This window comes from Bosea sp. ANAM02, from assembly GCF_011764485.1.
GTDB lineage: Bacteria > Pseudomonadota > Alphaproteobacteria > Rhizobiales > Beijerinckiaceae > Allobosea.
The window spans coordinates 1,960,201-2,406,509 of record NZ_AP022848.1 but is presented as its reverse complement, the minus strand read 5'-3'; the positions used below and the strand labels follow the sequence as shown (position 1 = coordinate 2,406,509).

Here is a 446,309-nt window from a genome sequence, read left to right as displayed (position 1 = left end):
GCGGCGCCGGATTCGGCGCGGCAGCGGCGACCTCGGGCAGCTCGACGGCCATCTCCTCGCCATCGTCCTCCTGGGAAGCCTCCTCGCCGGCCTCGGCATCGCTGCCGTAGCCGTCGTCGCTCTCGTCCGCACTGTCGTCGTAGCTCTCGTCCGCATCGCCGCCGGCGTCGTATTCGCTCTCCGTCTCGTCGCCGTCGGGCGCAGGCAGCCGCTCGAGCGGCAGCCGGAACCGGCGCTGGTCGCCGATCTCGAAGACCGCCTTGTCGACCTGGTCGGGGAACATGATCTGGATGACCTCGATCAACGATTTTCCGATCAGCTGCTGCGCCTGCCCGATCAGCAGGACGGCCGGGCTCGAAGGCTCGGTTCTGCGAAAGTAGCCGAGGCAGGCAGCCAACGTATCCTTCACATGGAGGATGCTGGAAAGGCTGCCGGGATTGAAGGTTGCGGAGTTTGCTGTCGCTCCCTGCGGGGCCGCCGCCGCGGGCTCCGGCCCCGTCGCCTGATGGCCCGGGACGCGCCGGGCGACCGCGGCATCGAGGAAGGCGGCGATCTGGTCCAGCAGCGTCGCCAGGCGCGGAAAGCTCAGGGGATGATCGACGCCGACCTTGTCCAGCCAGATCGATCGCATCCGCGCGAGCGCGTCGCGCGCCGCATTGACCTGTCCGAGAACCGCGACCAGGTCGTCGGCCTCGACCTCGCCCAGAGCGGCCTGGATCGCGCCCGTGTCGGGATGCTGCTCGCCCTCGACCAGCCTGGTCTCGCCGCTCGCGACGAGCTGGCTGCGGAAGATGAACGGCCCGATCCGGCGGCTGGTGAAAAGCGGCGCATGCTGCAGCGGCAGCACCACCGTCGCCAGTTCGTCGAGCCCCTGCAAGGCGACCTCGCGCATCACGAAATCGCCGTCCAGCGCGCGGGGATGCATCTCGTCCCAGTACGAGCCGAGGAGATCGGCCATGGCTGAGAGACCGGCGGTGAAGCCCCGCACGTCGCGATTGAGGATCGTAAGCTTCGCCGCGAGGACGAGGATCCTGAGGTCGCGCGAGCGCTCCAGCAGCTTGCCGAGCTCGGTGAAGGCAGCGGGAAACTCGATGCTCGTCCGGTCGAAAGCGATCTGCCGCCCGTCGTCATCGCGGCGGAAATACGAAGCCGGCAGCGCCACCTCGAGCCGCGCCATCGCATTCATGAAATCGAGATCGTCTTCGAGATCCGGCCCGCACGGCTCGTCAGCCGAGATCGGCTTCGTCAGTTCGGCGAAATTCAGGCCCGCCATCGCTCTCCCCGCGGGAGCATCTCTGCGCTTCCGCGAAGCGCGGAGAGGCTCCGAATCTTGGTTTCATCGCATTCTCTTCACGCGAACCGGCATCCACTTCGCTCGAAAATGCGCTTGCGGGAGCGGCGGCCCGGCAACGGCCGGGATCGCCGCGACCGTTGCTCGTCGTGCCTTACTCGGTGCGCAGGCGGGTCTCGACCCGGCGGTTGTCGCCGGAGAGCGGATCGTCCGAGATCAGCTTGCTCTGCCCGTAGCCCTTGGCGATCAGCTTGGAGGCATTGACCCCATGCCCCCCGAGATAGCGGACGACGGCCTGGGCCCGGCGCTGCGACAGGTTGAGATTGTAGGAAGCGCTGCCGGCGGCATCGGTATGCCCCTCGACCATGAAGGTCTGCTTGGAGAGCTGCGGGGTCTTCAGCGCCTTGGCGAACTCGTCGAGATTGAGCTTGGCCTCGGGCTCCAGCTCGTCGGAATTGTATTTGAACTTCACGACGAGATCGAAGGCGCTGACCGGCTTGGCCGGCTCGACCACCTGCCCGGCCCGGGCGCATTCGGCTTCCGTGCCGACGCAGAGACCGCGCGTGATGGCGGGCTTCGGCGCCACCGCCGGCCCGAAATGCTTGACGATGTCGTCCGCCTTGTAGGTCTGCGCCCCTGCCCCGTTCGCGATGGTGAGAACCAAGGCGCCGGTCAGGGCGACAAAGGCAGTGAAGCCGGGCTGCTTGCGCATGGGAACACTCCCGCTGAGTTTCGCCGTCTGGCAGTTGATGACTTAGGGATCGAAGGATGACTCCAGAAATCCTCTACGTCAATATAAAAATAGCAGCACGGATCGAAAGGTTCAGTTGATGCCATCCGCTCTTGCGCAAGACAATAGCACTGCATCTTTCTCTACACCAAAGGGGAAAGACGAATTTACAATTATCAAGTTCGAAGCCAACGAAGCTTTGAGCGAGTTGTTTACTTATAATATCGAGGCGATCAGCAAGACTGAAAACGCCGACCTGCAAAGCATCATGAGCGAGAAATGCGCGATCAAGTTCACGCTCAAGAACAAGAGCGAGCGCATTTTGAACGGCACGCTGGTCGACGCGCAGTGGCTCGGCAAGCAGGACGATCTCTATGTCTATCGCTTCACGCTCAAGCCCTGGCTCTGGCTGCTCTCGCAGCGGGCCGATTGCCGGATCTTCAAGAACAAGACCGCCTTGGACATCATCAAGGAGATCTTCAAGAAGGAGGGCTCGGCGAGCTTCGACGATCGCACCAGCGAGACGCTGCAGCCGATCGACTATTGCGTCCAGTACCGCGAGACCGACCTCGACTTCGTCCTGCGGCTGATGGAGCAATACGGCATCTACTACTATTTCAAGCACAGCGACGGCGACCACAAGCTGGTGCTCTGCGATTCCCGCTCCGCCCATGACCAGGTCCAGGCGGCGGCCGAGCCGAGCTTCCAGGGCGACGCGTCCGGCTACGCCTTCGTGCCCCAGGGCAACCGCTTCCCGCGCAGCGCCGTCGAGCACCTGACTCACTGGTCGACGATCCGCCGCCTGCGCACCGGCAAGTTCGAGCTAAAGGACTACGATTTCGAGAAATCGGAATCCGATCTTACGGCCCGCGCCGAGGAAGGCTTCCCGAAGGCCAAGTCCTACGAGGCCTATGACTACCCTGCCGCCTACACCAAGCGCGACCAGGGCGAGCATTTCGCCCGCGTGATGGCGCAGGCCGAGCAGGCGCAGGACGATCGCCGCTATGCCGGCGGCGATGCCGCCAGCCTCTATCCCGGCGCGCTGATGAAGCTGATCGACCACCCGACCGGCGCGGAGAACGGCGAATATATTGTCGTCCGCGCGACCCATGCCTACGGCATCCAGAGCTATCGCTCCTCGGGGCGCCGCGACGAGGCGCTCTATCACGGCTCCTACGAGCTCCAGAAAAGCGACAAGCGCTTCCGGGCCCCGCTCGTGACGCCGCGCCCGACCGTCTACGGACCGCACACCGCCAAGGTCGTCGGCGAGAAGAACAAGGGCGAGGAAGGCGATATCGACGTCGACGAATACGGCCGCATCTGGCTCCGCTTCCACTGGGACCGCGAGGACGGCTCGACCTCCTGCCGCACCCGCGTCGCGCAGATGTGGGCGGGCAAGGGCTGGGGCGGCCAGGTCATCCCCCGCATCGGCCAGGAGGTGATCGTCGAGTATATCGAGGGCAATCCCGACCTGCCGCTCGTCGTCGGCGCCGTCGTCAACGACCAGCACAAGCCGCCCTACGAATTGCCCGCGAACAAGACCCAGTCCGGCCTCAAGTCGGAATCGACCGATGGAGCCGGATTCTCCGACACCTATAACGAGATCAAGTTCGAGGACCGCAAGGATCAGGAGGTCCTTGAGATCCGGACCGAGAAGGACCACAAGATCACGGTCAACAACATCGAAACCCGCGATATCGGCGAACGCTACCAGGACGGCGGCTATTCGCGCGAGACGACGCTGAAGAAGGGCAACGACAAGCTCGACATCCAGAACGGCAAGCTCGACGTCGAGGCGCTGACCGAGATCAACCTCAAGGTCGGCGAGAGCACCATCAGGATGACGCCCGGCAGCATCGAGATCAAGTCGCCGACCATCACCATCCATAGCCAGGCCAAGACGGAGGTGAAGAGCGATGGCATCCTCATCGTCAACGCCCCGATGGTGAACATCAACTGACCGCGCATATCGATAACGAGCGAACGGCCGGAGCCTCCATGTCACGCCTGCGCTTCAGCACCGCCAGTGAAGTGTTCGAAACCTATCCCGCGGCCCGCCAGGCCGTGACGATGGCGCCGACCAACGAGCCGCCGCTCGCCTTCCTCGGCCGGCTGGTCAGGGGCCCTGCGCCGACGGAGGCAGCGAGCTTCTGCGCCTTCCTTCTGCCCCGGCGCGAGACGGTCTGGTGGGCCTTGCAGGCGGTCCGCTCGATGGAGCCGCCCGGCACGCAGGATCCCGGCCTCGCGGCCGCCGAAGCCTGGGTGCGCGAGCCCGGCGACAAGACCCGTTTCGCGGCGCTGCGGCAGGCCCAGGCCGGCGACAGCGCCCGCCCTGGCACCTTCGTCGCCTGGGCGGCCGGCTATTCCGGCGGCAGCATGTCGGAGAGCCATCCCATCCCGACGCCGTCGGACCTCACAGCCAAGATGGCCCGCATCGCCGTGCTCAACGCCATCAACCGGCTACCGGCCCGTGAGCGCGACGGCGCATTGCGCGCCTGCGTCGAAGCATGCATTCGTTTGGCAGAAGACGATGCCGGCAAGCGATGATCCTTCCACTCGGGCCGGAACGGGGCATCCGCGATGGCGCTGACACTGACGATCGAGAACGAGACCTCGCTGCCCGATGGCGGCCCGCTCAGCGTGACCGCGAGCGGCGGGCGCGGTCTCGATATCGGCCGCGACCAGCATCTCGACTGGGCGCTTCCCGACCCTTCGCGCGCCGTTTCCGGCCGCCATTGCGAGATCCGCTTCCGCGACGGCGGCTGGTGGCTGCGCGACATCTCGACCAACGGCACCTTCGTCAATGGCGGCGAGCATCGCGTCCAGTCGCCCTACCGGCTCCAGGACGGCGACCGGCTTGAGATCGGCCACTACATCATCGCCGTCGCCATCGACGACGAGGCCGGGCAGGCCCCGGGCGCGATCGCCGACCCGCCGCCCTACGCCGCCCAGCCCGAATCGCTCTGGGCGCCGAGCGAGGAAGCCGCCCCGCCGATCCCGCGCCGCGACCTGATGCCGCCGAACCATGCCAGGCCGGTCCATGCCGGCTTCATCGACTGGGCGGCCGATATCCCCGCCCCGAGCACCGAGCCGGCCCCGCCGCCTGCGCAGGATTGGTCGCCGCCGCCCGCGCGGAACGACGAATTCGCCTGGGCGCCGCTCCAGCCGCAGCCGCTGCCGCCGGAAGAGCCGGCGATTCCCATCCCGACACCGCGCCGTCCGCCTGCAAGCAGCCCGTCGGGCGCAAGCCCCTGGGACGAGCCGGCCGAGGCCGCGCTTCCGCCCGCGGCGCCGGTCGAACCGCCACCCGAGCCGTCCTTCACGCCGCCTCCGTCCCCGCCCCCCTTCCCGGCCGAGCCCTCGCCGCTACCAGGCGGCACAGCGCCGATCTCGATGGGCGAGTTCATGCAGCGTTTCGCCAAGGGCGCTGGCGTCTCGCCGCAGGCACTGACGACACAGGACCCCGGCGCCTTTGCCGAGCAGCTCGGCGGGCTGATGAGGCTCATCGCCGAGGAGCTGAAAGGGCTGCTCGCCGCCCGCGCCGAGACCAAGCGCATCGCCCGCAGCACCAGCCAGACGATGATCCAGGCGCAGGACAACAATCCGCTCAAGTTCTCGCCTACGGTCGACGACGCCCTGCAACTGATCTTCGGCCAGCCGCGCAGCGGCTATCTCGACGCCAGGCGCGCCTTCGACGAGAGCTTCCGCGATCTCAAGGCGCACCAGATCAAGACCTATTCGGCCATGCAGCACGCGCTCAAGATGCTGGTCGAGGACCTCGATCCGCAGGCGATCAACGAGGCGACGGCGCAGGATGGCGGCATCGGCGGGCTGATCGGCTCGCGCAAGGCCAGGATGTGGGAGGCCTATGTCGCGCGCTGGGACGCAAAGACCGCTCCTTACGAGAACGGCCTCGTCGACGCCTTCATGATCTACTTCGCCGAGTGCTACGATCGCGGCGGGAAGTGACACGCCTCCGCCGTCATGCTCGGGCTTGACCCGGTGTCTCGGGAACACCGTCATTCCGGGGCAGGCCGAAGGCCTGAGCCCGGAACCCAGAACCGATGCCGCTGATCGCAGGGGCGGCACCCGGTAATATCGACGACAAAGCTCATCGGTTCTGGATTCCGGGCCCATTGCTTTGCAATGTCCCGGAATGACGAGGGATATCGCTCACCCCTTCGCCGCCACCGCGGTGATCTCGATGGCGTAGCCGGGCGAGGCCAGCTTCGCCTCGACGGTCGCGCGGGCCGGAGAATGGCCCTTCGCCACCCATTTGTCCCAGACCGCGTTCATCTCGCCGATCTTGCCGATATCGGTGAGGAATATCTGGACGCTGAGGATGCGCTCCTTGCTGCTGCCGGCCTGCGCCAGCGTGTCTTCCAGCAGCGCCAGCACCTCCCCGGTCTGCTCCGCCAGCGAAGCGCCCTCGGTCTTCTCGGCGACATGGCCGGCAAGGAAGATGATGCCGTTGAAGATGGCGGCGTCGCAGTAGCGGGCGGCGAGTCCGATGCGTTCGATGGTCATGGGTGCGGGTCCTGTCGCGGGAGAAAGAGCTCCCGCTTGGCCCGCCCGCCCTGCCCGGTCAAGCCGCCGGCAGCGCCAGGATCTCGCGGATCGCGCGCGGCTGGAGCTGGCGCGGCGGGTCATCCATCGCGACCTTGTAATAGCCGAGGATGCTGAGCTGTTCGTAGGTCGCCCAGATCGAATCGTCCTCGAAGGCGGCCATCCGCTCCTCGAAATTCAGGATCATGCCGTATTCCGGGCCGACGCCGCGCTCGATCGGCGGCGGGGTCGGCTTGCTGCGCTTCTGCGCCTCGGCCGCTGCGAAAGCCGCGAGCGCGCCCGGTAGCCAGACCTGCTCATAGGCCGCCACGATATCGGCGACAGCCTCGCCCCTGGTCGTCAGTACCCGGCGACAGGCATCGGCGAAGGCATCGGTCAGACCGTTCGCCTCGGCGGCAGAATCGGCTTTGTTGTAATCGGCCCGCAGCGGCTCGACATAGGCGAAGAGGTTCTCGAGCTGCCGCGCCGCCGGCCCAGCCAGGAACAGCCAGGGAAAGGCGCCGTCGATCGAGATCTGGCCGGGCAGCAGATGCGCCGCCTGTTCGCCGTCGTCGGCCCGGAAGAACTGGCGCACCGCCGCCGTGCAGCTCACGTTCGGCACAGGCAGGATCGGCCTCTTGCGTCGGGCCGGATCGCGGATCAGCGCCATGAAGCAGAGCGTCTCCGCCACCCGCCCGTTGCGGGCAAGCCCGTGATTGAGCGCGCGCTTCTGGTCGGAGGACAGGCGCTGCACCGTCTTGTGACGAAAGCGCTCGTGCTTGGCCTCCGCCCGATCCGGAACAGTGCGCCTGCCCTTGCCCATCACACCTCGCAGCGAAAAAACGATTCTGCTTCAACGGCTTCCGCCGCCGCGTTGAATCGATCCGTCATCAGCCGCCGATGATGACGGTCGGCAGACCCATCATGATCTTGTTGGGCGGACCGAGCGCCTCCAGGATCGTGTCGCCCACCCGGCAGGCCGGCAGGTTGTTGATCAGCACGGTCTGCGAACCGTCGATGACCACGCCCGGCCCATGCGGCTGCGGCGGCATCAGCGTCAGGCAGTTATGGATGTCGGCCCCGCCCGATGCGCCGGTGATCGTCGAGCTCATGGCGGAAAGCGCCGCGGTCTTGGCCGCCTCCTCCGCCGCCTTGGCCGCGGGGGCGCCGGGCGTGCCGGCCGCGGCCAGCGTCGCGGCCTGTGCCGCCTGAAGCGTCGCATCGGAGGTCGCCTTGGCGGCCTGGAGCGCGGCGGCGGCGGCGGCCGGCACGCCGCGCCAGGCCAGCATGCCGCCGATGATCACGTTCATGCTGCCCGGCCCGGGCTGGAGCATGCCCGGCAGCGGGTGCAGCACCGGGTCCATGATGCGGGCCGCCGGTCCCTTGGGCATGCAGGCCTCCTGCTGGAACGGATTCGTCGCTGGATCGATCTGTTGTCGCACCGGGCCGGAAAATGGTTCCCGCCTTTCGGTCCGATGCGAGAGGACTGCCGTGAAATTCGCCCCGCCGCATCCTTCAAGTCAATGATGGCGGCGCATCCGCGACGCGCTAGCATTCGTTTGGTGACGCTTGGGCATGACCCGTATAACCTCACCTGCCTGCCGTCGAGTGAGCGAGACCGGAATGTCGTGGTACAGCAAGGTCGTCTGGTCGGAAGGGCTGTTTCTCAGGCCGCACCACTTCCAGCAGAGCGACCGCTATCTCGAGAACCTGCTGGAAAGCCGCGTCCGAAACGTCACGCCCTATCCATGGGGCTTCTCGGTGCTGGAGATCGACCGCGACCTCGCCCAGCAGAGCCGCATCGGCCTGCGCCGCGCCGTCGGCGTGATGCCGGACGGCACGCCCTTCGCGCTGCCCGATAACAGCCCGCTGCCGGCAGCGATCGAGGTGCCGGAGAACGCCGCCGGCCAGATCGTCTGGCTCTCGCTGCCGCTCGCCGCCGCCAATACGCGCGAAGTCGAGGATACGCTCGACGGCTCGGCCAGCCGCTATATCCCGGCGACCGAGATGCTGATCGATTCGACCGCCTCGCTGCGGACGGAGGAAGAGATCGACGTCGCCCATCCGCGCCTGACGCTGGAGCTGCGAAAGACCTCGAAGGCCGGCTATGTCGGTCTGGCGCTCGGGCGCATCCTCGAAGTGCGCGATCGCGCCATCCTGTTCGACGAGAAATTCGCTCCGCCCGTGCTGGTCTGCTCGGCCTATCCGGTGATCGAGGGCTGGCTCGACCGCGTCATCGGCTGGATCGACAACAAGCTGGAGGAGCTCGCCCGTTACGCTGCCGATCCCACGGCCGGCGGCGGCCTGCAGAGCGCCGATTACTTCGTGCTCCAGCTCCTGAACCGCAACATCCCCGTGCTCAAGCACCTGCGCCGCTCGCGCTTCGTCCATCCCGAGCGGCTGTTCACCGTCTTCGTGGCGCTCGCCGGTGAGCTCGCGACCTTCACCACGGCCGAGCGCCGCGCCCGCGACTACCCGGCATACGACCATGACGACCTGGAGAACTGCTTCGCCCCCGTGGTGCGCGATATCCAGGATTTCCTCTCGGCCAATCTCGGCCGCCGGGCCATCCGGCTGGAGATCGTCGAGCGGGCGCAGAACGCCTTCATGTCGACGATCCGCGACCGCAGCCTCGTGCGCAACGCCACGCTGGTGCTGGAAGTGGCGGCGCGCCGCCCGCTGACCGAGATCCAGGCGCAGTTCCCCCAGCTCTTCAAGATCGGCCCCAACACCAAGATGAACGAGATCGTCCATGCCCATCTGCCGGGCATCAATCTCGTCCACCTGCCGACGCCGCCGCCGCAGATCCGTGCGCTCACGGATCATGTATACTTCTATCTCGACCGCACCTCGCCGCTCTGGCCGGAATTCTCGACGGCGAGTTCGATCGGCATGCATTTTTCCGGTGATTGGCCCGATCTCGAGCTTGAGCTCTGGGCCGTTCTGGAGGGCAGGCGATGAGCGATCCGGGTTCGCCTTCAGATCCGTTCGGCCGCTCGGAACGGACGATCATCAGGCCGAACCCCGGCGGGCGCCGCGCGCCCCTGCCGCCCGCGCCCGCTGCCCCCGCACCGGCCGCGCCGCAGGCACCCCAGCCCTATCAGCCGCCGCAGGTGCCCTCGCCCGGCGTGCCCGGCACCGGCGACGAATGGATGTCGCAACCGGCGCCGATCCCGCAGCGCCAGCAGGCTCCGCCACCTCCGGCCGGTGGCGGCCAGTCCCTGCCGCGCCGCGACCAGCTCCTGACGCCGAACGCCAACCCGCTGCTGCGCGCTGCCGGCCCGCTCCTGCTCCTGCTCGGACGGATGCGCGCCAATCTCTCCAATGCACCCTTCGCCCAGCTCCTCGGCCAGGTCGGCGAGACGATCGAGGCTTTCGAACATGAGGTCCGCGCCGCCGGCGTCTCGGCCGAGACCGCGCAGACTGCGAAATACGTGATCGCCGCCAGCGCCGACGACATCGTCCAGAACATCCCCGGCGACGACCGCCATGTCTGGACCCAGTACAGCATGCTCTCGCGCTTCTTCGGCGAGCGCATCGGCGGCGTGCGCTTCTTCGAGATGCTCGACAAGGCCAAGGCCGATCCCTCGGTCAATTACGACCTGCTGGAGCTGATGCATGCCTGCCTGGCGCTGGGCTTCCAGGGCATTCACCGGACGTCCGCCGGCGGCGCCAACAATCTCCAGATGATCCAGCGCAACCTGTTCGAGACGCTGCGCCGGGTGAAGCAGCCGGACCCCGAACTCTCGCCGCGCTGGCGCGGGCAGGCCATCGCGCAGGCTGCCGCGGGCTTCAAGCTGCCGGTCTGGTCGGTGGCTGCGATCGCCGCGGTCGCCCTGCTCGGCGTCTATTTCGTCTTCCGCGCCCTGCTCGCCGGCAATGCCGAGGCGGCCTCCACCGCGCTGCTCTCGGTCCATCCCAAAGGCGAGATCGGCATCATGCGCAAGGTCTTCTCGGCCCCGCCGCCACCTCCTCCGCCACCGCCGCAGCCGCCCAAGGTCTGCGCGGCCGTGCAGCCGCCGATCACCTGCCAGGTCACGCCGAACGTCATCATCGTGCGACTGGCCGGCATCGCGCTGTTCGAGGGAGGGCAAGCCGCCGTGCGAAGCGAGTTCCAGCCGCTGATCGAACGCATCGCCGCCGTGCTCGAACAGGAGGGCGGCGCGGTCAAGGTCGTCGGTCATACCGACAGCGTTCCGATCCGCACCGCGCGCTTCCCCTCCAATGTCGTGCTATCGCAGGCGCGCGCCAAGGCGGTCGGCGACCTGCTCGCCGCCAAGCTCAGCAAGCCCGGCCGTATCGGCACCGAAGGCAAAGGCGCCGACCTGCCGATCGCCCCCAACAACACGGCTGCCGGCCGTGCCCAGAACCGGCGCGTCGAAATCCTGATCCAGCGGCAGAGCTAGGAGGGCGATCTTATGAACCTCGCCACCTGGCTCCGCATCGTGGCCATCCTGATCGGCGCGCTCGCGCTCGCCGCACTGATCTGGTTCGGCGGCCCCTTCGTCGCCTTCGGCGAGGTCCGCCCGTTCGAATCCGTCTGGGTCCGCCTGCCCGTCGCCGTGTTGCTCGTAGTGGGCGCATTCGTCTGGATCGCCGTCATCGTCATCCGCCGCCGCAAGGCGGCCGCAGCGCTGACCGAGGCTCTGGAAAAGGAGGAAACGACCGGCGACGGAGCCGCCCTCTCCAGCGCGATGAAGGATGCGCTGGCGACGCTGAAGAGCGCCCGCGGCAAGGGCGGCGACTATCTCTACGACCTGCCCTGGTATGTCATCATCGGCCCGCCCGGCGCCGGCAAGACCACGGCGCTGGTCAATTCCGGCCTGAAATTCCCGCTGGCGCGTGGCGCCACGCCGGCCGCCGTCGCCGGCACCGGCGGCACCCGCTATTGCGACTGGTGGTTCGCCGAGGACGCGGTGCTGATCGACACCGCCGGCCGCTACACCACGCAGGACACCGACACCAAGGCGGAGAAGTCGAGCTGGCTCGCCTTCCTCAACCTGCTCAAGACCAACCGCCCGCGCCAACCCATCAACGGCGTGCTCGTCGCGATCAGCGTCGAGGACCTGCTGACCTCCTCACCCGAGGAGATCGCCGCCCATGCCGATGCGATCCGCGCCCGCCTCCTCGAACTGCACGAGCGCCTGAAGGTCGATTTCCCGGTCTATGCCGTCTTCACCAAGGCCGACCTGATCGCCGGCTTCAACGAGTTCTTCGGCCAGTTGACCGAGCCGCAGCGGCGCATGGTCTGGGGCCATACCTTCCAGACCGCCGACAAGACCCGCAACATGATCGGCGACGTGCCGCCGGAATACGACGCGCTGATCGAGCGCCTGAACGAACGCCTGCCCGACCGGCTCCAGGACGAGCACAACCCGACCGCGCGTGCCCAGATCTTTGGTTTCCCGAGCCAGATGGCGACGCTGAAGCGCGGGATCGTCGATTTCCTGACCCGCGTCTTCGAGCCGACGCGCTATCACGCCAATGCGACGCTGCGCGGCTTCTACTTCACCTCCGGCACGCAGGAAGGCACCCCGATCGACCAGTTGATCGGCGCGCTCTCGCGCAATTTCGGCTCGGACCATGCCGGCGCGGCCTCTTTCTCCGGCAAGGGCAAGAGCTATTTCCTGACCGAGCTGGTGCAGAAGGTCGTGATCGGCGAATCCGGCTGGGTCTCGACCGATCTCGGCGCCGCCCGCCGCACGACGGCGCTTCGCATCGCCGGCTTCGCCACGGTCGCGCTTCTGTCGCTCGGCGCGCTCGGCCTGTGGTGGACGAGTTTCTCGCGCAACAGCGACCTGATCACGGCGACCAATTACGGCCTCTCGGATTATCGCAGCGCCGCCGCGCCGGTCCTGCAGGAGACCACGATCTCCGACCGCAATTTCAGCCGCATCCTGCCGCTGCTGCACAAGCTCCGGAACATGCCGGCGGGCTATGCGACCAAGGCCGAGCCGACGCCGACGCTTGCCACCTTCGGCCTCAGCCAGCGCGACCGCCTCCAGAACGCAACGGAGATCACCTATCAGCAGGCGCTGGAGCGGATGCTGCGCTCGCGCATCATCTTCCGGCTGGAAGAGCAGCTCGAGGCCAACGCCAACAATCCCGGCTTCGTCTACGAGGCGCTGAAAGTCTACATGATGGTCGGCGGCCAGGCCAAAATGGACCGCGAGCTCGTCACCTCCTGGATGCGGCTGGACTGGGCCGAGAACCTTTTCCCCGGCCCGGCCAATGCCAAGGGCCGCGAGGCGCTTGAGGAGCATCTCGCCGCCCTCCTCGATCTCGACGAGGGCACGGACGAGCCGATCGTCAAGCTCAACCAGTCGCTGATCGAGCAGAGCCAGCGCACATTGCGCCGCCTCAGCATCGCCGAGCGCGCCTATGAACTCCTGCGCACGCAGTCCCGCAGCGAGAGTCAGAAGGACTGGGTCGTGTCGCAGCGCGGCGGCTCCGATGTCCGCCTCGTCTTCGAAGGCGTCACCGGCGAGGATCTCGACCAGATCCGCGTGCCCTATTTCTATACCTACGACGGCTTCCAGAACGCCTTCATCGCAAAGCTCGGCGATATCGGCGACCAGATCGAGCGTGAGCGCTGGGTGCTCGGCGAGAATCTCGACCAGCAGGCGATCACGGCCCAATACGCCACGCTCTTCCCGGACCTGATGAAGCTCTACAGCCGCGACTATGTCGCGAACTGGCAGCGCATGCTGAAGCGTCTCAAGCTGCGGCCGCTCAATGCCGACAAGCCGCGCTATGTCGCGCTCAGCGCCATCAGCGCCGCGACCTCGCCGTTCAAGCAGGTGCTCGAAGCGCTCCGCGACGAGACGCAGCTCACCAAGGAGCGGCCCAACGCCAGGAAGGCCGTCGCCCAGGCTGCGGCGCAGGCGGCCGCCGATACGCTGGCTCAGCGCGCGAGTAACGCCTTGAGCCGTCTCGGCGCAAACCTGCCGCTGGCGGCTCCCGGCGTCGACCGCGTGCTGGCGGGCGGTGGGGCCGATACCGCGCTCGGCGCCGACATCGATAGCCAGTTCAAGCCCTTCCACGTCCTGGTCGACGGCGATCTCGGCCGCCGGCCGGTGGACCAGCTCCTCCAGACCTTCTCGGAGATCAACCAGAACCTCGCCACCGCCGCGACCAATCCGGCTCAATCGGCGGCCGCCAATGCCGCGCTCGTGCCGCTGATCGCGACCTTGCGCGCCAATTCCTCGCGCTATCCCCCGCCCTTCGACGGCATGGTGATCCAGGCGGTCAACGATTTCGAGGGCGATGCCACCGGCGCGACCGTCGCCTTGCTCAGGCAGGCTCTGGCCGAGCAGGTCACCCGCGTCTGCACCGAGGTGATGAACAATCGCTACCCGTTCACCAAGGCGAGCACGCGCGATGTGCCGCTCGCTGATTTCGCCCGGCTCTTCGCGCCCGGCCAGATCATGGACAAGTTCTACAAGGAGCGGCTGGAGCCCTTCGTCGACACCTCGAAGCCGCAATGGAGCTGGCGCGTCGACAGCCGCGTGGCGCGCGCCCTCTCGCCGACGACCTTGCGGGAGTTCCAGCGCGCCAGCGAGATCAAGGACGCCTTCTTCCCGACCGGCGGCAATCTGCCCTCCTTCCAGATGGTGGTGACACCGACCGCGCTCTCGGCCGATGCCGCCAATGCCAAGCTGGAGATCAACGGCTTCACCGTGACGAGCCAGCAGGGCGTGAACACCCCGACCCCGGTGATGTGGCCGGGCGGCGGCATCGGCAAGACGGCGGTGACGCTGACGCTGGGCGGTGGCAGCAACAATTCCGGCGGCATGTTCAGCGGCGGCTTCTTCTCCTCCGGCCAGCAGGCGCCGCAAGGCGAGGCCAAGCTGTTCGAGAAGGACGGCACATGGTCCTTCTTCCGCCTGCTCGATGCCGGCTCGGTGCTGAAGCAGGGCGACAATGTCGGCTTCAACCTGAATGTCGGCGGTCGGCAGGTCGGCTACTCCTTCGGCGTCGGCTCGCTCAAGAATCCCCTGATCCTGCCGGCGCTGCGGGAAATCCGCTGCCCCACCGGGATTTGAGCCTTGAGCTGCGGCCTCTTCGGCAAGCTCCCGGCCAAGCGCGACTTCATCGCGCTGAATGCTCCCTCCGGCTTCCTGACCGTCTACGAGAAATGGCTGCAGGGCGGCCTGACCGCGAGCCGGCTCGAACTCGGCAACCGCTGGCAGGAGGCCTATCTCAACGCCCCGATCTGGCGCTTCTGGCTGGGCGATGCCCATGGCGGCCAGACGGTGGCAGGGGCCTTCATGCCCTCCGTCGACGGCGTCGGCCGCTATTTTCCGCTGACGGTCTTCGCTGCAGGCAGCCCGGGCGCCGCGATCCCGCCGCCCGAACTCGATCCGCAGGGCAAGTGGTTCGAGGCGATCGAGGATTTCCTGCTGCAGGCGCTGGAGCCCCAGGCGAGCTACGAGGCCGTGGCGCAGCGCCTCGCCATCCTGCCCATCCCCAACGACCATCACCTCGCAGCCCCACCGGAGGACATGGTCCGCCTCGCAGACGGCACCATCGTCAGCGCCGCGATCAGTTCCGGCTTCCCCGAGCGGCTGGCCGCCCTGCGCGTCGAGGACCACGCCCGCGCCTATGCCCACGCGTGCTATTTTTGGACGGTCGGCGGCCCGAATTTCGAGCCGCTGGCCCTGACCGGCCACGCCCTGCCCGATCCCTATCTCTTCGCCGGCCTGCTCACCGGCCGCTTCGACGGCCATCTCGCGCCCGAGCGCGCCGGATCATGAGGGCGATGCCATGAACGACGCCCCGCGCCAGAGCCCGGATTTCGAAACCGGCTGCATCAGCCATACCGGCAAGGTCCGCAAGGCCAACGAGGATAATTTCATCCTGCGGCCGGAGATCGGGCTCTGGGCGGTCGCCGACGGCATGGGTGGGCACGAGAACGGCGCGCTCGCCAGCGCGACCGTGGTCGCGGCGCTGGAGACGGTCGGCGCCGCAGGCTCGGCGCCGGACCTGCTCGCCATGCTCGAAGCCGGCGTGCTCAAGGCCAATGACGACCTGCGCGCCGAGATCGGCCGGCGCGGCGCGACCATGGGCGCGACACTGGTCTGCCTGCTGATCCACCAGCGCCATTTCGCCTGCCTCTGGTCCGGCGACAGCCGCATCTACCTGATCCGCGGCGGCATCATCGCGCAGGTCTCGCGCGACCATACCGAGGTCCAGGACATGGTCGATCGCGGGCTTCTTACCGCCGAGGAGGCCAGGCGCTCGCCGCGCCGGCACATCATCACCCACGCGATCGGCGTGCACGAGACCCCAGAGCTCGATCTGGAGAACGGCGAGATCGCCGATGGCGACGCCTTCCTGCTCTGCTCGGACGGGCTGACCGAGCATGTCACTGATACCGAAATCCTCTCCGCCGTCGAAGCGGGGAGCGCGCAGGATGCCTGCGACGCCCTGCTGGCGCTGACGCTGGAGCGCGGCGCGCGCGACAACGTCACCGTCGTCATCGTACGCTATCGACAGGGGGCCAACGAAAGGACACGCTGGATGCCGAACCGGTCCATGCGCGGAGTTGCGACGCCGGGGAGCCCCACGCCAGGGAGCACAACGTCATGAGCGACGACTCCGAACGCACCGTCTTCGCGCCCCGCGCCAATGCCCGCATCGGCACGAAGCTCAACGGCATCTACGAGATCGAGAGCCTGATCGCGGTCGGCGGCATGGGCGAGGTCTACAAGGGCCGCGCCATCCAGACTGGCGATACCGTGGCGATCAAGATGATCCGCCCCGACCTCGCCCGCGACGAAGCGGTGCTCGCCCTGTTCCGGCGCGAAGCGGCGGCGCTGCACAACCTCTATAACGAGGCCATCGTCCGCTACTACGTCTTCGCCATCGATCCGGTGACCGAATGGCCGTATCTCGCGATGGAGTTCGTCGACGGCCAGCCGCTCTCGGAGCGCATCAAGCAGGGGCCGCTCAGCGTCGAGGAAGCCGATATCCTGCGCCAGCGCGTCGGGCCTGGCCTGCATGCCGCCCACCGGCTCGGCATCATCCATCGCGACATCTCACCGGACAACATCATCCTGCCGGGCGGCGACCCTTCCCGGGCCAAGATCATCGATTTCGGCATCGCCCGCTCCAGCATCCTCGGCGAGGGCACGGTCATCGGCTCCGGCTTCGCGGGAAAGTACAACTACGTCTCGCCCGAGCAGCTCGGCCTCTATGGCGGCGAGGTCTCCGGCCGCTCGGACATGTATTCCTTCGCGCTGGTGCTGGCCCAGGCCCTGACCGGCCGCGCCATCGACATGGGCGGCTCCCAGGTCGACATCATCGACAAGCGCCGCCGCCTGCCCGATCTCTCGGGCGTCGATGCGCGCATCCGCCCTCTGCTCGCGCGCATGCTCGCGCCGGACCCGAACGATCGCCCGGCCGACATGGCCGAGGTTGCGGGCTGGCAGGCGTCGGCGCCGGGCGGGAGAGTTCCCACCGGGGCGCAGGGCGGCAAGGCCATGGCGGAAAAACCGGGGCGCTCGCCGCTGCCGCTCGTCGCCGGCATCGCCTTGCTCGCGCTGCTGGCGGGCGGGGGCTATTACGCCTGGACGACCTTGGACGAAGGGCAGCCGGCGCGGGTGGCGGCCAACGATCCGCCGCCGCTCTCGGAGCAGCCCGCGGCCGGTACGCCCATCGCGACGAACGCGCCGCCGGCTCTGACCGAAGCGCCCGCGGCGCAGCCCCCGGCCACGAGCGCCCCGCCCGCGCTCACGGAAGCTCCGGCACAGCCGGCTGCCGCCGCAACGCCGCCTCCGGTCGCTGAAAAGCCCTCCGCTCCCCAGAATCCGCCTGCGCCGCCTCCGGCAGCACAGCCCCCGGTCGCGCAGCCCCAGACGCCGCGGCCACCAACACCGCAGCCGCAACGGCCCGCATCCGGGTCGCAGGTCGCCGTCAATGTCGAGCCACCACCGCAGGCGCCGGTGCGCCCTCCTGCGCCCGAGCCCGCCAAGCCGCCTCCGGTCATCGAGGTGAAGCCCCCCGAATCGCCGCCTGTCGCCGTCGTCATCCCGACGCCTCCGGTCAGCCCGAGCGTTTCGCCTCCGTCGCAGCAGCAGGCCGCCGCCATCGTCCCGGAACCGGAGCCAAGAACGCCGGCCGAGCGGATCGAACGCTATGTCCGCGACTATGACGGCGGGTCATGCTTCTTCCTCTGGCCGCTCGAGGTCGGCGACCGCAAGGCGACGCTGGAAGGTTTCGGCAGTTCGTCCGCGCCCTTCGTCGCCTTCGACAGCGCCTTCAAGGCGGCGCAGGGCTTCGAGGCCCAGATCCATCTGCGGCCGATGACCGATGCGCAATGTCCGATGGTCGATTTCCTGCGCCGGCCCGGCATCGGCATCAATCGCAGCCCGAAAATCCAGATCGGCGCCTTCAACATGAAGAGCGGCGAGATCCTCAACGGCTCGGTCGAGGCCGGCGGCGGCCAGAATCTCGATGTCGTGCTGATCGGTGACGACGGCCTCGTCTACAACCTCGCGAGCTTCATGAAGCGCGAGGGCGGCAAGGTGACCTTCAACCTCAAGCTCGAATCGACCGGCGGCGCAGCGCGTCCGCAGACCGTGCTCGCGCTGGTGACCAAGGAAGCCCTGCCGGCGCTCTCCGGCCCCAATCCCTCGCCCGCGAGCGAGTTCTTCGCCAATCTCAAGCTCGACCTCGCCCGCCAGAGCGGCAAGCTCGGGCTGGGGATCAAGTATTTCCGGATCGAGTGAGGCGATGACGGAGCGGACACCCGCGGGATCCCCTCTCCTGCAAGGAGAGGGGTAGGGGTGAGGTGTTCGGCAGCGGAAACGTTGGCCTGAACCCGGCCACACCGTGAGCGTGCACGCCACTGGTCCGGGGGGCCGACACCTCACCCTGCCCTCTCCTTACAGGAGAGGGTTCCCCGCGCCCTGCATCACGGTCTCGATCGGGCCACGGTTGACCAGCCGGGCATGATGCCTCCCGCCGCCCCTCAATCCTCACGGTACAGCTCGCCCCATTCGTCCTGCCAGACGCCGGCCTTGTCCTCGACCACGATCGGCGCCCTGATTTCGTTAGCGAGCCGGATCGCGGTGCGAAAGGCTTCCTTCGCCGCGAGCTCGTCGCTGACGAAATCGTTGACGAGATGCCCACCGGCGAGATCGGCCGGGCAGAGCACATGGCCGAAGGCCTCCCCACCGCGCTCCGACAGCTTGAGCGTGATCGCATCGGTCGGCGGCTCGTCGACTTGCTCGAAACGGTTGGCCGGCATGGGTTTTCTCCTCTCGATGCTCCCGGGGAGCGGCTGACCGCGCATAGCGGCATGGCGTCATTTCTTCGGTGGAGGCCGGGCGATTCCCGCCCCCATGCCGGGCCGGACCGCGCTGTAGCGGTCGAGCCGGACCTTGATCATGTCGTTGAACTTCTTGTGGACCTCGGAGACCGTGAGCACCTTGGTCTCGTCGCCGGAACCCGCATAGAAGATCGGCCGGTTGGCCTGGGCCGGCCGGGGCAGCAGTTCGGCGGCCTTGACGCCGGGTTGTTCCTCCATGGTCTCGATGAAGGTCTGCGCCGCGTCGGGACCGAGGAAATGGATCAGGTAGATCTCGCCGCCGGTGAGGTGGCGCCCCAGCGCCCGTTCCAGCCTCAGCGTGTCGCGCTTCAGCATCTCGGCCGCCAGCAGCGCGGAGATATAGGGCTCGCGCCGCATGTCGAGGATGCGCTGGCGCTGGGCTGAATCGCTCACGACGAATTGCCGTCCCGACCGGCCGATCAGTTTCGCATCGGCGGCGAGGCCGTGCTTCGCGCCGAACTCGTAGATCACGCCGAGCCAGGTCTGCTCGATGAATTGGTAGAGCCCGGTGGCCGAGGATGTCTGCGCCTTCACCGCCGTCGAGAACGAGGATTCCTTGTCGGCCACCGCCATCAGCAGGGTCGGGTCGGCGCCGACGACCTTGCTGGCGCGCACGATGAGATCGACGAGATGGCGCCGGATCTTGATCGGCCCGAATGTCAGGATCTGGTCGGGATCGCCGCTGGAGATCTGCGGCGGGGGCTGCGGCGCGCCGGTGGACGAGACCGGCCCCGGCGGCGGCCCGCCCTGCATCTTCGGCGGCACCAGCAGGATATTGGACGGCAGTTGCAATTGATTGACCGGCACCTGCTGGGTCGGCGCATCCTCCTGCGGCTTGATCGCCGCCAGCGTCGGGTCGTTGTCGAGGGCGAACTGGGCCGCCTGCCGCGCGCCCTCCAGGTCCTGCTCGACCGAGGACAGGATCAGCGAAGGCCGGGCGGGCGCATCCTTCAGCGCCGGAGCCTCGACGGCCGCGATTTCGATGCCGCGCTCCGGCTCCGGCCGCTCCTGCTGCTGGAGCCGCGCATAGGCCAGCCCGAGCACCGCGGCCGCCACGCAGGCGACGCCCGCCGCGACGGCCGCGATCGCCTTGCGGCCGGAGGCGGCTTTCTTGGGCCGGGCATCGGATGGTTCGATAGCCTCCGCAGGTTTTGCGGCCGGGGCGAGCGAAGGAGCCGGCGCAGCGGCCGCGGGCGGTGGTGTGGGAGGCGCTGCCGGCGTCGCGGCAGCCGGCCGTGCCGGAGCTGGTCGCGAGGGCTCCGGCACCGGCTTTCGAACCGAGGCCGGAGCGACGGCAACGGGTGTTGAGCGCGGAGGCGGTGGATTGGCGGCCACTGGCTGCGCAACGGCTTCCGGCTGGCCCGTGACGAGGCTGCGCAGCGCCTCCAGCCAGCGGGCATCGCTGCGCCCGGCCAGCGCCGTCAGGTCGTCAACGAGCCGCTTCGCCGTCACTTGCGGCACCCCCGCCTCGCGGGCGATCGCGCCGACAGCGCCTTTGCCCGGCTGCTCCGATACCGTCTTCAGCGCGTAGAACCAGAGCTGCAGCGGCGTGCGCCGGCTTTCCAGCGGCGTCCCCGTCGCCGGATGGATCATGTAATTGCAATGCTGGCAGGCGAAGCCGCGTAATTTAGGGCGCGGCTCGAATTGCGCCGGCCGGCCGCAGGCAGGGCACGCCATGCTCGTCCCGCCATGGCGCAGGCGCATCAGCGCGGCGAGGCAAGCCTCCTCCGGAAACAGCGCCTGGAATTGCCGGAAGCGCTCGCTCATTCCGCCGGTCCGCGCTCCATCGCCCCCTGCCGCAAGGTTACGCCCGGCACGGGCGCTTCACAATCGTCACGCCCGCAGCAGCCCAAGCCGCGCGACATCCTTCAGATGCATCGCCACCTCCTCCGCCGTCGCCCGCTCCGGCAGGCCAGGCACGGCGATGCCGGCGGCACGGGTTTCGTCGAGGAAGGCGTTCATCGCGTCGAGCAGCATGCGCCGGTCGCGCGAGCCGTCGAGCAGGCTGACGAACTTGCGCACGACGAGGCCGTCGAGCTGCACGGTGCGATGGCGCAGGTCGGTGACCTCGGCGGAGGTCGAGGCCTGCCAGCGCGCGATCTCGCTGGCCGCGGGCTTCTCGCTGATAGCCGTCGTCAGGGGCGGCGCCTCCAGACGGAGGTCGAGCAATCCCGCCTTGAAGATCGCGGTCAGGGCTTCGTCCAGCCTGCCGATCTCATGCGCCCGGTCCGGACCCAGTTCGCCCGCCACGTCGTTGCAGGCGCGCGCGACGAGGTCGTCCCAGGCGATGCTCGCAGGCCAGATCGTGCTGAGGATACCGAGCGCTGCCTTGCAGAGCGGCAGATCGACGGCGAGCTGCACGCCGTCGTCGAAGCTGAAGCGCTGGACGCCTGGCTTCTCGTCCTCCTTGGCCGGGGCCAGCCACGCATTGGCCGCGAGATGATAGGGCTTGAGCGAGCCCGGCCGGACACCGCGCCTGAGCGGGATATCCATCCGGCACAGGAGCGTCTCGCGAAAGGCGCGGCCGATCAACAGGTCGAGCGTCTGCTCGCGCAGCGCCATCCGCTCCACCGGTATCCTGTCGAGCATCTGCTGGGCCGGCCCTTTGGCGGCACCGTAGAGGTTCGGGAACGAGGCTTCGGCCAGGAACTGCAGGCCGTGACGCTCCGCCGCCGAGAGCACCTCGTGCAGCGCAAAGGCGCGCGCACCGGGATTGAGGTCGTCATGGTAGAGGACGTTGTCCGGCAGCTCGTCGACCTGCTTGAGCCGCTGCCGCAAGGCCGCGCCGTGGAAGCTTTCGGGATCGCTGCCCTCGGCGATATCCTTCAGCGCGCCACGGGCGACCCGGACCCGCTCGCGCGGGTCCTCGATATCCTTGATCGCGAAGAGCATGACGTCGCGCGCGAGATCGCGCAGGCGGCAGCCGGGCAAGGCGTTGTAGCTGACATAGGCGACGCCCTGCGGCGCCAGCAATTGCCCGAACAGAGCGATGATCCGCTCGCGCACGGCATCCGGCACCCAGGAATAGACGCCGTGGACGATGATATAATCAAATCTTCCGATCTCCTCGCCCACCGCGAGGATGTCACGCTGCTCGAAGGCGAGATTGGAGAGGCCGAGCTCGGCGGCGTTGGCGCTCGCCTGCCGGATCGAATCGCCGCTGAGATCGATGCCCAGAAAGCTGCTGCCGGGATATTGCGCCGCCATCGGGATCAGGTTGCCGCCGCGCCCGCAGCCCAGCTCGAGCACGCGCATCGCGCTCGGCAGCGCCGGGACCATGCCGTGGAAATGGGCGATGGTCGCCAGCCGCGCGGGATGGGTCTGCGAGAAGGAATGGCCGGGATAGGCCACTGCATCATAGGGATTGATGGCAGGATCGCTCGTCATGGCTGCTTCCGCCCCGCTCCGTCCGCATCATTCCAGCCGAAGCGCCACCAGGGCGCCTCATTCATTTGAAGGAGCGGTCATCCCAGATTGCCCTCCGGTGCGCGCTGGAGAAAGCCGCCAGCGCTGGCAATTAAGTCACACCCGCGCGATTATGCTTGAATCATCGCTGCGACTACCTCGCCTAACGCGGTGCAAGGCTTGGAGAATCAAGCGTTCAAACACCCGGTCCCGACGTGGCTTTTCCATGTCGATTTGATGTTGCTCCGACCACCGGGTTTCTGGGAACCTCCATCATATGGCGGATGCCCGTTCGAATCGCGGGCGGCAGACAGGGTCGAGCGAGTCGTTTGTCTCGCGCAGGGGAAGCAGCATGCGTTTACATGCCCGGGCCTATGCGTATCTCATCGCCGCGTGGATGGTGGTTCTGGCCGCCCTGAGCCTCGGCGCCACACCAGCCCTGGCCCAGAAGCGCTTCGCCTTCGTCATCGGCAACGGCGCCTATGCCAATGTCACCAAGCTGCCCAATGCCCTGAACGACGCCAATGCCACCCGCGCCATGCTGCAGGAGGCCGGCTTCGACATCACGCCGGCGCTCGACATGTCGCTCGCCGGCCTGCGCGGCGCCCTCGACGTCTTCATCGACAAGGTCCGCCGCAGCGGGCCGGAGACCACCGCGCTGGTCTATTATGCCGGTCATGCCGTCCAGCTCGACGGCGCCAACTACATCCTGCCGACCGATATCCGCCCGCAGATCGCGACCAGCATCGCCGACCAGTCGCTGTCGCTGGGCGACATCCTGCGCCGCCTCGACGGCGCCGGCGCCAAGTCGAAGATCGCGATCCTCGACGCCTGCCGCGACAATCCCTTCGCCAACCGGCAGGTCGCCCGCGGCCTCGCCCTGCAGATCGTCGACGGCGCCAACGAGGGCATCAGCAGCGAGGCCGGCCTTGCGCGCGTCGATTCCGGCAGCGGCACCTTCGTCGCCTTCGCCACGTCGCCGGGCTCCACCGCCGCGGACGGCACCGGCGCCAACAGCCCCTTCACCACCGCCTTCCTGCGCGAGGCGCGCGAGCCCGGCCTCGCCGTCGAGCAGATCTTCCGCCGCATCCGCCTCGCCGTCTACGATTCCACCAACGGCACCCAGATTCCCTGGGACACCTCCTCCCTGATCACCGAATTCAGCTTCTTCCAGCTCCCGGCCGGCGCTCCCGCGTCGCAGCCCGCTACCGCCGGGAACGTTCCCCTGTCGGCGCGCCCGACGCTCGCCTCCCTGCGCGACATGTCGCCGGCCGACGCCGCCCGCACCGCCATCGCCTGGGACCGCAGCGACGTCTACGGCAACGCACTCGCCATCAATCCCGAGGACCAGAATGCCCTGCGCCTGAACCGCATCCTCGCCCAGCGCACCGACGAGCGGGCCTGGGCCGAGGCGATCCTCGCGGGCGATGCCGAATCCTTCAAGCTCTACGCCCGGCTGTATCCGGTCTCGTCGCATACGGCCGCGGCCCTGCGGCTGGCTGCGACCGCGCCCAGCCGCAACCGCGTCCAGGTCGCGCAGACCTGCCCGGTCTGCCCGGCCGTCCAGCAGCCCCGCAGCCGCCGCGCCGGCGACGGCCCGCGCGCCGTTTCGCCAGCCCGCGCCGGCACGCCGCGCAGGGCTCCCGTCGTACCGCCCTATACCCCGCCGCCCGGCCAGCAGCAGACCCAGGCGCCGGACATCCCGCTGCTCCTGCCCGAACGCCCGCGCTGGACCGGCTTCTATGTCGGCGGCTCCGTCGGCGGCGGGCGCCAGAGCAATCGCACGACCGTGGCGGGCCCCTTCGGCGGGCCGACCTTCACGCCGACGACGACCACCACGACCACCACCACGCTGCCCACCACGCCGTTCCCGACCACCGTCGTGACCACCACCACGACGACCGGGACGCCGGTTCTCGCGGCCAGCGCAATCAACCCGCTCGGCGTGCCCAGGAGCCTTTCGCCCGAGGGCAGCGGCGTGGTCGGCGGCGCGCAGTTCGGCTTCAACTATCAGATCGGGGCGGTCGTGATCGGCGCCGAGACCGATATCGCCGCGACGAGGCTGGGCGGCAGCGACACCGTCTCGATCGATCCCGGCACACGCTTCACCACGCGCGCCGAGAATGAGCTCTCCATGCTGGGAACGGTCCGGGCACGCGCCGGCTTCGTGCTCGGCGACTTCATGATCTACGGCAGTGGGGGCTACGCTTACGGTCTGGTCGATCAGAAGGGTTCGATTTCGCCCGACAACCCGACGACCACCTCCGGTGCCGCGGCCTCGCGCTCCGGCCTCGCCAGCGGCTGGGCGCTGGGTGGCGGCGTCGAATACGCGATTCTCCCCGGCATGACGCTCAGGCTCGATTACACGCATTACGATCTCGGCAGCCAGAAGCTGACGTTGCGGGACTATACCGGGCTCGCCCCCGGCCAATACGCGACCATGCGCGCCCGCACCTCGGGAGACATCGTCAAGGCCGGCTTCAACTTCGGCTTCTGAATCCGGCGGCCTTCTCCGGCGGCAGAGTAGAGCGCCGAACGCCGGATCAGGCGGACAACCCTTCCCGCCCCCTTGACACTGGCGGGTCCGATGGGGAATTTGGCGCCCGATGCGGGTGTAGCTCAATGGTAGAGCAGCAGCCTTCCAAGCTGAATACCCGGGTTCGATTCCCGGTACCCGCTCCATCCCCCTACCTTGACATGCCACCGCTCTTTACGCCGGCGGAACCGCGCGAGAGCCGGATGACGATCCGCGTCCGTAGCCGGCGCGTCAGAGCGTGTCGGACGAGTCGCGCGGACGCCTGCGCCTGCCATGGCTCCGGTTGGAGCGCCTGAACAGGGTGGTATGGACCGCCTGCAGGATCGGTTGCGGTTTGCCGAGCAGGTAGCCCTGGGCTTCCGTGCAGCCGGCCCGGTCGACCGCATCGAGCTGATCCTGCGTCTCGATACCCTCCGCCGTGGTCGCCATGCCGAGCTCGGTCGCCAGCGCGGCAACGGCGGCGACGATGGCGGCACTGTCGGAATGGGCCGTCATGTCGCGCACGAAGGAGCGATCGATCTTGACCTTGTCGAGCGGGAAGAGCCGCAGATGGCTCAGGCTGGAATAGCCTGTCCCGAAATCGTCGAGGACGATACGGACGCCCAGCGCCTTCAGGCCTCTCAGCGTCGCGAGATTGCGATTGTCGTTGGCGAGCAGCGCGGTCTCGGTGATCTCGAGCTCGAGCCGCGCCGGATCGAGGCCTGTTTCGGCGAGGATGCCGCGCACGGTCGCGACCGCGTCGCCGAAGATCAACTGCACCGGCGACAGGTTGACGGCGATGCGAAGATCGCCCGGCAATTGAACAGCGTTCGCGCAGGCCTGCCGGATGACCCATTCGCCGATCTCCACGATCAGCCGCGTCTCTTCCGCCAGCGGGACGAAATCGGCCGGCCCGACCAGCCCGCGTTCCGGATGATGCCAACGCAGCAGCGCCTCGAAACCGCGAAGCGTGCCGGTCCTCAGGTCGAAGATCGGCTGGTAGGACAGTTCGAACTGCTGGTCCTCGATCGCCTTGCGCAGGTCCATCTCCAGCGCGAGGCGCGCGCGCAATTGCTCGTCCATCGCCGCCGTGAACACGCAGCAGACGCCGCGTCCCTGCGCCTTGGCCTCATAGAGCGCGAGATCGGCCTGCTTCAGCAGGAGATCGGCGTCGAAATCCGGCCCTTCGGCGATCGCGATGCCGACGCTCGCCGAGATCGAGATCGTCCGGTCCTGAATGAGATAGGGCTGGCTCAGAACCTTGATGATGCGGGCCCCAAGCGCCTGCGCCTGCCGCGGCTGATCCTGTCCGAGGCTGAGGACCGCAAACTCGTCTCCGCCCAGCCGCGCGACGCATTCGGTATCCCGCACGCAGGTCGCCAGGCGCTCCGCCACCGAGAGGAGCAGCAGGTCGCCGACCGGGTGCCCCAGCGTGTCGTTGACGTCCTTGAAGTGATCGAGATCGAGGAAGAGCAGCGCCACGGTCGCAGGTTCGCCCCCCTTCCGCAGCAGCGACTTGGCGATCTGACCGCGGAAGGCGAAACGGTTCTGCAGGCTCGTCAGGTCGTCGTGATGGGCGAGGAAACGGATCCGGCTTTCCTGCTCGACAAGAGCCACGTTCTGCTGACGCGCCTCCTCGGCGGCTTCGTTCGCGCGCGTATTGGCGGCGGCGAGGTCCGCGAGCGCCTCCTTGAGAGCCGTGATGTCGGTGCGGATTCCGACGATCCCGCCATCCCGCATCCGTCTCTCGGTGATCAGGAGCCAGCGGCCGTCCGGCAGCAGGCGCTCGATCGAGCCGCTGCCCTGCCGGTGCCAGGTGGTGACATCCCTGACGAACTCCCCGACATCGCCGGACGCCTGCGGATATTGGCCGACCTCTGCGCCCTTGCGGATGATATCCTCGAAATGCGCGCCGGCGATCATGAAGGGCGCGCTCAGGGCATAGAGCTCGCGATAGCGCTCGTTGCAGGTCACCAGCCGGTCGTCCGCATCCCACATCACGAAACCGTCGGACATGGCCTCGATCGCGTTGTCGAGGACATTGGCGGCCCGCGCGCGCTCGGCATCAGCGCGCTCGCGCTGATGGATCGCGAGCAGGATCGCGCCTGCAAAAGCCGCCAGAAGCAGGGCGCCGACGATCGCCGCGCTCACCGTCCTGTCGCGATCATGGCGCCAATCCGTGAGGACCTCCGTGCTCCTCACGCTGAGGACGACGCGGATACCGCCATAGAGCGAGCCTCTGACCACGTTGAGCGTGCTGGCCTCGCTCTTCCTGTCCCCGATCATGAAGGCCTTGCCGTCCGCCGCTTGTCCCGGCAGCGCCGCGGGGCGGGACTTGCCGATCAGCAATTCGTCATGCGGCAGCGTCGCCACGACCAAGCCATTGGCGCGCTCCAGCGAAATCCGCGTGCCGGCCCCGATGCCCGCCTCGCCCAGGAGCTTCATCAGCGTATGCAGGGGCACTTCCGCGACGGGGACGATACCGTGCCAGGCCGGGATCCGGCGCGCTACGTAAAGCGCCCAGTCCCCGGTGACGGGATTGCGGAGCGGACCGATCAGGTTCGTCGGCGCCCGCCCGATCAGCGCGACATCCGGGGGCAAGGGGTGACGCGCGCCGCTCCCCCGGGCCGAGGCCACGATGCTGCCATCAGGCCCGACGAGCAGCAGGTCGCGGAAGGCCATCGTCTGGAAGTTGAGGCCGCGCAGCAGGCGGCTGGCAGCGTCGCGCTGCCCCGGTCCGATCTGCGCGACGTCGAACAGGGTCGCGAAGCTCGCCAGCGCACCGTCGACCTGCAGCAATTGCCGGTCGAGGGCATTCTCGACGGCGATGGCCGCGCCTTCGAGCGATTGCTCGGCGCTGCGCCAGGCGGCCTCCTGCCTCTGGCGCACCAGATTGGAGGCGCCGGTGGCCGCCACCGCCAGGATGGTGATCGTCCCCGCTGCCACCAGGAGTTTAAGGCGCTTGATCATTGATCCTCGTCGTGGGGCGGCGAGTCACGGCGTCCGGGGCTCGATGGCGTGGAGCGGCTTGAGATAGGTGTTCCAGGCCGAGACGCAGTCCTGGCCGCAGCGCTCGAACCAGCGCGGCAGGACGACCTCGGCGAGCAGACGCCTGCGGGTTGCATCCGCAGGCAGGGCCGGCACCTCGGTCATCGGCCGCTCGGGCTTGCCGGAGCAGGGTTCCGTCCCGGCATTGCAGGCCAGGCCGCGTTGCGTATCGGCCTCCGCCTGCGACCAGATTCGCGTCTCCAACTGCCCGACACCCTGCCGGATGATGTCGCGGGCGTCTGCCGGAAGCGCATCCCAATAGGTTCCGTTCGCCCCGAAGATCGAGACGCCCCAGTTGAGCGCGAGGGCATGGACGGCGACGGCAACGCGCGGCAGGCCGATCTCGTAGCCGCTCAGCGTGCCCGTGATGGCACAATCGGCGACCCCGCCGCGAAGCGCCGCAACGACCTCGGCGAGAGGCAGGATCACCGGAAACGCCCCCATCGCCGTCATCAGCTCGGATTGCGCGACCGAGGAGGTCCGCACCTTGCGGCCGGCGAGATCGTCGAGCCCCTTGAACGGCTTGGTGCAGAACAGAACCTGGGCCGGATAGGTGTAGATGCCGAGAAGCCTGATATCGTACCGCTCGCGCAACACGTCGCGCAGATGCTCGCGGAATGCGCCGACGGTCCTCCGCAGGGTCGCCACATCGGGGTTCAGCAGCGGCAGGTCGATCGCGCTCAGCTCCGGCTCGTCGCCGGAGGCGGCGCTCAGCAGGGCCGTACCGAAGGACACGACGCCCAGCCGCATCAGCTGGAGCATTTCCTGGGTGCGCAACCCGCCCGCATCCAGAGGCCGGATCGTCGCAGTGACACGCCCTTTCGACAGCGTCGCGATCTCGGACTGCCAGAAGGGTTGCTCGATCCTGGTGTATTGGGTGAGGCTCGCCAGCCCACCGATGATCTGCAGCTTGACCGGCTCTTCAGGGCGCGTCTGGGCCGGCGCAGCGCCGCCTGCGAAGGCGAGCATGGCGGCCAAAGCCGCAATCGCAACCTGCACACGGCCGGGCGGACGACAGGTGGTGGCGACGTCGCAGGCTCTGGCCATCTCCCCCCCAATTGGTTGCCCTGTCCGATCGGGGCGATCATCGGCCGCAGCGGTTAACCACGGTTGAATCGGAAGACCTCACGCGGCTTCCAGGCGCATCTTTTCGCTGCAATCGGCACGCTGGGCGCGAAGCGGGACGAGCGGGATCGCTCATGCGCAACTGCCTTGGAAAGCCCGCCCCTCCCGGCGCGACGGGAGGATTCTCAAGGATAGACCCGAGAACTGTTCCAAACCATGTCGCCGCTATATTGCAGAAGCGAGATGTCATCGCCCCTCTTGCAGCAACGCCCCGGCGTAGGATTCCATGGTTGCCGTGCAAGCCAGGCTTGCTATGCTTGCTGATCTGCTGCTCCCCTTCTCCGATGCACCGCCGGACCTTGCGGCTCCTCCCGTCACGCGCGCCAGGCGACAACGCGCGAAGCAAGGCGGGACCGAGCTGGCGAAGCGGGCTCCGAAGGCCGGGAGCGGTCGAAGGCGGTGGAAGTGAAACGAGGTGGGGAGATGATGCGTCTGGGGGCGCTGGCGGCGCTTTGGCTTCTGGCCTGCCCGGCAGCGGCGACGAGCGAGGTGCTGCGCCAGGGCGAATTCCTGCAGGACTACATCACCTGCGAAGCCTGGATGAAGCGCGGGAGTGCCGATGCGGAGATGCATGGGCTCATCGGCCGCTGGGTGGTCGATTCCCTGCGCCAGGGCTCCCCCTCGCGGCTGTCGAAATATGGCGACGGCGAAGTTCTCGAGGCCGTCGAGCGGCAATGCCGGGCGCAGCCGGAGAAGACCCTGACGGTCGCGACCTTCCTCGCCGGGCTTCGCCTGCCGGACTAGCGCATCGGCCCGAAAAGTGGAACGCGTTTTTTTGGAAAAAATCGATGCAAAATCAAAGCACTAGAGCATCGGACTGATATTCAGTCCGATGCTCTAGTGCGCTTCCGCCGCCCGTCAGAACGAGGGCAGCACGCCGTTGCCGAAACTGTCGGAGCGCCCGGCGAAACTCGTCCCGCTGTCGCGCAGATAGGCCGGCGCGCTCTGCCGGGCGGGCGCCGGACCGGGGTCGAGAAAGCTGCGCTGCTGCGGCTGGATCGTCATGCGCTGGACCACCGGGGCTTCCGAGAACTCTGCCGGCTCGCGCGACGCGCAACCGCCCAGGGCCGCAAGCAGGAGCACGGCCGGGCCGAGATGGATAAGACGCATCGTTCCCTCATCGAGGCAGCGCGGAAGGACGGCGCGGATCGCCGGGGTGAATCGCGCCGCTGAAACAGCATTATCGAGGTGGCCTCCGGAAATGTACATCGACACTTCGTTCGCCAGCCCGTGCTCCCGACATGGCGTCGCGCCGTGGCAGACCGCCGGCACTCCAGGACGAAACGACCGTCCGATCAGCGTAGTCCGCCGCGGGCGGCGGCTGGTACGAAGTCGAGCTGCTCATCCGCAACGGTCCCGTCGGGCAGCATGACGGCCTGCCAGCGGCGATTGCCGCAGCGAACCGAGAGACGCCAGCGCCCCTCGTCCTCGCCTTCGCCGCGCTCGACCCGGCTCGTCACCAGCCCGCGGCGCATCAGTTCGCGCAACTCCTCTGCCGACCAGCCGAAGCGTTTGGCCAGCCGCGCGGCATCGAGCACGAAGGAGCCGTCCCTGTCGCGAACGAAGGGGAGCTCGGGATCGGCTGCGCCGGCGGTCACGGCGTTGGGCTCCCGAGCTCCATCGGCCAGGAAACTCGCCGAACCAATTCTCTCCGTCCGCACCCGAGCCAGGCTTTCATCGTTCCTCGATCGCCAGCACGGCGAAGGTCGCAAGCCAGTGCTCGCCCATATAGTCGCCGGCGATATGCGGCAGCCCGGCTTCGAGATGCAGCGTCGCGGCTTCCGCGATGACCGGGCGCCGCACGTCCCATTCCGGCAGCGCCGCAGCCAGCGCGCTCCAGCACCAGGCGCGGCTGAGGTTGAGCCCGTCCAGATGGGCGATCTTGCCGTCCGTCCGGTCACTCACCGTCGCCGGCCTGAACAGGATCGCCGGCTGCTGCTGCGCGATGCGCGGCAGGAAGCGCTCGAACCAGGGCAGGAAACGCTCCGCCGGCAGCAGGCGGCGCATGCATTCCGCCTCGATCAGCGCCGAGGACTGGAAATCGTCGCCGCTCGGCTCGCCCCAGGCCGGGCAATCCTCGTCGGCCCCGTACCAGCGCAGCGCCGTCTCGCGCAGCAGGGTCAGGAAGGCGCCGTCGCCGGTCGCATCCGCGTAGTCGGCCGCCATCCGCAACCCGAAAGCCGTGTTGAAATGCGTGCCGACGCGCACCGGATAGGTCGCGATCGGCAGGAAATCGCGGAAGCGCTGGGCGAAGGCCTCGGCGAGCGGCGCAATCGCCCGGCCCCAGCGCCCGTCATCGAGCCCGTTGAGCTCGGCAGCGAGCTTCAGCAGCCAGCCCCAGCCATAGGGCCGCTTGAAGCCGCGCGCCGTCGGCTGGGCGAGATAGGCGCATTCGACCGCGATCTTCTCGGGGACGAGCTGCGCATCGAACAGCGCGACGATATCGGCCGCTGCTTCCATCATCGGATGGCGCCTGAGCAGCCGCGCCAGCATCCAGTAGCTGTGCACGCAGGAATGCCAGTCATAGCTGCCGTAGAACACCGGATGCAGCGCGCTCGGTGTCTGCGCATCCTGCGGCCCGGCCAGCGTATGATCGGGCTTGTTCGGGTATTCGCGACGGACATGTCCGAGCGCGATCCGGGCAAAACGCTGGGCGATCTCTTCGGTCAGCATGGGGGTGGTCATGAGGCGGCCGTCTCCAGGGCAGCGCAACCTATCAGGGATTCGGCCCTCGCAAAGCGCCGCGCGCCACCGAGCTGCAACCCCGCCATCTCCTGCCGTCGGGTCCCTTCGCCGATCCGGTATGATCTAACCAGACCAGCGCGCTCCAGCAGGCATCGGCCGGCCGGGAAGCGCCGCCAATCCAATCGCCCGAGGGGAAACGCCGTGGACCTGCCTGCCAACGCCTTCAAGGCCGCGCTGAAGCGCGGCGAGCTTCAGATCGGGTTGTGGAGCAGCCTGTGCAGCCCGATCGTCTCCGAGATCATCAGCCAGAGCGGCTTCGACTGGATCCTGGTCGATACCGAGCACTCCCCCAATGAGCCGCCCGACGTTCTCGCGCAGTTGCAGGCCCTGAAGGGCGGCACCGCGACCCCGATCGTCCGCCCGGCCTGGAACGACGCCGTGCTGCTCAAGCGCCTGCTCGATATCGGCGTGCAGGCCGTGCTGGTGCCCTTCGTCCAGAATGCCGAGGAAGCCCGCAAGGCCGTCGCAGCCTGCCGCTACCCGCCCGCCGGCATCCGCGGCATCACGGTCAGCGGCCGCGGCAGCCATTACGGCCGCGTGCCGGACTATCTCAAGCGCGCCGATGGCGAGATCTGCGTGCTGGTGCAGGTCGAGACCGGAGAGGCCCTCGCCCGCATCGAGGAGATCGCCTCGGTCGACGGCGTCGACGGCGTCTTTATCGGCCCGGCCGACCTCTCGGCCTCGCTCGGCCATATCGGCAATCCCGGCCATCCGGAGGTCCAGGCCGCGATCCAGGATGCGGTGAAGCGCCTGACCGCGATCGGCAAGCCGGCCGGGATCCTGACGCCGTCCGAGCCCGATGCGCGCCGCTATATCGAATGGGGCTATCGCTTCGTCGCGGTCGGCTCCGATCTCGGCCTCATGACCAAGCATGCCGACGCGCTGGCCAAGGCCTTCGCCGGGCAGCGCTGACCCGGCTTCACCGTTGAAACCTCTCCGTCATGGTCGGGCGTGTCCCGACCATCCACGTCTTCTGTCGGGTGATACGGCTTCAAGACATGGATGCTCGCCACGACGGCGAGCATGACGATTTGGCCGCGCACTTGGTCGTTACATTCGTCTTCCACGCGACGGATGCTTGCTCTGAGCAGTACGCTGGGCCAACGGCCTGAAACCTGAAATTTCAGGATTGCCGTCGCCGGCTTTGTGCTGTCTGATGGTCGCGCGCCAAAGCCGGCAGCCGCGCCGACGCGGGCAGGCCCGGCGCTCCGGAAGAACCATGCTGCAGCCTGCCGTCGAACCCGTTGCGCCCGACCTGCTGCGCTCCCTGCGCGAGCATGTCCACGAGCGCCTGCGCCGTGCCATCGTCGCCGGCCGCTTCCGCAATGGCGAGCGCCTGAACGAACGCAACCTCGCCGAGATGCTCGGCGTCAGCACGACCCCGGTGAAGGACGCGATCCGCAAGCTCGAAAGCGAGGGGCTGGTCCGGACGGAAGCGCGCCGCGGCGTCTTCGTCGAATTCTCGCCCCGGCAGGCATTGGAGATGGCGCTGGGCCGCGCCGCGCTCGAAAGCGTCATGGCCCATATCGCAGCCAACCATCTCACCGAGGCCGGCGCGGCCGAGCTCGGCAGGCTGATCGCCGAGATGGAGCAGGCGACCGAGCATGGCGATCTCGACGACCTCGTCGAACTGAACGAGGCCTATCATCGCGCGATCCATCGCATCTCCGGCTGCACCTATCTGAAGCGTCGCCTCGACGGCCAGCGCATGTACGACCATGCCCAGCGCATCGCCCTGCATTCGCAGCCCGATGAGCGCCGTCGCGGCTTCGAGGAACATCGGGAGATTTACCAGGCGCTCCTGGCACGCGATCCCGCGCGCGCCGAACTCAGGATGCGCCGTCACATCGTCCGTTCGGCGAAGGCCCATATATGGCTGGCCTTCGGCGCGGATGCGGAGGGACTGGATTATGACGCATGACAAGGTCCGCCGCGCGGTTCGCGGCATTTCCGGCGTCCATGTCACGGCCTGGAAGGCGGATGGCGAGGCAGACTGGGCGCTGACCGGCCGGATCGTCCGGCGCATCGCCGAGGCCGGCATCCACAACATCGTCTCGGCCGGCAATACCGGCGAATTCTACCCGATGACGACGGCGGAGGTGGAGCGCTCGCACGCCACTGCTGCCGAAGCCGCAGCCGGCAAGGCTTTGGTCACGGCGGGCATCGGACGCTCGCTGCGCGAAGCGATCGCCACCGGCAAGCTCGCAGCCCAGGCCGGCTGCGATGCCGCGATGGTGCATCACCCGCTCGACCCCTTCGCCGCCCCGCAATCGCAGGCCGACTACATCCTCGCCATCGCGGAGGCGCTGCCGATCCCGCTGGTCGCCTATATCCGCTCCGACGCCATCGGCGTGAAGGATCTGATCCGCGTCGCGACCCACCCTAACGTCGCCGGCGTGAAATTCGCCTCGGGCAACATGATGCTGCTCGCCGATTGCGTGCGCGAGACCGCGGGCTCCTCCGCCAACTGGATCTGCGGCCTCGCGGAAGGCTGGGCCGCGCCCTTCTATGCGCTCGGCGCCCGTGGCTTCACCTCGGGGCTGATCAATGTCGCGCCGGAGCGTTCTCTCGCCGTCTGGCGCGCGCTGGAGGCCGGCGACTACGACACCGCGCGGCGCGAGGTCGACGCCATCGCCGGCTTCGAGAAGCTGCGCACCAAATACGGCAACGGCGCCAATGTCACCGTCGTCAAGGAGGCGCTCGGCCTGCTCGGCACCGATGTCGGCCCGGTCCGCCTCCCCGGCCTGCCCGAGCTGAACGAGGCCGAGCGGGCCGAACTGCGCGGCATCGTCTCGGGCTGGGGTAGCCAACGCGCGGCAGCGGAATAACCTCTGTCATTCCGGGGCATCGCGCAGCGATGAACCCGGAACCCACGACCGGGCGAGCCCTTCACCGCGGGCTTCTATCGTCCGACCCAGTCGTGAGTTCCGGGTTCGGCTCTGCGAGCCGCCCCGGAATGACAAGCCATTGAGCCAACGAAAAATATCACCGAGGAAACGACCATGTCCGCCCGCCCCCGCAAGACGCCCGAGACCCTGCGCAGCTGGCGCTGGTTCGGCGCGAGCGACCTGCGCTCCTTCGGGCATCGCTCGCGCACGCTGCAGATGGGCTTCTCGCACGAGGAGTTCATGGGCAAGCCGGTCATCGGCATCATCAACACCTGGTCGGAGGTCAATCCCTGCCACACCCATCTGCGGGACCGCGCCGAGGCGGTGAAGCGGGCGGTCTGGGCGGCGGGCGGGTTTCCGGTCGAGATTCCCGTGATGTCGGTTTCCGAGCAGTATCAGAAGCCGACGACCATGCTCTATCGCAACTTCCTGGCGATGGAGACGGAGGAATCGATCCGCTCCCACCCGCTCGACGGCGCGGTGCTGCTCGGCGGCTGCGACAAATCCACGCCGGCCCTGATCATGGGCGCCTGCAGCGCCGGCCTGCCCTTCATCTTCGTGCCGGCCGGCCCGATGCTGCGCGGCAACTGGGCCGGCAAGGTGCTCGGTTCGGGGGCCGATGTCTGGAAATACTGGGCCGAGAAGGAGGCCGGCAATATCACCGAGGCGCAGTGGCACGATATGGAGAGCGGGATCGCCCGCTCCTACGGAACCTGCATGGTGATGGGCACGGCTGCGACGATGATGAGCCATGCCGAGGTGCTCGGCCTCACCCTGCCCGGCGCATCCGCCATTCCCGCCGCCGATGCCGCCCATCCCCGCATGGCCGCGATGTCGGGCAAGCGCATCGTCGAGATGGTCTGGGAGGACCTGACGCCTGACCAAATACTGACCCGCAAGAGCTTCGAGAATGCATTGACGGTTCATATGGCGGTCGCCGGCTCGACCAATGCGATCATCCATCTCGTCGCCATGGCCGGCCGGGCCGGCGTACCGCTGACGCCGGACGATTTCGATGCCTTCTCCCGCAATGTCCCCGTCATCGCAAACCTGCGCCCCTCCGGCGATTTCCTGATGGAGGATTTCTTCTATGCCGGAGGCCTGCCTGCCCTGCTGAAGCAGCTCGAGAGCAAGCTCCACACCGATGCGATGACGGTGACCGGCAAGCCGATCGCCGAGACCATCGCGCTCGCCCAGGTCTACGACGACAACGTCATCCGCCCGCTCGACAAGCCCGTCTCGACCGCGAACGGCCTCGCCGTGCTCAAGGGCAACCTCGCCCCCGATGGCTGCGTCATCAAGCCATCGGCCGCCGAGCCGCGGCTGCTCAGGCACTCCGGCCCGGCGCTGGTCTTCGAGCATTACGACGCGATGATGCAGGCTGTGAACGACGAGAATCTCGACGTCACCGCCGACCACATCATGGTGCTCAAGAATTGCGGCCCCGTCGGTGGCCCCGGCATGCCGGAATGGGGCATGCTACCGATCCCGAAGAAACTCTTGAAGCAGGGCGTGCGCGACATGCTGCGCATCTCGGATGCCCGCATGTCCGGCACCAGCTACGGCGCCTGCATCCTGCATGTCGCGCCGGAGGCCTATATCAAGGGGCCGCTCGCGGCGGTGCGGACGGGAGACATCATCAGCGTCGATGTCGAGGCCCGCAGCATCTCGGTCGCTCTCACCGATGCCGAGATCGCCGCCCGCCTCGCCGTCTGGACGCCGCCCGACCGCGACTATCCGCGCGGCTGGGGCAAGATGTCGGCGGCCCATATCCGCCAAGCCGACAAGGGCTGCGATTTCGACTATCTGGAAGGGACGGCGAAGGTGCCGGAACCCGAGATCCACTGATGCAGGATATCCGCGACATCGAGCGCATCGCCATCATCGGCGCCGGGCTCATCGGCAGCTCCTGGGCCGCCCTCGCCATGGGTCACGGCCTGAACGTCGTGGCCTACGACCCAGCGCCCGGCGCAGAGGAAAAGTTCCGCCACGCGGTCGACCGCGCCCGTGCCCAGCTCACCGAGCTCGGGCTCGCCAATACGGGCCAGTATCAGTTCACCGGCGATCTCGACGAAGCTCTGCAAGGCGTTGATTTCGTTCAGGAGAGCGGGCCGGAAAATGAGGCCGCCAAACGCGCGCTTCTCGCCCGGCTCGATGCGGCTTTGCCGCCCGAAGTCATCGTCGCCAGCAGCACCTCGGCCCTGCTGCGCAGCGCGATCGTCGCCGATTGCCGGGACAAGCGCCGGGTCATCGTCGCCCATCCGTTCAACCCGCCGCATCTCGTGCCGCTGGTCGAAGTCGTCGGCGAGGACGAGGCCGTCGTGGCGCGCGCCGCCGCCTTCTATCGCAGCCTCGACCGGCGCCCGGTCATCCTCCAGCGTGAGATGCCCGGCCATGTCGCCAACCGGCTGGCCTCGGCGCTCTATCGCGAAGCCGTCCATCTGGTCGAGCAGGGCGTCGCCAGCGTCGCCGAGATCGATGCCGCGCTCTGCAACGGCCCCGGCCTGCGCTGGGCTTTGATGGGTCCGCACATGACCTATCATCTCGGCGGCGGCGAAGGCGGCATCGCCGGTTATCTCGCCCATCTCGGCCCGAGCCAGGTCCGGCGCTGGCAGTCGCTCGGCACGCCCTCGCTCGACGCGGACCTCCAGCACAAGATCATCGAGGGCGTCGCCGAGGAGGCGGCGGGCCGCACGATCGCGCAGCTCGAGGAGCGCCGCGACGAAGGGCTTCTCGCCCTGCTGCGCGCCCGCAAGCTCGTCAGCGAGTGAGCGCTACAGCTCCGCATCGAAGGTGATGGCGTCGAAAGCCGCCCTCACCCGCCCCAGCGCTTGCGCGGTGACATAGGCATAGGCGCGCTCAGAGGATTGCGCGACGACGCCCCTGTCGGTGCCCTGCACATTGATCTCCAGCGAGACCGCGGCCGTGACGCTCGGCGTCGCCCGCATCGGTATCGGGAACGTCAAGCTCTGCCGGCTCGTCGCCGCCGCGGCCTGATAGGCATCGATCAGCACCTGCCCGTCCTGCTTCAGGAAATAGCGCCGGCACAGCATCTGCTCGACGGACAAGGGACGGGCGGACCAGCGGGTGGCAAGCGGCCCATGCTCCAGCTTGATCCGGGCGAAGCTGACGGTGCCCGCGCTCGGCGAGAGCTGCACCTGCAGCACGCCGGTGTCGCCGGCAGCGGGCGTCAGCGTCACCGAGCGGCGCCCCGCCCCCGCCGTGATCGTGCCGGATTGGCTGCCGATCGCGACCGCGAGGCTGCCGCCGGTGAGGTTCTCGACCGAGAGCGTCAATGGCAGCCCGGCGAAGGAGTCGAGCCCCCATAAAGCAGGCTCGACCGGCTGGATGATCGCACCCGAGGTCAATGTGATCGTGAAGCCGCTAAGCGAAAGGTTCGCACCGCCCGTCGCCGCCTTCCAGCGATCAAAGCCGTAGGTACCGGCAGCCAGGGCGCCGCCGGCAAAGACTCGCTGGTTGACCGCCATGTCGCCATTGACCAGCAGATTCGCCGCCGTAGCCCAGGGCGAGCCCGGCAAGGCGACGCTCCCCGACGCACGGTCGATCGCAACGGCATCATGCCAGGCCGAGCCGTCGGCGCTGACCTTGACCCGGAAATCGTCGTCGCCGGCCAGCCCGAACTCGGCCCGGCCCGACCAGTTGCTCTGGAACAGCAGGCTCGCGGTATTGCCCGCCGCGTTCTTGTTGATCTTCAGGCGATGATCGCTCCCGGCATGGTTGAACAGGCTGGCATCCGCGGACACCGCGAATCGGTTGGTCGTATCCGCGGTCGCGTTCACGCCCCAGCGTTCGGCACCGAGGCTGCTGAGCGGGCTGTCGCGGCGCCATTCCGTGCCGGTCCAGATATTGTGCTCGACTTCGTCGATCACCCAGGCTTGCCAGCCGGCGCGCGGCGACAGGAACGTCCAACCGCTATCCTCGAACAGCGCGACCTGATCGGTGCGGCCGGCGAAGGCTCCCGTGCCGCCGGACGGCACGATATAAGCCGAGAGTTCGGTCGGCGACACCGGCGGCGCGGTCTGCGTCCGGCTGTCGACGGTGAGGTGGATCAGCCCGTCGAGACGGATCAGGGCGTCGTTATGGGTGACGTGCTTCTGCGCCTGCCCGGCGGCAAGCAGCGGCAGGGAAAGACGGGGCGTATCGGTCATGGAGCCTCGCGGGCGGGATTTCAGCGAGGCGGATTATCGGGCGGCTGGAATGACCGGGGATAAGTTCAGCCGAAGCGGCGCGGCCTCAAGCCGGCATGGAACCAGTTGATCAGTGAATAGATGTCATGGACCGGCAGCCCGGTCGCCGCCTGCACATCGGCCGCATAGGGCGGCATGTTCGTGCATTCGAGCACGATCGCACCGACATCCGGATGGCGGGCGACGAGATCGAGCGCCGCCTGCACCACGTCCTGCCGGGCGAGCTCGACATCCATGTCGTCCTTCTCGGCCTTGATCAGGACGCGGAAGAATTCGCGCCCGTTCTCCGTGCCGGTGACGGGCGTATCGAGCGGCACGCCCGCCGCCTCCAGATGCTTGGGCGTCAGCGTCGCCGCCGAGACGGTGACGACACCGACGCGCTTGCCGGGCGGCAGCGTCGCCTGCACCCAGGGCACCTGCATCAGCGAGGAGGTCGCCACGGGCACGCCGACGGCCTCCGCGAGTTCGCGCTGGAACAGCGAAAGGAAACCGCAATTGGTGGTGATCGCCTCGGCGCCGAGCCGCACGAGGTCGCGCGCCGCCTCGATGAAGTCCGGCAGCAGGCCCGCCGCGCCCTTGAGCACCACCTTCTCGGGGCTGGCGCCTCCCACGACACGATACAGCACCGGAAAGGGCCAGGTCGTGCCATTGCCCATGTCGCCGGGAATGCGCGGAAAGCGGGCCTCCAGCATCAGGATACCCAGCGGAACGCCGTAGATCGCCTTGCCGCCGCGTGCGATCCGCGCCGACGGGGCTCCTGCAGACATATCGATCATCTGGTCTCCATTTGCGGACGAGGCGGCCTGTCGGGCTGGCGCAAGCTCAACCACCGGAGCATATCGCCGGACCGGATTGAAGAGAAATTTCATGAGCTTCGGTCAATATCCCGGTGCTGCCATTACTTCGTCGTTTTTGCATCGTCATAAGACTGTCGCATACCCTGCTCGCGCGCGATTCCGCCGGTGCTGGTCCCGATCTTGCCTGCCCGCCCCGCCGTTCGTCCGGAGCCCGGTTTTGTTCACCTCGCTTGAAAAGCTTCGTCGCGTGGCTCTGTTCGCCGGCTGGGCCGCCCTGCTCACGATCCTGTTCTCGACGCTCTCGCCGATCGAAGCTCGCCCGCACATCCCGTTCCTGGGAGCGGATGTCGAGCGTTTCCTCGCCTATTTCGCTGCTGGAGCGACCTTCGCCTTCGCCTATCCGCGGCAGCGCTGGCTCGTGCTGGCTGGCATCGTCGCCCTCGCGATGGGCCTGGAGTGGCTTCAGACTCTCGAGGAGACCCGTCATGGCCTGCCCCATGACGCGATGATCAAGATCGCCGGCGCCACGCTTGGCAGCGCCGTCGCCGCCGCCTTCGACATGATGGCCCATCGGCTCCGCAAGCCCGCCTGATACGGCCGCGGACAGCAGCCTTCGGTCCCGGGCGCCGCGCTTTGCCCTTCCAGCCGATCGGATCTCTATCCGCCCCGATCCGACCCGCGTCGCCCGGCACGCCGCTTGCCACCCCTTTGCCGATCATGGTTTCGCGCCGGCATTTTGTGCCGTTGCGGAACATGCTGAAGCCGGCTGGGGTCAGAATGAGCGTCAACGATCTGAGGGGTGTGCCGCAGGCCCTGCCAGACAACCGGTCGAGCGCCTGGCGCCTTTGGCTCGGCCCTCTTACCGCGGCAAGCGATGCCGCCGTGGTTGCCGCGCTCGTCTACGCGGTTTCATTCGCCTATCACCTCGGCGCCACCGGCCTGCCGGGCGTCGACCGCTCCACGCGAGAACTGGCGGCGATGCTCGCGACGCTGTTCGTCTTCGTCAACCTGATGCGCGGCCGCTATCAGATCGGCAACTACCTCGCCGCACAGGGGCAGATGGGCTCCGCCTTCGCCGTCTGGAACATCACGATGGTCGCCTTCCTGGCGCTGCTGTTTCTCGCCAAGATCGCCGATCACTATTCGCGTGCCGTGATGGTCGCGACCTATTTCTCCGGCGTTCCGGTGATCGCACTCTCGCGCTCGATCATCGTCAGGCTGGTGGCGGCCGGGAGCCGGTCCGGCCGGATCACCGCAGAGCGCGCTTTCCTGATCGGCCGCGAAGCGAACATCATGGCCTTCGTGTCGCGGCACAAGCCCTGGCATATGGGCTTTGCCGTCACCGATGTCGCATTCCTGAAATCGCCCGACGGGACCGGCACGGCCGCGCTCGCTGCCGACCTGGCCGCCGCCGTGGCGAACTGCCGGGCGAAGCGGCCGGATGCGGTCTTCATCGCCATTCCCTGGGCCGAGCAGCACACCATCTCCGCTTGCGTCGACGCCTTCATGAACCTGCCGGTCGCGATCCATCTGGCGCCCGAGCCGATCATGGAGCGCTTCAGCGGGACGCATGTCGTGCATACCGGCACACTGTCGAGCCTGCGCCTGACCCGCCAGCCGCTCTCGGCGGCCGAGATCGCGGTCAAGCGCGCCTTCGACATCGTGGCCGCCTCCTGCGGCATCGTCCTGACCCTGCCGCTGCTGCTGCTGATCGCGGCGATGATCCGGCTCGACTCGCCCGGCCCCGTGCTCTTCCGCCAGCGCCGCTACGGCTTCAACCAGCAGGCTTTCCGTATCTTCAAGTTCAGGACGATGACGACGACCGACGACGGCCAGGTCGTCGTCCAGGCCAAGCGCAACGATCCCCGGATCACCCGCCTCGGCCACCTGCTCCGGCGCTACAATCTCGACGAATTGCCACAGTTCCTGAACGTGCTCGCCGGCGACATGTCGCTTGTCGGGCCGCGCCCGCACGCCCTGGCGCATGACGTCGAGTTCGAGCGCAAGATCGCCAACTATGCACGCCGCCACAACGTCAAGCCCGGCATCACCGGCTGGGCCCAGGTCAACGGCCTGCGCGGCGAGACCGATACCGACGACAAGATGGCGCGACGTGTCGCCTACGACCACTGGTACATCGACAACTGGTCGCTCTGGCTGGACATCACGATCCTGTTCAGGACCGTTCTGAGCCGGAAGGCATTTTCGAACGCGCGCTGAGCGCGCCGCGATCAGCTCCGGCGGCGGCGCGGGACCGCGGCAGCGCGAGCGGCGTCCATTTGGCGCAGGCTCTGCCCCAGAATGATGCGGGCGAAGCGCAGGCCCGCCTCTGCCGCAATGCCAAAGCGGCGCAGCCGCGCCGGTACGGAGAAGCGGGACAAGCCCTGCTGCGGGCCGAAGGCGAAGCCGGCGAAGCTTCCCGGCAGGTTGATCCGGCGTCCGTCGATTCCTCCGGCGGCGCATTGCGCGCTGAACAACCGGAATCGCGCCAGCGGAAGGTCGGTCATGATCAGATCGGCATTGGCTGCGCGGATATGATCGAGAACGGCGCGATCGACCGGCCCGACGAAATCGGCATCGCAGACGCCCGCGATCCTGACTGTCGGAAACGCCGACGCAACCCGCTCGCGCAGCGCGTAGATCGTACGGCCGTCGCTGCCGAACAGGAAAACCCCGTGCTCGCGTAAGGCACAGTCGCGCAGGAGAGCGGTCAGCCCGGCAGGCTCGTCCGGCCGCTCCGTGGCAGCACGGTCTTCGATCCTGCCGTGGATGGTTCTCGACTGCACGAATGCCCCGGGATGAGTAAAATTGGCGTCCCGACGCGGCCGGGGCGCAACGCGTCAGGATGGCAGCCCGTCGGTCATCCGATGCGATATATCGATTTTCAACGATACCTGCCGCTGCGTCAATGCGCCCTGCCGGCGCATCCGCGGCGATCAGCCGGTGCAAGCCGGCATCGCCGGCTTTTCCTCAGGCGAAGTGGCGCCAGAGCGCCCGGACGAGCCAAAGGCTCCATCCGGCGACGATCGCCAGGGCCAGCAGGGCGGCGCCGGCGATCAGGGAACGACCGATCAGGATGCTGACCACGCTATCCCTGATCTCGGGCACGTTGTCGTTCGCCGCCTGCAGCCGGCGGCCGAGGCTGGGAGCCTGAACAGGCGCTGGGAACCGTCGCACACGCTCGGGCCGCATGACTTTCTCGTAAGGTTACGCAGGCATCAACACAGGCTTCTAGCAATGATCCAATTCGTGACGAAATTAAAGGATTAATGCATATCTTCCCCAGCGCGACGGCAAGCACCGACGCTCATCGTTAACCGCCATACTGGGTGTCGGAGACCTGCTCCATCCAGTCGACGACCTTGCCGTCCTGGACCTCCTGGATCGCGATATGCGTCATGGCCGTCGCCGGAGAGGCGCCATGCCAGTGCTTCTCCCCCGGCGGGAACCAGACGACGTCGCCGGGGCGGATTTCCATGATCGGCCCGCCCCAGCATTGCGCCCGCCCGAGACCCGCCGTGACGATCACGGTCTGGCCGAGCGGATGCGTATGCCAGGCCGTACGGGCGCCCGGCTCGAAGGTGACGCTGGCGCCCTGAACGCGCTCGGCCGCATGGGCATTGCAGAGCGGGTCGATGCGGACCGTCCCGGTGAACCAGTCCGAGGGGCCCTTGCCGGAGGGCCGCGTTCCGGCGCGCGTGATGTCCAAACTAGCCTCTCCTCGCTTCGATCCGGGATATTGGAACAATGCCGCCGCTGGAGCTGGGAATCCAGTGCGATGCGACCTGTCGCGCGGAATCCGGATGCGGCAGGCCGCCACCGCGCCCGGCCGGAACTTCGACGACGGTGCGATACAAGGTCGCTTTGCCGGTCCGCCGGGGATCGCGCTGGCGGAGAACGCCTGTCTGGGCGCGGCGGCGACGCGCAGCCTTGCGTGCGGCCCACCGCTGGAAGAAGACCCGGCCGATCAGGCCGCGGCGACCTTCGGTGGCCCGTCGAGGGCAGCCTCGGTCTGGCGCGTCTCGCCGGTGATCCGGGCGATGGCCGGCAGGCGCACGATGAAACAGGAGCCCTTGCCGAGCTCGCTGGTCACCGAGATGCTGCCGCCCATCAGTACGCAGAGCTTCTGACTGATCGAGAGCCCGAGCCCCGTGCCGCCGAATTGGCCGGCGATGCCGGCCGTGGCCTGGCCGAAATTCTGGAAGAGCCGGGCGAGCCCCTCCGGCGCGATGCCGATGCCGGTGTCGCGAACCTGGAACTCGATCCAGTCGCCGCCCGGCTTCGCCTCGCGGCGGACAGCCAGGGTGACTGAGCCGTTCGCCGTGAACTTGGCGGCGTTGCCGAGCAGGTTGAGGAGGACTTGCCGGACCTTGGTGGGGTCGGACTGCATGGCGCCGAGCTTGCCGATGCAGGTCAGGGTCAGCTTGCTGCCATTCTCCTCGACGAGATGCTTGGCCGTCGAAACGGCGTCCTCCGCCAGCCAGTCGACATCGAAGCTCGTGATCTTGAACTTGTCGCTCTGCGTCTCGATCCGCGAGAGGTCGAGCACGTCGGCGACCAGCGCCAGCAGATGTTTGCCGGCCGCGTTGATGCGCTGCAGATCGGCGATCTTGCTCTGGCTGCGGCCCTGATCCTCGAAGCTTTCCAGCAACATCTCGCTATAGCCGATCACGGCATTGAGCGGCGTGCGCAGCTCATGGCTCATCTTCGCGACGAAGATCGACTTCAGATGCGTCGCCTCGTCTGCGGCCTCCTTGGCGGCCTGGAGGCGCCGCGCGGTCTCGCGATGACGCTCGGTCTCACGCTCGATCTCGGAGCGCTTCGAGGTGATGCTGGCGTAATAGGCCGCCATCCAGGACATGTAGACCGCCGCGGCCAGAATCGAGATCCAGCCGACCTTTTGCAGCTTGTCCAGCGGCACGATGGTCGGAAAGCCATAGATCATATAGGCGGCCGAGAAGGTCAGAATGTTGGCCGCGAACAGGCCGAGCACCAGCAGCGGCCGGTCGTGCAGATAGAAGAAGCCGAGCAGCAGGCTGATGATCAGCCAGGGCAGGAAGGGCGAGCTGACGCCACCGTAATGGAAGGCCCCGAACAGCGCGGTGAAAGCGAGAAGCTCGACCGAGATCAGCGCGGCGAGCTGCAGCCGCTTCGTCAGCTTCAGCACGAAGGGCAGGAGCCAGAACAGCCAGGTGCAGACGATGATCGTCCAGCAGGCCAGGCCGGGATCGGGATCGGTCAGATAGAGGAAGACGCCGATCGGCTGGCTCAGAAGCGGGCCGAACAGATGGGTGAAGACGAAGTTGCGGGCGAGGCCCTGCTCCGCGCGGTCGAATTTCGCCGCATCCGGGAGGAACCAGTCGATAAACTTCATCATCCTGTTGCGTGCCTTGATGTCGATACGGCCTGCAGGGCGTACGTGTCGACTTCGAGGATACGAGCAGGTCCTTAACAATCAGACTCGGCGTCAATTGCTTGCGACAACCCGGATTCACGCGGCCTTAATGCCTTTGCGCCATTGACATTGCTTTCATGCGAATGGGTTCGCAGGATCGATCCGGCCGGTTGTTTCAAGCATTATCCGCCTCTTCTCTGGCATCCGGGATTTCATGTCGATGGCACAGGGCGAAAAACGCCTCGGGACGATGGTGAGCGATCTCGTCGACTGGTTCATCCCGGCCGCGATCGCGCAGGACCGCCAGAAGCTCAAGCAAGTGCGGATGTTCCTGATCAGCCACATCTTCGGGCCCTTCATCGGCAATACCGTTCCGCTGGCGCTTTATGTCTTCGATCGGGACCCGGGATATCCCGTGCTGGTCCTGGCGCTGTCGATCTCGGCCTTCTGGATATTCCCCTTCGTGCTGCGGGCGTGGGGGCATTACAACGCGTTGGCGCTGGCCTCCATCCAGAACCTGAACTTCTGCATCCTCTGGAGCTGCTATTTCTATGGCGGTGTCACCTCGCCGACATTGCCCTGGGTCCTAACGATCCCGCTCCTCGCGCTGTTCTATATCGGCGAGGAGCCGAGGCTGCGCACGATCGCGCTCGGCATGTTCGCCGCCAATTTTGCCGCCTTCGGGGCGGTCTGGTTCCTCGGCGGCGGCATGCCGAGCCGGCTGGATGTCGCGGCCCGCGAGGGGCTCGGCCTGGTCTCGACCATCGCCGCCTCGCTCTATGTCGCGATGATGGCGCTGTTCTATGCCCGTCTCCTCGCCTCGCAGACGGAGCTGGAGACCGCGATGCAGGGTCATCTCCAGACCGCGACCGAATTGCGCGAGGCGATCGAGGCGACGGAGCGCGCCGGCGCCGCCCGGACCGAGTTCCTGGCCAAGATGAGCCATGAACTGCGCACCCCGCTCAACGCCGTGATCGGCTACAGCGAGATCCTGCTCGAAGATGTCCGGGAGGAAGGCGACGAGGAGGCCGTCGAGGACCTGAGTCGCATCCAGAGTTCCGGCCATCTCCTCCTCAAGCTGGTCAACGAGATCCTCGATCTCGCCAAGATCGAGGCCGGCAAGATGGAACTCCATCTCGAAGCGATCGATCCGGCCGATCTGGTCGAGGCCGTCGCGGCCGATTTCCGGCTGCGGGCGCAGGACAACGGCACCGAGATCATCGTCGATTCCGCACTGGCACCCGTGCAATTCATCGCCGACCGCGCCAAGCTCCGGCAGATCCTGGCCGAACTCGTGGTGAATGCCATCAAGTTCACGCGCAACGGCCGGATCGACCTCGTTGTCGCCACCTCCGCACGAGGGGACCTCACGGTGGCGGTCGAGGATACCGGCGGAGGCATCGATTCTGAGCTGCTGCCGGTGCTGTTCGAGCAGTTCACCGATGCCGGCGATGCGAACGGCAGCAAATATGGCGGCGCCCGCCTGGGCCTCGCCCTGTGCCGGAAGATCGCCAGGCTCTCCGGCGGCGATATCGCCGTCGAAAACCGCCCCGGCAGCGGCTGCACCTTCACGCTCACCCTTCCGAATGCGCCGCCGGCGGCGGCACACTTGCTCGCTTCCGCCGCGCTTCGCGCCGATATCGCGCCGGGAGGGAACGCAAGCCCCAGCTCCACATCACGGTCGACCATTGCCCATGCCTAAGATCCTGCTCGTCGAAGACAACGAGATGAACCGGGACATGTTGAGCCGGCGCCTGCAAAGGCAGGGCTATACCGTGCTCTGCGCGCCCGATGGCCCAAGCGGCGTCGCCATGGCGGGGACCGAGGCGCCCGACCTGATCCTCATGGACGTCGCGCTCGGCGACATGGACGGCTGGGAGGCGACGCAGCAGATCAAGGCCTCGCCCGCCACGGCGCGGATTCCGGTGATCGCCCTGACGGCGCATGCACTGGCCAGCGACCAGGCTCGCAGCGCTGCGGTCGGCTGCGCGGATTTCGACACCAAGCCGGTGGATCTGCCGCGCCTGGTCGGCAAGATCCGGAACTGCCTGGGTCGGGCCTGAAGGCAGCGCCCCGCTCCGATCGGCTGGCCTTGCCGGTAGCCGGCGCGAGCCGAACGCAATCCTTCCGCTATCCGCCGGACATCCCGCAATCCAAAGTATGGGCCGGCCCTCCCCCCTCGTCGATGCGGCAATTCCCTGATGATGCCCGGCCCCAGAAAGCGTTGCGCGCACTAACCTTTCGTTAAGGCTAATGGAATATCAACGAGAGACCTCGATGATCGAGTTATTCGCCGTCACAGGATCGACCAGATGCGCCTCCCTCTCGTTGCCGTGGCCGCGCTCGCTGGCCTCACAGGCACCTTTGGTGCGCAGGCTGCCGACCTGCTGCGAGGCCCGATCACCACGCCAGCTCCGATCTACCAGGAGCCGGCGTTCAAGCGCTTCTTCCTGCACGCCGGCCCGGCCGGACTGTTCTATTCGGAAGGCGCCAAGATGCAGGCCGGCGGCTTCCCGATCGCGGGGGCCGATGTCCGCATCCCCAACGCCTATACCTTCGCGATCGAGGCGGGCTATCATTTCACCCCCAACTTCGCGATCGGCCTCGCAGCCGGCTACCCGCCCCTGAACAAGGTCGAGGCGCGCGGCTCGCTCACCGGCCTGGGCACGCTCGGCAAGGTCGATGGCGGCCCGATGGCCTTGACCGCCCAATATCATTTCACGGGGTTGGGACGCTTCCAGCCCTATATCGGTGCCGGCCCCGCCCTCATGATCATCTTCAAGGACCATGACCACGCGGTGACCAGCCTCAAGACCGACCACGCCCTCGGCTTTACCGGCCAGGTCGGCTTCAACTACATGCTGGACGACAACTGGGGCTTCTTCGTCGACGTGAAGAAGGTCTATCTGCGCGCAAAGACGCAGGGTTACATGGGTCCGGTCCCGATCAAGGCGACCGTTACGCTCGATCCCATGGTCGTGCACACCGGCGTGACCTACAGATTCTGAGACGAGCGCGATCAGGAATCAAAGCCCCGCGCAGGTGCTGACCGGCGCGGGGTTTTTCTTGATCGACTGGCCTGCGCACCCGGGAAACCCCGAGGCTCCCTCAGAAGGTGACCGGGAAACCGACCGGATCGCCGTTGCCGTCCAGCGCTTCGAAGACGCCCTCGATTTCCATGGCCGATATCGGCTTGCCGAAGAAGAAGCCCTGCACGAGGCCGATGCCGTTCGTCCTGACGTGCTGGAGCTGCTCCTCGGTCTCCACGCCTTCGGCGGTGGTCGCGACGCCCAGCTTGTGGGCGAGCTTGGCGATTGAGGCGACGATGGCACGGGTACCCTCGTCGGTCGGCAGCGAGCGGATGAATGACTGGTCGACCTTGATCTTGTCGAACTCGAAATCGCGCAGGTAGCTCAGGCTGGAATAGCCGGTTCCGAAATCGTCCATGACGATGCGCACGCCGAGCTTGCGCAGCTGGCGCAGCGCCTCCAGCGTCTGCGGCGCGCTGAGCAGGATCAGGCTTTCGGTGATCTCGAGCTCGAGACGACCAGGCGCCAGGCCGGACGCGGCGAGCGCGCTCATCACGATCGAGACAACGGGGCTGCGCTCGAACTGGATGGCGGAGAGATTGACCGCGACCTTGGCGTCGTTGGGCCAGGTCATCGCGGTGGCGCAGGCCTGGCGCAGGACCCATTCGCCGATCTGGACGATGACGCCGGTCTCCTCGGCGATCGGGATGAACTCCGCCGGCGAGACGGCGCCGCGCTTGGGGTGATTCCAGCGCAGCAGGGCCTCGAAGCCGCTGATCGTGTGGTCCTTGAGCTCGACCACCGGCTGGTAGACGATATTGAACTGCCCGCTCTTGAGCGCGACGCGCAGGTCGCGTTCGAGTTCGGAGCGGCGGCGCGACGCCTCGGCCAGCTCCGGATCGAAGACGCGGAAGCGGTCACCGCCATCCTTCTTGGCGCGATACATCGCGATATCGGCATGGCCGATCGTGGTCTCGGCCGGCTCGTGCATGCCGGCGGGCGCGGCGATGCCGATGCTGACGCCGACGGCGACCTCATGGCTGTCGACGACCATCGGCTCGGTCAGCTTGCGGACGATCCGCTCGGCCAGCGTCGCGGTCGGCTCGTCGCCGGGGCCGCACGGGTGGAGCACGAGAAATTCGTCGCCGCCGAAGCGCGCCAGCGCGTCCTTGGGCGAGATGATCGCCTCCAGCCGCTCGGCCACCCCCTTGAGGGCGAGGTCCCCGACCGCATGGCCGAAGGTGTCGTTGATGATCTTGAAGCGATCGAGGTCGAGAAAGAGGATGTCGTAGGGCGCCCCGCCCACGGCATGGGCCTCGCTGGCCATCGTCGCGGCTTCGAGGAAGGCGGCGCGGTTCATCAGCTTGGTCAGGCTGTCATGGCGCGAGAGGAACTCGGCGCGCAGCGTCGACTGGCGCTTCTGCTCGACCTCGCGGGTCATCTGCGTGGTTGCTTCCGAAAGGGCGGCGGTGCGCTCCCTGACGCATTGCTCCAGCGTATCGGCCGCGCGCTTGCGGTTGACCTGTACGACGATGCGGGCATGGGCCACTTCGAAGTCGACCGGCTTGGTGATGTAGTCGTCGGCGCCGCATTGCAGGGCCTCGACCACGTCGTCGGTGAGTGACTTGGCAGTGACCATGATCACCGGCAGTTGCTGCGAGGTCATCGTCTTGCGGATCTCGCTGACGACCCCCAGGCCGCTGATGCCGGGCATCATCACGTCGAGCAGCACGAGGTCGAAGCGCTCCCGCGCCAGGATGTCGAGGGCGGCCTCGCCGCAATCGGCCTCGACGATCTCGTAGCCGCGCCGCTGCAGCCTGCGCCCCAGCACGATGCGATTGTCGAGGACATCGTCGACCAGGAGGATACGTCCGGGCGAGGCCGGGCTCGCTCGCCCCTCCTCCTGCGTGTCCGGCAACGGCATGGTAATGGCACTCGCCTTCTGGCTCGGGCTCATGGAGATATAGTCCTCGATCGGAGAGCGTTCGCTCTGAGGAGAGCATGACGCGTAAAAGTTGAACGACTCTTACGGAAGGTCATGCTCTGGATTGCAGTCGGTCCGGTAGATTTATGCCGGCTCTCCTCAGGCCACCGCCCGCATGGCGGGTCGGCCGGCCTCCATCGTCGCGAGCGCGATCTCGGCTTTCGCCTTCGCGGCCACGATGCGCTGCACCGCATCCGTGACGTTCCGGCGCGTATGCTTGGCCATGACCTGCATGCGGAAGCGCGCGGCGCCCTTGCCGACGGCGGGGTATTCGACGAGGTTGGCGAGCAGCCCGAGCTCGGGCAGCTCCCGGCTGACCAGCCGCGCCAGCCCTTCCGAGCCCATCTTCACCGCCACGATCGCCGACGGATCGCCGTAGTAATCGAGCCCGGCCTCACGTACCTGGCGCCGCAGCTCCAGGACATTGGCCATCAATTCATCGCGCAGGACCTGACCTTCTTCGGTCTCGATGATCTCGAAGGCCTTGAGCACGATTGCGGCATTGACCGGCGACATCGCGTTCGAGAACGTCGTGGTCGGGCTGTAGAAGCGCAGGTATTCCTTGACCGGCCGCTCCTTGACCGCGACGAAGCCGCCATTCGAGGCGAAGGTCTTCGAGAACGAGCCCATCACGATATCGACCTTGCCGAGCATGTCCTGCGCGCCGATATGGCCGCGCCCGCCCGGGCCGAGCGCCCCCAGATCATGGGCGACGTCGACCATCAGGGTGGCGTTGAACTCGTTGCAGAGCTCCTGCATCGCGGCGATGTCGGGCGTATCGGAGTCCATCGAGAACAGGCCTTCCGTCACCACCATGATGCCGTTCTCGGTATCGGTGGAGCGGATCTTCTCCAGCCAGCGCCGGCAATGGGCGAGGTCGAGATGGCGGAACAGGTAGATGTTGCGGGTGGCGGCGTTGGCGCCTTCCTGCAGGCAGGTATGGGCCAGCGCATCCATGACGATGTGGTCGGAGGAGCGCACCAGCCCGCGGATCACGCCGTAGCCCGCGCCCCAGCCCGTCGGATAGAGCAGGCAATCGTCCATCTGCAGGAAGTCGGCGATCTTGCGCTCCAGCGCCACCGAATGCGTGGTGTTGCCGACGAGCGCGGCCGAGCCGGCGCTATGGACGCCGTAGCGCTCGATCGCCGCCAGCGCCGTCTCCTTGATCTCCGGGTGCGAGGACATGCTGAGATAGTCCTGCGAGGCGAAGTTCACGCCTTCCATGTTGATGCCGCGATCGTCGGTCGCCAGGACCTCGGTGCGCGGCCCGAAATCGGTCGCACGGGAGAATGGCCACAGGCCGTTCTGACGGCGCAGGTTCTGCCACTTGAAGAAATTGCCGACGCGCCGCTCCAGATCGGCACCGCCCGGCACCCGGAAATCGCGCATGCTTCCTGTCAGAGCCGCGCCTGGCAGCCTCTCGTCCGTCATCATCGTTTGAACCCCGAGCCTGTTGTGTTGCTTGCGGCATTATTTGCCATCTGACTCAGCGAATACACGATCAGGGATTAAATTTCGGTTCATCGCTATGAAAATCATAGTTTTCAGCGACGTTAACTATAGATTCCGCCCGATGGTTACTGAAATATATCAGCGATCCCTGACTCACACCCTTATCGGCAGTCGGACCCCTGCGATGCAGAAACAGGGCGCAACCATCCTTGTCACCCCGGATGCCTTCCGCCGTCGTCCGGCGCGTTTACTTTGCGGCAGCCGCAGCCCGCCCCATGAAGAAAGGCAGCACCCATGGCCGATATGGCGGCCGAATGACGCCTCGGAACGTGCCGATAAGGAAGCCTTAACCATATTTGTGGCAGGAAGGAGCCAGTTAGGGATGCCGGATTCTCCGGCTCGTCCGCATCTGAGGGCCAGTCGATATGCGTGGCTTGCGCCATTTCCTCCTTGCAGCAACGCTCCTGAGCGCGTCGTCCGGCGCGATGGCCGCCGACCTGCTCAGCACCCGCAAGGGTCCGCCGGCGATGATGATGCCGCCGGCTATGACCTGGACGGGCTTCTATGTCGGTGGCCAGGTCGGCTACAGCTCGGGCGTCGACACGACCAAGGAATTTCTCACCGCGACGATGGGCTATGTCGGCCTGAAGAACCGCTTCGATCCGGACGGCTTCGTCGGCGGCGCCCATGTCGGCGCCAACTATCAGTTCGGCGCCTTCGTCGCCGGTATCGAAGGCGATATCGAGTTCGGCAAGATCAAGGGCGGCTTCACCGATCCGCCGGTGGCCCCGTTCAATCCCGGCGGCCGCGGCCAGACCGAGATCGACACGCAGGGCTCGCTGCGCCTGCGCCTCGGTTATGCGATCGGACCGGCGCTGCTCTACGCCACCGGCGGTCTCGCCGTTGCCGACATCAAGAGCACCTACTGGAACTGGCCGGGCACCTCCGAGAGCTTCAGCAAGTCGGCGACCGGCTACACGGTCGGCGGCGGTATCGAATACGCCTTCACGCAGTCGCTGTCGGCCCGCGTCGAATACCGCTTCACCCAGTTCGAGCGCATCCAGAACGACTCGCAGCTCGCCTTCCCGGGCTTCAGCGGCACGCAGGAGCCGCGCTATCACACCGGCCGCGCCGGCGTGAGCTACCGCTTCTGAACAGCGCAGCCTGATCGATCATCCGAAAGGGCGGGGCCGCTTGCGGCTCCGCCCTTTCGGCATCTGCTCGGCGTCATCGTCCGCATGGAGGAAACCGGACGACCGCTCTCCATCGTTTGCGTCCGATACGGTCGCCCGCCCGACTAACGCTTGACCAGCTCCACGCGGCGGTTCTGCGCCCGGCCGGCCTCGTCGGCGTTCGAGGCGATCGGCTGGCCCATGCCCTTGCCAATGGGGTTGAGGCGCGTGCGGTCGATGCCATGGCGCATCGCGAGCTCAGCCACCACCGCGAAGGCGCGCGCATCGGAGAGCCTGAGATTGTAGGCCGCCCCGCCCTGCCCGTCGGTATGGCCGATGACATCGAGCCTGAGTGCTGGATCGCGCTTGAGCAGCGCCGCGATCTGCTGAATCTGGGGCTGCGACTCCGGCTTGATCTCGGCCTTGTCGAAATCGAACAGGATTCCGTAGAGATTGATCCGGCCCTGCGTGTCGAGACTGCGGCTCATCTCGTCGGCTTCGACGACCTTGATCATGCCGGTATCCATCGTCGTGCTCTCGATGACGCGGGCGATCACCGCCCGCCCCCGGCTCTCGTCATCCGAGAAGGCAAGGCTGACATGCACCGTCCCGGTGGGCCGGTTCAGCTTGGCATAGACATAGCGGCCATTGCCCTTGCCGAAGAAATTGCGGACGAAATCGCCGAGCTGGAGCTTGGGAAGATCGACCCGGCCATCGAGCGCGAGGCCGAGGAAAAGCCCGGGAAACGACCCCTCGTTGAAGCAGGTTCCGGCCTCCGTCGAGCAGGAGAAGGCGATCTCGAAGCCTTTCGCCTTCAGCGCGGCCTCGTAGTTGCGCTGGGCCTCCAGGCTCGTCCGCCCCGCCGGCAGGATGTAGTAGAGCGTCGTGATCTTGCCTTCGATCAGCGCCCAGCCCGGGCCGTCCTGCGCCGTCGAGCCGCGCTCGTTGATCTTGCCGGTGATGATCCGGGCCTCGTCATAGGCATCGACCTTGTAGCCGACCTGCCTGGAATCGCCGTAACGGCCGAGCAGCGGATGGTCCTGGGCGATGGCTGCGAGCGGCGCCAGGAACAGTGCGACAAGGAGCGAAAAGAGCTTCGTCGAAGGGGACATCGTCCATATCTCCCTGCAGGTCAAAGATGGTCGGCGGCGGAAACCGGCGCCCGGCTCGCGGCTTCCGCCTCGTAGAAGGGCGGCAGCGTGCCGACGCCGGCCGCCCCGGCGAGCAATCCGCCCGGAAAGATCTGCACGGCGTTGCGGAGGTCGCCGACCGCGCTGTTGTAGAAGCGCCGGGCGGCGGCGATATTGGCCTCGACCTCGGCATAGCTGCGCTGGGCCTCCATCATCGGCCCCGAGGAGGTCAGCGCGGGATAGTTCTCCGCCACGGCGAACAGCCGGGTCATATCGGCGCCGAGCGAGGCCTCGGCCTTGAACTTCTCGGCGATGCGACCGAAATCGCGCTCGCCTATCCGCGGCAGCGCCTGCGTCCTGAGCGCGGTGATCTCGTCGAGCAGCACTTTCTCGTGCTCGAGGAAATGCCGCGCGATGGCGAGCACGTTCGGGATCAGGTCATGGCGCTGCTGCAATTGCGCATCGATGCCGCCGAGCGTCTCCGCCACCTTGTTCCGGCGTGCCACGATCGCCGCATACCAGACGTAGAGGACGATGCCCGCGGCCAGCACGAGCAGGATCAGCAAGAGGGTCATGGCAGAGGGCTCCGGGCTGGATGCGGGGGCGGAGGAGGCAACGCCTCGTGCGGCGCCCGCACGGCGACATGCATGTCGATCATCGCGTCGGCGAGAGCGAAGACGCGGGCGAAATCGGCTTCGAGGCTGGCGAGTTGCTGGGCCGCGACATGGGTTTCGAGGCCCGGCGGCTCGAACAGCGCGCCGGGAACGATAGCCGGGAGCGCGAACACCATCCTGTCGCCGCCGATCAGGAAGAGCGGCGGCAGGAAGGATTGGCCGTCAGCCATCACCAGGAGGCGTTCCATCACCGCCGGCGTCAGAACGGCGCGGCCCTCGACCTGATCGCTCGACCATGTCGCGTAGATCTCCTCGAAGACCGGATCTTCGAGGCGCAGCCGCTGCAGGCCGTTGCCGGGCTGCCGGCCTTCCCGGTCGCGCAGGATCGTGGTGCCGCGAAACGGCGTGGAGACGCCGATCTCGACATAGAGGCCCTGGAACAGGGTCTCGGTGCTCTTGCCCGCCTTGCGGCTCACGGTGATCTCGCTGATCGTGATCGCACGGCCCCGGTAGCGTCCGGCGAAACCGTCATCGGCAGCGAGCTTGTCATAGGCCGGCAGCAAACCGAGCGCGACGGCCCGGCCGAGATCGGGCTTCGTCCCGATGCTGTGGGTCAGTTCGCCATGGGCCGCGAGCAGGCGCGGGATCAGGCTGTCCTTGAAGGCTTTCCGGTAGCGGCTTCCCGGCCCTCCGACAGCCCAGATCCAGGCCCCGCCGCCCCCGATAACCAGGAAGATCACCAAAGCGACGAAGGGCGAACCTTTCGAGGAGCCGCCGCTCCCGATCATCAGCCGGTACAGCAGCAGGGCGGCGGCAAGGCCGAGCGGAACGAACAGGATCGTCCGCCGCCGCGCCTCCGCGGCCAGCTTGCCGCGGAGCGCTTCCAGGAGAGCGACCTCCGACGCGAGCGGCGAAGCGGCTTCGGAGGAAGCCTGCGCCGCCGCCGCTCTCGCGGGCGGCTTCCTGTAGTAGTTGCGGAAGAGAGCCCAGGCGCCGAGCACGAACAGCGCCGGAACGAGCAGCGGCAGCGCCAGCGAGGTCAGCGCGGCGACCGCGAAGAGCGGAAGCCCCACCAGAAATGACCAGCCGGAACCCGCACCGAACTGAAAGATCAGAAGGGCGAGCAGCGCAAGGCAGACCGGCCCCGCGATCACGGCGAGCGCGATGCGTTCGACGATGCGCTTCGCCCGGCGCTGCTGGCGCTGGAGCTCCACGGCCGAGGACGACCAGCCCTCCTCGGTCTGCGTTGCGACAGGGCGATCGGGTCGTTCCATCCGGCGCGCATCCGCTTGGTTCAACTGGCGCCATCACGCCGGAAACCGCGGGACCGCGCGTCCATCGTTTGAGGGACCGGCCCTCAAGCCCCTGCGAAGGCGCCTTTCGACAGGCGGAAGCGTCTCCCCGGGAGACCGTGCCTCCGGACCGATAGGTGGTTTACGGCCCGGCCGAACTTGAGCAAGGGTATGAGCAGGCAGCAGCGAATGGAGAAAGCACTCAGCCATGTCGAGTGAGGCGCCGAAGGTCACGATCGAATTCCTGATCGAGATGCTCAAGCAGGTCATCGAGGAGAACCCGTCGCGCGATCGCGGAGCGATTGCCGACGCGGCCTGGGGGCCGGAGACCTTGCTGGAGGAGACCGGCTTCAACTCCTATGATCTCGTCGAGATCATCTTCAAGCTCGAAGACCATTTCAGCATCGAGATCGACTACAACGCCAACAACGCCATCAATGACGTGAAGACGATCGGCGGACTCCGCGATGAAATCGCCAAGCTCGTGGACAAGAAGCAGGCGGCATGACCCGCGTCGTCGTCTCCGGGCTCGGCACCGTCTCCCCGCTCGGCTGCGATACGCAGAGTTTCTCGCAGGCGGTCCTTGCGGGAGGCGAGAGCTTCGCGGAAGCCTCGACCTTGCCGGGCAGGAGCATCCGTTCGGCGGAGGTGCAGGACCAGAGCTTCATGGAAGGCTCGGGCTTTCGCCCACGGCCTGTGATCGCAGCGCGCTCTTCGCCGTCGCGGCGGTGCACCGGGCGCTCGCGGCCGCCGGTGCCTTCGAGGCAATCGCGACGATCATGGCGATCAAGCACGGCATCGCCCCCCGACCGCCGTGCTCTCCGGCGGCGTGCCGATCCTCGCGCCCTCCTCGCGCCGATACGCCTGTGATGTCGTCGGCCGGCAGAACGAGCTCAATTTCGAGCCGGGCTACGACCTGCTCTACAGCAATAGAAAATTTCCTGCTGCTCTCAGAGATCCTGGAGAAGGTCTCCGGGCTCAGCTTCAACGACCTCCTGAAGAAACGCATCACCGGCCCGCTCGGCATGCACAACACGGCGCTGATGCCGAGCGACGACGTGATCCTGCCGCGGCTCGCCGGGCATCATCGCCGCCAACCGGACGGCACCCGGCTGAAGGCCGCCAATCGCACCAAGCGGCTCGTGCTGGGCGAGGCGGCTCTGTAGACGCCTGAACGCGCCACCTTTCACACCGGAGCTTCGCACGCCGTGGTCGAATGGAAGCCCCCGATCGGCGAGCCGGCGCTCGCATCGGACAGGCTTGCGAAGCGCTCGAGAACGACGATGCACCTGTGCGGGATGCATTGACGGCGGATGCGTGCAAGGAGAGCGCTCCAAGGCAGGAAAGGACCCACGCTCGACAAGTCGATAGAGATCGCGCATTTGGAAAGATGGTGGTGGGGGAAGCAGGACTCGAACCTGCGAAGGCATAGCCAGCGGATTTACAGTCCGCCCCCTTTGCCGCTCGGGACATTCCCCCGCCTGCGCCCTTGATCGGCTCTGTGAGCCCAGGGCCACCGATATGTCACTTTCGCGACGACCGGTAGGCGCGGCCGGACTTATGGTGACCGGGCCGCGCCCTGTCAACGGCAAAAAGACCGATCATGTGAATTCGTTGTGAAGGCCCGGCGAGCTCCGCGGAAAATCGCTCATCCCGAGCCGAGCAGGCGATCGCGCACGAAGCTCACGCGCTCGGCGACGCTCGCGCAGGGCAGTTCGACGAGTTCGTAGCCGTAGCGGGGATAGGTCTCGGTCATGGCCACGTAGGTCCGCTCCGCCTCGGCGAAATCCTGCTTGCGCTCGGCATCCTGCGTGAAGATCTCGCGCCAGGGCGGCGCGATGAAGACGGTGCGGCGATAGCGCAGTCGCCGCGCGGCCCGCGCGACGTGATCGGGAACCGGCAGGCCGCAAAGCGTCAGATATCCGGCAATGTCGGGAATCCCGCGGTCGAAGAAGACCGTGCCCCGCCTCGCAAGCGCCTCGGCATGGCCGCGCAGGTCGGCGGCCAGCATCAGTTCGGCGAACAGGGCCGGATCGACCCAGGGCAATCCCCTGCCCCCAACCGCCTGATGGGCGCGGATGACGGCGCGCCCGGCCTCCGGTCGCACCGCATGGCCGCCGGCGGCCAAGGCCTCGATCAGGCTCGTCTTGCCCGCGCCCGGCCCCCCGGTGATGACGATCAGCCGGTCGGTCTCGTCTGGCATCATGACTCCTGTCCTCGTGGATTTGTCGGCAAAGGGTGGTTCGCGCTGGCCAAGCGCGCCGCGCCGTGGCACGGCAGTCCGGCAATCACTGGAGAGAGCGATGGCTCCGCCGTTCCGCCCGAAACATGCCAAGCCCGCCGGGAGCAGACATGACGCCCGCCGCGCCGACGGGCCACCGCCGCACCGGCCGGGCGATATCGACGAGGCCGTGCTCTTCGGCGTGCATCCGGTCGTCGAGGCGCTGAAGAATCCGCGGCGCCGCCACAGGCGCCTGCTCGCCACCGAGAATGGCCTGCGCCGCCTTCAGGAGCAAATCGATCCTTTGCCGCTCCAGGCCGAGATCGTGCGCCCCTCCGAGATCGACCGGCTGCTCACCCCCGATTCGGTACATCAGGGCCTCTATCTCGTCTGCGATCCCCTGCCCTCGCCCGATCTCGACAGCCTGCCGGACGATTGCGTCGTGCTGGCGCTCGACCAGATCACCGATCCGCACAATGTCGGCGCCATCCTGCGCTCGGCCGCCGCCTTCGCCGCGGCGGCGGTGATCGTCACGATCCGCCACTCCCCGGCGGCGACCGGCGTGCTCGCCAAATCCGCCTCGGGGGCGCTGGAGCATGTGCCGCTGATCGCCGTGCGCAATCTCGGCGATGCCCTGGAGACGCTGGGCAAGCGCGGCTTCCTGCGCGTCGGCTTCGATTCGGATGGCGATGTCGCGCTCGACGAGGTCGCGCTGCGCCGCCCGCTCGTCATGGTGATGGGCGCCGAGGGCAAGGGCCTGCGCCAGCGCTCGCGCGAGCTCTGCGACCATGTCGCAAGGCTCGAGGTGCCCGGCGCGATCACCAGCCTCAACGTCTCCAACGCGACCGCGATCGCGCTCTACGCGGCCAGCCGCCGCTGACCGGCCACGCCGCGATACGCGGCGAAAAGGCGCGAGATCGGCCCTGTTCAGGCAGGCATCAGCGTCTTCACCGATAGTCTCATAGACGAACGGTGCAAGACCAAGTGCCTGATTGCCCCTGCGACAATCCGCGCGCAATCCTCTGAAGCGAGCTGGAATGACGGGACTCACCCGCCATCCGGCCGCGTGGCCACCGTCATTCAGAACGCGAACCGCGCGAAACGAGGTTGCCGGGCTCAAGCCCGGTTTCAGGGCTTCACCAGGGGAGACAAACGCCATGAGCATGGCATCGCAAGCATCGGACTCGCGGTCGGCACCGCGGCCGATGACCAAGGAGGAAAGGAAGGTCATCATCGCCTCGTCGGCCGGCACGGTCTTCGAGTGGTATGACTTCTATCTGGCGGGTTCGCTCGCCGCCAACATCGCCCAGACCTTCGTGCCCGGCGACAACGACACCGCGAAGTTTATCTTCGTGCTGTTCGGCTTCGCCGCGGGCTTCGCAGTCCGCCCCTTCGGCGCCCTGTTCTTCGGCCGCCTCGGCGACATGATCGGCCGCAAATACACCTTCCTCGTCACGATGACCGTGATGGGCATCGCGACCTTCGTCGTCGGCCTGCTGCCGAGCTTCCAGACCATCGGCTATGCCGCGCCCGTGATCTTCATCGCCTGCCGCCTGCTCCAGGGCCTTGCGCTCGGCGGCGAATATGGCGGCGCCGCGACCTATGTCGCCGAGCATGCCCCGATGGGCCGGCGCGGCTTCTACACCTCGTGGATCCAGACCACTGCGACGGTCGGTCTCTTCCTCTCGCTGATCGTGATCCTCGGCCTGCGTCTCAGCATGAGCCCGCAGGATTTCGCCGCCTGGGGCTGGCGCATCCCGTTCCTGCTTTCGATCATCCTGCTCGGCTTCTCGATCTGGATCCGTCTCCAGCTCGCCGAATCGCCGGCCTTCGTGCGGATGAAGGAAGAGGGCACGCATTCGAAGGCGCCGCTCTCCGAGGCTTTCGGCAACTGGCAGAATGCCAAGATCGGCCTTATCGCGCTGCTCGGCGGCACCGCCGGCCAGGCTGTCGTCTGGTACACCGGTCAGTTCTACGCGCTGTTCTTCCTGACCCAGACGATGAAGATCGACGGCACCACGGCCAACCTCCTGATCGCGCTCTCGCTGCTTGTCGGCACGCCGTTCTTCATCTTCTTCGGCTGGCTCTCGGACAAGATCGGCCGCAAGCCGATCCTGCTGGCAGGCTGCCTGATCGCCGCCCTGACCTATTTCCCGCTCTTCACCATGCTGGCGAAGACGGCCAATCCGAAGCTCATCGCCGCGACGGACACGGTCAAGCTGGTGCTCACCTCCGATCCGGCCCAGTGCGGCACGCTCTTCGATCCCGTCGGCGTGCGCACCTTCACCAAGCCCTGCGACGTCGTCCGCCGCACCCTGGCGACCAACTCGATCCACTACGATCTGGTCCCCGGCCCGGCCGGCTCGCCGCTCAAGGCTTCGATCAACGGTGCCGATGCGCCGGCGACCCCGGCCGAGCTCGTCGCCGCCGCCCAGGCCGCCGGCTACCCCAAGCCGGGTGATCCGACGATCCTGAAGACGCCGACGATCGGCCAGGTGCTGACCGATGGCCGTGCGCTGCAGGCAACGGCCATCCTGTTCGTGCTGGTGCTCTTCGTGACCATGGTCTACGGCCCGATCGCCGCCCTGCTGGTCGAGCTCTTCCCGACCCGCATCCGCTACTCCGGCATGTCGCTGCCCTACCACATCGGCAACGGCTGGTTCGGCGGCTTCCTGCCGCCCACGGCCTTCGCCATCGTGGCGGCCAGCGGCAACATCTTCTCCGGCCTCTGGTACCCGATCATCGTCGCCCTCGGCACCTTCGTGATCGGCCTGCTCTTCCTGCCGGAAACCAAGGACCGCGACATCCTGAAGTAATCCATCGCCAGACGGCGATCCCGGCCCCGCCTGCCAAGGCGGGGCTTTTTCTTGACTGGGACAGCGGGCTTGCCCTCCCATCGCGCGGCTGCTAACCGCTACGCGAGGCAGCCCCGGACACGCGGCAGGGCGGCCGCTTCCGGTCTCGAGGCCGGATACGCCGGCGTAGCACAGCGGTAGTGCAGCGGTTTTGTAAACCGAAGGTCGGGAGTTCGATCCTCTCCGCCGGCACCATGTCCATCGGGAGCTTTCGCGGCAGCGAACGGCCCGTTCCGCGAAACCCGACTATCAATGCATGGCTGCGCTTACGGTGCGGGCTTCGCCGAGGGCATCGAGATCACCTTGCCGTCCGGCATGATGATGTCGCCGGGCTTCTGGCCGGGTGCGCATTCACCGAGACGCTTCGCCTCGACCACGAGCTTGCGCTCCACCGGGCCGGATTGCCCGGGCATGCCGCTGATCTTCGTCGTGCCCTCGGTCCGGACCGAGGTCTGGAAATCGCCGGTGATGACGCTGTTGCCGGAAGCCCTGATCTGACCGACGGCGCATTCCGTCTCGACCGCGTATCCCGTGGCCGTCTTGGTCACCTGCATCTTCGAGCAGGCGCCGGCGGCGAGGCCCCCGACCATCGACTGGTCGGTTCCCGGTCCGACGCATTGCCTGGCGGTGGTTTCGCCGTCATTGCCCGTCGATTTCGTTTCCCACAGCCCGGGCTTGCGCTGGGGCAGTTGCTGCTGTGCCGCCGCCGGCAGCGCGACGAGCGTGCCGAGCGCGGCGATCAACGCGAGTTTCATGGGCGATACCTTCCAGGGTGAATCGGCGCGCGCAGAGACAAGACGGACGCCAAGGCCAGAATGAGGCGGCGCCATGCACCGGCACGACACGCCCGCATCGACAAATCGCCTTGACAGACCCATCTCTCCGGGAACGTTTGACGGGCCGGACGGTTATCCCTCCGGCCCAGCTCTGGAGGCTTCCATGAAAGCCATCATCCTCGCGCTCGCCCTCCTGCTTCCTGCGGGAATCGCGGCCGCCCAATCGCGCCCCTCGACCGTTTCGCGCCCCTGCGCGGCGAGCCAGCGCGACGTCCAGGTCCATGGCGCGGTCGTCCTCGGGACGGGCGGCTACACCTATGACCGCTTCGTGCGCGACCGCAGCTTCTGCCTGGTGAACGAGGGGACCGACCCGGCCTTCGTGCGGAGCGCCGACACGCCAGCCTGTTTCGTCGGCTATCGCTGCAAGGACATGATGCGCTGGTTCGACGACTGAGGTCGTGACAACGCGGAACCTCGCGCCTTACGCAAGGTTCTCACGGATGGGGCGAAACCCAGGTTGAGTTCAGGGAGGTTCGCATGCGTCGCCTTCTTCTCGTCAGCACCGCCGTCACGCCGCTGCTCCTCGCCACCGGCATCACGGCATCGTCACAACCGCATTTCGGCGGGGCCGGTTACCGGCACGGTGGCTTCCATGCCCGCGGCATCGGCATGAGGCCTGTTGGGATACGTCCGGCATTTCCTGCCCATCGCCAGCATGTCCGCTCCGGCTGGCAAAGCCGCGGCTGGGGCTGGCGGCGCGCCGGCTACTACCCCTATCGCGGATATCGCGGCAGCTACCCTTATCGGGGCACGGGCCTCGCGGCAGCGGCCACGCTCGGCGCCATCGCAGGCTATCCGGCCTACCCCGTCTATCCCGCTTACCCGGTCTATCCCGCCTACGAGATCGTGCCAGCGGCCGAAGGCGGCATGTGCAGCACGCCGGTCAAGACCTGCACGCTCTACGAACCGGCGCCTCTCGGCATCGGCTGCTCCTGCCGCGCGCCGGGAGGCCGCGCCCGAGGCGTCGTCGTCGGTCCCTGAGGCAGGCCATCGGAGGTGATCCGCATTCCATGGCTGGCCGGCAGGCGCGATCATGGGTTAGAAGTCCCAGCTTGCGATGCCGGCCTCGCCGCGCACAGACCTCTTCGCTTTGCCACGGACCGGAATGGACGACCGGACACAACTTCTTGCGCTCGCGGCTCGCTGCGAGGCTTCCAGCAAGCCGGATCGCGAGCTTGACGCCGATATCTACGAGGCGCTGGGCTTCGTCGTCCGGCGCAAGCCGACGCGGCTCGTCAACCGGCGCACGCCGGCCGGTGGCATCTACCAGCACGGCTCGTTCTGGAAGACGCTGGGGACTGTCAGCGCCGATATCGACATAGCCGTCTCGCTGCTGCGGCAGAAGGCCCCCGGCTGGAGCTGGAGCCTGCAATGCCTCGCGAACGAGGAGAGCCTGGCCTTCCAGGCGCTGGTCTCGGACTGTTCCGGCCAGGGCGTGATGGGCTCGCTCGCGCTCTGCGCGGCGATGCTGCGCGCACTGGCGCGGCGTGATCCGGCTATCCCAGAATCCGGCCTCACGGAAACTTGACCTGCCGGCAAGTCCTTGCGGTTGAAAGCGGGATGGCCGTCGCTAGTCTGCCTGCCACCCGAGGGGAGACAGACCATGCAGGACACAGATTTCTCGCGCCGCGCCGCCCTTGTCGGCGCCGGTGCTCTCGCTGCCGCTGCGACACTCGATCTGCCCGGTATCGGCCCGGTCCAGGCACAAGGAGTTCCCGTGAATCAGGCTCCCGGTTTCTATCGCTACAAGATCGGCGACATCACGCTGACCGCGATCAATGACGGCTTCGGCAAACGCCCGCTCGAAGGCTTCGTCCGCAATGCCGAACTCGCCGACGTCAAGAAGGCGATGGAGCAGGCCTTCCTGCCGCAGGACGCTCTCAACATCACCTTCACCACCCTTGCGATCCAGCATGGTGGCAAGCTCACCCTGATCGATACCGGCAATGGCGATTCGGGCGCGCCGACCTCCGGTACCTGGATGGCGAACTTCAAGGCGGCCGGCCTCGACCCGAAAGATGTCTCCAGCGTCGTGTTCAGCCATTTCCACGGCGACCACATCAACGGCTTCCGTCTGAAGGACGGGACCGCCGTGTTCCCCAATGCCGAGGTCATGGTGCCGGCGGCCGAATGGGCCTTCTGGATGGACGATGCGAAGATGAATGCCGCGCCCGAGGGCATGAAGGGCGCCTTCGCCGGAGTGCGCCGCGTCTTCGCACCCGTAGCCAAGGACGTGAAGCAGTTCGAGCCCGGCAAGGAGCTCCTGCCCGGCCTGACCCCGATCGCCGCCCCCGGCCATACGCCGGGCCACACGGTCTTCGCGCTGAGCTCGGGCAACGGCAAGCTGATGATCATGTCCGACACGACCAACCACCCTGCCCTGTTCGTGCGCAATCCCGACTGGTCGGCCGTATTCGACATGGACGGCCCGCAGGCGGCGGCGACCCGGCGCAAGCTGCTCGACATGGTCTCGGCCGAGCGCATGCAGGTCGCCTTCTATCACGCGCCTTTCCCGGCGACGGGGCATATCGCCAAGAGCGGCAACGGCTTCGAGATGGTGCCGGTGCAGTGGAGCACGGCCATCTGATCGCTGGTTTCCAATCGTTTCGCCTTCGAGGCCGGGCGCAAGCCCGGCCTTTTCGTTACCGGGACTTTGTTGCCGCCATGGCCTCGCGGCCGGGCGCCCTGACGTGTTAAGCCTGCCCGGGATACCGCAGGGCCTGCCGTTTCAGGACACGCTATGACCGAACGATTCGGCGCGATCTCCTTCGTCGCCAGCGACACTCCTGAAGCGCAGGCGGCGCTCGACAAGCTCGTCGAACGCTATGGCAACGCCGATCCGGCTGAAGCCGATGTTGTGGTCGCGCTCGGCGGCGACGGCCTGATGCTGCAGACGCTCCACCGCTTCCTCGGCACCGGCAAGCCGATCTACGGCATGAATCGCGGCTCGGTCGGCTTCCTGATGAACGAGTTCAAGGAGCGCGGCCTGACCAAGAGGCTGGACGCCGCTCAGCGCAGCATTGTGCATCCCCTCTCGATGCAGGCCACCGACCGCAACGGCGCGACCGTGCAGGCCAAGGCGATCAACGAGGTCTCGCTGCTGCGCCGCTCCTATCAGGCGGCGAAGCTGCGCATCTCGGTCGACGGGCAGGTACGCCTGTCCGAGCTGATCGCCGACGGCCTGCTGCTGGCAACGCCCGCCGGCTCGACCGCCTATAACCTCTCGGCCAACGGCCCGATCCTGCCGCTCGATGCGCCGTTGCTGGCACTGACGCCGATCTCGGCCTTCCGGCCGCGGCGCTGGCGCGGCGCGCTCTTGCCGGACCATGCCACGGTCTTCATCGAGGTGCTGGAAGCCGAGAAGCGCCCCGTCAGCGCCGTCGCCGATCACACGCAGATCGACGAGGTCAGCTCCGTCTCGATCGAGATCGACCGCAATGTCGATCTCGTCATGCTGCATGATCCCGGCCACAGCCTGGACGAGCGCATCCTGCGCGAGCAGTTCGGGTATTGAGCGGATCGAAGCAGGTTACAGAACCTCACCGTCTTTCCGGGGCTTCGCGCAGCGAAAAGCCCGGAATGACAGCCTGTTTCCGCACCCGATCAGGACAGCCCGGCTCAGGCAGCGTCGCGCAGGTCGCTCTCGGCGAGCTCGATCAGGAAGGACGGGTCCGCCTCGACCAGCAGCGCGAGCGCGGCGTCATCCGCCAGCGAATCCGCCAGGCTGCGCGCCTCCTCGCGGGCGGCCTCCGCATCCATGCGGCGCAGCAGGCCCAACAGACCGTCGGCCTCGCGTCCGTCCAGCCGCTCGCAGGCGATCAGAACGGCGCGCAACAGGCTGCGGTCGATGCCGTTGCCGCTTCCGCCCCGGTCGAAGCCGCGCGCATTGAGGGCGAGGATGGCAGCCGAGAAGGCGGGCTCCAGCGACGCCGGCAGCCCTGCCTTGCGGCAGAGCGCCTTGAGCCCCGCGCCACGCTTGTCGCGCAGCAAGGCGGCGACGCGTTCCTCGGGCAGGCCGGACAGCGAGACGAAGGCAGCCTCGGCCAGAGCCGGCTCGCCGCTGAGGAGCGAACGCAGCATCAGACCCGAGGTCAATCGCCCGGTGGCCCTGAGCACCTCGACGATCGCAGGCGCATCGCTGACTTCGCCGCCGGCGGCGAGCGCCACCGCGACGCGTTCGGTCGATTCGCGCGCAAGCCGCGCGCTGCGCTCCGGCGTCAGCCAGCCGCAGCCGGCGACGAAATTCGCCAGGGTGTCGGAGACCTTGGCGGCGATGGTCTGGCGCAGGCCGCCCGGCAGGTCGGCGCGCTCGAGCAAGGCCTCCCGCAGCGCACCATTGTCGCCATGGCGCTCGATCATGCGTTCGAGCGAGAAATCGGGGATATCGGCCGTGCGGTTGCCCGCGAGCGTGACGAGCGCCTCCTCGCAGCCGACTTCGGCGAGCGCGGCACAGACGCCGAGCGGGAGGCAGCGGCGCATGGCGATCGCCTTCTGGGCGAGCGTATCGCCGATTGCAGCCGCATCGACCAGATCGGCCTCGGTCAGCACCGGCGAATGCGCCAGCACGAGCGCCGCGACATCGCTCTGCTCGGCGATCAGGCTGAGCGCCAGATTGCGCGGCGTACGCATCGAGGGTGCCATCTCCTCGGCGATCGCCCGGCGCACGAGGGGCGATGGATCGTCGATCAGCGCCATCAGCGCCGTCTCGGCCTCGTGCCGGTCCTCGTCGGACATGCCGGAGCGCAGATAGGCCGCCGCGAGATTGGCGGCGCCGCTCGCGCGCGCCTCCGCCGGCGCGGTCCGGGCCCAGAGCAGGAAGCGCCGAACGATCATGTCCCGCTCCGCTGGATCATGAAGGAAGACAGGTCGAGCGGCCCGCTGCGGCGCTTGCGCGCCGGCTGTGCTGCCGCGACGTCGGGCTGCGACAGATCGCTCGGCCGCGTTGGCGGCAGCGGCGCGCTGACCGCCTTGGCCGTGGCACCCACACCCGCGGCGCCTGCGACCGGATTGGCATCCGACATCGTGGTCTCGCTCTGGCCGGAGCGCGGGAAATAGCGTTCCCCGCCTTCGAGCGAGGCCATGCGCGTGCCGCCCCGCGGCGGCGTGGTCCAGAGATTGGCGACGGCCTTCGAGACAGGATCGCGCGAGCCATTGGTCGAGAACAGCCCGACGAGCCCCTTGGCGCGGCCTTCACGCAAACCGGCGGCGACCTCGGCGACAGGAGGCGCGTCCTGCCCCGCTTGCGGATTCTGCGCGACATTGGCCGCGACCTGCGTGCTGGCGTGACTCGCCGCCAACACGCCATAAACCTCCTGCACGCTGCGCGCGCGGCCGGCCTTGTCGTAGAAGATCGAGCGGTTCGCTGCGGCGGCTTCCGGGAAATCCCGCGCCGCGACGCGGCTGGGATCGCTCGCGGCTGCCCGGATCAGGTCGGAGGCGCCGCGCGCACCGAGCACATGCGCCATGTAGAGTTCGCCGGCCTGCGGCTGGCGGCCGAGGCTGCCTGCAAGCTGGTCGCGATTCTTCTGGGTCAAGGCGCCGGCCATCACGGCCGCGACCTGCGGATCGTTGCGCAATTGCAGGATCTTCTCGCGCGCCGCCGGATCGGAGACGCTGAGCCGCCCGCCGCTCTCGGTGATCGCGTCGGCATATTGCGCGAGGCCCTGCTTCGGCCCCTCCTGCTTGACCATGGCGAGCCAGGTCTGCTCGATGAACTGAAACAGCCCCGTGGCGCTCGACGTGTTCGCCTTGGCCGTCGGCTCCAGCGACGACTCGCGCTGCGCCGTCTTCAGCAGGTAGTCGAAGCCCGCCCCCGTCCGCTCCGCGCCCTGGCGGATGGCGCTGACGACCGGGTTCGCTGGCTGCGTTTCGCGGCTCTGGCTCTGCGGCGTGGTGAAGAGGAACATCGAGACCTTCGGCGGCGGCCCGCGCGCAATGCCCAGGCACCCTCCGAAACTGCTCCATTATGGTAAGCGAACCGTTAAGATCGGCCTCCTGCCGCCGGGGCAGCAGCGCTTTCCGCTTCCCTCCCGACGGAGGGCACACTACGACTTCTCGTTCCGGCTCAGCAGCCGGCCAGCATCGAACCGAAAAGTGGATTCCACTTTTCGGAAAGCTTCGATGCCGTGACAAAGATACCGATCGCCATTGGCGCGCCCGACAGGGCGCGCGGCGATCTTTATGAAGGCGGAGGCGTCTATGGCGGATATGGTGCGTCACAAGCGTGGCGGAATCTATTTCGAGGATTTCCAGGTCGGCGCGGTCATCGAGCACGGCCTGACCCGCACCGTCACGCAGATGGACAACATGCTGTTCTCCAACATGACGCTGAACCCGCAACCCCTTCATATCGATGCGCATTTCTGCGCGACCGAAACCGAATGGGGCAAGCCGCTGATGAACTCGCTGTTCACGCTCGGCCTGATGATCGGTATCTCCGTCAACGACACCACGGTCGGCACCACCATCGGCAATCTCGGCATGACCGACGTGCTCTTCCCCGCCCCGCTCTTCGAGGGCGACACCATCAACTGCACCACCGAGATCGCCGCCAAGCGCGAGTCGCGCTCGCGCCCTGATGCCGGCATCGTCGAGTTCGTGCACAAGGCCTATAAGCAGGACGGCACGCTGGTCGCCCAGTGCCGCCGCCAGGCCTTCATGCGCAGGCGCCCGGCCCCCGCCACGGTCGCGGTCTGACCGGCATGCGCTCGCTCCTGTTCGTGCCGGGCGACAGCCCGAAGAAGCAGCAGAAGGGCCTGGACTGTGGTGCAGACGCGCTGATCCTCGACCTTGAGGATTCCGTCGCGCTCGACGGCAAGCCGCAGGCGCGCGAGATCACCCGCGCCTTCCTCGAAGCCACCCGCCCCCTGCCGAAGCGCCCGCTGCTCATCGTCCGCATCAACGCCCTGACGACCGGCATGAGCGATGCCGATCTCGACGCGATCATGCCCGGCGCGCCGGACGCGATCATGCTGCCCAAATCGGAGGGCGGCACCGATGTCGGCCATCTCGCCGCCAAGATCGCGGTGCGCGAGGCCGAGGCCGACCTGCCGGACGGCACGACGCGCATCCTCCCGATCGGCACCGAGACCGGCAAGGCGATCTTCGGGCTCGGCAGCTACAGCCGCTCCTCGCACCGCCTGATGGCGCTGACCTGGGGCGCGGAGGACCTCTCGGCCGATCTCGGCGCCGAGACCAACAGGCTGGAGGACGGCTCCTATGCCGATCCCTATCGCCTCGCCCGCGCCCTCACCCTCTTCGCCGCGACGGCGGCGCAGGTCGACGCGATCGACACGGTCTTCACCAATTTCCGCGACGATGCCAGCTTCCGCGCCGAATGCCTCGCCTCGCGCCGCGACGGCTTCACCGGCAAGATGGCGATCCACCCAGCACAGGTCCCGGTCATCAACGAGATCTTCGCGCCTTCGCCGGCAGCGCTCGCCAAGGCGGAGCAGATCATCGCCCTGTTCGAGGCCAATCCCAGCGCCGGCGTCATCGGGCTCGATGGCGAAATGCTGGATCGTCCCCATCTGATCAAGGCGCAGCGGCTCGTCGCACGAGCTCGCAAACTGGCTGAATGAACCGCCGGAGGCGATTCGAATGACTCAGGTTTTCGAGGTTTCAGGCATGCATTGCGGCGGTTGCGCCTCGCGCGTCCAGCGCGCCGCGACAGCGCTCGCTCCCGGCGCGACGGTGACGCTCGATCCGCCGCGCCTCACCTTGCCGGAAGGCGCCAAACTCGATGCCGAGGCGATCAACAAGGCGCTGGCGGAATTCGGGGATTACAGCGCCAGGCCGCTGGCGGGTTGAAGCCGACGCCGTCCGGGGCACGCTTCCCGTCATGGTCGGGCTTGTCCCGACCATCCACGTCTTCATCGATGCAGTGCGGTGTTCAAGACGTGGATGCTCGCCACAAGGGCGAGCATGACGGCGCTTGACGATCCTACCCGCCCGCAGGGCGCGTGATCGAGAACAGGCTCGTCACCTCGGCATAATCGGCATAGCCGCAGCGCGCGATCGGGTTGGCGCCGGCGGTGTCGAAGCGCCCGTCCTTGACGAAGGCATCGTCGATGAAGATGCCGACGACCTGCCCCAACACCATCCAGCGCGGCACGGCGTTGCCGTCGATATCCTGCAACTGCTGGACCGAGAGCAGCTTGCATTCGAGCGCGGCCGGCGTGCCGGCGACGCGCGGCGGCTTGACGAAGCGCGACGGCGCCATCTCCAGCCCGGCATGGGGATATTCGCTCTCGCCCCGCGGCAGCGGCGCCGAGGTCAGGTTCATCGGATGCGCCAGCGCCTTGGTCACCAGCGAGCAGGTGAACTCGCCGGTCTCCTCGGCGAAGGCGACGGCGTCCTTCCGGTTCTCCGAGGAGAACATCACGATGTTCGGCCGCGACGAGATCGCGTTGAAGAAGCTGTAGGGCGAGAGATTGACCTCGCCTTTGGCGCTCAGCGCCGTGATCCAGCCGATCGGCCGCGGCGCGACGATCGCCTTGAACGGATCGTGCGCGAAGCCGAGATCCTCTTTCGTGGCCGAATAGATCATCGTGTCAGGACCCGTAATAGCTGACGATATCGGCCATCACCGGCCGGTCGCGATCGGTGATCGGCGCGGTCGGGGTGCCGAGATGCAGGAAGCCGGCCATGCGCTCGTCCTCGGCCAGCCCGAATTCGCTCAGCACCTGCCGGTCGAAGGAGAACCAGTTGGTCAGCCAGGAGCCGGCATAGCCCATGGCATAGGCGGCGACGAGCATGTTCATGCAGACCGCGCCGGCCGAGAGCTCCTGCTCCCAGAGCGGAATCTTGGCGTGCTCGCGCGCCCGCGATATCACGGCGACGATGACCGGCGCATGCAGCAGGCGCTTGCGCTCGAACTCGACCTGGTCCTCGCTCGCCTGCGGGTTCTTCTCCCGGAAGATGCGGGCGACGATATCGGCCGCCTCCTCGCGGGCCGCCCCCTTGAAGACGATGAAGCGCCAGGGCGCGAGCTTGCCATGATCGGGCACGCGCGCGGCAATGGCCAGGAGGTCGTCGAGCTGGGCGCCATCCGGGCCAGGCGCCGTGAGGAACTGCGGCGGCACGGAGCGACGCAGCTTGAGCAGAGAGAGCGTATCGGTCATGAAACATCCTGACTATGGCTTGGTAATTGACCTATTCCTTCGCCATGATGAGGACAAGCGGAGCTGCTCATACATCGCCGCAGAACCGCCGAGGACGAAAAGCATGCTTGAATTGGAGGGCTTCAAAGCTCGCCGCCTTGTCGGAGCGGCCTTCGCCATGGCCGTCCTGCTTGCGCCCGATCTTGCCGGCGCCCAGTCCGCCGATCCCGGCCCCGGAGCCGATGCGCCTCCTCCTGCACCGATGCAGGGCCAGCCGGCCGCGCCGAACGGGCTCGCGCGCCTGACCTTGGCCGCCCAGTTCGCCGCCGACCGCAAGCCGATCCGCTCCGGGCTGAACTGGCGCGTCCTCAGCGAAGGCGTCGATGGCGCCTCCCCCAGGATCGTCGCGCGCTCCTCCGAGCCGGAGCCCGCCTTCTCGCTTCCGCCGGGCAACTACGTCATCCATGCCGGCTATGGCTTCGCCAGCGGCACCAAGCGCCTCAGCCTGGGGCCGGACGGTCTGCGCGACCAGGTACAGATCAGCGCGGGAGCGCTCTCGCTCGCCGGTTCGATCGGCGATGCGCCGCTCCCGGGCTCCCTGCTCTCCTTCTCGGTCTTCGTGCCGCTGCAGGGCAATTCGGAAGGACGCCTGATCACCAGCGGCGCCAAGGCGGGCGAGGTCATCCGCCTGCCCGAGGGCACCTATCACATCGTCTTGACCTACGGCGATTCCAACGCGATCCAGCGCGCCGACGTGAAGGTCGAGACCGGCAAGGTCACCGACGCGACGCTGCATCACCGCGCCGCCAAGGTGACGCTGAAGCTCGTCGCCAATGCCGGCGGCGAAGCCTTCGCCGGCACCGCCTTCAGCGTGCTGACTCCCGGCGGCGACGTGATCCGCGAGGCGATCGGCGCCTTCCCGCAGGTCATCCTGGCCGAGGGCGACTATGTCCTGATCGCCCGGCAGGAGGGACAGGTCTATTCCCGCGACTTCAAGGTCGAGTCGGGCAGCGACCGCGATATCGAGGTTCTGGCAAAGTAGGCCGGCAGCTCCTTCGCACGCCCGTTGTCATTCCGGGGCGCGCCGCAGGCGCGCCCCGGAATGACAGAACTTCAATTCGTCGGCTTTCCCTTGCCCGCCGTCTCGATCCTGACGGGCCCGATCCCGGCGACGATTCCATCCGCCAGCCGCAGCGCCAGGCAGCGATAGCCCGCATCGACCAGATGCAAGCCGTCCATGCCGACGAGTTCCTCCGGGGTGAACTGGCGTGAATTCGACCAGCCCTTCATCATCGCATAGCGCGGAAAGAGCGCGATCGCCTGATCCTGCGCCGTTTTCGTCAGCACCTTGCGGTAATCGTCGTAATGCGGGTAGCGCCCCTCGCGTGGCAGCCAGGGCAGGTCCATCAGGATCATCTCGATCCCGGCAGCCCGTGCCTTGCCGACGCCCTTGCGCAGGATCTTGCCGAGCTTGTCCTCGCCGACATCGCGGATCACGTCATTGATCACGGCCTGCCAGATCACGATCGCCGGCTTCTCGTCGATGACGTCGGCCTGCATGCGCGACAGCATGTCGTAAGCCGACTGGCCGCCGACGCCCTTGTTGACGACCCTGACCTCGGCCCCCGGCAGGCGCCGGCGCAATTCCGCCTGCAGGACGGACGGGTAGCTCCTGTCGTCGGCGCTGGCGCCGGACCCTGCGGTCGCGGAGGAACCGAGCGCAACGATCGTCAGGCGGCCGGTTTCCTGAAGCGCCCTGCGGGCGGCGGGAAGGCTTGGCTGAAAGGCGATCTTCGCCGCTTCCGTGCGGCAGCGGGCATCGAGCGGCGGCGGCAGCGGCGCCGCGCCCGATCCGGAATTCAGCGCGAGGAGAAGGACGGCCGCGGCAACGGCGCGCCACGGGCCTGGATAGCCTCGGCGCTTGCGCCGCGTTTCGTGATCGAACCGTACCACGACAGGAAAATCCCTAACCCTGTCAGGATTGTAGCGCCAGCCGTGCATATCAGCAACTGAACGCCGAGATCGAAGGAGGTTTCCGCGAGCACGATCTGCCCGATGATCGAGAGCACGATGCCGACGCAGAAGACATGCAGCGAATTCTGTCCCGTCTTGGCCAGCGCGCGGCCGGGCATCGCCTTGGCCAAGGCACCACCCGCCGGCAGCCAGCGGATCGCCAGCCAGGCCAGCGCGCCGATATGCAGGATGCGCGTCCAGGCGAGATTGGTCTTGTCCGAGCCGAGCTGAACGGAGTCGAACCAGTCGTTCAGCGTCACGATTCCGGTCGGATTGCCGCTCGACGCCTTCACCACCCAGGCGAAGACGATGAAGGCGACCGCCGCGACGTCGAGCCAGACGAGGCGCGGCGCGCGAACGCCGAGTTGCGCCGCGCGGCCGATGACGACGCCGAGCGTGAACACGACCTGCCAGGCGAAGGGGTTGAAGAACCAGGTGCCGGCATTGCCATTGGGCAGGTTCAGCTCGAAAGCGAGCGCCGCCTGCCAGATCGCCAGCGAGCAGGCGAGCGTCAGCAGCGGGCTCAGCCGCGCCGCATAATACATCATCGGGAACAGCGCGAGCAGCACGATATAGAGCGGCAGGATATCGAGATAGGACGGCTGATAGGTCAGGGTCAGCGCGCCGATCAGCGCCTCGATCGTGTCGCGGAAGAAGGGCTGGATGTTGATCGCCTCGATATAGAGCGGGTTCTGCGTCCGCGTCACCGCCGTGGCGACCACGCCGCAGACGATGATGAACACAGCGATATGGGCGATGTAGAGCGTCCAGAGCCGGGCGCCGAGCTTCAGGCCGGCGACCGCGAAGCCACGCTGCTCGATCAGCCCCCCATAGGCCAGCGTCGCCGAGACGCCGGCGAGCAGCACGAAGATATCGGCCGCGTCCGAGAAGCCGAAATTATGCGGCATATAGGCCGAGACCACGTTCCCCGGCATGTGGTTGATGAAGATGATCAGCAGGGCGAGCCCGCGGATCACGTCGATCCGCGCGTCCCGCCCCTGCGCGGTCAGCACCGCGTCCACGGCCGGTCGGCCGAGAAGCAGGAAGCGCCTGAAGGAAGAGAGGGAGGACACGGGACGCAAGTCCTTGAGCGAGGCAGCCTTCGGCAGGCCGGAAATCACAGTCGAAACGTCGACGGCCGATACATGTTCCCGGGTCAACGCTCCCAGATGAACGTCCGCTGTCGAAGCCGTTCATCTGCTGTTCATATAACTCCCGGGGATTCGCGTCACGCGGCGCGTTGTCACAAGCACGTGTGATGCATCATGAGCGGCTTTGCGGCGGGGTCGAGACGGAGCGGCGCCGACACGGCAATGTGATAACGGACGCCGTCGGACGATGACGCTTAAGGAAATACGCAGGTCATCCCGGGCTTGACCCGGGATCCATGCCGGAGCGCTTCCAGTCAAGGTTCAGGAATGGACCCCGGATCTCCGCTTCGCCGCGTCCGGGATGCCCCACGCTTTTACGAGAAGTCGAGGCGGGCCCGTGAACAGCCAATGCTCTTCAATACGGCGGTTCGGCGTAGACCGGCTTGCCGTCGATCAGCAGACGCTTGATCGCGGCCTCCCCCGACGACGAAACGGCGGCGACGACCTCGATCCGGGCCTTGTCGGTGGTCTCGATCGCCTTGCCTTCGCCCTGCGGCACGAAATAGCTCTCGAGCCCATAGGCGATGCGCAGGCGGTTGCGCCGCCCACTGCAATCGACATCGCCGTTCGCGTTGGTGGCGCAGGCCGAGGTCGCGGTGACGCGTCCGGCGATCACGACGATACCGTCGCCGACCTTCGGCCAGTCACGCGCGACGCCGGTCGCCTTGGCGAAGCCCTGCTCGTCCCGGCCGAGGCTGACATAGACGCGCTCGCCACGCTGGAAGCCCGACTGGCCCGCGGCATCGGCTTCCACCGTGCTGATCGGATAGGCGAGGATGACGTAATCGCCGCGGAAGAGGTCGCGTGGATCGACCGGCACGCTCCGCAGACGGATTTCGGTACCGCCTCGCAGGATGCGCGCCCGCTGCTCGACGAGCGCGAGCAGCACGAGCCCCAGCAGCAGCGCGGTTGCCAGCGCGCGCCAGACCAGCGGCACCCTGGCGACGAGGCTATCGGCCGAAAGCGCGCGCATCAGGCCGCTTCCTTCTCGGGCGGGTTGAGCCGGGCGAAGAGCCGCCGCGCCCCGGAGGCGATCGCCAGCAGCGCGGCGCCCGCGACGAGGAAGAACAGCGACTGGTCCAGCAGCGTGCCGATCGTCTGCCAGAGCAGGATCAGGATCGCGACGCCGAACAGCGCCGAGCCCGCCAGAACCAGCCGCCGGATGCCGCCGACCGACCCGGCCACCACCAGCGCGGTCGCCGCCAGCAGCACGAGGCTCGCGACGATGATCTTGCCGACCATGGCTGTGACGATCCCGGTCCAGAACACGGCGGGCACCAGCAAGGCGAAAGCGAGCCCCGCCGCCAGCGGCCAGGCGAAGCGCCGCTCGCGCGCGAGGCCCGCCAGACAGGCGACGACGGGAATGGCGACGGCATAGGCCAGGAAGACGAAGCGGAAGGCATGGCCTGCCCGTGCCTCGTCCCGGTCGAGGATGCGGATCAGTTCGACGTTCAGCACCAGCACCAGCCCGAGCAGGCCCCAGGGCAGGCAGGCGGTCAGGACAGAAGGCAGGTCCCGGTCGAGCGCCAGGGCACCCAGCGCCACGTAGAACACGGCGAGCGCCAGCCCATAGGCCAGAAGCCCGTAATCGAAGCGGTCGAACAGCCCATAGCCGGGCGCCATCGCGAGCCAGGCGGCTGCCGCGAGCACGACGAGGTGATGCACCAGCCGGTTGTCACGCGACAGCGAGAGCCAGAGCGCCGGCAGATAGAGGATGAAGAAGCTAAGATGGGCGCCGCTGCGCGCCTCCTCCCAGCGCCCACCGCTCCAGGCGCAGATCGCGATCAGCGCGATCGCGAGCGCGCCGTTCGAGCCCATCAGGACGGCGGCGATCAGGCCGCCGAGCGCGACCAGCAGGGCCCCGCCCGGCCAGTCCGCCGGCAGATGATACATCTGGCCGACCAGTGCCAGGCCCGCGCCGAAGATCAGCACGCCGCAGGTCACGGCGGCATCGGCGCCGCGCGGCGAACCCTGCCGCTCCAGCCGGAACGCATAGGCGATGCAGATGGCAATCGCAGCGAGGACCATGCCGAGCTTGACGAGGCGCGGGATGTCCTCCCAGCCAGCCGCGACGAAGGCGGCGACGCTCGCCGCGATCAGCAGGCCGCCGAGCAGGCCGAGCACGGCCGGCAGGCGGATGCCGCCCTGCTCGCGCGCGACCGAGCGCCGGATCGCGCCGGCATTCTCGGCCGTGAGCCAGCCCTCGGTGACCCAGCGGGGAAGATCGGCTTCGAGCCGCTTGCGATAGGAACCGGTCAGCATCGCCGGCAATCTGCCATGGCGAGGGCTGGATTCGCTAGTGGAGTGCAAACACCGTTGTCATTCCGGGTCTTCGCGCAGAGAAGAACCCGGAACTCACGACTGGGTGCAACATCTAACGTCTTTTGCAGACGGCTCACCCGGTCGTGGGTTCCGGGTTCGCGCCTGTGGCGCGCCCCGGAATGACAAGCGTGAGGTGCCGCTGGTTACACAGCCTTCACGGCCTTCCGGCGCGCCAGATCAGGCGCAAGTGCCTCCTGGCCCAGCGCCGCGAGCGCCTCGTCCAGCGTCATCACCGTCTGCGCCTGGCTGCCGAGCCGGCGGACCGTCACGGTCTTCTCCTCGGCCTCGCGCTTGCCGACGGCGAGAATGACCGGGACCTTGGCCAGCGAGTGCTCGCGCACCTTGTACGAGATCTTCTCGTTGCGCAGATCGGCGCGGGCACGCAGGCCGGCGCCCATCAGGGCCATCGTCACATCCTCGGCATAGGCATCCGCCTCCGAGGTGATCGGGCAGACGACGATCTGCTCGGGCGCCAGCCAGAGCGGGAAATGCCCGGCATGGTGCTCGATCAGGATGCCGGTGAAGCGCTCCAGCGAACCGCAGATGGCGCGGTGGACCATGACCGGCTGCTTCTTCTCGCCGTCGGCGCCGATATAGAAGGCGCCGAACCGCTCCGGCAGGTTGAAGTCGACCTGCGTCGTGCCGCATTGCCAGTCCCGGCCGATGGCGTCGCGCAGCACGTACTCGAATTTCGGCCCGTAGAACGCGCCCTCGCCCGGATTGATCTCGATCTTGATCCGGTTGCCGGACTGCTTGGCGATCCGCTCCAGCACGCCGGTCATCACCTCCTCGGCATGGTCCCAGACCGCATCGGAGCCGACGCGCTTCTCGGGGCGCGTCGAGAGCTTGATCACGAGTTCCTCGGTGAAGCCGAAATCCTCGTAGACCGACAGGATCAGGTCGTTGATCTTCAGGCACTCGGCCGCGAGCTGCTCCTCCGTGCAGAAGATATGCGCGTCGTCCTGCGTGAAGCCGCGCACGCGCATCAGTCCATGCAGCGCGCCCGAAGGCTCGTAGCGATGGACATTGCCGAATTCGGCAAGCCGGATGGGCAGATCGCGATAGCTCTTCAGACCATGCTTGAAGATCTGGACATGGCCCGGGCAGTTCATCGGCTTCAGCGCGAAGACGCGGTGATCGCGCTCGGCATCGGCCGGGTTCTCGAAAGCCGAGGCCGATTTCACCGCGAACATGTTGTCCTGGTACCAGCCCCAGTGGCCCGAGGTCTCCCAGAGCGACTTGTCGAGGATCTGCGGCGCGTTCACCTCCTCGTAGTCGGCGGCGAGGCGGCGGCGCATATAGGCGATGATCTCCTGGAACAGCCGCCAGCCCTTGGAGTGCCAGAACACGACGCCCGGACCTTCCTCCTGGAAATGGAACAGGTCCATCTCCCGGCCGAGCTTGCGGTGGTCGCGCTTCTCCGCCTCCTCGAGCTGCTTGAGATAGGCGTCGAGCTCTTCCTGCTTCGCGAAGGCCGTGCCGTAGATGCGGGTCAGCATCGCGTTGTTCGAGTCGCCGCGCCAATAGGCACCGGCCGTCTTCATCAGCTTGAAGGCGTTGCCGACCTTGCCGACCGAGGTCATGTGCGGGCCACGGCAGAGATCAATCCAGTCGCCCTGTGCGTACATCTTCAGCGTCTGGTCGGCGGGGATCGCATCGACCAGCTCGACCTTGTAGGCCTCGCCCTTTGCGGCGAAGAAATCCTTGGCCTTGTCGCGGCTCCAGACCTCCTTGGTGAAGGGTTTGTCGCGCGCGATGATCTCGCGCATCTTCTTCTCGATCGCCGGGAAGTCCTCCGGGGTGAAGGGCTCGTTGCGAGCGAAATCGTAGAAGAACCCGTTCTCGATCACCGGGCCGATCGTCACCTGCGTGCCGGGAAAGAGCTCCTGCACGGCCTCGGCGAGGACGTGCGCGGTGTCGTGCCGGATCAGCTCCAGCGAACGCGGGTCTTCCCGGTTCAGAAGCTCGATCCTGGCATCCGCGGTGATCGGATCGGCGAGATCGACGACGGTGCCGTCGAGCGCCATCGCGACAGTGCGCTTCAAGAGGGAGGGAGAGATGCCCTTGGCGATCTCGACTCCGGTGATGCCGGAGGGAAACTCGCGCTTGGCGCCATCGGGAAATGTCAGGGAGATCGTCATCGATCGTGCTCCTGCTCACTCGGGGATACGGGCCCCGTAAGTCAGACCGGCTGCGAATGTGAGGTCGTTCCGCCGCCCGCAGTCGGTTCGGCTTCGGAATCGAAAGCCGCCGGCACGTTCGTTCCGCGCCAGCGGCCATAGGACCATGGCCTATACCACCTCGCATCGGGCGGCAATGCCTCGCAGACGATGTCGACGCCGCTCGTGCCCCAGGGGTTGCAGCGGCAGACGCGGGCAACGCCGATCCAGCCGCCGCGCCACAAGCCGAAGCGCAGGATCGCCTCGTCGGTATAGGCCGAGCAGCTCGGCCAGTGCCGGCAATGCCGCCCGACCAGCATGGAAAGGCTCAGTTGATAGCCGCGAATGGCGAAATGCGCGGCCTTTCTGGGGAAAAGCGCGATGCTTCGCAGCAGCGAAAATCTTTGCTTAACAAAGAGACGCTGGAATAGATCGTCTGCTTCGTTTCGTTCAGCCACAACCAGAACCGCTTCCCTTGCTCGATACCGGACACATGATGCGCGCCGCTCGCTTTCGCCAAGCCCTCGTTCGCAAGGCCTCCCTTCGGAAAGCTCTGCTCGGCACCGGGCTGGCCCTTGGCCTTGGCATCGCCATGCCGGCTTCCGCCCAGCAGCGGCCTTACCTGCTCTGGCTCGACGGCGCCAAGCTCGACATCGCCAAGATCATCGGCCTGCCGCCGGCGCAGAACAGCCCCGAGGGCAAGGCCGAGTTCGAGCAGGTCCAGCAGATCACCTTGAACCGGACGCCCGAGCGCGAGAAGGCCGCCATCGCCGACCAGCGTCAGGCGCTGGTGAATTTCCTGAACGGCATGGACACCGGCTATGTCGACAACACCCATCGCGAGGTGCGGCTGCTGTTCCGCGAGGCGCAAGTCGAACTCGGCATTCTCCTGAAGAGCGTCAACCGGCTGACCAGCCGCCAGCGCCCCTTCCAGCTCTGGGCCAAGACCCGCGTCAAGCCTTGCCCCGGCGCCCGGCCTGTCGGCACGTCCTTCCCCTCCGCCCACGCCGCGACGGCGGCCCTTTATGCCGAACTGCTCAAGGCGGCGATTCCCGAGCTGTCGGACAAGCTGGAGGAGCGGGTGAAGAGCTATGACGAGAGCCGCCTGATCTGCGGCTTCCACTATCCCAGCGACCTCGTCGCCGGCGACAAGGTCGGCCGGGCCGTCGCCAAGGCCCTGCTGGCGGACCAGGCCTTCAAGGCCCGCTTCGACGAGACCCTGCCGGAAATCCGCGTCGCCTTCGGGGTGAAGTGATCGACCGACATATCGTCAGGCGAATCTGGAAGCGTTTCCGGCTCGAACCACCTTGTCATTCCGGGGCACGTCGAAGACGTGAACCCGGAACCCACGCCCGGATGAGCCGCCTGCCATCAGGCATTGTATGTCCCACCCGGTCGTGGGTTCCGGGTTCTTCGCTACGCGAAGCCCCGGAATGACAAAGCTAGGCAAATATCGCCCGCCGCTAGGCTGCGGCCTCCCGGCGCTTCGCCTCGATCTGGTCGATCGCGTCGACCACCGCGTCGAAGGTCAGCATGGTCGAGGCATGCCGCGCCTTGAAATCGCGCACGGGCACGAGCACCGCCAGATCCGCCCATTTTCCCTCTGGCGGGGCGGCATTCTCCTTCAGGATGGCCCGGGCCTGCTCGCGCACCTCCCGCAATTCCGTCGCTGTCGAGCCGACGACATGGCGCGCCATGATCGAGGACGAGGCCTGTCCCAGCGCGCACGCCTTCACCTCATGTCCGAAGCCGGTGACGACATCGCCCGCCATGGTGACATCGACTGTCACGGTCGAGCCGCACAGCTTCGAATGGGCGCGCGCCGTCGCATCGGGGGACGGCAGGCGCTGCAGCAGGGGGATGTTGGCGGCAAGCGAGAGGATGCGCTTGTTGTAGACGTCGTCCAGCATGGCCAGTTCTCTCGCCGGTCTGGAATGACCGGCATGCAGATCCAATATAGGGTTGATCGTCGTATGATGGGAGAGCCTGAAGACCTCTTCCGCCGTGAGGCATCAGACTTGTCACACCGGCCTCGGGAGCCGCAGCCTTTGAGGGGCAGTTCGCGAGGCTTCATCGTCCCAACGGGAGGCACCACATGATCCCTGTGGTTAAGTCCTTGTCCGTCGAGGGGGCCGTCGGCCCCTCCGCTGACAAGTTTCTGGTCCGCAAGCCGACGCAGGAAGAGGCCGAGGCCGCTGTCCGCACATTGCTGCTCTGGGCGGGCGACGACCCGTCGCGCGAGGGCCTGGCCGACACGCCGCGGCGCGTCGCCAAGGCCTACAAGGAATTCTACAAGGGCTATGCCGAGGATCCGCATCATATCCTCGACCGGGTCTTCGAGGAGGTCGAGGGCTATCGCGACATGGTCCTTGTCCGCGACATCCCGTTCTATTCGCATTGCGAGCACCACATGGTGCCCTTCGTCGGAAAGGCGCATATCGGCTACTACCCGTCGAAGGGCGTGGTCGGCCTCTCGAAGCTCGCCCGCATCGTCGACGTCTATGCCCGCCGCCTGCAGACGCAGGAGACGATGACGGCCCAGATCGCCGACGTGATCGAGGAGGCGCTGGAACCCCGCGGCATCGCCATCCTCGTCGAGGCCGAGCATATGTGCATGTCGATGCGCGGCGTGCAGAAGCAGGGCTCCTCGACGATGACCACGCAATATCGCGGCATCTTCCAGGACGATCCGGCCGAGCAGGTTCGCTTCTTCACGATGGTGAAGTCGGCGGGGCTTTGATCGCTCCGGTTGGCTGCGCCTTGCGAACAGGCCGTCATGCTCGGGCTTGACCCGAGCATCTCAGGGCGAGAAAGCGGCCTTTCCTGCACGAGATTCTCGGGTCTGCGCTTCGCCTCGCCCGAGAATGACGTCAGGATCACGTCTTAGAACGATTTTCCGACGGAGCCGCAATGCCCCTCTTCCCCACTGCGCCCGACAAGCACGCCCTCGAGGAGGGCAACATGCTGAGCCCCCGTTTCGACGCGAACGGCCTCGTCACCGTCGTCGCGACGGAGGCCGACAGCGGCGCCGTTCTGATGGTCGCGCATATGAATGCCGAGGCGCTCAGGCGCTCGATCAATACCGGCGAGGCCTGGTACTGGTCGCGCTCCCGCCAGGAACTCTGGCACAAGGGCGCGACCTCCGGCCAGGTCCAGACCATCGTCGAGATGCGGGTCGACTGCGACCAGGATGCGCTCTGGGTCAAGGTGAAGGTCGCCGGCGACGGCGGCTGCTGCCATACCGGGCGCTGCTCGTGCTTCTATCGCATGCAGCCGCTACGAAGCGAGGCGCAGAAGCCGCTGGTCGTTTGCGACTGAGGAAGCCGACCGCCACGCGCATCCGCGATGCGGCCAAGCCACCTTCACGGAATCGTCAAGGACAGGCGATAATCGCCGTAGGCTTGGCCGTTCATCTTTCGCTCATCGGCTTCTGAGACCCTCTCATTCCAAGGAGGGACGAGCCCATGCAGTGGGATGGTGTCGCGCGGCGGGCCTTTGGTCTCGGCGGAGGTGGTGCCGCAATGAACGATATGCGCCCGGTCGAGGGCAAGCCGGCCCTGATCCGGCCGAAGATCGGCCTCGCGCTCGGCGGCGGCGCGGCCCGCGGCTGGGCCCATATCGGCGCGCTCGAAGTACTGATCGAGGCCGGCTTCGCGCCCGATGTCATCGCCGGAACCTCGATCGGGGCGGTGGTCGGCGGCTGTCTCGCCGCCGGCAAGCTGCCCGAGCTCACCGAATTCGCCACCAGCATGACCAAGCGCCGGATCGTCGGCCTGATGGATTTCCATATCGGCGGTGCCGGGCTGATCGCCGGCAGCCGCCTGAAACGCCTGCTCGAACAGAATTTGAACGGCATCCGGATCGAGGATCTCGATCGCCGCTTCGTTGCAGTCGCGACCGAGCTTGGATTCGGCCATGAGATCTGGCTGACCCGCGGCCCGCTGGTCGAGGCTCTGACCGCCTCCTACGCCCTGCCCGGCATCTTCGACCCCGTGAAGCTCGGCGGGCGCTGGCTGATGGACGGCGCGCTGGTCAATCCCGTCCCGGTCACGGCGGCGCGCGCACTCGGCGCTGATGTCGTGATCTGCGTCAACCTCAACAGCGACCTTACCGGCCGCGGCACGACGATCCAGGACCAGAGCTCCGATCCCGATCCGCTCGTGCCGGAACTGCGGATCGAACCCGAGCCGCGCTGGTATGACGGCATCAGCGGCGCGGCGAAGCGCGTCCGCAATATCGTCGGCCGCCCGGCCGAGAACCGCCCCGGCCTCGCCGGCGTGATGATCGACGCCTTCAACATCACGCAGGACCGGATTTCGCGTTCGCGTCTGGCGGGCGATCCGCCGGACGTGATGATCGGCCCCAAGCTCGGCCGCATCGGCCTGTTCGACTTCCACCGGGCCGGCGAGACGATCGAACTCGGCCGCCAGGCCGCCCGGCGGTCGCTCGACGACATCGCCACCCTCGTCGCCGCCAATCATATCGCACCGGAGAGCTGACGCTCTCCGGCTGCGCCTGAGCCTACCGGATTTTGCATGGAAACACGCGGGTCATCCCGGGCTTGATCCGGGATCCATGCCGGAGCGCTTCCGATCAAGGTTTAGGTATGGATCCCGGCTCTGCGCTTCGCTCCGGGCCGGGATGACCCGTGTTTCAACGGAAACGCGAACAGGCTTCCATCACGCCATCGCGATATAATCGCGCATCGCCTGGCTTTCGGCCTCGATGGCGGCGACCCGATGCTTCACCACGTCGCCGATCGAGACGAGGCCGGTAACGCGGCCGTTCTCGACCACCGGGACGTGGCGGAAGCGGCCGGTGGTCATGATCTCCATCAATTCGTCGACGCTGGTCTGCGGCCGGCAGGTCACGACCTTTGAGGTCATCGAGCGCGACACCGCGCTCTCCAGAGCGCCGGCTCCCAATTCGCCAAGCGCCCTGATGATGTCGCGTTCCGACAGGATACCCACCAGCGCCCCGTCCGCTCCCATGACGACGACGGCGCCGATGCGCTTCTCGCTCAGCGTGCGGATCGCCTCGGCCAGCGTCCGATGCGGCTGCACCGAGATCACATCGTGCCCCTTGCCGCTCAGCAACTGCTCGACATTCATGGACAGTCCCTCCTCGCAGGCGCGCCGTTGCCGGCGCGCGGTTCCGCTGGAACTTCGCGAGGGCCGGCAAGTCTCGCGATGCCGGGCCGGCTCGGAAGCGCTTCGCAATGCGGCGAGTGTGGGCGAAGACCTTGGCGCAAGCAAGGTTTCCGAAACCGTTCTAAAGAGCCTACTGGGCGCCCGCGTCAGCTCGCTTGCCGACCCCGGTCGAGCAGCGGAAACAGCAGCAATCCGACGACGAATCCGCCGATATGGGCCTCCCAGGCGATACTGGTCTCCTCGCCGAAGATCGGCACCAGCCCGGCACCGAACAGGATGTTCGTCACGAACCAGATTGCGATGAACAGCAGCGCCCGCGAATTGCGCCAGAGCTGGCCGAGCGGCTCGGCCGGAATCGCCCGGACGACCGCGTCGTCGCCGAGCTCGCCGAAGCGCAGCCCCGGCGCGAAGACGAAGCGAACCGCCGCCGCCGTCGCCCCCGAGATGCCGGCCGAAGCACCGACCAGCGGCAGCACGTCGAGATCGCGCGACCACCAGTGCAGCAATGCGCCGCCGATCGTCGCCAGCGCCATCAGGTTGAGGAAGCGCCCCGGCCCGAGCCGCCGCGCGACCGGGCTGCCGAAAGCCGCCAGCCAGACCGCGTTCGAGACGAGATGCAGCCAGGAGCCGTGCAGCAGGCCATAGGTCAGGACGGTCCAGAGCCTCACCCCGCCATCCGCGAGCAAGAGCCGGACGAGCTGCAGGCGCTCGGCCACGTCCTGCCCGCCCGTGACCTGCGCCATCGCCCCGACGACATCGTCGATCCGCCCCGGCGAGAGCCAGAGCGTCAATCGCGCCGGCACGAAGGCGAGCCAGGACATCAGCACGTAATCGTCATAGTCCGACAGCAGCGAGCGGCCGGCCTGGATCAGGGCCAGAACCGCCAATAGCCAGACCACGGCGGAAGGCAGGTTGAAGACGGGCTCGCGCCCCTGTGGAGGAGAAGATTGGGAAGCCATGCGGCCGACACACTTGCCGAAGCGCCCGCAGGGTGCAAGCGGCGGGCCCTGCGGGATTCAACGAAAAAGGGGAGCGGCTCGCGCCGTCCCCTTTTCCGCCGGCTGTGAGGCCGCCCGGTCGTGCCGGACGGCTGGCTCACGCCCCCCTCCACCTCGTCTTGCGGAAACCGTCGCATCCGCGAATCTCGGGGGAGATTGATGCGCATTTTAACGATCATCCACAATCGTAAGACTTGATTAACCCTAACGCCCCTGCCGCCTCCCCCGACTCAGCACGGGGTGGCAAGACGGCACGGCGAATGCGTCAGCGATCTTCTGAGAGATTGATTCGTCCTCCTTTCGAACGGATCCGCGCCGTCTTCGGACGCCGGCCGCTCCAGGGAGAGACACCGGGCGATATGGGCACAGGATGAAGAACGCGAGCACACGTCTGGTTTTCGAATATTGGGACGGGTTGCGCGGCGAACGGGCCGCGCCCGAGCGAGGCGAAATCGAGCCCGGCGCCTTGCGGCACGCCCTTGCCGATACCTTCGTGCTGGAGAACGAGCCGATCGGGCCGGTCTTCCGGTTGGCGGGAACGCGGCTCTGCGCCCTGATCGGCCGGGAATTGCGCGGCCGTGCCTTCACCGCGCTCTGGGCCGATGTCGAGGCGCAGGGCGACATGCGCCGCCTCGTCCAGACGGTAATGGACGAGAGCGCCGGCGCGGTCGCCGGCCTCTCCGGCAAATCGGTGACCGGCACGCCGATCTATCTCGAACTGCTGCTGCTGCCCTTGCGCTACCGGGGCCGCACCCATGCCCGCGTGCTGGGCGCGCTCTCGCCCGCCCTGTCGCCGGACTGGCTCGGCCTCGACACGATTGAATCGATGCGGATGATCTCTCTCAGGATGCTCTGGCCTGCGGCGACCGCACGCCCACCCGTCGCGCCGCGCCGAGCCGAACCGCCCCGTCTCGTGGTATTACCGGGCGGGCGGGCCTGATCGGAACGATGCGTTAACCGAAACCCGCCTAGGATCATCGGGGAATCTAGGTCGGTATTGATGTTGAGCGCCCTCAAAACGCCCCGTGCGGCTGCCTACCCTGCTGAGCGCAGGCGGCATTTCCGTATGAAAGTGGTGTTGTTGGGCCGCTATATGCTGCCGAACCGCATGGAATATCCCTGCCAGTCGATCGACATCTCGCCCGGCGGCGTGCATCTCGCCGCGCCGGCCAAGGCCCGGCCCGGCGAGCGCGTCATCGTCTATCTCGAGCATCTCGGCCGCATCGAGGGCAATTGCGTCCGCACCACGGCCGAAGGCTTCGCGATGACCATCACCGCGACCAGCCGCAAGCGCGAGAAGTTCACGGCGCAGTTGACCTGGCTCGCCAATCGCGAGGAACTCGGCCTGCCCGAGGATCGCCGCCACGAACGCATCGTGCCGCGCAATCCGCGCTCGACCCTGGTGATGGACGACGGTGCCGAGCATATCGTCCGCATCATCGACATCTCGCTCTCGGGCGCCGCCTTCTCCAGCGACCTCGACCTGCCGCTCAACACGCCGGTTCGGCTCGGCACCACGCCGGCCCGCGTCGTCCGCCGCTTCGACGGCGGCTACGCGGCGGAATTCCGCTTCCCGCTCTCGGCCGACCTGCTCGACGAGAACCTGGAACTCTGACGCCCGCACTCGCGGGCGCCCTCCTTTTTCGACGTCACTCCGCAGCGCGCCGCTTCGCGTCCGCCGACTTGAACAAGGCAATCTGATCGGCCTCAGCCTTTCGAAAGGCCGGGCGATCAGTGACGCGGGCGACATAGGCCTCGCTCGCCGGCCGATCGCCGAAGGCACGGACCTTCTCGACCCGCAGTACATCCGCCATCAGCAGGTCCGCGACGGTGAAGCGGCCGGCCGCCAGCCATTCGCGTTCGCTGAGCACCTGCTCGAGCTGGCCAAGGCGCATCCCCATCCAGCCTGTCAGATGGTTCTCGGCTGCGCCGGTCACGGTCAGGAACCACCAGGGCACGCTGACCATCTCGATCGAGTTGAGCGCAGCCAGCGTCCATTGCAGCGTTTCCGCCTCCCCGACCGGATCGGTCGGCATCAAGGCCTCGCTCTTGCGGGCCAGATGCAGCAGCCCCGCCCCGCTCTCGAACAGCTTCACCGCGCCGTCGTCCAGGAACGGGATCTGGCCGAAGGGCTGGCGCGCGAGATGATTTGTCTCGCGCCCGTCGAAGGGAATTGTGCGGACATCGTAAGCAAGCCCCGCCTCCTCGCAGGCCCAGCGCAGCCTCAGATCGCGCACGAAGCCCCGCGGGCCCTCGGGCACCCAGTCATAACTCCAGATGGTCAGCTTGCTCATCGTGGCGCGTCCTTCCTACCCAGTTCGATCAGGATAACCGACCGGAGTCCACCGGCGTTCCAGCCAGCACCGGCACTTCGGCATCCCCTCGACCGCAGTCCTTTCGGTCCCGGCGCGGTAACGAATGCGTAGGTTAATCAGCTCTCGCTGTACAACGAACAATTAAGGGTTAACGCTTGGTTTTTCCATCGACGCAAATCGTTACTTCCGCTTTCGAACAAGGTTGAGGCTGATCTTTACTTGGCCATTCCTGCGGCCGAATACATAAATTTGTACGTTTCCATTTCAGCTCGAATCCATCCGCCGGCACGCATCGTCTCCCCGGGACAGAAAGGGGACGACATGCTCTCGCTCAAACGCAATCTGATTGGTACCGCTCTCGCCTCCATGGTCGCCATGGCCGGCGCAGGCATGGCTCAGGCTCAGGGCTCGGCCGGCATTCCCGTCGCGAGCCTACCGGCCGAAGCCTCCGGCGACGCCCGCGCACCCTATGCCTGGACGGATTTCTGCAAGCGCATGCCGTCCGAGTGCCGCGTCGACACCCGCGAGGCCGAGCGGATCAGCCTGAACGCGAAGCTCTGGAAGACGATCGTTTCGGTCAACAACAGCGCCAATCGCGAGATCGAGGCGATCACCGACGAGGATCATTGGGGCGTCGTCGACCGCTGGGATATTCCCACGGATGGCAAGGGCGACTGCGAGGATTATGTGCTGCTGAAGCGCAAGCGCCTGGCAGAGGCCGGCCTGCCGCGCCGCGCCATGCTGGTCACCGTCGTGATCGACGAAGAGAATGCCGGCCACGCCGTGCTGATGATCCGCACCGATCGCGGCGACTTCATCCTCGACAACAAGCGTAACGCGATCCTGCCCTGGAGCCAGACCGGCTACGTCTACGTCAAGCGCGAGTCGCAGTACCGCACGGGTTGGACCTCGCTCGGCGGCGCGCAGACCCCGACGGTGGCTTCGGTGCAGCGCTGATGAAATCGGTCGCAGCCCGATTGCGACTGCGGCGATAAGGACGGCGAGGCTCGGTCACGTCCCCACCCACCCGTCCCCAAGGATCGGGTTTCGCCAAGGGCCGGCTTTCCTCCGCGGGAAGCCGGCCCGCTTCTTTTGGAGCCTCAGTCCAACCGTTCGAGCCCCGCCGCGAACTGGCGCCAGCGCTGGACATAGGCCTTCGCTGAAGCGGTGATTCCTTCCGCAGCCTTGTCGTCGAGCGTCCTGACCGCGCGGGCCGGCGAGCCGACGATCAGCGAATTGTCGGGAAATTCCTTGCCTTCCGTCACCAGAGCATTGGCGCCGACGAGGCAGTTGCGGCCGATCTTCGCACCGTTGAGCACGGTCGCGCCCATGCCGACGAGACTGTTCTCGCCGATCGTGCAGCCATGCAGGATGGCGCGATGGCCGATCGTGCAATTCGCTCCGACAGTCAGCGGATAGCCCATATCGGTATGGAGAACGCAGCCTTCCTGGATGTTGCTGCCCTCCCCGATGGTGATCCACTCGTTGTCGCCGCGCAGCACCGCGCCGAACCAGATCCCCACCCCGGCCGCCAGCCGGACCCGGCCGATGACATGCGCGTCGGGCGCAAGCCACCACTCTCCGGTCTTCGCAGTGTCCGGCCTTGTTCCATCGAGCGCATAAAGGGGCATCGGCTTGTCCTGACGGTTCGAGCCCTCAGGATTGCAGGCGGGCGGCGCCTGTCGTCAAGCGCCGAGGAGATGCAGCAGGTCGAGCACGACCCGGCCCGAAACCAGGCTCCAGATGCCGGCGGCGAGGCCGGCGAGCATCAGCAAGGAAAACGGCCGCCCGCCGCTCTGACGGCCATGCACCGTGTTGCGCAGGATCAGGAAGGGCGCGCTGAAGATGACCACCGGCACGCTGGCGACGGCGACGAGCCCGCCGGCCTGCAGCAGCTTGAAATCGGCGCGCTGCGCCGTGAACAGCTCGAAGGCGCTTGCGAGCAGCCCCGCGAAGGCGAAGCCGAGGAACAGGGACTGGAGCGCCTCGATGGCGGCAGGTTGGACGGTCACGAACACAAACTCTCGACCAGAACGACGCGAGAACCTGCCGCAGGGCCGGCGGTCTGTGAAGGGCGGATTTAACCGATAGTTAACCGTGCCGGCGGGGTTATGGTTTACGCCGCGTTAAGCCGGCGGTGATTCAGTGGTTGCGACTTGATCGCAAGGCACCGGAATGACCGCATCGCTGCCCTATCACCGGCCCGGCCACCAGGCCGCCCATCTGACCTCGATGGTACGCATGCGCCTGCAACAGCGGGCAGCCCCCCTGCCGCGCGCCGACGGCGCCCTGCTGAAGGCGATGCTGCTGATCCTGACGGCCGGCGTGCTGGCGACGGGGTTCGCCGTCTATCTGACCCATCGCCGCGATGAGCCTGCGGCTGCTCCGCAGCCGGCCCGCGTCGGCGACGTCGCCCTGATGATCCCGAAGGACCTCACCGGCTTCGACGATGATCGCGACACGAGCCAGTTGGTCGGGATGGTCCGGCTTCGCCTGGATTGGCCGAGCCTCGGCCCGGCTCAAGCAGACAACCGCAGGCGCCTTCTGATCACGTTGAGCCCGCCCGACAAGGTCAACGAGCCGGCCCGGCAGCTCGCCACCTATGCTCGTTTCCTGACGCCGACCGTCTGGTCGAATCCCGGCGGCCTCGTGGTCCGCGGTTTTCGCAAGGGCTCGCCATTCGAGAATGACGAGTTCTACGTCTCGGTGCCCGACGGGAGAGGCTTTGCCGCACGCTGCCCGATCGAGACCGGCTCCGGCCTCGATGAGCCCTGCCGCATCACCTTCCAGCATCGCGGCATGGACGTGAACATCCGCTTCCCCCGTGCCATCATCGCCGACTGGGCGGTGATGCTCGGCGGCGTCCGGCGGACGCTCGACGGGCTGATCCGGTAGGATCGAACGTCATTCTCGGGCTTGACCCGAGAATCCCCGGCAGAAGAAGGCACTTAGCCGCCACTTTAACGTCATGCTCGGGTCGAGCCCGAGCATGACGCCCTGGCTTCTCAATCCTCAAGATCGACGTCGAGGATCGCCATGGTGAAGTTGAACGAGCGATCGCCGTCCTCGTCGTCGACATGGATGATGCCGATGAACTCTTCGCCCAGATAGACCTCGGCCGAGTCGGTCTTCTTCATCCGGGCGCGCACGCTGATGGCGTGGTTGTTGAAGGTACGGCGAAGATAGCCTTCCAGCTTGGCGAGTTCTGTCTTGTCCACGGTCCTGGATCCTTTCGATTGGCCGGGAGCGATGCCACGGCAGGCCGCGAAGGGCAAGCGAAAGCCGCCGCCACCGCATGGCCGCCCTCATCCATCCGATGGTTGCCGGCGCCCGGCGGAATCGTGCCATGTTCACGCTCTTCCGGAACCGTGACGGACCTGAGATCATGAAGCCGTGGCTTGCCCCTGCCCTCGATTATGTCGCGTCCTGGCTCGATTTCCAGCGCCGCCACCATGACCAGCCGGGCTGCGCGGTCGCGATCGCCGATGGCGACGAGGTCGTTCTGGAGGCCGCCTTCGGCAGCGCCGATCTCGCGACCTGCGAAGCCCTGACGCCGCGGCACGGCTTCCGCATCGCCTCCCATTCCAAGAGCTTCACCTCGGCCGGCATCCTGCGCCTCGTCGACCAAGGTCGCCTGCGGCTCGACGACGAGGTCGGCAGCCTGATCGACGGGCTGCATCCGGAGGTCGCCAGGGTCACGGTCGGCCAGGTGCTCTCCAACAGCGCCGGCCTGACGCGCGACGGCCCCGATGCCGGCCAGTTCCTCGATCGCAAGCCCTTCTGCAGCAAAGAGGAACTGCTCGCCGATCTCGCAAAGCCGCCGGTCCTCCCCGGCTCTCAGCGCTTCAAATATTCGAACCACGGCTTTGCGCTGCTCGGCCTCGTCATCGAGGCCGTGACCGGCCGGAGCTACAACGAATGGATCACCGACGAGGTCGTCGCCAAGGTCGGCCTCACCGAGACCACGCCCGATATCGAATTCTGGGGCCAGCGACCGATGGCGAAGGGCCATACCGGCAGGCAGTTGCTTGGCCGGCGCGCGGTCATCCCTGCCGATAATCACTGCCATGCCATGGCCTCCGCCACTGGCTTCGTCGGCACCGCCGCCGATGTCGCGCGCTATTTCGCGCAGCTCTCGCCCCTTGCCGAGCGCAGCATCCTCTCGGCCAGGAGCCGCCGCGAGATGATCCGCCGGCTCTGGCCGGACGACGAATCCAGCTTGGGTCGCCACTACGGCCTTGGCACGATTTCCGGTGGCGAGGGCGACTGGCGCTGGGTCGGCCATTCCGGCGGCTTCCAGGGCTTCATCACCCGCACCGCGATCATCCCGAAACAGGACCTGACGATCTCGGTCCTGACCAACGCCATCGACGGCCTCGCCCATCCCTGGCTCGACGGCATCGCCCATATCCTGAAGCTCTTCGCCGAGCGCGGCGCCCCCTCCGCCGAAACCCGCGACTGGAGCGGGCGCTGGTGGACGCTCTGGGGCGCGACCGATCTCGTCCCGGTCGCGGATCGCGTGCTCTGCGCCGCCCCGGCCCTGCTGACGCCCTTCCTCGATGCCGCCGAGATCGCCGTCGAAGCACCCGATCAAGGCCGCATCGTCCTCGCCTCCGGCTTCCACAGCCCCGGCGAGACCGTCGCGCTGGAGCGCGACGGAACGAAGGTCCGCTCGGTCAGGATGGCGGGATCGCGCCTGCTCGAAGCCGACGCGATGCGCGCGGAGATGGAGGAGCGCTACGGCGGCCGGGCCAACAGCTAAGGCGGGCCACTTTTTTCAGGAAACACGGGTCATCCCGGACGGAGCGAAGCGGAGATCCGGGATCCATTCCTGAACCCAATCGAATTCGCTCCGGAATGGATTCCGGGTCTCCCTGCGGTCGCCCGGGGCGACGGCGTACAGATCTGCCACGCATTCGCCGCCTTCAGGTCGCAGCCTCGCGTCCGAGGGCTGGCCGATGCGTGTTCTTGCCTCGATCATCGCTGCTGTCCTGATTGCGGGGGCGACGGTCGCGCGCGCCCATCAGGCCCCTCGAGGCTGGGACTATCCGTTCTATTGTTGCCTCGATTCCGACTGCTCCGAGATCGAGGCGGAAGCCGTGCAGGAAGTCCCCGGCGGCTTCGTCGTCACGATCGCGCCCGGCAAGCACCCGATGTGGTCGAGCGAGCGCAAGAAGCCGCTGACGCTCGAAATCCCGCAGGACAAGGCCAAGCAATCGCCGGACGGCCGCTGGCATCTCTGCATCGACGACTCAGGCGAATTGCTCTGCTTCTTCGCGCCGGGGAACGATTCCTAGCGCATGAAATGCAGTGTCCGGAACCGCGCGCGGAACGCCGTGACATCCTTCGCCACCGCCTCGGCAGGGCGCGAACCATTGAGCCCCTCGGCGATATAGCCCGCAAGCTCCGGCATATCCGCTGCCGTCATGCCGAAGCGGACGATCTCCGGCGTTCCGAGACGCAGGCCGTTGACGTCGCCGTCAACCGCCGGCAACGGGAGGCCGATGCCGCAGGACAGGATGTTGACCGCACGCAGCGTCTTCGCCGCTGCCTGCCCGCCGCCATAACCGGCCGCCTCGATCGCGAACTGATGCGAGGTCGTCATGCCCCGGTCGCGGGCGAAGACCGGCACCTGCCGCTCTGAGAGCGCCTCGGCCAGCGCCTTCGCCGTCTGCGCCATTTCCTGCGCATAGGCGCGGCCATAAGCCTTCCAGTCGAGCAGCGATACCGCGAGCGAGGCCGATTTCGCCGCATCGAAATTGGCGGTGAGGCCGGGATAGGCGATGGCGTCGAGCTTTTTGGCGATCTCGGCATCGTTGGTCACGATCAGGCCGGAAGGCGGCCCGCCCAGGCTTTTGTAGGTGCTCATCGTCATCAGATGGGCGCCTTCCTCCAGCGGCTGCTGCCAGCCATGGCCGGCGATCATGCCGGACATATGCGCCGCATCGAACAGCACGAGCGCGCCGACCTCGTCGGCAATGGCCCGGATCTCGCGGATCGGGTGCGGGAAGAGGTTGAGGCTTCCGCCGATCGAGATCAGCTTCGGCTTGAGGCGCAGCGCGTCGGCGCGAAGCTTCTCGACATCGACGGTATAGCGGATCGGGTCGATCGGCGCGGGATGGGTGACGATGCCGTAGAGCCCGGCCGCGCCCGCGCCGTGATGGGTGACATGCCCGCCGATCTCGCCGGGCGGCGCGATGATGCAGTCGCCGGCCTTGGCCGCGATCATGAAGGCGTAGAGATTGGCGATGGCGCCGGAGGGCACGCGGATTTCGGCATATGTCGCGCCGAACACCTCGGCCGCGAGCTCGGCCGCGATGATCTCGATCTGCTCGATCGCCTCGAGTCCCATCTCGTATTTGTCGCCGGGATAGCCGAGCGAAGGCCGCGCCCCGATCCCCGCCGAAAGCAGCGCCTCGGCCTTCGGATTCATGACATTGGTCGCGGGGTTGAGATTGACGCAGTCGCGCTCGTGGATCGTCCGGTTCTCGGTCGCGAGCGCATCGATCCGCGCCGCGATCGCATCGAGCGGCTGTCGCGCCGTCTCGCCCGCGATCTTCAGCACATAATCCTCGCTCGCCTGCGGAACCCAGTCGCGCCTGCCCAGTGCCGTCATCTCGCTTGTCTCCCGAACCGACTAATCCCTCGTTGCCGCCATAACAGCGGTTTGCCGGCCCGCGCGCAAACGAGTATTCATCGCTCGCAGGCTGAGGAATTCTCAGCCTCGACCTGGAGTTTCGCCTTTGCCGGTCAAGCCGCCGCGCCCGCGCCTGCCCCCACTCAAGGCCTTGCGCGCATTCGAAGCCGCGGCGCGGCTGGAAAGCTTTGCCAAGGCCGCCGACGAGATCGGCGTCACGGCCGGCGCCGTCACCCAGCAGATCAGGCAGCTCGAAGCGACATTGGGCTTCGCGGTCTTCCGCCGCCTGCCGCAGGGCGTCGCCCTGACAGAAGCCGCACGCGAGGCCTTGCCCCGCCTGACGCGCGGCTTCGACATGCTGGGACAGGCGGTGCAGGCTCTGCGCGAGGCGCAGCCGAACCGCCCCCTCGCCATCGCCGCCCTGCCCTGCATCGCCCAGCTCTGGCTCTCGCCGCGCCTGCCGGCACTACGGGCTGCGTTCCCGGACTTGCAGATCTCGATCGCGGCTATGGAGGAGCCACCCGATCCGCAGCGCGATCCGTATGATCTCTCGCTGTTCTACCGGGAGGCCGCACCACAAAGCGGTGGGGTTCAACTGGCGGGCGATGCGATCCTGCCGGTCTGCGCGCCCGCTCTCGCCGTGAAGCTCGCGACACCGACCGATCTGGCCGCGCAGACGCTCTTGCATGATGCGGTCTGGCGCGGCGACTGGGCGCGCTGGCTCGCCTTCGTCGCTCCCGGCACCAAGGTCGATCCAGGCCGGGGCCCGGCCTTCTCGCTCTACAGCCTGGCGCTGGATGCCTGCCTGTCGGGCTCGGGCATACTGATGGGGCGGATGAGCCTCATCGGCCCGCATCTCGCGGCGGGCAGGCTCGTCGCACCTTTCGCGAAAGCCATGCCGACACCGGACCGCCTGACTCTCGCAACCGCGACGGCCGCCGGCGCGCATCCGTACCGGGCCGAGATCATGGACTGGCTCGCCGGCGCGGACGAGGAAGGTGCCTTTAGACCCTTCACACCCTCAAAGCCCTCATCCTGAGGAGCCGCAAAGCGGCGTCTCGAAGGATGTCCAGATATCTCCCGAGCCTCCTAGGGCATCCTTCGAGACGCGCCTGCGGCGCTCCTCAGGATGAGGGGTGGAGAAGCACCAAAGCTCAGATATAGGCGCCGCAATCTCCGGCGAGAATCTGGTCCATGGAGCGTGAGGGCTCGGCACAGCCCGCTTCCCCGACCACCTTGGCCGGCACGCCCGCCACGGTCTTGTTGCGCGGCACGGGCTGGAGCACGACCGAGCCGGCCGCGATGCGGCTGCACTGGCCGACCTCGATATTGCCGAGAATCTTGGCGCCGGCGCCGATCAGCACGCCCTTGCGGATCTTGGGATGGCGGTCGCCGCCCTGCTTGCCGGTGCCGCCCAGCGTGACGCTGTGCAGCATCGAGACATCGTCCTCGATGACGGCGGTCTCGCCGACGACCAGGCCCGTCGCATGGTCGAGGAAGATGCCCTTGCCGATCCGTGCCGCCGGGTTGATGTCGGTCTGGAAGACCTCGGACGAGCGCGCCTGCAGGTAGAGCGCGAAATCGCGCCGGTCCTGCTTCCAGAGCCAATGCGCCAGGCGGTGGCATTGCAGGGCGTGGAAACCTTTGAAGAACAGCACCGGCTCCAGCACCCGGTAGCAGGCGGGATCGCGGTCGAGCACGGCCATCACGTCGGCGCGCATGCCGAAGCCGATCGTCTCGTCGCTGGCCATCGCCTCGGCAAAGCCCTGCTCGATCAGGTCGGAGGTCACGGCGGGGTGGCCGAGCCTTGCCGCGACGCGATGCGCGACGGCAGCCTCGAAGCTCGGCTGGTTGAGGACGGAAGCGACGATGAGCGTGCCAAGCGCCGGCTCGGCGGCAACCGCGGCCTCGGCCTCGGTCCGCAAGCGGGACCAGACGGGATCGAGCCGGTCGAGCCCGGTTGCGGGATCGCGTGCTTCCACGACGGAGCGCCCTGACGGCATGGTCATTCTCCGGAAAGACGGGTTCGGCGGAAGGACAGCCTAGCGCAGGGCCGGTGTCCGCATCAAAAGCTCATGCCGAACCGACGTTGAATCGAAAAGCGAGGCAGCGGAATCAGTTTTTCAGGGAAGATCGACAACACATTGGCGTCGCCCGCTTTTTTGGATTGCCTCTATTCATCTCCGAGGTTCTCACAAACGCGCGAGGAAGTCGAGGACAGCCTGCTTGTGGCTCTTGTCGCCGACAGCGAGGTTGTGGTCGCGCCCGACGATGTCGAAGGCTACCGCCCCCGGAATGAGCTTCGCCAGCTCCGGCCCGGAGCCGGAGACGTCGTCCTTGGTGCCGACGCTGATCAGGGTCGGCATCGAAATCTGCCCAACCTGCCCGGCGGTCAATGTCTGGCGCGAGCCGCGGATGCAGGCGGCGAGCGCCTCCAGGTCGCTCTTGGTCTGCTCGGCGAAGGCGCGGAACATCCGCTGCATCGGATCGGTGAGAACATCGAGCGACGGTGCCTCCATCGCATCGGCGATGCCGAGCGGCAGGCCGACGCCCTCGACCAAATGGATGCCGAGCCCGCCGAGCAGCAGAGCCTCGAGCCGGCGCGGATGCGCCAGCGCCAGATGCGCCGAAATGCGCGCGCCCATCGAATAGCCCATCACCGCCGCGCGCGGGATGTCGAGATGGTCCATCAAGCGGCGCACGTCCTCGGCCATGATCTGGGAGGAATAGGCGGCGGGGTCGTAGAGCTTCTCGCTCTGGCCATGACCGCGATCGTCGAGCGCGACGACGCGGTAGCCGGCATGGGTCAGCGTCTTCGTCCACTGGGTGTTGACCCAGTTGATCATGTGCGAGGAGGCAAAGCCGTGCACGAGCACGATGGTGCGGTGCTTCGGCTCGTCGCTGGTCGGCGCCATGTCGATGAAGGCGATCTTCACGCCGTCGGAAGAAAAGCTCTGCATGCGGGTCTCGGGTCGCGACATCGGAACGGTCGCCCTTCCCTGCCATGACCGGGCGGCTTTGGGTACCCGCCATGGCGCCGCTTGCTTATGAGCGCCCGCCATGATGAACGATGGCCCATGACCCAGCCCGCGCCCCGCGAATCGTCACGCCTCGCCATCGTCGATATCGCCCGCGGCGTCGCGCTGCTGGCCATGTTCGTCTACCATTTCGCCTACGACCTCTCGATGTTCAGGCTGATCGAGACGGATATCGTCACCGAGCCGGGCTGGCGCCTGTTCGCGCGCGGCATCGCCGGCAGCTTCCTGACCATCGTCGGCTTCAGCCTCGTTCTCGCAACGCGCAGGGGCCTGAATCTCACGGCCTATCTCAAGCGCCTCGCGATGGTCGCGGGCGCCGCTGCTCTCGTCACGCTCGGTACCTGGCGGTTCATGCCGGGCGATTTCATCTTTTTCGGCATCCTGCACCATGTCGCGGTCGCGAGCGTGCTCGCGCTGCCGTTCCTGCGCCTGCCGGTCATCGCCGTCGCGCTGGCCGCGGCGCTGGCCTTCGCCCTGCCATCCTTCGTCGCCCATCCGCAGCTCGACCAGCCCTGGGCCACCTGGCTCGGCTTCTCGCAGGCGCCGATCCACACGGCCGATTTCGTGCCGGTCTTCCACTGGTTCGGCTGTGTCTTGAGCGGCATCGTGCTGGCCCGCCTCATCCTGCCGCGCCTCGACGGCACCGCGCTCGCCGGCTGGCGACCGGGGAACAAGGCGACCCGAATCGCCGCCTGGGGCGGGCGCCACAGCCTGCTGGTCTATCTCGTCCACCAGCCGCTCTTCATCGGTGCACTGATGCTCGCGACGCAGGTGATCGCCCCGCCCTCGCCGGAGGAGCGCGCCTTCCGCGCAGAATGCCAGCGCAGCTGCGCCGGCCCCAACGTGCCCGAACAGGTCTGCAAGATGGTCTGCGCCTGCACCGTCGACGGCCTCAAGCGCGAGCAGCTCTGGCAGAAGGCGCTCGACAATCTGCTCTCGCCGCAGGAAAGCGCCCGGATGACCGAGCTTGCGCGCGGCTGCCTGCGCGACGGGCGCTGATGCGAAAGAGCGCACTGGAGCATTTTCGAGCGAAGTGGATACCGGTTCGCGTCAAGAAAATGCGACAAAACAAAAGACTAGAGCCTTTTCGCGTTTCGGAGAAATGCGGAAAGGCTCTGGCGTTGGGCCGGTTCACACGATAGGTTGCGGCCGAATTTCAGACCTTCGAAGAGCGACGACCATGGCCGCCACCGGCATCCCGCATTTCCACAATGACCTCGGCGTTCCCGCCATCAAGGTCGGCGCGCACGAGTTCATGTGCATCGGCGCCAAGCCGCCCTTCGACCATCCGCATGTCTTCCTCGACATGGGCGCGGACCACGAGATCATCTGCCCTTATTGCTCGACGCTGTTCACATACGAGCCGTCGCTGAAGGGCGCCGCCTGCATCCCGCCGGAATGCGCCTATACCGATCCGGCCAAGGCAGCCTGAGGCTCGCCCACCGCATCCGGCGCGCGGGTTCTGAGGGGCACCCGCGCCTCGTCTTCCAGCATCATTATCGAAGGCGTCCGATCCCGTGTCCGCTCCTCATTTCGTCATCGCCGGCGCCGGTATCGGCGGCCTGACCATGGCCCTGTCGCTGGCGCGGCGCGGCATCGCCGCGACCGTCGTCGAGAAGCGCACCGGCTTCGGCGAGACCGGGGCGGGCCTGCAGGTCACCTCCAATTCCGGCCGCGTGCTCGATGCGCTCGACCTCGCCTTGCCGCTGAAGCGGATCAGCGTGACCTCGCACGGCCTGATGATCCGGCGCTGGTCCGATGGCTCGCAGGTGCTGGAGATGCCTTCCAGCCCCGAGCGCATGCCGACGCCGTTCCGCATGATGAAGCGCAACGACCTGCATACCGTGCTGCTCGACGCTGCCCGCGCCATGCCGAATATCCGCCTGATGGTCGGCCGCAGCGTCGATGAGGTCAGCCTGAATGCCGAGGGCGTCACGGTCGGACTGACCGCGCGTGACGGAATCGGCGGCACGCTCTCCGCGCTCGGCCTGATCGGCGCCGACGGGCTGTGGTCGCGCGTGCGCGATCTCACCGGCGACGCCTCGCCGCCGGTCTTCACCGGCTACGAGGCCTGGCGCGCCGTGGTGCCGGCCCGCGCCGGCGACAAGCCGCACGTGACGCTGCATATGGGCTCTGGCCGCCATGCCGTGCATTACCCCGTCGCCGGCGGCCGCGAGATCAACATCGTCGTCGTGCGTCAGGCCAGGGAGGCCCGCGAGGGCTGGTCCCGCGACGGTGACCGCAATGTCGTCACCGAGCACCTCGCCGGCGCCTCGCCGGCCCTGCGCGAGCTCACCGGCGCAGCCGAGGGCTGGCAGGTCTGGTCACTGTTCGACCGCAAGCCCGCCGCCATGGCCAAGGGCCGGGTCGCGCTGCTCGGCGATGCCGCCCACCCGATCCTGCCCTTCCTCGCACAGGGCGCCTCGCTCGCCATCGAGGATGCCGCGGTGCTCGCCCGCCTGCTCGCCGAGACGCTCGGCCGCGAGGGCGCTACCGGCGTGCCCATGGCCTTCGCCGCCTATGCTGCCAACCGCGCCCGGCGCGTCGCCCGCGTGCAGGAGGAAAGCCGCGGCAACGGCCGCAACTACCATATGGGCTGGCCGCTCAACATCGCACGCGATTTCGCGCTGAAACGGCTCGGACCGGACGGCCTGCGCAATCGCTATGCCTGGCTCTACGACTGGCAGGACGCGGCCTGAACGCGCCCGATCTCGTCAAAGCCGCAATCGCTCCCTATCTCTAGCCTCAAGGGAAGGGACCGAAACCAGATGATCCGCGTCAATCTCTACGAGCAGCTCAACGGCCGCACCCGCGCCATGCCGCGCTGGCAGGCCTGGCTCGCCATGGCGGCGAGCCTGACCGTCGGCGTCGCGCTTTTCGTGCTGGCCGCGAGCCTTGCGCTCATCCTGATCCCGGTCGTGCTGGTCGTCGGCGCGATCGCGGTCTGGCGCCTCAAGGCGAAGCTGAAGGCGGCGGGCATCGATCCCGCCAATCCCTTCGCCAGCCAGCCGCGCCAGCCCGATCGCGTCGAGGTCATCGACGCCGAATACCGTATCATCGAGCCGGATGAGCCGCGCCGCTGAGGCTCACAACCCGCCCTTGAGCAGGGTCCCGGCGACCGCGCAGGCGGCGAGAACCGGCACCATGCCCAGCTTGAAGCGCAGAAGCGCGATGGCCGCACCGGCCGCCAGAACGGCCGCGCGCCAGTCGAGCGAGGTCAGAACGGGCACCTCCGGATTCATCCCGAGGAAGGACAAGCCGGAAACCTCGCGGAAGAGGACATGCAGCCCGAACCAGAGCGCCAGATTGGCGATGACGCCGACCACGGCGGCGGTGATCGCGCCGAGCGCGGCGGAAAGCCCCTTGTTCTCCCGGAGCGCCTCGACATAGGGCGCCCCGAGGAAAATCCAGAGGAAGCAGGGCGCGAAGGTCACCCAGACGGTCAGCAGCGCCCCGAGCCCGCCGGCCACCAGCGGCGACAGGCTGCCCGGCGCCCGGAAGGCGGCGAGAAAGCCGACGAATTCGAGCACGAGGATGAGCGGCCCCGGCGTCGTCTCGGCAAGCCCCAGCCCATCCAGCATCTCGCCGGCCGTCAGCCAGCCGAAACCGTCGACCACCGCCTGCGCGACATAGGCCAGCACCGCATAGGCGCCGCCGAAGGTCACCATCGCCATCACGCTGAAGAAGTGGCCGATCTGCGTCCAGACGCTGCCCGGGCCTGCGATAAGCCAGAGCAGGGCGACCGGTGCCAGCCAGAGCGGCAACCAGAGCGCGAGCACGCGCGCAGCCTTCCCGATCGAGGGCTTGACATGCGCGAGCGCTCCTTCAGACAGCAAGCGATCGACCACACCAACGACCGACGGCCCGGCCGCACCATGCCGCCCGCCCCTGCCGAACCAGTCCGGCCGGATGCGGCTGCCGAGCCAGCCGACGAGTCCGGCTGCCAGGATGATCGCCGGAAACGGCGCCTTGAACAGGAAGATCGCGATGAAGGCTGCGACCGCGACGCCGACCATCGCCCTGTTCTTCAGCGCCCGCCGGCTGATCCTGAGGCCCGCCTCGATCACGATCGCGAGCACGGCCGCCTTCACGCCGAAGAAGATGCCGTCGACCAGCGGCACATGGCGCCAGCTGACATAGAGGATGCTCAGGCCCAGCATCACCAGCGCGCCGGGCAGGATGAAGAGCAGCCCCGCGATCAACCCGCCGATCGTGCGGTGCATCAGCCAGCCGATATAGACGGTGAGCTGCTGCGCCTCCGGCCCGGGCAGGAGCATGCAGTAGTTCAGCGCGTGCAGGAACCGCTCCTCGCCGATCCAGCGCCGCTCCTCGACCAGCTCCTTGTGCATCAGCGCGATCTGGCCGGCCGGCCCGCCGAAGGACAGGAACCCGATCCGCGCCCAGACGCGCGTCGCCTCGGCCAGCGTCGGGAGCCGCATGGAAGGCTGCGGCTCTCCCGCCCTGTCAGGCATCACTCGATCCGGCTGACCAGGATCTTGTCGATGCGGCGGCCGTCGAGATCGACGACCTCGAAGCGCCAATGGCCCTTGTCGAAGCTCTCGCCGACATTCGGCAGATGGTTCATCTCGGCCAGGATGAAGCCGGCGACCGTCTGGAAATCGGCGTCGCGCGGGATCGGGATGCCGAGTTCATGCGAGAACTCGTCGACCTGCATCCAGCCTGCGACGAGATAGGAGCCGTCGGCGCGGGTCACGATGGCCGGCTCGCCCTCTTCCTCCTCCTGGAAGGCGCCGATGATCGCCTCCAGCACGTCGCCCGGCGTGATGATACCCTCGAAATGGCCGTACTCGTCGAAGACCAGCGCCATATGCACGCGGCTGGAGCGGATCTCGCGCAGGACCTGGAGAGAACCGGCCGTATCCATCACGATCGGCGTCTCCTGCACCAGCGCGCGCAGGTCCTGCGTGTTGCCGGCCTGAAGGAACTCGATCAGGTCCTTGACCACGATCACGCCGATGATCGAGTCGGCTTCGCCATCCTGCACCGGCAAGCGCGAGCGCCGCGTCGCGCGCAATTGCTCGCGGATTTCCTCGGCGCTGTCCTCGAGATCGATCACCTCGACCTCGCGGCGCGGCGTCATCAAGGCGCGGGCCGAGCGGTCGGCCAGGCGCATCACGCCCGCGATCATCTCGCGCTCGTCGCGCTCCAGCACGCCGGCAGTCTCCGCCTCGGCTATGATGGTGCGAACCTCCTCCTCGGTGACCCTCTCCTCCGACTCGCCCTTCTGGCCGAGCAGGCGCAGCACCGCCTTGCCGGAGATGTCGAGCAGAAACACCAGCGGCGCGCCGATCCTGGAGAGCAGCGACATCGCCGGCGCCACTCGCGCCGCCACGCGCTCGGGATCGCGCAGGGCGATCTGCTTCGGCACGAGTTCGCCGAGGATCAGCGAGAGATAGGTGATCGCGACGACGACGATGCCGACGCCCAGCGTGTCCGACATCGACTGCGAGAAACCATGCGTGCCCAGCCATTCGGACAGGCGCGCGCCGAGCGTGGCGCCGGAGAAGGCGCCCGAAAGCACGCCGACGAGCGTGATGCCGATCTGGACGGTGGAGAGAAAGCGACCGGGATCTTCGGCGAGGCGCATCGCCGTCGCGGCGCCCTTGCTGCCCTGATCGCTGAGAACCTTGAGGCGCGCCGTGCGTGACGAAACCACGGCGAGTTCCGACATGGCGAGGAGTCCATTGACGATCGTCAGCGCCACGACGATCAGGATTTCGGTTAACAAAACCAGCCTGCTTGCTGCGAAGCCGCGACATCTGGCGGCCCGCTTCCAGCCCCCTTATAGCGGATCATCGTCCCAACGCGATGGGCCGGAAGAAAGATTCGTGAGCGGATGATGAGCAAGCCCCAATTCTGGCAGCCGAACGCCGATCAGCAGGCCGCCGCCGATCCCCGCCTGCGCGCGCCCTCGGCCCAGCGCAACCGCGATGCAATCCGCGCCGTACTGCGCGATATCCTGCCCTCCTCCGGACTCGTGCTGGAGATCGCCTCCGGCTCCGGCGAGCATGCCGTGCATTTCGCCGAAGCCCTGCCCGGCCTGACCTTTCAGCCGAGCGATCCCTCGCCAGACGCCGCCGCCAGCATCGCGGCCTGGACCGCCGAATCCGGGCTAGGCAACATCCGCTCGCCGCTGATCATCGATGCCACGGCGCCGGACTGGCCGCTCGAAGCGGCCGACGCGATCCTCTGCATCAACATGATCCATATCGCGCCCTGGGCCGCCGCAGAGGGCCTGTTCCGGCAAGCGGCGCGCCTGCTGAAGCCGGGTCGGCCGCTCTATCTCTACGGTCCCTATCGCCGGCCAGGCCGGGCTCTCGAACCGGGCAACATCGCCTTCGACGAGAGCCTGCGCAGCCGCGATTCGGCTTGGGGCCTGCGCGAATCGGATGCCGTCGCCGCCCTCGGAGCGGCCAACGGCTTCAGCGATCCGGACATCGTCGAGATGCCCGCCAACAACCTGAGCGTGATCTTCAGAAAGGCCTGACCGAAAGGAAGCGCGCCGGCTCGCAAACGGGAATCACCGCTGCGGCGGATGGTGCGGACGGCGGGACTCGAACCCGCAAGCCTTTGAAGGCGCAAGATTTTAAGTCTCGTGCGTCTACCAGTTTCGCCACGTCCGCGGGCGCCACAGCGATAGCGGGCGGGCGCAGGCGGCGCAAGTCTCCGGGCAGCCGTTCAATGCGGCCGGGCGGGCTTGTACCACTCGACACCGTCAGGATCGACATAGAGCCCTGGCTTCACGTCCGAGCCGATGGCCTTCTCCTCCATCGGCACGCGCACCGTGTCGTCGCGGTCGCCACGCTTGACATATGGGGCCGCGCCCTGCCCGACATGGCGATGCGCGCCGCGCCCGGCGCTGCTGGCCTGCCCGATGATGCCCCGGCGTCCTGCGACCTTGTCCTGCAGTTCCGTCACCGACCGCCCGGCGAAGGCGACCTTGGCCGTACCCTCGACCACCGGCAGTGCCCGGCGCGCGGCGCCCACGCCGGTGACGCGTACGCCGATGAAGCGCGGCACATAGCTCGCCCCGCCCTTGCCGAAGGATTCCCAGCCGCCGGCCGAGATCATCTGCGCGCCGCAGCGCTTGTGGTTGCGCTCGCAGGCCGCGCGCGACCCGTAGCGCGGCGCCGCCTGCTCGAACTCTGCCCGGGCGTTGCGATAGGCGAACTCGCATTGCTCGGCCGTCAGCTTGCCGGCCTCGATGCATTCGTCGCGGCGGACATAGAACGAGGCCTGAGCCTGCGCGGCGAGATCGGACGGCCCCGCCAGCGACAGGGCTGGAGCCAGGGTGGCGATGCGCAACAGCGCCAGGGCGGAACCCGGAATCATCATGCGGCGTAATAGGACGAGGATTGTGGCTTTACCGAAGCGAGCCGGACTCACAGCAGCGACCTCCGCGAAGCCGCGAGTTCGCGCGTCGAGCCATAGTCGATCTTGCCGTTGCCGAGCACGGGGATGGCCTGCGTCACCAGGATCGCGCGCGGAACCCATAACTCCGGGAAGCCCTGTTCCTTCGCCGCCTCCTGCAACGCGGCGCGGTCGGCCTGCGGCGTCTCGGTCACGAGGATGAGCTGCTCGCCCTTTCGCGGGTCCGGCAAGGCGACGACGACATGGTTCTGGTCCGGCCAGACCTTGGAGACCATCGTCTCGACCGCCGCGAGCGAAACCATCTCGCCGCCGAGCTTGGCGAAACGCTTGGCCCGGCCGCGGATCGCGACGAAACCGTCCTCGATCACGACGATGTCGCCGGTGTCGTGCCAGCCGCCCTCGGGCGGGACGATGCGACCGGTCTGGTCGGGGTCGAGATAGCCGGCCATGACGTTCGGTCCGCGCACCGTGAGCCTCCCGCCCTCATGGATGCCCTCGACCGGCTCCAGCTTCGCCTCGATGCCGGGCAGGAGCTTGCCGACCGTGCCCTCCCGGATCGCGGCGGGCGTGTTGACGGCGAGCACCGGCGAACACTCCGTGCAGCCGTAGCCTTCGAGGATCGTGGTGCCGTAGGGCTCCCACATCCGCTTGGTCTCGGCCTTCACCCGCTCCGCGCCGGCCACGACATAGCGCACGCTGCCGAGATCGTCCTTCTCCGCAGCACGCGCATACCCCTGTAGAAACGTGTCGGTGGCGAGCAGGAAGGTCGCCTTCATGTCGCCGATCAGCTTCGGCACCTGCTTGTAGTGCAGCGGGCTCGGATAGAGCACGACCTTCATGCCGTGCAGCAGCGGCACCATCAGCCCCGCCGTCAGCCCGAAGGAATGGAAGGCGGGCAACGGATTCATGAACACGTCCCGCTCGGAGATCGCGCCGGCCGCATGGGCGAAGACCTGCCGCGCGTTCGAGACGATATTGGCATGGCTCAGCGCCACGCCCTTCGGCTTGCCCTCGGTGCCGGAGGTGAAGAGGACGACCGCGATGTCGTCGGGCTGCGCTTCGAATGCGCGATGCGCCAGCCCCGGCGCGAGGCTCTGCAAGGCGCCGAGCGCCTTGTCGAAGCTGGTGATCTGCTTGCGCACATCTTCGAGATAGATGACGCGCCGCCCCTCGCCCAGGGCCGCGATCTCGTCGTCGAGCTTGCCCTGGTCGACGAAGCGGCGCGAGGTGACGATGGTCTTGAGCTCAGCCAGCTCGGCCGCCGCACGCAGGTTGCGGACGCCGGCGGTGAAGTTCAGCAGCGCCGGCACCCGGCCATAGGCGAAGAGCGAGAACAGCGTCACCGCCATGCCCTGCATGTTGGGCAGCAGCACGCCGACCTGCTCCTTCGGCGCCGTCAACGCCGCGAGCTTGCGCCCCAGCACCAGAGCACCGAGCACGAGCCGGCCATAGCTGATCGGCTGGCGCTCGGGGTCTTCGAGCGCGATGCGGCCCTTGCCGTGGCGGGCTATTGTCTGCAGCAGGGCGCGGAAGATCGTGATCCGCGCGCCCTCGGCGTCGAAGCTGGTAGCGGCCATGCCTGGCACGTCTCCCGTCGGCGTTTCCCTTGCCGGTCAAACTAGTGAGATCGGCGCGGGTTTCAACGTTCGGAACGCACGTCATGCTCGGGCTTGACCCGAGCATCTCGGAAACCAGCGCCTACCGGTCACGAGATTCTCGGATCTCCGCTTCGCTCCGCCCGAGAATGACGCGGCACCAATATTTTACCCGAACGCGCCGATCTCATGCTGGATCGCCCCGGAAATCTCGCGGACCAGCGCGAACAGCCCGAGCATCGGCGCGAAGACGTCGCGATGCAGGGCCTCGTAGGTGCCGCCCTCGCGCGGTCCCGGCGGCTCGCCGAAATCGAGGCCGAGGGTCGGGTCGGGATCGCGGGGGAATATCTCGGTCAGCAGCGCCAGCGAGGCCGGCACGTCGAGGCGCAGCAGGCGCTCGATCAGGGCCTCCCGGGTCAGGCCGGCATGCGGCCGGAAATCCGGGATATGGGCGAAGGACAGCCAGATGCGATGCATCGCCGCCAGTCTCAGCGCATGCAGCGCCACGAGCCGCGCCGGCATCTGCGGCACGTCGTCGGCCGCGACCTTGAGCTTCAGCGCATCCGCCGAGAGCCGCCAGAACAGCCGCCGCAGAGCCGGCGCCAGCTCCAGCCGCGAGAGCGCTTCCGCGACGACCAGCAATTCCTCGCGCCGCCCTTCCTTGACCGTCCGGCGCGCGCGGTCGAACCAGCTCCCGGGATCGAGTGTGTCGAGATAGGCGCGCAGCACGTCGAGATCGCTATGCGCCATCGCATGGGCCGCGAGGCGATAGGCCCGGTCGAAGCGCTGCGAGCGCTCGCGCATGCTGCGGAACAGGTCCGGAGCACGCGAGGCGGCATGGCCGACACCATGCATGCTGTTCGCCATCCAGCCGAGCTGCTGGAGGATGGCGTTGTTGGGGATGGCCCGCAATTCGCGGGGATGGCGGATGCGCGTCGGCCCCGCCCCTTCCGACTGGCGCGCGGCGGGACGCGAGCCGGTCTTGTCCAGCAGCGACGGGCCGAACGTGCCGATCAGGGCGGCATAGCCGGGATCGTCGACCAGTTCGTTCATTTCCTCGCGCACGGTCTGGAAGAATTCGCTGGCGAAATCCGGCTCGTCATAGATCGGGTCCTCGGCCGGCTCGGGCGCTGCGAAGACCGCCTCGGCGATGCGCCCGACCGTGGCCCCGGCAAGCTGGGGCGTGCCGAACAGCAGATAGCCATCGCTGCCCTGGAAGCTGGTCTCACGCACGGTCCGGATGCCGGCACGCGCGAAGGCCTGCCGCGCATAGGCCGGATCGAGATAGGCCAGCCGGTCCGACAGGCTGTCGGGATGGGCGCCGCGCCCGACCGACTCGCCATGGGTGTCGAAGATCACCAACTCGACATCCGCAAGCGCGTAGCGTGCCAGCAGTTCAGCAATGCGGATGCGCAGGCGCTCGACCCAGAAGGTCGAGGCGACCTGCCCGATATAGCGCCCGGAATCGGAGTAGCCGAACTGGATGCAAAGCCGCCCGTGCCGCTTGAGATAATCGCGGAAATGCGGGCTGCGCAGCGCCTCGTCGATGATGCGCGGCCCCTGCTCCAGCGCATCCGAGGTCTCGAACAGCGGCGAGATCTCGATCCGGTCGGCGATGCCGAAACGGCTGGCGAGCCAGAGCGCGCAGAGCAGCGTGTAGCCCGTCTCCGTCTCCGCGATCAGGAAGCGTACGGGCTTCGAACCGTCGACATGCTTCACGATCTGCGCGATCGTCATCATCATCCGCGCCGCCGAGGCCCGCTCGGCCGCCAGCGCCCCGAAATCCACGGCGATCGCCTCGACCTTGTCCAGCGCCGTATTGGCGGCTGCGAGGAAGGCACGCCGCTGCGCCGGCTGGCCCGGCTCCTCCTCCAGCGGAATCGTCGCGCGCAGGGCGTTGTGGAGCTGCGAGGCGTTGAGCCGGAAATGCGGCAGCGCGATCGAGACGCCATGGGCGAGACAGCCGGCCCGGATCAGGGCGAGCGCGACGCGCGTCTCCTCGTCGGAAGAATCGGCCAACGCCTTGTCGAACGCCTCGACCAGGCGGGCAGCATCCGGCAGCGCCGTCTCGCGCTCATGCACCAGCGACAGCGCGAAAGCCTGGAGAGCCTGCAACGAGGGCTGCGTCCCGATCGGCGGCGCCAGCGCAAGCTGTCGCTCCACCGCCGCAAGCGCCTCGCTCACCAACTGGCGAACCTCCGATGTGGCAAGACCCTGAGGCAGCTTCTCGAGGATGCGCGCGAACTGGCCGCTCTTCGATTCCAGCCGATAGCGCAGCGTGTCCCACCAGCCGATATCCGTGCGCCCATCCGTGTCGCAGCCGACCCAGGAGGCGAGCGTGACCGGCTTTGGCGCAAGTTCCGTCCATCGTTCCGGCCAACGTTCGCGCGCAACGGCGAAGAGGGCCGTGTTCAGACGGTCGATGGCATCGCGGGCATGGCGCACAGCATAGCGCGCCTGCTCGAACTCGTCCTGCAAGGTGATCCGTCCGTCGGGACGGAAGCTGAGCGTGTTCTCGTTGACGACCGCCTCGCCCGCCTTGCCCCCGGATGCGAGATCGGCGAGCGCATGGCAGAGCCGCCGCGCCATGCCGAAGGTCGGATGCGCCGTGAACACGGCCGCGAAGCGTGCCCGCTCCATTTCCTGCCGAAACGCATCGAAGCACGTGGCCGTCCTCGCCGCCGCTTCCGCCACGGCCGCGAAAACAGCGGCTTCGTCATTCTGGAGCCCGACATAGCGCGCGACCCGGCCGGCGCGCTGATGCAAGGCCTCGCGCCCGAGCCGGCGCACCAGTTCGGAGGCTGCATCCATGCCCAGCTCGCCGCGATCCATCAACCGCGTCAGCCAGAGCGTAACGCTCAGCACCGGATTGCCGAACGGGTCGTCCCGTGAATCACTACGGGCCGTCGCGACACGGGCCAGCAGTTCGTCTGCGAGACCGGCGACGTCGGGCGGCGAATGACCTTCCACAGCGATCGTCCTGGTCATGGCCCCTCTCCATCTTTTCGATCGGCGGCAAGCGATCATGCGACCGCGATCGACATCGCGTTGCATTGCAGCATCGGAATCTCGCAGCCGCAAGCAGGAAGCCTCACCCTTGGCGTCTAAATTTTACCCGGATCATATTGCCTTTGTTGGATCACCCGGATAACAAGCCTCCGATCAGGGAGCACTCATGTCCGGCACGACCTTCAGACCTTGCACCGCCTTTCACGACGCCGTCCGCATCGCCTCCGGCGCCTTGCCCGATGTCGCATTTCGTGTGAAGGCGGCATTGGCGGCCGATCCCATGGCTACGATCCTTGTCTTTGATGACGAGACTGGAAAGGTCGTCGATCTCGACCTGCGCGGCAGCGACAGCGACCTGGCCAGGCGATACGCGCCTGCGGCAGACGAGACCCAGGCCACGGCCGCCGACGCGCCGCGCGGGCGCGGCCGGCCGAAACTCGGCGTCGTCGCCCGCGAGGTGACCCTGCTGCCGCGGCACTGGGATTGGCTCGCCCAGCAGCCGGGCGGTGCGTCGCAAGCCCTGCGGCGCCTCGTCGACGAAGCCCGCAGGCTGGATGGCGGCCGCAGCCGGACGCGCGCCGCACGGGAGCGCAGCTATGCCTTCGTCGCGACGATGGCCGGCGATCGCGAAGGCTTCGAGGAGGCGTCGCGCGCCCTCTTCGCCGGAGATGGCGAGCGCTTCGCCGAACACAGCCGCTCATGGCCGCAGGATATCCGCGACCACGCGGAAAAGCTGCTTGCCGGCAGCGATCCGGCAAGCGACTGAGGGCGACCGGCGGAACGCTGCCGGCCTGACCCGGAAGCATCCCGGCAGCGCAACCGCCGCGGGTTGCCGCCCTGCCTCGGCGAGGGCATAGCAGCGCTCGCATCCCGCCGCCTGCATCGCCCTGCCGAAAGCCGCCCGTTCATGACCTCCCGCGCTCGCTGGCTAGGCATCCTCTGCGGCTTGCTCACAGCCATGATCTGGGGCGTCCAGTCGGTCGTGTCGCGGCACGCGATGCTGATCGACCTGACACCGGCCGATGTCACGATCCTGCGCTTCGTCTCGGCCGCCGCCGTGCTTCTGCCCTGGGCACTCAGGCATATGCGCCCCTTCCCGGTCGGCTCGCTCGGCTGGCCGCGCGCCTGGGGCATGGCATTGCTGATCGGGCCGCTCTACAGCCTGATCCTCGTCGCCGGCGCGTCCTTCGCGCCGGCGCTGCATTCTTCGATCATCTCGCCCGGCCTGATCCCGGTCTTCACCGCGCTATTGATCTTCCTCGTCACCGGCGAGCGCGCCGGACGGATGCGGCTGATCGGGCTCGGCATCATCGTGCTCGGCATCGGCATCTTCTCGCGCGATGCGCTGGCCATGACGCCGTCGCGGCCCGATGCCTGGATCGGCGACCTGCTCTTCGTGCTGGTCGCCTTCCTCTGGGCGATCTTCGGCCTGCTCGCCCGGCGCTGGAGCGTCAGCTCGCTGGAGGTCACCACGGCCTCATGCATCCTCTCGGTGCCGCTGCTGGTGATCGTGGCGCTGGTGCTGCCGATCCATATGGCGCGCGCGCCTTTCGCAGAATTGCTGCTGCAGGCGCTCTATCAGGGTGTGCTGGTCGGCGTCGTCGCGCTCTATCTCTATGCGCGCTCGGTCGAGATGCTGGGCGCCGCCCGTGCGACGCTGTTCCTGCCGCTGGTCCCGATCGCGACTGCCGCCGCCAGCGCCCTGCTGCTGACGGAGCTGCCCTCCACGACCGAGCTCATCGGCATGGCGATCGTCGTCACCGGGATGCTGATCGCCTTCCGCTCGCCCTCGGTAGGCTGAGCGGTGGTCTCTCAGCCCTTGTGCCCCTTGGCGATCGGCTCGACATAGGAGAGCCCCATGTCCCAGGGGAAATAGATCCAGGTGTCCTGGCTGACCTCGGTGATGAAGGTGTCGACCGTCGGCACGCCGGCCGGCTTGGCATAGACCGTGGCGAAATGGGCGTTCGGCAGCATCTCGCGCACGACGCGCGCCGTCTTGCCGGTATCGGTGAGATCGTCGACCACCAGCACGCCCTTGCCCTTGCCGTCGCCGATCGCCTTGATATTCGGGGCGATGTCCTTGAGCACCTTGAGCTCGGACTGGTTCTTGTAGTCGTGATAGCTCGCGACGCAGACCGTCTCGATCATGCGCAGGCCGAGCTCGCGGCAGATGATCGCCGCCGGCACCAGCCCGCCGCGCGTGATGCAGACCATCGCCTCGAACGGCCCCTTCTCGGCGAGGCGCCACGCCAGCGCGCGGGCATCGCGATGGAACTGATCCCAGGAAACCGGGAAGGCCTTGTTGGAGGACGGTTCGGCCATGGACAGCGCTCCGGACTTATCGCGACGCGACAGGCGCCGTTTCCGACCGAAAAGCCTATCGGCGCGCGCCTGACAAGAGGCACGCACCGAACATCCCCAATTCAGCGTCGACAATCCGCCTCAGAACTCGGCCCAGCCATCCGCCGAACCGCCGCCGGCGACGCGCCGGCCGCGCATCGCCGGTACCGCAGGACGCGGTGACTGGTGGGCGGAATGGACCAGCTGCGGCACAGGCCGGCACTGGTCGCCGCCGAGCTGGAAGGCCGAGACCATCGAGCTCAGCGCGGCGGTCTCCTGCTGGAGATCGCGCGCAACCTTGGCGCTCTGCTCGGCGAGCAGCGAGTTCTGCTGCGTGATCTCGTCCATATGCGCGACAGTGCGGGCCATCTCATCGATGCCGTTGGCCTGCTCGGTTGTCGCCTGCGAGATCTCGCTGACGGTGGAGGCAACCTTCGAAGCCGCGCCGACGATCTCGCCGAGCGTCGATCCGGCATCCTTGACCAGCCCGACGCCGGCTTGAATCTGTTGCGTAGAATTCGCGATCAACGCCTTGACGCCATTGGCGGATTCGCTGCATCGGGCCGCCAGCGCCCGCACCTCCGTCGCCACCACCGCAAAGCCGCGCCCGGCATCGCCTGCCCGCGCCGCCTCGACCGCCGCGTTCAGCGCCAGCAGGTTGGTCTGGAAGGCGATCTCGTCGATCATCGCGATGATCTCGGAAATCCCGGACGACGCCTGTTCGATCCGCTCCATCGCCGCAACCGCCTCGGTCACGATGGCGCCGCCGCGCGCCGCGACCTCGCTCGCCTCGTTGCCGAGCTGCACCGCCATCTTCGAATTGCCGGCGCTGTGCTTCACCGATGCGGCAAGCTCCTCCGTCGTCGCCGCGGTCTGCTGCAGGCTCGATGCGTTCGCCTCGGTCCTCTCCGCCAGTTGCTGGCTGTCCGAGGTGATCTTGAGCGAGGCATTGTCGATGCGCACCGAGATGTCGCGCACCGAACCGACCACTTCGGCAAGCGTATCGAGCAGGTCGTTCACCCCGGCGCAGAGCGTGGCGACCTCCCCGCTCTTGCCGTCGAGCGGCACGCGGCCGGTCAGGTCCTTGCCCTTGGCCTGGCCGATCACCGCGCTCGTCTCCTTAACGGCCGCCTCAAGCTGCTTGCCCTTGAAGGTCGCGGTGATGTCGGAGGCGAACTTGACGACCTTGTAGGGTCGCCCCTGTGCATCGAGGATCGGGTTGTAGCTCGCCTGGATCCAGACCTCCTTGCCGCCCTTGCCGAGGCGCCGGTACTGGCCGGCATCGTATTCGCCATGGCCGAGGCGCTCCCAGAAGGCGCGATAGGCCGGCGTCTCGCGTTCGACCGGATCGACGAACAGGCGGTGGTGCTGCCCGACGATCTCCGGGAGCGCATAGCCGAGGACGCTGAGGAAATTCTGGTTCGCGGTCAGGATCTTGCCGGTCAGGTCGAACTCGATCACGGCCTGCGCCTTGTCGATCGCGGCGCGCTGACCTTCGAGATCGGCGAGGCGGTTCTTCTGCTCGGTCACGTCGAAAGCGTATTTGATCACGCCGACCGGCTTGCCGCCCGCTCCCAGGATCGGATTGTAGCTTGCCTGGATCCAGATTTCCTTGCCGCCCTTGCCGAGCCGCAGATACTGCCCCCGCGCGAACTCGCCCCGGCCGAGATCGGCCCAGAACTGCTTGTAGGCCGGGCTCACCTTCTCCTCGGGTGTCACGAACAGGCTGTGATGCTGGCCCTTCACCTCGGCCAGCGTGTAGCCCATCGCCGCCAGGAAGTTTTCGTTGGCATCGAGGATCGTGCCGTTGAGGTCGAACTCGATCCGCGCCTGTGAGCGATCGATCGCATCCAGCTGAGCATGCCGGTTCGAGAAAAGGCCGGAAAAGAGCGGCATCTGCGATCCCCCTCGGCGCGGCCCGCGCATGAGGCTATCGGGCCGGCGTCGTCCTGAAAGCCGTTTTGGTGCCCACGACGCGGAAGCGCGGCAGGCGAAGCCGAATGCTCTTCGGCCACCCAGGAAATATCGCATCAAACGGTTTATAAATGGTTGCTGTTGAGAATTTTACTCAACTTTTAGTAGAATAAATTTCCTGATCATCGAATTCAACCGAATATAATAATATTCAAATCCAGGGAAAGATTTGACGAATATAACGACGAGCAAAAACCCTCGGTAAAGTTGTATAAAAATCGCGTAAGTTGTATATTTTATTTGCTGAAACCTAACCTCTGCCTCTCTGAATTGATCATAGCCTTCACGGCGGCCATCGCAGCGAGAAGCTTCTCGGGATCGCGCGACCTGACGACAATGTTGGTATCAGGCCCGGTCTGCGACCAGAACGGATAGGAGCCGATCGAAACATCGGGATGGGCCTTCGCGATTTCGGCCAGCGAACCACCGATATCGCCTTCGCGCAGCCCGGCCTGCGCCGTATCGGACAGCATCTTTACTCCCGTCCGCAGCGTCGGGCCGATGACGTCGAGCATCGCCTGCATGATCGACGGCACTCCGGCCATCACGTAGACATTGCCGATATGGAAGCCCGGCGCCTTCGAGATCGCGTTCGCGATCAGGTCGGCCCCGGCCGGAATCCGGGCCATCCGCATGCGGGCCTCGTTGAGCTCCGCCGGCGAGAAGCGCTCGGACAGCATCGCAACCGCGCGCGGATCATGGTCAATCGTCACGCCGAAGGCGGCGGCCACCGCATCCGCCGTGATGTCGTCATGCGTCGGCCCGATCCCGCCGGTGGTGAAGACGTAGGTGTAGCGGTGACGCAGTGCATTGAGCGCGGCGACGATATCTTCCGCGACATCTGAGACGACGCGGACCTCGCGCAGGTCGACGCCGATATTGGTGAGGTACTCGGCGATATAGCCGATATTCTTGTCCTTGGTCCGTCCGGACAGGATCTCGTCGCCGATCACCAGGATCGCGGCCGTGACGATGGTGGCGGAACCGGGTTCGTTGGCGGACATGCGGCGCTCCTGATGCTCGCACCAGAGCTAGTGCATCGACGTGAAAAGGGGAATGCGGCTTTCGGGGCAAAGCCGCAGCAGGATCGAAGAGCCGGCCCATCGCACCGCGTATGGCGCCAGGTTCGGACATGCTCCACAGGCGCGCTCAGCTCTGCTTGCGCTCGAACATCAGGTTGAGCCGCGTCTGGGCGACGAGCGTGTAGCCGTTGCGCTCGAGCAGGCCTGCGAGGTCGATCTGCCAGCGCTGGCGCGAATCCTCGATGATGATGAAGCCGGGCCAGAGCGTCGGCGGCGCATCGCGCAGGAACGGCTCCAGGATCAGGTCCTCGGCGCCCTCGACGTCGAGCTTGATCGCATCGATGCGCTCGTAGCCCTCGCCCTCGACCAGCGAGAGCAGGGTGATGGCCGGCACCTTGACCGAGGTCGCAGCGCTGGAATTGAGGATACGGACGCTCGATTCGCCGCGATTGGTCGGATCGATGAACAGCGTCAGCTCGCCCGGCTTGTCGGCGAGCGCGCAGGCTACCGCCTTGACGGTGCCGAACGGGTTCTGAGCGATGTTGAACGAGAGCCGCGCGAAGATCTCCGGCTGCGGCTCGACCGCGAGGATGCGCGCACCACGCCCGGCGCGCGCCGCGACGAAGAGCGAGTAGGCGCCGATATTCGCGCCGATATCGATGAAGGTGAAGCCTTCGCGCAGCCGCGAGGCGAGCAGCTCCCGTTCGACGGCATCGAAATATTGCGGCGTGAACAGCACACGCTTCTCGCAGACATTGCCGTCCGGATAAAGGCGCATCCTGGCTCCCAGCGACTCGATGTCGACGGGCGCTCCATCGAGCGAACGCAAACCCAGGCGCCGCAGCGCATAGGCGACCTTCCGGCCGATATAACTGTCCGAGGCCGCCCGCGTGCGGGCGATGATGCGGGCGAGATAGGCTTTCGGCGCGAAGGTGCCGAAAGGCCGCTCTTCCGCCGGGTTCTGATCGATGATGGCCATGGCGCCAGCCTGATACACCCCGGCGGGCCGGCGCGCCAGTCGTTGGCTGCGCGTCTACTGTCCGTCGGCGAAGCGGTCGTGTATCTCGCCGAAGCGCGGCGCAATCTCCTGGAAGACGTCGACGAGCTGGGGGTCGAACTGCCTGCCGCGCTCGCTCATCACCACGGCGACCGCCTCGTCATGCGTCATCGCCTCCTTGTAGACCCGCTTCGTGACCAGCGCGTCATAGACGTCGGCGATCGCCATCAGGCGCCCGGACAAGGGAATGGCCGGGCCGGCGAGCCCTTGCGGATAGCCTCTCCCGTCCCAGCGTTCGTGATGCGTATGGGCGATCTCCTTGGCGAGCCGCAGGAAGGAGCTGGAACCGCCGAGATGACGCTCGGCATTGCCGATGGCGATCCGCCCGAGTTCGGCATGGGTCTGCATCGTCGCCCGCTCGCCGTCGTCGAGTCGGCCGGGCTTCAGCAGGATGCTGTCGGGAATGCCGACCTTGCCGATATCGTGCAGCGGCGCCGACTTGAACAGCAGGTCGAGCATGGCATCGTCGAGCTCTCCGGCGAAGAGCCCGCGCTCGCGCGCGCCCTCGGCCAGAACCCGCAGATAGTGCTGGGTGCGCCGGACATGGTTGGCCGTCTCGTTGTCGCGCGTCTCCGCCAGCGACGCCATGGCGAGGATGACCGCGTCCTTGGCCCGCTCCGCCTCCTCCAGCGCCGCCGAAAGGGAGTTCACCAGCGCGATATTGGTCATGGCGACGGCGGCGCTGTTGGCGATCCGCCGAAGCGCCCGGATCACCTCCGGCGCCGGCCGGTGGCGATGCGCCCAATAGGCGCCGATCGCGGCGACGGGATCGTCCTGCCGGACCGGCACCATCACGAGGCTGCGCACGAAGGTCGGGCGATAGGCCTCATGCGGAATCCGTGCGTCCTCGTCGATATCCTCGATGACGACGACCTCGCCATGCTGCATCGCCCAGCCGGAGATGCAGGTCTCCATCGGGAAGCGCTGGCCTTTCCAGAGCGGCGCGACGGCATCCTCATCGGCATAGTAGCAGCGGCCGTTGTCGCGCAGGATGAAGCTGATGCCGTCTGCCCCGATCAGCCCGCGCGCATTCCGGCGCACCACCGCCATGACCTCGTCGATGCCGCGCGCCATGGCGAGGTCGAGCGACAACTGGTCGAGCGCGCTGAGCGTCGGATCGGATGAATCCAAGAGCAACGAAGAAACAGACGCTTTCATGTGTCCACGCGGGAGCAATCGGGCAAACGAAAGGGGCGGGCGAAAAGATGCCTCAAAAAAGTTACAATTCCCCCAACGTCACCACCACGACGCCCGCTGTATCGCCGTCCCCGAGGCAACGTGAGCTGCAGCCCAGGCCCAGCGCGGCAATCGGCTTGCGTGCACCGGCAAACGCAATAGATATGAGGGCAAGGAGTTTTCCGCGCGCAATGACCTTCGAAGACACCATCGGCCGCTCGCGTTCGCGCGAGCCCGCCATCAAGATTCACGGCCCCGAGGCCTTCGCCGCCATGCACAAGGCCGGCCGGCTGACGGCCGCCGGGCTCGACATGCTCGGCTCCTACGTCAAGCCAGGCGTCACCACGCAGCGGCTCGACGATCTCGCCTTCCAGTTCGCCATGGACAACGGCGCCTATCCGGCGACGCTGTTCTATCGCGGCTACACCAAGTCGATCTGCACCTCGATCAACCATGTCGTCTGCCACGGCATTCCCGATGACAAGCCGCTGCGCGAGGGCGACGTCCTCAATATCGACTACACGCTGATCGTCGACGGCTGGCATGGCGATTCGAGCCGCATGTACGGCGTCGGCGAAATCTCGCGGAAGGCCGAGCGCCTGGTCGAGATCACATATGAAAGCCTGCTGCGCGGCATCAAGGCGGTGCGTGCCGGCGCCACCACCGGCGATATCGGATTCGCCATCCAGCGCTATGCGGAAGGCGAGCGCTGCTCGGTGGTCCGCGATTTCTGCGGCCACGGCATCGGCCAGCTCTTCCACGACGCGCCGAACATCCTGCACTACGGCAGCCCCGGCGAAGGCGTGCTGCTCAAGCCCGGCATGGTCTTCACCATCGAGCCCATGATCAATCTCGGCAAGCCGGGCGTGAAGGTGCTCTCCGACGGCTGGACCGCCGTGACGCGGGATCGCTCGCTCTCCGCCCAGTTCGAACATCAGATCGGCGTCACCGAGCAGGGCTGCGAGATCTTCACGCTCTCGCCCGGCGGTCTCGACAACCCCCTCGCCCCGAAATGAGCGTCGGCATCGGCAAGGGGACAGAAAAGGGATCGCGCAAAGCACCCTCGTCTGCTGCCTCTGCCGATGTGCCGCATTATCACGGGCATCGCGAACGCCTGCGTACTCGCTTTGAAGAAGCGGGAGCAGAGACGCTGCCGGATTACGAATTGCTGGAGCTGCTGCTCTTCCGTTCGATTCCACGGCGCGACGTCAAACCACTCGCCAAAGACTTGATCCAGCGCTTCGGCTCCTTCGCCGAGGTGCTCGGCGCACCCGCTGCACGCCTTGCGGAGGTCGATGGCGTCAGCGAAACCGTCGCGCTCGATCTGAAGATCGTCGAGGCAGCGCTGAAGCGCATGGCGAGGGGCGCAGTCGGCAAACGGCCTGTGCTCTCCTCCTGGTCCTCGGTGCTCGACTATTGCCGGATGGCGATGGCCTTCGCCGAGCGCGAGCAGTTCCGCATCCTCTTCCTCGACAAGAAGAACATCCTGATCGCCGACGAGGTCCAGCAGACCGGTACGGTCGATCACACGCCAGTCTATCCGCGCGAGGTGATGCGCCGCGCGCTCGAGCTTTCGGCCTCTGCCATCATCCTCGTGCACAACCACCCGTCGGGCGATCCCACGCCCTCCGGCGCCGACATGCGAATGACACGCGAGCTGGTCGATATCGCCAAGCCGCTGGGCATCGCCATCCACGATCACATCATCGTCGGCCGCGACGGCCATGCCAGCTTCCGCAGCCTCGGACTGATCTGATGACGCAACTGATGGTGAAACGCGTCTACGATCCGCCGGCACCCGGCGACGGCACGCGCACCCTCGTCGACCGGCTCTGGCCGCGCGGCGTCTCCAAGGACCGGATCGATCTCTGGCTCAAGGATCTCGCGCCGAGCGATGCGCTTCGCCACGAGTTCCACGGCCACCCCGACCGCTGGGACCAGTTCTGCGCCGCCTATGCGGCCGAGCTCGGCAGCCCGGCGGCACAGGCCGCCCTCGCTGCTTTGGCAGACAAGCGGAGCAAGGGCCCGATCGCCCTGCTCTATGCGGCCAAGGACGAGAAGCGGAACAACGCGCAGGCGCTCCGCCTCTGGCTGGACGGCCGCACGTTTTCGGTCCAAGAATAGCGCAGGCACAGCCGCAGCGTGCGGCAGGATGGAGGAACCGCCGCGTTCAGCGGGCCGGATCATCTTTGCCGATATTATCGAAAGCAAACTGTACCTGATCAATACTGCCCTCGAAAAAGGCAGAATTGATGAGTTACATGGCTATTCTCCCTCTTCCCGAACGGCCGCGAATGCGCATAGGCTGCCCTCACAGGGGAAGAGGGCTGCATGGTCGCATTCGATGAAATGACGGGGTCGGGGGCCGAACTGCGGCCCGCCTACGAGGCTCTGGATCGCTGGCTGAAGGAAGCGCCGCCCGAGACTCTGGCATTGAGGCGCAGCCAGGCGGAACTGTTCTTCCGCCGCATCGGCATCACCTTCGCGGTCTATGGCGACGAGGAATCGACCGAGCGCCTGATCCCCTTCGACATCATCCCGCGGGTGCTGACCAAGCCGGAATGGACCAGGCTGGAAGCCGGCCTGCGCCAGCGCGTCACCGCCCTCAACATGTTCCTGGCCGATGTCTACGGTCCCAAGGAATGCCTCAAGGCGGGCATCATCCCGCCCGATCTGGTCTATCGCAACGCCTGCTACCAGCTCGAAATGGTCGACTTTAAGGTGCCGCACGGCATCTACTGCCATATCGCCGGCATCGATGTGGTGCGCGTCGACGCGGATACGTTCTATGTGCTGGAGGACAATGCCCGCACGCCGTCCGGCGTCTCCTACATGATGGAGAATCGCGAGGTGATGCTGCGGCTCTTTCCGGAGCTGTTCGCGACGCATCGCGTCGCGCCAGTCGACAATTACCCGGACCAGCTGCTGGCAACCCTGCGCTCGGTCGCGCCGCGCAGCGCCTCGTCGGACCCGACGATCTGCCTGCTGACGCCCGGCCAGTACAACTCGGCCTTCTACGAGCACTCCTTCCTCGCCGACAAGCTCGGTGTCGAATTGGTCGAGGGCTCGGACCTGCTGGTCAAGGACGATGTCGTCTACATGCGCACGACCCAGGGGCCGAAGCGCGTCGACGTGATCTACCGTCGCATCGACGACGATTTCCTCGATCCCCTCGCCTTCCGCAGCGACTCGGTCCTCGGCGTCCCCGGCATCGTCGGCGCCTACAAGGCCGGCAATGTCACGCTGGCCAATGCCATCGGCACCGGCGTCGCCGACGACAAGGCGGTCTACAGCTACATGCCCGAGATCGTGAAGTTCTACACCGGCGAGGAGCCGATCCTGAAGAACGTCCCGACCTTCCGTTGCCGCGAGCCGGAAGCCAATGCCTATGTGCTCGACAATCTCGAGAAGCTCGTCGTCAAGGAGGTCAACGGCTCGGGCGGCTACGGCATGCTCGTCGGCCCTCACGCCAACAAGGCGCAGATCGAGACCTTCCGGCGCAAGCTCAAGGCCCAGCCCGAAGGCTTCATCGCCCAGCCAACGCTCGCGCTCTCGACCTGCCCGACCTTCGTCGCCTCCGGCGTCGCGCCGCGCCATGTCGACCTGCGCCCCTACGTGCTTTCCGGCGCCAACGGCATCTCCTGCGTGCCGGGCGGGCTGACGCGTGTCGCGCTCAAGGAGGGCTCGCTCGTCGTCAATTCCAGCCAGGGCGGCGGCACCAAGGACACCTGGGTGATCGACGCATGAGCATCCCGGCCGCGCCCTCGCCTGCCCTTATCCCGCAACAGCCTGCCATCCCGCGGAAAGGCACACGCTGACCATGCTTTCGCGTACCGCAGACAGCCTCTACTGGGTTTCCCGCTATGTCGAGCGGGCCGAATATCTCGCCCGCATTCTCGACGCGACGACGCGCCTGACCAACCTGCCGACGACCTATGGCGGGGCCGGCACGGAATGGCAGAGCGCGGTCCTGACCGCCGGCTGCGAGGAGGCCTTCGCCAAGGCCTATGGCGAGGCCAATGAACGCAATGTCTGCGACTTCCTGACCTTCAGCCCGGACAACCCCTCCTCGATCCGAAACTGCCTCGCCCAGGCGCGCTCGAATGCGCGGGCGGTGCGCACCGCCCTGACCTCGGAGATGTGGGACGCGCTGAACGGCGCCTGGCTGGAATTGCAGCGCTTCGAGAAGAAGCGCATGGACCGCGAGGAATTCGCCCGCTTCCTCGACTGGGTGAAGAACGTCTCGCTCGTCTTCGACGGCTCGGCCTACCGGACCATGCTGCGCGACGACAGCTACTGGTTCTCGCGGCTCGGCGTCTATCTCGAGCGTGCCGACAACACCGCCCGCATCCTCGACGTGAAATACCATGTGCTGCTGCCGGCCGGGGAGCAGGTCGGCGGCTCGCTCGACTATTTCCAGTGGACCACGGTGCTGCGCGAGGTCTCGGCGCTGACCGCCTATCACTGGGTCTATCGCGAGGCGGTGAAGCCCGTCCTCGTCGCGGACCTTCTGGTGCTGAATCGGCGCATGCCGCGCTCGCTCGCCGCCTGCTACGAGAGCATCTCGCGCTTCCTCGACGCGCTCGGCGACGCCTATGGCCGCCAGGGACCGGCGCAGCGCCAGGCCCGGAAGATCCTGACGAATCTCAGCAACACGCGGATCGACGACGTCTTCGCGCACGGGCTGCACGAGTTCATCGAGGAGTTCATCACTGAGAACAACCGCCTCGGCAACACCATCTTCGAGCAGTATCTGCAATGAACCGCCTACGCATGCTGATCGTGCGATTGCCGTAACCCTGCCGGACTGGACCATGCGGATCAGGATTTCCCACACGATCGGCTACGACTATGCCGAGCCGGCACGCCACATCACCCAGATCCTGCGGCTGACCCCGCGCGACCATGACGGCCAGCACGTCATGTCCTGGCGCATCGAGCCGAATGTCGACGGCCGCCTGCGCGCCTCGCAGGACGCCCATGGCAACATCGTCCATAGTTTCTATGCCGACGGGCCGATCTCCTCGCTCGCCATTCGCATCGACGGCCTGATCGAGACGATCGATCTCGCCGGCGTCGTGCGCGGCGGGCTGGAGCGCGTGCCTTGCGAGGTCTATTGCCGCGACACGCTTCTGACGGAGCAGGACGAAGCCCTGCGCAGCTTCGCCGATGAGGTCACGGCCGACGCCGGTACGCCGCTCTCGCGCATGCATGCGCTGATGAACGCCGTCAGCGACCGGATGGATTGCGTCGAGGCCAGCGGCCGCGCCGGCGTCGGCGCCGCCCGGGCCTTTGCCGCGCGGGAGGCGATCGCGCAGGACATCGCCCATGTCTTCATGGCCTGCGCCCGGCATCTCGGTCAGCCCGCGCGCTATGTCTCCGGCTATGTCGCGCAGTCCGACAGCCTGCCGCATGGCAACGGCGCCCATGCCTGGGCCGAGGTCCATCTCGACGACTACGGCTGGATCGGCTTCGACTGCGCCAACGCCCTGTGCCCCATCGATACCCATGTACGGGTTGCCATCGGTCTCGATTTCGCCGATGCAGCGCCGGTCCGCGGTTCGCGACAGGGCGGCGAAGGCGAGAATCTCAACATCCTCGTCAGCGCCCGCGAGGCCGAAGGCCGCGGCGCCAACCAGTAGCTGTCCGCCCGGCGGGCGCGGCCGTGAAGACAGGGCAAGAGAACAGGAACCCAGCCCGTGACCTATTGCGCCGGAATCCTCGTGCAGGATGGCCTCGTCATGATTGCCGACACCCGCACCAATGCCGGGCTCGACGACATCTCGACCTTCCGCAAGCTCCATGTGTTCAACTGGCCGGGCGATCGCAATTTCGGCCTGATGACCGCCGGCAATCTCTCGATCACCCAGTCCGTCGTGAGCTTCCTGCACGAGGGCTTGCCGAATCCCGATACGGGAGAGCTCGACACCCTCCAGAACGCAAGCTCGATGTTCAGGGCGGCCCAGCTCGTGGGGCGCTGCATCCGCCATGTCCGCGAGATCGACGGTCCCGCGCTTGAGGATGCCGGCGTGAAATTCGAGATCGGCATGCTGTTCGGCGGCCAGATCAAGGGCCAGCCGATGCGGCTCTTCATGGTCTACGGCGCCGGAAACTTCATCGAATGCGGCATCGATTCGCCGTTCCTGCAGATCGGCGAGCACAAATACGGCAAGCCGATCCTCGACCGCGCCGTTACCTACAAGACCCATCTCTACGATGCCTTGAAGGTCGGGCTGATCTCGATGGATTCGACCATGCGCTCGAATCTCGGCGTCGGCCTGCCGATCGATCTCGTGCTCCTGCGCCGCGATGCCGACGATTTCGAGCTCAACCGCCGCATCGAGGCGGGCGAGCCCTATTTCCATGACCTGCGCGAGCGCTGGTCGGCTGCGTTGCGGGCCGCCCATATGGCCATTCCGCGTCCGCCCTATGCGCCTTCCGGGAGCTGAGCGCCCGGAATCCCGTGCTCCGGCAACCGGATGTCAACACTTCGGGCCTTAAGTCGCAGTACGAAGACCATTCCTGGAAGACTGATGCCCGCATTCAATGCCGCGAAGATGACGAATGCGGGTTCCTCCGCTCGCATGTTCGCGAGCACCGTGGTGACGCTGGGCTGCGCCTTCCTGCTGCTGATGGCTGCCGGGATCGGCGTCGTCGTCGCGATCACCCGCGAGGCCAACCGTCTCGAAGCCCAACGCCAGGGCGAGCGGATCGAAGCCGCCATCAACGGACAGATCAAGCTCAGCGAACTGCGGCTGGAGCGGCTCGTCGCCGCCGGCGACCTGCCCGAGGCCCTGCAGCAGCCGGGTCCGACGACCGCCATGCTTCAGGCCGCTCTCAAGCGTCTGGGCGGCCAGCTGATGGATTTCGACGGCGCCTATATCAGCGGAACCGGCGGAGCCGTGCTGGCCTGGGTCGAGAACCAGGCTGCGGCCGATCACGGCAATACCGACGGCCCGCACCATATCGAGGCCCTGCAACGCGGCGCCAAGAGCTCCTTCGTCGCGACGGTGATCGGCGACGAGGTCACGCCTCAATTCGGCGCCGCCCGCTCGACCATCGTCGCGGATGGCGGCGAGACGCTGATCCTGACCGTGATCGACCTGTCGCGCATCGCCTCGTTCAGCTCCGATGGCGGCCCGAAGCCGGTCTCCTTCGTCGCCTATCGCCACCTCTCGAACACCCTGATGTCGGATCTGGCCGAGCGCAACCGCATCGCCGACATCCAGCTCGTCCACACCCCGCCGGCCGGGCCGGCTTCGAAGCTCGGCCTGCGCACCGCCGACGGCAAGATCGGCGCCTGGCTGACATGGTCTCCGGCGCGCCCCGGCGATGTCATGCTGCGCCGCTTCCTCTGGGCGCTCATCGCCGTCGCCCTGCTGTTCTCCGCGATCTTCGTCTTCGTCGTCCAGCGCCTGCGCGCCTCGGCCGAGCAGATCGAACTGCGCGAGCGCCAGATCCAGCGCCTCGCCGGCCAGGACGAACTCTCCCTCCTGCCGAACCGGCGCAGCTTCGACCTGACGCTCGACCAGACGCTCGCCCATATCCACGACGACGGCCCGAGCCTCGCCGTGCTGCTGATCGACCTCGATCGCTTCAAGGCCGTCAACGACACCTATGGCCACACGGCCGGCGACGAGCTGATCCGCCAGGTCGCGGTCCGCCTCTCCGGCGCGGTGCAGGTCGGCGACACCGTGGCGCGCCTCGGGGGCGACGAGTTCGGCATCATCCAGACACATTCCGCGACCCCGGCCGGCTGCGCCGCGCTGGGCGAGCGCATCCTTGCCAGCCTGACCGAGCCCTTCACCATCACCGGGGCGGAGGTCACCATCGGCTCCTCGATCGGCATCGCCATGGCGCCGCGCGACGGCACCAGCCGCGAGGCTCTGCTCAAGCTCGCCGACACCGCGCTCTACGAGGCCAAGAACAGCGGCCGCAACCGCTACGCCTTCTTCGAGTCGCAGATGAACCGCTCGATGCAGCTCAAGCGCATGGTCGAGGACGACCTGCGCCACGCCATCGACAACGACCAGCTCATGTTGCACTACCAGCCGCAGGTCTCCGTCGACGGCTCCACCATCGTCGGCGTCGAGGCACTGGTGCGTTGGCAGCACCCGGTCCACGGCATGATCCCGCCCTCGGATTTCATCGCCATCGCCGAGGAACGCGGCCTGATCGTGCCCTTGAGCGAATGGGTGCTGCAGCGTGCCTGCACCGAGGCCAAGCGTTGGAAAGGCATCCGCCTGGCGGTCAACGTCTCGCCGATCCAGTTCCGTCACAAGGACTTCGTCGCCAACGTCATCCGCACCATCGCGGAGACGGATTTCGACCCGGCCCAGCTCGAGCTCGAACTGACCGAAGGCGTGCTGATCGAGGACGCGGACGCGGCGGAAGCCGCGATGATGGACATCCGGGCCCATGGCGTCGGGCTTGCGCTCGACGACTTCGGCACCGGCTATTCGAGCCTGATCTATCTGCGGCGCTTCGCCTTCGACAAGATCAAGATCGACCGCTCCTTCCTCGAATACATGGAAGCGACCGGCGAATCCGCGATCCTGGTCCATTCGATGGCCCATCTCGGCCGGGCGCTCGGCCTGCGCGTCTGCGCCGAGGGCGTCGAGACCGCCGAGCAGCACCGCTTCCTGCAGGCGATCGGCTGTCACGAATTGCAGGGTTTCCTGTTCTCCAAGGCGGTGCCCGCCAGTGAGATCGACCGCCTGCTCGGCCTCGACAATCCCTTCGCCGAAATCCTCGCAGCCGCCTGACGACCCACGAGCCGGACGGGCGGCGGATCTCTAGAAGAACAGCTCGTGGATGCCGCTGAAGATCGCGTAGGCGAAGCCGGCGCTGAGCAGCAGGCCGACGGCCCCGACGACGGCCCCGATGATGATCAGGACCCCATCCCGCTCGACCAGGCCGAGCCCGACGAGGCAGACCGCGAGCCCCAGCGGGATCTGGCCGATGAAGGGCGCGGCGACGATCAGGCCGAGCGCCAGGATCAGGATCACCAGCCCCAGCACCGGGATGGCCCAGGCTCCGCCAAGCATGGTCAGGCGCGGCCGCGAGAAGCGCTCCAGCCAGGTCAGGGCCGGCAGGGCCCGCGCCACCGCCCGGTTGAGCTCGGGCTTGCCGATGCTGCGCGCGAGCAGCGCCTGCGGCAGCCATGGCATCCGCCGCCCGGTCAGCATCTGCACGGCGACGAAGGCGAGCACCAGGCCGCAGACCAGCGGGATCGGCGGCGGCATCGGCAGGCAGTTGGGCAGGCCGAGCAGCACGACGAGCAGCGCATAGGCCCGGTCCTGCAGCGCGGCGACGATCGTGCCGACGGCGATGCGCTCTCCCGGCAGGCCCGCCAGCGCCGTCAGAAGTCCGGATGTACGCAGAGGAGATGACAAGGGAGCAGGCCGAGCCGACGCGGAGAACGCCCGCCTAGCATGGCCGGGCGTCCACCAACAAGCGAGCCGCACGCAGGCTTTCAATGCCCCTGGCTCAGGGCCCGCGCGCAGGCCAGGAGCTCAGTGCAGAGTGAAGACCCCGTTCACGTTGCGGATTTCAGCCGGCCGGATCAGGCGCGAATGCGCGACCGTGACCGAGTGCAACGGCCCTTCCAGCTCGCGCTTCCAGAACGTCAGGAAGTCCTGGAGCACAGGGAAGCGCGGCGCCACGTCGTACTGTTGCCAGATATAGGTTTGCAGCACGCTGAGATGATCCGGCATCCGATAGAGGATCGTTGCCGTGGTCAGCCCATAGCCTTCGAGCTGCCGGATGAAATCGGTCTTAACCATCGCCACCTCCCCTCCGTTACGGACTGAAAGCTTTGCCGGATAGATCGAGCCTGCTCCCGCCTGGTTAACAAAGACTTGCCAGCGTACTGCCAAACTGCTGCAATCCTGAGGCAGGCCGGGGGGATGGCGGCCTGCGCGACGGCGGGCGTGGGGACTTGCGTGGCGTGCCGTGTGGGCAAGGCCGGACTGGCCGGGCTGGCGATAATTGTCGCCGCCGCCCCAATCTCTGTGGCTCGAGCCGATGAGGAGGAGCTCGAGCGAAGCCCCCTCTCGATGGTGATCTTCGGCTCGATGGAAGCCGGGCCGACCAAGACCTTCCTCTCGCTCGGCATGAAGAGCGCCATCCGCGGCGGCCTCGCGGAAAGCGGCTTCCGGCTCTTCGTAAAGGCCGGCGGCTCCCAGGAGCAGATCCGGCGCCGGGCGCCGCACGGCACAACCTACAAGATCGAATCGCAAACGCTGCTCGGCTACGAGTGGCGCATCGGCAGCAGCTTTCTTGCGCTCTATGCCGGCCCGGACGCCGAAACCGAGCTGCGGTTCCCGGCCTTCGGCCCCGTCTCTACCGCCACCCGCTACGGGGCCAGGGTGCAGGCCGATCTCTGGCTCGTCCCCTCGCCCGGGATGGTCGTCCAGGCCAATGCCTACCTATCCTCGCTGAACGGGCGGGTCTGGGCGCGGATCGCGCCAGGCTGGCAGATGCCGGCCGGCTTTTATGTCGGACCCGAATTCGAAGCCTATGGCGCGCGCGACTACCGCAAGTACCGGCTCGGCCTCCATCTCACCGGCCTGCGCTTCCTCGGGCTGGACTGGCGCCTGTCCGGCGGCCTCCAGTCGACGAGCAACCGGCCCTCGGAATATTACGCCACGCTCGGGCTGCACTGGCTGCGTTGAAAGGCCCGTCAACCCCGCAGTGCCCGCAAGGCCTCCGGCGTATCGACATCGATGGCAATGGCGGGGTCCTCGAAGGGAACGTCGAGGACGCGCTCCCCGGCCTCGTCGAGCAGTCGCCGCGCCCCTCGATCGCCGCTCAAAAGCGACACCGCGGGGAAGATCGCCCGCGCGAGCAGCACCGGATTGCCGCGCTGGCCGAACAGCGTCGGCACGGCCGCCAATGCCTCGGGCTGGCCGCGATACGCTTCCGCCAGGCGCTCGATCACGGCAGGCGTGACATTCGGCATGTCGCCGAGCGAAATCACGGCTGCCGGAACCTCCGGCGGCAACGCGGCAACACCTGCCTTGAGCGAGCCCGCCAGGCCGGAGGCGTAGTCGGCGTTATGCACGAGTTGCACCGGCAACTCCGACAGCACGGCCTCGACCTCCGCGCGCTGGTGGCCGGTCACCACGATAATCGGGCTCAGGCCCGCTTCGATCTGCGCCTCGACCGCGTGGCGCAGGATCGGCTTGCCGCGCAGGGTCTCGAGCAGCTTGTTCTCAGGCCCCATACGTGTCGATTTCCCCGCCGCCAGCACGATTCCCGCCAGCGGTCCCTTCTCGATGGAACCCGGCGCGCGCGGCTGCGGCCGCGAGACGATCTCCATCAGCAACCCGCCGACGCCCATCTTCTGAACGTCGCCGCGCCCGACGGGAACGCCGGCGAGATGGCGCTGCAGCACCCAGTCGAAACTGTTCTCCTTGGGCGAGCGGGCGCAGCCCGGCGCGCCGATCACCGGCTTGCCGGCGATCCGGCCGAGCATCAGCAGGTTGCCGGGATCGACCGGCATGCCGAGATGCTCGACCTCGCCGCCAGCCTCGATCAGCGCCTGCGGGATCACGTCGCGCCTGTCCGTGATGGCGGAGGCGCCGAAGACGACGATGATGTCGGCCCTCCCCGCCGCCTGCTCGGCGATGGCCGTGGCCAACGGCTCGATTTCGTGCTGCACGCGCCTGTCAGCGGCCAGCACCGCTTCCGCCGGCTCCAGGCGGTCGCGCATGATGCGCAGGGTCTTGTCCACGACGCTCGGCTTCAGCCCGGGCAGCAGCGTCGAGATCACCGCCACGTTCGACGGCCGATAGGCTGCGACCGAGACCGGCGGCGTGTTGCCGAGCGCGTCGAGCGCCTGTTCCACCAGGGCCTGCGGCACCGCATAGGGAATGATCTTCACGGTCGCGACGAGTTCGCCCGCCACGACCGCCTTCAGCGCCGGCAGGGTCGCGACGGTGATCGCCTCGTCCACCGCGTTGAAGGCGTCGATCGCCGCGATATCGATGCGCAGCACGCCCGCCTGGGTTGCGAACATGTTGACCCGCCCGGTGAAGGGCGGCTCGGCGACGATCGCCTCGCCGACCATCCGCTCGGCCAGGCGCGCAGCCGCGGCATTCTCGTCGATATCGCCGGGCTCGAGTCGGACCGCGACGATCTCGGCGATTCCGGCCTCGGCAAGCTTCGCGGCCAGATCGGCTGTGACGGTCGCGCCCTTCTTCACGATGGTCCCGTCGGCGCGGATGGTGTGCGCCGCGATGCAGCCGACGGCGTCCGCGATGGCGACCGGTCCGAATTGCATCCCCGTTCCTCAGGCCGGCCTGCGGCGCGGGCCGCGCAGCGTCTGGACGATTTCGGCGAGGATCGCGAGCGCGATCTCGGCCGGCGAGACCGCGCCGATATCGAGCCCGATCGGCGCATGGATGCGCCCCGTCGCCGTGTCGTCAAAGCCGGCTTCCGTCAACCGCTCCAGCCGCCGGCCATGCGTCTTCCGGCTGCCGAGCGCGCCGACATAGAAGCAGTCCGAGCGCAGGGCCGCGACGAGGCCGGGATCGTCGATCTTCGGATCATGCGTCAGCGCGACGAAGGCGGTATAGGCGTCGAGCCCGATCCGCGGAAGCGCCTCCTCCGGCCATTCGGCCAGCAGCGTCACTTCGGGGAAGCGCTCGGGCGTGGCGAAGGCCGTGCGCGGATCGATCACCACGAGATCGAGGTCGAGCGCGCGGGCCATCGGTGCCATCGCCTGCGAGATATGGACCGCGCCGGTCGCGACGACACGCGGATGCGGCGCCTGCACGGTCAGGAAATAAGAAGCTCCATCAGCTTCGACCATGCCGCTCTTGCCGGAGCGCAATTGCCGCTCCAGCAGTTCCGCCAGCGGGTCGCCGGCGATTGCAGACTGCTTCACCAGCCTTTGCGCGCCCGTTGGGAGATCGCTGATCAGCACGGCGGCGCGACGCGCCTGGCGCTCTTCATTGAGCGCGGCGAGGGTCGAAAGCTCCACCGCTCAGCCCCTGTCCGCCGCGAGCTTCAGACCGAGCGCGATCATCAGCGAGCCGCCGATCCAGCGCCCGAAGGCGAAGCTCGCCCGGGTCTTCTTCATCGCGCCGACGAGGAGCGAAGCGCCGAACACGGTAACGAGATCGGCCGAGGAGAAGGCGAAATTCACGATCGTGCCGAGGATCAGGAACTGCGCCCAGACAGGCAGCGCGGCGGAAGGATCGACGAACTGCGGCAGGAGCGCGATGAAGAACAGCGCGACCTTCGGGTTCAGGATCTCGACGATGAAGGAATCGAGCAGCGCCCGCTTCACCGTCTTGGGCGGCGCCACCGGCTGGTCGGGCGCGCCCAGGCGCGAGCGGATCATGCCGATGCCGATCCAGATCAGGTAGAGCGCGCCGGCGATCTTCACCGCCATGTAGAGTTCCGGCACATGCTTGAACACGGCGGAAAGTCCGAAGGCGGCCGCGAAGACATGCAGGTAGCAGCCGAGATGGATGCCGAGCATCGCCATCAGCCCGGCCTTGCGGCCATGGCTGATCGTCTGCGCGGCGGTGTAGAGCAGCGCCGGCCCCGGAAAATAGGCGACGAGGATCGTCACCGTCGCGAAGGCGACGAGGGTTTCCCAGGAGGCCATCTCAGTTCACCTTCTCGACATAGACCTTGATGCGCCCGCCGCAGGACAGGCCCACCTGCCAGGCGGTCTCGTCGGCGACGCCGAATTCCAGCATCCGCGCCTTGCCGTCGGCGATGACATCGGCGGCTTCGGCCACGACGGCGCCCTCGACGCAGCCGCCCGAGACCGAGCCGAGGAAATTCCCCTCCCCGTCGATGACGAGATGCGAGCCGACGGGGCGCGGCGCCGAGCCCCAGGTCTCGACCACCGTCGCGATGGCGACGCCACGGCCGCCGCGCGCCCAGTCCTCGGCCGCGCGCAGGATGTCGGTTTCGGTGCTGATCATGGTCGGCGTCCTATCTCAGCCCTCATCCTGAGGAGCCGCGCAGCGGCGTCTCGAAGGATGTTCTAGCGAACTCTGGAACATCCTTCGAGATGCGATCTACGATCGCTCCTCAGGATGAGGGCTCGCGAGCAAAAACATCATGCCTCAACCGGCTTTCTTCAACCACAGGCGCGGATCGCTCTCCCGCCCTGCATCCAGCGAAAGCGCGGCGCAGAGATCGGCCATCGCCGCGAGAGTATGGATCGGCCGGAACGAGTCGACATGGGGCAGCATCGCCCGGATGCCGCTCGCCCGCGCCGCGAAGGCGTCGTAGCGCAGCAGCGGGTTGAGCCAGACGAGCTGCCGGCAGGAGCGGTGCAGCCGGTCCATCTCGAAACCGAGGCTGTCGTCGAGATGACGCTCCAGCCCGTCGGTGAAGAGCAGCACGATCGCCCCGCCCGCCAGGACGCGCCGCGACCAGACGCGGTTGAAGTCGTGCAGGGCCGTGGCGATGCGCGTGCCGCCTTCCCAGTCCGGCGCGGCCTTGCCGGCCATGGCCAGCGCCTCGTCGGGATCGCGGGCCCTGAGCATCCGCGTGACATTGGTCAGGCGCGTGCCGAAGACGAAGGAATGCACGCGTCGGCGCTTCTCGGTCAGCGCATGCAGGAAATGCAGGAAGATCCGCGAATACTCGGCCATCGAGCCGGAGATATCGACCAGCGCCACGATGGGCGGATGCACCTCGCGCCGCTCGCGGAAGGCAAGGTCGATCGAGCCGCCACCGCCCCGCAGCGACTGCCGGAAGGTCCGGCGCGGATCGATGCGCGTGCCGCGATGCGCTGGCCGGAAGCGGCGCGTCACGATGCTGTCGTCGGGCAGCCGGAGCTCCGCGATGAGCTGCTTGGCGCGGGCGATCTCGGCCGCGCTCATCTGGGCGAAATCGCGCGATTTCAGCATCTCGCGATCGGAGACGGTGAGCCGCGCCGTCAGCTCGGTCAGCTCCTTCGGCGGCTCGTCCTCGCGCGGCGGCGGGGCGAAGGCTTCCGCGACGCGCAGCGCCCCGGCCTCGGCCTTCTCGGGCTGGCTGTCGGCGCGAGGCGAGACCGGCGATATCTGGGCCATGATCTTCTCGATCAGGTTGCGCCGGCGCCAGAACAGCCGGAAGGCCTGATCGTAGACCGGGCTATCCTCATGCTTCTTCACGAAAATCGCATGCAGCGCCCAATAGACGTCGTCGCGTCCGCCGAGCGCACCGCCTTCCAGCGCCGCGATCGCCTCGACCACGGCGCCCGGCCCGACGGGCAGCCCCGCCGCGCGCAGGGCACGGGCGAAATAGGCGACGTTCTCGGCAAGCTTGCCGCTCACGGCTGCCCGATGCGCGTCATGCTCGCCCTTGTGGCGAGCATCCACGTCTTGAGCACGATTTTCGACGGAAGACGTGGATGGTCGGCACAAGGCCGACCATGACGGTGCCGCACAGCCATCACGATCCGGTTTCCGTCATGAACACCTTCTGGACGATCTGCCAGCGGCTCTCGATCTTCAAGAGCGAGAGCAGGTCGGTGAAATAGCGCGGCGGCATCTGGCACTTCACCTTGACCAGCGCCAGCGTCGGCCCGACGAGATCGATCGTCAGGATATGGTCGTCGCGCTGCATGCCCGTAGCCTGCGGCGCCGGCCGGTTGCGCACGGCATCGAGCCAGGCGTCGCGCGCCACGATCTGGATCGCGCCATCGTCGCGCGCCGTGGTCAGCGCGCTGGTCGGGTGGAAGACATGGGCGAGCTTCTCGGCATCGCCCTCGTAGAGCCCGTCGAGATAGGTCCGGACCGTCGCCTCGACGGCCTTGATATCGGCGTTCATGGCATCGTCCTTTCGCTTCACGGCCAAAGCCTAACGTCTACAGGGATTTCACGGAACCACACCGTCATTCCGGGGCTTCGCGTCAGCGAAGAGCCCGGAACCCAGAACCGATGCGGCATATCAACGACGCGCCGGAACTTATCGCCCCCTTGGCCAAAGGCATCGGTTCTGGGTTCCGGGCTCGGACCTGCGGCCCGCCCCGGAATGACGGCGAGGCTCCATGTGACATCGACCGGCCCTAGCGCCCCGCCTCCGCCTTGGCCCGATCCAGCAGCTCCTTGACCTGCGAGCCCTGCATCGCCTGGATATCGTCCTGGTACTTCAAGAGCGCACCCAGCGTATCCGAAACGATGGCCGGATCGAGTGCGACGGCATCGAGCTCGACCAAAGCCGTCGCCCAGTCCAGCGTCTCGGCGACGCCCGGCGCCTTGAACAATTCCTCCTTGCGGATCGCCTGCACGAAGGCGACGAGCTGCTTCGAGAGCTTGGCCGGGGCGTCCGGCACCTTCGCCTTCAGGATCGCCAGCTCGCGCGCGGCATCGGGATAGCCGACCCAGTGATAGAGGCAGCGCCGCTTCAGCGCGTCATGGATCTCGCGGGTGCGGTTCGAGGTCAGGATCACGATCGGCGGCTCGGCCGCCCGGATCGTGCCGAGCTCGGGGATGGTCACCTGCGCATCGGCCAGCACCTCCAGCAGGAAGGCCTCGAAGGCCTCGTCGGTGCGGTCGAGCTCGTCGATCAGCAGGATCGGCGCCCCGCCCTCCTGCGGCTCCAGCGCCTGCAAGAGCGGCCGCTTGACCAGATATTTCTCGGAGAAGATGTCGCCTTCGAGCCGGTCGCGATCGTCAGCAACGCCGCCGGCCTCGGCCAGCCGGATCGCCATCATCTGCCCGGCATAGTTCCACTCGTAGACGGCGGAGGCGAGGTCGAGCCCCTCATAGCACTGCAACCGGATCAGGCGCCGGCCGAGCCCGGCGGCCAGAACCTTGGCGATCTCGGTCTTGCCGGTGCCGGCCTCGCCCTCCAGCAGAAGCGGCCGCTTCATCCTGAGCGCCAGGAACAGCACGGTCGCGAGCGCGCGGTCGGCGACATAGCCCTGCCCCTGCAGGAGCGCGAGCGTGGCGTCGATGGAGGCTGGAGGATGGGACGAGTGCAGCATATCCGATCTCTATCGCTCCTGCCCGGACGAAGGAAGGCATCGGGCACGGGGCCACTCTGCCGGCACTGCAAGGCAGCCGCCCGTCACCGTGTCGACCATGCGAACCAGATCGCAACCAGCGCCATGCCGAGTGCGGCGCTTCGACGGATCATCCGCTCGCGTCGAGGATGAAACAGGAGCCGGCGCGCGGCATTCGCCCCCAGCACCAGCGCGGCATGGATCGTCGTCGCGATGACGACGAAGGCGGCCGTCAGGAGAAGCACCCCGTCGCGCGGTGCCGGCGCCGTCAGAAAGAGCGGAATGACGGCGACATAGAAGACCGCCGCCTTGGGGTTCAGCAGGTTCGTGATCAGACCGCGCCGGAACGACAGGACGGCCTCGCCCGAAGCCTCGGGTATCGGGTCGCGCCAGGCATCCCAGGCGAGCCAGAACAGATAGGCCACGCCGCCCCAGCGCAGGAGCCAGGCAACGGCGGGGAAACGCTCGTTCACGAGAGTGAAGCCGAAAGCCGCGGCGAGCCCGAGCAGGCCCAGACCCAGCGCAACGCCGGCCACCGCCGCCATGCCGCTGCGCCAGCCTTTCGCAAGGCTGAGCGCAACGATATAGCCCATGTTCGGCCCAGGCGTGATTTCGGCCACGATCGCCGTCAGCACGAACTCCCAGAACCGCACCGGGCGAAAGCCGAACGGATTCTACTTGCCCGTCGCCTGCGCCACGGCCTGCCTGGCCATCACGCCGATCAGGTGGGCGCGGTATTCCGCATCGGCATGGATGTCGCCATTGATGCCCTTGGCGGTGTGCTTCAGCCCGTCCAGCGATTTCGGCGCGAAGCGCGCCTTCAGCGCCGCCTCCGCTTCCGGCCAGCGGAAGACGCCGCCCTCGCCCGCGCCGGTCACCGTGACGCGGATATCGCTGCCACGCTTGGCGACGAAGACGCCGACCATTGCATAGCGCGAGGCCGGGTTGCGGAACTTGGCATAGCCCGCCTTCGAAACCAGCGGGAACGAGACCTTCGTGATGATCTCGCCTTCCTCCAGCGCGGTCTCGTAGAGTCCGGTGAAGAACTCCTCCGCGCTCAGCTTGCGCTTGTTGGTGACGACCGTGGCGCCCAGCGCCAGCAGGGCCGCCGGATAATCCGCCGCCGGGTCGTTATTGGCGACCGAGCCGCCGATCGTGCCGCGATGGCGCACATGCGGATCGCCGATGCTGCCGGCGAGGAAGGCAAGCGCGGGAATCGCCTCCTCCACCTCGGCGGAGGCCGCGACCTCGGCATGGGTCGTCATCGCGCCGATGACGAGATTGCGGCCCTTGCGATTGATGCCCTTGAGATCGGGACACGCCCCGAGATCGACGAGCGCGGTCGGCGAGGCCAGGCGCTGCTTCATCGTCGGCAGCAGGGTGTGACCTCCGGCCAGCAGCTTGGCGTCCTCCTTCTTGGCGAGCAGCGTCGCCGCCTGCCGGGCGCTGGTGGGCTTGTGATAGGTGAAAGCGTACATGGACCTGTCCTTTCAGCTCACTCGGCCGCCTGGCGGCTGATCGACTTCTGCGCCGCGCGCCACACCGCCTGCGGCGTCGCCGGCATCGCGATGTCCTCATGGCCCAGCGCGTCGGTGATGGCGTTGATGACGGCCGGCGGCGAGGCGATGGCGCCGGCCTCGCCGCAGCCCTTGATGCCCAGCGGGTTCGACGGGCACGGCGTCACGGTCATGCCGACATCGAAGGACGGCAGGTCGTCGGCGCGCGGCATGGTGTAGTCCATGAAGCTCGCCGTCACGAGTTGCCCGTCGGCGTTGTAGCGCGCGCCTTCCAGCAGCGCCTGGCCGACGCCCTGTGCGATGCCGCCATGGACTTGCCCCTCGACGATCATCGGGTTGATGACATTGCCGAAATCGTCGACGGCGGCCCAGCGCTCGATCCGTGTCACGCCGGTATCGGGATCGATCTCGACCTCGCAGATATGGACGCCGGCCGGGAAGGTGAAGTTGGTCGGGTCGTAGAACGCCCCCTCCTTCAGACCCGGCTCCAGCTCCTGCCCGTTGAACTTGTGCGCGACATAGGCCTGTAGCGCGCAGGAGCCGAAATCGAGCTTGCGGTCGGTGCCCTTCACCGAGAAATGCCCGTCCGCGAAGTCGATATCGGCCTCGTCGGCCTCCAGCACATGGGCGGCGACCTTCTTGCCCTTGGCGATCACCTTGTCGAGCGCCTTGAAGATCGCGGACATGCCGACCGCGCCGGAGCGCGAGCCATAGGTGCCCATGCCCATCTGCACCTTGTCGGTGTCGCCATGGACGATCGAGACATTGTCGATGGGAATGCCGAGCCGGCCCGAGACGAGCTGGGCAAAGGTCGTCTCATGGCCTTGGCCGTGGCTGTGCGAGCCGGTGAGCACCTCGACCGTGCCCACCGGATTGACCCGGACCTCGGCCGATTCCCACAAGCCCACCCCGGCACCGAGCGAGCCGACCGCCGCGGAGGGCGCGATGCCGCAGGCCTCGATATAGGAGGAGAAGCCGATGCCGCGCAGCTTGCCGGCGCGCGCGGAGTCGCGCTTGCGCTTGCCCAGCCCCTTGTAGTCGATCATCTCCAGCGCCTTCTTCAGCGAAGCGCCGTAATTACCGGCATCGTACATCATGATGACCGGCGTCTGGTGCGGGAACTTCTTGATATAGTTCAGCATCCGGAACTTGGCCGGATCCTTGCCGAGCTGGCGCGCGGTGACCTCGATCAGGCGCTCGACCACGAAGGTCGCCTCCGGCCGCCCGGCGCCGCGATAGGCGTCGACCGGCGCAGTGTTGGTATAGACCGCATCGACCTCGCAATAGATCGCCGGGATGTCGTACTGGCCCGAGAGCAGCGGCGCGTAGAGATAAGTCGGCACCGAGGACGAGAAGGTCGAGAGATAGGCACCGAGATTGGCGGTGGTCTTGACCTTCATGGCGAGGATCTTGCCCTCGGCATCGGTCGCAAGCTCGGCATGGGTGACGTGGTCGCGGCCATGCGCATCGGAGAGGAAGGCCTCCGTCCGGTCCGCCGTCCATTTCACCGGCCGCCCGACCTTCTTCGCCGCCCAGACGCAGACCGTCTCCTCGGCATAGATGAAGATCTTGGAGCCGAAGCCGCCGCCGACATCCGGCGCGATCACGCGCAGCTTGTTCTCCGGCGCGATACCGATGAAGGCCGAGAGCACCAGCCGCGCGACATGCGGGTTCTGGCTCGTCGTGTAGAGCGTGAAGATGCCCTCGCCCGCGTCGTAATCGCCGACGGCCGCGCGCGGCTCCATCGCATTGGGCACGAGGCGGTTGTTGACGAGGTCGAGCCTGGTGACGTGCTTGGCCGCCTTGAAGGCCTTCTCGGTCGCGTCCTTGTCGCCGAGATGCCAGTTGAACACGCTGTTGTCGGGCGCCTCGTCATGGACCACCGTCTTGGCGCCGATCGCCTTGGCGGTATCGACCACCGCCGGCAACTCCTGATAGTCGACCGCGATCGCCTCGGCCGCATCGCGTGCCTGCGCCAGCGTCTCGGCCACCACCACGGCGACATGGTCACCGACATAGCGCACCTTGCCCTGCGCCAGCGCCGGATGCGGGCCGGCGCGCATCGGCGAGCCATCCTTGTTGTGGATCATCCAGCCGCAGATCAAACCGCCGATCTTGTCGGTGGCGAGGTCGTCTCCGGTGAAGATGCCGAGCACGCCCGGCATGCCGGCGGCGACCTTCGTGTCGATCGACTTGATCCTGGCATGAGCATGCGGCGAGCGCAGGAAATAGGCATGAGCCTGGCCCGGCCGGTTGACGTCGTCGGTATAGCGGCCCTGGCCGGTGATGAAACGGTGATCTTCCTTGCGGCGGACTGCGGCGCCGATTCCGGTGGCGGACATGGTGTTCCCTCCTCGCACGGCGCCTCTGCCGGGCGCCTCACTGCATGGAACGCATGAAGGATGAAAAGCCCGCGGCGAACGCGGGCGCGTGCCTCATTCGGCGGCCTGGCGCGCCGGCGCGGCGCCCTTGCCCATAGCCTCGGCCCCGGCGGCGATCGCCTTGACGATGTTATGATAGCCGGTGCAGCGGCAGATGTTGCCGTCGAGATCCTCGCGGATCGTCTTCTCGTCGAGATCGTGGCCGCGGCGGTTCACCATGTCGACGGCGGACATGATCATGCCCGGCGTGCAGAAGCCGCATTGCAGCCCGTGATGCTCGCGGAAGGCCTCCTGCATCGGATGCAGCGTGTCGCCGGCAGCGAGTCCCTCGATCGTCGTAACGGAAGCGCCGTCCACGGAGACGGCGAGCGTGGTGCAGGACTTCACCGCCTTGCCGTCGAGATGCACGAGGCAGGCGCCGCACTGGCTGGTGTCGCAGCCGACATGGGTTCCGGTCAGCCGCAGGTTCTCCCGCAGGAACTGCACCAGAAGGGTGCGCGGATCGATAGTGGCGGTGACGGCTTTGCCGTTCACCGTCAGCGAAACAGTGGCCATGAGCATATCTCCTGTGACCCGTCTCTGACGCCGGCCAGTCCTCTCCCCGGGACTGGACCGTGCTGAAACCGAAGGAGCAGCCGGCCTCATCAGGCAGGCTTTCCTTGGAACAGCTCAAAAATGAATGTGGACCCGCGTTTTTCCGGGGTCAAGCGGAACGACGCGTTCCGAAAGCCCTGATTTTCGCCGAATTCCGGGAGATTTCGCCGTCCCGCTCTTCCCGTGGCGCATATTGGCGAAATCTTAATGAGCCTCTGTCAGCCTCCTCCACGTGCCAGGCCATCCCGCATGAGCGACTTCGTGCCTCTGATCACGGAACAGATTCAGCGTCGCCTGAAGGCGATCGGCTATGGCGAGGCGCAACGCGAGCGTCTGCAGCGCTATCGGCCGCTCGTGGACCGCTTGATCGAAGGACTGGTCCAGGCCGATTTCGATCGGGCCTTCATCATCCACCCGCCGCTTCGCGAGGCGGTCCTACCGGTCGCGGCCGCACTCTACCCCGCCGAGGCCGCCCATTTCCGCCTGCTGTTCGCCGGCGCCTTCGACGCGGCCTATCTCGACTCGATGGACCGGCTTTGCCAGCTCGAGCGGCAGGCCAATGTCCGCACCCGTGCCCGCGCCTCGATCGCCTTCTCGCTGGTGCGCGAGATCTGCCTGGCCAACCGCAGGCGCTCGCTGGTCTCGCCCGCGAAATTCGCCGAGGACATCTTCATCATCGAGCGGATCCTGACCTATGACGTCAATACGGCGATGACGATCAGCCAGGAGGTCGAGGCGAGCGATGCCCGCCGCCGCTCCGCCACGCTCGACGAAGCCGCGCTCAAGCTCCGGTCACGCATCGCCAATCTCGACGACACGATCAGCGATGCCGTGGAGCAGTTCGTCTCGACCGCCGACGAAACCGGGCGGACCACCAGCTTCATCAAGGATATCGTCGGCAAGGTCTCCAGCGCCTCGGTCATCGTGCGCGAGAAATCGCTGCAGACCGCCGCTGCGACCGAAGAGATGTCGGCCAATATCGCCGATATCGGCCAGCGCGCCCGGCAGAGCCTGTCGATCACCCATCAGGCGGTGCTCGATGCCGGCGAGATGAACGAGGCCGTGCTTCGCTTGCGCGAAGCGACCGGCAGCATCGGCAAGGTCGTCGGCATGATCGCCGACATCGCCGCGCAGACCAATCTGCTCGCCCTCAACGCCACGATCGAGGCCGCCCGCGCCGGCGAGGCGGGACGTGGCTTCGCCGTGGTCGCCGCGGAGGTGAAATCGCTGGCGACCCAGACCGCGAGCGCGACGCAGGACATCGCCGGCCAGATCGCCGAGCTTGCGGCGAGCGCCGAGGCCTGCGGCACCCATGCCGCCGCCATCGCCGCAACGGTCGACGCCATCCGCCTCGATTCGGAGGCGATCTCGGAAGCCGTCACCCAGCAGAGCAAGGTCACCGCCTCGATCGCGCATGACGCCGCCATGGTCGCGGACAGTTCCGATGCTGCGATCGAGAGCGCCAATGCCGTCAACGGCAGCCTGGACATGACCCAGACGGCGCTGGAACGAGCCAATGCCGCCGCTGCCAATATCGCGCTTCAGGTCGGCGCCGCCGAGGCGGCGGTGACCCAGGCGCTCACCGCGTTGCGCGAAGCGTCCTGAGGCGCTACGCCGTTATCCTCGGGCAAAGCGAAGCGGAGACCCGAAAATCTCAGGCAGGATTCAAGGAGCCCATTTTTTTGCCGGAGACGCTCGGGTCAAGCCCGAGCATGGCGGGCATGGAATGGCTCAGCCCTCACTCACCGCCTTGGCGAAATTGGCGAAGAACTCGTCGGCGAGCTTCTTCGAAACCGAATCGATCAGGCGCGAGCCGAGCTGCATCAGCTTGCCCCCGACCTGCGCCTCGACATCGTAGCGCAGCAGGGTCTGGCCGCCCTCCGCATCGCTCAGCATGACTCGCGCCCCGCCCTTGGCGAAGCCGGCGATCCCGCCCTCACCCTCGCCCGAGATGCGATAGCCGTTCGGCGGATCGAGCTCGCTGAGTTCGACCTTGCCTTTGAAGGTCGCCTTCACCGGGCCGAGCTTCACCTTCACCACGGCCGAGAGATGCGTGTCGTCGTCCTTGGTGAGCTGCTCGCAGCCGGGGATGCAGACTTTCAGCACTTCAGGGTCGTTCAGCTTGGCCCAGACCACATCCTTGGCGGCCGGCAATGTCGCCTCGCCGTTCATCGTCATCGCCATGGCCTGTCTCCCGCATGAGGTCACCGCGACACGGACGATTGCGGCCGGCGCGGTTCGAAGGTTATCCAGTTCCCTATCCATGGTCGCAAAGCCCCCGCCTGCACAAGAGGCGCCCGGCATGGAACCCTTGCCGATCCGGGAGAACCGATGCTGGAACTCACCCAAGACGAGCGCGCAATGGCCGGCGGCGACGCCGGCGAAGGCGCGGCCATGGCGATGCGGATCGTCGCCGAGGCCGGCCGCATGATGGGCGCGCCGCGGCTGATCCCGATCGCATCCGCCCATATCGACGGCGCGCTCTACCACGGCGATTCCGGCACGCTCTTCGCCGAGAGGCTGGTCGCGGGCGGTGCCCGCGTCGGCGTGCGGGCCAGCCTGAACGTCGGATCGCTTGCACCTGCCGGCTGCGCCGCGATCCGTCTGCCGCCGCATGAGCGCGACATGGCCCGGCGCATGATGCGCGCCTATGAGGCGATGGGCTGCGAGCCGAGCTGGACCTGCGCGCCCTATCAGGCCGGGCACAGACCCGCGCAGGGCAGCCACGTCGCCTGGGGCGAATCCAACGCGGTCGTGTTCTGCAATTCGGTGCTCGGCGCCCGCACCAACCGCTATGGCGATTTCCTCGACATCGCCTGCGCCATCGCCGGCCGCGCCCCCGATTACGGCCTGCATCGGCCCGTGAACCGGATCGCGACCCTGCTGATCGATGTGCGTGGTCTCTCGCGCGAACTCCGCTGTAGCGACGTGTTCTATCCCGTGCTCGGCACCATCCTCGGCCGCCGGGCCGGCAGCGACGTCGCGGTGATCGAGGGCTTGCAGGACTGCACCACCGAAGACCGGCTCAAGGCGCTCGGCGCCGCGGCCGCCTCGGCCGGCGGCGTCGGGCTGTTCCATGTCGCGGGCGTGACGCCGGAGGCCCCGGACGCCGCGACCGCGCTGGCCGGCATCGCGCCCCGCGAAACGATCGCGCTGACGCCGAACGACGTTGCCACCGCCCTCGCCCGCCTCTCGACGGCCGGCATGACGGACCGCGTCGATGCCGTCGCCATCGGCTCGCCGCATCTCTCGCTCGCCGAGATCGGGGAGCTCGAACGCCTCATGGCCGGGCGCCGGCTGAAGGTGCCGCTCTACGCCAATACCGGCCGCCATGTCGTCGGCCCGCTGGAGACGCAGGGCCGGCGCGGCGCCTTGGAAGCGGCGGGCGTCGTCTTCGTGGTCGATACCTGCGTCGTGGTCACGCCGATCCTGCCGGAGCTGGAGGGCGCGGTGCTGCTGACCAATTCCGGCAAGTTCGCCCATTACGCCCCGGGCAATACCGGCTATGCCGTGACCTATGGCTCGCTCTCGGAATGCGTCGAAAGCGCGGTCGCCGGCCACCTCGTCAGGGAAACCCGCGCATGGCGCTGAAGGCCGAAATTATCTTGCCCGGCGACGCCGCGACGGGCACCTGCCTGGCCCTCACCGCCCCGATCAGCTTCTGGGGCGGCGTCGATCCCGCGAGCGGCACGATCATCGATGCCCGACATCCCGAGCGCGGCCAGAACATCGCCGGCCGCATCCTCGCCTTGCCGGGCACGATCGGCTCGTCCTCGGCCTCGGCCGTGCTGCTGGAGCTGGTCCATGCCGGCAAGGCGCCGGCCGCCCTGCTGATGGATGCGCCGGACGCGATCCTCCTGCTCGGCCTCGTCGTCGCCCGCGAGATGGGCTGGCCGACGCCGCCGGCTTTCCGCCTGCCGGCAGCAGACCAGCAAGCGCTCGCCGATCGCAGGATCGCGATCTCGGCGGAGGGATTGATCGCGGCGGCTTAGCGGCTGTTCTGTCCGGGTCACAACCACCTTTGTCATTCCGGGGCTTCGCGTCAGCGAAGAACCTGGAACCCACGACTGGGCGAGCGGGCTACAACAGGGCGCCCCATGTTTCACCCGGTCGTGGGTTCCGGGTTCGCGCCTGCGGCGCGCCCCGGGATGACAAGGGTGAAACTCGATACGCCTTTAGACCCCGCTGAAGCGGCGATGGCGATAGATCAGCCCGGCCCCGCGCCCGGCTCCGCCGAGACCGGCGACCTCGCCGATCACGATGCGATGGCTGGCGACATCATGCGTCGCGATCAGCCGGCAGTCGAAGGCCGAGATCGCATCGAGCAGGACCGGCGCCCCTGTGGCGAGCTGCCCCCAGCGGGCCGTCTCGAAACGCGCCTCGCCCTCGATACCCCTGCGACTCGCGAATATCTCCGCGAGATCGACGAGCTGTTCCGGCAAGGTGTTGATGCAGAACGTCCGGCTCGCCTCGATAGCCGCCAGCGTGCGGCTGCCGCGGGCGATGCAGACGAGAACCGTCGGCGGCGCATCGGAGACGGAGGCGACCGCCGTCGCCGTCAGCCCGACGCGCCCGCCTGGCCCGTCGGTGGTCACGACATGCACGGCGCTCGCGACCTGCGCCATGGCATCGCGGAAGACATGGGCGTCCGGATGGTCCAGCGGTGGCAGGGGATGGACGGTCTTCGTCATCAGCTCGATCGGTTCGCTGTCCCGCTCTGTCGGAACAGCAGTCCATGTAGAGACTGGATGGCACCGGCGCCAGTCAGGGCGAGACCGGCGGCTCTCTCCGGCACGCCCGGGATATAGCAGAAAGCCCTCCCCCTTCCGTTAACGGGCGGTCCCATGGGCCGTAACTTGATATCGCGAGGGCGATCCCTCAGGCTCGGCCAATGTCGGCTGCCAGCGGCCGGGCTGGAGCCTGGCGGATAGCCGGCCAGCGGCAGCGAGCCGGCGCTGCGACCAAGGAGTTCCCGATGGCCTTTGCCTGCACGATTCCCGCCACGCCGACCGTCCAGCAGGACGACGAGACGATCCGGATCACCCGCTGGGATTTCGAGCCCGGTGCCGTGACCGGCTGGCACGAGCATGGCTGGCCCTATTTCGTGGTGATGCTCGTCGCGGGAACGCTGCGGATCCATAACGGCACCGATGTCACAGACGTGCCGCTGGCGCAGGGCCAGGCTTATATGCGCCCCGCCGGCATCCGCCACGACGTGATGAACGGTTCCGATCATCCGATCGCCTTCGTCGAGATCGAGGTGAAGCAGCCCGGTGCCCTCAAGGAGCTTTCCCTGCCTTGATCGCGGAAGCGCATGACCAATCGCGCCGGCACCGCTGAACCTGGCCGCGATGCGGTGCCGATCCATGCATTTTTCCAATCCGTCGATCGGCTTTTCGTATTCGTCTTTGGGATGAGCCGCGCCCGGCGCATGGCGGAGGATTATGTCAGGTGCCGCAGGAAATGCGGTTCGACGGAGTTTTCACAGCCCGGAACGCAATCATCATGCGCAGAATGCCTGCCATATCGCAGAGTATTCTGCACATTTTCGCGCCGTTTCGTTCGTAATTGCTTTTGACAGAAAAATGGCACCGGGCGATTGTCCCCGGCACGAGCCGTTGGTAGCTCTGCACGGCAATCGCATCCCGCATGCGCCGGTGTCATGCCGGTGACGAGAACGGGAGCTGGTTCGAGGGGTCGGCGTTTTCATGGAAGTCTTCCTGCAGCAGCTCATCAATGGGCTGACACTGGGATCGATCTACGGTCTCATCGCCATCGGCTACACGATGGTCTTCGGCATCATCGGCATGGTGAACTTCGCCCACGGCGATATTTTCATGCTCTCCGCCTTCATCGCGCTGATCTTCTTCATGCTGATCACGGCAGTGGTCGGTACCGGCGCCGGCATGGTCATGCTGGCGCTCGTGGCGGTGCTGGGACTGGCGATGTTCTTCACCTCGCTGTGGAACTGGACGATCGAGCGGGTCGCCTACCGGCCGCTGCGCGGCTCCTTCCGCCTCGCGCCGCTGATCTCGGCGATCGGCATGTCGATCTTCCTGATGAACTTCGTGCAGGTCGTGCAGGGCCCGCGCAACAAGTCGATCCCGCCACTGCTCAACAAGTCGATCACCCTGATCGAGAGCACGACCTATTCGGTCCAGATCTCCTACAAGCAGATCGTCATCATCCTGACGACGGCAGTGCTGCTCGCAGCCTTCTGGTACATCGTACAGAAGACGCCGCTCGGCCGCGCCCAGCGTGCCTGCGAACAGGACCGCAAGATGGCGGCGCTGCTCGGCATCGACGTCGACCGCACGATCTCGATCACCTTCATCATGGGTGCCGCGCTCGCGGCGGTGGCCGGCGTGATGTACCTCGTGCTCTATGGCGTCGTAAACTTCGCCGACGGCTTCACGCCCGGCGTCAAGGCCTTCACCGCAGCCGTGCTCGGCGGCATCGGCTCGCTCCCCGGCGCGGTGATCGGCGGCCTGCTGATCGGGCTGATCGAGGTCATGTGGTCGGCCTATTTCACCATCGACTACAAGGACGTCGCCGCCTTCTGCATCCTGGCGATCGTGCTGGTCTTCATGCCCTCCGGCCTGCTCGGGCGCCCGGAAGTCGAGAAGGTCTGAGCCCATGGCGAGCAATCCGACCGCAAACCCGGCCGCTCCAGGCCGCGATCTGAAAGCGGCCTTCAAGGAGGCCGGCTTCGCCGCCCTGGTCACCTTCGGCCTCTGCATCCCGATCATCGCCTGGGGCACGCGCCAGAACCTGGACAATGTCCTGGTGCTCGACCCGCGCTGGGACGCCGTCGCCTGGGCCGTCGCCATCGTCTTCGTCGGCCGCTTCCTGGTCGCGCTGCGCAAGCAGGGCCAGCAGCAGGGCAAGGCGGCGATGCGCATCCTGCCCGAGGGTACCACCGCCTTCTTCCAGCGCCATTCGCGCGTCTTCTCGCTGTTCGGGCTGGGCTTCCTCGTCACGTTCCCTGTGATCGCGATCGGGCTCGCCGGCTGGGGCGGCGCGCTGAAATGGATCGATAATTTCGGTGTCCAGATCCTGATCTACGTCATGCTCGGATGGGGCCTGAACATCGTCGTCGGCCTCGCCGGCCTGCTCGATCTCGGCTACGTCGCCTTTTACGCCGTCGGCGCCTATTCCTACGCGCTGCTGGCCAAGAACTTCGGCCTGTCCTTCTGGCTGCTGCTGCCACTCGCCGGCATCCTCGCCGCCTTCTGGGGCATGCTGCTCGGCTTCCCCGTGCTGCGCCTGCGCGGAGACTATCTCGCGATCGTGACGCTGGCCTTCGGCGAGATCATCCGCCTCGTCCTGATCAACTGGACCGAATTCTCGAACGGCTATGCCGGTATTTCCGGCATTCCGCGCCCGACCTTCTTCGGCATTCCCTTCACGGCGGCGGATGACGGTTTCGCCGCCGTTTTCGGCCTGGAGTTCACGCCGCTCTACCGAACGATCTTCCTCTACTATCTCATCCTGTGCCTGGCGCTCCTGACGGCGGTCGTGACGTTGCGCCTGCGCCGCCTGCCCGTCGGGCGCGCCTGGGAAGCCTTGCGCGAGGACGAGATCGCCTGCCGTTCGCTCGGCATCAACACCACCAACACCAAGCTCACCGCCTTCTCGATCGGCGCCATGTTCGGCGGCTTCGCCGGGGCCTTCTTCTCGGCGCGTCAGGGTTTCATCTCGCCTGAATCCTTCGTCTTCATGGAATCGGCCGTCATCCTCGCCATCGTCGTGCTCGGCGGCATGGGTTCGCTCTGGGGCTGCGCCATCGCCGCGATCGCGATGATCGGCGGCACCGAGCTGCTGCGCGAGCTCGAGTGGATGAAGCAGATCTTCGGCAACGACTTCGATCCGACGAAGTACCGCATGCTGATCTTCGGCTTCGCCATGGTGGTGATCATGATCTGGAAGCCGCGCGGCCTGATCTCGACCCGCGAGCCCACCGCCTTCCTCAAGGAGAAGAAGGCGATCTCCTCCGATCTCGTCCAGGAGGGGCACGGCTGATGGCCACGACAGCTCCCCACCTGACGCCGCAGGGCCGCGCCCTGCTCGAAGTCGAGCAGGTCACCATGCGCTTCGGCGGCCTCACCGCCGTCAACGCCCTCTCCTTCCAGGCCCGCAAGGGCGAGATCACCGCGCTGATCGGCCCCAACGGCGCCGGCAAGACCACCGTCTTCAACTGCATCACCGGCTTCTACAAGCCGACGCAGGGCATGGTCTCGCTCAACCATGACGACGGCACGAGCTACCTGCTCGAGCGCATGCCGGACTTCCGCATCTCCTGGAAGGCCAAGGTCGCCCGCACCTTCCAGAACATCCGCCTCTTCGGCGGCATGACCGTGCTGGAGAACCTGCTCGTCGCCCAGCACAACCCCCTGATGGCGGCCTCGGGCTTCACCTTCCTCGGCGTGCTCGGCATCGGCGGCTACAAGGACCGCGAGAAGGAGGCGATCGAGAAGGCCGAGTTCTGGCTCGACAAGATCAACCTGACCCATCGCGCCGACGATCCCGCCGCCGACCTGCCCTATGGCGACCAGCGCCGGCTGGAGATCGCACGCGCCATGTGCACCGACCCGGTCCTGCTCTGCCTCGACGAGCCGGCCGCGGGCCTCAACCCGCGCGAGAGCCTCGACCTCAACACGCTGCTGCTCTCGATCCGCAAGGACCTCGGCACGGCGCTGCTGCTGATCGAGCACGACATGTCTGTCGTCATGGAAATCTCGGACCATGTCGTGGTCCTCGACTACGGGACCAAGATCGCCGACGGCACGCCGGCCGAGATTCAGGCCGACCCGAAGGTCATCGCCGCCTATCTCGGCGTCGATGACGAGGAGGTCGAAGAGGTCGAAGCGGAGGTCGGCATCTCGTGACTCAAGCCCAGCCTCTTCTGGCCGTCCGCGGCGTCAAGACCTATTACGGCAAGATCATCGCGTTGAAGGGCGTCGATATCGACGTCAATCCCGGCGAGATCGTCACCATGATCGGCGCCAACGGCGCCGGCAAATCCACGCTGATGATGACGATCTTCGGCAATCCGCAGGCCCGCGAAGGCTCGATCACCTACGAGGGCCGCGACATCACGCGGATGCCGAGCCACGAGATCGCGAGACTGGGTATTGCTCAATCCCCGGAAGGAAGACGCATCTTCCCGCGCATGACGGTGTTCGAGAACCTGCAGATGGGCGCCGCCGTCCGCAAGTTCGAGCATTTCGACGAGGATCTCGAAAAGATCTGCGTGCTCTTCCCGCGCATCAGGGAGCGCCTGCAGCAGCGCGGCGGCACGCTCTCGGGCGGCGAACAGCAGATGGTCGCCATCGCCCGCGCGCTGATGGCCCGTCCCAAGCTCCTGCTGCTCGACGAGCCTTCGCTCGGCCTCGCGCCGCTGATCGTGAAGCAGATCTTCGAGGCGATCCGCGAGCTCAACCGGACACAAGGGTTGACCGTCTTCCTGGTCGAGCAGAACGCCTTCCATGCCCTGAAGCTCGCCCATCGCGGCTACGTGATGGTCAACGGCGTCATCACCATGAGCGGCACCGGCAAGGACCTGCTCGCCGACCCGCAGGTGCGGGCAGCCTATCTCGAAGGCGGGAGGCACTGACGATGCAGGGCATCCTCTACGAAGAACCGACGATCTGGCTGTTCCTCCTGGTGACGGTCGTGATGGGCGGCTGGCTCGCCTGGATGGCCGGGCGTGCCATCGCGCTGACCTGGCGGTCGCAATGGCAGCTCGTCGTCTACATGCTGGCGCTGGGCCTGTTCGTGCGCTTCATCCATTTCGCGCTGTTCGAGGCGACGCTGCTGACGGTCCATTACTACATCGTCGACACGATCGTTCTGGTCGCTTTCGGCTATGCCGGCTGGCGCTACACCCGCGCCAAGCAGATGACGCGGCAATATCACTGGCTGTTCGAGCCCGCCGGCCCCTTCGGCTGGAAACCGCGGGCCGGCGCCGAAATACGACCCGAGTTGCTCTAAAAGCTAACGAGCTTGTCGCGTGACAGACCATCGGAAAAGCGCAAGACTGCGGCTCACGGTGGCCATCACGCGCCGAGACGGGCGGCCCGTCCAGCCCGTTGATCAATCAATACAGGGGAGTTGCATCACATGAAGAAACTGCTGTTGGGCGGCATTGCGCTCGGCGCGGTCCTTGCCTTCTCCGGCATGGCCAACGCGCAGATCAAGCTCGGTGTCGGCGGCCCGATCACCGGCCCCAACGCCGCGTTCGGCGCGCAGCTCAAGAACGGCGCCGAGCAGGCCGTCGAGGATATCAACGCCGCCGGCGGCGTCCTCGGCCAGAAGATCACGATCTCGCTCGGCGACGACGTCTCCGATCCGAAGCAGGGCGTCTCGGTCGCCAACAAGTTCGTCGGCGACGGCGTGAAATGGGTGCTCGGCCACTTCAACTCCGGCGTCACCATGCCGGCTTCCGAGGTCTATGCCGAGAACGGCATCCTGATGATCTCGCCTTCGGCCACGAACCCGAAGATCACCGAGCGCGGTCTGTGGAACACCTTCCGCACCTGCGGCCGTGACGACCAGCAGGGCAGCGTCGCCTCGGCCTATCTGCTGAAGAACTTCAAGGACAAGAAGATCGCCGTCGTCCACGACAAGACGACCTATGGCCAGGGCCTCGCCGACGAGACCAAGAAGGGCCTCAACGCCGGCGGCGTCAAGGAAGTGCTCTACGAAGGCATCAATGCCGGCGAGAAGGACTTCTCGGCGCTCGTCTCGAAGATCAAGGCCTCCGGTGCCGACTACCTCTACTGGGGCGGCCTGCACACCGAAGGCGGCCTGATCGTGCGCCAGATGCGCGACCAGGGCCTGAAGACGGTCCTCGTCTCGGGTGACGGCATCACCACCGACGAGTTCGCCACGATCGGCGGCCCCGGCGTCGAAGGCACGCTGATGACCTTCCCGCCGGACCCGCAGAAGCGCCCGGAGGCGGCCGCCGTCGTCAAGAAGTTCGCTGCCAAGAACTTCAAGCCGGAAGCCTACACGCTCTACAGCTACGCCGCCGTCCAGATCATGGCCGAAGGCGCCAAGCGCGCGAATTCGGTCGACCCCAAGAAGATCGCGGCGGCGCTGCATGGCGGCCAGCCGGTCAAGACCGTGATCGGCGATATCGGCTTCGACAAGAAGGGCGACATCACCCGTCCGGACTACACCGTCTACACCTGGAAGAAGGGTGCCGACGGCAAGATCACCTATGTCGAGAACTGATCTCGGCGGCTGATCTTACGTCCTGAATCAAAGAGCCCGCTCCGGAGCCATCCGGAGCGGGCTTTTCGTTGGACGGAAGCGGCCGTGGTTTTGTCCGTAACGGCCAATGACCGCAATGGGTCGGGAGCGGACGGCAGCGTTAGAGATTTAGTGCGACGCATGCCGGCGTGTCGCACTTCATGCTTCCCACAAGCGGCGCCCGGTATTCATAGGTAACGGTTCCTCCGCAAATCGGGCAGGGAGCCTGCGAGACGAAGCGTTGGTGCGCACGTTCGCGTTCGAATTGCGTCTGCAGTTCATAGACAGGCACCATCAGTGCATTGAAACGTTGGAGAAAATCCGGGTTCTGCAACGAGCCGGGTGACGCCTTCATCTCAGCTGCGAAGTTGTCCCAACGCGCCTTTAGGTTTTCGCTCATTTGACCTGCTTCGACAGCGGCCGCCTACAGCCGAACAGCGCGCCCGCGACCAGAGTTATTCCTGAGGCCGTAGGCAAGAAGGCGTGAAAGGTCATTGATCCAAAAGAGGCCCCGGGAACAGCCAGAAAGGATCCAGCAGCGCCAATCCAGAATTGAGCCAGGCCGAGCAGAAAACACCAAACTCGGATGATTGCTGATCTCATTTCGCCTCACACAATTCTCCCACGACTACCGGCAGGGCTGAACGTCTGCAACGGGTCGGAGACGGAAACTGGCAGTTGCTTGCCTTTAAGAAGTGCGCCATCAACGATGTTAAATCAAAGAGGGCGGATCGTCGGGATGATACATCACACGCGGCGTAGGTTGGGGGCAGTTTTGGCGGGCACGGTTCTGAGCCTCTCACCTATTGCGATAATCCATGCAGCTGAATCCAAGCCCATTAAGGCGCTCTTCGAAGAAGCAGTGCGGCAGGTTGAAGGCGAGCTCGGAAGAGGAATTTCAATTCGGCCAATAGTCATCAGCGCTCAAAGTCAAAGCATTGGGTTCTTCGGGCTTTCTGTAGTGAGTATGACTGCTGGCCAGGACAATGCGGGGTTGAAGTTCATATCAGCTGATAGGCGCGACGCGAATGATGTGGAATGGAAGGAGGCCGTCGCGATCTTAGTTGCATTTGCTGCGCCTGACGTCTCGGTTAGGGAGAAGCAGGCCGCGCTTGCGGAACTACTAGACGCCAGAACCAGAGGCAGGGGGCTGGCCAAGCAAATTTCAAACTCATGGATCATGGCGGGTGGCAATCCTCAAGAAGGTGAGACTTGGCTCGCCTTTCAAAGCGGTGTGACGCTCAACGGCAGAAAGCTCGTTCAACCGCCTCCGATGCCGTCGCCGCGCCAAGACGGTCGTTGAGGAGAAATGACGGCTACGGGTCGTAAGCAGCCCCGCTCAGGTGTACGCCACCCAGCCACGAAAGGCGAAGCCCGTATAGAACAGGCTCACCCCGCTGAACCCTGCATCGCGCAGCAAATGCTCGTCCTCCTCCGGCGCAAGGATCGGCAGGCGCTCGCCGATCGCCGCCGCGGCCTTCCGCGCCTGCTCCGGGTCGAGGCCCGACGCCGCCGCGAAGGCGGCATAGCGCGACAGCCAGAGATCGCGCTCGCCCGCGCCCTGCGGAAAGCTGAAATGCGCGACGGCGAAGGCCGCACCGGGCTTCAGCCGCCGGCGCACTTCGCGCAACGTGCGCAGGCGCTCCTCGCGCGCGACGAAATGCAGGGTGAGGATGCAGGCAGCGCCGTCGAAAGGCCCTTCGGGCGCGCTGTCGATGAAGCCGTGATGGAGTTCGGCGCGCGCGGCTAGCGGGCCGAGCGTCCGCCGCGCGAGGTCGAGCATCTCCGCCGAGGGATCGACGCCGTCGAAGCGCCAGCCCGGCTGAGCTAAGGCAAACGCCCGGATTTCGAGCCCGCCGCCCGCGCCGAGCACCAGTATCCGCGCATCGTCGGGCGCCCGCTCCGCGAGGAGCAGCCCCGCCATGCGCTGGAGATCGGCGAATCCGGGAACCAGCCGCGGCGGCCCTTCGGCATAGCGCGAGACGGCTTGCGGATCGGAGAATGCGTCCATCCTGGAAGCGTCCGTTTTCGTGGCAGGCTGGCGCGGACCGCTATTGACTCAATCTCTGCGGAACCACGCTCAAGCTCTTGAGAAAGCCCGCGAAACGCAGCAGCCCGTCAGGCCAGGGGCCATGCCCGGATTCGCTGTTGAGATGGCCGCTATCGCCGGCATCGACGAATTCCGAGCCCCAGGCCTCGGCGAGCGCCCTGGCCTCATCCTGCGTGCAATAGGGATCGGTCGCGCTGCTGATCAGCACCGAGGGAAACGGCAATGTCTCGCGGCGATGCGCGATGAAATCCGGCCCCATGCCGGGCACCGCGCCCTTCGCCTTCTCGGAGGCCGGCGCGACCAGGAAGGCGCCGGCGACCTCGCCGGGATGCAGGTGTTCGGCGGCAAACGCGATCGCGCTGCAGCCGGCCGAATGCCCGACGAGCACGACGGGGCGCGTCGCGCTGCGCACGGCCTTGACGATCTCATCGGCCCAGACATGGCGGGAGGGCTTGTACCAATCCGCCTGCTCGATGCGGCGCGCGGTCTTGAGCCGGGTCTCCCAGCGGCTCTGCCAATGGTCGGGCCCGGAGCCCGACCAGCCGGGAACGATGAGGATATCGACGTCGGAGGATTTCATGATGGGTCAGTAGAGCTGTCTTCCCGTGCGCGCTGCAGCGTGAAACGCTGCTGCGCAGACACGGGACCGTCTCACGAAGAAGCGCCTTTCCGTCATGCGGTCCCGCATCTGCGCAGCAGCACTGGCGTGCTGCGGCGCGTGCGGGATGACGAACCGGCCATCAAAATAAGTCGGCCCACCGATCGCTTCAAGCGTCGCCGAAGACCCGGCGGAAGATCGTGTCGACATGCTTGAAGTGATAGCCCTCATCGAACATCGCCTTGAGTTCGGAAGCGGAGAGCTTCTCGGCGACGTCCTTGTCGGCCATCAGGTTGGTCAGGAAGTCCTCGCCATGCTCCCAGGTGCGCATTGCGTTGCGCTGGACCATGGCGTAGCTGTCCTCGCGGCTGGCGCCGGCCTGGGTGAGCGCGAGCAGCACGCGCTGCGAATTGTGCAACCCGCCGAGCCGGTCCAGGTTCTTGCGCATGTTCTGCGGATAGACCAGCAGCTTGTCGACGACGCCGGTGAGCCGCGCCAAGGCGAAATCGAGCGTCACGGTCGCGTCGGGGCCGATCATGCGCTCGACGGACGAATGCGAGATGTCGCGCTCGTGCCAGAGCGCCACGTTCTCCAGCGCCGGCGTGACCATGCCGCGCACGAGGCGGGACAGCCCGGTCAGGTTCTCGGTCAGTACCGGATTGCGCTTGTGCGGCATCGCCGAGGAGCCCTTCTGGCCCGGCGAGAAATACTCTTCCGCCTCGTAGACCTCGGTGCGCTGCAGATGGCGGATCTCGGTCGCGAGCCGCTCGATGCAGGAAGCGACGACGCCGAGCGTCGCGAAATACATCGCGTGGCGGTCGCGCGGGATCACCTGGGTCGAGACCGGCTCGACGGCGAGCCCCATCTTCTCGGCGACATAGGCTTCGACCTGCGGGTCGATATTGGCGAAGGTGCCGACGGCGCCGGAGATCGCGCAGGTCGCGATCTCGGCGCGGGCCGCGACGAGGCGGGCGCGGCAACGGTCGAACTCGGCATAGGCCTGCGCGAGCTTGAGCCCGAAGGTCACCGGCTCGGCATGGATGCCGTGCGAGCGGCCGATCGTCGGGGTCAGCTTGTGCTCGAAGGCGCGGCGCTTGATCGCGGCCAGCAGCGCATCGACATCGGCGATCAGGAGATCGGTGGCGCGCGCGAGCTGGACCGAAAGCGTGGTGTCGAGAATGTCCGACGAGGTCATGCCCTGGTGGACGAAGCGCGCCTCCGGCCCGACGATCTCGGCCAGATGCGTCAGGAAGGCGATGACGTCATGCTTGGTGACGCGCTCGATCTCGTCGATGCGTGCGACGTCGAATACGGCATCCCTGGCCTTAGCCCAGATCGTCGCGGCCGCCTCCTTCGGCACGACGCCGAGCTCGGCGAGCTTGTCGGTCGCATGCGCCTCGATCTCGAACCAGATGCGGAAGCGGGTCTGCGGCTCCCAGATGGCGACCATCTCGGGGCGGGAATAGCGCGGGATCATGCTCGTTTCAGCCTCTGCACCGCCGTCATGCTCGCCCTTGTGGCGAGCATCCACGACTTGAACACCGCCCTCGATCCGCCGAGACGTGGATGGTCGGGACAAGCCCGACCATGACGGCAGGCGCCGAAAACGGCAATCATCTCAAACCCACGACCCGCGCGCGGCTTCGGCCGCCCCACGGATCGCCTCGATATTGCCGGCATAGGCCGAAGGCCCGCCCTTGAACACGGCGGAGCCGGCGACCAGCGTATCGGCGCCGGCCTTGACGACCAGCGGCGCGGTCTCGGGCGTTACCCCGCCGTCGATCTCGAGCGCGATCGGCCGGTCGCCGATCAGCGCCTTCACCTGCGCGACCTTCTCGACGACCGAGCGGATGAAGCTCTGCCCGCCGAAGCCGGGATTGACGGTCATCAGCAGGATGAGATCGACATCCTCGATCAGGGCTTCGGCCGCGCTCGCCGGCGTGCCGGGATTCAGCACGATGCCGGCCTGCTTGCCCTGCGCCTTGATCGACTGCAGCGTGCGGTGCGGATGCGGGCCCGCCTCGACATGGAAGGAGATCAGGTCGGCCCCGGCCTTGGCGAAGGCTTCGACATAGGGGTCGACGGGCGCGATCATCAGATGCACGTCGAAGAACTTGCTGGTGTGCGGGCGGATCGCCTTTAGCACATCGGGGCCGAAGGTGATGTTCGGCACGAAATGCCCGTCCATCACGTCGCAATGGATCCAGTCGGCACCGGCAGCGTCGATCGCGCGCACCTCCTCGCCGAGCTTGGCGAAATCGGCCGAGAGGATCGAGGGGGCGATGCGGATGGGGCTGCTCATGGCCGCGGGTTTAGCGCCCCGAGCCGCCTGCCGCAATCGCGAAACCGGGCCGATACAACCGCGTCATGCTCGGGCTTGACCCGAGCATCTCATGACACGGAGGCTCCGGCGCCTCCTCCTGCAAGAGGTTCTCGGGTCAAGCCCGAGAATGACGCTCTGAATATTCAGGCGCTCCGCCCCTGTCGCATCGCCACCGGAAAGGACAGCCTGCGGTCCGCTTCCGCCATCTCCGCCACCACCTGCACGAAGGCCGGACGCAACTTGAGCCGCGCATACCACTCCGCCAGCCCCGGATAGCCGTCAAGCGATGGCCCGCCGAGGCGGCGGATGAAGAGCATGCTCATGAACAGCGCGATATCGGCCACCGAAAGCCGGCCGCCGAAGAACGGGCGCCCGGCCAGCTTCTGCTCCAGCACGTCGTAATGGCGCAGCAGCCCCTCCTCGGCGATCAGAGCGTCGGCCTCCTGCGCGATGCGGCGGTCGCGATCCGGCGAAGGCGGCTCCGTGCGATGCATCAGGGGCTTCAGCGCCTGGAACAGGATCTCGTCGCCATAAAGCTCGTCGAGCCTGCAACGAGCGCGATCGACCGGCGTATCCGGCAGCAGCTTCGGCTCGGGATAGGCCTCGTCGAGATATTCGTTGATCACGGTCGAATCGTAGAGCACGAGCCCGCAATCGGTCAGCACCGGCACCTGCCGCTTCGGGTTGAGCGCCAGCACCTCCGGATGCCGCGGATCATAGCCGGTCGTCTGGTTGAACGGCACCACGACGCGCTGGAAGGCGAGGCCCTTCTCGGCCAGCGCGATCTCGACCTTGCGCGAGAACAGGCTCAGCGGCCCGGAATAGAGGGTGATCATGGCGCGGCTCTCCTGCGGCGGGAAAAGCCTCGCAAGCCCCTGCGTCAACGACCGTCAGCAGCCTCCCGGCGGCGAATCCGGGCCGCGATTCCGCCGAGCAGCCAGGGCAGCAGGTAGATCGGGAACTGCGCCAGCGCGAAATAGAGGAAGGTGGTCGGCGAGACCCCAGCTCCCAGCGCCGCGACCAGAAGGCCCATGTTCCGCTGCCCGGTGCCGTAGCCGATCATGAACCGCTCGGAGCGCGGCAGCAGCCGCAGCGCCAGCCAGCTCGACACCAATCCGGCTGCCGAGACCGCAAAGACGCATCCCAGTACGAACAGCACGAGACCGGGATTGTCGAGCGCGGCCTTGGTCACGCCGTCCATCGCCGCGATGGCGAAGATGAAATACATCAGCACGCCGAAGCCATCGAGATTGGCCTTCATCGCCTTGATCCGGGCGAGCCCCAGCCAGAGCCGGATCGCGGTCGCCACCGTCATGCCGCCGCCGATGAAGATCAGCAGGCGCAGCGTCAGCGCCCAGCGGTCGAGCGGCACCGCGGCGCCTGCCAGCAATTCGACGAGGATCGGCGCGACGACCGGGCTGACGATCGTGGTCAGGATGACGCTGGCGATGATCAGCGAGGGCTCGAACCCGTAGAGGATCGCGACCGCCGGCGAGGACATGATCGGCGGCGCCGCGCCCATGATCGCAAGCCCGAGCACGATACCGGGATCGAGGTTCTCGCGCCCGACCAGCAGCAGCGCCCCGCCGATCAGCAGCACCGGCCCGGCGATCAGCCAGGCACAGCTCGCGGCGAGCTTGGCCGGGCGCCGGAGCAGCCCGAGCGTCACGCTCATGTCGAGCCGCATGAACACGACCGTGGTGAAGCAGAAGATCGTGATCGGCAGCGCCGGCCGCGCCATCGCCGAGAATTGCGGCAGCGCGAGACCGAGGAAGATCGAGAGCGCGAAGCCTTGCGTGCCATGGCGGCCGAGCCACGCGAGCGCGGCAGCGAGAAAGGCGGCGGGATGCATCGACTGGGCTCTGGAATCGCTGGCGAAACAGACGCAGACTGACTGACCGTGCGCGCAGCGTCACCTGCCGGGAAAGCAGGCCGGTCCTGCGCCGGCATAAAATTGCGCAGATTTTCACCAATCATCGGCCCTGACAGGCCTCATCACGATGTTGGCGCAGAAATTGCGAAAGATCAGCCCGTTCCGCGCAAAATCCGGTCGCGCCGCTGACAAGTCGGCGCAAACCGGTATTTTCACGGAAAAGGGGTTGGCAGGAGCAGGTCATGAAGGTGGATACGATCGTTCTCGGCGCCGGTGTCGTCGGCATCTCGGTCGCGCTTCATCTCCAGAAGGCCGGGCGCGCCACCTTGCTGGTCGACCGGCGCGCGCCGGGCGAGGAAACCAGCTACGGCAATGCCGGCCTGATCCAGCGCGAGGGCGTCTACCCCTACGGCTTCCCGCATGATTTCGGTGCGCTCATCCGCTACGCGATGAACAACACGATCGACGCGCACTACCATTGGAGCGCGATCCCGAAGCTCGCGCCGTTCCTGTTCTCCTACTGGATGCATTCGCGCGCCTCCCATCACGAGGCGATCGCGCATAAATACGCCAAGCTGATCGAGCACTGCGTCACCGAGCATGACGCGCTCGCGCAGGAGGCCGGCGCCACCAGCCTGCTGCGCCGCGACGGCTGGATGAAGGTGTTCCGCACCGAGAAGGAGCGCGACACCCGCCTCGCCGAGGCCGCCCGCTGGAACCGCGATTTCGGCCTGAACTACCGCGCGCTCGACATCGCGACCCTCAAGGCCGAGGAGCCGCATCTCGATCATTCTAGCCTGATCGGCGGCCTGCACTGGACCGACCCGACCACCGTCGTCGATCCGCTCGGCCTGTCCAAGGCCTATGTCGCGCTGTTCGAGAAGCTCGGCGGTCAGCTTGCCATCGGCGATGCCGGCACGCTCCAGCAGAACGGGGCCGGCTGGACCGTCACCCTCGCCGACGGCACCACGGCCGAGGCCAAGGATGTCGTCGTCGCGCTCGGCCCCTGGGCCGATGTGCTCAGCAGGAAGCTCGGCTATCACCTGCCGCTCGCGGTCAAGCGCGGCTACCACATGCATTACAAGCCGCAGGGCAACGCCGTGCTCAACCATCCGGTGCTCGACACCGAGCGCGGCTATTTCCTGGCGCCGATGCTGCAGGGCATCCGCCTGACCACCGGCGCCGAATTCGCCGATCGCGACGCGCCGAAAACACCGGTCCAGCTCGCCCGCGCCGAGCCGATCGCGAAGCAGCTCTTCCCACTCGGCGAGCGCGTCGATGCCGAGCCCTGGCTCGGCCGGCGCCCCTGCACCCCGGACATGATGCCGATCATCGGCCCGGCGCCGAAGCACAAGGGCCTCTGGTTCTCCTTCGGCCACGCCCATCACGGCCTGACGCTCGCCGCCGTCACCGGCCGCATGATCGCGGAAATGGTCACCGGCCAGAAGGTCTTCGTCGATCCGGCGCCCTTCGCTCCGGCGCGCTTTTCATAAAGCGATTGTCATCCCGTGCGCGCCGCAGCATGCAACGCTGCTGCGCAGACACGGGACCGTCATCAGAAATAGGCGCCTTCTCGTCACGCGATCCCGCATCTGCGCAGCAGCACTGCGTGCCGCAGCGCGTGCGGGATGACACCTTGACGCACGGGATGACACCTTTACGTGCGGGATGACCGACCTGCGTCCCGCCCCCTCGCCTCCCGGCGCGCTCCCTGCCACGATCCGGCTCCCGATTCCCGACCGAGACCTCGCCATGGCCCTCGCCAAACCGCCCGTCCAGGACAATGCCTACGCCGCCGCGCTCGCTTTGCTCGATCGCGTCCCGCTGATCGACGGCCATAACGACCTGCCCTATGTCATCCGCAAGGATGCGAAGGCGAAGGGCGATGTCGCCACCTACGGCCTCGACAAGGTCCATGCCGAGGGCGACACCGACATCCCGCGCATGCAGGCCGGCAAGATGGCGGCACAGTTCTTCGCGGCCTATGTCCCGCCGAAACAGGCCAATCCCGCCGGCTTCGCCCTCGCCCAGATCGCGCTGATGCGCGACATCCTCAAGCGCCATGCCGACGTCTTCCGCCCCGGCCTCTCCGCTGCCGATGTCGAGGCCGCCAAGGCCGAAGGGCGCATCGCCCTGTTCATGACGATCGAGAACGGCTCGGCGGTCGATGGCGAGCTCGACGCGCTCGACGCCTATTACGATCTCGGCGTGCGCCTGATGACGCTCTGCCACAACGACACCACCGACTGGTGCGATTCCGCCACCGACGCGCCGCGCCACAATGGCCTCACCGCCTTCGGCAAGGATGTGCTGCGGCGCATGAACAGGCTCGGCATGGTCATCGACCTCGCCCATGTCGCGCCGAAGGTGATGCATGACGCGCTCGACGTCTCCAGCGCCCCGCTGGTCTGGTCGCATTCCAATGCCTTCACGCTCTGCGACCACCCGCGCAACGTCCCCGACGACGTGCTCGACCGCGTCGCCGGCAATGGCGGCGTGGTAATGGCGACCTTCGTGCCGGACTTCATCAGCCAGGCCTCGCGCGACTGGCATCGACCGGCCAAGGACCAGTACGGCAAGAGCCCTGAAGGCGTCGACCATGACAAGGTCGAGGCCGAGATCGCCGCCAAGTCCGGTCCGCGCCCGAAGGCGACGCTCCCTGAGTACTGCGACCATGTCGAGTATCTCGCCAAACGCATCGGCCACGACCATGTCGGCATCGGCTCGGACTTTTTCGGCTGGATCAATCCGGACGGGCTTGAGGACACCACGACCTTCCCCTCGGTGATCGCCGAGCTGATCCGCCGTGGCTGGTCGGAGGAGAACCTCGCCAAGCTCGCCGGCGGCAACATGCTGCGCGTATTGCGGGCGGTGGAGAAGGCGGCGGGCTGACGAACTCAGGGATCGTCATGGTCGGGCTTGTCCCGACCATCCACGTCTTTGCTTGTCGGACGCGGGATCAAGACGTGGATGCTCGCCACGAGGGCGAGCATGACGTATGAGCTAGCCCGACGCCCGGTCATCCGGGCGCGATGTCAGCCTCATCGCAAAGACAAGACCCGATTCCCATGACCGGTTCCGGCACCGACCGCACCCGCCCGGCCGTCCAGGCCGCCGCCCCGATCGTCATCCTGGTCGAGCCGCAGCTCGCCGAGAATATCGGCATGTGCGCCCGCGCCATGGCGAATTTCGGCCTCTCCGAGATGCGCCTCGTCGCTCCGCGCGACGGCTGGCCGAGCGGCGGCGGCCTCAAGAAGGGCGCGACCGCGGCCGCTTCCGGCGCGACGCATATCCTGGAGAACGCCCGGCTCTATGACAGCGCCGCCGAGGCGATCGCCGACCTCAACCATGTCCTGGCGACGACCGCCCGCGAGCGCGGCCAGATGAAGCGCGTGCTCACCCCGGCCGAGGCGATGCCGGAAGTGGCTGGCCGCATCGGCTCCGGCGAGCGTGTCGGCATTCTGTTCGGGCGCGAGCGCATCGGCCTGACCAACGAGGAGATCAGCCTCGCCGATGCGATCCTGACCTTCCCGGTCAATCCCGCCTTTGCCTCGCTGAACCTCGCCCAGGCCGTGCTGCTCAACGGCTACGAATGGTTCAAGACCACGGGAGGCGAGCCGCCCTTCCGCGAGAACAACCCCTCGCCGCCGGCCAGGCGCGAGATGATCCTGTCGATGTTCGATTATCTCGAGGCCGAGCTCGATCTCTGCGGCTTCTTCCCCGCCGGCAAGAAGCCGGTCATGACCGCGAACCTGCGCGACATCCTGCATCGGCTCGACATGACCGAGCAGGAGGCCCGCACGCTGCGCGGCGTCTTCAAGTCGCTGGTCGAGGGCCCCAAGAAGGCGCGGCTGCTGGCACGGCAGGCGGACGAGACGGATCAGGCCAAGGGCTGATCCGACTCACCGGCGGCATTCTGTTGCCCCCCAACTCGCACGCGTCATGCTCGCCCTTGCGGCGAGCATCCACCTCTTGAACGCTGCCTTCGTCCAGCGAAGGCGTAGATGGTCGGGACAAGCCCGACCATGACGGGAGAACCTGGAAAGTTCAGAAAAAAAGCCGGCCCCGAAGGGCCGGCTCGTCTGGTCGGGGGGTCTCGAATCGCCCGGTCAGAACTGGTATTTCAGCGTCGCCTTCACGGTGCGGCCCGGCTCGCTGTAATAGTCGCGGGCCTGTGCCAGCACGCCCGTCGGCACCGTGACGGCATCCCAGTATTTCCTGTCGAAGATGTTGTAGACGCCGACCTGCAATTCAAGGTCCGCGATCTGCGGCATCGGGCGCCACCAGGCCGTGGCATTGAAGATCGCGTAGCCGGGCGCCTGGAAGCCTTGCCCCGTGCCGGTCGTAGCAGCGACGCTCTTGCGGTCGCCGGCCAGCTTCGCCGAGACCTCGCCGCCCCAGTTCTCGTTGCCATAGGCGACGGCGATGATGCCCTGCACCGGCGGGATCGAGTTCAGGCTGGTTCCGGCGACCTTGTTCTTGCCGTCCGTATAGGCAAAGGAGCCGCGCACCAGCCAGTTCGGGGCGAAGGCGTACTGCATGCTCGCCTCGACGCCGGAGATCTCGACGCGTGCCACGTTCTGCGGGCCCTGGATGCCGCCCTGCGGATAAAGCCCGCCCGGGGGCGCGATCTGCACCGTCTCGATGAAGTTGCGGTAGTTCGTGTGGAAGACGGTCACCGAGCCGCCGAACGCCTTGTCGCCGAAGCGGAAGCCGACATCGATCCCGTTGCTGGTTTCCGGACGCAGGTCGGGATTGCCGGCGCGCAGATAGGTGCCGACGGCGCCGAAATTCGCATAGAGCTCGCTGGCGGTCGGAGCGCGGAAGCCCTTCGACCATTGCGCGAACAGGGTGACGTCCTTGATGTAAGGCGCGTTCTTGACGATGTCGTATTCCAGCCGGATGCGCGGCGACCAGGCGTCGTCGCTGGAAGCGGCCGGCACCCCGGCGAAGGACGAGCTCGCGACATAGGCCGCCGTCGCCTTCGGCTTTTCCTCGTACCGGTCGAAGCGGACGCCCGGCGTCAGGCGCAGCGTATCGTTGAGGAAGCCGAACTGATGATGCGCGTAGAAGGCCAGCATGTTGCCTTCGACGCGCGGCGTGTCGGACTGGTTGCTGTGCAGGTTGTTGCAGGCGGTGAACGCGCCCGTGTAGGGGCGGCGGCAACTGTCCAGACCGGCCGAATACTGGTCGAGCTGCGATGCGCGCAGCTCCGTGCCGAGCGTCAGCTTGTGCGAGACGGGGCCGGTGATGAAGCTCTTGATCAGGTGGCCGTTGAAGCCGAAGGACTTCTCCTCGACCTCGTTGTTGCGGGCATAGGGGCCGATCACGCTCGTATAGCGATAGGCGTTGAGGATCGAGTTCCGTGTGACGCCCTGCCAGTAGAGATTGGCATGCGCCTCGTCGATGAAGCCGCCCGGCTGCTTGTAGTCATAGGTCAGCGAAACGCGCTTGCGCTCGACGTCCTCTTTGGTCTGGTGCGCGCCGGGGCGATAGTTTCCGGTGAGAGAGACCGCGCTGGTCCGCGTTTGGATCTTCTCGTCGCGCTTGAAGATCTCGCCGGTCAGCCCGAAGCGATGCGCCTCGTTTACGTATTGATGCACCTTGGCGAGGAAGCTGTACTGATTGAAATCGGCCGGGTTCGGCTCGGTGCGAGCGGCCCCGATCGCCGGGTACGAGCCGCGGTTGTCGGTCTCGTGCCCCTTCCGGAAGCCGCCTTGCAACAGCACCCAGGTATTGTGGAACCGGCCGGCCACCGCGCCGCTGCCGAACACCGCCTTGTCGGTCGTGTCGAAGCCGGTCTTCGCCAGGCCGCCGACGGTCTTGCCCGGACGGATCAGGTCTTCCGGATCGAGGGTGCGCACCGCCAGTGCGCCGCCGAGCGAGCCCGAGCCGAGCGTGCTGCTGCCGCTGCCCCCGCGCAGCAGGTCGAGCGTCGACAGCGCATCGAAATCGAAGGCGGTGCCGATGCTGCGGTCGATGCGGTTGTCCTGGATGAAGGGCTGGCGGATGCCGTCGACGGTTGTCAGCACGCGCGCGCCGTCGAGTCCGCGGATGTTCACCGAGCCGTTCACCCGGTTGAAGGTGATGCCGGCCTCCAGTCGCTGCGACAGGTCCGCAATGCTCTGGATCTGCTGGCGGTCGAGTTCCTCGCGCGAGACGCGCGTCGTCGTCGGGCCGCCCAGCAGCGCGCCGCCCGGCTGCCCCTCGCCCTGAACCGTGATCTGGTCGAGGACGACGGGGGCCTCGGCGCTCTGCGCAACCGGCGCGGTGCGGACCCGGCCCTGCTGCTGCGCGATGGCGGGCGATGCAAGCAGCACCACCACCAAGCTGCCGAGCGCGACGCCTTCGCGCAATCTGCCGGAATACGTCCCCATGGCCTTGACCCGTCCTTCTGAACGCCACGGACGGGAGCCGCCGCGTTTCACAGTTTTAAATTAATACAAACAAGATCTTATCCGCCCGATAAGACAGTATTCGGATATTGACCGACTCAATGACTGTCAATTGGCTGACAAACGAAGGATATCTTCCGATGCAGGAAGATCACAATAGTAGAATTTGTCTAAAGAATAATAATTGATCGCATTACTCTAAGCTGGCGCCGCTTGGCCGTGCCTCGCGGCCCTGCGGGCTCCCGATCTCGTGATCGTGCCTTCCCGCCCGCTCGACAGCTTGCCGTTGCAATGCTCGGGCAAGGCTCCAACATGCGGGGCATCATGGGACTCCAGAGATGCTAGACCGCCGGACGATCTTGACGGGAGCGGGCGCCGTGGCCGCGAGCTTCGCCGTTACCGGTCGCGCGGTCGCGGCCCCGGATGCCGATGTCGTCGTGGTCGGCGCCGGCGCCGCCGGCATCGCCGCAGCCCAGACCTTGTGGGCTGCCGGAAGACGGTCAGTCGTGCTCGAAGCGCGCGGCCGCGTCGGTGGGCGCGCCTTCACCGATGCCTCGCTCGGCCCCGCCTATGATGCCGGGGCGATGTTCATCCACTGGGCCGAGCGCAACCCCTGGGTCCAGATCGCCCGCGATCTCGGCATCGCCACACCCGCAGAATCCTGGGGCAGCGGCTTCAAGGTCTTCGCCGACGGCAAGCCGATGGCGGATTCCGACCGCAATCGCCGCCGCAGCGCCTTCGGCCAGATAGACCGCCGGCTGGAAACGGTCGATCTCACGCAGCGCGACATGTCGATCGCCGAGTTGCTGGGCGATCTCGGCCCGGAGCTGGCGCCGGTCGCCGCATCCGGCCTGCTGCTCTCGATCGGCGAGGAATCGAGCCGCATCTCCGCACGCGATTACCAGCGCCTTTGGTCCGGCGACGATCTCATCGTCCCCTCCGGCTACGGCAATCTCGTCGCGCGCGCGGCGGCGGGGCTCGATATCCGCCTGAACGAACCGGTCGAGATGATCCGCTGGGACGGACCGGGCGTCACGGTCACAACCCGCTCGGGAACGCTAAGCGCCAACGCCTGTATCGTCACGGTGCCGGTCGGCGTACTGAAGGCCGGTACGATCCGCTTCATCCCGGAGTTGCCGGCCGCGACGCGCGATGCCCTTGCCGGCCTGCATATGGGCGCGCTGACCAAGATCGCCCTCAGGGTCGAAGGCGATCGCTTCGGTATCACGCCGGGTGCGAGCTTCCTCGAAGCGGCTGCGCCGGAACGTCTGATGAATCTCGACATGTTCCCCGGCGGCCAGGACATCGTCATCGGCTATTGCGGTGGTGACTATGCCCGCAAGCTCTCGGAAGCCGGGACCGAAGAGGCGCGCGCCCATCTCGTCGACCTGCTGGTCAAGATGGTCGGCGCGGACTTCCGCAAGGCGGTGAAGGCGGTCTCCTTCCCCGCCTGGTGGACCGATCCCTTCGCCCGCGGCTCATACTCGATCTGCGACCCCGGCCATGAGGCGGCGCGCGATGCCCTCGCCCGGCCGATCGGCAACCGGCTCTTCATCGCCGGCGAGGCGACCGCGGGCGGCGGCGCCATGACGGTCGGCGGCGCGACGCTCGCCGGCCGCGCCGCTGCAGCAGCCGTGGCCCGGCTGAAGGCATAAGCTGCCCGCGTCACATCGCTCCAAATCTACACATGTGCGAAGAGGTGAAATCCCGCGAGCACGACATTGATCTTAAAGACACGGACAGCGCGAGGAACCCCTCATCCTCCGGGAGAGGGTTCCCCCGCGAAATTTAAAGCAATGCCGCGCCCAAAGATGAGGCGCAGCCTTGCTAAGAAGAATCTGGATGCTCAGAGCATCAATTCCCAGTTCTGGCCGACGAGATCCTGACCGAAGGAATGGTGTCTCTCCTCGGCCACCAGCCGAAAACCCTCGCCGACATAGATTCCACGCGCCGCATGCAGGATATCGTTGGTCCAGAGCACCATGCGCGCATAACCGGCGTCGCGGGCAAAGCCGATCGCCTCGCGAACGAGCCGCTTGCCCAGCCCCAGCCCATGCGCCCGCTTCTCGACCAGCACGAGCCTGAGCTTCGCGGTCGCCCCATCCTCCTGCACCACGAAGGCCGAGCCCACCGGCTGTCCGTCCAGCTCGGCGATGAAGCAGCGTTCGCGGCCGGGTTTGAACTCGCGCAGGAACTTCGCCGCGATCTCCGCGACGAGCGCCTCGAAACTCAGGTCCCAGCCATAGTCGTCGGCATAGAGCCGGCCATGGGCGCCGATGACCCAGCCCATGTCGCCGGCACGATGCTCGCGAATGACGGGAACCGGACGCTTCTCCGCCTCGCCCGAGAGAAGGCGCTCCGTATCGGCGAGCGCAGCGACGAGGCGGGCCCGATCGACCGGCTCCAGGCGTTGCAGGATTGCCGCGGCTTGCGTGCTGGAGGCCCGGTCGAGCGGCTGGAAGGCGGCCCTGCCCTGCGCCGTCAATCGCAGCCGCCAGGCGCGGCCATCGGCAGCCGAGCGGATCCGATCGAGCCAGCCCTGCCCGGCAAAGCGCTTGAGGATGCGGGAGAGATAGGCCGGATCGAGGTCGAGTGCACGCGCCAGCTCCCCTGCCTGCCAGTCGTCGCGCTGCGCCAGCTCATAGAGCACGCGCGCCTCGGCCAGCGCGAGCCCGGAGCCGTGTAGGCTGCCGCCGAGCGCGCCGACCCAGCGGGTATGGAAGCGGTTGAAACGGCGGATCGCGGCGACGGCTTCGGTCTCGACGGCATCCATGGCGCACCTCCGCAACGAGACGAGGCAATTTAGTGGACGGAGTCAACTAAATTCGGGACAGCGGTTGAACCCATCATTGACCGTCCCTTAACCGGTCTCTGGCGGAGTCGGGCTTTGACGTCCTGCGGCATCATCATGCAAGTCGATCTCCTCGCCGGCACGGGCCACCGCCCCCTCACGATCCCTCGCCCCCAACCAACCATCCTCGTCTTCGATTCCGGCCTCGGAGGCCTGACCGTGCTCGGGCGCACCACCCGGGCCTGCCCCGGCGCCCATATCGTCTATGCCGCCGACGATGCCGGCTTTCCCTATGGCCGGCTGAGCGAGGACGAACTCGTCATCCGCGTGCTCGCGGTGATGGAGCGCCTCGTCGCGCGCTTCCACCCCGATCTCGTGGTCATCGCCTGCAACACCGCCTCGACACTGGTGCTCCCGGCGCTGAGGGCACGCTTCGCGCTTCCCTTCGTCGGCACCGTACCCGCGATCAAGCCGGCCGCAGCCGCGACCCGCAGCGGCATGATCTCGGTCCTGGCGACACCGGGCACCGTGGCGCGTGACTACACCCGCGAACTGATAGAGACCTATGCGGCCAGCCACCATGTCACGCTCGTCGGCGCGACGCGCCTTGCCGGGCTCGCCGAGCAGGCACTTAAAGGCGAGACGGTCGACGACGCGATCCTCGCCGCCGAGATTGCGCCCTGCTTCCTCGAGACGGATGGCCGCCGCACCGACGTCGTCACGCTCTCCTGCACGCATTATCCGCTGCTGCTGGAGCGGATGAAGCGAGTCGCACCCTGGCCGGTGGAATGGATTGACCCCGCGCCTGCGATCGCACGCCGCGTCGCCGATCTGCTGTCCGGCGCGCGCGAGCCGAATCTCGCCTGCCCGGACGCCGTCGCCGTCTTCACCGGCGGCTCGGGCCTGACCGGCCCCTTGCGGATCGCGCTCGCCGGCTACGGCCTGGCGCAGGTGGTCACAGAACCCATGCCCTTGGCCAACTGAGGGAACCCTGCCCTTCCCGAAAGCGTTCCGGGTTCCGGATCGCAGAAGGAGCCAGCCCCATGAGAACGCTACTGTTGCTGTTTGCACTTGCCGCCGGCCTCGTTTTCGCCGGCGCCGGCGCGAGCACCGAAGCCCAGGCGAAACCTCACGGTTGGCACAAAGGCCATGGACATCACGGCTTCTATCGCCATGGTCCGCGGCGGCACTACGGCTGGAATCGCGGCAATCATTACGGCTGGTACAAGCATCGTCCGCGCCGTCACCATTATTATCGGCCCTATGGCTACTGGCGTTGATTGCGGCTTTTCGCCGACCCGGAATTGACTCGAGACCGGCTTTCGGTCATACGCCCTCTCGTCGCGCGGCTCCTCACGGGGCCGCGTGGCTTTTTCCGCACCCGTGATCCGCTCTTCTTCGGAAGCTGGATCTGTCGCCTCGGCCAAAGCCGGGGAGCAGGAGGGCGCGGTCCTCAACTCGCGAACCTGAGAGGACACGCGACATGTCGAAGCGCCATGAGGCGAAGTACAAGATTGACCGCCGCCTCGGTCAGAACATCTGGGGCCGCCCGAAGTCCCCGGTCAACCGTCGTGAATACGGCCCCGGCCAGCATGGCCAGCGCCGCAAGGGCAAGCCGTCCGACTTCGGCACCCAGCTCCGCGCCAAGCAGAAGCTGAAGGGCTATTACGGCTCGATCTCCGAGAAGCAGTTCCGCCGCTACTACGCCGAGGCGATCCGCCTGAAGGGCGATTCGGGCGAGAACCTGATCGGCCTGCTCGAGCGCCGTCTCGACGCGGTGATCTACCGCGCCAAGTTCGTGCCGACCGTCTTCGCGGCCCGCCAGTTCGTCAACCACGGCCACATCACCGTGAACGGCAAGCGCGTCAACATCGCCTCCTATCAGGTCAAGCCGGGCGACGTGATCGCGGTCAAGGAGAGCTCGCGCCAGCTCGCTATCGTCATCGAGTCGGCCGCTCTCGCCGAGCGTGACGTGCCGGACTACATCGACGCCGACCACGGCAAGTCGACCGCCACCTACACCCGCACCCCGACCCTGTCGGACGTGCCCTATGCGGTGCAGATGGAGCCGAACCTGGTCATCGAGTTCTACTCGCGCTGATCGGCGGCAACGCCCCTCGCCTTTCGAGGCCGGGACGATATTCAGGGGATGGCCTTCGGGCCGTCCCCTTTTTCGTTCCGGGCCTGCAACGGAGTTGACGGCAAGCTCTGTCGCCTTCGATCATGATCGGGAGATATCATGAAGGCTCTGAAAACGATGCCCTGCGCGCTGGCGAGCATCGCGTGCCTGCTCGCCATGACTGTCGGGTGGAACGTGGTGCTCTCATCGGCTGCTTCGGCCGAGGTCCGCTTCGGACGCAATGTGCGCGTCGGCGGGCACGACTTCTCGCATCAGAGCTTCAACCGGAAGCGACGCGCTGAGATTTATCTCTATGACCGCACGCCCTCTCGCTCGGGCTGCGTCTGGCGCTCGGATGGCCGCGGCGGCAGGGCGAAGACCTGCCACCTGCGCCGGATCAGGTAGGGTCGGCCTGGGGCCGGAATGGGAAGCGGACCGTACGACGGCTCAGAGATGCGAGCCGACCTCGTTGCGGAAGAAGTAGCAGCCCACCCCCAGGCAACCGATCAGGATCGACAGCGCATAGGGTCCGAACAGGCAGAGGATGAAGACGGAACCGATGAAGGCCCGCATCGCCCAGCATGACCATGTCTGCTTCATGGTTCACCTTTCGCATCGCAATCACTGACAAAGCGTAAACGGCGAGCTGTGAATCCAACCTGAATGGATATGGTAAATAGCTGAATTCCTTTTAAAATCTGCATGTTAGGAATTTTGGCGAAACCGGGGCGACACCATTCTTCCCCGTATCTCCCGGACACGGGTTGGCGTAGCGTCATCGTTCCCGAGAGGAGATTCGCATGACAAGACTTCTGCTGACGGCCATCGCCCTGTGCTGCATGGCCGGCGCCGCCCAGGCGCAAAGCTGCAACCTTCAGGCTTCTGACAAAAAGCTGGCGGGCGCGGCCAAGACGAGCTTCCTGACCAAATGCGAGAAGGACGCCGGCATGGCTTGCGACAAGCAGGCCGCCGACAGGAAGCTGGCCGGCGCCGCCAAGGCCAGCTTCACCAAGAAATGTGTCTCGGACGCCGTTGGCACCTGAAGCCGGCATCGACAGGTGCCGATCGTCGTGAAAAATGCGTGGGTCATCCCGGCCGGAACGAAGCGAAGAGCGGGTATCCATCGAACAGAACCGGTAGCTTAATTCAGACAAGAGGGGCCGCGCCTCCCAGGCGCAGCCCCTTGTACCGATCAGACGATAGCGTGAGTTCGGCGCTCAATCGTAGTTGCGATCGTCGCGACGATCATCGCGATCGCGCCAGTGCCTGCGCCCGCCGCGGTCGCCCCGTTCCCAACGGTCGCCACGATCGTCGTCGTGCCAGCCGCCACGCCAGGCGCGCATCTCGCGGAAGCGCTCGCGCCCCTCCGCCATGGCTTCGCGCACCGAGCGGCGCAGCACCGTCTTCTGCTCGTCGCTGAGCGTCGTCCAGAGCGGGCGCACGGCATCGGCCAGTTCCTTGGAACGGGCCGCGCGCTCGCCCTGCCGGGTGGCGGCCGCATCGAGCCGCTCCATCAGATCGGCATGGCGCAGCGCCTCGCGCCGCTCGCGCATCTGGTTCCAGCGCTCGCCGCGCTCGGCGCTACGCTGCTTCACCAGTTCCTCCACCTTGTCGAAGAGAGCCGTCTGTTCCGGCTTGAGCTTGAGTTCGTCGCGGACCTTGGCGAGGCGCTCGTCAAGCCGCGCCTTGGCGCGCTCGGCCCGGCGCTCGCGCCATTCCTCGCGCCGCTGCTCGCGACTCTCAGAGCGCTCCTGCTTCTGGTCCCCGCCGGCCGGCGGCACGGGCTGCGGCTGCGCCAGGGCGAAGCTGCCGGCGAGCATGGCGATGGAGGATGCGGCGATGATGGCAATGGGTTTCACGGGGCAATCTCCTTGGAGCAGTCCAGTCGAAGCGTCGCGCAGCGGGTCTCGAAGCCGATTGGCGATAGCGTGAACCTGATCCTGCGGGCCTGACCCGGCAATGGCCAGCGCATGAAAAGATCGTAATGTAGCGACAACGCCGCCAGCGCGATTCGGTTCGCCATCGGGTCTCTCCATGCAGAATCTCATCACCGATGTCCGCGGCCTGCGCGTCGGCCAGGCGCATGACGCTGCGGCGGCGACCGGCGTCACCGCCGCGATCTTCGATCGCCCGACCGTCGCCTCCGCCGCCGTGCTCGGCGGCGCGCCCGGCACCCGCGACACCGCCCTGCTCGACCCCGAAATGACCGTCGAGCATGTCGACGCGATCGTGCTCTCCGGCGGCTCCGCCTGGGGATTGGGCGCCGCCGACGGCGTGATGCGCTGGCTGGCGCAGGAGGGGCGCGGCTTTCAGGTCGGCGCCTTCCGCGTCCCGATCGTCCCGCAGGCGATCCTGTTCGACCTGATGAATGGTGGCGAGAAGCCCTGGGCCCGCGGCGACGGGGGGACGCCCTATGCCCGGCTCGGCGCCGAGGCTGCCGCCGCAGCAGCCGCCAGCTTCGCGCTCGGCAGCGCCGGTGCCGGCTACGGCGCGACCACCGCGACGCTGAAAGGCGGCCTCGGCTCGGCGAGCGCTCGCGCCGCCACCGGCCATGTCGTCGGTGCGCTCGTCGCGGTCAATGCCGTCGGCAGCGCTACGATCGGCGACGGCCCGCATTTCTGGGCGGCGCCCTATGAGCGCGACGGCGAGTTCGGCGGCCTCGGCTGGCCTGCGGCGATCACGCTGGCCGATACCGCGCTGCGCTTCAAGGGCGGCACCGGCCAGAACACCACGATCGCCCTCGTCGCCACCGATGCCGTCCTGACCAGGCCGCAGGCCCGCCGCCTCGCGCTCGCTGCTCATGACGGCCTTGCGCGCGCCCTGCGCCCTGTTCATGCGCCGCTCGACGGCGACATCGTCTTCGCCGCGGCGACCGGTTACGGCGGCGCGCCTTCGGACGCTTTCGCGATGACCGAGCTCTGCGCCACCGCCGCCGATGTGCTGGCCCGTGCCGTCGCACGCGGCGTCCATGCGGCGACGGCCCTGCCCTTCGCCGGTGCCCGGCCCGCCTGGCAGGACCGCTTCGGCGCCTGAAGCGATCTCGCCGGCATGCCGCAAGGTTAGCGAGGCGATTTACCAAGCATAAAGCCGGCCTCCGTAATCTGCCCGTCTAGGTTTCCATCTCATGATCGGACAACCGGGGGGACATAATGCGCGAGATCGGCTTCGGCCTGGTCTGCGGCATCGCGATGGCGGTGGCCGCGCTTCTGATTGCGGCCTGGCCGGTACCCGGACGTCCGATCGCCGCTTATTTTCCCGCCGGAACCGCATCGGCCGAAATCGCGCAGGCCGTGACCGGGGCGAGCGGCAGCCTCCTGCAGATCGATGCCGGCTCCTCCGTCGCATTCACGATGGGAGAGCGCGACGGCTTCGTTTCGGCGCTCTATGGAGCCGGCGCCTGGCTTGTCATCGATGCCGCCTTCGCCCGGCTCTGCACCGGGAGCAGTCGATGAACGCGGTCCTGCGCTTTCGCGAGCGCTTCTCCCATTGCCTGATCGCGATCCTCTGGGCGAACGCCGCCATGCTGGCGATCGGAACGCCCGCGGCCTCGCCGCTGCACAGCCCCGCTATCGTGCTGGCCGGCATTGCCCTGGCCACGCTCGCAACCATGGTCTGGCGCATCGAGCGCACCGGCTGGATCATGCGTCAGATCTCGAGCATCGCGACCATGGGCCAGGTGATGCTGCTGGTCTATGCCTATGCCGGCCATCCCTACCAAGCCGACATGCACATGTATTTCTTCGCCATGCTGGCCGTGCTCGCCGGCTGGCTGGACTGGCGCATTTTCCTCCCGACGACCATCGCCATCGTCGTGCATCACCTCGCCTTCAGCCTTGTCATGCCGAGTGTGGTCTTCCTCAACGGCAACCAGATCGACCGGGTGCTGCTTCACGGAGCGATCGTGGCCGTGCAATCGATCGCCCTGAGCTGGGTGGTCTGGTCGCTGCGCCAATCGCTTGAGATATCCGAACGCGAGCGCCATGAGGCCGATACTGCCCGTGCGGCGGCGGACGAGGCCAGGCGGGACCTCGCCGAGACCACGGAACGGGGCGCCCTCGTCCGTCGCCAGGTCCTGCATGCCGTCGCCGATGAATTCGAGCGCGAGATCGCCGGCATCGCCCGCGACGTCATCGCTTCCGTGCAGTCGCTGCGCATCGCCTCGCAGCAGATGAAGACCGGCGCGCTCGAAGTCTCCGAGCGCTCCAGCGCCGCCTCGCAATCCTCGCGCCAGACCTCGTCCAACGTCGTCGCCGTCACGCAGGGCACGGCAGAGCTGGCGCATTCCTTCGCCGAGGTCGACCGCCAGGTCGCGGAAACCACGCGCGTCGTCGGCGAGACGACGCGGCAGGCTCGCGCCGTGCTCGACACCGTCGGCGAATTGTCGCGCAAGGCCGGCCAGATCGGCGACATCACCGACGCGATCTCGACCATCGCCAAGCATACCAACCTGCTGGCGCTCAATGCCTCCATCGAGGCGGCACGCCTCGGCCGCTCGGGCGGCGGCTTCACCATCGTCGCCCAGGAGATCAAGTCGCTGGCCAACCAGACCTGGCGGGCGACCGAGGAGATCCAGAGCCAGATCGGCGCCATTCGCGACTCCAGCTCAGAGGCGATCGGCGCGATCGATGCCATGAACACGACGGTCGGCTCGCTGAACCAGATCTCCGGCAATGTCGCGACCGTGGTCGAGCAGCAGAACGCCGCGGCCGCCAACATGGCCCAGATCATCCGGCGCGCCGCCGACGAAACCGTCTTCGCCGCGGGCCATATCGACATCGTCAGCCGCATCGCCGCGGAGACCGACGAAGCCGCGAGCCATGTCGCCGAATCCGCCGACAAGCTCTCGCGCCAGTCGGTCCATCTCGACTCGGAGGTCGCCCAGTTCCTCGGCCGGATCCGCGCCGCCTGAACGCCGGTTTCCCAGCCGGGCGCGAATGCGCTATGGCGGGCCATGTCCACAGACGATTTCCTCGCCCGCTTCGGCTCGCCCGGCGCCAGCCAGCCCGACCCCGTCGCCGCCGCCCAGCAGGCGATGCGCAATTCCCTGCCTGCCCGCTTCTACAAGGAGGCCGGCGTCGTCGAGCGCGACGGCCTCTTCCATGTCGCCCTCGACGGCAGGACGGCGCGGACCCCGGCCCGCAAGCCGCTCGCAGTGACCTCCCGTCCCGTCGCGGAAGCGCTGGCCGCCGAATGGCAGACGCAGGCCGAGCGGATCGACCCCGCGCAGATGCCGCTGACCCGGCTTGTCAACTCGGCGCTCGACGGTGTCGAGGACCAGCAGGAGGCCGTGCGCGCCGAGATCGTCCGCTATGCCGGCTCGGACGCTCTCTGTTATCGTGCCGGCGAACCCGAGGCGCTGGTCGAGCGGCAAAACCAGGTCTGGCAGCGGATCCTAGGCGATATTGAAGCGCTGATCGGCGCCCGCTTCCTGCTGGCCGAGGGCGTCGTCTTCGCGCAGCAGCCGGAGGGAACGCTCGCGGCGATCGCCCGGCAGGTCGAGACGATCCCCGCCCCGCTCGCGCTCGCCGGCGCCCATAACGTCATGACGCTGACCGGCTCAACCATCCTCACGCTGGCACTGGCGAATGGGCAGATCGACCCGGATGACGCCTGGAACGCCGCCCATCTCGACGAGGACTACCAGATCGGCATCTGGGGCCAGGACGAGGAAGCGGCCGAGCGCCGCGTCATCCGCCGCCGCGAGTTCGACGCGGCCGTGCTCCTGCTGCTGAAGGGCTAGGTAGCGGAAGCAGTTGATTGCATCGGCTTTGCTCAACCGTTGTCATTCCGGGGCTTCGCGCAGCGAAGAACCCGGAACCCACGACCGGGCATGTCCTTGCAACCGCATAATCGCGACCATTCACCAAGTCGTGGGTTCCGGGTTCGCGCCTGCGGCGCACCCCGGAATGACAAAGATGGCGCGAAGTCGCTGATCACCCGCCTTCCGCATGATTGCGGTTCCGGCTTCAGCAAACGTCGCAATGGACTCATGCGCGATGGCCGCTTAAGCCGACTTTCGAGACGTGATTTCCGGCCGGGAGCCTGCCGCCATGAAGGACATCCTCGAACAGCTCGAAACCCGCCGCGAGGGTGCCCGCAAGGGTGGCGGCGAACGCCGCATTGACGCGCAGCACAAGCGCGGCAAGCTGACGGCGCGCGAGCGCATCGAGCTCCTGCTCGACAAGGACTCCTTCGAGGAGTTCGACATGTTCGTGCAGCACCGCGCCGTCGATTTCGGGATGGACAAGGCCGAGAAGATCCCCGGTGACGGCGTGGTCACCGGCTGGGGCACGGTCAATGGCCGCACCGTCTTCGTCTTCTCCAAGGACTTCACCGTCTTCGGCGGCTCGCTCTCCGAGACCCATGCCCAGAAGATCATCAAGATCCAGGACATGGCGCTGAAGATGCGCGCGCCCATCGTCGGCCTGTTCGATGCCGGCGGCGCCCGCATCCAGGAGGGCGTCGCGGCGCTCGGCGGCTATGGCGAGGTCTTCAAGCGGAATGTGCAGGCGTCCGGCGTCATCCCGCAGATCTCGGTGATCATGGGCCCCTGCGCCGGCGGCGACGTCTACTCGCCGGCGATGACCGACTTCATCTTCATGGTCCGCGACACCTCCTACATGTTCGTGACCGGCCCGGAGGTCGTGAAGACCGTCACCAACGAGACCGTGACCTCCGAGGAGCTGGGCGGCGCCAAGGTGCATACCTCCAAGTCATCGGTCGCCGACGGCTCCTTCGAGAACGACGTCGAGGCGCTGCTGCAGGTGCGCCGCCTGCTCGACTTCCTGCCGGCCAATAACACGGCCGGCGTTCCGGAATGGCCGTCATTCGACGTGCCCGACCGCGTCGACATGAGCCTCGACACGCTCGTGCCCGACAATCCGAACAAGCCCTACGACATCAAGGAACTGATCCTGAAGACGGTCGACGAGGGCGACTTCTTCGAGATCCAGGCCGCTTATGCCGGCAATATCGTCACCGGCTTCGGCCGCGTCGAAGGCCGTACCGTCGGCATCGTCGCCAACCAGCCGATGGTGCTGGCCGGCGTGCTCGACTCCGACGCCTCGCGCAAGGCCGCCCGCTTCGTGCGCTATTGCGACGCCTTCGAAATCCCGATCGTCTCGCTCGTTGACGTTCCCGGCTTCCTGCCCGGCACGGCGCAGGAATATGGCGGCCTGATCAAGCACGGCGCCAAGCTGCTCTTCGCCTATAGCGAATGCACCGTGCCGCTGGTCACGATCATCACGCGCAAGGCCTTCGGCGGCGCCTATGACGTGATGGCCTCCAAGCATATCGGCGCCGACGTCAACTATGCCTGGCCGACGGCGCAGATTGCGGTGATGGGCGCCAAGGGTGCGGTCGAGATCATCTTCCGCGGCATGGACGCGGATGGCATCGCCGCCAAGACGAAAGAATACGAGGACCGCTTCATGTCCCCCTTCGTCGCGGCCGAGCGCGGCTATATCGACGAGGTGATCATGCCGCACTCGACCCGCCGGCGGATCGCGCGGGCGCTGGCCATGCTCCGCACCAAGAGCGTCGAGCGGCCGTGGCGCAAGCACGACAACATCCCGCTGTAACGCCACGAAGGGTGAGCAGCCCCGTCATGCTCGCCCTTGTGGCGAGCATCCACGTCTTGAACACCGCTCTGCATCAGCGAAGACGTGGATGATCGGGACAAGCCCGACCATGACGCGATAAACGTCGTACTCATAAGTTCCAGGCTGATGCCTGCGGTGCGCGCCGGAATGCTGGCGCCACATCTGAAGCCCCCTCAGTCCAGCGTGCTCCGGAACCGCATCAGCGCGAGCCCCGCATAGATCGGCACGAACAGGCTGAGATAGAGCACCTCGTCGCCAATATCTCTCAGGCCCGCGCCCTTCAGCATGATCGCGCGGATGATCCGCAGGAAATGCGTCAGCGGGAACAGTTCGCCCAGCGCCTGCGCCCAGCCCGGCATGCCGGCGAAGGGGAACATGAAGCCGGACAGCATCAGCGAGGGCAGGAAGAAGAAGAAGGTGAGCTGCATCGCCTGGAGCTGCGTGCGCGCCACCGTCGAGATCGTGTAGCCGAGCAGGACCAGCGCCAGCACGAAGATCAGCACGCAGGTGAGCAGAAGCCCGAGCCCGCCGAGGAAGGGCACCGCGAAGAGCAGCTTCGCCGCCCCGAGCACGATCATGACCTGCACCGCGCCGATCGCGAGATAGGGCAGCACCTTGCCGAGCATGATCTCACCCGCCGTCGCCGGCATGGCGAGCAGATTCTCCATCGTGCCGCGCTCGATCTCGCGGGTCAGCGCCATTGCCGTCATCATCACCATGGTCATCTGCAGGATGACGCCGAGCAGGCCGGGCACGATGTTGTACTGGGTGATGTTCTCCGGGTTGTAGCGCCGGTGCACAACGAAGGAGAGGCTGTCGCCACTGGCACCGGCCGGATCGGTCACCGGCTCGCGCCCCTGCGCCCGCTGCAGGGCCCGGTTCGCGATGGTGCCGAGCGCCGAGACCGCGCCACTTGCCGCCGCCGGATCGGTCGCGTCGGCCTCGACCAGGATGCGCGGCTCGTCCGCCCGCTCGACGCGCGCGCCGAAATCGCTGGGAATCGTGACGAGGAAGGAGATTTCGCCTTTCGCCATGAGGCTTTCGGCCTCGGCCGCGCTCTGCGGGCGCTCGCCGAAGCGATAATAGTTCGAGACCTCCAGCGCCGAGACCACGGCGCGGGTATAGCGATCCTGCCCGAGCGCCAGGATCGCCGCCGGCAGGCCGCGCGGATCGTTGTTGATCGCATACCCGAAGAGCAGGAGCTGGAGGATCGGCACCGCCAGCATCATCGCGAAGGTGATGCGATCGCGCCGCATCTGCACGAATTCCTTGGCCAGCATCGCGCCGAGCCGGCGAGGAGAGAACAGGCCGATCATGCCGCCCGTTCCTGGGCGCCGGTCATGAACTTGATGAAGACGTCCTCGAGGCTGGTCTCGCCGGGTTCGACCGCGATGCCGGCCTCGTTCTTCAAGGGCTGGAGCGCCGCTTCCAGCTTGGCCCGGTCGGTACCGACGACATGCAGCGTCGCGCCGAAGGGAGCGACCTGCTCGACGCCCTCAGTCGCCTCCAGCGCCCTGATCTGGCCAGGCTTCAGCGCGCCATGCACGACATAGGTCACGAGCCCGGAGCCCTTCACGACCTCCTCGACCGTCCCTGTCGCCAGCATCCGGCCATAGGCGATGTAGCCGATGCGATGGCAGCGCTCGGCCTCGTCCATGTAATGGGTCGAGACCAGCACGGTCAGCCCGTCGCCGGCCAGCCGATGGATCTCGTCCCAGAACTCGCGCCGCGCCTTGGGATCGACGCCGGCGGTCGGCTCGTCCAGCAGCAGTAGTTTCGGCTGATGCATGATGCAGGCAGCGAGTGCCAGGCGCTGCTTCCAGCCGCCCGAAAGCGTGCCGGCGAGCTGGTCCTTGCGCGAAGTGAGACCCAGTCCGTCAAGCGTCTTCGCCACGGCCTCGTCGACCGGATCGAGTTCGTAGAGCCTCGCCACGAAGGTCAGGTTCTCGGCGATGGTCAGGTCTTCATAGAAGGAGAAGCGCTGCGTCATGTAGCCGACCTGGCGCTTGATCGCGGCGCTCTGTGTGCGGACATCGAGCCCGAGCACCGTGCCCTCCCCGGCATCGGGCTTGAGCAACCCGCAGATCATCCGGATCGTCGTCGTCTTGCCCGAGCCGTTGGGGCCGAGGAAGCCGACGATCTCGCCGGTTGCCACGGCGAGGTCGACATCGTCGACCACCGTGCGCTTGCCGAAACGCTTGGTCATGCCGCGGACATCGATGGCGAGCGGCGCGCTCACTGCGGACTCCTCAGCATCACGTCGACGATCTGGCCGGGCTGCAAGGCCGATTGCGGCCCGCCATCCGGCCGCGCCTCGACGAGATAGACCAGCTTCTGGCGCGTCTGCGCCGAATAGATCACCGGCGGCGTGAATTCCGGCTCGGGCGAGACATAGGTCACGGTCGCGGTCAGCCCGGGCGCGCAGCCGTCGCAGCGAACATCGAGCTTCATGCCGGTCGCAACGCCGGAGATTCGCACCTCCGGCACGTAGAGCATCAGCTTGGCGGCGCCGTCCGGCAGCATCAGCAGCACCGGCGCGCTCGGCCCGGCGAGCTCGCCCACCCGGCGCAGCACGTCGCTGACCCGCCCGGCCGAGGGCGCGACGAGCTGGCGCTGCGACAGCCGCCAGCGCGCCTGCGCCAGGGCGGCCTTGGCCTGCTCGACGGCGTTCTCGCTCGCCTTGATCTCATCCGGCCGCGCCGGCAGGCGCGCGACATCGAGATTGGCGGCGTTCTGGCGCACGCTCGCGGCCGCGACGTCGCGCGCCGTCTCCGCCTGGTCGAAATCGGCCTGGGTCGAGACGCCGCGTCGCAGCAGGTCCTGCCGGCGCTCCAGCGCCCGCTCGGCCTCGCGCTGCTGCGCCTTGGCCGAAGCCAGATTGGCCTCGATGACCGCGATCTCCTCCGGCCGCTTGCCGATGCGCAAATTGTCGAGCTGCGCCTGCGCCTGCACCAGTCGCGCCTCGCTCTCCCGGACCGCGTTCTCCGCATCGGTCGTCTCCAGCCCGGCAACGACCTTGCCGGCCTCGACGCGGTCGCCGCGACGGATGTCGATATGCTCGATCCGGGCGGTGTCGATCGGGCCCAGCCGGACATATTCGCCCTCGACATAGCCGGCGATCCGGACCGTATCGCCGCCGCAGGCGGAGAAGCTCCCGGCGATCAGACCGAAGGAGCAGAGAAAGCCGAGAATCATGACCTGTTCTCCCGCATGCCGGCGATGCTGGCGCGGACATTGGCGCGGATGACGCCAGCAATCGCAGCGCTCTGTTCTTGGTCGATCGTGCTCCAGCCCATCCGCCGCATCACGGCGGGCCGGGCGAGCCGGAAATAGAGCACCTGCCCGATCGTCGCGAAGACCGCGAGCCTGGTGGCCTCGGCCTCCGGCTCCATCCCGGTCGCCGCCGCCCAGAGCCGGCAGAGCCGGCCATGGACCGGGCCGACCAGCCCCTCGTAAAGCGTCTCGAAGGCGGAGGTCGGCTCCATCATCTCGCGCAGGACGAAGCGGGCGATCCTCTCGCTCTCCTGTGCCTGAGTGGCGAAGGCGGTGACGCGCCCGACGATGCCGAGCAGCATTTCCACAGCCATCTCTGGCGCGAGCCCATCGAGCGGCGGCATGGCAGCGGCTGCACCGAACACCCGCTGCTTCATCGTCGCCACGACCGCCTCGGCACAGGCCTGGCGCAGGCCGTCCTTCCCACCGAAATGATAGGCGATTCCGGCGCTGTTGGCGCCCGCCGCCCGGGCGACCTCGCGGATCGAGCTCGCCTCGAATCCGTGCCGCCCGAACAGGTCGAGCCCGGCCCGGATCAGCGCCTCGCGCGTTCCGGCATCGCTGTCTGAAATAGCTTTCATGCCGTCCGTATAACATTGCAGGCTTCCTCAATCAATCGATTGATTGAATTCTGGTCGAAAGGCCTGCAATAGCTCCGCCCTCCTTCCAACAAACGCGCCGTCATCCCGGGCGACCGCAGGGAGACCCGGGATCCATGCCTGAGCCTCTCCCGGGAGCCCTCCGGACTGGATCCCGGATCTCCGCTTCGCTGCGTCCGGGATGACCAGCGCCGGAGGCCCGGATTAACTCCCAGGCATCTGCGCGCCTCCGACCGCCAGACCCTTAACGCTCAGAATGAGCGCTGAAGGGCAGATGCTCACCTTCTCCATCACGCCGCACCACCCCCGACATGACTCGCCGCCGATAATGGTCTAAGGCGGCAGCCATCCCTTGATCCGCTTCCCGCCCGATGCTCTTCAATTCCTTCGCCTTCCTGCTCGCCTTCCTGCCGCTCGCGCTCGCCCTCCATTGGGGCGCGGAGCGCTTTGCGCCGAGCCTGCGGCTACCGGTGCTGGTCATGCTGTCCTTTGCCTTCTACGGCTACTGGGACTGGCGCTTCCTGCCGCTGCTGGCGCTCTCGATCGGGCTGAACTGGCTGATCGCCGAGGCCTTCCAGAAAACGAAGTCGGGCGCGCTGATCACGCTCGCGATCGTGCTGAACCTCGCCGTGCTCGCGGTGTTCAAGTACTTCAACTTCTTCGCCGATCTCGCTGGAATGATTCCCGGATTGCCGGCGCCGAAATTCGATATCGCGCTGCCGCTCGGCATCTCCTTCTTCACCTTCCACCACATCATGTACCTGACGGATCTCCGGCGTGGGCAGGCCCCGCGCTACGATCTCGTCCGCTACGCGCTGTACATCGCCTTCTTCCCGCAGGTGCTCGCCGGCCCGCTGGTGCGCTGGCGCGAGATCATGCACCAGTTCGACGAGCGGCCCTATCAGCGCCCGGATGCGGCCGAGCGGATCGCGCGCGGGTTGATGCTGCTGACCTTCGGCCTCGCCAAGAAGGTGCTGATCGGCGATCCGCTCGCCGAATACGCCAACCCGGTCTTCGCGGCGGCGGCAGCCGGCAAGGTCGTCAGCCTGATGGAAGCCTGGCAGGCGACGCTCGCCTTCACCTTCCAGATCTATTTCGACTTCTCCGGCTATACCGATATGGCGCTGGGCCTTGCCCTGCTCTTCGGCGTCGTGCTGCCGCAGAACTTCGAGGCGCCTTATCGCTCGCTCTCGATCCAGGATTTCTGGCGGCGCTGGCACATGACGCTGTCGCGCTTCCTGCGCGACTATCTCTACATCCCGCTCGGCGGCTCGCGCAGTGGCCTGCCGACGCAGATCTGGGCGCTCTTCGCCACGATGGCGCTGGGCGGGCTCTGGCATGGCGCCGGGCTGACCTTCGTCGCCTGGGGCGTGGCGCATGGGCTGGCGCTGATCGTCGCGCTGTTCTGGCGCCGTGCCAACCTGCCGATGCCGGCAGCGCTCGGCTGGTGCCTCACCTTCCTGTTCGTGGCGCTGTGCTGGGTGCTGTTCCGGGCCACGAATTTCCAGGCCGCGCTCGCCATCTACAAGGGCCTGTTCGGCTTCGGCCCGATCGGCACCGGGTTCAAATGGCGCGCGTTGCTGCCGGCCGCCGCCTTCGCCATCATCGGCCCCACCGCCTGGAACCTCGTCCACAAATTGCCACCGGCCCGCTGGCTGGCGATCCTGTGCGGGCTCCTGTTCGTCATCATCCTGCTGAAGATCGGCGAAGACGCCAATTATGAGTTCATCTACTTCCAGTTCTGAGCAGGCCGCTCGGGCGGCGAAGTGGACGGGCTTCACCGGCGCCTTCCTGAGCGCGGCGGTGCTGATCGCGGCCGCCTTCCTCACGGCCGCTTTCCTGATCGACCCCTATGATTCCGGACGTTCGCCCCTGAAGCTCAAGGAGGGCGTACGTCCGCAGGGGCCGCGCACCGCGCTGGCCAGCCGCGGCCGCGACCCGAATTTCACCGGCGCCATCTTCGGCAATTCGCATATCCAGTTGATCTCGCCGGAGGAGCTGCGGGCGAAGACCGGCATCCCCTTCGTCTCGTTGATCGCGCCGGCGACCATGCCGAAGGAGACCTTCGCGACGATCGACTGGTTCTTGCGCCATCACCGCACGGCACCGCCGAAGGCGATCGTCGTCGGCATCGACAATTACTGGTGCACCGCGAACCCGGCCCTGCCCAACGAGAAGCCCTTCCCCTTCTGGCTCATGAGTCGCAGCCTCTCCGAGTATGTCGGCGGGCTGATGCGCTTCGACCTGCTGGAGGAATTGCCCCGCCGTATCGGCTACCTCGCCTCCCGCAAGGCCGAGCGCGCCCGCCCGGACGGCTACTGGGACTACGAATCGGGCTATGGCGTGCAGGGCTACGGCACCAATCCCGAGATCATCGCCCGGCTGCAGAAGCCGATCGAGACCGGCGGCGGCAATGTCGACGGCCCCTTCCCGGCCGCGAGCGGCCTCGAGGAGCTGATGAAGACGGCGCCGGCCGAGACGGCGCTGATCCTCCTGCGCCCGCCGGTCTATGTCACCGCCCTGCCGAAGCCCGGCACGCGCGATGCCGAAGCCGACACGGCCTGCCGCAAGGCATTCGCCGATCTGGCGGCCCGGCGCCCGCGCACGGCGCTGGTCGACTGGCGGGTCGAGAGGCCCGAATTGCGCGATCCCGGCCTCTTCTTCGACCATAGTCATTACCGCCAGCCGATCGCGCGGCTGGTCGAAACCGACATTGCCGAGGCGATACGCAAGCTGAACTGACGCGAAACCGGCCGATTTCATCGAAATTCGGCAGAAAATCGCGTCTTTTCACGAAGCCGTTGAAGCCCTGTCGGAAGCGATTGTTCCGCTTGAGACTGATCGCTATAAGGGCGCCAAATCGGCTCCCCTCCCGCGGCACAGCCGATGGGTGCGTGAGCCGACAAGAGAGAGAGCGCGCCCATGTCGAAGCAGATCATCCTCGAGGCGGATTACAAACCGAGCGATGACGAGCCGTTCATGAACGATCGTCAACGCGAGTATTTCCGCGGCAAGCTTCTCGTCTGGAAGGACGAGATCCTGCGGGAGGCCAAGGAGACACTGGTCACCCTGCAGAAGGAGAGCGAGAATCACCCGGACATCGCCGACCGGGCTTCCTCCGAAACCGATCGCGCCATCGAACTGCGCGCCCGCGACCGGCAGCGCAAGCTGATCGCCAAGATCGACGCCGCGATTGCCCGGATCGACGACGGCTCCTACGGCTATTGCGAGGAGACCGGTGAGCCGATCTCGCTCAAGCGTCTCGAAGCCCGCCCGATCGCGACCCTCTCGCTGGAGGCTCAGGAGCGCCACGAGCGCAACGAGCGCGTCTTCCGCGACGATTGAGTGGGCATGCCCTCTCCGGACTTTCGAAAGGCCCCGCGTCGACAGGTGCGGGGCCTTTCGCGTCGAGACACGGCCTGAAGGCCGCGCTGTCGCCGGCTCGCAGCCTGCTTTAATCTCCGGTTGACGACCGCCGGTTGGAAGGAGACGCGACATGGACCGTTTCTCGGGCGGCTGCCGGTGCGGCGATATCCGGATCGTGGCATCGGGGCGCCCTTACCGGGTCGGCATCTGCCATTGTCTCGACTGCCGCAAATTTCACGGCGCGCTCTTCCACGCCTCCGCGATCTTTCCGGAAGAGGCGGTGACGATCGAGGGCGAGGTGCGCGACTATGACGGACGCTTCTTCTGCCCCCGCTGCGGTTCGACGGTGTTCGGGCGCAGCGGTGACGAAGTCGAGATCAATCTCGGCTCGCTGGATGCACCGGACCAGTTCGTGCCGACCTACGAGCTCTGGACGATCCGCCGCGAATCCTGGCTGCCGCCCTTCCCGCTGAAGAAGCGCTATGAGCGCAACCGTACCTCCGCGGATCGGACAGAGGATTAGAGGCGATGGGGAGCCTGCGGATAAGTGCGTTGATGTGGCGGAAGCTCGCCGTCAGCCTGCTGGTGACGCTGGCGATCTCCGCCTGCGCGCGCGGCGAACCGCGCTGCCGGACGCACAAGATCGCGAATGGCGAGCTCACGGAATGCAGCGGAGGCTGAGCGCGACGCCGGCGACATCGATCGTGCCCGGCCTCCCGTGACCCGCATGGCCCCTGCGCGCCGCGCGTTATTGCACTGCAGCGAGAGTTTGCTATGCACGTCGCATGATCGCGCTCATCCGGTTCCTGCGCACGCGCCCGACTCCGCCCTAGAGGCCGGCTTCCCGTCTTCGCTGCCGCGCATCCGCGGCCGATTCTGATTGCCCGGAGGCTTTTGGCCGAATCGGGCTGGGAAAGCCATGTCATGACCCGATCTCATCTGCGGAGCGAATGGGCTCCGAACATCACGCGCGAGCTTCTCGCCGGCACCGTCGTCGCGCTTGCCCTGATCCCGGAAGCCATCGCCTTCTCGATCATCGCCGGCGTCGATCCGAAGGTGGGGCTCTACGCCTCCTTCTGCATCGCCGTCATCACCGCGATCGCCGGCGGGCGCCCGGCCATGATCTCCGCCGCGACCGGCGCGATGGCGCTGGTCATGACCACGCTGGTGAAGCAGCACGGCCTCGAATATCTGCTGGCGGCGACGCTCCTGACCGGCGTCTTCCAGATCGTCGCCTCGGTCCTGAAGCTCGGCAACCTGATGCGCTTCGTCTCGCGCTCCGTCGTGACCGGCTTCGTCAATGCGCTCGCGATCCTGATCTTCCTTGCCCAGATGCCCGAGCTCCTCGGGCGCGGTCCGATCGTCTATGCGATGACGGCAGCCGGGCTTGCGATCATCTACCTGCTGCCGCGGCTGACCCGGGCGATCCCCTCGCCGCTGGTCACGATCGTCGTGATGACCGCGATCTCGATGTATTTCGGCTTCGGCATCCGCACCGTCGGCGACATGGGAGCGCTCCCGAGCGAGTTGCCGGTCTTCGCGCTGCCGCAGGTGCCGCTCACCCTGGAAACGCTGAAGATCATCACGCCCTATGCCCTCACCCTCGCCATGGTCGGCCTGCTCGAAAGCCTGATGACGGCGGCGATCGTCGACGAGATGACCGACACGACCTCGGACAAGAACCGCGAATGCGCCGGCCAGGGCCTCGCCAACATCGTCGCCGGCTGCTTCGGCGGCATGGCGGGCTGCGCCATGATCGGGCAGTCGGTCATCAACGTCTCGTCCGGCGGCCGCGGGCGTCTCTCGACCCTTTGGGCCGGCGGCTTCCTGCTGTTCCTGATCGTCGTGCTCGGACCCTATGTCGCCCAGATCCCGATGGCCGCGCTGGTCGCGGTGATGATCATGGTCTCGATCAACACCTTCCAGTGGCGCTCGCTGAAGGCGCTGCTGATCCAGCCCAAGAGCTCCAGCTTCGTGATGCTGGGCACCGTCGCGGTCGTCGTCGCTACGCATGACCTCGCCAAGGGCGTGCTCTTCGGCGTGGTCCTGAGCGGGCTGTTCTTCGCCCACAAGGTGACACGGTTCTTCGCCGTCGCTTCCGAGCGCGCCGGCGACGAGCGTGTCTACCGCGTCGGCGGACAGATCTTCTTCGCTACGGCCGAGGCCTTCCATGCCGCCTTCGACTTCCGCGAGGAGGAGGTGAAGAAGGTGGTGATCGACCTGAGCGCCGCGCATTTCTGGGACATCACCGCGATCAACGCGCTCGACCGGGTCGTGCTCAAGTTCCGGCATCATGACATCGCCGTCGAGATCGTCGGCATGAACCAGGCGACAGCCACCATGGTCGAGCGCCTCGCCGTCCATGACAAGGGCAACGGAAAGCTCGCGGCAGAGCACTGAAGACCAGCCCCAAGAATGGGCCGCCTCGCAAAGCGATCCCGCGCCCGGAGGAAGGAGCGGGATTGCCGCTATGTTCGAACAGCACGCGTGGCGATCCGGCCGCCATGATGGAAAAGCCCCGCGTCGGGAGAACGCGGGGCCTGGGGCCGCCTGCCGTGAAAGCTTGGGGAGCGTGGCGGGCGGCCGGGATGGTGGCGGCTCGGGAGAGGCCGCCGGCCGTCCGGCGCGGAGACAGGGGGGAGCGTTCCGCGCCGACCGGGATTTCGGGGAGACCGTTCGCGCGGCTTAGAACGGCAGCAGGATGTCCATCACCTGCTGGCCGTAGCGCGGCTGCTGGACATCGGTGATCTGGCCGCGGCCACCATAGGCGATGCGGGCCTGGGCGATCTTGGTCGATTCGATCGTGTTGTCGGATTCGATGTCCTCGGGCCGGATCACGCCGGCGACGATCAGCTCGCGCACCTCGAAATTGACGCGGATCTCCTGCTTGCCCTCGATCACGAGGTTGCCGTTGGGCAGGTTCTGGGTGACGACCGCCGCGACGTTCGTCGCCAGGGTCTCGGAGCGGTTGACCGAGCCCGCCCCCTCGCTGGAGCCGTCCGATTCGAGCTTGAGCAGCGAGGAAGCCTTGGCGCCGTTCGGCAGGAAGGCATCGAGCTTGTTCTCGAAGCCGAAAGCGTTCTCGGCGCCGAGATCCTCACCGTTCTTGCGGCTGCGCTTGGTCGTGTTGTTGAGCTGCGCCCGGTCGGTGACCTTGACCTTGACGGTGACGAGATCGCCGACATTGCGGGCGCGCTGGTCCTTGAAGAAGGCGCGCGAGCCGGTGCGCCAGAGCGAATTCGGCGCGTAGGAAGCATGCGACACCTCCGGCATCGGCATCTGCACCGGCTTGTAGCCCTTGGCAGCGGTCGGATCCTCGATCGGCGAGAGCGTCGGCGCCTGGCCGACATTGGCGAGGCGGTCGCCGATACCGCAGGCGCCGAGCGAAGCGGTCAGCAGCAGGAGGCCGGAAAGCTTGGCGAGGCGGTTGGCGTACATGGCTCTTTCCACGGAACTTTACTGGGCGCTGGCGATACGGCCGGCGGCGGAAGGCTGGACGGAGACCCGCCCCGGCCCGCTGACCTTGCCCTGCAGCACGCGCTTCGACTGGGGATTGGTGACGGAGACGACATCGCCCATCGCGCCGGCTTCGTTGGCCCGGCCGCGCAGCGTGATCAGCAGGCCCGGCGCCTCGTAGACGATGGTGACGAGGTCCCCCTTCGCGACGATCTCCTCGCGCTGGACGTCGCTGCTGCGCAGCGGCACCCCGGCGAGCAATGCCCGGCGCGCCACCTTGTCGATCGCGGCCCGGACATCGCCGATGATCTCGTTGCCCTGGCCGTCGCGCGGGCGGCGCTCGACGGTGACGTCGTCCTTCCCCAGCGTCTCGCCGCGGGCGATCAGGCGCTTGGGCACCACCACCTCCATGGTCTCGACGAGCTGGCCGGAGATGCGCAGGGGCTTCAGCCGCATCGCCGCGCTGCCGGGCACCGCGAGCCGGGCCTGCAGACGCCGCGAGCGGGCATCGAAGGAGAGGTCGACCACGGCGACGTCGCCGGTCAGTTCCGGCTCGATCGCGACGCTTGGCGCCCCGCCGTCGATCGCCAGGGCGAAGATGCGGGCATCGACGCCGAAGCGCTCCTGCAATCCGGTCTTCACGGCGGCTTCGAGATCGATGGCGGTGATGCGGCGTGCGGCGCGCGTCACCACGACCTGCGCGAAGCCCTGGCCGTGCAGCTCATTGGCATCGTGGATGATGCCGGCGGCGCGGGCGGCCTCGACGACGCGGGCGACCTGTATGGTGCCGGTCTCGCCCAGCGCCGGCGCCCGGAAGGCGGCGGTCGCTGCGGCCTCTCCGGCAAGGCCCGGAATGAGATCGCCGAAGGTGACGAGATCGCGAGACAGGTTGATTTCGGGGCGCAGTCGGAGCTTGGCCGGCAGCGCCGCGGCAGCGGGGGCCGCAACCGCCGCGGCCACCGCGACCGGCTCGCTCTGGCTCTGCTGCGGCGCGGCGAACGCGGCCGAGCCGGAGAGCAGCAGGACGATCAGGGAAAGGCGGATCATGCTGGTGCCCCCTTACCCGCGGAACATCTGGGTCGTCGCCGACATCATCTGGTCGGCGGCGGTGATGACCTTGGAGTTCATCTCGTAGGCGCGCTGCGCGGCGATGAGGGAGGAGAGCTCCGTCACGGCCTGAACGTTGCCTTCTTCGAGATAGTTCTGCTGCAGCGTGCCGAAGCCCTCGCCGCCGCCGAAGCCGTCGATCGGCTGGCCCGAGGCGGCCGTCTCGACATAGAGGTTGTCGCCGATGGACTCGAGGCCGACCTTGTTGACGAAGCGCACGAGCTGGATCTGGCCGAGCTGCTGCGGCGCGGTCTGTCCGGGCACCATCGCCTCGACGATGCCCTGCGCGTTGATGCTGACGCTGGAGGCGTTGTTCGGCACGGTGATGCCGGGCTCGACCTGATAGCCGTCGCGGGTGACGATCTGGCCCTGCGCGTCGAGATCAAACGAGCCGTCGCGGCTGTAGGTGGTGCGCCCGTCCGGCATGCGGATGCGGAAGAAGCCTTCGCCGCGGATCGCGACGTCATAGGGCTTCTCGGTCGGGGTGATGTTGCCCTGGGTCATGACGCGGCCGGTCGAGACCGTCTTGACGCCCGAGCCGATGAAGGTGCCCGCCGGTGCCTGGGTGTTCTGGTCCGATGTGGCCGAGCCGGCGCGCCGGAAATGCTCGTAGAGCAGGTCCTGGAAATGGATCTGCTGGCGCTTGTAGCCGGTGGTCCGGACGTTCGCGATGTTGTTGGAGATGACCTGGACGTTCATCTCCTGGGCCATCATGCCGGTCGCGGCTGTCTGCATGGCGCGCATGGTGCGTGCTCCTCTCCGCTATCAGGCTTGCTGGTCGGCCAGGCGCGAGATCGCCCGGCTGCGCAGTTCGTCGGATTTGCTCATCATGTTGGCGACGCTCTGGTAGTTGCGCTGCACCTCCATCAGGCGGGTCAGTTCGACCACGGCCTTGACGTTGGAGCGCTCGATCGCGCCAGGCTCCAGCCGCGCCTCGATGCCGGCGGCCTGCGGCGGCGTGGTCGAGGAGAACAGGTTGGTGCCTTCGCTGACCAGCGCGGCCGGGTCGGCGAAGCGGACCTGGCGCAGCTTGCCGCGCGTGCCCTGGTCGCTGCTGACGGTACCGTCGGCGGCGATGCGCATGGAATGTTCGCTGGAGCCGAAGGCGATCGGCCCGCCATCGCCCATCACCGGCAAACCGGTCTGGGTCACGAGCCGGCCCTGCCGGTCGATGGTCAGGGAGCCGGCGCGGGTATAGCGCTCGCCGTTCGGCGTCTGCACGACGAGGTAGTTGTCGCCCTTCAGCGCGACGTCGAGCGGATTGCCGGTCATCTCGATCGTGCCCTGCGACAGGTCGAGCGGCGTGCCCTTGTCGATGACATAGGAAAGCGGCCGGTCGGCCGGCTTGAAAGCGTCGGCCTTCGCCACAGGCATGAGGAATTCGTTGAAGCGCGCGCTGCGCGCCTTGAATCCATTGGTGCCGACATTCGCCATGTTGTTGGCGATGACGTCCAGCTCGCGCGCCAGAGCCACCTGACGCGACAGGCCGATGAGAAGCGCGTTCTCCACGGCTTATCTCCCGATCATGTCCCGCGGCGACCTCGACGCTCCCCAGCGCAGTCGCCACGGCCCGATACCGGCAAACGGCATGCCAGGATGGTTAATTCCTGCAAGCCTTTGATATCATTGATTGATAGCTCGAATCCGTCAGCCACCGGCACTCGGCACAGGCTGCTGGAGCGGCAAGAACGGCCCGGCAAATTATGCCGCCTTAACGACGCGTTAACCGTAACTGGCGAAGGTGCTCACATGGGTGGCAGAAGGCGGCCCGACGACCCGGGGCGCGTGACGAGATGGCGAAGAAACCCAAGGTGAAAGAGGAAGGCGCTGCCGGCGAAGAGGCGCCGAAGAGCAAGAAGAAGCTCTTCATCATCATCGGCGGTGTCGTGCTGCTGGCGGCTGCCGGCGGTGGCGGCTGGTTCTTCCTCAAGAAGCCCTCGCCCGAACAGGTCGCCGCCGCGGAAGCAGCGGCCAAGGCCAAGAACCCCATCGCCTTCCTCGACATGAAGGACATGATGATCGGCATGTCCAATAGCGGCCAGCAGGACCGCCAGTCGGTGATGAAGATCAAGGTCGTGCTGGAGATCGCCGATGCCAAGGCGGCGGACCAGGTCAGGCCGCTGCTGCCGCGCGTCGAGGACGCCTTCCAGGTCTTCATGCGCGAACTGCGTCCCTCCGACCTCGAAGGCTCGGCCGGCATGTTCCGGCTCAAGGAAGAACTGCTGCGCCGCGTCAACCTGACTGTCTATCCGGCCAAGGTCGACGCCGTGTTGTTCAAGGAACTGCTGGTGCAGTGAGCGAGCCGATGGCTCTCGCAGACCGGACCGAGATGGCGGCGCAGAGATGAGCACCGAAGACGACAAGAACAAGCCGAGCGACGAGCCGCTGACCCCGGAGGGTATGGCCGCCGGCTGGGCCGCCATGCCCGACATCGTCGAGGACGATGGCGAACAGGAAGGCGGTACCGACCGCCTGATGTCGCAGGAAGAAATCGACACGATGCTCGGTTTCTCCAGCGGCGACGACGGCACGTCCCGCAACGGCATCCAGGCGATCGTCGATTCCGGCTCGGTCGCCTATGAACGCCTGCCGATGCTCGAAATCATCTTCGAGCGCCTGGTGCGCCTGCTCTCGACCAGCCTGCGCAATTTCTTCACGGACAATGTCGAGGTCACGCTGGAGAGCATCCGCTCGGTACGCTTCGGCGACTACATCAACTCGATCTCGCAGCCGGCGCTGCTCTCGGTGTTCAAGGCCGAGGAATGGGACAATTTCGGTCTCATCACCATCGAGTCCTCCCTGATCTACTCCGTCCTCGACGCGATGTTCGGCGGCAAGCGCGGCCAGCCGGCCCCGCGCATCGACGGCCGCCCCTTCACCTCCATCGAGATCCGCATGGTCCGCCGCGTGATCGAGCTGGTGCTGGGCGATGCCGAGGCCGCCTTCAAGCCGCTCTCGCCGGTGATCTTCACGGTCGACCGTGTCGAATCCAACCCGCGCTTCGTCTCGATCTCCCGCCCCGCCAATGCCGCCATCCGCGTCGAGCTGAAATTCGACATGGAGGGCCGTGGCGGCGCGCTGCATATCCTCCTGCCCTACGCCACGATCGAGCCGATCCGTGAACTGCTGCTCGAAAGCTTCATGGGTGAGAAGCTCGGGCGCGATCCGATCTGGGAGAACCATCTCGCGACCGAAGTCTGGCAGGCCGATATCGACGTCACCTGCGTGCTCCACGAGACCCAGTTGCCGCTGAAGCGCGTCATGAAGCTGGAGATCGGCGACACGCTGATGTTCGACGCCAGGCCCGATTCGATCGTCTCGCTGCGCTGCGGCGACTTCGTCGTCACGGAGGGCCGTATCGGCCGGGTCGACGACAAGATCGCGGTGCAGGTGGTGAATCCGCTGCGCCGCTCCAAGACGACGCTTGCCGCCTTCGACAGCCTCGCCAGCCATCTCGGCGCCACCACCTGATAGGGATGTCATGACGCTCAATCTCATCGCCGACGTGCTTGTCGCCTGTCTTCTCGTCGCCACCATCGTCACCTGCTTCATCCTGACCAAGCGCATCGAGCGCCTGAAGGCGGACGAGGCCGGCATGCGCCAGACGGTGGGCGCGCTGATCACCGCGACCGACAATGCCGAGCGCGCCATCGCGGGCCTCAAGTCGACCCTGGGCGATTGCGACCGCACCCTGGAGGAGCGCCTGCGCACCGCCGAGCGCTACGCCGCCGATCTCGCCGCCCAGGTCGAGGCCGGCCAGGCGGTGATGGAGCGCATCGGCCAGATCGTCAGCGCCGCGACCCTCGTCGGCGCCAAGGCGGCTCCGGTCGAGGCGCCGCCCGCTCCGGTCCCGGTCCCGGTCTCGCGGCTCGAGAGCGCGGCCCAGTCCGCCGCCGCCATCCGGGCCCGCGCCGCCCGCCGCCTGGAGGAACAGGCGGCGTGATCGAACGGCCTCGCCTCCTGCCGGCAGTGATTCTCGGCGCCATGGGTCTCCTGGCGCTGAAGCTGCTCGCCTGGACGGCGGAGCCCTCTCCCGGCCATATCCCGCCCAACGCCCCGCTGTTCGCGCAAGCCGAGGCCAAAGGCGCCGGCAAGCCCAGGCCCGCGCTCTTCGACCCCGAGACGACCGGCTCCGTGCCTGCTCCCGATCCGAAGAAGGCGGAGGGGAAGAAGGAGGCGGAGGGGAAGAAGGAGGCCGAGGCCAAGGCCGATGCAGCCCGCGCCGCCAATCCCAACAACAAGGCCGGCATCATGAACGGCTCGGTCCAGCCGGTGTCGCCGGCCGAAAAGGCGATCCTCGAGCGTCTGGGCGAACGGCGCGAGGAGCTGGAGAGCCGGATGCGCGAGCTCGAGATGCGCGAGCGCCTGCTCGATACCGCCGAGAAGAAGCTCGACGGCCGCGTCGGCGACCTCAAGGCACTCGAAGAGAAGGCCGGCGGGCCGGGAGCCGGCAAGCCGGCCATCGAGGAAGCCAAGGCGATCAAGAACCTCGTCATCATGTACGAATCGATGAAGCCGAAGGATGCCGCCCGCGTCTTCGACCGCCTCGGCCTCGACGTGCTGGTGCCGGTGGTCCAGCAGATGAATCCGCGCAAGATGTCGGAAGTTCTGGCGGCGATGTCACCCGACCGGGCCGAAAAGCTCACCGTCGCGCTGGCGACCAGCGGACGCGTCGCGACCGTCGAGCGCGTGACGAACGAAGCGCCTCTGCCCGGCAACGAACTCCCGGCGATCGCACCGGCGCCGCGGCGCTGATTCAAGCCTGTCAGCCCGCCTGGGCCCGGACCAAGGCGAGGTCCGGCTCATGCACCATCTCGGCCGGCGGCCCGTCATCGGGCAGATGGCGTGAAACCTTCGCCATGAGCTGGTCGAAGCCGTTATCGTAAGGCGAAAAGCGGATTCGCGGTCCAGCAAACCCGGAAATCCAGTAATACCCGGTCAGCTCCACTCCGAGACGCGACAGCTCGTTCCAGGACAGGACCCGTTCCTGCAGCAGCATCGTGCGGCGCTCGATCCGCTTGCCGTTCCAGCGTACGCGCTCGACGATGATGGTCAGGGCCAGCACCAGCGTGACCAGCACGAAAAAGGCCGCGAGCGGAACCGGCGCCTTGCCTGCGGCCGCGACGAGAGTTCCGACGGCCGACACGATCACCCCGCAGAGCATTCCCAGCCAGGAGAACGGCCCCGGCGTCAGGTAGCTCCAGCCGCCGCTGCGTTGCGCGCGCCGTCGCTGGAAGCAGGTGCAGAAAGCAACCAGCATCATGAAGCCCGGAACGAACAGCGCGATCTGGCTCAGGGTGGTCATGCAGCCTCGCCGGCAACGGATGCGGGCAGGGAACCTAGCCGATCTCCGGCAGCCGGCCAAAACAGACCGTGGATGATGGCAAACAAACCCTCGCGCACGGAGTGGCCTGCGCTCACGCCACGGCCGCGTTAACATGCCATTATGGTTGACGCGCTAGCGTGCCGGAGGGCCGCTGCGTTCGCATGGATGCGGCGAGGCTCAGTGTCGCGTTGGGTCGAGTATCACGGTTTGCGTCTGTCGCGCTCCCTCGCCTTCGGTATCGGGCTGGCTGCTCTCGCGCTTGCCGCCGGCCTGGAGACGCCTGCCTTCGCGGCCGGAGCGAACCTGCGCGGCGAGGCCATGCCGGCCGGCTTCGGCCGGCTCTCCCTGAGCTTCGACGAGCCGATCCAGACGCGCATCCGGGTCTCGAACGGCGTGCTGATCGTCGCTTTCGGCGGCCAGGTCCAGGTCGATGTCGCGCGCATCGCCCGCGAATTGCCGAACTATGTCTCCGTCGCCCGCGTCGATCCCGACGGGCGCGGCATGCGCTTCGCGCTCACCCAGCCCTACAAGGCCAACCTGATCGAAGCCGGCGACAAGGCCTTCATCGACCTGCTGCCCCAGAACTGGGCGGGTGTGATGCCCGGCCCGCCGGCGGAAGCCATGGCCGAGCTGACCGAGCGCCTGCGCCTCGCCGAGGCCCGGGCGAAGGAAGCGGCGCGCCAGCCTGCCGCCCCACCGGCCTTGCTGACGATGACCACGGCGAGCCTGCCGACGCTGGAACGCCTGATCTTCAAGGCGCCGCCCGAGACCAAGCTCGCCAGCACCCTGTCGGACGGCACGTTGAAGCTGGTCTTCGACCGGCCGATGAATGTCGAGGCCGGCGCGATCCGCAACGCCTTGCCGCGAGATATCGACCTCACCGGCCTCGATGCCGGCAAGGAAGCCCTGAGCCTGGCATTGGCGCTGCCCAAGGACTGGCAGATGCGCAGCTTCAGCGACGAGACCGGGCTGGTCGTCGACCTGCTCCGCCCGGTGAAGCAGGAAGCGCTCTCGCTCACCGATCTGATCAAGCCACCGGCGCCGACGCCGGCGCCCCCGGCCGAACCCGCCGCAAAGCCCGCCACGGCGCCGGCCGCGCAGCAGGCCGCGCCGGCGGTCAAGGCCGCAGCCGCGCCGCCGGAGGCCCCCGAGATACCGCCCGGCCCGGTCGTGATCACGGCCGACGGCAAGCGTCTCGACTTCCGCTTCACCCGCCCCACCGGCGCCGCCGCCTTCCTCGATGCCGGCGTGATGACGCTGGTCTTCGATACGCGCGACACCATCGACCCCGCGAAGCTCGCCGGGCTGATGCCGAAGCTGATCGAGGACAGCTCGGTCTCGCGCGAGGGCAAGGTCACGCTGGTCAGGCTGAAGCTCGCCGGCCAGCCGCTGACGCGCGTCTTCGACAACGGCCCCGTCTGGTCGCTCGATCTCGGCGAGGATGCGGGGCGCCCCGCCGCCCCGGTCGAACCGAAGCGCAGCATGGACGAGCACGGGCAGACCATCGTCGCCGTGCCGCTGCCGGGCCTTACGGGCATTCACTGGCTGGAGGCCGGGCCCGCCGGTTTGCCGGTCGCCGTCGCGACCGCGACCGGCCCCGCCCGGCTCGCGCCGAAGCCCTACCAGTTCGTCGAGTTCGGCCTGCTGCCGACGGCGCAGGGCCTGGCCGTCCAGCCGCGCGCCGACGATGTCGCCGTCCGCGCCGGTACGGAGCAGGTCCGCATCGGCCGTAGCGGCGGTCTCAACGTCTCACTCGATCTCGGTCAGCCCGCCGACAAGGCCGAAAGGAAGGCCGAGAAGCAGGAGGCCGCGCCGCTGCTCGACGGCGATGCCTGGGCCGGGCTGCGCCTCGGCAATCCCCGCGAGCGTGCCCACGCGCTGATGCTCGACATCACCGACGCGTCGCGCGGCCGCAAATCGGAGGCCCGGCTGGCGCTTGCCCGCTTCTATGCCGCCAACGGGCTGATGCCCGAGGCCGCCGGGCCTTTGAACGCCCTGCTCGTCGACGACAAGAGGATGCGCGACAACCGCGAAGCGCTCTTCCTCAAGGGCGTCATCGCCGCCGGCATGCATCGCAACCAGCAGGCTCTGGCCGCCTTCGATGCCGCCCCGATCAAGGACGATGTCGAGACCGGGTTGTGGCGCGCCCTCATCGAGCAGCGCCTGAACCGCAATGCGCAGGCTCTCATCGGCTTCCGCCGTGCCGAAGCAGTGCTCGACCGCTATCCGGCCGATCTCCAGGGCGAGTTCCGCGAAGCGATGGCGCGCGCCGCGCTCGCCCAGCAGGATATCGCCGTCGCCGAGCGCCAGATCCAGTTGCTGGCCGATATGCCGCGCGGCAGCTTCGATCAGGAGCATCTGGCCCTGCTCCAGGCATGGCTCGACGATGTCGGCGGCCGGCCGGAAGCGGCGATGAACGGTTACAAGCCGCTGTTCGAGGCGAAGAGCCGCCCGATCGCGGCCGAGGCGCAGTTGCGCGCGGTCAAGCTCGCCGATGCCGAGAAGCGTACCGATATCAAGCCCGAGGAAGCCATCGCCCGGCTGGAGACGGTCTCCGTCATCTGGCGCGGCGGGCGGCTCGAGATCGAGGCCCTGGCCGGGCTCAGCCGGCTCTATGCCGACCAGCACCGCTGGCGGGATGCCTTCATGGTCGCGCGCCGGGCCAACGAGAACTTCACCGAAGACCCGCTGACGCAGCGCATGCATGACGAGACGGCGCAGCGCTTCGCCGAACTGTTCAGCGGCGACGGGCTCGGCAAACTGCCGCGCATCGAGGCGCTGGCGCTGTTCTACGACTTCAAGGAGTTCCTGCCGATCGGCCGGCGCGGCGACGAGATCACCCGCCTGCTCGCCGACAGGCTGGTCGAGCTCGACCTGCTCGATCAGGCGGCCGAGATCCTGAAATACCAGATGGACCGGCGCCTCAGTGGGGCGGCGCGTTCCACCGTCGCGGCAAGGCTGGCCATGGTCGACCTCATGAACGGCAAGCCCGCCGACGCGGTTCGCGCGCTCCAGACGACACGGCTGGTCGAGTTGCCGGCAGACGTCAAGCGTGCCCGCCTGCTGCTGGAAGCCAAGGCGCTGTCGGATCTCTCGCGCACCGATCAGGCACTTGAAATGCTGGAGGCCGAGCGCGGCCCCGAGATCGACCGGCTGCGTGCCGACATCCACTGGACCGGACGCCGCTGGCGCGAGGCGGGCGAGGCTTACGAGCGCCTGCTCGGCGAGGCCTGGCGCGGCGACGGCGCGCTGAGCGACGGCGAACGGGCCGACGTGATGCGGGCGGGCGTTTCCTATGTGATGGCGAGTGAGAACCTCTCGCTCGACCGGCTGCGCAGCAAGTTCGCGCCCAAGATGGCCGGTGGTGCCGATGCCCGCACCTTCGCCTTCATCACCGGGGCCGACCGGACGCGCGCCGCCGACATCCGCGAGATGGCCCGCGCAACCGCCAATGCCGATACGCTCTCCGAATTCCTGAAGGCCTATCGCGAGCGCTATCCCGCCTATTCGGCCGCGATGCGCAAGCCGCAGGCCCCTGCCGCCGACAAGCTGCCCTCGCCCGCCGACGGTGCCGCGGCCGAGCCGGCGACGCCGCCCTCGCGGAGCTGAGGAACACCACCGTCATTCCGGGGCATGGCGGAGCCATGAGCCCGGAACCCATGAACGCGACGCGATCCAGTTTTCGTCATGCTCGCCCTTGTGGCGAGCATCCACGTCTTGAATACGGCATCCGATCGACGAAGACGTGGATGGTCGGGACGAGCCCGACCATGACGGGAGCGTCGTGTTCATGGGTTCCGGGCTCTTCGCCGACGCGAAGCCCCGGAATGACGGCGCTGCTCCGACAAGCCCGAAGTGCCCAAATGTCGAACCGCGCCTAGCCCGGCCCGGAATTCGTATCCTCACCGCGTGCCTTGGCGCGCAGGACGAATTGCAGGTTGCGGATATAGACGAAGACGCCGAAGCCCTGGCCGAGGATGAAGACCGGGTCGCGTCGGTAGAGCGCATACATCAGCAGCAGCAGGCCGCCGCCGATCGAGAACCACCAGAAGGTCATCGGCACGACCGAGCGCTTGGCCTTCTCGCTCGCCCACCACTGCACCACGAAGCGCATGGTGAAGAGCCCCTGCGCGACGACGCCGAGCAGCACCCACCAGTCGATATTGTTGACGAAAACGTCGTGGAAATAGTTGCCGATGGTCTGCTGGAGGTCGATCAGCATCACGGCGTCTCCGAGACGATCCGGGGCACGCGCTTGCGCCGCCGGATCAGCCACCACACGCCGGCGAGATCGAGGATGCCGACCCAGAGCCGGTCGAAGAAGCCGTAATTCGAGACGCCGGTCAGCCGCGGCCGGTCGCGCACGTCGACATGCAGCACCTTGTGGCCCTCGCGCGCCATCAAGGCCGGCATGAAGCGGTGCAGCGCGTCGAAATACGGCAGGGCGAGATAGGCCTCGCGGCGGAAGCATTTCAGCCCGCAGCCGGTATCGCGCGTATCGTCCTTGAGCACGCGCGCGCGCACGCCGTTGGCGATCTTCGACTGCCAGCGCTTGAAACCGGTATCCTTGCGCCCGACACGCTGTCCCTGGACCATGCCCGCCTGGAGCCCGGCCTGCTGCAGGGCCTCGACCATCTCCGGCAGGAAGGCGGGGTCGTTCTGGCCGTCGCCGTCGAGCGTCGCGACGATGGCCGAGCGGGCATGGCGCACGCCGCTGCGCACGGCGGCGCTCTGGCCGCAGGACTGGGCATGGGTGACGACGCGCAGCCAGGACCGCGTCGCGGCGAGCTCTGCCAGCGCGGTCGCCGTGCCGTCGGTCGAGCCGTCATTGACATAGACGACCTCGAACGGGCCGATCGCCGCGCAGGCCTTCTCGATATCGGCGACGAGCGGCGCGATATTGCCCTGCTCGTTGCGCACCGGCACGACGACGCTGAGCAGCGGGTGGGAGGAGGGTTCGGTCAAAGGGGCATCATCCGGAAAAACGGCCCGCAAACTGCGTCAGCGCGGCGGATAGGGCAAGGGTTTCGCGCAGAAGGGCTTCGAGCACAATGGATCTCAGCTAGGCGAGTTGGCAAAGACCGCGATCTCCAGCCGGCGCCCGCCATTCAGGTTGAAGCCGTTGATCGTGGTCACGAGCCGCGGCTTGACGCTCTGGCTCGCCAGCGCGCCCTTGAAATCATCGGCGAAGCGGCGTTCGACGAAGGCGACGCGGCAGCCGGGCTGGTTGAGGAAAGCCGCTGCATCCGAACCGCTTGCAGCCATCGCCAGCTTCGTGCCGGTCAGGAACACCAGGCTCGGCTCGCGGTAGCCCAGCGTCAGCACGGCCGGGTCGGCGCAACCGACGGACCTCGCCGCCTCGGCCAGCCGCGGCGACAGCTTCAGCGAGCGCAGGCTCTCGATGGCGAAGGGATAGACGGCGATCGTCAGCAGCAGGCTCGCCGCGACGCAGCGCCAGAGCGCGCCCTCGAAATCGAGCCGCCGGAAAGCCGCGATGACGCTGATGCCGATGAGCAGGACCAGCGCGAAGAACGGCAACGCGAGCCACGGCACGGCCCGGTCGAGCGTCCAGTTTCCGAACAGGATCGCGCCCATCAGCGCCAGCGGCACGATGACGACGAGGCAGGCGGTGAGCACCGCGCCGCGCCGGTAGCGGTCGATGCCACCATTGAGCACGGCGAGCAGCAGCAGCGCCGTGATCGCCGGATAGAGCGGCAGCACGTAATGCGGCAGCTTGGTCGGCACCGCCTCGAAGACCAGCCAGGACGGCACGATCCAGGCGATCAGGAACAGGATCTGCGGCTCCTTGCGCCTGACCCAGGCGAAGGGCACCGCCATCGCCGCGAAGGCCGCCGCCGGCCAGTAGGTCGCGAAGAAGACGACGAGATAGAGCCCGGGCGGCCCCCAGTGCTTCTCCTGCCCCTCGGCGACCTTGCCGAGCATGTCCTGCCCGACGCTCTCAGTGAAGAAGCTGCCGCCGGTCTTGATCATGATCGCCGCGAACCAGGGTAGCGCGACCACGAGGCAGAGCAGGATGCCGGCGCCGAAACGCAGCGGCTTCAGCCAGCGGAACGAGCGCTGGTTCGCGCTCAGCACCAGAATGGCGAGGCCCCAGACCATCGGCACGATCGGCCCCTTGATCAGCAGGCCGAGTGCGGTCGCGCCCCAGAACACCAGCCAGTTCAGCCGATGCGGCACGAAGGCGAGCGACCGCGTCCAGTCGAGCCATGTCCGCGCCAGCGCGCCCATCGTGGCGACGGCACAGGCGGCGAGCAGCGCATCGGTCTTGGCGATCCGCGCCTCGACGCCAAGCAGCACGGCGGCCGCCATCAGCGCCCCGCCGAGCAGGGCCAGCGGTGGCGACAGGAAGGCGAGCAGCGCCCAATAGGTCAGGAGCACGGTCGCGGTCGCGCCGACGAGCGAGGGAATGCGGTAGAGCCAGATCTGCGTGCGCGCCTCGGGCACGCCGAGCGCCTCGCCGGCCTTCACCGCCGCGCTCTGCAGCCAGTAGATGCCGACCGGCTTCTTGTGGCGCGCCTCGTCCTGGAAGCGGATATCGACGAAATCGCCGGTCTCCAGCATCTGCTTGCTCGCCTGCGCGAAGCGCGGCTCGTCGCGATCGAGCGGCTGGAGCGTGCTGAAGCCGGGCAGGAAGGCGGCGAGCGACAGGAGCAGCAGGACGATGCAGGCCCGCAAATGGCTGGCCGAGGCCGCGTCCTTGAGGCGGTCGATCGCTGGCGTGAGCGAAAACATCATTCATCCCCGCGGCTGCCGGCCGCAAATGTCCGGAATGCCGGCTGCCGCCCGATGGCGGGCCATTCAGGCACGATCAAGGCGGTGCCGCGCGGGGTTTACGCTGCCGGGCCATGGTCGGCAAGCACCGAAGGCCGATGACGATCCAAGCTTGGGCCACCGACGGCCGGCCACCCTCTCGTCAGTCGACGGAGGCTGCGTCGTCGATCCGGATCGCCTGGAGCATGCGCGGTGACAGGGTCATCGCATGATCCGGCATCGCTGCGACGGGGTCGGCCAGGGCCGGCAGGCGCTCCGGAAACTCGCAGGCCGCTTTAGAGCCAAGCCCGTAGGAAGACCCCACCGCCGGCAGGCTCACGGTCTTGACGAAGCCGGGTTCGGCACTTGCCGGGGACGAAAGGGCCGCCGCGACGGCGGCGATGGCGACGAACCGCACCATGGTTGCTCTCCGCGTTTCCCCCGCTTCCACAACGAGACAAGGCGGCGCCTGTTCCGTCGGGGGAAAGCCGCGCTATGCTCGGCGCGAATGGGGGAAACTCGGATGGCGCGCCTGCTGACCAAGGCACTGCTGGCAGGCCTCGCCGGCCTCGTCATCGGCCCGCTTCTGGGCCTGATCTGGGTCTTCGGGCTGATGATGTTCGACCCGAAATGCGGCCCCGGCGATTCCGGCGGCTGCGCCATGGGCCTGCTGACGGTCCCGGTCGTCCTCGCCCTGCCCAGCTTTGCGCTGTTCGCGCTCGCGAGCCTGATCCGGAACCTGTGGAAGCTGCGCCCGCGCGACCCCGCCGCGACGATCCGCAAATTGCGGAACTGGGGCCGCGAAGACTGACGCTTCAGGGTGTCTGCCTGAAAACTCCTTGAGCCCTCATCCTGAGGAGGCCTGCAGGGCCATCTCGAAGGATGCTTCAGATGGTTCCGGAGCCTCCTGAAGCATCCTTCGAGACGCGCCTTCGGCGCTCCACAGGATGAGGGCTGACCTTCCCAAACGGGCCCTCAGCGGTCGAACGCGATCCCGAGATAGGTTCGGTCGTCGGTCCAGCTATCGGCGCCGGAGCCGTTCACGCTGGCATAGGGGCCGATCTTGTCGGGGTCGATCCGCTCGACCTCGGCGAAGCTGGCCTCCCAGGCTGCCACCCCGAAAGCATCCGGCTCGGCGAAATAGCCGTCGCTGAACAATTCGAGCCGCGCGACCTCGGCCGCGGGATAATCGGCCGTGAAGACATGCCGCTCGGCAACGGCGAAGCCGTCGAGCACGCCATAGCCGAGATCGCTCGTGGGATGATTGGCGAAGGCGCGCTGGCCACTGATGCCGCTATCGGCGACCCGCTCGATCTCGGCGCGCGCGATCGTCGGCATCTCCTCGTCGCAGAGCCGCAGCACATGCGCCCGGATCGTGGCGCAGGCCTCGGCGCTGAGCCCGGCCGGCGGCTGGCGCAAGCCGTTCCAGACGGCCTCGTCCGAGATCGAGCGCTGCGGCAGCGGATCGGCCCGCATCCTGCCGAGATGCGCCCAACACTCGCGCCGGATCAGCGCGGTCACGCGGTCGAGCGGCTTCTCCTCGACATGGCGGACCGTTCCCAGCGCCTTCCCGCTCAGCCGGATGCCGGAATCGCCGATCGAGACCAGTTGCAGTGCCGGGCCGTCACGATAGCCAAGCGCCAGCGTGCAGCCGATCCGGGCGGCGGGATCGGCAGAGGCCTGGTCCAGAAGGCCGTGCGCAGTATAGCCCCCGCGCAAAGCCTCGCCGATGGCCTGGACCAACCTGCCCACGCGCTCCGGCCCGCCGCGAACGCTCAGGTCCTCGGCAAGAAGGAAGCGGGTAACCGCCGTCGCCACGAGACTGGAGGCGAAGCGCCCTGCCCGCATGGCGCCGAAGCGGCGCCCGCTGCGGTCGGTCACCCCGTCGATCACGGCATAGCCGCGGCCGGGCAGGATGACGACGGCGTCCTCGTTCTCCTCGGGGCTGGCGAAGCGCTTGCCGAGGCTGAAGCATTCGATCTGCATGGTCGTCGTCGTATCCGGCCGTCAGCCCGTCAATTGCCGGTCACCTGCCGCCACTTCTCGATCAGCGCCTTGGTGCCGCCGAGTTCCTCGACCGACTTGAGCTTGACCAGGGTCAGCTCGGAAAGCGGCTTCACGTCGCCCGGCGCGGCGACGTCCTTGCGCACCGAGCGGCGCCCGGCTTCCTTGACCAGCGCTTCCTGCGTCTTCTTCGACAGGGCCCAGTCGATGAAGCGCTTCGCGGGCTCCGGGTTGGGCGCGCCCTTCAGCATCGCCACCCCGTCGGGCGAGGTCGTCGTGCCGTCCTCGATATAGGAGATCTTCACCGGCGCGCCGCCGGCGACATATTCGAGCGCGTTGTCCTCGAGCGTCAGGCCGAGCGGCGCCTCGCCATCGGCGACGAAGCGCGGCACCGCGCCGGAGCTGTCGGAGAACACGAAATTCTTGGCGAGCTTGCCGTAATTCTCCCAGCCCTTGTCGCCGCCGGCGGTCAGCACCGTCGTCATCTGCTGGAAGGCGGAGCCGGAATTGTCGACGCGGGCCGAGGCGACCTTGCCCTTCCATTTCGGATCGGAGAGTGCGGCCCAGGTCTTCGGAACCTCCGCATCCTTGACCATGCGAGTATTCACCATCAGCACGTAGATGACGGTCGTATAGGGCGTCCAGGCCGGGCTGCTGACGAAGCGCGGGTCGATCGCGGCCTGGTCCTTCGGCGCATAAGGCGTGAGCAGGTCGGCATTCTCGCCCAGCAGCGAGCCGGTGACGCTCCAGATCACGTCGGCCTTGGGTGCGGCGGCCTCGGCGCGGGCGCGCCGGAAGACATCGCCGGAACCGAGCTGAACGACCTCCGCCTTGATCCCGGTCTCGGCCTCGAAGAGCGGAATCATCTTCTGCACGATCGAGGACTTGTGGGCGGTGTAGAGCACGACCTTGTTGTCGGCGGCGTGGGACACGCCAGCGACACCCAGCAGCCCCGCCGCCACCAGGATACCACCAACCCAGTTGTTGCCCGACATCATGACCCTCTCCCGATCTCTTCCCGAGGCGCCGATCTGCGCCGGCAAACGATCAGCCATCTTGCCGTCCAATCGCGGCCATGCGCAACTAGGCGAAAGCGGAGATTATTTGCCGGCATGGCTTATTTGAACGTCGAAGGCGCGATCAAGCGCTACGGGGCTACGACGGCGCTGAACGGCGTCTCCTTCACCGTCGCCCAGGGGGAGTTCTTCACGCTGCTCGGCCCGTCCGGCTGCGGCAAGACGACCCTGCTGCGCTCGATCGCGGGCTTCTCGCAATTGTCGGAGGGCAAGGTCTCGCTCGCCGGTACCGATCTCTTGGCGGTGCCGCCGCACAGGCGCGATATCGGCATGGTCTTCCAGGATTATGCGATCTTCCCGCATCTCACCGTCGCCGAGAACGTCGCCTTCGGCCTCAAGGCACGGAAGGTCGCGGCGTCCGAGATCCGCGACCGCGTCGCCGAGGCGCTGGCGACGGTCCGGCTCTCTGCCCTGTCCGAGCGGCTGCCCGCCGCGCTCTCGGGCGGCCAGCAGCAGCGCATCGGCATCGCCCGGGCGATGGTGGTGAAGCCGCGCCTGCTGCTGATGGACGAACCGCTCTCCAATCTCGACGCCAAGCTCAGGCTCGATCTGCGCGACGAGATCCGCGACATCCAGCGCACGATCGGCATCGCCGCGATCTACGTCACCCACGACCAGGAAGAGGCGCTCGCCATTTCCGACCGGATCTGCGTGATGGATGGCGGCTCGATCGAGCAGATCGGCACGCCGCAGCAGATCTACGGCCAGCCGGCGACGCGCTTCGTCGCCTCCTTCGTCGGGACGATGAACCTGTTCGCGCCCTCGGCCTTCGGCCTGCCCGACGTGCCGGACGTTGCTCAATGGGCCCTGCGGCCGGAACGCCTGCGCCTCGCCGAGGCGGGAGAGACCGGGCACGGGGCCGCCAGCATCACCGGCGTGGTCGAGCATTTCACCTATCTCGGCCGCGAAGCGCATCTCACGGTCCAGGCCCAGGGCAACCGTCTCGTCGCGCAGATCGCGGCCCCTCCCCCCGATCTCGTGATCGAGGCAGGCCGGGATATCAGCCTCGGCTTCGACCGGGCCGACCTCCACGCCTTCGATGCCGCGGGCCGGCGTGTCGCGACGGAACTCGCGGCATGAGTGCGGTCGTCGCTCCCGCAGGGCGCCGCGGCTGGCGCCTGGATTTCTGGACGCTCGTCGCGGTTGCGGCCTGGGCGATCCTGATCGTGCTGCTGCTGATCCCGCTCGGCCTCGTGCTGGTCTCCAGCTTCCGCGACGAGAGCGGTGCGCTGACCCTGGCCAACTGGCAGAGGCTATTCACGAGCACGCGCTATCTCAACGCGCTGATCAACACGCTGATCGTCGGCTTCGGCGGGCTGGCGGGAGCGCTCCTGCTCGGCTCGGTCATGGCCTTCTGCATGGCCCGCCTCCGGATCAAGGGCGGCCGCATCGTCTCGATGATGGCGATCCTCGCGCTGGTCTCGCCGCCCTTCATCGGCGCCTATTCCTGGATCGTGCTGTTCGGCTCGGGCGGCATCGTCCGGCAGACCCTGATGGGCTGGGGCATCTTCATGCCGCCAATCTACGGCGTCTGGGGCATCCTCATCGTCTTCGCCTTCAAGTTCTACCCCTACGTCTACCTGCTGACCTCCGGCGCGCTGGCCAATATCAACCGCTCGCTGGAGGAGGCGGCGGAGAATCTCGGGCTGACGCCGTTCCAGCGCGTGCTGAAGATCTCGTTCCCGCTGGTCCTGCCGGCGCTCTCGGCCGGCGGCCTGCTCGCGCTGATCCATGCGATCGCCGATTTCGGCACGCCGCGCCTGCTGGGACGCGGCTTCAACGTGCTCGCGACCGAGGCCTACACCGCCTATTCCGCCGAGATCGGTTCCAATCTCGGCATGGCGACGACGCTGAGCCTCGTGCTGATCCTGATGTCGATGATCTTCGTCTTCATCCAGCGCTACATGTCGCGGCGCAATGTCTATCACAGCAACCTGATCAACCGGCCGGAGAAGATCCGGCTCCGCGGCTTCGCCAATGTCGCCGCCCATGCGGCGGTCTATTTCATCGCACTCGGCGGCGCGATGCCGGCGATCATCGCGGCGATCTACTCGATCAGGAAGACCAACGGCCCGGTCTTCCAGCCCGGCTTCGGCCTCGAAAGCTATACCCGCATCATCGCCACGCTCGGCGACGTTGTGCGCAACTCGCTGGTCTTCTCCGGCGTCTCCGTGCTGCTGATCGTCGTCATCGGCACGCTGATCGGCTGCCTGGTGGCAAGGCGCAACACCGCCCAGAGCTCGCTGCTCGATGCGACCCTGATGGTGCCCTATGTCATGCCGGGCATCGTCGTCGGCGTCGCCTTCATCGCCGCCTTCAACACGCCGCCGCTGGCGATGACCGGCACGGCGGCGATCATCATCCTCTCCGTCTTCATCCGCCGCCTGCCCTATGCCGTGCGCTCCTCGGCGGCGGCGCTGCGGCAGGTCGGCCCGAGCATGGAGGAAGCGGCGATCTCGCTCGGCTACAGCCCGGTCCAGGCCTTCCTCAAGGTCACGATCCCGCTGATCCTGCCCGGCATCGTCGCCGGCGCGATGCTGTCCTTCGTGACCGCGGTCAACGAGCTATCTTCGTCGCTCGTGCTCTATGTCGGTGGGACGATCACGATGCCGGTCAAGATCTACATCGCGATCAACGACGGCGACTACGGCACGGCTGCCTCGCTCTCGACGATCCTGCTCGTGCTCAGCGGCACGGCGATCTACCTGGCCTTCCGCATGCTGGGCCGCGACGAGCGCGCCCTGCTGTAGAGCCTATCTTGTTTTGCTGGAACGCAGGTCGTCCCGGACGAAGCGAAGCGGAGATCCGGGAGCCATTCCGGAACACTTCCGGTTGAGGTTCAGGCATGGATCCCGGGCCAAGCCCGGGATGCCCCAATGGTTCCAGCGCCCGGCTGGAAAAGTTGCTGGGCTTCCGGCCGGAAAGCCTGCTCCGCCGGCTGAGCAAACAAGAAATGGCGAGCCCGGCAGGACGCCTCTAGGTCGATCTGGTGGGCGATGCCAAGATGTTCTTTTGATTGCGGGATTCCCGTTTCGAAGTAGCGTTCCCCTCGTTTCGAGGCAGATCGGTCTATCTATGTGGCCGAAGAAGTTGAGCGAGGTCGGGATCGAGGATGGCACGTTTAGGGCTGGTGCCGTTCACGAGGCAGTGGACGCGAGGTGGCGTCTTCGGCTTCCGGTTCCAGCTTCCCGCCGACGTGTTCGAGGCCCTGGTTGCCGCCGGTACGGCAGGCACGCGACGGTCGGTGACCTTCTCGCTCAAGACCCGCGATCCCCTGACGGCTCGAAGCCGGGCTCTGCGGGCTGCGGCTGATGTCGGAGACATGATCTCGGCGGTTCGGGCTGGGACGATCCCGCGCTGGCAGTTCGATCCGGCCGCATATCGGCAGGACAGGATCGTCATCCCGGCGACCGGCCGGAAGCAGTCCATCGCGCAGCAGGTCGGCCCGGCCGCATCGAAGAAGGGGATGACTCTTCGTCGGGTGTACAAGGAGGTCTATCTGCCACGCCGCCAGGAACGGAAGGGAGCCGTGCCGCGTCGGCGGTCCAGGCTCGACATGGAGAAGGCGATCACGCGCTTCGTGGCCTCGGCCGGGGACCTCGCCGTCAACACCATCACCCGGAGGGACGCGGAGAAGTTCGTGCGCTCGCTAAAGGTGGGCTCGGTCGCGACGATGAAGAAGACGGTCACCTGCCTCTCGACGATCTGCAACGCTGCCCTTGCAGCGGGGCTGATCACCAGCAATCCGTTTAGGGGCCTCGGGCCGGACCGTGCCGCGATCGTTGCAGCGCGCCGCAGCTACTCCCGCTTCGACCATGACCAGCTTACCCGGTTCTTCGGCAGGACCGAGCGCGAGGACGGCGCGGTGCTGTGGTTGCCCAGGTTGTTGCTGCTGACGGGTGCCCGCCTGGAGGAGATGGCCCAGCTTCGTGCGGCATGGTTCGTCCGTCGTGACGGCGTCGAGGTGATCGACCTGCACGAGGCCAAGGTGAAGAACCCGCACAACAAGCGGTACATCCCGCTGCACCGGGACCTGCTCGACCTGGGTGTTCTGGACCATGTTCGTCGATCACCCGAGCGGCTCTTTCCCGAGTTGAAGTACCGGGCCTCTGCCGAGAGTTGGAGCAGCGCGATCAGCATGAAGCTGAACCGCGAGATCGACGCGGCGCTCGGGACTGATCGACGGCTGACCGTGCACTCGCTCAGGAAGACCTTCGAGCACGCCGCCTATGTCGTGGGAGTGCCGAAGGCGACGATCAACGCGATCACCGGCCACAAACCGGGCGACATCAGCGAGGAGCATTACCTCCTGCTTCAGGACGATCTCCCGCTGCTGAAGCGGCACATCGACCAGATCGACTTCCCGTTCCTGCGGCGGCTCGCGGCCTGAGAGGGGTCATTTTCGACTGAATGCTCTTCGTGAACACCGACCTGGACATGGTCTCCATGACCATGTTCGGCATGTTCTCGCGCACCAACATCACGTTGCACTAGGCGGCGGTCTCCTGACCGTCCTCCACCGTGTTCAAGGCGATCTCCTGGACCGTCAGGCAAGCGCGCTCCGCCCGCCCTTCACGGCTCGATAGATCGTCGAGGGCGCGACGCCGACATGCTCGGCGATCTCGGACATGGTCAGCGTGCCCTCGGCGATGAGCGTCTTCACCACGGTCAGCTTCACCGGGTCGAGGGCCTTTGGACGACCGCCGACTCTTCCACGCGCACGGGCGGCCCGAAGACCGGCATGGGTACGCTCTCGAAGGAGATCGACTTCAAGCTGGCTCAGCGCCGACATCGTAACATAGAGGAATCTGCCCGCAGGCGTCGTCGTGTCGATGGCCTCGGTGATTGACTTCAGGCCGATCTCGCGCCGCTGGAACTCCTCGCTCAGGTCGATGAGGTGGCGCACGGAGCGGGCCAGTCTGGACAGGCTGTACACGACCACCACGTCGCCAGCACGAGCATGATCGAGGAGCTTCCGCAGTTCGGGGCGATCGGCCTTGGTCCCGGAGATGGTCTCGGTGAAGATGCGCTCGCACCCCGCCGCCTTCAGCGCGTCAAGCTGGAGGCTGTGATCTTGTCCGTCCGTGGAAACTCGCGCCAGCCCCAGCTTCATCGCCTCTCCTCTCTCGAAACCCGTCACATCGACGGTCTCATGAGAAGCCAGTTCTGCAAGCAGTTTTTGCGAGACCGTCGCCAGCATAATCCCGGACGATCACGCCGCCATCACCAGCGTCGCGGAAACGACCGTTATTGCGAGGCTGGTTCGAGGAAATGGAGAGGCTGGAAACGCAGGAACATTATGCTCGCCCGCCGGTTGGTAGCCAGAAGCGAGGGCTTCTTCATCGTACCCCTACCTCATGGCTGCTCTTCCGAGCAGCCTTTTTTTGATGACCACCTCGTCCGCCGTTTGGGGTCAGATCAGCGATCCGGCGATTTACCATTCGTTAATGCCGCGCTACGTTTCGCCATCGTCGGAGTGAGGTGGCATGAGAGACATTCCATTAGTGGCTGGCGATGGTCCGGCAACGCGGACGCGCCCTGAGCACAGCCATCTGTTCATTGGCACGTTCATGTGCGTGTTTGGTCTCGCTCAAACCGTCTGGATCGGCGCGATCGGCTATTTCCTTTGGAACTTCTTCACAAGTTAGTTTGAAACGCGGCTTCCCGTAGCGATCACTTTTGGGCTCACGAGCAGGCGCTACACGGAGGATGCGAGGTGCTGCTGAGTAGTCGAAATTCCGGAGTCTGGATTAGGACGGCTATCGTTCTGGTGCTCGGGCTCATCGTCGCTGCGCCGATCATCATTAGCCTCTAACGCAGTTCCATAGATTGGCTCGCTCGCGCCGCGATGACGCGGCCGAAGACGAAAACGCTGTCTGATGAAGTTCGCTGCACGTTCAATGTGCTGAAACTCCGCCGAACTGCCCAGGTAACCCATCGTATGACCCGGCCCGGAGCGTCCGCATTCGGAAACGTGGCTTCGGCCATCGTTGGCGTCCCCTGGCGCAAAGTCGAGCCAACCCCCTCATCATGAACGGTTATTCATGGAACTCATGATGCCCGTCACGGTTTGCTTCTGCGGCGGGGGCCCTAGGAATGGGAGCAGATCATGATCAAGAGTCTCGTTCTGATTACCGCACTCGCAGTCGTCCCGGCTACCGCTTTCGCGCAGTCCAACTCGGGCGCTGCGGGAGGAGCAGCGGGCGGTGCCGCAGCCGGAGCAGTCGGCGGCGCTGTTGTCGGCGGTCCTGCGGGAGCCGCAGTCGGCGCGGTGGGCGGTGCTGCGGCAGGCGCGATTGTAGGCGGAATCTCGGCTGATCATCGCGCAGAGTTCCGCACCTATGTTCACGAGCAAAAGGTCCCGTCTGTCACGTACAAAGAAAAGGTCGTAGTTGGCGCGACCCTGCCTGACACCGTTACCTATCACGAAGTTCCTGCCAAATATGGCAAGACCGAGTACCGGTATACAGTCGTCAATGACAAAACGGTTCTCGTTGAGCCGAAAACTCACAAAATCGTTCAGATCATCGAATGATCGCAGGAGCCCGCTCTTCAGAGCGGGCTCTTCTCATTTATTTGTACCTCGCTCTGCCTTTCGACCCCTCGAACCGACATAGGTCAGACCGCCCATCACTGCCTGACCCTCGTTGGATCGAGATTCTCCACGGCAATGTCACAACGTCATCGGCTGTGTCGTCATAGCTCTGATCGCCTCAGAGCGAGAATGACGGAGCCATGTGAATGTCCAATCTACCCCGCCTTGTTTGGTCGGATGTCGCGCCTGAGGCAGCGAAGATTTTGTATCGAGTTCATCAGTATGTCACTCACGATACCAGTCTGCCTGAGGAATTGATCCACCTCGTCTTTCTCCGGGTTTCCCAAATAAACGGATGCGCCCACTGCATCGACATGCATACACGCGATCTTCTAAAAACGATGCCAATTGACAAAGTCGCGCTGGTACCAGTTTGGCAGGAAGTTCAGCACCTGTTTCCGGCGCAATATCTTGCCGCGCTGGCTTGGGCCGAAGAGGTCACCAATCTTAGCGAAACCAATGCTTCGGACCATGCCTACGCCGCAGCGGCCGCAGCATTTGAACCGAGGGCTTTGGTCGATCTCACCATCGCCATCGCCGCGATGAACGCGTTCAACCGCTTAGGTGCTCCATTCCGACTGCCTGTGAAAGCGAGGCCCTGATCGGGATACGGATCGCACTAAACGGTTTGATTTTTGACGGCCTTGAAGAGTGGACGCCTCGGTTCACGATGTTCGCTCTCTAACTTGGGTTAGTGATCCGCTAACGGCTAATAGGATTAGCTGCCTTCGCCCGAGACTTCGGTCGCCGCAACGGGCCGCCGCTGATAGGCTTGGCTTCCCCCAGCACCTGTCGGCGGCGTTCCCAGCGGGGCGCAGACACGAAGGATTTCGCTTGTGGCGCAGATATTGGCTTTAGCCATCAAAATACTGCTTTAATTTGATGGAGATTCGGAGACATTACGTTGTCATTTGCAAGCGCAGATAGCGTTGACGATTTAGTTTGCGCGTGTAATCCGGCTGACAACTTGCGTAACGTAAAATACTTGTCGGGAAGCCTGCCTAAAATCTTTTCCGATATCGGTATCGCGCGTACTTTTGCTTCGGATGAAACCCTGTTCAGGGCCGGACAACCGAGTCGGTTCTTCTACCGGATCGAAGCTGGGATGGTGCGGCGGTATGTGGCGGTCTCTGCGCGTTGTCGCCAGATCACCGGCTTTTCACTGCCCGGTGACTGGATCATTGCCTCGCTAACAGGCCAGAGCCGCTATTCCGCAGACGCCATTGATGCGGTCACGGCAACATCATTTGCGCAGTCATTAATCGCCAGGGCGTGGCGCGAATGTCCAGCGATCCTGGAAGAATTTCATCGGCTCGCGCACGATCAGTTAGCTGCCGCAGAAGATCACCTGCGGCTTCTCGGACACCGACGCTCCGAAGACAAGATCGCAGAATTCCTCCTCATGATGCGCGATCGATGGGGGCAGGCTGGCATCAAATCAATCACCGTTCACCTGCCGATGCCCCGTCGCGACATTGCCGATTACCTCGGTGTCACCGTAGAAACGGTTAGCCGAACACTAGCGCGCTTCGCCCGCGAGCGGGTCATTCTCTTGGTTCCCGAGGGTGTGAGATTGATGGAGCCCGACATTTTGCGGCGCGATTTGGCAACAAGATAGATCGTGGTTTTAGGTATCGGCTCATTCCCGCTTCGCGTTTGGGGGGTGTTCGCCGTGACTTATCTCCTCTTCATTGACGCAACGTCACCTTGACACCGCAGCATTGGGGTCGCTCACTAGCTACAAGCCGACTACCCCCGCTTGGGCGGTTAGCATTCTCAGTTCCCGCGTCGCACGCGGACGATCGGCTTAATCATGAACCCGTCTTCCCAGTCTTATACAATCGCTATGCCGTGGTACGAACGTACCGATTTCGAGGAACTTTGGGCTCTGTCTGCTGACAAGGACGAGGTGCCGCGTGATTACGATCGTTGGCACGCAGAGGCATCCCGCGTGATGAGAGATCATCTCGCTCGCGGCGTAGCGATCCAGTTCATCAGGATTCGGCCTGTCGAATATCTGGAATGGCTCGCTGATGCACCCAACACGGCATCAATGCGTCGGACCTATGTAGAGTATCTCGCGGCGGGCGTCGCCCGCCAGAGCGAGATCATCGACGCTGCTTAGATCGCAAGAGCCTCTTCAAGCTTGCGAGGCATTATCGGCTTGCTAAGGAATTGAGCGTCTTCGGGAAGCTCGTCGGCTGCGGGTTTCATCCGGCCACTAATGACGATGATTTTGACCGGTGGCCAACGGTCTCGCGTCAATCGGGCCAGCTTCAGACCATCCATCGATCCCGGCATATCAATATCGGTGACCAAACGTTGAATCGCGGGTTCGCGTTCGAGCACCGTCACTGCTTCGTCGGCGTCTCCGGCTTCGATCACATGGAACCCCGCGTCCTCGACCATCGTGGCGATGTCCATGCGGATGAAGGGGTCGTCCTCAACAACCAGTACGCGGGTTTTCAAAACCAACTCCTGTACGCGCGCAACGGCCCCCCCTAACGCGTCTAGTTAGGGCGTAGTTCCACATGCCTTTCAAATTTCAAAACGGAACGGCGCAGCGTGATTCATCACGGGCTTCCGACCACCAGCCCGAGCGGAGGAATGACGAAAAGCGCTTGGGTCCCAGAGTGCTTGTAGAAGCTTCCTGAGCTTCGCAGCGCCTGTTCGATTCCACGGGGCCATAGCCAGGAGCCGGTGCGCCCACAATGGAGTGAGAACGCCGAGCCGTCCTTGAAAAACGATGAGGGCAAAGGCGTGGGCTTCCATTCCCCCGAGAACAGGGGCCGCTCAGCGCGATGGCCCTCCCTCTCGATGTCCGCAAAATACGCGATCCCCTGCGCCTCGATCGCCGAAACTGTGGTTTGAGCCAAGCCGAACGCGTAAGACCGCTGAAAGCCCGGAAATGCACCGCAACTGCCCTCAGCGTAGAACCACCCGAGTTGGAGCTTTGAAGGCAGTGTCTGACGCTGAATTTCTCGATTGATCAGGAGATAGGCAGCGTAGGCGGTGAAAAGGAGCAGTGCAAACGCTGCTACGATGTACGGGACTGGCTGGGCAGCGGATGCGCGTTCCTGATCGCGGTCAGTGCCAAGCGCTGCCGTGTGCAGGTACGCGGCAACGTCGTTCTCATCGGGGCGTGAACGCATATCCAAGGTTCACGCCCCTAAAGGGTTGGAGACGAAAAAGCTTTGCCCGATCCAAGAATGTGCTCAAGACGAAATGGCCAGGGTGGTTGATGAGTGATTGGCGAGATCATCGAATCCGGCATGCGCCTGCCGGAATCGCAATGGTTGCGGCAAATACGCGGTAGTCATTTGTTCCAGCGGATTACCGACCAAATTACAACGAATTCGGCGGATAGATCACCCTTCCTGCGGCCGTTCTTTTTGCCCCAAGCGTCGCAACAGCGTGGTCGATTTGTCCCGGCCCCATAAGATGATCAACAGCATGGCCGTTCAGGAGCAGGTAGTCGGTAATAATCCGGCGATGGCACCGCCACCAAACGGCCTCGGAGCACATCAGCGACACGCGCCGACCTGCGCCCAGCAGGAGTAGTTCTTGGAAAGCGTCCCAGAATTCCGCACTCAAAGCGTAGTCAGCGTAGTTGTGGAAGCTCTGCACCCGCCAAAGCGCGTTCACGTGCTCGTCCACGCCCTTCTGCTTGCGCCTCCGCCCGCCGAGTTCAGGCATGTGACGATAGCCGATCTGGAAGCGCTCCAGATCGCCCGGAAGCCGGTCGATATTGAATGCGGGATTGGTCCGCGATCGCGGGAAAGCACGGACATCGAGCAGGAGAACGACACCGGCTTCGCGCAGCATCGTCACGAACTCGGAAAGCGGTCGATTGGAGTGGCCAATGGTCGTGAACTGCGCCACCATCAGCCGATCTTACTAAGAGCCGTGCCCTTATGAGCCGCCACGTGGTCCGTCTTGTCGCTTTTAATCTCGTACTGCGGCTCGTCCTCCGAGGCGCGATGTCGATGCCCCTTGTAATCGAAGTCGCCGCGATGGACTTTGACGATCCTGCCGCTCACCATCCCGGCTTCTGAGTTCCACCGAACGTGATCGCCTACCTTGAATTTCATCATGAAAGACCGGCCTCCGTTTGAAAAATTCGTCGTCGGAGAAGTTGTTCCGGGAGGCTCGGCGCGGAGCGTCGCGTGACAAGCCGCACGGAACAGTTCGGCGAAATTAGTCGTTGGAGACCATGCTGGGGAATGACGTGAGCGGGAGAAGAACCATCTTCTGCCTCCAATTTCAAAGTCCTGCATGGAGACAAAAATGACCGATGAGACCGAAAACGTTAGCGGAACAGGAATGGAGCAAATCAAGATCGTCCTGAACTCGATCTATCTTTGTCTTTCGTTTGCGATGAAGCATATAGCTGAGAACGAGGGAGAGGCATCCGCCGCGACGTTCAAAGCCAAGATGCTGGAAGCTTTGAAAAACGGCGATATTGACATGGCGCTGCTGGAAGAGTCGAGGACCTACGAATTTGTCGTGTCCAAGATCGAGGCGCTAGGAAACACCAGCGACAGCTAGAAATCCAGTTTTTACACGTATCGCTCGCGGCCGCTTAGACGCAGACTAATCTGGTGAACCGCGATCAGCGGAATGCCAAATCGTCCGATAGCGATCCGCACGTGGGCCGTCACTTGGAACCAAACCGAAGCGGGACCATCAACGAAGTCAGCACGAAGATCAGGGCTGCATTTCTGACGCAGATCGTGCCGTCGCATCGAAAACCTGCGCCGCCGACAACATACCCACGGCTCTTGACGATCACCACCCAGAAGATCATCGTCCACAGCAGACGATGGCGAATGAACTGAGCACTGCGCCTGCGCCGACCCGGCACCCTTACCCTAGCCGAAACAAACTAGAAGCGCGGTCTGTCATGATCTCCTATTTCGAAGCCGCACGCGAACTCGACGTGCGTTGGACTGGATCATTGCAGTTTTTGCCGCCGACTCCGATGTTGCGGACCGAGCGCGACTGCTTCGTGGCACGCCAAATTGCTACGACAGAAGTCGATCTCTTTATTCGCTACGCGAGGGAGATCGCAGTGTCGAATAGGCTGAATTTCCGGCTTCTGCTCGATTACTATGACATGCTCCTGGCAGCGGGCGTAAATTTACAGAAGGATTCCTCGACGTTCTGCACGTACCTCTCGCCACGCACGCTCAAGCGCTGCGCTTTCGCCGAAGTCCAAGCCCAACGGAGCTAGGCCGAAACTGCGTTGCACTCACTAACGAGATCGAACCGCTTCGGCGCGATCGCCACGTAGCTCCAGGAGCCTGAGCACCTCCCTGGTCGAAAAGCCTTCACGCGGGCTCTTCAACCTTTGGCGGAGGGCGCAGCTATTGCCTGACATTCAACGCCGTCATAGGCCACCTGGATGCCGTTCCGAGCCCTTGTTGCAGATGAAGAGGATTTGACGACGCTGGTCGAGGCGTTCGATGCGGCGTGGATCGAAGTGAATCGTTCCACCCCGATAGCCCCACCGTATCGCGCGGCCGCTCAAAACCGGCTAGGTGAGATCATCGTTGCGATGTGGAGGGCTGATTCTGACGTGCTGTTGATCGAAAGGGCAGTGGCCGAGTTTAATACTCAAAGCTCGGTACCGCCGCCGGGTCCGCAGACGATCTGAACACAACGATGGACGTTGAAAGATCGACTTGCTTAGCGCCCTTCCAGCGCCAAGCATGCTGTGGATCACTTGTTCTTCTCGCTCGACATGGGGGGCGGCCGAAGGCGCTTCGTGGTCCGCTGCCAACTGTCCTTGTCCTCGCGACAATCACCGAGGGCTAGAAATTGGCGAACACACGGATCGTCTCCCGCTAAATCAAAAACAGATGGTTCCGGCCACGCTCGCCGACACGATCCGGCCTCGTCGCCAGCCCCGTGTTGCAGGGGTTTGCGATGACGGCTGTGGGACGGTTCGAGGGAGGGTTTTGGGACAGCCCGGCCGGGTGGTTGTAGGATGCTGGCGAGTTGGAAGAGCGCATCAAAGGTCGATATTGACCTGCGCCGCAGGCATGGCGCAATTACGCAGCGGCAAGCGGTTGTGGGGCTGCATGTTTGACAGAGAAAAGCTGATAGACCGCATTTACGAGGCTGCGGTCGTTCCCGAACTGTGGCCCGGCGTTCTTCAAGATGTTTCTTTGCTGGGGGGCTGCTTCGGCGGCGTCCTCTTCACGACTGCTGCCCGCGAGGTCACCCGTTGGACCAGTTCTGAATCTGCCAAAAGCATATTCGAGGATTTTCTATCTAATCGGGCCGCACAGGAGGATAATATTCGATTGAAATATGGTGTCGCTGCCAAGCATCACGGCTTCTTTGGAAATCATCAATTATACGGGCGCGCCGAGATGGACCGGAGCCCCATGTACTCCAATTTTTTCTTTCCGAAGGGGCTCGGCTATGCGGCAGGTAGCGTTCTGCCTATGCCGAATGGCGACATCGCAGTATTCAATTTGGAACGACGCTATTCTGACGGGCCGGTGTCATCAGAGGAAATTGCGCGGTTGAACGCCGTGCGACCGCATCTAGCCCGAGCGGCAGCACTCTCGACCCGCCTCAATCTGCAAAGAGCCCGTGCCATCGTCGATGCGCTAAACAGTGCGGGGATGCCTGCGGCCATTCTGGGTGGCCAGAACGAACTCCTTGCCGCGAACTCCTTGCTGGAGAAGATGAGTGATCAGATTGTCTTCCTGGCCCACGGGAAGCTCGCGCTGGGGAATGCAGCAAGCAATCGGCTGCTGATGGATGGGTTGGCAAATCGCAGTCGTCCCGCGACAAGTTCGATCCCGATCCCGGCGCGAGCCGATAGCCCGGCCGCTGTAATGCATGCTCTCCCTCTACCAGGAGAAGCATCCGACGTGTTCAACGGAGCCAGGACGCTTCTGGTCGTCACCAGACTTGATCGGCCGACTTCGCCTACCGCCGAACTTCTGACCGGATTGTTCGACCTAACCGCTTCCGAGGCGCGTGTCGCGCGCGGCATTGCGGAGGGCAAATCTACGGACGAGGTCGCAGCGGCTCTCGGGCTTTCACGGGAAACCGTCCGCTTCTATCTGAAGGGCATCTTCGGAAAAACTGGCGTCGCTCGCCAAAGCGATTTGATCGCCCTCCTTTCCGGCGCGGTCTTGCCGCGATCGTAGGTGCTTCGCCGTGACCCCTCATCTGAGAGGTGTCAGTCCGTCGTTTCCCTGTTTGCTGGTCCATGTCGGCTGAAGGGGCGCGGGCATGGACGATGGAATTACATTTACCGAGCCGTTGGCAGCTTTGCCAGTCGTCGAGACGCGACGGTGGACAAGGGACAACCGCTGGCCGGAAGGCATAATCGACCCTGATCGCTATCCCGAGATTGCCATTGCTCGAACGGATGGCGAAATGGAGGAAGTCGGCCGCCTTCGCTACGCTCTTTTCGTCGAGCGCGATGGCAAGCGATATGCTCATGCCGATCACACCAACAAGGTGTTCCTGGAGCCAATCGACAAGATCAGCCTGAATTTTGTGGCACGCGCCCGAGACAAGTGCGCCGTCGCCGTCAGGGCGACCTGGGCCCACGACACGATCGTTGATCCGCATCTTGAACAGGTGGTCGCTCACGCTGATCTCGCTCCTGAAGTGCTCGACACAGTCATCGTCCACTCAAGGCTTGTCGTCCGCCGCTCGATGTCCGCACGCGGGCTTCTTCCCGTTCTATTTCAGTCGATGTTTAGAGGCGCACGCATGGCGAATGCGCGCTTCTGTCTAGCGGCAACCCGGTCGGAACTCATCCCACTCTTCGAACGGTTCGGCTTCTGCCAACTGGACCGTCGTCGCCCGTACTTCGATGAAGTAGCGGGTTGGATGAATGTTCTACTTCTCGATCTGCACGATCGTGAGCGCCTAACCAAATCCGAGTCGCCCTTCGTAGCTGTCTACGACGAATTCGACCCACGCACCTAAGGTGAGACAGACACATGAACCACGCTTTTGTGACCAAAGCTCCGTATTCTGATCACGCAATTGAGACCTTCGAAGAACTGGATCGCCGTGTATCGGCGATCTTCGAGGAGGTGAAAGCGTGGCGCGGATGGAAGGCTATCAGCGATCCGGCGACGCCTCCCGAGCAAATTGTTGCTCTCGTTCGGGAAATATTCCGCTCGGTCGTCTGGTACCAATCCCACACGACCGAAGCCGGGTTCCATATGTTCGGCCGCTTCCCTAAGCACGAGGTCCGGCTCATCCAGGCCGTCTGCTCGCACAAAGCCGAGGAAGCTGAGCATGGTATCTGGGCTCGGGAAGATCATGGAAAGCTCGGCGGCGCTGATGTCACGGAGCGACCTTCGCCCGCTACCTTCGCCGTCGCCGCTGTGTGGTGGCGCATGGCGACCCAGGAAGAGCCGCTCGGCTACATGGGAGCCGAGTACCTGTTCGAGCAACTCACTGCGCTGGTCACGCAAGCCGCCTTGCCGATCATCAAAGCGAAGGACTTGCCGCGAGATGGGCTGCGCTTCGTCATCGAGCATGCCACCGAGGACGTGAAGCACGCGACATTTTTCAGGCATCTGATCCTGGACGTGGTGACGCGGTATCCCTCCAGCGCCGAGGCGATGTTCCGGTGCTTCGACTATTTCCATGCCGTCTATCCGCTGCCGGTATGGGACGAGGCGTATCAGCGGGCGATCGGAGGCGACCATGCATAACGCAATCATTCGAACCATTTTGACCTCGGTCGCGATCGGAGCGACCATTCTGTTCGGTTCACCGGCTCAAAGTCAGTCGCAGAAGGGGCAGCAGCGGCAAGTTTATGCATGTGCGGATATACATAAGCGCTGTGTCAGCCGCTCGACGGGAACAGGGGTTTCGATGTGTGACGGATACTATTCGGACGCTCAGAAAACCGGTGTATGGCCTGCATTCGGCCAATTTCCTGCGGTCCAATGCAGGCGATAAGCAGTCGGATATCGAACCACGCTATCAAGATCGGATGTCCTTCCTCGGGTCGGTTTTACAACAGGATTGGCATCGGGACGATCAGCACGTTGCCGAGGAGTGGCTTTGCGCGCGCCGCGACGATCACTGGCTCGATCGCTATCTTGAAGGGCTGGTATCGTCCCGTTCCTCCCGGACCAGGGCAGGCCGAAACTGATTGCGCCGCCCGGTAGACCTCGGCTCGGACCATCTCGATAGTAATCGACCGCAGGCGAACATCTCCGTACCGCTCCAGCGCGCCAGCAAACTCTGTCGCGGTGATAGAGCCGAGTTCGACGAGGCCGTGCAGACCGCTGCCGTTCCACCATGCCCAAAGGCCGACGCTCCGCCACCATCTGCTTTGGCGTCGGCGATAGGCGATGACGTTGTGAATGCTCCTCCGCAGTTGTTCAAATCCCGCCGGGCTGGAAGCCGCGAGGGTGATCGTCGCCGCATGAAGGCTTCGCGGTTCGCAGGCGAGGATGCGGCGCGCCACGGATAGCGAGTATCGCCACCCGCAGGAGGCGCACTCGATCGAGCAACAGCGGTGGGCTGAGCAGCAGGCTCTACCTGCGGGCATGAACAGACTTCAGCAAACGGTGTAGTGCCCAGGCGCGTTCAAGGCGTTCAGCCAAAAGCTGAGATGGGCAGCGGACGAAGTGCATGATCGGCAGCGTCGGATCGGGGCGCGCACGTTCAACGAGAACGTAGTCCCCGCATTTTTCAAGTACAGCCATCAGGTCGAGGGTCTCGTCCTCCAACACAACGAGCGCGGCTTCTTGCTCGATGGGATCACGCACGAAATTACGGATAGGAGGCAGATCGTGGCGGGTCATCGTTCTTCTTGGGCGGATTTCTGAGGGTATTTATCCGCGCAACACAAATTGGGATTGCCGAAGGGCAGTCGGCAACGGAGCTTCTTCGACATAGAGGAAAGGCCGAAGCCCGATGACTGAACAGCCATCAGCCCAAGAGGCCCGTCAGAATGGCTCTATTCCTGACGGAGCCGAAATCGCCGTCGTCCTACAAGCTGGAGCCACGCAGCAGGATCGGGATTTTGCAGCGCTGTTCCGAGCGCAGCACAAGCAGGCTCGGGCGGTCGGATGGGCCATCCTCGCCGACCTCTTCGACTTTCACTTCACGCCTAGAGATGCCGGGCAGCCGTTTCGCCCTATGCTGATCATGGACGGGAGACGCAGCATGATCCCTGACGACCTATCAGAGCCTCAACTCGATGGGCTGACAGCGTCGCTTCCCGAGGTGAACGACCCTGAGTACCGAGCGCGTGTCGGCGACGTTCTTTGGCTGCGTCGCCGAAATGCTGCTGCCGCCCGCGAAGCTGTGACTTGCTATATTGCGTCCGGGCAGCGCCTCGAAGACCAAGATCATTGGGTTCCCGCGATGGAGCGCTATGAGCGCGCTGTTCGGTTGGCTCGTCAGATCGAGCCCAAAGGTGAGCTTCCAGGCCGCGTCCTCCGTCATCTCGAAGAACGTGTGCTGCACTATCAGGGGCGGGACCCGCTGTACTTCAGCCTGAAGGCGATGAAGCTTCTCGAAGAGTTCCGATACGGCGACTTCGAAGCTCTGGCAGATATCGCCGGGAAGATTGCGGCATCAGCCTCTGCGTCCGGTGGGCTTGATCGAGCCCGAAGCCATTACGCTGTACAGGCGAAGCTTCTGCGGCGTGCCGGTCGAGCGCTAGAAGCCGAAGACGTGATGTGCGCACTCGCCGAGACGTTCGTTACCGAGGCAGAAGCACAGGAGAGCGCGGGATCATTCATGGGCGCGCATCACTTCTGGCAGAAGGCGGTTCTTGCTTTCTCGGATCGACCATCGCTTCGTCCGCGCTTACCCGAGCTTCGCGGACGGCTGGCCGCCGCTGGTCGGAAAACTCTCAGCGAAATGAAAACAGCCTCGACCGGCGAGATCGACATCAGCGCGGAGGTTGAGGCGTCACAGGCACTCCTCCGAGGTCTTCCATGGGATGACGCATTCTTTCAGTTTGCGGTGATGACGCCGCTCATCGACGTAGAAAAATTGCGCGAAGCCACGATCGAGCGGATCAGAGAGTCTCCGCTCGTTCCGCTGATCCAGGGTGATGTCTTCGACTACGCGGGCAGGAAAATCGCGGTCCGACCAGCCATCGGCAGTGGGGATGCCAAACAGGAAGAGCAGGCCATCGAAGGCTTTATGGATGAGCAGGCTCGGGTACACCGGCATTTCGCCGTCCATGCGATCCTCGCGCCCGCTATTCGGGTGATGCGCGATGAGCACGGCATCGACGACGACGCGATCGAACTTGTCATCAAAGATAGTGCGCTAGTGCCCGAGAGCCACCTCTCGCTGTTCGTGAAGGGGGTGCGAGCAGGTTTCCAGTTCGACTTCTCGACGGCTCTGCACCTGCTTGTCCCACAGGTCGAAAACGGGCTCCGCCATGTCCTCGAACAATCGGGCGTCGTGCCCCGAAACATCGATGCCAATGGTGTCGAAGATGTCTGGCTACTAGGCCGCATCCTCGATCATGAGAAACTGCGCGAAATCCTCGATGAGGACATGCTGTATGAACTTCGAACACTCATGGCCGGACGCCTCGGGCCGAATCTAAGAAACTCGATCGCCCACGGGCTGCTCAACGAGTCGGCGCTGAACGGCGAGATGGGCTTCTATCTGTGGTGGGTAATCGTGAGGCTGATGTGCCTGCCGACACCGGGCTTGGCGGCTTTCATTGAACGCCGCCGCAATAGCTAACCGGAAAACGGAGTGATGTGTTGATCAGCCTCGACGGTTCGGTCGTCGGTATTGACGTGGTATGACCTCCGACTCGTCGATCCAGTGCAATTTGTCGGCTCGACTGGTCCACGTCTGGTGTTTCATGGGACATCGCGCGCTTCGCTGAGCGAAGCAGCGGACTAGCTTCGTGCCGCGATCTGGTCGAACACCCCCTCGGCAATCTTGAGCCTTCTCTCAGCTTCCTGCTTCCGGTGCGCCGGATGCTTGTCAGGGTGGAGAGCGACGCGATAGGCGCGCCGTGCCGCCGAGATCAGCCATTCCGGCGCGCCGTCAGCAAGGCCGACCCGGCGATAGAGAGCAGTCTTCGGATCAGGCTCCGCCGCCGCAGAAGCCCAGCGGCACCGCTGGAGTTCTGCCCGCAATGTTTCCATTTCCGCCTCGGCTTCGGCAACCATGCATTCGAGCGCCGTGACGTAGTGCGGGTCGATGGTCCTGGTGCTGGACCAGGGCGGAATGGCGCGACGCTCTATCGCAACCGAGATAAGCCACAGCGCGGCGATCGCGATGACGATCAGGACGAGGTAGCTGAACAAGGTGATCCAAGGCAGCGACATTACCCAGCCCAGGGCGGCGGCGATCAGGAGAGCCCGCATGGATCAGCGAGTGTCAAATCGCGTTGAAGGGCAGCCCCCTTATCGCATTGAAGGCTAGCCCCCCTGCAAGCCTGGTCGGACGTGCCGGGATCGCCCCGGCTGAGCTGGTCAGGGTTGCTGGGCCGGGGCGATTTCGGCGTCCAGCTCGCGAAGGTCTCGGGAGCGTTCAGGCGCGGTTCTTGAAGCGCCAACTCTCGTTGCCGGTCTCAATGATGTCGCAGTGATGCGTGAGCCGATCCAACATCGCAGTCGTCATCTTGGCGTCGGTGAAAATCTGGGGCCAGTCGGCGAAGGCGAGATTGGTGGTGATGATGATCGAGGTGTTCTCGTAGAGCTTGCTGATCAGGTGGAAGAGCAACTGCGCGCCGGCCTGACTGAAGGGCAGATAGCCGAGCTCGTCGATGACGACGAGATCCTGGCGCAGCAGGGCTTCGACGATGCGTCCGCTCTTGCCGGCGGCCTTCTCCTGTTCGAGCTGATTGACCAGGTCGACGAGGTTGAAGAAGCGGCCGCGGGCGCGCGCCCGGATGACGGCGGCGGCGATCGCGATGGCGAGATGGGTCTTTCCCGTTCCGGTGCCGCCGATCAGGATGAGATTGCGCCTGGCGTCGATGAACTCGCCGGTGGCGAGCTCGCGGATGTGTCCCTCGTCCACCGGCGTGTCGTCGAAGATGAAGGCATCGAGATCCTTCAGAACCGGGAATCTGGCGCCGCTGATGCGATAGTTGATTGAACGCGACTGGCGATGGGTCAGCTCCGCGCGGATCAGGCTCGCCAGCAGGGGATAGATCTCCTCGCGGCGGTTCAGGCCTTTGCCGGCGATCTCGTCGAAGCTGGCGCGCATGCCGTAGAGCTTGAGGCTGGTCATCGCCTCGATCAGTTGGTGGCGTTCCATGGCGAGGCTTCCCTTCTCTTGCGCAGGTTGTCGTATCGGGCGCAGTCGGCGACCGGCTCGGTCTTGAGCCTGAGGGCGTTGGGTGTGGTGATGCTGGCTGGAACAGGCGGCTGGCGACGGCGCGCCAGGATCGCGATGACGACGTCGCCGCTGGCGATGCCGGCCGCGAGCGCCTCGGTGCAGGCCTCCGCCACAGCGGCAATGCCGTCCTCGGGGACGCGGCCGAGGATCTTCACAAACTGACGGTCACCATCGACATGACGCCGCAGCTTCTCACGCACCACGGTGAGCGGCGCCGGCAAATCCCAGTCCTTGAACGGCGCGCCATTGCGTAGAGCACCCGGCTTGCGCATCAGCACCGGCAGATAGTGCCAGGGATCATAGACGACCTGATCGCGCTTGAAGCTGCGGGGATGGTCGGCGACCGTCTCGCCATCGAGCAACACAACGATCCGGTCGGCATAGGCGCGCACTAGCACGGCGCGGCCGGCGGCTCGGGCATCGACGCTGTACTTGTTGCGATCATGCGTGATCAGGCAGGTCGTGGTCGCCCGCATCGGCTTCTCGACGAAGCCGGCGAAGGGGCCCAGATACGGCATCAGCCGCGCCTTCTCCTCCTCGAAGACCTCAATGACAGACCGATCGCGGAACTCGGGATGCTTGGCCCGCCGAGCGTAGGCGACACATTGGTCGGCGAGCCAGGCGTTCAACTCGTCGAGCGTCTTCACCTTCGGTCGCGGGCGGAACAGCAAATCGCGGATCGTGCCGACCTGGTTCTCGACCTGGCCCTTCTCCCAGCCGGCCGCCGGCGTGCAGGCCACCGGCTCGACGAGGTGATGCGAGCAGAGCTGAAGGAAGCGCCGGTTGTACTCCCGGGCGCGGCCGACGAAGACGGTCTCCACCGCGGTCTTCATGTTGTCGTAGATGCCGCGCCGACAGACCCCGCCATAGAAGGCGAAGGCCTTGTCATGCGCGTCGAAGACCATCTCCTGCGTCTCGCGGAAATAGGCGCGCACGATCGGCATCCGGCTATAGGCCAGTCGCATCTGGGCGACCTTCACCACCACGGGCAGCCCGTGGAGTTCGATCGCCTCGTGGCTCCAGTCAAACTGATAGGCCTCGCCGGGATCGAAGCGCAGCGGAATGAAGGCCTGCGCCGGCAGCCGGGCGCGATCGGCACGCCAGGCCTTCACGAACCGATGGACGCTGTCATGGGCTCCGTCGTAGCCGCGCCCGCGCAGCTCCTCGAACAGCCGGATCGTTGAGCGTCGCTCGCGCCGCGGCAGCCGGTCTTCGGCCTCGAGGATCGCCGTCAGCGTATCGACCCAGGCTCCAAGCTTCCGCCGCGGCTGGACCTCGCGCTTGTAGATGAACTCGGTCGCGCCGGAGCGGAGCACTTTGCGAACCGTGTCGCGCGCGAGGCCGAGTTCCCGCGCGATCCGCTTGATCCCCTTGCCGTTCTGGAAATGCTCGAACCGGATCCGACCGATCGTCTCCACACCCGTCATCCCCGGACCCTTCCGAAAAGACGGAAGGATCAGCCGCAGCCGATAACAGGGGGGCTAACCTTCAAAGCGATAACCGCCCCTCACGGGGCCAACATTGCAGGCGATCTCACAAGCGAGTCTGGAACAGGAGCGCGGGGAGCAGGTTGGCCCGACCGACTAGCCGACCGTGCATGTCGCGAGTCGTTCGGGAGCGCTCGTCGTAGAGGCCGATAACAGCACCTCGCCAATCTCTCGCGATCTGCCTGCCGACCATCTGCTGGCGCTCGATCACACCGACAAGGACGCCTCGCCGATCTCGGATGATCTCACGCGCCGGAGCCTTCTGATTTTCGACGATGGCAGCATCCATCAGGCCGCCTCCCGGCCATGAACCTCCTGCTCAAGCTCTTCAAGCATTCGATCCATATCGGCATCGACGTGCGCGTCATCAGCCACTTCCCGCCGCCTATCCCAAGCGAATGGCGTGGTGTGATCGATCAGTTTATGCAGCGCCTGCTCCTCGACGGAGGGGTGCGCCAGCGACTGGTAGAGAACCCCATAGTAATCCAGCCTGAACTGGACTGCGGCAGCCAGTTCGGGGCTCACGCGCCTGTTTCGGGGAGCCCGCAAATCTTCACAAACCCACTTGCTGCCCGCGCCAGTGGTGAGCCGCAGAAGTTCGAGGGCAGCCGGTTCGCCGAAGCCAACCACCTCGTAGACTAGCCTCTCGCCGAGAAAGGTATATGACTGCCGTTGCCCAGCACAGTTCCGCAGGCGACGACCCAACGAAGTCAATTCTACCCCAAGGCAAAGCCGAAAATCGGGATCGCTTGCCGGAATCGGAGGATCGAACGGGAGCCGAACTTGCCTCCCAAGCCAGCCCTGCGCCCATTCGCCCATCCCGACCCCTCTCGTTCCGACGTTCAGTCTGTCGAGGCTCGCCCGGATCGAACTTGGCGTTGCGCCGCAGAAGTCGCCGATCATGGTGACGAACTGATTCAGGGCTCGAACTTCCGCAGATTTTGCTTTTTCGACCACCGCACGATGGACGAGAGCGTCATCGAGACCGGCGACCACGGCGATGTGCTCGGCGGTAACGCGGCCCGGCAATTGACCCAAGACCTTCGCGCGCTGCCTATGACGCGGGTCGGAGAACAGATCGAAGGCGGCGCGGTACGTTTCTTTGGAAGGCAGAGGATCGCAGCCGAGCCGAGAAAGCAGGCCGAGATAGCCATCAGGACACGAGCCGAAGAGCGCCTCCACGACGCGCCGGGGCTTCAACAGGATCAGCGCCCTGGCGACTTGCGCCAGCGGGTCGAGATGTTCGAGGCCGTGCAGCACATCGGGAGCATGCTGCGCCACTCGATGCAAGAAATCCTGCTGTTGATCGATGTCCTGGGAGGCAAATACATTGAAACTTTGACGAACTAGATCGCTGCTATACAAAATTTTGATCAGGAAATGCGGGTGTGCGGACTCAAGTCTTGCGGCTACATCGAGAGCATATCCCTGCACAGGACGAGGGAGATGAGGCTGCCGTTCGACTTGTTCCAATGCTTTGCTCCACGTTCCGTCGTACAAGCCTCCCACCACTCCCAGATTTGTCCAACGAATTCGCAGCGCCTCGCGCCAACATCATCTCCTGACCGTTAATCAGCCTCCATCCAATTCCGCAGCTTCGTCCATCGGCGTTTTCCGCCAGCCCTGACCGCCATGGCCAAGGGGCGCTTCTGGCCGACGATGACGACGAGCCGCTTTCCGCGCGTGACGCCCGTATAGAGGAGGTTGCGCGCCAGCATCATGTAGTGCTGGGTCGCCACAGGGATGACGACGGCGGGGTATTCCGAGCCCTGGGATTTATGGATCGTCGTGGCATAGGCGAGCACGAGCGTGTCGAGTTCGCCGAATGGGTAGGACACGACGCGACCGTCGAACTCGGCGGTCAGCGCGCCCTCTTCGTCATCGATGCCGATGACCATGCCGAGATCGCCGTTGAAGACCTCGCGGTCGTAGTCGTTGACCGTCTGCATAACGCGATCGCCAACCGCGAAGGTCCAGCCGAAGCGCTCGACCGAGGTCGTGGGATTCGGGTTGAGCAGCCGCTGGAGTTCGACATTGAGGTTGCGCGCGCCGAGCAGGCCCGGGTTCATCGGACACAGAACCTGCACATCGGCAATCGGATCGAGCCCGAACCGTCGTGGAATGCGGTCGCGCACGATCTCCCGAATCTTGGCGACGCCGATTTCGGGGGTATCGATCGGGACGAAGAAGTAGTCGCTCTCCTGGCCCGGCGCGGCGCTCTCCGGCATCTGGCCCTGGTTGATCCGATGGGCGTTGACGATGATGCGGCTGGTCGCGGCCTGCCGAAACACCTCGGTCAGCCGGGCGGTCGGAAGCGCCTGGGATGCGATGATGTCGCTCAAGACCTGCCCCGGCCCCACCGAAGGCAACTGGTCCACGTCACCGACCAGCAGCAGGCCCGCGCCGGGTGGCACGGCCTTCAGCAGGGCGTTCATAAGCGGCACGTCCACCATGCTGGTCTCGTCCACGACCAGGAGGTCGCAAACGAGCGGGCTCTCCGGCCCCTTCTTGAAGCCGCCATTGGCCGGATCAACCTCCAGCAGGCGATGCAGGGTCTTGGCCTCGATCCCGGTCTGCTCGGTCATCCGCTTGGCAGCCCGACCCGTTGGAGCCGCCAGCAGGACCCGCACACCTTTGGCGACCAGGATACGCAGGATGGCGTCCAACAGGGTGGTCTTGCCAGTACCGGGGCCGCCTGTGATCACCGCCACCTTGCTGGCGAGGACCAGACGGACGGCATCGACCTGCGAGGGAGCCAGAGCCTTCCCCGTTCGCTTCTCGATCCAGGGCACGGCCTTGTCGAGGTCGATCGCGGGCCATGAGGCAGCGCCAGCCGCCAGATCGCGAAGCCGACGCGCAATCGCCTGCTCGGCGGCGTGCAGGCCCTTCAGGAAGATGCAGCGCGCGTCTTCAATCGTGTCCGGGACGATGTCACCACGCTCCAACTCGATCCTGATCGCGGTCTCGATCAACGACGCATCGACCTCCAGGAGCTTTTCCGCCAGCTTGACGAGGTCGGCTTGCGGCAGCCCACAATGGCCTTCGTCCATCGCCTCCTGGAGCGCGAAGGAGACGCCAGCCCGCAGGCGCTGCGGCGCGGTCTTTTTCATTCCGAGCTTCGCCGCTATCGAGTCCGCCGTGCGAAAGCCGATACCGCGAATATCGCGGGCGAGCCGATAGGGATCATCGGTCATCACCGCGATCGCGTCATGCCCGTAGGTCTTGAAGATGCGGACTGCCCGCGCCGTGCCGACGCCGTGCGCGTGCAGGAAGATCATGATTTCCCGGACGGCCTTCTGCTCGGCCCAGCCCGCCACGATGCGCTCGGCCCGCTTCGGACCGATCCCGGCAACCTCCTTCAGCCGATCCGGCTGGGCCTCGATGATGTCGAAGGTCGCGTCTCCGAAGAGGGCGACGATCCGCTTCGCCATCGCCGGGCCGATTCCTCGCATCTGCCCGGAAGAGAGATATTTCTCGATGCCCGCTGCCCCGGTCGGCGGCGTCGCCTTCATGACCTGCGCCTTGAATTGCAGGCCATGCGTGCGATCGGTGATCCAATGGCCCGAGGCCGTCACGAACTCGCCCGCGCCGATCGTCGCGGCGTGGCCGACCACTGTCACCAGATCGCGCTTGCCCCGTGCCTTCACCCGGATCACGGCAAAGCCGGTGTCCGCGTTGTGGAATGTCACCCGCTCGACGGTCCCGGCGAGGGTCTCCAGCGGCGTCGGTGCTGATGCGGGCTGGTTAAGCAGGCTGGAGCCGATCCGCGCTTTCGCTGACATGGCTCTGCTCATCGCCAGCCCCGTTCTCGGCAATGTCCAAGGCGGGCAGGCTACGAACGATCTTCATCGTTTCCAGGCTGACCGTAATGACGCGCCGGAACAAATCGAACGGATACGCTGGATCACCAACCGTCTCGATCGCGTAGCGGTTGGCGTCGTTGACGATGCCGGAGGCCGGATCGGTCTTCACGCACTGGCGCTCCATCACCCATTCCAGCGCGGGTTTTCCGTTGACCACATAGTCGTAGGCTTCGAGCGGGATGCCGGTGATCGTGATGTGGGGATTGTAGATGACGGTGGTCTTGTCGATCTTGGGGCGCTTTCCCGCAAACTTCATCTGCTCCACGCGATAGAAGCGCTCGGGGTTGGCGATACTCGCCAGTCGCAAATCGCCTTGGGCGAGGGTGACCGAGTAAGGCTCGGCTTGCTCATAGTCACAATGCAGATCGCCCAGCTTCCTGCCCGCTGCCACGAAAGCCCAAAAATCCACCGCGCTCTTTACCGCTGGAATGCGCGGCAACTGCTTGGAAAGATTGTCGGCGAAGCGATCGCGATATTCTTCAGAGTGCAGTAGGCCGTAGATGTAGTGAAACAAGTCGTCCTTGGTGATGGCCTCGCCCGGATAGGCTGCTTGGAAATGCGCCAAGCCCTCATTGGTAATGGCATCTCGGCGCTGGGGTCCGCCGGGTGTTGCCGCGCTGGAGAGGAGGTCGGCCTGCTGGCCCTCGCCCTCCCCCGCATCCCCGTCATATAGATAGCGTGGGAAGCTCTGTGCTCCGTCTCGGTCCGCAGCATGGAGGCTGGGAATGCTATCAGTCATCAACACCGAAAAGCCTGCCCTGAATCCAGGCGCAGAAAGACAGATCAGTCGATTACCGCCGCCAAGATCAGGAAAGAGCCGTGGCATGAGGTAGCGATTTTCATTGAAAAGCCCATCATAGTATAAGAGTGCCTTTGTGAACGGGCGATATAGAGAATTTCGGATTTTTGTTGACCGAAATTCTCCGCGCTTCTTCTTTTTGAAATCTTCGCGCAGAACCCACGACCAACTAATTTTACTTTCATCGTTGATGTCGGGGCGATTTGGATTTTCGAGGCAACCATGATAGAACGCTATCATGCGTTCCATGTTGATTGCGAGAGAAGATGCGGAAAAATTATATGCCCAAGCATCGCGATTAGTTTTCACTCCGTTAGAGTAATTTGAAAATATGACTGGTGACTTCTTGTCTTTCTTTTCTCCGATGCGAATAAAGCCATCGAACGCGGCGTCGCGCTTCCCCAGCCAATCGCCATGCTCGTCGGGACTGATACTCTGCCAGCCGTTCCCACTCTCAATGCCGCCGATGCTGCCGAAGCGCGACACAATAGCCACCTTCTCCTCGCGGGAGAGATAGTCGCCGATATCGTGGAAACGGATGCGCCCGCGCTCAAGAGCCATCGGGCTCTTTACGAGGACGCTGATGGCGATTGGCGCGCGGCTACCTTGGCCAAAGACATTGTCCTTTTCCTTCCGCCGTTGCTCGCCCGCTGTGCGCGCATTCCCTCGAAGGTGGAAAACGTGGATGTTGCCGAATTCCTCGGCCAAGCACTTGCGCAGGCCATCTGCGGCCTTTCCTTCAAGCCATCCCGCATTGGAAACGTACGCCACGACCCCCGCGTCGCCAATGCGGTCGCTCGCCCAGCGAATGGCACGAATATAGCTATCGTAAAGACTGCGCGGATTCCCCGTCGAGCGAGCGACATAAGTCGATTGGATTCGCCCATCTAGCTTGGGATAAGAGAGGTTTGCTGCGTCGCTATTGTCACTGTCCTGGCCCACGGAGTAGGGCGGGTTGCCGACAATGACCCGGATGTCGAGTTCCTTCTGCCGCGTCCGGCGATTGCTGTTGTCAGCCATCATGCCGCTGACGAGGTCGCGATCCTGCTCGTAAAGCTGGAACGTGTCGGTCAGGCAGATGCCGGGAAATGGGACGTACTCGCCGCCCATCTGCTCATGGTAGACCGCCTCAATGTTGATCGCAGCGATGTAATAGGCCAGCAGTACCATCTCGTTGGCATGGATTTCATGCCGGTATTTGTGGGCCATCTGCTCCGGCTTGATCAGGCCGGACTGGAGGAGCCGCGTGATGAAGGTGCCGGTGCCGACGAAGGGGTCGATGATGTGCACGCCCTCGCTGCCAAGGGTCTGGCCGAACTCCGATTGCAGCACCTCGTCCACCGACTTGATGATGAAGTCCACGACCTCGACCGGCGTGTAGACGATGCCGAGGCGGGCGGTGAGCTTTGGGAACGCCGCCTTGAAGAACTTGTCGTATAGCTCGACGACGATCTTCTGCTTCGCCGTGGCGTCCTCGATGCCCTTCGCCCGCATCTTCACGCTGTCATAGAACTTGGCGAGGCTCTCGGCCTCCTTCTCCAGGCCCTGCCGGTCCAGCAAGTTCAGAACACCCTGAAGCGCCTTCGAGACCGGGTTATTCTGCGCGAAGCTGTAGCCCTCGAACAAGGCGTCGAAGACCGGGCGGGTGATGAGATGCTGGGCGAGCATCTCGATCGCCTCGTCGTCCGAGATGCTGTCGTTCAGATCGTCACGGATTTCGGCGAGGAAGGTATCGAACGCCTGCTTCTCTTCCGATCCGGCGGCTTCCACGGCGGCGCGAATGCGCGTGACATGGACCTCGGCGATCCGGGCAACGTCCTTTGCCCAATCTTCCCAATAGGTGCGGGTTCCGCAACGCTTGACGATGCGCGCCATGATCGCCTTGGCGAACTCGTCGAACGCGAACGAGAACTGCTCCTGGCCCTCAGTAGGGCGGTGATCTCCTGGTTCCCGATCCGTGACGCCACCACTCGCGCCCAGATCGAGGCCGGTGGAATTCTTCGCCTGACGGGTCGGCAGTTCATTGGTGACCGCGACAATCTCGATGCGATCACCGGGATCGACGCCGAGGTCGATCTTGTTGATCGTGGCATCGAGCCGGTCGTCATGGGCGCGAAGCGCGTTCAGGATTTGCCAGACGACGCGATATTTCTCGTTGTCGTCGAGCGCCTTCTCGGGCTCCATGCCTGCCGGAACAGCAACCGGAAGGATCACATAGCCGAGCTTCTTGCCTTCGGCCCGACGCATGACGCGGCCAACCGATTGGACTACGTCGATCTGCGATTTCCGGGGATGCAGGAAGAGGATGGCATCGAGCGCAGGAACATCGACACCTTCGGACAGGCATCGCGCGTTCGTCAGAATCCGGCAGGTGTGCTCGGCCTCGGGCTCGGCCTTCAGCCATGCCAACCGCTCATTCCGGGCATGGGCGCTGAAGCCGCCATCGACATGCCGGACCTCGCAGTCGAGCGGCGGAATGGTTGCAGCAACCGCATCGACCAGGGTGTCGCGCCATTCCTCGGCGACGCGGGCGAACTCGTGCTCGATCAACTTCGAGCGCTTGATGTCGCGGGTGAAGGCCAGCGCGCGCCGCATCGGGCCGGTATCACTGGCGATATCTGCCCGGAGGTCGGCCTTGGTCAGGGCCTTGTAGCAGCCGATGATCTTGGTGGCGTCGTCGAGCTTCAACTCGTTGTTCTCGTCGGCCAGCAGGCGCTGGACGCCGGAACTCACCGCCGCCTCGTCCACGGCGAGCACGATGACCTTGTAGTCGGTGAGCAGTCCTTTCTGGACCGCCCAGGAGAAGTTCCGCGTAAACAGCGTCTCGCCGAACAGCGCCGGATCGTCCATCGAGCAGAGAACTGCATCGGCGTCATCTGCGGTCTTCCTGACCGCCTCGCCGAAGATGCGCGGCGTCGCCGTCATGTAGAGGCGCTTCGTGCCCCGGATGTAGTCGGCATCGTGCACGCGGACGAAGTTGCTGTCCTCCTCTCCGGCGAGCGTCACGCCGGTCGTGCGATGCGCCTCGTCGCAGACGATCAGGTCGAAATCTGGCAGTCCGTGATCAAGCTGCGCGGCGGAAACGGCCTGGATCGACTGGTAGGTCGAGAACACGACGGTGAGCTTGTCCGGGGCATCCGGCTTGGCCCGCGCCGCGAAATCCGCCGCCCGCGTGGAAGCGGGAATTTCCAAGTCATGGATATCGATGTCGGCAACATCACCATCGGCGGCTTTCCGAACGCCGACTTGGCTGTCCGAGCAGACCGCGAACGAACGCAGCGGGATCGTGCTGTCGATCGACCATTCCCGGATCGTCTGCGACATCAACGAGAGCGACGGCACCAGGAACAGCACCCGGCCACCCTTGCCGATCATGCTCTCGGCGATGTGCAGGGCGGTGTAGGTCTTGCCGGTACCGCAAGCCATGATCAGCTTGCCGCGATCGGCTTCGGCCAGCCCCTCGCGGACCGCAGCCAGGGCCTCGATCTGATGCGGACGCGGCTGCTTCCTGGCGACGAACTGGACCTTCTCGGTTTCCGAAAACGCCTTCCAGTCGATGCCGCTGTCCTCGATATCGGAAAGCCCGATCCGCTTCGTGTCGATGGATTGGCCTTCCAGCGCGCTCTCGGCGTGGGTGCTCCAGGGCACGCCCGTAGTATCGACGATCAACCGGCGAACGAATGGACGCCGCCCCGATGCGGTGAAGAAGCTGTCTATGTCGGCGCGCTGGATGCGGTAACCTTCCGCATAGAATTTGCACTGGATCGCGCACCACTCGCCAGGGGCCTCGGCGAGTTCAGCAACGAGGTCGATGCCGGTATCGCGGGCGTCGTGTCCTTGGGTGCGTGCCCATTCGCTGTAGCCCATGACCTGCCGATAGAGGTCGCGCTGGGTCGGAGCGTGCTGGAGCCAGACCCGGACTAGCTTCTCGAAGTAGCCGCCCTTCTCGCGTTCGGACGCCGATCCCGACCGATACCGCTCCAACAGGTCGCGCAAGCTCATCTTCAGGCCCTGCTCAATCGCTCGAAATGCTGCCGAATCTCTACAGCATCCCGTTGTGCCAGCGGCAGAGCCTGGATGTCATCCTTCCAATGAGCGTGCGAGTGTGATCGTCCCCGGCGATTGCAAATGGGGCGTCTCGGTACGCTGAGCAGCGAAGTCATGCGGAGCGTGCGCCGGGCATATCAATGACGGCGGGAGCCAAGATATTCCGGCAGCCCGGCTGTTCGCCTCGACGCGATCTGCGCCGAATAGGTCTTTCCCACCGATCTGGTGTTGAGGGCCGTAAGCTCCTCGCATCGAAACGGGAGCATTCACGACATGGCTATTGACACCTTGAGAAGGGTGTCGATCATTGGGCTCGACTAGATAGCTCGGACACCTGCGCGATGGATTACAGGCAACGGATTCAGCGCGAAGCTAGACGACGCGGAATCCAGTACCTGATGCATTTCACGCAAACGGCGAATCTTTCCAGCATCGTAGAGTACGGACTTCTCTCTCGGGCTGATTTGGCGCGGCGCGGTCTTTGCGCTTTCGGGAGTGCACCTCACAGGCTTGACGACGAGGACGAGGCAATCTCGGTATCAATTTCTGCCATCAATAACGAGATGTTCAAGGCGAAGCAGAACACGGTTGGACGCGCCGCTTGGGTGTTCCTTTTTCTCGATCCGAGCATTTTGTGGACGCGTCACTGCCGCTTTTGCAGCCGAAGCGCCGCCAAGAAGGAAATCAAGGAGCACCGAGGACGATTGGATGGACCTTGGGGCTTCGCGCAAATGTTTTCTGACAGCGCACTAGGTGTTGGATCGCAAGCTACCTCGTATCGCGTGGCTCAGGGCATAGCAGATTGCGAACCCACCTACCGCGATGCGGAGGTGCAAGTGTTTGAGAGAATAGCCCCGGAATTGATCATCCATGCCTGGACTGATCGGCTCGTTACAGCCGAATGTGTTCAGAGCGAGTTGAACAGGTTGCCCGGTTACGAGCGCGCCGTGTCCGTACAGGAATTTTAGCTCATCCTCTACCGAGTGCCCTGTACCAAAAAACCTTCTTCGAACCGCGCGCCGACCGTCTTCGCCAGCCTGTGGGGGAATGGGGTTCGGCGGGGCGTTGCCCGCCATGCTTCTTCAGCTAACGCCCCACATTTGGTGCCCCGTTGAGTCATGCTCGACGACGGCCTGGGCGAGAAGTGCCGAGCCAAGGTGACTAATAAACCTTGCAGGCATAACCTGGAGCATCGGACTGCGCGGATGCTTCGACGCTCGCGGGGCGTCCTCCACATCTTCGGCATCGCATTCGGTTGACCAGGGTTTCGATCCGATCTCCCAGGCGCAGCGTTGGGAGCCGCTGCCACCTGACTTCACTGATCAAGCGGCAGGTCGGGCAGTACACCGTTAGGCTCTCCTTCTCGGCCTCAAGGGCTTCGAGGACCGTGCCTTCCTTCATTCTGCCGCGCCGCTTCATAAACGAGAACATAATAAGAACAAAAGCTGCGAGTCCAGGCTGGCAAATGTCAACTTTGCCGGAAACTAACTGGATAATCAGAGCGCAGTTCAGCGGTTGAGCGAGGGCCTTTCAGGTCGAAGGCGAACTTCCGACCACGTCCGATAACCTCACAGCTTCAGTCCGCGCTTTACGATCTCAGCGCGCAGAGCCAACTCGACGAACTGCTCGATCGTGCTGTCATCCAGCAGCGCGCCAATCTTTGCGAGCTTCACGACCTCAGGCGTCATCCAAACGGTCAGGGACTGCTTACCCTCGCGGTTCTTGTGTTCCTTCTTCGGCTTCTCGGCCATGGCACCCTCGCGCTCAACGAGCCGCAACATACCATTCGGACCCAAAAAGTCAATAAGTCGCCAAGTTAACCAATTTTATACGAATGGACCCACCGGACCAAAATTTCACGTGCGATGAGGAGAGCGTTTGGTACGATAGGTCCGTCGAGGGATATTGGCGCTGGCGAGGCTGGCGGTCCTTTCGGTGGAGATGGGTCATGCCGATCATGAAGCAAGTCAAGGGTGTGGATGCGAGAACCGGTCTCCCAAGTAGGGAGCCGAACTGGTCAGTCACCCTCTGGGGCAAGCGCGAAGTCTGGAAGGTCGTGAAGATCAGCCCGGACGGTAAGCACGAGCACCGGATGATGGACCCGCGCGACATGAAGCTGATCATGAGCGTCGAGGGCCTACGGATGTTCGGAACACGCCCGAAATACAGCCACGACCTCGTCTTCTTCGGGGAAAATCCGGCCGAGCCTGTGAACGAGGGCGGCTCTCGTGTCGTGAACAACTTCTTCCCGGATAATCCGCTGAAGGAGAAATTCACCTGCCGGGGCAACGTCTACGAAATCCGGGACGACGACTTGTTCTGGACGGTGTCGCTGCCGGACGACGCGGTGAAGTTCCTACGCGCCGACAGCTATTGGCGCGTCCAGTTCCAGAACGGGGTGGTAGTCGCGTACGTGACGGGCCGTGGCAAAGCCGATCTCTCGTTCCAACACGAGGCTGATCGCAAGGCGTTTCGCAACGCGTTGAAGGCTTGGACCTTGTCTCAGCGGGAGGCCGCGTGATGACGAAGGACCTACGCCCCTTATTTCGGCAGGAGCCTTTTCAGCGTGGCTGGACAGTAAACCAGACGGCAATCAACATGATCGCCGCGATCATTGTCGGGACAGTCGAAGGACCGTTCCGCCACGATAAGACCGAGCACTTCTTTCCCGACGTGGATTGGGGGTGGCTCGACGATACGATCGACAACGCCGAGGAAATTTTGGACGAACTCATGCTGCGCGGGTTCGTCTGGGAGGCCGTGTGGCCGGAGTTCGACGACTGCTCGACTTTCGGCCTGACGTTGGACGGAGAGCAGTGGGCGGTCTCCCAACTTGGTTTGCCCGAGGATTTCAGCCCGGATGACGAAGCGTCTCTGGAGTTCATTGTCTCTTACGACCTGATCCGAAAGGGCGATCCACGCTCGGCCGAACTGCCGCATATCACTGCGAGGTCCACATATATCCCGAAGGTCTCGGAGTGGGTCACCAAGGTCGCCTACAAACCGGGTGAGGCGCTTATCGATATTGGCCGGGCGAAGGCTGCCTTCGAGCAGGGTCTGCTCACCAGTCGTGGCTTCGGCCAAATCAAACGCCGGATTAAGGAGAGAACAGTCGAATGAAGATCATCAGCCAAGCTGTGTCCGGCGAACTCGATGTCAAGCTGTCTCGGCTCACCCAGGAGGAGTGCGAACACATGGCGGTCAAGCCGTTCCTGGTGGAAGTCTACGACGACCAGTTCTGCCACCAGACTGAGTCCTATAGTGACATCGACGAGGCTCAAAGGGCCTTTGCTCAAGCCGTCGAGGCGTACAAGAACTACCGCTCGTAAAATCCCTTGGCTCCCACCACGAACAAGCTTCACGAGCGTGATCGTTTCCTACGGCCTTATTCAACTGTTGCTGCTGCCCGTTCGAGACTTCGCGAAGGGGCAGCAGACATTCGCTGCATCGGCTACGATAACGGTGCAGGCGACGCCCCCCGAACGCATCGGCAGCAGTTACTTCCGTTCTCTTTTCCTACTCAGAGCGCGTTCCAGCATCCCAATCACGTCGTCCCACGAGAATTTTTCGGTCAGATTTGTGACCTCAAAAGGCTCAGGAGACTGATGGTGGGTGTGATGAGTAAGCCCATTGATCGGGAAGCGGACGGAGTGCTCCATGTAATCTCCATCGGGAACTGTAATTTCATAGTGCGGAGCTATACCGTCTCCCGTCAGACCAAACCGCACGCGGCGTAGGTTCTTGTCGGCAATCATGCGCATGCTATTGAGCACGTCGCGGAAGTATTCGGGGTCTTCAACCAACTCATGAGGGCGAGAAGCGGTCATCGAAAACACCTTTTCAAACTGAAGAAAAAATAGGTTGGCGGAGCGAGGAAGCTTCCCATCACTGATTGCTGGAACGCTTCGCCCATGCTCTCCGACGCGATGCTGCACCCCGGATCGAAATTCCCATTTCTTGTGCGGCCTGTTCGATTGATCGGCCGTCATCGAACAGCTTGTAGATCGTCTCAATCCCCGCATCCGAAAGGTGGCCGGTCTCTCGGAAGTGATGGGGATTGCGGGTAAAGCTCAGCGAGGCATCGGGAGAGCCATCGAGCAGCTTTTGCACGATCGCAACAGCGGCACTCAGGTGGCGATGGAGTTCCTGGAGTTCACGGGACGACATGACGGCTTCCCCTTTCTGGCGGCGCGAGATCATGAACTTCAATGAAGTTACATGTAGTTCAATGAATCTTGTCGTCAAGAGGGAACGGGTTTTGGGTGCGTGATTTTTTGGGGAGGCTCAGAGCACAGGGATATCGTAGAACCCCGTTGCCCCATTTCTCCGCTGGAAGCTCTCCTCCTACAAACGGTCGTTTCCGCGACGCTGGTGATGGCGGCGTGATCGTCCGGGATTATGCTGGCGACGGTCTCGCAAAAACTGCTTGCAGAACTGGCTTCTCATGAGACCGTCGATGTGACGGGTTTCGAGAGAGGAGAGGCGATGAAGCTGGGGCTGGCGCGAGTTTCCACGGACGGACAAGATCACAGCCTCCAGCTTGACGCGCTGAAGGCGGCGGGGTGCGAGCGCATCTTCACCGAGACCATCTCCGGGACCAAGGCCGATCGCCCCGAACTGCGGAAGCTCCTCGATCATGCTCGTGCTGGCGACGTGGTGGTCGTGTACAGCCTGTCCAGACTGGCCCGCTCCGTGCGCCACCTCATCGACCTGAGCGAGGAGTTCCAGCGGCGCGAGATCGGCCTGAAGTCAATCACCGAGGCCATCGACACGACGACGCCTGCGGGCAGATTCCTCTATGTTACGATGTCGGCGCTGAGCCAGCTTGAAGTCGATCTCCTTCGAGAGCGTACCCATGCCGGTCTTCGGGCCGCCCGTGCGCGTGGAAGAGTCGGCGGTCGTCCAAAGGCCCTCGACCCGGTGAAGCTGACCGTGGTGAAGACGCTCATCGCCGAGGGCACGCTGACCATGTCCGAGATCGCCGAGCATGTCGGCGTCGCGCCCTCGACGATCTATCGAGCCGTGAAGGGCGGGCGGAGCGCGCTTGCCTGACGGTCCAGGAGATCGCCTTGAACACGGTGGAGGACGGTCAGGAGACCGCCGCCTAGTGCAACGTGATGTTGGTGCGCGAGAACATGCCGAACATGGTCATGGAGACCATGTCCAGGTCGGTGTTCACGAAGAGCATTCAGTCGAAAATGACCCCTCTCAGGCCGCGAGCCGCCGCAGGAACGGGAAGTCGATCTGGTCGATGTGCCGCTTCAGCAGCGGGAGATCGTCCTGAAGCAGGAGGTAATGCTCCTCGCTGATGTCGCCCGGTTTGTGGCCGGTGATCGCGTTGATCGTCGCCTTCGGCACTCCCACGACATAGGCGGCGTGCTCGAAGGTCTTCCTGAGCGAGTGCACGGTCAGCCGTCGATCAGTCCCGAGCGCCGCGTCGATCTCGCGGTTCAGCTTCATGCTGATCGCGCTGCTCCAACTCTCGGCAGAGGCCCGGTACTTCAACTCGGGAAAGAGCCGCTCGGGTGATCGACGAACATGGTCCAGAACACCCAGGTCGAGCAGGTCCCGGTGCAGCGGGATGTACCGCTTGTTGTGCGGGTTCTTCACCTTGGCCTCGTGCAGGTCGATCACCTCGACGCCGTCACGACGGACGAACCATGCCGCACGAAGCTGGGCCATCTCCTCCAGGCGGGCACCCGTCAGCAGCAACAACCTGGGCAACCACAGCACCGCGCCGTCCTCGCGCTCGGTCCTGCCGAAGAACCGGGTAAGCTGGTCATGGTCGAAGCGGGAGTAGCTGCGGCGCGCTGCAACGATCGCGGCACGGTCCGGCCCGAGGCCCCTAAACGGATTGCTGGTGATCAGCCCCGCTGCAAGGGCAGCGTTGCAGATCGTCGAGAGGCAGGTGACCGTCTTCTTCATCGTCGCGACCGAGCCCACCTTTAGCGAGCGCACGAACTTCTCCGCGTCCCTCCGGGTGATGGTGTTGACGGCGAGGTCCCCGGCCGAGGCCACGAAGCGCGTGATCGCCTTCTCCATGTCGAGCCTGGACCGCCGACGCGGCACGGCTCCCTTCCGTTCCTGGCGGCGTGGCAGATAGACCTCCTTGTACACCCGACGAAGAGTCATCCCCTTCTTCGATGCGGCCGGGCCGACCTGCTGCGCGATGGACTGCTTCCGGCCGGTCGCCGGGATGACGATCCTGTCCTGCCGATATGCGGCCGGATCGAACTGCCAGCGCGGGATCGTCCCAGCCCGAACCGCCGAGATCATGTCTCCGACATCAGCCGCAGCCCGCAGAGCCCGGCTTCGAGCCGTCAGGGGATCGCGGGTCTTGAGCGAGAAGGTCACCGACCGTCGCGTGCCTGCCGTACCGGCGGCAACCAGGGCCTCGAACACGTCGGCGGGAAGCTGGAACCGGAAGCCGAAGACGCCACCTCGCGTCCACTGCCTCGTGAACGGCACCAGCCCTAAACGTGCCATCCTCGATCCCGACCTCGCTCAACTTCTTCGGCCACATAGATAGACCGATCTGCCTCGAAACGAGGGGAACGCTACTTCGAAACGGGAATCCCGCAATCAAAAGAACATCTTGGCATCGCCCACCAGATCGACCTAGAGGCGTCCTGCCGGGCTCGCCACCATTGTTTTTATTGATAAATTTCCGTTTTTAGTACCGTTTCGGGATTGGCTTTAGGACTGGTTCTTAGGACCGTTTCGAATGCTCCGAATCCGGCCGGGAAGCACGGTCTTCGAGGACGTGCTGTTCGAGGTCGGCGCGACGATGTTGTTGATGTTGTCCTGGTCGAGGACATGATCAACGAGCGATGATGCGCGCCAATCGTTGGCGCGACGGTGGGTGAAGGGCGGGCGCAAGACCCGAAGCACAGCAGTCGGGACGCTGAGCCTATCGCGTGGGACGCTGAGTACAGGCGTGCAATACCGGGCCGTGTGATCAACGAGGGGTAGGCGCTCTGCGCCCACCCGCTCGCGTCGGATGACCAGCCGGGCAGCTTCGGCCGCTACGCGACCTCGGCCCGCCCGCTCCCCCGCCGATGGCTCTCGCCAGAGATGCGCGCGGAAAAACCCCTACGTAGATCGTATTCCATAGGGAGTTATATATGGAACACGACTAGTGAAGGGGTTTTCCGACCGGACTCCGCCCCTCAGGCCGCGCGCGATTTGGCGCGCCCGGTGGCCTCGTAGCGCTGATCCGAATCCATATGCAGACGCAGCCCGTAGCGGGCGCGACCGAGAACTCCGGTATGATGGTCGAGGAGAACATCGAGCAGGCGAAGGTTCACCAGCAACGTGTGGCGAGCATCTCCCTGATGGCGGAAGCCGAGGTTCCTCCCCGCAGTCTGGTTGAACTCGTCGATGTGACGCAGGCCAACCAGATCGTTCCGACCGGTCCACGCGTTAAGCGCCTGCAACTGCTCGTACTCGAACGCGGTCATCCAGGTCATGGTCTGGAGAATGTCGAGGCCCTTCAGGGCATTCGATCCCCGAGCACCCAAGTGGGTCATGGTGTCGGTCAGGGGTGCCGAAATCGTGGACTGTTGAGGTGTCCTCCATTATGGCGGCCTCATGAACGACGCCAAATTCCGCGAGAACGACCTATTTCGAGGCGACAGGGACAACTCCCGAACGAACGCCTGTGTCGGCGACAATGGCGGAAGATACGATCTTTACGACTACGCACTTGGGTACTTCGACGCAGCGTTGATTTTGCTAAGGGCTGCCCAACAATCTGGCGCGATTGTCGATACGCTGGTCTACCCTGCTTGTTACAGCTACAGGCATAGCCTGGAGCTATTCATGAAGTGGCTCGTCAACGAAATGGGCCGTTTGCTTGCGGATGAGGAACTCAAGGCCGCAAAGGTTCACGATCTAACCAAGAACTGGAATCGGGCGGCTGAAGGCTTTCAGAAACTGCCGAAACATATCGCGAAACCGGCTGAAATAGAACTTATCGCGTTGGCGATCCGGTGTGTTGATGAGATTGACCCTAATGGTGAGACATTCCGCTTCTCGGATGATCGGAAAGAGAGGCAACATCTAAAAGAGTGGAGCCTTATCAATCTAACTGTCCTACTCGGCTACGCCGAGGGTACGATCGAGATCATGAAAGATTGGCAGTACAGATTGGATAGCTATCGGGAGAATCGTTAGCTCATTTTAATTTCGACTTTCCGACCCTGCCTGCCGTACGATGATAAATATTGAAGCGCGGCCCGGCAGGCCAAGACAGAGCATCCTCGCCAGAACGATCAACCTCCGTTGGAGGGAGAAGAATTCGTCGGAGAGAATGGCCACGATCCAGTGGCGAGAACCCTGCACGACTGCCGGACGTGCAGGGTTTTTCATTACTGGATTTGAGCATGATCTATTCGAACACCGACACCGAGAACTTCAACACGTTGTGGCACGAGTACATCGGGCCGAAGCTGGGCAAGAAGCCGCTGAACCAGTTTCTCTCGGCCACGCAGAAGCAGGAAAAGTGGTTCGCCGAAATCATCCGCCCGAGGCTGTTCGTGCCGGACCAGTTCGGCGGCGTCTACTACCCGGTGGACGTTACGACGTTCTCGGTCGGTCGTAATCACCACGTCGCGGAAACGATCGCGTCCGAAGCCGACCCGCTGACGAAATTCGGCGGCGACCCGTGGTCGGCGCTGACCTACTTCGCCAACCCCCTTCGTGTCTGGCACCGTAGTCCAGTCGGCGAAGACAAGTCGATCAACGAGGCGCTCGCCGCCGATGCCCCGAAGGACCGCGTGGTCCTCGGCGACTACCATATACTTACCTACGAGTTCGATCTGAAGAATGTCGAGTTCCTGAAGGAGCAGCTTTCGTGGTTGCGGTCCCCTGGAAACAAGCTCGATTCCCGGATTGGCAGGCTGTTCAAGCGCTGCTCGGGCTATGCTGACTTCTGCGGGATCACGGTGAACTACTCGGGCAGCAAGAGTCTGCACATCCACGTGGTATTCTCGACCGCGCTCGCCCGCCAGAAGCTCGGGCTGGATGGCTATGGGGCAACCGATCTGCGCGATGGCTTCGCCGCGCATTGGGAACGGCTCCACGAGACGTTGCTTCCGATCCTGGACGTTCAGGGTCTTCGCGCCGACTCGGCCCTTCGGTTCGCCGAGGCATTCCGCCGCGTGCCCAACGGCTGTCGTGTCGTTGACGGGAAGCATCTGCTCGGCATCCCCGAGGGGACATTGGTCCCACAGATCACGTTGTGGGAGGAGTCGAGGAGCAGGGCTGCGGGCGACGATCTGCCGTTGTTCTGGACGCCCGAGGCATTCGGCGGAAACACACGTGCCAGGAAGCGCACGAAGAACACCAAGCCGCAGCGTGCCGGAAAGCCTGTCGGTGACATGAACCAGGAGGAGATGGACTACTGCGCGACAAGGCTCCGCGAATGGTACCCCGACTGGCCTCGGTTCGATCATCTCGACTTCGATGGCCGCAAGTGGAGCGCCAAGTTCAGGAATTCAGAGGCCGACCGCACCCCGTCGTCGATCATGCGCGAGAACTACGCGACGATCCATCTGGTCGGTCGTGACGCGGCTGAACTCAAGTCTCGGCGGCTGCCCTACGACCTCGGCGTGATGTTGCGTCTGTGGCGCGGCCAGTTGGCCAGCGAGCAAGGGCGTGTAGGCGATGTCGTCATGCTCGACGATCTGATCACTGTGCCGACCACGCAGCCTCTCACCGAGATCGAGCGGAGGTTTCGGGACGATGTCATCGACAAAACCAGTGCTGCGGCGGCGATGAACGCCTTCTTCCGCGTCACGGTACCGGTGAATCCCAGCCTGATGGTCGTCGCCCCGGAAGGCGTCGGCAAGACCTCTGTCGTTATGGCGCAGCATCACGAGATCGCCGCCGACCTCGAACGTCGTGGCGAAAGCTCTCTCGGGATGTACGCGTTTGCCGACTACAAGACGGCAGCCGAGAAGTGCGACGACTTCAACACATTGCAACAAGCGAATGGCTTCGTCGGCGTGGTGATCCCGAGCTTCGCCAGGATGTACGAAGAGGAGTGCGAGCGCATTGGCGTCAAGATGATCTCGATCATCGAGGCTGCCCGGACCGGGTTCGCTTCACGCCTCAGTGCGATCCGGGAACTTCAGCCGCAAGTCATGGATCGGTTTCGCCAGCAGCACGCGCAGGTATGGTCGCAGATCGGCGGCCAGTGCCCGGTGTTCTTCGGCGTCCATCAGGTCGCGCACGACTGGTGGAAGAACAGCCCAACCCGGACGATGTGGGCGCGCTCGTACTGGATGGAGGGTCTCGGCGACGATCGCGACGCCATTCTGCGCAAGGAGACCGATCTTGGTCTGCTCGTGCACGACGAGGTGAAATGGGACAGCCTCGTCGATGCCCAGCCCGAAGCAGTCGTCCGCTGGGTCGAGGACATGACGGACCAGGACCGCAAGGTCTGGGGGGCCAATCGCGCCAACCTGCACGATCGTCTCCGCAGTTTCGAGCATTTCTCCGCCCAGCACGACAGGCCGCTGGTGGGTGATACCCCCCTGACGTTCGAGGACGCCCAGCGGATCGCTGATGTCGTCGGCGGACTTGGCTCTTGGGACCACGTCGTCACAGCCGATAGCGGCGAGTACCGCTTCAGGAAGGCGACCGTGAACGACAACGGTGAGGCTGCTGACTTCCAGGACGGATACGAGCAGCGGCATGGCAGGGATTGGCGCGTCGTTTCCAAGAACTGGTGGTCAGGTGTCGCCGACCGCGTGATCCTACTGACGACAGAAGCCGTGCCCACGGCGGTCGCCCGTACTGCCGATCCCGACATGGCGATCTTCGAACTCGAAGCCCCCAAGGCGCGGCGCGATCTCGTTGATGTCTATGCCGATCGTTCAGTGCGCGGCGACAATCTCGCGAGCCTCTGCACGGACTTCCGCGCTGACCGTCCCGCCGAATCCTGGTTCATCGTCTCGAACCGTGTCCAGACCCTGCCCGACACGATGACCCATGCCGGGGCCAGGGGATCGAATGCCCTGAAGGGCCTCGACATTCTCCAGACCATGACCTGGATGACCGCGTTCGAGTACGAGCAGTTGCAGGCGCTTAACGCGTGGACCGGTCGGAACGATCTGGTTGGCCTGCGTCACATCGACGAGTTCAACCAGACTGCGGGGAGGAACCTCGGCTTCCGCCATCAGGGAGATGCTCGCCACACGTTGCTGGTGAACCTTCGCCTGCTCGATGTTCTCCTCGACCATCATACCGGAGTTCTCGGTCGCGCCCGCTACGGGCTGCGTCTGCATATGGATTCGGATCAGCGCTACGAGGCCACCGGGCGCGCCAAATCGCGCGCGGCCTGAGGGGCGGAGTCCGGTCGGAAAACCCCTTCACTAGTCGTGTTCCATATATAACTCCCTATGGAATACGATCTACGTAGGGGTTTTTCCGCGCGCATCTCTGGCGAGAGCCATCGGCGGGGGAGCGGGCGGGCCGAGGTCGCGTAGCGGCCGAAGCTGCCCGGCTGGTCATCCGACGCGAGCGGGTGGGCGCAGAGCGCCTACCCCTCGTTGATCACACGGCCCGGTATTGCACGCCTGTACTCAGCGTCCCACGCGATAGGCTCAGCGTCCCGACTGCTGTGCTTCGGGTCTTGCGCCCGCCCTTCACCCACCGTCGCGCCAACGATTGGCGCGCATCATCGCTCGTTGATCATGTCCTCGACCAGGACAACATCAACAACATCGTCGCGCCGACCTCGAACAGCACGTCCTCGAAGACCGTGCTTCCCGGCCGGATTCGGAGCATTCGAAACGGTCCTAAGAACCAGTCCTAAAGCCAATCCCGAAACGGTACTAAAAACGGAAATTTATCAATAAAAACAATGGTGGCGAGCCCGGCAGGATTCGAACCTGCGACCAGCAGCTTAGAAGGCTGCTGCTCTATCCATCTGAGCTACGGGCCCGAAAGCGAGGGAAGCCCTCGCCTGTCGGCATCAATGCGTCCACTGACCGACGCGGGTGAACTTGAAATTGTCCGAATAGGAGACGGTGCGGCGCTTGGCCTCGTTCGGCTGCTCGACGCGATAGGCGATGCCGTTGCGCGTGGCATAGGCGACGGCCTCGGCCTCGCTGTCGAACCAGAGCTTGAGCTGGCTCTTCATGTCCGAGGAGGAGGTCCAGCCCATCAGGGGCTCGATCTGGCGCGGCGCCTCCGGCTCGTATTCGAGCAGCCAGCGCTCGGTCTTGGCCGTGCCGGACTGCATGGCCGTGCGGGCCGGGCGATAGATGCGTGCGGTCATGAAAGCGCTCTGCCGTCACCAAAATCCCTGCAGCCCGTCCATCGGGCTGCCGCAAGACGTTTCCAGTGGTCGGGGCACCAGGATTCGAACCTGGGACCCTCTGCTCCCAAAGCAGATGCGCTACCGGGCTGCGCTATACCCCGACGGCACTTGAAACGTTGCGGTTCGCTATCATGCCACAGGGCGCGCCCGCAAGCTAAAGCCAATGGCACCGCACCCAACCTGCGCAGTGACGCAGCCCTCAGCGCTTGAACAGCGCGTGCTCGACCTTGTCGCCCGCCTTGATGCCGAGCTGCTTGCTGACGCCGCCATTGATCTCCAGCACGGAGAGCACCGGCTCGCCCGAGGGAATCGTGCGCGTCGAGAGCGGCTCGGTGCGCTCGGCGATGCGCGCGATCGTGCCGTCCGCTCGGATGAACAGCATGTCGAGCGAGATATAGGTGTTCTGCATCCACATCGCCACCGGCTCGCTGGCGGCGAAATCGAACAGCATGCCGCGATCGGCCGGCATGTAGTTGCGGAACATCAGCCCCTTCGCCCGCTGGTCCGGCGTGCGCATCACCTCGACCTGAAAGGCATGGCGCGTGCCGCCGCTGACGATCACCAGCGATTCGAGGCCGGCCCCCGCGCCCGGCTGGCCCTGCGCCCGTAAGCCGACGGGAGCAAGCGCGACAAGCGCCAGCATGACGGCGGCAAGAGCGGTTCTGACGGCATGCATCGCGTTGGACTCCGTGGCGGCCATGGCTTTGCGCTCTAGAAGCGGCCGATGGCAAATCTTCGGCAGATGGCCGCCTTCGCCGCCTTTCGGTCAAGCCTTTCGTCATCATATGAATGCGGGACGCCACGCAGCGCCGGCTGCCGGCTTTCTTTCGTCTTCCGCTTGCGGCAGTTTCGCCGGACCAGAACATCAGGAGATATCCATGATCGCTGCGCGCCCTCGTCGGACGACGCATCTTGCCGGCACGGCCCTGGCGGCCGTCTTCCTGACCTTCGCGTCCTCGGCCTGGGCCGCCGATTTCCAGCTCGACAATGTCAGGATCGACCTCGGCAAGCTGGTGATCAACGCGCCGAAGATCGCGGTCAAGGGCTCGACGCTGGAGAAGGAAGCCTTCCTGGCTCTGTTCACCGGCGCCGGCGAATCGGCGGCCGGGCGGGCGGCCAGGCTGAATGCCGCCGAGATCAGCGCGCCGGAGCTCTCTCTGGTGCAGACGGTCGGCGACCAGAAGCAGACCACGATCTATCGCGACATCCGCTTCACCGATGTCCGCGAGGGCAAGGTCGGCCGCGGCGAATCGGCCAGCGGCAGCATCAGCGCCGAGGGCGCCGCCACCGGCCCGATGAAGGGCGACCTGAAGCGCACCGCCTTCGAGGGGCTGGACCTGCGCCAGATCACGCGCGTGTTGACCGAGAAGTCCGCACCCGGCGGCAGCGAGCCGATGCTGCCGATCATCGGCACTTTCGAGCAGGACGGCTACAGCCTCGACATGGGCAAGGCCGGCAGGATGTCGCTCGGCAAGACGACGGCGCGCGGCTTCGCCGCCAAGGTCGGCCCCGAGCCGCTGCTCGAGGTGATGTCCCGCCTCGCGGCGGCCAGCGAGGAGGTCGAGCGCAAGCAGGGCGGCAAGAAGCCCGCCGATGCCGACAAGTCGCCGGCGAAGACCGAGGCCGAACGCCAGCTCGGCCTGTCCGTGCTCGCGCTCTTCGACATGTTCGAATACGGCAGCGGCGAGACACGCGACCTCGTCATGAATGTCAGCCCGCCGCCGAAGGCCGGCGAGAAGGCGGACCCCGTCGACATGCGGATCGCCCGCATGGCCTTCGGCGAGAACGCCCCGGCGAAGTCGGGCTTCGCCATGGAAGGCCTCCAGTTCCGCTCCGGCGAGGCCAAGGGCGGCGTCGATTCGATCGCCTATTCCGGTTTCTCCTTCGATTCCGTCATCCGCGAATGGCGGGCCGCGCTGGCCGATCCGGACAAGCCTCTCGACGAGATCGATTTCCGGCGCTTCATTCCCAAGATCGGCACGATCCGCCTCGCCGGCATCTCGATCGACGCGCCCGCGATCATCACCGGCAAGGAGCCGGTCAAGATCTCGCTCGGCACCTTCGAGCTCAAGGCGGGCGAGCAGCTCAACGGCATTCCGACGAGCCTGGCGCTGACGATCAACAATCTCGTCACCCCGATCTCCGAGGCGACCGGCCATCCCGCCGCCAGGGACATGATCGCGATGGGCATCCGCTCGCTCGACCTCTCGGCCAAGCTCGACCTCGCCTGGGAGCAGGCGAAGAACGAGATCGCCATCCGCACGCTCTCCTTCGGCAGCGCGGGCCTTGCCCAGATCGAGGCCTCCGGCACGCTCGGCAACGTCACCAAGGACCTTTTCGCCGGCGATCTCGCTCTCGCGCAGGTGGCGGCGCTCGGCGCGACCGCCCGCAACCTGCAGGTCAAGCTGCAGAATTTCGGCCTGGTCGAGAAGCTGATGGAGAACGAGGCGCGCAAGTCGAAGCGCAAGGTCGAGGACGTCCGCCAGCAGTTCACGATGGTCGCGAGCCTCGGTCTCGCCGCGATCCTGGGCCCGTCCGATGGCGCCAAGAGCCTGGCCGCCGCCGCCTCCCGCTTCGTCGCCAGGCCCGGCACCTTGACGGTCTCGGCCAGCGCCAGGTCGGCAACGGGCCTCGGCCTCGCCGACGTCATCACCATGACGGAGCCGACGGAGATCTTCGAGAAGATCGACCTCAAGGCCGATGCGCAGTGAGCTGAGCATTTTCAAGCGAAGTGGACACCGGTTCGCGTGAAGAAAATGCGGCCAACTGAGGATGGCGCGGTGGCGTCCGCGGATCTCGACTGGCGCCCGTCCGCCCTCCAGGCCTGGTGGGCGGGCCTGCCGCCGGTTCCCCGCGGTTGGCTGCGCAAGCGCCTGAATCCGGACAACCAGACCCGGCTGCACCTTGCGAAGCTCGTCGCAAGGCGGCCGGGGCAGTTCACGATCGGCCCCTATACGTATGGCCGCCCGAAGGTGCGCTTCCCCGAGAGCGGTGCCCGGCTGGTGATCGGGCGCTACGGCTCGATCGCGGATGGTGTCGAGATCCTGCTCGGCGGCAATCATCGCCTCGACTGGGCGACGACCTATCCCTTCCCCGCCCTGCCCGGGCTTTGGCCGCAGGCCGCCGGGATGTCCGGTCACGACACGACACGCGGCGACGTCGCCATCGGCCATGACGTCTGGCTCGGCTCGCAGTGCATGATCATGTCGGGCGTCACGATCGGCCACGGCGCCGTGGTCGCGGCGCGCGCGGTCGTGACGCGCGACGTGCCGCCCTATGCGATCGTTGCCGGAAATCCGGCCCGCATCGTCAGGTATCGCTTCGACGAGGCCCGGATCGCCGCGCTCGTCGAGACCGCATGGTGGAACCGGCCTCGCGCCGAGATCGAACCGCTGATCCCGCTGCTGCTCTCCGAGCGGATCGACGCGTTGCTGGAAGCGCTCAGGAAGCGCCCATCAGCCGGCGCTTGAGCCCGAGCGCCGGCTTCTCGATCAGGTACCAGGACAGCGCCGCCACGACGAGGGTGACCGCCAGCGACGGCCAGAGCAGAGCCACGGCGCCGAGCGACGGGAACAGCGCGTGCAGCGCCTGCTGCACCGGCCAGCCATAGAGATAGACGCCATAGGATAGGTCGGCCGGCGGCTCGACCGCGCGCCGCGTCAAGGCGGGCGCCAGCGCCAGCACGAGCACCCCCCAGGCGGTGACGAGATAGAGCGCTGCCTTGTAGAGCGGCGTGAAGGACAGCGGCACCAGCGCTGCCAGCGCGAGCACCAGAAGCGGCAGCGAAAGCGGCACCTTCTCGCGATAGAGATACACCACGCCCCCTGCGAGGAAGATCAGCGGCAGGCGCAGAGCGGTCTCGGTACCCTTGGGACCATGCGGTGTGACCACCTCCCGCAGGACCACTGCGATCGTCAGCGCCCCCAAGGCCGCCAGCGCGACGCGCGGCCGCGCCAGAAGCCCTGCGAGGCCCGCGCCCAGCACACCGAGATAGCACAGCGTCTCGTATTTCAGCGTCCACACCGTCCCCAGCGGAAAGGGCAGCGGATTGGTCTCGAACACGCCCGGCAAGGCCGCCGCGCTCTTGAAGGTGGTGAGCGTGCCCGAGATGAAGCGCCACAGCCGCGGATCGCTGAAATAGGCGGATCGGTCGAGCGTCGTCATCAGCGCGCCCAGCATCAGCGCGACGAGAAGCGTCGCCGCGATCAGACCCGGCGCGATCCGCAGCAGGCGCGCGACGACATAATCGCGCCAGCCGCGCCGCACGAAGCTCATCGTCACCAGGAAGCCGGAGATCGCGAAGAAGCCGTTGACGGCATGCTCGCCCAGCGTGAAGCCGGTGGTCTGGAACCAGGGCTCCTGCTCGACCCGCCCGTCAGTGACGCTGAAGGCATGCGAGACGACCACGGCGAGCGCCATGACCAGCCGGAGCAGGCCGAAATTATTGTGCGGGTTGGCGAGCGCCTCCGCGACCGTGGGCCGGCTCATGACGTCTCTTCCAGTCCTTCATGAGCCAGGGCCGTCTTGCCGCGCCGCCAGGCGTGCGCGCCGGCGGCCGACCCGGCATGCGCGAACATCTTCTCGCGCTTCAGCAGCAAGCCATAACCCGCCGCCTTGCCTGCATTCTCCAGCATCCGGATCGGCCCCGGTCCGGCGAGGCCGTATTTCCGGGCGATATAGTGCTCGGACCAGGCAAGGTGCCAGCGCGCCTTGAAGCGCCGCTGCGGCGACGGCGCCGTCGAGCGTCCCCGCCCGTGACGCGCCTCAGCGGCATGGACATGGACGAGCGCGTGTCCGGCATCGCGCATGCGCCGGCACAGATCGTCATCCTCGTAGAACAGGAAGATCGCCGGGTCGAAGCCGCCGAGCGCGATGAAGACCTCGCGCCGGATCAGCAGGCAGGCTCCCGACAGGAAGGGAAGACAGGCATCGCCCGCCGGGATCGTCATCGCGCCGGAACGGTTGAGATGCGGCGGGGACAACAGCGAGCGCGGCTGCAGGAAGATGCGGCCGGACGGTTCGACGATGCGCGGCGCCAGCATCCCCGCACCGGGATAGCTTTCCGCCGCCTCCAGAAGCGCCGCTGCAGCGCCGCGCCCGAGTTCCAGATCGGGATTGACGATCAGCACATGGGACGTGTCGGCCGCCGCGACGCCGATATTGTTGGCGCGGCCATAGCCCTCGTTGCGGGCATTCGCGATCACCCGCGCGCCCTTCGCCTCCGCGATCGCACGGCTGTCGTCGCTGCTGGCATTGTCGACGACGATGGCCGGCACGCCCTCCCCGGCCAGCGCGTCGAGGCAGGCGGGCAGGACCTCGGCGCTGTCATAGCTGACGACGATGGCGGTGATGGCGGCGGCGGGCATTGCCGCCTTGTGGCCATGTCGGCCGGCCGGACGCAAGCGATTTCAGCGGCGTGCGAGCGCGCCGATCTCGCCCTTGATCCGCTCGCGCTCGCTCGCCTCGCAGCGATGCGGCGCCTTGTAGGACTTCACGGCATAGCCGGCATTGGCGGCGACAAAACGCTGCCGGTCCTGGCGGTCGAGCCGCGCGATGATCCGGCCGCGATCGACGGCCAGGCCGCAATCATAGGCGCGCGAGACCGTCGCAGCGGCATACTCCACCGTGCCCGGACGCGGGCTCGCGACGGTCGTGCAACCGGCCAGCGCAGCCGCGGCCAGCGCGGCAGCAAAAGGTTTCGCGGGTCTCATGACAGCCGAAACCACTCAGAGAGCGTCGAAGTTCCCGGCGCGGATGCGGCCCATCCGCTCCCGCAACGCCGTCCGCTCCCCGGCCGTGCAGGCTTGCGGCCGCACGCCCTGGTTGACCATCTCGGCCTCGGAGACGCCGACATAGGCCGCACGCGCCGCCGCGATCTGCCGATCGTCGGCACCGCGCGCCTTCTCGGCAGCGAGGAAGCGGTCGAGCGTCGAGCGCTGCGGCGAACCCGCCTTGCAGGCGATGGCGCGCGATACGGTCGTCGCCAACGCCGACGCCCGGCCGGAGCTGCTCTCGCCGGCGCCGACGCAGGCACCGAGCGACAGCGCGAGAAGAATGGCGAGCGGCAGCGTCCGCCCGGTCCGCAGCGAAGCCATGGTCGTCAGCCGTTCTTCTCGGGCAGGTTGACGCGCAGATGCGCCTCGCGGAGTTGCTTCGGCGTCGCCTCGGCCGGAGCGCCCATCAGCAGGTCGACGGCCTGCTGGTTCATCGGGAACAGCGCGACCTCGCGCAGGTTGGTGGCGCGCGCCAGCAGCATGATGATGCGGTCGACGCCCGCCGCCATGCCGCCATGCGGCGGGGCGCCGTACTGGAACGCGCGATACATGCCGCCGAAGCGCTCGATCACCGTCTCCTCGCCATAGCCGGCGATCTCGAAGGCCTTCACCATCGCTTCCGGCTTGTGGTTGCGGATGCCGCCGGAGGCCAGCTCGAAGCCGTTGCAGGCGATGTCGTACTGGAACGCCTTGAGCGAGAGCGGGTCTTCCTCGTTGAGCGCCTTCAGGCCGCCCTGCGGCATCGAGAAGGGGTTATGCGAGAAATCGACCTTCTTCTCGTCCTCGTTGTACTCGAACATCGGGAAATCGACGATCCAGGCGAAGGCGAAAGCGTTCTCGTCGATCAGGTTGAGCTCCTGGCCGACCTTGTTCCGGGCGCTGCCGGCGAACTTGTAGAACTTGTCCGGATCGCCTGCGACGAAGAAGCAGGCATCGCCGCCCTTCAGCCCCATCTGCTTGATGATCGCAGCGACGCGCTCGGGGCCGATGTTGTTGGCGATCGGCCCCTGGCCCTCGCCGTCCTCCTTGACCATGAGATAGCCGAGGCCCGGCTGCCCCTCGCCCTGCGCCCAGGAGTTCATCCGGTCGCAGAAGGCCCGGCTGCCGCCCTTGGGACCGGGGATCGCCCAGACGCGATTCTTCTCGCCTTCGAGGATACGCGCGAAGACCTTGAAGCCCGAGCCCCGGAAATGCTCGGAAACGTCCTGCATGACGAGCGGGTTGCGCAGGTCCGGCTTGTCGGAGCCGTATTTGGCGATCGCCTCGGCATAGGGGATGCGCGGCCAGTTCTTCTGGACGCTCCGCCCCTCGGCGAATTCCTCGAACACGCCGGTGATGACCGGCTCCATCGTCGCGAACACGTCCTCCTGCTCGACGAAGCTCATCTCGACGTCGAGCTGGTAGAACTCGCCCGGCAGGCGGTCGGCGCGCGGGTCCTCGTCGCGGAAGCAGGGCGCGATCTGGAAGTAGCGGTCGAAGCCCGCCATCATCAGGAGCTGCTTGTACTGCTGCGGCGCCTGCGGCAGCGCGTAGAACTTGCCGGCATGCAGGCGGCTTGGCACCAGGAAGTCGCGCGCGCCTTCCGGCGAGGACGCCGTCAGGATCGGCGTCTGGAACTCGGAGAAGCCCGAATCCTTCATGCGACGGCGCATCGAGTCGATGACCTTGGTCCGCAGCATGATGTTGTTGTGCAGCTTCTCGCGGCGCAGGTCGAGGAAGCGGTACTTGAGGCGCGTGTCCTCGGGATATTCGAGGTCGCCGAAGACCGGCAGCGGCAGCTCGGCCGAGGGCCCGAGCACCTCGATCGCCGTCGCGAAGACCTCGACCGCTCCGGTCGGCAGATTGGCGTTCTCGGTGCCTTCGAGGCGCGCCTTGACCTTGCCGTCGATGCGCACGACCCATTCCGAGCGTAGCGTCTCGGCATCGGCAAAGGCCGGCGAATCGGGATCCACCACGACCTGCGTCATGCCGTAATGGTCGCGCAGGTCGATGAAGAGCACGCCGCCATGGTCGCGGATGCGGTGGCACCAGCCGGAGAGACGGACATTCTGGCCGATGTCGCTGTCACGGAGCGCGCCGCAGGTGTGGGAACGGTAGCGATGCAGGGTCACGGGTCGGTCTTTCGGAAATGCGTCGGAGGCCGGCGCAACGCGCCAGCCGCAGCTTGCGGCTAAGCACACGCGCGCGCCCGAAATGTCAAGAACGCCCGCGACATCCCGCGCCTGTCTCTGCTAAGACGATCTCACCATGCATCTCATTTCCGATACCGCCGCGCTCTCCGCCGCCTGCGACCGTCTCGCGATCCACCCCTTCGTCACGGTCGACACCGAGTTCCTGCGCGAGACGACCTATTATCCCAAGCTCTGCCTGATCCAGATCGCCTCGCCGGACGAGGCGGTGCTGGTCGATCCGCTCTCTCCCGATCTCGACCTCGCTCCCTTCTTCGGGCTGATGGTCAACGAGAACGTGGTCAAGGTCTTCCACGCTGCTCGCCAGGATCTGGAGATCGTCTGGCTGCTCGGACGCGTCCTGCCGACCCCGCTCTTCGACACACAGGTCGCCGCCATGGTCTGCGGCTATGGCGACTCGGTCGGCTACGAGCAGCTCGCCAACGACCTCGCCAAGGCCCGCATCGACAAGTCCTCGCGCTTCACCGACTGGTCGCGCCGCCCGCTGACCGATGCACAGTTGTCCTATGCCGAGTCCGACGTCACCCATCTGCGCGATATCTACCTTGCCCTGAAGGCCGATCTCGACGCCAGCGGCCGTGAAAGCTGGGTCGCCGAGGAGATGTCGGTGCTGACCTCGCCGGCAACCTACGAGGTCAAGCCGGAGAACGCCTGGCAGCGCCTGAAGGGCCGCATCCGCAAGCCGCGCGAACTGCCGAACCTGATGGAGATCGCCGCCTGGCGCGAGCGCGAGGCGCAGACCCGCGATGTACCACGCCAGCGCGTGCTCAAGGACGACGCCCTAATGGATATCGTCCAGCGCGGCCCGCGCTCGGTCGAGGCGCTGGCCGAATTGCGCTCGGTTCCCAACGGCTTCGAGCGCTCGCGCAACGGCGCCGAGGTCCTCGCCGCCATCGAGCGCGCCGCCGCCCTGGATCCCAAGACCCTGCCCCGGCTGGAGCGCGAGCGCGGCCGGCCGACCAATGCCGCCGTGCTCGACCTGCTCAAGGTCCTGCTCAAGGCGGTCGCGGATGCCGAGCGCGTCGCGCCCAAGATCATCGCCTCCAGCGACGATCTCGATGCCATCGCCTCCGACGATCTCGCCGACGTCCCGGCCCTGCACGGCTGGCGCCGCGGCGTCTTCGGCGAGAAGGCCCTGGCGCTGAAGAACGGCACGCTCAGCCTGCGCATCCAGCGTGGCCGGGTCGTGGTGGGCTGAGCGCCTCTGGCGACGCCGGCGACAACACGCTATATTGACCTTTATTCAGACCTGAAATTGGCACCTTATTTCCGGGTCGAGTAAGGAAAAGCCATGCAGCGTGTCGAAGCCGAAATCGCCGTCAGCGTCTCCGATCTCAAGAAGAATCCCACCGCCGTCGTCGATGGCGCGCGAGGCAACCCTGTCGCGATCCTCAACCACAATCGCGTCATGGCCTATATGGTGCCGGCCGATACCTATGAAGCGCTGGTGGACGCGCTAGACGACCAGCTTCTCGTCGAGATCATCCGGGCGCGAGCCACCGAAAAGGGCAAGCCGGTCAGCCTCGATGAGCTATAGGCTCGAGTTCCTGCCATCGGCGCGGAAGGAATGGGACAAGCTCGGCGCAACGCTGCGCGAGCAGTTCAAGAAGAAGCTCGGCGAGCGGCTGACCCACCCGAGAGTCATCGCCGATGCGCTGCACGGCCTGCCCGATCACTACAAGATCAAGCTCCGCGCAGCGGGCTACCGATTGGTCTATCGCGTCGAGGACGAGCGGATCACGGTGATCGTCGTGGGGGTGGGCAAGCGCAAACGCTCTCAGGTCTATGAAGCCGCGAAGAAGCGGTGAGCCGCGCCGATCTCACCCGCTGCCGTAACTCTTCACCAGCGAGCCCGCGACCAGCCCCCAGCCGTCGACCAGCACGAAGAAGATCAGCTTGAACGGCAGCGCCACCGTCACCGGCGGCAGCATCATCATGCCCACCGACATCAGGATCGAGGCCACCACGAGGTCGATGATCAGGAAGGGCACGAACAGCAGGAAGCCGATCTCGAAGGCGCGGCGCAGTTCCGAGATCATGAAGGCCGGGATCAGCACCTCGACGCCGATATCCTGCGGCGTCTGCGGGCGCGGCCCCTGCGACATGTCGAGGAACAGCGCCAGATCCTTCTCGCGGACATGCTTGAGCATGAAGGTCTTGAACGGCACGACGCCGCGATTATAGGCCTCCTGCGGCTGGATCTGGCCGGCGACCAGCGGCTGCACGGCCGTCGTATAGGCCTCGCGCAAGGTCGGCGCCATGACGAAACCGGTCAGGAACAGCGCGAGCCCGAGGATCACGGCGTTCGGCGGCGCGGTCTGCGTGCCCAATGCCGAGCGCAGCAGCGACAGCACCACCACGATCCGCGTGAACGACGTCACCATGATCAGGATCGACGGCGCCAGCGACAAAACCGTGATGACGGCGATGAGCTGGAGCGCCCGCTCCGCCACGCCGCCGCCCTGCCCGAGATCGAGCGACAGCGTCTGCGGCAGCGCCGGTACCGTCTGGAGCACGAGCAGCAGCGCAGCCGCCGCCAGCGCGCGCCCGCCTCGAACCCGTCTCGCTCGTCCGCCGATGAATGTCACGCGCGCCGCCACAGCCCGACTCAACCGATCGGGTGCCGACGAGGCTAGCCACGCGAAAGCGCCGCGCAACCGATGCGCGGCGTCTTGAGGCTGGAGAGCCGACAATCCTGTTGATGGCCTGCCGCCCTAACGCGGTCAGGCCGTGCGCTGAGGCCTCAGGACTTGGACTTGGGATCGCGGCCGAGCAGGCGGGCGAACTCGGCTTCGATCGCGTCGACCGAGAAGGGATCGATCTCCTTCGTCGCGGGCTCGGCCGGCTTCTCGGCCTCCGCCTGCGGCTTCGGGCTTTCGGCCGGGGCAGGCTCTTCCACGGTCGCGACGGCTTCCTCCACGGCGGGCGGCGCGTCCGCGATTGCGGGCTCGGGCGCCGGGCCCGGTTCCGGCTCATGTGCCTCGGCCGGCTTCGGCTCGACCGGTTTGACCTCCGGTGCCTTCTGGATCGGTCGATCCAGCGACAGCCCGAGCGCGGCCGCGAGTTCCGCCTCGACATCGCTCGGAATCGGTTTCTGGCGTGGCGGGACGACCGGTGCTGGCGTCACGACGGGCTCGGGCTCCGGCTCGGGAGCCGGCGGCTCGACGACGGGGGCAGCCGCCTCCACCGCAGCGGGCTCCTCCTCGACGAGGGGCGCAGGAGCAGGAGCAGGAGCAGGTTTCTCGACGGTTGCAGGCGGCTCGACAACCGGTGCAGCCTCGGCGGCCGGCGCCTCGCTGCCGAGATTGGCCGGGCGCACGGCGGAGAACGGCCGCTTGAGCGCCTCCTCGAGCTGGCGCGTCATGTCGTCGAGTTCTCCGGCGCTGACGGCCGGCTGCGGCGCGTGTTCGCGGGCAAAGCTCGGTGCCGGCCCGGTCGTGACCGGGGGAACCGGCATGGCCGGTGCGGCAGGCTTGGCGGCGGCGCCGGCCGCCTCGGCCGAAGCTGCGACGCCGAGAGCGGCGGCGACACCGGCCGTCGCGGCCGTGGCCGCAGCCGTCTTCACCGGCGGCTCGACCGGCACCGAAACGGGCCGGACCGGCAACGGCGGTAAGAGCTCCGGCCCTTCGGGCGCATAGTCGGCGCGGCGCGCATCCTCCCCTGCCCGCAAGGCGGGTTCGCTCGGCGGAACCAGCGTCTCGAACGGCGGCAACGGCCGATCCGCCGCGGCGGTATCGGTATAGGCCGGGGCCGCGGCCCGCCCGCCGCTGCGCAAGATATTCGTCTCGACCACGACATCGGACGCGCCGCCGATCATGAGGAGATGCTCGATATTGTCGCGGCGGATCAGCACGAGCTGGCGCTGCCGGTCGAGATCGTAGGTATCGACCACGCCGAGCCGGGGCTGGCGCTGACGCCCGCCGGCCTGGCCACGGAGCCGGAGCCGCCCGCCCTGAATCTGCCGCACGAACAATCCGAGCAGCGCAAGGAGCACGAGAATGACGACAGAGGCGATGATCACCTTCTGCGCGGTCGTGAGTTCCAATCCGAACAAGCTCTGCAAGATATGCCTCTTAACGCCACGGCGGCCCGGACGGCCGTTAAGTCCCGCCCATGTTTCAACACCTTGGCTATAGCATAACGCTTTCGCTATCGGGAAACATGGTGAACGCGTGGTTAATCACACCCGCGAAAACCCGCCGCTTTAACCGGATATTAACCATGCACCCGGCAGGATTTGCCGGGTAGACCGATCTCGCCGGCTACGCAAACGGGGAGCTGGAGCCATGGCGAACGACGGATTCAGCGTCGGCGGCGGCCTGATGCAGGCGCTGAAGACGCGCATGCACTACCAGCAGTCGCGCCAGAAGGTCCTCGCCGAGAACGTCGCCAATGCCGACAGCCCCGGCTTCCGTCCGGTCGACCTGAAGCCGCCGAGTCTCGATCCGGCCCGCGCCGGCGTGGCCGTCGCCCGCACCAGCGCCGGCCATATGAGCCTGAACACCGCCAATGGCGGCTTCGACGGCACCGGCGCCCCGCGATTCGAGACCACGCCGAACGGCAACGCCGTCAATCTCGAGGACGAGATGCTCAAGGTCGCGCAGAACCAGTCCGACTATCAGCTCGCCGCCTCGCTCTACAGCAAGGGGCTCGGCCTGATGAAGATCGCGATCGGCAAGGGGCGCTAAAGGATGGGCCGCTGATCATGGACCTGATCAAGAGTATCGCCATCGCCGCCTCCGGCCTGCGCAGCCAGTCCGGGCGCATGCGCATCATCTCCGAGAACATCGCCAATGCCGATTCCGGCCCCGAGCGCGCCGGCGCCGAGCCCTATCGCCGCAAGGTCCCGACCTTCCAGCGCCATGTGGACCGCACGCTCGACGCCCAGCTCGTCGCGCTCGGCAAGGTCCAGCGCGATCCGAGCGCCTTCAAGACCAAGCATGAGCCCGGCAATCCGGCGGCCGACGCCAACGGCAACGTCCAGATGCCGAACGTCAATTCGCTGGTCGAGATGGTCGACATGCGCGAGGCCCAGCGCAGCTACGAAGCCAATCTCAACCTGATCTCTTCGACGCGCCGGATGATCCAGCGCACCATCGACATCCTGCGCGCCTGAGCGCGGCTCCAGAAGGGGACTGAATCGCCATGGCCACTCCGGGTTTCGCCGCGGGCGCCTACGCCTCCATCCAGGGGATGGGTGCCGGCAATCTCATGCGCAAGCCGCTCGGCACGGGCGGCGCGGAAACGGGCGGGCCGGATTTCTCGGCGCTGCTCGGCAAGGCGCTCGACGCGACGGCGGATGCCGGGCGCAAGGCCGATGCCCAGACCGCGAGCGTCGCCGGCGGGCGGGCCGACATCGTCAATGTCGTGACGGCGGTGGCCGAGAGCGAGGCCGCGATCGAGACGCTGGTCGCAGTGCGCGACCGCGTCATCGCGGCCTACGAGGAAATCATGCGGATGCCGGTCTGATCCCCATCCGCAGCCCTCATCCTGAGGAGCCGCGTAAGCGGCGTCTCGAAGGATGTTCCAGAGCGCGCTGGATCATCCTTCGAGACGCGGGCTTCGCCCGCTCCTCAGGATGAGGGCTCGATAAACGATAGTACGAGCAGGACGAACGCAATGACTTCCGGAGCCATTCTCGACATCGCCCGCGACGGCATCGTCGTCTTCCTCAAGGTCGGCGGCCCGCTGATGGTGATCGCGCTCGCGGTCGGCCTCATCGTCTCGCTGATCCAGGCGCTGACCCAGATCCAGGAGCAGACTCTGGTCTTCGTGCCGAAGATCGTCGCCGTCTTCGCCGCGCTGCTGCTGTTTCTCCCGTTCATGGGAGACGCGCTGGCGGGTTATATGGGACGAGTCGCCGCCCGAATCGCCACGGGCGGATGAGCCCGTCGCGCCTGCAGCCGGCCTTCGCCGGCGCGGCTCCGCGGCACCGACCTTGGCGCAAAGGTGCCCGCGGCACGATGCAGATCGCGATCCTGCCCGAGATCAGCGCCATTTTCGTGCTCGTCTTCGCGCGGGTCGGCACGCTCGTCATGCTCATGCCCGGCATCGGCGAGCGCTTCATCTTCTCGCGGGCGCGGCTGTCTCTGGCCTTCTTCATCGCCCTGATGATCGTGCCGGTCGCCCGGCCCACGCTGCGCGTGCCCGGCGACGTCTCGGGCGTGGTCGCGCTGCTGATCGGCGAATTGCTGGTCGGCCTCGTCATCGGGCTCTGCGCCCGGCTGGTGATGGCCTGCCTCCAGACCGCCGGCACGCTGGTCGCCCAGACCATGGGGCTCGGCTTCGCCATGACGGTCGACCCGACCGGCGGCATGCAGAACCCCTCGATCGGCAACTTCCTGACGATGCTCGGCATCACGCTGATCCTGACCACGGACCTGCACCACATCGCCATCGCCGCGATCCATGAAAGCTATCGCCTGCTGCCGCCGGGCGGGGCGGTCGACATGACCGACACGATGGCGCTCGCCATCCGCTCGGCGGCGCGCGGCTTCGCATTGGCCATCCAGATCTCCGCGCCCTTCCTCGTCTTCGGCCTGCTGTTCAATCTCGGCCTCGGCGTGCTCGCGCGGATGATGCCGCAATTGCAGGTCTTCTTCCTCGCCGTTCCCGCTTCGATCATGGGCGGCATGCTCGTCCTGCTCGTCGTGCTCGGCGTTATGATGAGCGTCTTCATCGCCGACCTCGGCGCCTTCCTCCGCCAGTTCACCGGTTGAGGTCGCGATGTCCGAGGAAGCCGAAAACGAAGACAGAACAGAAGACCCGACCCAGCGAAAGCTGGACGAAGCCACGGAGAAAGGCGACGTCCCCAGATCGCAGGAGATCGGGACCTTCTTCGTGCTCTGCGGCTTCACGCTTTCCCTGCTGGTCGCCGCCGGCTGGTCGGCGCGCGAGGCGATGCTGTCGCTGCGCTCCTTCCTGATGAACGCGCATCAGGTCCCGTCCGACGGCGCCTCTTTCATGCAGATCACGCAGCGCGGCGTGCTCACCGGCTTCATGGCGCTGGGCCTTCCCTTCGCCTTCATCCTCTGCGCGGGGCTGGCCGGCGCGATGCTCCAGCACAAGCCGCTCTGGACCTTCGAGCCGCTGACGCCGAAATTCAACCGCATCTCGCCGATGGCGGGGGCCAAGCGCCTCTTCGGCAAGGAGGCCTGGGTCAATTTCGCCAAGGGCCTGGCCAAGACCATGCTGATCGGCATCGTCGTCTGGTACACGCTCTGGGGCCAGCACGACCGGCTCGAAGGCTTCGCCCAGATGGGCGTCGAGGCGCTGATGCCGGCAACGCTCTCGCTCGCGATCCAGCTCATGGGCGCGGTGCTCGCCCTCTTCGCCATCATCGCCATCGGCGATTTCGGCTGGCAGCGCTTCTCCTGGTACCAGCGCCAGAAGATGACCAAGCAGGAGATGAAGGACGAGTTCAAGAACTCGGAAGGTAATCCGGAGGTCAAGGCGAAACTGCGCCAGATCCGCGCCCAGCGCGTCCGCAAGCGCATGATGGCGGCTGTGCCCAAGGCGACCGTGATCATCACCAACCCGACCCACTTCGCCGTCGCGCTGCAATACGAGCCCGGCATGGCGGCGCCGCTCTGCCTCGCCAAGGGCGTCGACGCGATGGCGCTCAAGATCCGCGAAGTCGCCGGCGAGCACCGCGTGCCGATCGTCGAGAACCCGCCTCTGGCGCGCGCGCTCTACGCCACGGTCGACATCGACGAAGAAATTCCTGTCGAACACTATCAGGCTGTCGCCGAAGTCATCGGATACGTCTTGCGCCTGAAGGGCCGCCGCGCCTAACTCGGCAGGGATGCGAAGGAAGTTTGGCCGCCCGGTTTCCGCGCGGCCGCAAGGGAACGGACTCCACCGCAATGAGCGGAAGCACGGCGACCAATACGATCGATCGCTCGGACAAGCCCGGCCATATCGGGATCATCCTGTTCGTCGCGGCCCTGCTCGTCGGCGCGGCGATCGCGCTCGGCTTCCTCGCCAATGAATGGGCGCAGCCGCTCATCCTCGGCCTGCTCGCCCTGCTCTCGGTCGTCGGCGTCTTCGGCCTCTTCGCCTTCGCCATCGGGCTCGTGCAGTTTGCCGGGCGCGCCTCCCGCAACGACCTGACCAAGGCGATCGTCGACCGCGCCGATGACGGCATCGTCGTGACCGAGAGCGAGAACGAGGTCGTCTATGCCAACGAGGCCTATCTGGCGCTCGCCGGGGCGACCGGCGCCAACGACCTGAAGCCGGTCGGCCGCCTGCTGACCGGGCGCGCCGACGTCTCCGAGGCGATCTACCGGCTCGCCACCGCCGCCCGCGAGCATCGCCGCCTCGTCGAGGAGGTGCGTCTCGAGCCCGCGCTGAACGGGCGCGGCGAGGTCGGCTGGTATCGCGTCCGCGTTTCCCCCGTCCGCCGCGAGGCCACGACGGCGACGCTCTGGTCGGTCTCCGACATCACGCCGGAGCGCGAGCGCCAGGAGAACGCCTTCCAGGAACTCCAGCACGCGATCGACTATCTCGACCACGCGCCGGCCGGCTTCATCTCGATCGACGCCGACGGCGAGATTTCCTATCTCAACGCCACTCTCTCCGGCTGGCTCGACTTCGACCTCGCCCGCTTCGGCTCCGGCGGCCTGCATCTCGACGATGTCTGCACCCCTTCCGCCGCCGCCCTGATCCAGGCGATCCGCGGCCAGCCCGGCGATGTCCGCGTCGAGGTGCTCGATGTCGACCTGAAGCGCCGCAACGGCGCGCCCCTCCCCGTGCGCCTGCATCATCAGGTCGCCTTCGGCCAGGACGGCCGCGCCGGCCCCTCGCGCACCCTCGTCCTCAACCGCACCGCGGGCGAGGCCGGCGCCGATGGCGGCAGCGATGCCGAGGTCCGCTTCGCCCGCTTCTTCCATTCGACGCCGATGGCGATCGCGACCGTCGACGAGACCGGCGCGATCCTGCACTCGAACGCCGCCTTCGCCCGCCTGATCCCGGCAGGCCTGCGCCCCCGCACCATCCACGATCTCGTCGCCTCCGGTGCGGGCCTCGACGCTGCGCTGGCCGAGGTGGTCGCCGGGCGTTCGGGCGGCGCCCCGCTCGATCTCGCGCTCGCCGGCGAGGACGGCCGCTCGGCCAAGCTGTACCTTACCCCCGTCGCCGGCACCGAGGGCGGCGACGGCGAGCGCGCCATCGTCTACGCGCTGGAGACGACGGCCGAGCGCAAACTGCGCGACAACATGGATCAGGCCGGCAAGATGCAGGCGGTCGGCCAGCTCGCCGGCGGCATCGCGCACGACTTCAACAACGTGCTGCAGGTCATCATCAACGCCTCCGAGTTCCTGCTGGCGAGTCATCGGCCCACCGACCCGTCCTTCCCGGACATCATGCAGATCAAGCAGAACGCCTACCGCGCCGCGGCGCTGGTGCGGCAGCTTCTTGCCTTCTCGCGCCGCCAGACCCTGCGCCCGCAGGTGCTGGAGCTGGGCGAGGTGCTCTCCGACCTCTCGCTGATGCTGAAGCGCGTCGTCGCCGACAAGGTCACGCTCGACGTCCGCCAGGGCCGCGACCTCTGGCCGGTCAAGGCCGATCTCGGCCAGCTCGAACAGGTCATCGTCAACCTCGCCGTCAACGCCCGCGACGCCATGCCGGACGGCGGCAGGCTTGCGGTGCGCACCCGCAACGTCGCCCGCGAGGACTGCGCCTCTTTCGGCCACGAGGCCCTGCCGACCGACGATTACGTGCTGCTGGAGGTCGAGGATACCGGCACCGGCATCCCGCAGGAGCATCTCGACAAGATCTTCGAGCCCTTCTTCACCACCAAGGAGGTCGGCAAGGGCACCGGTCTCGGCCTCTCCATGGTCTACGGCATCGTCAAGCAGACCGGCGGCTATGTCTTCGTCGACTCGACCATCGGCAAGGGCACGGCCTTCCAGATCTTCCTGCCCCGCCATGTCCCGAGCCAGGAGGAGATCGCCGCGGAAGCCGCCGCCAGGGAAGCGCCGAAGAAGCTCGCTGCCGACCATACCGGCGCCGGCGTCATCCTGCTGGTCGAGGACGAGGATGCGGTCCGCGCCCTCAACGCCCGTATGCTGGTCTCGCGCGGCTACACCGTCCACGAGGCTGCCTCCGGCGTCGAGGCGCTGGATACGTTCCTGCAGAACGACGGCCAGATCGATCTCGTCGTCTCCGACGTGGTGATGCCGGAAATGGACGGCCCGACGCTGCTCGGCGAATTGCGCAAGCGCAACCCGAACACCAAGGTCGTCTTCGTCTCCGGCTATGCCGAAGAGGCCTTCCGCAAGAACCTGCCGGAAGGCGAGGAATTCCACTTCCTGCCCAAGCCCTTCACGATGAAGCAGCTCGTCGAGACCGTGAAGGCGGCGATGGGCTGAGGGCCCGTTCCAGCCTCTCTCAGCCCTCATCCTGAGGAGCCGCGTAGCGGCGTCTCGAAGGATGTTTCAGGAGGCTCCCGGAACATCTGGAACATCCTTCGAGACGCAAGCCTCCGGCTTGTTCCTCAGGATGAGGGCTGAAGCGACCGGCGCCCATGCCTCCCGTGACAGCTCCTGACACATCTCCTGACAGAAACTGACACTGAGAACAAAAAAAGAACTTGATAGCAGGAACAAAGCGTGACCATTCTCATGTCAAGACGCATTGAGATGTCCCCCTCGCCCTGCCATAAGGAGCCCGAAACGTGAATCAGGCGAATCTCAAACTCGTGGAAGGCTCCTCGATGGACAAGGCCAAGGCGCTCGATGCGGCGCTCTCCCAGATCGAACGCGCCTTCGGCAAGGGCTCGATCATGCGGCTGGGCAAGAACCCGCAGGCGATCGAGATCGAGACGATCTCGACCGGTTCGCTCGGCCTCGACATCGCGCTCGGCGTCGGCGGCCTGCCCAAGGGCCGCATCGTCGAGATTTACGGGCCGGAATCCTCGGGCAAGACCACGCTCGCCCTGCACACCATCGCCGAGGCCCAGAAGAAGGGCGGGGTCTGCGCCTTCGTCGATGCCGAGCATGCGCTCGACCCGGTCTATGCCCGCAAGCTCGGCGTCAATCTCGACGACCTCCTGATCTCGCAGCCCGATACCGGCGAGCAGGCGCTGGAGATCACCGATACGCTCGTCCGCTCCGGCGCGATCGACGTGCTCGTGGTCGACTCGGTCGCGGCGCTGACGCCCCGTGCCGAGATCGAGGGCGAGATGGGCGATGTCCAGCCGGGCCTCCAGGCCCGCCTGATGAGCCAGGCCCTGCGCAAGCTCACCGCCTCGATCTCGCGCTCGAACTGCATGGTCATCTTCATCAACCAGATTCGCATGAAGATCGGCGTGATGTACGGTTCGCCGGAGACGACCACCGGCGGCAACGCGCTCAAGTTCTACGCTTCCGTGCGCCTCGACATCCGCCGCGTCTCGACGCTGAAGGAGCGCGACGAGGCGACCGGCAACCAGGTCCGCGTCAAGGTCGTCAAGAACAAGGTCGCGCCGCCCTTCAAGCAGGTCGAGTTCGACATCATGTTCGGCGAGGGCATCTCCAAAGTCGGCGAGCTGATCGATCTCGGCGTCAAGGCCGGCATGGTCGAGAAGGCCGGCGCCTGGTTCTCCTTCGACAGCCAGCGCCTCGGCCAGGGTCGCGAGAACGCCAAAAGCTTCCTCAAGGCCAACCCGGACGTCGCCGCCAAGATCGAGGCCACGATCCGGCAGAATTCCGGCCTCGTCGCCGACCGCATCCTCGACGAGGCAGCGCCGACCGCAGACGATCTCGACGAAGGCGAGGCCTGAGACATCGAACGCCGTCATGCTCGGGCTTGACCCGAGCATCTCGGGCCGAATGAGGCGACCTATCCTGAAAGAGGTTTTCGGGTCTGCGCTTCGCTCCGCCCGAGAATGACGTTCCAATGCAACGGGCGGCCTCCGGGCCGCCCTTTTCGTTTGCCGGTAAGGCCTTGGACCAGTGCAGCGCATCGAGCTTTCTGGACAGGCGCGAGCCGCCTGACTAGAACCGGACCTTCCTGCCGGGTGCGCCCGGCTTCTGCCCGAGTTGAGAAGCGCAAAAGAGCGATGAGCGGCGTCAACGATATCCGGTCGACCTTCCTCGACTACTTCAAGTCCCAGGGCCACGAGATCGTGCCGTCGAGCCCGCTCGTGCCGCGCAACGACCCGACGCTGATGTTCGCCAATTCGGGCATGGTGCAGTTCAAGAACGTCTTCACCGGCCAGGAGAAGCGCCCCTATTCGCGCGCCACCACCGCCCAGAAATGCGTGCGCGCCGGCGGCAAGCACAACGATCTCGACAATGTCGGATACACCGCCCGCCACCACACCTTCTTCGAGATGCTGGGGAACTTCTCCTTCGGCGATTATTTCAAGGAACAGGCGATCCATCACGCCTGGACCCTGGTCACGCGCGAATTCGGCCTACCCAAGGACAAGCTGACGGTCACCGTCTATTCCGAGGACGACGAGGCGCATGCGCTCTGGAAGAAGATCGCCGGCCTGACCGACGACAGGATCATCCGTATCCCGACCTCGGATAATTTCTGGCGCATGGGCGATACCGGCCCCTGCGGCCCCTGCTCCGAGATCTTCTACGACCATGGCGACCATATCTGGGGCGGCCCGCCCGGCTCCGCCGAGCAGGACGGCGACCGCTTCATCGAGATCTGGAACCTTGTGTTCATGCAATACGAGGAGGCGGCCGGCGGCATCCGCACGGACCTGCCCCGCCCCTCGATCGATACCGGCATGGGGCTGGAGCGCATCGCGGCCGTGCTCCAGGGCACGCATGACAACTATAATATCGACCTGTTCCGCGCCCTGATCACGGCCATCGCCGACCTGACCTCGGTCGATCCGGACGGTCCGATGAAGGCGAGCCATCGCGTCATCGCCGATCATCTGCGCTGCTCCGCCTTCCTGATCGCCGATGGCGTGCTGCCCTCGAACGAGGGCCGCGGCTATGTGCTGCGCCGGATCATGCGCCGCGGCATGCGCCATGCGCAGTTGCTCGGCGCCAAGGAGCCGCTGCTCTACAAGCTCGTGCCGGCGCTGACCCGCGAGATGGGCCGTGCCTATCCCGAACTGCTCCGCGCCGAGCCCCTGATTACCGAGACGCTGAAGCTGGAGGAAACCCGTTTCCGCACCACGCTGGCGCGCGGCCTCACCCTGCTCGACGACGCCTCGAAGGATCTGACCGCCGGCCAGAGCCTCAAGGGCGACGTCGCCTTCACGCTCTACGACACCTACGGCTTCCCGCTCGACCTGACGCAGGACGCACTGCGCGCCCGCGAGATCACCGTCGATACCGAGGGTTTCGATGCCGCCATGCAGCAGCAGAAGGCCAAGGCGCGCGCCGCCTGGTCGGGTTCCGGCGAGGCTGCGACCGAAACGCTCTGGTTCCCGCTGCGCGACAAGGTCGGCGCGACCGAGTTCCTCGGCTACGACACCGAGACCGCCGAGGGCGTCGTCACCGCGCTGATCCGCGACAATGCCGAGGTCCCGTCGCTGAAGGCCGGCGAGAGCGGTTTCATGCTGGTCAACCAGACCCCGTTCTACGGCGAGTCCGGCGGCCAGGTCGGCGATGCCGGGCTCGTCAAGGCGCCGGGCACGGTGGTCGAGATCAGCGACGTCCAGAAGAAGCTCGGCGATGTCTTCGCCCATAGCGTGACCGTCAAGGAAGGCGAACTGAAGCTCGGCGCCGCCGTCGAGCTCGTTGTCGATCACGAGCGCCGCACCGCGATCCGCGCCAACCATTCGGCGACGCACCTGCTGCACGAGGCGCTGCGCCTCGTGCTCGGCGACCATGTCGCGCAGAAGGGCTCGCTGGTCTCGGCCGATCGCCTGCGCTTCGACTTCTCGCATCCCAAGCCCATCAGCGCCGAGGAACTGCGCGAGGTCGAGGAAATCGCTAATGCGATCGTCCTCCAGAACGAGCCGGTCACGACCCGCCTGATGAGCGTCGATGAGGCGATCGCCTCCGGGGCGCGCGCCCTCTTCGGCGAGAAATACGGTGACGAAGTCCGCGTCGTCGCGATGGGAACGAACCCGGCCGGCCGCGCCTATTCGGTCGAGCTCTGCGGCGGTACCCATGCCTCACGCACCGGCGATATCGGCCTCGTCAGCATCGTCGGCGAAGGCGCGGTGGCGGCCGGCGTGCGCCGCCTCGAAGCCATGACCGGCAATGGCGCCCGCCTGCGCCTCAATGAGGAATCGCGCCTGCTCGACGGTCTCGCCAGCCTGCTCAAGGTTCCCGCCAACGAGGCCGGCAACCGTCTCGCCGCGCTGATCGAGGAGCGCCGCAAGCTCGATCGCGAACTGACCGAGGCCCGCAAGAAGCTCGCCATGGGCGGCGGCGGCGCGGCCGAGGAGCCGATCCAGGAGATCGCCGGCGCCAAGCTCTTGGCCCGCGCCGTCACCGGCATCGAGATGAAGGACCTGAAGAGCCTCGCCGACGAGGCGAAGGCCCGCGTCGGTTCCGGCGTCGTGGCCATCGTCGGCGTCGCCGAGGACGGCAAGGCCGGCGTCGTCGTCGGCGTCACGCCCGACCTGACCGAGCGCTTCGACGCGGTCGCGCTGGTCCGCGCCGCTTCCGAGCAGCTCGGCGGCAAGGGCGGCGGCGGCCGTCGCGACATGGCCCAGGCCGGCGGGCCGGACGGCAGCAAGGCGCAAGCCGCGCTCGATGCCGTCGCCGCGGCGATGGGCTGAGGCGAGCATGGCCTCCGCCACGCCTGGACAGGGCTGGCGGCGGCAGGTTCACCTGTGGTTCGATCACGGTGCCGGCGACGATCTCGTCGCCACCGTGATCCACCGGGCGCTGGTCGTTCTGATCTGCGCCAACGTACTGGCGATCGTGCTGGAATCCGTTCCGGAGCTGGCCGCCCGCTTCGGCCCCGGCTTCGACCTGCTGGAGCGCATCTCGCTCGCGCTCTTCACCCTCGAATACGTCGTCCGCATCTGGATCGCACCCGAGAACGCCCGCTATCGCGGCATGAGCGCGACGCGCGCCCGGTTCGCCTATCTCGCCTCCTTCCCGGCCATCATCGATCTGCTCGCGATCCTGCCGCTGGCCGCAGGTTTGTTCGGCTTCAGCGAGATCAGGATCCTGCTGCTGCTGCGCCTGCTGCGCTTCTTCAAGCTGGGGCGCTACTCGCCCGGCATGGCGTCGCTGGCGGCGGCGCTGGCGTCCGAGCGCAAGGCGCTCGTCGCCTGCTTCGTCATCCTGATGGGCGTGATGCTGGTCGCGGCGAGCGCCATGCATCTCGTCGAGCATGAGGCCCAGCCCGACAAGTTCGGCACGATCCCCGATGCGATGTGGTGGGCGATCATCACCCTGACCACGGTCGGCTATGGCGATGCCTATCCGGTCACCGCGGCCGGCAAGGCCGTTGCTGCCGTCACCGCCGTGCTCGGCCTGATCATGCTCGCCCTGCCGGTCGGCATCGTCGCCACCGCCTTCGCGCAGGAAATCCACCGGCGTGAATTCGTGGTGACCTGGAGCATGATCGCGCGCGTGCCGCTGTTCGGCGGGCTCGATGCCAGCGAGATTGCGGCGGTGATGCAGTTCCTGCGCGCCCAGACGGTGCGCAGCGGCGCCGTCATCATGCATCAGGGCGAGCCCGGCCGGGCGCTCTATTTCATCGCCAGCGGCGAGGTCGAGGTCGCGCATGCCGACAGCCGCGACCGGCTCGACGAAGGTCATTTTTTCGGCGAACTCCAGCTCGATGATATCGCCATCGCGAGCCACTCGCCCTGCCCGCAGGCGGCGGTGGCGACGGCTCCTTCCAAGCTGCTGGTGCTCGACCCCGTCGATTTTCGGGCTCTCACCACGCGCCACCCCCAGCTCGCGGAGCGCATCCGGGCGCTGGCGAGAGGATGAACGTGAAACGCCGTTCCCTGATCGGATTCGCCGCCCTGCTTCCCGTGACGGCCGCCGCGCAGACGAAACCGTCGCAACGGCGCAGCAACGCCCCCGCCCTCTCCGCGGCCCGGACCATCGTCGCCGGCGCGCCGCTCGGCGTCTTCCTGAGCAACGCGCCGCAGGGCGCCCGGCTCGCCATCGCCCGCCCGGACGATCCGGCGAGCAGGGCGATCGTCGTCGTCGAGCCGAAGCACACGGTGCCCGCCCTGCCGACGCCGGGCGTGGTCGGCACCTACGAACTGCGCCTGACGGTCGAGAAGGACGGCGCGCCGGTGATCCTCTTGCGCCAGCCCCTCGTCACGACGGAGCCGAGTGCGACGCTCGCCGCGCCGGAGCGCGTCGGCCGTGGCCAGGGCCTGCCGGTGCGCGGCATCGGCCCCAATGGCGAGCAGGACCGCGTCATGCTGGTGAAGCCCGACGCACCGGCCGATACGGAGGGCCCGCGCTTCTTCCCGGCCGAGAATGTCGAGGCGGTGCTGGAGGCACCGGACCAGCCGGGCGTCTATGAATTGCGCTACGTGCTGCACGCGCCGCTGGCGGAGCCCCGGATTCTGGCGCGACGCGCGGTGAAGGTGGAATGAGCCGCCTCCGGCGGGCCGTTTCGCGTAAAACGCCCGCAATCTTCGCCCCCTATATAGGCCTTGCTTGAGGGAGAGCCGAGAGATGAGCAGCGCAGGCGATGCCCGCTTCTGGGACAGGACGTCCAGCCGATATGCGCGCAGCACCATTTCGGATGCCGCTGGTTATGAGCGTACGCTGGAGCGGACGCGGGAGCTCCTGAAACCGCAAGACAAGGTGCTGGAGCTCGGCTGCGGCACCGGGTCGACGGCGCTCAGGCTGGCCGAGGGCGTCCAAGGCTATCTGGCGACGGACATCTCGACCGGCATGATCGCAATTGCCGAGCAGAAGCTGGCGACCGAAGCGATCCCGGGATTGAGCTTCGGCGTCGCCACGGCGGAAACGCTCACGCCCGATGCGCCTTTCGATGTCGTTCTGGGCTTCAGCTACCTGCATCTGGTGCGAGATCTGCCCGGCACGCTGGAACACATCCGCAGCTTGCTGGCGGAGGGCGGGCTGTTCATCTCGAAGACACCCTGTATCGGCGACATGAATCCACTGATCGGATACGCTGCCCTTCCCGTGATGCGCGCGCTTCGGCTGGCGCCCTTTGCAGCCGTCTTCGACGAGGCGGAGTTGAACGAGCGCGTGGCCGCGGCAGGCTTTCGGCTTCTGGCGATCGAGAAGCATGCGACGAAGGGCAAGGACTGGCGCCCCTATATCGTGGCGCAGAAGGCCTGATTGCCACAGGCGGTGCAGCGCATGAAAAAAGCCCGGCCTTGCGGCCGGGCTCCTTGTTTCACGCAAGCGAGCGCCTGAGATCAGGCGGCCATCGCCTTGCGCATGTTCTCGCTGACCTTCTCGAGGAAGCCGGTGGTCGAGAGCCACTTCTGCTCGGCGCCGACCAGCAGGGCGAGGTCCTTGGTCATGTCGCCGGCCTCGACGGTATCGACCGTGACCTTCTCCAGCAGCGCGGCGAACTTGGCGAGCTCGGCATTGCCGTCGAGCTTGGCGCGGTGGGCGAGACCGCGGGTCCAGGCGAAGATCGAGGCGATCGAGTTCGTCGAGGTCTCCTTGCCCTTCTGGTGCTCGCGATAGTGGCGGGTCACCGTGCCGTGCGCGGCCTCGGCCTCGACGGTCTTGCCGTCCGGCGTCATCAGCACCGAGGTCATCAGGCCGAGCGAGCCGAAGCCCTGCGCCACGGTGTCGGACTGCACGTCGCCGTCGTAGTTCTTGCAGGCCCAGACATAGCCGCCCGACCACTTCATCGCCGAAGCGACCATGTCGTCGATCAGGCGGTGCTCGTAGGTGATGCCGAGCTCGTCGAACTTGGCCTTGAACTCCTTCTCGTAGATCTCCTGGAAGATGTCCTTGAAGCGGCCGTCATAGGTCTTGAGGATGGTGTTCTTGGTCGAGAGATAGACCGGGTACTTCCGCATCAGGCCGTAGTTCAGCGAGGCGCGGGCGAAGTCGCGGATCGAGTCGTCGAGATTGTACATCGCCATGGCGACGCCGGCCTCGGGGGCCTTGAAGACCTCCTTCTCGATGACATTGCCGTCCTCGCCGACGAACTTGATCGAGAGCGTGCCCTTGCCGGGGAACTTGAAGTCGGTGGCGCGATACTGGTCGCCGAAGGCATGGCGGCCGATGACGATCGGCTGGGTCCAGCCCGGGACGAGGCGCGGCACGTTCTTGCAGATGATCGGCTCGCGGAAGATCACGCCGCCGAGGATGTTGCGGATCGTGCCGTTCGGCGACTTCCACATTTCCTTGAGGTTGAACTCCTTCACGCGGCCCTCGTCCGGCGTGATGGTCGCGCATTTGACGGCGACGCCATGCTTCTTGGTGGCGTTGGCGGCGTCGATGGTGACCTGGTCGTTGGTCGCGTCGCGGTTCTCGACCGAGAGGTCGTAGTAGTCGAGCTCGAGATCCAGATACGGGAAGATCAGGGTGTCCTTGATCTTCTGCCAGATGATCCGGGTCATCTCGTCGCCGTCCATGTCGACGACCGGGTTGGCGACCTTGATCTTGCTCATGCGATGACCCCTGTTCTCTCCAGATAGAACGATCCGAAACGGCGGCTTTCGGCCACGGTTCACGGCTGGGAGGCTTCCTAGCGGGTTCGGGGCGGCGGGGGAAGCGCGGCTTTCGGGCAATCTGACACGCCGATCATGTTGCACCGCCGCAAAATCGGCACCTTCCCGGCCTAGCCTGGTCTGCCGCTCGTCATAGCGACAGGACGAACGACGTGTTCCGTTTCATTCCCGATTGCCGGCCCGGCCTCGCCACGGCCATGTTCATCCTCGCCGCAACGCCCGGCTTCGCCCTCGCCGCCGCGCCGATCTCGGCCGAGGAGCAGCCTGCGATACCGCTGCCGATCCCGCGCGGCGCTCTGATCGACCCCGATGCGGGCGAAACGGCAGCACTGGCGGCGAGCGAGCCCGATGCGATCGTCTTCGATCCCGGTCTCGCCGCGCTCGGCCGCGCCGCCGCGGCATCGGGCGCGCATCTGCGGGCGCGGGCGCCGATCCCGGTCGACATCATCCGCAAGGGTTTCGCAGCCCGCCAGAGCATGGCGAGCGCGACGCAGGACCGCTCGGTCGGGTTCAAGCTCGGGCGGGACATCTTCTCGCTCTCGACCACGCTTTCCGATCCGGCGAGCATCGGCGCCACCCGGAACGCGGAGCTGCGCTGGCGCCTCGCCCAGCCGGCGGGCGCGGGCAAGGGCTTCATCTGGGGCCTCGCCACCGGCGGCGGCAGCGCGCTCTACGGCAATCCCGAGCAGATCGGCGAGGCGCTGATCGGCTATCGGCAGGAGCTGTTCCCGCACCTCACCCTGACCTCCCAGCTCACGATGGGCGGGACCTACGTCTTCGCGCCGGGCGACGGCATCCACACGGCGATGACGCCGGAGATGAAGCTTTCGGTCGATCTCGCCAAGCTCGCCGACCTGCCCTGGCAGACCTCCTTCGACCTGACGCTGGCGCGCAAGGTACCGCTCGTCGCCAGCGATTTCGAGACACGCGGCCGGGCCATGCTCTCCCTGAAGTACAAGTGGGATTGATTGGATAACTGGCCCCAAGAAGTGCGGGTCATCCCGGGCGACCGCAGGAAGACCCGGGATCCATGCCGGAGCGTTTCCGGCAGAGGTTCAGACATGGATCCCGGATCTACGCTGCGCTCCGTCCGGGATGACGCGCTTTTTTGGGGGAGGTCCAGATTCAACCGCTTGGAGACACGCGCGACCTTTGCGCCCAGGCTCCTCAGGATGAGGGCTCGCCGATCGTGAGGCAGACCGGCGCTTCATGGCGGCGTGCATCATCCTGCCTTCCCCCTGAACGCGGGCCGCTCTAGCCTCGCCGCATGACATACCCGACTTCGACCAAATTCGCTCTCGTCACCGGCGGCACGCGCGGCATCGGCGCCGGCGCCGCCCTCGCCCTGGCGCAGGCCGGCTATGACGTCCTCGCCACCGGCCTGACCGAGGAGGAGGTGTCAGCGGCGCCGGCCCATCCCGCCATCCGCCATGCCCGGCTCGACGTGACCCGCGACGCCGAGGTCGCGGCCATCGTGGCGACCTGCCCGCGCCTCGACGCGCTGGTGAACTGCGCCGGCATGATCCAGCGCGGCGGCAAGGAATTCGAGATCGACGCCTTCCGCCTGACGATCGAGGTCAATCTCAACGGCACGATGCGGATGTGCCTTGCCGCCAAGGACAAGCTCGCCGCCAAGGGCGCCGACAAGACCGGCGGCGCCATCGTCAACATCGCCTCGATGCTGACCTTCCACGGCTCGCCCTTCGCGCCGGGCTATGCGGCCTCGAAGGGTGGCATCGGCCAGCTCACCAAGTCGCTCGGCGCCGCCTGGGCACCGGAGGGCATCCGCGTCAATGCGGTCGCGCCGGGCTGGATCGAGACAGAATTGACCCGGCCGCTGGTCGAGGATGCCGAGCGCTCGGCGCCGATCCTCGCCCGCACGCCGATGGGCCGCTGGGGCAAGCCCGGCGATGTCGGTGGCGCCATCGCCTTCCTGCTCTCGGACGCGGCCCAGTTCGTCACCGGCGCGATCCTGCCGGTCGATGGCGGCTATCTCGCCGTCTAGTAAAGCGATTCCGGCCCAGGGACTTGGGCCGGAAACCTGAATCGAATTGTTCGCGCATTGAATCAGAACATCAGCACGGGAGAGACGCCATGAACACGACCAGCCCGATGCCCGTCACGGCTACGCAGGAGGAGCGCTGGACGCCCTATCGCCACCCCCAGCCGAAGGAATCGCCGCCGGAGCTGATCGTCCCGAACGTGATCCCGACCGACGAGCGCGTCTGGGTGCCGGTCGACGACAATGTCTGGTTCCGGCCGCTGCTCCTGTGCACCTCGCGCGGCTACTGGATGAACCTCCTCAAGGTCCGCCGCGCCGGCGTTCTCTCGCGCCACCGCCATCCGTTGCCGGTCCATGGCTACGTGCTCAAGGGCCAATGGCGCTACCTCGAACATGACTGGGTCGCGACCGAGGGCTCCTATGTCTACGAGGCACCGGGCGAGACGCATACGCTGGTGGTCGATCCCGAGACGGAAGAGATGATCACCATGTTCCAGGTCAACGGTGCGATGATCTATGTCGATCCGGACGGCAAATGCCTCGGCTATGACGACGTGTTCACCCGCATCGACAAGTGCCGCGCGCATTACGCCCGGAACGGGTTGGGCGCGGAGTATGTCGATCAGTTCATTCGCTGACGCTTCCCGTCATGGTCGGGCTTGTCTCGACCATCCACGTCTGCGCGGGTCGAAGATCGTGTCCAAGACGTGGATGCTCGCCACAAGGGCGAGCATGACGGCTCCGGCGCTTCAGCGCTTCAGCTTCGCCAGCTCCACGGCCGCGCGCAGTTCGATATGCGCCAGCACCTCGTCGAGGCGCGGATCGTCGGTCGTCTCGCGCCTGAGCGCCAATGTCGTGCGCAGCCGCTCAAGCTCGGAGGGCAGCACGCGGCCTGCGAGCAATGCAGCCTTCAGCCGATCGAGTCCGTCGAGCAGATCATGCCCGCGCCTCGCCTGCCGGCGCTTGCGCTCCTGCGTATCCTCCTGCGCCTGGACGGCGAGCAGGGTGTCGAGCGGGCCTGCCGCGCTGACGCCGCCGCTGCGGGCAGTCGTCGCGGATTCCTGCGTTGGAAGCGTGAAGGCCGCGCCGCTCGAGCGCCTCGCGGAACTGGCCGGGCCGGCATTCGAGACGGGCGCGCGCTGGTCGATCCTGATCATCGGCGGCCTCGTTGAGGGTTAATGAAACCTTGTCGGAAGACGGTTAACAGCCGGTAAACTGCCCGGCAGAAACTGCCGCCCCGGCAGGAAGCGCAGGCTCGGCCGGAGCCTCCCGACCATGAACCCGAACCGCAAAGGACTGACAAACAAGGCTTTTCAAATTCGAGTGGCTTGGCATGCCCCTCGCAAGGGCTCTGGCGAGATCAACCGCCCCGTGGTGCCAGACGCATGTTCCGCAACCCCGCCCTGAAGACGCTGCTGAAGCCGCTGGCCGCCATGCTGGCCGTGGTCGTCGGCCTGTCGTCGCAGCCGGTGTTCGCGCTCTCGCGCATCAAGGACCTCGCCTCGGTCGAGGGCGTGCGCACCAACCAGCTGCTCGGCTACGGCATCGTCGTCGGCCTCAACGGCACCGGCGACACCCTCAACAACACGCCCTTCACCAAGCAATCGCTGCAGGCGATGCTGGAGCGCCTCGGCGTCAACACGCGCGGCGCCAACATGCGCACCGCCAATGTCGCCGCCGTGATGGTGACGGCCAACCTGCCTCCCTTCGCGACGCAGGGCACCCGTCTCGACGTCACCGTCTCGGCCATGGGCGACGCCAAGTCGCTCCAGGGCGGCACGCTCTTGGTCACGCCGCTGCTCGGCGCCGATGGCGAAGTCTATGCGGTGTCGCAGGGCCCGGTCGCGATCTCCGGCTTCTCGGCCGAAGGCGACGCCAGCAAGATCACCCGCGGCGTGCCGACCGTCGGCCGCATCGCCAATGGCGGCGTCGTCGAGCGCGAGATCGATTTCGCGCTGAACAAGCTTTCGACGCTGCGCCTGTCGCTGCGCAATCCCGACCTCACCACCGCGCGCCGCATGGCCGCCGCGATCAACGAATTCGTCGGCGGCGACTCGGCCGAGCCGACCGATCCCTCGACCGTGGTCCTGCAGATTCCCGCCCGCTTCAAGGGCAACATGATCAAGCTGCTCACCGATATCGAGCAGTTGCGCGTCGAGCCCGACCAGCTCGCCCGCATCGTCATCGACGAGCGTTCCGGCATCATCGTCATGGGCAAGGATGTCCGCGTCTCCACGGTCGCCGTGGCGCAGGGCAACCTCACCGTCACGATCAGCGAGCAGCCGCAGGTCTCCCAGCCCGAGCCCCTCTCCCGCGGCCAGACGGTCGTGACGCCGCGCACCAACGTCAAGGTCGATACCGGCGGCGGCAACAAGCTCGCCCTCGTCCGCGAGAGCGTGACGTTGGCCGAGCTGGTCGACGGGCTCAACGCGCTCGGCATCGGCCCGCGCGACCTGATCTCCATTCTCCAGGCCATCAAGTCGGCAGGCGCGCTGCAGGCCGAAATCGAGGTGATGTGATGACTGTTGCCCTCGCGCTTCCCGCCGTGAACCTCGCCCTCGGCGTCGCCGGCAAGGTCGCCAATGGCATCGCCGATGCGCTCGACCCCGCCAAGGCCAAGGCGAAGAAGCAGGCCGACGAGTTCGAGACCATGTTCCTCGAGCAGATGACCGAGAAGCTCTTCGCCGGCGAAACCGGCGAGGGTCCGCTCGGCGAGAACGGCACTGGCGGCGGCATCTGGCGCTCCCAGTTGACGCAGCAATATGCTCAGCAGATCCAGAAGGCTGGTGGCATCGGCCTTTCCAGCCAGATCATGCGCGACCTGATCAATCTCCAGGAACAGGCAGCGGGCGGAGTCCAGAATGCTGGCCGCTAAGCCTATCCTCGACGAGCGCCCGCGCATCGCCGACGCCCTCAGTGCGCGCGCCCTGATCGAGGCGGTGCTGGAAGCGCTCGGCGCGCTCTCGCATCTCGTCGGCGAGGAAACCGAGCTCGTCCGCGCCGGCCGCCTGCCCGAGGCGATGACCCGCGAGCCGCGCAAGACCGAGCTCGCCGGCATCTACATGCGCGGCGTCGAGCAGGTGAAGCTGAACGCCATTGCGCTCGCCCGCTTCGTACCGGGCGAGGTCAAGCGGCTGAAGGAGGCGCACCTCGCCTTCCAGGGCCTGATCGAGACCAACCAGATCGTGCTGGCGACGGCGCGCGCCGTGTCGGAATCGGTCGTGCGCGACCTCGCCGCCGATGCCAACAAGCCGATGCGCGCCAATGGCTATGGCCCGACCGCGACGGTGGGCGCCGGCGTCTTCGCCAGGCCCAATTCCGGTCCGCTGGTGGTCTCGCGCCGGCTCTGAGAGAGCTGCCGATAGGGCACGCCGATCGCGGATGGGCGGCCGCAACGCCCAGCCCTTTGGTATATAAAGGGTTCATGCCTCGGCTGCGCCGGCAACCCTAAAGATTTACCTAATTTCTTGACGCCGGATTCAATCTTTTCCGGCAGAGTGTCCACCGTCGGGTAGCCGCGTCCTGCTCCCGGCACCGGACGAGAGCGGCGCGACGGCGCCGAGCACGACTCCAGAAGGAGTGGACATGGATTTTGGCAACGCACCCAGGCTCGCGGCCGTGACCGCCGCGTCGCCCGTCTCCCGCTCTGACGTCACGGCCCACGCCGGCAGCGTCGCCGTGGACCTCCCTCCCGAAAAGACCGTGCAATCGGCTTCGGCCGGTTCGGCCGTCAATGTCGAGGTGCGCGCCGAGACACGCGACGCCCAGAGCCGCGCCGATGGCGAGCGTCGCGCCCGGGCCAACGCCCAGAACAATCGCGAGGCGGTCCGCACGACCGACGAAACCGTCGAGCGCAAGCTGATCATCGATCCGCAGACGCGCGCCATCGTGCTGCAGAAGAAGGATCTGCAGACCGGCGAGACGATCTCGCAATTGCCGGACGAGACGCTCCTGAAACTGCGCGCCTATTCGCGCGAGCTCAGCGAGCGGGCCCGCGAGACCGAGGAGCCCCCCCACCAGATCGAGCGAACCGCCTGACGAGGCTCCTGCCCGCCACCGCATCTGCAAACCGCCCGCCCCTGCGCGGGCGGTTTGCGTTTGAGCCTTCGCAAACGGGCTTCGGAAAGCCCGCCGATCAGCCGGCCTGTCCGTGCCGGGCACGTTAGGAGCCGCTTAACCATGCTCCGACAAGCCGGCGGTCCGCTCTAATTCGACGGCTGAAATTTACCGGTTGTTACGGGCTGGCGCAGCAGGGTCGCCCCGTCCTGGCCAGAACGGCCTGGGCGCCAGAAGGCTCCATACCAGAAGGTAATCACAAATGGCCGTCTCTCTCTCCTCCGGCGTGCGTAACAACCTGGCGTCGCTTCAGTCGACCCAGTCCCAGGCTCTGGCGATCCAGAACCGTCTCGCCACCGGCAAGCGGGTCAACTCCGCGATCGACAACCCCGTCAACTTCTTCACCGCCGCCTCGCTGAATGATCGTTCGAGCCAGCTCACCGGCCTGCTCGACGGCATCTCGAACGGCATCCAGACCATCCAGGCTGCCTCCAAGGGCATCGACGGCGTCACCAAGCTGGTGAATTCGCTGCAGTCGACGATCAAGCAGGCCCAGGCCGACGCGGCCCAGAACCGCCCGACCAAGGCCGGCACGGCCCTCTCCACCCAGGCGGAAGTCATCGCCACCAGCAAGAGCCTGAAGGACATCGCGCTCGACAAGCGTATCGGCGGCGCCGACGCGGTCGCTGACGCGGCCACCGCCTCTTCGGCCGGCGACATCGGCATCGACACCTCGACCAACAATGTCGGCGCCCTGTCGATCCAGGTCGGCAGCACGACCTATGAGGCCTCGTTCTCGATCACGGCCGGCACCACCGTCCGCGACCTCGTCAACGAGATCAACAAGTCGGGCCTGGTTACGGCCTTCGTCGACGAGAAGGGCCAGCTCAACGTCAAGGGCACCGGCTCGGAGACCGTCGATTTCGGCTTCGGCGTCGGCGCTGACGCGGCTGCCGCCACCACCGCTGCCCAGGGCGGCTCGGGCAACACCGCCATCGGCTTCGCTGCTGCGGACGCCGTCGTCGGAACCTCGGGCATCACGTCTTCGGGCATCACCTCCGCCGTCCGCTCCAATCTGATCGACCAGTACAACGATCTGCGCACCAAGATCGACGACCTGGCCAAGGATTCGGGCTTCAACGGCATCAATCTGCTCGGTGGCGACCGCCTGTCGATCGTGTTCAACGAGAAGACCGGCAAGAACCAGACCAAGCTCGACGTGCAGGGCACCTCGCTGACCTCGGACAATCTCGGTATCGTCCAGGCTGGCAACACCCAGCTCGCCGGCACCACCAACTTCCAGAACGACTCCGATCTGGAAGCCGCCACCAAGTCGCTGACCGGCGCGCTGACCTCGCTGAAGTCGCTGGCTTCGACCTTCGGCGCCAACCTCTCGGTCGCCCAGACCCGCCAGGACTTCACCAAGGACATGGCGAGCGTCCTGACGACGGGTGCCGACAACCTGACCAACGCCGACGTCAACTCCGAGGCCGCCTCCCTGCTCGCGCTGCAGACCCGTCAGCAGCTCGCCCAGACGGCGCTCTCGCTGGCGAACCAGGCCGATCAGGGCGTCCTGCGCCTGTTCTGATCTTCGGTCCGCAGGAGCGGATCAGCCCGCAGAACGCGGGACGAAGCAAAAGAGCGGCGGAGCCGAAAGGCTCCGCCGCTTTTCGTTTGGGCGCGACTAACCGCGACTTCGTCCGCAATTAACCTTTTGTTATCCCTAACAAGTGATGATCACCCCTGAAATCAGGTTGCATCGCGCCGGAGTCGCGCGTTCAGGGGACCGAAGATGGCCAGCACGATCCTTTCCAACGGTGTCCGCAACAATCTGCTGACCCTTCAGCAGACCACCGCGCAGCAGGGCGTGATCCAGAACCGCCTCGCCACGGGCCGCAAGGTCAACTCGGCGATCGACAACCCGGTCAACTACTTCACCGCCGCCTCGCTGAGTGATCGGTCGAGCCAGCTCACCGGCCTGCTGGACGGCATCTCGAACGGCATCCAGACCATCCAGTCCGCATCCAAGGGCATCGACGGCATCACCAAGCTGGTCCAGTCGCTGCAGTCGACGATCAAGCAGGCCCAGGCCGACGCGGCCCAGAACCGCCCGACCAAGGCCGGCACGACCCTCGCCACGGCGGCTGAGACGGCCGTGACCAGCAAGAGCCTGAAGGACGTCGCCCTCGACAAGCTGATCGGCGCCCCCGGCGCCGCTGCCCCGGTCGCCGCAACCGCCTCGTCGCCCGGCCATCTCGGCATCGATACCACCACGAATACCAACGCCGCCTTCTCGATCACCGTCGGTTCCGACACCTATGAGGCGAGCATCCCGCTGACGGCGACCACGACGGTTCGCGACATCGTCAACGAGATCAACAAGTCGGGACTGGTCACGGCCTTCGTCGACGAAAAGGGCCAGCTCAACGTCAAGGGCAAGGGCTCGGAGACCGTCGATTTCGGCTTCGGCGTCGGCAATGCCGGTCCGGCGGCCATCACCGCCGCCCAGGGCGGCGGCAGCAACACCGTCATCGGCTTTCTGGCGGCCGACGCCGCCGTCGGCACCTCGAGCATCACCTCGTCGAACATCACCTCGGCAGTGCGCTCGAATCTGATCGATCAGTTCAACGATCTGCGCAACCAGATCAACGATCTCGCCAAGGATGCGAGCTATAACGGCATCAATCTTCTCGCCGGCGACCGTCTGTCGATCGTCTTCAACGAGAAGACCGGCCGCAACCAGACCAAGCTCGACATCCAGGGCTCCAACCTCACGGCCGACAATCTCGGCATCTCGCAGGCGGTCAACACGCAGCTCGCCGGCTTCATCAACTTCCAGAACGACGCCGATCTCGAAAAGGCCACGGCCGCCCTCACCGGCGCCCTGACCTCGCTGAAATCGCTGGCCTCGACGCTGGGCTCGAACCTCTCGGTCGCCCAGACCCGCCAGGACTTCACCAAGGAGCTGGCCAACGTCCTGACCACCGGCGCGGGCAATCTCGTGCTGGCCGATCCGAACGAGGAAGGCGCGAGCCTGCTCGCCCTCAACACCCGCCAGCAGCTCTCGCAGACCGCGCTGTCGCTGGCGAACCAGGCCGACCAGGGCGTGCTCCGGCTGTTCGGCTGACGCCGAAGACGCCGCCCGCCCTCCCCTCCAGCCAGAAGGCAGGACCGACATGGCTCTCAAGGTCGAGCTCAAGCCGCGCGAACGCATCATCATCGGTCAGGTGGTGATCCGCAACGACGAGCAGCGCACGCGCTTCTTCATCGAAGGCGACGCGCCCATCCTGCGCGAGAAGGATATCCTGACCGCCGCGACGGCCGACAGCCCGGCCAAGAAGATCTACCTCGCCATCCAGCTCATGTATCTGGCGCAGGATCCGACGCTCGAGCACGAGACCTATTTCCAGCTCGTGCGCGACTTCGTCAATGCGGCACCCAGCGCTCTGCCGCATGTTCACGAGATCAATAACCGCATCTTAAGCGACGATCTCTATAAGGCTCTCAAGGCTGCCAGAAAGCTGATCGCCTACGAAGCGGAACTGATCGAGAATGCAAAACGGGTTTAACGCCTACGCCGCCGCTGCCAAGACAGCCCAGTCCGTCGTTTCGCCCCGCGAGCTCGAAGCCTCCCTCCTGATCAAGGCTGCCACCCGGCTTCAGGCCGTCGTCGACGACTGGGGCCAGCGCGAACGCGACCTCGACGAGGCGCTGACCTATAACCGCCGCCTCTGGACCCTGCTGGTCTCCGCCGTGATCGCCGAGGACAATCCGCTTCCGGTCGGCATCAAGACCAACATCATCAGCCTCGCCAATTTCATCTTCAACCAGACCTTCAGGATCTCGTCCGATCCGCAGCCGCAGTCGCTGGGCGTCCTGGTCAACATCAACCGCGATATCGCAGCCGGCCTGCGCGGGCGCTGAGACTCCTTCTCCTGTCTCCCGAAGCCACCAGAAACGAAAGCGCCGCCCTGTCGGGCGGCATTTTCGTTTTGGGAGGAGCTTGCGGGACCGTGCCTGGAGCACGAAGGCGTCACCCCGTTGTACTTCCAATGTGAATCCACTCCCGGGTCAAGCCCGAGATGACGCCGCGGTTCAGAGAGAAATCAGGACTGATCAGAGATAATTGGTCAGCGACAACTTGGAGAGCATCGAGGTGACCTGGTAGCTCGCCTGCAGTTGCGTCTGCAAGGCGAGGATCTGAGTCGCGACCTCTTCCGTCGTGACGTTCTCGACACCGGCGAGGGTCGTGGTGAGATAGTCCTTGGTGCTCTGGTGGCGCTCCTTGGCATTGGAGAGCGCTGACTGCGCAGAGCCCAGTTCGGTGATGATCTCCGCCGGCTTCTGGGTCGCGCCGCCAAAGCCCAACTTCTCGCCGACACGCGCCGCCATGGCCTCGTAGCGGGCCTGTGAATTGGCGTCGCCGGCCGGAAAGTTCTCCACGGCCATGATCGCGAACTGGGCCAGGCCGACGCGGAAGCTTTCCTCGTTGGCCCGTGCGCCGGTACCGACGGTCTGGCCCTGGTCGACCTGGACCGTTGCGGTATTGCGCGCCGGATCCGCGCCGTCGTCGCCGCGATACCAGATCACCGTGGTCGCGGCGGCGCCGGCATTGGTCGGCGGCAGGGTCGCGGTGTCGAAAGGCGGGCCGGGAACCCGGTTGGGCGGGTTGTTCGGGCTGCCGGCGAAAAAATCCTGAGCCGCGACCTGCGAGGAGGCCGCCGAGAGCGTGGTCTTCGCCTCCTTGCCGAGCGCAGCGCCGATCGCGGTCCGCAGATTGGCAGCCGTGGCATTGGCGTCGATCCCGATCTCGAAGCTATCGGTATCCGCGCCCGTGGTGCCGGCTGCCCGCGCGGTCAGTTCGACCTCCTCCTGCGTCCCGTCGGGCAGGTTGAGCAGGATGCGCACGGTGTCGCCGGCCGCGGGCTGGGTGGCGACGTTGACGGACACATCGGCCGGCGGCCCGGGATTGAAGGCCGTCGCCAGCGCGGCCGAGCTGCCGGTGATGCCGGCGATCTTGAAGCCGTAGGGGTGGAGCGTCGCCTCCTCCGCGATGGTCGCCGTCGTGCCGGCGCCGCCCACGGTGAGCCGGCCCTGGCCGGAGCCGAGATCGGCCTGCCGGCGCTCGTCGATCAATTGCCTCAGCCCGGCCTTGCCGGCGCCGTCGCCATTGATGATCTCGTTGTATCCCAGCGCCGGCTGGGTGTCCGAGGTCTTGCCCGAGAAGAGATAGCGTCCGTTGACCTCGATATTCAGCAGGTCGAGCGTCTGCTTGAACTTCTCCTCCGCCAGGACCTGCGGCGAGGAGCGGCCGCTGGAGCTCGGCACATAGCTGTTGGAGCGCGTATCGTTGCGGGTCTCGTTGGCGAGCTTGGTGAAATTCTCGACCGAGGCGATCTGCAGCTTGAGATTGACGCTGGAGAGATCGATGCCGCTCAGCCAGGAATCGATCTGCGAGATCTTGCCGTTGATGTCGAGGCTGACGCGCCGGTCGATGCCGAGATCGCCATAGCTGGTGCTGCGCTGCTTGGTATCGAGCTGGCGCTGGAGATCGTCGAACTGGGCCCGTGTCGAGACGAACTCGTTGGGCTTGGCCGCGCGATAGGCGCCGGTGCCGTAGCTGGTGATGGTCATCGCGGCCTCACACTCTCATCAGCACGTCCATCATCTCCTTCATCGTGGAGATGATGCGGGCGTTGGCGGCATAGGCGGTCTGGAGTTCGATCAGCATCGACATTTCCTGGTCGACATTGACCTGCGACGTCGCCTGGAAGCGGCTCTGGATCGAAGCGAGCGCGACCTGCTGGCCTTCGTCCAGGCGCTTGGCGGCCTCGACAGCCTGCCCCTGCGAGGAGACCACGCGCTGGACGAAATTCGCCACCGTCGTGCTCGTGCTCGCGGTATTGCCGTCGGGCCCGGACGCATTGGTGAAGGCGCGCTGGCTCTGCGTCAGCCGGTCCAGCATGAATTGCGGCCGCGTGGCGTCGCCCTGCGCCGTCGCCGGCGAGGTGTTGTAGGCGACCAGCAGCGAACGATCGGCGACCAGGGCCGGGTTGACCGTGATCCGGGCAGCAAATCCCATCGTCTGGGAGCCGCCGTCATAGGACCCGGTGAAGGCGCTCCCCGACGGTCCGTCGACGAAAAACGGCAGCTCGACCGCACCGCCCGCCGACGCCAGGACCGAATTGGTCGGCCGGGCCGTGAGGCCGACCACGTCGCGCGTGCCGGCCGCGCCGTCGTCGACGATGCGCAGCGTCGAGCCGGTATTCGAGACCGTGAAGCCCGTGCCCACCGCAGCCTGAATCTGGGCGGCGACGGAAGCCGGGCCGCCCGAGAAATCGATGCCGATGACGCGGTTGTTGGCATCCCCGCTCGCCGAGGCCGGCAGCGGCAGCGATGCCGCGGAATCGACGCGCACGAAGGTGAAGCGCTGGGTCTGGCCGCCGGGCGTGACCTTGTAGTCGAGCGTGACCGAATTGCCGGATTGCAGCCCGGTGAGATCCACATCGAAGCCCGTCGCCGCTCCCGCCGTGGCGGGCGTCCCGGCAATCTCGCGGTCGGAGAGCGCCTTCGACATCTGCGCGGCGATCTCGTCGAGCTGCGCCTGCGCCTGGACCAGGGTCTTGTCGCGCAATTCGAGATTGGCGGCGATCTCGCCCGAGCGGAAGATGCGGTTGGCGACAGCGTCCGAGGCGTTGCCGGACGCGTCGATGATCTTGATCGTGCCGACCCCGCGCTTGGCGGGGTCGATGTCCCACTGATCGTCCGGCCCCAGGCCGGGATGCTCGTCGAACTTGAAGGTGACGGCCGCCGTCCCGTCGAAGAGCTGCGTTCCCGAGCCGGTCACGACGCTGACGGAGCCGCGCGCGTCCTCGGTCGTCTTGATGTCCACATATTGCGACAGCTCCGACAGGATCAGGTCGCGCTGGTCCTTCAGGGCCGCGGTCGCGCTGTCGTTCGGGCTGCCGACGATCCGGGTATTGACCTTGGACAGCGCCCCCAGCAGGTCGTTGACCTTGGTGACGGCGCTGGCGATGCCGGTCTCGGCCTGGCTGCGCAAGGCCTGCACGCCGTTGGAGAGCGTATTGAGCTGGCGGGCAAGCTGCGTCGCGTTGTCGATCACCTGCGAGCGCAGGCTGTAGGACGACGGGTCGTTCTGGAGCGACTGCAGCGCGCTCGTGAACTTGTTGAAGATCGTGTCCAGCGCCGTGGAGCTGCCGGGCGCGCCATAGAGCTTGTCGAGATTGGACAGCGCGCTCGCGCGGGTCGACGTGTAGGCGGCGCCCGAAGCCTCCTGCCAGAGCTGATGCTGGACGATCTTGTCGAGCAGGCGCTGGACCTGCGTGCTCTGCACGCCGATGGTCAGCCCGGTCAGGCTGTCCGCAGTCGAGACCGTACGCCGGACATAGCCCGTCGTTCCCGCATTGGCGACGTTCTGCGAAACGACGCCGATGCCGACCTGCGCGGCGTTGAGGCCGCCGATCGCCGTGCTCAGGGAAGTACTCAGGCCCATCGTCAACTCCTGTTGCGAGAAGCGGCCCTTCTGGGCCGCAGCTTAGGCAGACGCGTCGTTCAGCGGATGATGTTGAACACCGCGCTCAGCATCTCCTGGGCGGTGGTGATGACCTTGGTATTGGCCGAGTAGGCCTGCTGCGTGACGATCATCTTGGAGAACTCGTCGGCGATGTCGGTGTTCGACTGCTCGACGCTGCCGCCGACCATCTGCGAGGTACCCAGACCGATGATCGGCGGGCCGGATTCGATCGTCTCCTCGAAGGCGCCGCCATCGAGCCGCTTCAGCGAATTGTCGGCGTTGAAGCGGGCGACCGAGACCTGCGCCAGCGCCACGACCTGACCGTTGCTGAAGGTGCCGATCACCTGGCCTTCGGCCGAGACCGAGACGCGGTCGAGCGTGCCGGCGGTGTAGCCGTCCTGCCGGATGCTGCGTGCGTCGATCTGGCCGCTGACATCGCCGTTCTGGGTCACGCCGTTGCCGCCGGTCGTGAGGTTGATGCCGGTGATGGTGGTGCCGTTGATCGTCATCGTCGGCAGGGTGATGTCGCCGGTCGCCGGACTGACCATCTGGCCGGTGGTGCCGAAGGTGACATTCTGGCCGGCCTGGACATAGGCGACCTGCCCGGCGCCGGTGGCGCTGGTGTCCTGGGCCACGAACAGGCCCCAGGTGCCGGTCGTCGGCGGAACCGCCAGCGGGTCGCCGTTGTCGATCTTGCCCCAGCGCATCTCGACGCTGGTGGCCTTGCCGAGCGCGTCATAGACGGTGACCGAGCCACCGGGGATCGAGGTCGCCAGGAAGCTGCTGATATTGTTGCCCATCACGGCGGCGTTGCCGGCATAGGGGTTCGGCGCCACGCCCGCGGCCGTGACCGAGGCGGCATTGAGGAACTCGCTGCCGCCCTGCGTCTTCTGCGTCGTCGCGGGGACGGCCGGGATATTGGCGCGGTATTCGATCGAGGTCGTCGCCTTGGCCGGGAACTGTTCCTTGGTGATGCGCAGCACGTCCGGCTGCGTGCCGATGAGCTGGCCCGTCACCTGGTCGATCTTCAGGCCCTTGAGATAGTAGCCCGCGCCGTTGACCAGATAGCCGTTGGCGTCGAAGTCGAAATCGCCGCGCCGTGTATAGAGATTGGTGTTGGCGAACTGGGTGTTGGCGCCGACACCGCTGGCGCGCTGGTCGACCACGAAGAAGCCGTCGCCGTTGATCGCGATGTTGGTGTCGATGCGGGTCGGGTTGAGGTCACCCTGGATCGAGTTCGTCGCCTGGCTGAAGGCCTGGACCGAGCCGGCGACCTGCCGCCGCAGCGCCGCATCCGGCACGAGATCGGCGAAGGCGGTGTCGACGCGCTTGTAGCCCGCCGTCCGGGAGTTGGCGATGTTTCCGGAGATGTTCTCGAGCGCATAGGACTGCGCCGTCATTCCCGAAACCGCCGTGGTCAGCGCACTGAAAACACCCATGGAACCCTCACCTCGACCGGCAGCCCCCCAAGGGCGGCCCACAACTTTCGAGGCTGGTTCTGCATGGCGCGTGCCATGCAGGGCGCCGTGCTATTTCAAGGGGTTGGATCGTTTACGAAAGGTTTCGCGGCAGTCCGGGCCGGGCAGATTCGTCTCGTGCCGGCAGAATCTGCCGGGTTCAGGCCTCGTCTTCCCTGCCGCGCGCGCCACCGAGATCGCCCGCGACATCCGACAATGTCGGCGCCGCCGCCTCGACGAAGGGCAGCGGCCGGCAGACAGCGAGCGCGGCAAGCCCGATCCTGGCCGTCAGCATGCCGTTGATCACGCCCTCGCCGAGCTTGGCCGAGAGGCGCGCCGCCAGCCCCTGACCCACCACCTGCTGGATCAGGGCATCGCCCGCCGCCATGCCGCCGGTCAGGACGAGATGGTTCATCACCTGCCGTGCGAGCCTGAGCAGGCCGAGCGTGCCCGGCCGCCCGGCATAGATGCCGGCGATCGAGCGCAGCAGCCGCGCACAGGCGACCAGCACGAACACGACATCGACCAGCGCGCGAGGGCTCACCGCCGTCACCAGCGAGACCCTTCGCGCCGCCTGCGCGATCTGCGCCGTCGCCAGCGCATCGAGCGGCGCGAGCAGGCTGCGCTCCGCCACGGTCAGCATGTCGCGCGCCGCGAAGAGCTGCGGCAGCGCCTCCTCCAGGGTGGCGCGGCCCCGCGCCGTCTGCGCCCGCCCCTTGTAGAGCGCGACGAGTTCGCCCGCGATCGCCCGGCCCTCGTCGGGCGTGCCGCCGGCCAGCGCCGCGACGGCCCGCTCGCGCAAAGCCTCGACCTTGCGCTCGCGCAGGATGTCGCGCAGCACCCGCGCCAGCATGACCAGCAGCGCCAGCGCCGCGACCGCCGCACAGGCCAGCGCGGCATAGCCGAGCGCCGGGTTCTGGCTCATCAGCGATCGGATGGTGTTCTCGACCCAGACGCCGGCCGCCAGCGCCAGAAAGCCGGACAGGCCGGCCACGAACAGCGAACCCCAGGAAAAGCGCCGTTTGGCTTTTGCCGGAACGGCCGCAACCACGGCATCGATCGGCTCGCTTTCCGGCAGGATCGTGAGATCGCCCTGCCGCAGCGGCGCCTCGCCGACCGGTTCGCCCGGCTGCGGGCCGTCGAGGCGGATGGCGCGCGGTGCCTTGCTCATCGCGTCCCTCCTTTCATGCCAGCTTGTCGCCGATCAGGAACTCCAGTGCACGGTCGAGGCGGATCTGGGGTGGCGGCTTCAGGCGCCCGCCCGCGTCGGCTGCGACCAATGGCGGCCGGAAGCGCGGCGCCCTGACCTGCCAATGCGCCTTGGGATCGAAGATCGCCTCGGGCCGTTCGGGCAACTCGCCGGGGAAGATAGCCGCTTCCGCGATGCCGTCGAAGACCTGCCCGTCGATCGTCTCGCCCGCCTCCGGCACCCCGGCGATCGCCGGCAGTTCCTCGCGGCCTTCCTTGATCCGCACCTCATGCGTCGCCCGCACCGCCGCCAGCGCCATCGCCTCGACCGTCGCGCCCGCACCTTGTGCCCGCGACAGCGCCCGCCCGACCAGATGTGACATCACCGCCGCCAGCCGGTCATGGCTCGCATGGTGGATATGGTCGGCCTTGGTCGCGGCGAAGAGCACGCGCTCGATGCGCGGCGCGAACAGGCTCGTGAGCCAGGAATTGCGCCCGACCGAGAAGGCGGCGAGCGCCTGCCCCAAGGCGGTTTCGAGATCGGCGAGAGCCGGCGCACCAGCATCCAGCGCCGCCAGCACGTCGACCAGCACGATCTGCCGGTCGAGCCTGGCGAAATGGTCACGGAAGAACGGCGTCACCACGACGCGCTTATAGGCCTCGAAACGCTCCGCCATCAGCGCGGCGAGCGTGCCCGGCCGTACGTCCCGGTCATGGCCGAGATCCAGCGGCGCGAAGGTCAGCGCCGGCGAGCCTTCGAGGTCGCCGGGCATCAGGAAGCGCCCCGGCGGCGTCACCGCGACCGCCTCGGGATCGGCTCGCAAGCGAGCGAGATAGCCCTTGAACAGGTCGCTCGCGGCTTCCGCCGCAAGCTCGTCCGGCGCTCCGTCCGGGTCTCGCCCCGGCAGGTCGGCCAGCCACTCCGCCGCGGCCTCGCGCCGATGCGCCTTGCGGGCATCGGCCACCGCCTGCGCCGACCAGGCCTTGTAGTCCTGTCCGATCAGCGCGAGGTCGAGCAGCCATTCGCCGGGATAATCGACGATGTCGAGCGTCAGCGTCGCCGGCCCCTTGAACCAGCCGGCGGCGCGCTCGTAGTCGATCTCGATCCTGAGCTCGGAGATGCGTCGGGTCGATTCCGGCCAGCGCCGGTCAGGCCCGTTCATCGCGGCGCGATGCGCCTCATAGGGAAAGCGCGGCACGTCCGGATCGGGCTGCGGCACCAGTCGCACGCGGGCGATCCGTCCCTCGGACGACGCCTTCAGCACCGGCAGCTTGGCGCCTTCGATCAGGTTCTGGATCAACGCGGTGGTGAAGACCGTCTTGCCCGAGCGCGACAGCCCGGTGACGCCGATCCGCAGGCGCTGCCGGGCAAGCCCGAGCAGGCTGTCGCCGAAGGCGAGCGCTGCGTTGCGTGCGCTGTCGAGATAGGACGAGTCGCTCATAAGGCAGGAGCGCGAAGGAAGTGCCCGAGACCCGGTCGTAACACCGAAGGCTCGCTCATTCGTCCGGGCCTTCGCCGAGCGACCCCGGGGTCACGAAGCGGTCGAGCCGGCCTTCGCGCGCCGCGATTGCGTACCAGTGCTCGGTGGCGAAATCGATCACGGCCAGCCCACAGGTCGGGTATTTCTGGCTCATCCGCGCCGCCGCATAACGGTCGCCATGGCCGGTCAGAAGATGCGCCAGCTCCTCGAAGCCGGGATTATGGCCGATCAGCAGCAGCGTCCGGACATCGCCCTCGACCTCCTGAACGACGTCGAGCAGGCGCTCGACCTTGGCCTCGTAGATGCGCGGCTCGTATTGCGTCGCCGGCTTCTCGGGCAGCATCGGCGCGACCATCTCCCAGGTCTCGACGGTGCGCTTGGCCGGCGAGATCAGCACGAGATCGGGCAGGAGCAGTTCATCGGCGAGATAGCGCCCCATCACCGGGGCGGCCTCGCGCCCGCGCGCCGCAAGCGGGCGGTCGCGGTCGGCCACACCCGTGGGCCAGTGGGACTTGGCGTGGCGCAGAAGCATGAGGCGTCGCATGAACAGAACCTAGCGATGACGAGGCGATTTTGCGAGGGGGGCTCGGACAGCGCGGGGAACCCCTCTCCTGTAAGGAGAGGGGCAGGGGTGAGGTGTAGGCCCCTGGACCAGTTGCGCTGATTCTCACCGCAGCAGCGGTCAGGCCGACGCCTTGATTTCCAACGGCCTTCCCCTCACCCTGCCCTCTCCCTCCGGGAGAGGGTTCCCCGCGCTGAACGAGCGTCATCTACTGACGCCAGAGCCTCACCGGCTCTCGCGCCGGGCCATAAAGGCGAGCTTCTCGAAGAGCGAGACATCCTGCTCGTTCTTGAGCAGCGCCCCATGCAGCGGCGGGATCAGCTTGCGGGGATCGCGCTCGCGCAGCACCTCCGGCCCGATATCCTCGGCGACGAGCAGCTTCAGCCAGTCGAGCAATTCCGAGGTCGAGGGCTTCTTCTTGATGCCCGGCACCTCGCGCACCTCGAAGAACAGGCGCAGCGCCTCTTCCATCAAGCGCTTCTTGATGCCGGGGAAATGCACCTCGACGATCTGCTGCATCGTCTGCGCATCGGGGAAGCGGATATAGTGGAAGAAGCAGCGGCGCAGAAAGGCGTCCGGCAATTCCTTCTCGTTGTTGGAGGTGATGATCATCACCGGCCGCTGCGCCGCCTTGATCGTCTCGCCGGTCTCGTAGACGTGGAACTCCATGCGGTCGAGCTCGAGCAGCAGGTCGTTGGGGAACTCGATATCGGCCTTGTCGATCTCGTCGATCAGCAGCACCGGGCGGACGGGCGCGACGAAAGCCTCCCAGAGCTTGCCGCGCTTGATGTAGTTGCCGATCTCGGAGACGCGGGGGTCGCCGAGCTGGCTGTCGCGCAGGCGGCTCACCGCGTCGTATTCGTAGAGGCCCTGCTGCGCCTTGGTCGTCGACTTGATATGCCAGGTGATCAACGGCGCGCCGAGCGCCGCCGCGACCTCCTCGGCCAGCACCGTCTTGCCCGTGCCGGGCTCGCCCTTCACCAGCAGCGGACGCTCCAGCCGGATCGCGGCATTGACGGCGACGGTGAGATCCTCGGTCGCGACGTAGTTTTCGGTGCCGGCAAAGCGCATGGACGGTCCTTCTGAACGATTGGCCGGACGCTAGCCCATTCGCCTCGGACGCGGAAACCGGATTTTTTGCCCGAGGCATCCGAGCGCCGCCGCCTAAAGGCTCGCGCCGCAAGGCGAATTTCTGTCCGCCCGGACGATTCCAAGGTTGTGCTGCGCCGCCGCAAACCGCAAAGTTCGCAGGCCCATCCCTTCAACCCGCGAATCGCAAGGTCTGCCTTTTGGCCGGTACAGTCGACCCTTCCGCCTATCGAGACGTCGTCGTCGTGCTCGCCACGGCAGGCATCGTCGTGCCGATCGCCAAGACCCTGAAGATCAACTCGATCATCGCCTTCGTCGGCTGCGGCGCCCTGCTCGGTCCCTTCGGCCTCGGCGGCCTCGTCTCCAAGATTCCGCTGCTGAGCACGATCACCGTCTCGAACGCGGAGGCGCTGGCCGGCCCGGCCGAGCTCGGCGTCGCCTTCCTGCTCTTCGTCATCGGGCTGGAGCTTTCCTTCGAGCGCCTGATGACGATGAAGCGCCTCGTCTTCGGCCTCGGCCTCGGGCAGGTCGGGCTCTGCGCTGGGGCGATCGGGCTTTTCGCCTATGCGCTCGGCCAGCCGGCGGCGGCATCGCTCATCATCGGCTTCGGCCTCGCGCTGTCATCAACGGCCATGGTCGTCGAATTGCTGGCGGCGAAGAAGCGGATGACGACATCGGCCGGCCGCTCCAGTTTCGCGATCCTGCTCTGCCAGGACCTCGCGGTCATCCCGCTCCTGTTCCTGATCAGCGTGCTCGACGCGCAGAACGGCTCGGGCTCGCTGCTCGCAGGCCTGACCCAGGCCTTCATCCAGGCTTTTGTCGCGATCGCGATCATCGTCGTCATCGGCCGGCTGGCCTTGCGCCCGCTCTTCCGGCTGGTCGCCTCGACCGGTTCGACCGAGAGCTTCATGGCCGCGACGCTCCTGACCGCGCTCGGCACCGGCCTGATCGCCGCCGCCGCCGGCCTTTCGATGGGGCTCGGCGCCTTCATCGCCGGGCTGCTGCTCGCCGAGACCGAGTTCCGCCGTGCCATCGAGGTCACGATCGACCCGTTCAAGTCCCTGCTGATCGGCGTCTTCTTCCTCACCGTCGGCATGGGCGTGAACCCGGCCGATATCGCGGCCCATCCCTTCGCGATCCTGGGCGGCGCGGCGGGGCTCGTGCTGGTCAAGGGCATCATCATCTTCGGGCTCGCCCGCCGCTTCAGGCTTGCGACGGCGACCGCGCTTGAAACTGCGTTCCTGGTCGCGCCTGGCGGCGAGTTCGCCTTCGTGCTGCTCAATGCCGCGACCGGCGCCAGGCTGATCGATCCCGCCGCCACCGGCATCGTGCTGGCCTCGGTCTCGCTCACCATGGTCGCGCTGCCGCTGCTGGCGCGCATCGCCCGCAACCTCGCCCAGAAGCTCGCGACGCCGGTCACGCTGCCGGACGAGGCGGCCGTGCTGCCGCCGGACGATCATGCGCCCCGCGCCATCGTGGTCGGCGGCGGGCGCGTCGGGCGCCTCGTCGGCTCGATGCTGGACGAGCACGGCAAGTCGCATATCGTCATCGACTCCGACGCTTCGCTGATCACAGCGCAACGGCGCGCCGGGCGCCCGGCCTATTACGGCGACGCGACCAAGCCCGAATTCCTGCGCCTCTGCGGCCTGGATGAGGCGACGGCGCTGATCGTGACGATCGACAATCCGCGCGCCGTCGACGAAACCGTCCTCGCCGCGCGCTCGCTCAGGCCCGACATCGTCATCGTCGCGCGCGCCCGCGACGCCGCCCATGCCCGCCATCTCTACGAGATCGGCGTCAACGACGCGGTGCCGGAGACGATCGAAGCCAGCCTGCAATTGTCGGAAGCCGCCCTGGTCGGGCTCGGCGTGCCGATGGGCCTCGTCATCGCCTCGGTCCACGAGCGGCGCGACGGTTTCCGCGCCCAGCTCAAGCCGGCAGGCGCCGCGGCAGCCCGCGCCCTTCCCCGCCACGCCCGCTCGCGAAGGCTGTGAGCGTGATGGCGGCCGGCGCTTCCGGTTCGCGCGGGAAATAGCCGGCCTCGCGCGCCACCCGCCGGATATGCCCATAGAACTGCGCGGCGCTCGCCGCCCAGCTATGGCGCGCCGCCAGCTCCAGGCAGGCCTCGCGCGGGACTCTCAGCGCCTGCATCGCCGCGCTGCGCAGATCCTCGTCCAGCACCGCAGCCGCGCTGCCGGCGAAGACGTCGCGCGGCCCCTGCACCGGGAAAGCCGCGACGGGCAGGCCGCTCGCCGCCGCCTCCAGCAGCACGATGCCGAAAGTGTCGGTCAGGCTCGGGAAGACGAAGACGTCCGAGGAGGCATAGATCCCGGCCAGTTCCTCGCCTTCCTTCAGGCCGAGGAAGCGCGCTTCGGGAAAGGCACGCTCGAGATCGATCCGTGCCGGTCCGTCGCCGACCACGACCTTGCTGCCCGGCAGCTTGAGCGAGAGGAAGGCCTCGACATTCTTTTCGACCGCGACGCGCCCGACATAGAGGAAGATCGGCCGCGGCAGGTCGAGAAGGCTCTGCGGGCGCGGATGGAACAGCGAGAGATCGACGCCGCGCCCCCAGTGCACCAGATTCTCGAAGCCATGCTGGCGCAACTCCTCCTCCACCGTCGCGGTCGAGACCATGACGGCACGGGCGGGACCGTGGAAGCGGCGCAGCAGCCGGTAGCTCCAGCTTTCGGGGATCGGCCAGCGCGCCGCGATATATTGCGGGAAGCGCGTGTGGTAACTCGTGGTAAACGGTCGCTTCTGCGCGAGGCAGACCGCCCGTGTCAGCCAGCCGATCGGCCCCTCGGTCGCGATATGGATATGGTCCGGCGCGAAATCGGCGATCCGTGCGGCCAATGCCCGGCGCGTCGCCAGCGCGAGGCGGATATCCGGATAGCTCGGCAGGCCGACCTGATGGAAACCCTCCGGCGTCAGCGCCTGCGCCGTGATGCCGAGCGCAGGGGCCGCAGCGATCATCTGCTCCAGCGAGCGCACCACGCCGTTGACCTGCGGCCGCCAGGCATCGGTCGCGACGAGAACGCGCATCACGCCGCCTCGATCAGGTCCCGCACCGGGGCCGGCCGCGCCGACACCGTGACCGGCGCCGCCGGCGCGGTCTTCAGGCGGCCCTGCGGCCAGCGGATCAGTTCGAAGCGCCCGTCCTCGTGCTCGACGAAGGCCGTGCAGCTTTCGACCCAGTCGCCGGTATTGATATAGGTGAGACCGTCGATCTCGCGCTGGGCCGCATGGTGGATATGGCCGCAGATCACCCCGTCGGCTTTGTGGCGACGCGCCTCCGCGGCAAGGCAGCTCTCGAACTCGCCGATATAGTTCACCGCGTTCTTGACCTTGGCCTTGGCCCAGGCCGAGAGCGACCAGTGCGGCAGGCGCAGCACGCGGCGTACCCGGTTGATCGCCATGTTGAGCGCGAGCGCGACCGTGTAGGCCCAGTCGCCCAGCAGCGCGAGCCATTTGGCGTTGCGCACCACGAGGTCGAACAGGTCGCCATGGATGACGAGCATGCGCTTGCCGTCGGCGGTCTCGTGGACGATCTCGTCGACCAGGGTGATGCCGCCGAATTGCAGGCCGGTGAAATCGCGCAGGAAATCGTCGTGATTGCCGGTGACGTAGATCAGCTTCGAGCCCTTGCGCACCTTGCGCAGCAGCTTCTGGATCACGTCGTTATGCGTCTGCGGGAAGTACCAGCCGCTCTTCAGGCGCCAGCCGTCGATGATGTCGCCGACGAGATAGATCTGCGGCGCATCATAGGCGCGCAGGAACTCCAGCACGAGATCGGCCTGGGCCCCACGGGTGCCCAGATGCAGATCCGAGATGAAGATGCTGCGGACCCGCTTGCTGTTATCCTCGTCGCTCATGCCGGCCAGCCCCTGCTGCTGCGATGCGAGGGCCGTGTGTCTGATTTGCGTTGCGCTTTGATGACGGCGCGGCCAATCCGTGCTCAGGCTATGCGCCTCGCAGTTTGCGTCGCTGATCGGAGAACACCATGGATCTGGGAATTGCCGGCCGTACGGCCATCGTCTGCGCCTCCAGCAAGGGGCTGGGCCGCGGCTGCGCCGAAGCGCTGGCGCAGGCCGGCTGCACCGTCGTCATCAACGGCCGCGACGCCAGCACGCTTGAAGCGACCGCCGCCGCGATCCGCGCTTCGACCGGCGCGACCGTCGTCGCCGTCGTCGCCGACGTCTCGACCAGGGCCGGTCAGGATGCGCTGCTGGCGGCGGCGCCCAATCCCGACATCCTCGTCAACAACAATGGCGGCCCGCCGCCCAAGCCCTTCCGCCAGGTGACGCGCGACGGGTTGCTCGAAGGCGTCGTCCAGAACATGGCGACCCCGCTTGAGCTCGTGCAGCGCGTCATCGACGGCATGGTCGAGCGCGGCTTCGGCCGCATCGTCAACATCACCTCGGCGAGCGTCGTGACGCCGCTGACCGGGCTCGACGTCTCCTCGGCCGCGCGTGCCGGCCTCACCGCCTTCCTCTCGGGCGTCGCCCGCGAGGTGGCCCATGCCAACGTCACCATCAACAACATCCTGCCCGGCGTGTTCGACACCGACCGGATCAAGGTCGCGACCACCAAGGCCGCCGAGATGCAGGGCATCAGCATGGACGAAGCGGTAAAGCGCCGGCTCGCCGCGGTCCCCGCCGGGCGCCTCGGCACGCCTGACGAGTTCGGCAAGCTCTGCGCCTTCATCGCCAGCGCCCATGCCGGCTACCTCACCGGCCAGAACTTCCTGATCGACGGCGGCTCCTTCCGCGGTACGTTCTGAGGCCGCGCGCCTCCCCGCATCGTCATTCCGGGGCGGGGAGAAGGCCCGAGCCCGGAATCCAGAACCGATGCCGCACCCGCAGAACGCTGGCGCGATCGGTCTGCTTCACGACCGAGCGCAGCGATTCTGGATTCCGGGCTCATTGCTTCGCAATGCCCCGGAATGACGGCGTTTCGGCTTCCGCCCACCCCGCTCCCGCACCAATGGCCTATCCGGGTTGCAGAGTTCACGCTTCGCTTCCCGGGTTCGACATGCTCTAAGGAGCGACGGTTTCGCTCGAAACCGTCCCCCTGTTCCGGCCGCGCGCTTTGTCCCCTCTTCTCGGCATCACCCTCAAGCTGGTCTCGGCGCTGGCCTTCACGCTGATGTCGGCTGGCATCAAGTCGATCTCGACCCGCTATCCGACCGGCGAGATCGTCTTCGTCCGCTCCTTCTTCGCGATGATCCCGCTGCTCATCTGGTTGGCCTGGCGCTCGGAACTGCCGGCGGCCCTGAAGACCAGCAACCTGCGCGGCCATCTCAAGCGCGGCATCATGGGCTCGACGGGCATGTTCTGCGGCTTCGCGGCCCTGCAGTTCCTGCCGCTCTCGGAGGCCGTCGCGATCGGTTATGCAGCGCCGCTCGCCGTCGTGGTGCTGGCGGCGCTCGTCCTGAAGGAGCGCGTCCGCATCTATCGCTGGAGCGCGGTGACGATCGGCTTCGTCGGCGTGCTCATCATGCTCTCGCCGCATCTGGGCGCCGGCGCCCATCCCGTCGGCGGCAATGCTGCGCTCGGGGCCATGCTGGGGCTGGCCGGCGCGTTCTGCTCGGCCTTCGCCTCGGTCGAGGTGCGGCTCCTGACCGCGACCGAGCGCACCGGCGCGATCGTCTTCTATTTCATGCTGCTGACCAGCCTGCTCGGCCTCTCGACCATCCTGCTCGGCTGGAACACGCCCAACCTCCAGGATGCGGCGATGATGGTCCTGATCGGCATCCTCGGCGGGCTCGGCCAGATCCTGATCGTGCAGGCCTATCGCTATGGCGACGCCTCGCTGATCGCGCCTTTCGAATATTCGACGATGCTCTGGGCCGTCGCGATCGGCTGGTTCTGGTTCGGCGAATGGCCGGCGCTGGCGATCCTGATCGGCGCCACCATCGTCATCGTGTCCGGCATCTATGTCATCCTGCGCGAGCGCCAGCTCGGCCTCGCCCGCCGCGAGCAGCGCGAGGTCGGCCCCAGCCGCATGACCTGAGGATGAGCGAACCGCCGGCTCCGCGCCCGGCACAGTTCGCTTGTTCAAACGATCGTCCGCCGTTACAAACGACGCCACAGTCGAAAAGGGGCCGGACGGATGGGTATCGAGACCAAGGAGCGCGGCGGGCGGGAGCTTGAATCCGGGGCTCAGGTCATCTCCGGCCAGCTCGGCAAGACCATCCAGCGGCTGCGCAAGGCCTATAACTTCTCGCTCTCCGATTTGGCCGAGCAGTCCGGCGTCGCCAAGTCGATCATCAGCCAGATCGAGCGCAACGAAACCAACCCGACGCTGGCGACGATCTGGCGGCTGTCGCAGGCGCTCGACATTTCGATCGAGCGCGTCCTCTCCAGCGGCGAGGAAGAGCCCTTCATCGAGAAGACCACCCGCGCCGACACGCCGATCCTCGTCTCGGAGGACGGCAAGCTGCGCCTGGCCATCGTCGGCTGGATCAAGACGGTCGAGTGGCTGCAATGGTACGAGGTCAGCGCCGAGCCCGGCGGCGAGCTCGATTCCGAGGGCCATCAGCGCGGCTCGATCGAATCGCTCTCGGTCACATCCGGCGAATTCGAGGTCGAGGTCGGCGACATCATCCAGCGCGCCAAGGCGGGAGAGACCCTGCGCTATCGCTGCGACCGCCGCCACGTCGTCCGCTGCGTCGGCAACGAACCCGGCACCGCCCTGATGGTCTGCATCCTCAAGGCCGCGGTGATGGAATAGGCGGCAGCGCCGCCACCGGCGCGAGACGCTCCCGCAGGCCCGCGCGCCCCAGGACGATGTCGTGCCAATGCGGCGCGAAGAATGCCGACTGCAACAGCGCCGTCGACAGGCCGAGGTCTCGTTCCAGGTGCGCCGACCAGCCTTGCGGATCGGGATGCATGATCACGACGCCATCGACATCGACCATGAGGGCTTTGAATCACATCTTTCTGCCCGACGCGTCACGGCGCCTTGGCCTGCGGGCGCGCCGGCCCTTCGATGGCCGGCAGCGATTTCAGGTATTCCGCCATCGCCATGCGGTCGGTCTCGGGGAGTTGCGCGGTATTGCGCACGACCGCGGCCATCGAGCCGCCGACGCTGTCGAAGCTTGGGGTGAAGCCGGTCTTCAGCAATTCGGCGATCTCCTCCTTCGACCATTTCGCCAGCCCTTTCTCGGACTGGGTGATGTTCGGCACCCAGCCCTTGCCCTCCGGATCCGGCCCGCCGGCGAAGCGGGTCGCGGCGACGACGGCGCCGAGCGCATTGCGGTTGGAATGGCATTCCGCGCAATGGCCGGGGCCATTGACGAGATAGGCGCCGCGATTCCAGGCCTCGCTCTTGCTCGGATCCGGGCGGAAGGGCGCGCGTTCGAAGAACAGCAGCTTCCAGCCGCCGACCACCCGGCGGATGTTGAAGGGGAAGCGTAGGTCATGAGGAGCCGCCTTGCCCTCGACCGGCGGCAGGGTGCGGATATAGGCGAAGAGATCGGCCAGCGCCTTCGGCGGCATCAAGCGATAGGAGGTGTAGGGGAAGGACGGGTAGAGATGCTGCCCGGAAGGCGAGACGCCCGCCGCCATCGCATCGACGAAATCCTGCACGCCCCAATTGCCGATGCCGTCGCGCGTATGCGGCGAGATGTTCGGCGCATGGAAGGTGCCGAAGGGCGATTCCAGCGCGAGCCCGCCGCCGAGCCGGAGCTTGTCGTCCTGTCCGGGCGTCGCGTGGCAGGAGGTGCAGCCGCCGGCCGAAAACAGCACCTTGCCGTTCTCGACATCCGCCGCCGGCAGCGCGCCGATCTCCGGCGAGGGCGAAACCACGCGCGGATCGGTCAGTACGTAGAAGCCCGCCAGGCCCAGGACCGCAAGCAGGACGAGGGTCGCAAAAAGGCGGCGCAGCAACAGCATCGAGGTCTCCCGTCGGCAGGTCGACAGATTGGACGGGCCGGCCTCGCATCGGCAACCCTGAAAACGCAGCAATTCCAGACTGCGTCTTGGCATCCGGCGATGCCGTGTCGTCATTCTCGGGCGAAGCTAAGCGCAGACCCGAGAATCTCCGGCAGGAAGTGGCTCCAGAAGCTCCGTGTTACGAGATGCTCGGGTCAAGCCCGAGCATGACGGCAGGGGAACGGCGCAGGAGATGCCGAGGCGCTCACGAAGAAGCGGGCCGCCATCGCTGGCGCCCGCTCTCCGAACCAACCGCCAGGCCGATCACTTCTTGATGCGGTAGACCTCGTGGCAGGTGCCGCAATTCTTGGTCGCCGCGCCGAAGGCGGTGCGGAAACCGTCGAGATTCGCGACGCTCGCGCCGGCCGCCGCATCGGTCTCGAATTTGGCGAAGGCCGCCTTGAACCCGGCCTGGTCCTCCCAGATCTTCGGGGCGGCCGTGGTCTCGCCGCCGGTCTTGGAGGAATCCGGGAACAGGGTCGGCATCTTCTTGGCCGCATCGGCATAGGTCTTGAAGATCGCCTGCGCCTTGGCCGCGTCGAAGGCGGCCTCGCCCTTGGCGATGGCAGCGCCCTCCCGCGTCGCCGCGCCGACCGCCTTCATTGCGTCCTTGCGCTCCGCGATCGGATTCGACTGCGCCATCACGGCGGTGAGGCCAAGCCCGAGGCCGGCAAGAACGAGAGCGGTGCGGATCATTCAGTTCCCCTCAAAGACAAGTTCGCGCCTGACGGCGCTGTTTTAAACTTGTCCAGATCAAACGATGATCACGCGACAGCCAAGTCGCTTTTGCGTGAAGGAGCTTGCGTCACCGCAAGCCCATTCTTGCATCAAAGCCGATACCCGGCCTGCTTCAGCGCCGTGAAGACCTTGAGCGGCGTCGCCGGCATGTCCATCGCCTTGATGCCGGCTGCCCGGTCGAGCGCATCGACCACCGCGTTCATCACCGCCGGGCAGGCGCCGATGGCGCCGGCCTCGCCCGCGCCCTTCACCCCGATAGCGTTGGTCAGGCAGCGGACATTGCGCGTCTCGAAATGGAAGTTCGGGATGTCGACGGCGCGCGGCAGGGCATAGTCCATGAAGGTCGCGGTCAGCATCTGCCCGTCCGGATCGAAGCGGATTTCCTCCATCAGCGCCTGCCCGATGCCCTGGGCCGAGCCGCCATGGACCTGGCCCTGCAGCATCAGCGGGTTCAGCGTCACGCCGAAATCGTCGACCACGACATAGTTGAGGATTTCCGTGCCGCCCGTGCCGGGGTCGATCTCCAGCTCGCAGACATGGGTGCCGTTCGGATAGGTCGCCTCCGGCGGCTGCCAGCTCTGGTGAACCTTCAGCATGGCCGGCGTCGCGCCGGGCAGCGCCGCGATGGCGGCAAGGTCGAGCGCCTTGTCGGTGCCGACGATACGGACCGCGCCGTCAGTGATCTCGAGATCGCCCACCGCCGCCTCGAGCTTCTCGGAGGCGAGCTGCTTGAGATTGTCGGTGAGGATGCCCGTCGCCTTGTCGAGCGCCGCGCCGCCCACCGGAATCGAGCGCGAACCGCCGGTGCCGGAGCCGGTCTCGACCCGGTCGGTATCGCCCTGCACGACGCGGATGCGGTCCATCGGGATATCGAGATGTTGCGAGACGAGCTGCGAATAGGCCGTCTCATGCCCCTGCCCGTTCGACTGCGTGCCGATCAGCACCGTGACGGTGCCGTCTTTTTCAAGAATGACCGTGGAGCTCTCCGGCCCCCCGCCGCCGCAGGCCTCGATATAGCTGGCCATGCCGATACCGCGAATCCTGCCGGCCTTGGCCGAGGCCTTCTGGCGGGCCTTGAAGCCCTTCCAGTCGGCGACCTCCATGGCGCGACGCATATGGCCCTCGAACTCGCCGGAATCGTAGACCGGGCCGGTCTGTGTCTTGTGCGGCATCTCCGTCGGCTTGACGAAATTCTGGGCGCGCACCGCATCGGGCGTCTTGCCGGTCTCGCGCGCGATCGCATCGACCAGCCGCTCGATCAGATAGGCGGCCTCGGGCCGGCCGGCGCCGCGATAGGCGTCGACCGGGGTGGTGTGGGTGAGCACGCCCCTGAACACGACATGCACGGCCGGGATGTTGTAGCAGCCCGGCGTCATCGTGGTGCCGACCCAGGGGATGAAGGGCCCATACTGCGACAGATACGCGCCCATCTCGGCCGAGAGATCGACCTTCAGGCCGATGAACTTGCCCCTGGCGTCGAGCGCCATCGTCGCCGTCGCGAGATTGGCGCGGCCATGGGTATCGGCGAGGAAGTGCTCGTTGCGATCGGCGACCCAGCGCACCGGCCGCTTCAGCTTCTCGGCCGCGATCATCGCCAGCGGGTATTCGCGATAGAGGAAGATCTTGGTGCCGAAGCCGCCGCCGACATCGGGCGTCACCACGCGGATCCGCTTGGGGTCGACCTTGAGCACATAGGTCGCGATCAGGTCGCGCATGCCGTGGCTGCCCTGGCTGCCCAGCGTCAGGGTCCAGCGCTTCTCGGCCTTGTCGTATTCGGCGATGCAGGCCCGCGTCTCCATGTAGTTGGAGGCGAGCCGGTTGTTGATGACGGTGAGCGAAACGGTGCGCGCCGCCTTGGCAAAGGCCTTCTCGGTCCGCTCACGGTCGCCCTGCTCGGCCTCGAAGGCGACATTGCCCTTCCGGTCGGGCCAGACCTGCGGCGCATCCGCTTCCAACGCTTCGGCGATGCCGGTCACAGCCGGCAGCGGGTCCCAGTCGATCGCGATCGCCTCGGCCGCGTCGCGCGCCTGCGCCAGCGTCTCGGCGACGATGAAGGCGACGGCCTCGCCGACATGACGGACCGTATCGGTCGGCAGCACCGGGACCGGCAGCGATTGCGACATCTCGCCGGAGGTCGTCTTCACATGGCCCTTGCACGGCAGGTCGCCGTATTGGGAGACATCTGTGCCGGTCAGGATGAGCTTGACGCCCTTCATCTTGCGGGCTGTCTCGACATCCGCGACGGCGAAGCGGGCATGGGCGTAAGGCGAGCGCAGCACGAAGGCGTGCAGGGCGCCGTCGGCGGCGATGTCGTCCGTATAGCGGCCGGTGCCGGTGGTCAGGCGCTGATCCTCGACCCGCCGCACCGGCTGGCCGAAACCGAATTTCATGGGACGCATGAGGCATATCCTCAGTTTGGTCTGAAAGCCGATCCGGAAACTGCCGAGCCCTCATCCTGAGGAGCAAGCCGAAGGCTTGCGTCTCGAAGGATGCTCCAGATGGTTCCGGAGCCTCCTGGAGCATCCTTCGAGACGCCGCTGGCGCGGCTCCTCAGGATGAGGGCTTCTTTTTCCAAACAGTCCAATGCAAGACTGGAGCATAAAACGCGCCACGTCAGCCCCGGCCCATCACGCGCCGGGAATGCGCGGCACGCATCGATCTCAACGCGACATGCGGATGGCCGTCTCCGAGAGCGAGACCATGGTGTTGTAGTTGTTGACGATCCAGTTGGCGTCGTTGGCCGCGCCGCGCCGGACATCGCCCTTGCTTTTGGCAAGCTTGTCGCTGAAATCGCGCAGCTTGCCGAGCCAGGAGCTGGCCTGGCTCTCGATGAAGGGCACGCCCTTGGGCTCCTTGTCCTTGAACGCATCCATCTCGCGGATCGCGGCGGCGTAGTCGGCGACAGCGGCGTTGAAGGATTTGAGGTCGACGATCGGGCTCTCGTTGCTCGGCATCAGGTCCATGACGGCACGCGCATTGATCATGATGTTGCGCACCTGCCAGCGGGCCGACTTGCCCTCGCGCTGCTCGACGGCGGCAAGCTCACGCTGGTCGAGCCCGCGCTTGTAGACGCGCATCAGAGCGTCGAGCTTGGAGCGTTCCTCCAGGAAGGTCATGGCTGCCGGCACCATCAGCGCATGCAGCCTCTTGCCCTCGGCGAGATTGTCGTCGCGATAGTCCTTGCGGTCGTAATAGCGCTCGGCCCTGGTGATCAGCGGCGCCAGCTCCTGATAGGCCTTGATGTAGCGGCCCATGGTCTCGTCGATCGCCGGCAGCTTCGGCTCGTTCGCTATCGCCTCCTCGGCCTTCCTGATCTCGCCGGCGACGTCGTACAGACTGTAGAGCCCGTAGGTGATGTAGCGCTCCTTGCCGGTCGGCCCCTTCTTCATGTCGACCCAGCTGCGATAGCGCTCCCAGGACTGGATGGCGCGCAGCGTACGGTTCATCAGCCCGGTATAGGCGTTCGACTTGACGATCGCGGCCTGGAGGCCGTCATCGGCGGCCTTGCCGGCGCTGCCGGCAGGCATCGTCGCCGCGCCCTGCGCCCATCCGGCGCCGGGCGCGGCCAGCAGCAATGCGGCGGCACATGCGGCGCTCAGGAAGAAAGCTCGGGTCAGCATGGTCTTGAATCCTTCGTCGACAGGCGGCTGGAGCGTGGATCGGGCTTGAGGCCTCAATCCTGCGTCACCGGCTCGCCATGCATCAGCCAGTCCTTGAAGCCGCCGGCATAGTGGCTGTCGATGTCGAGCCCGGCCGACTGCGCGAATTCGAGCGCACGCCGCGAGCGCACGCCCGCCGCGCAGGAGAGCACGAGACGCTTGCCCGGCTCGTTCGGCAGGTCGGCGGGATCGAATTGCGAGAGCGGGCGCGAGATCGAGCCAGGAATATGGCCCGCGGCGAATTCATGGGGCTCGCGCACGTCGACCAGCAGGATGGAGCCGTCGCCTAGGCCCGCCTTCACGGCGTCGATATCGAGGTCGTTCACGATCATGGGCAGGCCACTCCAGCCCGGTCGGGCGAGCTGTTGAGATAGGTCGGCAATCGCTCAGGCGCCACCGTTCGGAAACGCCTTGCGATGCCAGAAACGAGAAGCAGCCGCGAGCACGAGGCGCGCGGCTGCCCTGTCGCGGAAAGGCCTCAGGCCTTCGGCGGAATGCGCAGGACCCAGCCCGGCTGGATCAGGTCGGGATTCTTGACCGGCGGCGTGTTGGCCTTGACAATCTCGGTGTATTTCGCGCCCTGGCCCTTGCCGTAATGCTCCTCGGCGATCTTCCAGAGCGTGTCGCCCTTCTTCACCGTGTAGAACACCGCTGCCGCAGCCTCCTTGGTCACGGCGAGGTCGGACTCGACCTCGGCCACGCCGGTGGTGTTGCCGAGCGCGAGAATGATCTTCTCGGCCTCTTCCGTCGAAACCGCCTTGCCGGAGACCTTCACCTTGTCGCCGTCGATCTGGATATTGACGTCGGAAGGCAGGCCGTGCCCCGCCAGTTCCTTCTGCAGATCTTCGGCGGTCGCCGCCTTGGCTGAGCCGCCGAAGATCTTGGCACCGGCTTCCTTGATGAAACTGAACAGACCCATGAATAAACCTCCGCGTGTCGCGGCGCTATCAAGCCCTGTCGGGCGGTCCTATGCAAGTCGGCAGGGAAAAGGTGTTTTGCTTGCCGGCTGGCCCCGATTGCGCGAAAGCGCGCTCGAACGGCCTTTTCCGCGCGCCCCGTGGCTGGCAAGAACGTCGCAGACGAAAGCGGAGTTTCCGAAATGCTGACCCTCGCCCAGGCCCAGACCATCCTCCAGACCGCGCTCGGCCATGCCGAATCGAACGGCTTCAAGCCGCTCGCCATCGCCCTGCTCGATGCGCGCGGCGCGCAGAAGGCCTTCGCGGCGCAGGACGGCACCAGCCTGAAGCGCGGCGAGATCGCCCTCGGCAAGGCGCATGGCGCGGTCGCACTCGGGATGGGCACGCGCGCGCTGCACAAGATGGCGCTGGACCGGCCCTATTTCGTCGAGGCCGCGACCCATGCCGTCGGCGGTTCGCTGGTGCCTGTCCCCGGCGGCGTGCTGATCCGCTCGCCCGAAGGAGCGCTGCTCGGCGCGGTCGGCATCTCCGGCGACACCTCCGACAACGACGAGGCCGCTGCCTGCGCCGGCATCGCCGCCGCGGGGCTCAAGGCCGATACCGGGGCCTGATTCCGCTACGGCGGCCGGGGAAAGGAGAACACTCTTCCCCCTCTCCGGTCGCCTCCGCGATTTCTCACTTTGCACTTGCCAACCGGCCTTCGAAGCCTCATGTCCTCCGCGCGAGTTCGTTAAATCGGACAGTTTGGACCGGCTCGAAGGTAGAAACATGAGCGACGCGGCTGCCGCCAACGAAAACGAAGTCATCACCACCGACGTCGTCATCGTCGGCGCCGGCCCTTGCGGCCTCTTCGCCGTCTTCGAGCTCGGCCTGCTCGATATCCGCGCCCATCTCGTCGACATCCTGCCGAAGGTCGGCGGGCAATGCGCCGAGCTCTATCCCGAGAAGCCGATCTACGACATTCCGGGCTTCCCGATGGTCACCGGCCAGGCGCTGGTCGACAATCTGCTGGAGCAGATCAAGCCGTTCGGGCCGACCTTCCATCTCAACCAGATGATCGAGGCGGTGGAGCCGACGGGTACGGCAGAGGCGCCGCGCTTCCGCGTCACCACCGATGCCGGCACCGTCTTCGACACCAAGACCGTGATCATCGCCGCCGGCGGCGGCTCCTTCCAGCCGAAGAAGCCGCCGATCCCCGGCATCGAGGCTTATGAGGCCGGCTCGGTCTATTATGCCGTGCGCAAGATGGAGGCCTTCCGCGGCCGCAACATCCTGATCGTTGGCGGCGGCGATTCCGCCCTCGACTGGACGCTGAACCTCCAGCCCATCGCCAACCGCGTCACGCTGATGCACCGCCGCGACGATTTCCGCGCCGCGCCGCATTCGGTCGAGCAGATGCGCGCCCTCGTCGCCGAAGGCAGGATGGACATGAAGCTCGGCCAGGTCACCGGGCTCAAGGGCACAGACGGCAAGCTCGAGGCGGTCGTCTGCCGTGGCACCGACAACGAGCCTTTCGAGATCGCCTGCGATACGATGCTGCCCTTCTTCGGGCTGACCATGAAGCTCGGCCCGATCGCCGACTGGGGCCTGAATCTCAACGAGAACCTCGTCCCGGTCGATACCGAGAAGTTCGAGACCAGCGTGCCCGGCATCTTCGCGGTCGGCGACATCAACACCTATCCGGGCAAGCTCAAGCTGATCCTCTCGGGCTTCCACGAGGCCGCGCTCTGCGCCCAGAAGGTCCACCGCTACGTCTATCCGGATAAGCGGCTGACCTTTCAGTACACGACCTCCTCGACCAGCCTGCAGAAGAAGCTCGGCGTCGCCTGAGCGAGCCTTTCTCAGGCGATTGCCCAGGGAGTGGCTGTCGTGAAGCGTGTCATCCCGTGCGCGCCGCAGCGTGAAACGCTGCCGCGCAGACACGGGACCGCGAGACGAATAGAGCTCCCTTTCTCATGGCCTCCGCAAGGGCGCCTTTTTCCTGCAAACGGTCCCGTATCTGCGCAGCGGCATTCCATGCCGCAGCGCGCACGGGATGACACCGCTTCCTTGAAAGCCGCGGCACCTCCGCGGCTTTTCAATGCGCGATCGCGTCACCCGGGATATGCGCGGACGCCGTGCCGTTGCGCGCAGACGGAACCTGGCTCGGGCCAAGACCCAGCGAATTGCGCACGCTCTCGGACGGTCCGGCCAGCTTCGGCATCTCGCCCGGCGCGGTCACGATCTGCGGCTCGTCATGGCGCGGTGCCGGCGGCAGCATGTCGTCCGGCTCTTGCGGCTCGATGCGTGCCCTGAGCTCTGCGATCGCCCCCGAGAGCGGTTGGAAGCTGAAGCGCACCTTATGCGTCCCGGCCGGCACCTGCACGGCGCGGAACAGCACATTGGCCCGCAGGATCTCGGTTTCGACACCGTCGACCTCGGCCTTCCACCAGGGATGCCAGATATCGTTGAGCACGACGAAACCGGCGACCGGGGTCGTGACCTCGATCTCGACCCGGGCATTGCGATAACGCGTCAGCTTGACCTCGGCCCGGGTCGCGACCGGGCCTTCCGGCGTCGCGACCGGCGGCTCGGTATCGAGCAGGACGGCCTGGGTCGGGTCGGTCTCCGGCCAGCGGCCCGAGAGCTTCATGCTCTCGAAATCGGCGAACTGCCAGCCGCCGACGAACTGCACGCGCGGCAGCGCCCGCGGATTCTCGTAGACATAGCCCTGCTTCGTCCGCGCGATCAGGATGAGATCGCCAGCGGCCAGATTGCGATCGACCTGCTCGATCGGCACCGGCGAGGCGATGTAGCGCAGCCCCAGCAGGTTCGCGAGCCGGCAGCGATAGGACGGGAAGAGCGGCGTGAACTTGCGGTCGGCCGGCCTGGCGATGCCGTCGCCGGTACCGACCGCCTCCGAGAAATCCTCGAGCCGCAGCGGGTTGTAGCCCAGCGTATGGTCGAAACCATGGACCATGCCGGCATTCGGCCATTCGAAGCCCATGCCAAGCAGTTCGACGCGGTCTCGCCGCGGCGATCCTTCGGGCTGGGCGGTCAGGTGCTTCAGCAGCGCGATGGTGTCGTTCTTCGTGCGGGAATCCAGCACGTCGTACATCTGCGGCGAGAGCGCGGTCGATTCGTTCGGGCCGTTATTGACGCCGAGATCGGCGGCGACCACGCCGGTGACCAGAACCGCCGCAGCCGCCGTGCCGAGCGCGCCGCGCCAGCGCTGCAGGATGAAGAAGGCCCCCCCCGCGACCGCGAACCACCCGAGCGCCATCACGATCGGCTTCCAGGCATCCGCGAGATGGCCCCAGTCGCGCGAGACCACGAGGGCGAGCAGGATCGTGCCGAGGACCAGGGCAGCCCCGATCAGCATGTCCCGCCGGAACGAGGTCCCCGCCTCCGCCGTCAGGATGCGATGCATCACATAGCCCGAGAGGATCGCCGCGATGCCGCCGATCAGGAAGGTCGCGTCGGCAGGGCGGCGGAACTGCTTCACGCCGGGCAGATACTCGTAGGTCAGGTGGAAGAGCGGCGTGTAGCGGCCCATCGCGAACAGCACCATGAAGACCAGCATCAGCGTCAGCGGGCGCACGGACCTGTCCCAGAGCCAGCCGCGCGTCAGGCCGGGGGCCAGCAGCAACAGCAGCGGCAGCGCGCCGAAATAGACCTGCGCCATGTTCTGCGAGAGATAGAGCACCCGCGCATCGCCATAGGGACCCCAGAACTCGACGGCCGGGTCCTTGGCGCCGTACAGGTCGCCGACGAAGGCGGAGAGCAGCGACATCGGATGCAGCGAGCCGCTCGCCGCGATGCCGAAATCGATCTCGGGCCGGGTCGTCGCCTCCGCGAAAAGCCAGGTCCAGAGCAGGGGCATTGCGATGACCATGAGGCCGACGATGCTCGCGGCCGTGATCGGCGGCAGGCTCGCCCTGAAGGCTGGCCAGCCGCCGGAAATCCAGTGCGCCACGACCATTGCGACGAGCACGTAGCCGGCGAGCAGCGCGACCTGGTCCGGCTCCAGCACCATCATGCCGGCCGCAAGCCCGGCGAAGATGCCCGAAAGGATCGAGGAGCGCTGCAGCATCCGCGCCGTCAGCCAGAAGGCGATGGCGAAGAACGCATAGCTCGCGACCTGCCCGACATGCTGGACCCGCCAGGCGGCCGAGGCACCGAAGGCAAAGACCAGCGCCGCCATCAGGCCGCCGGCCGGATGCCAGCCGCGATCGCGGAAGAACATGAGAAGCGCAAGGCCGCCGACGAGCAGATGTGCCAGCACATAGGCATCGACCTCGCGAAAGCTCGGCTCCGGCGAGATCAGCGCGAGCAGGATCGCGGGCGAGAAGATAAGCGATTGCGGGTCGGCGATCTGCGGCGAGCCGGCGAAGACGTTGTGATTCCAGAAGGGCGACTGGCCGGTATGGATCGCATTGGCGAGGAACTGCACCTGCGCCTGGAAATGCGCCTTGGCGTCGAACGGAATCGTCACCGCCCCCGAAAGCCAGGGCCAGCACAGGATGCCCCATGCCACGACGAAACCGATGGCCGCCAGCAGGTAGCCGGCGCCCCTTGCATCAACGCGTCTCAACTGGACCCCCACGGTCCTCGGCACGAACGGTCCCGTTCTGGGATCCTGTCTCCAGCCCTGTCAGTGGCCGGACCATGGCGCTGCGTACCTGAACCGAATCTGAACGTGATCACGCCTCCGTGAACGAAGCGGATGACAGTCTGAAGAAAGCGGAAATGGGATGGGAGAAGGGCGGGGTTGCCGGGCGGATATCGCGGGTATCAATGCTTAACGCACAGCCAGGAAGAATGCGGGTCGTCCCGGACGCAGCGAAGCGGAGATCCGGGATCCATGCCTGAACCTTTTATTGGAAGCGCTCCGGAATGGATCCCGGGTCAAGCCCGGGATGACGGCGTGGTTGCCAGCACATCGAACAGACGGCGGGGCGGCTTCAGCGCGCCGCCGCGAGCCAGCCCGCCAGCGTCTTCCGCTCGGCCGGGGTTATGCCGGAGAGGTTGTTCGGCGGCATCGCATGGGTCATCACCGCCTGCGCCCGGATGGCGCGGGCATGCAGGGCGATCTGCTCCGGCTCGTGCAGCATCACGCCCTTCGGCGCGATCTGGATGCCCGGCCAGGACGGCTCCGGCGCATGGCACATCGCACAGCGCCCGGTCACGATGTTGGAGACCTCCACCGGCGGCAGCGTCATGCCGGCCAGCAGCACGGGCTTGGCCGCATCCCGCGCCTTGAGGCCGAGCTGCTCGCGCCCGCCGGGCGAGGACGACATCGCCACCCAGAAGGCGAGCCAGAGCGCCAGGATCGCCACGGCCCAGCACCACCAGGGCGACTTCGCATGGTCGCCGTGCCGGACATTGAAGAAATGCCGGATCAGCGCGCCGGACACGATCACCAATGCCACCAGCAGCGGGATCACGCTCGAATTGGCGTAGGTCACCGGATAGTGGTTCGACAGCATCAGGAACAGCACCGGCAGGGTGATGTAGTTGTTATGCGTCGAGCGCTGCTTGGCCGCCTTGCCGTATTTCGGATCGGGTTTCTCGCCGGCGGTGAGCGCCGCGATCACCTTCCGCTGGCCCGGCATGATGTTGAAGAAGACGTTGGCGGTCATGATCGTCGCCATCAGCGCGCCGGTATGGATCAGCGCGCCCCGCCCCGAAAAGACGTTGGCGAAGGCCCAGCTCGCCGCGACGACATAGCCGAAGCCGACGAGACCGAGCAGCACGTCATGCTTCCCGAGCGGCGACTTGCAGAGCAGATCGTAGATCAGCCAGCCGATCACCAGCGCCGCGATGCCGATCGCGCCCGCGGCGAAAGGCGAGAGCTGCATCACCGCCGGATCGATCAGGTAGAGCTCCGACTGGGCGTAATAGACCCAGACCAGCAGGAAGAAGCCGGAGATCCAGGTCCAGTAGCTCTGCCATTTGTGCCAGGTCAGCTCGGCCGGCATCACGGCTGGCGCGACCATGTATTTCCGCATCTCGTAGAAGCCGCCGCCATGGACCTGCCAGGCGCGCCCGCCGGTCCCGGGCGGAATGTCCTCGGCCGGCTTCAGCGAGGCGTCGAGATGGATGAAGAAGAACGAGGCTCCAATCCAGGCAATCGCCGTGATGACGTGGAGCCAGCGCAGCATCATGCCGCCCCATTCCATCAGATAGGCTTCGAGCATCGCGCGGCGCTCCGGAAGAGCTGGACAAGGAACCGGAAGCCGGAGACTCCGGCCCACGCAAAATAGCCTGCTTTCGTCCCCGCCGAAATCGCGCTGGCGGCCGCCCGGATTGACATCCGGGAACATGATCTTATCGCAAAAGCCAATACTCATCGCCGCGCGCGGCACCGTACACTTCGCAGAAGCAGGCCGGGGAGGTCAGGGACACCGCATGGGACATCTCTCGACGCATGTGCTCGACACGGTCAACGGCCGCCCCGGCGCCGGCATCGCGGTGACTCTGGATCGGCTCGGCCCCGACGGCTCGCGCGAGCGGCTGGTCGAGGCCGTGACCAACAGGGACGGCCGCACCGATTCGCCCCTGCTCTCCGGCGCGCTCGTCCCCGGCACCTATGAACTGACCTTCGCGATCGGCGCCTATTTTCGCAGCCTCGGCACCGCCCTGCCCCAGCCCGCCTTCCTCGATCTCGTGCCCGTCCGCTTCGGCATCGCCGAGGCGGATGGGCGCTATCACGTCCCGCTCCTGGCCTCGCCCTGGAGCTATTCCACCTATCGCGGCAGCTAGAGCATCATGAGCCAGACCACCTATCCGCGCGACATGAAGGGTTATGGCCGCGCGGCTCCGCATCCGCATTGGCCGGGCCAGGCGCGCATCGCCGTCCAGTTCGTGATCAATTACGAGGAGGGCGGCGAGAACTGCATCCTCCATGGCGACGCTGCCTCCGAGGCCTTCCTCTCAGAGATCGTCGGCGCCGCACCCTGGCCGGGCCAGCGCCATATGAACATGGAGTCGATCTACGAATACGGCTCCCGCGCCGGCTACTGGCGGCTCTGGCGGATGTTCACGCAGCGCAACATGCCGGTGACCGTCTTCGCCGTCGCCAGCGCGCTGGCGCGCTATCCCGAGATCGTCGGCTCGATGCAGGAGGCCGGCTGGGAGATCGCGACTCACGGCCTGAAATGGATCGACTATCGCGATACGCCGAAGGAGCGCGAGCGAGCCGATATCCTTGAGGCCATCCGCATCCAGACCGAGCTCACGGGCGAGCGCCCGCTCGGCTGCTATCAGGGCCGCACCTCCGAGAACACCATTCCGCTGACGATGGAGGAAGGCGGCTTCCTCTACACCGCCGACGTCTATGCCGACGAACTGCCCTATTGGCTCAGCGGCCCGAAGGGGCCGCAGCTCGCCGTGCCCTACACGCTCGATACCAACGACATGCGCTTCGCCACGCCGCAAGGCTTCAACACGGGCGAGCAGTTCTTCACCTATCTCAAGGACTCGTTCGACACGCTCTATGCCGAGGGCGAGACCGCGCCGAAGATGATGTCGATCGGCCTGCATTGCCGCCTCGTCGGCCGGCCGGGCCGCGCCGCGGCCCTCGCCCGCTTCCTCGACTATGTGCAGAGCCATACCCAAGTCTGGGTCGCGACCCGGCTCGACATCGCCCGCCACTGGGTCAGGACGCAGCCGCCCCAGGGCGGCTATGTGCCCTCGAAGCTGCCCAAGGCACTGTTCTCCGAGGTCTTCGGCCGCGTCTGGGAGCATTCGCCCTGGATCGCCGAGGCCGCTCATGACGCCGGCATCGGCGCAGGCCACGACAGGGCGGAGAGCCTGCACGCGGCCATGGTTGCGGCCATGCGCAAGGGTTCGGCCGAACAGCAGAAATCCCTGCTCACCGCCCATCCCGACCTTGCCGGCAAGCTCGCCGCCGCAGGCGAGCTCACGCCGGAATCGACGCAGGAGCAGGCCGGCGCCGGGCTCGACCGCCTCAGCAGCGACGAACGCGTCCGCTTCACGGCACTGAACGAGGCCTACAAGGCCCGCTTCGGCATCCCCTTCATCATGGCGGTGAAGGGGGCGACCAAGGCCCAGATCCTCGCCGCCTTCGACGCGCGCCTGAAGAACACGCCCGAGCAGGAAGCCGCGACGGCGCTGGCCGAGGTCGAGAAGATCGCGCTCTTCCGGCTGAAGGAGCTGCTGCCGGCGGGCTGAGACCCGCCGGATCGCGTGGCGTTACTGCGCCTTGAGCCAATCGATGACCTGGCGCACGGCGACACGCGGCGTGTCCTGGTGGCCGGCCGAGACCTCGATGCGCGTCCTCCGCGAATAGGGCGCGCGGTCGTTCATCGCCGCCCGGTCACCGGTCCCGATCACCCAGAGCACCGGCCCACCCACGCCGCTCCCCTGCGCGGCGCTGGCCGCTGGGCCGGACGGGTCGAAGAAGCTGACATAGGCCGCAGCCGTGGTCGTCACCGGAAAGGTCCGGCCCTGGTTAAAGTCGAGGAACTGCGCCTTCTCCTGTCCCCGACCAGCCGCGACCATTGCCTTGGCCTGGGCAACGCTGTCCTGCGTCTGCGACGCGATGAAATCCGGCCGATGCCCCGGCGCCAGCGCCACCACCGCTGCGACGCCGCCGACACGCGCGGCATAGCCCATCGAGATATTGGCGCCGAGGCTGTGCCCCATCAGCACGACCCGCGCAGCGCCGCCCGCCCGCGCGCGCTGCACGGCTGCCTGCACCTCGCCCAAGGTCTGCTCATAGGTGCGGTAGCCTGACACCCAGGACATGCGCGGCAGCGCGACGGTTGCTCCCTCCGCCTTCAGCGCGGCTGCAAGCGGCTGCAACGGCCCCTGCCCGCCGGCCTTGCCATGGATGAGAATGATGGCCGTGCCCTTTAACTCCATCGCCGATACGGCACCCGCCAGCGAACTGAAACCGAGAAAAACAGCAATAGCGGAAACGATGATCTTCATCTTGATCCCCAGGTCGTTTTCTTCCCCTAGGTCACCATCTCGGAATAAGACACTTTTACAAGAGATAATTGCTTGGCCGCTTCCGTTTTAAACCCCAGAAGGAGGCGGCGGAACCCTGCCGGGGCAGCGACGTTGATGACGACTACAAGGAGAGACCTCGTGTTCCGCCTGCTTTTGATCATCATCGTGCTGGTCGTCGGCTACGATGCCGTCGTCCATCAGGGCGCCTATACAAGCGACGTCTGGAACAGCATCGTCCGCCTCACCGGCTCATCGGTCGAGGGCGCCAGGGAACTCGGCGAGCGCGCCCGCAACTGAGGCGCTACGCCGCCGCCCGCCCCTCGACGATTCCCGCAATCGCCTCCAGCATCCGCGTATCGTCGCCCGCGAGCCCTTCCATCGCCGCCATGCGCTGGATCACCGTGCCGGCGATCGCCTCCTCCACCGTATCCTCGGCATAGGCATAGAAGATCGTCGCGTGCTGGCCGTCGCGATGGCAGCGCCCCTCGATCTGCTGGAGCTGGATCGCGCTGTGGCGCATGTCGTGGATGACCAGCGCCCGCTCACGCTCGCCGCCCGGCATTTCGCCGCGATGCAATGAGATCGACTCGGTCACGGTAAAGATCACCGCATCGAGCTGCCCCGTCTGGAAGGCGATGCGCGTCTCCTCGTTCTGCGCGCCCGAGCGTTCGCCATTGATCTCGGCGGTGCGCCAGCCGCGCCCCCTGAGCGTCTCGGCCAGCATCGCGCTGGTCTCGAGGAAGGCGACGGAGATCGCGACCTGCTCGTCATTGCCCAGCAGGTCCTCGCAGAAATCCGTCGTGCCGGGGATGCGGAGCAAACTGGCTTTCTGCCGGAAGCGCAGATCGGCGGCCCAGCCCTGCGGCTTGCGCGTCGAGCCGCCTGCGAGCCCCAATTCCTTGCGGAACTCGCGCCAGGTCGCGTCATAGAGCTTGCGCGCGGCCGTATCGAGCGCGACCGGCGCCAGCTCGCGCTGCACCTCCGGCCAGCCGGCGATTTCTTCCGGCCGGCGGCGCAGCCCGATGGCGTTCGCACCGCGATAGAGCAGGTCGGCCATCACCCTGCGGTCGGCCTCGTTCGGCTCCCAGCTCCAGTTCTTCCAGCGGCCCTTGGCCCTGCCGATCTTCAATCGCTTCATCAGCACGCGGAAACCGTCGAGATCGGCCGAGGGCATGCCGGCCGCCTTGGCCAGCAGCCCCGCGAGATAGGACAGTTCGTGCGGCGACTGGCCGGCCGTCGCGCTCATATAGATCGTGAAATCGGCAGCTTCCGCCATCTGCCGGCAGACCAGCCCCTGCTGCGAGTTCGGATTGCGGATGCGATGCGCCTCGTCGATCACGACGAGCGGCCAGACGCGCTTCGGCCGGCCATGCTTGGCGATCTCGTTGTTCTTCGCCCGCGTCGTGCGCTTCTTGCTGTCGGCCACGGGCGCGAGCAGCGATTTCGTCTTCTCGAAATTCATCAGCGTCACGCGCTTCGCCGGCAGGCCGGACAGCGCCATGGTCCGCCGCCATTGCGGGATCGCGCCCTTCGGACAGATCACCAGCACCTCCTCCTCCGGCATCGCCGAGAGCGCCAGCCAGGCCGAGAGCGTCTTGCCGAGGCCGGTGAGGTCGCCCAACAGGAAGCCGGCCGCGCCCTTCCCCCGCGCCGCCAGGATGGCGTCGCGGGCGACGAGCTGGTGCGGATGCGGGATCATCGTCATGCGAGAAGGGAGCACATTCGGAAGCAGGACCTACCGACAAAACCTCGCGCCGTCATCCCGGACAAGCCGCGGAGCGGCGCCGATCCGGGATCCATGCCTGAACCTTTATCGTCGGCGTTCCGGCAGGGATACCGGGTCTCGCGACGCTCGCCCGGGATGACCCGCGTGGGTTTCGATCGACAACACCGCCCTGCCCGGCAGGCATGGCGCGCCCGGCTCTCTTGACACTGGCGTTCGCTTCCGTCCACCGGCACTGTGCCCTCACCGATTGGGGAGACCACAAGACCATGACCCGCGCGCAGGCGATCGCGAAAGCCCAGGACTACTTCGATTCAGGCCGGATGAAGGACGATCTCGGCCGGCTCGTCGCGATGCCCACCGAAAGCCAGAACCCTGACCGCGCTCCCGTGCTGGGCGCGTATCTCGACAAGGAGATGCAGCCCCTGCTCGAATCGCTCGGCTTCACCTGCCGCACCCTGACCCATGCCAAGGCGCGAGGCCCCTTCCTCTATGCCGAGCGTATCGAGGACCCCGCCCTGCCGACCATACTCGGCTATGGCCATGGCGACGTCATCCGCGGCCTCGATGCGCAATGGAGCGAGGGCCTCTCGCCCTGGAAGCTCGTCGAGCGGGACGGCCGCTGGTACGGTCGCGGCGTCGTCGACAACAAGGGCCAGCATCTCATCAACATCAACGGCCTGCGCGCCGTGCTGGAGACGCGCGGCAAGCTCGGCTTCAACGCCAAGTACCTGATCGAAATGGGTGAGGAATCGGGCTCGCCGGGCCTGCGCGAGCTCTGCGAGGACGAGGCCGAACTGCTCAAGGCCGATATCCTGATCGCATCGGACGGGCCGCGCCTCAATGCAGAGCGTCCCACGGTCTTCCTGGGCGCGCGCGGCGTGATCACCTTCGACCTGCAGATCACCGCCCGCGAGGGCGGCCACCATTCCGGCAACTGGGGCGGCATCCTCTCCGATCCGGCGATCCAGCTCGCCCATGCCATCGCCTCGATCACCTCGCCCACCGGCCAGATCCGCATCCATGAATGGGTGCCGAAGGAACTGCCGGACGGCGTGCGCCGCGCGCTCGCCGATTGCGAGATCGATGGCGGCCCGAACGGACCGACCATCGATCCGAACTGGGGCGAGCCCGGCCTCTCCCCCGCCGAGCAGGTTTTCGGCTGGTGCTCCTTCGACGTACTGGCGATGAAGTCCGGCGTCCCGGAAACGCCGGTCAACGCCGTGCCGCCGAGCGCCTGGGCCCGCGTCGCCTTGCGCTTCGTCGTCGGCATCGATCCGCGCGATGTCGCCCCGGCGCTCCGCCGTCATCTCGACCGCCACGGCTTCGGCATGGTCGAGATCGTCATGCCCGGAACCGAGCGCTTCGGCGCGACGCGGCTCGACCCCGACGATGCCTGGGTCCGCTTCACGATCGATTCGATCGCCGAGAGCACCGGCAAGAAGCCGGCCCTGCTGCCCAATCTCGGCGGCTCGCTGCCGAACGACATCTTCGCGGAAATCCTGAAGCTGCGCACGATCTGGGTGCCGCATTCCTATCCGGGCTGCTCGCAGCACGCCCCGGACGAGCACCTGCCGGCGGCCATCGCCCGCGAAGGGCTCATCGCCATGGCCGGGCTCTACTGGGATATCGGCTCCGGCAACGCGCCGAAGGTCTGAGCGCGATTACTCCTGCGGCTGGCGCGGATCGCGCCCCGGCGGCAGGTCGATCGGCGTCGCCGGGGGAGCCTCCGGCGGCGCATTCGGCGGCAGTTCCGGCGGCGGCTCGGTCGGGATGCCCTGCGGCTCCTCGTCCGGCGGCGCTTCGACCGGCGGGGCCGGCGGAACCTCGCTCGGCGTCAACGGCGGGGCCTCGGGCGGTGGATTTGGAATAGCCGGCGTGTTGCCGGGAGCGGCCGCAAGGCCTCGGGCGATTTGCATCATGTGAAACCTGTCCTTTCGGACAGCAACGCCCCGAGAGCCCGAAAGCTCCCTCGCACCCGGAGAAATGCGGCTTGCTCCGCAGGCGTGGAGCATTCCCATGGCCCGGTGGCCGCAGCACTGCGCAGGGCTTTCCCACGAAATGGCGGGATCGGCAGGACGAATGCCGGAACGCGAAATCCTGCTCGCTCCGCCATCATCTCAAGCGAACGATAGCCCGATCGCCTATTCGCAAAGCGACAGCATGGGGAACGCATGCCCGCGCACCATGAACATGATCGAGGGGTGGATCGAAAGCCTTCTCCAAATGAACGCGACATTACCGAGATTTAATGCTGTCGTTCATCTTCCGTTTAGCGAGAAAATATCACGATGGATCCATCGACAACAGGAGAAATACGATGAGAAAGATGATCGTTGCGACGATTTCCGGCGCCATTCTACTCGGATCGATCGCGCCAAGCTTGGCCCAATCTTACCGGGCGCCGCATCACGGCCCGGCTCGTCATGGCCCGGTTCATGTCGAAAAGCATGTGACCAAGAAGGTCATCGTCCGGAAGGACCGCTGGGCGCGCGGGCACGCCCTGCCCCGGCAGTATCGACATAGCTATGTGCGGGATTATCACCGCTATCATCTGCGCGCGCCGGGCCGCGGCCAGCGCTGGGTCAGGGTCGACAATCAGTTCATCCTGATCAACAGCATCACGGGCATGATCGCGGCGCTAGCCGCCGCTCGCTGAGCTTCACCCGCTGACGCAGGACGGGCGGCAGAGACCGTTTGGCTGCCGCTCGCTTCGGCGAGGCATCTGTTCAACGATGTCAGGAATTTGAGGTCGTGGTGGGTGATGTAGGGCTCGAACCTACGACCCGCTGATTAAGAGTCAGCTGCTCTACCAACTGAGCTAATCACCCATACGCCACGAAGCGCCGCCGGTCAGCGGCGTTGGCCGCGTCAGGCAGGGGGCGTGTAGCAAAGGCCCCGCCCCCTGTCCACCCATCTGTGACAGTTTTTTCAAGCGCGGCGAAAAAGGCTTCGCCGCGCTGTGGATTGTCAGGCCGTACGGCGATTCAGCAGGTGATAGAGCACGATCGCGCCGAAGGTCGCGGTGCCGATCCCGCCGAGCTCGTAGCCGAAGATCGGCAGCTTCAGGTCGCCCGCGCCGAGAATCAGCGCGGTCGCCACCGTGATCAGGTTCTTCGGCTCGGAGAAATCGACCTTGTTCTCGACCCAGATCCGGCCGGCGGTCGCGGCGATCAGGCCGAAGACCACGACCGCGAGGCCGCCCAGCACCGCAACGGGGATCGTGCCGATCACCGCGCCGAACTTCGGCGAGAAGCCGAGCAGCAAGGCGATAATGCCGGCCGCGACGAAGACCAGCGTCGAATAGACCCTCGTCACCGCCATCACGCCCATGTTCTCGGCATAGGTCGTGACGCCCGTGCCGCCGCCCGAGCCGGCGATCATGGTGCCGAGCCCGTCGGCGAAGAAGCCGCGGCCGATCAGGTGGTCGAAATTGCGCCCGGTCATCACCGAGATGCCCTTGATATGGCCGAGATTCTCCGCGACCAGGATGATCGCCACCGGCACGATGAGCGTGATCGCCTTCATCTCGAAGACCGGCGCCACGAATCGCGGCAGGCCGAACCAGGCGGCGGCGCCGATCTTGCCGAAATCGATCGTCGGCGCGCCGAAACTCGACGCCGTCAGCGCGTAGAGGATGTAGGCCGCGAGCCCGCCAATCAGCACCGGCAGCCGCTGCGGCAGTCCGCGACCATAGACCGCGACCAGCGCCACGGAGATCACCGTGAACAGCGCGATCCACTTGGTATAGGGGCTGGCCGAGATCATGTTGATCGCGACAGAAGTGAGGTTGAGGCCGATCGCAGCCACCACGGCACCTGTCACGACTGGGGGCAGCAGCTTCTCGATCCAGGCCGTGCCGACGCCCTGTACGATCAGGCCGATCATCGCATAGACCGCGCCGCAGGCGATGATGCCGCCGAGCGCCACGCCGATATTCGGATTGGGCCCGGAGCCGGCATAGCCCGTCGCGGCGATGACGACACCGATGAAGGCGAAGGAGGAACCGAGATAGCTCGGCAACTGCCCGCGCGTGATCACGAAGAACAGCAGCGTCGCTATTCCTGAGAAGAAGATCGCGACATTCGGGTCGAAGCCCATCAGCACCGGCGCCAGCACGGTCGAGCCGAACATGGCGACGACATGCTGCAGGCCGGCGATCACCGTCTGGCCGGTCGGCAGCCGCTCGTCCGGCAGCACGGCGCCGGAGGTTTTCAGTGTCCAGTTCGGAAAATAGCCCATCGGCAGCGTGCTCCCCCAAAGATCGCGTCGTTTTGCACGGAATCGGGCAAAGACGATCAAACGCGATCGTCGCCAGGAAGCCTGGAGCGTCGCTCCAGGTCGCCGGGGGAGCGACCGCACCGGAAGCGCAGATGAAAGCAAAAACCGAGCCGGCGCCAGATCGCGCCGGCGTCATCCACCGGAATCAAAGAGCACGGGTCATCCCGTGCGCGCTGCGGCATGGAATGCCGCTGCGCAGACACGGGACCGTCCTCAGGAAGAGGAGCCTTTGCGGAGCGCTTCAGGAAGGGAGCCCCAATCGTCACGCGGTCCCGTGTCTGCGCCGCAGCGTTTCACGCTGCAGCGCGCACGGGATGACACCCTTTCATAAGGGCGCCCCTCGACAGCCCCTCTTACTCCGCCGCCTGCGCGTGCAGGCGCCCGCCCCGCGCGATCAGCTTGTTCAGCGCGGCGAGATAGGCCTTGGTCGAGGCGACCAGCGTGTCGGGATCGGCGCCGCGGCCGGTGACCGACGAGCCATCGCGCGAGAGCCTAACCGTCACCTCGGCCTGCGCATCCGTGCCCTCGGTCACGGCATGGACGTCGTAGAGCTCCAGCGTCACCTCATGGGGCACGATCGCCTTGATCGCGTTGAAGATCGCGTCGATCGGCCCGTTCCCCTCGACCTCCTCTGTGACCTGCCTGCCGTCCACATCGAGCTTCATGGTCGCGCGCTGCGGGCCGCGCGTGCCGGCGATCACGGTCAGCGATTCCAGCTTGATGCGGTCATGGGCGGTCGCGATGTTCTCGTCGACCAGCGCCTCGATATCCTCGTCGTAGACATGCTTCTTGCGGTCGGCCAGCGCCTTGAAGCGGGTGAAGGCATCCTCGAGCTGGTTGTCGCCCAGCTCGTAGCCCATCTCCTTCAGCTTGGAGCGGAAGGCGGCACGGCCGGAATGCTTGCCCATCACCAGCGAGGTCTTGGTCACGCCGACCGATTCCGGCGTCATGATCTCGTAGGTGGTGTTGTTCTTCAGCATGCCGTCCTGGTGGATGCCGCTCTCGTGCGCGAAGGCGTTCCGGCCGACGATCGCCTTGTTGTACTGCACCGGGAAGGAACAGGCGGTCGAAACGGCCTTGGAGACGCGCATCAGCTGGGTCGCGTCGATGCCGGTGTCGTAGGGCATCACGTCGCCGCGCACGCGCAGCGCCATGACGATCTCTTCCAGCGCGGCATTGCCGGCGCGCTCGCCGATGCCGTTGATCGTGCACTCGACCTGCCGGACGCCGCCCTCGATCGCCGCCAGCGAATTGGCGACGGCCAGCCCCAGGTCGTTATGGCAATGCGCCGAGAAGATCGCCTTGTCGGCGTTCGGCACGCGCTCGCGCACGGCCTTGAACATGGTGCGGTACTCGTCCGGCGTGGCGTAACCGACCGTATCGGGCAGGTTGATCGTCGTCGCCCCGGCCCTGATCGCGGCCTCGACCGTGCGGCAGAGATAGTCGATCGGCGTGCGGGTCGCGTCCATCGCCGACCACTCGACATCCTCGACCAGATTGCGCGCCTGCGTCACCGTCGCGGTGATGATCTCCAGCACCTGGTCCTGCGTCTTGCGCATCTGGTGCTCCAGATGGATCGGCGAGGTCGAGACGAAGGTGTGGATGCGCGGCTTCACCGCATGGCGCACGGCCTCGCCGGCCCGGGCGATATCGGCGCTGATGGCGCGGGCCAGGCCCGCGACGGTCGCGCGCTTCAGGCGCCGCGCGATCTCGGATACCGCCTCGAAATCGCCTTCGGACGCGATCGGGAAGCCGGCCTCGATGATGTCGACGCCCATCGCGTCGAGTGCGTCGGCGACTTCCAGCTTCTCCTCGAAGGTCATGGTGGCGCCGGGGCACTGCTCGCCGTCGCGCAAGGTGGTGTCGAAGATCAGGACGCGGTCTTTGTCCGAAGGCTTCTGGGCGGAGCCGGACTGGGTCGGATTGGTCATGATTCTGCTTCCGGGTGTCGGCGCGCCGCGGAATTCTGGAAAAGGCGGGCGCTGGGTTTTCTGTCGGCGGTTCTCGTCAGTCCCCTGAGCGCCCAGGCAGCATGCCCGGCCGGCCCTCAGGGGCAGCTAAGGAGAAGAAGGCCGAGAAGCGAGAACGGAGCGCGGGCGCGCATGCCGACGACCTGCGCAGCGGCGCAGTCCTTCGTCAGGTCATGGCGGGCGGTCGAAACCACAGGCGTTCCTCAAATCGACGGGACAGGGTGTAACCGAAAGCGCGGGCGAGGCGCAAGCATATGTCTCATGCATGCCGGAAATAAGAACGCACAGCATCTGTGAATTAGAATGGCGATGCGTGATTCGGCCGGGATCGCGCAGCGTCGGCAACCGGCCTGGATCGCCGGAGCGCCGCCCCATGATGCGCTATGACCGCCCTGTCATCGGCCTCGCCTTCTGCCTGTCGGGCCTCGCCGGCTTCGTCGATGCGCTCGGCTTCCTCAGCCTCGGCGGCTTCTTCGTCTCCTTCATGAGCGGCAACACCACCCGCTTCGCCATCGAGCTCGCCGGCCGGCATGCCGGCGGCATCCTGCTCGCCGCCACGATCCTCGGGCTCTTCGTGCTCGGCGTCGTCGGCGGCTCGCTTGCCGGGCATTTCGCCGCGCGCCAGCGCAAGGCGGCGGTGCTCGCCTTCGTCACCCTTGCTCTCCTGGTTTCGGCGGGCCTCGATACGATCGGGTTCGGCGTGGCCGGCGCCGGCGTGCTCGCCATGGCGATGGGCGCGGAGAACAGCGTCTTCCAGCGCGACGGCGAGGTCACGATCGGCCTGACCTACATGACCGGCACGCTGGTGAAGATGGGTCAGCGCATCGCCGGCGCCCTGCTCGGCGGGCCGAAGCTCGCCTTCCTGCGCCATTTCGTGCTCTGGCTCGGCCTGCTCAGCGGCGCGGTTGCCGGCGCCGTCGCGCATGGCCGCATCGGGCTCGACGCGATCTGGCTGGCCGCCGGTGCGGCGGCCCTCTTCACCATGGTCGCGCTCTTCATGCCCGAGCGCGACTGACGGCGGCTTTGCCGGGCCGGAGGAATCGGTCATGTTTCGCGGACGATCAGCCGGAGCTTTCCCGATGCGCGTCTCAACCCTTCTCGCCCCGGCTTTCGCCGCGCTCCTGCTCTCGGCCTGCCAGACGCCATCGGGCGGCCCGCCCCCGGCCCCGCCGCCTTCGCAGGCCGCGCCCGGCGTGACGCCGAACACCTTCCGCATGCCGTCGGGGACCGGCTGTTCAGGTGAGGTCGAGCGCTTCCAGGCGGTGATCGACAACGATCTCGCGACCGGCCACACCACCAAGGGTGTGCATGACCGGGTCAGCGGCGAGATTTCGCGCGCCCGCACGACCTGCTCGGGCGGGAACGAAGCCGGCGCGATCGGCCAGATCCGCGCGACCAAGGCGAAGTTCGGTTATCCGGGCTGAGCCCGTTCCGCCGTCATGCTCGCCCTTGTGGCGAGCATCCACGTCTTGAACACTGCCCTCGCCAAAGGAAGACGGGGGTGGTCGGGACCAGCCCGACCATGACGGGCTGCGCGGTTACGCCGCCAGCCCCCGCTTCTCCAGCAGCGCATCCGGCGTCGGCAGGCGGCCACGGAAGAGCGTATAGGCCTCGGCCGCGTCGCGCGTGTCGCCCGCCGAATAGATGTAGCGCTTCAGCTTTTCCGCCACGGCGGGCGAAAACACGTCGCCGGTCTCGGTGAAGGCGTTGAAGGCGTCGGCATCCATCACCTCGGACCAGAGATAGCTGTAGTAGCCCGCCGAATAGCCGTCGCCCGAGAAGACATGGGTGAAATGCGGCGTGCGATGCCGCATCGTGATCTCGGCGGGCATGCCGAGGCGGGCCAATTCCGCCGCCTCGAAAGCGAGCGGATCGACCGCCGCCGGCGCTTCCAGCGAATGGAAGGCCAGATCGACCAGCGCCGAGGAGGTGTATTCCACCGTGGCGAAGCCCTGATTGAACGTCTGGGCCTTCTCGATCTTCTCGATCAGCGCCTCGGGGATCGGCTCGCCGGTCTCGGCATGGCGGCAATATTCGCGCATCACCTCTCGGGTCATGAACCAGTGCTCGTAGAGCTGCGAGGGCAGTTCGACGAAATCGCGCGCCACCGACGTGCCCGCCAGCGAGCCGTAGGTCACGTCCGAGAGCAGCCCGTGCAGCGCATGGCCGAATTCGTGGAACAGCGTGCGGGCATCGTCGAGCGAGAGCAGCGCCGGCTTGCCCTCGGCCGGCTTGGCGAAATTGCAGACATTGACGATGATCGGCCGGGTCTCGCCATCGAGCTTGCGCTGCCCGCGGAAGGCGCTCATCCAGGCGCCGGAACGCTTCGAGGCCCGTGCGAAATAATCGCCGACGAACAGGCCGATATGGCGCCCACTCGCGGTCTCCGTCACCTCGAAGATGCGCACGTCCGGGTGATAGCCCTGAAGCTCCGGCCGCTCCGCGAAGGACAGCCCGAACAGCTTGCCGGCGACGTCGAAGGCCGCCTGCCGGACGCGGTCGAGCTGCAGATACTGTTTCAGCACGGCCTCGTCGAGCGCATAGGTCTTCTGCCGGACCTTCTCGGCATAATGGCGCCAGTCCCAGGGGCGGATCGGGCCGTTCTCGCCCTCGCTCTGCGCCAGCGCCGCGAGATCGGCCGCCTCGCGGGCCGCGCGCGCCTTGGCCGGCTTCCAGACCAGTTCCAAGAGCCCGCGCACATGCTCCGGCGTCTTGGCCATGGCGTCGTCGAGCTTGAAATGCGCGAAGGTCGGATAGCCCAGCAGTTTCGCCTTCTCGGCGCGCAGCTTCACCATCTCGGCGACGATGGCACGGTTGTCGTTCTCAGCCCCATTCTCGCCGCGCCTGCTCCAGGCGATGAACGCTTGCTCGCGCAGGTCGCGCCGGGTCGAGAAGGTCAGGAACGGCTCGATGATCGAGCGCGACAGCGTCACTGCATGCCGGCCGGGCTTGCCGCGGTCGGCAGCCGCACGCGCCATCGCCGCCTTCACGAACTCCGGCAGACCGGCCAGACCCGCCTCGCCTTCGATGAAGAGCGCATAGGAGGCTTCGTCCTTCAGCACGTTCTGGCTGAACTGGGTGCCGAGCCCCGCGAGCCGCTCGTTGATCGCGGCGAGGCGCTTCTTGTCCTCGGCGTTCAGCTTCGCACCCGAGCGGATGAAGCCCTTGTAGCTGCGCTCCAGCAGGCGCGCCTGCTCCGGGCTGAGACCGAGCGTATCGCGCCTGGCATTGACGGCGTCGACGCGGGCGAACAGCCCCTCGTCCATCATGATCGCCGACCAGTGCCGCGAGGTGATCGGCGACATCTCGCGCTCGATCGCCTGCAAGGCCTCGTTCGTATCGGCGCCGGTCAGGTTGTAGAACACGCCGCCGACGCGGCTGAGCGCGCGGCCTGCCCGCTCCAGCGCCTCGATCGTATTAGTGAAATCGGGCGCAGCCTCGTCGGCCACGATCGCCGCGATCTCGGCCTTGTGCTTGGCCAGCGCCGCGTCGAAAGCCGGACGGATATGTTCCGGCTTGATCGCGGCGAAGGGCGGCAACCGGAACGGCGTCTCCCAGCGCGTCGCGAAGGGATTTTCGGCCGGCAAGGGCAAGGCTTCGGGATAGGCGGTCATATTATCGGCCTTTCAACATCGCGGCGTCGGTCAGAACAGGCACGTGTCATCCCGGGCGCAGCGAAGCGAAGACCCGGGATCCATTCCGGAACGGTTCAGGAATGGATCCCGGATCGGCGCCGCTGACGCGGCTTGTCCGGGATGACCGCAAGGGTCAGGATCGGTCCGTCTCGAAGATATGTGCGAGATAGCGGCGCATGAAGGGCGGCATATCGTGCTTTTCGGTATCGGTGAGATTGCGCACGATGACGATGTCGGAGAGCTCTTCTTCTTCGAGATGCTTCATCCGCTCCAGCATCAGCGCTCGCGCCTCCTCGGCCGGCAGGTCGATCCTGACCTCGCGCATGAAGGCGATGCGGCCCTGCTCGATCAGCGCCGTCCAGCCCTCGCCCACCTGAAGCTCCTCGGCGCGCAGGCCCGTCTCCTCGCCGAGCTCGCGGGTGACGCTGCCGGCGAGGTCGAGCGTGCCGTCGGGCCGGGCGTCGTCGCGGTCGGGCGTGCCGGCGGCGAAATAGACCTTGCCGGCATTGGCGGTGTGGTCGCCCATCTTGCCGCAGAGAAAGGCGCCGTCATTGGCCATGAGCGCCGCCATCGCGAAGCCGTTGCGGATGATCGGACCGGGATGACCGAGGTCGCGCCAGGTCATGAAAGCCGCATAGTCGGTCTCGAAATAGCCGGCCTCGAACACCCCGTCGCGGATCGCGGCGCGATGCTGCAGCATGACGCGGCCATTGAACATCGCCGGCTTATCGGCGCTGATCTCCGCCCAATGCGCCACGATCAGGGCGGCGTTCTCGCGCGCGAAAGCCCAATCGTAAGGCTCGACGCGGGCATCGATCCGTGACAGCCGAATGATCGTGCTGTTCTCCACGCCATCGTTCACAGCAGCACGCCCTCGCTCACGACGACGGCCGAGCCGCCGATCCGCGCCGAGATCAGCGCGCCGTCGCGCACGCTCAGCTCCAGCGTGATCTGCGATGGCCGGCCCATCTCGTAGCCCTGCTCGACGACGAGGCGGTGGTCGCCATCTTCCGGCTGGTCATAGGCCATGATCGCCCCGGCAAAGGCCGCGACCGCGCCACCGGTCGCCGGGTCCTCCTCGATGCCGGCGCCCGGCCAAAACATCCGCGCGTGAAAATCATGGCCGGGCTCGGTGGTCTCGCGGGTGTAGAGGAAAGCCCCGCCATCGCCAAACGCCGTGGACCAATGCCCGCGTTCGAGCCGCGCACGGCCAATTGCCTCGCCGCTCGCCACCGGAACGCAGCGAAACGGCACGCCCCCGCTGAAAAGCGTCGGCACATGCGTCCCAAAACCGATATCGCCGGTCTGGAGCCCTAGCGCCGCGGCAATCGCAGCAGGCGTCCCCGTCTCGCCCGCACGCTCCGGCAAACGCGGCAAGGTGAAGGTCGCCTGCCCCGCATGGCTGCCCTTGATCGAGACGGCGCAGGAGACCGGCCCGACCTTTTCCTCCAGAACCAGCATGTCGGCGGGCTTGCCCCCGGCCTCGTCGGTCAGCGCGAGCCAGACCGCCGTGCCGACCGTCGGATGCCCTGCGAAGGGCAGTTCACCACCTGGCGTGAAGATGCGGATGGCAGCCCGATGCTCCGGCTTCTCGGGCGGCGCGACGAAAACCGTCTCGGACAGGTTGAACTCCCGGGCGATCGCCTGCATCGCCTCGGTGTCGAGCCCGTCCGACTGGAGCACGACCGCGAGCGGATTGCCGGCATGGCGGCGCGTGGTGAAGACGTCGAGCGTGACGAAGCGGCGTTTCATCGTGTCAGCCCTCGGGAATGTCGAGATCGATGGTCAGCGGGCAGTGGTCTGAGGCCTTGGGCCGGTCCCAGCCGACGCGCGGATAGCGGTTCGCGCAGGTCGCGAGCGAGGCCATCGAGCGGTCCGGCGCGCGCGGATCGAGCGGTACGCGATACGGCAGGCCGCGCCGGATCATCTGCATGGCAGGCTTCGGATTCGCCGCCGCCAGCGCCGGCGAGAGCAGGATGTGGTCGAGCGGCATATGGCTGTCGATCAGCTTGTCCTGGCTCTCGGACCAGTAGCGCCGGAAATGCGTCCAGCGCTCATGCGCCGGCAGCGTCTCCATCGGATCGACCGCGAAATCGTCGAGCAGCGGCTCGATGCCGCTGGCACCCTCGTCGACGACCTCGGCGCGCGGGCCGAGCCCGTAGCGATAGCCGTTGAGATCGCCGAGCACGATCCAGTTGGTCTCGCGCCAGCCGCCGCCGAAGCGCTGCTGGATCAGCCAGCGCACGGCGCGCGCCTCCGCCCGGCGCACCGGCAGCGTCGCGATGCGTCCATCCTCGCGGCCGTTGTTCATCGACTTGAGATGGCAGCCGAACAGGCTGAGGCGGCGCCCGGCGAAACTCAGCTCCACCTCCAGGCAGTCGCGGGCGAAGACCTTGCCATGCGGCCCGATGCCGAGCGCGGCGAGTTCGCGATCATGCACGCCGGCCTCAGCGAAGGTCAGGTCCTTGTGCGAGCGCACTGTGACCTGCCCCTGCCCGAACAGGTCGCGCCGCGCCGCGAAGCCGATATCGATGCTGCGGCGATCATTGCCGTCGAGCAGCGCGAAATGGCCGTAGCGATGGTCGGCGATGCGGTGGACGTAATTGGCGAAGAAGGCCTGCAGGCTGGCCAGCGAATCGACTTCCTGCAGCATCCAGAGATCGGCCTGCGCCTCGGCGATGGCGAGCGCCGTCATCTGGCGCTTGTCGTCCTCCAGCGCGACCGCGAGCGAGCGCTCCACCGCGTCGCGCTCGTCGGCGCGCGGAAAATGGAACAGCGACATCGCGGCGGCCGTCTCGGTGCGCCCGCCCGGCTCGAAGCGATGCCGCGTCAACAGGTTCTCGACATTGAAGGTGCCGACGCGCAGCTTCATCGCGATACGCTCAGATCGCTTCCGGCTCGAAGACCTGCGAGGGCGTGACGAACTCGTCCTGCGCCGCCACGGTCAGGATCTCGCGCGAGCCCGCCTCCTTCGTCCGCTTCAGCAGGCCGTAAATCGAGGACGCAGCCTTCGACAACGCGGCCGCCGCCGATTCCTCGCGCAGGTAATGGGTGAAGAACAGCGCCGCGATCGCATCGCCAGCGCCGTTCACGCTGACGTCGAGCTTGGGCGTGCGCACCCGCCAGCTCCCCCTGGCATCCGCCGCCATCAGATCGATCGAATCGTCCGGCGTCTCCTCGGTCACGAGCGAGGTCACCATCACGACCCTCGGTCCGGCATCGCGCAGCGTTTCCACGGCGCGATGCGCGTCGGCGATGGTCCTGATCTCGATATCGGTCAGCAATTCCAGCTCGAACTGGTTCGGCGTCACGATGTCCGCAGCCGGCACGGCCTGCTCGCGCATGAATTCCGGGATGCCCGGCCGCACGAATACGCCCCGGCCGACATCGCCGATCACGGGATCGCAGCAGTAGAGTGCTTTCGGGTTGGCGGCGCGCACCTGCTCCACCGCCGAGAGGATGGCGTGGCCGATATCGGCCGAGCCCATATAGCCGGAGATCACGCCGTCGCACTGGGCGAGCACGCCGCGCTCGGCGATGCCCTCCATCACCTCGTCGATCATGCCGCCGTCGAAGACGCGGCCCTTCCAGCTGCCATAGCCCGTATGGTTCGAGAACTGCACCGTATGGATCGGCCAGACATCGACACCGAGTCGCTGCATCGGAAAGGTCGCGGAGGCATTGCCCACATGGCCAAAGGCAACATGGGACTGGATCGAGAGAATATTCATGGTCCGAAGCGATACCCCGTTCGCGGTGGGACCGCGAACCTAACGGCTCCCGCGCGGGGCGCAAATCGAAAGCGGTGAAGCGATCCATCGCTCGCGCCCGGCAGTCATTCCCGCGGCGCGATATTGGCCATCGTCGTGGTCAGGACATAGCGCAGGCCCTCGGGCCGGTAATCCAGCGCGACCTCGCCCTGGAATTTCTGCGCCATGACGCGCTCGACCAATCGCGAGCCGAAGCCTTGCCGTCGCGGCTTGACCACCGGCGGCCCGCCGCTCTCGATCCACTCGAAGCGGAAGACGTCCTCGCTCTGCAGCCGGCCGACGCTCCAGCGGACCGAGACCTCGCCGCTTTCGACCGAGAGCGCGCCGTATTTCACAGCGTTCGTCGCCAGCTCGTTGGCGGCCAGCGCCAGCGTCATCGCCTGGTCGGCGGTCAATTGCAGCGGCGGGCCTTCGATGCGGATCGTGCCGATATCCGAGCGGTGCGGCGCCAGCGCGCCGTCGATCACGGCGCGGATCGGCGCGCTGCTCCAGCTCGACCGGGTCAGGATGCTGTGCGCTTCGCCGAGCGTCGCGATGCGGTCGCTGAGGATCGACTGCGCCTCCTCCAGCGTCTCGGCCGAGCGGAAGGTCTGGCTGGCGATCGCCGCGATCATGGCCAGCGTGTTCTTCATGCGATGGGCGAGCTCGGCATTGAGCAGGCGGCCGTTGCGCTCCGCCTCCATCTTGCCGGTCGTCTCCATCACCGTGTCGATCATGCCGAGAACCCGGCCGTTCTCGTCGCGGATGGGGCTGTAGCAGAAGGTGAACCACGCCTCTTCGGGATGGCCGTAACGGTCGATGGTGAGCGGGAAATCCTCGATGAAGGTCGCCTCGCCGGCGAAAGCCTTGTCGATCAGGGGGCCGATATCGTCCCAGACCTCGCCCCAGACATCGCGGAAGGAACGGCCGAGAGCGCTCGGCTTGTCGCCGAGGATCGGGCGGAAGGCGTCATTATGGATCGTAATCAGGTCCGCGCCCCAGACGATGCATTTGGGAAAGCGCGAATTGACCATCATGCCGACGGCGATTTTCAGCGCAGCCGGCCAATCGGCGATCGGCCCGAGCGACGTCGTATTCCAGTCATGATTGCGGATGGCAACGGCCATGTCGCCGCCGCCATCCAGAAAGGCCGTTTCGCCGCTCACCTGTCTCCCCCAGCGCGAATCGGCGCAGCATGCACGGAACGCGGGACGGACGCGACGTCAAAAGACAGACGCCGCGCCCGTGCCCACAATCAGGATCCGGAGGCCGCCTTCTTGGCGAAGCTGTCGATGAAGGTCTTCGACAGATCGACATCGGAGTTGGTCAGCGCGGGGTCGAGCAGCTTGAGCGAGTCGTACATGCTCTTCATCGCATCCGGCATCGCGATCCCGGTACGCGAATAGGCTTCCTGCGAGCTCTTGACCGCGCGGATATAGAGCGCCTTGTCGCCGAGCAGGTACTCTTCCGGCACCAGCGCCGCAACATCCTCGGGCTTGGCCGTCTCCAGCCATTTCAGGGCCTTCATCAGGGCATTGACCAGCTTCTGGGTCGTGACCGGGTTCTTCTCGGCGAAATCGTTCTTGAGATAGAGCACCGCCGCCGGGTTGGAGCCGCCGAACAGCGCCTTGGTGCCCGCCTCGGTGCGGGTGTCGATCACCGGGACGATGTCGCCATCGGCCTCGAGCTTCGAGGTGACCGGGTCGAGATGCGAGATCACGTCGACCTGCTTCTGCTTGATCGCGGCGATGGCGCTCGCTCCGGCTCCGACACCGATGATCGCGGCGTCAGTCGCCTTCAGGCCCGCCTTGACCATGGCGTATTGCGCGGTCAGCGCGGTCGAGGAGCCCGGCGCGGTCACGCCGATCTTGAGGCCCTTGAAATCGGCGGCCGACTTCACCTTGTCGGCGAGATCCTTGCGCACGGCGATGGTGATGGCCGGGAAGCGCCCGAGCTCGATCACGGCGCGGATGTCCTGCCCCTTCGCCTGCATGCGGATCGTATGCTCGTAGGCACCGGTCACGACATCGACCGAACCGCCGACCAGAGCCTGCAGCGATTTGGCGCCGCCGCCGAAATCGTTGATCTCGACATCGAGCCCCTGCTCCTTGAAGTAGCCCTTCTTCTCCGCGACCGTGAGCGGGAGGTAATAGAGCAGCTGCTTGCCGCCGACGCCGAGCGTGACCTTTGGCTTCTCGGCATTCTGGGCGAGTGCGGCATGCGGCGAGACGCCGAGCGCGGTCGAAAGCGCGAAAGCGGCCAGCGCGCCGCGGCGGGTAAACTTCATGGCGAAACCTCCGGTGTTGATGAAAAGGCGCTTCTGACGGCGCGATCCGGGCAACGATAGGCGAGATCAACCGTCTCGGGCAAGCGAGCTAGAGCGCTTCCGGCGCTGATTGAATCGATTGTGAAGTGACGGGGCGGCCGGCGCCTGATTCAACGTGATCGTTGGATGAGGTTTGGCATGGCACGAGCACTGAGCGACGATCTTCGGGGGCGGGTTTTGCAGGCTTCGACGGATGGAGCGTCGGCGCGTCAGGCGGCGGTCCGGTTCGGGGTGGGGATCTCGACGGCGATCCGGTGGATCGCACGGGCGCGGCTGGGTGAGACCACTGCGCGGATACAGGGCCGGCGTCGGACCTCGCGCCTCGATGCGCATGAGGCCTTCATCGTGGGGCTGATCGAGGAGCGTCGGGACATCACGCTGAACGAGATGATGGCGCGCCTGTCGGGCGAGCGGTCGGTCGTCATCGGTCATAGTGCCCTGAGCGCCTGGCTTTGCGGACGAGGCTGGACGTTCAAAAAAAGACCGCCCATGCACTGGAGCAGGAGCGGCCCGACGTCCTGAAGCGGCGGCGCGACTGGTTCGAGGCCCAGCCCGATCTCGATCCCCGGCGCCTCGTCTTCATCGACGAGACCGGCCTGTCGACCAAGATGGCCCGCTTGCGCGGCCGTGCCCCGCGCGGCGAACGTTGCCGGGCCGGTATTCCGCACGGGCACTGGAAGACGACGACCTTCGCGGGAGCCTTGCGCCTCGATGGCATGACCGCACCTTTCGTCTACGACGGCGCCATGAACGGCGTCGTCTTCCTCGCCTATGTCGAGCAGGTGCTGGTTCCGACGCTCAAGCCGGGCGACATCGTCGTGATGGACAACCTGCCCGCCCACAAGCCGGCCGGCGTTCGCGAGGCGATCGAGCGTGCCGGCGCAACACTCTCGTTCCTGCCGCCCTACAGCCCTGACATGAACCCGATCGAGAATGCCTTCGCAAAGCTCAAAGCCCTGCTCCGAGCCAGGGCTGAGCGCTCAATCGGCGCGCTCTGGGATGCCGTCGGCGCCGTTGTCGATCTCTTCTCGCCAACCGAATGCGTCAACTTCTTCAAGGCAGCCGGATATGACCCGGATTAAACCGGAAATGCTCTAAGTCTCACCCGGCATTGCACAATTGGCGGAAGCGCGAGACGTGGCGCGAAACCTGGCCGAGATCGAAAGAGGCGGTGTATGTCCGCCTGACGGCGAAAGCCATCGTCTGGCCGGCTAGTAATCCCTGAAAAAGCGCGATCGCACGCTTTCCGCCAAGCGTGAGATAGTCGTCGCGACTGTCCATGTGCTGGACGATGTCCTCGCCACTGTCACGCGACACCGTGACGTCCTCGCCGCCGAGCGACCACGCGCGCCCTGCACCGAAATCGAGCGCGACACCATAGGTCGAAGCATCCGAGACCCGGCAGGATATCACCAGCATGACGTCACGGCCGTCGCGGGCCTTGCTGGTCAGCACGAGGCGGTGGCGTTTTGCATTGCTCCGGCCCTCCGAGTTGACCTGCAGCATGGCTTCGGTTTTCGCCTGCACGGGGCGCGGGGCGCCGCACAGGCCTATCGCCAGAGCCGAACATGCAAGCAGGGACGCGGCACGCATGGCTTCCCGCTCAGGTCGTCGTGGTCGAGCTTTGTCCCGGCCGCCAGATCAGCAGGCGCTTCTCGACGACCGTCACCAGCGAATCGATGGCGATGACGAAGATCGCCAGGATCAGCATGCCCGAGAACACCCCCGTGACGTCGAACACGCTCTCGGCCTCGTGGATCTTGTAGCCGAGCCCGGCGGACGAACCGAGATATTCGCCGACCACCGCGCCGACCAGCGCGAAGCCGACGGAGGTATGCAGGCTGGAGAACATCCAGGTCAGGGCCGAGGGCCAATAGACATGCCTGAAGAGCTGGCGCTCGTTCATGCCGAGCATGCGCGCATTGGCCAGGATCGTCGGCGAGACCTCGCGCACGCCCTGGTAGACGTTGAAGAACACGATGAAGAAGACCAGCGTGAAGCCGAGCGCCACCTTCGACCAGATGCCGAGACCGAACCAGAGCGCGAAGATCGGCGCCAGCACGACGCGCGGCAGGGCGTTCGCCGCCTTGATATAGGGATCGAACACCGCGGAGAGCAGTTCGCGCCGCGCGAAGGCGAAGCCGAACAGGATGCCGGCCAGCGAGCCGATGACGAAGGCGAGCACGGTCTCGGTCAGCGTGATGCCGAGATGCCAGTAGATGTCCCCGCTGGTGAGCTGCCTGAAGGTGCGCGTCAGCACCGCGACCGGCGTCGAAAAGAAGAATTGCAGCGTCTTGACGTCGCCGAACAGGCTCGTGGTCGTCACCACATGCCAGACAAGCAGGAAGACCAGCATCACCAGGATCTGGAGCGAGAGCAGCTTCATCCGCTTCATGATGCGTCTCCCCCGACGAGCTCGCGCCCCTCGCCCATCGCATAGGCCTTCTGCACCTCGACGCGCAGCGAGGCCCAGATGTCGCGATGGATTTCGTGGAAGGCCTTCTCCAGCCGGATATCGGCGATGTCGCGCGGGCGCGGCAGGTCGACCTTGTAGTCCGCGACGATCCCCGCCGCCGGCCCGGCCGACATCACCACGACCCGGTCTGAGAGCGCGATCGCCTCCTCCAGGTCGTGGGTCACGAACATCAACGCCTTGCGGTCGCGCGACCAGAGATCGAGCAGAAGATTGCCCATGATCTGCCGGGTCTGCGCGTCGAGCGGCCCGAAGGGCTCGTCCATCAGCAGGATCTCGGGATTGCGGATCAGCATCTGCGCGAGGCTGACGCGCTTGCGCTGCCCGCCGGAGAGCATGTGCGGATAGCGATCGACGAAGGTGCGCAGGCCCACGCGTCCCAACCATTCGCGCGCGCGCTGGTCGGCCTCGCGCTCGGGCACGCCCATCGGCTCCAGCGCGACCTTGACGTTCTCCAGCGCCGTCTTCCACGGCATCAGGGCGTCCTGCTGAAAGAGATAGCCGGCACGCCGGTTCAGGCCCGAAAGCGGCTTGCCGAAGATGCCGACCGTCCCGGCCGAGGGCGCGAGCAGCCCGGCCGCCGCATTCAGCAGCGTGGACTTGCCGCAACCGGTCGGCCCGACGATCGAGACGAACTCGCCGGGATGAACCTTGAGATCGATCGCCTTCACCGCCTGATAGCGGCCGCCATCGGCGAGATGGAAGGTGATGTCGATACCGCCGAGCGCCACCGCCGGGTCGCCCGACGAAACCGCTCCCGTGCCCGCATGCGACTGCGGACGATCCTGCAACTCCATGAAATCCGTTTCCCCGTCGGGCGCGGGACTGATGTCCGGCCGTCAGCTTTTTTCACGTTGCCGGAATTAATAGGCGATCGTCCGGGGAAGGCAACGCCCGCCCTGCGGCGGCCCGTCGCTTGCATCGCGCCGGACACCCGGCCATATGGCGAGACCGACCCGACCCCGCAGGAGCCGAGCCGAACGCCATGGCCGAACTCGAACAAGCCATGAAGGCGCTCGTCGACTTCATGCAGGCTCATCAGCAATGGGCGATCCCGATCGTCTTCGCTGTCGCCTTCGCCGAATGCGTCGCGATTCTCTCCTGGCTGGTGCCCGCGACGGTGTTCTTCACCACCTTCGGCGCCGTCGCCGGCGCCTCGGGACTTAATCTCGTGCCGCTGGCGCTGGCCGCTTCCCTCGGCGCCGGCAGCGGCTTCTGGGTGTCCTATCTTGCCGGTGTCTATCTCGGGCCCCGCGTCCACGATCACTGGCCCTTCCGCAACAATCCTCAACTGCTCGATCGCGGCCACGCCTTCTTCGAGAAATGGGGCATCGCCAGCATTCTCATCGGGCATTTCTTCGGGCCGCTGCGGGCCGTCATCGCCATCGTCGCCGGCATCGTCGCGATGCCGGCCTGGCAGTTCCAGCTCGCCAACTGGCTGGCCTCCTTCGCCTGGGGGTTCAGCCTGCTCTACGCCGTCGGCCGCGTCAGCGAATTCCTCGCGCGCTGAAAGGCACCGGCACTCGATGGCCGCTGGTATCCATAAAAAAACCTCCGGCGCCGGACGCCGGAGATTTCGTGACTTTCGTCATCTGGTCCGACGCTCAGGCCAACCCGAGCACGACGGCCAGCATGATCGCCAGCGATACCGCCATCACGACGCGGATGGCCACAGGCGTTTCGAGAATGCGTAAAAGCTCCATCACTGCCTCCCCGGTTACGGGCAAACGCGAACGACTTTATAGAACTCAATAGGCGAGCATCTCGACCCCGACCCAGGCGACCATCGCAAGGACGAGACCGCCGACGAGCACCATCAGCACCGGCCGGCCAAGAAAACCCTGCCGCGCCTCGACGGGCGTCTCGACCGCCGGATCGGCATCGCTATGGTCATCCGCCCGCATGGGCGGAATCGGATCGCCGCCGCGCAACTGCCCGGGATCCTGCACCGGCACTCTGGGTCGCGTATCGACCGTCATGACCGTCTCCCTTGATCTGTCGCAGGCCTCTTGGGCCATGCACCGCAAGGAAAACGCCCGGGCGTTCGCAGGGTTCCGACAGGCGCGAACCGAAAGCGAGCGGCAGCCTCCCGGCCGCCGCCCGCAAACAGAAAAATCCAACCGGATCAGTCGATTGAAAGGGATTCCGGAATCAAACCCGGAACACCTTGAATCAATCTGGGAAGCCGCTTGCCTTGCCGTCATTCCCGGGCGCTGTGGAGCAGCGACCCGAGAATCTCCACCCGAGAAGAGCCCCCTTCGTCCCGAGATGCTCGGGTCAAGCCCGAGCATGACGGGATGGGGAAGAGCTCAGTTCTTGGTCTTGTCGACCAGGGCCTTGGCCTTGATCCACGGCATCATGTCGCGGAGCTTGGCGCCGACTTCCTCGATCGGGTGGGCGGCATAGCGGGCGCGGGTCGCCTTGAACGAGGTCTGGTTGACCTTGTTCTCGAGCATCCAGTCGCGGGTGAACTTGCCCGACTGGATGTCGTTGAGGACGCGCTTCATCTCGGCCTTGGTCTCGGCGGTGATGATCCGCGGGCCGGTGACGTACTCGCCGTACTCGGCGGTGTTCGAGATAGAGTAGTTCATGTTGGCGATGCCGCCTTCGTAGATCAGGTCCACGATCAGCTTCACCTCGTGAAGGCACTCGAAATAGGCCATCTCGGGGGCGTAGCCGGCCTCGGTCAGCGTCTCGTAACCGGCCTTGATCAGCTCGACCAGGCCGCCGCAGAGCACGACCTGCTCGCCGAAGAGATCGGTCTCGCACTCTTCCTTGAAGGTGGTCTCGATGATACCGGCGCGGCCGCCGCCATTGGCCGAGGCGTAGGACAGGCCGAGGTCATGTGCGTTGCCGGTCGCGTCCTGGTGGATCGCGATCAGGGTCGGCACGCCACCGCCGCGCTGATACTCGGAGCGGACGGTGTGGCCCGGGCCCTTCGGGGCGACCATCAGCACGTCGAGGTCCTTGCGCGGCTCGATCAGGTTGAAATGGACGTTGAGGCCGTGCGCGAACAGGAGGGCGGCGCCTTCCTTCATGTTGGCATGCAGTTCGTCGCGATAGATGTCGCCCTGCAGCTCGTCCGGCGTCAGCATCATCATGATGTCCGAGACCTTGGCGGCCTCCGACGGGGTCATCACCTTGAAGCCGGCCTCTTCGGCCTTCTTGCGCGTGGCCGAGCCGGCCTTGAGCGCGATGATGATCTCCTTGACGCCGGAATCGCGCAGGTTGAGCGCGTGGGCGTGGCCCTGCGAGCCGTAGCCGACGATGCAGACCTTCTTGCCCTTGATCAGGTTAATGTCGGCATCACGATCGTAATAAACGCGCATGGGTGTCTCCTTTGTCACGCGTTGGTCTTGTCCCGGCCCGAGGCATGCCGCCCCGCGCCGTAGAGGGTCAGAAACTGTTCGGTCGCCCGCTCGGCGTCGGTGGCAATCTCGGCCCGGCTGAGCGTCAGCGTATCGCCGAGCAGCAGCCGGATCTGGACGTCGCGGCCGGCGAGGCCGAAGAAGGTGCGGAAGGCTGTCTCGGTATCGTCGAAGGCGAGCAGCCCCGCCTCGCGCCCAGCATCGAGCACCGGCTTTAGCCGCTCGCCGATGGCGAAGCGGCCATTGGCCAGCACGATCGAGCCGAGATTGCCGTCGCGCGAGGCTGCCTGGCTGATGCCGATGCGGTTGAGCGCGATCGAGGTCGGCGAGGTGATGACATCAAGCCAGTTCGCGGCGAAGCCCTTCAAGCTCTCGCGCAGCGCGCCGGCATCGAGGTTCTGCCGGTCGAAATTGCCCGCCCTCACCTTCGAGGCCTGCCACTGCACGGTCGCGGTCAGCAGGCCGTCGCGGTCGCCGAACCACTTGTAGAGCGTTTCCTTGGAGCAGCTCGCGCGGCGCGCCACGGCGGTCATGGTCAGCCCGCTGCCCTTCTCGACCATCAGGCTCAGCACGGCATCGAGCACGGCCTGCTGGCGCGCTGTCAGCGCCTCGCCTTGCGTCTCTGCGGAGCCTTGCGTCATGGGCGGGAGAAATCCAGTACCGTACGTTACGGTTCAGGCATCTATCGCAGCGACGGGCGGCCCGCAAGCGTTATTCGCGGCTGGCGATTGGCTGAAGAAGAATTATCTCTGGGAGGCCACTCGAATCCCTTGAACCCTCATCCTGAGGAGGCCCGACAGGGCCGTCTCGAAGGATGCTCCAGATATCCCGGGAGCCTCCTGGAACATCCTTCGAGACGCAGCCTGCGGCTGCTCCTCAGGATGTGGGCTGGACCTGTCACTCGAAATTTGAACTTGCCACAAGCCAAAGGAGCCACCTATGACCCTGCCCAGCGCCCATGACGTCGTCAGCTTCTGGCGCGAAGCCGGCCCGGAGAAATGGTTCGCCAAGAACGACGCATTCGACGCCGAGATCATCAGGCGCTTCCTCCCGGCCCATGAGGCCGCAGCCGCCGGACAGCTCGCCGATTGGGAGGAAACTGCGGAAGGCGTCTATGCGCTCCTGGTCCTGCTCGACCAGTTCCCGCGCAACATGTTCCGCGGCAGCCCGCGCGCCTTCGCCACCGATTCGCAAGCGGTCGAGGTGGCCGAGCGCTCGATCGCCAGGGGGTTCGACAAAGCCTATCAGCCGCCGGAGAAGCGCTTCTTCTACATGCCCTTCATGCATTCCGAAGGACTGGAGGATCAGGAGCGCTGCATCGAACTCTGCGCCGCTGCCGATGACGCAGACGGCGTGAAATATGCCGAAATCCACCGCGACATCATCCGCGACTTCGGCCGTTTCCCGCATCGAAACCGCGTGCTCGGTCGCGAGACCACGGCACGGGAACAGGCCTTTCTCGACGAGGGCGGCTTCGCGGGCTGAGGCTCAGCCGGCCTGCTGGCTGGCGATGCGCTGCAGGAAGACCGCCGCGATGGTCAGGAGGAAGCCGGCCCACCACCGCGGCGAGCGCAGGCTCTTGCCGCTGCCGAGCGGCTCGGCCTGCCCCTTGCCCGACAGCCGCATCACGATCGGCCAGACGAGGCAGCCGAGGCCGGCTATGCCGAGCAGCAGCGCGATCTGCCCAAGCGTTTCGGGGGTGAACGCCATGTTCACATCGAATCCGGGCCGCGGCTCATCGCGGCGATGCCGGTGCGCGAGACCTCGGTCAGCCCCACCGCCGTCATCGTCTTGATGAAGCGTTCGATCTCCTCGGTCGCGCCGGTCAGTTCGAAGACGAAGGAGGTCAGCGAGGCATCGAGCACGCGTGCGCCGAAGGCGGAGGCGAGGCGCATCGCCTCGACGCGATGGTCGCCCTTGCCGACGACCTTGACCAGCGCCAGCTCGCGCTCGATCGCCTCGCCCTGCTCGGTCAGGTCGACGACGCGGTGCACCGGCACCAGCCGGTCGAGATGCGCCTTGATCTGGTCGATGACATTGGCCGTGCCGGAGGTGACCACCGTGATCCGCGAGAGATGCTTCTCATGCTCGGTCTCGGAGACGGTGAGGCTCTCGATATTGTAGCCGCGGCCCGAGAACAGCCCGGCGATGCGGGCAAGAACGCCCGGTTCGTTGTCGACGATCACCGCCAGGGTATGGCGCGCGGTCGGCTGGGCCTTGGGAGCGTTCGGGTAGTGGGTGGCGGGCTTCGACATGACGGACCTGTGAGGCGGGTTGGAGCGGGTGAAAACGGAAGCTAGGGGCGATCAGGAAGCGCGGAGATCGACGAGGGCGGGCTCGTCGACCTCGTCCTGCGCTACGATCCAGGGTTCGGCCAGAGCGGCGGCGAGCCATTCGCGATAGGCCGGCAGCGCGAGCACGGCCTGCATATAGTCCCGCGAGACCGGATCGACGGCGATGCCATAGGTATCGAGACGGGTGACGACCGGCGCGAACATCGCGTCCGCAGCCGAGAATTCGCCGTAGAGGAAGGGCCCGCCGGCGCCGAAGCGCTCGCGCGCCTGCCGCCACAGCGCGGTGAGCCGCTCGACGTCGCGGGTGACGCCGGGGCCGCGATCGCGCGCGGCGAAGCGCTTGCCGAGATTCATCGGGCAGGCGCCGCGCAAGGCCGTGAAGCCGGCATGCATCTCGCTGGAGATCGCACGCGCATGGGCACGGGCCGCCTTGTCACGCGGCCAGATGCTGGCCTGCGGCTGTGTGTCGTGGAGATATTCGCAGATCGCCAGCGTCTCCCAGACGGCGATCGCGCCGTCGACCAGCGTCGGCACGGTGCCGCCGCTGCCGGGCGCAGCCGCGAAGATCGCGTCCTTGAAGCCGGGCTCGTCGAGCAGCACGAGCTGCTCGGTGAAGGCGATCCCGGTCGCGCGCATGAGGAGCCAGGCCCGGAGCGACCAGGACGAATAGCATTTATTGCCGATCAGAAGCTTCATGCCGCGGCAGCCTCCCATTCCTCGACGAAATCGAGCGCGGCCGCGACATGCAGCGCGGTGGTGTCGAACACCGGCACGTCGACATCGCCCTGCGACAGCAGGAGGCCGATCTCGGTGCAGCCGAGGATGACGCCGTCGGCGCCCTCCTCCCTGGCCGCCCGCGCGACGATGGCGCGGTAGCGCTCGCGCGAGGCCGGGTCGATCCGCCCGCGGCACAGTTCCTCATAGATGATCCGATGGACGTCGTCGCGCTCCTCGGGGGTCGGCACCAGCGCCTCGACGCCGAAGGCCCTGAGCCGGTCGCGATAGAAGCCTTGCTCCATGGTGAAGCGCGTCGCCAGCAGCAGCGGCCGTCGCGAGGGCGAAGCCAGCACCGCCCGCGCCGTCACGTCGGCCAGATGCAGGAAGGGCAGCTTTGTCGCGGCGATGATCTGGTCCGCGACCTTGTGCATCGTGTTGGTGCAGAGCACGAGGCAGGAGGCCCCGCCCTGTTCGAGCCGGCGCGCGCTCGCGGCCAGCGCAGCGCCGGCCGCGGCCCAGTCGCCCTTCGCCTGCATGTCCGCGATGGGAGCGAAATCGACCGAATGCAGCAGCACGTCGGCCGAATGCAGACCGCCCGAGCGGGCGCGCACGCCCTCGTTGAGGAGCCGGTAATAGACCGCGGTCGACTCCCAGCTCATCCCGCCGATCAGACCGATGGTGGCCATGGTATTTTCCTTCCCGCGCCGCTGCCGTCATTCTCGGGCGAAGCAGAGCTTCGACCCGAGAATCTCCCGCCGGAAGGGCACAGCCTCGCGCCTCGCTCCGCCTGAGATGCTCGGGTCAAGCCCGAGCATGACGATGCTCCGTCAGACGAGCTGCTTGCCCTTGGCGTCGATGATCTGGCCGGTATCGCCCTCGAAATCGGGCAGGATCATCTCGTTATGGGCCTTGCCCGACGGGATCATCGGGAAGCAGTTCTCCTCCTTGGCGACGATGCAGTCGAAGATCACCGGCTTCGGCGTGTCGATCATCTCCAGGATCGCGGCGTCGAGCTTGGCCGGATCGTCGCAGCGGATGCCGTGGCCGCCATAGGCCTCGGCAAGCTTCACGAAGTCCGGCAGGGACTGCGAATAGCTCTCCGAATAGCGCCCGCCATGCAGCAGTTCCTGCCACTGGCGCACCATGCCCATGTACTCGTTGTTGAGGATGAAGATCTTCACCGGCAGGCGGTACTGCACCGCCGTCGACATCTCCTGCATGTTCATCAGGATCGAGGCCTCGCCCGCGATGTCGATGACCAGCGCCTTGGGGTGCTTCATCTGCACGCCGATCGCCGCCGGCAGGCCGTAGCCCATGGTGCCGAGCCCGCCCGAGGTCATCCAGCGGTTCGGCTCCTGGAAGTGGAAATGCTGCGCCGCCCACATCTGATGCTGGCCGACCTCGGTCGTGATGAAGGGGTCGCGGTCCTTGGTCAGCTCGTAGAGCCGCTCGATCGCGTATTGCGGCTTGATGATCGTGTCCGAGCGCTTGTAGGCGAGGCTCTTGCGGCCGCGCCAGCCCTCGATCTGCGTCCACCAGGCCGCGAGCGCGGTCTTGTCGACCTGTGCGCCGGTCTCGCGCCAGATACGGACCATGTCCTCGAGAACATGGGCGCAGTCCCCGACGATGCCGATATCGACCTTGACCGTCTTGTTGATCGAGGACGGGTCGATGTCGATATGGATCTTCTTCGAGCGCGGCGAGAAGCCGTCGATGCGGCCGGTGATGCGGTCGTCGAAGCGCGCGCCGATATTGATCATGACGTCGCAGTCATGCATCGCGAGGTTCGCCTCGTAGGTGCCGTGCATGCCGAGCATGCCGAGCCACTGCTTGTCGGCCGCCGGGAAGGCACCGAGCCCCATCAGCGTCGAGGTGACCGGGAAACCGGTCAGCCGGGCGAGTTCGCGCAGCAGGTCCGAGGCATGCGGGCCGGAATTGATCACGCCGCCGCCGGTATAGAAGACCGGCCGCTTGGCGCCGGCGATCAGCTCGACCGCGGCCTTGATCTTGTTCAGGTCGCCCTTGACCACCGGGCGGTAGGTCTTGTGCTGGTTGTCGCGCGGGCGGCTATAGGCGCCGGTCGCGAACTGCACGTCCTTCGGGATGTCGATCACGACCGGGCCGGGGCGGCCGTTGGAGGCGACGTAGAAAGCCTCGTGCAGGATGCGCGGCAGGTCGTGGATGCTCTTCACCAGATAGTTGTGCTTGGTGCAGGAGCGGGTGATGCCGACCGTGTCGCATTCCTGGAACGCGTCGGAGCCGATCAGATGCGTCGGCACCTGGCCGGTGATCACGACGAGCGGGATCGAGTCGAGCAGCGCGTCGGTCAGGCCGGTGACGGCATTGGTCGCGCCGGGGCCGGAGGTAACGAGCACGCAGCCGACCTTGCCTGGTCCGGAGCGGGCATAGCCCTCGGCCGCATGGACCGCGCCCTGCTCGTGGCGGACGAGGACATGCTTGACCTTCTCCTGCTGGAAGATGGCGTCGTAGATCGGAAGTACGGCGCCGCCCGGATACCCGAACAGGTGCTCGACACCCTGGTCCTGAAGCGCGCGGACGACCATTTCGGCTCCGGTCATCATCTCGCTCATAACGCTCTCCTGCGGCTGGTCTTCTGGTCTGTCTGGAATGCGGGCAATAAAAAAGGCCCTCGGAGGGGCCTGGGCGTGCGCTGGCGTCGGGGACGCCCGGTCTTTAAACCGGCCCCTACCAGCGCACCTCTACGATAATAAGCTTGCGCATCGCGCTCATGATCCTTGACGGAAGTTGCCGAACGCTAACGGAGGGCGCGCAGCCGGTCAAGCGATAACATCGCCGGGAAGCCCGGAGAAACGGGCATGTGACGCGATCCTGAAAATGCCATGCCGTTGGGGAACACTTTCTCAATCGGTCCGGCATTAGGTTCGGCGCGCTCGAACCGGGACGGACATGTATTACGAGGTTCACACCGAGAATATCGCGGCCCGTGGCCACGCCCCGGAGATCGCGCGGATTCTGAACCGCTTCGCGCTGCATCGCCAGGATGGCGAGCCCGTCGGCTATGAGAAGCTCGCCACGGCCCTGCTGCCGGAGTTCGGCGACGACCTGATGATCCTGGAACCGACCGGGGACGGCGACTACCGCTGGCTGCATTTCGGCTGCGAGATCATCCGCTATTCCGGCGCCAGCCGTCTCGGCAAGCGCCTTTCGGAGATGCGCGAACGCGTTGCCCGCTTCTCGATCGACAGCTTCGACCAGGCTCTGGCCGAGGACCGGCCGCTCTATACCGTGCATCGCTCGACCCAGACCGTGCGCGTGTCGCTCTGGGAGCGCCTGGTCCTGCCGACCACGACGCGCGACGGGCGCCGCTTCATCGTCGCGTTCAGCCGCCCGCTGCAGTTCCGCGAGGACCTGCTCAACGCCGTGCTCGAAAGCTCGCCCAGCGGGATCGTCGCCTTGCGCGCCATCCGCGACGCGGCCGGCACGATCGAGCAGGCCGTCGTCGTCACCGCCAACCGCCGTGCTTCCGAACTGAGCGGACGCGCGGAAGCGGACCTGCTCGACACCGACGGCCGCGAGAGCCTGTCCTTCCTGTCCGACCCGTCGGTCTGGCGCCGCTGCCTTTACGCCATCGACCTGCAGCGCCCCGATACGCTCGAGGTCTCCTTCATGCGCGAGGACGCCACGACCTGGCTTCGGGTCGCGATCGCCCCGCTCGGCGACGGCCTCCTCCTGACATTGACCGATATCACCGACCTCACGGTCGCCAACCAGACCCTGCAGATGCGCGCCGCGACGCTGGCGCTGGAGATCGGCCGCGAGCGGGCGACCCGTCGTGCGCTTTCAGAAGAAATCGGCCTGCGCGAGGAACGCGAGACGGAATTGCGCCGTCTGGCCGAGACCGATCCGCTGACGGCGCTGCTCAACCGTCGCTCCTTCACCGAGAAGGCCAATGCAGCGATCGCGGCCAGCGAGGCGGAGGGCACCGGTCTGGCGATGATCATCGTCGATCTCGACCATTTCAAGCAGGTCAACGACACCTATGGCCACCCGGCCGGTGACGCCGTGATCCGCGCCTTCGCCGACCTGCTGCTCGGGCAGTTCCGCAACGAGCGCAACCTCGTCGGCCGCTTCGGCGGCGAGGAATTCGGCATTCTGCTGCGGGACTGCGACCTCGCTTCGGCTGCGGCCAGCGCCCGCCGAATTCAGGACGCGCTGCTGGCCCGCGCGATGCCGGTCTCCGAAACCCTGGCGCTCAAGGTGACCGCGAGCCTCGGCGTCGCGTCTCGCCAGGCCGGCGAAGCCCTGGCCTCGCTGACGGCCCGCGCCGACCAGGCGCTCTATCGCGCCAAGAACGAAGGCCGCAACCGCCTCGGCCTCGCCGATCCCCTCTCTGTCGCGGAAGCGGCCTGAGCGTAAGCCGCCGGTTTGCACATATGAGCCCTCATCCTGAGGAGCCGCGTCAGCGGCGTCTCGAAGGATGCTCCAGATGTCTCGGAGCCTCCTGGAACATCCTTCGAGACGCAAGCTCCGCTTGCTCCTCAGGATGAGGGCTTGGGGACCATCCAGAGCAGCCCTCAGCAACCGAGCCGCCGGACGGCCAGTTCCAGCGCGACCTCCGGTGCGGCGGCCTCCCAGCCCGCCATCTGGTGACGGAACCAGGTCACCTGCCGCTTGGCATAGGCGCGCGTATCGGCCTGGCCCCGCCGGATCGCTTCCGCCAGCGTGATCGCGCCGTCGAGATGGGCGATCAGGCCGGGCACGCCATGGGCGCGCATGATCGGCAGCAGCGGATCGAGCCCGCGCAGCCGCAGACGTAAGACCTCGTCGAGTGCGCCTTCGCCCATCATCGTCTCGAAGCGCCGGTCGATACGCTCCCGCACCGCCTCTCGCTCGGGATGCACGAAGAGCCGCAACGTCGGCACATCACCCAGCGGCCCCGGCTCGCGCTCGCCCTGAAAGCTCGCCAGCGAGCGCCCTGTCGCCCGGAAGACCTCCAGCGCCCGCATGATCCGCATCCGGTCGCTCGGGCGCAATCGCTCCGCCATGGCGGGGTCGCAAGCGGCAAGCTCGGCGTGAAGCGCAGCCGTCTCGCGCCCCTCTGCATCGGCGCGGAAGGCAGCCCGGACCTCTTCCGGCACCGGCGGCATCGCCGAAAAGCCTTCGGTGACGGCCTTGAAATAGAGCCCGGTGCCGCCGACCAGGATTGGCAGCGAGCCGCGCTGCCGCAGTTCCGCCAGCAGCGACGCCACGTCTGCGGCATAGCGCATCGCCGAATAGTTCACGGCGCCGTCGACATGGCCATAGAGGCGATGCGGCACCACAGCCTCCTCCGCCTCGCTCGGCCGGGCCGAGAGCACGCGCAGATCGGCATAGACCTGCATGGAATCGGCATTGACGACGGTGCCGCCGGTCTGGCGCGCGATCTCGATCGCCAGGGCGGACTTGCCGCTCGCGGTCGGACCTGCGATGAGCACCGCGCCGAATTGCCCTTCCGCCTTCACCCGGTTCCTCGCATGCTCGTCGCCACACTCGTATCCGCCCACGGCCAGGCGCTCGTCGACGACGCCCTGCTCGCCCGCCTCGCCCGCGCCGTGCCCGGCATCACCGGTACGGCGCCGCTCGACGGCGAAGTCGCCGCCGACCTCTTCGCGGAAGCGGCCGATGCACGCAAGCTCGAAGCCGAGATACGGGCTGAACTGGCAGGCGCCGCGATCGACGTGATCGTCCAGCAGGCGGCGACGCGCCGCAAGGCGCTGTTCCTCGCCGACATGGATTCGACCATGATCGGCCAGGAATGCATCGACGAGCTCGCCGCCTTCGTCGGCTTGAAGGAGCATGTCGCCGCGATCACCGAGCGGGCGATGCGCGGCGAGATCGATTTCGAGCCGGCCCTGCGCGAGCGCGTCGCCCTGCTGAAGGGCGTGCCGCTCGCCGTCGTCGGCGAGATCATCCGCGACCGCATCACGATGACACCGGGTGGGCGCGAACTCGTCCGCACCATGCGCGCCAATGGCGGCTACACAGCCCTCGTCTCGGGCGGCTTCACCGTCTTTACCGGGCCGATCGGCCAGACCATCGGCTTCGACGAGCACCGCTCGAATACACTGCTCGCCGATGACGGCATCCTGAACGGCACGGTCGCCGATCCCATCCTCGGCAAGCAGGCCAAGCTCGACGCGCTCGTCGAATTGCGCGGCCGCTTCAAGCTCGCGCCCGAACAGACGATGGCGGTCGGCGACGGCGCCAACGACCTCGCCATGCTGGGCGAGGCGGGGCTGGGCGTGGCCTTCCGCGCCAAGCCGGCGGTCGCGGCGGCGGCAGATGCCCGGCTCGAGCACGCCGACCTCACCGCCCTGCTCTACGCCCAGGGTTATACGGGCAGCGAGATCGTCCGGGGCTGAGCTCGCATTCAAAACCGCAGGTCATCCCGGGCGACCGAAGGGAGACCCGGGATCCATGCCGGAGCTTTTCCGGCAGAGGTTCAGGCATGGATCCCGGATCTCCGCTTCGCTCCGTCCGGGATGACCCGCGTGTTTGGGAGGCAGCCGTTCAATCCACGATGAAGAGCTTCGCGCCGGTCTTGGTCGCGGAGCGGTGCGCCTCGGCATTGTCGGCGACCTGATAGCTCATGCCGGCCTTGAGCGGCAGCACGCGCCCGTCCGCGAGCGTGGTCTCCATCTCGCCTTCGAGGCACAGGATGATGTGCCCCTTCGAGCACCAGTGATCGGCGACATAGCCGGGCGAATACTCGACCATCCGCACCCGGATGGGGTTATCCTCCGGGCCGAAATACTGGACGCGCCAGGTCGCCTCGCCGCTGTCGCCGGCATGATGCTCCACGGGGATCGTCGACCAGTCGGTGGTGACGAAGGGGATTTCGCTAAGCTTCATCTCGGTCTCTCCGGCGCCGTCAGCAAGCTCTAGCCGCGTTTTGCCAGCGCGCGCCAGCGCACGCGCCTCGCTCCCGATCTGCGGAGAGGGCATGAAAAAGGGCGGCCCTGACGGGCCGCCCTCACATTCTACCGATGCAACCTGTCTCAATTCATCGAGACGGCGACGAAGCGGACCTCGCCCTGGCCGTTCGAGACGAGCAGGAGGGCGGATTTCTTGCCCTCCTTCTTCAGCGCGTCGAGCCGCTTGGTCACGTCCTGCGGCGCGTTGACCGGCTCCTGGCCGACCTCGACGATCAGCTCGCCGACGAGGATGCGCTTGTCGGCCGCGTTCGAATTGGCATCGACCTTGGTGATGACGACGCCCTTGAGGCCGTCCTTGATCGAATAGCGCTTCCGGAGCTCGTCCGTCTGCGGCGAGAATTCGAGGCCGAGCGCGCTCGTCACGGCCGGCTTGGCCGGCTCGGCCGCCGGCTTGTTGGCCGAGGCCGACTGGACCTTCTCGCCGTCCTCGAGGCGGCCGAGCTTGACCGTCTTGGTCTCTTCCTTGCCCTTGCGGACGATCAGGATCGGCACGTCCTTGCCGACCGGCGTGGCCGCGACGATGCGCGGCAGGTCGCGCGAATCCTTCACGTCCTTGCCGTCGAACTTAACGATCACGTCGCCGGTCTCGAGACCGGCCGGCTTGGCAGGGCCCTTCTCGTCGACGCCGGCGACCAGCGCGCCGCGTGCAGAACCCAGGCCCAAAGCCTCGGCGGTGGCGTCGTCGACGGTCTGGATGCGCACGCCGAGCCAGCCGCGCCGGGTCTCGCCGAATTCCTTGAGCTGGTCGACGATATTGGTCGCCAGCGTCGAGGGCACCGCGAAGCCGATGCCGACGGAGCCGCCGGTCGGCGACAGGATCGCCGTGTTGATGCCGATGACCTCGCCGGCCATGTTGAACAGCGGGCCGCCCGAATTGCCCTTGTTGATGGCCGCGTCGGTCTGGATATAGGTGTCGTACGGGCCCTGGCTGATGTCGCGGTTGCGGGCGGAGACGATGCCCGAGGAGACCGAGCCTCCGAGGCCGAACGGGTTGCCGATCGCCATCACCGGATCGCCGATCCGCATCTTGTCGGAATCGCCGAACTTGACGAAGGGCAGCGGCTTGTCGGACTTCACGCGCAGCACGGCGAGATCGACCTTGCTGTCCTTGCCGACGACTTCGGCCTTCAGCCTCAGTCCGCTGTTGAAGATCACGGTGATCTCGTTGGCGTCGCCGATGACGTGGTTGTTGGTGACGACGATGCCGGAGGGATCGACCACGAAGCCCGAGCCGGCCGATTGCGAGCGGCGCTGCTGCGGCGCCTGACGTTCGCCCTGCTGGTTGCGGCGGTTGAAGAATTCCTCGAACAGGTCGCCAAAGGGCGTATCGGGGCCGAGCTGCGGCAATTGCGGCAGGTTGCGGCCGCGCTGGTCGTTGGTGGTGACGGCCGCGATATTGACCACCGCCGGCATGACCTTCTCGACGAGATCGGCCAGCGAGGTCTGCCCCTGCAGGAGCGGGGTATTGGCCTGCGCATGCCCCGGCGCCAGCACCGGCGTGGCCAGCAGCGCGAGCCCGGCGACGCCGGCGGCGAGAGCGATGCGGACAGGCCTGGCTGCGGAAAGGGTGTTCGATGCCATTGGGATCCTCGTGTTCGGAAGAATGCGGGCCGATCGATGCAGGCTGGCGCATCCGGTGCCGCGAGGCGGGCGGACGCGCCCGATGATTGAACTCCGAAATGCGGCGGAAGGGCGACGCACGATCATGTCATCGAACACGATCGCGTGGCGCCCCTCCCCTTCTACCAGACGCCGCGCGCGAGCCAGACCAGGATCACGCCCAGCACCGCCGAGCCGATGCCGATCAGCCGCATCCGGTCCGGCGGTGTTTCCGCCGCGCTGCGCAGGGCATCCTTCGCCAGATGCGGGATCGCGGCGAAGAGAATGCCCTCGATGGCGAAGACCAGGCCGAGCGCCGCGACGAAATCAAGCATCCGCGTCGCCCGCCATCGTCAGGGCCGTGCCGGCGCCGGCTGGGCAGGCGTCGCGGGAGCCGCGGCCTGGCCGTCCTGACGCGGTGCGTTCGGGCCATTGAAGAAACGGAAGAACGGCGAATCCGGCGTCAGCACCATCCGCGTATCCCCCGACTTGATGCTGGCCTCATAGGCCTGCATCGAACGGTAGAAGGCGAAGAACTCCGGGTCCTTGCCGAAGGCTTCGGCGAAGACCTTGTTGCGCTCCGCTTCGCCCGCGCCCCGGATCTCGTCGGAGTGCTGCTGCGCTTCCGCGACGATCACGGTCGATTCCCTGTCGGCACGGGCGCGGATTTCCTGCGCCTGCTGGCCGCCGAGGGCTCGGGCTTCCGCCGCCTCGCGCTGGCGTTCCGTCTGCATGCGCTGGAACACCGCCGCCGAGTTCGCCGCCGGCAGGTCGACGCGCCGCAGGCGGACATCGACGACCGACATGCCGAAGCGGGCGGCCTCCCGGTTCACGTCGTCGCGGATGCGGTTCATCAGGCGCGAGCGCTCGGTCCGGACCATGGCGATGAAGCTGGCTTCCGCGAGCACGGAGCGGACATTGCCGTTCACGATCGAGGCGAGCTGCGAATTCGCCCGCGGGATGTTGTTGACCGCCTGGTAGAAGCGCAGCGGATCGGAGATCCGGTAGCGCGTGAAGGCATCGACGACGAGACGCTTCTGGTCCGAGGCGATGATTTCCTGGGCCGGCAGGTCGAGGTCGAGGATGCGGTTGTCCAGCAGCGTCACCGTCTCGACCGGCGCGAACCACTTGAAGTAGAGGCCCGGCGCGGTCGTGACCGCGCGCACCGCGCCGAACCTGAGCACGATGGCCGACTGCGTCTGCGAGACGACATAGGTGCAGGTATAGAGCACCACGGCGACGATGACGACGGCGAAGAAGAGCACGCCGCGCAACACGGGGGAGTTCATCGCTGGGCCCCTCCCTGCTGCTGGCCCGGAGCCGGGCGCCGTTGCTGGAGCTGGTCGAGCGGCAGATAGGGCACAACGCCCTGCCCGTTGCCCGTCGAGTCGAGGATGATCTTGTCCGTCCCGCCCATCACACGTTCCATCGTCTCCAGGAACAGACGCTCGCGCGTCACGCCCGGAGCGTTCTTGTACTGCTCGTAGACCGCGTTGAAGCGGCTGGCCTGACCGCGCGCCTCGGCGACGGTCTGCTCCTTGTAGGCTTCCGCCGCCTGCGTGATCTGCGCCGCCCGGCCGCGTGCCTCAGGCACGACGCGGTTGGCATAGGTCTGCGCTTCGTTGCGCAGGCGCTCCTGGTCGGCACGGGCCGCCTGGACGTCGCGGAAGGCATCGATGACCTGCTGCGGCGGGTCGACCTTCTGGAGCTGAACGAGACTGATGCGCACGCCGGCATTGTAGCCGTTGAGCGTGTCCTGCATGAGCTGGCGCACCTCGGTCTCGATCGCGCCGCGATCGGTCGTCAGCACCGGCTGGATGTTGCGCCGGCCGATGATCTCGCGCATCGCGCTCTCGGCCACGGCCTTCACCGTGCCCGGCGGGTCCTGGATGTTGAAGACATAGTCCTCGGGCGCGGCCGGATCGATCTGCCACTGCACGATGAAATCGATATCGACGATGTTCTCGTCGCCGGTCAGCATCAGGCTTTCTTCGGTGACGTCGGTCTGGCGCGAGGTCCGGACCGATTCGACCGTCCGGAAGCCGACCTCGGTGGTGATCACGTTCGTCACCTGCGGCTTGATCACGTTGCCGATCGGATAGGGCCAGTTCCAGTTCATGCCCTCGCCGGTCTTGCCGGAGAAGCGGCCGAAGACGACGTTCAGGCCGACCTCGTTGGGCCGCACGAAATAGATGCCGGATCCGAGCCAGAGCAGGATCACGAGCAGCGCGCCGAGCACGAGGCCGCGCCCGCCGATATTGCCGCCGGGGACCAGATTCTTCAGCCTATCCTGGCTGCGCCGCAGGATCTCCTCCAGATCGGGCGGATTGCCATTGCCACCCCCGCCGGAGCCACCGCCCCAGGGACCACCGCCGCCGCTACCTCCGCGCTGACCCCAGGGACCTCCCCCGCCGCTGCCACCGCCGCTCTGATTGCTCCAAGGCATTCGCGAGCCGTTCCCTTTCGTTCTGTCGAGGCCAAGCCATAAGCAAATGACGGCCGCTTGTCAGCGCCTTCGGCCGAAGGCGCTGGGCTGACTTGGTCATGGGCCATGGATTCGTCAACGGCGCAAGCCATTCATCGTGAACGGAAAGCGGCGATCGGAGGCGGCTTGGCATCACCAGCCCTCGTCCCGAGTGTCCGGCTGGAAACACCAGCCCTCATCCTGAGGAGCGCTCGCAGAGCGCGTCTCGAAGGATGCTCCAGATGGTTCGGGAGCCTGCTGGACCATCCTTCGAGACGCCATTCCCAGGGGAATGGCTCCTCAGGATGAGGACTCGACGGATTTCCAGCCGGACACTCCGGATGAGGGCTATGGAGCCCCGAGGGAGCGGCGATCAGCCGCGCCTGGCATAGGTGACGAAGGTATAAGGATGCTCGTTCTCGGCATCGGCGGGGTGGTGCTCTTTGGCGCCGGCCTCGAAAGCGTCCCGCTCCCAATCGGGAAAGAGCGCGTCGCCTGACGGGTTGGCATGCACGATGGTCAGCTCCAGCCGGTCCGCCAGGGGGAGCGCCTGCCGGTAGACCCCTGCGCCCCCCGCGACCACGACGGAATCCGCCCCGCTGGCCGATGCGAGCCGTTGTCCGATCTCCAGACCCTCGTCGAGCGAATGCGCGACACTGACACCTTCCGGCGCAAAGCCGGCATCGCGCGTCAGCACGACGGTCTCTCGCCCCGGCAAGGGCTTTCCGATCGACAGGAAGGTCTTGCGCCCCATCAGCACAGGGCGCCCCAGCGTCAGGCTGCGAAAGCGCTTCAGATCGGTCTTCAGCCGCCAGATCAGCCGATTGTCATCGCCGATCACGCTGTTTTCAGCGACGGCCGCGATCAGAACGATCGGACGCTTCTCCATGGCTCAGCCCTCCGCGCCGAGCTTCGCCAGCGCTTCGCCCTCCAGCCGTTTCACGGTCCACTCGTCCTGCGCCTTGGCGCCGAGCGCCCGGTAGAAAACGCGCGAGGGCTCGTTCCAGTTCAGCACCCACCAGGCGAGGCGCGGCAGCTTCTCCGCGACACAGCGCCGCGCCAGCCCGGCGATCAGCGCCTTGCCGATGCCGCGCCCGCGCTGGTCAGGACGAACGTAGAGGTCCTCCAGCCAGATTCCGTGCCGGCCCGAAAAGGTCGAATAGGTGTAGAACCACACGGCGAAACCGACCGGCACGCCATCCCATTCGGCGATGTCGCAGAAGGTCTTCGGATTCTCGCCGAACAGCGCCGCCTCGATCTCGGCCTCGGTCGCGACGACCTCGTGCAGCAGCTTCTCGTATTCGGCGAGCTCGCGGATGAAGCCGAGCACGAGCCCGGCCTCGCCGGGACGGGCGGAACGGATGGAAAGCGTCATACTGCGATCGGAGCCTTGATGCCGGGATGCGGGTCGTAATCGGTGATCGTCACGTCCGCGAACTGGAAATCCTCCAGCCGCGTCACCGCCGGGTTGAGCGTGAGCTTCGGCAGCGCGCGCGGCTCGCGCGCGAGCTGCAGCCGCGTCTGGTCGAGATGGTTCACATAGAGATGCGTATCGCCGAAGGAATGCACGAAGTCGCCGACGCCAAGCCCCGTCACCTGCGCGACCATATGGGTCAGCAGCGCGTAGCTCGCGACATTGAAGGGCACGCCGAGGAAGACGTCGGCCGAGCGCTGGTAGAGCTGGCAGGAGAGCTTGCCGTTTGCGACGAAGAACTGGAACAGGCAGTGGCACGGAGCCAGCGCCATCTTGGGGATGTCGGCCGGGTTCCAGGCCGAGACGATCAATCGGCGCGAATCCGGATTGCGGCGGATCTCGTTCACCAGCCAGGCGATCTGGTCGATCACCTGCCCGTCGGGCGCGGCCCAGGAGCGCCACTGCCGGCCGTAGACCGGGCCGAGATCGCCGTTCGCATCGGCCCATTCGTCCCAGATCGTGACGCCGTTCTCCTGGAGGTAGCGCACATTGGTGTCGCCGCGCAGGAACCAGATCAGCTCGTGGATGATCGATTTCAGGTGCAGCTTCTTGGTCGTGACCAGCGGGAAGCCTTCCGACAGGTCGAAGCGCATCTGGTGCCCGAACACGGCGAGCGTGCCGGTGCCGGTGCGGTCGTCCTTGCGGACGCCCTCGGTCAGGACGCGTTGGAGCAGGTCGTGATACTGGCGCATGGCGACTCTCTGGAAGGCGCGCGACTATAGCGGCTCGCGTGCGGCTTGGCCCTGCCCGGCAGGCAGGCATCCCCAGCCTTTGCCGCAGACCCTGCCAGCCCGTGGCGGGAGCCTCGCGACCTCACGCAAACGCGAAAGCCCGTGAGACGGATTCTCCGCAAACCCGCCCCAATCGGCGCCGCTCATCGCGCGCTTGATTCGTGGGGATAGTCGATATGCCGACCCTGAACGCACCCGGCCGCCTGCTGGCTGCACTCGCTCTCAACGCCCTGATCGCGCTCGCGGCGCAAGGCGAGGAGACCTATGCCGACGTGACGATCTCCGAGCGGCAGGCCCGCGACATCGCCTGGAGCGCCGGGCTGGTCCATGTCGAGGAGATCGTGCGCCTGGACGATCGCTGGGAGATCGCCGGCCGCACCGCCGAGGACGACGAGATCAGCCTCGACATCGACATCCGAAATGGACGCATTCTGAATTGAGGCGCGGAAACCGCACTCGCTTGTGAAAACGCATGAGAACCCTTTCCCAACGCCACGGGCTTCCCTATATTCGCAGGTGCCGCTCGCAAGAACGGCTATGGCGATAAACGGATCTCGAAATAAGCCTTTCGGACCCGGGGGCGGTACCCGGCGCCTCCACCAAAACCCTGATGACGCAGGGTTTTGGCGGGGGCGAAATAGGATCGACGAGGGTGTAAAGGTTATCCTTTTGCTCGGCATGGTTCCGCCGTTATCGGGCCAAAGCATAGTTGCCAACGACAACAATGCTCGGGTTGCTGTCGCCGCGTAAGCGGTGCTGGTTCCCAAACCAAAGCCCTTGCGCTTAGCCGCGTAAGGCGGGGCTCGGAGGCGCCTGGCAACAGAAGCCTCCACTTCTTTTTCTGACGGCCTGCCGGCTGTTCCCGCCGGAACGCAACAAGCGGAAACCACGACTCGATGTCCAAGGATGTTCTTCGTTACGATCTCATGGTGCAGGACGCGCTGAAGGGCGTGGTCCGCAAGATCCTGACGGAGGCCGCGCGCGACGGGCTGCCGGGCGAGCACCATTTCTACGTCACCTTCCGCACCGGGGCCCCGGGCGTGCGCCTGTCGCAGCGCCTGCGCGAGAAGCACCCCGACGAGATGACCATCGTCCTCCAGCATCAGTTCTGGGACCTGAATGTCGGCGAGCACTCCTTCGAGGTCGGCCTGTCCTTTTCCGGCGTGCCCGAGCGGCTGCTCGTGCCCTTCGACGCGATCTCGACCTTCTTCGACCCCTCCGTCCAGTTCGGCCTGAAGTTCGAGGCGCAGGACCAGCCCGAGGATGCCGTTTCGCCGGAGGTCGAGCCTGCCGAGCCCGCCCCTGCGCCGGCCAAGCTGGTGCCTGCCGCCCTCCCGGCCGCCAAGGGCAAGATCCCCGCCGCCGAGCCGGCGCCCGCTTCCGCGAAGGATGAGCCCGCCGCAGAAGGCGAGGACAGCCGGGGCAGCGCCGAGGTGGTCAGCCTCGATTCCTTCCGCAAGAAGCCCTGACGACGACGGACGCCATGACCGAGACGCGCACCGAAACCGATTCCTTCGGCCCGATCGCGGTGCCGGCGGATCGATACTGGGGCGCGCAGACGCAGCGCTCCCTCGAGAATTTCCGCATCGGCGGCGAGAGCGAGCGCATGCCGCTGCCGCTCGTCCATGCGCTGGTGCTGGTCAAGAAGGCCGCCGCCCATGTCAACGCCAGGCTCGGCCTGCTCGACCAGCGCGTCGCCGGCGCCATCGCCCATGCGGCCGACGAGGCGCTCGCCGGCAAGTTCGACGGGCATTTCCCGCTGGTGATCTGGCAGACCGGCTCGGGCACCCAGTCGAACATGAACGCCAATGAGGTCCTGGCCAACCGCGCCAATGAACTGCTCGGCGCCGGCCTCGGCGCCAAGAGCCCGGTCCATCCCAACGACCACGTCAATCGCGGCCAGTCCTCGAACGATTCCTTCCCGACCGCGATGCATATCGCCGCCGTGCTGGAGATCACGCGCCGGCTGCTGCCGGCTTTGCGCAGCCTCGAAAAGGCGCTGAACGCCAAGGCCGAGGCCTTCAAGCATCTCGTCAAGATCGGCCGCACCCATCTGCAGGACGCGACGCCGGTCACGCTCGGCCAGGAATTCTCCGGCTATGCGATGCAGCTCCATCTCGGCATCGGCCGGATCGAGGCGGCGCTCGGCGGGCTCTATGCACTGGCGCAGGGCGGCACCGCCGTCGGCACCGGCCTCAACGCCCATCCCGATTTCGCGGCGCTTTTCGCTAGGGAAGTCGCGACGCTGACCGGCCTGCCCTTCCGCAGCGCCGACAACAAGTTCGAGGCGCTGGCGAGCCATGGCGCGCTCGCCGCCGCCCACGGCGCGCTCGCCGCGCTCGCCTCCGACCTGTTCAAGATCGCCAACGACATCCGCCTGATGGGCTCCGGCCCGCGCTCGGGCCTCGGCGAGATTAGTCTGCCGGAGAACGAGCCCGGCTCCTCGATCATGCCGGGCAAGGTCAATCCCACGCAAGCCGAGGCGCTGACCATGGTCGCGACCCAGGTCCACGGCAACCAGGCGACGGTCGGCTTCGCCGCGAGCCAGGGCCATTTCGAACTCAACGTCTTCAAGCCGGTGATCGCCGCCGCTTTCCTCCAGTCGGTGCGGCTGCTGGCCGACGCGGCCGAGAGCTTCCGCGTCAACTGCGTCGAGGGCATCGAGGCCAACGAGGCGCAGCTCAAGGAATTGCTCTCGCGCTCGCTGATGCTGGTGACGGCGCTGGCCCCTGCGATCGGCTACGACAAGGCCGCCAGCATCGCCAAGGCCGCCCATCACAACGGTACGACCTTGCGCGAGGAAGCCCTGAAGGCCGGCGTCGATGCCGAGCTCTTCGATGCCACGGTCAAGCCCGAGCTCATGCTCGGCCCGCACTGACGCGAGGTTGAGTCGTTGGCCGAGATCATCAACCTCCGCCAGGCCCGCAAGCAGAAGGCGCGGGCGCAGGCCGAGAAGACGGCCGAGCAGAACCGCATCGCTTTCGGCCGCACCAAGGCCGAGCGCAGGCTGACCGAGGCCGAGCGCGACAAGGCCGCCCGCCATATCGACGGGCACAGGCTCGACCGCGACGACGAGCCGGAGCCGGCATGAAGCCGGAGCGCAAGCGCTCGCTCAGCATCGCCGGCCACCGCACCAGCATCTCGCTGGAAGCGCCTTTCTGGGAGGCGCTGAAGGAGATCGCGGCTGGCGAGAACCGCCCGATCGCCGCGCTTGTCGCAGAGGTCGATTCCGGCCGGGGCGAACTCAACCTCTCCTCGGCCCTGCGGCTGCATGCGCTGGCGCATTATCGGAAGCTGGCGGGCGGCTCGTAGGCTTGTTGGACTCGCTGGGGAACACCCGTCATGCCGGTACATCGCGCAGCGATCGGCCCGGAACCTATGAACACCGTGCCCTTCCAGCTTTCGTCATGCTCGCCCTTGTGGCGAGCATCCACGTCTTGAACACCGCTCCTGACGAAGGGAGGCGTGGATCGTCGGGACAAGCCCGACCATGACGGGGATGCAGTGTTCATGGGTTCCGGGCTCAGGCCTTCGGCCTGCCCCGGAATGACGCAGTGGCTCCCTAGAAGATCGACAGGCCTCGGACGAAAGCCAGAAAAATTACGCCCGATCAATAGCTTGGGATAAAATTCCGAATCAACCTGCGAAACGCTTGAATCAATCTCTCAGCGGACCGGCGCACCGCGCGGCTGTGCCCCGGGCTGAAGCTGCATCGGAGGAGCCGGCGCCTGCACCGCCCCTTCCGGCGAGCTGTTGAGCGGCGCTCCCGGCAGGACGAGCGGGCCGGGTTGCGGCTGAGGCTGAGCCTGCGGCACGGCCGATTGCGCCGCCCGTTCGGCCGCGGCGCGGGCACGCTCCTCGGCTTCCGCCCGCCGGCGCGCTTCCAGCTCCAGCCTCGCCTGCTCGGCGCGCCTGGCCTCCTCGGCGCGCTTCTCCTCGGCCTGACGGCGCTGCTCCTCGATGCGCCGCGCCTCCTCCTGGCGCTTCTCCTCGGCGATGCGGGCCTCTTCCTGCGCCTTGAGGAACTCGGCGAGCTTGCGCTCGTTCTCCCGCGTCTCGCGCTCGGCCCGCAGGCGCCGCGCATGCATCGCCCGCTCGCGCGCATCGGCCTCGAAGGCCTCGACCCGTTCGATCTCGCGCGCCAGCGCGCGGGCCGCCACGGTATTCGACAGCGCGCTGACATCGCTCTCGCGCCTGAGGTTCGACAAGGGTCCGCGCCAGGCGATGCCGATCTGCGGCGCATCGCCCGGCCAGCCCTTCGGCAGGCTGCCCAACGGCTTCAGGCCGAGCCTGAGATCCGCGGTGAGCGCCCGCAGGTCGAGGATGCCGCTCGCCTCGGCGCGCAGGCCGTTTCGCTCGAAAGAAAAGGGCTGAAGCCGGATCAACCCGCCGGCCAGCGTGAAGGGCAGCGTGACATCGCCGAGCGCCCAGGCATCGCGATCGAGCGCCTCGCTCAGCCGATCCTGCAGGCGCGAGGCGTCGCTCTCGGACGCGTCCTCGCCGGTGCCGGCAATGATGCGTGCATAGGCGTTGGGGTCGAAGCGAGCGAGCCGCGTACCGGTGAGCACAAGGCTGCCGGCCCCGCTCAGGCCCGCGATCAGGCGCGCCGGCGTCTCGCCGGAACCGCCGAATTCGACCTGCCCGGAAGCCTTGCCGCCGACCGCCCCCTTGGTGAACGCGCCGAGATCGACGGTCATCAGGCTGAGCCGGCCGTTGAGCTGGGCCAAACCGCCATCGCGCCGCAGGCCGAGCCGCCCGGCGACCTGCCCGCCGCCATAGCTGCCACGGAGATCGTCGATCCTGAGCCCATCCTGGTCCGAACGCAGGGCAAAGCTGGCGTTGCGGACCGTGCCGCCATCGAAAGCGGTGAGTGTTCCCGCCTCCACCGCGATGTCGAAATCGGGGAAGCCCGCCACGCGTCCGAAGCGCCCGGTCGACCAGAGCGCGTTCGGCGCCGGCGCGGCCTGTCCGAGGGCCGCACCCATCAGTGGCCGCAGATCGATACTCGGAACCCCAAGACGGCCGGAAGCGCGCCCCTCGCGAGGCAGCAGGAGCGAGCCATTCATCGCCATGCCGCCGAGATGGGCGGTGATCTCGTCGAGCCGGATCGCCTCCTCGGCGAGGCCAAGCCGCGCGGAAGCGTCGATCACGCCATCCGGCAGCAGGCGTGCCGGCCCTTCGGCGAGGAACTGCCCCGGCCCATCGGCCTGAAGCGTCAGTCGCGGCCCTTGCCCGCCATCCTCGACGACGATCGAGAGTCCCTGCCCGGCGAGCGAGCCGGTCGCCTTGCCCCTGTCCAGTTCAAGATTGAAACGGCCCGCCCCGCCCTGCTGCGGCAACGGCAAGGCGAGGGCCGCGAAGGCCTGTCGCCGGTCGTTGAGTTCGAAGCCCAGCGCCACCCGACTCCAGTTGCCGGACCGGTCGAGTCGCCCGTCGAGCCTGAGCCGGCCCGCAGCCGCCGTGCCTTCCGCCGACAGGCTGGTCTCACCGGACGCGGCACGCGTCAGCCGGAAACCGGTATCGAGCCGCGCCAGCCCCTCACCGACGCGTTGGAGGGCCTGGATCGCGGTCTCCGGCAGCAATGGCCCGGCCAGCGCCGTCAAGGTCTCGAAACGCGGCGCCCGCACCCGGCCGGAAATCTCGCCACCCTCCGCCAGCAAGGCACCGGCGCCCGTGACGGCGACGCCGCCGAAGCCATCGACCGACAGCCGGCTCAACCGCCAGACATCGCCCTCGCGCCGGAGGTCGAGATTGGCGGAGCCCGGCGGCGCGTTGCGGAAACGCAGATTGGTGAGCGTCAGATCCAGCGCCACGTCGCGCTGCCGGAGCAGGCCGGAGAGACTGTTGCCGGGCGGCAGGGTGTCCAGCGAAAGTCCGTTCACGGCTGCCTTGGCGGCGATCCGGTTCGGCGCGATCTCGCCGGAGGCATCGAGGCGCAGGCCCGACGAACCGGCGACCAGCAGGCGCTGGAACCGACCGCCTGTTCTCGTCCAGGCGCCGACGATATCCGCGTCGATCCTGCCGAGCCGCGCGATGAAATCGGCCAGCGCCGGGTCCAGTCCGGCCCGCGACAGCACCAGCCCGACGCGCCGCGCATCCTCCGCCTTGAGATTGAGCCGGCCCGAGGCCCCGTTCCCGTCGAGATTGCCGCTCGCCCCCAGCAGGGCGCCGGCCACCCGCACGGACGCGGAAGCCTCGCTCAGGCCCCCGTCATGCAGATGCCCGCGCAGGGCGAGCGTCGAGAAATCCTCGCCATGCCAGATCAGCTGGTCGAGATCGAGGCTGACGTCGAAAGCGCCCGGCAAGCCCTGCAAGGCGCGCTCGAAGCCCTGCCGCTCCGCCAGCGCCGTCGTCAGCGCATCGGCGTCGAGCCGGCGTGCGCGCAGCGCCAGCGAGCCCTTGCCCGTGCCGGGAAGATATTGCCCCTCGCCTTCCAGCCGCGCCGCACCGCCGGCGAGGTCGAGCGTCAACCCGGAAAGATCGAGTTTCTGGCTGCCGCCCTTGACACGGCCGGTGAGCGCAACGGCCCCGCCAGGCGAGAGATTGAAGGCACCATCGAGTTCCGCGCCGAAGCCCTCGCCTGCTCTGGGAAACAACAGCGCCCCGTCGAAGCCGAGTTGCAGGTCCTCGCCGGTCAGATGGGCCTTCGTCCTGAGCCGCCCGTCGGCCTCCATCTCGCCGGTGGTGATGCGCAGCGACGCGCCCGCGACCTCGCCCTCGAAGCGCCAGGGGCCGGCGAGGCTGACCGCCGACATCTCGGCGGCGATCGGCGAGAGCGTGACGGCCGGCTTGCCTGCCTCGCGCCAGATCAGGGCGGAGCGGCTGATCGTCAGGCGGTCGAGCCTGGCTTCGGCCGGAATCCCAGCGCCGCTGCGCTCGGGCAAACGGATCGCGCCGGCATCGTCGAGCGAGAGCGAGATCGCCGCGCCGTCGAGCCGCGCTTCCGAAAAGCGGAACTGACCGCGGGCCAGCGCGGTCACTGCCAGCTCGACGGTCGCGTGCTCCGCGCTGGCGGAACTCGCCGTTCCGTCACCCGGCCCGATCCTCAGGTCCTCCAGCGCGATGCGTGGCGAGGGCAGCAGGCGCAGTGCGATCCCGCCGCCGACCCGCGCCTCGACGCCGAGCGCCTCGCTCAGTCGCGCCTCGATCTGCGGACGATAGACGCGCCAGTCGACGAAGCCAGGCCCGATCAGGGCCGCCAGCAGCGCCAGCACCAGCAGGCCGGCCAGAACTGTCAGACTCTCACGCAAATTCCGCTATACGCCCCTGTGGCTCGCCGAACGGCATTGTCTTCCGACTCGCCCCGGCCTTGCGACCGGAACGCACCGTCATTCCGGCCTTCCCGGAATGACGGGTCCGTTTCATCGCGAGGGAGGATGGCACCGCTCTGGCCATCCTGACCGCAAGTCGCGGCAAGATCACGACATTTCGGCGAACCCGGCGGGCAGCGCAAGCCGCAACGGCGTCACAGGACGACGATTTTTCCGGGATTGAGGATATTGCGCGGGTCGAGCGCGCGCTTCAGCGTGCGCATCACGACGAGCGCCTCGGCCCCGTGCTCCTGCTCCAGATACTTGATTTTCTTCTGGCCGACGCCGTGTTCGCCGGTGCAGGTTCCGCCCATGGCGAGCGCCCGCTTGACCAGCCGGTCGATGAAGGCCTGCGCCCGCTCGACCTCGGCGGTATCCGCCAGATCGACCAGCGGCTGCGTGTGGAAATTGCCATCGCCGACATGGCCGGCGATCGGCGCGATCAGGCCGGAAGCCTCGATGTCGCGCTTGGTCTCCTCGACGCATTCGGCGAGCTGCGAGATCGGCACGCAGACATCGGTCGCGACCGAGTCGAAGCCGGGGCGCAGCGCCTTCGCCGCCCAATAGGCATCGTGACGCGCCTGCCAGAGCTTGGAGCGATCCTCGGCTTTGGTCGCCCATTCGAACGGCCCGCCGCCGAACTCGGCCGCGATCTCGCCGAAGCGCTCGGACTGCTCCTTCACGCCGGATTCGGTGCCGTGGAACTCGACGAAGAGCATCGTCGTCTCCGGCAGGCCGAGCTTGGCATGCAGGTTGACGCCGCGGATCATCACGTCGTCGAGCAGTTCGATGCGCGCCACCGGCAGGCCGGTCTGGATCGTCAGGATCGTCGCATCGCAAGCGGCCTTCACCGAGGGGAACGGGCAGACGCCGGCGGCGATCGCCTCGGGGATGCCGTGCAGCTTCAGCGTCACCTCCGTGATGATGCCGAGCGTGCCTTCCGAGCCGACGAGCAGGCGGGTGAGATCGTAGCCGGCCGAGGTCTTGCGGGCTCGCGTGGAGGTCCTGACGATCGAGCCGTCGGCCATTACCGCGGTCAGCGCCAGGACATTGTCTTTCATCGTCCCATAGCGGACGGCATTGGTGCCCGAGGCACGCGTCGCCGCCATGCCGCCGATCGAGGCGTCGGCGCCGGGATCGATCGGGAACATCAGACCCTGGTCGCGCAGATGCTCGTTGAGCTCCTTGCGGGTGACGCCCGCCTCGACGACCACGTCGAGATCCTCGGCATGGACCGCGATGATCCGCTTCATCTGCGATAGATCGATTGAGACGCCACCGAAGACCGCGTTCACATGCCCTTCCAGCGAAGTGCCTGTGCCGAAAGCGATAACCGGCACGCCATGGGCGGCGCAGAGCTTGACGATCTGCGAGACCTCTTCGGTGCTCTGCGGGAACACCACCGCATCCGGCGGCTGGTTCGGGATCCAGGTCAGCGTGTGGCCATGCTGCTGGCGCACGGCGAGGCTGGTGACCAGCCGGTTGCCGAAGCTCGCGGCGAGCGCTTGCGTCACCGCTGCGATCGCCTCCGGCGTGGGCGGCAGCACTGCGGCGGAGGCAGGGCTGTCATGAAGGGCGACGCTGGGCAGGCTCATTGTCAAGGTCCGGTTCTGGCGCTTAGAGGCTGGTAGGGGCTATGGGATGGATTTGACGCTGGCGATTTTGAGCGAATGCAAGGAGTTCGAGGACGCAAGCCTTCCGGCTTGCTACGAAGAACGACGTAGCAGTCGCTCAAAAGCGCCGCGCCCTTCAGGTGAGGTGAAAACGGCAGGGCTGCAGCGTCGCATCGCTTGCCGATACCAGTGGTATCGGCGGCGCAACGCTCCTCCCATCCCTGCCGTTTTGACCTCATCAAATCCTTCCCATAGCCCCTACCAGCCTCTAGATTTGGAACAGATCGGTTTCGCAATCGGTTACGCTTCGACATGGTCCTGCCATACTGGCGGGCCCAGAATGCTGACGCCGCTTGCGAGCGATGCATACTAGATCATGAGACGGTCGAATGGGCAGCGGCAATAATGCCGCCGGGCCTTGAACGAGGCGCCTGTCAGGGAGGCGAAGATGAAACACGATATGCGCGCCCCGGCGCTGTTCTTCGCGCCTTTCGTCTCGTCGGCGATGCGGGTCGAGCCGCAATGGATCGACTATAACGGCCATCTCAACATGGCCTATTACCATGTGCTGTTCGACCGGGCGGTCGACGAGGTCTTCTCCCTGGTTGGATTGACCCGCGACTATGTCGAGACGCGCCATGCCTCCACCTTCGCGGCGGAGTGCCACATCCTCTACAAGCGTGAACTGACCGAGGGCGATACCGTGCGCATCACCGCGCAGCTCATCGCCTTCGACGACAAGCGGCTGCATTACTATCTCGAAATGCGGCACGCCAACGAGGGCTGGCTCGCGGCGACCAGCGAGAACCTGTCGCTGCATGTCGACATGGTCCATCGCAAGGTCACGCCCTTCCCGGCCGACATCCTCGCCAACATCGCCCTGATGAAGGCGGCGCACAGCATGATGCCGCTGCCGGCCACGATCGGCCGCATCATCGGCATGCCACGCAAGTCGGCGATCCGGGTCGAAGAGACCGCCGAGGAGCGCGAGACCGAGACGGTGACCCAAACCCGGCACTGAGCAGCTTCTGTCACACTGCCAGCCCATCGATCTGGCTTCGAGTGCCGTCATGCTCGCCCTTGTGGCGAGCATCCACGTCTCGGACACGCATGGCATCGCCGAAGACGTGGATGGTCGGGACGGGCCCGACCATGACGGCGAGGCAGTGGCGACTAGGTTGGAACCACATCTCTCCGCGGTAACTCACGGATCGTCGTCGGGTATCTTCAGCTTGTGCCCGCAGGCCTTGCAGTAGACCGCATCCGGCTCGTGACGCTGCAAGGCGCATTCGGGGCAGGGAAACAGCACCTTGTTCGGGCGGAACAGCGCCTGCGCCAGCCGCACGAAGAGCGTGATCCCCACGATCATCACCACGATCGAGGTCAGCTTGCCGGCCACGCCCGGCAGGGTCACGTCGCCGAAGCCGGTCGTCGTCACTGTCGCGACCGTGAAATAGAGCGCCTGGACATAGCTCTCCAGCCCGCCCTCGTGCCGGAAGAAGAAGGTGTAGACGAAGCCGGTCACCACGAAGAGGAAGGTCGCGATATTGCTGAGCGCCCGGACCACGGTCTCCCATTCGCGGAAGCGGGTTTGACGGAATTGCGCCCAGACGATGCCCTTATGCGAGAGCGACCACAGCCTGAGGATGCGCAGGAAGCCGAAATTCTCCAGCCATTGCGGCGCCAGCAGCGTCAGCAGGATGAAGAGATCGAGCAGCATGGTCGGCTGGCGCAGCAGCCGGAGCATGTTGGTCGAGGCCAGCAGGCGCGCCGCGATTTCGGCGATCATGACCACAGCGACGGAGTAGTCGATCCAGAGGAAGGCCGGATTTTCCCTGAGCAGCGGCGTCAGGATGAAGAAGGCGAGGATCAGGAGGTCGACGACCGTCGTCACCGCCTGGAAGCGCAAAGCCGTCGGCGAGCGGCCGTGATAGAGTTGGCGCAGCCGGTCGCGCAGGGCTTCGAAGCGGCTATGGTCGGGCGGGGCGTCGGCGGCATCCATCGCCAACGAGCATAAGCGCTAAAGCATCGGCCCGAAACGTGTGACGGGGCTTTCCGACAAAGCCGATGCGGGAAAAGGCTGACGCATCCCTATGCCGTGTCCCGGCGCCGCGTCGCCACCGCATGCACGGCGTAGCCGCGATAGGGCGCACTGACCCGGCAATCGGCCCCAGCGACCTCAGACATCGCTCGCACGATCTCGGGCAGGTCCTCGCGCGGCGTGACATGAAACAGCGCGAGCCAGCGCAGCAGCGCCGCCTTGAACGGCGCCGGCAAGCCGGCCTGATCGCCGAAATCGACGATATGCAACGAGCCGCCGGGCCTAAGCCGACGCAGGGCCTCGGCGACGACGCCCTGCCAGGGCGGAATCATCGAAAGCGCATAGGAGATCACGATCCGGTCGAAACCGGCGCGGCCGAACAGAGCTTGGGAGTCGAAACCCGTGGCATCGGCCTGCGCGAGCGCGATCCGCCCCTCAAGCCCGGCCTTCGCCACAGAGCCCTGCGCCGTCGCCAGCATTGCGCTGGAAACGTCGAGGCCATGGCAGGCGCAATCCGGATAATGCTGCGCGATGCGGATCAGGTTGCGCCCGGTGCCGCAGCCGATCTCCAGCACGCTCCCGCCCTTCGGCGGCTGCAAGCCGTCGATGAGCTGGTCGCGACCGAGCAGATAGAACTTCCGGCTGGCATCGTAGATATGGCGCTGGTGCCGGTAGATCCGGTCCATCAGCCCGGCGGCGGAACCGGCCGGCGCCTCGGCCGCACTCACCGCGCCTGCCCCTTCAGGACATAGAGGTGGAAGCCGCCATAGATCGCCGAGCGATCCCGCCGGCAGAGCGCGCGGCTCTTCTCTTCCTCGTAATGCCATTGGTCGAGGATCGCGGCCGGCACCCGGCCCGGCAGCAGGCGCTCGTCGGCGGCGGTGCGGAAGATCACCCGCGCCCCCGGCCGGGCGGTGCGCGTGATCTGCGACCACAGCGCCGTGAGATCGGCGTCGTTCATCCAGTCCTGCGCGTCGAGCAGCACATAGGCGTCGCAGCTCTCGGCCGGCTGGTCTTCGAGGAAGGACGTGACCGCGCTCTGGCGATGGGACACGCTCGGAGCCCGTTCCTTCACCACCGCGAAATGTCGCTTCTGGAGATAGGGCGGGAAGGCCGCATCCGGCCCTTCGCCATAGCGCCGGCCAAACGCCTGCTGGGCGAAATAATTCTCCTTCAGGTCGAATCCGCAGGCCAGCCGCTCCAGCCGGAGCTTCAAGGCACCCAGGATGCCGTCCTCGCCATCGGCGGCCAGCGCCTTGTATTGCGCCGGCGGAATGCCGAGCCCATAGAGCGAGGCCGGCTGGCGCACCAGCCAGCGCACCAGCCTGCGCTCGAAGACCGGCGCGAGGTGCCTGTCGTAGAGCGCCCGCTGCTCGGCCAGATCGCGCGCCGCCAGCATCGCCTTCGGATTGCCGCCGAGCAGTCGCGCCAGCACATGTCCGGTGCCGATGAAGCGGCCGAGCAGGCCGTAGCGGTGGAATCCCCTAGCGAAGAGATTGATCCGGCGCCGGCCGTTCAGGCCCCGCCCCTCCCAGTAGCCGCGCGAGACGGCATCGAGGTGCGGAGCGATCTCACGATCGTAGAGTGCGACATTGGCGCTCTCGTTGGCCCGGCCGAAGAAGCGCAGGAAATCCTCCTGCCGCTCCATCCGTGCCAGAGCCGCGAGCTTCAGCCGACCGAGCGCGATATGGGTGGCGTTGAGATCGACCGCGCTGACCCGGATCGGCGCTGCCGTGAGATAGGAGAGGATGTTGCAGGAGCCCGACGCGATCGCCACGACATGGTCGCCGGCCTTGAGTTCAAGCGCCGCCATGTCGACGACCGGGTCCTCCCAGATCTGCGGATAGACCAGTCCGGAGAAGGCGCGGGCGAACAGCCATTCCAGCATTCCGGCCTTGGACAGTTTTTTGCTGCGTCTGACAGCCTGTCCCAGGCCGGAGCTCGTCATGCGGCGGGCCGCGCGCGCCGTCTGCGTCGCCTGTTGCGTCACCGGTTTTCCTCCCTGTGCGGGTGGCCGGGCTGCTAGAGGAGTCGCGTGACGGTCCGGTGACGGTCACCACGGCCTCGTGAAAGCACCCGCGGCAAGCGGGGCTGAAATTTCGCGCGCGAAGCCCCATATTGGCGGCACGAAAGCCGATGAGGCGCTGCCGCCAGGAAGGAGATCGCGATGGGTCTGATGAGCATGTTCGGAGCCGGGAAGAAGCACGAGGAGAACTTCCCCTTCCAGCTCACCGACGCCGAATGGCGCGCGCGCCTGACGCCGGAGCAGTATCGCATCCTGCGCGGCCACGGCACCGAGCGGGCCGGCTCCTGCGCGCTGAACTACGAGAAGCGCGCCGGCACCTTCTCCTGCGCCGGCTGCGACCAGAAGCTGTTCAAGTCCGGCAAGAAGTTCGAGAGCGGCACCGGCTGGCCGAGCTTCGACCAGCCGCTGGAAGGTGCGGTCGGCACCACCGAGGATCGCAGCTACGGCATGCTCCGCGTCGAGGTCCATTGCGCCAATTGCGGCGGCCATCTCGGCCATGTCTTCCCGGACGGCCCGCCGCCCACCGGCCTGCGCTACTGCATCAACGGCGAGGCGATGAATTTCGAGCCGGAAGCGTAGCAACGCGCACCGCCGTCATGGTCGGGCTTGTCCCGACCATCTCTTGAACCAGAAGGCGCGGGGAACCCCTCTCCTGTAAGGAGAGGGGCAGGGGTGAGGTGTGGGCCCCGGACTAGTGAGGCGCGAAGCCAACGGCGGCAACGGTCAGGTCACGGCCACAGTGTCCAGCGGACTACCCCTCACCCTGCCCTCTCCCTACGGGAGAGGGTTCCCCGCGCTAAACGAGTCTGGCTCACGACCGGCACAGCCCGTCGCGCCAGCACCGCCGCATCCACCGCCGGTGGCAGGTCTCCGAACTGCCCTGACCATGCGCCATCCAGCCGGGTCGCGATGAACGCATGCGCCACGGCAGCCGGCGCATTCCGCAGCAGCAGCGAACCCTGCAGCATCAGCGCCAGCCGCTCCGTCAACCGCCGCGCCTGCCCCTCGTTGCGCATCATCTCCGGCAACTCCGCCTCCAGACGCTTCAACGCCGCATCGTAGCGCCGGTCAGCTCCCGCCGCCGCCATCAGCTCCGCCCGCAGCACATCGACCGCCACTGCCTCGCGCGCCAGCGAGCGCAGCACGTCGAGGCAGATCACGTTGCCCGAGCCCTCCCAGATCGCGTTGAGCGGCGCCTCCCTGTAGAGCCGCGCCGTCGGGTTCTCCTCGATGAAGCCGTTGCCGCCATGGCATTCCAGCGCCTCCGTGACGACGGCCGGCGCCCGCCGCGTGATCCAGTATTTCGCGATCGGCGCCCCGACCCGCGCCAGCGAGCGCTCGCTTTCCGACGCCTCCTGCCGGTCGAGCGCCGCGAACAGCCGGAAGGCGAGCCAGGCCGCCGCCTCGGCCTCGATAGCTAGGTCCGCCAGCACGTTCTGCATGATCGGCTGGTCGATCAGCGCCTTCTGGAAGGCGCGACGATGCTGGGCGTGATGCGCCGCGAGCGACACCGCCATCCGCATCAACCCGGATGACGCCGCCGCGATATCGAGCCGCGAATTATGGTTCATCGACAGGCCCGTGCGGATGCCGCGGCCCGGCTCACCGATCAGATGGCCGATCGCTCCCCTGAATTCGACTTCCGAGGAGGCATTCGAGCGATTGCCGATCTTGTCCTTCAAGCGCTGGATCGCGACGCCGTTGCGCGAACCATCCGGCAGCCAGCCCGGCACGGCGAAGCAGGAAATGCCCTCGCCCGTCCGTGCCAGCGTCAGGAAGACGTCGGAATGCGGCACCGAGAAGAACCATTTCCGCCCGTGCAGCGACCATGTGCCGTCGCGATTATCCTCGGCCGTCGTCTGGGTCTGGCGCAGGTCCGAGCCACCTTGCGTCTCGGTCATCGCGGTGCCGACGGTCGCGCCCGTCTTGAGATGCGCCGGCCCCTGCTGCGGATCGTAACAATCGGACGTGATGAGCTTGCCCCACTGCTCCCACAGCGCGGCGTCCTGCTTCAGCACCGGCACGGCGGCATAGGTCATGCTGATCGGGCAGCAGATGCCGCTTTCAGCGCCGTACCAGAGATATTGCAGGGCAGCGCGCGCCACCTGCGCCCCGGGCTCCGGCCGGTTCCAGGCGAGCGCATGCGTCTCCTGCCCGATCGCGAGCCCCATCAGCTCGTGCCAGGCCGGGTGAAAGGCGATCTCGTCGATGCGGTTGCCGAAGCGGTCGAAGGCCTTCAGCTCGGGCGAGTAGCGGTTGGCGAGCCAGGCCAGCTCCTGCACATCAGCCGAGCCCACCGTCCGCCCCGCCTCATGCAGCCGCTCGCGCGCCCAATCGGCGCCGAAGGCCGCGACGATCCCCGGCAGCACCGGATCGGCGGCGAAGGCGTCGTAGCCGGCCAGCACCGGCACCTGGTTGATGATTTCCCAGTCGGGCCGGGTTGCATGATCCACCATTGCCAATCCTCCGATCCTTCTGCGCCGTCATCCCGGACAAGCCGCGAAGCGGCGCCGATCCGGGATCCATGCCTGAACCTGCATCGGCGGCGCTCAGGCATGGATCCCGGGTCTGCGCTTCGCTCCGCCCGGGATGACACCATCAAGCTTTCCGAGAAGGGGGCGCAATTCGGCTCCTGTCACCCTATATTGCCACCAGAACGAATCACGCACGAGCAGCGCACACCCTTGTCCGACGCAGACCCCTTTTCCGCTCCCCCGCCGCGCCCCGGCGGCCTCGCCGCGCGCGCAGCCGCGCAGCCGGCGGCCGGCTATCTCGCGGGGCTGAACCCGGAGCAGCGCCAGGCGGTCGAGGCGACGGAAGGCCCGGTTCTGGTGCTGGCGGGCGCCGGCACCGGCAAGACCCGCGTGCTCACCACCCGCATCGGTCACTTGATCTCGACCAGCCGTGCCTACCCGTCCCAAATCCTCGCCGTCACCTTCACCAACAAGGCGGCGCGCGAGATGAAGGAGCGCGTCGCCCATCTCGTCGGCCCGGTCGCCGAGGGCATGCCCTGGCTCGGCACCTTCCATTCGATCTCGGCCAAGCTGCTGCGCCGTCATGCCGAACTGCTCGACCTGCGCAGCGACTTCACCATCCTCGACACCGACGACCAGATCCGCCTGATGAAGCAGGTGATCCAGGCCGAGGGCATCGACGAGAAGCGCTGGCCCGGCCGCATGCTGGCCGGCTTCATCGATAGCTGGAAGAACCGCGGCCTGGCGCCCAAGGACGTGCCGCATGGCGAGGCCGCCGTCTTCGCCAATGGCAAGGGCGGCAAGCTCTACGCCGCCTATCAGGAGCGCCTGACGGCGCTGAACGCCGTCGATTTCGGCGATCTCCTGCTGCACTGCCTGACGCTGTTCCGCGACTATCCGGACGTGCTCCAGACCTATCACGACCGCTTCCGCTACATCCTCGTCGACGAGTACCAGGACACCAACACGGCGCAGTATCTCTGGCTGCGCCTGCTGGCCCAGGGCCGCCGCAACATCTGCTGCGTCGGCGACGACGATCAGTCGATCTATGGCTGGCGCGGCGCCGAGGTCGACAACATCCTGCGCTTCGAGCACGATTTCCCCGGCGCGACCGTGATCCGGCTGGAGCGCAACTACCGTTCGACCGGCCATATCCTCGCCACCGCCTCCAAGCTGATCGCCCGCAACGAGGGCCGCCTCGGCAAGACCTTGCGCACCGAGGACGCGCTCGGCGAGAAGGTCACCATCACCGGCGCCTGGGACAGCCAGGAGGAGGCCCGCCTGATCTCCGACGAGATCGAGGCGATGCAGGCGAACAAGCACAACCTCGCCGAGGTCGCGGTGCTCGTGCGCATCTCCGCCCAGATGCGCGAGATCGAGGAGCGCTTCGTCCAGGCCGGCGTGCCTTATCGCGTCATCGGCGGCCCGCGCTTTTACGAGCGCGCCGAAATCCGCGATGCGCTCGCCTATCTGCGCTGCGTGGTCTCGGCCACCGACGATCTCGCCTTCGAGCGCATCGTCAACGTGCCGAAGCGCGGGCTCGGCGACGCGACCGTCCAGCTCCTGCACAACCACGCCCGCGCCACCGGCTTCTCGCTGATGCAATCGGCCCGCGCCGCGGTCGAGAGCGACGAGTTGAAGCCCAAGGCCCGCACCGCGCTGCGCGAACTGGTCGACGCTTTCGGCCGCTGGTCGAAACGCGCCGAGCACATGCCGCAGGGCGAGCTGGCCGAGCTGGTGCTGGAGGAATCCGGCTATACCGAGATGTGGAAGAAGGACCGCTCGGCCGATGCCGCCGGGCGGCTGGAAAACCTCAAGGAACTCGTCCGCTCGCTCGACGAATTCCCGGACCTGCCGGCCTTCCTCGAGCACGTCTCGCTGGTCATGGATGTCGCCGATGGCGAGGCCGAGGCGCGCGTCTCGATCATGACGCTGCACGCCGCCAAGGGGCTGGAATTCGATACGGTCTTCCTGCCCGGCTGGGAGGAAGGCCTGTTTCCGAACCAGCGCGCCCTCGACGAGAGCGGCCGCGCGGGACTGGAGGAGGAGCGCCGCCTCGCCCATGTCGGCCTCACCCGCGCCCGCAAGAAGCTGAAGCTCTATTTCGCCTCGAACCGCCGCATTCACGGCCTCTGGCAGACCAGCCTGCCCTCACGCTTCATCGACGAATTGCCGGAGGAGCATGTCGAGGTCGAGCAGGCTCCGACCAGCTATTCGCAGGGCGGCTACGGCGCCTCGCGCTTCGACCGGATGGAGAGCTTCGGTTCGACCTACAACACGCCGGGCTGGCAGCGCGCGCAGGAAAACCGGGCCAGAAATGGCGGGTCCGGCAGCGGATTCTCGGAAAGCGGCCGCGGCTTCGGCCAAGGCAATTTCGGTGGCGGCTCGCGCCAGCGGGGACCGCTGCTGATCGAGGGCGAGCTGACGGCGAAATCATCCGGCGAATCCGCCTATGGCGAAGGCGCCCGCGTCTTCCACGTCAAGTTCGGCCCGGGATCGGTGGCGAGCGTCGACGGCAACAAGCTGACCGTCGACTTCGACAAGGCAGGGCGGAAGATGGTGCTGGATTCCTTCGTGCAGAAGGCGGGGTGATCGATCCATCTTGTGGATTGGATGGTTTGACACCTTTTCGACGTAGAACAAAAAATGAACATTGCTTACTATGTCAAACCCTTAGGATATATGGATTGGGTCCGATGCGAATCAGTAGGTCCCGATGCTTACCAACAGCGCTGACATCATCCGCCGCCTGAAGCGCGATGGCTTCGCCCTGAAGAGCACGCGCGGCTCGCATCAGAAGTTCGTGCACGAGGCGACGAAACGCATGGTGATCGTGCCCCATCCGAAGCGGGACATTCCAATCGGGACCGTCCATGCGATATATAGGGATGCCGGCTGGGATCGAGATTGAACGGACGTCGCCATGCGACACTACATTGCAGTCGTCCACAAGGACGAGACATCCTGCTACGGCGTGTTTTTTCCGGATGTGAACGGCGTGTTCACGGCTGGCGATACGCTGGAAGAGGCGTTCGCCCAGGCACAGGAAGTCCTCGCATTTGCGGCAGAACACTGGGTCGAGGATACAGCTTCCGATTTTCCCGAGCCGCGCTCGATCGACGAGTTGCGAACCGATCCGGACTTTGTCGAATCGTCCAGGGACGCCATCCTGATGGCCATTCCGTTTAATCAGACACCGACCCGTATCGCCGCCGAGTAAACTGCCTTCAAACGACCATGCCTCCCGAGATCACGCTCACCGACGCCGAAGACGACGCCTTTCGCAAGCTGCTCGGCGAAGGCCTGAAGGACTATAACGACGCCGCGATCGGCCGGCATGATCGCCAGGAACTGCAGATCCGCATCAACGATCCCGAGACGGGCAAGCCGATCGGCGGGCTGGCGGGCCGCACCTCGCTCGGCCTGCTCTTCATCGATACCGTCTATCTCCCGAAGAGCCTGCGCGGCACCGGCATCGGCAGCCGTATCCTCGCCATGGCCGAGGAGGAAGGGCGCCGGCGCGGCTGCAGCAAGGCCGTGCTCTTCACCATCAGCTTCCAGGCACCCGAGTTCTACAGGAAGCTCGGCTGGCAGGTCTTCGGCGAGATCGCCCCGAAGCCGCCGGGCGCGACACGAATCTACCTGACCAAGGACCTCTGAGCCCTCAAGCCCCGCCTTCCCGCTCGCGAAAGGCCTTCCGGGCTGCCTGCACCTCTCCGTAATAGGTCTCGGCCCAGGTCCAGACCCCGCAGAAGGCGGCGCTGAGCTCGCGGCCCAGCTCCGTCAGCGTGTAGTCGACATGCGGCGGGATCACCGGATGAACGGTGCGGACGACCAGCCCGTCGCGCTCCATCTCGCGCAGCGTCTTGGTCAGCATCTTCTGGCTGATGCCGCCGACGATCCGGCCGATTTCGGTGAAGCGCAGCGTGCCGCGTTCCTCCAGCGCCTCCAGCACCAGCATGGTCCACTTGTCGGCGATCTGCGCGATGACCTGCCGCACCAGCGATTCCACCGCCGGGCTGACCGGCGGGATCGCCTCGCTGCGCTGATGCATCGCCGCCATGGCGGTCCGGATCGCCTGCATCGGACACTCTCCTTTTGGTGCGTATGGCACTTTCAAGCGCCTTCTTTCCATTGAAGAGTATGGCCGCCATCTCGTCTCGTGCAACCACGAGAGGGCTTTGCCATGAAGATTTCCGGAAACACCATCCTCATCACCGGCGGCGGCTCGGGCATCGGCCGGGCGCTGGCCGAGGCGCTGCACGCCAAGGGCAACACGATCATCGTCGCCGGGCGCCGCGAAGCCGTGCTCGATGCGGTCACCACTGCCAATCCCGGCATGGAATCGATGCTGCTCGACATCCAGGACGAGGCCGATATCGCGGCCTTCGCCCGGCAGGCCGTCGCGCGCTTCCCGCAGCTCAACGCCGTCATCAACAATGCCGGCATCATGAAGCCGGAGAACGTGCCGGCCGCCGACAATCTCGCCATCGCCGAGGAGACGATCGCGACCAACCTGCTCGGCCCGATCCGCCTGACGACCGCGCTGCTGCCGCATCTCCTGAAGCAGCCGCAGGCAACGGTCCTGACCGTCTCGTCCGGCCTCGCCTTCGTGCCGCTGGCTGCGACCCCGACCTACAGCGCGACCAAGGCCGCGATCCATTCCTGGTCGATCGGCCTGCGCGAGCAGCTCAAGGACACGTCTGTCGAGGTCATCGAGATCGCCCCGCCCTATGTCCAGACCGAACTGCTCGGCCCGCATCAGGCGGTCGACCCGGCCGCGATGCCGCTCGCCGATTTCACCAGCGAGGTGATGACGATCCTCGAAACCCGGCCTGAGGCCGGCGAGGTCATCGTCGAACGCTGCAAGCCGCTGCGCTTCGCCGAAGCGACCGGCAGTTTCGGCCAGGTCTTCGCCGGGCTCAACGCGCAGCACGCGTAACTGAGGATTCAAGGAAAAGGCGCGGGAACCCCTCTCCTGTAAGGAGAGGGGTAGGGGTGAGGTGTAGGCCCCTGGACCAGTGAGGCACGCCCTCGCCACTGCTGCGGTCGGGTTACAGCTAGAGCGTCCAACGGCCGACCCCTCACCCTGCCCTCTCCCTCCGGGAGAGGGTTCCCCGCACTATCTGAGCTCTCTCTTTCAATGAGGCACGCGCGGCACGATCGAAGGCGGGACAGTCCGCATGACAACCTTCCCGCGCGCTGCTAAGGCCAGCGCATGCGCGAAGGCCTCCTGCCAGCGACGGTCGCGACCGTCCTCGAACTCTCCACCTCGGGCGAACAGGCCCGGGCCCTCACCGAATTGCTCGGCGAGATTTTCGATCCCACCGAGACGGCGATCTCCGCCTTCGAGGTCGAGGACGGCATCACCACGCTCTCGATGAATATCCCCTGGAAGGTCGAGATCTATTTCGCCAACCCGCCGGACGAGGAAGCGGTGCGCGACCTGCTGCGCCCGATCGTCGGCGAGCTCGTCGACAACACGCCCTTCACCACCGTCAACACCAAGGACTGGGTCGCCAACAGCCTCGACGGGCTGAAGCCCGTCCGCGCCGGTCGGGTCCTCGTCCATGGCGCGCATGACCGGCACGTCGTCCGCACCAACGATGTCGCGATCGAGATCGAAGCCGCGCTCGCCTTCGGCACCGGCCATCACGGTACGACTGCCGGCTGCCTGCTCGCGCTCGATGCCGAGCTGAAGAAGCGCCGCCCGCGCCACGGCATCGATATCGGCACCGGCACCGGCATTTTGGGGCTGGCGCTCGCCAAGCAGATCAAGCGCAAGGTCGTCGCCGGCGATATCGACGCGGTCGCCATCGAGGTCTCCGCCCATAACGCCCGGCTCAACCATGCGCCGAACGCGCTCGATCTCTATGTCGCGCCCGGCCTGCGCCATGCCAAGGCCTGGCACCCCGGCCATTTCGACTTCGTCTTCGCCAATATCCTGGCCGGCCCGCTGAAGCGGCTGGCCCCGTCGATCGCGCGCGTGCTCTCGTCGAACGGCACGCTGATCCTGTCCGGCCTGCTGGCGATGGACGTTGCCGGCGTGGTCTCGGCCTACCGGCATCAGGGCGTCTATCTCGCCAGCCATTCGCTGCGCGAAGGCTGGGCGACGCTGGTCATGAAAAAAGGCGGCGCAGCCCCGAGGCCACGCCGCCTTGCCTGACCTCCGGCGCTCCCAAGGGAAGCGCGAGGTCGTTACGCGTTACCGCTCAGAAGCCGATATAGCCGTACTTCTTCTCGGCATCGGCCTGCAGGCTGCGGGCATCGTGCCAGACGGCGGCGGTGAACTTCGCAGCGTCGGCGATCTGTTCGTAGATGTGCTTGATGACGGCGATCATGGTGAAGATCCTCAGGGGTAGTCGGCTGCGCGGCTCAGGGCCGCGGCGGCGTGAATTCAGCGGTTGAAAGGCAGGGAGACGTCGCTCGACAGCGTCGCGGACGGGAAGCCGCCCAGGACGATCTCAGCCTCGTTGACGAGGAGGTTGCGGGCGCGCAGTTCGCGGGTTGCGGAACGCATCCGGCTTTCCAGCAGTGCGGCGAAGATCCGCTGCATCAGGCCCGGCCGGTCGGCCTTGGTCTCGGCTACCACGGCAACGGGCAGCACGTCGGCATTGTTCAACACATAGGTCATGGGTCCATCTCCGAAAAACGAAGGACAGTCCCGGTCGCTTCCTCGTTCTCTTATGCGACCAAAGTGGGGTCATTTCGCACTTGCGAGAAGATATGTTCGCATATGCAAGATATGCACAAAACGCATGCGATCTGTCCATATCCTTTAATGTTTGCGTAGATTGCATAACCAATCGGCACAATGCGGAGCCTGAAGGCAGCACCGTCCCACCGAATGGGCAGCACCGCGCCGACGCTTTTGCACTGGCACTTTCAGCGACGCGAGGCGACGATGCCAAGACTTCAGCCGGACCTCGCCATGACCGATTCGACCCTGCCGACCTGCCGTTTCCAGTCTTTCTCCGAGCCGAGCGATCCGAAGCTGGTCGCCGGCCGCGTCGCCGCCCTGCGCAAGGCACTGGCCGCTCAGGGTCTCGACGGCTTCATCGTCCCGCGCGCCGACGAGCACCAGGGCGAGTATGTCCCGGCGCATATGGCCCGCCTGGCCTGGCTGACCGGCTTCACCGGCTCGGCCGGCAACGCCGTCGTGCTGGCCGACAAGACCGCGCTGATCGTCGACGGCCGCTACACCATCCAGTCGGCCGAGCAGACCGACACCAAGGTCGTCACGCCGGTCCGCATGGAGGAGACGCCATTGGAGCGCTGGATCGAGCAGAACCTGCCGGCCGGCGGCAAGCTCGGCTACGATCCCTGGCTGCATACGGTCGATGGGCTCGCCCGCCTCGAAAAGGCTGTGGCCGCCGCCGGCGGCAGCCTCGTCGCCCTCAAGGCTAATCCGATCGACGCACTCTGGAGCGACCGGCCGGCCCCGCCGACCGCGCCGGTCAAGGCGCATCCGGCCGCCTTTGCCGGCGAGGACAGCGCCGCGAAGCTCGTCCGCATCCAGAAGGCGCTGGCCGAGGCCAAGGTCGACGCGCTCGTCGTCTCCGATCCGCATGCGCTCGCCTGGGTCTTCAACATTCGCGGCGGCGATGTCGAGCACACGCCGCTGCCGCTCGGCTATTCCATTGTCCCGCGCGAGGGCCGGCCGACCGTCTTCCTCGCGCCGGAGAAGGTCACCAACGAGGCCGGCGATGCGATCGGCGCGGTCGGCGAGATCGCCCCGCCGGCCGATCTCGACAGGCAGATCGCCAGGCTCGGCGCCGCCAGGGCCAAGGTCCGGCTCGACTCGACCACCGCCGCTTCCGCACTGGCGACCCTGATCCGCGAGGCCGGCGGCACGCCCGATGCCGGCACCGACCCGATCGCGCTGATGAAGGCGCGCAAGAACGCAGCCGAGCTCGAAGGCGCCCGCAATGCCCATCTGCGCGACGGCGCCGTCATGGCGCGCTACCTCGCCTGGCTCGCCCGCGAGGCGCCTAAGGGCGGCCTGACCGAGATCGATGCCGTCGCCGCTCTCGAGGCCGAGCGACTCGGGACCGGCCTGCTCAAGGACGTCTCCTTCACCACCATCGCCGGCGCCGGCCCCAATGCCGCGCTGCCGCACTACCGCGTCAGCGAGGCGAGCAACCGCAGGCTGGAGCCCGGCATCTTCCTGGTCGATTCAGGCGGCCAGTATGAGGACGGCACCACCGACATCACCCGCACCATGGTGATCGGCTTAGCCACGGCCGAGATGCGCGACCGCTATACCCGCGTGCTCAAGGGCCATGTCGCGATCTCGCGGCTGGTCTTCGTCAAGGGCACCTCGGGCGCGCAGCTCGATGCCTTCGCCCGGCTTCCGCTCTGGCAGGGCGGCTTTGATTTCGACCATGGCACCGGCCATGGCGTCGGCAGCTATCTCTCGGTGCATGAGGGGCCGCAGCGCCTCTCCAAGCTCGGCACCACGCCATTGGAGCCGGGCATGATCCTCTCCAACGAGCCCGGCTACTACAAGGAAGGCGAATACGGCATCCGCATCGAGAACCTGATCGTCGTCGAGGAGCGTCAGATACCCGGCGCCGAGCGGACGATCTACGGCTTCGAGACGATCACCTGGTGCCCCTATGAGCGCGCCCTGATCGAGAAGGACATGCTCGATGCCGGCGAGATCGCCTGGATCGACTCCTATCACGCCAAGGTCTGGGAGAAGCTTGCGCCGCAGGTCGAGGGCGAGGCGAAGGCCTGGTTGGAGCAGGCCTGCCGGGCTTTGTGAAGAGCGTGAGGAACCCCTCTCCTGTAAGGAGAGGGGCAGGGGTGAGGTGTAGGCCCCTGGACCAGCGGAACTTTGCCTCACCGCCGCGCAGCGACCATCTCACAGAAATGCGGTGAGGGACCTACCCCTCACCCTGCCCTCTCCCTCCGGGAGAGGGTTCCCCGCGCCCCTCCCATCAAGGCCGGGACAGATGTGGTCACATCACCATCCTGAACCCGACCACCGCAACCACGCCAACCGCAACCACGCCCAGCAAGGGCAGCCGCGTCGCCGCGAGCGCCGTGACCGCCGCGGCGGCCGTCTCGGCCCAGCCGGTCGCGAGCGCGCTCGGCGCGATCACCGCGATCAGCACGGCGGGCGGGATCGCGTCGAAGGCGGCCTGCGCCCGCGGCGAGAGGCTGAGCCGCCCGGCCAGAGCGAGCCCGGCAACGCGCGTGAAATAGGTCACGATCGCCATGCCGAGGAAGGCGAGGAGATTGATCGGATCGACGCTCACGCCTTGGCCTCCTCGGTGACCGGCTGCTCTTCGCTACCCGCCGCGAGCCAGGCCGCCAGCAATCCGCAGAGCGCCCCCGCCGCGACATGCCAGGGCGGCCCCGCCAATCGATAGGTCACGGCCGAGGCGATGCCGGCAGCCACGACCGTCCAGAACGTCACCCGCCCCTTCCAGAAGGCGGCGACGAGCGCGATGAACAGCGCCGTGAAGGCGAAATCGGCACCGAGCCGCTTGGGATCGCCGAGCACCGCGCCGATCATCGCGCCGAGCGTCGAGTTGATCAGCCAGCCCGCAACGAAGGGGATGACCATCGCGAACCAGTAGGCCGGCGTCAGGCGGTGCGTGCGGGCGCGCTTCTCGGCCAGCGCCCAGTTCTCGTCGGCCATGTAGTAGAGGCCGAGGAATTTCTGCCAGCGGCTGAAGCCCTGGAGCTTCGGCGCGAGCGAGGCGCCCATCAGCACATGGCGCGCGTTGATGAGCAGCGTCGAGAACACCAGCGCGGCGACCGGCGCCGGGCTCGCCCAGAGCTCGATCGCGGCGAACTGCGCCCCGCCGGCAAAGACCATGATGCTCATCAGGAAGACTTCCAGGGGCGAGAGCCCCTTGCTGGCCGCGACCGCACCGAAGAGCAGGCCGATCGGCGCCGCCGCCACGGCAGCCGGCCAGATATCGTTCAGGCCGCGCCTGATGTCGTCACGCATCGTCGACATGGAGTTCCGGTTCTCTTGAAAGCTGTTTCAGCCGGCATGCGCCGCGCGGAAGGCGCCGGGCGTCACCCCGAGCCGCGCCTTGAAGGCCCGCGTCAGATGCGGCTGGTCGCAGAAGCCCGTCGCAGCTGCGACCTCGCCCAGGCTCTCGCCGCGCCGCAATCGCTCGCGCGCCCGCCGCACGCGCACGTCGATGAGATAGGCATGCGGCGTCAGCCCGGTCTCGCGCCGGAAGGCCCGGATCAGGTGGTGGCGCGGCAAACCGGCCAGCGCCGCGAGATCGGCCAGCGAGAGGTCTTCCTCGTAGCGTGCCTCGATCGCCCGGCGCGTGCGCGCCACCGGCCCGTCCTCGCGCCCGACCGCTCGCACCGAGAGGTCGGCATGGCGCGCCAGCATATGGGCATAGGCGCGCAGCAGCGCCTCCTCGCCCGCCAGCGCGTCGATGCCTTCTTCCAGCAGGCGATGCGCAACGCTGAACAGCGCGGCACCGGCCGGGTCCTGCACGACGGGATCGCGGAAGAACGGCGTGCCGACTGCCTCGCCGCCCGTCAGCGACGCCGCGATCTCCTGCATCAGTTCGACGGAAGGATAGCTCATCCGGTAGCGATAGCCGCCCTCGCTCGGCGCGCCGTCATGGACGTCGAGCGGGTGGTTCATCACGATGTCGCCGGGGCCGGCATAGAGCTTCTGCCCGCGCGCATGCCAGACTTCGCAACCCATCTCGATCGTGCCGATCGCATAGGTGTCATGGGCATGCGGGGCATAGGCGTGGGTGCGGAAGGTCGCCGCGAGGAATTCGAGCCCGTCGAAGCGGCGCGCGGCGAACAGATGCGCGCTCTCCCCCGCCCTGAGCGGGGTCTCCAGCAAGGCCTGTTCCTGCGAGATCGACTGCATGCCCAAGGATAGCGCAGAAGCCTGCCGAGCTGTCTTGAAGAAAAGTGATCGGGCGCATCACGCGCCCGATCGGTCTTGAGATCAGAAGCCGCTCCGATTTCCGCAGCCCTCGTCCTGAGGAGGCCCGAAGGGCCGTCTCGAAGGGCGCTCCAGCTGTCTCCGGAACCTGGAGCGTCCTTCGAGACGCCGCTGGCGCAGCTCCTCAGGATGAGGGTTCACATAGCGTCAGAGCGCGTGCGCAGTCGCGCCTGCGCAGACTCACTCATGAATCTGCCGAAGGCGATGAGGCGTGAGATGGGCCGCGTCGGGACCTGCGGCATCCTTGCCGACGTGCCGGCAGCGATCCCCGGCTTCGAGTCGGAAGCCACGTTCGGCCGCGAAAGAAATATCCGCCCTCTCCACTCCGTCATCCCGGACAAGCCGCGCAGCGGCGCCGATCCGGGATCCATTCCGGAGCGCTCCCGATGAAGGTTCCGGAATGGATCCCGGGTCTGCGCTTCGCTGCGCCCGGGATGACAGCGGGGGAATGGACGGTTCCCTACCCGCCCACCAGATCGAACCACCCGGCCTCGTCGATCACCTCGACACCGTGCTTGGTGGCATCCTTGAGCTTCGACCCCGCCCCCGGCCCGGCGACGAGCAGATCGGTCTTCGACGAGACCGAGCCCGCGACCTTGGCGCCCAGCCGCTCGGCCATCGCCTTGGCCTCGTCGCGGGTCATCCGCTCCAGCGCGCCGGTGAAGACCACGATCTTGCCGGCGACGGGGCTCGCCGACGCAACCGCCTCCAAAGGCTGTGGCGAGACCTGCGCCAGCAGGCGGTCGAGCAACTCCTCGTTATGCGGCTCGCCGAAGAACTCGACGAGAGCCTCGACCACGGTCGGGCCGACGCTGTCGATGGCGCCGAGCTCCTGCCGCTCCGGCGAGGCTTCGTCGGCAGCCGCGATGCCGGCCGCCCGCAGCGCCTCGAACGAGCCGTAATGCCGCGCCAGCAGGCGCGCCGTGGTCTCGCCGATATGGCGGATACCGAGGCCGAAGATGAAGCGATTGAGCGGCGGGGTGCGCCGGTCCTCGATCGCATCGAACAGCTTCTTGGCGCTGACCGCGCCGAAGCCCTCCTTGTCCTTCAGCTTCTTGAGATTGGCTGCATCGCGCGCAGCCAGCGTGAAGATATCGGCCGGCTCCCTGACGGGAAGATCGGCATCGCCATGAAAGAACTCGATCTGCTTGTCGCCGAGCCCGTCGATATCCAGCGCGTCGCGCGAGACGAAATGCTTGAGCCGCTCGACCGCCTGCGCCGGACAGATCAGGCCGCCGGTGCAGCGGCGAATGGCGTCTTCCTTGCCGGAGCGCGGATTGAGCTCGCGCGTCGCATGGCTGCCGCAGGCCGGGCACAGCGTCGGGAACTCGTAGGGCTTCGAATCCGCCGGGCGCTTCGACAGATCGACCGCCTCGACGCGCGGGATGACATCGCCGGCGCGCTTCACCGTCACCGTGTCGCCGATGCGGATATCGGTGCCGTCGCGGATCGGCAGGCCCCTGGAATCGAAGCCGCGGATGTAATCTTCGTTATGCAGCGTCGCGTTGGTCACGACGACGCCGCCGACGGTCACCGGCTTCAGGCGCGCCACCGGCGAAAGCGCGCCGGTGCGTCCGACCTGGATGTCGATCGCCTCCAGCACGGTCGTCGCCAATTCGGCCGGGAATTTATGCGCGATCGCCCAGCGCGGCGCCCGCGAGACGAAGCCGAGCCGGGCCTGCAGCGCGAGATCGTCGACCTTGTAGACCACGCCGTCGATATCGTAACCGAGCGTCGCGCGCTGGCTCTCGATCAGCCGGTATTGCGCGATCAGTTCCGCCACGCTCTCGCAGCGCTTCATCAGCGGGTTGGTGCGGAAGCCCCAACGCCGGAAGGCCTCGACCACGCCGAACTGCGTCGGCGCCGGCAGCACCGGCATCTCGCCCCAGGCATAGGCAAAGAAGCGCAAGGGCCGCGATGCGGTGACGCTGACATCGAGCTGGCGCAGCGAGCCCGCCGCCGCATTGCGCGGATTGGCGAATTCGGGCAGCCCCTTCTCGCGCTGGCGCTCGTTGATACCAGCGAAATCGGCATGCCCCAGATAGACTTCGCCGCGCACTTCGGCGATGTCAGGCACATCCGGCCCGGCGAGCGTCTTGGGGATTTCGGAGATGGTGCGAGCGTTAGCGGTAACATCCTCGCCCTCCTCGCCGTCGCCGCGCGTCGCCGCCGCGACCAGCTCGCCCTTCTCGTAGCGCAGCGAGAGCGAAAGCCCGTCGATCTTGGGCTCGGCGGTGAAGGCGATGCCGTCCTCCTCCTTGCGGCCGAGGAAGCGGTAGACCCGTCCCACGAACTCGGCGACGGCCTCGTCCGAGAAGGCATTGTCGAGCGAGAGCATCGGCACGCGATGCCGGATCTTGGCGAACTTGCCGGAAGGCTTGGCGCCGACCTTGGCGCTGACGTCGTTCTCCTGCTTCAGCGCTGGAAAAGCCTCCTCCAGTGCGACGAGCCGGCGACGCTTCGCGTCATAGGCGGCGTCGTCCATGATCGGCTGGTCGTCCTGGAAATAGGCGTCGTTGGCGGCCTGTACCGCGGCCGCGAGCAGCTTGTGCTCGGCCTTCGCCTTGCGCGGCGTCAGCTCCGCGATCGGCGTTTCGGAGGGGGCGGAATCTGCGGCGTCGCTCATGGCAAACCATTAGGCGAGATGCGCGTGACGAGAAAGGGCAGGAACCGACACCCCCCACCACTCAACCCACCCTCAGCCCTCATCCTGAGGAGCCGCGCAAGCGGCGTCCAGAAGGAGGCTTCAGGGGGCTCCGGTGATAGCTGAATCATCCTTCGAGACGCAGCCTTCGGCTGCTCCTCAGGATGAGGGCTATGATCCTCGAGCGACTCACATCCGCGCGAATGCCTGCGACAAATCGGGCATTCGCGCGTATGATTGCCGGGCTGGGAATTGGAAGCTCGACGCCGCAGGCGGTTGACGCCAAGGATCACGTCGCCCGCCATTGGCGAACCGGGCCAGAACCGGGAGACACGCCATGGCCAATCTCGACGGCACAGTTCACGACATTGTTTCGCTCCAGCAGCCGCGCGTCAGGACGATCACCACGCGGGACCTGACCGAGGCGCTGCTACACGGCTGGGAGGATTTCAAGGCACAGCCGAGCCATCTCGTCTTCATCGCCCTGATCTACCCCGTCGCCGGCATCCTGCTGGCGCAGCTCACCGTGAGCTACAACATCTTTCCCTTGCTCTTCCCGCTGCTCTCGGGCTTCGCGCTGCTCGGCCCCTTCGCCGCGATCGGGCTCTACGAGATCAGCCGCCGGCGCGAGAAGGGCATGGACTCGTCCTGGGTCCACGCCTTCGAGGTGCTGCGCTCGCCCTCGATCGGGCAGATCGCCCTGCTCGGCGCGATGCTGACCGGCATCTTCCTCGCCTGGCTGTTCAGCGCCTGGTTCCTCTATCGCGGCATCCTCGGCCTGCCGGCCGATGTCTCGACCGCCGATTTTCTGCGCGCGGTTTTCACCACGGGCGACGGCTGGATCATGATGGTGATCGGCAATGCGATCGGGCTCCTGCTGGCGATCCTCGCCTTCTCGATCTCGGTCGTGTCCTTCCCGCTGATCATCGACCGGCATGTCGACGCGCCGACCGCGATCCGCACCTCGATCGCCGCCGTCGAGGCCAACCCGCGCGTGATGATGATCTGGGGCCTGATGGTGACCGGCTTGCTGGTGCTCGGCTGCCTGCCGATGCTGGTCGGCCTGATCGTGGTCATGCCGGTGCTCGGTCATGCAACCTGGCACCTCTACCGCAAGGTCGTGGGCTGAGGTCGGCAAGCGCCAAGCGGGAACCTTTGGCGCCCAAAACGGGTTCACCCCCTGCCAGATCGAGCCGCAAGGCTCCATTCCGTCAGGGGGCTTTTCATGAACAACATCATTTATATCATCGGCCTCATCGTGGTCGTACTCGCGATCCTGTCTTTCCTCGGCCTGCGCTGAGGAGAGGGAACGAGAGCGTCGCCCGACAGGCTGCGGCGCTTGAAGTGCAACATTCGTCCGCGAAAACGCGCCATCATCCCGGGCTGGACCCGGAATCCATCGTAGAGCGGTGAGCCTTCGATGGATCCCGGATCGGCGCTGCTGCGCAGCTTGTCCGGGATGACGGTGCTTTCTCGTTGAAGGCTGAAACTCAGCCGCGGGGGCCGCTGCGCGGCCTGCCCTTGCCGAACGGCTTGGGGCCGCCCGGACGCCCGCCTTCGGGTTTGCCGGCGAAAGGCTTGCCCTTCCCCGCGAACGGCTTCTTGAAGCCGCCGCCGGGCTTGCCGTCGTCACGGCGCGGCGGACGCGCGTCGTCACGCGGAGGCCGGCTGTCAGCGCGATAGGGCTTGCGATCGTCTGCGCGCGGCTCACGATAGTCGCCATCGCGCGGCGGGAAGCGCTTGCGCGGCCCCCGATCCTCGCCCGAGGCCTGATCGTCGCCCCAGCTCTTGCGCGGCGCGGCCGGACGCTCGGCCTTGTCTGCGAAGGACTTCGCCGGGCGGCGCTCGGCCTCGGTCGTCGGCTCGATCACGATCTTGTCGCGATCCGGAATTCGAACAGATTCATAGAAGCGATCGGCGACATCGGCATCGATCTCGACCTTGGTCTCGCGGTCGAAGATGCGGATCGCGCCGACCTCGTCGCGCGTGATCCGCCCGCGGCGGCACAGCATCGGCAGGAGCTGGCGCGGATCGGCGCCCTGCTTGCGGCCGATATCGAGGCGGAACCAGACGGTGTCGCCGCGCGGGCCGGCCGGCTTGCGCGGGCGCTCGCCATCCTCGCCCTCGTCACGTCCAGCGCCGAACGGACGGCGCTTGGCAGCATAATCCTCGTTGGTACGAGCGGGGCGGCGCTCGTCGCGGCCGAAGCCGGGATCGCCGACCTCTTCCGCAGCGGGCAGGCGGGCGCGATAGAGTCGGACCAGCGCGGCGGCGATGTCGCGCGCCTCGCGGCCGGCCATCAGCGCCTCGATCATGCCGGCATCGTCCTCGGAGCCGTCGCCGTTGAGCAGCGGGTCGGAGAGCAGGCGCTCCTGGTCGAGAACGCGGATTTCCTCTTCCGTCGGCGGGCCGATCCACTCGGCCTCGACCTTGGCTTCCATCAGCAGGCGCTCGGCCTTGCGGCGGCGCGACTGCGGCACGAGCAGGACGCTCGTGCCCTTGTTGCCGGCGCGGCCGGTGCGGCCCGAGCGATGCTGCATCACCTCGGAATCGTTCGGCAATTCGGCATGGATGACGAGGTCGAGCCCCGGCAGGTCGATGCCGCGCGCCGCGACGTCGGTCGCGACGCAGACGCGCGCCCGGCCGTCGCGCAGCGCCTGCAACGCGGCGTTGCGCTCGTTCTGGCCGAGCTCGCCCGAGAGCGCGACGGAGGTGAAGCCACGCTCCAGCAGGATCGCCTCGAGATGGCGCACCGCGTTGCGCGTGTTGCAGAAGACCAGCGCCACCGGCGCGTTGTGGAAGCGCAGCAGGTTGACGACCGCGAGCTCGGCTTCCTTCGGGAAGACGCGCACGGCCTTGTAGGCGATATCGGCATGGCCGCGACGGGTCGCTTCCACCTCGATGCGCAGCGCATCGCGCTGGTAGCTCTGGGCGAGCTGCACGATCGCCTTCGGGAAGGTCGCAGAGAACAGCAGGCTGCGGCGGCTCTCGGGCGCGGTCTTCAGGATGAATTCGAGATCGTCGCGGAAGCCGAGATCGAGCATCTCGTCGGCCTCGTCGAGCACGACGGCCTTGAGCGCGGAAACGTCGAGGCGACGGCGCTCGATATGGTCGCGCAGGCGGCCGGGCGTGCCGACCACGATATGCGCGCCCTCGTCGAGCAGCATCGCCTCGCGGCGCGGGTCCATGCCGCCGACGCAGGAAATCACCCGCGCACCGGTCTGGGCATAGAGCCAGGCGAGTTCGCGCTGCACCTGCAAGGCCAACTCGCGCGTCGGCGCGATGATCAGGGCGAGCGGCTCGGCCGCGGGGCCGAGCTTCTCGGCGGTGCCCAGCAGGGTCTCGCCGATGGCGAGGCCATAGGCGATGGTCTTGCCGGAGCCGGTCTGCGAGGAGACCAGCAGGTCGCGCCCGCGGGCAGCGTCTTCGATGACGGCGCTCTGCACCGGCGTCGGGTCGGAATAATTGCGATCGGCGAGCGCGCGCGCGAGCGGCGGGCTCGTGAGGGAAAACGACATGCGATAAGGGCCTAAGGGTTGCGGCGCCGATGAGGGAACGGCGCGAAAGCGTGAGCGATGGATTCAGGCGGCACTAGAGCATCGGACCGAAAGGCAGAATGCACTTTTCGGCAAATCCGATGCCAAAACAAAGAGCTAGATCGCCCCCCGTCGTCCCGAAGGACATATGGCGATCTAACGGGCATGCTGCACCATCGGATGACAGCGGCTCATAAAGCAAAGCGATACAAAAGGAAATGCGGCATTCCCGCGCCCCGCGCAGGGCTGAGCCGGGCCGGACGCGCCTTGCCGGAGAGGTGGCGGCGCCACTAGCTTCCCGGCTTCACTGAACGCGCATGATGCCGAAGCGGAGAACAGCCATGGTCCAGCAGTCCCGCCGCATCGGCGCCTATGAGATCTCGATCCTGCATGACGGCGTCTTCGAGGCACCGCTCGATGTCCTGATCCACGCCGATGGCGATGCCGCCCGCGATGAGGCCGTCGCACGCTGGGGCAAGCCCAAGATCAGCATCGTCGTCAACTGCTTCGCTCTGAAGGGCCCGGACGGCATAACCCTCATCGATGCCGGCACCGGCCCGTCCTGGGGCGCCGCGATGGGCCATGCGCCGGCCTCGATGGCAGCGGCAGGTATCGCAGCCGAGGATGTCGCCCGCGTCCTGATCACCCATCTCCACGGCGACCACGCGCTCGGCCTGTTCGACGGCGACAAACCGTTCTTTCCGAATGCGGAGATCGTCGTGCCCGAAGCCGATTTCGGCTTCTACGGCGACGAGGCCAATCGCGCGCGGGTGCCCGAGAAGAAGCACGGCGCCTTCGCCATCACAGCCACCTTGAAGAAGCTCTATGCCGGCCGTATCCGCGCCGTCCCAGCCGGCGAAGCCCATCCGGGCATTAGCCTGATCCCCCTGCCCGGCCACACCTTCGGCCATAGCGGTTACCTGATCGAGGGCGAAGGCGAGAGCCTGCTGCTCTGGGGCGATGCGCTGCATCTCTCCGATCTCCAGGCCTCCGACCCGGATATCGGCTTCGTCTATGATTTCGACGCCGCGACCGCGCTCGCCTCCCGCCGTAGCATCCTGGGGCGCGCCGCGCACGAGAGCTGGCTCGTCTCCGGCGGCCATGTCGAGGGCTTCGGGCGGGTCGTGAAGAAGGGCGCGGGCTACGAACTGATCGCGGCCTGAAGACCTTCAGCCGCGCAAGCCCGCCGCCTGCAGCAGGCGCCCGGCGGCTGCGCGCGCCTCCTCGGTGATCGAGGCGCCGGCCAGCATCCGCGCGATCTCCTCACGCCGCGCCTGGTCCTCCAGCGCCGTGACCCGCGTCACGGTGCGCGAGGCCTCGCCCTCCTCCGCCGACTTGGCGATCAGGAAATGCTGCCCGGCCTTGGCCGCGACCTGCGGCGCATGCGTCACCGAGATCACCTGAACGCGGCCCGCGAGCCGCGCCAATCGCTCGCCGATCGCATCGGCCACGGCGCCGCCGACGCCGGTATCGATCTCGTCGAAAACCAGGGTCGGGGCCGAGCCGCGCTCCGCCAGTACCACCTTGAGCGCCAGCATGAAGCGCGAGAGCTCGCCGCCGGACGCGACCTTCATCATCGGTCCCGGCCGCGTGCCCGGATTGGTCTCGACCCAGAACTCGACCTTGTCGAAACCCTCCGGCCCGCGCGCGCTCGCGTCGCTGTCGATCCGAGTGATGAAACGGGCGCGTTCCAGCTTCAGCGGCGGCAACTCGGCCTTCACGGCCGCATCGAGCCGCGCCGCTGCCGCCTGCCGCGCCTCGGACAAGGCCTGCGCCAGCCCGACGAAGGCCGTCTCCGCCTCGCTCAACTCCGCTTCGAGCCGCGACAGCGACGATTCGCTCTCGTCCAGCGCGGCGAGATCGTTCGCCATCGTCGCTGCCAGAACGGAGAGCCCGTCGACCGGCACGTCGTACTTGCGCCCCGCCGCCCTCAGCGCGAACAGCCGCTCCTCGATCCGCTCCTGCTCGCGCGGATCATATTCGGCGGCGCGCGTCGCGGCGGCCAGCGCCTCGCCGGCCTCTTCCAGCGCGACGATCGCGGTATTGAGCGCGGCGATCGAGGGATCGACCAGCTCCGGCGCCTGGCCAGCCCGGCGCTCCAGACGGCGCAGCACGGCAGCCAGCGTCGGCACGGCCGAGGATTGGCCGCCGACTGCCTCATAGGCTTCGTTGAGATCACGCGCGACCTTCTCGGCCTGCATCATGCCCTGGCGGGTGGCGGCGAGCGCATCCTCCTCCCCGGCCTGCGGCGCGAGCTTGCCAAGTTCTTCGACGGCATGGCGCAGGAAATCCGCTTCCTTGCGCGCGGCCTCGACGCGCAGGCGCTGCGACTGCAGGGCCTGCCGCGCCCGCTTCAACGTCTCGCTCGCACCGGCGACCGCCTCGGCCTGCGCCTCTAGCCCGCCGAAACCATCGAGGATCGTGCGGTGCTGCGCCGGATCGGTCAGGGCGCGGTCGTCATGCTGGCCGTGAATCTCGACGATCGCGGCGCCGACCATCCTGAGGATCTGCACCGAAACCGGCTGGTCGTTGATGAAGGCACGCGTGCGTCCGTCAGCATATTGCACGCGGCGCAGGATGAGATCGCCGTCGGTGTCGATCTCCTGCGCCTGCGCCAGCTTGCGGGCGGGATGCTGCATCGGCAGGTCGAAGACGGCGCTGACTTGGCCCTGCGCCTCGCCATGGCGCACGAGCGAGCCATCGCCGCGCCCGCCGAGCGCCAGCGCGAAGCCGTCGAGCAGGATCGACTTGCCGGCGCCGGTCTCGCCCGTCAGCACGCTCAGCCCCTCATGGAAGCCGAGATCGAGCCTGTCGATCAGGACGATGTCGCGAATCGAGAGCTGCGCCAGCATCGGCGCTCAACCCCATTCTCGGATCTGGCAGGATCGCCCGTGGCCCATCATGAAAAAGGGCGTCCTATGCCGTCAGAAGCGGTTGATCCCGATGATGCCGCCGACCGTGCGCGAGAAGCCCTGGAAGGCGCGGCTGATATAGGAACCGCGATCCTCGCGCGGCTCCAGGCCGCCGCTCTGCAGCAGGGTATAGGCATCCTTGTACCATGGGCTGTCCGGGAAATTGTGCCCGAGCACGGCCGCCGCCGTCTGCGCCTCGTTGGTGATGCCGAGCGCCATATAGGCCTCGGCCAGGCGCATCAGCGCCTCCTCGACATGGCGCGTGGTCTGGTACTTGATGATGACCTCGCGGAAGCGGTTCACCGCGCCGGTATAATTGCGCTTCTCCAGATAGAACCGCCCGACATTCATCTCCTTGCCGGCGAGCTGGTCGCGCGCCACCAGGAGCTTCTCCTTGGCGTCGAGCACGTATTCCGACTTGGGATAGGTGGCGATGAGCTGTTCCAGCGCCTGGATCGCCTGGGCCGTCCGCTCCTGGTCGCGGGTCGCGTCCGGGATCTGGTTGTAATACGACATCGCCAGGATGTACTGGGCATAGGCCGCGTCCGGGCTCGCCGGGTTCTGCGCGATGAAGCGCTTGGAGGCGGTGATCGCCTCTTCCCATTTGCTGGCCTGGAAATTGGTATAGGCCGTCATCAGCAGGCCCTTGCGGGCATAGGGCGAGAACGGCGCGGTCTTGTCGATATCCTCGAACTTCTTCGCGGCGCCTTCGCTGTCGCCGTTCTGCAGGCGGGCGAGGCCCTCGTTATAGAGCTTGTCCGCAGGGGTCGGCTCGGTCAGGTCCGGCTTGTAGACCTCGGGCTTGTCGAAGGGGTTGATGGAGGACAGGGTATCGCAGCCGCCGAGCAGCAAGGCGGCCCCCAGCGCGAGGGCGATGCCCTTGCGCGGCGCAGGACCGCGATGGATTGCCGGTAGGCTTTGCCGCGTCACGCTCACGTCGTCCGTCCTCTTTCGATCGTCCCTCAGGCATCGGACCGAAAAGTGGAAGTCACTCTTCGGGATAATCCGATGCTGAAACCAAGAACCGGATCGTCCGTTTGCGTCCGATAGGACGCAGGCGATCCAGCCTCCGGGAAGCATGCCTTACCTCAGACGCTTTCCCCGCGCCACTGCCGAAAACCGGTTATGACGTGATTCCGCATCGCTGCGGCATCTGGGACAAAAACCCGGCGATAGGAAGGCGGAGCCGCGTCTCGCTGTGGGTGAGAGTGTTGGACAAGGCCCGCAACCCTCATCCTGACACTATGCCTAGAAATTCGGCCCTCATCCTGAGGAGCCGCGAAGCGGCGTCTCGAAGGATGCTCGAGATGGTTCAAGAGCCTCCTGGAGCATCCTTCGAGACGCCATTCCCGACGGAATGGCTCATCAGGATGAAGGCTGGAGTTTCCAGTCAGGCTCTCGGGGCTGCGGTCTGCAAACGGCCTCGTCAGTGCAGATCCGGCGCGAAGGCGGCCGGAGCGACCGCAGCCATCTGCACGGCGCGCGGCGCCGCGAAGACCGGCTGGGATTCGACGATCGCGAAATTCGCGCGGTCGGCGAACAGCGCCTGGAGAATCTGCACATTCATCCGGTGGCCGCCGCAATAGGAGCGGAACTCGCCGATGATCGGATAGCCGGCGAGCGCGAGGTCGCCGATCGCGTCGAGCACCTTGTGGCGCACGAATTCGTCGCCGTAGCGCAGGCCCTCGGGATTGATGACCTTGTCCTCGCCGACCGCGACGGTGTTGTCGAGCGAGGCGCCCTGCGCGAAGCCCGCCTTCCAGAGCTGCTCGACATCGCGCATGAAGCCGAAGGTGCGGGCCTTCGAGATCTCGCTGGCATAGGCCTGCGCGTCGAGGTCGAAGATCTTGCGCTGGCGGCCGATCACGACGCTGTCGAAATCGATCTCGACATCGAGGCGGAAGCCCTGCTCGGCCGGGGCGAGCTCGGCGAAAGCGCGGCCCTGCTCGATGCGGACCGGCTGGAGGACCTTGAGATAGCGGCGCGGCGCGGCGAGCGTGGTCATGCCGGTCGCCTCGATGGCGGCGACGAACTCGCGGGCGCTGCCGTCCATGATCGGCATTTCCGGCCCGTCGATCTCGACCAGCACGTTGTCGAGGCCCATGCCGGCGCAGGCCGACATCAGGTGCTCGATCGTCGAGACAGAGGCCGGGCCACGGTCGCCGATCACGGTGCAGAGCTCGGTGGCGCTGACCTTGGTGTGCTTGGCGTGGATGAGCTGGGGCGGCATGCCCTCGATGCCCGTCCGCAGGAAGACGACGCCCGAATTGGCGCTGGAGGGCTTGAGGCAGATGCTAGCGGGAGCCCCGGAATGAACGCCGATTCCGGTCAGGGTCACGGCTGCCCGCAAGGTCGTCTGCCGATCGAAGGTCATTCGGTTATCCAATCCTGATCACCGGGTTCAGCCGGCTCTCCGCCAGGCGGAAGTGGCACGGTCCGGCGATGTCATTCCAAGGCCGCCACCGGAACGGACCCGGCGGCGCTGTCGTCTGATGCGCCGCAAGATAAGCTTTTGGAGCCGCCTCTCAAAATCACGCTTTCTTTCGCTGTGTTACAGCGCCGCCCAGACGGTTCGGATCCTTTAAACCGCTGAAAGATAAAAATTTTCTAACAATGGAAAACCCGCCGCGGAAGCACCGCGGCGGGTCTTGTTACAAAGCCGCGAGAGGCCTGCCTTCTCAGTTCGCCTGGCGGCGGAGGAAAGCCGGAATCTCGAGATGGTCGTCCTCGCTGGAGCGAGCAGGCGCGGCGCGGCCATGCGGGTCGAGCTGGCCCTGCGCCGGGCGCGAGGCCGGCTGCTGCTGCACCGGGCGGCGCATGTACTCGGCATGGGCGGCGCTCGGCGCGGCCGCCTGCGGCATCGGAGCCTGCGGCATCTGGCGGGCGGGTGCCGGGGCCGGAGCCATCTCGGCCTCGTCGTCCTTGCGGCCGCCGAAGCCGACCGAGGCGAGGCGCTGCATCAGCGACATGCGCTTCTGCTCGACGGCGCTCGGCGGCTGCGGCGCAGCCTGAGCGCCGCGATGGGCGTTGAGCTGGGCCTGGCCGGGAGCCGGCAGGTCCTCGACGCGCGGCATGCGGGTCGGGCGGACGACCGCACGCTCCGGCATCGGCGGGATGAAGCTCTCGTCGAGATTCAGGGTCGGCTCGGCATGGTGGACCGGCTCCGGCGCGGGAGCGGCCATCACCGGGCGCGGCTGCACCGGCTCGATGCGGATATCCTGCGCGACCTGGGCGATCGGGGCAGGCTCCGGCATCGGCGCGGGGGCGACGCGGGCCGTCTCGATCGCGGGCGGCGCGGCCGGGCGGGCGGTGGCGAGGGCGGCGTTGCTGCGCAGGCGGGCCTCGGCCTTCAGGCGCTCGGCCACCTGGGCGATGCGGGCCTCGGTGTCGTCGGTCTCGACCTGCGACGAGATCGGCTTGTCGATGCCGGTCGCGACCACGGAGACGCGCACGGTGCCTTCCAGCGATTCGTCGAAAGTGGCGCCGACGATGATGTTGGCCTCGGAATCGACCTCCTCGCGGATGCGGGTGGCGGCCTCGTCGACCTCGTAGAGCTTCATGTCGCGCCCGCCGGTGATCGAGATCAGCAGGCCGCGCGCGCCCTTCATCGAGACGTCGTCGAGCAGCGGGTTGTTGATCGCGGCCTGGGCCGCGGTCAGCGCGCGCTTCTCGCCCTGCGCCTCGCCGGTGCCCATCATCGCCTTGCCCATGCCGCGCATCACGGCGCGGACGTCGGCGAAGTCGAGGTTGATCAGGCCGGGACGGACCATCAGGTCGGTGATGCAGGCGACGCCCGAGTAGAGCACCTGGTCGGCCATGCCGAAGGCGTCGGCGAAGCCGGTGGTCTCGTTGGCGACGCGGAACAGGTTCTGGTTCGGGATCACGATCAGGGTGTCGACCGCCTCGTTCAGCTCGCCGATGCCGGCCTCCGCCATGCGCATGCGGCGCTGTCCCTCGAACTGGAACGGCTTGGTGACGACGCCGACGGTCAGGATGCCCATGTCGCGGGCGACGCGGGCGATCGCAGGGGCCGCGCCGGTGCCGGTGCCGCCGCCCATGCCGGCGGTGATGAAGACCATGTGGGCGCCCGCCAGATGGTCACGGATCTCGTCGATGACCTCTTCGGCCGCCGCGCGCCCGACTTCCGGCTGCGAGCCGGCGCCGAGACCCTCGGTGACCTGCAGGCCCATCTGGACGATGCGGGAGGCGCGCGACAGGGCGAGAGCCTGCGCGTCGGTGTTGGCGACGACGAAATCGACGCCGTCGAGGCCGGCCTCGATCATGTTGTTGACCGCATTGCCGCCGGCGCCGCCGACGCCGAACACCGTGATCCGGGGCTTCAGTTCCCGGATGTCCGGGGCTTGCAGATTCATCGCCATGGTTGCCTCTTTTGATCCCTTGTCCGGCGCCTGGCGGGAGCCGTCCCGATTGCTACGTTTGACGCCGTGGCTCGCCCTGGGGCGAGCCGTACTCACTAGAAACTGTCTTTCAGCCAACGCCCGACACGCGAGAAGTAGCCGTCCGTCCCGGTTGCGAAATGGCGCCCGCCCGCCGCGCGCGGCTCGAAATGCTCGACATGGGCCACCTGCGGATAGACCAGCAGGCCGACCGCCGCCGCGAAGGCCGGGCCCTTGCCCGCTTCCGGCAGGCCCTTGATCCCGAGCGGCCGTCCCGTGCGGACCTGGCCGCCGAGGATGCGCCGCGCCACTTCCGGCAGGCCGGTGAGTTGGCAGGCGCCGCCGGTGAGGACGACGCGCCGCCCGGCCTGGGCCGAGAAGCCGGCATTGTTCAGCCGGTCGCGCACCAGTTCGAGGATTTCCTCGACCCGCGGCTTGATGATCCTGACGAGATGCGACTTGGCGAGATGGTTCGGCATGTCGCGCTCGTCGTCGTCGACCTGCGGCACCGCGATCATGTCGCGCTCGTCTGAGGCGCTGGCGATGCAGGAGCCGTGCAGCGTCTTCAGCCGCTCGGCGGCCGAGACGCGGGTCGAGAGGCCGCGCGCCACGTCCATGGTGATATGGTTGCCGCCGACCGCGATCGCGTCGGCATGGACGAGATGCCCGCCCGAGAACACGCCGAGCGAGGTCGAGCCGCCGCCGAGATCGACGAGCACGACGCCCATCTCCGATTCGTCGTCGACGAGGACCGAGAGGCCTGACGCATAGGGGGTCGCGACCACCGCCTCGACCTCGAGATGGCAGCGCTCGACCGCGAGCATGACGTTGCGCGCGGCGGAAGCCTCGCTGGCGACGACATGCATGTCGACCGAGAGCTTGCCGCCGATCAGCCCGCGCGGATCCAGCACACCCGGCACGCCGTCCAGCGCATAGCCGGTCGGCAGGGCATGGAGCACGGCCTTGCCGGGTCGCAGGGCATGGGTCGCGGCGGTGGCGAGCACGCGCTTGACGTCGGCGTCGCCGACCGAGCCGGAGCGCAGGTCGACGCTGGCCGCGTAATGCTGCGAGCCGATGCGCCCGCCGGTCAGGTTGACGATGACCGACTGCACCTCGACCTTGGCCATGCGCTCGGCCGCGTCCACGGCCGCACGGATGGCGCGCTCGGCGCTTTCGAGATCGACGATCGCGCCGCCCTTCAGGCCGAGCGAGCGCTGGTGGCCGATGCCGATGATGCGGGCGACATGGGTGCGCCCGCGCAGCCGCTCGTTGGTCTCGGCCGGGCTGAGCTCGGCGATCAGGCAGACGACCTTGCTGGTGCCGATGTCGAGAATCGACAAGGTCGCGCTCTTGCGCGACGAAAGCGGACGCATGCGCGGGGTCAGACCCTGGGAGGTGACGTGGTTCACGCCTCGCCTCCCTTCTTCTTGGCCTTGCTCTTGAGCTGGTCGGCGCGGGCTGCGGCCGCTTCTTCGGTCAGGCGCATGGTCACCCGGTCGGGCTGGCGCAGGTCGATGGCGAGCACGTCCTTCTCGAGAATGCGGTAATCGCTCTCGAGCGAGACGAGGCGCTGCAGCGCAGCTTCCGGCTTGGTCTCGGGCAAGCGCACATCCATGCCGTTGTCGAGCTTCAGGTTCCAGCGGCGCCCGGAGACGAGCGTCGCCGCGCGGATGTGCTGGGCGAAGGCGCCGGCCTGATTGCGCAGCGCCAGATACTCGCCCGCGCGGTTATTGGCGTCCTTGCCGACGACGAGCGGGAGGTAGGCGAAGCGGCCATCGTCCATCTTGTCGATCACCGTGCCGTCGGCAGCGATCACGAAGAGCTCGCCCTTTACCTGCCAGAGCGCGTAGGGCTCGCGCTCGGTGAGCTGGATCGAGACCTCGCCCGGGTAGAGCTTGCGGACGGCGGCCTCGCGAATCAGCGGCGTCGCCTCGAGCTGCTTGCGGGCCTCGTCGGCGTCGAAGAACACCAGCGAGGTTTTGGCATCGATCCCGGCCGCGACCAGGACCTCCTGCTCGGACAGGCCCGAGAGGCCGGAAATGGTGACGCGATCGATGCCGAAGCCGAGCGCCCGCGCGAACATGTGGCGCGGCTCGCCGTAAGTGTCCTGCATGGCCTGCCAGTGGCCGCCGAGCACGAAGCCGCTGCCGAGGCTGAGCGTGAGAAAGCCGAGGGCCAGCCAGGTGCCGAGGCTCTGCGGCAGGCGCTGGGCCAGCGGCACGGCGATCGCGCTGCGGCGCGAGCGGCGCATCCAGCGGCCCTGGCGCTGCTCACCCACCAGAAGCTGGGGGCCGGCATGCGCGACCGGGAGCCGGGAGAGCGGCCGGGCAGGCGCGAATCGGGGCATGGCAACGGTCTTCGTCGTCATCGCTTTCACCGATCGAGGGAGGCGTCCTCCACCATCCATTTGACGAGCTCACCGAAATCCAGGCCCGCATGGGCAGCCAACTCGGGCACCAGGCTGGTTTCGGTCATACCGGGCTGCGTATTGACCTCCAGCCAGACGAGCGTGTCGCTCTCGTCGTGGTAGCGGAAGTCAGATCGGCTGACGCCCCGGCATCCGATTGCTTGATGCGCCGTTAACGCACACTCTTCGATCTGCTGGTAAATTTTCGGTAAAATTTGAGCCGGGCAGATGTGGATCGAGCCGCCTTTCGCGTACTTCGCGTCGTAGTCGTAAAACTCGCCGGTTGCGGCTTGTATTTCGGTCACACCGAGGCTGCGGTCGCCCATCACGGCACAGGTCAGTTCACGCCCGGCGATGAAGGTTTCGGCCAGCAGCATCTCGCCGCAAGGCCAGTCCGGCCGGGCGATTTCCTGGGGCGGATGCTCCCTGTCCTTCTTCACGATCACGACGCCGACGGAGGAGCCTTCGTCGATCGGCTTGAGCACGTAAGGCGGCGGCAGGGCATGCGTCTTGGCGGCGGCGAATCGCGAGACGTTGACGCCATGCGCGACCGGCACTCCGGCCGCCTTCACCACCGTCTTCGCCCGGTCCTTACGGATCGCCAGCGCCGAGGCCAGCACGCCGGAATGGCTGTAGGGAATGCGCAGGATCTCCAGCACGCCCTGGATCGTGCCGTCCTCGCCGAAGCGGCCATGCAGGGCATTGAATGCGACATCGGGCTTCAGCTTCGCCAGCACCTCGGCAACGTCGCGCTGCACGTCGACGCGGGTGACGCGATAGCCGACGCTCTCCAGCGCCCGCGCGCAGGCCGCGCCGCTGGCGAGGCTGACCTCGCGCTCGACGGACCAGCCGCCCATCAGCACTGCAACATGTCTGGTCATCGACGCTTCGCTCCTGCGATGCGTCCAACCTCGTTAAACATGGTTAACAGCGCGTTAACCAGGACGGGCCCGGCGTTAAGGGAGCTCTGGCAAGGCTTCGATGCGAAGCCCTGCAAACTCCATTGTCGATGGTCCCGAGTGCTTCGTGTTTTCAAGGAAACGCGGGTCATCCCGGCCGGAGCGAAGCGAAGAGCCGGGTTCCATGCCTGAACCTGAATGAGCAACCCTCAGGCATGAATCCCGGGTCAAGCCCGGTATGACGGTATGGATCACAGGAGAATCGGCAGCCGCTAGCCGATCTTCGCGAGCAGCCGCCTGAGCTCCGCCCGCTCCTCCCCCGAAAGCGCGCTCATCAGCCGCTCCTCGGCAGCGACATGGCCGACGACGATCCGGTCGGCCAGCGCGAAGCCGGCCTCGGTCAGCACGATCCGCAGCGCCCGGCGGTCGGCCGGATCGGCCTGCCGCTCGATCAGCCCGCGCTTCTGCAGGCGGTCGAGCCGGTTGGTCATCGCCGCGGTCGAAATCATCATGTCCTGCGCCAGCCCGGAGGGCGAAAGCGCCTGCCCCTTGCCCTGCCGGCGCAGGGTCAGGAGCACGTCGAAACCCGCGAAATCGAGATCGTCGCCGGCAAGATTGGCGGCAACGCCGTCGCGCACCCGGTCCGCCGCGCGCCAGAGATCGCCGCAGACCGCCATGACGCTCGTGTCGAGGTCCGGCCGCTCCCGCCGCCACTGCGCCAGGATCGAATCCATCGGCCCACCCTGAACCCCGACTCGCTCTTGACTCATTCCGGCTCCTTGCCAAGTAACTTCACGTCAGATAATTTGATATCGAATTATCTTTCATCAAACCAATCTAGCAGCCGCGCCGAAGCGAGCCAAGCGCGATGCGCGAGCGGAGACCGACATGCCGGTGAACCGGACCTTGCTGACCACGATCCTCGTGCCCTGCATCTGGGGCACGACCTACGTCATCTTCACCCAGACGCTGCCGGTCGATCATCCGCTCCTCGTCGGCGCGCTGCGGGCCCTGCCCGCCGGATTGCTTTTGATGGCGCTCGGCCCCGGCCTGCCGCCGCGCGACAAGCTCCTGCCATTGGCGGCGCTGGGCCTCGCCAATATCGGCATCTTCTTCGCCCTGCTTTTCGTCAGCGCAGCGCGCCTGCCCGGTGGCCTCGCCGCGACCGTCGGCTCGACCCAGCCTTTGATCGTCGGCCTGCTCGCCTGGCCCCTGCTCGGCCGGCGTCCGGGCCGCGGCCAGATCGTGGCCGCCCTCGCCGGCCTCGTCGGCGTCGCGCTCTTGGTGCTCGATCCGCATGCCAAGCCCGATACGCTCGGCATCATCGCCGGTCTCGCCAGCGCCGCCTCGATGGCGACGGGAACCGTACTGATCGAGCGCTGGGGCAAGATGGGCTCGCCGCTCGCGATCGCGGCCTGGCAGCTCACGCTCGGCGGACTGATCCTGCTGCCAGTCGCGCTCATCGTCGAAGGCGCGCCGCCGATGCCGAGCGCCCTGAACGGGATCGGCCTGACCTATCTCGTGCTGGTCGGCACGGCCCTGACCTACTGGCTCTGGATCAGGGGCATCACGACGCTCGGCGCCGGCGTCGCCTTCCTCGGGCTGCTCAGCCCGACCATGGCGACGATTCTGGGCGCCCTGCTGCTGGGCGAATGGCTGAGCCCGCTGCAGTTCCTGGGCATCGCGATCGTCTTAGGATCGACGATTGTCGGCATGATCCTATCACGCCGCCGCGCCTCGACGGTCGCCGCTACGCCGCAACCCCGAGCCGCTTGATCTCCCATTGGAGCTCGAAGCCGGAATTCTCCTTGACCCGGCGGCGGACCTCCTCGCCCAGCCCCTCGACATCGGCAGCCGTCGCACCGCCGGTGTTGATCAGGAAGTTGCAGTGCATCTCCGAGACCTGCGCTCCGCCGACGCGCAGGCCACGGCAGCCGGCAGCGTCGATCAATTTCCAGGCTTTGCCACCCTCGGGATTCTTGAAGGTCGAGCCGCCGGTGCGCTCCTTGATCGGCTGGGCCGCCTCGCGCGCCTGCGTCACCCGGTCCATCTCGGCGAGGATTTCGGCCTGATCGCCCGGCCGGCCCTGGAACAGCGCCGAGGTGAAGATGATGTCGCGGGTCGAGGCCGCGCTGTTGCGATAGGTGAAGCCCATCTCGGCATGGGAGAGGGTCACGATCTCGCCCTTGCGGGTGACGCCGCGTGCCGAGACCAGCACGTCGGTGGTCTCGCCGCCATGGGCGCCGGCATTCATGCGCAGCGCCCCGCCGATCGAGCCGGGAATGCCGCGATAGAAGGCCAATCCGTCGAGCGAGGCATCCGCGGCCGCCCGCGCCACCTTGACGTCCGGCACCGCCGTACCGGCACGCAGCCGGTCTCCACTCTCGACAGCGATCTCGCCGAAAGCCCTGCCGCCGAGCCGGACCACGACGCCGGGAATTCCGCCATCGCGCACGATCAGGTTGGAGCCGAGGCCGATCACCGTGACCGGAACGTCCTCCGGCAGCTTCGACAGGAGATAGGCGAGGTCCTCGTCATCGGCCGGCGTGAACAGGATCTGCGCCGGGCCGCCGACGCGGAACCAGGTCAGGCCCGAAAGCTCCTGATTGGCGAGAAGCCGGCCCCGCAGATCGGGAGCCGAGGCGCGGATGTCGGAGGAAAGGTCTGCGAAGGGCATGGCGTCGCTTTAGAACATGTTGATCGCGGACGGAAACGCTCGCCGGGTATAGCAGGCCGTCATTCTCGGGCGGAGCGCAGCGCAGACCCGAGAATCTCGGGCAGGATAAGGCACCTCTTTCGAGCAGAGATGCTCGGGTCAAGCCCGAGCATGACGGCGCGTTGTCGGAGAGACAGCTCACCCCTTCAACGCCGCCAGTTCCCCCGGCAGCGCGTAGGCCCATTGCGTGATGTTGCCGGCGCCGAGGCAGACGACGTAGTCGCCCGGCCCCGCCAGCTCCGCCACCATCCCGGCGAGTTTGTCGGAAGCTTCCAGCGGCAGCGCATGGCGATGGCCGCGGGCCTTGATGCCGGCGACCAGCGAATCGCGGTCGGCCCCGGCGATCGGCGCCTCGCCGGCCGCATAGGTATCGGCCACGATCACCGTGTCGGCATCGTTGAAGCAGGCGGCGAAATCGTCGAACAGGCTCGACAGGCGGGTGTAGCGATGCGGCTGCACGATCGCGATCACCTTGTTTCTGGTCGAGGCGCGCGCAGCCTTGAGCACGGCGGCGATCTCGACCGGATGGTGGCCGTAATCGTCGAAGATCAGCGCGCCGTTCCATTCGCCGGTCTTGGTGAAGCGGCGCTTGACACCGCCGAAGCCGGCCAGCGCCTCGCGGATGCGCTCGACCGGGATGCCGAGATCATAGGCGACGGCGATCGCGGCGGTCGCATTGAGCGCGTTGTGATGGCCCGGCATCGGCATCACGAGATCGCGGATCACCTCGTCGCGGCCGGTCTTGCGGTCGCGGATCAGGAGCGTGAACTTGGCCTGCCCGCCCGAGAGGTCGATGTCGATCAGGCGGAAATCGGCCTGGGGGTTCTCGCCATAGGTGACGACGCGGCGGTCGGTGATCTGGCCGACCAGCCCCTGCACCGTCGGATGGTCGATGCACATCACCGCGAAGCCGTAGAACGGCAGGTTCTCGACGAAGGAGCGGAAGGCCGCCTTGATCGCGTCGAACGTGCCGAAATGGTCGAGATGCTCGGGATCGATATTGGTGACGATCGCGACGTCGGCGGGCAGCTTCAGGAAGGTGCCGTCGGACTCGTCGGCCTCGACCACCATCCAGTCGCTCTCGCCCATGCGGGCATTGGTGCCATAGGCATTGATGATGCCGCCATTGATCACGGTCGGGTCGAGCCCGCCCTTCTCCAGCAGGGTCGCGACCAGCGAGGTCGTGGTCGTCTTGCCATGGGTGCCGGCGATCGCGACGCAGCTCTTCAGGCGCATCAATTCGGCCAGCATCTCGGCGCGACGCACCACCGGCAGGCGCTTTTCGCGGGCAGCGAGTAGCTCGGGATTGTCGCGCTTGATCGCGGTAGAGACCACGACGACCTCGGCCTCGCCGAGATTCTCCGCCTTGTGGCCGACGAAGGTGGTGATGCCCTTGTCGGCGAGGCGCTTGACGTTGGCGCCGTCGGACGCGTCCGAGCCCTGCACCTTGTAGCCGAGATTGTGCAGGACCTCGGCGATGCCGGACATGCCGATGCCGCCAATGCCGACGAAATGGATGGAGCCGAGCTTCGGCGGCAGCTTCATGGTGTCACGTCCTTGGTCTTCAACAATTCATATGGAACTACGCCGTCATCCCGGACGTAGCGAAGCGGAGATCCGGGATCCATTCCGGAGCTTGTCCGAGAGAGGTTCCGGAATGGATCCCGGGTCTCCCTGCGGTCGCCCGGGATGACGCCGCTTCTTTGATCCATCCCATACTCATTCACCGCCCGGCGGTTTCGATCACGAGATCGGCCAGGCGGTCGGCGGCGTCGGGGATGCCGGCGCTCTTCGCGTTTGCCGCCATCGTCGTCAAGTGCGCGGGCTGCGCGATCAGCTTGGACAATTCGGCAGCAAGATGGCGCGGCGTGAAGTCGGGCTGGAGGATGCGGGTCGCGCCGCCCACCCCTTCGAGGAAGGCCGCGTTCGCCGCCTGATCCTGGTCGAGCGAGCCCGGCAGCGGCACCAGCAGCGCCGGCCGGCCGATCACGGTGAGTTCCGCGACCGTCGAGGCACCGGAGCGCGCGATGACGAGCTGCGCCGCTGCCATCTGCGCCGGCAGGTCCTTGAAGAAGGGAGCGACCGTCGCCTGGATGCCGAGCGTCTCATAGATGCCGCGCACGCGCGCGTCGTCCTCGGCACGGGCCTGCTGGACGATGCTCAGGCGCGCCCGCTCGGCCCCGGTCAGGAGCTCGATCGCCGGCGGCACGATATCGGCCATGATGCGCGCGCCCTGGCTGCCGCCGAAGACGAGGAGCCTGATCCTGCCCTCGCCCGGCCCTTCATAGTCGTGGCCCGACGCCTCGATCACGGCGGGGCGCACGGGATTGCCGACATGGCGGCACTTGGCCTGCTGCGCCTCGGTGAGCCCGCCGACCTTGGCGAAGCCGGTCGCGATCACGTCGGCGCGGCCGGCGAGAAAGCGGTTGGCCCGGCCGATCACGGCGTTCTGCTCGTGGATCAGGGTCTTCACCCCCGCAAGCGAGGCGCCCAGCACCGGCGGCACCGTCGGATAGCCGCCGAAGCCGACGACGACGGCGGGCTTCACCTGCCCGATGATCCGCCGCGCCGCGAAGGTGCCCTTGGCGATGGCGAAGAGCGCCTTGGCCTTCTGCAGGGGCGAGCGGCCGGACGGCGTCGCCGCCGGCACCGCATGCACCGCCTCGGCCGGGAAACTGCCGGCGAACTCGGCGGCGCGCGTATCGGTCATCAGCACGACGCGCATGCCCTTGGCATGGAGCGCATGGCTCAAGGCCTCGGCCGGGAAGAGATGGCCGCCGGTTCCCCCGGCCGCCAGCATGACCAGCTTGCCCATCGGCTCAGCGCCCGAAATCGGTGGAGCGTGGCCGCCGCCGCGTCAGCGCCAGCAGGAATCCCGTTCCGACCGCGAGCGAGAGCAGCGAGGAGCCGCCATAGGAGATGAACGGCAGCGTCATGCCCTTGGCCGGCATCATGTGCAGGTTGACCATCATGTTGATCGCCGCCTGGATGCCGAAGAGCAGGGCCAGGCCCGTGACGGCCAGGCGGATGAACGGATCCTCCGACTTCTGCGCCACGAACAGCGCCCGGATCACGATGATCGCGAAGAGCGCGACCAGCAGCATGCAGACCACGATGCCGAACTCCTCGGCCGTGACCGCGAAGATGAAGTCGGTATGGGCGTCGGGCAGGATGCGCTTCACCGTGCCCTCGCCCGGGCCTTTGCCGAGCCAGCCGCCCTGCGCGAAGCTCTCCAGCGCCGTATCGACCTGGAACGAGTCGCCCGAGCCCTTGTCCATGAAGCGCTCGATGCGGGCCCGGACGTGCGGCACGAGTTCATAGGCGACGAAGATGCCGACGGCGCCGACGCCGCCGAGCCCGATCACCCAGAACCAGTGCAGGCCGGCAACGAAGAACAGGCCGCACCAGACCAGGCTGACCAGCATGGTCTGGCCGAAATCGGGTTGCAGCACGAGCGGCACGATGGTGATCGGCAGGAGCAGCAACGCCAGGATCGTGCCCGGCAGGTCCGGCCGGCGCGTTCCCTCGGCGAAGGCCCAGGCGGCCATCACCACGAAGGCGGGCTTCAGGAATTCGGAGGGCTGCACCGAGCCGAGCGGCCCGAGCGTCAGCCAACGCTTGGCGCCTTTCACCTCGACGCCGAAATAGAGCGTCGCCACCACCATCACGAGCGAGCCGAAATAGATCAGCAGCGCAGCGCGCCGGACCTGGCGCGGCGTCATCAAGGAAACGCCGAGGAAGATCACCATCGCGCCGGCGAGATAGGCCGCCTGCCGGTTGACGAAATGGAAGGTCGAGAGGCCGAGCCGCTCGGCCACCGGCGGCCCGCCCGCCATCAGCAGCACGACGCCCGAGACCATCAGGGCGACGAGTGCGGTCAGGATGAAGCGATCGATCGACCACCACCAGCGGCCGCTGAGAGAAGGTTCCGCGCGCGAGACCATGACTTGGCTCCATCGATCGGCATTTCGCCAGCTAAGGCGAGCCCTCATCCTGAGGAGCGATCCGCTGGATCGCGTCTCGAAGGATGCTCCGGAACGCTCCGGAGACATCTGGAGCATCCTTCGAGACGCAAGCTTCGCCTGCTCCTCAGGATGAGGGCTCGGTGGCGGAGATCGGTAGACCTCGCCGACGAATCACTCTGTCAATGAATGGTTAACCGATTGATTCCGATGCGCCGGATCGGCAGCGCCGGAGCATCGCGATCCACAGCGGCGTAGGGCTCGTCACGACTTGGATGCCCCTCTCGCCTCAAATCGGACTCGTGCCGCCGATCAGATGAAGGGGCGGCTCCTGACACGCATTGACGTGTCGATGACGGGAGTTGCATCCCGCACCCGTTTCGACAGCGAAAGGACTGACGATGGCCATCGCCAGGAACACGATCTGCCTGTGGTACGACAAGGATGCCGAGGCCGCCGCCCGCTTCTATGCCGAGATATTTCCCGACAGCGCGGTGAGCGAGGTCTTCCACGCGCCGACCGATTTCCCGTCCGGCAAGGCCGGCGAGGTGCTGACCGTGACGTTCACGGTGCTCGGCATCCCCTGCCTCGGCCTCAATGGCGGACCGATGTTCAAGCAGACGGAGGCCTTCTCCTTCCAGATCGCCACCGAGGATCAGGAGGAGACGGATCGCTACTGGAACGCCATCGTCGGCAATGGCGGGCAGGAAAGCGCCTGTGGCTGGTGCAAGGATAGATGGGGCGTCTCCTGGCAGATCACGCCACGCGTGTTGACCGAAGCCCTCGCTGCCGGCGGCGACGAGGGAAGGCGCGCCTTCACCGCCATGCTGGATATGGGCAAGATCGACGTCGCCGCGATCGAGGCGGCGCGGCGCGGCTGAGACGCAGAGCCGTTACGGATTCGCAGCGGTTTTCGCACCACCCTTGTCATTCCGGGGCTTCGCGGAGCGAAGAACCCGGAATGACAAGGTCGCGCAGTAGCTACCCCTGCCGCCTGCCACCAAAAGGCTCGAAGCCCGGCAATTCCGCGACCAGTTTGCGGAACGCGTCGCCGCGCACCTCGAAATTCGGGAACTGGTCGAACGAGGCGCAGGCCGGCGAGAGCAGCACCGCGATCTCGCCCTCGCCCGGCGCCGCCTGCGCGTCGCGCGTGGCATCCGCCACCGCCTTGTCGAGCGTGACGCTGCGCTCGTAGGCGACGCGCCCGTCATCGTCGAAGGTCGCGGCGAAGAGATCGCTGGCCGCGCCGATCAGATAGGCACGGGCGATGTTCGGGAAATAGCGGCGGAGTGACTCGATGCCGCCCTCCTTGGCCTTGCCGCCGAGGATCCAGAAGATGCCGTGGAAAGAGGTCAGCGCCTTCTCGGTCGAGTCGGCATTGGTCGCCTTTGAATCGTTGATGAAGACGACGCGGCCGATCCGCCCGAGTTCCTCCATCCGATGCGCCAGGCCCGGATAGGTCTTGAAACCCGCCGCGATCTCGTCGGCGGTGAGGCCTAGCGCCGAGCAGGCGGCGAGGGCCGCCGCCGCGTTCTGCGCATTATGCGAGCCGCGCAAGCTACCGATCCCGGCAAGGTTGGCGACGACGCGCGGCTTGCCGTCCTTCACTTCGACGATGCGCGTATCGAGCCGGCCCTGATTGGCGGTGACGCCGGCGAAGACGCCCTCGTCGAGCGGCTGCTCGCCGCTGATCCTGACCAGCGGGCGGCCTCCGGCGGCGCGACGACGCGCCATCTGCTTCGAGGCGTCGTCGTCGACGCCGACGACCGCGATATCGGCCGCCGCGACCAGCCGCTCCTTGATCGCCGCATAATTCTCCAGCGAGCCGTGCCGGTCGAGATGATCCGGCGTCAGGTTCATCTGGATGCCGACAGTGGGCGCAAGCGAGGGCGCGAGATCGATCTGGTAGCTCGAGCACTCGATGACATGGATGCGGTTCGCAGAGGGCGGCTCCAGCGCCAGCACGGCGGTGCCGATATTGCCGCCCATCTGCACGTCGCGGCCGGCTTCCTTCAGCACATGCGAGATCAGTGCGGTCGTGGTCGATTTGCCGTTGGTGCCGGTGATGCAGACGACCGGGGAGCCCGGCGCGACCTTGGCCCTTTCGAGGAAGAACAGTTCGACATCGCCGATGATCGCGACGCCGGCAGCCTTGGCCTTGCCGACGGTCCAATGCGGCTCGGGATGGGTCAGCGGCACGCCGGGCGAGAGCACGAAGGCCGCGAAACCGGACCAGTCGGTATTCGCCAGATCGGCGACGGCGATGCCCTCGGCAGCAGCCTTCTCGCGGCTCCTCTCGTTGTCGTCCCAGGCCGCGACCTCCGCGCCGCCCGCCTTGAGCGCGCGCGCCGTCGCAAGCCCCGAGCCGCCGAGGCCGAACAGGGCGACCTTGCGCCCGGCGAAAACGGTGACCGGTGTCATCGAACTCCCCCGTCATTCCGGGGCAAGCGCGCAGCGCTTGAGCCCGGAACCCAGAACCGATGCGGCATGTCCACAAGGCACCTGGCTCCGACCGCCTCTCCGACGAACGGCATCGGTTCTGGGTTCCGGGCTCGGGCCTGCGGCCCGCCCCGGAATGACGTGGTGGTTCGGGTGGCCAAAGGCATCGCTCAGCGCAGCTTCAGCGTGGCGAGGCCGACCAGCGCCAGAACGACCGAGATGATCCAGAAGCGGATCACGACCTGCGGCTCGGTCCAGCCCAGCTTCTCGAAATGGTGGTGGATCGGCGCCATCAGGAAGACGCGCTTGCCCGTGCGCTTGAACACGAAGACCTGGATGATCACCGAGAGCGCCTCGACCACGAACAGCCCGCCGACGATGGCGAGCACGATCTCGTGCTTGGTCGCGACCGCGATGGTGCCGAGCAGGCCGCCGAGGCCGAGCGAGCCGGTATCGCCCATGAAGATCTGGGCCGGCGGCGCGTTGAACCAGAGGAAGCCGAGACCGGCGCCGATGACCGCGCCGCAGATCACCGCGAGCTCGCCCGCGCCGGGGATGTGATGAATCTGCAGGTAGTTGGCGAAGATCGCGTTGCCGACGAGATAGGAGATGAAGCCGAAGGTGCCGGCCGCGATCATCACAGGCACGATGGCGAGGCCGTCCAGACCGTCGGTCAGGTTCACCGAATTGCCGGCGCCGACCACGACGAAGGCGGTGACCAGCGGGAACAGGATGCCGAGCGGGATGATCGCTTCCTTGAGGAAGGGCATCGCGAAGCCGGATCCGATCGCCGGCGGCTGCGTCTGCATGATGAAATAGCAGGCGATCAGCGCGACCACGACCTCGATCGAAATGCGCGCCTTGCCCGAGAAGCCCTTGTGCGACTGCTTGGTGACCTTGAGATAGTCGTCATAGAAGCCGATCGCGCCATAGGCCGCGGTGACGCCCAGCACGATCCAGACATAGGGGTTGCGCAGGTTGCCCCAGAGCAGCACCGCGACGAACAACCCGGTCAGGATCATCAGCCCGCCCATGGTCGGCGTACCGCGCTTGGCGAGATGCGATTCCGGCCCGTCGGTACGGATCGGCTGACCCTTGCCCTGCTTGATCCGCAGCCAGGAAATCGCCGAGGGCCCGAAGAAGAAGACGAAGAGCAGCGCCGTCGCGGTCGCCCCGCCTGCGCGGAAGGTGATGTAGCGGAAGACGTTCAGCACCGGGAAGGTGCCGGCGAAGTCGGCGAGCCAGACGAGCATGCTGCTTGGTTCTCTTAGATCACGATGATCTTGGATCGGATCGATCCAAGATCATAAGACGTGATCGATTCCAAAAGGAGAGAGTGGGATTGGCGCGAAAAACCGGTTTCCACTTTTTCGCATCCCACTCTTGTCTATCGGTCTTCGGCAGGCACGGCAGGAAAGCGCGCGAGGATCGCCTTGACGATCGGACCCATGCGCGTGCCCAGCGATCCCTTGACCGTGACGGTGTCGCCGCCGCGAATCGCATCGAGCACGAGCGGCTCCAGCTCGCTCGCGGTTGCGGCATAAGCCCCCCGCATGGCGGAAGGCAAGCTCTCATGCAGCCCTTTCATCAGCGGGCCGCAGGTGAAGACCTTGTCGATCCCGTTCGAAACCAGCGGCTCGGCGAGGCCTCGATGCAGTTCCGGACCGGTCGGCCCGAGCTCCAGCATGTCGCCGAGCACGGCGATGCGGCGGCCCCGGCCCTCGACCGGCAGGCGGCCGAGATTCTCGATCGCGGCGCGCATCGAGGCGGGATTGCCGTTATAGCTCTCGTCGAGCAGCGTGATCCGGCCGCCCGGCGCCTGCAGCACCTGCCGCGCCCCGCGCCCGGCCGGCGGCGTGAGATCGCCCAGCGCCAGCGCCGAGAGCGCAAGATCGGCGCCGAGCGCGTGCACGGCGGCGAGCACCGCGAGCGAGTTCAGCACGATATGCTTGCCGGGGCTGCCCAGGCGATAGGTCACCGGCTCGCCGCAGACGCGGGCCTCCACCGTCGACATGTCGGGCTTCAGCGCACAGGAGACCAGCTTCACATCGGCATCGGGGCTTTCGCCGAAGGTGATGATCCGCCCGGCCGGGCCGGATTTCGCAATGTCGCGCAGCAGTTCGGATTGCGGGATATCGGCATTGATGATCGCCGTGCCGCCCTTCTCCAGCTCCCAGTAAACACCCGCCTTCTCCTCGGCGATCCCTTCGAGCGAGGCGAAGGCGGCGAGATGCACGGGCTGGATCGTGGTGACGATGGCGACCTGCGGACGCACCATCCGCGCCAGCGGCACGATCTCGCCGGGGCTGTTCATGCCGATCTCGTAGACGCCATAGGCGACGTCAGCGGGGGTGCGGACCAGCGTCAGCGGCACGCCCCAATGGTTGTTGTAGGACGCGACCGGCGCATGGGTCTTGCCCTGGCGCGAAAGCACGAGGCGCAAGGCCTCCTTGGTGCCGGTCTTGCCGACCGAGCCGGTGACCGCGACGACCCCTGCCTTGAGCTCGGCGCGGCGCGCGGTGCCCGCATGCTCCATCGCCTTCAGCACATCCGGCACGATGGCGAGTGCGCCCACGCCTTCGAACTGAGCCGCATGCGCCTCGTCGACCACGGCGAGCGCCGCGCCCTTGTCGAGCGCGCCCTTGACGAAATCATGCCCGTTGCGCGCCTCGCCGGTGATGGCGAAGAAGACGTCGCCCGGCTCCAGCGTGCGAGTGTCGATCGATGCGCCGGTCACGATCGGCGGCACGGCACCTTCGGGCCGCGCTCCCAGCGCCGCGATCAGCTTGTCTCCGGTCCAGAGCGGGGCGCTCATCTCGTGATCTCCGACAGCGCGCTTTCCGCCCGATAGGGCGATAAGAATTCGCGCAGAATCAAAACCTGAAGCATGGGACTAGCTCCCATGCTTCAGCGCCTTGCGGACCACGTCATGGTCCGAGAAGGGCAGCGTCCGGTCGCCGATGATCTGGCCGGATTCATGGCCTTTTCCGGCCACGACCAGCAAATCCCCAGGCTTCAGCATCTTCACGGCCGCGTTGATCGCTTCCTCGCGGTCGCCGATCTCCTGGAGCCTGGGCGAAGCGGCCATGATCTCGGCCCGGATCGCCGCCGGGTCCTCGCTGCGCGGATTGTCGTCGGTGACGATGGCGATATCGGCCTTCTCGGCCGCGATCGCGCCCATCAGCGGCCGCTTGCCCTTGTCGCGGTCGCCGCCGCAGCCGAAGACGCAGATCAGGCGCCCGGTCGCATAGGGCCTCAGCGTCGTCAGCACGGCCGCGAGCGCATCGGGCTTATGGGCGTAATCGACGACGACGAGCCCGCCATTGCCCTCGCCGACGCGTTCCAGCCGTCCGGCGACGCCCTTCAAGCCGGAAATCGCCTTGAGCGAAGCAGCCTTGTCCTCGCCGGTCGCGATGGCGAGCCCGGCTGCGACCAGCGCATTGCCGGCCATGAAATCGCCGACGAGCGGCAAGGCGACGGCAAGCTCCTGCCCGTCGAAACCCACCGTCAGCCGCTGCGAGAAGCCATCGCGCTCGTTGCGCAGCAAGGTCAGCGTCTCGCCCTTGCGGCCGATGCCGATGATCGGATGCCCGGCCTTGGCAGCAGCCTGCGCCGCTTCCTCCGCATAGGGCTCGTCGCGGTTGATCACGACCGGCGCGCCGTCCGGCAGCAGCTCCCAGAGCCTGAGCTTCGCGGCGAGATAGTCCTCCACGCTCGGATGATAATCGAGATGGTCGCGCCCGAGATTGAGGAAGGCCCCGGCGCTCAATCGCACGCCGTCGAGGCGGCGCTGGTCGAGCCCATGCGAGGAGGCTTCCATGGCGAGATGCGTGACGCCGTCGCCCGCAAGCCTGTCGAAGGAAGCGTGCAGCGAGAGCGGGTCCGGCGTCGTCAGCGAGCCGTAATCGGCCCCCTTGCTGGTGACGACGCCGATCGTGCCGACGCTCGCCGATTCATGGCCGAGCGCCTGGAAGATCTGGCGGGTGAAATCCGCCACCGAGGATTTGCCGCTGGTGCCGGTCACCGCGACGATGGTCTTCGGCTGGCGCGGATGGATTTTCGCCGCCGCCAGCGCCAGCGCGCGGCGGGGATCGTCGACCTGCGCGAAGGCGACGCCGGCCGGCAGGTCGGCCGGACGCTGGCCCCCAGAGACGATCGCGACCGCGCCATGCCCGACCGCATCCATGATGAAGCGCGCCCCATCGGCCCTGGCACCGGCGAGCGCGACGAAGACGTCGTCGCCTGTCACCTTGCGGCTGTCGAAGGCGACGCCATGCACCGGCTGGCTGGCGGCCTCGGCATCGAAAAGCTCCGGGAAGAGGTCGTTAAGTTGCCACGTCATCGAGACCGCGCCCTCTTCGTCATTCCGGGGCTTCGCGTCAGCGAAGAGCCCGGAATCCAGAACCGATTCCGTGAGATGTTGAAACGCACCGGCTGATCCTGATCGTCCTGTGGGTCTGGGTTCCGGGCTCAGGCCTGCGGCCTGCCCCGGAATGACGGTGCGGTGGCGGTGTCGTCAAGCCCGGCTCGTGTCCTCTCTACCGCGAACCCCAGGCGCCCAGCCGCGCCATCAGCGGGAAGGGCGACGGCGGCGGGTCGAAGCGCGGGTTGAGACCCAGGATCGGCGCTGCGCGCTCGATCACCTTGCCCGTGGTGACGCCGGCATTCCAGGCCGCGGTCGAGTAGCCGCCGCTCTCGGCATAGCCCTTCGGCTCGTCATAGATCGCGAGGAAGAGATATTTGGGCTTGTCGGAGGGCGCGATCGCCGTGAAGGTCGTGAAATTCTTGTTCTTGGCATAGCGGCCGTTGATGACCTTCTCGGCCGTGCCGGTCTTGCCGCCGACGAAATAGCCTTCGACATTGGCCTTGCGGGCCGAGCCCTTCTCGCCGTTGAGCCGCATGATGAAGCGCATCGCCTCGGAGGTCTCGGGCTTGATGACCCGCGTCGCGACCTGTCGGGCTTCTTCCTCGCTGCGCTTCAGGAAGGTCGGCTTCATCAGGTAGCCGCCATTGACCAGCGCGGCGACGGCCGCAAGCGCCTGCAGCGGCGCAACGGCGAGGCCGTGGCCGAAGGCGATGGTCGCGGTGTTGATCTCGCCCCAGCGCTGCGGAACGATCGGGGCGGCGCTTTCCGGCAGCTCGGTCGTCATCCGGTCGAGCTGCATCATCTTCTTGAGGAAGGCCTTGTGGCCCTCGACGCCGACGGCCAGCGCCATCTTGATCGAGCCCATGTTCGACGAATGCAGGAAGACCTCCGGCACGGTCAGCGTCCGGCCGGTGCCGTGGTATTCCTTGATGACCTGCCGGCCGAACCGCATCATGCCGCCTGCGGTCGAATAGCTCGAATTGATGTTGGCCTTGCCGGAATCCAGCGCCATCGCGATGGTCAGCGCCTTGAAGGTGGAGCCCATCTCGTAGACGCCGACATTCATCCGGTTGATGCGGTCCTTCTCCAGCGCGTCGACCGGGTTGCCGGGATCGAAATCGGGCAGCGAGACGAGGGCGATCACCTCGCCGGTATTCACGTCCATGATCGCGCCGGCGGCGGCGATGGCCTTGAAGCGCTCGAGTCCCTTCGACAATTCGTCGCGCAGGAGATGCTGGACGCGCAGGTCGATCGAGAGTTTCACCGGCTTGAGGTCGGACGCCTCGGTCGCCAGCCCCGCGCCGTTCAGGTCCTGCAACCCTTGCGAGTCGATGTATTTCTCGATGCCGGCGATGCCGACATTGTCGATATTGGCGAAGCCGAGCACATGGGCTGCGGCATTGCCGTTGGGATAGACGCGCTTGTTCTCGGGCACGAAGCCGACGCCGGGGATGCCGAGCCGGTGGACTTCCGCCTGCTGGCGCGGCGTGATCTCGCGCTTGACCCAGACGAAGCCCTTCTTGGTGCCGAGCTTGTCGCGCAGATCCTTGGCGTCGAGATCCGGCAGCACGGCCGTCAGCAATTCGGTCGCCTCGTCCTTGTCGAGGATGCGGCGCGGCTCGGCGAAGACCGAGACCGTGCGGATATCGGTCGCCATCACCTCGCCGTTGCGGTCGACGATGTCGGGCCGTGCCGCGGAGATGGCGTTGGAGGTGGCGCGGCGCAGGCCCACCTGCTCGTTCGGCGCGATGCCGAGATAGATCAGCCGGCCGGTGATCGCGAGGAACAGCGCCGAGAAGCCGAGGATGACGAGGCCGACGCGCGGCTCGCTCTTCTCGCCGCTCATGCGGAAGACGTCGCGCAGCCAGGCCAGGCGCCCGGGCTTGACGGCGATCTTCTCCGGCCCCGCCTGCTCTTCCACCGGGACCTCCTGATCGATCGAGCGGGTCATGGCATGGCTCCCGGCGTCGTCGCGCCTGCCTTGGTGTTGCGCGGCGTCTCGGTCGGCAGGCCCAACCCGAGATCTTCGAGCTTGCGGCCGATGGCGTCGACCTTGGGGCCGCGATTCGGGATGTCGGACGGCTTGACCACCTGCGTCACGACGAAGGGTTGCAGGTCGAGATGCCGCTCCGCCAGCATCTGGATGCGGTCCGGTCGGTTCAGGAACTGCCACTCGGCCTTGAGCACCTGGATCGCGTCCCGCTCTCGCTGGGTCTTGGACTTGAGCTTCTGGAGATGCTCGGTCGCCAGCGTCGTCTCGTACTTGATCGAATAGGCATAGACCGCCGAGGAGACCAGCGCGCCGATGGCGACGATATGCAGGAGCTTGATCACGCTCAGGATCTCCGGCGCGGCTGCGGGTCGGGGACGGTGGAGAGCGCGACGAGCCCGGCATCGGCCCGGCGCGACGGCGCGTCATTGCGCTCAGCGGCACGCAGCTTGGCCGAGCGCGCCCGCGGATTGGCCCGCATCTCGGCCTCGGACGGCGCGACGGCACCCTTCTCGACCAGCCTGAAGGTCGCCTGTGCGGCGGCAACCGCCGGCGCATGGCGCGAGCCGGCCGGCACCCGGCCGGAACGCTCGGCGAAGAACTGCTTGACGATGCGGTCTTCGAGCGAATGGAAGGTCACGACGACCAGCCGCCCGCCAGGCTTCAGCACGGTCTCGGCCGCATGCAGCGCCCGGACCAGCTCGCCCAGCTCGTCATTGACCGCGATGCGCAGGGCCTGGAACACCCGCGTCGCCGGATGCGCCCCGCCGGGCTCGCCGCGCACGATGCCGGCGACGAGATCGGCCAGTTGCTTGGTGGTGGCGATCGGCGCCTTGCGGCGGGCCTCGATCACGGCCCGGGCGACGGCGCGCGAGCGGCGCTCCTCGCCGTAATGGTAGAAGATATTGGCGAGCAGCCCTTCCTCGGCCTCGTTGACGAGGTCGGCGGCGCTCTGCCCGGCGCTGCTCATGCGCATGTCGAGCGGCCCGTCGAAGCGGAACGAAAAGCCCCGCTCCGCCTGATCGATCTGCATGGACGACACGCCGATATCGAGCACGATGCCGTCGAGCGGCGCCATCCTGAAGCGCTCCGCCTCCTCGGCCAGCTCGCCGAAATTGGCCTGCGACAGCGTCAGGCGCCCGGCCATCGCCGCGACGAGATCGGCCCCGCCGGCGATCGCGCTCGGATCGCGGTCGAGCCCGAGCAGGATCGCGTCCGGCGCGGCCTCGAGGATCGCGCGCGAATAGCCCCCTGCCCCGAAGGTGCCGTCGAGATAGCGCCCGCCAGCCTGCGGCGCGAGCGCGGCCCGAACCTCGGCGAGCAGCACGGGCACATGACGAACCGGTCCGCCAATGGCTCCGCCGGAACGGTCGCCATGGTCCGTCATGTGCCCGAGCCTCCCGTTGGAATCGCCAGGCTGCCCAGCGTGCGCTTCACGTCGCGCAGGCGCGTCCGCGCCGCGTCGAGATGCGCGCGGAACCGCTCCGGCTCCCAGATCTGGAACTTGTGGCCATGGCCGACGAAGGTCACGGCGTCGCCGATGCCGGCATGCGCCTTCAGCGCCTCGCTCAGCACCATGCGCCCCTCCGTGTCGATCTTCAGCACCTCCGAGGTGCCGTTCAGCGCCGTCGAGAGCAATTCCCACTCGTCCGAGAACGGCGAGAAGCGCGCGAGGATGTCGTCGATCGTGGAACGCAGCGCGTTGCCGCCGGCATCCAGCGCCGGCAGGTCGAGCCCCTGATGGACATAGAGCCCCTCGTAGCCGTCCTTCGCCAGGACCGACCGGAAACTCGAGGGAATGGAGACACGCCCCTTGGCGTCGAGCCGGTTCGTGAAATTCGAGACGAAGCGGTCCGTCAACGCCGCCTCCCGGCCTGCTCTGCAAGGCGCCACCGCTGAGATGGGCGAGCGGCGAAAAGTCCCCCCGTCGAGGCGGGCAAGGCAGGCCAGCGAGCCAAATTCCGCGCGGCACACGGAGCCTGACCCTTGATTTGCCTGCCGGCTTCGACGGGATGATTTGGGATAGCATGGGCCTATATGGGCGTCAATGGAATCGCGGGCGCAACGACGCACCTGCGGGAACTCTCCGCCATCACAGCTCGTTAAGGTTAAGTATCCGTAAGCACGCGCAATTCGGCGCCGCCCGGCCCCGTGGGCAGGCGGGAAGACGGATCAGCGCTGCGAAAAATTTTTACGAAAGCGCGTCGTTATTTTCGGCGAGCTGGAGGGCGGCGCCGAATAGACACAGCTCAAGGCCACATGCCCCTGTCATTCCGGGGCAGGCCGTAGGCCTGAGCCCGGAATCCAGAACCATGCCCTGACAAATATGAGCCCCCGCCCGACCGTGTTTTTCCCGGAAACCGCATCGGTTCTGGATTCCGGGCTCTTCGCTGCGCGAAGCCCCGGAATGACAACCGTGGCGGCTACGGCAGAACAGCCGCCATCAGCCCTCGTCGCGCGCCGACGCCAGCAGCGCATCGCGGACGAGCCCGAGCTGATCGCGCAACCGCCCCGCCTCCCCGGCCGTGCCGCCGAGCGCTTCACCGACCGCGTCCTGTACGCAGCGCCCCTGCTCGCGCAGCCCCTCGCCCTTCTCGGCGAGATGGATGCGCACCTGCCGCTCGTCGCGGGCATCGCGCTCGCGCCGGATCAGGCCGGAGGTTTCGAGCCGCTTCAGCAGCGGTGTCAGGGTGCCGGAATCGAGCATCAGGCGCTCGCCCAACTCCTTCACCGTCAGCTCGTCCTGTTCCCAGAGCACGAGCATCACGAGATATTGCGGATAGGTCAGCCCGAGCGTGGCCAGGATCGGGCGGTAGGCCCGGTTGAAGGCATGCCCGACCTGATAGATCGCGAAGCAGAGCTGCTGCTCCAGACGCGGCATGCCCTCCCCGGCTCTGTCCTGCTTCGCCATCGCGCCCTCGCCGATCACCCTGCTTCACGGAAAGCCGAAAGCGGCCGCACAATCAACCGCTCTCCGCCTTGCTCAAATTAATTGTTGACAATCTAATTGCACACAATCTATATGACAAGCATCGCTTCACTCAAGGAAGGAAACCCGATCATGAAGACGCTCTACACCGCCCATGGTTCCGCCACCGGCGGCCGCGAAGGCCAGGCCGCGACCGATACCGGCAACGTCAAGCTCGTGCTGAACACCCCAAAGGAACTCGGCGGCGGCGGCGGCGAAGGCACCAATCCCGAGCAGCTTTTCGCCATGGGCTACTCGGCCTGCTTCCTCGGCGCGCTGAAGTTCGTCGCCGGCAAGGAGAAGGTGAAGATCCCGGATGACGCGAAGGTCTCGGCCGATATTGGCATCGGCGCCCGCGACGACGGCCAGGGCTTCGGCATCACCGCCAGGCTGACGGTCTCGGTGCCCGGCCTCGACAAGGCCGCGGTCGAGGACCTCGTCGCGAAGGCCCATGTCGTCTGCCCCTATTCGCACGCGACGAAGGGCAACATCCCGGTCGAGACGGCGGTGGCCTGAGGCCGCCTCGCCTGAAAGACCGATCCAGCCGGCATTTGCGGGCTTGATGCTCGAAAATTCGCTCCAGCGCAGTAGCTGGAGCGGTCGCCGAGAACCGGGGCGGAGCGGACAATGGTCCGTGAGCACCGGAAGCGCAGGTGATCGCTTCAGATGCCCGCTGGAGTAGAATATGCGGGCATCAAGCGCCAGTCGGCCTGTAAGCCGGGTTCTGGATGGCCGGAGGATCGCTCCCCCGACGTGACGGCCATTCCTCTGGGACGCGCATTGCTGCGCGCCTCGAGCAACCAACCCGGACGACAAGGCACAGAAACCTGCCCCTGCCCGCTCGCGCGGGCAGCATCGTCCCTATTCGGTTTTGCTCCCGGTGGGGCTTGCCATGCCGTCCCCGTTGCCGGATCCGCGGTGCGCTCTTACCGCACCTTTTCACCCTTACCCTGCCGGAAAAGCCGAAGCTCTCCAGCGCAGGGCGGTTCGATCTCTGTGGCGCTTTCCCTGGGGTCGCCCCCGCCGGACGTTATCCGGCACCGTGTTTCCGTGGAGCCCGGACTTTCCTCCCTCGCGAGCGAGAGCGGCCGTCCGGCCGACTGGCGAGGGGGAGATGCGCGCTGGCGCGCCCGGCGTCAAGCGGAACCGTGTCCAGAGTCTCCGAGTTCGATCAGTTGCGGGCGGTGATCGTGCGCACCTTGGCGCAATAGGCGCGGTTGGCACCGCTCATCCGGGTCGCCATATGGCCGCTCTGATATTTCATGACGGTGCGGCAGGTGTCGCCGCCGGCGAGCTTGTAAGCCATAGCCAGGTACTTCATGCCGTAGCGCGCATTGGTCTCGGCATCGAGCAGCCCGCCGGCACCGCCGGAATAGCCCATGCCGCGCGCCGTCTGATGGCGAATCTGCATCAGTCCGTAATTGCCGGCATGCGAGGCGCGCGGATTGTAGCGGCTTTCGACGCGCACGACCGCATCGGCGAGCGAGAAAGGCACGCCATTGGCGGCGGCATGTCGCGCGACGATCGCCTTGATACCCTCGGCCCCGGCCGGAGCGGCGAGCGCGCGGCTGGAGCGGGCCTCGTGCTTTTCGGTCTCGACCTTGGCGGCGCGGGGCGCAGGCTTCGCCTTGGGCGCCTCGGCCTGGACGTCCTCGCCCTTGCTCTCCGCAGCCTTGGCGCGGGCGATCTCGGCGTCGCGGCGAACGATAGCTCTGGGGTCCGTTTCCGCGTTGACGAAATCCTCGGCCAGGGCCATCCCGGAGAGGCTAATCAGGCACGCAGCCGCGAGACCACCACAGATATATCGCATGTCGAATTGAACCCCATTGAGCCATGACTGGCCGATGGGGGCGCTCAACTGATGGCCGAATGTGTCGATAATCTGGCATATCTGATAGAAAAACATACAACAATGAGCGTAAACAGGAATTTATTCTATATTTAACTATTCAGTATTCATATGTATTCGCTCGCTCGAAAAACTTCGCCGGCTTCCCGCCCCTGGACGCGAATCAAGCAGGCGAATCAACTGCCGCATTTCGGCCTCATTCCCGGATGGATGTGCATTTTTGGCGCGGCAGGCCGTCGCACCGGGCGCTCTTGCGCGGGCAAGCCCCCTTCTCCCATCATCCGCGCATTCGGATTCACCGGGATCGGTTTTGTGATGGCTTCCTCTTTCTGGGGCGCTCTGGGCGGCGGCGGGCTCGGGCTCGTGATCGGTGGCCCGCTCGGCGCTCTCGTCGGCGCGCTCGCCGGCCATGTCCTGGTCGATCGCGAGGGCGCGCCCTTCGGCCCGGCCCCGCGCGAGCTGGTCTTCACCACCGGCCTCGTCGCGCTCGCCGCCAAGATGGCGCGCTCGGACGGCGTCGTGACCTGCGACGAGGTCACCGCCTTCCGCCGCATCGTCGAGGTCCCGCCCGACCAGCAGCAGCGCATCGAGGCCCTGTTCGATCTCGCCAAGCAGACCAGCGCCGGCTTCGAGGCCTATGCCACCCAGATCGCAGGCGCCTTCAAGGACGAGCCTGCCCTGCTGGAGGACGTGCTCGACGGCCTGTTCCTGATCGCCGCCGCCGATGGCGCGATCCACGAGGCCGAGCACGCCTATCTCCAGGCCGTCGCCGGCATTTTCGGCATCGCCGAGACGGACTTCGCCCGGATCGAGGCCCGCCACGCCCGCCGGCCGGACGATCCCTATCTCGTGCTCGGCGCCAGCCGCGAGATGAACGACGCCGAGCTCAAGCGGCATTACCGGCGCCTCGTCGCCGAGACCCATCCCGATCGCGAGATCGCCCGGGGCCTGCCCGAGGAGGCGATCGCCATCGCGACGCGCCGGATCGCTGCCATCAACGCTGCCTGGGACGCGATCCAGAAGGAACGCGGCATGAGCCGCAGCCTCGCACCCGAGCCGGCTTGAGATCCGCGCTCTGTCATTCCGGGGCTTCGCGCCAGCGAAGAGTCCGGACCCATGAACGCGACGCCGCTCCAGCCCCGTCATGCTCGCCCTTGTGGCGAGCATCCACGTCGTGGACACGGCTTTCGACCAGCGAAGACGTGGATGGTCGGGACAAGCCCGACCATGACGCGATAAGCGTCGTGTTCATGGGTTCCAGGCTCAGGCCTGCGGCCTGCCCCGGAATGACGGCGGGGTTCGATCCTTCTCCAAATCTAGGCTACAGCCGAGCCCATGATCGACACATCGCCCCACGATACAGCCACCCCCGACAGCCGCTTCGCCGCGAAGGTCTTTCCCTCGCCGAACCATGGCGAGCGCAAGCACGCGGACGGGACGCCCGGCCGCCGGCCGGACATGCTGATCCTGCACTACACCGGCATGCCGGTCGCGGGCGAAGCGCTGCAATGGCTCTGCAACCCGGTGGCGCAGGTCTCCTCGCATTATTTCGTCTTCGAGAACGGCCACACGCTCCAGCTCGTGCCGGAAGGCCGCCGCGCCTGGCATGCCGGCGCCTCGCACTGGGCCGGCGAGACCGACATCAACTCCTGTTCGATCGGCATCGAGATCGCCAATCCCGGCCACCCCGGCGGCCTGCCCGACTATCCCGAAGAGCAGATCGCGGCGACGCTCAACCTCTGCCGCGACATCTGCGAGCGCTGGTCCATCCCCCCTGAGCGCGTGCTCGCCCATTCCGACATCGCGCCGGGCCGCAAGATCGATCCCGGCGAGAAATTCCCGTGGCGCCGCTTTGCCGAGGCGGGCGTCGGCCTCTGGACGGAACCGGCCCCGATCCGCGGCGGACGCTTCCTCGCCCGTGGCGAGAGCGGCCAGCCGGTCGAGGCCCTGCAGGCGATGTTCGCCATGCTCGGCTACGGCGTCACCGTCGACGGCGTCTTCGACGAGAAGTTGGAGGCGGTCGTCGCCGCCTTCCAGCGCCACTGGCGCCCGGAGAAGGTCGACGGCGTCGCCGATTCCTCGACGATCACGACGCTGCGCGACCTGCTCGCCGCGACGCAAGCGAGCCGCACGGCCTGAAGTCTGGCTAAGTCAAAGATTGCAGGAAGTTAACTCGCCGGACGGCCCGCTTTCTGGCAAGCTCTCTACCGCTCGCGCTCAGGCGCGGCTGGGACGGGGAAACGACCTTGCGCAGATGGCTGATCGGAACCGGGCTGATCGTGCTTGCGGCGGCCGGCGGCTATTGGGCGCTGCGCCCGGCCGGCGGCAATGCCAATGAGCCGCCCTATCGCACCGCAACGCTCGACCGGGGCCGCATCACCGCTGCCGTGCGCGCCACCGGCACGCTGACGCCGGTCACCACCGTCCTCGTCGGCTCGCAGCTCTCCGGCCAGATCGTCGAGGTTCTCGCCGATTATAATTCGCAGGTGAAGGCCGGCCAGGTCGTAGCCCGCCTGCAGAGCGACCAGATCCGCACGCGCCGCGACGCCGCCCAGGCCGATCTCGAGCAGGCCAGGGCCGATCTCGTCGTCAAGACCGCCCAGTTGGAACGCGCCCGCGCCGCCCGCATCAAGGCGGATTCCACCATCCGCGATATCGAGGCCCAGCGCGCCCGCACCTCCGCCCAGCTCGCCGATGCGAAGCGCACCTTCGAGCGGCAGGAGCAGCTCTTCAACCGCAGCACCGGCTCGCAGCAGAACCTCGACACGGCCCGCACGCAGGTCGAGGTCCAGACGGCTTCGCTCGCCTCGAACGAGGCCCAGCTCGCCTCCGCCCGCGCCGAGCTCAAGGGGCTCGATGCCGATATCCAGCTCGCCGAGGGGCAGGTTCAGTCCGGCCGGGCGGTGATCGCAGCCCGCGACGCCAAGCTTCGCGACATCCTGATTGATCTCGAACGCACGCAGATCCGCTCGCCGGTCGACGGCGTCGTCGTCCAGCGCCAGGTCGATCTCGGACAGACGGTCGCTGCCTCGCTTTCGGCGCCGACCCTGTTCCAGATCGCGCAGGACCTGCGCATCATCGACATCTACGCCAATATCGACGAGGCCGATGTCGGGCGGCTGAAGCCCGGTCAGCCGGTCTCCTTCACCGTCAACGCCTATCCCAATCGCAATTTCCAGGGCCGGGTCGAGATGGTCCGGCTCGGCGCCCAGACCATCCAGAACGTCGTGACCTATACCGGCATCATCCGCGTCGAAAACCGCGACATGGCGCTCCTGCCGGGCATGACCGCCAATCTCCAGGTCGTGACCGAGGACCGGCCGGATGCGCTTCGCATACCCAATGCCGCCCTGCGCTTCCGCCCCGTCGGTGCGGCGGGCGCCCCGACTGCGGCAGGCAGCGGCCCCGTGGCGCTCCCGGATGCCGGCGAGCGCGGCCCGCGCGCCGCCAATGCGCTGCGCGAGCGCATCGAGACCGAGTTGCAGCCGACGCCCGAGCAGAAGCAGGCGATCGCGGGGATCCTGAGGGAGCGTCGCAGCAATCGCGAAGCCATGGCGGGCTTGTCACCAGAGGAGCGGCGCGCCGCCTTCCGCACGGCGCGGGGCGAAATCGTCAAGAAGATCGGCGCCGTGCTCGATCCCGAGCGTCGCGCCAAGTTCGAGGCGATCATGCAGGAGGGCCGCGGGGCGCCGCGCCAGGGTGTGCCCGGCCGCGTCTACATCCTCGACGAAACCGGCCAGCCCAAGCCGGTCCCGGTGATGCTCGGCCCCACCGACGGCGCCTTCACCGAACTGCTCGGCGGCGAGGTCAAGGACGGCGTCCAGGTCGTGACCGGCGGCGGCCCGCGCCTGACGACCGCACCCGAGCCGGCCGCCCCCCGCCCCCGCGGGCCGCGGCTGTTCTGATGAGCGGGCACCAGGACCGAGCCGAGCGCTCGACGTCATGGTCGGGCTTGTCCCGACCATCCACGTCTCCGTGGATGAAGCGCAGTGTTCAAGACGTGGATGCTCGCCACAAGGGCGAGCATGACGGTGAGGCTTCGTCTCGGAAGACGGAACACATGCCATGCCCCTAATCGAAACCCGCGACCTCTCCCGCGTCTACGACCTCGATTCCGGCCGCGTCACGGCGCTGGACCGGGTGTCGCTGGCGATCGAGGCCGGCGATCTCGTCGCGGTGATGGGGCCGTCCGGCTCGGGCAAGTCGACCTTCATGAACCTGATCGGCTGCCTCGACCGGCCGAGCGGCGGCCATTACGTGCTCGACGGCGTCGCGGTCGAGACGCTGTCCGGCGACGGTCTCGCCGAGTTGCGCAACCGCAAGCTCGGCTTCGTCTTCCAGCAGTTCAACCTGCTGCCGCGCATCGATGCCTGCGCCAATGTCGAATTGCCGATGGTCTATGCCGGCGTCGCCCGCGCCGAGCGCAAGCGGCGCGCGCTTGCGGCGCTTGCCCGCGTCGGTCTCGCCGAGCGCGCCCATCACCGCCCGATGCAGCTCTCCGGCGGCCAGCAGCAGCGCGTCGCCATCGCCCGCGCGCTGGTCAACCAGCCGCGCCTCCTGCTCGCCGACGAGCCGACCGGCGCGCTCGACAGCCGCACCGCACTGGAAATCCTCGCGCTCTTCCAGGACCTGAACCGCGAGGGCGTCACCGTCGTCCTCGTCACGCATGACGCCGAGGTCGCCCGCCATGCCAGGCGCCTGATCCGCTTCCGCGACGGCCACCTGCTCAGCGATCTCCGGCAGGAGCCCGCCGACGCCCGCGCCGCGCTTGCCGCTTTCGACGTCGGCATCGGCCTGCCGGAGGCCGCCGCATGAGCCTTCTGGAAGCGATCCGCTCTGCCCTCTCGGCCATCGGCGCCAATGCCTTGCGCTCGGCCCTGACGATGCTCGGCATCATCATCGGCGTCGCCGCCGTCATCGCCATGGTTGCGATCGGCTCCGGCGCCCGGGCGCGCGTCACCGGCCAGATCAAGTCGCTCGGCGCCAATCTCGCCATCATCCAGTCCGGCAACGTCACGCAGGGCGGCGTCAGGCTCGGCGCCGGCGCCTCTTCCACCCTCACCGACGAGGATGCGGCCGCGATCCTGCGCGAGGTCGAGGACGTCACCGCTGCCGCGCCCGTCCTCGTCACCCGCGCGCAGGCGGTCTATGCCGGCACCAACTGGTCGACCCAGATCACCGCCACCGATCTCGATTTCTTCACCGCCCGCGAATGGGAGATCGGATCAGGCCGCCTGTTCGAGCCCGAGGAACTGCGCAAGGGCGAGATCGTCGCCGTGATCGGCCAGACGGTCGCGCGCAACCTCTTCGGCGAGGAAAACCCGCTCGACCAGCAGTTCCGCATCCGCAACGTGCCCTTCAAGGTCATCGGCGTGATGGCGCCCAAGGGGCAGTCGGCGCTGGGGCAGGACCAGGACGACGTCATCTTCGTGCCGCTCGACACCGGCCGGCGTCGCATCGTCGGGCGCAACTATGCCCGCGACCGCTCGGTCCAGAGCATCATGGTCAAGTTCGCCAGCGAGGAAGCGATCGCGCCGGGCATCGCCGAGGTCACCGCCCTGCTGCGCCAGCGCCACCGACTGATGGAGGATCAGGAGGACGATTTCATCGTCCGCAACCTCACCGAGATCGCCAATACCGCGACCGCCGCCGCCAACACCCTCTCCTGGCTGCTGGCCGCGGTCGCAGCCGTCTCGTTGCTCGTCGGTGGCATCGGCATCATGAACATCATGCTGGTCTCGGTGACCGAGCGCACCCGCGAGATCGGCTTGAGACTCGCGGTCGGCGCCCGCCAGAGCGCCGTGCTGACCCAGTTCCTGATCGAGGCGACGACGCTCGCCACGATCGGCGGCGCGGTCGGCGTCGGGCTCGGCATCGCGGCGGCGCTGACCATCGCCCATGTCGCCGGCTGGCCTTCGGTGATCTCGCTCGAGACGATCCTGATCGCGGTCGGCGTCTCCGGGCTGATCGGCGTGTTCTTCGGCTTCTACCCGGCGCGCCGGGCGGCCAGGCTTGATCCGATCGAGGCGCTCCGGCGCGAGTGAGGCGGCGGATTTTCCGGCCGCGCGCAAGGGTCGCTTAACCCGACCGGCCCTAGGCTGCCCTTGAGGCAGTCAGGAGGCGGACCCGTGAACAGCCAGCAGCTTACCGCGGCAACGCAGCCTCACTATGATCGCGCGCTCGCGGCCGCCGCCGTCGGCGCCTGGGAATGCAATCTCGCCACGGAATCGCTGAGCTGGACCGACGGCGTCTACGACCTGTTCGGCCTGCAGCGCGGATCCGCCATCTATCGCAGCGCCACGCTTGACCTCTACGAGGAGCGCTCGCGTCGCGAGATGAACCAGGCGCGCAGCAAGGCGATCGGCACCGGTCAGGGGTTCGCGCTGGATTGCCGGATCAGGGCGGCGAGTGGCGAGAAGCGCTGGATGCGCCTCATCGTCGGCGTGGGTCATGAACACGGCCGGCCGATCCGCATCTTCGGCTCGAAACAGGACGTCACCGCCGAGAAGGGGCTGTGGAGCGAGACCGCCTCGCTCATGCGAGCCAATGCCTCGACGAGCCTGACGGCGCGTCGCAGCTTCAGCGATGCCTTGCGCCAGTTCAGGCACGAGCGCGGTCGCGAGCCCGAGCGCTTCGCTCTCGCGATCTTCGGCATCGACAGGTTCGCGACGCTCGTCGAGAATTACGGCCAGGCTGCGGGCGACGACGTGATCCGCCATTTCGGCGAGCGGCTGCGCCGGCTGTTCCCGGACGCGCTGGCCATCGACCAGACCGGCCCCGGCGCGTTCGCCCTGCTGCTGCGCATGCCCGGCGACAAGGGCTATCTCGCCTCGATGCTGTCGGGCACGCGCAAATTGCTGTGCCGCCCGATGTCGCGCGGCCATCACGTCATCGATTTCACGCTCTCGATCGGCGCGGCCCTGCTGACGCCGGAGGGCTATCGCGAGCAGAACGAGATCTTCGCCGAGGCAGAAGCCGCGCTTCAGGTCGCCGGCATGGCCGGCGGCGATTGCGTTCGCGTCTTCGACGGGCCGGTGACGGCCGTCAGCCGGGTCGCGCTCGCCGGCTGACATACGCCGGCAGCCTCCGGGCCGCTCTCACAGCAGCCGGGTGAAGACGATCTGCCCGTCGAGGCCTCGGCCCATATCGCGCCAGCCATGGCGGACATAGAAGCGCTCCGCTCGCGTGCCCGCCCCGGTTTCGAGCCAGGCCTGGGCATGGCCCGCAACCTTCAATCCAGCCAGAGCCGCATCGATCAGCGCGCGGCCATGGCCCCGCCCCTCCAGCGCGGGATCGATGAACAGGGCCCAGATCAGCCCGGTCTGATGGTTGGCGCAGGCGAATCCCGCGATCTCGCCCGCCTCTTCAGCGACAAGGAAGATCGCCTGCTCGCGATACCAGGCGACATCCTCGTCCGTGACCTTCGTGGGGTCGCTGAGGATGTTCTCGCGCACGCCCATACGGATCGCACGGATGCGCGGTTCATCCGCCGCCACTGCCTTGCGGATCAGCCTTGTCTCGTCGGTCGTCGTCACAGTCGTTCCCCCGAGCCCTCGTCCTGAGGAGCCATTCTGAAAGAATGCGTCTCGAAGGATGTTTCAAGAGGCTCCAGAGCGATCTGGACCATCCTTCGAGACGCGAGCCCCCAGCTCGCTCCTCAGGATGAGGGCGGGAGATGCAATGCCGCCTCTCCCGCCAGCCCAACTATTCCGCCGCCTGCAGGCGATAGCCTGACGTGTCGTAGTTGAGGATCGGCGCGAGCCAGCGCTCGACCTCTTCGATCGTCATGCCCTTGCGTGCGGCATAATCCTCGACCTGATCGCGCTCGACCTTGGCGACGCCGAAATAATACGCCTCCGGATGCGCGAAATAGAGCCCGGAGACCGAGGAGCCCGGCCACATCGCATAGCTTTCGGTCAGCTTCACGCCGACGCGGCGCTCCGCCTCCAGCAGCCGGAACAGCGTCTCCTTCTCAGTATGGTCGGGCTGGGCCGGATAGCCCGGCGCCGGACGGATGCCGCGATATTCCTCGCGGATCAGCTCGTCATTCGTGAAGGTCTCGTCCGGCGCATAGCCCCAGAACTCCTTGCGCACGAGCTGGTGCATCCGCTCGGCAAAGGCTTCGGCGAACCGGTCCGCCAGCGCCTTGACCATGATCGAGCGGTAATCGTCGTTATCGCGCGCGAACTTCTCGGAGATGCGCTCTTCCTCGGCGCCCGCCGTGACGACGAAGGTGCCGATATAGTCCGGCGCAATACCTTCCGGCGCGACGAAATCGGACAGGCACATGTTCGGCTTGCCGTCGCGCTTCGAGAGTTGCTGGCGCAAGCCGTGGAAGGTCGCGAGCTCTTCCTGCCGGCTCTCGCCGGTATAGAGCCGGATATCGTCGCCGACGGCATTGGCCGGCCAGAAGCCGATCACAGCCTTCGGGTTGAACCAGCGCTCCTCGACGACGCGCTTCAGCATCGCCTGCGCGTCGTCCCAGAGCGCGCGCGCCGCCTCGCCCTGCTTCTCGTCCTGCAGAATCGCGGGGAAGCGGCCCTTCAGCTCCCAGGTCTGGAAGAACGGCGTCCAGTCGATCACCGGCACGAGATCGGCGATGTCGTAGGTGCGGAAGGTCCGCGTGCCCAGGAAGCTCGGCTTCGGCGGAGTGTAGTTCGCCCAATCCGTCTTGAAGGCGTTGGCGCGGGCGCGCGCCAGCGGCAGGCGCTGCTTCTCGGCCTCCGAGCGGCGATGCGCCTCGGCGACCTTGGCATATTCCGCCTGCACGCCGGCGACATAACCCGGCTTCTGCTCCGACGAGAGCAGGCTGGAGACGACGCCGACAGCGCGCGAGGCGTCGTTCACATGCACCGCCTGGCCCTTCTCATAGGCCGGATGGATCTTCACCGCCGTATGGACGCGGCTCGTCGTCGCCCCGCCGATCAGCAAGGGGATGTCGAAGCCCTCGCGCTCCATCTCGGAGGCGACGGTCACCATCTCGTCGAGCGAGGGCGTGATCAGCCCGGAGAGCCCGATGATATCGACGTTTTCCTTGCGCGCCGTCTCCAGGATCTTCTGGGTCGGCACCATCACGCCGAGGTCGATCACCTCGTAATTGTTGCACTGGAGCACGACGCCGACGATGTTCTTGCCGATATCGTGGACATCGCCCTTCACCGTCGCCATCAGCACCTTGCCGGCGGCCGAGCGCTCGGAGCCGCCGTTCAGGCGCTTCTCCTCCTCCATATAGGGCATCAGATAGGCGACGGCCTGCTTCATCACGCGAGCGGATTTCACCACCTGCGGCAGGAACATCTTGCCCGAGCCGAACAGGTCGCCGACCACGTTCATGCCGGCCATCAGCGGCCCTTCGATGACATGCAGCGGCTTCTCGGCCTTCAGCCGCGCCTCTTCCGTATCGACATCGATGAACTCGGTGATGCCGGCGACCAGCGCATGCTCCAGCCGCTTCTCGACCGGCAATTCGCGCCAGGCGAGATCCTTGCCGGACGCCGCGACCGAACCATCGCCCTTGAAGCGCGGCGCGGCCTCCAGCAGGCGCTCGGTCGAATCCTTGCGGCGGTTGAGGACGACGTCCTCGCAGAGCTCGCGCAGTTCGGGATCGAGATCGTCATAGCTGCCGAGCTGGCCGGCATTGACGATGCCCATGTCCATCCCCGCCTTGATGGCGTGGTAGAGGAACACGGAATGCATCGCCTCGCGCACCTTCTCGTTGCCGCGGAACGAGAAGGACAGGTTCGAGACGCCGCCCGAGATATGGGCGTGCGGCAGGGTCTCGCGGATCGCACGGGTCGCGTCGATGAAGTCGTTGCCGTAGTTGTCGTGCTCCTCGATGCCCGTCGCCACCGCGAAGATGTTCGGGTCGAAGATGATGTCCTCGGGCGGGAATCCGATCGTCTCGGTCAGCAGCTTGTAGGCCCGCGTGCAGATCTCGATCTTGCGCTGGAATGTGTCGGCCTGCCCGACCTCGTCGAAGGCCATCACCACGACCGCCGCGCCGTACTGCCGGCAGATGCGCGCCTGCTCGAGGAAGGCTTCCTCGCCCTCCTTCATCGAGATCGAGTTGACGATCGGCTTCCCTTGGATCGTCTTGAGGCCCGCCTCGATCACCGGGAATTTCGACGAGTCGACCATGATCGGCACGCGCGAGATATCCGGCTCCGAGGCGATCAGGTTGCAGAACTCGGTCATCGCCTTCTCGGAATCGAGCAGGCCCTCGTCCATGTTAATGTCGATCACCTGCGCGCCGTTGGCGACCTGGTCGCGCGCCACGTCGAGCGCGGCGGCATAGTCGCCGGCCGTGATCAGCTTCCTGAACTTGGCCGAGCCGGTGACGTTGGTGCGCTCGCCGACGTTGACGAAGGGAATGGTCTCGTCGAGCGTGAAGGGCTCAAGGCCGGCGAGACGCAGCCAGGGCTTCGCCTCCGGGATCTGGCGCGGCGCCTTGCCAGCGACCGCCTGTGCGATCGCCTCGATATGGCCGGGCGTGGTGCCGCAGCAGCCGCCGACGACATTCACGAAACCCGCATCGGCGAACTCGGCCAGCATCTTGGCCGTCGCTTCCGGCCGTTCGTCATAGAGGCCGAATTCGTTGGGCAGGCCGGCATTCGGATAGGCGCAGACCAGCGTGTCGGCAATGCGCGACATGTCCTTGATATGCGCCCGCATCTCGCGCGCGCCGAGCGCGCAGTTGAGGCCGATGGTCAGCGGGGCTGCATGGCGTACGGCGTTCCAGAAGGCCTCGACCGTCTGGCCGGAGAGCGTGCGGCCCGAAAGGTCGGTGATCGTGCCGGAGATCATCACCGGCAGGCGTAAGGCTTTCTCGCGATAGACCTGCTCGATCGCGACGATCGCGGCCTTGGCATTGAGCGTGTCGAAGATCGTCTCGATCAGCAGCAATTCGGAACCGCCGTCGATCAGGCCCCGCACCTGCTCGGCATAGGAATCGCGGACCTGATCGAAGCTCACGGCACGGAAGCCGGGATTGTTGACGTCGGGCGAGATCGAGAGCGTGCGGTTGGTCGGACCGATCGCGCCGGCGACGAAGCGGCGGCGCCCGTCCTCCCTCTCGGCGATGGCGGCCGCCTCGCGGGCGATGCGCGAGCAGGCGACATTCAATTCGTAGACATAGGCCTCCATGCCGTAATCGGCCTGGGCGATCGAGGTGCCCGAGAAGGTATTGGTCTCGACGATATCGGCTCCCGCCCGGAAATAGGCGAGATGGATGTCGCGCAGCGCCTCGCCCTGGGTCAGGGCGATGATATCGTTATTGCCCTTGAGGTCGTGGTTGAAGCCCTTGAAGCGCTCGCCGCGGAAATCCGCTTCGGAGAGCTTCAGATCCTGGATCTGCGTGCCCATCGCGCCGTCGAGGACGAGGATGCGCTCGCGTGCCGCGGCGTGCAGGGAGCGCTCGATCTCGGCGCCGTCGACCGGGGCGGGAATAAAAGAAGACATTCAGCAAGCCTCAAGGAAAAATCGGGCAGCGCGCTTATTTCTTTTTGTTCTTGTCGATTTCCGCGATGCGCTGCTCGAGCGCATCCAAGCGGGTCTCGACCTCGGCCGCCGCATAACGGCCGAGGACAGATTCACCAAAGGCCGCTTGTTTCACATTTTCGACCTTCGTTTCCAGCCGGTCGAGACGATCATTGACGAGGAAAAACCCACGTTCGATGGCAGCTTCCATCTTCCGCAGTTTTGCAAGGATCAGGTTCTCCGGATCGGCCATCGTCGTTCTCCTGCGACACCCTCTATATAGGGTGCGGCCTCGTATTATCACTCCGCCGCCACGGCCTGCGCCGCCGGCTTCTCGGGCTTCAGGCCGACGAGATGGCAGATGGCATAGACGAGGTCGGCCTTGTTCATCGTGTAGAAATGCAGGTCGGTGGCGCCGCGGTCGATCAGGTCCAGCACCTGCTCGGCGCAGACGGCAGCCGCGACGAGGCGACGCGTCGCGGCATCGTCCTCAAGCCCTTCGAAACGGTCGGCCAGCCATTGCGGCACGCTGGCGCCGGTCTTGCGGGCGAAGTTGGCGGTCTGCTTGAAGTTCTGGACGGGCACGATGCCCGGCAGGATCGGGATCTCGATGCCGCGCGCGCGCACCTTGTCGAGATAGCGGAAATAGACGTCGTTATCGAAGAAGAACTGGGTGATCGCGCGCGTCGCGCCGGCATCGACCTTCTTCTTGAGCGCGTCGATATCCGCATCGAGCGAAGCGGCTTCCGGGTGCTTCTCCGGATAGGCCGAGACCGTCACCTCGAAATCGCCGATCCGCTTGAGGCCGGCGACGAGGTCCGAAGTCTGGTGATAGCCGTCCGGGTGCGGCTCGTAAGCCGTGCCGAGCCCGCCGGCCGGATCGCCGCGCAGGGCCACGACATGGCGCACGCCGGCATCCCAATAGGAACGGATGACCTCGTCGATCTCGGCCTTGGAAGCCGAGACGCAGGTGAGATGCGCGGCCGGGCTCAGGCGCGTCTCCTCGACCATGCGCTTGACGGTGGCGTGGGTGCGCTCGCGGGTGGAGCCGCCGGCGCCATAGGTCACCGAGACGAAGCTGGGGCCGAGCGGCTCGAGCCGGCGCACGCTCTCCCAGAGCGCGAGCTCCATCTCCTCCGTCTTCGGCGGGAAGAATTCGAAGGAGACGCGCGGGCGGCGCGAGCCGTGGCGGCTGGGGCGGAAAGCATTCATCACGCAACCTCGAGATTGATCGTGCGGGCCGGCGGATCGGCCTGGACGCGCCGGTCGCGGCCACGCCAGAGCATGACCGGGAGCTGGCCCGAGCCGCCATCGGCAAGGGTGACTTCGCGGGAGAGATCGCAGGACAGGCCGGCCTCGGCAAACCAAGCAGCGATCTGCTGGCGGGAGAAGCCGAGCCGGCGATGCGCATGCTCGGTCCGCAGGAATTCCATCTCGTGCGGCGCGAAATCGACGACGACCAGCCGCCCGCCGGGTGCTAGCATCGCCGCCGCCTCGCGCACGGCCCGGCCGGGATCGTCGAGGAAATGCAGCACCTGATGGATCACGACGAGATCGAAGGAGCCGCGCGCGAAGGGCAGCGCATAGATGTCGCCCTGCCGCAGCTCGACGCGCGACAGACCCGCCTGCTCCAGATTGGCCCGCGCCACCGCCAGCATCGCGTGGTTGGCATCGACGCCGACGGCGCGGCCGAATTTCGGCGCGATCCGCTCCAGCATGCGGCCTGTACCGGTGCCGAGATCGAGCATGGCGCCGGGCGAGCCCTCGCCGACGGCGTCCTCGACAGCCGCCTCCACGGCATGATCGGGCACATGCAGGCCGCGCAGCCGGTCCCAATCGCGCGCGACGCTGGCGAAATAGCTCTGCGCGGCTTCCGCCCGCGTCGTCCGGACGGCGGCGAGCCGCTCGCGATCGGCCGCAAGCACCGGGTCGCTCAGGTCGAGCCAGGCGGCGAGCGAGGCGGCAAATGCGCCGCCGGGCCCGGTCTCGTCGAGGCGGAAGAAGGCCCAGGCGCCTTCGCGCGAGCGCCGCACCAGCCCGGCCTCGGCGAGCAGCTTGAGATGCCGCGAGATGCGCGGCTGCGACTGGCCGAGAATGTCGGTGAGATCGGAGACCGAGAGCTCGCCCTCGGAGAGCAGCGCGAGAATGCGCAGCCGCGTCTCCTCGCCGGCGGCCCTGAGACCCGCGAGAAGCACATCGGAAGACAATGTCGTCGGCTGCCACACGCGCTGGCGTCCTCTGTCGACAAGGAAAAAGATATAAAGATATCTTTATATCGAATACACCGTTCGTGCAAGCGGATTGTCGTGCGGAAGATAGGACGGAGGCTCTTTCGCCCTCCGGATCGAAACCTGGCTCGGTGAAAGCGAAGCGATGCCGTTGGCGCCTGAGGCCCCCAGGGCAAAGGTCGGCCGGATTCGTTTTCGACGCTGCCCGGCGCCGCGCCTCGACACGCCTGCCCCTTGCGCTTCCTGCATGGACGCTCGATAAGCTGCCTGCGCATTGTTCGCTAAGGGCTTATTCGATGGCGACGCAAGCCGAGCTCGGACATTCGAGCCCATCCTGGTTCACCGCTCCCGGTGAGACGGACATGTTGGCCTGGGTGGCATTGGCATTAATCTGCCTGGCGCTGTACGGCATCGTGACTCTCTATGCGGCGTTCGACCGTTGGGCCGAGCACAGCTCGCAGGGCACCCCGCTGGCCAAGACGATCCCGACGCTGTTGGCGATAGCCCTGCTTTATGAAGTCTTCCCGCTTGAGCATTTCCACTTCTTCCTTCCGCTGAGCGCGGTCCTTCTTGCGCTCATGGCGGATTGGTCACGCTTCCATGTCCCGCGAATTCGGGAGGACCAGGAGGAATCCGTCGCTCCCCCGGCAGCCGTCGAAACGGAGCCGCCCGGTGTCGCGGCCGTTGCCCGCCCTGCCCAGGCAGAGGGGGCAGGAGCATGATCGAGATCCTCCTGACCTCCTTTCCGGCGGTTTTCCGCTACTATCAGTTGAAGCGTCGCGGCGAAGCCATGACCGTCTGGAACATGCGCACGGCGGTGTTCCTCTGGGCCGTGCTCGCGTTCTTCCTCTTCGTCGCGATCTTCTATTTCCATCCGAAATCATATTCCGGCCTGCTGCCTTACCGCACCGTATCGATCGTCGCGCAGACGAGCGGTCCGGTGACCGAGGTCGCCGTCAAGAACATGCAGAAGGTTTCTGCCGGCGATCTGCTGTTCCGGATCGAGAACAACACCCAGAAGGCGGCGCTGAAGCAGGCAGAGGCCGAATTCGACAAGATCACGGCCGCCGAGGCCAAGGCTTCCGAGGCCTTGAAGGTCGCGCAGGCGAGCGTGGCCGTGTCGAGCGCTTCGCTGGACAAGCTGCGGGGCGATCTCGAAAACGCGCAGACTCTGGTCGCCAGGAACTCCGGCACGCGGGAAGCCGTGCGCCTGGCGGAGTCGTCCGTGGCGATCGGCGAGGCAAATCTGGCGGCGGCACAAGCCCAGCAAAGCCTGGCCCAGGCCGATATTTCCCAGACGCTCCCCGCGCAGCGAAAGGCTGCCGAGGCGACTCTGGAAAGCGCCAGGGTTGCGCTGGGAATGACCGAGGTGCGCTCGTTCACCGACGGCGTCGTGACGCAATTGGCCCTGAGCGCCGGAAGTCCAGCGTCCACGCTGATATTGAGCCCCGCCATGGTGATCATTCCCGACCGCCCGAGCGACCTTCCGCTCAGGATCACGGCCGGCTTTTCCCAGGTATCGCGCACCACCCTCTATGAGGGCATGCCTGCAGAAATCTCCTGCGACACCAATATCGGGCTGAGCTTCAGCAACACGGTGCTGCCCGCGCGGGTTCGTCATATCCAGCCTGCGATATCGACCGGCCAGATCGCGCCGGGAGGACGGCTGATAGAGCTTAGCGAGCGCATCCCGCGCGGGTCGCTGCTGGTCTATCTCGAACTGGAGAACAAGGAGCAGGAGAAGATCATGCTCGACGGCACCGGCTGCATCGTTCAGACCTATACGAACAATCTGCCGGGGTTTACGGGACACCTGATCGCGGCCACCGGCGTGGTCAAGGCCGTCGGCCTGCGCCTGAAGGTGTGGGGCGCGCTGATCGCCGGAATCGGCCTTGCCGGAGGTGGTCATTAGCCAACCGGCGTCTGGCCGGGAAACGGCGCCGTGTTGAAAGCAATGGCGTGCGGGTCGCGGCGTCCGCTTTTTGCGCCCGTTGCAGGCCCGTAGCTGACATCAAGACGCTTTCTGCGGCTGGCTATCACAAATGTTGCAACACCAGCCTCCGCGGCATAGCGTTCGGCATGTTCAGGGTCCTCGCGCATCGTACCTACGGGCGGCTCTTCTCGGCCCAGATCATCGCGTTGATAGGCACAGGCCTCCTGACGGTCGCGCTCGGCTTGCTCGCCTTCGACATCGCCGATGATCGGGCAGGAACTGTGCTTGGCACCGCGTTAGCCATCAAGATGATTGCCTACGTCACGGTGGCGCCCGTCGTTGGCGCATTTTCCGCCCAGCTTCCAAGGCGGGCGTTCCTGATCTCGATGGACTTGGTCAGGGCGGCCATCGCCCTGTCGCTGCCCTTCATCACCGAGGTTTGGCAGATCTACATCGCCGTTTTCTTACTGCAGTCGGCATCGGCTGCCTTCACGCCAACGTTTCAGGCGACCATCCCCGACGTGTTGCCCAAAGAGGAGGACTACACCAGCGCCTTGTCACTCTCGCGGTTGGCCTATGACCTCGAAAGCATCGTCAGCCCCATGCTGGCCGCCGCGCTGCTCACTGCCATCAACTTCCACTGGCTCTTTGCAGGAACAATGGCGGGCTTCCTGATCTCGGCGGCGCTGGTTCTTTCGGTCATCCTTCCCGTGTCCCCGGCGAAGCCCAGCGAAGGCGGCATCTACAATAGGACTACACGCGGCTCGCGCATCTACCTGGCAACGCCACGGCTGCGGGGACTGCTGGCGTTGAACATGGCGGTGGCGATGGGCGGGGCCTTGGTCATCGTGAACACGGTTGTCATCGTGAAGGGGCGCCTCGGCCTCGACGACAAGGCGGTGGCCCTTGCGCTTGCTTGCTTTGGTGGCGGGTCCATGTTGTCCGCCCTGACTCTTCCGCGGGTGTTGGAGCGCGTCGCCGACCGTACTGTCATGCTCGCCGGCGCAACCCTCCTCACCGTCGTTCTCGCAACCTTCTCGGCCGTCTTGTACATCAACGGCTGGATCGTCGCGCCAGCCGGTACGGCATCAGGCTGGTCCGTCCTGCTGCTGACGTGGGGACTGCTTGGCGTTGGGTATTCGGCCACCCAGACCCCTTCGGGCCGGCTGCTCAGGCGCTCGGCTCACGCAGAGGATCGTCCGGCTGTATTCGCGGCCCAGTTCGCTCTCTCGCACGCGTGTTGGCTCGTCACCTACCCACTCGCGGGTTGGCTGGGTGCGTCATTGCCCCTGGCGGCGTTAGCCGGCCTGTTCGGGCTCGCGACGGCCGCTGCCACCGTCGCGGCCGTATGGCTCTGGCCGACAAAAACGGCTGAAGCAATGGAGCACGATCACCCCGACCTTCCGGCCGACCACCCGCATCTCAAGGATGGTGGTGGCCGCCACGCCCATCCGATCGTGATCGACGATCTGCACCCTTATTGGCCAACCGCCGCCGCACTTTAGTAATGCCCGCTTCCGACCCATAGCGGCCTTCTGAGCGAGATGGCGGAACGAACCAGCGCCGCACCGCAAAACTTATCCCCGCCCCACAGCCCCGCCCCTATCCTGCGCGCGTCCCATCCGACCGGGGGGCTTCGCGAGGCATCGTGGGCCGGAGGGGATTGCGGGTTTCGCGCTCCCGGACCGTTGCGGGTCCGCTGGATCGCCGCGCGTCCTACAGGATGCGATAACGGCGATCCTCTCTTTGGCAGCGCGGAGGTGCCGACTTCGCACAGGCCGAACAGGCAGGCCTCCGCCCTCGCCGGGCGTCCAAGCGGAGCGGACCCCCAGAGACCCGTGCGCGGAGCCGGGCAGCGCGAGGTCGTCGCTGTTCGACATCATCGACATCGCAACGACATCGGCACGCAGCCGTCGACTGCGAACGCCGTCCGGCTCCGCGCATCCCCCGGATGCTCACGCCCAAAACCCCGCAGGCCAGGCCTGGACGGGGCTTTCGGCGCGCATCCTGTCGCGTCAAGAATCATCGCGCCGGACATGCGGCGAGAACGCCGATCCGGTCGTCATTCGTCAGGCGCGCGCTCGCCACCGCCCTGCCACGCGCGGCAGGCGAGCCTCACGGCAACAGAATGGTCTCAGAGCACCTTCAGATCGCCCGCGGCCGTCTTGCCGCGCTCGGTCTTCAGCTCGAACGAAACCTTCTGCCCCTCCGTCAGCGTCATCATGCCGGCCTCTTTCACGGCCGTGATGTGCACGAACACATCCTTGCCGCCCTCCGCCGGTTGAATGAAGCCGAACCCCTTCTCAGTGTTGAACCATTTCACGGTTCCGGTCGCCATCGCCACATCCCTCGAAGCCAACGCGTCTCTCACACACCGGCACTGAACGCATGGCTCCTATGCCGGCAATGAAAGGATTGACCGAAAACCGCTCCTTGTCGAGATGAAAGGACGGGCAGCCCCGCCTCAGCCCCTGTCAAGTTTTTGTCAACGCGATCCGTGCCTTGGCGCCGGCACGGGAAGAATCGCCGAGATCGATTCCGATATCCGCGGGACCGGCGACGTAGCGTCGCCACGCGCCATGGGTGCCGATATCCTGCGACTTCAACCTGAAGCCGATGGTCTTCGCCTCGCCGGACCAGGCGCCATCTTGGCGAAACCGCTGCCTTCCGCCGATTGCATCGTCATCGACTGCAAGGCTGCAGCATCGTCAGCCGTACCGGGCTGCAGGGCGACGCAAGCCGGCAGCCCCCTGTTTCGGAACCTCCCTCGGAGCGTGCACGGTTGCGGCCATCGCGCTCCGCCAGCCGGCCTTATCCGGCGCGATCCTTGCTTCGCCTCTGGTGCCGGAAGCCGCCAGCCGATACAGGCCTCGCCATGTCCCAGACAGCCGTTCCCGCCATGCCGCAGCAGCACCGCTTCTACGAAGACCTCCTCGCCCTGCCGCTGGGCACGCTGATGATCAGCTTCGGCATCGTCCTCTTCGCCAAGGCGACGCTGCTGACCGGCGGCGCGGCCGGGCTCGCCCTCCTCCTGCAATTCGGCACGGGGGTGGATTTCAGCCTGCTTTTCTTCATCCTCAACCTGCCGTTCTACTGGCTCGCCTTCCGGCGGATGGGCCTGCCCTTCACGCTGCGGACCTTCGCCGCGGTCGGCCTCGTCTCGGTCTTCGTCTGGGCGACGCCCGGCTGGTTCCGCATCGAGGCGGTGGCGCCGCTCTATGCCGCCATCGCCGGCGGCGTCGCGATGGGGCTCGGCCTGCTGGCGCTGGCGCGCCATCGCACCGCGATCGGCGGCGTCAACATCCTCGCGCTCTACCTGCAGGAGCGCCATGGCCTGCGCGCCGGCTGGGTCCAGCTCGGCATCGACGCGGCGATCTTCGCCGCCGCGCTTTTCGTGCTGCCGCCGGACAAGGTCGCGCTCTCGCTGGTCGGCACGCTCGTGCTCAACGCCATTCTCGGCATGAACCACAAGCCCGGCCGCTACATGGCGGTCTCCTGACCGGAGGCCCGTCTGCGCCGCAGACGGTTGCGCCTGGCCCGCCATCATGCGACTCAGCCGGGACCACCGACGGGTAGCGAACGGCGAGACGAGACATGGCCCAGCCCCTGACCATCGAAGACCTGCGCCTTCTGGCCAAGCGCCGCGTGCCGCGCATGTTCTACGACTACGCCGATTCCGGCGCCTGGACCGAGGGCACCTACCGCGCCAACGAGACCGATTTCGCCAAGGTCAAGCTGCGCCAGCGCGTCGCCGTCGACATGACCAACCGCTCGCTCGCCTCGGAGATGATCGGCCAGCCGGTCACGATGCCGGTCGCGCTCGCGCCCACCGGCCTCACCGGCATGCAGCACGCCGATGGCGAGATCCTCGCCGCCAGGGCCGCCGCCAAGGCCGGCGTGCCCTTCACGCTCTCGACCATGAGCATCTGCTCGATCGAGGATGTCGCGAACCACACCAGCGCGCCGTTCTGGTTCCAGCTCTATGTGATGAAGGACCGCGACTTCATCGCGCGCCTGATCCAGCGCGCCAGGGCCGCCCGCTGCTCGGCCCTGGTGCTGACGCTCGACCTGCAGATCCTCGGCCAGCGCCACAAGGATATCCGCAACGGCCTCTCCGCCCCGCCGAAGCCGACCATCGCCAACCTGATCAACCTCGCCTTCAAGCCCTGGTGGTGCCTGAAGATGCTGGACACGCCGCGCCGGCAGTTCGGCAACATCGTCGGCCATGTCACCGGCGTCGCCGACATGTCCTCGCTCTCCTCCTGGACCGCCAGCCAGTTCGACCCGAAGCTGAACTGGGACGATGTCCAGTGGATCAAGGAGCAGTGGGGCGGCAAGCTGATCCTGAAGGGCATCCTCGATCCCGAGGACGCCGAGATGGCCGCCAAGAGCGGCGCCGACGCCCTGATCGTCTCGAACCATGGCGGCCGCCAGCTCGACGGCGCGCTCTCCTCGATCGAGGCCCTGCCCGGCATCGTCGAACAGGTCGGCAACCGCATCGAGGTCCTGTTCGACGGCGGCATCCGCTCCGGGCAGGACGTGCTCAAGGCGATCGCGCTCGGCGCACATGGCACCTTCATCGGCCGCGCCTTCCTCTACGGGCTCGGCGCCATGGGCGAGCAGGGCGTCACCACCGCGCTCGACATCATCCGCAAGGAGCTCGACACCACCATGGCGCTCTGCGGCCTGCGCGACATCAAGGATGTCGACGAGCGCATCCTCGTCGGCGGCCGCGCCGGGGCGATCAGGCGGCTGGCAGGCTGACGCGGCTCTCCCAGTCAAACAGCCAACGACCAAGGAAAAGGCCCGGCGGAGCAGCTCCGCCGGGCCTTCTTCATTGCATCCCCCTTGCGGAGATCACTCTCCGCAAGGGGCCGATTTCCGGATCAGGCGCGGTACCAGGATGCCAGGTTCCAGGTATCGACGTCCCAGCCCGAATGGTCATGCGAGAGGGTGTTCGACGCGGCGACCACCTTCTTGCGCGACAGGATCGGCAGGATGACGTTGGCCTCGCAGAAGATCTCGTTGACCTTGATCAGGAGCGCGGCGCGCTTGGCCGGGTCGAGTTCCTTCTGCGCGGCCTTGTAGGCCTCGTCGGCAGCCGGGTCCGTGTAACGCGAGACGTTGCGGCCCAGCCACTTGTTCTCCTTGCTGGCGACTTCCCACGAGGTGAACTGGTTGAGGAAGCGCTCCGGATCGGGCTGCGGCTGCGTCGTCGTGTACATCTCCATGTCGACATAGAGCTTGGTGTAGGTGTCGGGGTTGGCGACATCGGACGAGAAGAACACCGAGGCCGTCACCGACTTCAGCTCGAGGTCGATGCCGGCGCGCTGGCAGGCCTGCTTCACGATCGCCTGCACCTTCTGGCGCGGAGCGTTGATCGAGGTCTGGAAGACGTATTTGAGCTTCTTGCCGTCCTTCTCGCGGATGCCGTCCGAGCCCTTCTTCCAGCCGGCCTCGTCGAGGATCTTGTTCGCCTTCTCGATGCTGAACTCGTATTTGAGCTTCTGCGACTTGAACTGCTTGGGCTCGTTGACGAAGCTCGCCGTGGCAGCACCGGCGCGGCCATAGATGAATTTCTGGATCGAGTCGCGGTCGATCAGCAGGTTGATCGCCTGGCGAACGGCCGGGTCCGACAAGGTCGGATGCTTGGTCTTGGCGCTGGAGCGCTCGCCATCGACCTCGGTCCACGGATCGGTCGTGTTCAGAGTGATGAACTCGACATCGCCGGCAGCCGCAGCACTGATCTTGCCGCGCCCGCCGATCTCCATGCGCTTCAGAACCTCGTCCTCGACCAGCGTATCCCAGGCGTAATCGTACTCGCCGGTCTGCAGGACCGCGCGAGCCGCCGAGACCGCGTCGCCGCCGCCCTTGATCTCGAACGTGTCGAAATGCGGACGGTTGGCGACGTGATAAGCCTCGTTGCGGGCGCCGGTCAGGATGTCACCCGGCTTGAACTCGACGAACTTGTAGGGGCCGGTGCCGACGGGCTTGAGGTTTGCGGGAGCCTCGCGCGACTTCGCGCCCTTGTACTCGCCGAAATGGTGCTTCGGGATGATCATGCCGGCGACGCCGACGAAGGGATCGGCCCAGAACGGCGTCGGCTTGGCGAAGACCACCTTGACGGTATGATCGTCGACCTTCTCGACCTTGATGTCCTTGTAGGCGCCGGTGGTGTAGGCGGCCGTCGCCGGATCGGCGGCATATTCCCAGGTGAAGACGACGTCGTCGGCCGTGAACGGCTTGCCGTCATGCCATTTCACGTCCTTCTTCAGCTTCCAGGTGACGGTGGTGCCGTCCTCGGACAGGCCGCCATTGGCCTTGGTCGGGACTTCCGCGGCGAGCTGCGGGATCAGGTTGCCTTCCTTGTCCCAGCCGGCGAGCGGCTCGTAGAACACGCGGGACGCGATCTGGTCCTTGGTGCCCGAGGCAAAATGCGGGTTCAGCAGCGTCGGAGCCTGCCAGAGCAGCATCTTCAGCGGCCCGCCGCCGCCGGCCTTGGTCGGCTTGTACTCGAGCGTGGCATTGGCCATCGCGACATCGTTCCAGGCGAGGATCTGGGTCGCAATCGGCGCGGCGATGCCGAGCGCCGCCATCCTCTGGATGAAGGAGCGCCGCGACAGGCCGCCTTCCTTCACATCCTCAACCATACCCTGGATATACTGGCTAGTCATAGTCAACCTTCACGTCATGGCAGCAAGAACACAATCAATAAATTGACCGGTTCCGGATCGGATTTATCAGCTCCAAGGCGCAGAATTGCTTTGGACGCGACTCTGCTCCTAGGAGCCGCGGCCTTAATCATAACTTAAGTCGTCAGTCGGAAACCGCATACCGGACCCGCCTGCTACTCTTGTCTCCGGCTAAATTACGCTGACCTTCGACGGAAAATCGCTATCAAATCTTCCGTATCGTCAGCTCAAGTCCCTGAGCCCTCCGGGCGTCTCGATCCGGGCCCGATAGCACAGCTCCCGCCCATGGCTGACGATGGGCCCCTGCTCCGTGCCCAGCTCCTGCAACAACGCCGCGATCGCCTGCGCCTCCGGATGTTCCAGCGAGAACCCGCGCAGCCGCGCGCCCAGATCGGCGATCGAAGCCATCGAGCGCGGCTTGCCGCGCCGGTCGATGATCGAGGGAACCGCCCCGCCCCAGGGCAGCGAGCCGTCATCCGGAATGGCGAAATCGAAGACGGGAGCGTCCATCGGCAGCCCGGCCTTGCGGCCGAAGATCGCCTCACGACCTTTCAGGACATCATCGATCCGGTCGGTCCGGGCTACCCATGCGCGCAAACGGCGACCGGCATCCCAATCCCGCCGGACCTGCTTCCGGTCGTCGAGCCCGAACCAGCGGGCGCGTCCGGGATAGGCCCCGTCGGGATCGAGCGCGACGATCTCCAGATAGGCGGAACCGCCAAGCTGCAGCAGGTGATTATGCGTGCCCATATAGCCGTGCCGCTGCCCGAAGGGCACATCGAGATCGAGGCAATCGCGAACATGCGCGACGCCCTCCACAAGCGTCGGCGCGATGACGGTGAGATGGTCGAGAGTCAGCATGCCGCCAGTTGAGGCCGGAACAGATCCGTCGTCCAGCACCTGCGACAGCGGATCGCTGCGCCACCACGGCATTCATCTTGAAGCAGCCCGACGAAAAGCCCGCGGAGCGTAGGGCACCACGGGCTCTCTTGATTCAGGCCTGAAGCGTCAGCGCGAGAACTTCTTGTACTGGATGCGTTTCGGGATCGTGCTGTCGATGCCGAGGCGACGCTTCTTGTCCTCCTCGTAATCGGCGAAGTTGCCCTCGAACCACTCGACATGGCTGTCGCCTTCGAAGGCGAGGATATGGGTCGCGATCCGGTCGAGGAACCAGCGATCGTGACTGATGATCACGGCGCAGCCGGCATAGTCCTCCAGGGCCTCTTCCAGCGCGCGCAGGGTGTCGACGTCGAGGTCGTTGGTCGGCTCGTCGAGCAGCAGCAGGTTGGCGCCGGACTTCAGCATCTTGGCGAGATGGACGCGGTTGCGCTCACCGCCGGAAAGCGAGCCGACCTTCTTCTGCTGGTCGCCGCCCTTGAAGTTGAAGGCCGAGCAATAGGCGCGGGAATTGATCTCGCGCTTGCCGAGATAGAGCACGTCGTTACCGCCGGAGATTTCCTCCCAGACGTTCTTCTTGTCGTCGAGCGAATCGCGGCTCTGGTCGACATAGCCGAGCTGGACGCTCTCGCCGACCTTGATCGTGCCTGCGTCCGGCTTCTCGGCGCCGGTGATCATCTTGAACAGCGTCGTCTTGCCGGCGCCGTTGGGGCCGATCACGCCGACAATGCCGCCCGGCGGCAGCTTGAACGAGAGATCGTCGATCAGCAGCTTGTCCTGGAAGCCCTTCGACAGCCCCTCGAAATCGACGACGTTGTTACCCAGTCGCTCGGCGATCGGGATGATGATCTGGGCTGTGTCCGGCCCCTTGCTGCTGGCCTTCTGGACGAGCTCGTCATAGCGCTGGATGCGGGCCTTGCTCTTGGCCTGGCGGGCCTTCGGCGACTGCGCCATCCACTCGGCTTCACGCTCGAGGGTCTTCTGGCGCGAGGCATCCTCGCGGCCTTCCTGGGCGAGGCGCTTCTGCTTCTGCACCGACCAGGCCGAGTAGTTGCCCTCGTAGGGGATGCCCTGGCCGCGATCGAGCTCGAGGATCCAGCTCGTGACGTTGTCGAGGAAGTAGCGATCGTGGGTGACGATCAGGATCGCGCCCGGATAGGTGCGCAGATGCCCTTCGAGCCAGGCGGTGGTCTCGGCGTCGAGATGGTTGGTCGGCTCGTCGAGCAGCAGGAGTTCCGGCTGCTCCAGCAAGAGCTTGCACATGGCGACGCGGCGACGCTCGCCGCCCGAGAGCTTGTCGACGGCCCAGTCGTCCGGCGGGCAGCGCAGCGCATCCATCGCCTGGTCGACCTTGGAATCGAGATCCCATAGGCCCTTGGCCTCGATCTCGTCCTGGAGATTGGTCATCTCGTCGGCGGTCTCGTCCGAATAGTTCATGGCGAGTTCGTTGTAGCGGTCGAGGATCGCCTTCTGCGGCGCGACGCCGAGCATGACGTTCTCGCGCACGGTCAGGCTCTCGTCGAGCTTCGGCTCCTGCGGCAGGTAGCCGACGCGCGCGCCTTCGGCGACCCAGGCCTCGCCGGTCCATTCCTTGTCCATGCCCGCCATGATCTTGAGCAGGGTCGACTTGCCGGCGCCGTTGACGCCGAGCACGCCGATCTTGGCGTCCGGATAGAACGAGAGATGGATGTTGTTCAGGACCTGCTTGCCGCCCGGATAGGTCTTGGACAGGCCGCGCATATGATAGATGAACTGGCGGGACATGGGGCGAGCGGGCTCCGCTTTAGAACGCTTGGCGACGGATGTCGGGAAATCTGGCCGCTATGTAGCGACCGGGCGCGCCGCCCGCAACCGCCTGCCGGCGAAGCAGGTGCCTTTCACAAATGCGGTAGAGCGCTTCCGGCGCCCTTCCCCCGGCCCGGCTTTTGCCCGAAGCTCTGACAGCCTGAACGCTGCCGGAGCCCGCCGATGAGCCTGCCCGCCGTCCTGTTGCGCATCCTTGCGGCTTTGATCCTGGCTTTGCTGGCGACTCAGCATGCCCGAGCCCAGTCGAACGAGCCCGGCTGCCGACCGGAGATGGCGAGCCTCGGCCTGCCGATCCACCGGGTGCAGCTGGCGAAGGACGAGGCCAGGCTGACCTTCGTCGGCCATGCCACCTTCCTGATCGAGACGCCGGGCGGCGTGAAGATCGCGACCGACTACAACGACTATGTCCGCCCGCCGGTGACGCCCGACATCGCCACGATGAACAAGGCGCATTCGACCCATAATTCGCGCAATCCCGACCCTGCCATCAAGCATGTCCTGCCCGGCTGGGACCTGTCCGGGCGTGGCGCGGCGCAGCACGACCTCACGCTCAGTGATGTCCGCGTCCGCAACGTGCCGACCAATATCCGCAGCTACGAGGGGGGCACGGATTATGACGGCAACTCGATCTTCGTCTTCGAGATCGGCGAACTCTGCATCGCCCATCTCGGCCATCTGCATCACCCGCTGGAGGCAGGCCACCTGCGTGCGCTCGGCCGGGTCGATATCGTGCTCTTCCCGGTCGACGGCAGCTATACGCTCGACCAGACCGGCATGCTTGACGTGCTGAAATCGATCCAGGCGCGGGTGATGATACCCATGCATTTCTTCGGCGGCGGCACGCTTGCCCGCTTCCTCGCCCGCACGCAGGAGATCTGGCCGGTCGAGCGCCGCGATCAGGCCACGATCACGCTGGCCAAGGCGACACTGCCGGCCAGGCCCACCATGGTCGTCCTGCCCGGGCATTGACGATTCGTCCGGGAATGCCGGCTCCTGTCCCGAACAGTCGCTCGCATCGGCATTAACGCCTCGCTGAGACTGATTGCAGGCTTTCCTTGTCCTTGCGGCAGATCGCGGCATCCTGTCGAGAACCGGGAGACTATCCTCATGCGCCGCATCGCCGCCCTCGCCTGCCTGCTCGCAACCGCCGCCTTGCTGCCTGTCCAGGCCGAGGCGGCCAAGTTCCGTTTCGGCGGTCGCAGCTCCGGTTCGTCGGCCAAAACCAGCCGCAGCGTCGTCATCGTCCCGGGCCTCGCCGCCGGCGCGAGCCGTGCAAAAGCCGCAAGCGCAGAGCCCGAGCGCGTTCCGTTTCCGCCCGCGACCGCGCAAGCCAAGGAGCCTGTGCCGCTGCGCCTTTCGGCGAACGACGATGCCAGGAAGCCCTGGTGCCAGACCGATGTCGTGGTCGGCGGCTTCTGCATGATGAACTGAGCGGAACCGCCGCTCAGACGCGGCTGACGCGCCCCTCCAGCGGATAGGCCGGGTCGCTGTAGCCCGGCGTCGAAGGGTGGCCTGCCGGCACCAGCCGGTCGATCAGCGCCTCGTCCTCCGCGTCGAAACCGGCATCGAGCGCGGCAAGATAGGCCTCCCACTGCTCGAAGGTGCGCGGACCGGCGATCGCAGCCGTGACGAAGGCATTGTTCAGCACCCAGCGCACCGCGAACTGGATCGGCGTCAGTCCTTTCCGTGCTGCATGGTCCCTGATCGTCTGGGCGATGACCAGGCTCTCCTCGCGCCATTCCGCCTGCATCATCCGCCGGTCGCCGCGCCCGGCGCGCGTGCCCTCGGCCGGCGCCTGGCCCGGGGCGTATTTCGCGGTCAATACGCCGCGCGCCAGGGGTGAATAGGAGGCGACGCCCAGCCCGAAATAGCCGCAGGCCGGCAGATGCTCGACCTCCGGCATACGGTTCATCGCGTTGTAATAGGGCTGGCTGACCACGGGCCGGTCGATGCCGATCTCGTCGCAGAGCCGGCAGATCTCGGCCAATCGCCAGGCGCGATAGTTCGAGACGCCGAAATGCCGGATCTTGCCCTGCCGGACGAGATCGGCGATCGCATGCACCGTCTCCTCCAGCGGCGTCGTATGGTCCTCCTTGTGGAGGTAGTAGATATCGATCGTCTCGGTGCCGAGCCGGCGCAGGCTGTCCTCGCAGGCGCGCAGGACCCAGCGCCGCGACAGCCCGCCCTGCATCGGCCCCGGCCCCATGGCGTTGGCGACCTTCGTCGCCAGGATCCAGTCGTAGCGATGAGCCGCGATGGCACGGCCGGTGACCTCCTCGGAGCCGCCCTCGCTATAGGCATCGGCCGTGTCGATGAAATTGATTCCGGCCTCGCGCGCATTGTCGATGATCCGGCGCGACGTCGCCTCGTCGGTCGGGCCGCCGAACATCATCGTGCCCAGGCAGAGCGGCGAAACCTTGAGGCCGGAGCGGCCGAGACGGCGATAATCCATGGCGATATCCTCGAACGGGGTCGCCAACCCTGCCGCAGCCGGGCATCCGAGACCAGCGCCAGGCGCGCAGGCGCGCCCTGCACCGCGCGGCCGGACGACAAGGAAATGCTTAATCTTTCATGACAGGATGGCACGTTGTCACAAGGCCGTTCGATGAATCTCGCCCAGCTCGTCAAGAGCCAGACCTTCGCCACCCTGCTGCAGGCGCTCGACGCGGCGGGCGAGCTGGCGGCTGGCCGGACGGTACAGGCGCGGCTCGCTGCGCTGGAGCCGGACGGCACCGCGACCGCGATGATCGGCGAGACCAAGGTCGCGCTCGTCCTCGCCGGCCCCCAAGCCAGGCAAGCGGCCCTGCAGCCGGGCGCCACGCTCGTGCTGCGGCTCGAGCAGCCCGGCGGCGACCTGCGCGCCACGCTGGTCGAAATCCGCCCGCCGGCGGCAGCGGTGACCGGGCAGGCCCAGCCGCAGCCGGCCCCGACATCTCAAGCCGCTCCGCCGAACGCTCCTCCGGCTTCGACGGCCGCTCCGACCCGGCCGATCCCCACGGCCGCAGCCAGCGTTGCGCCGCAGGTGGCCGCTACGCCGGCACCGGCGCTCGCGCAGGCCGCACACCCGCCCTCGCCCGTGGCAGTTCAGCAAGCCCTCCTCCAGCAGGCCCTGCAGACCCGGGGACTGTCGACGCCGCAGCCCGCCATTGCGGGCACGGGAGTGGCGGGAGCCACCCCGACAGGCGCCACCGCCGCCAATCTGGCCGCCCCGACGGCTGCCTCATCTCCCGCCGCTCCCGCGATCACGGCCGCGACCGCGCGCGCCGTCGCCGGGCCGTTGCTGGGTCCCATGCTGCAGCATCAGGCCGGGCTCGCGCCGCTCTTCGCCAATCTGCGCGCCATCGCGCAAGGCTCGATCTCGCTCGCCCTGCCGAAGACGCTGCCGCCCGCGATCCAGCAGGTGCTGGCTCAGGCCATGCCCGCCGAGCGCCAGCCCCCGACAGCGGCGAAGCTGAAGGAAGCCTTCCAGGCTTCGGGTCTCTTCTTCGACGCAAGGCAGGCCGCGGCATTGCCGGCACCGCGGCAGGGCGACCTCAAGGCCGGGCTGCAGGCGTTGCGCGAGACCTTGCTGCCGATCATCGACGCCTTGTCGCCGGATCCGAAGGCGAGCCGCCACGAGCACGCGGGCGCGGAACAACTCGCCGACCCGGCCGCAACCGACCAGCTTGCCCGCCTCGCCCCGCCCCGCCGCGACGGCCCGCTTTCGCCGCAGCCGGCTGTGGAGCCTTCGCTGGCGCCCGGCGAAAAACCCCTCGCCATCGCCGAGACCCTGCTCGACCAGACCGAGGCCGCGCTCGACCGGATCAAGCTGACGCAATACGCCTCGCTGCCGCTGGAGCCCGCCCGGCAGGACGGCGCTCAGCCGGCACAGCGCTGGCTCGCCGAAATCCCGCTCGCCTTCCAGCAGGGCATCACGATGCTGCCCCTTCAGGTCGAGCGCGACGCCCCCCGCCGCGATGCGAAAGGCGTCAGCCCGCCGCTCTGGCGCATCCGCTTCGCGCTCGACGTCGAGCCGATGGGGCCACTCCAGGGCGTCGTGACCTTGCAGGGCCGCGATGTCGGCGTCTCGATCTGGGCCGAGCGCGAGGAGACCAGCCAGCTCCTGCGCGGCGCGGCGCCCGGCCTCGAAGGCGCCCTGCTCGATGCCGATTTCGCCAGCGGCGCCGTCGACATCCATACCGGCCAGCCGCGCGTGATGCAGCCGACCGCCGGCCAGTTCCTGGACCGCCTGTCATGAGCGCGCCGCAGCCGCCCCGCATCGCCGTCGCGCTGGAATATGACGGACATGGCGCACCCCGCGTCACCGCCAAGGGCCGTGGCGAATTGGCCGAACGCATCGTCGAGACCGCAAGGGAGCACGACGTCGCGGTCGAGCAGAACGCCATCCTCGCGCAGGCGCTTTCGGCGGTCGAGCTCGACGACCAGATCCCGGAGGAGCTCTACCGCGCGACCGCGCAGGTGATCGCCTTCGTCCTCTCCCTGCGCGGCGAGTTGCGCCGGCCGAACCGGGACGGCCATCGGTCTTGAGCACGGGAATCGTCGTCAGGCGCCTCGACCCCACCGCCTATGCGGAGCTGGGGCCGGTTTTCGCGGAGCTCGCACGCCACGCGCTCGAGCCCAATCCGCATATGGCGCCGGCCGCCGTCTCGGCCGCGACGGCACTCGTGCCGGAAGAGGAGGTCGTCGTCCTCTGCGCCTGGTACAGTGAAGCGCTCGATTTCGAGCAGCTCGTCGGAATCTGGGCCTTCCGGCGCGTAAAGGGCTGGCGCAGCGGCTTCTCCGACGCCCTCGCCGCGCCGCTGGTGCCGCTCTACGAGGTCTCGTCCCTGCCGGTGCTCGACCGCGACCATGCGGCGGAAGCGGCCCGCGCCCTGATGCGCTATCTCCTCGCCTCGCGCGACCTGCCGCATCGCCTGCTGCTGCCGCTGCTCCCGCTCGACGGCCCCTGTTACGCCGCGCTCGCCGAAGCCTGCCGCCAGACCGGCAGCGCGATCTCGACCTACGAGCGCTGGATCCGCCCGGTGATGATCCCGCGCCCCGATGACAGCTTCGAGGCCTATCTGAGGCGAGCACTGGGCTCGTCATACAAGAAGCGGATGCAGCAGTTCCGGGCCGTGGCGAAGCAGGGGGCCCTGACCTTCCGGCGCAATCGTGGGAGGGGCGCGCTGGAGGCGCTCGACGCCTTCCTCGCCATGGAAGCCTCCGGCTGGAAGGGCGAGGAAGGCACGGCCATCGCCTGCCTGCCGGCCGACACCGCCTATATCCGCCGCTTGGCGGAACTCTGCGCCGCCGACGACATGCTGCTGATCGACACGCTGCTGCTTGACGGGCAGGCCATCGCGATGGGGCTGCTGATCGAGAGCGGCAGCCGCCGGCATTTCCTCAAGATCGCCTATGACGAGACTCAAAGCCGTCATTCCCCCGGCCGGACGCTGGCGATCGCCATGCTGCAGGCCGATTTCAACGGCACGCCGCCGGCCTTCTTCGACAGCGGCGCCGGCGAAGGGGTCGATGCCGGCACCTATGTCTGGGGCGAACGTCGCGAGATGGCCAACGCCGTCATCAGGGTCGGGCCGGGCCGTCCCGGCCTGGCGCAGATCGCAGCCTTCGGCCGGATGTGGCTCAGGCGCCTGCGCGATGCCGCCCGAGCCCGATCCGCCCGAGCAGCCAGCGGCCGACCTCCGGCTTGAAGTGCAGGGTGTCGAGCCAGTAGCGCGAGGATGCCTTGGCGGGATCGAAATCCTCGAACGGATGGCCTGAGACGAGATCGTGGAACGGCAGGCCCCGCCGCGTCGCCAGGGCGGCGATGTCCCGCTGCCAGGCGGCCAGCTCGGAAGCCCGCCCGCCATCGGCAATGAGCTGCCGCTGCGCCGCGCTCATCGGCGACAGGACGATCGTGACATCTCGCCCCCGCAACAGGTCCAGTGCGCGTTCGAGATGAGCGAGATCGTCCGGCCGATAAACCATCGCCGCGATGTTCTGCTCGCGGCTG

Annotated in this window: 428 protein-coding genes, 7 tRNA genes and 2 other RNA genes (2 of these 437 only partly in view); 205 read left to right on the top strand and 232 right to left on the bottom strand. The window is 66.5% G+C overall.

Annotation, left to right across the window (positions count from 1 at the left end; translation table 11 throughout):
• Positions 1-1,273, bottom strand: the 5' portion of a protein-coding gene (locus OCUBac02_RS11605; RefSeq protein ID WP_173045776.1) for a type VI secretion system protein TssA. Its footprint begins 197 nt before the window's first position; only the first 1,273 of its 1,470 coding nucleotides appear in the window; its start codon is at positions 1,271-1,273; its stop codon lies beyond the left edge, outside the window.
• A gap of 172 nt (positions 1,274-1,445) precedes the next feature.
• A complete protein-coding gene (locus OCUBac02_RS11600) occupies positions 1,446-2,003 on the bottom strand; it encodes an OmpA family protein (RefSeq protein WP_047582535.1) in 558 nt (185 codons plus the stop codon).
• A gap of 118 nt (positions 2,004-2,121) precedes the next feature.
• On the opposite strand from OCUBac02_RS11600, the gene OCUBac02_RS11595 reads away from it, so the two are divergent.
• Genes OCUBac02_RS11595 through tagH form a run of 3 tightly spaced genes read left to right on the top strand, consistent with a single transcriptional unit; the run spans position 2,122 to position 5,990 of the window.
• A complete protein-coding gene (locus tag OCUBac02_RS11595; RefSeq protein ID WP_173045774.1) occupies positions 2,122-3,981 on the top strand; it encodes a type VI secretion system Vgr family protein in 1,860 nt (619 codons plus the stop codon).
• A 38-nt stretch (positions 3,982-4,019) separates the two neighbouring features.
• Positions 4,020-4,568 (top strand): DUF6931 family protein, encoded by a 549-nt coding sequence (locus tag OCUBac02_RS11590; protein WP_173045772.1) that lies wholly within the window; start codon positions 4,020-4,022, stop codon positions 4,566-4,568.
• Positions 4,569-4,601: 33 nt separating this feature from the next.
• Complete coding sequence (gene tagH, locus OCUBac02_RS11585) at positions 4,602-5,990, top strand: type VI secretion system-associated FHA domain protein TagH (protein WP_173045770.1); 1,389 nt, start codon at positions 4,602-4,604, stop codon at positions 5,988-5,990.
• A 204-nt stretch (positions 5,991-6,194) separates the two neighbouring features.
• On the opposite strand, the gene OCUBac02_RS11580 is transcribed toward tagH, so the two are convergent.
• The 3 genes from OCUBac02_RS11580 to OCUBac02_RS11570 form a co-directional block, all read right to left on the bottom strand.
• Positions 6,195-6,548, bottom strand: coding sequence for a RidA family protein (locus OCUBac02_RS11580; protein WP_047581906.1), 354 nt, complete (start codon positions 6,546-6,548; stop codon positions 6,195-6,197).
• A 58-nt stretch (positions 6,549-6,606) separates the two neighbouring features.
• Complete coding sequence (locus OCUBac02_RS11575) at positions 6,607-7,389, bottom strand: hypothetical protein (RefSeq protein ID WP_173045768.1); 783 nt, start codon at positions 7,387-7,389, stop codon at positions 6,607-6,609.
• A 67-nt stretch (positions 7,390-7,456) separates the two neighbouring features.
• On the bottom strand, positions 7,457-7,957 hold the full coding sequence (locus OCUBac02_RS11570; RefSeq protein WP_173045766.1) for a PAAR domain-containing protein: 501 nt from the start codon (positions 7,955-7,957) through the stop codon (positions 7,457-7,459).
• 232 nt (positions 7,958-8,189) lie between these two features.
• On the opposite strand from OCUBac02_RS11570, the gene tssK reads away from it, so the two are divergent.
• From tssK to OCUBac02_RS11540, 6 genes are read left to right on the top strand one after another with little or no spacing between them, the layout of a single operon-like run.
• Positions 8,190-9,527 carry a type VI secretion system baseplate subunit TssK gene (gene tssK, locus OCUBac02_RS11565; protein WP_173045764.1) on the top strand — a complete coding sequence of 446 codons (1,338 nt, stop codon included), beginning with the start codon at positions 8,190-8,192 and terminating at the stop codon, positions 9,525-9,527.
• The gene (gene tssL, locus OCUBac02_RS11560; RefSeq protein WP_173045762.1) at positions 9,524-10,972 is read left to right on the top strand and encodes a type VI secretion system protein TssL, long form; all 1,449 of its coding nucleotides are present in this window, start codon (positions 9,524-9,526) and stop codon (positions 10,970-10,972) included. Before tssK ends, tssL begins: the two co-directional genes overlap by 4 nt.
• A gap of 12 nt (positions 10,973-10,984) precedes the next feature.
• Positions 10,985-14,611, top strand: coding sequence for a type VI secretion system membrane subunit TssM (tssM, locus tag OCUBac02_RS11555; protein WP_173045760.1), 3,627 nt, complete (start codon positions 10,985-10,987; stop codon positions 14,609-14,611).
• Between the two features lie 3 nt (positions 14,612-14,614).
• Positions 14,615-15,322 carry a type VI secretion system-associated protein TagF gene (gene tagF, locus OCUBac02_RS11550; protein ID WP_173045758.1) on the top strand — a complete coding sequence of 236 codons (708 nt, stop codon included), beginning with the start codon at positions 14,615-14,617 and terminating at the stop codon, positions 15,320-15,322.
• Between the two features lie 10 nt (positions 15,323-15,332).
• Positions 15,333-16,157 (top strand): PP2C family protein-serine/threonine phosphatase, encoded by an 825-nt coding sequence (locus OCUBac02_RS11545; RefSeq protein WP_173045756.1) that lies wholly within the window; start codon positions 15,333-15,335, stop codon positions 16,155-16,157.
• Complete coding sequence (locus tag OCUBac02_RS11540) at positions 16,154-18,298, top strand: serine/threonine-protein kinase (RefSeq protein WP_173045754.1); 2,145 nt, start codon at positions 16,154-16,156, stop codon at positions 18,296-18,298. Before OCUBac02_RS11545 ends, OCUBac02_RS11540 begins: the two co-directional genes overlap by 4 nt.
• 242 nt (positions 18,299-18,540) lie before the next feature.
• Here OCUBac02_RS11540 and OCUBac02_RS11535 read toward each other — a convergent pair whose 3' ends face one another.
• The 3 genes from OCUBac02_RS11535 to OCUBac02_RS11525 all read right to left on the bottom strand — a co-directional run bounded on the left by OCUBac02_RS11535 (position 18,541) and on the right by OCUBac02_RS11525 (position 22,287).
• A complete protein-coding gene (locus tag OCUBac02_RS11535) occupies positions 18,541-18,819 on the bottom strand; it encodes a hypothetical protein (protein WP_047580450.1) in 279 nt (92 codons plus the stop codon).
• A 57-nt stretch (positions 18,820-18,876) separates the two neighbouring features.
• Positions 18,877-20,667: a transglycosylase SLT domain-containing protein gene (locus tag OCUBac02_RS27330; protein WP_244639168.1), complete on the bottom strand. Its 1,791-nt coding sequence runs from the start codon at positions 20,665-20,667 to the stop codon at positions 18,877-18,879.
• A 66-nt stretch (positions 20,668-20,733) separates the two neighbouring features.
• Positions 20,734-22,287: a class I SAM-dependent methyltransferase gene (locus tag OCUBac02_RS11525; protein WP_173045752.1), complete on the bottom strand. Its 1,554-nt coding sequence runs from the start codon at positions 22,285-22,287 to the stop codon at positions 20,734-20,736.
• A 370-nt stretch (positions 22,288-22,657) separates the two neighbouring features.
• Here OCUBac02_RS11525 and OCUBac02_RS11520 point away from each other — a divergent pair, with 370 nt between their 5' ends.
• A complete protein-coding gene (locus OCUBac02_RS11520; protein WP_173045750.1) occupies positions 22,658-24,802 on the top strand; it encodes a caspase family protein in 2,145 nt (714 codons plus the stop codon).
• A gap of 111 nt (positions 24,803-24,913) precedes the next feature.
• Positions 24,914-24,987: transfer RNA gene (locus OCUBac02_RS11515), tRNA-Gly, on the top strand.
• Between the two features lie 85 nt (positions 24,988-25,072).
• On the opposite strand, the gene OCUBac02_RS11510 is transcribed toward OCUBac02_RS11515, so the two are convergent.
• Both OCUBac02_RS11510 and OCUBac02_RS11505 read right to left on the bottom strand, forming a co-directional pair.
• Positions 25,073-27,790, bottom strand: a complete 2,718-nt coding sequence (locus OCUBac02_RS11510) for a bifunctional diguanylate cyclase/phosphodiesterase (RefSeq protein WP_173045748.1) — start codon at positions 27,788-27,790, stop codon at positions 25,073-25,075.
• A 24-nt stretch (positions 27,791-27,814) separates the two neighbouring features.
• Complete coding sequence (locus tag OCUBac02_RS11505) at positions 27,815-28,915, bottom strand: TRAP transporter substrate-binding protein (RefSeq protein WP_173045746.1); 1,101 nt, start codon at positions 28,913-28,915, stop codon at positions 27,815-27,817.
• A gap of 501 nt (positions 28,916-29,416) precedes the next feature.
• Here OCUBac02_RS11505 and OCUBac02_RS11500 point away from each other — a divergent pair.
• Entirely contained in the window at positions 29,417-29,737 is a 321-nt protein-coding gene (locus OCUBac02_RS11500) for a hypothetical protein (protein WP_173045744.1), read from the top strand.
• A 114-nt stretch (positions 29,738-29,851) separates the two neighbouring features.
• Here OCUBac02_RS11500 and OCUBac02_RS11495 read toward each other — a convergent pair whose 3' ends face one another.
• From OCUBac02_RS11495 to OCUBac02_RS11485, 3 genes are all read right to left on the bottom strand, one after another.
• A complete protein-coding gene (locus OCUBac02_RS11495) occupies positions 29,852-30,103 on the bottom strand; it encodes a hypothetical protein (RefSeq protein ID WP_156134514.1) in 252 nt (83 codons plus the stop codon).
• 185 nt (positions 30,104-30,288) lie between these two features.
• Positions 30,289-30,591, bottom strand: a complete 303-nt coding sequence (locus tag OCUBac02_RS11490) for a DUF6522 family protein (protein WP_244639167.1) — start codon at positions 30,589-30,591, stop codon at positions 30,289-30,291.
• Between the two features lie 76 nt (positions 30,592-30,667).
• Positions 30,668-31,678, bottom strand: coding sequence for a DUF2891 domain-containing protein (locus OCUBac02_RS11485; protein ID WP_173045742.1), 1,011 nt, complete (start codon positions 31,676-31,678; stop codon positions 30,668-30,670).
• Positions 31,679-31,879: 201 nt separating this feature from the next.
• Here OCUBac02_RS11485 and OCUBac02_RS11480 point away from each other — a divergent pair, with 201 nt between their 5' ends.
• The 5 genes from OCUBac02_RS11480 to OCUBac02_RS11460 all read left to right on the top strand — a co-directional run bounded on the left by OCUBac02_RS11480 (position 31,880) and on the right by OCUBac02_RS11460 (position 37,397).
• Positions 31,880-32,650: an HpcH/HpaI aldolase family protein gene (locus OCUBac02_RS11480; RefSeq protein ID WP_047575359.1), complete on the top strand. Its 771-nt coding sequence runs from the start codon at positions 31,880-31,882 to the stop codon at positions 32,648-32,650.
• 307 nt (positions 32,651-32,957) lie between these two features.
• Positions 32,958-33,659: a GntR family transcriptional regulator gene (locus OCUBac02_RS11475; RefSeq protein ID WP_173045740.1), complete on the top strand. Its 702-nt coding sequence runs from the start codon at positions 32,958-32,960 to the stop codon at positions 33,657-33,659.
• Positions 33,649-34,566, top strand: a complete 918-nt coding sequence (locus OCUBac02_RS11470; RefSeq protein ID WP_173045738.1) for a dihydrodipicolinate synthase family protein — start codon at positions 33,649-33,651, stop codon at positions 34,564-34,566. The genes OCUBac02_RS11475 and OCUBac02_RS11470 overlap by 11 nt, the downstream gene beginning before the upstream one ends.
• A 174-nt stretch (positions 34,567-34,740) precedes the next feature.
• Positions 34,741-36,474, top strand: a complete 1,734-nt coding sequence (gene araD / locus OCUBac02_RS11465) for an L-arabinonate dehydratase (protein WP_173045736.1) — start codon at positions 34,741-34,743, stop codon at positions 36,472-36,474.
• A complete protein-coding gene (locus OCUBac02_RS11460; RefSeq protein WP_173045734.1) occupies positions 36,474-37,397 on the top strand; it encodes a 3-hydroxyacyl-CoA dehydrogenase NAD-binding domain-containing protein in 924 nt (307 codons plus the stop codon). Before araD ends, OCUBac02_RS11460 begins: the two co-directional genes overlap by 1 nt.
• A gap of 3 nt (positions 37,398-37,400) precedes the next feature.
• Here OCUBac02_RS11460 and OCUBac02_RS11455 read toward each other — a convergent pair whose 3' ends face one another.
• Together OCUBac02_RS11455 and OCUBac02_RS11450 are read right to left on the bottom strand one after the other, a co-directional pair.
• Positions 37,401-38,795 carry a DUF2793 domain-containing protein gene (locus tag OCUBac02_RS11455; RefSeq protein WP_173045733.1) on the bottom strand — a complete coding sequence of 465 codons (1,395 nt, stop codon included), beginning with the start codon at positions 38,793-38,795 and terminating at the stop codon, positions 37,401-37,403.
• A 65-nt stretch (positions 38,796-38,860) separates the two neighbouring features.
• On the bottom strand, positions 38,861-39,601 hold the full coding sequence (locus tag OCUBac02_RS11450; RefSeq protein WP_047575433.1) for an aspartate/glutamate racemase family protein: 741 nt from the start codon (positions 39,599-39,601) through the stop codon (positions 38,861-38,863).
• Between the two features lie 277 nt (positions 39,602-39,878).
• On the opposite strand from OCUBac02_RS11450, the gene OCUBac02_RS11445 reads away from it, so the two are divergent.
• Both OCUBac02_RS11445 and OCUBac02_RS11440 read left to right on the top strand, forming a co-directional pair.
• Positions 39,879-40,223, top strand: coding sequence for a hypothetical protein (locus tag OCUBac02_RS11445; protein WP_173045731.1), 345 nt, complete (start codon positions 39,879-39,881; stop codon positions 40,221-40,223).
• Between the two features lie 185 nt (positions 40,224-40,408).
• Entirely contained in the window at positions 40,409-41,851 is a 1,443-nt protein-coding gene (locus tag OCUBac02_RS11440) for an undecaprenyl-phosphate glucose phosphotransferase (RefSeq protein WP_173045729.1), read from the top strand.
• Positions 41,852-41,862: 11 nt separating this feature from the next.
• Here OCUBac02_RS11440 and OCUBac02_RS11435 read toward each other — a convergent pair whose 3' ends face one another.
• The 4 genes from OCUBac02_RS11435 to OCUBac02_RS11420 form a co-directional block, all read right to left on the bottom strand.
• Positions 41,863-42,417 carry a WecB/TagA/CpsF family glycosyltransferase gene (locus OCUBac02_RS11435; protein ID WP_173045727.1) on the bottom strand — a complete coding sequence of 185 codons (555 nt, stop codon included), beginning with the start codon at positions 42,415-42,417 and terminating at the stop codon, positions 41,863-41,865.
• 184 nt (positions 42,418-42,601) lie between these two features.
• Positions 42,602-42,823, bottom strand: coding sequence for a hypothetical protein (locus OCUBac02_RS11430; protein ID WP_173045725.1), 222 nt, complete (start codon positions 42,821-42,823; stop codon positions 42,602-42,604).
• A gap of 121 nt (positions 42,824-42,944) precedes the next feature.
• Positions 42,945-43,340: a (R)-mandelonitrile lyase gene (locus OCUBac02_RS11425; protein ID WP_047575376.1), complete on the bottom strand. Its 396-nt coding sequence runs from the start codon at positions 43,338-43,340 to the stop codon at positions 42,945-42,947.
• A gap of 258 nt (positions 43,341-43,598) precedes the next feature.
• Positions 43,599-45,008 carry a sensor histidine kinase gene (locus OCUBac02_RS11420; RefSeq protein ID WP_173045723.1) on the bottom strand — a complete coding sequence of 470 codons (1,410 nt, stop codon included), beginning with the start codon at positions 45,006-45,008 and terminating at the stop codon, positions 43,599-43,601.
• 238 nt (positions 45,009-45,246) lie between these two features.
• Between OCUBac02_RS11420 and OCUBac02_RS11415 the strand changes: the two genes are divergently transcribed.
• From OCUBac02_RS11415 to OCUBac02_RS11405, 3 genes are all read left to right on the top strand, one after another.
• Positions 45,247-46,728, top strand: a complete 1,482-nt coding sequence (locus OCUBac02_RS11415; protein ID WP_173045721.1) for a sensor histidine kinase — start codon at positions 45,247-45,249, stop codon at positions 46,726-46,728.
• Positions 46,721-47,089: a response regulator gene (locus tag OCUBac02_RS11410; protein ID WP_173045719.1), complete on the top strand. Its 369-nt coding sequence runs from the start codon at positions 46,721-46,723 to the stop codon at positions 47,087-47,089. Before OCUBac02_RS11415 ends, OCUBac02_RS11410 begins: the two co-directional genes overlap by 8 nt.
• Before the next feature lie 249 nt (positions 47,090-47,338).
• The gene (locus OCUBac02_RS11405) at positions 47,339-48,034 is read left to right on the top strand and encodes an OmpW/AlkL family protein (RefSeq protein ID WP_173045717.1); all 696 of its coding nucleotides are present in this window, start codon (positions 47,339-47,341) and stop codon (positions 48,032-48,034) included.
• A 100-nt stretch (positions 48,035-48,134) separates the two neighbouring features.
• Here OCUBac02_RS11405 and OCUBac02_RS11400 read toward each other — a convergent pair whose 3' ends face one another.
• Positions 48,135-50,012, bottom strand: a complete 1,878-nt coding sequence (locus OCUBac02_RS11400) for a putative bifunctional diguanylate cyclase/phosphodiesterase (RefSeq protein ID WP_173045715.1) — start codon at positions 50,010-50,012, stop codon at positions 48,135-48,137.
• A 126-nt stretch (positions 50,013-50,138) separates the two neighbouring features.
• The gene (locus OCUBac02_RS11395; RefSeq protein ID WP_173045713.1) at positions 50,139-51,428 is read right to left on the bottom strand and encodes an aminotransferase class I/II-fold pyridoxal phosphate-dependent enzyme; all 1,290 of its coding nucleotides are present in this window, start codon (positions 51,426-51,428) and stop codon (positions 50,139-50,141) included.
• A 497-nt stretch (positions 51,429-51,925) separates the two neighbouring features.
• On the opposite strand from OCUBac02_RS11395, the gene OCUBac02_RS11390 reads away from it, so the two are divergent.
• On the top strand, positions 51,926-52,645 hold the full coding sequence (locus OCUBac02_RS11390) for an outer membrane protein (protein ID WP_244639166.1): 720 nt from the start codon (positions 51,926-51,928) through the stop codon (positions 52,643-52,645).
• Positions 52,646-52,788: 143 nt separating this feature from the next.
• Here OCUBac02_RS11390 and OCUBac02_RS11385 read toward each other — a convergent pair whose 3' ends face one another.
• The 3 genes from OCUBac02_RS11385 to OCUBac02_RS11375 are packed head-to-tail and all read right to left on the bottom strand — an operon-like array spanning position 52,789 to position 55,681.
• Positions 52,789-53,775: an OmpA family protein gene (locus OCUBac02_RS11385; RefSeq protein WP_173045709.1), complete on the bottom strand. Its 987-nt coding sequence runs from the start codon at positions 53,773-53,775 to the stop codon at positions 52,789-52,791.
• 20 nt (positions 53,776-53,795) lie between these two features.
• Entirely contained in the window at positions 53,796-54,368 is a 573-nt protein-coding gene (locus OCUBac02_RS11380) for a LemA family protein (RefSeq protein ID WP_173045707.1), read from the bottom strand.
• Positions 54,365-55,681: a DUF3137 domain-containing protein gene (locus OCUBac02_RS11375; protein WP_173045705.1), complete on the bottom strand. Its 1,317-nt coding sequence runs from the start codon at positions 55,679-55,681 to the stop codon at positions 54,365-54,367. The genes OCUBac02_RS11380 and OCUBac02_RS11375 overlap by 4 nt, the downstream gene beginning before the upstream one ends.
• A gap of 226 nt (positions 55,682-55,907) precedes the next feature.
• Between OCUBac02_RS11375 and OCUBac02_RS11370 the strand changes: the two genes are divergently transcribed.
• Positions 55,908-56,207 carry an acyl carrier protein gene (locus OCUBac02_RS11370; protein ID WP_173045703.1) on the top strand — a complete coding sequence of 100 codons (300 nt, stop codon included), beginning with the start codon at positions 55,908-55,910 and terminating at the stop codon, positions 56,205-56,207.
• 271 nt (positions 56,208-56,478) lie between these two features.
• The gene (locus tag OCUBac02_RS11365; RefSeq protein ID WP_173045701.1) at positions 56,479-56,865 is read left to right on the top strand and encodes a serine hydrolase; all 387 of its coding nucleotides are present in this window, start codon (positions 56,479-56,481) and stop codon (positions 56,863-56,865) included.
• Between the two features lie 228 nt (positions 56,866-57,093).
• Here OCUBac02_RS11365 and OCUBac02_RS11360 read toward each other — a convergent pair.
• Both OCUBac02_RS11360 and OCUBac02_RS11355 read right to left on the bottom strand, forming a co-directional pair.
• Positions 57,094-57,178, bottom strand: a tRNA-Tyr gene (locus OCUBac02_RS11360).
• Positions 57,179-57,347: 169 nt separating this feature from the next.
• A complete protein-coding gene (locus tag OCUBac02_RS11355) occupies positions 57,348-57,902 on the bottom strand; it encodes an AAA family ATPase (protein WP_197933350.1) in 555 nt (184 codons plus the stop codon).
• Positions 57,903-58,002: 100 nt separating this feature from the next.
• Here OCUBac02_RS11355 and rlmB point away from each other — a divergent pair, with 100 nt between their 5' ends.
• From rlmB to OCUBac02_RS11340, 3 genes are all read left to right on the top strand, one after another.
• The gene (gene rlmB / locus OCUBac02_RS11350) at positions 58,003-58,800 is read left to right on the top strand and encodes a 23S rRNA (guanosine(2251)-2'-O)-methyltransferase RlmB (protein WP_173045697.1); all 798 of its coding nucleotides are present in this window, start codon (positions 58,003-58,005) and stop codon (positions 58,798-58,800) included.
• A 325-nt stretch (positions 58,801-59,125) separates the two neighbouring features.
• Positions 59,126-60,736 (top strand): MFS transporter, encoded by a 1,611-nt coding sequence (locus OCUBac02_RS11345; protein ID WP_244639165.1) that lies wholly within the window; start codon positions 59,126-59,128, stop codon positions 60,734-60,736.
• 159 nt (positions 60,737-60,895) lie between these two features.
• Positions 60,896-60,970: transfer RNA gene (locus OCUBac02_RS11340), tRNA-Thr, on the top strand.
• 71 nt (positions 60,971-61,041) lie between these two features.
• On the opposite strand, the gene OCUBac02_RS11335 is transcribed toward OCUBac02_RS11340, so the two are convergent.
• On the bottom strand, positions 61,042-61,530 hold the full coding sequence (locus OCUBac02_RS11335) for a DUF3617 domain-containing protein (RefSeq protein WP_173045693.1): 489 nt from the start codon (positions 61,528-61,530) through the stop codon (positions 61,042-61,044).
• Between the two features lie 184 nt (positions 61,531-61,714).
• Here OCUBac02_RS11335 and OCUBac02_RS11330 point away from each other — a divergent pair, with 184 nt between their 5' ends.
• The 5 genes from OCUBac02_RS11330 to OCUBac02_RS11310 all read left to right on the top strand — a co-directional run bounded on the left by OCUBac02_RS11330 (position 61,715) and on the right by OCUBac02_RS11310 (position 65,125).
• Entirely contained in the window at positions 61,715-62,005 is a 291-nt protein-coding gene (locus OCUBac02_RS11330) for a hypothetical protein (RefSeq protein ID WP_047575411.1), read from the top strand.
• An 83-nt stretch (positions 62,006-62,088) separates the two neighbouring features.
• Positions 62,089-62,592 carry a hypothetical protein gene (locus OCUBac02_RS11325; protein WP_173045692.1) on the top strand — a complete coding sequence of 168 codons (504 nt, stop codon included), beginning with the start codon at positions 62,089-62,091 and terminating at the stop codon, positions 62,590-62,592.
• A gap of 124 nt (positions 62,593-62,716) precedes the next feature.
• Complete coding sequence (locus tag OCUBac02_RS11320) at positions 62,717-63,139, top strand: hypothetical protein (RefSeq protein WP_173045690.1); 423 nt, start codon at positions 62,717-62,719, stop codon at positions 63,137-63,139.
• 75 nt (positions 63,140-63,214) lie between these two features.
• The gene (locus OCUBac02_RS11315) at positions 63,215-64,198 is read left to right on the top strand and encodes an MBL fold metallo-hydrolase (protein ID WP_173045688.1); all 984 of its coding nucleotides are present in this window, start codon (positions 63,215-63,217) and stop codon (positions 64,196-64,198) included.
• Positions 64,199-64,351: 153 nt separating this feature from the next.
• Complete coding sequence (locus OCUBac02_RS11310; protein ID WP_173045686.1) at positions 64,352-65,125, top strand: NAD kinase; 774 nt, start codon at positions 64,352-64,354, stop codon at positions 65,123-65,125.
• Positions 65,126-65,229: 104 nt separating this feature from the next.
• Here OCUBac02_RS11310 and OCUBac02_RS11305 read toward each other — a convergent pair whose 3' ends face one another.
• Together OCUBac02_RS11305 and OCUBac02_RS11300 are read right to left on the bottom strand one after the other, a co-directional pair.
• A complete protein-coding gene (locus OCUBac02_RS11305) occupies positions 65,230-66,444 on the bottom strand; it encodes a DUF2336 domain-containing protein (protein ID WP_173045685.1) in 1,215 nt (404 codons plus the stop codon).
• Positions 66,441-67,517, bottom strand: a complete 1,077-nt coding sequence (locus OCUBac02_RS11300; protein ID WP_173045683.1) for a lysozyme family protein — start codon at positions 67,515-67,517, stop codon at positions 66,441-66,443. Before OCUBac02_RS11300 ends, OCUBac02_RS11305 begins: the two co-directional genes overlap by 4 nt.
• A 292-nt stretch (positions 67,518-67,809) precedes the next feature.
• On the opposite strand from OCUBac02_RS11300, the gene OCUBac02_RS11295 reads away from it, so the two are divergent.
• The 3 genes from OCUBac02_RS11295 to OCUBac02_RS11285 are packed head-to-tail and all read left to right on the top strand — an operon-like array spanning position 67,810 to position 69,420.
• Complete coding sequence (locus OCUBac02_RS11295) at positions 67,810-68,307, top strand: MaoC family dehydratase (protein ID WP_173045681.1); 498 nt, start codon at positions 67,810-67,812, stop codon at positions 68,305-68,307.
• Positions 68,308-68,312: 5 nt separating this feature from the next.
• Complete coding sequence (locus OCUBac02_RS11290; protein WP_173045679.1) at positions 68,313-69,191, top strand: HpcH/HpaI aldolase/citrate lyase family protein; 879 nt, start codon at positions 68,313-68,315, stop codon at positions 69,189-69,191.
• 19 nt (positions 69,192-69,210) lie between these two features.
• Positions 69,211-69,420 carry a heavy-metal-associated domain-containing protein gene (locus OCUBac02_RS11285; RefSeq protein ID WP_173045677.1) on the top strand — a complete coding sequence of 70 codons (210 nt, stop codon included), beginning with the start codon at positions 69,211-69,213 and terminating at the stop codon, positions 69,418-69,420.
• Positions 69,421-69,553: 133 nt separating this feature from the next.
• Here the strand turns inward: OCUBac02_RS11285 and OCUBac02_RS11280 are convergent, their stop codons facing one another.
• A complete protein-coding gene (locus OCUBac02_RS11280) occupies positions 69,554-70,159 on the bottom strand; it encodes a flavin reductase family protein (protein WP_173045675.1) in 606 nt (201 codons plus the stop codon).
• A gap of 4 nt (positions 70,160-70,163) precedes the next feature.
• Positions 70,164-70,733, bottom strand: coding sequence for a nitroreductase family protein (locus OCUBac02_RS11275; protein ID WP_173045673.1), 570 nt, complete (start codon positions 70,731-70,733; stop codon positions 70,164-70,166).
• Positions 70,734-70,836: 103 nt separating this feature from the next.
• Here OCUBac02_RS11275 and OCUBac02_RS11270 point away from each other — a divergent pair, with 103 nt between their 5' ends.
• On the top strand, positions 70,837-71,754 hold the full coding sequence (locus OCUBac02_RS11270; RefSeq protein ID WP_173045671.1) for a collagen binding domain-containing protein: 918 nt from the start codon (positions 70,837-70,839) through the stop codon (positions 71,752-71,754).
• A 71-nt stretch (positions 71,755-71,825) separates the two neighbouring features.
• Here OCUBac02_RS11270 and OCUBac02_RS11265 read toward each other — a convergent pair whose 3' ends face one another.
• The 6 genes from OCUBac02_RS11265 to yidD all read right to left on the bottom strand — a co-directional run bounded on the left by OCUBac02_RS11265 (position 71,826) and on the right by yidD (position 78,740).
• Positions 71,826-72,665, bottom strand: a complete 840-nt coding sequence (locus OCUBac02_RS11265; RefSeq protein WP_173045669.1) for an SGNH/GDSL hydrolase family protein — start codon at positions 72,663-72,665, stop codon at positions 71,826-71,828.
• On the bottom strand, positions 72,572-73,798 hold the full coding sequence (locus tag OCUBac02_RS11260) for an OpgC family protein (RefSeq protein WP_173045667.1): 1,227 nt from the start codon (positions 73,796-73,798) through the stop codon (positions 72,572-72,574). The genes OCUBac02_RS11265 and OCUBac02_RS11260 overlap by 94 nt, the downstream gene beginning before the upstream one ends.
• Before the next feature lie 433 nt (positions 73,799-74,231).
• Positions 74,232-74,849 (bottom strand): GDYXXLXY domain-containing protein, encoded by a 618-nt coding sequence (locus tag OCUBac02_RS11255; RefSeq protein ID WP_173045665.1) that lies wholly within the window; start codon positions 74,847-74,849, stop codon positions 74,232-74,234.
• Positions 74,849-76,138 (bottom strand): DUF2157 domain-containing protein, encoded by a 1,290-nt coding sequence (locus OCUBac02_RS11250; protein WP_173045663.1) that lies wholly within the window; start codon positions 76,136-76,138, stop codon positions 74,849-74,851. Before OCUBac02_RS11250 ends, OCUBac02_RS11255 begins: the two co-directional genes overlap by 1 nt.
• A 203-nt stretch (positions 76,139-76,341) precedes the next feature.
• A complete protein-coding gene (gene thrS, locus OCUBac02_RS11245; protein ID WP_173045661.1) occupies positions 76,342-78,339 on the bottom strand; it encodes a threonine--tRNA ligase in 1,998 nt (665 codons plus the stop codon).
• 41 nt (positions 78,340-78,380) lie between these two features.
• Positions 78,381-78,740 (bottom strand): membrane protein insertion efficiency factor YidD, encoded by a 360-nt coding sequence (gene yidD / locus OCUBac02_RS11240; protein WP_173049506.1) that lies wholly within the window; start codon positions 78,738-78,740, stop codon positions 78,381-78,383.
• Between the two features lie 110 nt (positions 78,741-78,850).
• Between yidD and OCUBac02_RS11235 the strand changes: the two genes are divergently transcribed.
• Positions 78,851-79,612, top strand: coding sequence for a phosphatase PAP2 family protein (locus OCUBac02_RS11235; protein ID WP_173045659.1), 762 nt, complete (start codon positions 78,851-78,853; stop codon positions 79,610-79,612).
• Positions 79,613-79,820: 208 nt separating this feature from the next.
• On the opposite strand, the gene OCUBac02_RS11230 is transcribed toward OCUBac02_RS11235, so the two are convergent.
• Positions 79,821-80,267, bottom strand: a complete 447-nt coding sequence (locus OCUBac02_RS11230) for an iron-sulfur cluster assembly scaffold protein (RefSeq protein ID WP_047578721.1) — start codon at positions 80,265-80,267, stop codon at positions 79,821-79,823.
• A 185-nt stretch (positions 80,268-80,452) separates the two neighbouring features.
• Here OCUBac02_RS11230 and folE point away from each other — a divergent pair, with 185 nt between their 5' ends.
• From folE to OCUBac02_RS11215, 3 genes are all read left to right on the top strand, one after another.
• Positions 80,453-81,097: a GTP cyclohydrolase I FolE gene (gene folE / locus OCUBac02_RS11225; protein ID WP_047578719.1), complete on the top strand. Its 645-nt coding sequence runs from the start codon at positions 80,453-80,455 to the stop codon at positions 81,095-81,097.
• 170 nt (positions 81,098-81,267) lie between these two features.
• Entirely contained in the window at positions 81,268-81,675 is a 408-nt protein-coding gene (gene hisI / locus OCUBac02_RS11220; protein WP_173045657.1) for a phosphoribosyl-AMP cyclohydrolase, read from the top strand.
• 203 nt (positions 81,676-81,878) lie between these two features.
• Positions 81,879-82,856: a patatin-like phospholipase family protein gene (locus OCUBac02_RS11215; protein WP_244639164.1), complete on the top strand. Its 978-nt coding sequence runs from the start codon at positions 81,879-81,881 to the stop codon at positions 82,854-82,856.
• Positions 82,857-83,036: 180 nt separating this feature from the next.
• On the opposite strand, the gene OCUBac02_RS11210 is transcribed toward OCUBac02_RS11215, so the two are convergent.
• Both OCUBac02_RS11210 and OCUBac02_RS11205 read right to left on the bottom strand, forming a co-directional pair.
• Positions 83,037-83,468, bottom strand: coding sequence for a CBS domain-containing protein (locus OCUBac02_RS11210; RefSeq protein ID WP_047578714.1), 432 nt, complete (start codon positions 83,466-83,468; stop codon positions 83,037-83,039).
• A 185-nt stretch (positions 83,469-83,653) separates the two neighbouring features.
• Positions 83,654-84,466, bottom strand: a complete 813-nt coding sequence (locus OCUBac02_RS11205; protein ID WP_173045655.1) for a rhomboid family intramembrane serine protease — start codon at positions 84,464-84,466, stop codon at positions 83,654-83,656.
• A gap of 409 nt (positions 84,467-84,875) precedes the next feature.
• Here OCUBac02_RS11205 and OCUBac02_RS11200 point away from each other — a divergent pair, with 409 nt between their 5' ends.
• Together OCUBac02_RS11200 and OCUBac02_RS11195 are read left to right on the top strand one after the other, a co-directional pair.
• Entirely contained in the window at positions 84,876-85,445 is a 570-nt protein-coding gene (locus OCUBac02_RS11200; protein WP_047578708.1) for a PAS domain-containing protein, read from the top strand.
• 60 nt (positions 85,446-85,505) lie between these two features.
• Positions 85,506-86,120: a PilZ domain-containing protein gene (locus OCUBac02_RS11195; protein WP_047578705.1), complete on the top strand. Its 615-nt coding sequence runs from the start codon at positions 85,506-85,508 to the stop codon at positions 86,118-86,120.
• 34 nt (positions 86,121-86,154) lie between these two features.
• On the opposite strand, the gene OCUBac02_RS11190 is transcribed toward OCUBac02_RS11195, so the two are convergent.
• A complete protein-coding gene (locus tag OCUBac02_RS11190; protein WP_047578704.1) occupies positions 86,155-86,799 on the bottom strand; it encodes a glutathione S-transferase family protein in 645 nt (214 codons plus the stop codon).
• Between the two features lie 342 nt (positions 86,800-87,141).
• On the opposite strand from OCUBac02_RS11190, the gene OCUBac02_RS11185 reads away from it, so the two are divergent.
• Positions 87,142-87,777: a transglutaminase-like cysteine peptidase gene (locus OCUBac02_RS11185; RefSeq protein WP_047578703.1), complete on the top strand. Its 636-nt coding sequence runs from the start codon at positions 87,142-87,144 to the stop codon at positions 87,775-87,777.
• A gap of 143 nt (positions 87,778-87,920) precedes the next feature.
• Here OCUBac02_RS11185 and OCUBac02_RS11180 read toward each other — a convergent pair whose 3' ends face one another.
• Both OCUBac02_RS11180 and OCUBac02_RS11175 read right to left on the bottom strand, forming a co-directional pair.
• The gene (locus OCUBac02_RS11180; RefSeq protein ID WP_173045653.1) at positions 87,921-88,451 is read right to left on the bottom strand and encodes a gamma carbonic anhydrase family protein; all 531 of its coding nucleotides are present in this window, start codon (positions 88,449-88,451) and stop codon (positions 87,921-87,923) included.
• A 54-nt stretch (positions 88,452-88,505) separates the two neighbouring features.
• Positions 88,506-88,832: a DUF6949 family protein gene (locus OCUBac02_RS11175; RefSeq protein ID WP_173045651.1), complete on the bottom strand. Its 327-nt coding sequence runs from the start codon at positions 88,830-88,832 to the stop codon at positions 88,506-88,508.
• Between the two features lie 163 nt (positions 88,833-88,995).
• Between OCUBac02_RS11175 and OCUBac02_RS11170 the strand changes: the two genes are divergently transcribed.
• Positions 88,996-89,715, top strand: coding sequence for a hypothetical protein (locus OCUBac02_RS11170; RefSeq protein WP_173045649.1), 720 nt, complete (start codon positions 88,996-88,998; stop codon positions 89,713-89,715).
• Between the two features lie 110 nt (positions 89,716-89,825).
• On the opposite strand, the gene OCUBac02_RS11165 is transcribed toward OCUBac02_RS11170, so the two are convergent.
• Positions 89,826-90,038, bottom strand: a complete 213-nt coding sequence (locus OCUBac02_RS11165) for a DUF3126 family protein (protein ID WP_047578697.1) — start codon at positions 90,036-90,038, stop codon at positions 89,826-89,828.
• Positions 90,039-90,166: 128 nt separating this feature from the next.
• Between OCUBac02_RS11165 and OCUBac02_RS11160 the strand changes: the two genes are divergently transcribed.
• Positions 90,167-91,582, top strand: a complete 1,416-nt coding sequence (locus OCUBac02_RS11160) for a serine hydrolase domain-containing protein (RefSeq protein WP_348521655.1) — start codon at positions 90,167-90,169, stop codon at positions 91,580-91,582.
• Between the two features lie 196 nt (positions 91,583-91,778).
• A complete protein-coding gene (locus OCUBac02_RS11155) occupies positions 91,779-92,117 on the top strand; it encodes a hypothetical protein (RefSeq protein WP_173045647.1) in 339 nt (112 codons plus the stop codon).
• On the opposite strand, the gene OCUBac02_RS11150 is transcribed toward OCUBac02_RS11155, so the two are convergent.
• On the bottom strand, positions 92,114-93,436 hold the full coding sequence (locus OCUBac02_RS11150; protein ID WP_173045631.1) for a serine hydroxymethyltransferase: 1,323 nt from the start codon (positions 93,434-93,436) through the stop codon (positions 92,114-92,116). The two genes, OCUBac02_RS11155 and OCUBac02_RS11150, sit on opposite strands and share 4 nt — an antisense overlap.
• A gap of 127 nt (positions 93,437-93,563) precedes the next feature.
• Here OCUBac02_RS11150 and OCUBac02_RS11145 point away from each other — a divergent pair, with 127 nt between their 5' ends.
• Complete coding sequence (locus tag OCUBac02_RS11145) at positions 93,564-94,496, top strand: LysR substrate-binding domain-containing protein (RefSeq protein ID WP_173045629.1); 933 nt, start codon at positions 93,564-93,566, stop codon at positions 94,494-94,496.
• Between the two features lie 115 nt (positions 94,497-94,611).
• Here OCUBac02_RS11145 and cysE read toward each other — a convergent pair whose 3' ends face one another.
• Positions 94,612-95,460 (bottom strand): serine O-acetyltransferase, encoded by an 849-nt coding sequence (gene cysE / locus OCUBac02_RS11140; RefSeq protein WP_173045627.1) that lies wholly within the window; start codon positions 95,458-95,460, stop codon positions 94,612-94,614.
• Between the two features lie 189 nt (positions 95,461-95,649).
• On the bottom strand, positions 95,650-96,417 hold the full coding sequence (locus OCUBac02_RS11135) for an alpha/beta fold hydrolase (protein ID WP_173045625.1): 768 nt from the start codon (positions 96,415-96,417) through the stop codon (positions 95,650-95,652).
• A 117-nt stretch (positions 96,418-96,534) separates the two neighbouring features.
• Between OCUBac02_RS11135 and OCUBac02_RS11130 the strand changes: the two genes are divergently transcribed.
• The 4 genes from OCUBac02_RS11130 (at position 96,535) to OCUBac02_RS11115 (ending at position 99,578) form a co-directional block, all read left to right on the top strand.
• A complete protein-coding gene (locus tag OCUBac02_RS11130; protein WP_173045623.1) occupies positions 96,535-97,494 on the top strand; it encodes an acetyltransferase domain-containing protein in 960 nt (319 codons plus the stop codon).
• A gap of 181 nt (positions 97,495-97,675) precedes the next feature.
• Positions 97,676-97,927: a zinc-finger domain-containing protein gene (locus OCUBac02_RS11125; protein WP_047578690.1), complete on the top strand. Its 252-nt coding sequence runs from the start codon at positions 97,676-97,678 to the stop codon at positions 97,925-97,927.
• A gap of 85 nt (positions 97,928-98,012) precedes the next feature.
• Positions 98,013-99,194, top strand: a complete 1,182-nt coding sequence (locus OCUBac02_RS11120) for an FAD-dependent monooxygenase (RefSeq protein WP_173045621.1) — start codon at positions 98,013-98,015, stop codon at positions 99,192-99,194.
• A 69-nt stretch (positions 99,195-99,263) separates the two neighbouring features.
• Positions 99,264-99,578 (top strand): hypothetical protein, encoded by a 315-nt coding sequence (locus tag OCUBac02_RS11115; protein ID WP_047577291.1) that lies wholly within the window; start codon positions 99,264-99,266, stop codon positions 99,576-99,578.
• 3 nt (positions 99,579-99,581) lie between these two features.
• On the opposite strand, the gene chrA is transcribed toward OCUBac02_RS11115, so the two are convergent.
• Together chrA and OCUBac02_RS11105 are read right to left on the bottom strand one after the other, a co-directional pair.
• Entirely contained in the window at positions 99,582-100,934 is a 1,353-nt protein-coding gene (chrA, locus tag OCUBac02_RS11110) for a chromate efflux transporter (protein ID WP_244639163.1), read from the bottom strand.
• 32 nt (positions 100,935-100,966) lie between these two features.
• Complete coding sequence (locus tag OCUBac02_RS11105; RefSeq protein WP_197933349.1) at positions 100,967-102,229, bottom strand: CNNM domain-containing protein; 1,263 nt, start codon at positions 102,227-102,229, stop codon at positions 100,967-100,969.
• Positions 102,230-102,355: 126 nt separating this feature from the next.
• Between OCUBac02_RS11105 and OCUBac02_RS11100 the strand changes: the two genes are divergently transcribed.
• Complete coding sequence (locus tag OCUBac02_RS11100) at positions 102,356-103,003, top strand: DUF938 domain-containing protein (RefSeq protein ID WP_197933331.1); 648 nt, start codon at positions 102,356-102,358, stop codon at positions 103,001-103,003.
• A gap of 49 nt (positions 103,004-103,052) precedes the next feature.
• On the opposite strand, the gene OCUBac02_RS11095 is transcribed toward OCUBac02_RS11100, so the two are convergent.
• From OCUBac02_RS11095 to OCUBac02_RS11080, 4 genes are all read right to left on the bottom strand, one after another.
• A tRNA-Leu gene (locus tag OCUBac02_RS11095) sits at positions 103,053-103,139 on the bottom strand.
• 55 nt (positions 103,140-103,194) lie between these two features.
• Positions 103,195-103,851, bottom strand: coding sequence for a DUF1190 domain-containing protein (locus tag OCUBac02_RS11090; RefSeq protein WP_173045613.1), 657 nt, complete (start codon positions 103,849-103,851; stop codon positions 103,195-103,197).
• A gap of 47 nt (positions 103,852-103,898) precedes the next feature.
• Positions 103,899-105,464, bottom strand: a complete 1,566-nt coding sequence (locus OCUBac02_RS11085) for an AMP-binding protein (RefSeq protein ID WP_173045611.1) — start codon at positions 105,462-105,464, stop codon at positions 103,899-103,901.
• Positions 105,465-105,650: 186 nt separating this feature from the next.
• Entirely contained in the window at positions 105,651-108,470 is a 2,820-nt protein-coding gene (locus OCUBac02_RS11080; protein WP_173045609.1) for a phosphoenolpyruvate carboxylase, read from the bottom strand.
• Between the two features lie 187 nt (positions 108,471-108,657).
• Between OCUBac02_RS11080 and OCUBac02_RS11075 the strand changes: the two genes are divergently transcribed.
• Positions 108,658-109,257 carry a DUF2239 family protein gene (locus OCUBac02_RS11075; RefSeq protein ID WP_173045607.1) on the top strand — a complete coding sequence of 200 codons (600 nt, stop codon included), beginning with the start codon at positions 108,658-108,660 and terminating at the stop codon, positions 109,255-109,257.
• Positions 109,258-109,398: 141 nt separating this feature from the next.
• Positions 109,399-110,292 carry a DMT family transporter gene (locus OCUBac02_RS11070; RefSeq protein ID WP_173045605.1) on the top strand — a complete coding sequence of 298 codons (894 nt, stop codon included), beginning with the start codon at positions 109,399-109,401 and terminating at the stop codon, positions 110,290-110,292.
• An 11-nt stretch (positions 110,293-110,303) separates the two neighbouring features.
• Here the strand turns inward: OCUBac02_RS11070 and gpt are convergent, their stop codons facing one another.
• The 5 genes from gpt to OCUBac02_RS11045 form a co-directional block, all read right to left on the bottom strand.
• A complete protein-coding gene (gene gpt, locus OCUBac02_RS11065) occupies positions 110,304-110,813 on the bottom strand; it encodes a xanthine phosphoribosyltransferase (RefSeq protein WP_047582703.1) in 510 nt (169 codons plus the stop codon).
• A 120-nt stretch (positions 110,814-110,933) separates the two neighbouring features.
• Positions 110,934-112,727, bottom strand: coding sequence for a methyl-accepting chemotaxis protein (locus tag OCUBac02_RS11060; RefSeq protein WP_173045603.1), 1,794 nt, complete (start codon positions 112,725-112,727; stop codon positions 110,934-110,936).
• Positions 112,728-113,041: 314 nt separating this feature from the next.
• The gene (locus OCUBac02_RS11055; protein ID WP_173045601.1) at positions 113,042-113,809 is read right to left on the bottom strand and encodes a competence/damage-inducible protein A; all 768 of its coding nucleotides are present in this window, start codon (positions 113,807-113,809) and stop codon (positions 113,042-113,044) included.
• A gap of 145 nt (positions 113,810-113,954) precedes the next feature.
• Positions 113,955-114,806: an FkbM family methyltransferase gene (locus OCUBac02_RS11050; RefSeq protein WP_173045599.1), complete on the bottom strand. Its 852-nt coding sequence runs from the start codon at positions 114,804-114,806 to the stop codon at positions 113,955-113,957.
• Between the two features lie 54 nt (positions 114,807-114,860).
• Positions 114,861-116,021 (bottom strand): HD-GYP domain-containing protein, encoded by a 1,161-nt coding sequence (locus OCUBac02_RS11045; protein WP_173045597.1) that lies wholly within the window; start codon positions 116,019-116,021, stop codon positions 114,861-114,863.
• A 230-nt stretch (positions 116,022-116,251) separates the two neighbouring features.
• On the opposite strand from OCUBac02_RS11045, the gene map reads away from it, so the two are divergent.
• The 8 genes from map (at position 116,252) to OCUBac02_RS11005 (ending at position 124,825) form a co-directional block, all read left to right on the top strand.
• Complete coding sequence (gene map, locus OCUBac02_RS11040; RefSeq protein WP_047574620.1) at positions 116,252-117,076, top strand: type I methionyl aminopeptidase; 825 nt, start codon at positions 116,252-116,254, stop codon at positions 117,074-117,076.
• Entirely contained in the window at positions 117,073-117,816 is a 744-nt protein-coding gene (gene radC, locus OCUBac02_RS11035; protein WP_173045595.1) for a RadC family protein, read from the top strand. The genes map and radC overlap by 4 nt, the downstream gene beginning before the upstream one ends.
• Positions 117,816-118,184: a DUF488 domain-containing protein gene (locus tag OCUBac02_RS11030; protein WP_173045593.1), complete on the top strand. Its 369-nt coding sequence runs from the start codon at positions 117,816-117,818 to the stop codon at positions 118,182-118,184. Before radC ends, OCUBac02_RS11030 begins: the two co-directional genes overlap by 1 nt.
• Before the next feature lie 207 nt (positions 118,185-118,391).
• Positions 118,392-119,807 carry a circularly permuted type 2 ATP-grasp protein gene (locus OCUBac02_RS11025; protein ID WP_047574627.1) on the top strand — a complete coding sequence of 472 codons (1,416 nt, stop codon included), beginning with the start codon at positions 118,392-118,394 and terminating at the stop codon, positions 119,805-119,807.
• Positions 119,808-119,880: 73 nt separating this feature from the next.
• Positions 119,881-120,822 (top strand): alpha-E domain-containing protein, encoded by a 942-nt coding sequence (locus tag OCUBac02_RS11020; RefSeq protein WP_047574630.1) that lies wholly within the window; start codon positions 119,881-119,883, stop codon positions 120,820-120,822.
• Between the two features lie 52 nt (positions 120,823-120,874).
• Positions 120,875-121,702: a transglutaminase family protein gene (locus tag OCUBac02_RS11015; protein WP_173045591.1), complete on the top strand. Its 828-nt coding sequence runs from the start codon at positions 120,875-120,877 to the stop codon at positions 121,700-121,702.
• A 57-nt stretch (positions 121,703-121,759) separates the two neighbouring features.
• Positions 121,760-122,509: a proteasome-type protease gene (locus OCUBac02_RS11010; RefSeq protein WP_047574636.1), complete on the top strand. Its 750-nt coding sequence runs from the start codon at positions 121,760-121,762 to the stop codon at positions 122,507-122,509.
• A gap of 84 nt (positions 122,510-122,593) precedes the next feature.
• Positions 122,594-124,825 (top strand): putative bifunctional diguanylate cyclase/phosphodiesterase, encoded by a 2,232-nt coding sequence (locus OCUBac02_RS11005; protein ID WP_173045589.1) that lies wholly within the window; start codon positions 122,594-122,596, stop codon positions 124,823-124,825.
• 30 nt (positions 124,826-124,855) lie between these two features.
• On the opposite strand, the gene OCUBac02_RS11000 is transcribed toward OCUBac02_RS11005, so the two are convergent.
• Complete coding sequence (locus tag OCUBac02_RS11000) at positions 124,856-125,455, bottom strand: exopolysaccharide biosynthesis protein (RefSeq protein WP_052231975.1); 600 nt, start codon at positions 125,453-125,455, stop codon at positions 124,856-124,858.
• Positions 125,456-125,575: 120 nt separating this feature from the next.
• Positions 125,576-125,845, bottom strand: coding sequence for an usg protein (locus tag OCUBac02_RS10995; RefSeq protein ID WP_047574638.1), 270 nt, complete (start codon positions 125,843-125,845; stop codon positions 125,576-125,578).
• A 273-nt stretch (positions 125,846-126,118) separates the two neighbouring features.
• Here OCUBac02_RS10995 and bcsS point away from each other — a divergent pair, with 273 nt between their 5' ends.
• A complete protein-coding gene (gene bcsS / locus OCUBac02_RS10990; protein WP_173045587.1) occupies positions 126,119-126,736 on the top strand; it encodes a cellulose biosynthesis protein BcsS in 618 nt (205 codons plus the stop codon).
• An 8-nt stretch (positions 126,737-126,744) separates the two neighbouring features.
• On the opposite strand, the gene OCUBac02_RS10985 is transcribed toward bcsS, so the two are convergent.
• The 11 genes from OCUBac02_RS10985 to OCUBac02_RS10935 form a co-directional block, all read right to left on the bottom strand.
• Positions 126,745-128,346 carry an NTP transferase domain-containing protein gene (locus OCUBac02_RS10985; RefSeq protein WP_173045586.1) on the bottom strand — a complete coding sequence of 534 codons (1,602 nt, stop codon included), beginning with the start codon at positions 128,344-128,346 and terminating at the stop codon, positions 126,745-126,747.
• Positions 128,347-128,355: 9 nt separating this feature from the next.
• Positions 128,356-129,048 carry an XdhC family protein gene (locus OCUBac02_RS10980; RefSeq protein WP_173045584.1) on the bottom strand — a complete coding sequence of 231 codons (693 nt, stop codon included), beginning with the start codon at positions 129,046-129,048 and terminating at the stop codon, positions 128,356-128,358.
• Positions 129,049-129,051: 3 nt separating this feature from the next.
• The gene (locus tag OCUBac02_RS10975) at positions 129,052-129,681 is read right to left on the bottom strand and encodes a LysE family translocator (RefSeq protein WP_173045582.1); all 630 of its coding nucleotides are present in this window, start codon (positions 129,679-129,681) and stop codon (positions 129,052-129,054) included.
• Between the two features lies 1 nt (position 129,682).
• Positions 129,683-130,006, bottom strand: a complete 324-nt coding sequence (locus OCUBac02_RS10970) for an XdhC family protein (protein ID WP_047574650.1) — start codon at positions 130,004-130,006, stop codon at positions 129,683-129,685.
• Positions 130,007-130,150: 144 nt separating this feature from the next.
• The gene (locus OCUBac02_RS10965; RefSeq protein ID WP_244639162.1) at positions 130,151-131,395 is read right to left on the bottom strand and encodes a vWA domain-containing protein; all 1,245 of its coding nucleotides are present in this window, start codon (positions 131,393-131,395) and stop codon (positions 130,151-130,153) included.
• A gap of 73 nt (positions 131,396-131,468) precedes the next feature.
• Positions 131,469-131,846 (bottom strand): nuclear transport factor 2 family protein, encoded by a 378-nt coding sequence (locus tag OCUBac02_RS10960; protein ID WP_173045580.1) that lies wholly within the window; start codon positions 131,844-131,846, stop codon positions 131,469-131,471.
• 238 nt (positions 131,847-132,084) lie between these two features.
• Entirely contained in the window at positions 132,085-133,005 is a 921-nt protein-coding gene (locus OCUBac02_RS10955) for an AAA family ATPase (protein ID WP_047576980.1), read from the bottom strand.
• Positions 133,006-133,088: 83 nt separating this feature from the next.
• The gene (locus OCUBac02_RS10950) at positions 133,089-133,676 is read right to left on the bottom strand and encodes a LysE family translocator (protein WP_244639161.1); all 588 of its coding nucleotides are present in this window, start codon (positions 133,674-133,676) and stop codon (positions 133,089-133,091) included.
• A 21-nt stretch (positions 133,677-133,697) separates the two neighbouring features.
• Positions 133,698-134,501 carry an FAD binding domain-containing protein gene (locus tag OCUBac02_RS10945; RefSeq protein ID WP_173045578.1) on the bottom strand — a complete coding sequence of 268 codons (804 nt, stop codon included), beginning with the start codon at positions 134,499-134,501 and terminating at the stop codon, positions 133,698-133,700.
• Positions 134,502-134,518: 17 nt separating this feature from the next.
• Complete coding sequence (locus tag OCUBac02_RS10940) at positions 134,519-136,882, bottom strand: xanthine dehydrogenase family protein molybdopterin-binding subunit (protein ID WP_173045577.1); 2,364 nt, start codon at positions 136,880-136,882, stop codon at positions 134,519-134,521.
• A 93-nt stretch (positions 136,883-136,975) separates the two neighbouring features.
• On the bottom strand, positions 136,976-137,476 hold the full coding sequence (locus OCUBac02_RS10935; RefSeq protein WP_047576985.1) for a (2Fe-2S)-binding protein: 501 nt from the start codon (positions 137,474-137,476) through the stop codon (positions 136,976-136,978).
• A 288-nt stretch (positions 137,477-137,764) separates the two neighbouring features.
• On the opposite strand from OCUBac02_RS10935, the gene OCUBac02_RS10930 reads away from it, so the two are divergent.
• A complete protein-coding gene (locus tag OCUBac02_RS10930; RefSeq protein WP_173045575.1) occupies positions 137,765-139,120 on the top strand; it encodes a methyl-accepting chemotaxis protein in 1,356 nt (451 codons plus the stop codon).
• A gap of 126 nt (positions 139,121-139,246) precedes the next feature.
• Here OCUBac02_RS10930 and OCUBac02_RS10925 read toward each other — a convergent pair whose 3' ends face one another.
• Positions 139,247-139,699 (bottom strand): CoxG family protein, encoded by a 453-nt coding sequence (locus OCUBac02_RS10925; RefSeq protein WP_173045573.1) that lies wholly within the window; start codon positions 139,697-139,699, stop codon positions 139,247-139,249.
• A gap of 147 nt (positions 139,700-139,846) precedes the next feature.
• Here OCUBac02_RS10925 and OCUBac02_RS10920 point away from each other — a divergent pair, with 147 nt between their 5' ends.
• On the top strand, positions 139,847-141,106 hold the full coding sequence (locus OCUBac02_RS10920) for an aconitase X (protein ID WP_173045571.1): 1,260 nt from the start codon (positions 139,847-139,849) through the stop codon (positions 141,104-141,106).
• Positions 141,097-141,507, top strand: coding sequence for an aconitase X swivel domain-containing protein (locus OCUBac02_RS10915; RefSeq protein ID WP_173045569.1), 411 nt, complete (start codon positions 141,097-141,099; stop codon positions 141,505-141,507). The genes OCUBac02_RS10920 and OCUBac02_RS10915 overlap by 10 nt, the downstream gene beginning before the upstream one ends.
• A gap of 183 nt (positions 141,508-141,690) precedes the next feature.
• Here the strand turns inward: OCUBac02_RS10915 and OCUBac02_RS10910 are convergent, their stop codons facing one another.
• Positions 141,691-142,206: a flavin reductase family protein gene (locus OCUBac02_RS10910; RefSeq protein ID WP_047580306.1), complete on the bottom strand. Its 516-nt coding sequence runs from the start codon at positions 142,204-142,206 to the stop codon at positions 141,691-141,693.
• 284 nt (positions 142,207-142,490) lie between these two features.
• On the opposite strand from OCUBac02_RS10910, the gene OCUBac02_RS10905 reads away from it, so the two are divergent.
• From OCUBac02_RS10905 to OCUBac02_RS10875, 7 genes are all read left to right on the top strand, one after another.
• The gene (locus tag OCUBac02_RS10905; RefSeq protein WP_047580305.1) at positions 142,491-142,817 is read left to right on the top strand and encodes a cupin domain-containing protein; all 327 of its coding nucleotides are present in this window, start codon (positions 142,491-142,493) and stop codon (positions 142,815-142,817) included.
• Between the two features lie 406 nt (positions 142,818-143,223).
• The gene (locus OCUBac02_RS10900) at positions 143,224-144,147 is read left to right on the top strand and encodes an ABC transporter permease subunit (protein WP_047580304.1); all 924 of its coding nucleotides are present in this window, start codon (positions 143,224-143,226) and stop codon (positions 144,145-144,147) included.
• Positions 144,148-144,151: 4 nt separating this feature from the next.
• Positions 144,152-145,537, top strand: coding sequence for a high-affinity branched-chain amino acid ABC transporter permease LivM (livM, locus tag OCUBac02_RS10895; protein WP_047580303.1), 1,386 nt, complete (start codon positions 144,152-144,154; stop codon positions 145,535-145,537).
• Positions 145,537-146,403 carry an ABC transporter ATP-binding protein gene (locus tag OCUBac02_RS10890; RefSeq protein WP_173045567.1) on the top strand — a complete coding sequence of 289 codons (867 nt, stop codon included), beginning with the start codon at positions 145,537-145,539 and terminating at the stop codon, positions 146,401-146,403. The genes livM and OCUBac02_RS10890 overlap by 1 nt, the downstream gene beginning before the upstream one ends.
• Positions 146,400-147,131 (top strand): ABC transporter ATP-binding protein, encoded by a 732-nt coding sequence (locus OCUBac02_RS10885; RefSeq protein WP_173045565.1) that lies wholly within the window; start codon positions 146,400-146,402, stop codon positions 147,129-147,131. Before OCUBac02_RS10890 ends, OCUBac02_RS10885 begins: the two co-directional genes overlap by 4 nt.
• Before the next feature lie 2 nt (positions 147,132-147,133).
• A complete protein-coding gene (locus OCUBac02_RS10880; RefSeq protein WP_047580301.1) occupies positions 147,134-147,508 on the top strand; it encodes a DUF6867 family protein in 375 nt (124 codons plus the stop codon).
• 129 nt (positions 147,509-147,637) lie between these two features.
• Entirely contained in the window at positions 147,638-148,753 is a 1,116-nt protein-coding gene (locus OCUBac02_RS10875; RefSeq protein WP_047580300.1) for a branched-chain amino acid ABC transporter substrate-binding protein, read from the top strand.
• Between the two features lie 139 nt (positions 148,754-148,892).
• On the opposite strand, the gene OCUBac02_RS10870 is transcribed toward OCUBac02_RS10875, so the two are convergent.
• Positions 148,893-149,171 (bottom strand): hypothetical protein, encoded by a 279-nt coding sequence (locus OCUBac02_RS10870; RefSeq protein ID WP_173045563.1) that lies wholly within the window; start codon positions 149,169-149,171, stop codon positions 148,893-148,895.
• A gap of 375 nt (positions 149,172-149,546) precedes the next feature.
• On the opposite strand from OCUBac02_RS10870, the gene OCUBac02_RS10865 reads away from it, so the two are divergent.
• Positions 149,547-150,074 carry a hypothetical protein gene (locus tag OCUBac02_RS10865; RefSeq protein ID WP_173045561.1) on the top strand — a complete coding sequence of 176 codons (528 nt, stop codon included), beginning with the start codon at positions 149,547-149,549 and terminating at the stop codon, positions 150,072-150,074.
• A gap of 36 nt (positions 150,075-150,110) precedes the next feature.
• Here the strand turns inward: OCUBac02_RS10865 and OCUBac02_RS10860 are convergent, their stop codons facing one another.
• From OCUBac02_RS10860 to OCUBac02_RS10835, 6 genes are all read right to left on the bottom strand, one after another.
• The gene (locus tag OCUBac02_RS10860; protein ID WP_173045560.1) at positions 150,111-150,782 is read right to left on the bottom strand and encodes a class I SAM-dependent methyltransferase; all 672 of its coding nucleotides are present in this window, start codon (positions 150,780-150,782) and stop codon (positions 150,111-150,113) included.
• Positions 150,783-150,822: 40 nt separating this feature from the next.
• A complete protein-coding gene (locus OCUBac02_RS10855; RefSeq protein WP_173045558.1) occupies positions 150,823-151,401 on the bottom strand; it encodes an RBBP9/YdeN family alpha/beta hydrolase in 579 nt (192 codons plus the stop codon).
• A gap of 187 nt (positions 151,402-151,588) precedes the next feature.
• Positions 151,589-152,896: an adenylosuccinate lyase gene (purB, locus tag OCUBac02_RS10850; RefSeq protein ID WP_173049498.1), complete on the bottom strand. Its 1,308-nt coding sequence runs from the start codon at positions 152,894-152,896 to the stop codon at positions 151,589-151,591.
• Positions 152,897-153,037: 141 nt separating this feature from the next.
• Complete coding sequence (gene rpe / locus OCUBac02_RS10845; protein WP_173045556.1) at positions 153,038-153,721, bottom strand: ribulose-phosphate 3-epimerase; 684 nt, start codon at positions 153,719-153,721, stop codon at positions 153,038-153,040.
• A 164-nt stretch (positions 153,722-153,885) separates the two neighbouring features.
• Positions 153,886-154,578 carry a glutathione S-transferase family protein gene (locus OCUBac02_RS10840; protein ID WP_244639160.1) on the bottom strand — a complete coding sequence of 231 codons (693 nt, stop codon included), beginning with the start codon at positions 154,576-154,578 and terminating at the stop codon, positions 153,886-153,888.
• Positions 154,579-154,622: 44 nt separating this feature from the next.
• On the bottom strand, positions 154,623-155,594 hold the full coding sequence (locus OCUBac02_RS10835) for a hypothetical protein (RefSeq protein WP_173045554.1): 972 nt from the start codon (positions 155,592-155,594) through the stop codon (positions 154,623-154,625).
• A 263-nt stretch (positions 155,595-155,857) separates the two neighbouring features.
• Between OCUBac02_RS10835 and OCUBac02_RS10830 the strand changes: the two genes are divergently transcribed.
• The 3 genes from OCUBac02_RS10830 (at position 155,858) to OCUBac02_RS10820 (ending at position 159,511) form a co-directional block, all read left to right on the top strand.
• A complete protein-coding gene (locus OCUBac02_RS10830; protein ID WP_173045552.1) occupies positions 155,858-157,108 on the top strand; it encodes an NAD(P)/FAD-dependent oxidoreductase in 1,251 nt (416 codons plus the stop codon).
• 259 nt (positions 157,109-157,367) lie between these two features.
• Positions 157,368-158,507, top strand: a complete 1,140-nt coding sequence (locus OCUBac02_RS10825) for a dipeptidase (RefSeq protein WP_173045550.1) — start codon at positions 157,368-157,370, stop codon at positions 158,505-158,507.
• Between the two features lie 176 nt (positions 158,508-158,683).
• Complete coding sequence (locus OCUBac02_RS10820; RefSeq protein ID WP_173045548.1) at positions 158,684-159,511, top strand: RNA methyltransferase; 828 nt, start codon at positions 158,684-158,686, stop codon at positions 159,509-159,511.
• Between the two features lie 213 nt (positions 159,512-159,724).
• Here OCUBac02_RS10820 and OCUBac02_RS10815 read toward each other — a convergent pair whose 3' ends face one another.
• Entirely contained in the window at positions 159,725-161,992 is a 2,268-nt protein-coding gene (locus OCUBac02_RS10815; RefSeq protein ID WP_173045546.1) for a TonB-dependent hemoglobin/transferrin/lactoferrin family receptor, read from the bottom strand.
• 395 nt (positions 161,993-162,387) lie between these two features.
• On the opposite strand from OCUBac02_RS10815, the gene OCUBac02_RS10810 reads away from it, so the two are divergent.
• Positions 162,388-163,665, top strand: a complete 1,278-nt coding sequence (locus OCUBac02_RS10810; RefSeq protein WP_244639159.1) for a flavin monoamine oxidase family protein — start codon at positions 162,388-162,390, stop codon at positions 163,663-163,665.
• Between the two features lie 191 nt (positions 163,666-163,856).
• Here the strand turns inward: OCUBac02_RS10810 and OCUBac02_RS10805 are convergent, their stop codons facing one another.
• On the bottom strand, positions 163,857-164,783 hold the full coding sequence (locus tag OCUBac02_RS10805; RefSeq protein WP_173045542.1) for a bifunctional helix-turn-helix transcriptional regulator/GNAT family N-acetyltransferase: 927 nt from the start codon (positions 164,781-164,783) through the stop codon (positions 163,857-163,859).
• A 135-nt stretch (positions 164,784-164,918) separates the two neighbouring features.
• On the opposite strand from OCUBac02_RS10805, the gene murI reads away from it, so the two are divergent.
• The 4 genes from murI (at position 164,919) to OCUBac02_RS10785 (ending at position 167,325) form a co-directional block, all read left to right on the top strand.
• Positions 164,919-165,785 (top strand): glutamate racemase, encoded by an 867-nt coding sequence (gene murI, locus OCUBac02_RS10800; RefSeq protein ID WP_173045540.1) that lies wholly within the window; start codon positions 164,919-164,921, stop codon positions 165,783-165,785.
• 59 nt (positions 165,786-165,844) lie between these two features.
• Positions 165,845-166,081, top strand: a complete 237-nt coding sequence (locus OCUBac02_RS10795; protein WP_173045538.1) for a hypothetical protein — start codon at positions 165,845-165,847, stop codon at positions 166,079-166,081.
• 203 nt (positions 166,082-166,284) lie between these two features.
• Positions 166,285-166,902, top strand: a complete 618-nt coding sequence (rpsD, locus tag OCUBac02_RS10790) for a 30S ribosomal protein S4 (RefSeq protein WP_047576477.1) — start codon at positions 166,285-166,287, stop codon at positions 166,900-166,902.
• A gap of 138 nt (positions 166,903-167,040) precedes the next feature.
• A complete protein-coding gene (locus OCUBac02_RS10785; RefSeq protein WP_244639158.1) occupies positions 167,041-167,325 on the top strand; it encodes a hypothetical protein in 285 nt (94 codons plus the stop codon).
• 42 nt (positions 167,326-167,367) lie between these two features.
• Here the strand turns inward: OCUBac02_RS10785 and OCUBac02_RS10780 are convergent, their stop codons facing one another.
• Positions 167,368-167,520, bottom strand: coding sequence for a hypothetical protein (locus OCUBac02_RS10780; RefSeq protein WP_156134606.1), 153 nt, complete (start codon positions 167,518-167,520; stop codon positions 167,368-167,370).
• Positions 167,521-167,720: 200 nt separating this feature from the next.
• Here OCUBac02_RS10780 and OCUBac02_RS10775 point away from each other — a divergent pair, with 200 nt between their 5' ends.
• Positions 167,721-167,963, top strand: coding sequence for a hypothetical protein (locus OCUBac02_RS10775; protein ID WP_173045536.1), 243 nt, complete (start codon positions 167,721-167,723; stop codon positions 167,961-167,963).
• A gap of 174 nt (positions 167,964-168,137) precedes the next feature.
• On the opposite strand, the gene OCUBac02_RS10770 is transcribed toward OCUBac02_RS10775, so the two are convergent.
• Both OCUBac02_RS10770 and OCUBac02_RS10765 read right to left on the bottom strand, forming a co-directional pair.
• On the bottom strand, positions 168,138-168,779 hold the full coding sequence (locus tag OCUBac02_RS10770) for a Spy/CpxP family protein refolding chaperone (protein WP_173045534.1): 642 nt from the start codon (positions 168,777-168,779) through the stop codon (positions 168,138-168,140).
• On the bottom strand, positions 168,776-168,943 hold the full coding sequence (locus OCUBac02_RS10765) for a hypothetical protein (RefSeq protein WP_173045532.1): 168 nt from the start codon (positions 168,941-168,943) through the stop codon (positions 168,776-168,778). Before OCUBac02_RS10765 ends, OCUBac02_RS10770 begins: the two co-directional genes overlap by 4 nt.
• Positions 168,944-168,954: 11 nt before the next feature.
• Between OCUBac02_RS10765 and OCUBac02_RS10760 the strand changes: the two genes are divergently transcribed.
• The 5 genes from OCUBac02_RS10760 (at position 168,955) to OCUBac02_RS10740 (ending at position 174,500) form a co-directional block, all read left to right on the top strand.
• The gene (locus tag OCUBac02_RS10760; protein ID WP_173045530.1) at positions 168,955-169,953 is read left to right on the top strand and encodes a P1 family peptidase; all 999 of its coding nucleotides are present in this window, start codon (positions 168,955-168,957) and stop codon (positions 169,951-169,953) included.
• Positions 169,954-170,069: 116 nt separating this feature from the next.
• Complete coding sequence (locus OCUBac02_RS10755) at positions 170,070-170,372, top strand: hypothetical protein (RefSeq protein ID WP_047579882.1); 303 nt, start codon at positions 170,070-170,072, stop codon at positions 170,370-170,372.
• The gene (locus tag OCUBac02_RS10750) at positions 170,369-171,829 is read left to right on the top strand and encodes a methyl-accepting chemotaxis protein (protein ID WP_173045528.1); all 1,461 of its coding nucleotides are present in this window, start codon (positions 170,369-170,371) and stop codon (positions 171,827-171,829) included. Before OCUBac02_RS10755 ends, OCUBac02_RS10750 begins: the two co-directional genes overlap by 4 nt.
• 42 nt (positions 171,830-171,871) lie before the next feature.
• Complete coding sequence (locus OCUBac02_RS10745; RefSeq protein WP_173045526.1) at positions 171,872-172,660, top strand: ATP12 family chaperone protein; 789 nt, start codon at positions 171,872-171,874, stop codon at positions 172,658-172,660.
• Between the two features lie 310 nt (positions 172,661-172,970).
• Entirely contained in the window at positions 172,971-174,500 is a 1,530-nt protein-coding gene (locus tag OCUBac02_RS10740) for an acyl-CoA carboxylase subunit beta (RefSeq protein ID WP_173045524.1), read from the top strand.
• Between the two features lie 194 nt (positions 174,501-174,694).
• On the opposite strand, the gene OCUBac02_RS10735 is transcribed toward OCUBac02_RS10740, so the two are convergent.
• The 4 genes from OCUBac02_RS10735 to OCUBac02_RS10720 are packed head-to-tail and all read right to left on the bottom strand — an operon-like array spanning position 174,695 to position 178,375.
• Positions 174,695-175,837, bottom strand: coding sequence for an ABC transporter permease (locus OCUBac02_RS10735; protein ID WP_173045522.1), 1,143 nt, complete (start codon positions 175,835-175,837; stop codon positions 174,695-174,697).
• Positions 175,834-176,727 (bottom strand): ABC transporter ATP-binding protein, encoded by an 894-nt coding sequence (locus OCUBac02_RS10730; protein WP_173049493.1) that lies wholly within the window; start codon positions 176,725-176,727, stop codon positions 175,834-175,836. The genes OCUBac02_RS10735 and OCUBac02_RS10730 overlap by 4 nt, the downstream gene beginning before the upstream one ends.
• Positions 176,728-176,756: 29 nt before the next feature.
• Positions 176,757-177,716 carry an HlyD family secretion protein gene (locus OCUBac02_RS10725; RefSeq protein ID WP_173045520.1) on the bottom strand — a complete coding sequence of 320 codons (960 nt, stop codon included), beginning with the start codon at positions 177,714-177,716 and terminating at the stop codon, positions 176,757-176,759.
• Positions 177,713-178,375, bottom strand: coding sequence for a CerR family C-terminal domain-containing protein (locus tag OCUBac02_RS10720; RefSeq protein WP_173045518.1), 663 nt, complete (start codon positions 178,373-178,375; stop codon positions 177,713-177,715). Before OCUBac02_RS10720 ends, OCUBac02_RS10725 begins: the two co-directional genes overlap by 4 nt.
• 389 nt (positions 178,376-178,764) lie before the next feature.
• Between OCUBac02_RS10720 and OCUBac02_RS10715 the strand changes: the two genes are divergently transcribed.
• The 6 genes from OCUBac02_RS10715 to OCUBac02_RS10695 all read left to right on the top strand — a co-directional run bounded on the left by OCUBac02_RS10715 (position 178,765) and on the right by OCUBac02_RS10695 (position 184,159).
• Positions 178,765-180,138 (top strand): MBOAT family O-acyltransferase, encoded by a 1,374-nt coding sequence (locus tag OCUBac02_RS10715; protein WP_173045516.1) that lies wholly within the window; start codon positions 178,765-178,767, stop codon positions 180,136-180,138.
• The gene (locus OCUBac02_RS10710) at positions 180,113-181,135 is read left to right on the top strand and encodes a hypothetical protein (protein ID WP_244639157.1); all 1,023 of its coding nucleotides are present in this window, start codon (positions 180,113-180,115) and stop codon (positions 181,133-181,135) included. The genes OCUBac02_RS10715 and OCUBac02_RS10710 overlap by 26 nt, the downstream gene beginning before the upstream one ends.
• Positions 181,136-181,315: 180 nt before the next feature.
• On the top strand, positions 181,316-181,738 hold the full coding sequence (gene dksA / locus OCUBac02_RS10705) for an RNA polymerase-binding protein DksA (RefSeq protein ID WP_047580720.1): 423 nt from the start codon (positions 181,316-181,318) through the stop codon (positions 181,736-181,738).
• Positions 181,739-181,889: 151 nt separating this feature from the next.
• Positions 181,890-182,282 carry a GFA family protein gene (locus tag OCUBac02_RS10700; protein ID WP_173045514.1) on the top strand — a complete coding sequence of 131 codons (393 nt, stop codon included), beginning with the start codon at positions 181,890-181,892 and terminating at the stop codon, positions 182,280-182,282.
• Positions 182,283-182,314: 32 nt separating this feature from the next.
• Positions 182,315-182,440, top strand: coding sequence for a hypothetical protein (locus OCUBac02_RS27500; RefSeq protein WP_280528855.1), 126 nt, complete (start codon positions 182,315-182,317; stop codon positions 182,438-182,440).
• A gap of 243 nt (positions 182,441-182,683) precedes the next feature.
• Positions 182,684-184,159 (top strand): SulP family inorganic anion transporter, encoded by a 1,476-nt coding sequence (locus tag OCUBac02_RS10695; protein ID WP_173045512.1) that lies wholly within the window; start codon positions 182,684-182,686, stop codon positions 184,157-184,159.
• Between the two features lie 285 nt (positions 184,160-184,444).
• On the opposite strand, the gene flgH is transcribed toward OCUBac02_RS10695, so the two are convergent.
• The 4 genes from flgH to flgF are packed head-to-tail and all read right to left on the bottom strand — an operon-like array spanning position 184,445 to position 187,831.
• Positions 184,445-185,197 (bottom strand): flagellar basal body L-ring protein FlgH, encoded by a 753-nt coding sequence (flgH, locus tag OCUBac02_RS10690; protein ID WP_047580531.1) that lies wholly within the window; start codon positions 185,195-185,197, stop codon positions 184,445-184,447.
• Between the two features lie 18 nt (positions 185,198-185,215).
• Positions 185,216-186,262, bottom strand: a complete 1,047-nt coding sequence (gene flgA / locus OCUBac02_RS10685; RefSeq protein WP_173045510.1) for a flagellar basal body P-ring formation chaperone FlgA — start codon at positions 186,260-186,262, stop codon at positions 185,216-185,218.
• 12 nt (positions 186,263-186,274) lie between these two features.
• Positions 186,275-187,066, bottom strand: coding sequence for a flagellar basal-body rod protein FlgG (gene flgG / locus OCUBac02_RS10680; protein ID WP_047580530.1), 792 nt, complete (start codon positions 187,064-187,066; stop codon positions 186,275-186,277).
• A 21-nt stretch (positions 187,067-187,087) separates the two neighbouring features.
• On the bottom strand, positions 187,088-187,831 hold the full coding sequence (flgF, locus tag OCUBac02_RS10675; protein ID WP_173045509.1) for a flagellar basal-body rod protein FlgF: 744 nt from the start codon (positions 187,829-187,831) through the stop codon (positions 187,088-187,090).
• A gap of 284 nt (positions 187,832-188,115) precedes the next feature.
• Between flgF and fliL the strand changes: the two genes are divergently transcribed.
• The 4 genes from fliL to OCUBac02_RS10655 are packed head-to-tail and all read left to right on the top strand — an operon-like array spanning position 188,116 to position 191,077.
• Complete coding sequence (gene fliL, locus OCUBac02_RS10670) at positions 188,116-188,619, top strand: flagellar basal body-associated protein FliL (RefSeq protein ID WP_047580528.1); 504 nt, start codon at positions 188,116-188,118, stop codon at positions 188,617-188,619.
• Positions 188,620-188,665: 46 nt separating this feature from the next.
• Complete coding sequence (fliM, locus tag OCUBac02_RS10665; RefSeq protein WP_052232468.1) at positions 188,666-189,793, top strand: flagellar motor switch protein FliM; 1,128 nt, start codon at positions 188,666-188,668, stop codon at positions 189,791-189,793.
• A 10-nt stretch (positions 189,794-189,803) separates the two neighbouring features.
• Positions 189,804-190,265 (top strand): DUF6468 domain-containing protein, encoded by a 462-nt coding sequence (locus tag OCUBac02_RS10660; protein ID WP_173045507.1) that lies wholly within the window; start codon positions 189,804-189,806, stop codon positions 190,263-190,265.
• Positions 190,262-191,077: a MotE family protein gene (locus OCUBac02_RS10655; protein ID WP_244639156.1), complete on the top strand. Its 816-nt coding sequence runs from the start codon at positions 190,262-190,264 to the stop codon at positions 191,075-191,077. The genes OCUBac02_RS10660 and OCUBac02_RS10655 overlap by 4 nt, the downstream gene beginning before the upstream one ends.
• Before the next feature lie 10 nt (positions 191,078-191,087).
• Here the strand turns inward: OCUBac02_RS10655 and OCUBac02_RS10650 are convergent, their stop codons facing one another.
• Complete coding sequence (locus OCUBac02_RS10650) at positions 191,088-191,627, bottom strand: hypothetical protein (protein WP_047581835.1); 540 nt, start codon at positions 191,625-191,627, stop codon at positions 191,088-191,090.
• Positions 191,628-191,828: 201 nt separating this feature from the next.
• On the opposite strand from OCUBac02_RS10650, the gene OCUBac02_RS10645 reads away from it, so the two are divergent.
• Positions 191,829-195,257: a tetratricopeptide repeat protein gene (locus OCUBac02_RS10645; RefSeq protein ID WP_173045505.1), complete on the top strand. Its 3,429-nt coding sequence runs from the start codon at positions 191,829-191,831 to the stop codon at positions 195,255-195,257.
• Positions 195,258-195,525: 268 nt separating this feature from the next.
• Here the strand turns inward: OCUBac02_RS10645 and OCUBac02_RS10640 are convergent, their stop codons facing one another.
• The 4 genes from OCUBac02_RS10640 to OCUBac02_RS10625 all read right to left on the bottom strand — a co-directional run bounded on the left by OCUBac02_RS10640 (position 195,526) and on the right by OCUBac02_RS10625 (position 198,840).
• A complete protein-coding gene (locus OCUBac02_RS10640) occupies positions 195,526-195,870 on the bottom strand; it encodes a lipid-A-disaccharide synthase N-terminal domain-containing protein (protein WP_156134589.1) in 345 nt (114 codons plus the stop codon).
• Positions 195,870-196,613, bottom strand: a complete 744-nt coding sequence (locus OCUBac02_RS10635) for a glycosyltransferase family 2 protein (protein WP_173045503.1) — start codon at positions 196,611-196,613, stop codon at positions 195,870-195,872. The genes OCUBac02_RS10640 and OCUBac02_RS10635 overlap by 1 nt, the downstream gene beginning before the upstream one ends.
• 93 nt (positions 196,614-196,706) lie before the next feature.
• Positions 196,707-198,401 (bottom strand): ArnT family glycosyltransferase, encoded by a 1,695-nt coding sequence (locus OCUBac02_RS10630; RefSeq protein WP_244639155.1) that lies wholly within the window; start codon positions 198,399-198,401, stop codon positions 196,707-196,709.
• A 181-nt stretch (positions 198,402-198,582) separates the two neighbouring features.
• Positions 198,583-198,840: a hypothetical protein gene (locus OCUBac02_RS10625; protein WP_173045499.1), complete on the bottom strand. Its 258-nt coding sequence runs from the start codon at positions 198,838-198,840 to the stop codon at positions 198,583-198,585.
• A gap of 102 nt (positions 198,841-198,942) precedes the next feature.
• Here OCUBac02_RS10625 and OCUBac02_RS10620 point away from each other — a divergent pair, with 102 nt between their 5' ends.
• A complete protein-coding gene (locus tag OCUBac02_RS10620; protein WP_047576218.1) occupies positions 198,943-199,230 on the top strand; it encodes a hypothetical protein in 288 nt (95 codons plus the stop codon).
• 164 nt (positions 199,231-199,394) lie between these two features.
• Here OCUBac02_RS10620 and OCUBac02_RS10615 read toward each other — a convergent pair whose 3' ends face one another.
• Positions 199,395-200,405, bottom strand: a complete 1,011-nt coding sequence (locus OCUBac02_RS10615; RefSeq protein ID WP_173045497.1) for a hypothetical protein — start codon at positions 200,403-200,405, stop codon at positions 199,395-199,397.
• 29 nt (positions 200,406-200,434) lie between these two features.
• Positions 200,435-201,421 carry an extracellular solute-binding protein gene (locus OCUBac02_RS10610; protein ID WP_052232042.1) on the bottom strand — a complete coding sequence of 329 codons (987 nt, stop codon included), beginning with the start codon at positions 201,419-201,421 and terminating at the stop codon, positions 200,435-200,437.
• A 114-nt stretch (positions 201,422-201,535) separates the two neighbouring features.
• Between OCUBac02_RS10610 and OCUBac02_RS10605 the strand changes: the two genes are divergently transcribed.
• The 3 genes from OCUBac02_RS10605 (at position 201,536) to OCUBac02_RS10595 (ending at position 205,889) form a co-directional block, all read left to right on the top strand.
• Positions 201,536-202,579: an ABC transporter ATP-binding protein gene (locus tag OCUBac02_RS10605; RefSeq protein WP_173045495.1), complete on the top strand. Its 1,044-nt coding sequence runs from the start codon at positions 201,536-201,538 to the stop codon at positions 202,577-202,579.
• Positions 202,576-204,249, top strand: a complete 1,674-nt coding sequence (locus OCUBac02_RS10600) for an ABC transporter permease (protein ID WP_173045493.1) — start codon at positions 202,576-202,578, stop codon at positions 204,247-204,249. Before OCUBac02_RS10605 ends, OCUBac02_RS10600 begins: the two co-directional genes overlap by 4 nt.
• A 362-nt stretch (positions 204,250-204,611) precedes the next feature.
• Positions 204,612-205,889: a DUF6538 domain-containing protein gene (locus OCUBac02_RS10595; protein WP_173045434.1), complete on the top strand. Its 1,278-nt coding sequence runs from the start codon at positions 204,612-204,614 to the stop codon at positions 205,887-205,889.
• A 156-nt stretch (positions 205,890-206,045) separates the two neighbouring features.
• On the opposite strand, the gene OCUBac02_RS10590 is transcribed toward OCUBac02_RS10595, so the two are convergent.
• Positions 206,046-206,699 (bottom strand): recombinase family protein, encoded by a 654-nt coding sequence (locus tag OCUBac02_RS10590; RefSeq protein WP_244639153.1) that lies wholly within the window; start codon positions 206,697-206,699, stop codon positions 206,046-206,048.
• Between the two features lie 909 nt (positions 206,700-207,608).
• On the opposite strand from OCUBac02_RS10590, the gene OCUBac02_RS10585 reads away from it, so the two are divergent.
• The 4 genes from OCUBac02_RS10585 to OCUBac02_RS10570 all read left to right on the top strand — a co-directional run bounded on the left by OCUBac02_RS10585 (position 207,609) and on the right by OCUBac02_RS10570 (position 210,219).
• Positions 207,609-208,034: a DUF1236 domain-containing protein gene (locus OCUBac02_RS10585; RefSeq protein WP_173045491.1), complete on the top strand. Its 426-nt coding sequence runs from the start codon at positions 207,609-207,611 to the stop codon at positions 208,032-208,034.
• A 206-nt stretch (positions 208,035-208,240) separates the two neighbouring features.
• The gene (locus OCUBac02_RS10580) at positions 208,241-208,696 is read left to right on the top strand and encodes a carboxymuconolactone decarboxylase family protein (protein WP_173045489.1); all 456 of its coding nucleotides are present in this window, start codon (positions 208,241-208,243) and stop codon (positions 208,694-208,696) included.
• 383 nt (positions 208,697-209,079) lie between these two features.
• Complete coding sequence (locus tag OCUBac02_RS10575) at positions 209,080-209,712, top strand: Crp/Fnr family transcriptional regulator (protein WP_173045487.1); 633 nt, start codon at positions 209,080-209,082, stop codon at positions 209,710-209,712.
• 195 nt (positions 209,713-209,907) lie between these two features.
• Positions 209,908-210,219 (top strand): hypothetical protein, encoded by a 312-nt coding sequence (locus OCUBac02_RS10570; protein ID WP_173045485.1) that lies wholly within the window; start codon positions 209,908-209,910, stop codon positions 210,217-210,219.
• Here the strand turns inward: OCUBac02_RS10570 and OCUBac02_RS10565 are convergent.
• The 4 genes from OCUBac02_RS10565 to OCUBac02_RS10550 all read right to left on the bottom strand — a co-directional run bounded on the left by OCUBac02_RS10565 (position 210,216) and on the right by OCUBac02_RS10550 (position 212,188).
• Entirely contained in the window at positions 210,216-210,563 is a 348-nt protein-coding gene (locus OCUBac02_RS10565; protein ID WP_173045483.1) for a response regulator, read from the bottom strand. The genes OCUBac02_RS10570 and OCUBac02_RS10565 overlap by 4 nt on opposite strands.
• A 104-nt stretch (positions 210,564-210,667) precedes the next feature.
• Entirely contained in the window at positions 210,668-211,252 is a 585-nt protein-coding gene (locus tag OCUBac02_RS10560) for a hypothetical protein (RefSeq protein ID WP_173045481.1), read from the bottom strand.
• Between the two features lie 187 nt (positions 211,253-211,439).
• The gene (locus tag OCUBac02_RS10555; protein WP_173045479.1) at positions 211,440-211,979 is read right to left on the bottom strand and encodes a DUF488 domain-containing protein; all 540 of its coding nucleotides are present in this window, start codon (positions 211,977-211,979) and stop codon (positions 211,440-211,442) included.
• Positions 211,979-212,188 carry a hypervirulence associated TUDOR domain-containing protein gene (locus tag OCUBac02_RS10550; RefSeq protein WP_173045477.1) on the bottom strand — a complete coding sequence of 70 codons (210 nt, stop codon included), beginning with the start codon at positions 212,186-212,188 and terminating at the stop codon, positions 211,979-211,981. The genes OCUBac02_RS10555 and OCUBac02_RS10550 overlap by 1 nt, the downstream gene beginning before the upstream one ends.
• A gap of 193 nt (positions 212,189-212,381) precedes the next feature.
• Here OCUBac02_RS10550 and OCUBac02_RS10545 point away from each other — a divergent pair, with 193 nt between their 5' ends.
• The 6 genes from OCUBac02_RS10545 (at position 212,382) to OCUBac02_RS10520 (ending at position 216,796) form a co-directional block, all read left to right on the top strand.
• Positions 212,382-212,642: a hypothetical protein gene (locus OCUBac02_RS10545; protein ID WP_173045475.1), complete on the top strand. Its 261-nt coding sequence runs from the start codon at positions 212,382-212,384 to the stop codon at positions 212,640-212,642.
• Positions 212,643-212,997: 355 nt separating this feature from the next.
• Positions 212,998-213,327 (top strand): hypothetical protein, encoded by a 330-nt coding sequence (locus tag OCUBac02_RS10540; RefSeq protein ID WP_173045473.1) that lies wholly within the window; start codon positions 212,998-213,000, stop codon positions 213,325-213,327.
• A 171-nt stretch (positions 213,328-213,498) separates the two neighbouring features.
• Positions 213,499-213,750 (top strand): hypothetical protein, encoded by a 252-nt coding sequence (locus OCUBac02_RS10535; RefSeq protein WP_173045471.1) that lies wholly within the window; start codon positions 213,499-213,501, stop codon positions 213,748-213,750.
• Between the two features lie 388 nt (positions 213,751-214,138).
• Positions 214,139-215,263, top strand: a complete 1,125-nt coding sequence (locus OCUBac02_RS10530; protein WP_173045469.1) for a helix-turn-helix transcriptional regulator — start codon at positions 214,139-214,141, stop codon at positions 215,261-215,263.
• Positions 215,264-215,348: 85 nt separating this feature from the next.
• On the top strand, positions 215,349-216,056 hold the full coding sequence (locus tag OCUBac02_RS10525) for an N-acyl amino acid synthase FeeM domain-containing protein (protein WP_173045467.1): 708 nt from the start codon (positions 215,349-215,351) through the stop codon (positions 216,054-216,056).
• A gap of 14 nt (positions 216,057-216,070) precedes the next feature.
• The gene (locus tag OCUBac02_RS10520) at positions 216,071-216,796 is read left to right on the top strand and encodes an iron-containing redox enzyme family protein (protein ID WP_173045465.1); all 726 of its coding nucleotides are present in this window, start codon (positions 216,071-216,073) and stop codon (positions 216,794-216,796) included.
• 305 nt (positions 216,797-217,101) lie between these two features.
• Here the strand turns inward: OCUBac02_RS10520 and OCUBac02_RS10515 are convergent, their stop codons facing one another.
• Together OCUBac02_RS10515 and OCUBac02_RS10510 are read right to left on the bottom strand one after the other, a co-directional pair.
• Positions 217,102-217,560 carry a hypothetical protein gene (locus OCUBac02_RS10515; RefSeq protein WP_173045463.1) on the bottom strand — a complete coding sequence of 153 codons (459 nt, stop codon included), beginning with the start codon at positions 217,558-217,560 and terminating at the stop codon, positions 217,102-217,104.
• Positions 217,561-217,630: 70 nt separating this feature from the next.
• Positions 217,631-217,900 (bottom strand): hypothetical protein, encoded by a 270-nt coding sequence (locus OCUBac02_RS10510; RefSeq protein ID WP_173045461.1) that lies wholly within the window; start codon positions 217,898-217,900, stop codon positions 217,631-217,633.
• A 112-nt stretch (positions 217,901-218,012) separates the two neighbouring features.
• Here OCUBac02_RS10510 and OCUBac02_RS10505 point away from each other — a divergent pair, with 112 nt between their 5' ends.
• A complete protein-coding gene (locus OCUBac02_RS10505) occupies positions 218,013-219,812 on the top strand; it encodes a DUF4209 domain-containing protein (RefSeq protein WP_173045459.1) in 1,800 nt (599 codons plus the stop codon).
• Positions 219,813-219,973: 161 nt separating this feature from the next.
• Here OCUBac02_RS10505 and OCUBac02_RS10500 read toward each other — a convergent pair whose 3' ends face one another.
• From OCUBac02_RS10500 to OCUBac02_RS10470, 7 genes are all read right to left on the bottom strand, one after another.
• Positions 219,974-220,447: a hypothetical protein gene (locus OCUBac02_RS10500; RefSeq protein WP_173045457.1), complete on the bottom strand. Its 474-nt coding sequence runs from the start codon at positions 220,445-220,447 to the stop codon at positions 219,974-219,976.
• Between the two features lie 166 nt (positions 220,448-220,613).
• Complete coding sequence (gene istB, locus OCUBac02_RS10495) at positions 220,614-221,342, bottom strand: IS21-like element helper ATPase IstB (protein ID WP_173043572.1); 729 nt, start codon at positions 221,340-221,342, stop codon at positions 220,614-220,616.
• Entirely contained in the window at positions 221,324-222,850 is a 1,527-nt protein-coding gene (istA, locus tag OCUBac02_RS10490) for an IS21 family transposase (RefSeq protein ID WP_173043570.1), read from the bottom strand. Before istA ends, istB begins: the two co-directional genes overlap by 19 nt.
• 106 nt (positions 222,851-222,956) lie before the next feature.
• Positions 222,957-223,199 carry a hypothetical protein gene (locus OCUBac02_RS10485; protein WP_173045456.1) on the bottom strand — a complete coding sequence of 81 codons (243 nt, stop codon included), beginning with the start codon at positions 223,197-223,199 and terminating at the stop codon, positions 222,957-222,959.
• On the bottom strand, positions 223,199-224,410 hold the full coding sequence (locus OCUBac02_RS10480; protein WP_173045454.1) for a hypothetical protein: 1,212 nt from the start codon (positions 224,408-224,410) through the stop codon (positions 223,199-223,201). Before OCUBac02_RS10480 ends, OCUBac02_RS10485 begins: the two co-directional genes overlap by 1 nt.
• Before the next feature lie 68 nt (positions 224,411-224,478).
• A complete protein-coding gene (gene recD2, locus OCUBac02_RS10475; RefSeq protein WP_244639154.1) occupies positions 224,479-226,692 on the bottom strand; it encodes an SF1B family DNA helicase RecD2 in 2,214 nt (737 codons plus the stop codon).
• Positions 226,655-231,574, bottom strand: coding sequence for a DEAD/DEAH box helicase (locus tag OCUBac02_RS10470; RefSeq protein WP_173045450.1), 4,920 nt, complete (start codon positions 231,572-231,574; stop codon positions 226,655-226,657). Before OCUBac02_RS10470 ends, recD2 begins: the two co-directional genes overlap by 38 nt.
• Positions 231,575-231,960: 386 nt before the next feature.
• On the opposite strand from OCUBac02_RS10470, the gene OCUBac02_RS10465 reads away from it, so the two are divergent.
• Entirely contained in the window at positions 231,961-232,587 is a 627-nt protein-coding gene (locus OCUBac02_RS10465) for a DarT ssDNA thymidine ADP-ribosyltransferase family protein (RefSeq protein WP_173045448.1), read from the top strand.
• Between the two features lie 600 nt (positions 232,588-233,187).
• Here the strand turns inward: OCUBac02_RS10465 and OCUBac02_RS10460 are convergent.
• Positions 233,188-233,370: a hypothetical protein gene (locus OCUBac02_RS10460; RefSeq protein WP_173045446.1), complete on the bottom strand. Its 183-nt coding sequence runs from the start codon at positions 233,368-233,370 to the stop codon at positions 233,188-233,190.
• A gap of 197 nt (positions 233,371-233,567) precedes the next feature.
• Between OCUBac02_RS10460 and OCUBac02_RS10455 the strand changes: the two genes are divergently transcribed.
• Genes OCUBac02_RS10455 through OCUBac02_RS10445 form a run of 3 tightly spaced genes read left to right on the top strand, consistent with a single transcriptional unit; the run spans position 233,568 to position 234,948 of the window.
• Positions 233,568-234,140 carry a hypothetical protein gene (locus OCUBac02_RS10455; RefSeq protein WP_173045444.1) on the top strand — a complete coding sequence of 191 codons (573 nt, stop codon included), beginning with the start codon at positions 233,568-233,570 and terminating at the stop codon, positions 234,138-234,140.
• Complete coding sequence (locus OCUBac02_RS10450) at positions 234,140-234,739, top strand: hypothetical protein (protein ID WP_173045442.1); 600 nt, start codon at positions 234,140-234,142, stop codon at positions 234,737-234,739. Before OCUBac02_RS10455 ends, OCUBac02_RS10450 begins: the two co-directional genes overlap by 1 nt.
• A complete protein-coding gene (locus OCUBac02_RS10445; protein ID WP_173045440.1) occupies positions 234,736-234,948 on the top strand; it encodes a hypothetical protein in 213 nt (70 codons plus the stop codon). The genes OCUBac02_RS10450 and OCUBac02_RS10445 overlap by 4 nt, the downstream gene beginning before the upstream one ends.
• 168 nt (positions 234,949-235,116) lie before the next feature.
• Here OCUBac02_RS10445 and OCUBac02_RS10440 read toward each other — a convergent pair whose 3' ends face one another.
• Together OCUBac02_RS10440 and OCUBac02_RS10435 are read right to left on the bottom strand one after the other, a co-directional pair.
• A complete protein-coding gene (locus tag OCUBac02_RS10440; RefSeq protein WP_173045438.1) occupies positions 235,117-235,446 on the bottom strand; it encodes a hypothetical protein in 330 nt (109 codons plus the stop codon).
• A 58-nt stretch (positions 235,447-235,504) separates the two neighbouring features.
• Positions 235,505-235,819 (bottom strand): hypothetical protein, encoded by a 315-nt coding sequence (locus OCUBac02_RS10435; protein WP_173045436.1) that lies wholly within the window; start codon positions 235,817-235,819, stop codon positions 235,505-235,507.
• Positions 235,820-236,017: 198 nt separating this feature from the next.
• On the opposite strand from OCUBac02_RS10435, the gene OCUBac02_RS10430 reads away from it, so the two are divergent.
• Positions 236,018-236,671, top strand: a complete 654-nt coding sequence (locus OCUBac02_RS10430) for a recombinase family protein (protein ID WP_244639153.1) — start codon at positions 236,018-236,020, stop codon at positions 236,669-236,671.
• 156 nt (positions 236,672-236,827) lie between these two features.
• On the opposite strand, the gene OCUBac02_RS10425 is transcribed toward OCUBac02_RS10430, so the two are convergent.
• Both OCUBac02_RS10425 and OCUBac02_RS10420 read right to left on the bottom strand, forming a co-directional pair.
• Positions 236,828-238,105 carry a DUF6538 domain-containing protein gene (locus OCUBac02_RS10425; RefSeq protein WP_173045434.1) on the bottom strand — a complete coding sequence of 426 codons (1,278 nt, stop codon included), beginning with the start codon at positions 238,103-238,105 and terminating at the stop codon, positions 236,828-236,830.
• Positions 238,106-238,788: 683 nt separating this feature from the next.
• Positions 238,789-239,148, bottom strand: a complete 360-nt coding sequence (locus OCUBac02_RS10420; protein ID WP_173045432.1) for a hypothetical protein — start codon at positions 239,146-239,148, stop codon at positions 238,789-238,791.
• Positions 239,149-239,209: 61 nt separating this feature from the next.
• On the opposite strand from OCUBac02_RS10420, the gene OCUBac02_RS10415 reads away from it, so the two are divergent.
• Positions 239,210-239,794, top strand: coding sequence for a hypothetical protein (locus tag OCUBac02_RS10415; RefSeq protein WP_173045430.1), 585 nt, complete (start codon positions 239,210-239,212; stop codon positions 239,792-239,794).
• Positions 239,795-240,003: 209 nt separating this feature from the next.
• Positions 240,004-242,967, top strand: a complete 2,964-nt coding sequence (locus OCUBac02_RS27230) for a hypothetical protein (protein ID WP_197933329.1) — start codon at positions 240,004-240,006, stop codon at positions 242,965-242,967.
• 525 nt (positions 242,968-243,492) lie between these two features.
• Here OCUBac02_RS27230 and OCUBac02_RS10405 read toward each other — a convergent pair.
• The 4 genes from OCUBac02_RS10405 to OCUBac02_RS10390 form a co-directional block, all read right to left on the bottom strand.
• Positions 243,493-243,569, bottom strand: a tRNA-Arg gene (locus tag OCUBac02_RS10405).
• 30 nt (positions 243,570-243,599) lie between these two features.
• The gene (locus OCUBac02_RS10400; RefSeq protein WP_047574221.1) at positions 243,600-243,905 is read right to left on the bottom strand and encodes an ETC complex I subunit; all 306 of its coding nucleotides are present in this window, start codon (positions 243,903-243,905) and stop codon (positions 243,600-243,602) included.
• Between the two features lie 66 nt (positions 243,906-243,971).
• Positions 243,972-244,048 (bottom strand) — tRNA-Pro (locus OCUBac02_RS10395).
• Between the two features lie 98 nt (positions 244,049-244,146).
• Complete coding sequence (locus tag OCUBac02_RS10390) at positions 244,147-244,623, bottom strand: DUF192 domain-containing protein (RefSeq protein WP_173045428.1); 477 nt, start codon at positions 244,621-244,623, stop codon at positions 244,147-244,149.
• A 202-nt stretch (positions 244,624-244,825) separates the two neighbouring features.
• On the opposite strand from OCUBac02_RS10390, the gene OCUBac02_RS10385 reads away from it, so the two are divergent.
• Both OCUBac02_RS10385 and OCUBac02_RS10380 read left to right on the top strand, forming a co-directional pair.
• Positions 244,826-246,658 (top strand): hypothetical protein, encoded by a 1,833-nt coding sequence (locus tag OCUBac02_RS10385; protein WP_173045426.1) that lies wholly within the window; start codon positions 244,826-244,828, stop codon positions 246,656-246,658.
• A 150-nt stretch (positions 246,659-246,808) separates the two neighbouring features.
• Positions 246,809-247,417 (top strand): CatB-related O-acetyltransferase, encoded by a 609-nt coding sequence (locus OCUBac02_RS10380; RefSeq protein ID WP_244639201.1) that lies wholly within the window; start codon positions 246,809-246,811, stop codon positions 247,415-247,417.
• Here OCUBac02_RS10380 and OCUBac02_RS10375 read toward each other — a convergent pair.
• The 5 genes from OCUBac02_RS10375 to aspS are packed head-to-tail and all read right to left on the bottom strand — an operon-like array spanning position 247,389 to position 251,826.
• On the bottom strand, positions 247,389-248,435 hold the full coding sequence (locus OCUBac02_RS10375; RefSeq protein WP_173045422.1) for an acyltransferase family protein: 1,047 nt from the start codon (positions 248,433-248,435) through the stop codon (positions 247,389-247,391). The genes OCUBac02_RS10380 and OCUBac02_RS10375 overlap by 29 nt on opposite strands.
• The gene (locus tag OCUBac02_RS10370) at positions 248,432-249,313 is read right to left on the bottom strand and encodes a glycosyltransferase family 2 protein (RefSeq protein ID WP_173045420.1); all 882 of its coding nucleotides are present in this window, start codon (positions 249,311-249,313) and stop codon (positions 248,432-248,434) included. The genes OCUBac02_RS10375 and OCUBac02_RS10370 overlap by 4 nt, the downstream gene beginning before the upstream one ends.
• A gap of 42 nt (positions 249,314-249,355) precedes the next feature.
• On the bottom strand, positions 249,356-249,658 hold the full coding sequence (locus OCUBac02_RS10365) for a hypothetical protein (RefSeq protein ID WP_173045418.1): 303 nt from the start codon (positions 249,656-249,658) through the stop codon (positions 249,356-249,358).
• Between the two features lie 15 nt (positions 249,659-249,673).
• Complete coding sequence (locus tag OCUBac02_RS10360; RefSeq protein WP_047576184.1) at positions 249,674-250,042, bottom strand: hypothetical protein; 369 nt, start codon at positions 250,040-250,042, stop codon at positions 249,674-249,676.
• 5 nt (positions 250,043-250,047) lie between these two features.
• Positions 250,048-251,826 carry an aspartate--tRNA ligase gene (gene aspS / locus OCUBac02_RS10355; protein WP_173049485.1) on the bottom strand — a complete coding sequence of 593 codons (1,779 nt, stop codon included), beginning with the start codon at positions 251,824-251,826 and terminating at the stop codon, positions 250,048-250,050.
• A gap of 142 nt (positions 251,827-251,968) precedes the next feature.
• Between aspS and rnd the strand changes: the two genes are divergently transcribed.
• The 3 genes from rnd (at position 251,969) to OCUBac02_RS10340 (ending at position 253,718) form a co-directional block, all read left to right on the top strand.
• Positions 251,969-253,108, top strand: coding sequence for a ribonuclease D (gene rnd / locus OCUBac02_RS10350; protein WP_173045416.1), 1,140 nt, complete (start codon positions 251,969-251,971; stop codon positions 253,106-253,108).
• A 93-nt stretch (positions 253,109-253,201) separates the two neighbouring features.
• Positions 253,202-253,447, top strand: a complete 246-nt coding sequence (locus tag OCUBac02_RS10345) for a type II toxin-antitoxin system Phd/YefM family antitoxin (RefSeq protein WP_173045414.1) — start codon at positions 253,202-253,204, stop codon at positions 253,445-253,447.
• Positions 253,437-253,718 carry a type II toxin-antitoxin system RelE family toxin gene (locus tag OCUBac02_RS10340; protein ID WP_173045412.1) on the top strand — a complete coding sequence of 94 codons (282 nt, stop codon included), beginning with the start codon at positions 253,437-253,439 and terminating at the stop codon, positions 253,716-253,718. The genes OCUBac02_RS10345 and OCUBac02_RS10340 overlap by 11 nt, the downstream gene beginning before the upstream one ends.
• A 12-nt stretch (positions 253,719-253,730) precedes the next feature.
• Here OCUBac02_RS10340 and fliP read toward each other — a convergent pair whose 3' ends face one another.
• Both fliP and OCUBac02_RS10330 read right to left on the bottom strand, forming a co-directional pair.
• Complete coding sequence (gene fliP, locus OCUBac02_RS10335; RefSeq protein ID WP_465247769.1) at positions 253,731-254,498, bottom strand: flagellar type III secretion system pore protein FliP; 768 nt, start codon at positions 254,496-254,498, stop codon at positions 253,731-253,733.
• Between the two features lie 155 nt (positions 254,499-254,653).
• Positions 254,654-255,973 carry a flagellar biosynthetic protein FliO gene (locus OCUBac02_RS10330; RefSeq protein ID WP_173045410.1) on the bottom strand — a complete coding sequence of 440 codons (1,320 nt, stop codon included), beginning with the start codon at positions 255,971-255,973 and terminating at the stop codon, positions 254,654-254,656.
• A 223-nt stretch (positions 255,974-256,196) separates the two neighbouring features.
• Here OCUBac02_RS10330 and flgB point away from each other — a divergent pair, with 223 nt between their 5' ends.
• The 12 genes from flgB (at position 256,197) to OCUBac02_RS10270 (ending at position 269,105) form a co-directional block, all read left to right on the top strand.
• Positions 256,197-256,598 (top strand): flagellar basal body rod protein FlgB, encoded by a 402-nt coding sequence (gene flgB / locus OCUBac02_RS10325; protein ID WP_047578244.1) that lies wholly within the window; start codon positions 256,197-256,199, stop codon positions 256,596-256,598.
• Positions 256,599-256,615: 17 nt separating this feature from the next.
• A complete protein-coding gene (flgC, locus tag OCUBac02_RS10320) occupies positions 256,616-257,026 on the top strand; it encodes a flagellar basal body rod protein FlgC (RefSeq protein WP_047578241.1) in 411 nt (136 codons plus the stop codon).
• A 29-nt stretch (positions 257,027-257,055) separates the two neighbouring features.
• Positions 257,056-257,379 (top strand): flagellar hook-basal body complex protein FliE, encoded by a 324-nt coding sequence (gene fliE, locus OCUBac02_RS10315; protein WP_047578239.1) that lies wholly within the window; start codon positions 257,056-257,058, stop codon positions 257,377-257,379.
• A 150-nt stretch (positions 257,380-257,529) separates the two neighbouring features.
• Positions 257,530-257,796 carry a flagellar biosynthesis protein FliQ gene (gene fliQ / locus OCUBac02_RS10310; protein ID WP_047578234.1) on the top strand — a complete coding sequence of 89 codons (267 nt, stop codon included), beginning with the start codon at positions 257,530-257,532 and terminating at the stop codon, positions 257,794-257,796.
• 77 nt (positions 257,797-257,873) lie between these two features.
• A complete protein-coding gene (fliR, locus tag OCUBac02_RS10305; protein ID WP_047578237.1) occupies positions 257,874-258,629 on the top strand; it encodes a flagellar biosynthetic protein FliR in 756 nt (251 codons plus the stop codon).
• Between the two features lie 7 nt (positions 258,630-258,636).
• Entirely contained in the window at positions 258,637-259,704 is a 1,068-nt protein-coding gene (gene flhB / locus OCUBac02_RS10300; protein WP_047578232.1) for a flagellar biosynthesis protein FlhB, read from the top strand.
• Positions 259,705-259,775: 71 nt separating this feature from the next.
• The gene (gene cckA, locus OCUBac02_RS10295) at positions 259,776-262,280 is read left to right on the top strand and encodes a cell cycle histidine kinase CckA (protein ID WP_173045408.1); all 2,505 of its coding nucleotides are present in this window, start codon (positions 259,776-259,778) and stop codon (positions 262,278-262,280) included.
• A 305-nt stretch (positions 262,281-262,585) separates the two neighbouring features.
• Positions 262,586-263,671 (top strand): recombinase RecA, encoded by a 1,086-nt coding sequence (gene recA, locus OCUBac02_RS10290; RefSeq protein ID WP_047578775.1) that lies wholly within the window; start codon positions 262,586-262,588, stop codon positions 263,669-263,671.
• Positions 263,672-263,950: 279 nt separating this feature from the next.
• On the top strand, positions 263,951-266,593 hold the full coding sequence (gene alaS, locus OCUBac02_RS10285) for an alanine--tRNA ligase (RefSeq protein ID WP_173045406.1): 2,643 nt from the start codon (positions 263,951-263,953) through the stop codon (positions 266,591-266,593).
• Between the two features lie 7 nt (positions 266,594-266,600).
• Positions 266,601-267,764 carry a cyclic nucleotide-gated ion channel gene (locus OCUBac02_RS10280; RefSeq protein WP_052232447.1) on the top strand — a complete coding sequence of 388 codons (1,164 nt, stop codon included), beginning with the start codon at positions 266,601-266,603 and terminating at the stop codon, positions 267,762-267,764.
• A 2-nt stretch (positions 267,765-267,766) separates the two neighbouring features.
• A complete protein-coding gene (locus tag OCUBac02_RS10275; protein WP_173045404.1) occupies positions 267,767-268,387 on the top strand; it encodes a hypothetical protein in 621 nt (206 codons plus the stop codon).
• Between the two features lie 82 nt (positions 268,388-268,469).
• On the top strand, positions 268,470-269,105 hold the full coding sequence (locus OCUBac02_RS10270; protein WP_173045402.1) for a class I SAM-dependent methyltransferase: 636 nt from the start codon (positions 268,470-268,472) through the stop codon (positions 269,103-269,105).
• An 80-nt stretch (positions 269,106-269,185) separates the two neighbouring features.
• Here the strand turns inward: OCUBac02_RS10270 and OCUBac02_RS10265 are convergent, their stop codons facing one another.
• Positions 269,186-270,400: an NADP-dependent isocitrate dehydrogenase gene (locus tag OCUBac02_RS10265; RefSeq protein WP_173045400.1), complete on the bottom strand. Its 1,215-nt coding sequence runs from the start codon at positions 270,398-270,400 to the stop codon at positions 269,186-269,188.
• Between the two features lie 212 nt (positions 270,401-270,612).
• Between OCUBac02_RS10265 and OCUBac02_RS10260 the strand changes: the two genes are divergently transcribed.
• From OCUBac02_RS10260 to OCUBac02_RS10250, 3 genes are all read left to right on the top strand, one after another.
• Positions 270,613-271,428 (top strand): hypothetical protein, encoded by an 816-nt coding sequence (locus tag OCUBac02_RS10260; RefSeq protein ID WP_173045398.1) that lies wholly within the window; start codon positions 270,613-270,615, stop codon positions 271,426-271,428.
• A gap of 299 nt (positions 271,429-271,727) precedes the next feature.
• Entirely contained in the window at positions 271,728-272,465 is a 738-nt protein-coding gene (locus tag OCUBac02_RS10255; protein WP_173045396.1) for an SDR family NAD(P)-dependent oxidoreductase, read from the top strand.
• A gap of 89 nt (positions 272,466-272,554) precedes the next feature.
• A complete protein-coding gene (locus OCUBac02_RS10250) occupies positions 272,555-273,100 on the top strand; it encodes a 2,4'-dihydroxyacetophenone dioxygenase family protein (protein ID WP_244639152.1) in 546 nt (181 codons plus the stop codon).
• A 111-nt stretch (positions 273,101-273,211) separates the two neighbouring features.
• On the opposite strand, the gene OCUBac02_RS10245 is transcribed toward OCUBac02_RS10250, so the two are convergent.
• Positions 273,212-273,619 carry a flagellar assembly protein FliX gene (locus tag OCUBac02_RS10245; protein WP_348521654.1) on the bottom strand — a complete coding sequence of 136 codons (408 nt, stop codon included), beginning with the start codon at positions 273,617-273,619 and terminating at the stop codon, positions 273,212-273,214.
• Between the two features lie 276 nt (positions 273,620-273,895).
• Here OCUBac02_RS10245 and OCUBac02_RS10240 point away from each other — a divergent pair, with 276 nt between their 5' ends.
• The 8 genes from OCUBac02_RS10240 to flaF all read left to right on the top strand — a co-directional run bounded on the left by OCUBac02_RS10240 (position 273,896) and on the right by flaF (position 280,442).
• A complete protein-coding gene (locus tag OCUBac02_RS10240) occupies positions 273,896-274,981 on the top strand; it encodes a flagellar basal body P-ring protein FlgI (RefSeq protein WP_052232444.1) in 1,086 nt (361 codons plus the stop codon).
• Positions 274,981-275,337, top strand: a complete 357-nt coding sequence (locus tag OCUBac02_RS10235; RefSeq protein ID WP_173045394.1) for a rod-binding protein — start codon at positions 274,981-274,983, stop codon at positions 275,335-275,337. The genes OCUBac02_RS10240 and OCUBac02_RS10235 overlap by 1 nt, the downstream gene beginning before the upstream one ends.
• A complete protein-coding gene (locus OCUBac02_RS10230) occupies positions 275,324-275,812 on the top strand; it encodes a hypothetical protein (RefSeq protein WP_173045392.1) in 489 nt (162 codons plus the stop codon). The genes OCUBac02_RS10235 and OCUBac02_RS10230 overlap by 14 nt, the downstream gene beginning before the upstream one ends.
• 235 nt (positions 275,813-276,047) lie before the next feature.
• On the top strand, positions 276,048-276,500 hold the full coding sequence (locus OCUBac02_RS10225) for a hypothetical protein (RefSeq protein WP_173045390.1): 453 nt from the start codon (positions 276,048-276,050) through the stop codon (positions 276,498-276,500).
• 280 nt (positions 276,501-276,780) lie between these two features.
• Positions 276,781-278,106 (top strand): flagellin N-terminal helical domain-containing protein, encoded by a 1,326-nt coding sequence (locus tag OCUBac02_RS10220; protein WP_173045388.1) that lies wholly within the window; start codon positions 276,781-276,783, stop codon positions 278,104-278,106.
• Positions 278,107-278,310: 204 nt separating this feature from the next.
• On the top strand, positions 278,311-279,645 hold the full coding sequence (locus OCUBac02_RS10215; RefSeq protein WP_173045386.1) for a flagellin N-terminal helical domain-containing protein: 1,335 nt from the start codon (positions 278,311-278,313) through the stop codon (positions 279,643-279,645).
• A 49-nt stretch (positions 279,646-279,694) separates the two neighbouring features.
• A complete protein-coding gene (gene flbT, locus OCUBac02_RS10210; protein WP_047577967.1) occupies positions 279,695-280,087 on the top strand; it encodes a flagellar biosynthesis repressor FlbT in 393 nt (130 codons plus the stop codon).
• Complete coding sequence (flaF, locus tag OCUBac02_RS10205) at positions 280,071-280,442, top strand: flagellar biosynthesis regulator FlaF (protein ID WP_047577970.1); 372 nt, start codon at positions 280,071-280,073, stop codon at positions 280,440-280,442. Before flbT ends, flaF begins: the two co-directional genes overlap by 17 nt.
• 192 nt (positions 280,443-280,634) lie before the next feature.
• Here flaF and OCUBac02_RS10200 read toward each other — a convergent pair whose 3' ends face one another.
• The 7 genes from OCUBac02_RS10200 to OCUBac02_RS10170 all read right to left on the bottom strand — a co-directional run bounded on the left by OCUBac02_RS10200 (position 280,635) and on the right by OCUBac02_RS10170 (position 289,811).
• The gene (locus OCUBac02_RS10200; RefSeq protein ID WP_173045384.1) at positions 280,635-282,152 is read right to left on the bottom strand and encodes a flagellin; all 1,518 of its coding nucleotides are present in this window, start codon (positions 282,150-282,152) and stop codon (positions 280,635-280,637) included.
• 7 nt (positions 282,153-282,159) lie between these two features.
• Complete coding sequence (flgK, locus tag OCUBac02_RS10195; RefSeq protein ID WP_173045382.1) at positions 282,160-284,031, bottom strand: flagellar hook-associated protein FlgK; 1,872 nt, start codon at positions 284,029-284,031, stop codon at positions 282,160-282,162.
• 59 nt (positions 284,032-284,090) lie between these two features.
• Positions 284,091-285,491 carry a flagellar hook protein FlgE gene (locus OCUBac02_RS10190; protein WP_173045381.1) on the bottom strand — a complete coding sequence of 467 codons (1,401 nt, stop codon included), beginning with the start codon at positions 285,489-285,491 and terminating at the stop codon, positions 284,091-284,093.
• Between the two features lie 178 nt (positions 285,492-285,669).
• Entirely contained in the window at positions 285,670-286,680 is a 1,011-nt protein-coding gene (locus tag OCUBac02_RS10185; protein ID WP_173045379.1) for a YcjF family protein, read from the bottom strand.
• 13 nt (positions 286,681-286,693) lie between these two features.
• A complete protein-coding gene (locus OCUBac02_RS10180; protein ID WP_173045377.1) occupies positions 286,694-288,139 on the bottom strand; it encodes a YcjX family GTP-binding protein in 1,446 nt (481 codons plus the stop codon).
• Between the two features lie 55 nt (positions 288,140-288,194).
• Positions 288,195-288,722 carry a SixA phosphatase family protein gene (locus OCUBac02_RS10175; RefSeq protein ID WP_047582710.1) on the bottom strand — a complete coding sequence of 176 codons (528 nt, stop codon included), beginning with the start codon at positions 288,720-288,722 and terminating at the stop codon, positions 288,195-288,197.
• Between the two features lie 243 nt (positions 288,723-288,965).
• Positions 288,966-289,811: an AAA family ATPase gene (locus OCUBac02_RS10170; RefSeq protein WP_173045375.1), complete on the bottom strand. Its 846-nt coding sequence runs from the start codon at positions 289,809-289,811 to the stop codon at positions 288,966-288,968.
• Positions 289,812-290,029: 218 nt separating this feature from the next.
• Here OCUBac02_RS10170 and OCUBac02_RS10165 point away from each other — a divergent pair, with 218 nt between their 5' ends.
• The gene (locus OCUBac02_RS10165; RefSeq protein WP_173045373.1) at positions 290,030-291,823 is read left to right on the top strand and encodes a cation:proton antiporter domain-containing protein; all 1,794 of its coding nucleotides are present in this window, start codon (positions 290,030-290,032) and stop codon (positions 291,821-291,823) included.
• Here OCUBac02_RS10165 and OCUBac02_RS10160 read toward each other — a convergent pair.
• The gene (locus tag OCUBac02_RS10160; protein WP_173045371.1) at positions 291,759-292,871 is read right to left on the bottom strand and encodes a glycosyltransferase family 4 protein; all 1,113 of its coding nucleotides are present in this window, start codon (positions 292,869-292,871) and stop codon (positions 291,759-291,761) included. The two genes, OCUBac02_RS10165 and OCUBac02_RS10160, sit on opposite strands and share 65 nt — an antisense overlap.
• Positions 292,871-293,701, bottom strand: coding sequence for a UDP-2,3-diacylglucosamine diphosphatase (locus tag OCUBac02_RS10155; RefSeq protein WP_047580179.1), 831 nt, complete (start codon positions 293,699-293,701; stop codon positions 292,871-292,873). The genes OCUBac02_RS10160 and OCUBac02_RS10155 overlap by 1 nt, the downstream gene beginning before the upstream one ends.
• 128 nt (positions 293,702-293,829) lie before the next feature.
• Between OCUBac02_RS10155 and OCUBac02_RS10150 the strand changes: the two genes are divergently transcribed.
• The 3 genes from OCUBac02_RS10150 (at position 293,830) to OCUBac02_RS10140 (ending at position 296,561) form a co-directional block, all read left to right on the top strand.
• Positions 293,830-294,609, top strand: coding sequence for an SDR family oxidoreductase (locus OCUBac02_RS10150; protein WP_173045370.1), 780 nt, complete (start codon positions 293,830-293,832; stop codon positions 294,607-294,609).
• Positions 294,610-294,917: 308 nt separating this feature from the next.
• Positions 294,918-295,841 carry a DMT family transporter gene (locus tag OCUBac02_RS10145; protein ID WP_173045368.1) on the top strand — a complete coding sequence of 308 codons (924 nt, stop codon included), beginning with the start codon at positions 294,918-294,920 and terminating at the stop codon, positions 295,839-295,841.
• 99 nt (positions 295,842-295,940) lie between these two features.
• Positions 295,941-296,561, top strand: coding sequence for a helix-turn-helix domain-containing protein (locus tag OCUBac02_RS10140; RefSeq protein WP_047580928.1), 621 nt, complete (start codon positions 295,941-295,943; stop codon positions 296,559-296,561).
• Here OCUBac02_RS10140 and OCUBac02_RS10135 read toward each other — a convergent pair.
• The 7 genes from OCUBac02_RS10135 to lysM form a co-directional block, all read right to left on the bottom strand.
• Positions 296,539-296,748 (bottom strand): hypothetical protein, encoded by a 210-nt coding sequence (locus OCUBac02_RS10135; RefSeq protein WP_173045366.1) that lies wholly within the window; start codon positions 296,746-296,748, stop codon positions 296,539-296,541. The two genes, OCUBac02_RS10140 and OCUBac02_RS10135, sit on opposite strands and share 23 nt — an antisense overlap.
• A gap of 34 nt (positions 296,749-296,782) precedes the next feature.
• Positions 296,783-297,718, bottom strand: a complete 936-nt coding sequence (locus tag OCUBac02_RS10130; protein ID WP_465247780.1) for a c-type cytochrome — start codon at positions 297,716-297,718, stop codon at positions 296,783-296,785.
• A gap of 309 nt (positions 297,719-298,027) precedes the next feature.
• On the bottom strand, positions 298,028-298,459 hold the full coding sequence (locus OCUBac02_RS10125; protein WP_173045362.1) for a c-type cytochrome: 432 nt from the start codon (positions 298,457-298,459) through the stop codon (positions 298,028-298,030).
• A gap of 131 nt (positions 298,460-298,590) precedes the next feature.
• Positions 298,591-300,900 carry a xanthine dehydrogenase family protein molybdopterin-binding subunit gene (locus tag OCUBac02_RS10120; RefSeq protein WP_173045360.1) on the bottom strand — a complete coding sequence of 770 codons (2,310 nt, stop codon included), beginning with the start codon at positions 300,898-300,900 and terminating at the stop codon, positions 298,591-298,593.
• 261 nt (positions 300,901-301,161) lie between these two features.
• Positions 301,162-302,121: a YiiG family protein gene (locus tag OCUBac02_RS10115; RefSeq protein ID WP_244639151.1), complete on the bottom strand. Its 960-nt coding sequence runs from the start codon at positions 302,119-302,121 to the stop codon at positions 301,162-301,164.
• 53 nt (positions 302,122-302,174) lie between these two features.
• A complete protein-coding gene (locus OCUBac02_RS10110; RefSeq protein ID WP_047577780.1) occupies positions 302,175-302,492 on the bottom strand; it encodes a rhodanese-like domain-containing protein in 318 nt (105 codons plus the stop codon).
• A 146-nt stretch (positions 302,493-302,638) separates the two neighbouring features.
• Positions 302,639-303,079, bottom strand: coding sequence for a peptidoglycan-binding protein LysM (gene lysM, locus OCUBac02_RS10105; RefSeq protein ID WP_047577782.1), 441 nt, complete (start codon positions 303,077-303,079; stop codon positions 302,639-302,641).
• Between the two features lie 180 nt (positions 303,080-303,259).
• Between lysM and OCUBac02_RS10100 the strand changes: the two genes are divergently transcribed.
• Positions 303,260-303,688 carry a GlcG/HbpS family heme-binding protein gene (locus tag OCUBac02_RS10100; protein WP_173045358.1) on the top strand — a complete coding sequence of 143 codons (429 nt, stop codon included), beginning with the start codon at positions 303,260-303,262 and terminating at the stop codon, positions 303,686-303,688.
• A gap of 157 nt (positions 303,689-303,845) precedes the next feature.
• The gene (locus OCUBac02_RS10095) at positions 303,846-304,907 is read left to right on the top strand and encodes an NAD(P)/FAD-dependent oxidoreductase (protein ID WP_173045356.1); all 1,062 of its coding nucleotides are present in this window, start codon (positions 303,846-303,848) and stop codon (positions 304,905-304,907) included.
• Positions 304,908-305,154: 247 nt separating this feature from the next.
• On the opposite strand, the gene OCUBac02_RS10090 is transcribed toward OCUBac02_RS10095, so the two are convergent.
• Together OCUBac02_RS10090 and OCUBac02_RS10085 are read right to left on the bottom strand one after the other, a co-directional pair.
• Complete coding sequence (locus OCUBac02_RS10090; protein ID WP_173045354.1) at positions 305,155-307,650, bottom strand: hypothetical protein; 2,496 nt, start codon at positions 307,648-307,650, stop codon at positions 305,155-305,157.
• A gap of 370 nt (positions 307,651-308,020) precedes the next feature.
• The gene (locus OCUBac02_RS10085; RefSeq protein WP_173045352.1) at positions 308,021-309,256 is read right to left on the bottom strand and encodes a urate hydroxylase PuuD; all 1,236 of its coding nucleotides are present in this window, start codon (positions 309,254-309,256) and stop codon (positions 308,021-308,023) included.
• Between the two features lie 211 nt (positions 309,257-309,467).
• Here OCUBac02_RS10085 and uraH point away from each other — a divergent pair, with 211 nt between their 5' ends.
• Complete coding sequence (uraH, locus tag OCUBac02_RS10080) at positions 309,468-309,821, top strand: hydroxyisourate hydrolase (protein ID WP_173045350.1); 354 nt, start codon at positions 309,468-309,470, stop codon at positions 309,819-309,821.
• A gap of 6 nt (positions 309,822-309,827) precedes the next feature.
• Positions 309,828-311,252 (top strand): allantoinase PuuE, encoded by a 1,425-nt coding sequence (gene puuE, locus OCUBac02_RS10075; protein WP_173045348.1) that lies wholly within the window; start codon positions 309,828-309,830, stop codon positions 311,250-311,252.
• A gap of 21 nt (positions 311,253-311,273) precedes the next feature.
• Here the strand turns inward: puuE and OCUBac02_RS10070 are convergent, their stop codons facing one another.
• Positions 311,274-312,014 carry an alpha/beta fold hydrolase gene (locus OCUBac02_RS10070; protein WP_173045346.1) on the bottom strand — a complete coding sequence of 247 codons (741 nt, stop codon included), beginning with the start codon at positions 312,012-312,014 and terminating at the stop codon, positions 311,274-311,276.
• A gap of 159 nt (positions 312,015-312,173) precedes the next feature.
• Here OCUBac02_RS10070 and OCUBac02_RS10065 point away from each other — a divergent pair, with 159 nt between their 5' ends.
• Positions 312,174-312,332 carry a hypothetical protein gene (locus OCUBac02_RS10065; RefSeq protein WP_173045344.1) on the top strand — a complete coding sequence of 53 codons (159 nt, stop codon included), beginning with the start codon at positions 312,174-312,176 and terminating at the stop codon, positions 312,330-312,332.
• Positions 312,333-312,336: 4 nt separating this feature from the next.
• Here the strand turns inward: OCUBac02_RS10065 and OCUBac02_RS10060 are convergent, their stop codons facing one another.
• Positions 312,337-313,740 (bottom strand): SNF2-related protein, encoded by a 1,404-nt coding sequence (locus OCUBac02_RS10060; protein ID WP_173045342.1) that lies wholly within the window; start codon positions 313,738-313,740, stop codon positions 312,337-312,339.
• A 287-nt stretch (positions 313,741-314,027) separates the two neighbouring features.
• Here OCUBac02_RS10060 and OCUBac02_RS10055 point away from each other — a divergent pair, with 287 nt between their 5' ends.
• Complete coding sequence (locus OCUBac02_RS10055) at positions 314,028-315,416, top strand: M20 family metallopeptidase (protein WP_173045340.1); 1,389 nt, start codon at positions 314,028-314,030, stop codon at positions 315,414-315,416.
• A gap of 6 nt (positions 315,417-315,422) precedes the next feature.
• On the opposite strand, the gene OCUBac02_RS10050 is transcribed toward OCUBac02_RS10055, so the two are convergent.
• Positions 315,423-315,680, bottom strand: a complete 258-nt coding sequence (locus OCUBac02_RS10050; RefSeq protein ID WP_173045338.1) for a hypothetical protein — start codon at positions 315,678-315,680, stop codon at positions 315,423-315,425.
• 329 nt (positions 315,681-316,009) lie between these two features.
• On the opposite strand from OCUBac02_RS10050, the gene OCUBac02_RS10045 reads away from it, so the two are divergent.
• On the top strand, positions 316,010-316,417 hold the full coding sequence (locus OCUBac02_RS10045; protein ID WP_465247768.1) for an RcnB family protein: 408 nt from the start codon (positions 316,010-316,012) through the stop codon (positions 316,415-316,417).
• Positions 316,418-316,513: 96 nt separating this feature from the next.
• Here the strand turns inward: OCUBac02_RS10045 and OCUBac02_RS10040 are convergent.
• The 3 genes from OCUBac02_RS10040 to OCUBac02_RS10030 all read right to left on the bottom strand — a co-directional run bounded on the left by OCUBac02_RS10040 (position 316,514) and on the right by OCUBac02_RS10030 (position 319,970).
• Positions 316,514-316,589: transfer RNA gene (locus OCUBac02_RS10040), tRNA-Lys, on the bottom strand.
• Positions 316,590-316,728: 139 nt separating this feature from the next.
• Positions 316,729-318,000, bottom strand: coding sequence for a solute carrier family 23 protein (locus OCUBac02_RS10035; RefSeq protein WP_173045336.1), 1,272 nt, complete (start codon positions 317,998-318,000; stop codon positions 316,729-316,731).
• A 392-nt stretch (positions 318,001-318,392) separates the two neighbouring features.
• A complete protein-coding gene (locus tag OCUBac02_RS10030) occupies positions 318,393-319,970 on the bottom strand; it encodes a 2-isopropylmalate synthase (protein ID WP_173045335.1) in 1,578 nt (525 codons plus the stop codon).
• A gap of 412 nt (positions 319,971-320,382) precedes the next feature.
• Here OCUBac02_RS10030 and OCUBac02_RS10025 point away from each other — a divergent pair, with 412 nt between their 5' ends.
• Together OCUBac02_RS10025 and OCUBac02_RS10020 are read left to right on the top strand one after the other, a co-directional pair.
• Positions 320,383-321,024 carry a YoaK family protein gene (locus tag OCUBac02_RS10025; protein ID WP_173045333.1) on the top strand — a complete coding sequence of 214 codons (642 nt, stop codon included), beginning with the start codon at positions 320,383-320,385 and terminating at the stop codon, positions 321,022-321,024.
• Positions 321,025-321,088: 64 nt separating this feature from the next.
• Positions 321,089-321,433, top strand: a complete 345-nt coding sequence (locus OCUBac02_RS10020) for a hypothetical protein (RefSeq protein WP_173045331.1) — start codon at positions 321,089-321,091, stop codon at positions 321,431-321,433.
• Positions 321,434-321,547: 114 nt separating this feature from the next.
• Here the strand turns inward: OCUBac02_RS10020 and OCUBac02_RS10015 are convergent, their stop codons facing one another.
• The 7 genes from OCUBac02_RS10015 to OCUBac02_RS09985 all read right to left on the bottom strand — a co-directional run bounded on the left by OCUBac02_RS10015 (position 321,548) and on the right by OCUBac02_RS09985 (position 329,680).
• Positions 321,548-323,623, bottom strand: a complete 2,076-nt coding sequence (locus OCUBac02_RS10015) for a M3 family metallopeptidase (protein WP_173045329.1) — start codon at positions 323,621-323,623, stop codon at positions 321,548-321,550.
• Between the two features lie 154 nt (positions 323,624-323,777).
• A complete protein-coding gene (locus tag OCUBac02_RS10010) occupies positions 323,778-324,506 on the bottom strand; it encodes an NUDIX hydrolase (RefSeq protein ID WP_173045327.1) in 729 nt (242 codons plus the stop codon).
• Positions 324,503-325,396: a PhzF family phenazine biosynthesis protein gene (locus OCUBac02_RS10005; protein ID WP_173045325.1), complete on the bottom strand. Its 894-nt coding sequence runs from the start codon at positions 325,394-325,396 to the stop codon at positions 324,503-324,505. Before OCUBac02_RS10005 ends, OCUBac02_RS10010 begins: the two co-directional genes overlap by 4 nt.
• Positions 325,397-325,400: 4 nt before the next feature.
• Positions 325,401-326,516 (bottom strand): endonuclease/exonuclease/phosphatase family protein, encoded by a 1,116-nt coding sequence (locus tag OCUBac02_RS10000; RefSeq protein WP_173045323.1) that lies wholly within the window; start codon positions 326,514-326,516, stop codon positions 325,401-325,403.
• A 10-nt stretch (positions 326,517-326,526) separates the two neighbouring features.
• Positions 326,527-327,375, bottom strand: coding sequence for a pyridoxal kinase PdxY (pdxY, locus tag OCUBac02_RS09995; RefSeq protein ID WP_173045322.1), 849 nt, complete (start codon positions 327,373-327,375; stop codon positions 326,527-326,529).
• Between the two features lie 104 nt (positions 327,376-327,479).
• Complete coding sequence (locus tag OCUBac02_RS09990; protein ID WP_173045319.1) at positions 327,480-328,559, bottom strand: sensor histidine kinase; 1,080 nt, start codon at positions 328,557-328,559, stop codon at positions 327,480-327,482.
• Positions 328,560-328,648: 89 nt separating this feature from the next.
• Positions 328,649-329,680 carry an ABC transporter substrate-binding protein gene (locus OCUBac02_RS09985; RefSeq protein ID WP_173045317.1) on the bottom strand — a complete coding sequence of 344 codons (1,032 nt, stop codon included), beginning with the start codon at positions 329,678-329,680 and terminating at the stop codon, positions 328,649-328,651.
• A gap of 177 nt (positions 329,681-329,857) precedes the next feature.
• Here OCUBac02_RS09985 and OCUBac02_RS09980 point away from each other — a divergent pair.
• Positions 329,858-330,801 (top strand): IS630 family transposase gene (locus OCUBac02_RS09980; RefSeq protein ID WP_244639150.1). Its coding sequence is split into 2 segments (ribosomal slippage): positions 329,858-330,194 and positions 330,194-330,801, totalling 945 coding nucleotides; the frame shifts between segments, so codons are not numbered across the junction.
• Between the two features lie 19 nt (positions 330,802-330,820).
• Here OCUBac02_RS09980 and OCUBac02_RS09975 read toward each other — a convergent pair.
• The 3 genes from OCUBac02_RS09975 to OCUBac02_RS09965 all read right to left on the bottom strand — a co-directional run bounded on the left by OCUBac02_RS09975 (position 330,821) and on the right by OCUBac02_RS09965 (position 332,989).
• Positions 330,821-331,225, bottom strand: a complete 405-nt coding sequence (locus OCUBac02_RS09975; protein WP_173045315.1) for a hypothetical protein — start codon at positions 331,223-331,225, stop codon at positions 330,821-330,823.
• A gap of 97 nt (positions 331,226-331,322) precedes the next feature.
• On the bottom strand, positions 331,323-332,114 hold the full coding sequence (locus OCUBac02_RS09970) for an ABC transporter permease (protein WP_173045313.1): 792 nt from the start codon (positions 332,112-332,114) through the stop codon (positions 331,323-331,325).
• Complete coding sequence (locus OCUBac02_RS09965; protein WP_173045311.1) at positions 332,111-332,989, bottom strand: ABC transporter ATP-binding protein; 879 nt, start codon at positions 332,987-332,989, stop codon at positions 332,111-332,113. Before OCUBac02_RS09965 ends, OCUBac02_RS09970 begins: the two co-directional genes overlap by 4 nt.
• 188 nt (positions 332,990-333,177) lie before the next feature.
• Here OCUBac02_RS09965 and OCUBac02_RS09960 point away from each other — a divergent pair, with 188 nt between their 5' ends.
• Positions 333,178-333,702: a DedA family protein gene (locus tag OCUBac02_RS09960; RefSeq protein WP_047581640.1), complete on the top strand. Its 525-nt coding sequence runs from the start codon at positions 333,178-333,180 to the stop codon at positions 333,700-333,702.
• Between the two features lie 238 nt (positions 333,703-333,940).
• Here the strand turns inward: OCUBac02_RS09960 and OCUBac02_RS09955 are convergent, their stop codons facing one another.
• The 3 genes from OCUBac02_RS09955 to OCUBac02_RS09945 all read right to left on the bottom strand — a co-directional run bounded on the left by OCUBac02_RS09955 (position 333,941) and on the right by OCUBac02_RS09945 (position 336,201).
• Positions 333,941-334,171 (bottom strand): hypothetical protein, encoded by a 231-nt coding sequence (locus OCUBac02_RS09955; RefSeq protein ID WP_173042962.1) that lies wholly within the window; start codon positions 334,169-334,171, stop codon positions 333,941-333,943.
• Positions 334,172-334,501: 330 nt separating this feature from the next.
• Positions 334,502-335,521: a ketol-acid reductoisomerase gene (gene ilvC / locus OCUBac02_RS09950; protein ID WP_055728916.1), complete on the bottom strand. Its 1,020-nt coding sequence runs from the start codon at positions 335,519-335,521 to the stop codon at positions 334,502-334,504.
• 14 nt (positions 335,522-335,535) lie between these two features.
• Positions 335,536-336,201, bottom strand: a complete 666-nt coding sequence (locus OCUBac02_RS09945; protein ID WP_173045309.1) for a TetR/AcrR family transcriptional regulator C-terminal domain-containing protein — start codon at positions 336,199-336,201, stop codon at positions 335,536-335,538.
• 298 nt (positions 336,202-336,499) lie between these two features.
• Here OCUBac02_RS09945 and OCUBac02_RS09940 point away from each other — a divergent pair, with 298 nt between their 5' ends.
• Positions 336,500-337,045, top strand: coding sequence for a DUF924 family protein (locus tag OCUBac02_RS09940; RefSeq protein ID WP_047582833.1), 546 nt, complete (start codon positions 336,500-336,502; stop codon positions 337,043-337,045).
• A 3-nt stretch (positions 337,046-337,048) separates the two neighbouring features.
• Here the strand turns inward: OCUBac02_RS09940 and OCUBac02_RS09935 are convergent, their stop codons facing one another.
• From OCUBac02_RS09935 to OCUBac02_RS09915, 5 genes are all read right to left on the bottom strand, one after another.
• Entirely contained in the window at positions 337,049-337,270 is a 222-nt protein-coding gene (locus OCUBac02_RS09935; protein ID WP_173045307.1) for a hypothetical protein, read from the bottom strand.
• A 2-nt stretch (positions 337,271-337,272) separates the two neighbouring features.
• Complete coding sequence (gene ilvN / locus OCUBac02_RS09930) at positions 337,273-337,815, bottom strand: acetolactate synthase small subunit (protein ID WP_047580085.1); 543 nt, start codon at positions 337,813-337,815, stop codon at positions 337,273-337,275.
• A 51-nt stretch (positions 337,816-337,866) separates the two neighbouring features.
• Positions 337,867-338,550, bottom strand: a complete 684-nt coding sequence (locus tag OCUBac02_RS09925; protein ID WP_173045306.1) for a glutathione S-transferase family protein — start codon at positions 338,548-338,550, stop codon at positions 337,867-337,869.
• Positions 338,547-339,257, bottom strand: a complete 711-nt coding sequence (locus tag OCUBac02_RS09920; protein WP_173045304.1) for an aspartate/glutamate racemase family protein — start codon at positions 339,255-339,257, stop codon at positions 338,547-338,549. Before OCUBac02_RS09920 ends, OCUBac02_RS09925 begins: the two co-directional genes overlap by 4 nt.
• A gap of 141 nt (positions 339,258-339,398) precedes the next feature.
• Complete coding sequence (locus tag OCUBac02_RS09915) at positions 339,399-341,162, bottom strand: acetolactate synthase 3 large subunit (protein WP_173045302.1); 1,764 nt, start codon at positions 341,160-341,162, stop codon at positions 339,399-339,401.
• A 337-nt stretch (positions 341,163-341,499) separates the two neighbouring features.
• Between OCUBac02_RS09915 and OCUBac02_RS09910 the strand changes: the two genes are divergently transcribed.
• The gene (locus tag OCUBac02_RS09910; RefSeq protein WP_173045300.1) at positions 341,500-342,963 is read left to right on the top strand and encodes a GGDEF domain-containing protein; all 1,464 of its coding nucleotides are present in this window, start codon (positions 341,500-341,502) and stop codon (positions 342,961-342,963) included.
• A gap of 164 nt (positions 342,964-343,127) precedes the next feature.
• Here the strand turns inward: OCUBac02_RS09910 and miaA are convergent, their stop codons facing one another.
• Positions 343,128-344,054, bottom strand: coding sequence for a tRNA (adenosine(37)-N6)-dimethylallyltransferase MiaA (gene miaA / locus OCUBac02_RS09905; protein ID WP_244639149.1), 927 nt, complete (start codon positions 344,052-344,054; stop codon positions 343,128-343,130).
• A 12-nt stretch (positions 344,055-344,066) separates the two neighbouring features.
• Between miaA and serB the strand changes: the two genes are divergently transcribed.
• On the top strand, positions 344,067-344,954 hold the full coding sequence (gene serB / locus OCUBac02_RS09900) for a phosphoserine phosphatase SerB (protein WP_244639148.1): 888 nt from the start codon (positions 344,067-344,069) through the stop codon (positions 344,952-344,954).
• Positions 344,955-345,102: 148 nt separating this feature from the next.
• Here the strand turns inward: serB and OCUBac02_RS09895 are convergent, their stop codons facing one another.
• From OCUBac02_RS09895 to OCUBac02_RS09860, 8 genes are all read right to left on the bottom strand, one after another.
• Positions 345,103-345,444 (bottom strand): DHCW motif cupin fold protein, encoded by a 342-nt coding sequence (locus OCUBac02_RS09895; RefSeq protein WP_173045294.1) that lies wholly within the window; start codon positions 345,442-345,444, stop codon positions 345,103-345,105.
• A gap of 146 nt (positions 345,445-345,590) precedes the next feature.
• Positions 345,591-347,108, bottom strand: coding sequence for a DegQ family serine endoprotease (locus tag OCUBac02_RS09890; protein WP_047580248.1), 1,518 nt, complete (start codon positions 347,106-347,108; stop codon positions 345,591-345,593).
• A 161-nt stretch (positions 347,109-347,269) separates the two neighbouring features.
• Positions 347,270-347,461, bottom strand: a complete 192-nt coding sequence (locus OCUBac02_RS09885) for a DUF2065 domain-containing protein (RefSeq protein ID WP_047580249.1) — start codon at positions 347,459-347,461, stop codon at positions 347,270-347,272.
• Positions 347,462-347,479: 18 nt separating this feature from the next.
• Entirely contained in the window at positions 347,480-348,415 is a 936-nt protein-coding gene (hflC, locus tag OCUBac02_RS09880) for a protease modulator HflC (RefSeq protein WP_047580250.1), read from the bottom strand.
• Positions 348,412-349,572 (bottom strand): FtsH protease activity modulator HflK, encoded by a 1,161-nt coding sequence (gene hflK / locus OCUBac02_RS09875; RefSeq protein ID WP_173045292.1) that lies wholly within the window; start codon positions 349,570-349,572, stop codon positions 348,412-348,414. The genes hflC and hflK overlap by 4 nt, the downstream gene beginning before the upstream one ends.
• 391 nt (positions 349,573-349,963) lie before the next feature.
• On the bottom strand, positions 349,964-350,479 hold the full coding sequence (locus tag OCUBac02_RS09870; protein ID WP_173045290.1) for a dihydrofolate reductase: 516 nt from the start codon (positions 350,477-350,479) through the stop codon (positions 349,964-349,966).
• Positions 350,480-350,482: 3 nt separating this feature from the next.
• On the bottom strand, positions 350,483-350,965 hold the full coding sequence (locus tag OCUBac02_RS09865; RefSeq protein ID WP_173045288.1) for a GNAT family N-acetyltransferase: 483 nt from the start codon (positions 350,963-350,965) through the stop codon (positions 350,483-350,485).
• Positions 350,962-351,756: a thymidylate synthase gene (locus OCUBac02_RS09860; protein WP_173045286.1), complete on the bottom strand. Its 795-nt coding sequence runs from the start codon at positions 351,754-351,756 to the stop codon at positions 350,962-350,964. Before OCUBac02_RS09860 ends, OCUBac02_RS09865 begins: the two co-directional genes overlap by 4 nt.
• Positions 351,757-351,971: 215 nt before the next feature.
• On the opposite strand from OCUBac02_RS09860, the gene OCUBac02_RS09855 reads away from it, so the two are divergent.
• The 6 genes from OCUBac02_RS09855 (at position 351,972) to OCUBac02_RS09830 (ending at position 355,107) form a co-directional block, all read left to right on the top strand.
• On the top strand, positions 351,972-352,235 hold the full coding sequence (locus OCUBac02_RS09855) for a PepSY domain-containing protein (protein ID WP_173045284.1): 264 nt from the start codon (positions 351,972-351,974) through the stop codon (positions 352,233-352,235).
• Between the two features lie 38 nt (positions 352,236-352,273).
• Positions 352,274-352,629, top strand: a transfer-messenger RNA (tmRNA) gene (ssrA, locus tag OCUBac02_RS09850).
• A gap of 62 nt (positions 352,630-352,691) precedes the next feature.
• Positions 352,692-353,264, top strand: a complete 573-nt coding sequence (locus OCUBac02_RS09845) for an SspB family protein (protein WP_173045282.1) — start codon at positions 352,692-352,694, stop codon at positions 353,262-353,264.
• Positions 353,265-353,278: 14 nt separating this feature from the next.
• A complete protein-coding gene (gene fumC, locus OCUBac02_RS09840) occupies positions 353,279-354,673 on the top strand; it encodes a class II fumarate hydratase (protein WP_173045280.1) in 1,395 nt (464 codons plus the stop codon).
• A 15-nt stretch (positions 354,674-354,688) separates the two neighbouring features.
• Positions 354,689-354,886, top strand: coding sequence for a DUF4169 family protein (locus OCUBac02_RS09835; protein WP_047582925.1), 198 nt, complete (start codon positions 354,689-354,691; stop codon positions 354,884-354,886).
• The gene (locus OCUBac02_RS09830; protein ID WP_173045278.1) at positions 354,883-355,107 is read left to right on the top strand and encodes a ribbon-helix-helix domain-containing protein; all 225 of its coding nucleotides are present in this window, start codon (positions 354,883-354,885) and stop codon (positions 355,105-355,107) included. The genes OCUBac02_RS09835 and OCUBac02_RS09830 overlap by 4 nt, the downstream gene beginning before the upstream one ends.
• Positions 355,108-355,460: 353 nt before the next feature.
• Here the strand turns inward: OCUBac02_RS09830 and OCUBac02_RS09825 are convergent, their stop codons facing one another.
• Together OCUBac02_RS09825 and OCUBac02_RS09820 are read right to left on the bottom strand one after the other, a co-directional pair.
• Positions 355,461-359,045 carry an AsmA family protein gene (locus OCUBac02_RS09825; RefSeq protein WP_173045276.1) on the bottom strand — a complete coding sequence of 1,195 codons (3,585 nt, stop codon included), beginning with the start codon at positions 359,043-359,045 and terminating at the stop codon, positions 355,461-355,463.
• Positions 359,046-359,260: 215 nt separating this feature from the next.
• On the bottom strand, positions 359,261-360,700 hold the full coding sequence (locus OCUBac02_RS09820; RefSeq protein ID WP_173045275.1) for an FAD-binding oxidoreductase: 1,440 nt from the start codon (positions 360,698-360,700) through the stop codon (positions 359,261-359,263).
• A gap of 466 nt (positions 360,701-361,166) precedes the next feature.
• Here OCUBac02_RS09820 and OCUBac02_RS09815 point away from each other — a divergent pair, with 466 nt between their 5' ends.
• On the top strand, positions 361,167-361,739 hold the full coding sequence (locus OCUBac02_RS09815; protein ID WP_173045273.1) for a thioesterase family protein: 573 nt from the start codon (positions 361,167-361,169) through the stop codon (positions 361,737-361,739).
• Between the two features lie 10 nt (positions 361,740-361,749).
• Here the strand turns inward: OCUBac02_RS09815 and OCUBac02_RS09810 are convergent, their stop codons facing one another.
• From OCUBac02_RS09810 to OCUBac02_RS09795, 4 genes are all read right to left on the bottom strand, one after another.
• Positions 361,750-361,926, bottom strand: a complete 177-nt coding sequence (locus OCUBac02_RS09810) for a hypothetical protein (RefSeq protein WP_173045271.1) — start codon at positions 361,924-361,926, stop codon at positions 361,750-361,752.
• A complete protein-coding gene (locus OCUBac02_RS09805) occupies positions 361,923-362,720 on the bottom strand; it encodes a potassium channel family protein (RefSeq protein WP_173045269.1) in 798 nt (265 codons plus the stop codon). Before OCUBac02_RS09805 ends, OCUBac02_RS09810 begins: the two co-directional genes overlap by 4 nt.
• Positions 362,721-362,809: 89 nt before the next feature.
• Positions 362,810-363,487 (bottom strand): class I SAM-dependent methyltransferase, encoded by a 678-nt coding sequence (locus tag OCUBac02_RS09800; protein ID WP_244639147.1) that lies wholly within the window; start codon positions 363,485-363,487, stop codon positions 362,810-362,812.
• Positions 363,484-364,749 carry a BtaA family protein gene (locus tag OCUBac02_RS09795; RefSeq protein ID WP_348521653.1) on the bottom strand — a complete coding sequence of 422 codons (1,266 nt, stop codon included), beginning with the start codon at positions 364,747-364,749 and terminating at the stop codon, positions 363,484-363,486. Before OCUBac02_RS09795 ends, OCUBac02_RS09800 begins: the two co-directional genes overlap by 4 nt.
• 186 nt (positions 364,750-364,935) lie before the next feature.
• Between OCUBac02_RS09795 and msrB the strand changes: the two genes are divergently transcribed.
• A complete protein-coding gene (msrB, locus tag OCUBac02_RS09790) occupies positions 364,936-365,364 on the top strand; it encodes a peptide-methionine (R)-S-oxide reductase MsrB (protein WP_244639199.1) in 429 nt (142 codons plus the stop codon).
• Positions 365,365-365,543: 179 nt separating this feature from the next.
• Here msrB and OCUBac02_RS09785 read toward each other — a convergent pair whose 3' ends face one another.
• Positions 365,544-367,241, bottom strand: a complete 1,698-nt coding sequence (locus OCUBac02_RS09785; RefSeq protein WP_173045267.1) for an acyl-CoA dehydrogenase family protein — start codon at positions 367,239-367,241, stop codon at positions 365,544-365,546.
• 228 nt (positions 367,242-367,469) lie between these two features.
• On the opposite strand from OCUBac02_RS09785, the gene OCUBac02_RS09780 reads away from it, so the two are divergent.
• The 4 genes from OCUBac02_RS09780 to OCUBac02_RS09765 all read left to right on the top strand — a co-directional run bounded on the left by OCUBac02_RS09780 (position 367,470) and on the right by OCUBac02_RS09765 (position 370,919).
• Positions 367,470-369,851, top strand: coding sequence for an ATP-dependent helicase (locus tag OCUBac02_RS09780; RefSeq protein ID WP_244639146.1), 2,382 nt, complete (start codon positions 367,470-367,472; stop codon positions 369,849-369,851).
• A 124-nt stretch (positions 369,852-369,975) separates the two neighbouring features.
• Positions 369,976-370,170 carry a type II toxin-antitoxin system HicA family toxin gene (locus OCUBac02_RS09775; protein ID WP_173045263.1) on the top strand — a complete coding sequence of 65 codons (195 nt, stop codon included), beginning with the start codon at positions 369,976-369,978 and terminating at the stop codon, positions 370,168-370,170.
• Between the two features lie 12 nt (positions 370,171-370,182).
• Positions 370,183-370,479 carry a type II toxin-antitoxin system HicB family antitoxin gene (locus OCUBac02_RS09770; protein ID WP_173045261.1) on the top strand — a complete coding sequence of 99 codons (297 nt, stop codon included), beginning with the start codon at positions 370,183-370,185 and terminating at the stop codon, positions 370,477-370,479.
• A gap of 17 nt (positions 370,480-370,496) precedes the next feature.
• Positions 370,497-370,919 (top strand): GNAT family N-acetyltransferase, encoded by a 423-nt coding sequence (locus OCUBac02_RS09765; protein ID WP_173045259.1) that lies wholly within the window; start codon positions 370,497-370,499, stop codon positions 370,917-370,919.
• 4 nt (positions 370,920-370,923) lie between these two features.
• On the opposite strand, the gene OCUBac02_RS09760 is transcribed toward OCUBac02_RS09765, so the two are convergent.
• A complete protein-coding gene (locus tag OCUBac02_RS09760; RefSeq protein ID WP_047576449.1) occupies positions 370,924-371,343 on the bottom strand; it encodes a winged helix-turn-helix transcriptional regulator in 420 nt (139 codons plus the stop codon).
• 102 nt (positions 371,344-371,445) lie between these two features.
• Here OCUBac02_RS09760 and OCUBac02_RS09755 point away from each other — a divergent pair, with 102 nt between their 5' ends.
• Both OCUBac02_RS09755 and OCUBac02_RS09750 read left to right on the top strand, forming a co-directional pair.
• Positions 371,446-372,201 (top strand): SDR family oxidoreductase, encoded by a 756-nt coding sequence (locus tag OCUBac02_RS09755; protein ID WP_173045257.1) that lies wholly within the window; start codon positions 371,446-371,448, stop codon positions 372,199-372,201.
• A 276-nt stretch (positions 372,202-372,477) separates the two neighbouring features.
• On the top strand, positions 372,478-373,425 hold the full coding sequence (locus tag OCUBac02_RS09750; RefSeq protein WP_173045255.1) for a 50S ribosomal protein L11 methyltransferase: 948 nt from the start codon (positions 372,478-372,480) through the stop codon (positions 373,423-373,425).
• A 46-nt stretch (positions 373,426-373,471) separates the two neighbouring features.
• Here the strand turns inward: OCUBac02_RS09750 and OCUBac02_RS27495 are convergent, their stop codons facing one another.
• Both OCUBac02_RS27495 and OCUBac02_RS09745 read right to left on the bottom strand, forming a co-directional pair.
• Positions 373,472-373,600: a hypothetical protein gene (locus OCUBac02_RS27495; RefSeq protein ID WP_280528853.1), complete on the bottom strand. Its 129-nt coding sequence runs from the start codon at positions 373,598-373,600 to the stop codon at positions 373,472-373,474.
• A 56-nt stretch (positions 373,601-373,656) separates the two neighbouring features.
• On the bottom strand, positions 373,657-373,893 hold the full coding sequence (locus OCUBac02_RS09745; RefSeq protein WP_047576443.1) for a hypothetical protein: 237 nt from the start codon (positions 373,891-373,893) through the stop codon (positions 373,657-373,659).
• Between the two features lie 297 nt (positions 373,894-374,190).
• On the opposite strand from OCUBac02_RS09745, the gene OCUBac02_RS09740 reads away from it, so the two are divergent.
• Entirely contained in the window at positions 374,191-376,026 is a 1,836-nt protein-coding gene (locus OCUBac02_RS09740; protein WP_173045253.1) for an aminopeptidase P family protein, read from the top strand.
• Positions 376,027-376,222: 196 nt separating this feature from the next.
• Here OCUBac02_RS09740 and OCUBac02_RS09735 read toward each other — a convergent pair whose 3' ends face one another.
• The 3 genes from OCUBac02_RS09735 to OCUBac02_RS09725 are packed head-to-tail and all read right to left on the bottom strand — an operon-like array spanning position 376,223 to position 378,123.
• Positions 376,223-376,522, bottom strand: a complete 300-nt coding sequence (locus OCUBac02_RS09735; protein WP_173045252.1) for an AzlD family protein — start codon at positions 376,520-376,522, stop codon at positions 376,223-376,225.
• Positions 376,519-377,232, bottom strand: a complete 714-nt coding sequence (locus OCUBac02_RS09730; protein ID WP_173045250.1) for an AzlC family ABC transporter permease — start codon at positions 377,230-377,232, stop codon at positions 376,519-376,521. The genes OCUBac02_RS09735 and OCUBac02_RS09730 overlap by 4 nt, the downstream gene beginning before the upstream one ends.
• A gap of 27 nt (positions 377,233-377,259) precedes the next feature.
• Positions 377,260-378,123 carry an AraC family transcriptional regulator gene (locus tag OCUBac02_RS09725; RefSeq protein ID WP_173045248.1) on the bottom strand — a complete coding sequence of 288 codons (864 nt, stop codon included), beginning with the start codon at positions 378,121-378,123 and terminating at the stop codon, positions 377,260-377,262.
• Positions 378,124-378,417: 294 nt separating this feature from the next.
• Between OCUBac02_RS09725 and OCUBac02_RS09720 the strand changes: the two genes are divergently transcribed.
• The gene (locus OCUBac02_RS09720; RefSeq protein ID WP_173045246.1) at positions 378,418-378,591 is read left to right on the top strand and encodes a hypothetical protein; all 174 of its coding nucleotides are present in this window, start codon (positions 378,418-378,420) and stop codon (positions 378,589-378,591) included.
• A gap of 70 nt (positions 378,592-378,661) precedes the next feature.
• Here OCUBac02_RS09720 and ligA read toward each other — a convergent pair whose 3' ends face one another.
• Entirely contained in the window at positions 378,662-380,827 is a 2,166-nt protein-coding gene (gene ligA, locus OCUBac02_RS09715) for an NAD-dependent DNA ligase LigA (RefSeq protein WP_173045244.1), read from the bottom strand.
• Positions 380,828-381,182: 355 nt separating this feature from the next.
• Between ligA and OCUBac02_RS09710 the strand changes: the two genes are divergently transcribed.
• Entirely contained in the window at positions 381,183-381,974 is a 792-nt protein-coding gene (locus OCUBac02_RS09710; RefSeq protein ID WP_173045242.1) for a DUF2189 domain-containing protein, read from the top strand.
• A 361-nt stretch (positions 381,975-382,335) separates the two neighbouring features.
• Here OCUBac02_RS09710 and OCUBac02_RS09705 read toward each other — a convergent pair whose 3' ends face one another.
• On the bottom strand, positions 382,336-384,363 hold the full coding sequence (locus OCUBac02_RS09705) for a DEAD/DEAH box helicase (RefSeq protein ID WP_173045240.1): 2,028 nt from the start codon (positions 384,361-384,363) through the stop codon (positions 382,336-382,338).
• A 359-nt stretch (positions 384,364-384,722) separates the two neighbouring features.
• Between OCUBac02_RS09705 and aidB the strand changes: the two genes are divergently transcribed.
• Positions 384,723-385,544 carry an AidB family quorum-quenching N-acyl homoserine lactonase gene (gene aidB / locus OCUBac02_RS09700; protein ID WP_173045238.1) on the top strand — a complete coding sequence of 274 codons (822 nt, stop codon included), beginning with the start codon at positions 384,723-384,725 and terminating at the stop codon, positions 385,542-385,544.
• Between the two features lie 6 nt (positions 385,545-385,550).
• On the opposite strand, the gene recN is transcribed toward aidB, so the two are convergent.
• From recN to OCUBac02_RS09660, 8 genes are all read right to left on the bottom strand, one after another.
• The gene (gene recN / locus OCUBac02_RS09695) at positions 385,551-387,233 is read right to left on the bottom strand and encodes a DNA repair protein RecN (protein ID WP_173045236.1); all 1,683 of its coding nucleotides are present in this window, start codon (positions 387,231-387,233) and stop codon (positions 385,551-385,553) included.
• 72 nt (positions 387,234-387,305) lie between these two features.
• Positions 387,306-388,199: an outer membrane protein assembly factor BamD gene (locus OCUBac02_RS09690; protein WP_047578956.1), complete on the bottom strand. Its 894-nt coding sequence runs from the start codon at positions 388,197-388,199 to the stop codon at positions 387,306-387,308.
• A 520-nt stretch (positions 388,200-388,719) separates the two neighbouring features.
• Positions 388,720-389,667 carry a UDP-3-O-acyl-N-acetylglucosamine deacetylase gene (lpxC, locus tag OCUBac02_RS09685; RefSeq protein WP_173045234.1) on the bottom strand — a complete coding sequence of 316 codons (948 nt, stop codon included), beginning with the start codon at positions 389,665-389,667 and terminating at the stop codon, positions 388,720-388,722.
• A 304-nt stretch (positions 389,668-389,971) separates the two neighbouring features.
• Entirely contained in the window at positions 389,972-391,672 is a 1,701-nt protein-coding gene (gene ftsZ, locus OCUBac02_RS09680) for a cell division protein FtsZ (RefSeq protein WP_173045232.1), read from the bottom strand.
• 95 nt (positions 391,673-391,767) lie between these two features.
• A complete protein-coding gene (gene ftsA, locus OCUBac02_RS09675) occupies positions 391,768-393,063 on the bottom strand; it encodes a cell division protein FtsA (RefSeq protein ID WP_173049472.1) in 1,296 nt (431 codons plus the stop codon).
• 32 nt (positions 393,064-393,095) lie between these two features.
• Positions 393,096-394,058, bottom strand: a complete 963-nt coding sequence (locus tag OCUBac02_RS09670) for a cell division protein FtsQ/DivIB (RefSeq protein ID WP_244639145.1) — start codon at positions 394,056-394,058, stop codon at positions 393,096-393,098.
• Positions 394,059-394,063: 5 nt separating this feature from the next.
• On the bottom strand, positions 394,064-394,978 hold the full coding sequence (locus OCUBac02_RS09665; RefSeq protein WP_047582422.1) for a D-alanine--D-alanine ligase: 915 nt from the start codon (positions 394,976-394,978) through the stop codon (positions 394,064-394,066).
• Positions 394,979-395,268: 290 nt separating this feature from the next.
• Positions 395,269-395,766 carry a MarR family winged helix-turn-helix transcriptional regulator gene (locus OCUBac02_RS09660; protein WP_047580704.1) on the bottom strand — a complete coding sequence of 166 codons (498 nt, stop codon included), beginning with the start codon at positions 395,764-395,766 and terminating at the stop codon, positions 395,269-395,271.
• Positions 395,767-395,884: 118 nt separating this feature from the next.
• On the opposite strand from OCUBac02_RS09660, the gene OCUBac02_RS09655 reads away from it, so the two are divergent.
• Positions 395,885-396,772: an EamA family transporter gene (locus OCUBac02_RS09655; protein ID WP_173045231.1), complete on the top strand. Its 888-nt coding sequence runs from the start codon at positions 395,885-395,887 to the stop codon at positions 396,770-396,772.
• Here the strand turns inward: OCUBac02_RS09655 and murB are convergent.
• The 4 genes from murB to OCUBac02_RS09635 all read right to left on the bottom strand — a co-directional run bounded on the left by murB (position 396,747) and on the right by OCUBac02_RS09635 (position 401,656).
• Positions 396,747-397,673: a UDP-N-acetylmuramate dehydrogenase gene (gene murB / locus OCUBac02_RS09650; protein WP_047580706.1), complete on the bottom strand. Its 927-nt coding sequence runs from the start codon at positions 397,671-397,673 to the stop codon at positions 396,747-396,749. The genes OCUBac02_RS09655 and murB overlap by 26 nt on opposite strands.
• A gap of 177 nt (positions 397,674-397,850) precedes the next feature.
• Positions 397,851-399,257, bottom strand: a complete 1,407-nt coding sequence (murC, locus tag OCUBac02_RS09645; protein ID WP_047580708.1) for a UDP-N-acetylmuramate--L-alanine ligase — start codon at positions 399,255-399,257, stop codon at positions 397,851-397,853.
• Between the two features lie 178 nt (positions 399,258-399,435).
• Positions 399,436-400,527 (bottom strand): undecaprenyldiphospho-muramoylpentapeptide beta-N-acetylglucosaminyltransferase, encoded by a 1,092-nt coding sequence (gene murG / locus OCUBac02_RS09640; RefSeq protein WP_173045229.1) that lies wholly within the window; start codon positions 400,525-400,527, stop codon positions 399,436-399,438.
• A 4-nt stretch (positions 400,528-400,531) separates the two neighbouring features.
• Positions 400,532-401,656, bottom strand: coding sequence for an FtsW/RodA/SpoVE family cell cycle protein (locus OCUBac02_RS09635; protein ID WP_173045227.1), 1,125 nt, complete (start codon positions 401,654-401,656; stop codon positions 400,532-400,534).
• Between the two features lie 425 nt (positions 401,657-402,081).
• Between OCUBac02_RS09635 and OCUBac02_RS09630 the strand changes: the two genes are divergently transcribed.
• Positions 402,082-402,555 carry a VOC family protein gene (locus OCUBac02_RS09630; RefSeq protein WP_197933347.1) on the top strand — a complete coding sequence of 158 codons (474 nt, stop codon included), beginning with the start codon at positions 402,082-402,084 and terminating at the stop codon, positions 402,553-402,555.
• 100 nt (positions 402,556-402,655) lie between these two features.
• Here the strand turns inward: OCUBac02_RS09630 and murD are convergent, their stop codons facing one another.
• From murD to OCUBac02_RS09585, 9 genes are all read right to left on the bottom strand, one after another.
• Positions 402,656-404,095, bottom strand: coding sequence for a UDP-N-acetylmuramoyl-L-alanine--D-glutamate ligase (gene murD / locus OCUBac02_RS09625; protein ID WP_173045223.1), 1,440 nt, complete (start codon positions 404,093-404,095; stop codon positions 402,656-402,658).
• Positions 404,096-404,283: 188 nt separating this feature from the next.
• Entirely contained in the window at positions 404,284-405,366 is a 1,083-nt protein-coding gene (gene mraY, locus OCUBac02_RS09620) for a phospho-N-acetylmuramoyl-pentapeptide-transferase (protein WP_173045221.1), read from the bottom strand.
• A 134-nt stretch (positions 405,367-405,500) separates the two neighbouring features.
• Positions 405,501-406,928 (bottom strand): UDP-N-acetylmuramoylalanyl-D-glutamyl-2,6-diaminopimelate--D-alanyl-D-alanine ligase, encoded by a 1,428-nt coding sequence (locus OCUBac02_RS09615; protein ID WP_173045219.1) that lies wholly within the window; start codon positions 406,926-406,928, stop codon positions 405,501-405,503.
• Between the two features lie 78 nt (positions 406,929-407,006).
• Entirely contained in the window at positions 407,007-408,455 is a 1,449-nt protein-coding gene (locus OCUBac02_RS09610) for a UDP-N-acetylmuramoyl-L-alanyl-D-glutamate--2,6-diaminopimelate ligase (protein WP_173045217.1), read from the bottom strand.
• 196 nt (positions 408,456-408,651) lie between these two features.
• On the bottom strand, positions 408,652-410,430 hold the full coding sequence (locus tag OCUBac02_RS09605) for a peptidoglycan D,D-transpeptidase FtsI family protein (protein ID WP_173045215.1): 1,779 nt from the start codon (positions 410,428-410,430) through the stop codon (positions 408,652-408,654).
• The gene (gene ftsL, locus OCUBac02_RS09600) at positions 410,427-410,813 is read right to left on the bottom strand and encodes a cell division protein FtsL (RefSeq protein WP_173045213.1); all 387 of its coding nucleotides are present in this window, start codon (positions 410,811-410,813) and stop codon (positions 410,427-410,429) included. Before ftsL ends, OCUBac02_RS09605 begins: the two co-directional genes overlap by 4 nt.
• 2 nt (positions 410,814-410,815) lie before the next feature.
• The gene (rsmH, locus tag OCUBac02_RS09595; protein WP_173045211.1) at positions 410,816-411,856 is read right to left on the bottom strand and encodes a 16S rRNA (cytosine(1402)-N(4))-methyltransferase RsmH; all 1,041 of its coding nucleotides are present in this window, start codon (positions 411,854-411,856) and stop codon (positions 410,816-410,818) included.
• A complete protein-coding gene (locus tag OCUBac02_RS09590) occupies positions 411,853-412,329 on the bottom strand; it encodes a division/cell wall cluster transcriptional repressor MraZ (protein WP_047581965.1) in 477 nt (158 codons plus the stop codon). Before OCUBac02_RS09590 ends, rsmH begins: the two co-directional genes overlap by 4 nt.
• 583 nt (positions 412,330-412,912) lie before the next feature.
• Positions 412,913-413,380: a MarR family winged helix-turn-helix transcriptional regulator gene (locus tag OCUBac02_RS09585; protein ID WP_197933327.1), complete on the bottom strand. Its 468-nt coding sequence runs from the start codon at positions 413,378-413,380 to the stop codon at positions 412,913-412,915.
• Positions 413,381-413,530: 150 nt separating this feature from the next.
• On the opposite strand from OCUBac02_RS09585, the gene OCUBac02_RS09580 reads away from it, so the two are divergent.
• On the top strand, positions 413,531-413,953 hold the full coding sequence (locus OCUBac02_RS09580) for an organic hydroperoxide resistance protein (protein WP_047582264.1): 423 nt from the start codon (positions 413,531-413,533) through the stop codon (positions 413,951-413,953).
• Between the two features lie 181 nt (positions 413,954-414,134).
• Here the strand turns inward: OCUBac02_RS09580 and rnpB are convergent.
• Together rnpB and OCUBac02_RS09570 are read right to left on the bottom strand one after the other, a co-directional pair.
• Positions 414,135-414,541, bottom strand: an RNA gene (gene rnpB, locus OCUBac02_RS09575) — RNase P RNA component class A.
• 67 nt (positions 414,542-414,608) lie between these two features.
• Positions 414,609-415,193 carry a lytic transglycosylase domain-containing protein gene (locus OCUBac02_RS09570; protein ID WP_173045209.1) on the bottom strand — a complete coding sequence of 195 codons (585 nt, stop codon included), beginning with the start codon at positions 415,191-415,193 and terminating at the stop codon, positions 414,609-414,611.
• A gap of 408 nt (positions 415,194-415,601) precedes the next feature.
• Here OCUBac02_RS09570 and OCUBac02_RS09565 point away from each other — a divergent pair, with 408 nt between their 5' ends.
• From OCUBac02_RS09565 to OCUBac02_RS09540, 6 genes are all read left to right on the top strand, one after another.
• Positions 415,602-416,351 carry a TerB family tellurite resistance protein gene (locus OCUBac02_RS09565; protein ID WP_173045207.1) on the top strand — a complete coding sequence of 250 codons (750 nt, stop codon included), beginning with the start codon at positions 415,602-415,604 and terminating at the stop codon, positions 416,349-416,351.
• A gap of 270 nt (positions 416,352-416,621) precedes the next feature.
• Complete coding sequence (locus OCUBac02_RS09560) at positions 416,622-417,425, top strand: N-acetylmuramoyl-L-alanine amidase (RefSeq protein ID WP_173045205.1); 804 nt, start codon at positions 416,622-416,624, stop codon at positions 417,423-417,425.
• A 107-nt stretch (positions 417,426-417,532) separates the two neighbouring features.
• Positions 417,533-419,191: an efflux RND transporter periplasmic adaptor subunit gene (locus OCUBac02_RS09555; RefSeq protein ID WP_173045203.1), complete on the top strand. Its 1,659-nt coding sequence runs from the start codon at positions 417,533-417,535 to the stop codon at positions 419,189-419,191.
• A 160-nt stretch (positions 419,192-419,351) separates the two neighbouring features.
• Positions 419,352-420,101, top strand: coding sequence for an ABC transporter ATP-binding protein (locus tag OCUBac02_RS09550; protein WP_173045201.1), 750 nt, complete (start codon positions 419,352-419,354; stop codon positions 420,099-420,101).
• Positions 420,098-421,330, top strand: a complete 1,233-nt coding sequence (locus OCUBac02_RS09545) for an ABC transporter permease (RefSeq protein WP_173045199.1) — start codon at positions 420,098-420,100, stop codon at positions 421,328-421,330. Before OCUBac02_RS09550 ends, OCUBac02_RS09545 begins: the two co-directional genes overlap by 4 nt.
• An 84-nt stretch (positions 421,331-421,414) precedes the next feature.
• A complete protein-coding gene (locus OCUBac02_RS09540; protein ID WP_047573905.1) occupies positions 421,415-422,356 on the top strand; it encodes a diguanylate cyclase domain-containing protein in 942 nt (313 codons plus the stop codon).
• A 27-nt stretch (positions 422,357-422,383) separates the two neighbouring features.
• On the opposite strand, the gene OCUBac02_RS09535 is transcribed toward OCUBac02_RS09540, so the two are convergent.
• From OCUBac02_RS09535 to OCUBac02_RS09515, 5 genes are all read right to left on the bottom strand, one after another.
• Entirely contained in the window at positions 422,384-422,821 is a 438-nt protein-coding gene (locus OCUBac02_RS09535) for a GNAT family N-acetyltransferase (RefSeq protein ID WP_197933326.1), read from the bottom strand.
• A 169-nt stretch (positions 422,822-422,990) separates the two neighbouring features.
• A complete protein-coding gene (gene metH, locus OCUBac02_RS09530) occupies positions 422,991-426,743 on the bottom strand; it encodes a methionine synthase (protein ID WP_173045197.1) in 3,753 nt (1,250 codons plus the stop codon).
• 34 nt (positions 426,744-426,777) lie between these two features.
• Complete coding sequence (locus OCUBac02_RS09525) at positions 426,778-427,014, bottom strand: hypothetical protein (RefSeq protein WP_173045195.1); 237 nt, start codon at positions 427,012-427,014, stop codon at positions 426,778-426,780.
• 47 nt (positions 427,015-427,061) lie between these two features.
• A complete protein-coding gene (metF, locus tag OCUBac02_RS09520; protein WP_173045193.1) occupies positions 427,062-427,973 on the bottom strand; it encodes a methylenetetrahydrofolate reductase [NAD(P)H] in 912 nt (303 codons plus the stop codon).
• Positions 427,973-428,986: an ArsR/SmtB family transcription factor gene (locus OCUBac02_RS09515; RefSeq protein ID WP_173045191.1), complete on the bottom strand. Its 1,014-nt coding sequence runs from the start codon at positions 428,984-428,986 to the stop codon at positions 427,973-427,975. The genes metF and OCUBac02_RS09515 overlap by 1 nt, the downstream gene beginning before the upstream one ends.
• Positions 428,987-429,285: 299 nt before the next feature.
• Here OCUBac02_RS09515 and OCUBac02_RS09510 point away from each other — a divergent pair, with 299 nt between their 5' ends.
• The 3 genes from OCUBac02_RS09510 to OCUBac02_RS09500 all read left to right on the top strand — a co-directional run bounded on the left by OCUBac02_RS09510 (position 429,286) and on the right by OCUBac02_RS09500 (position 432,427).
• Positions 429,286-429,711, top strand: a complete 426-nt coding sequence (locus tag OCUBac02_RS09510) for a hypothetical protein (protein ID WP_197933325.1) — start codon at positions 429,286-429,288, stop codon at positions 429,709-429,711.
• Complete coding sequence (locus OCUBac02_RS09505; protein ID WP_173045189.1) at positions 429,708-430,901, top strand: HlyD family secretion protein; 1,194 nt, start codon at positions 429,708-429,710, stop codon at positions 430,899-430,901. Before OCUBac02_RS09510 ends, OCUBac02_RS09505 begins: the two co-directional genes overlap by 4 nt.
• Before the next feature lie 167 nt (positions 430,902-431,068).
• Positions 431,069-432,427, top strand: coding sequence for an MFS transporter (locus OCUBac02_RS09500; RefSeq protein ID WP_173045187.1), 1,359 nt, complete (start codon positions 431,069-431,071; stop codon positions 432,425-432,427).
• 629 nt (positions 432,428-433,056) lie between these two features.
• Here OCUBac02_RS09500 and OCUBac02_RS09495 read toward each other — a convergent pair.
• Positions 433,057-433,260, bottom strand: coding sequence for a cold-shock protein (locus OCUBac02_RS09495; protein WP_047581917.1), 204 nt, complete (start codon positions 433,258-433,260; stop codon positions 433,057-433,059).
• Between the two features lie 537 nt (positions 433,261-433,797).
• Here OCUBac02_RS09495 and OCUBac02_RS09490 point away from each other — a divergent pair.
• Together OCUBac02_RS09490 and OCUBac02_RS09485 are read left to right on the top strand one after the other, a co-directional pair.
• Positions 433,798-434,421, top strand: coding sequence for a YitT family protein (locus OCUBac02_RS09490; protein ID WP_173045185.1), 624 nt, complete (start codon positions 433,798-433,800; stop codon positions 434,419-434,421).
• Between the two features lie 95 nt (positions 434,422-434,516).
• Complete coding sequence (locus OCUBac02_RS09485) at positions 434,517-435,686, top strand: alpha-hydroxy acid oxidase (RefSeq protein ID WP_173045183.1); 1,170 nt, start codon at positions 434,517-434,519, stop codon at positions 435,684-435,686.
• 122 nt (positions 435,687-435,808) lie between these two features.
• Here OCUBac02_RS09485 and OCUBac02_RS09480 read toward each other — a convergent pair whose 3' ends face one another.
• The 3 genes from OCUBac02_RS09480 to ettA all read right to left on the bottom strand — a co-directional run bounded on the left by OCUBac02_RS09480 (position 435,809) and on the right by ettA (position 440,275).
• Positions 435,809-437,596 carry a peptide ABC transporter substrate-binding protein gene (locus tag OCUBac02_RS09480; RefSeq protein WP_173045181.1) on the bottom strand — a complete coding sequence of 596 codons (1,788 nt, stop codon included), beginning with the start codon at positions 437,594-437,596 and terminating at the stop codon, positions 435,809-435,811.
• A 240-nt stretch (positions 437,597-437,836) separates the two neighbouring features.
• Positions 437,837-438,547 (bottom strand): VOC family protein, encoded by a 711-nt coding sequence (locus OCUBac02_RS09475; protein WP_348521652.1) that lies wholly within the window; start codon positions 438,545-438,547, stop codon positions 437,837-437,839.
• A 75-nt stretch (positions 438,548-438,622) separates the two neighbouring features.
• Positions 438,623-440,275 (bottom strand): energy-dependent translational throttle protein EttA, encoded by a 1,653-nt coding sequence (gene ettA / locus OCUBac02_RS09470; protein WP_173045179.1) that lies wholly within the window; start codon positions 440,273-440,275, stop codon positions 438,623-438,625.
• Between the two features lie 204 nt (positions 440,276-440,479).
• On the opposite strand from ettA, the gene OCUBac02_RS09465 reads away from it, so the two are divergent.
• Complete coding sequence (locus OCUBac02_RS09465) at positions 440,480-441,286, top strand: MBL fold metallo-hydrolase (RefSeq protein WP_173045177.1); 807 nt, start codon at positions 440,480-440,482, stop codon at positions 441,284-441,286.
• A 138-nt stretch (positions 441,287-441,424) separates the two neighbouring features.
• Entirely contained in the window at positions 441,425-441,748 is a 324-nt protein-coding gene (locus OCUBac02_RS09460) for a hypothetical protein (RefSeq protein ID WP_047575861.1), read from the top strand.
• Positions 441,749-441,761: 13 nt separating this feature from the next.
• Here OCUBac02_RS09460 and OCUBac02_RS09455 read toward each other — a convergent pair whose 3' ends face one another.
• Positions 441,762-442,769, bottom strand: coding sequence for an aldo/keto reductase (locus OCUBac02_RS09455; RefSeq protein ID WP_173045175.1), 1,008 nt, complete (start codon positions 442,767-442,769; stop codon positions 441,762-441,764).
• Positions 442,770-442,922: 153 nt separating this feature from the next.
• On the opposite strand from OCUBac02_RS09455, the gene fliK reads away from it, so the two are divergent.
• The 3 genes from fliK to OCUBac02_RS09440 are packed head-to-tail and all read left to right on the top strand — an operon-like array spanning position 442,923 to position 446,007.
• The gene (gene fliK, locus OCUBac02_RS09450) at positions 442,923-444,554 is read left to right on the top strand and encodes a flagellar hook-length control protein FliK (RefSeq protein WP_173045173.1); all 1,632 of its coding nucleotides are present in this window, start codon (positions 442,923-442,925) and stop codon (positions 444,552-444,554) included.
• On the top strand, positions 444,551-444,844 hold the full coding sequence (locus OCUBac02_RS09445) for an EscU/YscU/HrcU family type III secretion system export apparatus switch protein (protein WP_047578906.1): 294 nt from the start codon (positions 444,551-444,553) through the stop codon (positions 444,842-444,844). Before fliK ends, OCUBac02_RS09445 begins: the two co-directional genes overlap by 4 nt.
• Entirely contained in the window at positions 444,841-446,007 is a 1,167-nt protein-coding gene (locus OCUBac02_RS09440) for a GNAT family N-acetyltransferase (protein ID WP_173045171.1), read from the top strand. The genes OCUBac02_RS09445 and OCUBac02_RS09440 overlap by 4 nt, the downstream gene beginning before the upstream one ends.
• Here the strand turns inward: OCUBac02_RS09440 and OCUBac02_RS09435 are convergent.
• Positions 445,940-446,309, bottom strand: the 3' end of a protein-coding gene (locus tag OCUBac02_RS09435; RefSeq protein ID WP_173045169.1) for a hypothetical protein. Its footprint extends 629 nt past the window's final position; 370 of the gene's 999 nt are visible here — the last part of the coding sequence; the start codon falls outside the window, past its right edge; the stop codon is at positions 445,940-445,942. The two genes, OCUBac02_RS09440 and OCUBac02_RS09435, sit on opposite strands and share 68 nt — an antisense overlap.

Bases quoted from the DNA above. Each gene is read 5' to 3' on its own strand.
- OCUBac02_RS11600 (WP_047582535.1), bottom strand. From the start codon at position 2,003: ATGCGCAAGCAGCCCGGCTTCACTGCCTTTGTCGCCCTGACCGGCGCC.
- OCUBac02_RS11595 (WP_173045774.1), top strand. From the start codon at position 2,122: ATGCCATCCGCTCTTGCGCAAGACAATAGCACTGCATCTTTCTCTACA.
- OCUBac02_RS11590 (WP_173045772.1), top strand. From the start codon at position 4,020: ATGTCACGCCTGCGCTTCAGCACCGCCAGTGAAGTGTTCGAAACCTAT.
- tagH (WP_173045770.1), top strand. From the start codon at position 4,602: ATGGCGCTGACACTGACGATCGAGAACGAGACCTCGCTGCCCGATGGC.
- OCUBac02_RS11580 (WP_047581906.1), bottom strand. From the start codon at position 6,548: ATGACCATCGAACGCATCGGACTCGCCGCCCGCTACTGCGACGCCGCC.
- OCUBac02_RS11575 (WP_173045768.1), bottom strand. From the start codon at position 7,389: ATGGGCAAGGGCAGGCGCACTGTTCCGGATCGGGCGGAGGCCAAGCAC.
- OCUBac02_RS11570 (WP_173045766.1), bottom strand. From the start codon at position 7,957: ATGCCCAAGGGACCGGCGGCCCGCATCATGGACCCGGTGCTGCACCCG.
- tssK (WP_173045764.1), top strand. From the start codon at position 8,190: ATGTCGTGGTACAGCAAGGTCGTCTGGTCGGAAGGGCTGTTTCTCAGG.
- tssL (WP_173045762.1), top strand. From the start codon at position 9,524: ATGAGCGATCCGGGTTCGCCTTCAGATCCGTTCGGCCGCTCGGAACGG.
- tssM (WP_173045760.1), top strand. From the start codon at position 10,985: ATGAACCTCGCCACCTGGCTCCGCATCGTGGCCATCCTGATCGGCGCG.
- OCUBac02_RS11545 (WP_173045756.1), top strand. From the start codon at position 15,333: ATGAACGACGCCCCGCGCCAGAGCCCGGATTTCGAAACCGGCTGCATC.
- OCUBac02_RS11540 (WP_173045754.1), top strand. From the start codon at position 16,154: ATGAGCGACGACTCCGAACGCACCGTCTTCGCGCCCCGCGCCAATGCC.
- OCUBac02_RS11535 (WP_047580450.1), bottom strand. From the start codon at position 18,819: ATGCCGGCCAACCGTTTCGAGCAAGTCGACGAGCCGCCGACCGATGCG.
- OCUBac02_RS27330 (WP_244639168.1), bottom strand. From the start codon at position 20,667: ATGAGCGAGCGCTTCCGGCAATTCCAGGCGCTGTTTCCGGAGGAGGCT.
- OCUBac02_RS11525 (WP_173045752.1), bottom strand. From the start codon at position 22,287: ATGACGAGCGATCCTGCCATCAATCCCTATGATGCAGTGGCCTATCCC.
- OCUBac02_RS11520 (WP_173045750.1), top strand. From the start codon at position 22,658: ATGCGTTTACATGCCCGGGCCTATGCGTATCTCATCGCCGCGTGGATG.
- OCUBac02_RS11510 (WP_173045748.1), bottom strand. From the start codon at position 27,790: ATGATCAAGCGCCTTAAACTCCTGGTGGCAGCGGGGACGATCACCATC.
- OCUBac02_RS11505 (WP_173045746.1), bottom strand. From the start codon at position 28,915: ATGGCCAGAGCCTGCGACGTCGCCACCACCTGTCGTCCGCCCGGCCGT.
- OCUBac02_RS11500 (WP_173045744.1), top strand. From the start codon at position 29,417: ATGATGCGTCTGGGGGCGCTGGCGGCGCTTTGGCTTCTGGCCTGCCCG.
- OCUBac02_RS11495 (WP_156134514.1), bottom strand. From the start codon at position 30,103: ATGCGTCTTATCCATCTCGGCCCGGCCGTGCTCCTGCTTGCGGCCCTG.
- OCUBac02_RS11485 (WP_173045742.1), bottom strand. From the start codon at position 31,678: ATGACCACCCCCATGCTGACCGAAGAGATCGCCCAGCGTTTTGCCCGG.
- OCUBac02_RS11475 (WP_173045740.1), top strand. From the start codon at position 32,958: ATGCTGCAGCCTGCCGTCGAACCCGTTGCGCCCGACCTGCTGCGCTCC.
- OCUBac02_RS11470 (WP_173045738.1), top strand. From the start codon at position 33,649: ATGACGCATGACAAGGTCCGCCGCGCGGTTCGCGGCATTTCCGGCGTC.
- araD (WP_173045736.1), top strand. From the start codon at position 34,741: ATGTCCGCCCGCCCCCGCAAGACGCCCGAGACCCTGCGCAGCTGGCGC.
- OCUBac02_RS11460 (WP_173045734.1), top strand. From the start codon at position 36,474: ATGCAGGATATCCGCGACATCGAGCGCATCGCCATCATCGGCGCCGGG.
- OCUBac02_RS11455 (WP_173045733.1), bottom strand. From the start codon at position 38,795: ATGACCGATACGCCCCGTCTTTCCCTGCCGCTGCTTGCCGCCGGGCAG.
- OCUBac02_RS11450 (WP_047575433.1), bottom strand. From the start codon at position 39,601: ATGTCTGCAGGAGCCCCGTCGGCGCGGATCGCACGCGGCGGCAAGGCG.
- OCUBac02_RS11440 (WP_173045729.1), top strand. From the start codon at position 40,409: ATGAGCGTCAACGATCTGAGGGGTGTGCCGCAGGCCCTGCCAGACAAC.
- OCUBac02_RS11430 (WP_173045725.1), bottom strand. From the start codon at position 42,823: ATGCGGCCCGAGCGTGTGCGACGGTTCCCAGCGCCTGTTCAGGCTCCC.
- OCUBac02_RS11420 (WP_173045723.1), bottom strand. From the start codon at position 45,008: ATGATGAAGTTTATCGACTGGTTCCTCCCGGATGCGGCGAAATTCGAC.
- OCUBac02_RS11415 (WP_173045721.1), top strand. From the start codon at position 45,247: ATGGCACAGGGCGAAAAACGCCTCGGGACGATGGTGAGCGATCTCGTC.
- OCUBac02_RS11410 (WP_173045719.1), top strand. From the start codon at position 46,721: ATGCCTAAGATCCTGCTCGTCGAAGACAACGAGATGAACCGGGACATG.
- OCUBac02_RS11405 (WP_173045717.1), top strand. From the start codon at position 47,339: ATGCGCCTCCCTCTCGTTGCCGTGGCCGCGCTCGCTGGCCTCACAGGC.
- OCUBac02_RS11400 (WP_173045715.1), bottom strand. From the start codon at position 50,012: ATGAGCCCGAGCCAGAAGGCGAGTGCCATTACCATGCCGTTGCCGGAC.
- OCUBac02_RS11395 (WP_173045713.1), bottom strand. From the start codon at position 51,428: ATGCGCGATTTCCGGGTGCCGGGCGGTGCCGATCTGGAGCGGCGCGTC.
- OCUBac02_RS11385 (WP_173045709.1), bottom strand. From the start codon at position 53,775: ATGTCCCCTTCGACGAAGCTCTTTTCGCTCCTTGTCGCACTGTTCCTG.
- OCUBac02_RS11380 (WP_173045707.1), bottom strand. From the start codon at position 54,368: ATGACCCTCTTGCTGATCCTGCTCGTGCTGGCCGCGGGCATCGTCCTC.
- OCUBac02_RS11375 (WP_173045705.1), bottom strand. From the start codon at position 55,681: ATGGAACGACCCGATCGCCCTGTCGCAACGCAGACCGAGGAGGGCTGG.
- OCUBac02_RS11370 (WP_173045703.1), top strand. From the start codon at position 55,908: ATGTCGAGTGAGGCGCCGAAGGTCACGATCGAATTCCTGATCGAGATG.
- OCUBac02_RS11365 (WP_173045701.1), top strand. From the start codon at position 56,479: ATGGCGATCAAGCACGGCATCGCCCCCCGACCGCCGTGCTCTCCGGCG.
- OCUBac02_RS11355 (WP_197933350.1), bottom strand. From the start codon at position 57,902: ATGCCAGACGAGACCGACCGGCTGATCGTCATCACCGGGGGGCCGGGC.
- rlmB (WP_173045697.1), top strand. From the start codon at position 58,003: ATGGCTCCGCCGTTCCGCCCGAAACATGCCAAGCCCGCCGGGAGCAGA.
- OCUBac02_RS11345 (WP_244639165.1), top strand. From the start codon at position 59,126: ATGACCAAGGAGGAAAGGAAGGTCATCATCGCCTCGTCGGCCGGCACG.
- OCUBac02_RS11335 (WP_173045693.1), bottom strand. From the start codon at position 61,530: ATGAAACTCGCGTTGATCGCCGCGCTCGGCACGCTCGTCGCGCTGCCG.
- OCUBac02_RS11330 (WP_047575411.1), top strand. From the start codon at position 61,715: ATGAAAGCCATCATCCTCGCGCTCGCCCTCCTGCTTCCTGCGGGAATC.
- OCUBac02_RS11325 (WP_173045692.1), top strand. From the start codon at position 62,089: ATGCGTCGCCTTCTTCTCGTCAGCACCGCCGTCACGCCGCTGCTCCTC.
- OCUBac02_RS11320 (WP_173045690.1), top strand. From the start codon at position 62,717: ATGGACGACCGGACACAACTTCTTGCGCTCGCGGCTCGCTGCGAGGCT.
- OCUBac02_RS11315 (WP_173045688.1), top strand. From the start codon at position 63,215: ATGCAGGACACAGATTTCTCGCGCCGCGCCGCCCTTGTCGGCGCCGGT.
- OCUBac02_RS11310 (WP_173045686.1), top strand. From the start codon at position 64,352: ATGACCGAACGATTCGGCGCGATCTCCTTCGTCGCCAGCGACACTCCT.
- OCUBac02_RS11305 (WP_173045685.1), bottom strand. From the start codon at position 66,444: ATGATCGTTCGGCGCTTCCTGCTCTGGGCCCGGACCGCGCCGGCGGAG.
- OCUBac02_RS11300 (WP_173045683.1), bottom strand. From the start codon at position 67,517: ATGTTCCTCTTCACCACGCCGCAGAGCCAGAGCCGCGAAACGCAGCCA.
- OCUBac02_RS11295 (WP_173045681.1), top strand. From the start codon at position 67,810: ATGGCGGATATGGTGCGTCACAAGCGTGGCGGAATCTATTTCGAGGAT.
- OCUBac02_RS11290 (WP_173045679.1), top strand. From the start codon at position 68,313: ATGCGCTCGCTCCTGTTCGTGCCGGGCGACAGCCCGAAGAAGCAGCAG.
- OCUBac02_RS11285 (WP_173045677.1), top strand. From the start codon at position 69,211: ATGACTCAGGTTTTCGAGGTTTCAGGCATGCATTGCGGCGGTTGCGCC.
- OCUBac02_RS11280 (WP_173045675.1), bottom strand. From the start codon at position 70,159: ATGATCTATTCGGCCACGAAAGAGGATCTCGGCTTCGCGCACGATCCG.
- OCUBac02_RS11275 (WP_173045673.1), bottom strand. From the start codon at position 70,733: ATGACCGATACGCTCTCTCTGCTCAAGCTGCGTCGCTCCGTGCCGCCG.
- OCUBac02_RS11270 (WP_173045671.1), top strand. From the start codon at position 70,837: ATGCTTGAATTGGAGGGCTTCAAAGCTCGCCGCCTTGTCGGAGCGGCC.
- OCUBac02_RS11255 (WP_173045665.1), bottom strand. From the start codon at position 74,849: ATGCGCGCGCTTTCGGCCGATAGCCTCGTCGCCAGGGTGCCGCTGGTC.
- OCUBac02_RS11250 (WP_173045663.1), bottom strand. From the start codon at position 76,138: ATGCTGACCGGTTCCTATCGCAAGCGGCTCGAAGCCGATCTTCCCCGC.
- thrS (WP_173045661.1), bottom strand. From the start codon at position 78,339: ATGACGATCTCCCTGACATTTCCCGATGGCGCCAAGCGCGAGTTTCCC.
- OCUBac02_RS11235 (WP_173045659.1), top strand. From the start codon at position 78,851: ATGATGCGCGCCGCTCGCTTTCGCCAAGCCCTCGTTCGCAAGGCCTCC.
- OCUBac02_RS11230 (WP_047578721.1), bottom strand. From the start codon at position 80,267: ATGCTGGACGACGTCTACAACAAGCGCATCCTCTCGCTTGCCGCCAAC.
- folE (WP_047578719.1), top strand. From the start codon at position 80,453: ATGATCCCTGTGGTTAAGTCCTTGTCCGTCGAGGGGGCCGTCGGCCCC.
- hisI (WP_173045657.1), top strand. From the start codon at position 81,268: ATGCCCCTCTTCCCCACTGCGCCCGACAAGCACGCCCTCGAGGAGGGC.
- OCUBac02_RS11215 (WP_244639164.1), top strand. From the start codon at position 81,879: ATGAACGATATGCGCCCGGTCGAGGGCAAGCCGGCCCTGATCCGGCCG.
- OCUBac02_RS11210 (WP_047578714.1), bottom strand. From the start codon at position 83,468: ATGAATGTCGAGCAGTTGCTGAGCGGCAAGGGGCACGATGTGATCTCG.
- OCUBac02_RS11205 (WP_173045655.1), bottom strand. From the start codon at position 84,466: ATGGCTTCCCAATCTTCTCCTCCACAGGGGCGCGAGCCCGTCTTCAAC.
- OCUBac02_RS11200 (WP_047578708.1), top strand. From the start codon at position 84,876: ATGAAGAACGCGAGCACACGTCTGGTTTTCGAATATTGGGACGGGTTG.
- OCUBac02_RS11195 (WP_047578705.1), top strand. From the start codon at position 85,506: ATGTTGAGCGCCCTCAAAACGCCCCGTGCGGCTGCCTACCCTGCTGAG.
- OCUBac02_RS11190 (WP_047578704.1), bottom strand. From the start codon at position 86,799: ATGAGCAAGCTGACCATCTGGAGTTATGACTGGGTGCCCGAGGGCCCG.
- OCUBac02_RS11185 (WP_047578703.1), top strand. From the start codon at position 87,142: ATGCTCTCGCTCAAACGCAATCTGATTGGTACCGCTCTCGCCTCCATG.
- OCUBac02_RS11180 (WP_173045653.1), bottom strand. From the start codon at position 88,451: ATGCCCCTTTATGCGCTCGATGGAACAAGGCCGGACACTGCGAAGACC.
- OCUBac02_RS11170 (WP_173045649.1), top strand. From the start codon at position 88,996: ATGACCGCATCGCTGCCCTATCACCGGCCCGGCCACCAGGCCGCCCAT.
- OCUBac02_RS11160 (WP_348521655.1), top strand. From the start codon at position 90,167: ATGTTCACGCTCTTCCGGAACCGTGACGGACCTGAGATCATGAAGCCG.
- OCUBac02_RS11155 (WP_173045647.1), top strand. From the start codon at position 91,779: ATGCGTGTTCTTGCCTCGATCATCGCTGCTGTCCTGATTGCGGGGGCG.
- OCUBac02_RS11150 (WP_173045631.1), bottom strand. From the start codon at position 93,436: ATGACGGCACTGGGCAGGCGCGACTGGGTTCCGCAGGCGAGCGAGGAT.
- cysE (WP_173045627.1), bottom strand. From the start codon at position 95,460: ATGCCGTCAGGGCGCTCCGTCGTGGAAGCACGCGATCCCGCAACCGGG.
- OCUBac02_RS11135 (WP_173045625.1), bottom strand. From the start codon at position 96,417: ATGCAGAGCTTTTCTTCCGACGGCGTGAAGATCGCCTTCATCGACATG.
- OCUBac02_RS11130 (WP_173045623.1), top strand. From the start codon at position 96,535: ATGACCCAGCCCGCGCCCCGCGAATCGTCACGCCTCGCCATCGTCGAT.
- OCUBac02_RS11125 (WP_047578690.1), top strand. From the start codon at position 97,676: ATGGCCGCCACCGGCATCCCGCATTTCCACAATGACCTCGGCGTTCCC.
- OCUBac02_RS11115 (WP_047577291.1), top strand. From the start codon at position 99,264: ATGATCCGCGTCAATCTCTACGAGCAGCTCAACGGCCGCACCCGCGCC.
- chrA (WP_244639163.1), bottom strand. From the start codon at position 100,934: ATGCGGCTCCCGACGCTGGCCGAGGCGACGCGCGTCTGGGCGCGGATC.
- OCUBac02_RS11100 (WP_197933331.1), top strand. From the start codon at position 102,356: ATGAGCAAGCCCCAATTCTGGCAGCCGAACGCCGATCAGCAGGCCGCC.
- OCUBac02_RS11090 (WP_173045613.1), bottom strand. From the start codon at position 103,851: ATGATGATTCCGGGTTCCGCCCTGGCGCTGTTGCGCATCGCCACCCTG.
- OCUBac02_RS11085 (WP_173045611.1), bottom strand. From the start codon at position 105,464: ATGGCCGCTACCAGCTTCGACGCCGAGGGCGCGCGGATCACGATCTTC.
- OCUBac02_RS11080 (WP_173045609.1), bottom strand. From the start codon at position 108,470: ATGACCAGGACGATCGCTGTGGAAGGTCATTCGCCGCCCGACGTCGCC.
- OCUBac02_RS11075 (WP_173045607.1), top strand. From the start codon at position 108,658: ATGTCCGGCACGACCTTCAGACCTTGCACCGCCTTTCACGACGCCGTC.
- OCUBac02_RS11070 (WP_173045605.1), top strand. From the start codon at position 109,399: ATGACCTCCCGCGCTCGCTGGCTAGGCATCCTCTGCGGCTTGCTCACA.
- gpt (WP_047582703.1), bottom strand. From the start codon at position 110,813: ATGGCCGAACCGTCCTCCAACAAGGCCTTCCCGGTTTCCTGGGATCAG.
- OCUBac02_RS11060 (WP_173045603.1), bottom strand. From the start codon at position 112,727: ATGCCGCTCTTTTCCGGCCTTTTCTCGAACCGGCATGCTCAGCTGGAT.
- OCUBac02_RS11055 (WP_173045601.1), bottom strand. From the start codon at position 113,809: ATGTCCGCCAACGAACCCGGTTCCGCCACCATCGTCACGGCCGCGATC.
- OCUBac02_RS11050 (WP_173045599.1), bottom strand. From the start codon at position 114,806: ATGGCCATCATCGATCAGAACCCGGCGGAAGAGCGGCCTTTCGGCACC.
- map (WP_047574620.1), top strand. From the start codon at position 116,252: ATGACCTTCGAAGACACCATCGGCCGCTCGCGTTCGCGCGAGCCCGCC.
- radC (WP_173045595.1), top strand. From the start codon at position 117,073: ATGAGCGTCGGCATCGGCAAGGGGACAGAAAAGGGATCGCGCAAAGCA.
- OCUBac02_RS11030 (WP_173045593.1), top strand. From the start codon at position 117,816: ATGACGCAACTGATGGTGAAACGCGTCTACGATCCGCCGGCACCCGGC.
- OCUBac02_RS11025 (WP_047574627.1), top strand. From the start codon at position 118,392: ATGGTCGCATTCGATGAAATGACGGGGTCGGGGGCCGAACTGCGGCCC.
- OCUBac02_RS11020 (WP_047574630.1), top strand. From the start codon at position 119,881: ATGCTTTCGCGTACCGCAGACAGCCTCTACTGGGTTTCCCGCTATGTC.
- OCUBac02_RS11015 (WP_173045591.1), top strand. From the start codon at position 120,875: ATGCGGATCAGGATTTCCCACACGATCGGCTACGACTATGCCGAGCCG.
- OCUBac02_RS11005 (WP_173045589.1), top strand. From the start codon at position 122,594: ATGCCCGCATTCAATGCCGCGAAGATGACGAATGCGGGTTCCTCCGCT.
- OCUBac02_RS10995 (WP_047574638.1), bottom strand. From the start codon at position 125,845: ATGGTTAAGACCGATTTCATCCGGCAGCTCGAAGGCTATGGGCTGACC.
- bcsS (WP_173045587.1), top strand. From the start codon at position 126,119: ATGGTGATCTTCGGCTCGATGGAAGCCGGGCCGACCAAGACCTTCCTC.
- OCUBac02_RS10985 (WP_173045586.1), bottom strand. From the start codon at position 128,346: ATGCAATTCGGACCGGTCGCCATCGCGGACGCCGTCGGCTGCATCGCG.
- OCUBac02_RS10975 (WP_173045582.1), bottom strand. From the start codon at position 129,681: ATGGCCTCCTGGGAAACCCTCGTCGCCTTCGCGACGGTGACGATCCTC.
- OCUBac02_RS10970 (WP_047574650.1), bottom strand. From the start codon at position 130,006: ATGATCAGCACCGAAACCGACATCCTGCGCGCGGCCGAGGACTGGGCG.
- OCUBac02_RS10960 (WP_173045580.1), bottom strand. From the start codon at position 131,846: ATGAACGCCGATATCAAGGCCGTCGAGGCGACGGTCCGGACCTATCTC.
- OCUBac02_RS10955 (WP_047576980.1), bottom strand. From the start codon at position 133,005: ATGCTGCACTCGTCCCATCCTCCAGCCTCCATCGACGCCACGCTCGCG.
- OCUBac02_RS10945 (WP_173045578.1), bottom strand. From the start codon at position 134,501: ATGTACGCTTTCACCTATCACAAGCCCACCAGCGCCCGGCAGGCGGCG.
- OCUBac02_RS10940 (WP_173045577.1), bottom strand. From the start codon at position 136,882: ATGTCCGCCACCGGAATCGGCGCCGCAGTCCGCCGCAAGGAAGATCAC.
- OCUBac02_RS10935 (WP_047576985.1), bottom strand. From the start codon at position 137,476: ATGGCCACTGTTTCGCTGACGGTGAACGGCAAAGCCGTCACCGCCACT.
- OCUBac02_RS10930 (WP_173045575.1), top strand. From the start codon at position 137,765: ATGAGCGACTTCGTGCCTCTGATCACGGAACAGATTCAGCGTCGCCTG.
- OCUBac02_RS10925 (WP_173045573.1), bottom strand. From the start codon at position 139,699: ATGGCGATGACGATGAACGGCGAGGCGACATTGCCGGCCGCCAAGGAT.
- OCUBac02_RS10920 (WP_173045571.1), top strand. From the start codon at position 139,847: ATGCTGGAACTCACCCAAGACGAGCGCGCAATGGCCGGCGGCGACGCC.
- OCUBac02_RS10915 (WP_173045569.1), top strand. From the start codon at position 141,097: ATGGCGCTGAAGGCCGAAATTATCTTGCCCGGCGACGCCGCGACGGGC.
- OCUBac02_RS10910 (WP_047580306.1), bottom strand. From the start codon at position 142,206: ATGACGAAGACCGTCCATCCCCTGCCACCGCTGGACCATCCGGACGCC.
- OCUBac02_RS10905 (WP_047580305.1), top strand. From the start codon at position 142,491: ATGGCCTTTGCCTGCACGATTCCCGCCACGCCGACCGTCCAGCAGGAC.
- OCUBac02_RS10900 (WP_047580304.1), top strand. From the start codon at position 143,224: ATGGAAGTCTTCCTGCAGCAGCTCATCAATGGGCTGACACTGGGATCG.
- livM (WP_047580303.1), top strand. From the start codon at position 144,152: ATGGCGAGCAATCCGACCGCAAACCCGGCCGCTCCAGGCCGCGATCTG.
- OCUBac02_RS10890 (WP_173045567.1), top strand. From the start codon at position 145,537: ATGGCCACGACAGCTCCCCACCTGACGCCGCAGGGCCGCGCCCTGCTC.
- OCUBac02_RS10880 (WP_047580301.1), top strand. From the start codon at position 147,134: ATGCAGGGCATCCTCTACGAAGAACCGACGATCTGGCTGTTCCTCCTG.
- OCUBac02_RS10875 (WP_047580300.1), top strand. From the start codon at position 147,638: ATGAAGAAACTGCTGTTGGGCGGCATTGCGCTCGGCGCGGTCCTTGCC.
- OCUBac02_RS10870 (WP_173045563.1), bottom strand. From the start codon at position 149,171: ATGAGCGAAAACCTAAAGGCGCGTTGGGACAACTTCGCAGCTGAGATG.
- OCUBac02_RS10860 (WP_173045560.1), bottom strand. From the start codon at position 150,782: ATGGACGCATTCTCCGATCCGCAAGCCGTCTCGCGCTATGCCGAAGGG.
- OCUBac02_RS10855 (WP_173045558.1), bottom strand. From the start codon at position 151,401: ATGAAATCCTCCGACGTCGATATCCTCATCGTTCCCGGCTGGTCGGGC.
- purB (WP_173049498.1), bottom strand. From the start codon at position 152,896: ATGATCCCGCGCTATTCCCGCCCCGAGATGGTCGCCATCTGGGAGCCG.
- rpe (WP_173045556.1), bottom strand. From the start codon at position 153,721: ATGAGCAGCCCCATCCGCATCGCCCCCTCGATCCTCTCGGCCGATTTC.
- OCUBac02_RS10840 (WP_244639160.1), bottom strand. From the start codon at position 154,578: ATGATCACCCTCTATTCCGGGCCGCTGAGCCTGTTCTCGCGCAAGGTC.
- OCUBac02_RS10835 (WP_173045554.1), bottom strand. From the start codon at position 155,594: ATGCATCCCGCCGCCTTTCTCGCTGCCGCGCTCGCGTGGCTCGGCCGC.
- OCUBac02_RS10830 (WP_173045552.1), top strand. From the start codon at position 155,858: ATGAAGGTGGATACGATCGTTCTCGGCGCCGGTGTCGTCGGCATCTCG.
- OCUBac02_RS10825 (WP_173045550.1), top strand. From the start codon at position 157,368: ATGGCCCTCGCCAAACCGCCCGTCCAGGACAATGCCTACGCCGCCGCG.
- OCUBac02_RS10820 (WP_173045548.1), top strand. From the start codon at position 158,684: ATGACCGGTTCCGGCACCGACCGCACCCGCCCGGCCGTCCAGGCCGCC.
- OCUBac02_RS10815 (WP_173045546.1), bottom strand. From the start codon at position 161,992: ATGGGGACGTATTCCGGCAGATTGCGCGAAGGCGTCGCGCTCGGCAGC.
- OCUBac02_RS10805 (WP_173045542.1), bottom strand. From the start codon at position 164,783: ATGGATGCCGTCGAGACCGAAGCCGTCGCCGCGATCCGCCGTTTCAAC.
- murI (WP_173045540.1), top strand. From the start codon at position 164,919: ATGCAAGTCGATCTCCTCGCCGGCACGGGCCACCGCCCCCTCACGATC.
- OCUBac02_RS10795 (WP_173045538.1), top strand. From the start codon at position 165,845: ATGAGAACGCTACTGTTGCTGTTTGCACTTGCCGCCGGCCTCGTTTTC.
- rpsD (WP_047576477.1), top strand. From the start codon at position 166,285: ATGTCGAAGCGCCATGAGGCGAAGTACAAGATTGACCGCCGCCTCGGT.
- OCUBac02_RS10785 (WP_244639158.1), top strand. From the start codon at position 167,041: ATGAAGGCTCTGAAAACGATGCCCTGCGCGCTGGCGAGCATCGCGTGC.
- OCUBac02_RS10780 (WP_156134606.1), bottom strand. From the start codon at position 167,520: ATGAAGCAGACATGGTCATGCTGGGCGATGCGGGCCTTCATCGGTTCC.
- OCUBac02_RS10775 (WP_173045536.1), top strand. From the start codon at position 167,721: ATGACAAGACTTCTGCTGACGGCCATCGCCCTGTGCTGCATGGCCGGC.
- OCUBac02_RS10765 (WP_173045532.1), bottom strand. From the start codon at position 168,943: ATGGCGAACCGAATCGCGCTGGCGGCGTTGTCGCTACATTACGATCTT.
- OCUBac02_RS10760 (WP_173045530.1), top strand. From the start codon at position 168,955: ATGCAGAATCTCATCACCGATGTCCGCGGCCTGCGCGTCGGCCAGGCG.
- OCUBac02_RS10755 (WP_047579882.1), top strand. From the start codon at position 170,070: ATGCGCGAGATCGGCTTCGGCCTGGTCTGCGGCATCGCGATGGCGGTG.
- OCUBac02_RS10750 (WP_173045528.1), top strand. From the start codon at position 170,369: ATGAACGCGGTCCTGCGCTTTCGCGAGCGCTTCTCCCATTGCCTGATC.
- OCUBac02_RS10745 (WP_173045526.1), top strand. From the start codon at position 171,872: ATGTCCACAGACGATTTCCTCGCCCGCTTCGGCTCGCCCGGCGCCAGC.
- OCUBac02_RS10740 (WP_173045524.1), top strand. From the start codon at position 172,971: ATGAAGGACATCCTCGAACAGCTCGAAACCCGCCGCGAGGGTGCCCGC.
- OCUBac02_RS10735 (WP_173045522.1), bottom strand. From the start codon at position 175,837: ATGATCGGCCTGTTCTCTCCTCGCCGGCTCGGCGCGATGCTGGCCAAG.
- OCUBac02_RS10730 (WP_173049493.1), bottom strand. From the start codon at position 176,727: ATGACCAAGCGTTTCGGCAAGCGCACGGTGGTCGACGATGTCGACCTC.
- OCUBac02_RS10725 (WP_173045520.1), bottom strand. From the start codon at position 177,716: ATGATTCTCGGCTTTCTCTGCTCCTTCGGTCTGATCGCCGGGAGCTTC.
- OCUBac02_RS10720 (WP_173045518.1), bottom strand. From the start codon at position 178,375: ATGAAAGCTATTTCAGACAGCGATGCCGGAACGCGCGAGGCGCTGATC.
- OCUBac02_RS10715 (WP_173045516.1), top strand. From the start codon at position 178,765: ATGCTCTTCAATTCCTTCGCCTTCCTGCTCGCCTTCCTGCCGCTCGCG.
- OCUBac02_RS10710 (WP_244639157.1), top strand. From the start codon at position 180,113: ATGAGTTCATCTACTTCCAGTTCTGAGCAGGCCGCTCGGGCGGCGAAG.
- dksA (WP_047580720.1), top strand. From the start codon at position 181,316: ATGTCGAAGCAGATCATCCTCGAGGCGGATTACAAACCGAGCGATGAC.
- OCUBac02_RS10700 (WP_173045514.1), top strand. From the start codon at position 181,890: ATGGACCGTTTCTCGGGCGGCTGCCGGTGCGGCGATATCCGGATCGTG.
- OCUBac02_RS27500 (WP_280528855.1), top strand. From the start codon at position 182,315: ATGTGGCGGAAGCTCGCCGTCAGCCTGCTGGTGACGCTGGCGATCTCC.
- OCUBac02_RS10695 (WP_173045512.1), top strand. From the start codon at position 182,684: ATGACCCGATCTCATCTGCGGAGCGAATGGGCTCCGAACATCACGCGC.
- flgH (WP_047580531.1), bottom strand. From the start codon at position 185,197: ATGTACGCCAACCGCCTCGCCAAGCTTTCCGGCCTCCTGCTGCTGACC.
- flgA (WP_173045510.1), bottom strand. From the start codon at position 186,262: ATGATCCGCCTTTCCCTGATCGTCCTGCTGCTCTCCGGCTCGGCCGCG.
- flgG (WP_047580530.1), bottom strand. From the start codon at position 187,066: ATGCGCGCCATGCAGACAGCCGCGACCGGCATGATGGCCCAGGAGATG.
- fliL (WP_047580528.1), top strand. From the start codon at position 188,116: ATGGCGAAGAAACCCAAGGTGAAAGAGGAAGGCGCTGCCGGCGAAGAG.
- fliM (WP_052232468.1), top strand. From the start codon at position 188,666: ATGAGCACCGAAGACGACAAGAACAAGCCGAGCGACGAGCCGCTGACC.
- OCUBac02_RS10660 (WP_173045507.1), top strand. From the start codon at position 189,804: ATGACGCTCAATCTCATCGCCGACGTGCTTGTCGCCTGTCTTCTCGTC.
- OCUBac02_RS10650 (WP_047581835.1), bottom strand. From the start codon at position 191,627: ATGACCACCCTGAGCCAGATCGCGCTGTTCGTTCCGGGCTTCATGATG.
- OCUBac02_RS10640 (WP_156134589.1), bottom strand. From the start codon at position 195,870: ATGCTGATCGACCTCCAGCAGACCATCGGCAACTATTTCCACGACGTT.
- OCUBac02_RS10630 (WP_244639155.1), bottom strand. From the start codon at position 198,401: ATGTTTTCGCTCACGCCAGCGATCGACCGCCTCAAGGACGCGGCCTCG.
- OCUBac02_RS10625 (WP_173045499.1), bottom strand. From the start codon at position 198,840: ATGGTGCGGTTCGTCGCCATCGCCGCCGTCGCGGCGGCCCTTTCGTCC.
- OCUBac02_RS10620 (WP_047576218.1), top strand. From the start codon at position 198,943: ATGGCGCGCCTGCTGACCAAGGCACTGCTGGCAGGCCTCGCCGGCCTC.
- OCUBac02_RS10615 (WP_173045497.1), bottom strand. From the start codon at position 200,405: ATGCAGATCGAATGCTTCAGCCTCGGCAAGCGCTTCGCCAGCCCCGAG.
- OCUBac02_RS10610 (WP_052232042.1), bottom strand. From the start codon at position 201,421: ATGATGTCGGGCAACAACTGGGTTGGTGGTATCCTGGTGGCGGCGGGG.
- OCUBac02_RS10605 (WP_173045495.1), top strand. From the start codon at position 201,536: ATGGCTTATTTGAACGTCGAAGGCGCGATCAAGCGCTACGGGGCTACG.
- OCUBac02_RS10600 (WP_173045493.1), top strand. From the start codon at position 202,576: ATGAGTGCGGTCGTCGCTCCCGCAGGGCGCCGCGGCTGGCGCCTGGAT.
- OCUBac02_RS10595 (WP_173045434.1), top strand. From the start codon at position 204,612: ATGGCACGTTTAGGGCTGGTGCCGTTCACGAGGCAGTGGACGCGAGGT.
- OCUBac02_RS10590 (WP_244639153.1), bottom strand. From the start codon at position 206,699: ATGCTGGCGACGGTCTCGCAAAAACTGCTTGCAGAACTGGCTTCTCAT.
- OCUBac02_RS10585 (WP_173045491.1), top strand. From the start codon at position 207,609: ATGATCAAGAGTCTCGTTCTGATTACCGCACTCGCAGTCGTCCCGGCT.
- OCUBac02_RS10580 (WP_173045489.1), top strand. From the start codon at position 208,241: ATGTCCAATCTACCCCGCCTTGTTTGGTCGGATGTCGCGCCTGAGGCA.
- OCUBac02_RS10570 (WP_173045485.1), top strand. From the start codon at position 209,908: ATGAACCCGTCTTCCCAGTCTTATACAATCGCTATGCCGTGGTACGAA.
- OCUBac02_RS10555 (WP_173045479.1), bottom strand. From the start codon at position 211,979: ATGGTGGCGCAGTTCACGACCATTGGCCACTCCAATCGACCGCTTTCC.
- OCUBac02_RS10550 (WP_173045477.1), bottom strand. From the start codon at position 212,188: ATGATGAAATTCAAGGTAGGCGATCACGTTCGGTGGAACTCAGAAGCC.
- OCUBac02_RS10545 (WP_173045475.1), top strand. From the start codon at position 212,382: ATGACCGATGAGACCGAAAACGTTAGCGGAACAGGAATGGAGCAAATC.
- OCUBac02_RS10540 (WP_173045473.1), top strand. From the start codon at position 212,998: ATGATCTCCTATTTCGAAGCCGCACGCGAACTCGACGTGCGTTGGACT.
- OCUBac02_RS10535 (WP_173045471.1), top strand. From the start codon at position 213,499: ATGCCGTTCCGAGCCCTTGTTGCAGATGAAGAGGATTTGACGACGCTG.
- OCUBac02_RS10530 (WP_173045469.1), top strand. From the start codon at position 214,139: ATGGCGCAATTACGCAGCGGCAAGCGGTTGTGGGGCTGCATGTTTGAC.
- OCUBac02_RS10525 (WP_173045467.1), top strand. From the start codon at position 215,349: ATGGACGATGGAATTACATTTACCGAGCCGTTGGCAGCTTTGCCAGTC.
- OCUBac02_RS10520 (WP_173045465.1), top strand. From the start codon at position 216,071: ATGAACCACGCTTTTGTGACCAAAGCTCCGTATTCTGATCACGCAATT.
- OCUBac02_RS10510 (WP_173045461.1), bottom strand. From the start codon at position 217,900: ATGACCCGCCACGATCTGCCTCCTATCCGTAATTTCGTGCGTGATCCC.
- OCUBac02_RS10505 (WP_173045459.1), top strand. From the start codon at position 218,013: ATGACTGAACAGCCATCAGCCCAAGAGGCCCGTCAGAATGGCTCTATT.
- OCUBac02_RS10500 (WP_173045457.1), bottom strand. From the start codon at position 220,447: ATGCGGGCTCTCCTGATCGCCGCCGCCCTGGGCTGGGTAATGTCGCTG.
- istB (WP_173043572.1), bottom strand. From the start codon at position 221,342: ATGGAACGCCACCAACTGATCGAGGCGATGACCAGCCTCAAGCTCTAC.
- istA (WP_173043570.1), bottom strand. From the start codon at position 222,850: ATGACGGGTGTGGAGACGATCGGTCGGATCCGGTTCGAGCATTTCCAG.
- OCUBac02_RS10485 (WP_173045456.1), bottom strand. From the start codon at position 223,199: ATGGATGCTGCCATCGTCGAAAATCAGAAGGCTCCGGCGCGTGAGATC.
- recD2 (WP_244639154.1), bottom strand. From the start codon at position 226,692: ATGTCAGCGAAAGCGCGGATCGGCTCCAGCCTGCTTAACCAGCCCGCA.
- OCUBac02_RS10470 (WP_173045450.1), bottom strand. From the start codon at position 231,574: ATGAGCTTGCGCGACCTGTTGGAGCGGTATCGGTCGGGATCGGCGTCC.
- OCUBac02_RS10465 (WP_173045448.1), top strand. From the start codon at position 231,961: ATGGATTACAGGCAACGGATTCAGCGCGAAGCTAGACGACGCGGAATC.
- OCUBac02_RS10460 (WP_173045446.1), bottom strand. From the start codon at position 233,370: ATGGCCGAGAAGCCGAAGAAGGAACACAAGAACCGCGAGGGTAAGCAG.
- OCUBac02_RS10455 (WP_173045444.1), top strand. From the start codon at position 233,568: ATGCCGATCATGAAGCAAGTCAAGGGTGTGGATGCGAGAACCGGTCTC.
- OCUBac02_RS10450 (WP_173045442.1), top strand. From the start codon at position 234,140: ATGACGAAGGACCTACGCCCCTTATTTCGGCAGGAGCCTTTTCAGCGT.
- OCUBac02_RS10445 (WP_173045440.1), top strand. From the start codon at position 234,736: ATGAAGATCATCAGCCAAGCTGTGTCCGGCGAACTCGATGTCAAGCTG.
- OCUBac02_RS10440 (WP_173045438.1), bottom strand. From the start codon at position 235,446: ATGACCGCTTCTCGCCCTCATGAGTTGGTTGAAGACCCCGAATACTTC.
- OCUBac02_RS10435 (WP_173045436.1), bottom strand. From the start codon at position 235,819: ATGATCTCGCGCCGCCAGAAAGGGGAAGCCGTCATGTCGTCCCGTGAA.
- OCUBac02_RS10430 (WP_244639153.1), top strand. From the start codon at position 236,018: ATGCTGGCGACGGTCTCGCAAAAACTGCTTGCAGAACTGGCTTCTCAT.
- OCUBac02_RS10425 (WP_173045434.1), bottom strand. From the start codon at position 238,105: ATGGCACGTTTAGGGCTGGTGCCGTTCACGAGGCAGTGGACGCGAGGT.
- OCUBac02_RS10420 (WP_173045432.1), bottom strand. From the start codon at position 239,148: ATGACCCACTTGGGTGCTCGGGGATCGAATGCCCTGAAGGGCCTCGAC.
- OCUBac02_RS10415 (WP_173045430.1), top strand. From the start codon at position 239,210: ATGAACGACGCCAAATTCCGCGAGAACGACCTATTTCGAGGCGACAGG.
- OCUBac02_RS27230 (WP_197933329.1), top strand. From the start codon at position 240,004: ATGATCTATTCGAACACCGACACCGAGAACTTCAACACGTTGTGGCAC.
- OCUBac02_RS10400 (WP_047574221.1), bottom strand. From the start codon at position 243,905: ATGACCGCACGCATCTATCGCCCGGCCCGCACGGCCATGCAGTCCGGC.
- OCUBac02_RS10390 (WP_173045428.1), bottom strand. From the start codon at position 244,623: ATGCATGCCGTCAGAACCGCTCTTGCCGCCGTCATGCTGGCGCTTGTC.
- OCUBac02_RS10385 (WP_173045426.1), top strand. From the start codon at position 244,826: ATGATCGCTGCGCGCCCTCGTCGGACGACGCATCTTGCCGGCACGGCC.
- OCUBac02_RS10375 (WP_173045422.1), bottom strand. From the start codon at position 248,435: ATGAGCCGGCCCACGGTCGCGGAGGCGCTCGCCAACCCGCACAATAAT.
- OCUBac02_RS10370 (WP_173045420.1), bottom strand. From the start codon at position 249,313: ATGCCCGCCGCCGCCATCACCGCCATCGTCGTCAGCTATGACAGCGCC.
- OCUBac02_RS10365 (WP_173045418.1), bottom strand. From the start codon at position 249,658: ATGAGACCCGCGAAACCTTTTGCTGCCGCGCTGGCCGCGGCTGCGCTG.
- OCUBac02_RS10360 (WP_047576184.1), bottom strand. From the start codon at position 250,042: ATGGCTTCGCTGCGGACCGGGCGGACGCTGCCGCTCGCCATTCTTCTC.
- rnd (WP_173045416.1), top strand. From the start codon at position 251,969: ATGCATCTCATTTCCGATACCGCCGCGCTCTCCGCCGCCTGCGACCGT.
- OCUBac02_RS10345 (WP_173045414.1), top strand. From the start codon at position 253,202: ATGCAGCGTGTCGAAGCCGAAATCGCCGTCAGCGTCTCCGATCTCAAG.
- OCUBac02_RS10340 (WP_173045412.1), top strand. From the start codon at position 253,437: ATGAGCTATAGGCTCGAGTTCCTGCCATCGGCGCGGAAGGAATGGGAC.
- flgB (WP_047578244.1), top strand. From the start codon at position 256,197: ATGGCGAACGACGGATTCAGCGTCGGCGGCGGCCTGATGCAGGCGCTG.
- flgC (WP_047578241.1), top strand. From the start codon at position 256,616: ATGGACCTGATCAAGAGTATCGCCATCGCCGCCTCCGGCCTGCGCAGC.
- fliE (WP_047578239.1), top strand. From the start codon at position 257,056: ATGGCCACTCCGGGTTTCGCCGCGGGCGCCTACGCCTCCATCCAGGGG.
- fliQ (WP_047578234.1), top strand. From the start codon at position 257,530: ATGACTTCCGGAGCCATTCTCGACATCGCCCGCGACGGCATCGTCGTC.
- fliR (WP_047578237.1), top strand. From the start codon at position 257,874: ATGCAGATCGCGATCCTGCCCGAGATCAGCGCCATTTTCGTGCTCGTC.
- flhB (WP_047578232.1), top strand. From the start codon at position 258,637: ATGTCCGAGGAAGCCGAAAACGAAGACAGAACAGAAGACCCGACCCAG.
- cckA (WP_173045408.1), top strand. From the start codon at position 259,776: ATGAGCGGAAGCACGGCGACCAATACGATCGATCGCTCGGACAAGCCC.
- alaS (WP_173045406.1), top strand. From the start codon at position 263,951: ATGAGCGGCGTCAACGATATCCGGTCGACCTTCCTCGACTACTTCAAG.
- OCUBac02_RS10280 (WP_052232447.1), top strand. From the start codon at position 266,601: ATGGCCTCCGCCACGCCTGGACAGGGCTGGCGGCGGCAGGTTCACCTG.
- OCUBac02_RS10270 (WP_173045402.1), top strand. From the start codon at position 268,470: ATGAGCAGCGCAGGCGATGCCCGCTTCTGGGACAGGACGTCCAGCCGA.
- OCUBac02_RS10265 (WP_173045400.1), bottom strand. From the start codon at position 270,400: ATGAGCAAGATCAAGGTCGCCAACCCGGTCGTCGACATGGACGGCGAC.
- OCUBac02_RS10255 (WP_173045396.1), top strand. From the start codon at position 271,728: ATGACATACCCGACTTCGACCAAATTCGCTCTCGTCACCGGCGGCACG.
- OCUBac02_RS10250 (WP_244639152.1), top strand. From the start codon at position 272,555: ATGAACACGACCAGCCCGATGCCCGTCACGGCTACGCAGGAGGAGCGC.
- OCUBac02_RS10245 (WP_348521654.1), bottom strand. From the start codon at position 273,619: ATGATCAGGATCGACCAGCGCGCGCCCGTCTCGAATGCCGGCCCGGCC.
- OCUBac02_RS10240 (WP_052232444.1), top strand. From the start codon at position 273,896: ATGCTGGCCGTGGTCGTCGGCCTGTCGTCGCAGCCGGTGTTCGCGCTC.
- OCUBac02_RS10235 (WP_173045394.1), top strand. From the start codon at position 274,981: ATGACTGTTGCCCTCGCGCTTCCCGCCGTGAACCTCGCCCTCGGCGTC.
- OCUBac02_RS10230 (WP_173045392.1), top strand. From the start codon at position 275,324: ATGCTGGCCGCTAAGCCTATCCTCGACGAGCGCCCGCGCATCGCCGAC.
- OCUBac02_RS10225 (WP_173045390.1), top strand. From the start codon at position 276,048: ATGGATTTTGGCAACGCACCCAGGCTCGCGGCCGTGACCGCCGCGTCG.
- OCUBac02_RS10220 (WP_173045388.1), top strand. From the start codon at position 276,781: ATGGCCGTCTCTCTCTCCTCCGGCGTGCGTAACAACCTGGCGTCGCTT.
- OCUBac02_RS10215 (WP_173045386.1), top strand. From the start codon at position 278,311: ATGGCCAGCACGATCCTTTCCAACGGTGTCCGCAACAATCTGCTGACC.
- flbT (WP_047577967.1), top strand. From the start codon at position 279,695: ATGGCTCTCAAGGTCGAGCTCAAGCCGCGCGAACGCATCATCATCGGT.
- flaF (WP_047577970.1), top strand. From the start codon at position 280,071: ATGCAAAACGGGTTTAACGCCTACGCCGCCGCTGCCAAGACAGCCCAG.
- OCUBac02_RS10200 (WP_173045384.1), bottom strand. From the start codon at position 282,152: ATGACCATCACCAGCTACGGCACCGGCGCCTATCGCGCGGCCAAGCCC.
- flgK (WP_173045382.1), bottom strand. From the start codon at position 284,031: ATGGGCCTGAGTACTTCCCTGAGCACGGCGATCGGCGGCCTCAACGCC.
- OCUBac02_RS10190 (WP_173045381.1), bottom strand. From the start codon at position 285,491: ATGGGTGTTTTCAGTGCGCTGACCACGGCGGTTTCGGGAATGACGGCG.
- OCUBac02_RS10185 (WP_173045379.1), bottom strand. From the start codon at position 286,680: ATGAGCAAGGCACCGCGCGCCATCCGCCTCGACGGCCCGCAGCCGGGC.
- OCUBac02_RS10180 (WP_173045377.1), bottom strand. From the start codon at position 288,139: ATGAGCGACTCGTCCTATCTCGACAGCGCACGCAACGCAGCGCTCGCC.
- OCUBac02_RS10175 (WP_047582710.1), bottom strand. From the start codon at position 288,722: ATGCGACGCCTCATGCTTCTGCGCCACGCCAAGTCCCACTGGCCCACG.
- OCUBac02_RS10170 (WP_173045375.1), bottom strand. From the start codon at position 289,811: ATGCGCTTTGCCGGCACCGAAAACTACGTCGCGACCGAGGATCTCACC.
- OCUBac02_RS10160 (WP_173045371.1), bottom strand. From the start codon at position 292,871: ATGCGCGTTCTCGTCGCGACCGATGCCTGGCGGCCGCAGGTCAACGGC.
- OCUBac02_RS10155 (WP_047580179.1), bottom strand. From the start codon at position 293,701: ATGAGCGACGAGGATAACAGCAAGCGGGTCCGCAGCATCTTCATCTCG.
- OCUBac02_RS10150 (WP_173045370.1), top strand. From the start codon at position 293,830: ATGGATCTGGGAATTGCCGGCCGTACGGCCATCGTCTGCGCCTCCAGC.
- OCUBac02_RS10140 (WP_047580928.1), top strand. From the start codon at position 295,941: ATGGGTATCGAGACCAAGGAGCGCGGCGGGCGGGAGCTTGAATCCGGG.
- OCUBac02_RS10135 (WP_173045366.1), bottom strand. From the start codon at position 296,748: ATGGTCGATGTCGATGGCGTCGTGATCATGCATCCCGATCCGCAAGGC.
- OCUBac02_RS10125 (WP_173045362.1), bottom strand. From the start codon at position 298,459: ATGATCCGCACCGCTCTCGTTCTTGCCGGCCTCGGGCTTGGCCTCACC.
- OCUBac02_RS10120 (WP_173045360.1), bottom strand. From the start codon at position 300,900: ATGCGTCCCATGAAATTCGGTTTCGGCCAGCCGGTGCGGCGGGTCGAG.
- OCUBac02_RS10115 (WP_244639151.1), bottom strand. From the start codon at position 302,121: ATGCTGACCCGAGCTTTCTTCCTGAGCGCCGCATGTGCCGCCGCATTG.
- OCUBac02_RS10110 (WP_047577780.1), bottom strand. From the start codon at position 302,492: ATGATCGTGAACGACCTCGATATCGACGCCGTGAAGGCGGGCCTAGGC.
- lysM (WP_047577782.1), bottom strand. From the start codon at position 303,079: ATGGGTCTGTTCAGTTTCATCAAGGAAGCCGGTGCCAAGATCTTCGGC.
- OCUBac02_RS10100 (WP_173045358.1), top strand. From the start codon at position 303,260: ATGCTGACCCTCGCCCAGGCCCAGACCATCCTCCAGACCGCGCTCGGC.
- OCUBac02_RS10095 (WP_173045356.1), top strand. From the start codon at position 303,846: ATGAGCGACGCGGCTGCCGCCAACGAAAACGAAGTCATCACCACCGAC.
- OCUBac02_RS10085 (WP_173045352.1), bottom strand. From the start codon at position 309,256: ATGCTCGAAGCCTATCTGATGGAATGGGGCGGCATGATGCTGCGCTGG.
- uraH (WP_173045350.1), top strand. From the start codon at position 309,468: ATGGGACATCTCTCGACGCATGTGCTCGACACGGTCAACGGCCGCCCC.
- puuE (WP_173045348.1), top strand. From the start codon at position 309,828: ATGAGCCAGACCACCTATCCGCGCGACATGAAGGGTTATGGCCGCGCG.
- OCUBac02_RS10070 (WP_173045346.1), bottom strand. From the start codon at position 312,014: ATGAAGATCATCGTTTCCGCTATTGCTGTTTTTCTCGGTTTCAGTTCG.
- OCUBac02_RS10060 (WP_173045342.1), bottom strand. From the start codon at position 313,740: ATGACGATGATCCCGCATCCGCACCAGCTCGTCGCCCGCGACGCCATC.
- OCUBac02_RS10055 (WP_173045340.1), top strand. From the start codon at position 314,028: ATGACCCGCGCGCAGGCGATCGCGAAAGCCCAGGACTACTTCGATTCA.
- OCUBac02_RS10050 (WP_173045338.1), bottom strand. From the start codon at position 315,680: ATGATGCAAATCGCCCGAGGCCTTGCGGCCGCTCCCGGCAACACGCCG.
- OCUBac02_RS10045 (WP_465247768.1), top strand. From the start codon at position 316,010: ATGCTGTCGTTCATCTTCCGTTTAGCGAGAAAATATCACGATGGATCC.
- OCUBac02_RS10035 (WP_173045336.1), bottom strand. From the start codon at position 318,000: ATGGGCTATTTTCCGAACTGGACACTGAAAACCTCCGGCGCCGTGCTG.
- OCUBac02_RS10030 (WP_173045335.1), bottom strand. From the start codon at position 319,970: ATGACCAATCCGACCCAGTCCGGCTCCGCCCAGAAGCCTTCGGACAAA.
- OCUBac02_RS10025 (WP_173045333.1), top strand. From the start codon at position 320,383: ATGATGCGCTATGACCGCCCTGTCATCGGCCTCGCCTTCTGCCTGTCG.
- OCUBac02_RS10020 (WP_173045331.1), top strand. From the start codon at position 321,089: ATGCGCGTCTCAACCCTTCTCGCCCCGGCTTTCGCCGCGCTCCTGCTC.
- OCUBac02_RS10015 (WP_173045329.1), bottom strand. From the start codon at position 323,623: ATGACCGCCTATCCCGAAGCCTTGCCCTTGCCGGCCGAAAATCCCTTC.
- OCUBac02_RS10005 (WP_173045325.1), bottom strand. From the start codon at position 325,396: ATGAAACGCCGCTTCGTCACGCTCGACGTCTTCACCACGCGCCGCCAT.
- OCUBac02_RS10000 (WP_173045323.1), bottom strand. From the start codon at position 326,516: ATGAAGCTGCGCGTCGGCACCTTCAATGTCGAGAACCTGTTGACGCGG.
- pdxY (WP_173045322.1), bottom strand. From the start codon at position 327,375: ATGAATATTCTCTCGATCCAGTCCCATGTTGCCTTTGGCCATGTGGGC.
- OCUBac02_RS09985 (WP_173045317.1), bottom strand. From the start codon at position 329,680: ATGAAGTTTACCCGCCGCGGCGCGCTGGCCGCTTTCGCGCTTTCGACC.
- OCUBac02_RS09975 (WP_173045315.1), bottom strand. From the start codon at position 331,225: ATGCTGCAGGTCAACTCGGAGGGCCGGAGCAATGCAAAACGCCACCGC.
- OCUBac02_RS09970 (WP_173045313.1), bottom strand. From the start codon at position 332,114: ATGAAGCGGATGAAGCTGCTCTCGCTCCAGATCCTGGTGATGCTGGTC.
- OCUBac02_RS09965 (WP_173045311.1), bottom strand. From the start codon at position 332,989: ATGGAGTTGCAGGATCGTCCGCAGTCGCATGCGGGCACGGGAGCGGTT.
- OCUBac02_RS09960 (WP_047581640.1), top strand. From the start codon at position 333,178: ATGGCCGAACTCGAACAAGCCATGAAGGCGCTCGTCGACTTCATGCAG.
- OCUBac02_RS09955 (WP_173042962.1), bottom strand. From the start codon at position 334,171: ATGACGGTCGATACGCGACCCAGAGTGCCGGTGCAGGATCCCGGGCAG.
- ilvC (WP_055728916.1), bottom strand. From the start codon at position 335,521: ATGCGCGTTTATTACGATCGTGATGCCGACATTAACCTGATCAAGGGC.
- OCUBac02_RS09945 (WP_173045309.1), bottom strand. From the start codon at position 336,201: ATGACGCAAGGCTCCGCAGAGACGCAAGGCGAGGCGCTGACAGCGCGC.
- OCUBac02_RS09940 (WP_047582833.1), top strand. From the start codon at position 336,500: ATGACCCTGCCCAGCGCCCATGACGTCGTCAGCTTCTGGCGCGAAGCC.
- OCUBac02_RS09935 (WP_173045307.1), bottom strand. From the start codon at position 337,270: ATGGCGTTCACCCCCGAAACGCTTGGGCAGATCGCGCTGCTGCTCGGC.
- ilvN (WP_047580085.1), bottom strand. From the start codon at position 337,815: ATGTCGAAGCCCGCCACCCACTACCCGAACGCTCCCAAGGCCCAGCCG.
- OCUBac02_RS09925 (WP_173045306.1), bottom strand. From the start codon at position 338,550: ATGAAGCTTCTGATCGGCAATAAATGCTATTCGTCCTGGTCGCTCCGG.
- OCUBac02_RS09920 (WP_173045304.1), bottom strand. From the start codon at position 339,257: ATGGCCACCATCGGTCTGATCGGCGGGATGAGCTGGGAGTCGACCGCG.
- OCUBac02_RS09915 (WP_173045302.1), bottom strand. From the start codon at position 341,162: ATGAGCGAGATGATGACCGGAGCCGAAATGGTCGTCCGCGCGCTTCAG.
- OCUBac02_RS09910 (WP_173045300.1), top strand. From the start codon at position 341,500: ATGTATTACGAGGTTCACACCGAGAATATCGCGGCCCGTGGCCACGCC.
- serB (WP_244639148.1), top strand. From the start codon at position 344,067: ATGCTCGTCGCCACACTCGTATCCGCCCACGGCCAGGCGCTCGTCGAC.
- OCUBac02_RS09895 (WP_173045294.1), bottom strand. From the start codon at position 345,444: ATGAAGCTTAGCGAAATCCCCTTCGTCACCACCGACTGGTCGACGATC.
- OCUBac02_RS09890 (WP_047580248.1), bottom strand. From the start codon at position 347,108: ATGGCATCGAACACCCTTTCCGCAGCCAGGCCTGTCCGCATCGCTCTC.
- OCUBac02_RS09885 (WP_047580249.1), bottom strand. From the start codon at position 347,461: ATGCTTGATTTCGTCGCGGCGCTCGGCCTGGTCTTCGCCATCGAGGGC.
- hflC (WP_047580250.1), bottom strand. From the start codon at position 348,415: ATGAACTCCCCCGTGTTGCGCGGCGTGCTCTTCTTCGCCGTCGTCATC.
- hflK (WP_173045292.1), bottom strand. From the start codon at position 349,572: ATGCCTTGGAGCAATCAGAGCGGCGGTGGCAGCGGCGGGGGAGGTCCC.
- OCUBac02_RS09870 (WP_173045290.1), bottom strand. From the start codon at position 350,479: ATGGAGAAGCGTCCGATCGTTCTGATCGCGGCCGTCGCTGAAAACAGC.
- OCUBac02_RS09865 (WP_173045288.1), bottom strand. From the start codon at position 350,965: ATGACGCTTTCCATCCGTTCCGCCCGTCCCGGCGAGGCCGGGCTCGTG.
- OCUBac02_RS09860 (WP_173045286.1), bottom strand. From the start codon at position 351,756: ATGCGCCAGTATCACGACCTGCTCCAACGCGTCCTGACCGAGGGCGTC.
- OCUBac02_RS09855 (WP_173045284.1), top strand. From the start codon at position 351,972: ATGCCGACCCTGAACGCACCCGGCCGCCTGCTGGCTGCACTCGCTCTC.
- OCUBac02_RS09845 (WP_173045282.1), top strand. From the start codon at position 352,692: ATGTCCAAGGATGTTCTTCGTTACGATCTCATGGTGCAGGACGCGCTG.
- fumC (WP_173045280.1), top strand. From the start codon at position 353,279: ATGACCGAGACGCGCACCGAAACCGATTCCTTCGGCCCGATCGCGGTG.
- OCUBac02_RS09830 (WP_173045278.1), top strand. From the start codon at position 354,883: ATGAAGCCGGAGCGCAAGCGCTCGCTCAGCATCGCCGGCCACCGCACC.
- OCUBac02_RS09820 (WP_173045275.1), bottom strand. From the start codon at position 360,700: ATGAGCCTGCCCAGCGTCGCCCTTCATGACAGCCCTGCCTCCGCCGCA.
- OCUBac02_RS09815 (WP_173045273.1), top strand. From the start codon at position 361,167: ATGAAACACGATATGCGCGCCCCGGCGCTGTTCTTCGCGCCTTTCGTC.
- OCUBac02_RS09805 (WP_173045269.1), bottom strand. From the start codon at position 362,720: ATGGATGCCGCCGACGCCCCGCCCGACCATAGCCGCTTCGAAGCCCTG.
- msrB (WP_244639199.1), top strand. From the start codon at position 364,936: ATGAGCATGTTCGGAGCCGGGAAGAAGCACGAGGAGAACTTCCCCTTC.
- OCUBac02_RS09785 (WP_173045267.1), bottom strand. From the start codon at position 367,241: ATGGTGGATCATGCAACCCGGCCCGACTGGGAAATCATCAACCAGGTG.
- OCUBac02_RS09775 (WP_173045263.1), top strand. From the start codon at position 369,976: ATGCTTACCAACAGCGCTGACATCATCCGCCGCCTGAAGCGCGATGGC.
- OCUBac02_RS09770 (WP_173045261.1), top strand. From the start codon at position 370,183: ATGCGACACTACATTGCAGTCGTCCACAAGGACGAGACATCCTGCTAC.
- OCUBac02_RS09765 (WP_173045259.1), top strand. From the start codon at position 370,497: ATGCCTCCCGAGATCACGCTCACCGACGCCGAAGACGACGCCTTTCGC.
- OCUBac02_RS09760 (WP_047576449.1), bottom strand. From the start codon at position 371,343: ATGCAGGCGATCCGGACCGCCATGGCGGCGATGCATCAGCGCAGCGAG.
- OCUBac02_RS09755 (WP_173045257.1), top strand. From the start codon at position 371,446: ATGAAGATTTCCGGAAACACCATCCTCATCACCGGCGGCGGCTCGGGC.
- OCUBac02_RS09750 (WP_173045255.1), top strand. From the start codon at position 372,478: ATGCGCGAAGGCCTCCTGCCAGCGACGGTCGCGACCGTCCTCGAACTC.
- OCUBac02_RS27495 (WP_280528853.1), bottom strand. From the start codon at position 373,600: ATGATCGCCGTCATCAAGCACATCTACGAACAGATCGCCGACGCTGCG.
- OCUBac02_RS09745 (WP_047576443.1), bottom strand. From the start codon at position 373,893: ATGACCTATGTGTTGAACAATGCCGACGTGCTGCCCGTTGCCGTGGTA.
- OCUBac02_RS09740 (WP_173045253.1), top strand. From the start codon at position 374,191: ATGACCGATTCGACCCTGCCGACCTGCCGTTTCCAGTCTTTCTCCGAG.
- OCUBac02_RS09730 (WP_173045250.1), bottom strand. From the start codon at position 377,232: ATGTCGACGATGCGTGACGACATCAGGCGCGGCCTGAACGATATCTGG.
- OCUBac02_RS09725 (WP_173045248.1), bottom strand. From the start codon at position 378,123: ATGCAGTCGATCTCGCAGGAACAGGCCTTGCTGGAGACCCCGCTCAGG.
- OCUBac02_RS09720 (WP_173045246.1), top strand. From the start codon at position 378,418: ATGGGCCGCGTCGGGACCTGCGGCATCCTTGCCGACGTGCCGGCAGCG.
- ligA (WP_173045244.1), bottom strand. From the start codon at position 380,827: ATGAGCGACGCCGCAGATTCCGCCCCCTCCGAAACGCCGATCGCGGAG.
- OCUBac02_RS09710 (WP_173045242.1), top strand. From the start codon at position 381,183: ATGGCCAATCTCGACGGCACAGTTCACGACATTGTTTCGCTCCAGCAG.
- OCUBac02_RS09705 (WP_173045240.1), bottom strand. From the start codon at position 384,363: ATGTCGTTTTCCCTCACGAGCCCGCCGCTCGCGCGCGCGCTCGCCGAT.
- aidB (WP_173045238.1), top strand. From the start codon at position 384,723: ATGGTCCAGCAGTCCCGCCGCATCGGCGCCTATGAGATCTCGATCCTG.
- recN (WP_173045236.1), bottom strand. From the start codon at position 387,233: ATGCTGGCGCAGCTCTCGATTCGCGACATCGTCCTGATCGACAGGCTC.
- lpxC (WP_173045234.1), bottom strand. From the start codon at position 389,667: ATGACCTTCGATCGGCAGACGACCTTGCGGGCAGCCGTGACCCTGACC.
- ftsZ (WP_173045232.1), bottom strand. From the start codon at position 391,672: ATGGCGATGAATCTGCAAGCCCCGGACATCCGGGAACTGAAGCCCCGG.
- ftsA (WP_173049472.1), bottom strand. From the start codon at position 393,063: ATGCGTCCGCTTTCGTCGCGCAAGAGCGCGACCTTGTCGATTCTCGAC.
- OCUBac02_RS09670 (WP_244639145.1), bottom strand. From the start codon at position 394,058: ATGACGACGAAGACCGTTGCCATGCCCCGATTCGCGCCTGCCCGGCCG.
- OCUBac02_RS09665 (WP_047582422.1), bottom strand. From the start codon at position 394,978: ATGACCAGACATGTTGCAGTGCTGATGGGCGGCTGGTCCGTCGAGCGC.
- OCUBac02_RS09660 (WP_047580704.1), bottom strand. From the start codon at position 395,766: ATGAGTCAAGAGCGAGTCGGGGTTCAGGGTGGGCCGATGGATTCGATC.
- OCUBac02_RS09655 (WP_173045231.1), top strand. From the start codon at position 395,885: ATGCCGGTGAACCGGACCTTGCTGACCACGATCCTCGTGCCCTGCATC.
- murB (WP_047580706.1), bottom strand. From the start codon at position 397,673: ATGCCCTTCGCAGACCTTTCCTCCGACATCCGCGCCTCGGCTCCCGAT.
- murC (WP_047580708.1), bottom strand. From the start codon at position 399,257: ATGAAGCTGCCGCCGAAGCTCGGCTCCATCCATTTCGTCGGCATTGGC.
- murG (WP_173045229.1), bottom strand. From the start codon at position 400,527: ATGGGCAAGCTGGTCATGCTGGCGGCCGGGGGAACCGGCGGCCATCTC.
- OCUBac02_RS09635 (WP_173045227.1), bottom strand. From the start codon at position 401,656: ATGGTCTCGCGCGCGGAACCTTCTCTCAGCGGCCGCTGGTGGTGGTCG.
- murD (WP_173045223.1), bottom strand. From the start codon at position 404,095: ATGACACCGGTCACCGTTTTCGCCGGGCGCAAGGTCGCCCTGTTCGGC.
- mraY (WP_173045221.1), bottom strand. From the start codon at position 405,366: ATGCTCGTCTGGCTCGCCGACTTCGCCGGCACCTTCCCGGTGCTGAAC.
- OCUBac02_RS09615 (WP_173045219.1), bottom strand. From the start codon at position 406,928: ATGAGCGCCCCGCTCTGGACCGGAGACAAGCTGATCGCGGCGCTGGGA.
- OCUBac02_RS09610 (WP_173045217.1), bottom strand. From the start codon at position 408,455: ATGACGTGGCAACTTAACGACCTCTTCCCGGAGCTTTTCGATGCCGAG.
- OCUBac02_RS09605 (WP_173045215.1), bottom strand. From the start codon at position 410,430: ATGACCCGCTCGATCGATCAGGAGGTCCCGGTGGAAGAGCAGGCGGGG.
- rsmH (WP_173045211.1), bottom strand. From the start codon at position 411,856: ATGACGGACCATGGCGACCGTTCCGGCGGAGCCATTGGCGGACCGGTT.
- OCUBac02_RS09585 (WP_197933327.1), bottom strand. From the start codon at position 413,380: ATGGCGAAGCAGGACAGAGCCGGGGAGGGCATGCCGCGTCTGGAGCAG.
- OCUBac02_RS09580 (WP_047582264.1), top strand. From the start codon at position 413,531: ATGAAGACGCTCTACACCGCCCATGGTTCCGCCACCGGCGGCCGCGAA.
- OCUBac02_RS09570 (WP_173045209.1), bottom strand. From the start codon at position 415,193: ATGGCCCTGGCCGAGGATTTCGTCAACGCGGAAACGGACCCCAGAGCT.
- OCUBac02_RS09565 (WP_173045207.1), top strand. From the start codon at position 415,602: ATGGCTTCCTCTTTCTGGGGCGCTCTGGGCGGCGGCGGGCTCGGGCTC.
- OCUBac02_RS09560 (WP_173045205.1), top strand. From the start codon at position 416,622: ATGATCGACACATCGCCCCACGATACAGCCACCCCCGACAGCCGCTTC.
- OCUBac02_RS09550 (WP_173045201.1), top strand. From the start codon at position 419,352: ATGCCCCTAATCGAAACCCGCGACCTCTCCCGCGTCTACGACCTCGAT.
- OCUBac02_RS09545 (WP_173045199.1), top strand. From the start codon at position 420,098: ATGAGCCTTCTGGAAGCGATCCGCTCTGCCCTCTCGGCCATCGGCGCC.
- metH (WP_173045197.1), bottom strand. From the start codon at position 426,743: ATGTCTTCTTTTATTCCCGCCCCGGTCGACGGCGCCGAGATCGAGCGC.
- OCUBac02_RS09525 (WP_173045195.1), bottom strand. From the start codon at position 427,014: ATGGCCGATCCGGAGAACCTGATCCTTGCAAAACTGCGGAAGATGGAA.
- metF (WP_173045193.1), bottom strand. From the start codon at position 427,973: ATGAATGCTTTCCGCCCCAGCCGCCACGGCTCGCGCCGCCCGCGCGTC.
- OCUBac02_RS09510 (WP_197933325.1), top strand. From the start codon at position 429,286: ATGGCGACGCAAGCCGAGCTCGGACATTCGAGCCCATCCTGGTTCACC.
- OCUBac02_RS09505 (WP_173045189.1), top strand. From the start codon at position 429,708: ATGATCGAGATCCTCCTGACCTCCTTTCCGGCGGTTTTCCGCTACTAT.
- OCUBac02_RS09500 (WP_173045187.1), top strand. From the start codon at position 431,069: ATGTTCAGGGTCCTCGCGCATCGTACCTACGGGCGGCTCTTCTCGGCC.
- OCUBac02_RS09495 (WP_047581917.1), bottom strand. From the start codon at position 433,260: ATGGCGACCGGAACCGTGAAATGGTTCAACACTGAGAAGGGGTTCGGC.
- OCUBac02_RS09490 (WP_173045185.1), top strand. From the start codon at position 433,798: ATGTCCCAGACAGCCGTTCCCGCCATGCCGCAGCAGCACCGCTTCTAC.
- OCUBac02_RS09485 (WP_173045183.1), top strand. From the start codon at position 434,517: ATGGCCCAGCCCCTGACCATCGAAGACCTGCGCCTTCTGGCCAAGCGC.
- OCUBac02_RS09480 (WP_173045181.1), bottom strand. From the start codon at position 437,596: ATGACTAGCCAGTATATCCAGGGTATGGTTGAGGATGTGAAGGAAGGC.
- OCUBac02_RS09475 (WP_348521652.1), bottom strand. From the start codon at position 438,547: ATGCCGTGGTGGCGCAGCGATCCGCTGTCGCAGGTGCTGGACGACGGA.
- ettA (WP_173045179.1), bottom strand. From the start codon at position 440,275: ATGTCCCGCCAGTTCATCTATCATATGCGCGGCCTGTCCAAGACCTAT.
- OCUBac02_RS09465 (WP_173045177.1), top strand. From the start codon at position 440,480: ATGAGCCTGCCCGCCGTCCTGTTGCGCATCCTTGCGGCTTTGATCCTG.
- OCUBac02_RS09460 (WP_047575861.1), top strand. From the start codon at position 441,425: ATGCGCCGCATCGCCGCCCTCGCCTGCCTGCTCGCAACCGCCGCCTTG.
- OCUBac02_RS09455 (WP_173045175.1), bottom strand. From the start codon at position 442,769: ATGGATTATCGCCGTCTCGGCCGCTCCGGCCTCAAGGTTTCGCCGCTC.
- fliK (WP_173045173.1), top strand. From the start codon at position 442,923: ATGAATCTCGCCCAGCTCGTCAAGAGCCAGACCTTCGCCACCCTGCTG.
- OCUBac02_RS09445 (WP_047578906.1), top strand. From the start codon at position 444,551: ATGAGCGCGCCGCAGCCGCCCCGCATCGCCGTCGCGCTGGAATATGAC.